349 protein-coding genes, 12 tRNA genes, 3 rRNA genes, 1 other RNA gene and 2 pseudogenes (1 of these 367 cut by a window edge) are annotated in these 335,323 nt (G+C 58.7%); 190 read left to right on the plus strand and 177 right to left on the minus strand.

The annotated features are described in order from the left end of the window. From lpdA to KR52_RS11500, 4 genes are all read right to left on the minus strand, one after another. On the minus strand, nt 1–1,244 hold the 5' portion of the coding sequence (gene lpdA, locus KR52_RS11485) for a dihydrolipoyl dehydrogenase (protein ID WP_038556039.1). 199 nt of this gene lie to the left of the window's left edge; the window shows 1,244 of its 1,443 coding nt (coding positions 1–1,244); its start codon is at nt 1,242–1,244; the stop codon falls past the left edge of the window. Further along, nucleotides 1,241–2,050 (minus strand): RNA methyltransferase, encoded by an 810-nt coding sequence (locus tag KR52_RS11490; protein ID WP_253912399.1) that lies wholly within the window; start codon nt 2,048–2,050, stop codon nt 1,241–1,243. The genes lpdA and KR52_RS11490 overlap by 4 nt, the downstream gene beginning before the upstream one ends. A gap of 50 nt (nt 2,051–2,100) precedes the next feature. Beyond that, nucleotides 2,101–2,349, minus strand: coding sequence for a hypothetical protein (locus KR52_RS11495; RefSeq protein ID WP_038556043.1), 249 nt, complete (start codon nt 2,347–2,349; stop codon nt 2,101–2,103). A gap of 31 nt (nt 2,350–2,380) precedes the next feature. Next, nucleotides 2,381–2,464: transfer RNA gene (locus KR52_RS11500), tRNA-Leu, on the minus strand. Nucleotides 2,465–2,612: 148 nt separating this feature from the next. Between KR52_RS11500 and murA the strand changes: the two genes are divergently transcribed. From murA to KR52_RS11525, 5 genes are all read left to right on the plus strand, one after another. Further along, nucleotides 2,613–3,914: a UDP-N-acetylglucosamine 1-carboxyvinyltransferase gene (gene murA, locus KR52_RS11505; protein WP_038556046.1), complete on the plus strand. Its 1,302-nt coding sequence runs from the start codon at nt 2,613–2,615 to the stop codon at nt 3,912–3,914. A gap of 33 nt (nt 3,915–3,947) precedes the next feature. Further along, nucleotides 3,948–4,030 (plus strand) — tRNA-Leu (locus KR52_RS11510). Nucleotides 4,031–4,043: 13 nt separating this feature from the next. Further along, complete coding sequence (locus KR52_RS11515; protein WP_038556049.1) at nt 4,044–5,225, plus strand: aspartate aminotransferase family protein; 1,182 nt, start codon at nt 4,044–4,046, stop codon at nt 5,223–5,225. Then, entirely contained in the window at nt 5,226–6,440 is a 1,215-nt protein-coding gene (locus KR52_RS11520) for a folylpolyglutamate synthase/dihydrofolate synthase family protein (RefSeq protein WP_038556053.1), read from the plus strand. Nucleotides 6,441–6,508: 68 nt separating this feature from the next. Beyond that, a complete protein-coding gene (locus KR52_RS11525) occupies nt 6,509–6,982 on the plus strand; it encodes a pentapeptide repeat-containing protein (RefSeq protein WP_253912485.1) in 474 nt (157 codons plus the stop codon). A 3-nt stretch (nt 6,983–6,985) separates the two neighbouring features. Here the strand turns inward: KR52_RS11525 and KR52_RS11530 are convergent, their stop codons facing one another. Genes KR52_RS11530 through KR52_RS11540 form a run of 3 tightly spaced genes read right to left on the minus strand, consistent with a single transcriptional unit; the run spans nt 6,986 to nt 10,059 of the window. After that, on the minus strand, nt 6,986–8,335 hold the full coding sequence (locus KR52_RS11530) for an FAD-binding oxidoreductase (protein ID WP_038556058.1): 1,350 nt from the start codon (nt 8,333–8,335) through the stop codon (nt 6,986–6,988). Nucleotides 8,336–8,353: 18 nt separating this feature from the next. Further along, nucleotides 8,354–9,631: an amidohydrolase family protein gene (locus KR52_RS11535; RefSeq protein WP_084222003.1), complete on the minus strand. Its 1,278-nt coding sequence runs from the start codon at nt 9,629–9,631 to the stop codon at nt 8,354–8,356. Beyond that, nucleotides 9,628–10,059 (minus strand): DUF4359 domain-containing protein, encoded by a 432-nt coding sequence (locus KR52_RS11540; protein ID WP_371257682.1) that lies wholly within the window; start codon nt 10,057–10,059, stop codon nt 9,628–9,630. Before KR52_RS11540 ends, KR52_RS11535 begins: the two co-directional genes overlap by 4 nt. A 42-nt stretch (nt 10,060–10,101) precedes the next feature. Here KR52_RS11540 and KR52_RS11545 point away from each other — a divergent pair. Beyond that, nucleotides 10,102–10,174: transfer RNA gene (locus KR52_RS11545), tRNA-His, on the plus strand. Nucleotide 10,175: 1 nt separating this feature from the next. Here KR52_RS11545 and KR52_RS11550 read toward each other — a convergent pair. Together KR52_RS11550 and KR52_RS11555 are read right to left on the minus strand one after the other, a co-directional pair. Then, nucleotides 10,176–11,258, minus strand: a complete 1,083-nt coding sequence (locus KR52_RS11550; protein ID WP_038556063.1) for a DUF1611 domain-containing protein — start codon at nt 11,256–11,258, stop codon at nt 10,176–10,178. Continuing rightward, nucleotides 11,258–12,346, minus strand: coding sequence for a dipeptide epimerase (locus KR52_RS11555; RefSeq protein ID WP_038557311.1), 1,089 nt, complete (start codon nt 12,344–12,346; stop codon nt 11,258–11,260). The genes KR52_RS11550 and KR52_RS11555 overlap by 1 nt, the downstream gene beginning before the upstream one ends. A gap of 74 nt (nt 12,347–12,420) precedes the next feature. On the opposite strand from KR52_RS11555, the gene miaB reads away from it, so the two are divergent. The 5 genes from miaB (at nt 12,421) to ftsZ (ending at nt 17,413) form a co-directional block, all read left to right on the plus strand. Next, nucleotides 12,421–13,815 carry a tRNA (N6-isopentenyl adenosine(37)-C2)-methylthiotransferase MiaB gene (gene miaB / locus KR52_RS11560; protein ID WP_038556066.1) on the plus strand — a complete coding sequence of 465 codons (1,395 nt, stop codon included), beginning with the start codon at nt 12,421–12,423 and terminating at the stop codon, nt 13,813–13,815. Between the two features lie 51 nt (nt 13,816–13,866). After that, entirely contained in the window at nt 13,867–14,919 is a 1,053-nt protein-coding gene (locus KR52_RS11565; RefSeq protein WP_038556069.1) for a D-alanine--D-alanine ligase family protein, read from the plus strand. A 23-nt stretch (nt 14,920–14,942) separates the two neighbouring features. Next, entirely contained in the window at nt 14,943–15,353 is a 411-nt protein-coding gene (locus KR52_RS11570; RefSeq protein WP_038556072.1) for a hypothetical protein, read from the plus strand. Then, complete coding sequence (locus KR52_RS11575) at nt 15,341–16,186, plus strand: cell division protein FtsQ/DivIB (protein ID WP_253912400.1); 846 nt, start codon at nt 15,341–15,343, stop codon at nt 16,184–16,186. The genes KR52_RS11570 and KR52_RS11575 overlap by 13 nt, the downstream gene beginning before the upstream one ends. Nucleotides 16,187–16,303: 117 nt before the next feature. Continuing rightward, entirely contained in the window at nt 16,304–17,413 is a 1,110-nt protein-coding gene (ftsZ, locus tag KR52_RS11580) for a cell division protein FtsZ (RefSeq protein ID WP_038556077.1), read from the plus strand. 4 nt (nt 17,414–17,417) lie between these two features. On the opposite strand, the gene ffs is transcribed toward ftsZ, so the two are convergent. After that, nucleotides 17,418–17,514: signal recognition particle sRNA small type (ffs, locus tag KR52_RS13845), an RNA gene on the minus strand. Between the two features lie 43 nt (nt 17,515–17,557). Between ffs and panB the strand changes: the two genes are divergently transcribed. Further along, nucleotides 17,558–18,373, plus strand: coding sequence for a 3-methyl-2-oxobutanoate hydroxymethyltransferase (panB, locus tag KR52_RS11585; protein ID WP_038556078.1), 816 nt, complete (start codon nt 17,558–17,560; stop codon nt 18,371–18,373). Here the strand turns inward: panB and hemW are convergent. Beyond that, a complete protein-coding gene (gene hemW / locus KR52_RS11590; RefSeq protein WP_038556080.1) occupies nt 18,285–19,490 on the minus strand; it encodes a radical SAM family heme chaperone HemW in 1,206 nt (401 codons plus the stop codon). The two genes, panB and hemW, sit on opposite strands and share 89 nt — an antisense overlap. Before the next feature lie 39 nt (nt 19,491–19,529). On the opposite strand from hemW, the gene KR52_RS11595 reads away from it, so the two are divergent. From KR52_RS11595 to cbiB, 6 genes and pseudogenes are all read left to right on the plus strand, one after another. After that, the gene (locus KR52_RS11595; RefSeq protein WP_038556082.1) at nt 19,530–20,687 is read left to right on the plus strand and encodes a PIN/TRAM domain-containing protein; all 1,158 of its coding nucleotides are present in this window, start codon (nt 19,530–19,532) and stop codon (nt 20,685–20,687) included. A gap of 24 nt (nt 20,688–20,711) precedes the next feature. Further along, entirely contained in the window at nt 20,712–21,380 is a 669-nt protein-coding gene (locus tag KR52_RS11600; RefSeq protein ID WP_173402227.1) for an ATP-dependent Clp protease proteolytic subunit, read from the plus strand. Between the two features lie 52 nt (nt 21,381–21,432). Continuing rightward, a complete protein-coding gene (locus KR52_RS11605) occupies nt 21,433–22,035 on the plus strand; it encodes an ATP-dependent Clp protease proteolytic subunit (protein WP_011363833.1) in 603 nt (200 codons plus the stop codon). 62 nt (nt 22,036–22,097) lie between these two features. Beyond that, nucleotides 22,098–23,093: a ketol-acid reductoisomerase gene (gene ilvC / locus KR52_RS11610; RefSeq protein ID WP_038556088.1), complete on the plus strand. Its 996-nt coding sequence runs from the start codon at nt 22,098–22,100 to the stop codon at nt 23,091–23,093. Nucleotides 23,094–23,106: 13 nt separating this feature from the next. After that, nucleotides 23,107–24,117: a hypothetical protein gene (locus KR52_RS11615; protein WP_038556091.1), complete on the plus strand. Its 1,011-nt coding sequence runs from the start codon at nt 23,107–23,109 to the stop codon at nt 24,115–24,117. Further along, nucleotides 24,114–25,132 (plus strand): annotated as a pseudogene (gene cbiB, locus KR52_RS11620) (adenosylcobinamide-phosphate synthase CbiB). Before KR52_RS11615 ends, cbiB begins: the two are co-directional and overlap by 4 nt. 7 nt (nt 25,133–25,139) lie before the next feature. Here cbiB and KR52_RS11625 read toward each other — a convergent pair. Together KR52_RS11625 and KR52_RS11630 are read right to left on the minus strand one after the other, a co-directional pair. Then, the gene (locus KR52_RS11625; RefSeq protein WP_038556094.1) at nt 25,140–25,898 is read right to left on the minus strand and encodes a sugar transferase; all 759 of its coding nucleotides are present in this window, start codon (nt 25,896–25,898) and stop codon (nt 25,140–25,142) included. A gap of 31 nt (nt 25,899–25,929) precedes the next feature. Continuing rightward, nucleotides 25,930–27,162, minus strand: coding sequence for a glycosyltransferase (locus KR52_RS11630; protein ID WP_371257683.1), 1,233 nt, complete (start codon nt 27,160–27,162; stop codon nt 25,930–25,932). Nucleotides 27,163–27,224: 62 nt separating this feature from the next. Between KR52_RS11630 and KR52_RS11635 the strand changes: the two genes are divergently transcribed. Next, nucleotides 27,225–27,494, plus strand: a complete 270-nt coding sequence (locus tag KR52_RS11635) for a hypothetical protein (RefSeq protein ID WP_038557315.1) — start codon at nt 27,225–27,227, stop codon at nt 27,492–27,494. A 252-nt stretch (nt 27,495–27,746) separates the two neighbouring features. Here KR52_RS11635 and KR52_RS14510 read toward each other — a convergent pair whose 3' ends face one another. Then, a complete protein-coding gene (locus KR52_RS14510) occupies nt 27,747–27,920 on the minus strand; it encodes a hypothetical protein (protein WP_156957729.1) in 174 nt (57 codons plus the stop codon). Between the two features lie 690 nt (nt 27,921–28,610). Further along, nucleotides 28,611–28,901 (minus strand): hypothetical protein, encoded by a 291-nt coding sequence (locus KR52_RS14520; protein ID WP_156957731.1) that lies wholly within the window; start codon nt 28,899–28,901, stop codon nt 28,611–28,613. 324 nt (nt 28,902–29,225) lie between these two features. On the opposite strand from KR52_RS14520, the gene KR52_RS11645 reads away from it, so the two are divergent. The 7 genes from KR52_RS11645 (at nt 29,226) to KR52_RS11670 (ending at nt 49,356) form a co-directional block, all read left to right on the plus strand. Beyond that, nucleotides 29,226–35,957 (plus strand): hypothetical protein, encoded by a 6,732-nt coding sequence (locus KR52_RS11645; protein WP_038556100.1) that lies wholly within the window; start codon nt 29,226–29,228, stop codon nt 35,955–35,957. Between the two features lie 707 nt (nt 35,958–36,664). Continuing rightward, a complete protein-coding gene (locus KR52_RS11650) occupies nt 36,665–36,910 on the plus strand; it encodes a hypothetical protein (protein ID WP_156957732.1) in 246 nt (81 codons plus the stop codon). 246 nt (nt 36,911–37,156) lie between these two features. After that, complete coding sequence (locus tag KR52_RS13350) at nt 37,157–39,301, plus strand: calcium-binding protein (protein WP_051834363.1); 2,145 nt, start codon at nt 37,157–37,159, stop codon at nt 39,299–39,301. Nucleotides 39,302–40,132: 831 nt separating this feature from the next. Next, nucleotides 40,133–40,921, plus strand: a complete 789-nt coding sequence (locus tag KR52_RS13355) for a peptidylprolyl isomerase (protein ID WP_216725521.1) — start codon at nt 40,133–40,135, stop codon at nt 40,919–40,921. Then, complete coding sequence (locus KR52_RS13850; RefSeq protein WP_071840248.1) at nt 40,918–44,145, plus strand: ABC transporter transmembrane domain-containing protein; 3,228 nt, start codon at nt 40,918–40,920, stop codon at nt 44,143–44,145. The genes KR52_RS13355 and KR52_RS13850 overlap by 4 nt, the downstream gene beginning before the upstream one ends. A gap of 43 nt (nt 44,146–44,188) precedes the next feature. Beyond that, a complete protein-coding gene (locus KR52_RS11665; RefSeq protein WP_084222004.1) occupies nt 44,189–45,607 on the plus strand; it encodes an HlyD family efflux transporter periplasmic adaptor subunit in 1,419 nt (472 codons plus the stop codon). Between the two features lie 23 nt (nt 45,608–45,630). Continuing rightward, entirely contained in the window at nt 45,631–49,356 is a 3,726-nt protein-coding gene (locus KR52_RS11670; protein ID WP_156957734.1) for a hypothetical protein, read from the plus strand. Nucleotides 49,357–49,983: 627 nt separating this feature from the next. Here the strand turns inward: KR52_RS11670 and KR52_RS11675 are convergent. From KR52_RS11675 to KR52_RS11690, 4 genes are all read right to left on the minus strand, one after another. Next, nucleotides 49,984–50,070 (minus strand) — tRNA-Ser (locus KR52_RS11675). 52 nt (nt 50,071–50,122) lie between these two features. After that, the gene (locus tag KR52_RS11680) at nt 50,123–51,016 is read right to left on the minus strand and encodes a hypothetical protein (RefSeq protein WP_253912486.1); all 894 of its coding nucleotides are present in this window, start codon (nt 51,014–51,016) and stop codon (nt 50,123–50,125) included. A gap of 72 nt (nt 51,017–51,088) precedes the next feature. After that, nucleotides 51,089–51,979 carry a glycine--tRNA ligase subunit alpha gene (gene glyQ / locus KR52_RS11685; protein ID WP_038556110.1) on the minus strand — a complete coding sequence of 297 codons (891 nt, stop codon included), beginning with the start codon at nt 51,977–51,979 and terminating at the stop codon, nt 51,089–51,091. 510 nt (nt 51,980–52,489) lie between these two features. Beyond that, complete coding sequence (locus KR52_RS11690) at nt 52,490–53,692, minus strand: AAA family ATPase (protein ID WP_038556112.1); 1,203 nt, start codon at nt 53,690–53,692, stop codon at nt 52,490–52,492. A gap of 186 nt (nt 53,693–53,878) precedes the next feature. Here KR52_RS11690 and KR52_RS14530 point away from each other — a divergent pair, with 186 nt between their 5' ends. Next, the gene (locus tag KR52_RS14530; protein WP_071840280.1) at nt 53,879–54,526 is read left to right on the plus strand and encodes a hypothetical protein; all 648 of its coding nucleotides are present in this window, start codon (nt 53,879–53,881) and stop codon (nt 54,524–54,526) included. On the opposite strand, the gene KR52_RS14535 is transcribed toward KR52_RS14530, so the two are convergent. Beyond that, complete coding sequence (locus tag KR52_RS14535; RefSeq protein ID WP_156957736.1) at nt 54,527–55,381, minus strand: hypothetical protein; 855 nt, start codon at nt 55,379–55,381, stop codon at nt 54,527–54,529. A gap of 262 nt (nt 55,382–55,643) precedes the next feature. On the opposite strand from KR52_RS14535, the gene KR52_RS14540 reads away from it, so the two are divergent. Continuing rightward, the gene (locus KR52_RS14540; RefSeq protein WP_071840250.1) at nt 55,644–56,366 is read left to right on the plus strand and encodes a sulfotransferase family 2 domain-containing protein; all 723 of its coding nucleotides are present in this window, start codon (nt 55,644–55,646) and stop codon (nt 56,364–56,366) included. A 276-nt stretch (nt 56,367–56,642) separates the two neighbouring features. On the opposite strand, the gene KR52_RS11705 is transcribed toward KR52_RS14540, so the two are convergent. The 4 genes from KR52_RS11705 to hisF all read right to left on the minus strand — a co-directional run bounded on the left by KR52_RS11705 (nt 56,643) and on the right by hisF (nt 60,158). Then, on the minus strand, nt 56,643–58,016 hold the full coding sequence (locus KR52_RS11705; RefSeq protein ID WP_156957737.1) for a tyrosine-type recombinase/integrase: 1,374 nt from the start codon (nt 58,014–58,016) through the stop codon (nt 56,643–56,645). Between the two features lie 243 nt (nt 58,017–58,259). Continuing rightward, the gene (locus KR52_RS11710; protein WP_038556122.1) at nt 58,260–58,610 is read right to left on the minus strand and encodes a hypothetical protein; all 351 of its coding nucleotides are present in this window, start codon (nt 58,608–58,610) and stop codon (nt 58,260–58,262) included. A gap of 79 nt (nt 58,611–58,689) precedes the next feature. Continuing rightward, a complete protein-coding gene (gene ubiE, locus KR52_RS11715; RefSeq protein WP_038556125.1) occupies nt 58,690–59,391 on the minus strand; it encodes a bifunctional demethylmenaquinone methyltransferase/2-methoxy-6-polyprenyl-1,4-benzoquinol methylase UbiE in 702 nt (233 codons plus the stop codon). Next, nucleotides 59,388–60,158: an imidazole glycerol phosphate synthase subunit HisF gene (gene hisF / locus KR52_RS11720; protein WP_038556128.1), complete on the minus strand. Its 771-nt coding sequence runs from the start codon at nt 60,156–60,158 to the stop codon at nt 59,388–59,390. The genes ubiE and hisF overlap by 4 nt, the downstream gene beginning before the upstream one ends. Nucleotides 60,159–60,214: 56 nt before the next feature. On the opposite strand from hisF, the gene KR52_RS11725 reads away from it, so the two are divergent. Genes KR52_RS11725 through KR52_RS11735 form a run of 3 tightly spaced genes read left to right on the plus strand, consistent with a single transcriptional unit; the run spans nt 60,215 to nt 63,458 of the window. Next, nucleotides 60,215–60,430 carry a DUF2862 domain-containing protein gene (locus KR52_RS11725; protein WP_038556131.1) on the plus strand — a complete coding sequence of 72 codons (216 nt, stop codon included), beginning with the start codon at nt 60,215–60,217 and terminating at the stop codon, nt 60,428–60,430. Between the two features lie 11 nt (nt 60,431–60,441). Continuing rightward, nucleotides 60,442–61,395, plus strand: coding sequence for a chlorophyll synthase ChlG (gene chlG / locus KR52_RS11730; protein ID WP_038556134.1), 954 nt, complete (start codon nt 60,442–60,444; stop codon nt 61,393–61,395). Beyond that, nucleotides 61,392–63,458, plus strand: coding sequence for a transglycosylase domain-containing protein (locus KR52_RS11735; RefSeq protein WP_038556137.1), 2,067 nt, complete (start codon nt 61,392–61,394; stop codon nt 63,456–63,458). The genes chlG and KR52_RS11735 overlap by 4 nt, the downstream gene beginning before the upstream one ends. A 9-nt stretch (nt 63,459–63,467) precedes the next feature. Here the strand turns inward: KR52_RS11735 and KR52_RS11740 are convergent, their stop codons facing one another. Together KR52_RS11740 and KR52_RS11745 are read right to left on the minus strand one after the other, a co-directional pair. After that, nucleotides 63,468–64,805 (minus strand): 16S rRNA (cytosine(967)-C(5))-methyltransferase, encoded by a 1,338-nt coding sequence (locus tag KR52_RS11740; RefSeq protein ID WP_173402229.1) that lies wholly within the window; start codon nt 64,803–64,805, stop codon nt 63,468–63,470. Nucleotides 64,806–64,808: 3 nt separating this feature from the next. Next, nucleotides 64,809–65,105: an MGMT family protein gene (locus tag KR52_RS11745; RefSeq protein WP_371257684.1), complete on the minus strand. Its 297-nt coding sequence runs from the start codon at nt 65,103–65,105 to the stop codon at nt 64,809–64,811. A gap of 166 nt (nt 65,106–65,271) precedes the next feature. On the opposite strand from KR52_RS11745, the gene trmH reads away from it, so the two are divergent. Together trmH and KR52_RS14850 are read left to right on the plus strand one after the other, a co-directional pair. Further along, nucleotides 65,272–65,961 carry a tRNA (guanosine(18)-2'-O)-methyltransferase TrmH gene (gene trmH, locus KR52_RS11750; protein WP_038556142.1) on the plus strand — a complete coding sequence of 230 codons (690 nt, stop codon included), beginning with the start codon at nt 65,272–65,274 and terminating at the stop codon, nt 65,959–65,961. Nucleotides 65,962–66,024: 63 nt separating this feature from the next. Then, nucleotides 66,025–66,198 carry a hypothetical protein gene (locus tag KR52_RS14850; protein ID WP_173402230.1) on the plus strand — a complete coding sequence of 58 codons (174 nt, stop codon included), beginning with the start codon at nt 66,025–66,027 and terminating at the stop codon, nt 66,196–66,198. Between the two features lie 2 nt (nt 66,199–66,200). Here KR52_RS14850 and KR52_RS11755 read toward each other — a convergent pair whose 3' ends face one another. Together KR52_RS11755 and KR52_RS11760 are read right to left on the minus strand one after the other, a co-directional pair. Beyond that, the gene (locus tag KR52_RS11755) at nt 66,201–66,416 is read right to left on the minus strand and encodes a hypothetical protein (RefSeq protein WP_038556145.1); all 216 of its coding nucleotides are present in this window, start codon (nt 66,414–66,416) and stop codon (nt 66,201–66,203) included. A gap of 19 nt (nt 66,417–66,435) precedes the next feature. Further along, on the minus strand, nt 66,436–67,257 hold the full coding sequence (locus KR52_RS11760) for an ABC transporter permease (RefSeq protein ID WP_038557322.1): 822 nt from the start codon (nt 67,255–67,257) through the stop codon (nt 66,436–66,438). A 190-nt stretch (nt 67,258–67,447) separates the two neighbouring features. Between KR52_RS11760 and KR52_RS11765 the strand changes: the two genes are divergently transcribed. Together KR52_RS11765 and KR52_RS11770 are read left to right on the plus strand one after the other, a co-directional pair. Then, nucleotides 67,448–68,737, plus strand: a complete 1,290-nt coding sequence (locus KR52_RS11765) for a HAMP domain-containing sensor histidine kinase (protein WP_216725522.1) — start codon at nt 67,448–67,450, stop codon at nt 68,735–68,737. Continuing rightward, nucleotides 68,734–69,078: a hypothetical protein gene (locus KR52_RS11770; protein WP_038556151.1), complete on the plus strand. Its 345-nt coding sequence runs from the start codon at nt 68,734–68,736 to the stop codon at nt 69,076–69,078. Before KR52_RS11765 ends, KR52_RS11770 begins: the two co-directional genes overlap by 4 nt. Before the next feature lie 344 nt (nt 69,079–69,422). On the opposite strand, the gene KR52_RS13365 is transcribed toward KR52_RS11770, so the two are convergent. The 4 genes from KR52_RS13365 to KR52_RS11790 form a co-directional block, all read right to left on the minus strand. Beyond that, nucleotides 69,423–69,644 (minus strand): PilW family protein, encoded by a 222-nt coding sequence (locus KR52_RS13365; RefSeq protein WP_051834366.1) that lies wholly within the window; start codon nt 69,642–69,644, stop codon nt 69,423–69,425. Nucleotides 69,645–69,784: 140 nt separating this feature from the next. Then, nucleotides 69,785–70,159: a Tfp pilus assembly protein FimT/FimU gene (locus KR52_RS11780; protein WP_051834367.1), complete on the minus strand. Its 375-nt coding sequence runs from the start codon at nt 70,157–70,159 to the stop codon at nt 69,785–69,787. After that, nucleotides 70,149–70,556, minus strand: coding sequence for a hypothetical protein (locus tag KR52_RS11785; RefSeq protein ID WP_038556155.1), 408 nt, complete (start codon nt 70,554–70,556; stop codon nt 70,149–70,151). Before KR52_RS11785 ends, KR52_RS11780 begins: the two co-directional genes overlap by 11 nt. Beyond that, nucleotides 70,553–70,963 carry a hypothetical protein gene (locus tag KR52_RS11790; protein ID WP_051834368.1) on the minus strand — a complete coding sequence of 137 codons (411 nt, stop codon included), beginning with the start codon at nt 70,961–70,963 and terminating at the stop codon, nt 70,553–70,555. The genes KR52_RS11785 and KR52_RS11790 overlap by 4 nt, the downstream gene beginning before the upstream one ends. Nucleotides 70,964–71,063: 100 nt before the next feature. Here KR52_RS11790 and KR52_RS11795 point away from each other — a divergent pair, with 100 nt between their 5' ends. Beyond that, entirely contained in the window at nt 71,064–71,753 is a 690-nt protein-coding gene (locus tag KR52_RS11795) for a response regulator transcription factor (RefSeq protein ID WP_253912402.1), read from the plus strand. Here the strand turns inward: KR52_RS11795 and KR52_RS11800 are convergent. Next, nucleotides 71,722–73,005 carry a HAMP domain-containing sensor histidine kinase gene (locus KR52_RS11800; protein WP_156957740.1) on the minus strand — a complete coding sequence of 428 codons (1,284 nt, stop codon included), beginning with the start codon at nt 73,003–73,005 and terminating at the stop codon, nt 71,722–71,724. The two genes, KR52_RS11795 and KR52_RS11800, sit on opposite strands and share 32 nt — an antisense overlap. A gap of 155 nt (nt 73,006–73,160) precedes the next feature. Here KR52_RS11800 and KR52_RS13370 point away from each other — a divergent pair, with 155 nt between their 5' ends. From KR52_RS13370 to KR52_RS11835, 11 genes are all read left to right on the plus strand, one after another. After that, nucleotides 73,161–73,571 carry a type II secretion system protein gene (locus KR52_RS13370; protein WP_051834370.1) on the plus strand — a complete coding sequence of 137 codons (411 nt, stop codon included), beginning with the start codon at nt 73,161–73,163 and terminating at the stop codon, nt 73,569–73,571. A gap of 262 nt (nt 73,572–73,833) precedes the next feature. Then, nucleotides 73,834–75,234 (plus strand): hypothetical protein, encoded by a 1,401-nt coding sequence (locus tag KR52_RS14545; protein WP_156957741.1) that lies wholly within the window; start codon nt 73,834–73,836, stop codon nt 75,232–75,234. A gap of 165 nt (nt 75,235–75,399) precedes the next feature. Beyond that, nucleotides 75,400–75,861, plus strand: coding sequence for a hypothetical protein (locus tag KR52_RS14550; RefSeq protein ID WP_216725523.1), 462 nt, complete (start codon nt 75,400–75,402; stop codon nt 75,859–75,861). Nucleotides 75,862–75,887: 26 nt separating this feature from the next. Then, the gene (locus KR52_RS14555; protein WP_156957743.1) at nt 75,888–76,364 is read left to right on the plus strand and encodes a GspH/FimT family protein; all 477 of its coding nucleotides are present in this window, start codon (nt 75,888–75,890) and stop codon (nt 76,362–76,364) included. Next, the gene (locus KR52_RS14685; protein ID WP_162175633.1) at nt 76,340–77,716 is read left to right on the plus strand and encodes a calcium-binding protein; all 1,377 of its coding nucleotides are present in this window, start codon (nt 76,340–76,342) and stop codon (nt 77,714–77,716) included. Before KR52_RS14555 ends, KR52_RS14685 begins: the two co-directional genes overlap by 25 nt. A 684-nt stretch (nt 77,717–78,400) precedes the next feature. Beyond that, a complete protein-coding gene (locus KR52_RS14560) occupies nt 78,401–78,928 on the plus strand; it encodes a hypothetical protein (RefSeq protein WP_156957744.1) in 528 nt (175 codons plus the stop codon). Between the two features lie 528 nt (nt 78,929–79,456). After that, complete coding sequence (locus tag KR52_RS13870; protein WP_253912403.1) at nt 79,457–80,023, plus strand: type IV pilin protein; 567 nt, start codon at nt 79,457–79,459, stop codon at nt 80,021–80,023. Between the two features lie 6 nt (nt 80,024–80,029). After that, entirely contained in the window at nt 80,030–81,730 is a 1,701-nt protein-coding gene (locus KR52_RS11820; RefSeq protein ID WP_253912404.1) for a hypothetical protein, read from the plus strand. A 91-nt stretch (nt 81,731–81,821) separates the two neighbouring features. Continuing rightward, nucleotides 81,822–82,319, plus strand: a complete 498-nt coding sequence (locus KR52_RS11825) for a prepilin-type N-terminal cleavage/methylation domain-containing protein (protein ID WP_253912405.1) — start codon at nt 81,822–81,824, stop codon at nt 82,317–82,319. Continuing rightward, entirely contained in the window at nt 82,316–82,963 is a 648-nt protein-coding gene (locus KR52_RS11830) for a Tfp pilus assembly protein FimT/FimU (protein ID WP_038556166.1), read from the plus strand. The genes KR52_RS11825 and KR52_RS11830 overlap by 4 nt, the downstream gene beginning before the upstream one ends. 204 nt (nt 82,964–83,167) lie before the next feature. Next, a complete protein-coding gene (locus KR52_RS11835) occupies nt 83,168–84,655 on the plus strand; it encodes a vWA domain-containing protein (RefSeq protein WP_253912406.1) in 1,488 nt (495 codons plus the stop codon). 27 nt (nt 84,656–84,682) lie between these two features. On the opposite strand, the gene lepA is transcribed toward KR52_RS11835, so the two are convergent. Next, nucleotides 84,683–86,503, minus strand: coding sequence for a translation elongation factor 4 (lepA, locus tag KR52_RS11840; protein ID WP_038556172.1), 1,821 nt, complete (start codon nt 86,501–86,503; stop codon nt 84,683–84,685). A gap of 65 nt (nt 86,504–86,568) precedes the next feature. Between lepA and KR52_RS11845 the strand changes: the two genes are divergently transcribed. Then, nucleotides 86,569–86,895 (plus strand): multidrug efflux SMR transporter, encoded by a 327-nt coding sequence (locus KR52_RS11845; protein WP_038556174.1) that lies wholly within the window; start codon nt 86,569–86,571, stop codon nt 86,893–86,895. A 3-nt stretch (nt 86,896–86,898) separates the two neighbouring features. Here KR52_RS11845 and KR52_RS11850 read toward each other — a convergent pair whose 3' ends face one another. Next, nucleotides 86,899–88,407: a malate:quinone oxidoreductase gene (locus tag KR52_RS11850; RefSeq protein WP_038556176.1), complete on the minus strand. Its 1,509-nt coding sequence runs from the start codon at nt 88,405–88,407 to the stop codon at nt 86,899–86,901. A gap of 80 nt (nt 88,408–88,487) precedes the next feature. Here KR52_RS11850 and KR52_RS11855 point away from each other — a divergent pair, with 80 nt between their 5' ends. Both KR52_RS11855 and KR52_RS15370 read left to right on the plus strand, forming a co-directional pair. Beyond that, entirely contained in the window at nt 88,488–88,733 is a 246-nt protein-coding gene (locus KR52_RS11855; RefSeq protein ID WP_011128549.1) for a NifU family protein, read from the plus strand. A 53-nt stretch (nt 88,734–88,786) separates the two neighbouring features. Beyond that, the gene (locus KR52_RS15370) at nt 88,787–89,020 is read left to right on the plus strand and encodes a gamma-glutamylcyclotransferase (RefSeq protein ID WP_371257714.1); all 234 of its coding nucleotides are present in this window, start codon (nt 88,787–88,789) and stop codon (nt 89,018–89,020) included. Here KR52_RS15370 and KR52_RS11860 read toward each other — a convergent pair. Beyond that, a complete protein-coding gene (locus tag KR52_RS11860; RefSeq protein WP_038556181.1) occupies nt 89,017–89,703 on the minus strand; it encodes a DUF4079 domain-containing protein in 687 nt (228 codons plus the stop codon). The two genes, KR52_RS15370 and KR52_RS11860, sit on opposite strands and share 4 nt — an antisense overlap. 186 nt (nt 89,704–89,889) lie before the next feature. Here KR52_RS11860 and KR52_RS11865 point away from each other — a divergent pair, with 186 nt between their 5' ends. The 3 genes from KR52_RS11865 to KR52_RS11875 all read left to right on the plus strand — a co-directional run bounded on the left by KR52_RS11865 (nt 89,890) and on the right by KR52_RS11875 (nt 92,692). Then, nucleotides 89,890–90,612 carry a GAF domain-containing protein gene (locus KR52_RS11865; protein WP_038556183.1) on the plus strand — a complete coding sequence of 241 codons (723 nt, stop codon included), beginning with the start codon at nt 89,890–89,892 and terminating at the stop codon, nt 90,610–90,612. 583 nt (nt 90,613–91,195) lie between these two features. Further along, nucleotides 91,196–91,453 carry a hypothetical protein gene (locus KR52_RS11870; RefSeq protein WP_038556186.1) on the plus strand — a complete coding sequence of 86 codons (258 nt, stop codon included), beginning with the start codon at nt 91,196–91,198 and terminating at the stop codon, nt 91,451–91,453. Nucleotides 91,454–91,525: 72 nt separating this feature from the next. After that, nucleotides 91,526–92,692 carry an aminotransferase class V-fold PLP-dependent enzyme gene (locus KR52_RS11875; RefSeq protein ID WP_038557328.1) on the plus strand — a complete coding sequence of 389 codons (1,167 nt, stop codon included), beginning with the start codon at nt 91,526–91,528 and terminating at the stop codon, nt 92,690–92,692. A 34-nt stretch (nt 92,693–92,726) separates the two neighbouring features. On the opposite strand, the gene KR52_RS11880 is transcribed toward KR52_RS11875, so the two are convergent. The 3 genes from KR52_RS11880 to yidD are packed head-to-tail and all read right to left on the minus strand — an operon-like array spanning nt 92,727 to nt 94,786. Continuing rightward, a complete protein-coding gene (locus tag KR52_RS11880) occupies nt 92,727–94,232 on the minus strand; it encodes a UDP-N-acetylmuramoyl-L-alanyl-D-glutamate--2,6-diaminopimelate ligase (protein ID WP_038556188.1) in 1,506 nt (501 codons plus the stop codon). Between the two features lie 36 nt (nt 94,233–94,268). Then, complete coding sequence (locus KR52_RS11885; RefSeq protein ID WP_038556191.1) at nt 94,269–94,541, minus strand: glutaredoxin family protein; 273 nt, start codon at nt 94,539–94,541, stop codon at nt 94,269–94,271. Next, entirely contained in the window at nt 94,541–94,786 is a 246-nt protein-coding gene (gene yidD / locus KR52_RS11890; protein ID WP_038557329.1) for a membrane protein insertion efficiency factor YidD, read from the minus strand. The genes KR52_RS11885 and yidD overlap by 1 nt, the downstream gene beginning before the upstream one ends. A 56-nt stretch (nt 94,787–94,842) precedes the next feature. On the opposite strand from yidD, the gene KR52_RS11895 reads away from it, so the two are divergent. Next, entirely contained in the window at nt 94,843–96,000 is a 1,158-nt protein-coding gene (locus KR52_RS11895) for a hypothetical protein (RefSeq protein WP_162175634.1), read from the plus strand. Nucleotides 96,001–96,040: 40 nt separating this feature from the next. On the opposite strand, the gene KR52_RS11900 is transcribed toward KR52_RS11895, so the two are convergent. Then, nucleotides 96,041–96,901, minus strand: coding sequence for a DUF3365 domain-containing protein (locus tag KR52_RS11900; RefSeq protein WP_162175635.1), 861 nt, complete (start codon nt 96,899–96,901; stop codon nt 96,041–96,043). A 96-nt stretch (nt 96,902–96,997) separates the two neighbouring features. On the opposite strand from KR52_RS11900, the gene rpsD reads away from it, so the two are divergent. Further along, the gene (rpsD, locus tag KR52_RS11905; protein ID WP_038556196.1) at nt 96,998–97,606 is read left to right on the plus strand and encodes a 30S ribosomal protein S4; all 609 of its coding nucleotides are present in this window, start codon (nt 96,998–97,000) and stop codon (nt 97,604–97,606) included. Nucleotides 97,607–97,736: 130 nt separating this feature from the next. Then, nucleotides 97,737–98,288 carry a DUF4079 family protein gene (locus KR52_RS11910; protein WP_253912488.1) on the plus strand — a complete coding sequence of 184 codons (552 nt, stop codon included), beginning with the start codon at nt 97,737–97,739 and terminating at the stop codon, nt 98,286–98,288. Here KR52_RS11910 and KR52_RS11915 read toward each other — a convergent pair. After that, nucleotides 98,285–98,887 (minus strand): nucleoside triphosphate pyrophosphatase, encoded by a 603-nt coding sequence (locus KR52_RS11915; RefSeq protein WP_038556198.1) that lies wholly within the window; start codon nt 98,885–98,887, stop codon nt 98,285–98,287. The genes KR52_RS11910 and KR52_RS11915 overlap by 4 nt on opposite strands. A gap of 112 nt (nt 98,888–98,999) precedes the next feature. Between KR52_RS11915 and KR52_RS11920 the strand changes: the two genes are divergently transcribed. Genes KR52_RS11920 through KR52_RS11935 form a run of 4 tightly spaced genes read left to right on the plus strand, consistent with a single transcriptional unit; the run spans nt 99,000 to nt 102,272 of the window. Further along, nucleotides 99,000–99,323, plus strand: coding sequence for an Npun_F0494 family protein (locus tag KR52_RS11920; RefSeq protein ID WP_038556201.1), 324 nt, complete (start codon nt 99,000–99,002; stop codon nt 99,321–99,323). Between the two features lie 23 nt (nt 99,324–99,346). Beyond that, on the plus strand, nt 99,347–100,816 hold the full coding sequence (locus KR52_RS11925) for a cobyric acid synthase (protein ID WP_038557335.1): 1,470 nt from the start codon (nt 99,347–99,349) through the stop codon (nt 100,814–100,816). Further along, the gene (locus tag KR52_RS11930; protein ID WP_038556202.1) at nt 100,813–101,052 is read left to right on the plus strand and encodes a 2Fe-2S iron-sulfur cluster binding domain-containing protein; all 240 of its coding nucleotides are present in this window, start codon (nt 100,813–100,815) and stop codon (nt 101,050–101,052) included. Before KR52_RS11925 ends, KR52_RS11930 begins: the two co-directional genes overlap by 4 nt. Continuing rightward, complete coding sequence (locus tag KR52_RS11935) at nt 101,049–102,272, plus strand: chloride channel protein (protein ID WP_038557336.1); 1,224 nt, start codon at nt 101,049–101,051, stop codon at nt 102,270–102,272. The genes KR52_RS11930 and KR52_RS11935 overlap by 4 nt, the downstream gene beginning before the upstream one ends. Here the strand turns inward: KR52_RS11935 and cbbX are convergent. The 13 genes from cbbX to KR52_RS12000 all read right to left on the minus strand — a co-directional run bounded on the left by cbbX (nt 102,226) and on the right by KR52_RS12000 (nt 115,563). Next, nucleotides 102,226–103,131 (minus strand): CbbX protein, encoded by a 906-nt coding sequence (gene cbbX, locus KR52_RS11940; RefSeq protein ID WP_038556204.1) that lies wholly within the window; start codon nt 103,129–103,131, stop codon nt 102,226–102,228. The genes KR52_RS11935 and cbbX overlap by 47 nt on opposite strands. Further along, nucleotides 103,115–103,366: a 4a-hydroxytetrahydrobiopterin dehydratase gene (locus KR52_RS11945; RefSeq protein ID WP_038556205.1), complete on the minus strand. Its 252-nt coding sequence runs from the start codon at nt 103,364–103,366 to the stop codon at nt 103,115–103,117. Before KR52_RS11945 ends, cbbX begins: the two co-directional genes overlap by 17 nt. A 34-nt stretch (nt 103,367–103,400) precedes the next feature. Continuing rightward, nucleotides 103,401–104,540, minus strand: a complete 1,140-nt coding sequence (locus tag KR52_RS11950; RefSeq protein ID WP_038556207.1) for a CO2 hydration protein — start codon at nt 104,538–104,540, stop codon at nt 103,401–103,403. Then, nucleotides 104,537–106,027 (minus strand): NADH-quinone oxidoreductase subunit M, encoded by a 1,491-nt coding sequence (locus KR52_RS11955; RefSeq protein ID WP_038556209.1) that lies wholly within the window; start codon nt 106,025–106,027, stop codon nt 104,537–104,539. Before KR52_RS11955 ends, KR52_RS11950 begins: the two co-directional genes overlap by 4 nt. 10 nt (nt 106,028–106,037) lie before the next feature. Further along, the gene (locus KR52_RS11960) at nt 106,038–107,882 is read right to left on the minus strand and encodes an NAD(P)H-quinone oxidoreductase subunit F (protein WP_038556212.1); all 1,845 of its coding nucleotides are present in this window, start codon (nt 107,880–107,882) and stop codon (nt 106,038–106,040) included. A 111-nt stretch (nt 107,883–107,993) separates the two neighbouring features. Next, complete coding sequence (locus tag KR52_RS15315; RefSeq protein WP_038556214.1) at nt 107,994–108,530, minus strand: BMC domain-containing protein; 537 nt, start codon at nt 108,528–108,530, stop codon at nt 107,994–107,996. Between the two features lie 53 nt (nt 108,531–108,583). Beyond that, a complete protein-coding gene (locus KR52_RS11970; protein WP_011363752.1) occupies nt 108,584–108,835 on the minus strand; it encodes a carboxysome peptide B in 252 nt (83 codons plus the stop codon). Further along, nucleotides 108,835–109,146 carry a carboxysome peptide A gene (locus KR52_RS11975; protein ID WP_038556216.1) on the minus strand — a complete coding sequence of 104 codons (312 nt, stop codon included), beginning with the start codon at nt 109,144–109,146 and terminating at the stop codon, nt 108,835–108,837. Before KR52_RS11975 ends, KR52_RS11970 begins: the two co-directional genes overlap by 1 nt. A 2-nt stretch (nt 109,147–109,148) precedes the next feature. Continuing rightward, a complete protein-coding gene (locus tag KR52_RS11980) occupies nt 109,149–110,894 on the minus strand; it encodes a carboxysome shell carbonic anhydrase (protein WP_038556217.1) in 1,746 nt (581 codons plus the stop codon). A 7-nt stretch (nt 110,895–110,901) separates the two neighbouring features. Then, nucleotides 110,902–113,262, minus strand: coding sequence for a CsoS2 family carboxysome shell protein (locus KR52_RS11985; RefSeq protein ID WP_038556219.1), 2,361 nt, complete (start codon nt 113,260–113,262; stop codon nt 110,902–110,904). A 101-nt stretch (nt 113,263–113,363) separates the two neighbouring features. After that, on the minus strand, nt 113,364–113,705 hold the full coding sequence (locus tag KR52_RS11990; RefSeq protein ID WP_006043651.1) for a ribulose bisphosphate carboxylase small subunit: 342 nt from the start codon (nt 113,703–113,705) through the stop codon (nt 113,364–113,366). 59 nt (nt 113,706–113,764) lie between these two features. Then, nucleotides 113,765–115,180 (minus strand): form I ribulose bisphosphate carboxylase large subunit, encoded by a 1,416-nt coding sequence (locus tag KR52_RS11995; protein WP_011363747.1) that lies wholly within the window; start codon nt 115,178–115,180, stop codon nt 113,765–113,767. A gap of 71 nt (nt 115,181–115,251) precedes the next feature. After that, a complete protein-coding gene (locus KR52_RS12000) occupies nt 115,252–115,563 on the minus strand; it encodes a BMC domain-containing protein (RefSeq protein WP_006169870.1) in 312 nt (103 codons plus the stop codon). Nucleotides 115,564–115,917: 354 nt separating this feature from the next. On the opposite strand from KR52_RS12000, the gene KR52_RS12005 reads away from it, so the two are divergent. Further along, nucleotides 115,918–116,499, plus strand: a complete 582-nt coding sequence (locus KR52_RS12005) for a non-canonical purine NTP pyrophosphatase (RefSeq protein WP_038556221.1) — start codon at nt 115,918–115,920, stop codon at nt 116,497–116,499. A 9-nt stretch (nt 116,500–116,508) separates the two neighbouring features. Here the strand turns inward: KR52_RS12005 and KR52_RS12010 are convergent, their stop codons facing one another. After that, nucleotides 116,509–117,294, minus strand: a complete 786-nt coding sequence (locus KR52_RS12010) for a BMC domain-containing protein (protein ID WP_038556223.1) — start codon at nt 117,292–117,294, stop codon at nt 116,509–116,511. 119 nt (nt 117,295–117,413) lie between these two features. Between KR52_RS12010 and KR52_RS12015 the strand changes: the two genes are divergently transcribed. The 4 genes from KR52_RS12015 to bchL all read left to right on the plus strand — a co-directional run bounded on the left by KR52_RS12015 (nt 117,414) and on the right by bchL (nt 121,801). Beyond that, nucleotides 117,414–117,791 carry a hypothetical protein gene (locus tag KR52_RS12015; RefSeq protein ID WP_038556224.1) on the plus strand — a complete coding sequence of 126 codons (378 nt, stop codon included), beginning with the start codon at nt 117,414–117,416 and terminating at the stop codon, nt 117,789–117,791. Between the two features lie 112 nt (nt 117,792–117,903). Next, entirely contained in the window at nt 117,904–119,181 is a 1,278-nt protein-coding gene (locus tag KR52_RS12020; protein ID WP_038556226.1) for a ferredoxin:protochlorophyllide reductase (ATP-dependent) subunit N, read from the plus strand. Between the two features lie 4 nt (nt 119,182–119,185). Then, the gene (locus KR52_RS12025) at nt 119,186–120,760 is read left to right on the plus strand and encodes a ferredoxin:protochlorophyllide reductase (ATP-dependent) subunit B (protein ID WP_038556228.1); all 1,575 of its coding nucleotides are present in this window, start codon (nt 119,186–119,188) and stop codon (nt 120,758–120,760) included. Between the two features lie 150 nt (nt 120,761–120,910). Continuing rightward, on the plus strand, nt 120,911–121,801 hold the full coding sequence (bchL, locus tag KR52_RS12030) for a ferredoxin:protochlorophyllide reductase (ATP-dependent) iron-sulfur ATP-binding protein (protein ID WP_038556229.1): 891 nt from the start codon (nt 120,911–120,913) through the stop codon (nt 121,799–121,801). 19 nt (nt 121,802–121,820) lie between these two features. Here the strand turns inward: bchL and KR52_RS12035 are convergent, their stop codons facing one another. From KR52_RS12035 to psaM, 3 genes are all read right to left on the minus strand, one after another. Further along, on the minus strand, nt 121,821–122,774 hold the full coding sequence (locus KR52_RS12035) for a protochlorophyllide reductase (RefSeq protein ID WP_038556231.1): 954 nt from the start codon (nt 122,772–122,774) through the stop codon (nt 121,821–121,823). A gap of 69 nt (nt 122,775–122,843) precedes the next feature. Further along, entirely contained in the window at nt 122,844–123,146 is a 303-nt protein-coding gene (locus KR52_RS12040) for a hypothetical protein (RefSeq protein ID WP_038556232.1), read from the minus strand. Between the two features lie 140 nt (nt 123,147–123,286). Continuing rightward, nucleotides 123,287–123,391, minus strand: a complete 105-nt coding sequence (psaM, locus tag KR52_RS12045) for a photosystem I reaction center subunit XII (protein WP_025362433.1) — start codon at nt 123,389–123,391, stop codon at nt 123,287–123,289. 83 nt (nt 123,392–123,474) lie between these two features. Here psaM and KR52_RS12050 point away from each other — a divergent pair, with 83 nt between their 5' ends. Beyond that, entirely contained in the window at nt 123,475–123,960 is a 486-nt protein-coding gene (locus KR52_RS12050; RefSeq protein WP_038556234.1) for a CRR6 family NdhI maturation factor, read from the plus strand. Nucleotides 123,961–123,963: 3 nt separating this feature from the next. Here the strand turns inward: KR52_RS12050 and KR52_RS12055 are convergent, their stop codons facing one another. Further along, nucleotides 123,964–124,731, minus strand: coding sequence for a sulfite exporter TauE/SafE family protein (locus tag KR52_RS12055; RefSeq protein WP_038556235.1), 768 nt, complete (start codon nt 124,729–124,731; stop codon nt 123,964–123,966). 27 nt (nt 124,732–124,758) lie between these two features. Here KR52_RS12055 and KR52_RS12060 point away from each other — a divergent pair, with 27 nt between their 5' ends. Beyond that, nucleotides 124,759–125,475, plus strand: coding sequence for a lipoate--protein ligase family protein (locus tag KR52_RS12060; protein ID WP_038557338.1), 717 nt, complete (start codon nt 124,759–124,761; stop codon nt 125,473–125,475). On the opposite strand, the gene KR52_RS12065 is transcribed toward KR52_RS12060, so the two are convergent. Continuing rightward, nucleotides 125,433–126,743, minus strand: a complete 1,311-nt coding sequence (locus tag KR52_RS12065; RefSeq protein ID WP_253912407.1) for a site-2 protease family protein — start codon at nt 126,741–126,743, stop codon at nt 125,433–125,435. The genes KR52_RS12060 and KR52_RS12065 overlap by 43 nt on opposite strands. 2 nt (nt 126,744–126,745) lie before the next feature. Between KR52_RS12065 and KR52_RS12070 the strand changes: the two genes are divergently transcribed. Next, on the plus strand, nt 126,746–127,420 hold the full coding sequence (locus KR52_RS12070; protein ID WP_038556237.1) for a phosphoribosylanthranilate isomerase: 675 nt from the start codon (nt 126,746–126,748) through the stop codon (nt 127,418–127,420). A 22-nt stretch (nt 127,421–127,442) separates the two neighbouring features. On the opposite strand, the gene folE is transcribed toward KR52_RS12070, so the two are convergent. The 6 genes from folE to KR52_RS12100 all read right to left on the minus strand — a co-directional run bounded on the left by folE (nt 127,443) and on the right by KR52_RS12100 (nt 132,718). Beyond that, a complete protein-coding gene (gene folE / locus KR52_RS12075; RefSeq protein ID WP_038556238.1) occupies nt 127,443–128,186 on the minus strand; it encodes a GTP cyclohydrolase I in 744 nt (247 codons plus the stop codon). A gap of 9 nt (nt 128,187–128,195) precedes the next feature. Next, the gene (locus tag KR52_RS12080) at nt 128,196–128,903 is read right to left on the minus strand and encodes an SDR family oxidoreductase (protein WP_038556240.1); all 708 of its coding nucleotides are present in this window, start codon (nt 128,901–128,903) and stop codon (nt 128,196–128,198) included. A gap of 24 nt (nt 128,904–128,927) precedes the next feature. Next, complete coding sequence (locus KR52_RS12085; RefSeq protein ID WP_038556242.1) at nt 128,928–129,917, minus strand: acetyl-CoA carboxylase carboxyltransferase subunit alpha; 990 nt, start codon at nt 129,915–129,917, stop codon at nt 128,928–128,930. A gap of 19 nt (nt 129,918–129,936) precedes the next feature. Beyond that, nucleotides 129,937–130,977, minus strand: a complete 1,041-nt coding sequence (locus KR52_RS12090) for a long-chain acyl-[acyl-carrier-protein] reductase (protein WP_038556243.1) — start codon at nt 130,975–130,977, stop codon at nt 129,937–129,939. 114 nt (nt 130,978–131,091) lie between these two features. After that, the gene (locus KR52_RS12095) at nt 131,092–131,811 is read right to left on the minus strand and encodes an aldehyde oxygenase (deformylating) (RefSeq protein WP_038556244.1); all 720 of its coding nucleotides are present in this window, start codon (nt 131,809–131,811) and stop codon (nt 131,092–131,094) included. A 76-nt stretch (nt 131,812–131,887) separates the two neighbouring features. After that, nucleotides 131,888–132,718, minus strand: coding sequence for a creatininase family protein (locus KR52_RS12100; RefSeq protein ID WP_038556246.1), 831 nt, complete (start codon nt 132,716–132,718; stop codon nt 131,888–131,890). 74 nt (nt 132,719–132,792) lie between these two features. On the opposite strand from KR52_RS12100, the gene KR52_RS12105 reads away from it, so the two are divergent. Genes KR52_RS12105 through pgeF form a run of 3 tightly spaced genes read left to right on the plus strand, consistent with a single transcriptional unit; the run spans nt 132,793 to nt 135,727 of the window. Then, entirely contained in the window at nt 132,793–134,040 is a 1,248-nt protein-coding gene (locus KR52_RS12105; protein ID WP_038556247.1) for a S1 RNA-binding domain-containing protein, read from the plus strand. Further along, a complete protein-coding gene (locus KR52_RS12110) occupies nt 134,037–134,921 on the plus strand; it encodes a Tab2 family RNA-binding protein (RefSeq protein ID WP_038556249.1) in 885 nt (294 codons plus the stop codon). The genes KR52_RS12105 and KR52_RS12110 overlap by 4 nt, the downstream gene beginning before the upstream one ends. Before the next feature lie 11 nt (nt 134,922–134,932). After that, nucleotides 134,933–135,727 carry a peptidoglycan editing factor PgeF gene (gene pgeF / locus KR52_RS12115; protein WP_038556251.1) on the plus strand — a complete coding sequence of 265 codons (795 nt, stop codon included), beginning with the start codon at nt 134,933–134,935 and terminating at the stop codon, nt 135,725–135,727. A gap of 2 nt (nt 135,728–135,729) precedes the next feature. Here pgeF and KR52_RS12120 read toward each other — a convergent pair whose 3' ends face one another. Genes KR52_RS12120 through hemH form a run of 6 tightly spaced genes read right to left on the minus strand, consistent with a single transcriptional unit; the run spans nt 135,730 to nt 142,225 of the window. Further along, nucleotides 135,730–137,397, minus strand: coding sequence for an NAD(P)/FAD-dependent oxidoreductase (locus tag KR52_RS12120; RefSeq protein WP_038556252.1), 1,668 nt, complete (start codon nt 137,395–137,397; stop codon nt 135,730–135,732). A gap of 22 nt (nt 137,398–137,419) precedes the next feature. After that, complete coding sequence (locus KR52_RS12125) at nt 137,420–138,610, minus strand: hypothetical protein (protein ID WP_071840253.1); 1,191 nt, start codon at nt 138,608–138,610, stop codon at nt 137,420–137,422. Between the two features lie 33 nt (nt 138,611–138,643). Beyond that, nucleotides 138,644–138,868, minus strand: a complete 225-nt coding sequence (locus KR52_RS12130) for a GIVxVP protein (protein WP_038556256.1) — start codon at nt 138,866–138,868, stop codon at nt 138,644–138,646. Continuing rightward, on the minus strand, nt 138,861–139,208 hold the full coding sequence (locus tag KR52_RS12135) for a hypothetical protein (RefSeq protein ID WP_038556257.1): 348 nt from the start codon (nt 139,206–139,208) through the stop codon (nt 138,861–138,863). The genes KR52_RS12130 and KR52_RS12135 overlap by 8 nt, the downstream gene beginning before the upstream one ends. Continuing rightward, a complete protein-coding gene (ilvB, locus tag KR52_RS12140) occupies nt 139,205–140,992 on the minus strand; it encodes a biosynthetic-type acetolactate synthase large subunit (RefSeq protein ID WP_038556259.1) in 1,788 nt (595 codons plus the stop codon). The genes KR52_RS12135 and ilvB overlap by 4 nt, the downstream gene beginning before the upstream one ends. A 57-nt stretch (nt 140,993–141,049) precedes the next feature. Then, the gene (gene hemH, locus KR52_RS12145; protein WP_038556260.1) at nt 141,050–142,225 is read right to left on the minus strand and encodes a ferrochelatase; all 1,176 of its coding nucleotides are present in this window, start codon (nt 142,223–142,225) and stop codon (nt 141,050–141,052) included. Between the two features lie 72 nt (nt 142,226–142,297). Here hemH and KR52_RS12150 point away from each other — a divergent pair, with 72 nt between their 5' ends. The 3 genes from KR52_RS12150 to cobO are packed head-to-tail and all read left to right on the plus strand — an operon-like array spanning nt 142,298 to nt 144,804. Next, nucleotides 142,298–143,452, plus strand: coding sequence for a site-specific integrase (locus tag KR52_RS12150; RefSeq protein ID WP_038556262.1), 1,155 nt, complete (start codon nt 142,298–142,300; stop codon nt 143,450–143,452). 31 nt (nt 143,453–143,483) lie between these two features. After that, entirely contained in the window at nt 143,484–144,116 is a 633-nt protein-coding gene (locus tag KR52_RS12155) for a class I SAM-dependent methyltransferase (protein WP_038556264.1), read from the plus strand. A gap of 22 nt (nt 144,117–144,138) precedes the next feature. Next, nucleotides 144,139–144,804, plus strand: a complete 666-nt coding sequence (gene cobO / locus KR52_RS12160; protein ID WP_038556267.1) for a cob(I)yrinic acid a,c-diamide adenosyltransferase — start codon at nt 144,139–144,141, stop codon at nt 144,802–144,804. 18 nt (nt 144,805–144,822) lie between these two features. Here cobO and KR52_RS12165 read toward each other — a convergent pair whose 3' ends face one another. Continuing rightward, nucleotides 144,823–145,017, minus strand: a complete 195-nt coding sequence (locus KR52_RS12165; RefSeq protein ID WP_038556269.1) for a hypothetical protein — start codon at nt 145,015–145,017, stop codon at nt 144,823–144,825. An 83-nt stretch (nt 145,018–145,100) separates the two neighbouring features. Between KR52_RS12165 and pyrH the strand changes: the two genes are divergently transcribed. From pyrH to KR52_RS12180, 3 genes are all read left to right on the plus strand, one after another. Continuing rightward, nucleotides 145,101–145,814: a UMP kinase gene (gene pyrH, locus KR52_RS12170; RefSeq protein WP_038556271.1), complete on the plus strand. Its 714-nt coding sequence runs from the start codon at nt 145,101–145,103 to the stop codon at nt 145,812–145,814. Between the two features lie 39 nt (nt 145,815–145,853). After that, nucleotides 145,854–146,402 carry a ribosome recycling factor gene (frr, locus tag KR52_RS12175; RefSeq protein ID WP_038556273.1) on the plus strand — a complete coding sequence of 183 codons (549 nt, stop codon included), beginning with the start codon at nt 145,854–145,856 and terminating at the stop codon, nt 146,400–146,402. A gap of 181 nt (nt 146,403–146,583) precedes the next feature. Then, nucleotides 146,584–147,927 carry a carotenoid oxygenase family protein gene (locus KR52_RS12180; protein WP_038556275.1) on the plus strand — a complete coding sequence of 448 codons (1,344 nt, stop codon included), beginning with the start codon at nt 146,584–146,586 and terminating at the stop codon, nt 147,925–147,927. Between the two features lie 122 nt (nt 147,928–148,049). Here KR52_RS12180 and KR52_RS12185 read toward each other — a convergent pair whose 3' ends face one another. Further along, complete coding sequence (locus KR52_RS12185; protein WP_038556277.1) at nt 148,050–148,229, minus strand: hypothetical protein; 180 nt, start codon at nt 148,227–148,229, stop codon at nt 148,050–148,052. 196 nt (nt 148,230–148,425) lie between these two features. On the opposite strand from KR52_RS12185, the gene KR52_RS12190 reads away from it, so the two are divergent. Continuing rightward, entirely contained in the window at nt 148,426–149,559 is a 1,134-nt protein-coding gene (locus KR52_RS12190; RefSeq protein ID WP_038557341.1) for a geranylgeranyl reductase family protein, read from the plus strand. Here KR52_RS12190 and KR52_RS12195 read toward each other — a convergent pair. The 8 genes and pseudogenes from KR52_RS12195 to KR52_RS12225 form a co-directional block, all read right to left on the minus strand. Then, entirely contained in the window at nt 149,556–151,037 is a 1,482-nt protein-coding gene (locus KR52_RS12195) for a deoxyribodipyrimidine photo-lyase (RefSeq protein ID WP_038556279.1), read from the minus strand. The two genes, KR52_RS12190 and KR52_RS12195, sit on opposite strands and share 4 nt — an antisense overlap. Nucleotides 151,038–151,219: 182 nt before the next feature. Beyond that, nucleotides 151,220–151,809 (minus strand): annotated as a pseudogene (locus KR52_RS15200) (MFS transporter); the annotation flags it as partial. Nucleotides 151,810–151,827: 18 nt separating this feature from the next. Then, nucleotides 151,828–152,445, minus strand: a complete 618-nt coding sequence (locus KR52_RS15205; RefSeq protein ID WP_253912409.1) for a PucC family protein — start codon at nt 152,443–152,445, stop codon at nt 151,828–151,830. Nucleotides 152,446–152,530: 85 nt separating this feature from the next. After that, nucleotides 152,531–152,914 (minus strand): Crp/Fnr family transcriptional regulator, encoded by a 384-nt coding sequence (locus tag KR52_RS12205; protein WP_038556281.1) that lies wholly within the window; start codon nt 152,912–152,914, stop codon nt 152,531–152,533. 14 nt (nt 152,915–152,928) lie between these two features. Next, a complete protein-coding gene (locus KR52_RS12210; protein ID WP_038556283.1) occupies nt 152,929–154,101 on the minus strand; it encodes a transaldolase in 1,173 nt (390 codons plus the stop codon). A 48-nt stretch (nt 154,102–154,149) separates the two neighbouring features. Then, a complete protein-coding gene (locus tag KR52_RS12215; RefSeq protein ID WP_038556285.1) occupies nt 154,150–155,955 on the minus strand; it encodes a penicillin-binding protein 2 in 1,806 nt (601 codons plus the stop codon). Beyond that, on the minus strand, nt 155,955–156,443 hold the full coding sequence (locus tag KR52_RS12220) for a hypothetical protein (RefSeq protein ID WP_156957745.1): 489 nt from the start codon (nt 156,441–156,443) through the stop codon (nt 155,955–155,957). Before KR52_RS12220 ends, KR52_RS12215 begins: the two co-directional genes overlap by 1 nt. 3 nt (nt 156,444–156,446) lie before the next feature. Beyond that, on the minus strand, nt 156,447–157,709 hold the full coding sequence (locus KR52_RS12225; protein WP_038556287.1) for a CPBP family intramembrane glutamic endopeptidase: 1,263 nt from the start codon (nt 157,707–157,709) through the stop codon (nt 156,447–156,449). A gap of 76 nt (nt 157,710–157,785) precedes the next feature. On the opposite strand from KR52_RS12225, the gene KR52_RS12230 reads away from it, so the two are divergent. Together KR52_RS12230 and KR52_RS12235 are read left to right on the plus strand one after the other, a co-directional pair. Then, a complete protein-coding gene (locus KR52_RS12230) occupies nt 157,786–159,114 on the plus strand; it encodes a histidine phosphatase family protein (protein WP_038556289.1) in 1,329 nt (442 codons plus the stop codon). Between the two features lie 4 nt (nt 159,115–159,118). After that, on the plus strand, nt 159,119–160,384 hold the full coding sequence (locus KR52_RS12235) for a dihydroorotase (RefSeq protein ID WP_038557344.1): 1,266 nt from the start codon (nt 159,119–159,121) through the stop codon (nt 160,382–160,384). Here the strand turns inward: KR52_RS12235 and lepB are convergent. Beyond that, nucleotides 160,374–161,039: a signal peptidase I gene (gene lepB, locus KR52_RS12240; protein ID WP_038556291.1), complete on the minus strand. Its 666-nt coding sequence runs from the start codon at nt 161,037–161,039 to the stop codon at nt 160,374–160,376. The genes KR52_RS12235 and lepB overlap by 11 nt on opposite strands. Before the next feature lie 78 nt (nt 161,040–161,117). Between lepB and KR52_RS12245 the strand changes: the two genes are divergently transcribed. Continuing rightward, nucleotides 161,118–162,623 (plus strand): hypothetical protein, encoded by a 1,506-nt coding sequence (locus KR52_RS12245; protein WP_038556293.1) that lies wholly within the window; start codon nt 161,118–161,120, stop codon nt 162,621–162,623. On the opposite strand, the gene KR52_RS12250 is transcribed toward KR52_RS12245, so the two are convergent. The 4 genes from KR52_RS12250 to KR52_RS12265 all read right to left on the minus strand — a co-directional run bounded on the left by KR52_RS12250 (nt 162,586) and on the right by KR52_RS12265 (nt 164,648). Next, entirely contained in the window at nt 162,586–162,948 is a 363-nt protein-coding gene (locus tag KR52_RS12250) for an arsenate reductase family protein (protein WP_038556295.1), read from the minus strand. The genes KR52_RS12245 and KR52_RS12250 overlap by 38 nt on opposite strands. Nucleotides 162,949–162,951: 3 nt before the next feature. Continuing rightward, complete coding sequence (locus KR52_RS12255) at nt 162,952–163,311, minus strand: 2Fe-2S iron-sulfur cluster-binding protein (protein ID WP_038557345.1); 360 nt, start codon at nt 163,309–163,311, stop codon at nt 162,952–162,954. Between the two features lie 69 nt (nt 163,312–163,380). Beyond that, on the minus strand, nt 163,381–163,890 hold the full coding sequence (locus KR52_RS12260) for an inorganic diphosphatase (protein WP_038556297.1): 510 nt from the start codon (nt 163,888–163,890) through the stop codon (nt 163,381–163,383). A gap of 290 nt (nt 163,891–164,180) precedes the next feature. Next, nucleotides 164,181–164,648, minus strand: a complete 468-nt coding sequence (locus KR52_RS12265) for a hypothetical protein (protein WP_038556299.1) — start codon at nt 164,646–164,648, stop codon at nt 164,181–164,183. Nucleotides 164,649–164,797: 149 nt separating this feature from the next. On the opposite strand from KR52_RS12265, the gene KR52_RS12270 reads away from it, so the two are divergent. The 4 genes from KR52_RS12270 to KR52_RS12285 all read left to right on the plus strand — a co-directional run bounded on the left by KR52_RS12270 (nt 164,798) and on the right by KR52_RS12285 (nt 169,486). After that, entirely contained in the window at nt 164,798–166,579 is a 1,782-nt protein-coding gene (locus KR52_RS12270) for a proline--tRNA ligase (RefSeq protein ID WP_038556301.1), read from the plus strand. A gap of 24 nt (nt 166,580–166,603) precedes the next feature. Continuing rightward, nucleotides 166,604–167,029 (plus strand): photosystem II protein Psb27, encoded by a 426-nt coding sequence (gene psb27, locus KR52_RS12275; protein ID WP_038556304.1) that lies wholly within the window; start codon nt 166,604–166,606, stop codon nt 167,027–167,029. Nucleotides 167,030–167,112: 83 nt separating this feature from the next. Continuing rightward, entirely contained in the window at nt 167,113–168,432 is a 1,320-nt protein-coding gene (locus KR52_RS12280; protein WP_173402231.1) for an adenylosuccinate synthase, read from the plus strand. Nucleotides 168,433–168,472: 40 nt separating this feature from the next. Next, on the plus strand, nt 168,473–169,486 hold the full coding sequence (locus tag KR52_RS12285) for an adenosine kinase (protein ID WP_038556306.1): 1,014 nt from the start codon (nt 168,473–168,475) through the stop codon (nt 169,484–169,486). Between the two features lie 58 nt (nt 169,487–169,544). Here the strand turns inward: KR52_RS12285 and cutA are convergent, their stop codons facing one another. Continuing rightward, entirely contained in the window at nt 169,545–169,805 is a 261-nt protein-coding gene (gene cutA / locus KR52_RS12290) for a divalent cation tolerance protein CutA (protein ID WP_038557349.1), read from the minus strand. Next, the gene (locus KR52_RS12295; protein ID WP_038557351.1) at nt 169,798–170,589 is read right to left on the minus strand and encodes a precorrin-6A/cobalt-precorrin-6A reductase; all 792 of its coding nucleotides are present in this window, start codon (nt 170,587–170,589) and stop codon (nt 169,798–169,800) included. The genes cutA and KR52_RS12295 overlap by 8 nt, the downstream gene beginning before the upstream one ends. Nucleotides 170,590–170,618: 29 nt before the next feature. Between KR52_RS12295 and KR52_RS12300 the strand changes: the two genes are divergently transcribed. Next, complete coding sequence (locus tag KR52_RS12300; RefSeq protein ID WP_038556308.1) at nt 170,619–171,080, plus strand: single-stranded DNA-binding protein; 462 nt, start codon at nt 170,619–170,621, stop codon at nt 171,078–171,080. A gap of 29 nt (nt 171,081–171,109) precedes the next feature. On the opposite strand, the gene KR52_RS12305 is transcribed toward KR52_RS12300, so the two are convergent. After that, on the minus strand, nt 171,110–171,298 hold the full coding sequence (locus tag KR52_RS12305; protein WP_173402175.1) for a hypothetical protein: 189 nt from the start codon (nt 171,296–171,298) through the stop codon (nt 171,110–171,112). A gap of 68 nt (nt 171,299–171,366) precedes the next feature. On the opposite strand from KR52_RS12305, the gene KR52_RS12310 reads away from it, so the two are divergent. The 3 genes from KR52_RS12310 to KR52_RS12320 are packed head-to-tail and all read left to right on the plus strand — an operon-like array spanning nt 171,367 to nt 173,856. Then, nucleotides 171,367–171,909 (plus strand): DUF2854 domain-containing protein, encoded by a 543-nt coding sequence (locus KR52_RS12310; RefSeq protein ID WP_038556311.1) that lies wholly within the window; start codon nt 171,367–171,369, stop codon nt 171,907–171,909. A 3-nt stretch (nt 171,910–171,912) separates the two neighbouring features. After that, complete coding sequence (argB, locus tag KR52_RS12315; protein ID WP_038556313.1) at nt 171,913–172,794, plus strand: acetylglutamate kinase; 882 nt, start codon at nt 171,913–171,915, stop codon at nt 172,792–172,794. Between the two features lie 3 nt (nt 172,795–172,797). Then, nucleotides 172,798–173,856 carry a DUF3153 domain-containing protein gene (locus tag KR52_RS12320; protein ID WP_038556315.1) on the plus strand — a complete coding sequence of 353 codons (1,059 nt, stop codon included), beginning with the start codon at nt 172,798–172,800 and terminating at the stop codon, nt 173,854–173,856. Here the strand turns inward: KR52_RS12320 and priA are convergent, their stop codons facing one another. Then, nucleotides 173,857–176,103, minus strand: a complete 2,247-nt coding sequence (priA, locus tag KR52_RS12325; RefSeq protein WP_156957746.1) for a primosomal protein N' — start codon at nt 176,101–176,103, stop codon at nt 173,857–173,859. Nucleotides 176,104–176,406: 303 nt separating this feature from the next. Here priA and rpoD point away from each other — a divergent pair, with 303 nt between their 5' ends. Further along, nucleotides 176,407–177,786: an RNA polymerase sigma factor RpoD gene (gene rpoD / locus KR52_RS12330; RefSeq protein ID WP_038556319.1), complete on the plus strand. Its 1,380-nt coding sequence runs from the start codon at nt 176,407–176,409 to the stop codon at nt 177,784–177,786. 197 nt (nt 177,787–177,983) lie between these two features. Here rpoD and KR52_RS12335 read toward each other — a convergent pair whose 3' ends face one another. Then, nucleotides 177,984–178,451: a hypothetical protein gene (locus tag KR52_RS12335; RefSeq protein ID WP_038556321.1), complete on the minus strand. Its 468-nt coding sequence runs from the start codon at nt 178,449–178,451 to the stop codon at nt 177,984–177,986. A gap of 137 nt (nt 178,452–178,588) precedes the next feature. Between KR52_RS12335 and hemC the strand changes: the two genes are divergently transcribed. Together hemC and KR52_RS13980 are read left to right on the plus strand one after the other, a co-directional pair. Continuing rightward, nucleotides 178,589–179,542, plus strand: coding sequence for a hydroxymethylbilane synthase (hemC, locus tag KR52_RS12340; RefSeq protein WP_038556323.1), 954 nt, complete (start codon nt 178,589–178,591; stop codon nt 179,540–179,542). Further along, a complete protein-coding gene (locus KR52_RS13980) occupies nt 179,539–180,498 on the plus strand; it encodes a hypothetical protein (RefSeq protein ID WP_216725524.1) in 960 nt (319 codons plus the stop codon). Before hemC ends, KR52_RS13980 begins: the two co-directional genes overlap by 4 nt. Before the next feature lie 34 nt (nt 180,499–180,532). On the opposite strand, the gene KR52_RS12350 is transcribed toward KR52_RS13980, so the two are convergent. Then, complete coding sequence (locus KR52_RS12350) at nt 180,533–181,024, minus strand: L,D-transpeptidase (protein ID WP_371257685.1); 492 nt, start codon at nt 181,022–181,024, stop codon at nt 180,533–180,535. A gap of 165 nt (nt 181,025–181,189) precedes the next feature. Between KR52_RS12350 and KR52_RS12355 the strand changes: the two genes are divergently transcribed. Beyond that, nucleotides 181,190–182,065: a hypothetical protein gene (locus tag KR52_RS12355; RefSeq protein WP_253912410.1), complete on the plus strand. Its 876-nt coding sequence runs from the start codon at nt 181,190–181,192 to the stop codon at nt 182,063–182,065. Between the two features lie 55 nt (nt 182,066–182,120). Here the strand turns inward: KR52_RS12355 and KR52_RS12360 are convergent, their stop codons facing one another. Both KR52_RS12360 and KR52_RS12365 read right to left on the minus strand, forming a co-directional pair. Next, nucleotides 182,121–182,708, minus strand: a complete 588-nt coding sequence (locus KR52_RS12360) for an inorganic diphosphatase (protein WP_038556328.1) — start codon at nt 182,706–182,708, stop codon at nt 182,121–182,123. A 62-nt stretch (nt 182,709–182,770) separates the two neighbouring features. Continuing rightward, on the minus strand, nt 182,771–184,279 hold the full coding sequence (locus tag KR52_RS12365; RefSeq protein WP_038556330.1) for a carboxypeptidase M32: 1,509 nt from the start codon (nt 184,277–184,279) through the stop codon (nt 182,771–182,773). 62 nt (nt 184,280–184,341) lie between these two features. Here KR52_RS12365 and KR52_RS15300 point away from each other — a divergent pair, with 62 nt between their 5' ends. Beyond that, nucleotides 184,342–184,470: a hypothetical protein gene (locus KR52_RS15300; protein ID WP_256382180.1), complete on the plus strand. Its 129-nt coding sequence runs from the start codon at nt 184,342–184,344 to the stop codon at nt 184,468–184,470. Between the two features lie 7 nt (nt 184,471–184,477). On the opposite strand, the gene KR52_RS12370 is transcribed toward KR52_RS15300, so the two are convergent. Beyond that, nucleotides 184,478–184,885, minus strand: a complete 408-nt coding sequence (locus KR52_RS12370) for a thiol-disulfide oxidoreductase DCC family protein (protein WP_038556332.1) — start codon at nt 184,883–184,885, stop codon at nt 184,478–184,480. A gap of 52 nt (nt 184,886–184,937) precedes the next feature. On the opposite strand from KR52_RS12370, the gene KR52_RS12375 reads away from it, so the two are divergent. After that, nucleotides 184,938–185,555, plus strand: coding sequence for a secondary thiamine-phosphate synthase enzyme YjbQ (locus KR52_RS12375; RefSeq protein ID WP_038556334.1), 618 nt, complete (start codon nt 184,938–184,940; stop codon nt 185,553–185,555). Between the two features lie 466 nt (nt 185,556–186,021). On the opposite strand, the gene KR52_RS12380 is transcribed toward KR52_RS12375, so the two are convergent. Then, the gene (locus tag KR52_RS12380) at nt 186,022–186,234 is read right to left on the minus strand and encodes a hypothetical protein (protein ID WP_038556336.1); all 213 of its coding nucleotides are present in this window, start codon (nt 186,232–186,234) and stop codon (nt 186,022–186,024) included. Between the two features lie 70 nt (nt 186,235–186,304). Next, a complete protein-coding gene (locus tag KR52_RS12385; RefSeq protein WP_216725525.1) occupies nt 186,305–186,946 on the minus strand; it encodes a hypothetical protein in 642 nt (213 codons plus the stop codon). Between KR52_RS12385 and KR52_RS14690 the strand changes: the two genes are divergently transcribed. The 4 genes from KR52_RS14690 (at nt 186,937) to KR52_RS12400 (ending at nt 189,053) form a co-directional block, all read left to right on the plus strand. Then, nucleotides 186,937–187,284 (plus strand): hypothetical protein, encoded by a 348-nt coding sequence (locus KR52_RS14690; RefSeq protein WP_216725526.1) that lies wholly within the window; start codon nt 186,937–186,939, stop codon nt 187,282–187,284. The two genes, KR52_RS12385 and KR52_RS14690, sit on opposite strands and share 10 nt — an antisense overlap. Nucleotides 187,285–187,439: 155 nt before the next feature. After that, nucleotides 187,440–187,730: a 4a-hydroxytetrahydrobiopterin dehydratase gene (locus KR52_RS12390; protein WP_038556340.1), complete on the plus strand. Its 291-nt coding sequence runs from the start codon at nt 187,440–187,442 to the stop codon at nt 187,728–187,730. Between the two features lie 19 nt (nt 187,731–187,749). Further along, nucleotides 187,750–188,853, plus strand: coding sequence for a GTP-binding protein (locus KR52_RS12395; protein WP_038556342.1), 1,104 nt, complete (start codon nt 187,750–187,752; stop codon nt 188,851–188,853). A gap of 17 nt (nt 188,854–188,870) precedes the next feature. Beyond that, the gene (locus KR52_RS12400) at nt 188,871–189,053 is read left to right on the plus strand and encodes a hypothetical protein (RefSeq protein WP_038556344.1); all 183 of its coding nucleotides are present in this window, start codon (nt 188,871–188,873) and stop codon (nt 189,051–189,053) included. Between the two features lie 48 nt (nt 189,054–189,101). Here KR52_RS12400 and KR52_RS12405 read toward each other — a convergent pair whose 3' ends face one another. Next, on the minus strand, nt 189,102–190,172 hold the full coding sequence (locus KR52_RS12405; RefSeq protein ID WP_038556346.1) for an ABC transporter ATP-binding protein: 1,071 nt from the start codon (nt 190,170–190,172) through the stop codon (nt 189,102–189,104). A 64-nt stretch (nt 190,173–190,236) separates the two neighbouring features. Between KR52_RS12405 and KR52_RS12410 the strand changes: the two genes are divergently transcribed. Then, entirely contained in the window at nt 190,237–191,931 is a 1,695-nt protein-coding gene (locus KR52_RS12410; RefSeq protein ID WP_253912411.1) for an iron ABC transporter permease, read from the plus strand. Here KR52_RS12410 and KR52_RS12415 read toward each other — a convergent pair. From KR52_RS12415 to KR52_RS12435, 5 genes are read right to left on the minus strand one after another with little or no spacing between them, the layout of a single operon-like run. Beyond that, complete coding sequence (locus KR52_RS12415) at nt 191,908–192,900, minus strand: metallophosphoesterase (RefSeq protein WP_371257686.1); 993 nt, start codon at nt 192,898–192,900, stop codon at nt 191,908–191,910. The genes KR52_RS12410 and KR52_RS12415 overlap by 24 nt on opposite strands. A 13-nt stretch (nt 192,901–192,913) precedes the next feature. Then, entirely contained in the window at nt 192,914–193,828 is a 915-nt protein-coding gene (locus KR52_RS12420) for a lysylphosphatidylglycerol synthase domain-containing protein (RefSeq protein WP_038557355.1), read from the minus strand. After that, on the minus strand, nt 193,828–195,036 hold the full coding sequence (gene larC, locus KR52_RS12425) for a nickel pincer cofactor biosynthesis protein LarC (protein ID WP_038556350.1): 1,209 nt from the start codon (nt 195,034–195,036) through the stop codon (nt 193,828–193,830). The genes KR52_RS12420 and larC overlap by 1 nt, the downstream gene beginning before the upstream one ends. Continuing rightward, on the minus strand, nt 195,033–195,680 hold the full coding sequence (locus tag KR52_RS12430; protein WP_038556352.1) for a hypothetical protein: 648 nt from the start codon (nt 195,678–195,680) through the stop codon (nt 195,033–195,035). Before KR52_RS12430 ends, larC begins: the two co-directional genes overlap by 4 nt. Then, nucleotides 195,680–196,300 carry a hypothetical protein gene (locus KR52_RS12435; protein WP_038556354.1) on the minus strand — a complete coding sequence of 207 codons (621 nt, stop codon included), beginning with the start codon at nt 196,298–196,300 and terminating at the stop codon, nt 195,680–195,682. The genes KR52_RS12430 and KR52_RS12435 overlap by 1 nt, the downstream gene beginning before the upstream one ends. Before the next feature lie 96 nt (nt 196,301–196,396). Between KR52_RS12435 and KR52_RS12440 the strand changes: the two genes are divergently transcribed. Continuing rightward, a complete protein-coding gene (locus tag KR52_RS12440; protein ID WP_038556356.1) occupies nt 196,397–197,215 on the plus strand; it encodes a lipopolysaccharide assembly protein LapB in 819 nt (272 codons plus the stop codon). On the opposite strand, the gene KR52_RS13885 is transcribed toward KR52_RS12440, so the two are convergent. Next, complete coding sequence (locus KR52_RS13885) at nt 197,181–197,465, minus strand: hypothetical protein (protein ID WP_071840255.1); 285 nt, start codon at nt 197,463–197,465, stop codon at nt 197,181–197,183. The genes KR52_RS12440 and KR52_RS13885 overlap by 35 nt on opposite strands. Before the next feature lie 22 nt (nt 197,466–197,487). On the opposite strand from KR52_RS13885, the gene xth reads away from it, so the two are divergent. Next, complete coding sequence (gene xth / locus KR52_RS12445) at nt 197,488–198,354, plus strand: exodeoxyribonuclease III (RefSeq protein ID WP_038556358.1); 867 nt, start codon at nt 197,488–197,490, stop codon at nt 198,352–198,354. A 6-nt stretch (nt 198,355–198,360) separates the two neighbouring features. On the opposite strand, the gene KR52_RS12450 is transcribed toward xth, so the two are convergent. Further along, nucleotides 198,361–199,812: an FAD-linked oxidase C-terminal domain-containing protein gene (locus tag KR52_RS12450; protein ID WP_038556360.1), complete on the minus strand. Its 1,452-nt coding sequence runs from the start codon at nt 199,810–199,812 to the stop codon at nt 198,361–198,363. Nucleotides 199,813–199,947: 135 nt separating this feature from the next. Between KR52_RS12450 and hemL the strand changes: the two genes are divergently transcribed. From hemL to KR52_RS12465, 3 genes are read left to right on the plus strand one after another with little or no spacing between them, the layout of a single operon-like run. Further along, nucleotides 199,948–201,249, plus strand: coding sequence for a glutamate-1-semialdehyde 2,1-aminomutase (gene hemL / locus KR52_RS12455; RefSeq protein WP_051834441.1), 1,302 nt, complete (start codon nt 199,948–199,950; stop codon nt 201,247–201,249). Nucleotides 201,250–201,256: 7 nt separating this feature from the next. Then, complete coding sequence (locus KR52_RS12460; protein ID WP_038556362.1) at nt 201,257–201,724, plus strand: hypothetical protein; 468 nt, start codon at nt 201,257–201,259, stop codon at nt 201,722–201,724. Next, entirely contained in the window at nt 201,711–202,172 is a 462-nt protein-coding gene (locus KR52_RS12465) for a cytidine deaminase (protein WP_084222015.1), read from the plus strand. The genes KR52_RS12460 and KR52_RS12465 overlap by 14 nt, the downstream gene beginning before the upstream one ends. A 157-nt stretch (nt 202,173–202,329) precedes the next feature. Here KR52_RS12465 and KR52_RS12470 read toward each other — a convergent pair whose 3' ends face one another. Further along, on the minus strand, nt 202,330–202,803 hold the full coding sequence (locus KR52_RS12470) for a nucleoside 2-deoxyribosyltransferase (protein WP_038556364.1): 474 nt from the start codon (nt 202,801–202,803) through the stop codon (nt 202,330–202,332). Further along, entirely contained in the window at nt 202,800–203,195 is a 396-nt protein-coding gene (locus KR52_RS12475) for a phosphoribosyltransferase (protein WP_038556366.1), read from the minus strand. Before KR52_RS12475 ends, KR52_RS12470 begins: the two co-directional genes overlap by 4 nt. A gap of 35 nt (nt 203,196–203,230) precedes the next feature. Between KR52_RS12475 and KR52_RS12480 the strand changes: the two genes are divergently transcribed. Then, a complete protein-coding gene (locus KR52_RS12480; RefSeq protein WP_038556368.1) occupies nt 203,231–203,485 on the plus strand; it encodes a hypothetical protein in 255 nt (84 codons plus the stop codon). 23 nt (nt 203,486–203,508) lie between these two features. Here the strand turns inward: KR52_RS12480 and KR52_RS12485 are convergent, their stop codons facing one another. Both KR52_RS12485 and KR52_RS12490 read right to left on the minus strand, forming a co-directional pair. Then, the gene (locus KR52_RS12485) at nt 203,509–204,498 is read right to left on the minus strand and encodes a glycosyltransferase family 2 protein (RefSeq protein ID WP_038557360.1); all 990 of its coding nucleotides are present in this window, start codon (nt 204,496–204,498) and stop codon (nt 203,509–203,511) included. A 206-nt stretch (nt 204,499–204,704) separates the two neighbouring features. Then, the gene (locus KR52_RS12490; protein WP_038556370.1) at nt 204,705–205,202 is read right to left on the minus strand and encodes a YajQ family cyclic di-GMP-binding protein; all 498 of its coding nucleotides are present in this window, start codon (nt 205,200–205,202) and stop codon (nt 204,705–204,707) included. A gap of 99 nt (nt 205,203–205,301) precedes the next feature. On the opposite strand from KR52_RS12490, the gene KR52_RS12495 reads away from it, so the two are divergent. After that, nucleotides 205,302–205,718: an MAPEG family protein gene (locus KR52_RS12495; RefSeq protein ID WP_038556372.1), complete on the plus strand. Its 417-nt coding sequence runs from the start codon at nt 205,302–205,304 to the stop codon at nt 205,716–205,718. On the opposite strand, the gene KR52_RS12500 is transcribed toward KR52_RS12495, so the two are convergent. From KR52_RS12500 to ebsA, 3 genes are read right to left on the minus strand one after another with little or no spacing between them, the layout of a single operon-like run. Continuing rightward, nucleotides 205,719–206,255 carry a DNA recombination-mediator protein A gene (locus KR52_RS12500; protein ID WP_038556374.1) on the minus strand — a complete coding sequence of 179 codons (537 nt, stop codon included), beginning with the start codon at nt 206,253–206,255 and terminating at the stop codon, nt 205,719–205,721. Between the two features lie 16 nt (nt 206,256–206,271). Then, entirely contained in the window at nt 206,272–207,369 is a 1,098-nt protein-coding gene (locus KR52_RS12505) for a phosphotransacetylase family protein (protein ID WP_038556376.1), read from the minus strand. Nucleotides 207,370–207,395: 26 nt separating this feature from the next. Then, nucleotides 207,396–207,764, minus strand: a complete 369-nt coding sequence (ebsA, locus tag KR52_RS12510; RefSeq protein WP_038556378.1) for a type IV pilus biogenesis protein EbsA — start codon at nt 207,762–207,764, stop codon at nt 207,396–207,398. A gap of 36 nt (nt 207,765–207,800) precedes the next feature. Here ebsA and KR52_RS12515 point away from each other — a divergent pair, with 36 nt between their 5' ends. Continuing rightward, on the plus strand, nt 207,801–208,538 hold the full coding sequence (locus KR52_RS12515; protein WP_038556380.1) for an SDR family oxidoreductase: 738 nt from the start codon (nt 207,801–207,803) through the stop codon (nt 208,536–208,538). On the opposite strand, the gene map is transcribed toward KR52_RS12515, so the two are convergent. Beyond that, complete coding sequence (gene map, locus KR52_RS12520) at nt 208,519–209,364, minus strand: type I methionyl aminopeptidase (RefSeq protein ID WP_038556382.1); 846 nt, start codon at nt 209,362–209,364, stop codon at nt 208,519–208,521. The genes KR52_RS12515 and map overlap by 20 nt on opposite strands. A gap of 53 nt (nt 209,365–209,417) precedes the next feature. Between map and KR52_RS12525 the strand changes: the two genes are divergently transcribed. The 6 genes from KR52_RS12525 (at nt 209,418) to gltX (ending at nt 212,296) form a co-directional block, all read left to right on the plus strand. Then, a complete protein-coding gene (locus KR52_RS12525; protein WP_038557361.1) occupies nt 209,418–209,705 on the plus strand; it encodes a hypothetical protein in 288 nt (95 codons plus the stop codon). Nucleotides 209,706–209,730: 25 nt separating this feature from the next. Further along, entirely contained in the window at nt 209,731–210,195 is a 465-nt protein-coding gene (rplS, locus tag KR52_RS12530; RefSeq protein WP_038557363.1) for a 50S ribosomal protein L19, read from the plus strand. 60 nt (nt 210,196–210,255) lie between these two features. Next, a tRNA-Trp gene (locus KR52_RS12535) sits at nt 210,256–210,328 on the plus strand. Between the two features lie 37 nt (nt 210,329–210,365). Beyond that, a complete protein-coding gene (locus KR52_RS12540; protein WP_006043540.1) occupies nt 210,366–210,554 on the plus strand; it encodes a hyperconserved protein Hcp in 189 nt (62 codons plus the stop codon). Between the two features lie 213 nt (nt 210,555–210,767). Beyond that, nucleotides 210,768–210,841: transfer RNA gene (locus tag KR52_RS12545), tRNA-Asp, on the plus strand. 21 nt (nt 210,842–210,862) lie between these two features. Further along, a complete protein-coding gene (gene gltX, locus KR52_RS12550; protein ID WP_038556384.1) occupies nt 210,863–212,296 on the plus strand; it encodes a glutamate--tRNA ligase in 1,434 nt (477 codons plus the stop codon). Here gltX and KR52_RS12555 read toward each other — a convergent pair. From KR52_RS12555 to wecB, 4 genes are read right to left on the minus strand one after another with little or no spacing between them, the layout of a single operon-like run. Further along, entirely contained in the window at nt 212,243–213,505 is a 1,263-nt protein-coding gene (locus KR52_RS12555; protein WP_038556386.1) for a sodium:proton antiporter, read from the minus strand. The genes gltX and KR52_RS12555 overlap by 54 nt on opposite strands. Further along, nucleotides 213,495–213,740 carry a hypothetical protein gene (locus KR52_RS12560; RefSeq protein WP_038556388.1) on the minus strand — a complete coding sequence of 82 codons (246 nt, stop codon included), beginning with the start codon at nt 213,738–213,740 and terminating at the stop codon, nt 213,495–213,497. The genes KR52_RS12555 and KR52_RS12560 overlap by 11 nt, the downstream gene beginning before the upstream one ends. Then, the gene (locus KR52_RS12565; RefSeq protein WP_084222016.1) at nt 213,740–214,342 is read right to left on the minus strand and encodes a DUF1643 domain-containing protein; all 603 of its coding nucleotides are present in this window, start codon (nt 214,340–214,342) and stop codon (nt 213,740–213,742) included. The genes KR52_RS12560 and KR52_RS12565 overlap by 1 nt, the downstream gene beginning before the upstream one ends. After that, a complete protein-coding gene (wecB, locus tag KR52_RS12570; protein WP_038557364.1) occupies nt 214,311–215,423 on the minus strand; it encodes a non-hydrolyzing UDP-N-acetylglucosamine 2-epimerase in 1,113 nt (370 codons plus the stop codon). The genes KR52_RS12565 and wecB overlap by 32 nt, the downstream gene beginning before the upstream one ends. Nucleotides 215,424–215,536: 113 nt before the next feature. Here wecB and KR52_RS12575 point away from each other — a divergent pair, with 113 nt between their 5' ends. Further along, complete coding sequence (locus KR52_RS12575) at nt 215,537–216,733, plus strand: type IV pilus twitching motility protein PilT (RefSeq protein ID WP_038556392.1); 1,197 nt, start codon at nt 215,537–215,539, stop codon at nt 216,731–216,733. Here the strand turns inward: KR52_RS12575 and KR52_RS15210 are convergent, their stop codons facing one another. Then, complete coding sequence (locus KR52_RS15210) at nt 216,734–216,910, minus strand: chlorophyll a/b-binding protein (RefSeq protein ID WP_038556394.1); 177 nt, start codon at nt 216,908–216,910, stop codon at nt 216,734–216,736. Nucleotides 216,911–216,952: 42 nt separating this feature from the next. Beyond that, nucleotides 216,953–218,026, minus strand: a complete 1,074-nt coding sequence (gene tsaD / locus KR52_RS12585) for a tRNA (adenosine(37)-N6)-threonylcarbamoyltransferase complex transferase subunit TsaD (RefSeq protein WP_038556396.1) — start codon at nt 218,024–218,026, stop codon at nt 216,953–216,955. Between the two features lie 77 nt (nt 218,027–218,103). Here tsaD and KR52_RS12590 point away from each other — a divergent pair, with 77 nt between their 5' ends. Beyond that, complete coding sequence (locus KR52_RS12590; RefSeq protein WP_038556398.1) at nt 218,104–218,580, plus strand: photosystem I reaction center subunit III; 477 nt, start codon at nt 218,104–218,106, stop codon at nt 218,578–218,580. Nucleotides 218,581–218,612: 32 nt separating this feature from the next. Further along, nucleotides 218,613–218,729 (plus strand): photosystem I reaction center subunit IX, encoded by a 117-nt coding sequence (gene psaJ, locus KR52_RS12595; RefSeq protein WP_006850741.1) that lies wholly within the window; start codon nt 218,613–218,615, stop codon nt 218,727–218,729. Between the two features lie 99 nt (nt 218,730–218,828). Here psaJ and gmk read toward each other — a convergent pair whose 3' ends face one another. Further along, nucleotides 218,829–219,386: a guanylate kinase gene (gmk, locus tag KR52_RS12600; protein WP_038556400.1), complete on the minus strand. Its 558-nt coding sequence runs from the start codon at nt 219,384–219,386 to the stop codon at nt 218,829–218,831. A 38-nt stretch (nt 219,387–219,424) separates the two neighbouring features. Between gmk and KR52_RS12605 the strand changes: the two genes are divergently transcribed. Next, on the plus strand, nt 219,425–221,152 hold the full coding sequence (locus tag KR52_RS12605; protein WP_253912413.1) for an NFACT family protein: 1,728 nt from the start codon (nt 219,425–219,427) through the stop codon (nt 221,150–221,152). A 125-nt stretch (nt 221,153–221,277) separates the two neighbouring features. Beyond that, on the plus strand, nt 221,278–221,982 hold the full coding sequence (tatC, locus tag KR52_RS12610) for a twin-arginine translocase subunit TatC (RefSeq protein ID WP_173402245.1): 705 nt from the start codon (nt 221,278–221,280) through the stop codon (nt 221,980–221,982). Here tatC and KR52_RS12615 read toward each other — a convergent pair. Continuing rightward, on the minus strand, nt 221,963–222,379 hold the full coding sequence (locus tag KR52_RS12615; protein WP_038556402.1) for a DUF3067 family protein: 417 nt from the start codon (nt 222,377–222,379) through the stop codon (nt 221,963–221,965). The two genes, tatC and KR52_RS12615, sit on opposite strands and share 20 nt — an antisense overlap. Nucleotides 222,380–222,426: 47 nt before the next feature. On the opposite strand from KR52_RS12615, the gene petC reads away from it, so the two are divergent. The 6 genes from petC (at nt 222,427) to KR52_RS12645 (ending at nt 226,553) form a co-directional block, all read left to right on the plus strand. After that, the gene (petC, locus tag KR52_RS12620; protein ID WP_006850760.1) at nt 222,427–222,963 is read left to right on the plus strand and encodes a cytochrome b6-f complex iron-sulfur subunit; all 537 of its coding nucleotides are present in this window, start codon (nt 222,427–222,429) and stop codon (nt 222,961–222,963) included. 38 nt (nt 222,964–223,001) lie between these two features. Further along, entirely contained in the window at nt 223,002–223,937 is a 936-nt protein-coding gene (gene petA / locus KR52_RS12625; protein ID WP_038556405.1) for a cytochrome f, read from the plus strand. 5 nt (nt 223,938–223,942) lie between these two features. Next, nucleotides 223,943–224,821, plus strand: coding sequence for a prolipoprotein diacylglyceryl transferase (gene lgt, locus KR52_RS12630; RefSeq protein ID WP_038556407.1), 879 nt, complete (start codon nt 223,943–223,945; stop codon nt 224,819–224,821). Beyond that, complete coding sequence (gene cobM, locus KR52_RS12635) at nt 224,818–225,579, plus strand: precorrin-4 C(11)-methyltransferase (RefSeq protein ID WP_038556409.1); 762 nt, start codon at nt 224,818–224,820, stop codon at nt 225,577–225,579. Before lgt ends, cobM begins: the two co-directional genes overlap by 4 nt. A gap of 25 nt (nt 225,580–225,604) precedes the next feature. Continuing rightward, a tRNA-Val gene (locus tag KR52_RS12640) sits at nt 225,605–225,676 on the plus strand. A 166-nt stretch (nt 225,677–225,842) separates the two neighbouring features. Continuing rightward, nucleotides 225,843–226,553, plus strand: coding sequence for a RodZ family helix-turn-helix domain-containing protein (locus tag KR52_RS12645; RefSeq protein WP_253912414.1), 711 nt, complete (start codon nt 225,843–225,845; stop codon nt 226,551–226,553). On the opposite strand, the gene KR52_RS12650 is transcribed toward KR52_RS12645, so the two are convergent. After that, nucleotides 226,537–228,225, minus strand: coding sequence for a Ppx/GppA phosphatase family protein (locus tag KR52_RS12650; RefSeq protein ID WP_371257687.1), 1,689 nt, complete (start codon nt 228,223–228,225; stop codon nt 226,537–226,539). The genes KR52_RS12645 and KR52_RS12650 overlap by 17 nt on opposite strands. Before the next feature lie 36 nt (nt 228,226–228,261). On the opposite strand from KR52_RS12650, the gene KR52_RS12655 reads away from it, so the two are divergent. Next, entirely contained in the window at nt 228,262–229,155 is an 894-nt protein-coding gene (locus KR52_RS12655; protein ID WP_038557370.1) for a 4-hydroxybenzoate polyprenyltransferase, read from the plus strand. After that, entirely contained in the window at nt 229,155–230,039 is an 885-nt protein-coding gene (locus KR52_RS12660; protein ID WP_038556413.1) for an LD-carboxypeptidase, read from the plus strand. Before KR52_RS12655 ends, KR52_RS12660 begins: the two co-directional genes overlap by 1 nt. Here the strand turns inward: KR52_RS12660 and ispD are convergent. Continuing rightward, entirely contained in the window at nt 230,023–230,703 is a 681-nt protein-coding gene (ispD, locus tag KR52_RS12665; protein ID WP_038557371.1) for a 2-C-methyl-D-erythritol 4-phosphate cytidylyltransferase, read from the minus strand. The two genes, KR52_RS12660 and ispD, sit on opposite strands and share 17 nt — an antisense overlap. A gap of 72 nt (nt 230,704–230,775) precedes the next feature. Here ispD and KR52_RS12670 point away from each other — a divergent pair, with 72 nt between their 5' ends. Genes KR52_RS12670 through fabG form a run of 3 tightly spaced genes read left to right on the plus strand, consistent with a single transcriptional unit; the run spans nt 230,776 to nt 233,476 of the window. Then, entirely contained in the window at nt 230,776–231,609 is an 834-nt protein-coding gene (locus tag KR52_RS12670; protein WP_038556416.1) for a glycosyltransferase family 9 protein, read from the plus strand. Between the two features lie 11 nt (nt 231,610–231,620). Beyond that, nucleotides 231,621–232,676 carry a TrkA family potassium uptake protein gene (locus KR52_RS12675; protein ID WP_038556418.1) on the plus strand — a complete coding sequence of 352 codons (1,056 nt, stop codon included), beginning with the start codon at nt 231,621–231,623 and terminating at the stop codon, nt 232,674–232,676. Nucleotides 232,677–232,723: 47 nt separating this feature from the next. Beyond that, on the plus strand, nt 232,724–233,476 hold the full coding sequence (gene fabG / locus KR52_RS12680; RefSeq protein ID WP_038557373.1) for a 3-oxoacyl-[acyl-carrier-protein] reductase: 753 nt from the start codon (nt 232,724–232,726) through the stop codon (nt 233,474–233,476). A 9-nt stretch (nt 233,477–233,485) separates the two neighbouring features. Here fabG and KR52_RS14860 read toward each other — a convergent pair whose 3' ends face one another. Continuing rightward, the gene (locus tag KR52_RS14860; RefSeq protein ID WP_156957748.1) at nt 233,486–233,662 is read right to left on the minus strand and encodes a hypothetical protein; all 177 of its coding nucleotides are present in this window, start codon (nt 233,660–233,662) and stop codon (nt 233,486–233,488) included. Between the two features lie 131 nt (nt 233,663–233,793). Here KR52_RS14860 and groL point away from each other — a divergent pair, with 131 nt between their 5' ends. Continuing rightward, nucleotides 233,794–235,464, plus strand: a complete 1,671-nt coding sequence (gene groL, locus KR52_RS12685; protein WP_038556420.1) for a chaperonin GroEL — start codon at nt 233,794–233,796, stop codon at nt 235,462–235,464. Here groL and KR52_RS12690 read toward each other — a convergent pair whose 3' ends face one another. From KR52_RS12690 to KR52_RS12715, 6 genes are read right to left on the minus strand one after another with little or no spacing between them, the layout of a single operon-like run. Beyond that, nucleotides 235,465–236,154 (minus strand): N-acetylmannosamine-6-phosphate 2-epimerase, encoded by a 690-nt coding sequence (locus tag KR52_RS12690; protein ID WP_038556422.1) that lies wholly within the window; start codon nt 236,152–236,154, stop codon nt 235,465–235,467. Between the two features lie 5 nt (nt 236,155–236,159). After that, complete coding sequence (locus KR52_RS12695; RefSeq protein WP_038556424.1) at nt 236,160–236,708, minus strand: hypothetical protein; 549 nt, start codon at nt 236,706–236,708, stop codon at nt 236,160–236,162. A 4-nt stretch (nt 236,709–236,712) separates the two neighbouring features. Beyond that, complete coding sequence (locus tag KR52_RS12700) at nt 236,713–237,567, minus strand: ABC transporter permease (protein ID WP_038556427.1); 855 nt, start codon at nt 237,565–237,567, stop codon at nt 236,713–236,715. 9 nt (nt 237,568–237,576) lie between these two features. Continuing rightward, nucleotides 237,577–238,590: an ATP-binding cassette domain-containing protein gene (locus KR52_RS12705; RefSeq protein ID WP_038556428.1), complete on the minus strand. Its 1,014-nt coding sequence runs from the start codon at nt 238,588–238,590 to the stop codon at nt 237,577–237,579. 50 nt (nt 238,591–238,640) lie between these two features. Continuing rightward, on the minus strand, nt 238,641–239,624 hold the full coding sequence (locus tag KR52_RS12710) for a heme o synthase (RefSeq protein WP_038556430.1): 984 nt from the start codon (nt 239,622–239,624) through the stop codon (nt 238,641–238,643). After that, nucleotides 239,617–240,543 (minus strand): heme A synthase, encoded by a 927-nt coding sequence (locus tag KR52_RS12715; RefSeq protein WP_038556432.1) that lies wholly within the window; start codon nt 240,541–240,543, stop codon nt 239,617–239,619. Before KR52_RS12715 ends, KR52_RS12710 begins: the two co-directional genes overlap by 8 nt. 202 nt (nt 240,544–240,745) lie before the next feature. On the opposite strand from KR52_RS12715, the gene KR52_RS12720 reads away from it, so the two are divergent. Genes KR52_RS12720 through KR52_RS12735 form a run of 4 tightly spaced genes read left to right on the plus strand, consistent with a single transcriptional unit; the run spans nt 240,746 to nt 244,270 of the window. After that, nucleotides 240,746–241,576, plus strand: a complete 831-nt coding sequence (locus KR52_RS12720; RefSeq protein ID WP_038556434.1) for a cytochrome c oxidase subunit II — start codon at nt 240,746–240,748, stop codon at nt 241,574–241,576. Between the two features lies 1 nt (nt 241,577). Then, on the plus strand, nt 241,578–243,245 hold the full coding sequence (ctaD, locus tag KR52_RS12725) for a cytochrome c oxidase subunit I (RefSeq protein WP_038556436.1): 1,668 nt from the start codon (nt 241,578–241,580) through the stop codon (nt 243,243–243,245). Further along, entirely contained in the window at nt 243,242–243,841 is a 600-nt protein-coding gene (locus KR52_RS12730) for a cytochrome c oxidase subunit 3 (RefSeq protein WP_038556438.1), read from the plus strand. The genes ctaD and KR52_RS12730 overlap by 4 nt, the downstream gene beginning before the upstream one ends. A 54-nt stretch (nt 243,842–243,895) precedes the next feature. Then, nucleotides 243,896–244,270 (plus strand): AbrB-like transcriptional regulator, encoded by a 375-nt coding sequence (locus tag KR52_RS12735; protein WP_038557374.1) that lies wholly within the window; start codon nt 243,896–243,898, stop codon nt 244,268–244,270. On the opposite strand, the gene KR52_RS12740 is transcribed toward KR52_RS12735, so the two are convergent. Continuing rightward, nucleotides 244,255–244,908, minus strand: coding sequence for a riboflavin synthase (locus KR52_RS12740; protein WP_038556439.1), 654 nt, complete (start codon nt 244,906–244,908; stop codon nt 244,255–244,257). The two genes, KR52_RS12735 and KR52_RS12740, sit on opposite strands and share 16 nt — an antisense overlap. A gap of 49 nt (nt 244,909–244,957) precedes the next feature. Between KR52_RS12740 and KR52_RS12745 the strand changes: the two genes are divergently transcribed. Both KR52_RS12745 and KR52_RS12750 read left to right on the plus strand, forming a co-directional pair. Beyond that, on the plus strand, nt 244,958–245,506 hold the full coding sequence (locus tag KR52_RS12745) for a bifunctional nuclease family protein (RefSeq protein ID WP_038556441.1): 549 nt from the start codon (nt 244,958–244,960) through the stop codon (nt 245,504–245,506). Beyond that, nucleotides 245,503–246,624, plus strand: coding sequence for an aldo/keto reductase (locus tag KR52_RS12750; protein WP_038556443.1), 1,122 nt, complete (start codon nt 245,503–245,505; stop codon nt 246,622–246,624). Before KR52_RS12745 ends, KR52_RS12750 begins: the two co-directional genes overlap by 4 nt. On the opposite strand, the gene KR52_RS12755 is transcribed toward KR52_RS12750, so the two are convergent. Genes KR52_RS12755 through topA form a run of 5 tightly spaced genes read right to left on the minus strand, consistent with a single transcriptional unit; the run spans nt 246,598 to nt 252,540 of the window. After that, nucleotides 246,598–247,590: a substrate-binding domain-containing protein gene (locus KR52_RS12755; protein WP_253912415.1), complete on the minus strand. Its 993-nt coding sequence runs from the start codon at nt 247,588–247,590 to the stop codon at nt 246,598–246,600. The genes KR52_RS12750 and KR52_RS12755 overlap by 27 nt on opposite strands. 31 nt (nt 247,591–247,621) lie before the next feature. Beyond that, nucleotides 247,622–248,806: a nicotinate-nucleotide--dimethylbenzimidazole phosphoribosyltransferase gene (locus KR52_RS12760; RefSeq protein WP_038556447.1), complete on the minus strand. Its 1,185-nt coding sequence runs from the start codon at nt 248,804–248,806 to the stop codon at nt 247,622–247,624. Beyond that, nucleotides 248,778–249,431, minus strand: coding sequence for a DUF2232 domain-containing protein (locus tag KR52_RS12765; RefSeq protein WP_038556449.1), 654 nt, complete (start codon nt 249,429–249,431; stop codon nt 248,778–248,780). The genes KR52_RS12760 and KR52_RS12765 overlap by 29 nt, the downstream gene beginning before the upstream one ends. Beyond that, a complete protein-coding gene (locus KR52_RS12770) occupies nt 249,428–249,841 on the minus strand; it encodes a hypothetical protein (protein WP_038556451.1) in 414 nt (137 codons plus the stop codon). The genes KR52_RS12765 and KR52_RS12770 overlap by 4 nt, the downstream gene beginning before the upstream one ends. Continuing rightward, on the minus strand, nt 249,841–252,540 hold the full coding sequence (gene topA, locus KR52_RS12775; protein ID WP_038556453.1) for a type I DNA topoisomerase: 2,700 nt from the start codon (nt 252,538–252,540) through the stop codon (nt 249,841–249,843). The genes KR52_RS12770 and topA overlap by 1 nt, the downstream gene beginning before the upstream one ends. A gap of 111 nt (nt 252,541–252,651) precedes the next feature. Between topA and KR52_RS12780 the strand changes: the two genes are divergently transcribed. Genes KR52_RS12780 through KR52_RS13890 form a run of 3 tightly spaced genes read left to right on the plus strand, consistent with a single transcriptional unit; the run spans nt 252,652 to nt 255,322 of the window. Beyond that, the gene (locus KR52_RS12780) at nt 252,652–254,223 is read left to right on the plus strand and encodes an NAD(P)H-quinone oxidoreductase subunit N (RefSeq protein WP_038556455.1); all 1,572 of its coding nucleotides are present in this window, start codon (nt 252,652–252,654) and stop codon (nt 254,221–254,223) included. After that, nucleotides 254,216–254,911 (plus strand): ABC transporter ATP-binding protein, encoded by a 696-nt coding sequence (locus KR52_RS12785; protein ID WP_038556457.1) that lies wholly within the window; start codon nt 254,216–254,218, stop codon nt 254,909–254,911. Before KR52_RS12780 ends, KR52_RS12785 begins: the two co-directional genes overlap by 8 nt. A gap of 21 nt (nt 254,912–254,932) precedes the next feature. Beyond that, nucleotides 254,933–255,322: a response regulator transcription factor gene (locus tag KR52_RS13890; RefSeq protein ID WP_071840257.1), complete on the plus strand. Its 390-nt coding sequence runs from the start codon at nt 254,933–254,935 to the stop codon at nt 255,320–255,322. On the opposite strand, the gene KR52_RS12795 is transcribed toward KR52_RS13890, so the two are convergent. Further along, nucleotides 255,261–256,385: a PAS domain-containing sensor histidine kinase gene (locus KR52_RS12795; RefSeq protein ID WP_038556462.1), complete on the minus strand. Its 1,125-nt coding sequence runs from the start codon at nt 256,383–256,385 to the stop codon at nt 255,261–255,263. The two genes, KR52_RS13890 and KR52_RS12795, sit on opposite strands and share 62 nt — an antisense overlap. Before the next feature lie 84 nt (nt 256,386–256,469). Then, on the minus strand, nt 256,470–256,853 hold the full coding sequence (locus tag KR52_RS12800; RefSeq protein WP_038556464.1) for a PAS domain-containing protein: 384 nt from the start codon (nt 256,851–256,853) through the stop codon (nt 256,470–256,472). Between the two features lie 86 nt (nt 256,854–256,939). Here KR52_RS12800 and KR52_RS12805 point away from each other — a divergent pair, with 86 nt between their 5' ends. Continuing rightward, nucleotides 256,940–257,668: a response regulator transcription factor gene (locus KR52_RS12805; protein ID WP_038556466.1), complete on the plus strand. Its 729-nt coding sequence runs from the start codon at nt 256,940–256,942 to the stop codon at nt 257,666–257,668. Between the two features lie 10 nt (nt 257,669–257,678). On the opposite strand, the gene KR52_RS12810 is transcribed toward KR52_RS12805, so the two are convergent. From KR52_RS12810 to KR52_RS12830, 5 genes are all read right to left on the minus strand, one after another. Continuing rightward, the gene (locus KR52_RS12810; RefSeq protein ID WP_038557376.1) at nt 257,679–258,530 is read right to left on the minus strand and encodes a M23 family metallopeptidase; all 852 of its coding nucleotides are present in this window, start codon (nt 258,528–258,530) and stop codon (nt 257,679–257,681) included. 72 nt (nt 258,531–258,602) lie between these two features. Further along, nucleotides 258,603–259,385 carry a biotin--[acetyl-CoA-carboxylase] ligase gene (locus tag KR52_RS12815; protein ID WP_371257688.1) on the minus strand — a complete coding sequence of 261 codons (783 nt, stop codon included), beginning with the start codon at nt 259,383–259,385 and terminating at the stop codon, nt 258,603–258,605. Continuing rightward, complete coding sequence (locus KR52_RS12820) at nt 259,378–260,568, minus strand: aminotransferase class I/II-fold pyridoxal phosphate-dependent enzyme (RefSeq protein WP_038556470.1); 1,191 nt, start codon at nt 260,566–260,568, stop codon at nt 259,378–259,380. The genes KR52_RS12815 and KR52_RS12820 overlap by 8 nt, the downstream gene beginning before the upstream one ends. Beyond that, entirely contained in the window at nt 260,555–260,881 is a 327-nt protein-coding gene (trxA, locus tag KR52_RS12825; RefSeq protein ID WP_038557378.1) for a thioredoxin, read from the minus strand. Before trxA ends, KR52_RS12820 begins: the two co-directional genes overlap by 14 nt. A 56-nt stretch (nt 260,882–260,937) precedes the next feature. Then, nucleotides 260,938–261,708 carry a PspA/IM30 family protein gene (locus tag KR52_RS12830; RefSeq protein ID WP_038556472.1) on the minus strand — a complete coding sequence of 257 codons (771 nt, stop codon included), beginning with the start codon at nt 261,706–261,708 and terminating at the stop codon, nt 260,938–260,940. A gap of 64 nt (nt 261,709–261,772) precedes the next feature. On the opposite strand from KR52_RS12830, the gene KR52_RS12835 reads away from it, so the two are divergent. Beyond that, on the plus strand, nt 261,773–262,294 hold the full coding sequence (locus tag KR52_RS12835; protein ID WP_038556474.1) for a DUF721 domain-containing protein: 522 nt from the start codon (nt 261,773–261,775) through the stop codon (nt 262,292–262,294). Nucleotides 262,295–262,305: 11 nt separating this feature from the next. Here the strand turns inward: KR52_RS12835 and KR52_RS12840 are convergent, their stop codons facing one another. The 3 genes from KR52_RS12840 to KR52_RS12850 are packed head-to-tail and all read right to left on the minus strand — an operon-like array spanning nt 262,306 to nt 266,157. Beyond that, on the minus strand, nt 262,306–264,135 hold the full coding sequence (locus KR52_RS12840; protein WP_051834374.1) for a glycosyltransferase family 39 protein: 1,830 nt from the start codon (nt 264,133–264,135) through the stop codon (nt 262,306–262,308). After that, nucleotides 264,110–265,219: a glycosyltransferase gene (locus KR52_RS12845; protein WP_038556478.1), complete on the minus strand. Its 1,110-nt coding sequence runs from the start codon at nt 265,217–265,219 to the stop codon at nt 264,110–264,112. Before KR52_RS12845 ends, KR52_RS12840 begins: the two co-directional genes overlap by 26 nt. Continuing rightward, nucleotides 265,216–266,157, minus strand: coding sequence for a DMT family transporter (locus tag KR52_RS12850; RefSeq protein ID WP_038556480.1), 942 nt, complete (start codon nt 266,155–266,157; stop codon nt 265,216–265,218). Before KR52_RS12850 ends, KR52_RS12845 begins: the two co-directional genes overlap by 4 nt. A 53-nt stretch (nt 266,158–266,210) precedes the next feature. Between KR52_RS12850 and sppA the strand changes: the two genes are divergently transcribed. From sppA to KR52_RS12910, 14 genes are all read left to right on the plus strand, one after another. Beyond that, nucleotides 266,211–267,023 carry a signal peptide peptidase SppA gene (gene sppA / locus KR52_RS12855; RefSeq protein ID WP_038557380.1) on the plus strand — a complete coding sequence of 271 codons (813 nt, stop codon included), beginning with the start codon at nt 266,211–266,213 and terminating at the stop codon, nt 267,021–267,023. Then, on the plus strand, nt 267,020–267,403 hold the full coding sequence (aroH, locus tag KR52_RS12860; RefSeq protein ID WP_038556482.1) for a chorismate mutase: 384 nt from the start codon (nt 267,020–267,022) through the stop codon (nt 267,401–267,403). The genes sppA and aroH overlap by 4 nt, the downstream gene beginning before the upstream one ends. 75 nt (nt 267,404–267,478) lie before the next feature. Further along, on the plus strand, nt 267,479–268,054 hold the full coding sequence (locus KR52_RS12865; protein WP_038556484.1) for a DUF2808 domain-containing protein: 576 nt from the start codon (nt 267,479–267,481) through the stop codon (nt 268,052–268,054). Between the two features lie 46 nt (nt 268,055–268,100). Continuing rightward, a complete protein-coding gene (gene rpmH, locus KR52_RS13895) occupies nt 268,101–268,238 on the plus strand; it encodes a 50S ribosomal protein L34 (RefSeq protein ID WP_011363584.1) in 138 nt (45 codons plus the stop codon). 61 nt (nt 268,239–268,299) lie between these two features. Beyond that, a complete protein-coding gene (locus KR52_RS12870) occupies nt 268,300–268,686 on the plus strand; it encodes a ribonuclease P protein component (RefSeq protein WP_038556485.1) in 387 nt (128 codons plus the stop codon). After that, nucleotides 268,683–269,090: a PH domain-containing protein gene (locus KR52_RS12875; RefSeq protein ID WP_038556487.1), complete on the plus strand. Its 408-nt coding sequence runs from the start codon at nt 268,683–268,685 to the stop codon at nt 269,088–269,090. Before KR52_RS12870 ends, KR52_RS12875 begins: the two co-directional genes overlap by 4 nt. 56 nt (nt 269,091–269,146) lie before the next feature. Beyond that, complete coding sequence (gene yidC, locus KR52_RS12880) at nt 269,147–270,277, plus strand: membrane protein insertase YidC (protein ID WP_038556489.1); 1,131 nt, start codon at nt 269,147–269,149, stop codon at nt 270,275–270,277. Next, nucleotides 270,274–270,810, plus strand: a complete 537-nt coding sequence (locus KR52_RS12885) for a DUF177 domain-containing protein (RefSeq protein ID WP_038556491.1) — start codon at nt 270,274–270,276, stop codon at nt 270,808–270,810. The genes yidC and KR52_RS12885 overlap by 4 nt, the downstream gene beginning before the upstream one ends. After that, a complete protein-coding gene (locus KR52_RS12890; protein WP_038556493.1) occupies nt 270,807–272,297 on the plus strand; it encodes an AAA family ATPase in 1,491 nt (496 codons plus the stop codon). Before KR52_RS12885 ends, KR52_RS12890 begins: the two co-directional genes overlap by 4 nt. A gap of 78 nt (nt 272,298–272,375) precedes the next feature. Next, entirely contained in the window at nt 272,376–272,537 is a 162-nt protein-coding gene (locus tag KR52_RS14865) for a hypothetical protein (protein ID WP_006852120.1), read from the plus strand. A 42-nt stretch (nt 272,538–272,579) separates the two neighbouring features. Beyond that, on the plus strand, nt 272,580–273,857 hold the full coding sequence (serS, locus tag KR52_RS12895; protein WP_038556496.1) for a serine--tRNA ligase: 1,278 nt from the start codon (nt 272,580–272,582) through the stop codon (nt 273,855–273,857). A gap of 24 nt (nt 273,858–273,881) precedes the next feature. After that, complete coding sequence (gene rseP / locus KR52_RS12900) at nt 273,882–274,964, plus strand: RIP metalloprotease RseP (RefSeq protein ID WP_038556498.1); 1,083 nt, start codon at nt 273,882–273,884, stop codon at nt 274,962–274,964. A 58-nt stretch (nt 274,965–275,022) separates the two neighbouring features. Next, nucleotides 275,023–275,325: a 30S ribosomal protein S14 gene (gene rpsN / locus KR52_RS12905; protein WP_038556500.1), complete on the plus strand. Its 303-nt coding sequence runs from the start codon at nt 275,023–275,025 to the stop codon at nt 275,323–275,325. A gap of 106 nt (nt 275,326–275,431) precedes the next feature. Continuing rightward, complete coding sequence (locus tag KR52_RS12910; protein ID WP_038556502.1) at nt 275,432–277,597, plus strand: polyribonucleotide nucleotidyltransferase; 2,166 nt, start codon at nt 275,432–275,434, stop codon at nt 277,595–277,597. A 7-nt stretch (nt 277,598–277,604) separates the two neighbouring features. On the opposite strand, the gene KR52_RS12915 is transcribed toward KR52_RS12910, so the two are convergent. Beyond that, nucleotides 277,605–278,522 (minus strand): 3'(2'),5'-bisphosphate nucleotidase CysQ, encoded by a 918-nt coding sequence (locus tag KR52_RS12915; protein WP_038556505.1) that lies wholly within the window; start codon nt 278,520–278,522, stop codon nt 277,605–277,607. A 26-nt stretch (nt 278,523–278,548) separates the two neighbouring features. On the opposite strand from KR52_RS12915, the gene rsmI reads away from it, so the two are divergent. Both rsmI and KR52_RS12925 read left to right on the plus strand, forming a co-directional pair. Further along, nucleotides 278,549–279,406, plus strand: coding sequence for a 16S rRNA (cytidine(1402)-2'-O)-methyltransferase (rsmI, locus tag KR52_RS12920; protein WP_038556506.1), 858 nt, complete (start codon nt 278,549–278,551; stop codon nt 279,404–279,406). A gap of 18 nt (nt 279,407–279,424) precedes the next feature. After that, complete coding sequence (locus KR52_RS12925) at nt 279,425–279,661, plus strand: hypothetical protein (protein WP_038556508.1); 237 nt, start codon at nt 279,425–279,427, stop codon at nt 279,659–279,661. Between the two features lie 19 nt (nt 279,662–279,680). Here the strand turns inward: KR52_RS12925 and KR52_RS12930 are convergent, their stop codons facing one another. Further along, the gene (locus tag KR52_RS12930; protein ID WP_038556510.1) at nt 279,681–280,394 is read right to left on the minus strand and encodes a helix-turn-helix domain-containing protein; all 714 of its coding nucleotides are present in this window, start codon (nt 280,392–280,394) and stop codon (nt 279,681–279,683) included. 88 nt (nt 280,395–280,482) lie between these two features. Here KR52_RS12930 and KR52_RS12935 point away from each other — a divergent pair. Beyond that, a tRNA-Arg gene (locus tag KR52_RS12935) sits at nt 280,483–280,556 on the plus strand. 549 nt (nt 280,557–281,105) lie between these two features. On the opposite strand, the gene KR52_RS15305 is transcribed toward KR52_RS12935, so the two are convergent. Further along, nucleotides 281,106–281,237 carry a hypothetical protein gene (locus KR52_RS15305; RefSeq protein WP_256382186.1) on the minus strand — a complete coding sequence of 44 codons (132 nt, stop codon included), beginning with the start codon at nt 281,235–281,237 and terminating at the stop codon, nt 281,106–281,108. Between the two features lie 113 nt (nt 281,238–281,350). Between KR52_RS15305 and KR52_RS12945 the strand changes: the two genes are divergently transcribed. After that, on the plus strand, nt 281,351–281,584 hold the full coding sequence (locus KR52_RS12945; RefSeq protein WP_038556520.1) for a hypothetical protein: 234 nt from the start codon (nt 281,351–281,353) through the stop codon (nt 281,582–281,584). 567 nt (nt 281,585–282,151) lie between these two features. On the opposite strand, the gene KR52_RS13900 is transcribed toward KR52_RS12945, so the two are convergent. Next, nucleotides 282,152–282,694 carry a tyrosine-type recombinase/integrase gene (locus KR52_RS13900; protein ID WP_071840258.1) on the minus strand — a complete coding sequence of 181 codons (543 nt, stop codon included), beginning with the start codon at nt 282,692–282,694 and terminating at the stop codon, nt 282,152–282,154. A gap of 539 nt (nt 282,695–283,233) precedes the next feature. Here KR52_RS13900 and KR52_RS12955 point away from each other — a divergent pair. The 3 genes from KR52_RS12955 (at nt 283,234) to KR52_RS15020 (ending at nt 285,721) form a co-directional block, all read left to right on the plus strand. Further along, complete coding sequence (locus KR52_RS12955; RefSeq protein ID WP_253912417.1) at nt 283,234–283,710, plus strand: hypothetical protein; 477 nt, start codon at nt 283,234–283,236, stop codon at nt 283,708–283,710. Between the two features lie 928 nt (nt 283,711–284,638). Further along, entirely contained in the window at nt 284,639–284,812 is a 174-nt protein-coding gene (locus tag KR52_RS14570; RefSeq protein ID WP_156957749.1) for a hypothetical protein, read from the plus strand. Nucleotides 284,813–285,352: 540 nt separating this feature from the next. Then, nucleotides 285,353–285,721, plus strand: a complete 369-nt coding sequence (locus KR52_RS15020; protein ID WP_038556524.1) for a hypothetical protein — start codon at nt 285,353–285,355, stop codon at nt 285,719–285,721. Nucleotides 285,722–286,416: 695 nt separating this feature from the next. Here KR52_RS15020 and KR52_RS13375 read toward each other — a convergent pair. Next, a complete protein-coding gene (locus tag KR52_RS13375; RefSeq protein ID WP_051834375.1) occupies nt 286,417–286,731 on the minus strand; it encodes a hypothetical protein in 315 nt (104 codons plus the stop codon). 795 nt (nt 286,732–287,526) lie between these two features. Continuing rightward, entirely contained in the window at nt 287,527–287,910 is a 384-nt protein-coding gene (mscL, locus tag KR52_RS12975) for a large conductance mechanosensitive channel protein MscL (RefSeq protein ID WP_038556526.1), read from the minus strand. 2,157 nt (nt 287,911–290,067) lie between these two features. Here mscL and KR52_RS14575 point away from each other — a divergent pair. From KR52_RS14575 to KR52_RS14580, 3 genes are all read left to right on the plus strand, one after another. Beyond that, nucleotides 290,068–290,238 carry a hypothetical protein gene (locus KR52_RS14575; RefSeq protein ID WP_156957750.1) on the plus strand — a complete coding sequence of 57 codons (171 nt, stop codon included), beginning with the start codon at nt 290,068–290,070 and terminating at the stop codon, nt 290,236–290,238. 83 nt (nt 290,239–290,321) lie between these two features. Continuing rightward, nucleotides 290,322–290,507, plus strand: coding sequence for a hypothetical protein (locus tag KR52_RS12990; protein ID WP_038557385.1), 186 nt, complete (start codon nt 290,322–290,324; stop codon nt 290,505–290,507). A 170-nt stretch (nt 290,508–290,677) separates the two neighbouring features. After that, nucleotides 290,678–290,842 carry a hypothetical protein gene (locus KR52_RS14580; protein ID WP_156957751.1) on the plus strand — a complete coding sequence of 55 codons (165 nt, stop codon included), beginning with the start codon at nt 290,678–290,680 and terminating at the stop codon, nt 290,840–290,842. Nucleotides 290,843–291,307: 465 nt separating this feature from the next. Here the strand turns inward: KR52_RS14580 and KR52_RS12995 are convergent, their stop codons facing one another. After that, entirely contained in the window at nt 291,308–291,625 is a 318-nt protein-coding gene (locus KR52_RS12995) for a DUF3288 family protein (protein WP_038556530.1), read from the minus strand. Between the two features lie 9 nt (nt 291,626–291,634). On the opposite strand from KR52_RS12995, the gene KR52_RS14870 reads away from it, so the two are divergent. Beyond that, a complete protein-coding gene (locus tag KR52_RS14870) occupies nt 291,635–291,922 on the plus strand; it encodes a hypothetical protein (protein WP_038556532.1) in 288 nt (95 codons plus the stop codon). 77 nt (nt 291,923–291,999) lie between these two features. On the opposite strand, the gene KR52_RS13915 is transcribed toward KR52_RS14870, so the two are convergent. Both KR52_RS13915 and KR52_RS13010 read right to left on the minus strand, forming a co-directional pair. Further along, nucleotides 292,000–292,269: a hypothetical protein gene (locus KR52_RS13915; RefSeq protein ID WP_253912418.1), complete on the minus strand. Its 270-nt coding sequence runs from the start codon at nt 292,267–292,269 to the stop codon at nt 292,000–292,002. 96 nt (nt 292,270–292,365) lie between these two features. Then, nucleotides 292,366–292,572 (minus strand): hypothetical protein, encoded by a 207-nt coding sequence (locus tag KR52_RS13010; RefSeq protein WP_038556536.1) that lies wholly within the window; start codon nt 292,570–292,572, stop codon nt 292,366–292,368. A 549-nt stretch (nt 292,573–293,121) separates the two neighbouring features. Between KR52_RS13010 and KR52_RS13015 the strand changes: the two genes are divergently transcribed. Further along, nucleotides 293,122–293,418 carry a hypothetical protein gene (locus tag KR52_RS13015; RefSeq protein WP_038556538.1) on the plus strand — a complete coding sequence of 99 codons (297 nt, stop codon included), beginning with the start codon at nt 293,122–293,124 and terminating at the stop codon, nt 293,416–293,418. 6 nt (nt 293,419–293,424) lie between these two features. Here the strand turns inward: KR52_RS13015 and KR52_RS13020 are convergent, their stop codons facing one another. Further along, the gene (locus KR52_RS13020; protein ID WP_038556540.1) at nt 293,425–293,718 is read right to left on the minus strand and encodes a hypothetical protein; all 294 of its coding nucleotides are present in this window, start codon (nt 293,716–293,718) and stop codon (nt 293,425–293,427) included. Between the two features lie 560 nt (nt 293,719–294,278). Here KR52_RS13020 and KR52_RS13025 point away from each other — a divergent pair. From KR52_RS13025 to KR52_RS13035, 3 genes are all read left to right on the plus strand, one after another. Beyond that, nucleotides 294,279–294,554: a hypothetical protein gene (locus tag KR52_RS13025; protein WP_038556542.1), complete on the plus strand. Its 276-nt coding sequence runs from the start codon at nt 294,279–294,281 to the stop codon at nt 294,552–294,554. 301 nt (nt 294,555–294,855) lie between these two features. Continuing rightward, nucleotides 294,856–295,650 carry a prohibitin family protein gene (locus tag KR52_RS13030; protein WP_038556544.1) on the plus strand — a complete coding sequence of 265 codons (795 nt, stop codon included), beginning with the start codon at nt 294,856–294,858 and terminating at the stop codon, nt 295,648–295,650. Beyond that, complete coding sequence (locus tag KR52_RS13035) at nt 295,631–296,884, plus strand: DUF389 domain-containing protein (protein WP_051834376.1); 1,254 nt, start codon at nt 295,631–295,633, stop codon at nt 296,882–296,884. The genes KR52_RS13030 and KR52_RS13035 overlap by 20 nt, the downstream gene beginning before the upstream one ends. A 285-nt stretch (nt 296,885–297,169) precedes the next feature. On the opposite strand, the gene KR52_RS15025 is transcribed toward KR52_RS13035, so the two are convergent. Both KR52_RS15025 and psbA read right to left on the minus strand, forming a co-directional pair. Then, nucleotides 297,170–297,325 (minus strand): hypothetical protein, encoded by a 156-nt coding sequence (locus KR52_RS15025; RefSeq protein WP_216725527.1) that lies wholly within the window; start codon nt 297,323–297,325, stop codon nt 297,170–297,172. Between the two features lie 135 nt (nt 297,326–297,460). Further along, nucleotides 297,461–298,540 (minus strand): photosystem II q(b) protein, encoded by a 1,080-nt coding sequence (gene psbA / locus KR52_RS13045; RefSeq protein WP_038556548.1) that lies wholly within the window; start codon nt 298,538–298,540, stop codon nt 297,461–297,463. 186 nt (nt 298,541–298,726) lie between these two features. Between psbA and KR52_RS15030 the strand changes: the two genes are divergently transcribed. Next, on the plus strand, nt 298,727–298,873 hold the full coding sequence (locus tag KR52_RS15030) for a hypothetical protein (protein WP_216725528.1): 147 nt from the start codon (nt 298,727–298,729) through the stop codon (nt 298,871–298,873). Between the two features lie 27 nt (nt 298,874–298,900). After that, the gene (locus KR52_RS13050) at nt 298,901–299,233 is read left to right on the plus strand and encodes a hypothetical protein (RefSeq protein ID WP_051834377.1); all 333 of its coding nucleotides are present in this window, start codon (nt 298,901–298,903) and stop codon (nt 299,231–299,233) included. Here KR52_RS13050 and KR52_RS13055 read toward each other — a convergent pair. Then, complete coding sequence (locus tag KR52_RS13055) at nt 299,230–300,144, minus strand: aspartoacylase (RefSeq protein ID WP_038557391.1); 915 nt, start codon at nt 300,142–300,144, stop codon at nt 299,230–299,232. The two genes, KR52_RS13050 and KR52_RS13055, sit on opposite strands and share 4 nt — an antisense overlap. Before the next feature lie 70 nt (nt 300,145–300,214). Here KR52_RS13055 and KR52_RS13060 point away from each other — a divergent pair, with 70 nt between their 5' ends. The 4 genes from KR52_RS13060 (at nt 300,215) to KR52_RS13075 (ending at nt 304,079) form a co-directional block, all read left to right on the plus strand. Next, nucleotides 300,215–301,189, plus strand: a complete 975-nt coding sequence (locus tag KR52_RS13060) for a glutathione S-transferase C-terminal domain-containing protein (RefSeq protein ID WP_038557393.1) — start codon at nt 300,215–300,217, stop codon at nt 301,187–301,189. Next, on the plus strand, nt 301,186–301,824 hold the full coding sequence (locus KR52_RS13065; RefSeq protein ID WP_038556550.1) for a DUF2301 domain-containing membrane protein: 639 nt from the start codon (nt 301,186–301,188) through the stop codon (nt 301,822–301,824). The genes KR52_RS13060 and KR52_RS13065 overlap by 4 nt, the downstream gene beginning before the upstream one ends. After that, nucleotides 301,821–303,722 carry an ABC-F family ATP-binding cassette domain-containing protein gene (locus KR52_RS13070; RefSeq protein WP_038556552.1) on the plus strand — a complete coding sequence of 634 codons (1,902 nt, stop codon included), beginning with the start codon at nt 301,821–301,823 and terminating at the stop codon, nt 303,720–303,722. The genes KR52_RS13065 and KR52_RS13070 overlap by 4 nt, the downstream gene beginning before the upstream one ends. Nucleotides 303,723–303,860: 138 nt before the next feature. Then, on the plus strand, nt 303,861–304,079 hold the full coding sequence (locus KR52_RS13075) for a CP12 domain-containing protein (protein ID WP_038556555.1): 219 nt from the start codon (nt 303,861–303,863) through the stop codon (nt 304,077–304,079). Nucleotides 304,080–304,109: 30 nt separating this feature from the next. On the opposite strand, the gene KR52_RS13080 is transcribed toward KR52_RS13075, so the two are convergent. Beyond that, nucleotides 304,110–304,292 carry a hypothetical protein gene (locus tag KR52_RS13080; RefSeq protein ID WP_038556557.1) on the minus strand — a complete coding sequence of 61 codons (183 nt, stop codon included), beginning with the start codon at nt 304,290–304,292 and terminating at the stop codon, nt 304,110–304,112. Between the two features lie 92 nt (nt 304,293–304,384). Beyond that, on the minus strand, nt 304,385–305,374 hold the full coding sequence (obgE, locus tag KR52_RS13085) for a GTPase ObgE (protein WP_038556559.1): 990 nt from the start codon (nt 305,372–305,374) through the stop codon (nt 304,385–304,387). Nucleotides 305,375–305,432: 58 nt separating this feature from the next. Here obgE and KR52_RS13090 point away from each other — a divergent pair, with 58 nt between their 5' ends. Next, entirely contained in the window at nt 305,433–306,611 is a 1,179-nt protein-coding gene (locus KR52_RS13090) for an ABC transporter ATP-binding protein (RefSeq protein WP_038556561.1), read from the plus strand. A 22-nt stretch (nt 306,612–306,633) separates the two neighbouring features. On the opposite strand, the gene KR52_RS13095 is transcribed toward KR52_RS13090, so the two are convergent. The 4 genes from KR52_RS13095 to KR52_RS13110 are packed head-to-tail and all read right to left on the minus strand — an operon-like array spanning nt 306,634 to nt 311,462. Further along, nucleotides 306,634–309,072, minus strand: coding sequence for an endonuclease MutS2 (locus KR52_RS13095; protein WP_051834378.1), 2,439 nt, complete (start codon nt 309,070–309,072; stop codon nt 306,634–306,636). Then, nucleotides 309,035–309,433: a VOC family protein gene (locus KR52_RS13100; protein ID WP_038556565.1), complete on the minus strand. Its 399-nt coding sequence runs from the start codon at nt 309,431–309,433 to the stop codon at nt 309,035–309,037. Before KR52_RS13100 ends, KR52_RS13095 begins: the two co-directional genes overlap by 38 nt. Before the next feature lie 4 nt (nt 309,434–309,437). Next, on the minus strand, nt 309,438–310,439 hold the full coding sequence (gene hemB, locus KR52_RS13105) for a porphobilinogen synthase (protein WP_038557395.1): 1,002 nt from the start codon (nt 310,437–310,439) through the stop codon (nt 309,438–309,440). A 39-nt stretch (nt 310,440–310,478) separates the two neighbouring features. After that, nucleotides 310,479–311,462: a DnaJ C-terminal domain-containing protein gene (locus KR52_RS13110; RefSeq protein WP_038556567.1), complete on the minus strand. Its 984-nt coding sequence runs from the start codon at nt 311,460–311,462 to the stop codon at nt 310,479–310,481. Nucleotides 311,463–311,587: 125 nt separating this feature from the next. Between KR52_RS13110 and KR52_RS13115 the strand changes: the two genes are divergently transcribed. Next, nucleotides 311,588–311,989, plus strand: coding sequence for a vitamin K epoxide reductase (locus KR52_RS13115; protein ID WP_156957752.1), 402 nt, complete (start codon nt 311,588–311,590; stop codon nt 311,987–311,989). 1 nt (nt 311,990) lies between these two features. Next, nucleotides 311,991–313,667, plus strand: coding sequence for a SulP family inorganic anion transporter (locus KR52_RS13120; protein ID WP_038556572.1), 1,677 nt, complete (start codon nt 311,991–311,993; stop codon nt 313,665–313,667). Here KR52_RS13120 and KR52_RS13125 read toward each other — a convergent pair. Together KR52_RS13125 and aroQ are read right to left on the minus strand one after the other, a co-directional pair. Then, a complete protein-coding gene (locus KR52_RS13125; protein ID WP_253912419.1) occupies nt 313,655–314,374 on the minus strand; it encodes a tRNA-(ms[2]io[6]A)-hydroxylase in 720 nt (239 codons plus the stop codon). The genes KR52_RS13120 and KR52_RS13125 overlap by 13 nt on opposite strands. Further along, nucleotides 314,371–314,811 (minus strand): type II 3-dehydroquinate dehydratase, encoded by a 441-nt coding sequence (aroQ, locus tag KR52_RS13130; RefSeq protein WP_038556573.1) that lies wholly within the window; start codon nt 314,809–314,811, stop codon nt 314,371–314,373. Before aroQ ends, KR52_RS13125 begins: the two co-directional genes overlap by 4 nt. Before the next feature lie 84 nt (nt 314,812–314,895). Here aroQ and KR52_RS13135 point away from each other — a divergent pair. Both KR52_RS13135 and KR52_RS13140 read left to right on the plus strand, forming a co-directional pair. Then, a tRNA-Tyr gene (locus tag KR52_RS13135) sits at nt 314,896–314,977 on the plus strand. A gap of 10 nt (nt 314,978–314,987) precedes the next feature. Continuing rightward, nucleotides 314,988–315,059 (plus strand) — tRNA-Thr (locus tag KR52_RS13140). A 31-nt stretch (nt 315,060–315,090) separates the two neighbouring features. On the opposite strand, the gene KR52_RS13145 is transcribed toward KR52_RS13140, so the two are convergent. After that, entirely contained in the window at nt 315,091–316,518 is a 1,428-nt protein-coding gene (locus KR52_RS13145; RefSeq protein ID WP_038556575.1) for a glycoside hydrolase family 13 protein, read from the minus strand. 51 nt (nt 316,519–316,569) lie between these two features. Between KR52_RS13145 and glpK the strand changes: the two genes are divergently transcribed. Beyond that, nucleotides 316,570–318,075, plus strand: a complete 1,506-nt coding sequence (gene glpK / locus KR52_RS13150) for a glycerol kinase GlpK (protein WP_038556577.1) — start codon at nt 316,570–316,572, stop codon at nt 318,073–318,075. Then, on the plus strand, nt 318,068–319,645 hold the full coding sequence (locus KR52_RS13155) for a glycerol-3-phosphate dehydrogenase/oxidase (protein WP_038556579.1): 1,578 nt from the start codon (nt 318,068–318,070) through the stop codon (nt 319,643–319,645). The genes glpK and KR52_RS13155 overlap by 8 nt, the downstream gene beginning before the upstream one ends. Here the strand turns inward: KR52_RS13155 and KR52_RS13160 are convergent. Next, nucleotides 319,588–321,249 carry an alpha-amylase family protein gene (locus tag KR52_RS13160; RefSeq protein ID WP_038556581.1) on the minus strand — a complete coding sequence of 554 codons (1,662 nt, stop codon included), beginning with the start codon at nt 321,247–321,249 and terminating at the stop codon, nt 319,588–319,590. The two genes, KR52_RS13155 and KR52_RS13160, sit on opposite strands and share 58 nt — an antisense overlap. A gap of 54 nt (nt 321,250–321,303) precedes the next feature. Here KR52_RS13160 and KR52_RS13165 point away from each other — a divergent pair, with 54 nt between their 5' ends. Both KR52_RS13165 and KR52_RS13170 read left to right on the plus strand, forming a co-directional pair. After that, entirely contained in the window at nt 321,304–322,683 is a 1,380-nt protein-coding gene (locus KR52_RS13165; RefSeq protein WP_038556583.1) for an aldehyde dehydrogenase family protein, read from the plus strand. Nucleotides 322,684–322,782: 99 nt separating this feature from the next. Beyond that, nucleotides 322,783–323,793, plus strand: coding sequence for a LysM peptidoglycan-binding domain-containing protein (locus tag KR52_RS13170; protein ID WP_038556585.1), 1,011 nt, complete (start codon nt 322,783–322,785; stop codon nt 323,791–323,793). 6 nt (nt 323,794–323,799) lie between these two features. Here KR52_RS13170 and KR52_RS13175 read toward each other — a convergent pair whose 3' ends face one another. Both KR52_RS13175 and KR52_RS13180 read right to left on the minus strand, forming a co-directional pair. Further along, the gene (locus KR52_RS13175; protein WP_051834379.1) at nt 323,800–325,260 is read right to left on the minus strand and encodes an ATP-dependent DNA helicase RecQ; all 1,461 of its coding nucleotides are present in this window, start codon (nt 325,258–325,260) and stop codon (nt 323,800–323,802) included. Between the two features lie 69 nt (nt 325,261–325,329). Beyond that, nucleotides 325,330–326,433: a hypothetical protein gene (locus KR52_RS13180; protein ID WP_038556590.1), complete on the minus strand. Its 1,104-nt coding sequence runs from the start codon at nt 326,431–326,433 to the stop codon at nt 325,330–325,332. A 41-nt stretch (nt 326,434–326,474) separates the two neighbouring features. Between KR52_RS13180 and KR52_RS13185 the strand changes: the two genes are divergently transcribed. The 4 genes from KR52_RS13185 to mtnC all read left to right on the plus strand — a co-directional run bounded on the left by KR52_RS13185 (nt 326,475) and on the right by mtnC (nt 329,239). Beyond that, nucleotides 326,475–326,684: a photosystem I reaction center subunit IV gene (locus KR52_RS13185; RefSeq protein ID WP_006851563.1), complete on the plus strand. Its 210-nt coding sequence runs from the start codon at nt 326,475–326,477 to the stop codon at nt 326,682–326,684. Nucleotides 326,685–326,689: 5 nt separating this feature from the next. Beyond that, on the plus strand, nt 326,690–327,526 hold the full coding sequence (locus KR52_RS13190) for a DNA-formamidopyrimidine glycosylase (RefSeq protein ID WP_038556592.1): 837 nt from the start codon (nt 326,690–326,692) through the stop codon (nt 327,524–327,526). Nucleotides 327,527–327,821: 295 nt separating this feature from the next. Continuing rightward, nucleotides 327,822–328,490 (plus strand): methylthioribulose 1-phosphate dehydratase, encoded by a 669-nt coding sequence (gene mtnB, locus KR52_RS13195; RefSeq protein ID WP_084222046.1) that lies wholly within the window; start codon nt 327,822–327,824, stop codon nt 328,488–328,490. After that, nucleotides 328,487–329,239, plus strand: a complete 753-nt coding sequence (gene mtnC, locus KR52_RS13200) for an acireductone synthase (protein ID WP_038556596.1) — start codon at nt 328,487–328,489, stop codon at nt 329,237–329,239. Before mtnB ends, mtnC begins: the two co-directional genes overlap by 4 nt. Nucleotides 329,240–329,340: 101 nt before the next feature. On the opposite strand, the gene rrf is transcribed toward mtnC, so the two are convergent. From rrf to KR52_RS13225, 5 genes are all read right to left on the minus strand, one after another. After that, nucleotides 329,341–329,457 (minus strand): 5S ribosomal RNA (gene rrf, locus KR52_RS13205). A 110-nt stretch (nt 329,458–329,567) separates the two neighbouring features. Further along, nucleotides 329,568–332,435, minus strand: a 23S ribosomal RNA gene (locus tag KR52_RS13210). 452 nt (nt 332,436–332,887) lie between these two features. Continuing rightward, nucleotides 332,888–332,960: transfer RNA gene (locus tag KR52_RS13215), tRNA-Ala, on the minus strand. 9 nt (nt 332,961–332,969) lie between these two features. Further along, nucleotides 332,970–333,043, minus strand: a tRNA-Ile gene (locus KR52_RS13220). A 186-nt stretch (nt 333,044–333,229) separates the two neighbouring features. Beyond that, a 16S ribosomal RNA gene (locus KR52_RS13225) occupies nt 333,230–334,715 on the minus strand. Together the 16S, 23S and 5S rRNA genes with 2 tRNA genes alongside form the textbook arrangement of a ribosomal RNA operon. Nucleotides 334,716–335,323: the final 608 nt, after the last annotated feature.

Below are 335,323 nucleotides of genomic sequence, written 5' to 3' on the forward strand. Positions count from 1 at the left end.
AGCAGCTTCATCAGGCCATCGCTGTCCAGCTCAGCCAGAGCTTTGGAATTGGCCTTGAAATAACTGCGCACGGAACCGAGCTGGAAGCCATCCTTCTCCGCCAGAGCCTTGGCATCCGCCTCGCTCAGGCCAACGGAGCTGATCTCGGGATGGGTGAAGGTGGCTGCCGGAATGCTGCGGTAGTCGATCTCGCGCGCATGGCCAAGAATGTTGTCCACAGCAACGGTGCCTTGGGCAGCAGCGGTGTGGGCCAGCATTAGCTTGCCGGTCACATCGCCCACGGCCCAGAGATGGGGAACCGGCTGGCCATCGACCATGACGCGCATGGCGTCGTCGATCGGGACAAAGCCCCGGTTGGTCTCCACCTTCAGCGACTCCAGGTTGAGGCCCTTGCTGCTGGGAACACGCCCTGTCGCCACCAGAACGGCATCCACCTCAAGGGTCTCCACCAGCTCACGGCTGTTGAAATCGGCCAATTCGATCTGCACCGGACAGCCGGGGGTGACCTTGCGGGCGAGCAGACCGGAGCGAGCATCGATATCGCGACCGTCAATGAGATGCCGGCCAGCGATCTTGGCGATGTCGGGGTCAAAGGTGGGCATCACCTTGTCCATCGCCTCGATCATCGTCACTTCGCAACCGAGGGCGGTGTACACATCAGCGAATTCAAGGCCGATGTAACCGCTGCCGATGATGGCGATCCAGCGCGGCAGCCATTCCAGATTGATGGCCTCATCACTGGTGAACACCGTGCGGCCATCGGTTTCGATCCCAGGCGGCACAAAGGGATCAGACCCCGTGGCGATGATCACGTCCTTGGCGGTCAGCACCCGGTCGACGCCGCTTTGCTCCCGCAGCCCCACCCTCTGGCTGCCCTCCAGACGGCCATGGCCTCGGAGGATGGTCACCCCAGCCCTCTCAAGGGTCTTGGTGAGGTTGGTGCGGATGGTTTGGACCAACTGATTGGCGTGGTCAGCGATCTTCTGTCGCTCGAAACGCACCGGAGCTGCGTGAATTCCAAAGCTCGACAAATGCTTGTCGTCCGCCAGCTCACGCACTTTTCCACTGGCAGCCAGCAGCGCCTTGGAAGGAACGCAGCCTCTGTTGACACAGGTGCCACCCATGTCACGGGATTCAACGATCGCCGTTTTCAGTCCGTGCTCGGCGGCATGTTTGGCAGCGTCAAAGCCGCCGTAGCCGGCACCGATAACGATGACGTCAAAGTCGAAGCTGGCGTCGCTCACCCAAACTGCTGCGATGTGGCGGTCATTGTCGCTCGTCGTCGCTCCAGGAGGAGGGGAACGGCAGCAGAGGCCACATTCAGGGATTCCACCCGTGCGCTGTGGGGCAACGTGACGGCATGGGTGCAACAGGCCTGCAGCTCGGGGTGCAGGCCTGTACCTTCGGTGCCGAGCACCAGCGCTGTCGGCAGCGTCCAGTCGAGATCCCAATAGGGAGATGGACGATCGCCCCTACTGGAATCCGGCACCAGGGTGGCCACAACCTGCACTCCCAACGCTCCCAGATGTTTCAGTTGCTGCTGAAGCATCGGAATCGCCATTGCTTCACTGGGACCAAAGCGTTGGTGCGGCAGTTGAAGCAGAGCGCCGGCAGAGGCCCGCAACACTTTTGTCCCAAGCGGATCAACACCACCTCCCATCAGGACCGCATTCACATCAGCAGCCAGCGCCGTCCGCAACAGGGTGCCCAGGTTGCCGGGATCCTGAATGCGGTCAAGAACCAGCACAAACTCCAGATCCGAGGGGACGCTGGGCAGGTCATCCAAGCGGCTCAGGCAGGCAACACCATCGGGTGTGACCGTCGTGAGTGCTGCTCGCAACACCTCATCGGTGACCAGGCGCCATCGCGCCCCGGAGCATTGCTCGGCAAGCGCTGGATGACGCTGCAACCAGCCCTCGGTGGCGATGATTTCCTCAGGCGCCGATCCCCCCTTCAGAAGCTCCTGCAGGAGGTGGGTGCCTTCCAAGAGCAACAACCCTTCTGCCTCACGTCCTGCACGGGTGGCCAGGCTTTTGAGACGCCTGACCAAGGGGTTGCGTCGGCTGGTGACCAGAGGTGAAGAACAATTCAGAAAACGACTCAGAACTCTGCGTGTTTGCGTACGTTCAAACCCTTGTGAACGCTCAAATTTTCACCCTCGAGCTCAAGGCCGGTGATGGCTGCAATTTCACCCTTGATTCCCTCGGCAGCCAGATTCTCAATCAACTTTTTAATGACCTGATCCTCGACGGTTGCGTGATCGATCGAATCAGGAGTCAGAAATTCGATGAATTTGCCAACCTTGGAAGCAACCACTTCCGACGCATTGGAAATTTTCAGGATGATCATGGCTGCCGGTGATACCTACCGACAAAGTTAGTGCGGATGGGGAGACTTGAACTCCCACGATGTTGCCACCACTAGTACCTGAAACTAGCGCGTCTACCAATTCCGCCACATCCGCTGGCGCGTCGCTTTGCGACACGAAAACCATAGGCCATCGCCGCACCACCCCATCAACCCAGAAGAGAGCTGACCAGTTTGAACGCCGGCCGTCTAGACGGTCTCAAAAACAATTGGCAAAATCGCCCCGAAAGGGGATTAACTCACTGATGGTGGCCGTTGCACAAACGTCTCAGGAGAGTCTCAAGCAACGTCTGAATGTCAGTGGTGGCCGCGACTTGAGCGGGACCCTCAAGGTCAGCGGTGCAAAGAATTCTGCGCTGGTGTTGATGACGGCAAGCCTCCTCAGCGCGGAGACCGTCGAACTCAGCAATGTCCCCGCACTGACGGACATCGATGGCATGACCGCCATTCTTGAATCCCTGGGGGTGCATGTGGATCGAATCTCCGACCGCATTCGTCTCACCGCAAGCACGCTCAGCGGCTCGACACCGCCCTACGAACTGGTTAACAGCCTGCGCGCCAGCTTCTTCAGCATCGGGCCCCTGCTGGGACGACTCGGCCACGCACGGGTACCCCTGCCAGGCGGCTGCCGCATTGGGGCACGTCCGGTTGTTGAGCACATCCGCGGCCTCAAAGCCCTTGGTGCCGTCGTGAACGTCGAGCATGGAATTGTCACAGCCTCTGTTCCTGGGAGCAGAAAACGCCTGACAGGCGCTCAGATCGTTCTCGATTGCCCCAGCGTCGGCGCTACGGAAACACTTCTGATGGCTGCTGTGCTGGCGGACGGCGTCTCCACGATTGAGAACGCTGCACATGAGCCTGAGGTGCAGGACCTTGCCAACCTGCTGAACACAATGGGAGCTCGGGTGAGGGGAGCAGGTGGCCCGTTGATCACCATTGAAGGGGTGGAACAGCTACATGGATGCAGCAACTATCCGGTGATTCCCGATCGGATCGAAGCGGGGACCTTCCTGATGGCTGCAGCGATCACACGCTCAACCATGGTTGTTGAACCCGTGATTCCAGAGCATCTCAGCGCTGTGATTCAGAAGCTTCGGGACTGCGGCTGCTCCATCGACATCAACGGCCGAGCCATCACGATCACACCGGGCGTGGTCACGGCCGTGGACATCACCACCCAACCTTTCCCGGGATTCCCCACCGATCTGCAGGCGCCGTTCATGGCTCTGATGTGCACGGCGAAAGGGACCAGTGTGATCAGCGAGAAGATCTATGAAAACCGGCTGCAACACGTGGCCGAACTGCAGCGCATGGGGGCGTCCATTCGTCTCGAAGGCAGCACCGCCATTGTTGAAGGTGTGGCTCAGCTCAGCGCTGCGCCCGTCACCGGCACCGACCTTCGTGCCGCCGCAGCCATGGTGTTGGCTGGTCTTTCAGCCAAGGGAACCACTCAAGTCTCTGGGCTGAAGCACCTCGACCGCGGCTACGACGACCTCGAGCACAAGCTCAACGCTGTGGGCGCTGAGGTGAAGCGCAACATCTCCTGAAACGGGGCCCTTCAATCAATACAATCCCTGTGCGGGAGCCTGGCGGAATTGGTAGACGCAGCTGACTCAAAATCAGCCGGCCACTGGTCTTGGGGGTTCAAGTCCCCCGGCTCCCATCCCTCCGCCGTCATGAACACCTACGGTCGTTTTCCTTTGGCTTTGGCCAAGGGGAAGGGCTGCTGGGTCAAGGACACCCAAGGGCGGCGCTACCTGGATGCTGTTGCTGGCATTGCCACCTGCACCCTGGGCCATAGCGACAGAGCCATGCAGCGGGCTCTGCGCAAGCAGCTGGGACGGCTCCAGCACGTTTCCAACCTCTATCGGATTCCGGAACAGGAAGAGCTGGCCAGCTGGCTGGTGCGCAACAGCTGTGCCGACAGCGTCTTCTTCTGCAATTCCGGCGCTGAAGCTAATGAAGCCGCGATCAAGCTGGCGCGCAAACACGGCCATCAACGGCGCGGCATCGAACAGCCCGTGATCCTCACGGCAGCAGCCAGCTTCCATGGCCGCACGCTCGCGGCGGTCACCGCCACCGGTCAACCCAAGTTCCACAAGGGTTTTGAGCCCATGGTGACTGGGTTTGATTATTTCCCTTACAACGATCTGAAGGCCCTCGAAGCCCTGATCAACCGCTACGAACAGGCCGGTCCCTCGATCGCGGCCGTTCTGGTGGAGCCCCTACAAGGTGAGGGTGGCGTCAACCCTGGAAACCGCGCCTTCTTCTCACGCCTGCGCGAGATCTGCACGGAGCGAAGCATTCTGCTGATCCTTGATGAGGTGCAGGTGGGCATGGGGCGGAGTGGCCGCCTCTGGGGCTATGAGCAACTGGGCATCACCCCTGACGCCTTCACCCTGGCCAAGGGCCTTGGCGGTGGCCATGCCATTGGTGCCCTGCTGGTGAATGCGTCAGCTGATGTGTTTGAACCCGGCGACCATGCCAGCACCTTCGGCGGCAATCCTTTCGCCTGCCGGGCGGGGTTGACGGTGGCCACCGAAATCGAACGACGAGATCTGCTGACCAATGTCACAGCCCGAGGCGAACAACTGCGCGACGGGCTCCAGGAGCTTGTGAACTGCTTCCCCGAGCACCTGCAAGGCGTGCGGGGCTGGGGCCTGCTGCAAGGCATCGTGATCCGGGAGGACAGCAGTTGGACGGCTCCCGCACTGGCGAAAGCCGCCATCGACCACGGTCTGCTGCTGGTGGCGGCAGGCCCCTCAGTGCTGCGCATGGTGCCCCCTCTGACGATCAACAAGCGCGAGGTGCGCGAACTGCTGCGCCGTCTGGCGGCAACCCTCTCCAGCCTCAGCTGAGTGGACGATCTTTCTGATCTGATCCCACGCTTTGATCTGCGTGGCATGGATCTGCAGTTGGATCGCATGGATGCGGCCCTCCACGATCTAGGCCATCCCTGTCGGTCGGTTCCCGCCATTCAGGTGCTGGGCACCAACGGGAAGGGATCCATCGTCAGCTTTCTGGAATCAGCCCTCTGTGCCGCCGGACTCCGCTGCGGTGTCACCACCTCGCCTCACCTGGTGAGCTGGTGCGAACGCATCCGGATCCAGGGACAACCGATTGCTCTGGACGCACTGCGGTCCCAGTTGCAGGCCCTCCAACCTCTGAACGAGCGGCATCGGCTGACCCCCTTTGAACTGCTTGTGACCGCAGCCTTCTTGGCGTTTCAGCGGCACGCCTGTGAGCTGCTGGTGCTGGAAGTGGGGCTGGGGGGACGGCTTGACGCCACCACGGCCCACCCATACCGCCCTGTGGTGGCCGTCGCCAGCATTGGCCTGGACCACTGCGAGCACCTGGGCAGCAGCCTTAGCGCCATCGCAACCGAAAAAGCAGCAGCGATCCCGCCCCAGGCCACCGTGATCAGTTGCGTCCAAGACCCTGAGGTCGAGATCGTCCTGGAGGACACCTGCAGGACCCAGCAGGCCAAACTCCAATGGGTGAAGCCCCTGGATCCAACCTGGCAGCTGGGCTTGCCCGGCGAGATTCAGCGGAGCAACGCCGCTGTGGCCCTCAGTGCCTTGCAAGCTCTCTCGGGCTTGGGCTGGTCTCTGCCTGAGACCGTGATCCAGGAAGGCTTCGCCACAGCCCGCTGGCCCGGTCGCCTGCAGACCGTGCAATGGGGGGAGCACCGACTTCTCCTGGATGGAGCCCACAATCCACCGGCCGCGGTCCAACTGGCCGAAGAGCGCAAGAGATGGACCAACGCCTCCAGCGGTGTGGTGTGGATCCTGGCGATTCAGGCCCACAAGGACGCTGTCGCCATGCTCGAGGCCCTGCTACAGCCCCAGGACCGGGCCTGGATCATTCCGGTACCCAGCCACAGGAGCTGGAGCCGGTCGGCCCTCCTCCAGGAACTACCCCAGCTCGAGCTCCAGCTGCATGAGGCCGACAGGCTTGAAGCCGTGCTGACCCAATTCAGCAGCGATGGATGGCCAACACCGGTGCCGATTGTTGCCGGATCGATTTATCTGATCGGTGACCTGTTCGCTCGCGGCATTGTGACGGCAGAGTGATCTCAACTTGAGCGCGGACTGTGCTGCGAATCACCTGGCTGCTGAGCCTTCTCCTGCCCCTTGTGCTCATGGCCGCTCCAGCACAAGCCCTGGACACCTCGGCTGGGGTGGGACTGCAGGAGCGGGCCCTGTTCCAGGAGAAGGTGGACTACACCCTCACCAACCAGAGCAACGGTGATTTCGAGGGGCAGAACCTGGCCAACACCTCCTTCGCCGGAGCGGTGGGCCGCGGAGCCAATTTCCGAGGGGCCAACCTGCATGGAGCGATCCTCACCCAGGGGGCCTTCGCTGAAGCGGATTTCCAGGGCGCTGATCTCTCCGATGCCCTGATGGATCGCGCCGACTTCGTCGCCACGGATCTACGCAACGCCGTCCTCACCGGAATCATTGCGTCGGGCAGCAGCTTCACCAATGCCCAGATCGAGGGGGCCGATTTCACCGATGCCCTGCTCGATCGTGATGATCAACGCCGGCTGTGCCGCGAGGCGGATGGCATCAATCCCAGCACCGGAGTCACCACCTTCGACAGCCTGGGCTGCTGATCCTCAGAGGCGCTCATCCCAACCCCGGAGCTTGCCGGGATTGAGCAAACCGGCTGGATCAAAGTGGTGCTTGGCCGCCACCTGATCAGCATCGACAACGCCAAGGCCGCCGTCCTCCACGGTGATCACGTGAGGGTTGAACAGCACGGCACCCGCCGCTTTGCAGTCATGCATCAACCGACAGAGCTGCTCCTCCCCCTGCCAGCGCACCAGCGGAAGGGCCGCCAGACGGGCACAGCCCTGCTGGCGCACCAGCTCAAGATGCCAGATCAGGGCATCCCCCCAGCGCTGCTTCAACGCGGCCATTGCCGGCAACTCCGGCTGCGGCAACAGCATCTGGAGGTAGGTCCATCCCGGCTCTGAAGCCCGCACATGCAGGGTGGTGTGATTCCAGCTCAGCTCACGCAATCCATGGGCGCATGAAAGATCCTCTGGCCCAAGATCCCGCAGGGTGCCGCCGGCTGACTGGGCCATGCGTTGCAGGCTGGTGAGTCCATCCGGGGCAACGAGCAACAACAGCCGGTGCGCCGAAACGACAGGACCAGCCCAAGTGGGCAGGCGTGCCAGCAGGGGCTGTTCCAGCAGGGTGGCCAGATGGAGATCCACAGCTGATGCCGCGATCCTCTGCATCAGCTCGATCGCCTGTTCCCAGCGGTCGCAGTCCACACTCACCTGGTGCCAGTGGACCGCTGGAGCGGTGGCCAGGCTGAGGGCCGTGATGATGCCGTTGGTGCCGTAGGCATGGTTCAAGGCCTCAGCCTCGATCTCGTCGATCTGACGGCACTGGGCATTGGGACGGAGCGGCACGACCTCCATCCCGAGCAGATGGCCTGGATCGCGCAGAAATCCCCAGCGCGAGGAGCCGATCCCCCCAGAGCCCCCCGCAATGAAGCCACCAATTGTGGCGCTGCGCCAGGTGCTGGGCATCAAGCGCAGCTGGCGCCCATGCCGGCGCAGCTCCTGATCCAGATCGCGCATCACACAACCCGGTTCCACGGTCACCACGCCGGTCGCCGCATCAAACGATCGGATCTGCCTCAGGGCCGCAGTGAGCATCACCACGCCACCGTGCAGAGGCACACACTGTCCGTAGTTCCCCGTGCCGGTGCCCCTCAGGGTTAAGGGAACCTGATGGTCAGCACAGGCTGAGGCAAGCCGTTCAACCGCCTTCACGGTTTTGGGGCGAACCACCAACTCAGCACGACAGGACTGCAACTGTGGCGTCAGGACCGGGGAGTACTCAAAGGCATCCCGGGAATGGCGCTGCAGCTCAGCCGGTTCGGTGAACAGCTCCAGATCAGGAACAGCACTGAGGGCTTGCCGGAGGGCGATCAAGGCTTCAGCGCGACCCATGGCGTGGCGGAACACTGGTCAGGGTCTAGCGCCCGACGACGACACCCAGTGGCCCTTCACGAGAACCTGGCGCTGCGGAGGGCAGCGAATCAGATCCGACCATCCCTGACCCTCCACGCTGATCAGATCGGCTGGAGCACCATCCCGCAGCACCCCATCCCACTCCAGCTGAAGCACAGCGGACGGTGCCGTGGTGAAGGGGGCGAGGCCCAGCCGCTGCCAGGGCAACAGCTGGGTCAACGGCATCGATGCGGCCAGCAGGGCCAAGGGGTCGAAGTCGCCTCCGGGAAACCAGGGGTCGGCGACGTTGTCACCCGCCACCGCCACCGGAACGCCGCAGCGTTGTAACTGACGGATCGGGGCCTGCGGACGCTGAAGCGGTGTGGTGCCCTGCGATCGCGCCAGCAACCAGGCATTGGTGAGGGGCAGGGCGATGACGTGAAGCTGGGCAGCCGCCATGCGCTCTGCCAAACGCTCCAAGCGGGAGGCCGGCAGCAAGGCAAGGCTGCTGGCATGGCTGCAGGTGATGGGAACCGACACCGGCACACGCCGCAGAGCCCTGAGCAGCTGAACCATGCCCTCGGCCGGACCATGCTCGGCCTCATCAATGTGGAGGTCGACGCCGCAGTTGTGGCGGTCTGCCAGACGCAGCAGCACCTCCAGCTGATCGCTCACCAGAGCCGATCCCCAGGGTGGCGTCAGAACGCCACCGAGGCAGCCCCCACTGGCGGCGACGCGACGGGCCAAGGCCTCCGCTTCAGCTGAACCCCAGAAGGCCAGAGGAACCAGCGCCACCAACTGCAGATCAATGCGACTGCGCCAACGCTGCTGAAGGGTGAGCAGTGCCTCCCAGCTGGCCTCGGCACCGGAGCCACCACTGTCGACATGGCTGCGCATGGCCCTCAACCCATGGTGGAACGCCCTCTCCATGGCGCGCTCCCCCCGTTGGAGAACGGAGGCCGAAGTTCGGGTGTTGTGCTCCTGCAGGTTGGCGTCCAGGGCACCCTCGTAGCTGCCGTTGAGGTTGGGGTACTCCTGCCAGGTGTAGGCCTTATCCAGATGGACATGGCCATCCACCAAGCGCGGCAGCACCATCCGGGACGGTGGCGGTTGGTGCGCAGGCAGCGGTTGGGGCTCGCGCAGGCACCCTTGATGCCAGGCGAGTCGCACGGGAGTCAACCCCTGCTTCTCGATGGTGGTTAGGGGCGTTTCAGGGTCGAAATCCAGCAACCCCAGGGGAACCCACGCGTCAAGGACTCCACTCCCCGAGGCCTCATGAGACAGGGCATCCGTCACTCCCGTGCACCGCTGCTCGCGTCGGTTCTGAGGATCAAAAAACGACCGGCCACGCCGAGGGTGAGCACATCGAAGCCGGGTAGGCGCAACCCCGGCAGCAACTCCTGCCCCCCCATGCGCGTGGAATACAAACTGGCCACCACAAGATTGCGACGGTTGGTGAATTGACCGGCCAGCGCCGCCAGGGCCTCCCGCTGAGACGCAATCAGCTCTGGGCAATTGCGGATCCAAAGACGCAGGACCATCGGCAGCGTCGGATCGTCACAGAGTTCCTTGGTGCCCAACGTGACCAGCTGGGCGCCGGCGTGGGCCTCGTAGTCCTCCAGGCTCGGATTGGAGACCACCAGCGACAGCACGCCGGCCGCAGCCACAACTCCCGCCAGCAGCGCCAGAGCAGGCACACGTTGCTGAGGGGGTGAAGGGGACACCAGGCAGGCTGCAGCTCGTGTTGGTAGATTCTCACGGACGCGGCGGGCGTCGCCAAGTGGTTAAGGCAGCGGCTTGTGGCGCCGCTATTCGGGGGTTCGAATCCCCTCGCTCGCCCTCAATCTTTCAGCAATGCTTTGAGCAAGGGATCTGCTCCCCACCTGATGGGGTCTGTGCAGGGCAGCTGCAGCATTTGATGAACGCCCTCCACCTCTCGCCTGGCCTGATCCTCATCAAGCCGCGCGGTGTTGAGGGCGACCGCCGCCACCTTGACTGGCGGGTGTGCACCGTCAGGCTGAGCCCAGCTGGCCAGAGTTTCCATGGTGGCCACCAACTCCGCCAGTGGAGGGAGCGGAATCTGAGGCAGTCGATCGATGGTCGTCTGGCCAGCCCGATGCACCAGCAGGAGAGCGGTGGGCTGAACCCCCCGAAGCAGGGGGAGCGTGGCTGTTGAGGCGGGGTGACACAACGACCCCTGCCCTTCAACGAGCACGAGGCCCTGCTCCGGCAAAGCGGCAGCGGCCCGAAGCACCGCCGCCTCCACCGCACCGGCGGCGTAATCCACACGAACAGCATCAAGGGCAACCCCCTCACCGCTGATCAGAATTCCCGCCTGCCCCGTTCCCACAAAGCGCGCGGGAATCCCGGTTCGCTGGGCTGCCTCCAACAGCGCCAGGCACGCACTCATCTTGCCCACGGCCATATCGGTTCCAACGGCCAGAAGGCGTCGACAGGGGAGTGCTGCGGCCCGTGCCTGGCCAACCTTGAGCGTCTCCGGCTCCCGCCGCAAATCCCAGATCCAGTGGTCGGGCCAGCAGGCTGCCGCCAGTTCCGGATCCTCAGCCAGACGGGTGTGGAGTCCGCTGGCGAGGTGCAGGCCTGCCCGCAACGCCGCCAGGGCGTCATGACGAACAGGGTCCGGGAGCTGCCCCCCCGAGGGAGCCAGGCCAACCACTGCGGCCTCCGGCTTGTAGGGCAGCGCAGCGGCCAAATCCGCCACAACCGGCACGACACGATCGATGCCGGTGATCTGCGGCAAGGACTGGCCGGCATGGTCGGGATCAATCACGGCGACGATCGGTCCGGCGCGATGGCGCAGCATGGCCAGACCGGTCTTGCCGGTGAGGCTGGCCATGCCGCCGTGTTGGAGCAGCACCAACCGCATCTCCCGAAATCCCGGCGGTGCCTGAATCCCGCTCATCACGTTGCCGTGCCTCCTGCCTGGCGGATCCCCAATCCAGCCGCCGCCGAAGGCCGCAGACGATCGTCCTTCAACCCAAGGCCAACAAAGGGGTCGTCCATCAAATTGAGATGGCTGTCGAGATCAGGCCAACGGATCAGAGGCAGCAACTGAGCCGCTGCACCATTCAGCAGGGAACTGTCGGAATAACACCCCACCATCAGATCCAGCCCCTTCCGCTGCGCCAATCGAGCCATCAACAGGGCCTGACTGAGTCCCCCGGTCTTGAGAAGCTTGAGGTTCACGCCATCCACCACCGGAGCCAGGCGCAGCAGATCCTCCAGATCCCAGCAACTTTCGTCCGCCACCAGGGGCATCGGACAGTGCGGGTGGAGCGCCGCGAACCCCGCCGTGTCCTGCGTCGGATCCAGATCAGGAGCCAGAGGTTGCTCCAGCAGAACCACCTGGTGTGATGCCAGGGGCTCCAGCATCCGCCTGGCCTGATCCAGGGTCCAACCACCGTTGGCATCCACCTGCAGTTCGATGGCCACACCCTGCGTCTGGGATCGTTCTGTGATCGCCTGAGCCACCGCGTTCAGCAGGCTTCGGTCGTGGTCCAAACCGTCGGGGCTGCCCAACTTCAGCTTCACACGCGTGGCCGGCAGCTGCCTCCACCAGCGGTCCAGGCGATTCAGCGCCGCAGGCACAGAAGCCAGTCCCAGGGTGACGCTGGTGGCGAGGCCATCGGCGGCATCCAACCCCCAGAGCCGCCACAGCGGCTGAGCGAGCCGTTGCCCGTACCAATCCCACAACGCGAGGTCGACGGCACAACGGGCTGGCGGACTCAAAGGCTCCAGCAAGGGCTCGAACCGTTGCGGACGGTCGGGATCGAGAACCTCCAGATGCGGCAACAGCGCCAGCAGCTCCTGTTCCACCGCCTCAAGGGCAAAAGCACGGTGGCCGGTCTCAAATCCACCGGTCTCGCCGCGGCCGGTCAATCCATCCCGTTCCAACCTGAGCTCCAAGCGCACCACGGCAGCCGTGGTGCCCCGGCTGATCGTGAGGGGCACGGCCTTGGTGAGCGAAAACCGCCTGAGGGCCCAGCCCATCGCCATCCGGCTGTCAATCTCCAAACTGACACAACACCGCTGTGACTCACACTGAGAAGGCTTGAGCCAGAGATTTGGTCGCCTCCGCCCCCCTCGCCACTAACGCCACTGCCAATCCCCAGCGTGGCAGCTACTGGATCACAACCTTCGGCTGCCAGATGAACAAGGCGGATTCCGAACGGATGGCGGGAATCCTGGAAGCCATGGGCTATCGGGAGGCGTCAGCCGAACTGGATGCCGACCTGGTGCTCTACAACACCTGCACCATCCGGGACAACGCCGAACAGAAGGTTTACAGCTACCTAGGCAGACAGGCCCAACGGAAACGCAGCAACCCCAATCTCACTCTGGTGGTGGCGGGCTGTGTTGCCCAGCAGGAGGGCGAATCGCTGCTCCGGCGGGTGCCGGAGCTTGATCTGGTGATGGGACCGCAGCACGCCAATCGGCTTGAGACGTTGTTGCTTCAGGTGGACAGCGGCCAGCAGGTGGTCGCCACCGAAGAGCACCACATCCTTGAAGACATCACCACGGCCCGCCGGGACAGCAGCATCTGCGGCTGGGTGAACGTGATCTACGGCTGCAACGAACGTTGCACCTACTGCGTGGTGCCCTCCGTGCGCGGCAAAGAACAATCACGGCTGCCCCAGACGATCAAGCTGGAGATGGAGGGTCTTGCCGCCCAGGGCTACAAAGAAATCACCCTGCTTGGCCAGAACATTGATGCCTACGGCCGGGATCTACCGGGCATCACACCGGAGGGTCGCCGCCAACACACCCTCACGGATTTGCTCCATCACGTTCACGACGTGGAGGGCATTGAACGGATCCGTTTTGCCACCAGCCATCCGCGCTACTTCACCGAGCGGCTGATCGATGCCTGTGCCGACCTGCCCAAGCTCTGTGAACACTTCCACATTCCGTTCCAAAGCGGGGACAACGACGTGTTGCAGGCCATGGCCCGGGGCTACACCGTGGAGCGTTACCGGCGGATCATCGACCGCATCCGTGAGCGCATGCCCGATGCCTCCCTCAGCGCTGATGTGATCGTCGCGTTCCCCGGCGAAACCGATGCGCAGTACCGCCGCACCCTTGATCTGATCGAAGAAATCGGCTTCGACCAGGTGAACACGGCGGCTTATTCCCCGCGGCCCAACACCCCTGCCGCCAACTGGGACCAGCAGCTGCCGGAAACAGTGAAGGTGGAACGCCTGCGCGAGATCAATGCCCTGGTGGAGCGCTGCGCCCGCCAGGCCAATGCCCGCTACGAGGGCCGCGTCGAAGAAGTGCTGGCGGAGGGCATCAATCCCAAGGACCCATCCCAACTGATGGGGCGCACCCGAACCAATCGCCTGACCTTCTTCAGCGCCACCGGACCGGATGGTCACGCCTACAGCGCAGGTGATCTCGTGCAGGTGCGCATCGATGCGGTGCGCTCCTTTTCACTCAGCGGCAGCCCCCTGCCCCACTGAGCACAACGCTGATACCTTTGGCGCTCCCACTGCTCAGGGGTCGCAGCCGCCATGCCGTCCAGCCCTATCACGGTCGGCCTCGTCTTTGGAGGCCGCTCTGGAGAGCACGAGGTATCGATCCGATCCGCGGCCACCGTGGTTCGCGGCCTGCGCAGCGGAAACAACACGGAGCGCTACACCGTCCAGCCGATCTACATCGACCGAGATGGCCGCTGGTGGGGTAAGGATCTGGCCGAGGAGACCCTGGCCACCGAAACGGCACCGAACCTCAGCCCGCCGCTGCCTCCCTCGGGTTTCCAAGGCTTCCCGGAGGGCAGCGAAGCAGTCGACATCTGGTACCCGGTGCTGCATGGTCCCAATGGGGAAGATGGAACCATTCAGGGGTTGTTCCAGCTGACCGGCAAACCGTTTGTGGGAGCCGGGGTTCTTGGCTCAGCGGTGAGCATGGACAAGCAGGCGATGAAGTCCGCCTTCGCGAGCGCCGGGCTGTCCCAGGTGCCCTATGTGGCCCTTCATGCCTCCGAACTCGAGGATGCCAACAGCCGATCCACCCTCCTCGATCGGATTGAAAGCGAACTGACTTACCCCTGTTTCGTGAAGCCCGCGAATCTCGGCTCCTCGGTGGGGATCAGCAAGGTGCGGTCTCGCACGGAACTGGAAGCCGGTCTCAACCAGGCAGCAGCACTCGACCCGAGACTGGTGGTGGAGCAGGGCGTCAACGCCAGGGAAGTGGAATGCGCGGTGCTGGGGGGGCGCCGCCTCGAAGCATCCGTAGTCGGCGAAGTGCGTTTCGATGCGGACTGGTACGACTACGAGACGAAGTACACCGCTGGGCGGAGCTCCACGCTGATTCCCGCCCCCCTGCCGGATCCAGTGACTGAGCGCATCCGTACCCAGGCGTTACAAGCCTGTGCAGCCGTTGGCGTCGACGGCATGGGTCGGGTGGACTTCTTCTACGACGACGCCAATGATCAGCTGTGGATCAACGAAATCAACACCCTGCCTGGTTTCACGGCGCAGAGCATGTTCCCGATGCTCTGGGCGGCCAGTGGCGTAACACTCGAGCAGTTGGTGCACCAACTGCTCCAATCAGCAGGAGAATGAACACAGCGTCCTTCGCCTAACCCATGAGCCACGGACTGCTTTGGCTACCCCTGCTGCTGGCCTTCGTGCTGCTGGCCTCGCTTGGATGGCTGGAACGGCGGCGCCAGAACCTGTTTCGTACCTGGGCGGAAGGCTCGGAACTCGCCAAGCTGGATGGCTGCGGTGGTGCCCGTCTGAAAGACGGTGAACTGCACTGGAGCAGCTTCGAAGCGGGCAGTTTTCAGGATCAGGGCTCGTTTGACGTCTGCAAACTCGAGCTTGTGGAACTGATGTCACTGGCCTCCGGTGATGCGCCCCTTACCGAGGAGTCCCAGGGCCGTTGTCGGCTGCGCCTGATCGGCAAAGATCTGCAGATGGATGTGCCCTTCTCCGACGCCGAACGCGCGCGCAGCTGGGGTGAACAGTTGATGGCGCGGGCCCGGTGCGACCTTTGAACAGGGCCACCGCCAAGACGACGCCAACGCAGCGGCCCATCTCCGCTCAGGTTGCCCGCCGCCGAGCGTTACGCCAGCAGCGTCGCCAAGCCTTGTTGCTTCAGCTCTGGCGCCTCGTGGCCATGCTGCTGCTCAGTGGGGGATGCGCATGGATCCTGCTGCGCCATGGCTGGACCATGCATAGCCCTGAGGCAGTGGTCCTGAAAGGTGAGGTTGCCCTCGAGAAGAACCAAGTTGTCGAGGCGGCCAAACTGCGCTTTCCCCAACCCCTGCTCGAGGTCAGCCCCAGAGCGCTGGAAGCACAGCTGATCAGCACCCTGCCCGTGCGAAGCGCTCAGGTGGAGCGCCAGATGCTGCCCGCTCGCCTAATCATCAACCTGAAGCCGGAGATTCCCATCGCTCGCGCCGAGCGTCAGGGTCCCGCTGGACGGGAACGGGGGCTGCTGAATGCCGAAGGGCAGTGGCTCCCCCTGACCGACGTCTCCCCAGAACCGCTGACGAACATCCTGGTGCGCGGTTGGAACGACCAGCAACGCAGTGAAGTTGCTGCGCTGCTGGAACAACGGGATCGGTTGGAGGGTCTGCTCAAAGCCGTCGTGCTTCACCCTGACGGCGACATCAGCCTGATCACCAATGCCTTGGGCCGGATCGATCTCGGAGGCGAACCCTCACTTTTGAATGCCCAGATCGAGACCATCCTTCACCTGAACAACACGCTGCCGGAACAGCTCCGCCAGACCCGGCAAAGCAGTCTGGATCTCAGCAATCCCGACCGCCCGGAGCTGCAACGTCCAAAATCGGCGGCACCCAAGAACGCCAAGACGCAACCCTGAGAGCACAGCCTGAAAAATCTGGAGACCACAACCTCATCGCCTGGTTTGTGATCTGTTGAAGCCGGGACCAGTCTTCAGGGACATAATGCAACCCAACCAAATGGTTCAGCCTCGACGATGGAGATGGTGAGCGGTTCAGCATCCTTTTCAGCAGCTGGAATCCAGCCCAGCCAGTCCGCCCGCATCGAGGTCATTGGTGTTGGCGGCGGCGGCAGCAATGCCGTCAACCGGATGATCCTCAGCGATCTTGAAGGGGTGGGTTATCGCGTTCTCAACACCGATGCCCAGGCCCTGATTCAGTCACAGGCCCAGCAACGGCTGCAGCTGGGGCAGACCCTCACCCGGGGGCTCGGTGCTGGCGGCAATCCCACCATCGGCCAGAAGGCAGCTGAGGAATCCCGCACGGACCTCCACGATGCGCTGCAGGGGTCGGATCTGGTGTTCATTGCCGCGGGCATGGGCGGGGGCACCGGAACCGGGGCAGCACCGGTGGTTGCCGAGGTGGCCCGGGAAGTCGGAGCTCTCACCGTTGGCATCGTCACCAAGCCCTTCAGCTTCGAGGGCCGGCGTCGCATGCGTCAGGCCGATGAAGGCATTGCTCGATTGGTAGAGCATGTGGACACCCTGATCGTGATCCCCAACGACCGGCTGAGGGAGGCCATCGCCGGAGCACCGCTTCAGGAGGCCTTCCGCAGTGCGGATGACGTCCTGCGCATGGGCGTGAAGGGCATCAGTGACATCATCACGTGCCCCGGACTGGTGAACGTTGACTTCGCCGATGTCCGTTCCGTGATGACCGAAGCAGGCACAGCACTGCTGGGAATCGGCATTGGTTCCGGCCGCTCGCGCGCCGTGGAAGCAGCTCAGGCGGCGATTGCCAGCCCACTGCTGGAAACCGAACGCATCGATGGAGCCCAGGGCTGTGTGATCAACATCAGCGGCGGCAAGGACATGACTCTGGAGGACATGACCACGGCCTCCGAGGTGATCTACGACGTCGTCGACCCGGAAGCGAACATCATTGTCGGAGCTGTGGTGGATGAAGCTCTCGAAGGCGAGATTCACGTCACCGTGATCGCCACAGGATTCGACAACAAGCAGTCCTACCGGAGCGAACGCGGCCGCTCCATGCCTGCCATGACGCCCCCTGCCGTTCCCGAGGAGAACGGGGCCAGAATCCCTGACTTCCTGCGCCGCCGTCAGCAGCAGGACGACAGCTCTGTCTGAAGGTGGTGACCCGGAATCCACGCCTGCCCTGAGCATCCCGTGTGGCTGCTCCCTTCCGGTCCTGACCAGATTTGGGCGTCGAAGCCGCATGGGTCCGAGTCGGCTGAATGCTAGCAATGAGCCCCCGAGGGGTTCTCAAGCTGCATGCGTCCTTCTGATCTGACCAGCCTCAAGCAGAAGGGCCAACCCATTGCTGTGCTCACCGCCTGGGACAGCCTCTCAGCAGCTCTCGCGGAAGCCGCCGGTGCCGACGTGCTGCTGGTCGGCGATTCCCTGGCCATGGTGGCGCTGGGTCACGCCACCACACTCCCGGTGACCCTGGATCAGATGCTCCATCACACCCAGGCGGTGGCGCGGGGATTGACCTCCATGCCTGCCGATCAACCGCTTCTGGTCTGTGACCTTCCCTTCCTCAGCTATCAGTGCGGAGAAGACCGTGCCGTGGCGGCCGCGGGGCGGTTGCTGAAGGAGTCGAGTGCTGCCGGGGTGAAGCTGGAGGGAGCAGAACCCGAGGTCATCGCTGTGATCGACCGTCTGGTGCGAATGGGCATTCCTGTGATGGGGCATCTGGGCCTCACCCCTCAGGCCGTGCATCGCCTGGGCTACCGCCGCCAGGCCACGGATGCCATCAGCCAGGAGCGCCTGATCGATCAAGCGCGCAGCCTTGAGCGGAACGGATGCTTCTCCCTTGTGCTGGAACATGTCCCGGCAAAGCTGGCGAGTCGGGTGCAGCAGGCTCTCACCATCCCGGTGATCGGGATTGGAGCGGGTGATGGCTGCGATGGCCAGGTGCGCGTCACAGCCGACCTGCTGGGGCTCACCCCCAAACAACCTCCCTTCAGCCAGGCCCTCGTGGATGGGCGCCAGCTGTTCATCGAAGCGTTGAAAGGGTGGGTGAGCCAGACCCGGAACCACACTCCTCCCACCACAGGATCACCTCGATCAACACCTGATTGCTAAGGGCCATGCCCTCGGGGTCGCTGAGGCACCAGCGCCCGGCCCGCTGCTGCAGCCATCCGCGCTCGATGAACGGTTGCCACCGGCGCACCAGGGCATCGGCATCAGGCCCTTGAAGGGTCACACCTTCCCGGCGCCGCAGACCCACCAACAATTGATCGTCCAGGGGGAGACCAGCCTCAGCGACCGTTTCAAGCGGAGGGTGGTCGAGCCAGGCGGCATAGGCAGCCCGGGTGCGGGGTCGCGCCAAACGCACCCCCCAGGGTGCTGATGTCGCTCCCATACCAAACCCCCACCAACCAGCACCGCTCCAATACACCCGGTTGTGACGGGAGGCATGGCCCGGACGGGCATGGTTGGAGATCTCATAACGGCTGAGGCCGGCAGCGGCAAGCCGTTGCGTGGTCCGCTCCATCAAGGCAACGGCAAGGTCGTCCTCCGGCAGCTTCAACAGGCCCAGCGAGCGTTGGCGATCAAACACCGTGCCCGGCTCCACCGAGAGGTCGTAAATCGAGAGATGGGGGGCCTGACTGGCAATGGCCTGATCCAACTGCTCCTCCCAGCCGGCCAGGGTCTGGCCGGGGAGGTTCTGCATGAGATCGAGACTCCAGGACCGGAGCGCGCCATCGCGCCAGGCCTGAACCAGCCACGCGATCGCCGCATGGAGGTCGCTCTGGCGGTGCCGACGCCCCAGCTGCTCGAGCACCGCATCATCAAAGCTCTGGCCCCCCAGGCTGATGCGGTTCACGCCATGGGCCAGAACGGAGGCCAACTGCGCGGAATCAAAGCTGGCCGGATCCATCTCCAGGGTGATTTCCGCACCCTGTTGGAGCCCGAACTTGTTGGCCAAGGCACCGAGCAAGGCTCCGATCTGATCGGGGCATAACAGCGATGGGGTTCCCCCGCCGATGTACACCGTTGACAGGGGCGGACCGCTTGGGGCAGAAGCGATCTCCCGATGCAGCAAGCTCAGGTACTCATGGATCGAGCGACTGCCAGGCCCATGGTCGGCACGGGCCTGGTCCCCCAGGGGCACAACGGCGAAGTCGCAGTAGTAACAGCGCCGGTGGCAAAAGGGAATGTGCAGATAGGCGCTGCGGGGCGGGATGGGATAAGGCATGCTTCTGGCATCTGGATCGAGCTGCCACGACCTGAACCCATGGTGGATCCGCTCATCCTGCTTCTGTTTGTTGTCTCGGGCGCAGCCGCAGGCTGGATGGGGATTCACCTGCTGCCGGATGGGCTGGTGAGTTCAACCACCAATGCCGAACAGCTGCGTCTTCAGCTCAGCGGAGCTGGCGGCGGCATTGGCTTGATTGCAGGCCTGGTGTTCAACAAGCTGCGGATGCGCCTGATGCAACAGGTGCGCACCATGCCCACCGATTTGCTGGTGAGCCGGGCTGTGGGCCTGATCCTGGGGCTGCTGGTGGCCAACCTGCTGCTGCTGCCCGTTCTCCTGCTTCCGTTTTCCGGGGGAATTGTTCTGCTCAAACCACTGCTGGCGGTGGTGAGCAACGTCTTTTTTGGAGTTCTTGGAAGCAACCTGGCGGAAGTGCATGGGCGCACGCTGCTGCGCCTGTTCAATCCCGCCAGCACGGAAGCCCTGCTCGTGGCCGATGGGGTGCTGACCCCCGCCACCGCCAAGATCCTGGATACAAGCGTGATCATCGATGGCCGGATCCGCGGGATGCTCGCCTGCGGGTTGCTGGAAGGCCAGGTGATCGTCGCTGAGACCGTGATCGCGGAAATGCAGCAACTCTCGGATTCAACCAACATCGAGAAGCGGGCCAAAGGCCGACGTGGCCTGAAGCTGCTGAAGGATCTCAGGGAAACCTACGGACGGCGGTTGGTGATCAACAGCACCCGTTATGACGGCAAGGGAACGGATGATCGGCTGCTGCAGCTGGCTTCCGACACGGGCGGAACGCTGGTCACGGCGGACTTCAACCTGGCGCAGGTGGCCCAGGTAAAGGAGCTGAAGGTGATGAATCTGAGTGAGCTGGTGATCGCCTTGCGGCCTGAGGTGCAACCCGGCGATGAACTCAAACTCAAGATCGTGCGGGAGGGCAAGGAGGAGAGCCAGGGGGTCGGCTACCTCGACGACGGAACGATGGTGGTGGTCAACGAGGCGAAATCACTAATCGGCCAACGCAAACCTGTGGTCGTGACCGGTGCTCTGCAAACCCCAACCGGCCGGATGGTGTTTGCCCGGTTGGACGGGAATGATGCAACAACCGACACCAAGACTTCGACCAAATCAAAAAGTCAGGGAAAACCGCCCAAAACCAGCAGCCGCAAGCCCGCTCAGCCCGGCTAGGCTCGCTCCACCGCGATGGTGGAGATGACGACTTCGGCCCCGTACTACGGCGACAGCGCTGTGATGCGTACACCACCTCCTGACCTTCCTTCACTCCTGCTGAAGGAGCGAATCGTCTATCTGGGCTTGCCTTTGTTCTCTGACGACGACGCCAAGCGTCAGATGGGCATCGACGTGACTGAGCTGATCATTGCTCAGCTGCTTTATCTGGAATTCGACAACCCAGAGAAACCGATTTACTTCTACATCAACTCCACTGGAACAAGCTGGTACTCAGGTGAAGCGATCGGCTTCGAGACCGAAGCCTTCGCCATCTGCGACACCCTTCGCTACGTGAAGCCTCCGGTGCACACCATCTGCATCGGTCAGGCAATGGGTACAGCCGCGGTGATCCTCTCGGCAGGTACGAAAGGTCAACGGGCCGCTCTCCCGAACTCTTCCATCGTCCTGCACCAGCCGCGCAGCGGTGCCCGCGGCCAGGCGACGGACATCCAAATCCGAGCCAAAGAAGTGCTGCACAACAAGCAGGCGATGCTTGAAATCCTCTCCGCCAACACAGGTCGTTCTGTGGAAGAGCTGAGCAAGGACTCCGACCGGATGAGCTACCTGACACCGCAACAAGCCGTTGAGTACGGACTCATCGACCGCGTGCTCAGCAGCCGCAAGGATCTGCCTGGCAATCCCCCCGTCTGACCGACGGCATCAGCCCCAACCCTCCTGCACCTCCTTTCCAAAGTCCTGAACCATGCCGATCGGTACCCCCAGCGTTCCCTACCGCCTGCCCGGCAGCCAGATGGAGCGCTGGGTCGACATCTACACCCGTCTCGGAGTGGAGCGCATCCTCTTCCTTGGCTCTGAAGTGAATGACGGCATCGCCAACAGCCTGGTGGCCCAGATGCTCTATCTCGACTCGGAAGACAGCAGCAAGCCGATCTACCTGTACATCAACTCCCCAGGTGGCTCCGTCACGGCCGGCCTGGCGATCTACGACACCATCCAGTACGTCAAGAGCGAGGTGGTGACCATCTGCGTTGGCCTTGCGGCATCCATGGGTGCTTTTCTTCTTGCCGCTGGCACCAAGGGCAAGCGGGTTGCCCTGCCCCACAGCCGGATCATGATCCACCAGCCCCTTGGTGGCACCAGTCGTCGCCAGGCCAGTGACATCGAAATCGAGGCACGGGAGATCCTGCGGATGAAGGAGATGCTCAACCGCTCCCTATCCGACATGAGTGGCCAGAGCTTCGAGAAGATCGAGAAGGACACCGACCGGGACTACTTCCTCAGTGCCGAAGAAGCCAAGGAATACGGTCTGATCGATCGCGTCATCTCCCATCCGAACGAGGCCTGAACCGAACGGGTCAGGCCGCTGCGTAAGCTCGTCGACTGCAGTGTTCCGCAAGCCCGCCCCGGATGGCCCAGCTCTTCTACGACTCCGACGCCGATCTCGGTCTGCTGAACGGCAAGACCGTGGCCATCATTGGTTATGGCTCCCAGGGTCATGCCCACGCTCTCAACCTGAAAGATTCAGGCGTGAACGTGGTGGTGGGCCTCTATGACGGCAGCCGCTCCGCCGAAAAAGCCAAGGCAGACGGTCTTGAAGTGCTGAGCGTGGCCGATGCCTCAGCCAAGGCCGACTGGATCATGGTCTTGCTGCCCGACGAATTCCAGAAGGACGTCTACGAGAAGGAAATCGCACCCCACCTCAGTGCCGGCAAGGTGCTGAGCTTCGCCCACGGCTTCAACATCCGCTTCGAGCTGATCAAGCCTCCCGCTGATGTGGATGTGGTGATGATCGCCCCCAAAGGCCCTGGCCACACCGTGCGCTGGGAATATCAGAACGGTCAGGGGGTTCCTGCCCTGTTCGCGATTGAACAGGACGCTTCCGGCAACGCCCGTGGCCTGGCGATGGCCTACGCGAAGGGGATCGGCGGCACCCGTGCCGGCATCCTGGAAACCAACTTCAAAGAGGAAACCGAAACCGATCTCTTCGGTGAGCAGGCTGTGCTGTGCGGCGGCCTGTCCGAACTGGTCAAAGCTGGATTCGAAACCCTTGTGGAAGCGGGTTACCAGCCGGAGCTGGCCTACTTCGAGTGCCTCCACGAAGTGAAGCTGATCGTGGATCTGATGGTGAAGGGGGGTCTGACCTCCATGCGCGATTCGATTTCCAACACCGCGGAATACGGCGACTACGTCAGCGGCCCCCGTCTGATCACCGCCGACACCAAGGCCGAGATGAAGCGCGTTCTGGCCGACATCCAGGACGGCACCTTCGCCCGGAACTTCGTGGCCGAATGCGAAGCCGGCAAGCCGGAGATGAAGAAGGTGCGCGACCGTGATTCCCAGCATCCGATCGAGAAGGTGGGCAAGGGGCTGCGCTCGATGTTCAGCTGGTTGAAGGACGCCTGATCCACACGAACCCTTGAACAACAGGTGGGGGCCACTTCGCTGGGGCAGTGCTCAGGCTGGAATCAGCCTGAGCCTGGCCTCCAGCGGTTGGTTGCTCAGCGGTCTGACCCCATCTCCGCTGATTAACAGCCTGCTTCCCGCGTTGACAACACTCCCCGCTCTGCTGCCACTGAAACGCAGAGCGGGGGGGTTTTGTTGGATTTTAGGCAGTGCAGTCGTGCTGCTGGTCCTCTGCAGTCCGATGGCCAGTGCAGTTCAGCCCTCCCTGCTGGTCATCGTGGTGCTCCTGGCCGGGCTGACCATTGCCCTGGGGCAGGACATCAGCCAGCACCCCCTGCAGCTGAACCTGCTACAGGCACCGGATCTGAACTTCCCACAGCTGCGCTTGGCCAGTGAGATAGGGGCGTTGCTGGGGTTCCTGCTCACGGGTCTGATCCGACCTGGATTCCATCAATTCCTGCCGGCGTCGTTGCTGCTTCTGCCGCTGCTGCCCCTTGCCTGTCGCCCCCCATCGGCGGCGGTTCAAGGCATCAGCCTTCCCAGGTTCAACCGGGAGGCAGCCTTGCAAGGGCTTCTTTTTGGTGGTTTTTTCGGCCTGCTGCCGCTCTGGGTTCGCACCATTGCCGACGGCAATTGTCTCAATTTCGGCATGGTGCTGACCGCCTACGGGCTTGGTCGCACGCTCTCCAGCCATGCCACCGATCCATGGAGTTTCCGGGGCCATTACGCCCTCATCGCAGCCTTGCTGGGGGTGGGACAGATCTCCCCGGGCTGGATGACCACCCTCCTTTTTCTGCCGATGGGGTCGCTGGCCGCGGCAACCGACCGTCAACTGGTCGCGACCCTGACACCGGATGATCCGGCTCATGGCTGGCAGATCCTGCAGCGTTCGGGAAGCCTTGGTGGTCTCGTCGGTGTGCTTGTGATGGGCGGGCTCGCACAGGGGGTCGGCCTGCAGCTGGTGCTGGGGCTTCAGCTTGTCCTTTTCATCTCCGCGCCCCTGCTGATGCGAAGCGTCCGATGAATCCTGGGGAGTTCGGGATGGCTCTCGTGATCGGTGCAGCGGTGCTGGATCAGATCATTGGCGACCCGCCCTGGATGCTCCATCCCGTGGTGGTGATGGGGTGGTGGATCCGGCAGATGCGCAACAGGATCGAGCCATGGGCAGGGAACCATCCTCTGCAACTGCGCTTCGGGGGAGGGCTGATCACAGTGATCCTGGTGCTCGGCAGCACTCTGGCGGGCTGGTCGCTGGAGCGGCTGCTCTGGCAACCGTCGCCATGGCAGTGGCTGGGTGTCCCTGTTGTGACCGTGGGCCTCGCCAGCGCCCTGGCGGCCCGCAGTTTGACGGACAGCGTCCTGGCGGTGCTCCACGTCATGCCCTCATCAGCCGATGGCGACCTCGAGGCGGCCCGCCGGAACCTGAGCTGGATCGTCGGGCGAGACGTGCAGAACCTGAATCAAGCAGAGCTGCTCAGAGCCGCAGCCGAAACTGCCTCTGAAAACGCTGTAGATGGGGTGTTCGCCCCCTGTTCTGGATGGGTGTCGGTGCCTTGGTCTGGATGGTCATGCCCGCGGGGCCTGGACCGCTGGCCCTGGCTTGGGCCTTCAAGGCCACCAGCACGCTTGATTCGATGCTCGGCTACCGCAGCGGTCGGCTGCGCTGGCTGGGAACGGCGGGGGCACGCCTCGATGATCTGCTCACCTGGCTGCCCTGCCGGCTGGTCATGCTGACGCTGCCTCTGGTCTGCCCGCCATGGACGCGTTGGGGGCAACGGGTGCAGGCCGCAGAACGGGATGGAGCAGCAGACCCATCGCCCAATGCAGGGCGATCAGAGGCGATCTACGCCCACTGCATCGGGATCCAACTCGGCGGTGAGAACCATTACGGCGAGCGCCTGGTGCAAAAACCGGTGCTGGGCCGTGGCCAACCAACCGCCAGCATTCCCCTCGTCAAACGTGTGCTGAAGGCATCAGGCCGCCTGCAACTGCTTTGGCTGGGTGCTCTGGCAACCATTCAACTGGTGGTCAACCAGTGAGCACCGATCAGTAAGCACCCCGATCCATCGGCAGAAGCAACACACCAAAGGTGCGCAGGATGATGGCGAAATCGAGGCCAAACGAGCGACCACGGGCATAGGCCAGGTCGAGCTTGACGCGTTTCTTGTAGCTCAGATTGTTCCTACCGCTCACTTGCCAGAGTCCGGTCAAACCCGGTCGTACGGAGGCCACTTCATCCATGTAGGGGCCATAGCGAACCAACTCTTTTTCCACAATCGGGCGTGGACCCACCACACTCATCTCCCCGCGCAGCACATTCAAAAACTGCGGCAGCTCATCAAGACTTGAACGGCGCAGGAATCGACCAAGCGGAGTGATCCTGGGATCACGCTTGAGCTTGAAATCACGCTCGAATTCAGCCTTCAGTGATGGATCATCCTTCAGAACGCGGGCCAGTACAGCATCGGCATCCGCTCGCATGGTGCGGAACTTGATGCAACCAAAACGTTGGTACCCCCGGCCCACCCGCCGCTGGGTGTAAAAAACCGGCCCCGGTGAACTGAGTTTGACCAACCCAGCCAGGAGCAGCAGCATGGGGGAACCGATGGCGAGCACCATCAGCGAGAAGACGATGTCTCCAGATCGCTTGGACACCCGTCCCCAACGGTTCTGACCGCGAATCAGCGTGCCGATCGGCAAGGCCGAAGGGGGGGCTGAAATCAAGGCAAGGTGAGGTTTGTACTTGCCACGGCGTGCACCACGCCCGGGGGCCTGAAGCAGAGTTGGCCGAAAGGCCGAGGTCAAAGGCTCAACCTGGGACTCAGCTCACTCAACGTCACAGGGAGAGACCTGGCATCCCAGCAGGGTCAGTCGCTGCAACGGCACAGCTCCGTCGATGGGCCCTCCAGGCCAGCCGCAAAGCCGATTCAAAGCGTGCTGCAAAGGCCTCAGGCCGGAAGCGTTCGGCCCACTGACGGATGGCCTCAGCATCGAGAGAGCGCCAGAGCCGTCCGTGCTCAAACCACTCCACAGCTTGAACAAGCGACTCAACGGTCTGCTCCGGGAACAGCACCCCGGTGGGCTGCTGCAACCCGGCCGCTGCACAGCGGACCGTGTCCAACAAGCCGCCACGCCCCAGCCCGATCACCGGAGCGCCTGCAGCCATGGCTTCCACAGGTGCAATGCCGAAATCCTCCAGACCGGCATAAACAAATGCACGGCAACGGGCCATGAGCTCCTCCACCTGGGACCCGGACTGCCGGCCCAGCAAGGTGACGTTTGGGCCCGCCATTGACTCAAGCCGAGCCCGTTCAGGTCCATCCCCGACCACATAAAGAGGAAGCCCCAAACGGTTGAAAGCGTCCACCACCAGATCCACACGCTTGTAGGGAACCAAACGGCACAGGCAGAGGTAAACGTCGTCGCGATCGGCATTCCAGCGAAAACGATTCACCTCCACAGGGGGGTGGATCACGCTGGCGTCACGCCCCCAGTACTGACGAATTCGCCGGGCCGTGAAACGGGAGTTGGCGAGCAGGTGATCCACACGCTGGGCACTGAGTTGATCCCACTGCCGCAAGCCATGCAACTGCCAGCGAATCAATGGACCCAGTCCACGCCGCGCCAGGGCCGAACGCTCCAGGTAGGCGTGCATCTGGTCCCAGGCGTAACGCACCGGCGTATGCACGTAGCTCAGATGCAGCTGATCAGGCCCAGTCAGAACCCCCTTGGCCACGAGATGGCTGCTGCTGATCACCAGTTCAGCTCCGCCCAGATCGATCTGTTCGATGGCATACGGCAACAGCGGCAGATACTGCTGCACATGACTGCGACCCCAGGGGAAACTTTGGATCGGGCTGGTGAGGACAGACCGGCCGTGCAACCAACTGTCTTGCCGGCACGATTCCGCGTCGACCAAGGCGGCCAGCTGAGGCTCGCAGCCAAGGCGCTGCAGCAGGGAATCAACAGCTTCAACAACGCGTTCAGCCCCCCCAACCGAGCGGGGCGAGAACCACTCGTGAACCAAAGCAATGCGCTGAGGGAGGGGTTCCAAAGCCGAAGGAATCAAGCCTGAGAGATCCAAACGCAACGAAGTCTCTCAGCTCATTGCAGGACCGTGAACTGATCATGATGCTGGTCCATATGTCCAACACGAACCTCACCATCAACATCCTCCTTGAGGAAGCGTTGAGCGAACCGGACATCGGCATCACCAGCCGATTCCGTTGGCATGCCACAGCCGTTGGAATTGCTGCACTGTGGATCGACAGTGCTCCGCCTCCAACACCGCCCTTTGAAGATGCGCTCAAAGAGGGGCTGAATGTGGGCCTGGATCTGAGCAGGGAAGAACGGGAATTCCACCAAACCGAGCAGGGACTGGTTCTTCTGTTCCACTCTTGAAACGATCAAGCGTGTTGAAGACCGATGTTTGACGCTTCAAGGCACAATCAAATCAGGGCAAAACAGCTTCCAATGTGAAGGGATATGGATATCAATCGATCAAGGAAAACAACAAACACCATTGCTCGATCTCGATCAAGCGGGATCAAGGGTCCAGACGGGAAAAGATTATTTTGTGCGCGAAAACCTGTAACAACGCCATTCAAGCCCGATCAAAGACCCTCCAACACTGGCTTCAGCGAGACAAACAAGTCACGAGAATGGGTGATCTTCAGAATCTGTCAGATAACCATCAATGAGGTCGCTGACAACATCTGTGATCGTACGGTCGTTGATCAATGCCTTTCGCTTGAGCTGCCGATGCACTTTGGTCGGCAGTAAAACGGATAATTTACGAACGTCTGGAGAACTAGGCGTGGCAGACATGGTGTGAGCAAAAAGTAAAACGATTAGATGCTTCGCCGCGGTCGAGCAGCTTGGAGCTGAGCTTCTCGCTGCCGCAAAAATTGGCGAAGAATACGGACAACCATGGAATTCATCGTCTCTTCATCCTCCATGGCAATGAGTTTCAACTGACGGTGAAGGTCAGCCGAAACCTGAAGGGAAAGCCGGCGCAATGCCCTTGAACGAGACGACGGAACAGCTGGATCAGAGCAAGAGCTTTCATCCACGAGGTCATCAACCTCGGGGACGGCATAAAGGTCCAGGTAGTCAACGGGTTCTGACTGAGGAGTACTGGAGGACATGCTCAGATGCAGCTATTAAAACGGTAAAAGCCTCAAAGCCTCATTACCGCACGCTTAATCTTTTATACATATTTGGCGCATTTAAGTGATAAAAATACCTAGTCCGACCACCCAATCGGCGGCATAAACGTAGCAAAGAATTAAGTGCGATAAAAAGAAAATTCGCATCACCGGGTCAAAGAGGGCAAACATGAAGCTATCCTTAAGAAAAGCGGGCGACAAAGCAAGGGGGCGGTATAAGAAAAAACTTATGTAAAAAAACCAAAAATCCATCAACGATGGCAATGGCAACTACAAGCCTCGAACGAAGCAAAAGAGCTAAAAAATCAAAAATATCAACAACCTCGCAAAAATCATGAAAGCTAATTAATTAAAGGGTTCCCTGCTGGTCAAGATGCTGTTCCAGCAAACGAAGCACCAAACGCTTAAGCGTCACATCTTCTTTCAGTGCTTGCATCTTGGCCCTTCGATGCATGTCCTTACTTAATACAATCGAGAGCTTTTTACTGGCAGAGGAAGATCCAGACGAAAAACTCTCGGGTGAAGTCAATGGTTTACCGGATCCAGCAGAACCTGATTCAGCTGGAGTCAGATGAAATGTTGAATCGGCAAGAGCCGAGTAACGGTCAGGGGTTTGGCCGTCAAGATCAATTGAAATCACATCAACACTCCTATCTTGTAAAAGTTTTCATACCGTCAAGTTGATGGCATGAACAACCAAAGCGTATACGACACCTTCAGCAAAAAACGCTAATTGGCAGGTAAGCGCTCTGGCGCCTAAGGAAGCAATCACATCCATGGGGATGCACATCGGAGGCTTCACAAAAGACCTGCAAGCAGCAGAGGCGAGTCCACAGCATTCATATGACAGCAAGCATTTGCAGAAAACACAGTGACCAATGAACAGGTCTTCCGCTGTCCGGCCACGCCGAAAAGGCAGTCAATGACCTGATCCTTCACTCACACACAGCAAAGGATCACTGTTATGCCATCAACTGCAAGCGCCACAAACAATGAAGCCAACGCGGTAGACGCCTCGAATCAAACGATTGCAGGCAACTACACGCTTGACGCGGGCACGCCTCTAACGGGCACCAACACGGTGGACGCGGATGCCGACAACACCAACGGGCCCGCCGATGCCACAGCAGAAAGTGGAGAGTCTGCTGCTGTAATCGACTCGCAAATCGATGGTGAAGGGAACGCCACGGTGAATGCCCGTGAGCATTTGAGCGTCACCGCCGATGCGCAAACCATCACAGGTTCGGCCACTGCCGAAGCAAGTAACGACACCGAAGAGGAACGTACCGGTGGCCTGATCAACAGCGATCAAGCCATTGGTGGCGACTATGGCCAGACAGTTGATGTCGACAACAGCACCATTGCTGTGGCCGGCACCGAGACAGGCGATGCTGATGCCGATGCCGTCGAAAACAGCACATTCGGCATCCTCAACAGCAACATTGATGTTGAGGCTGACTACAACAGCACGGTTGATAACGACAACACCATCAGCGCCAGTGCCTCAACAACCACTGGAAGCGCTACCGCTGACAGCGAAAGCACTGAGCGCACCGGTATTCGTTTTGGTGGGGAGGACGTTCCGGACGTTCTTGATGTTGAAGGCAATGCTGATCTCGCCGTCACCGTAGGTACGGCAGAAGACCCCAACACGATGAGCTCATCCGCCACGGTGGTGGGTGATGGTAACGCCACCGCATTTGTAGGCGCTACAAGCAACTACGGCATTACCGGTCCCGAAACTGAAGCTCCACCAACACCGGTTACTGTCGATGGCGAAACAGAGGCTCAAAACAGTAGCCCTCAAGGGACATCTGCTGCGATTCGAGTTACTCCAAGTGTATTTGGCAGCGAACTAACGATCAGCGGACTTGAAGGTGGTAGTGCTGGAGCAGGTAACACCCTAAACGGTCAAACTGTCGAAATTAAATTCTATGCAGGACAACAATTTGCTAGTTCTGCTAGCCCTGCGACTGGAGCGGTCGAAAGCGGAGCCGATCCTCTCCAAACTGCCATATCTGTAACGGCCGATAGCAATGGCGACCTGATCGTCCCCATGGCAGATCTGCCAGACACTGAAGTTGGGACTATCGTAATTTATCAAAGTGATAATGAAACTGCATTTGAACCGGATTCAATATCAGTATTCGACAGCAACGGCGGAAATATTGCTCAAGGCGCCACAATCAAGGTTAGTGGAAGTGCAGATGTAACGGCTGAAGTTGACAACGTCTACAACTCAGCAGCATCAACCACAACTGGTGATGCGAGTGCCACAACCAATACTTCTGATAGGTCTGGCATTGAGGGTGCCATCGGTTCGGGCGAAACCATTGGTATCGATGCAGCTCTGATTGAAGTTGGTGGCGACGCCGCCGTCATTCAAGGCACTGTTGATAACGAAAGCGGAACAACAGCCGATGCCAAAACAGGTGATGCAACAGCCGTTGATTCCAGTGGCCTACAAGCGGGTATCCGTGCCGACATGCTTGATGTGGCGGGCACCTCGATCATCACCGGCTCCGTCAACAATGACCAAGCAGCCATTGCAACGTCGGTCACTGAAGATGATGATGGCGCGACAGCCAAGGTAAGGTCTGGTGATGAGGGAGGAGATCGTCCTCTCAATGCAGACACCACAGGTGTTGATGCTGCAACGATGAATCTGGGTGGCGATGCCACCGTCACAGGTTCAGCGGATGTCAGCCAGCTGGCTGGAGCCGATCTCACCACGGGTGATGCACTTGCCGAAGGTGTGCTGGGCGGTGATGTCACTGGTGTCGACAACTCGACAAGCACCACAGCAAATGCGGATCTCACGGTGGCAGCCAATGCTTCCGTGGGGATCGAATCGATCGCCAGCAATACCGATGGTGGAAACGCCACCGCGGATTCAACGATCACCAATGATGCCGACGTTGTTGGTCTCAATCAAAATGAGCTGACCGTCGGCGGAGACTATGAACTGTTCTCCAATGCATCGGCAACATTGGATGCAGAGGCCAACAGCAACGGTGGTGATGCAAGTGCCGATGCTGTTGCAGAAGATGGTAGTGATATCTACGGCGCTGATTTTAATGGCCCAGTCAGCATTAAAGGGGATGCATTCGTTGTTGGCGGTGCGGGAGCCGATGTTGATGCCAATGCAAGCACAGATGCCGGCAATGCCGATGCGAGTGCCGTCATCGATGATGCAACCGGCATTAAAGTCGATGAGGTCGCTGACGGGTTCAAAGTTAAAGGCGATGCGGCACTATTTGGTAATGTTGGACTCAATCTGGAAGCCAACAGCGAGAGCACGTCTGGCAGCGCCGATAGCGATGCACAAACCACCAGCGACGCGCGCGGCATCGAAGTTCGGAACCAAGGTGGAACCCTTGACATTGAAGGTGATGCCTGGATCGAAGGCGGTGTTGCTGGCGTCGTCAGTGCATCAGCGGACAGCCAAGGTGATGAAGCAAGTGATACTTCGAATGCTCTAGCTGACCTTGAAGGCGCGCAGGGTGTCTTTGTTAATGATGAAAACATCGATGTCGGCGGAGACCTCGGGCTCCTTGCTGGTGTGGAAGCCGACATTTCAGCCGATGCCACCATTGTTACCGGTGATGCTGACGCCAAAGCCGAAGCCGGCGATAACCTCGCCGGCCTGGAAATGGCTGATGGTGGCGACATCTTTGTCTCTGGCAACGCAGAGATCGTGACCGGTGTTGATGCCATGGCCATGGCATCAGCAACGAGCACCACAGGGGATGCAAAGGCCGAAGCAGATTTCAGTAAAGCTGAAGCTGCATCCGTCGATCGTGTCGACGTTAAGGGAGACGCCTCCATCCTGGGCGGTACCGAGCTTGAAGGCGAAGCAGTTGCCACGACCACCACGGGTGCAGCTGATGCCGATGTACAAGTCGATCAGGTCGAAGGTGTCGATATCAATGCAACCTTTAATGCTGGTGGTGATGGATCAGTCGCCGGCGAAGTTGATGCAATGCTGTCGGCATCTGCCGTCAACACCAATGGTGATGCCGATGCCAAGGTTGAGGGAGACAAGAACGTTAAAGGCATTGAAGCCAGGGCAGTTGACATTAAAGGTGATTTCAGCGCTTTCGGTGCCGTCGATTTAGACGCAACCGCCAGCTCGGCCACGGTGAATCAAGACGGCGAGGATTCGGGTGCTTCCACCGCATCAGTGGTCTTCGAAGACGAAATCACAGGCGTTGAAGGAGGCCGCGATCGGGACAACGACCTGGATGTGGCCGGTTCTGCAGATATCGAAGGAACAACCGATGCAGGCTTCACGGCCCTGGCCAGCAGTGTCAACACCGATGCAACTGCAAGTGCAGACGCTCAAGATGAAGTCAACGGTTTCGATCTCAATGGTCGGCTCGATGTCGAAGGCGATGCAAGCGTCGTCGGCAAGGCAAACGTCGATTCCGATGTTGTCGCCGACACGTCAACGGGAATTGCCAGTGCTACAGCATCCGTTGAGGAGATGCAAGGCATTGAGTACTTCGATGTTGATGGTGCCGGCGACGTCGGCATGGACGGCAGCTCGACCCTGGATCAAAGCGCTTCCGCTGCAACCACCACTGGTTCAGCCACGGCCAATGTGAACCAAACCGGACAGGTTTCTGGTATCGAAGGCGAAGGCCAGGATTATGAAGAAACTCATACACGTCAAGTATGGGTACCAGGCCACCGGTGGAAATGGTGGATCGGCGAGTGGGTGACGGAAGAATATACCGTTGACAAGCACGAGCTCTCTGACCTGGATGCCAAGGGAGATCTAGAGGTCAATGGCTCTGTGGACAACACCGCAGATGCCAGCGCCGAAGCCACAACTGGTGATGCCACAGCCACTGCAGATCTGGTTGACAACATCGGTGTAGATCTCAACGGGTCAGCATTGTTCAAACACGCTTCAATCACCAGCGGTGGTGATATGGACGTTGACGGTGCTGCCAACCTCACGGCCAATGCGTCTGCAGAAAGTGTTGATGAAGATGCCCGTGCAACCGTCGATGCAGACGATGTGATCGGCATTGAAGCATCGGTCGATCTTGAGGCCAATGGTGATGCTTCCCTGAACGGTTCAGCCACAGCAACCACCAATGTCACCGCATCCAGCACAGGTGATGAAACTGGGCCCACTGACGTGGCTCAGGCCAGCAGCACAGTTGAGAATGTCGTCGGTATTGATGCAGAAGGTGGGCCAATACTGCATGGTATTGATGTCGAAGTTGGTGGCGATTTAGAAGCCAACGGCTCTGCCAATGCATCACAGACAGCCAGCGCAGACATCAGCACCGGCGATGCAACTGCCGAGATCAGCGGCCACTCCGTCGTCGGTGCTCATTACGACGACAACACCCCAGTCTTGTGGTGGCACAACGCAGACGGGATCGATGTGGCTGGCGATGCCAAGGTCACCGGTGATGCTGTGGTCAACAATGACGCCACTGCATCGAGCACCACTGGCGATGCCACAGCCAATGAATCTATTGATCAAACCACGGGTCTGATTGATGACCTCAATGTTGGTGGTGATGCCGAGGTTGCAGGCACAGCCAGCGTTGTTGGATCCGCATCGGCAACCACCGTCACCGGTACCGCCGATGCAGACAGCGGTACTTACGACAGTGACGTCACGGGTTACGACGTTCAGGGCCGCGTTGATGTTGGTGGTGATGCAGCGCTCACCGGTGGCGCCTCCAGCAGCAACACCTCGTTTGCTGCAGCCACCACCGGCGGTGCTGATGCAACGTCGGTGCAAGGTGAAGTCAACGGCATCCTGATCGACAGGGAATCCCACGCCCAAGCACATCCCGACATTGATGTCGCCGGTGATGCCGAGGTCAACGCCACCGCTGCCACCAACTCCTCAGCTACGGCTGCTACAACGACAGGCGATGCAACAGCTCAGGCCGACAATCTTGCCACCGTCGGTTTTGAAATTGGTGACAGTGCTGATGAACCCGCTCTCTCCGTCGCCGGCGACAGCGTCCTGCGCGTTCAGGCCACCAATGTCGGCACCGCCGATGCATCAGCCACCACGGACGATGCAACAGCTGAGGTCAATGATGAGGGCTCGAATGATGTCACCGGCATCAACAGTGACGACAACACACTGGATCTTGGCGGAGATGCTGATGTCAATGCACTGGCTCGGAGCACCCAAACGGCCAACGCATCAACCACCACTGGTGATGCAAGAGCAAAAACCGCTTTCCGTGACGACGTTGTTGGTAGCGATGACACCAGCTACGACATTGAAGGCAATGCAACGCAGTTCGACAGCCGCGGTGAACTGACGGCCAGCTCAGGCGCCAACGCCGTCACCGGTGATGCTGTTGCCAAAGCGGGTATTCGATCAGAAGCCATTGGTTTCGAGAATGGATCTGTTGATATTGCAGGCAATGCCACCGGTGAGTTTGGCCTGACCGACGACGGCATTCTCAGCTACGGCAACTCCGTCCTCACCACGGAAGCTGAAACGGGAACCGGCGATGCAAGCGCTGAATCCACAAGGGTCAGGGTCAAAGGCGCTGAGGGCATGGACCTCGACGTCGCTGGCAATGTGGACGGCGATTGGGGCGCCCGTGCCCTCGCGGTTGGTGAATTCAGCGCCAGCGCCCAAAGCGTCAACGGCGAGACGACGGAAGCTGTTCTTGAAGCTGAGGCCAGAGGCTTTGATGCTGACGGCGAAAACACCTCGGGTGACATCGACATCCTGGGCAACGGCAACGTCACCCAGATCGCCCAGATGGTCGCCAATGCTGAGGCGATGACCGTTGGCGACAGCACGACTGACGAGGTCATAGCCAGCGTCAATCTTGATGCCATTGGCGGTGACTTCTCCGAGACCGATGGAGATATCACCATCAATGGTGACGGCAATGCGATCGCCGATGGCGTCAACCAAGGTTCTGCCTCCGCCTATGGCGTTCACTCAGACGCTTTTGCCAGCAGCAACGTCAACTCGGAGGGCTTCAAGCTCGGCGACAACAACATCGAAATTGGTGGTGCGGGTGATGTGAGCGGCCGTGGTTTCATCGGCGACTGGGATCAATACGGTGACGCCTACCTCATTGATAACGCATTCAGCGTCAGCGCTGAAACCACCACGGGCGATGCAATTGCTGACGGTGGAGATGGCGCGGCCATGTTCACCGCCATCGGTATTGGTGGAGAAGAGTGGGGAGGAGCGATGGTCACCGCCGGACCCTCCGGTGGAGACATCACGGGTACCGCCAATGCTGCCGCTGATCTCTCAGCCACCACAACCACGGGCGACGCGATCTCTGAGAGCATGGCTGAGCTCTTTGGTATCCAGAGTGTGGACCTGCAGGGCGGCCGTGATGGTGAAAGCACCATCGATGGACAGGCTCAAGGCATCTTCAACACCAGTTCCAGCAGTGTGAATGGTGATGCCGAGGCCACATCAGATGTCACTGGCATCGGCATGGATGGTGGTTCTGGTAGCAGTGCCATGATCAACGGCAACATCAATGCCGTGGCGGACATCAGCAACACTGTGGTGGCCTCCACCGTCACCGGCAGTGCCACCGCCACCGCCACCGGCAATGCCGTTGGCATCCAGGACTACACCATCACCATGGAAGGTGATGGGGTCATCACGGCGAATGCCAGCACCAACATCGTTGCTGTTGCATCCACCGTGACGTCTCCAGATCTCACTTAAACCGCAGGCTGGAAACGATTAAACGCAACACCGACCAAACGGTCTGGTCGACTCGGTCCCCCGCTCAGGCGGGGGATTTTTTTTGCATTGCTGATGAGCACAAGAGAAAGAGATCGGGGTCGTTCGTAGGAGTTAAAACGAACGACATAGACATCGCCAACACAACAGATCAGCAACGCGCCAGCACACCAGGAACAGATGAAGGCATTGATAGGCCACAACGCTAGATGCGTTCACAGGCGAGTAAGCCGGTTTGAAGCACAAACGACAAAGCCCTTTGAATCCAACCAAAGAACAAGGACCACGATCACTGCCGAAACCAGGCAATGCATACCCACAGCGAGACTGGGAATGGGTTTGCCCCGGCCACCAAACCAAAGGGCAACAACACAACAAAAACCTGGTGCACGCTCGAGACAGAGGCTAAAAAGCCTCCAAACACTCGATCAATGCAAAAGCAATCAGGCGAACAACACCATCGCAGCACAGGGCAACCAGGCCAGACAACAAGACAACACGAACCCAGACGGCTGGCCGACAAAAAACGGCCAGCCGTCGGAGGCGCTTTAAGTGCAAATACTTAAAAATGCAGGGATTGGATCGACTTTTCTCATGAATCTCTCAGGAGGCTGTAAGCTGGACTTAAATCAAGGTCTCTTCCGGCTGACGAGACTACGTATGTAGCCAATCCAATGGCAGGAGGAAAGTTGATTACACACCAAGCCGCAGAGCCTACGAACCTTCACTCGCTGAGCCGCCTCAGCCAGAACGATCTGGAGCGCAGTGCCAACGAGCTGGGACTTCACCAGCTCAAGGGCCTGTTGCTGCGCAAAGACTTACCGGCCGACAGCGTGGCCAACCCAGGTTCGCCAGCGTTTGACTATGGCCTTACCAACTCCGATCTTGTCCTGCACTCCTTGAGGGCTGCTCAAGTCAACCTCATTGCCTCATAGCCGTAAATGAGGCCAGACGGTGAAAATCCTTGATCATGGTCGTGAACATCTGACGCGGGCCTCTTCTGTTTAGATCTTGCCCTGCACTCCCTAAGTGATTGACTGGGAAAACCTCATTGCCTCCTTGGCGGAAATGAAGTCAGCCGGTGAAGCTCTTTATCGCTGAGGTACACCGGTGGATCTACATCATTCATAGGACAAACAAGATTGGGTGGATGAACAATAGGAAAGTCATCCGTGAATCCCATGGCTACCGATCTTCATCGCGAGACCCTCAAGCAGGCTCTTGCGAGGGCTCATGCCATAGCGACTGCAGTTGGCTTGCAAGTTGATAATAATGAAAGCCTAGATACAGGTGGTGAGATCTTTTTATCGATTAATCCAGAATCACAGGCGAACGCGAAAAGTTCAGATCAAGATAACGGTTCGGCTGCAAAGTCTGAGTCGTATGGTTTAGGCCTAGGCACAAGTCAGTTTTATGCGAATGAATTTAATCCCAATGGCAATGGGAGCAATCCTTATTATCAAGCGAATGGATTCAATAGCCCAAACCTCAGCAAGTTAATTGGTGCAAGTGGGAGAATTGATGGCATTTCGGAGGCAGTTGCAGGCACAACGTCGTCCAAAAGTGCAGTTACAGATGCCGTAGCTATTAACATCGCACTGGCAGGACTCGAACTCGAGGCACCTGACGCTTCCGTGCTTCAAATTGGAACAGCTCAGGATCCATTTGCAGCAAAAGCACTCGCCTCAAGCACAAGTCATGCGGAAGATGACTGCGGCTGCTCCAATGAGCCACTGAGTGAATTGAATGCAACAGCGATCGTCAGAGGCATCGAGAATCCTCTAGACGGCAGCAAAGCAATCACGGGCCAGCCTGTAGCCAACGTCGAAGCCACGGCATATATCGCACCTCTTACAACCAATTCTGCAGTTCGCGGGCGGGCCGTAGCAGACGCAGTGGCCTTGCAAGGCGCGAATATTAAAACAACTCCAACTGGAAACGGAGACGGAAATGCAACAATCGTAGGCAACGCAAAAGCAACAACTGGACTCAAAGGGCTTATCCCCACAAGCTTGAGCGAACCTGAGAACGGAGAGCTTGCCGTTGAATTTCGTGCTCAGGCCATCGGTATTGATGCAGGGACAGAATCAAATCGTGGTCGCATCGAAGGAAATAGCGCTACCAACAACTACATCCAAGGTACAGGCTTTGTCGAGCTTGATGTACCCAATGAAGAATATCTGGTCAACAGCGAACTGGTCAATGAGGAATGCTGTGGAACTGAACTGACTGCCATTGGCATGCAGAATGCTGATATCACCACTGGATTGGGTGATGATGCTGTCATGGGTATGGCGGGGATCAAGACTGGCGTTGCAGTGTTAAGCGAAGAGAGCAGTCAATTAGACCTTGCCGCTATACGCAACACAGACATCAGCACTGGACTGGGCAACGATGTTGTGATCGGCCAAGTGACTCATCTCCCCACTCCTGATGAGTTCGATACAACAACCAGTGATCTTGCATTCAACGGATTTCAGGGTGGAACACCGGGTGCTGAAACCAGTGAAGAACTAAACAGTGAGAACAAAGCGAATACAGTCCGAACGGGTATTGGTGACGATGCCATCAGTGGATCCGCTCGAGACTACACATTTGAAGGAGGTCTTGGAAATGACAATATCAATCTAGATAATGCATGGAATACAAGTTTGATGGGTGGAATTGGTGATGACATCATGACAGTCGGGGAAACATCACAAGACCTTCACCTCTTTGGTGGTGCAGGAAGAGATGTACTGAAGGGTGGAAATGGTGATGGAGGCAAATTTGATGGCGCAGACCGCATCGAAGGTGGCGATGGGATCGATGTCAGTGAAGGTCAAGGGGGCCATGACACGTTCGTCTATTCCAGCGGAACCAGTGCATGGAACGGTACAGAGAATGCCGAAGTCAATGACTTGCTTCTAGACGAAGACAGCTGGACAAGCCTGACAACAGAAGAAAAAGTGAACGTGTTGGGGAAGACAGAGAGAATCAAGGATTTTGTCAGTGGGAAAGGATTAGATGGAGACATACTCGAATTGAGCGAATCATTAGGATCCATAACAGAAAGTGAATGGGAAACAGAAGGCGTTCTGATGACGGCAGAGCAAGCCACCAACGAGTTGCATGCCAACAGAGTTGGTGTTGTTGTGGACAGCCTGGAAAACATTCAAAATATGGGCCTGAGTGGCCGTTCTTACGCCATCAGCATTGGCGAAGGTGGGAAGGAGGGCATGCTTTTGTACGATGCTGATGGTGATTTCAGCCAAGGTGCACGGGTTGTAACGCACCTGACGGGTGATCTCAGCAACATGAACAAACACAACATCGCCTTTGCATAAACAGCGACGAGCCTCAACAAGGCTCAAAAGGTAAGGAGGGTATGCTTTTGTACGATGCTGATGGTGATTTCAGCCAAGGTGCACAGGTTGTAACGCACCTGACGGATGATCTCAGCAACATGAACAAAGCCAACATCGCCTTTGCATAAACAGAGAAGAGCCTCAACAAGGCTCAAAAAGTACAGACATCTGTTCCTTACCGCGTAATCCAACGACAGTGGTTCAAAACAAAGCAAATAGCTAACACATAAAAAGCATAAAACCACACCAACACGAATTAGCAAAGCACATCATAAGAGTAAAAGATTCTGCATCTATGCAGGCCAACAAAAAGTGTGAAAAACACAAAGCCAATCAAGCACAAGAGCTCGAGCAACAACAACGCATCAAAAACGGAAAAGACCGCACTGACAGAAAAAGGCTATAGAGTCACTATCAGTCCATGATAGTGACACGCAGGGACTAAACAGCAACGACCTCTATTGAGCAGTAAAAGCCATTCAACAAGACAATTGTGTAAAGCAAGTCACCCCATCGAAGGAAAAAATGGGAAGTCTCAGGCGTGGCGTGCGACATCAGAATGAGCATTTGCACCATTGCATTGCCAGGCAGCCACAGAAAAGCTAGGCGGGACCTCGATGAGCTCATACAAACACAAAGCGAAGTACTCATTCCGATAGCTCGCAAATTCAAAAACCGCCGAATTCAAACAAAAATTAATGCTTGCGTGATTGTCTCCATAACCCTGGATGCGCATCCCAAGCAAAAGGATGCAAGCGCCAGGATTATCGGACAAATTAAGAAGGTATCCGCTGATGAAACATGGTGTCGATGATCAGCACTGCACAACTTCAAAAATCTCTGGACGAGCGGCTGCACGATTTGCAGAAGCTCCAGCCTTACGAGCTCCTGCATCAACACCAATTGCTGGAGCCATTAGTACAACAGCTTGCTGAGGGGCAATTGGCAGCCGATGCCAGCTTTACTTCAGACGAAGAAAAACAGTTATTTCAACAAGCCTGGCAAGGTATTAAATCGGAGACACCGAAAAATACCACTACAGAATGGCCTGATGACATGAGCGAAGATGATAAAAAACTCGCGGAAAAGCAATTAGAAAAATTACGACTACAAAAACGTATGCATGAACTATATGACTCAGAAGTTGAAACCTACTTTTTAACTCGACGCTCAGATCTGGAGCGAGTGACCTATCGCGCCATACGAGTCAGTCAATTGGGTTTGGCAGAAGAGCTTTATTTGAAGCTTCTCGAAAAGGAAGAGAGCTTTGAAAAATTGGCCAGCATCCATTCAGTTGGAGAAGAAAGGTTAACGGCTGGTCTGATGGGACCAATGGTGATCACAGATCCTCATCCAAAGATTGCAAAAGTCCTTCGTCGCCTCTCACCAGGAGAAATTTCAACACCAATAGCAATCGAGAAATGGTATCTGGTTTTGAGAATGGAGCATCGAGAACCTGCTTGCCTGTCACGAAGCATGAGACTTCAACTTCAACGCGAACTGTTAGATCGTGACATGAGACCAATCATTGATGAGATTATCCATGATCTCCAGAGAGCATCCCAAGAGCAAGCTCCTACCCTGGAGGTCAAGTCATGAGTAACAGCAACAGCACGCCACCAGAAGAGAGCATCTCAGCAGAAAAAGTTCTTCCGGTCTTAAGCTCCATGCCATTTTTGGATGGAGTCGATGATTCACTCTTAAAAAATCTAGCTCAAAATGCTCAGGTATTGAGTTTTACTGAGGGTCAACCATTAAGTCGCAGACATGCCAGGCAAAGACAATTACTGCTCATACTCAAAGGAGAAGTTCGTCTTGTTGTATTTAGTAAGCATTTAGCTCATAAAGTAGGAACATTAGAACGCTTAGGACCAGGGCAAATGCTCGGTTGGTCGGAGCTTCTTGGATTAAAACAGGAAGAAAGTGCTTTGGCCAGCAAAGACACTTCAGTTTTAGCGATACCACTCGACGATGTTCGTGATCTTATAACTCGTTCGGACTTGGTTAAAAAAAGAATCTATAGTAGCTTACCAAGCTCTTCACTATTTTATGTCCTAGAAGGGTGGATCGACACGTGTCCACTGGAATTAGGAAATTATATTCCTGAAATATGCCGAAACTTAAAATCCACCGCACGATTACATAAGATTGCTTGTTTAGAATTTGCAAACAAGCGGGTGCTACCCAGTGATCGAAGATGGTTTGTAATTAATGGCGATACAGATATAAAAGTTGGATCAGAATTCATTGGTGGACAATGGCCTGAAAATGAAGCTCTTCCTGAATCAAACGAATCAGTCGTTCGCCTGATCAGCATTCCCAAAGAAACATTTGAAAAATCAATACAAGCCATTCTGTCAAAATTGGAAGCCAGTCTTCATAAAAGTGAAGCACCTGATTCCCGGAAGACACTTACATCGGATAGCTTTAGCAGTTGGGAGAAAAAAAGTAAGTTGCTTCTTGAGTGTCCAAGCCAGGAACCTCAACCACCTGAAGAGCCAGAACCTCCTGAAAGCCATCTGGATAAACTGAAGGCCGGTGACTTTCCGTGGTTTGAGGGTCAAGGAGTCAGCGCCTCTGCATGTGCGGGCTTTAAAATGCTTAGCGGTTATTTTAATCTTCCATATAGGAAAGAACTATTTAAACGTATTTTTGATGCTCAAGAAAAACAACACGCCTGCACATCCTTGGCTTTATGTGGCGCTGTTGCAGAGTCCATCGGCCTGCACTCTCAACTGCTACAAATAAATACTGATAATCTTCTACAAATTGAAGCTCCACTGATGGTTGGATGGGGTGATGGGATAGCCCTTATATATCGCATCAACAAAAAAGGTATTGTTCTTGGAATACCTGCAGGTGGAGGCAATCAACAACTCACACTTGATGAATTTATTGAGCAATGGGGAAATGAAGGAGAAATCTTAACTTTACGTCGAAACCAATTCACTCCGACACAACGCTTCGGATATCGATGGTTTTTGCCAGCACTAAAGCAACACAAAAGTGTACTCGTTGAAGTGCTGATAGCAAGCTTTTTTGTGCAGCTATTTGGCTTGATGAATCCACTTTTGATTCAGCAAGTGATCGACAAAGCGATTATCAAGTCAAGCCCAGATGCACTAGGAGTACTTGGCTTACTCCTTGTTGTATTTGCAATATTCGAAGGATTACTGCTGTCGTTAAGGACATTTCTTTTCGTTGATACTAGTAATCGTATTGACTTATCACTAGGTAGTAACATCATTGATCATCTACTTCGACTGCCCCTCTCATTTTTTGATAGGAGATCAGTTGGAGAAGTGAGCAGCCGAATTGGCGAATTAGAAAAAATTCGTAGCTTCCTCACTGGCACAGCACTTACAGCAATTCTTGACGCAGCTTTTTCAGTGATTTATATAGCAGTGATGTTTGTTTATAGCTGGCAATTGACATTGGTAACACTTTCAGTGATCCCAATGCTGTTGATAATCACGTTGGTAGTTTCCCCTTTGATACGTTCACAAATTCAAAAAAGGGCTGTTGCAAATGCGCGGACTCAAAGTCATCTTGTAGAAGTTTTGAGCTCGATGCACACCGTTAAGGCACAAAATATTGAACTAAGGAGTCGCTGGAAATGGCAAGACCTTTACACTGACTATGTCGCCGAGGGTTTTGACAACACCTTAACAAGCACGGTAGCGAGCAGTGCAAGCGGATTTCTGAACAAACTTTCAGGTCTATTGGTGATATGGGCTGGTGCTTTCTTAGTCCTGAATGGATCACTTACCTTGGGTGGACTTATCGCATTTAGGATTATTGCTGGATATGTGACAGGCCCTTTACTTCGAATGGGATCGATTTGGCAAAATATTCAAGAAACCAGTCTTTCATTAGAACGTTTATCAGATGTGATTGACCATCCAGCTGAGACGCTTGATGACAACTCGAAGAAAATATCTATGCCTCAAATTCATGGAGCAATTAGCTTCCGAAATATCAACTTCAGGTACAAGCATTCATCTCCGCTGCTGCTTGAAGATTTTAATCTTGAAATTCCTCAAGGTACATTCGTAGGAATTGTAGGAACATCTGGATCAGGTAAATCAACATTGACGAAACTTTTAGCACGTCTCTACGAGCCTGAGGCCGGCAGTGTACTTGTTGACGGCATCGATATTGGAAAGGTGGAGCTCTATTCACTGAGAAGACAAATTGGTATCGTCCCTCAAGAAACTGTGCTATTTGACGGAAGTATTGAAGAAAATATTGCTCTGACTCGACCAGAAGCTTCTACTGAAGAAATCATGGAAGCTGCTCGCATCGCTGGTGCGCATGAGTTCATCATGGAGCTGCCCGGAGGTTATGCACACCAAGTTGGGGAACGAGGATCTGGACTTTCGGGTGGACAACGACAAAGGATCGCTGTGGCACGAACAGTTCTCCAAATGCCAAATCTACTCATCATGGATGAGGCCACATCTGCTCTTGACTACCAGACGGAAAGAATTGTAAGTGACAATCTCATGCACGCACTTCAAGGAAGAACAGTCCTCTTCATTACTCACCGACTTAGTTCAATTACTGCAGCTGATTTAATTGTGTGTATGGGAAATGGAAGTGTTTTAGAGATGGGTACACACGAAGAGTTGATGGAAAAACGTGGTGCATATTATGTCCTTTATCGACAACAAGGACGCTCCTCTAGTAGTTCTTCAACCTTTTACAAGCCCAAAGGAACGGCTTTGCTTGGTTATCCCAAGCATTCTACCCCAGCTCAAGCACAACAAAATTCTGTAAACGAGACGGCCAAGCCTCCAGAAGTTGATGTCGATCCTCGTTAGATGTTGATCCTCATTCGAACTTAATCACAAACTTAAAATCACCATGTCTATCTTTTCATCCAAACACGATTTCATCAACAAAGTCCAAACCATCATGAAGAACAAAGGACAACAAAAAGTTCCACCAAAACCACATACACCACGACCACCAACCAATACAACAAACGGATCTAATAATTCTAACTTAAAACTTCATCGTCGCCGTGTGACGTTATCACGTTCAGCACGACGCTGGAGTAGAGGCATTATGTGGTCACTTGTCGGCCTCACGGGATTTAGTGTTCTTTATGGAATGGTCGCGAGAATTGAAACTTCAATTGATGCCAACGGAAAACTTGAACCTAAACTTGGCGTTGCAAAAGTGTCAGCACCATTTGCTGCAATAGTTGGCAAAGTCTTAGTGAAAGATGGAGAGAACGTCAAATCCAACCAGCCACTCATCGAACTAAGAGATGAATCCGCTGAAAAAACGATGAGAAGCCTGGAAAACAATAGGAAACAAATCCAGCGTGACATGCTAGTAACAAGCGAGCGATTGGGTTTGCCTCAAGAAATAAATGGAGACATGAACATGAGTCCAGAAATTCAAAAAGAAATCGAAGTTGCGAAGCAAGAAGTTGAACTACGCTATCAAATACTCGATCATGAATATAAAAAAGCTCAGGCCAGTGAAATGGCTGAGCGAGAGATTCTAGACACATTAAAAGAACGGATTGATATAAGTAATAAAACCCTCGATAAGTATGAAACACTGTATCAGCAAGGCGCTATTTCAGAACTTCAAGTCGACCAAGAAAAACAACGTCTTCTCGACAGTAAAATTCAATTAAGAAAACAAATAATGCTTGTCGAGCAAACTCCGGAACACACTGCAGCCACTGATTTACGTAAGCAACATGTTGCGATTCAAGAAAAGAGAGATTTATACCATAAGTGGGGCGATCTAAAACACGAAATAGCTGATATCGATCGGCAATTAGCTAGTCAAGAGCAAAGGGAATCTCTTCTGGTTATCCGTGCTCCCAGAGATGGCAAGATTTTTGACTTAAATGTTGGGGAGGGAGAACTGGCCAGCCCTCAAAGTCCATTGCTGGAAGTCGTTCCTAAACAAGGTCTGCGAGCACGTGTGATGATACCAAATAAGGATGTTGGTTTTGTTTATGAAGACATGCCAGTTGAAGTACGAATTTCATCATATCCGTTTACCGAGTATGGCTCTGTAAAAGGGACCTTAGTTCAAATTGGGGCAGACTCCAAGTCAACCAATCCAAGTATTCCTGCAGAACATTTTCCTGCAATAGTGCAACTCAACGACTCAAGTCTATCCAAAGATGGAGAAACTCTTCCTCTCAAGGCTGGAATGTCAGTCACTACTCTCATCAAAACAGGATCCAGACCAGCAATTTCACTGCTTAGCGATAAAATTGTAGGTCTGTTTGATAGCGTCAGGCATATCAGATAAGAATTTTATACCAAGCAACTGTCATGACTGCAACAACAAAAGCAAGCGTTGAACATCTAGTTCTCGACGATGCCAATGATGGCAAGAGGATTGGAGCTGAGGGCACCATGGGGATGAGTGCTGTCGTGATTATGCTTGTTTATTTACTCTATGAGGCAGTATTTACTCACCCTGCATCAGCAGAAATGGACACTCCAGGGGAATCAATCAACACTGGAGTTCCAAACCTAACGCCTAAACTACACCAATGGAAACGTCAGGTAGATATTGATCCGCTCGAAGCGAACACAGGTGATATGAATCTATCAGAAGTAGGATCACTTGACGCTCTTAATACGGCCAGCGATAATAGATCTCAACCGTCAGGCTATTCTCCTGACAATGATGACAAAGCCGAAAGAGATACTGCCAAAAACAATCTCTCAAACCCGCCAAGTGCATTCACAAATTCATCACAACCAGGCCTACCTGCTTTAACAGCGCAAGAGCAGATCTTGGTGGAAACCGAGGATTCATTGACTGACTTTTATTTAATTGATGAGCTACCTATTAGTGATCCAAAAGCTTTTTACACGAATGCACCTATAAACAATGGTCCTATTGATATTGTTGCGCCGGTTGATCCAGTTGATCCAGTTGATCCCGTTGATCCAGTTGATCCAGTTGATCTAGCAAGTCCGATAACCTATACAATCATCGCTTATGCCAAAACAAATCCTGAAGTAACTGCAACATCAAGAGGTGATTCTTCAGTAGCTAACTATGACGGGCATCAATCAGCAATACAAAAGACTATACTTGTTACTAAGGGTACAGCTGACCAAATTCAAGCCTTTAGCGAACGACTTCTCAGCAGTAGCTCAAAGTCAATCCATCAAGAGTCTGCAGTCAATCTCGAATTAGAAAACTATGGCATCGAGAAATCCGAGATTGATCCCTCAGGAATTGGTTCAATTGTTTATGCAAGCGTTGATGACATTATTCAAATTTCCCAAGATGCTGGAACAACTCTTTTAACATCAATCGAACATCAACAAGCAGGTGTAAAGGAATCCGACATAGATTTAACTGACTTCTCCGACTATATGGAGATAAAATCAGCCACAGACGTTCAATTCATAGGTCAATCAGATCTAGATCTTTGGAATCAGAATATTAATCTGACCAATGTAGGGTTGGATGGAAGCAAACACAGAGTCAACAATGGAAATATTGACCTCTTCACTGAAGCTGAATCTATAAACACCTCAACACCCACGGTTGATTCCTCCGAATCAGACAGCTCAACCGACACCACAACCACCGACAGCACCACCGACGCCACGGCTGAGGGCTCTCCTCAACTCGATTCTTCTCCCCTCAACAACACTGCCCCAGGCAGCGAGCAACTCGCCGCTGGCAACACAACGCCCACGGTTGATTCCTCCGAATCAGACAGCTCAACCGACACCACCACCACCGACAGCACCACCGACGCCACGGCTGAGGGCTCTCCTCAACTCGATTCTTCTCCCCTCAACAACACTGCCCCAGGCAGCGAGCAACTCGCCGCTGGCAACACAACACCCACGGTTGATTCCTCCGAATCAGACAGCTCAACCGACACCACCACCACCGACAGCACCACCGACGCCACGGCTGAGGGCTCTCCTCAACTCGATTCTTCTCCCCTCAACAACACTGCCCCAGGCAGCGAGCAACTCGCCGCTGGCAACACAACGCCCACGGTTGATTCCTCCGAATCAGACAGCTCAACCGACACCACAACCACCGACAGCACCACCGACGCCACGGCTGAGGGCTCTCCTCAACTCGATTCTTCTCCCCTCAACAACACTGCCCCAGGCAGCGAGCAACTCGCCGCTGGCAACACAACACCCACGGTTGATTCCTCCGAATCAGACAGCTCAACCGACACCACCACCACCGACAGCACCACCGACGCCACGGCTGAGGGCTCTCCTCAACTCGATTCTTCTCCCCTCAACAACACTGCCCCAGGCAGCGAGCAACTCGCCGCTGGCAACACAACGCCCACGGTTGATTCCTCCGAATCAGACAGCTCAACCGACACCACAACCACCGACAGCACCACCGACGCCACGGCTGAGGGCTCTCCTCAACTCGATTCTTCTCCCCTCAACAACACTGCCCCAGGCAGCGAGCAACTCGCCGCTGGCAACACAACGCCCACGGTTGATTCCTCCGAATCAGACAGCTCAACCGACACCACAACCACCGACAGCACCACCGACGCCACGGCTGAGGGCTCTCCTCAACTCGATTCTTCTCCCCTCAACAACACTGCCCCAGGCAGCGAGCAACTCGCCGCTGGCAACACAACGCCCACGGTTGATTCCTCCGAATCAGACAGCTCAACCGACACCACAACCACCGACAGCACCACCGACGCCACGGCTGAGGGCTCTCCTCAACTCGATTCTTCTCCCCTCAACAACACTGCCCCAGGCAGCGAGCAGGTTCACCACATAGCGTCATTAAACAAGACCTCATCATCTTTTAACCGCCCAGACAATCATTCAACCACGCCCGAATTAATTGAGCAGACAATAAACAAAAAGATTGATCCAGATCATTCCTTAAACCTAGGAGAAGGCCAGAATACATTAATTGTTGAAACGAAAATAGGTTACAACAGCGAATGGAAAGCGATTGAAAAGGAAGACGACTGTACCCCCATCTCTACACAGACAGAAGAAACAGGCTCACACATGAATCTTGAGGCAATTGCCGTTCAAGACTATGCAATTACAAGCGGCGACGGGTCTGACTTCTTAAGCCTGCAAGCAAAAATAGATCCCAAATTTATAAGTAATTGGAATGAAGAAATGGAGAAGCTTGGGCTCAACGAAACAGGGCTGACACATAACTCACTGTCGATGAAACGAACGACTCTCAACACAGGTGGTGGAAACGACATTGTGTCGCTCAATGGAGACATAGAACAATCATTAGTCAATCTTGGCAAAGGGAATGATCTGTTCTTGATGAAAGGAGGGATTAAATCCGCCATGATCACCATGGGTGATGGCGATGACATTGCACTGGTTGTTGAACCCCCAAAACTCACTGGCTTACTGCTTGGAGGCAAGGGCCTCGACACTCTTAGCTTCAAAGGAACACACCACTCACTGAACATCAATCTTGATAGCCAATACGCCTCTCTAACCAGCAAAAACAGGGGAGGCTGGGGCCTTAAAACATCTTCGATCGAAGCGGCTACAGGCGGAGTCAAAGATGACGTATTAGTGGCAGGAGAAGATACCACTTGGCTTGATGGTGACGAGGGCCACGATACCTATATCCTTCACCAGACATATCCCAAGTCTTCAGACCCACCAAACGAAAGCGGCCTCACAATCAACCTATCCCCAAAAGAATTACTTAACAACCAAGAAAGCCTTGTTCGCTGGGACCCATCATCTAACACTTATCACGCTCAACATGCTTTTCTTGTTACTGACACATCAAACCTTCCGACCGACTACCTCGAAGGAACTGAGCTACTGCCGATCATCGATCTTGCGGATTCAATTCAAACCCTTGGCATAGATGGAAACATTTCAAACATATTCAATTCGCCAAACATAAGCCCTTGGGCAATCACAATGAGCCCCGAAGGCAATACACTGATTAACCATAATTCAGAATACGGCTATGCGCAAATTGCAGAACTAGCGTCCAATCCCCAACCAGAGCAAGCTACAGCATCACAAGCTGCCGGATAAAAAAAGCAGCAATATCATCACAGAACTCACGCCAAGCCATACCCAAACCAATAAACATTATCCCACGCAGAACACTAGCGCTGCACAGACAAAGATTTCAAAATCAAAAGGAATTACTTCAGAACAATCACCCAATCTCTACACATCATAATTGAACAAAACATGGCACGACGACTCAAACAAAAGCAAGATTCCAACAAGGATAGTCATAATCTTTTCGGGTACAAAATAGAACAAAGTTCGCTACGAAGGATCTCAGCAGACTGGGCACAAACTCAATTGACGCCCAGTAAATACAAACCAGCGTGAGAAGGGAAACGGTGATTTCCAAATACAATCCCTCCTCTCGCGATTTTAATGCACAGCAACAGTCTCAAAAAACAACGGTTTCAACCTGATTGGATCCTCGCAAAAAGAAAGCACGAAAGGAGTATTGGCCGATTTCATGCTCTGACGCACCTGAGCGAGCGAACAAGTACGGTCTTTTTCCGAAATCGTCTTCAAATCCCCCACCACAAAAATCGGACATAGACGCTCTCACGTGAACGACTACGTGCCTTTGAATCGCCCAGATCCATTGCAGAGCAGTTGATCACGTGCGATGACCCTTCACGGACGTATTCAGAACGGAGAGGGTGGGATTCGAACCCACGAGGGTGTGACCCCTACACGATTTCGAGTCGTGCGCAATCAACCGGACTCTGCCACCTCTCCCTGCGTCAACCGACGCAGCTCAACTCTAAAGGCCAATGAACCGCGAGCCCGACTAATGCTTCAAAAGCCAACGGCGCTGCACTGCAGAAGGCTTGAAGCCAAGCCATGTGCCTTTGAAAGGCCGCTGGAAACCTGATCTCTGCTGCTCCTGCAACGACCACAACGCCTGAGGCCTGGGGATCAACTGCCAACGTTGCCGTCCCGCTTGCAAAACCAGTGTTCCAGCACGCTGCTGAACGCGGTGCACTGACAAGCCATCACTCCGCAGCATCTGTCCTGCTGCGAGAGGAGGGCGCCCCTGCTGAGCAGCCTGCACATGGCCTGCAAGCGGCTTCCAGCAAGGAAGTACATCGGGGGCCACAGGATCCAACAACATCACCCAGTCCAAACGGGGATGGCCATGAACAGCGGCCAGTCGTTGCGCCATCCGGCAAGCCTGCCCATCGCCATGGGTGCTCACCAAAGCTGCACGTCCCCTATGGCGAGCCAACAACCAATGGCGCCCGAAACGCTCCACGGCCACCAGGCCATCGGCAAGTTGCAGCCGCTGAGCCACATGGCGCCGCAGGTCTGGCAACGGCGTCCAGGGACGCTCCAGGACCTCAATACTGTCGACCCTGAGTTGACTCCAACTGGCCTGTCGGGCCAAACGTTCCGCCGATCCAGGCAACAACGGATGAAGTCCAGGCCGTGGACGCCTCAAAGCCCCTACAGCACGGACACCCCATCCCTGCAGCAGCGGTGCAGAGCAGTCAGCCAGCTGCAGCTCTGTGCGTCCCTTGGCCCTGTGGGCCTCGATCCTATCCACCTCCAAAAGGCCGGAACAGCCCGAAGGGAAATGGCGTACATCGGCGAGCAAGCGACCGCTGATCGCCACTACCGCCGGCGGCGTCTGGATCAGACGAGATGGATCGGCTCGGCTCGGCGTCGGTGCCCCCCACAACACCCCCCGAAGCACAAGGAGCCCCAGAAGACAGAGGGCAACGGCATCAGCAGAACGATGTAGACGCAGAAACCATTAGGCCGCTGTCTCGAGAGTTCCCCCCTCCAGCAGCGGGAAGCCAAGGGCCTCCCGTTCCGCCAGCCAAGCCTCGGCGACCTTGCGGGCCAGGTTGCGGATCCGGCCGATGGTGGCGGTGCGCTCCGTCACGGAAATCACGCCACGGGCCTCCAGCAGGTTGAAGGTGTGGCTGCATTTCAGAACAAAATCCAAGGCCGGCGCCGGCAGTTGCTTCTCGATCAGATCAGCAGCTTCCGCCTCGTAGATGGCGAACAACTGCTTGAGCCGCTCAGGGTTGGAGGCCTCGAAGTTGAAGTGGCACTGCCCCTTTTCAAACGGCAGCCAAATCTCGCCGTAACTGCGCTCGCTGTTCCAGCTGAGGTCCCAGATGCTTTCCACGTCCTGGAGGTACATCGCCAGCCGTTCAAGGCCGTAGGTGATCTCAATCGAAACGGGCTTGCAATCGATGCCGCCGCATTGCTGGAAATAGGTGAACTGGGTCACCTCCATGCCATCGAGCCACACTTCCCAGCCCACACCCCAGGCGCCGAGGGTGGGGGACTCCCAGTTGTCTTCGACGAAACGGATGTCGTGGTCAGCGGCCTTGATGCCCAGCGCCTCCAGTGACGCCAGATAGGTCTCCTGGATGCCGTCCGGGGATGGCTTGATCAGCACCTGGTACTGGAAGTAGTGCTGAGCACGATTGGGATTATCGCCATAACGGCCATCGGTGGGGCGACGGCAGGGTTCGGGATAGGCCACGGCCCAAGGCTCAGGGCCAATGGCGCGCAGCACCGTGTGGGGGCTCATGGTGCCGGCACCCTTCTCGGTGTCGTAGGGCTGGAGCAACAAACACCCCCGATCAGCCCAGAACCGGTTGAGCGTGCTGATGATGTCCTGGAAGTACAAAACGCAGTCCTAGCCTTGAGTTTGGGTGTCCATGGAGTTGGACATCGGTTGGACAGGAAACACAAAAGTGTTGCGCTGTCTCGCTCACCAACGTCGCTGTCTAGGCGAGTTGGACATGAGTTGGACAAATTCTCGCAAGTGACGCTTTGTCCAACCGCTGAGCGCGCTCTGAGCACAGAGCAACGCACTCACTAAACAGATGGCAACGCAATGAACTCACAGAAGGTTCACCGCGATACAAAACCGCACGCCAGCGACTTGCTTTTCCCATCGCTCCAACTGCCGCAACCGAAAAGAAAAGCAGCAGGAGGAACAACAAAAAATTCAGAAAAGCTGCAAATATCCAAATCGTATACACCCGCATGGGGGTAATAACATGCATGATTATGCATTTGACTCACATCAGAAATTTCTCTCATTTTTAGGCGTTCATTATTACCTTTGGAATCCTTTCAGGGTGCATCAAATGATCCTTTGCGAGCCTTCCTTCTAAAAATCTCTCAGTCAATCTTAGCCACCTTGAATAGATCGAATTTCTGTATGATCCTCGAGATATTCGGCAAGTTGCAGGAAGTCTGTTCTTGGAACACTCCTGCCCGCTACATTCCTAAATGCCAGCTGTGGCTTAGAGCCATCTACGATGTGATAGCCCCAATAGAGCAGAGAATCACTTCTGCGAATTTTTGCATAATCGGGATCGATTAACTGGCATTTTTTGTCCACTACCCTATATTCCTCAATATGATTATTTAAAGCCTTTAGCAGAATAGAATTGCGTTTCTGCATTGCTTTCGAAGAGTTAAAGCAATTAATTAGGGCAAACATTTCTGCATGCTTGTTTTGGGAACGTATATGCTTAAAAGTCCTAGTAATTACGTCTCCATTTTTTGCGATTCCAAGAGGGTTCAGAGTTGTGGGAATTACACAATAATCAAACTTTTCAACTAAGATACGCGGATTTTCTGAAAGCACAGGAGAGCAATCACAAATAACTACTTTGACATCTGGATAACTCCTTTCATCCCACTCATCAGCATTTAGCACAGTTATAGTCGCACCGAGTTCACCCTTTTTATGAGATGGTACGTAAAGAGAAGCATCATCATCTGAATCTTGATCCTCAAGAAATAGCTTCCTAAGGTTTTTGTCAGGATCTAAGTCAACCAAAATAACGTCATAGCCTTGCAAAGCAAATGCACCTGCAAGATGTGCTGCGACAGTTGTCTTGCCAACACCACCTTTGCAAGTAAAGACGCCGAAATAACGTAGTTTTGACTTTTCTTTTTCTTCCTCACTTGGAGCAATACGTGATTCCTGAAAATCAGACTCAACAATGCCACCTGGCGTGTAAGCCCATTTGATACCCGAGTATTCGGATCTTCCTAACCTTAAATTTGAAGGATTTTCAGTGCTTACGGCTGTAAGCGCAGGCTTGCTAAAGCCGCTAGCTGAGATGAACCATCCTGCAGTGAATTCAGAACCAATAGGAAGCTCAAGGAACTCCTGGAATTTATTTAATTGAGATACATTTGATTTCGCCTTATGGTTCTTTACCTGAACGGCAATCTTTTCTCCACCCTTTACGATTGCAATGTCATACCCTCTTTGATTTTTGTCGGGCATTATAACTTCATAGCCAAGGCGTTTTAACTGCATTGCAACATGCTTTTCAAAATCAAGCGGATCTTCAATTCTGAATTGATTATCTGACATGAATTACCGAAAAACCCTTTCATTCTTGACTCATTGTACTCTTTGAGCGCTGCTTGAATGTATCTTTATGTTCAATCTATAAAGAAAGATTGAGTGATTTATAAGCTTCCTGCAGTGCTTCACGACATCCTTCCACTCTGTGAAATAGAATATCTATGTGCTTACAGCGCTAAGCGCCTTCAGAACATGAAAAGACTTCTCACTATCTCTATCGCCTCTGCTTCTATCGCTGTTGGAGCAATTCCAGCGTTAGCAGAGGTTGATCCGAAGATTCATAAGCTCTGTATTGAAGCAAAGGATTATGCGGGATGTGTTAGATCAATGAAGGGAGATACTATGCCTACATCTAGGGTTATTAATTCACAAGGCGCGGATATCGCTGAAGGCAATTCATGCCCAGCCGGATATGCTCATAGAGGTGGTGGTACCTGCCAATCCGTAGAATGTCAGTATGTTGTAGGAGGAAATGATCCTTTATTGGCGGGTAAAAACCATAAATGCGGCAATGCGCCATTTTGGTCTGGTTATATTGGGAGGCTTCCGCTGAGGTGGGGCTCTGCGACAGCAAGAACTTTTAATGATGAAAATTGTCCACCGGGAGTTCCAAAAGTTGGTTGGACTTCGACGTGCAATTACGCACCTTCCGACTGGGAAAGCCCCTCTGCTAAAGCTGCACGAGAAAAGAGAGAAGGTCCAAAGTGCAACTTCAAATTGCAAAAGTATGGCTGCAGCTATGACACATATCTAGAGGCAAATCCCGGCATGAAGAAGTGGGCTGAACTCAATCCAGATATGGCAGCAAAAGAACGCATCAAACTTCAGTCAATCGACTAGTTAATAGAGGTGAGGAAAGTTAATCCTGTGCTGCGCTAACCCATACGCAACGACTGCATCCATCTCCTCTTGAGTTGGATTGTTGCCGAGTGCAGCACGACGGATTAGATACTCACGATTGCGTTCGTCGTCTTGAGGAGCTGGTGAATGTGGTTGAAGCATTGGCGCTTCTTCCACAATTTCTCGTAACGGCGCTGAATCCTCAATTGCCTGTTCGGCATCATCAATAGCGTTTAAAGACGGCACAGGAGCTTCTACAAGTGCTTGAGACGGTTCTTCTGCTGCTGCGTCCCTGGAGCTGCGGACTTGCTCACCTTGCTGCTGAAGGCGACGTATCTCAGCGGCACTTGGAATGTCTCTACCCAATGCCTTCTCCATAAGCGGGAAGATGATGTTGTCGCTGATGACGTCTAAGAGCGGTTCAACCAATAGTTGAGAGGCGACACCAGCTACAGCAGTAACTAGATTCGTTCTAGGTAGGAAACGAACACTTCCACCTTTGAAGACGAGTTGTGATTGTGGAATGGAAGGAGCAGAAAAACTTCCTGATGGTTTGAGTTGTGGAACTGCATTGCTTCCCAACACGTGACGTTGAGCATTACGGATAACTGCTTGTTGTCGCGACATCGCATCAGACAACTGACGTTTGCTTGTCGTTGCTGTTGGTTTATCGACGTATCGTGTGTTTGGATTGTTCTGCTCACTGATGCGTCTTGCGTCTTCTCTACCTAAGTCATTAAAGGAAGAAGTTTTCTCTACCTTCTGCAATGGTGCTTGCAGTGGTTCGTTCTGATATTTAGTGCCAGCAGTTGGCGTACGCATTGCACGTCGTCTGCGGTATTTATTAGTAGGCATAAGTAAGTGGTAATTTATAGAAATGTGCTCTTATATGCACCAACAGAACGAGCAATCCTGAAGGCAAAAGACTGACAATGGAATCAAACCAGAAAATCAATTTGTTCTTTAAGCATGAAATCAAGAAGAATGCCTTAGATGAATCAGACAACCTGGAAGCATAAAGGTTTCTTATCGAAGCATTGAGGATGGGCGCATTAACCCCAATCAATTCGCGAGTCCACAATTCGATTTGTGTTATTATGAAAAAAAATTGAGCACTATGTCAATTAAAACTAATAAAAAAATTTGTTTTCACCATATACCTAAATGCGCTGGTTCGGCATTTAAAAAAGACGTACTCGGCGTTCATTACCAACTCGTAGAAGACTACAGAGACCGTAAAGATCGTGGACCTCTTGATGCCAACGGTTTTGGTCAAAAGTATGACTTGTCCAAATTAAAAAACAATCAAATACTTTGCGGACATTTTGAAGGAAAATTAATCAACGATAACAATTGTTCGATTTTTAAGCGATACCCCTTACTGGCAGACCAATCTCAAGCATTAGTTTTCACTATGCTGAGACACCCGCTTGAAATGTGCATTTCAATGTTTTTCTTTTCGCGCAGGAGAAGAAACATTGATCTTGAAAAGCAAAAACCAGAAAAGGTCTACGACGACCTTGAAAAGTTTATCATGAACAAAAAAAATTACACTAAATTCATTTTTGATATAGAAACAGAATCTCAAATCCCGGAAAAACTAACACAATACGCTTTTATTGGGGTTACAGAAAAATTTGAAGAATCATGCCAGTTATTGGCAGGGATGATTAATATCTCCACCTCATTTAATCAATCTTTTTTCAACAAAACTAAACGCACGTCTGCCGTAAGAGATATTATAAACAAAAATTATGGCAATTTAATGTCGGCGCACCAGGAATTCAATGATGATTATTCAATATATAATTACGCATTAAATAAATTAAAGAACTGTTGAAAGTATAATCAGTTTTAAATAAATTTGCGCTTATTAAACAATTGTCAGCGAACTGTTCACACATCTAGTAGGAACTATTCATGCTTGTGAATTGTCCTCGATCAGGCACGAGTACCCTTGTAAATCTCATTACGTTATGGCAGAAGAAGTACTCTTATCTTGGCGCTTGTTCACATTTGCTAAGTATAATGTCTACTGGAACTTATCCTTAAAAATTAAAATGGCGAACGTATTGAATGAAATACAATCTTCAATAAATACAATTCAATCAAAATCTTATAAAAGTTTTCTGATTCCATATTGATTTTGACCATTTTTTCCATACATCCTTTTGGTAACTTCAGGAATACGATTTCTCATCTTCATCCTGTCATAGTGACGAGTCATCACCTCGTATGAATGACCAGTGAGTTTGCATACATCATCCCGACTAACACCCTCCTCCAGGATATTAGTCACAAAGGAACTTCTGGTTGAATAAAGTGTGAAATAGTCTGAAAACTCATCTTTTAGTTCTTCACGAATACGTTCCCACGCACCCGCATACATCCTGTATGAGTAGGGTCGGTTCGTTTTTGGATTAACGAAGACAAGGTCACTTCCATCAGGTGCTGGAAGTCCGTTTTCCTCCCTCCACTCCAGGACAAACTGTTTCCACCTTTCAAGGAACTTGGCAGTCCGACAAGGAACCTCCCTAGGGACCTTTGTTTTTGTTTTCCGAATATCCAAAATCGCAATGGGTTCATCTTCTACTTCCTTCTTCAATCTCTCTGACCACCTGGTCTGAGGAACGATGTCCACATCATTCCAGGTAAGTCCTCTATCAATGACCTCTTGCCTCTTGTCATACCTGCCACAGAGTTCTGTAGGACGCACTCCTGAGTTATATGCAACCAGAAGATAGTGACGAAAACACATCCTCCAATAATGAACAGAAGGTCTGTTCACACCCTTTGCATCTTTCTTAGACCACTGCTCCATCCATCTCCATACTTTTTCCCATTCTTTGACAGGTATTGGTGGGTTTGCAGACAGGTCGTCAAGTTCCAGGACCTTAGTCTTGATGCGGGGTTTCCGGGTTACATACCCTTTAGGAATCAAATAGTTATTATACCATTCATTGATTAATCCAATCTCACTATTAACGGTTCCGTCTGTTGGTGGTTTTCTTTGACCTGCATTTGGACCACTATAGAACTTCCAACCCTCAGTCATTCTCCAAAACCGATACTCATCAAAAGTGTCTGGTTGAAGGTCAGTAATTTTTTTAACACCTTTGGTTGCAAAGTAGTTTTTCAAACCATTTTGAAAAAGAGAACGTTTACTTCTCCAGGTCACTTCTTTAATCTCACCAGTGACAACACGTTGAAAACTTTTTTCAATCCAATCACCCATCAACCACTGAACAGTCTTCGCAGTAATACTTCCCCCGTCCTGTTCAATATTTCTGAGTTTGAGATACTCCTCTAGACCTCTCTCCTCAGCAAGAGACTTGTCTTCAGTCTTGAGTGAACGTTTTATGTAAGTTCTTTTTTGTGAACCTGTGGACGGAACGTAATACCTGAAATACCAACTATTGGGTCGGTGAGCAAATCTCACCAACTCAAACTTCCCGTTCATCATCGGGACCTTCTCAACGACAGCACCCATCAGGTCCCCTCTCTGCAAGAGACGGACCAGGTCCCTGTTGTGTCAACGCAGTGGAAGTGGAGTCCCAAGTCCTCGGTCCCTTGACCTACGAGAACATCAACCTATCGTTGACACACTGTTGACACAACCCTTCTGACAGGGGCAAAAGCACTGCAAATACAGGACCTGAGTCACTACTCAACTTCTGTCCTGGAAATGCACTGGGCCGGAGCGTCCTGAGCTTCGATTCTGCCCAGTAACCGGTCACCCCTCCAAGGCCAAGCACCGGCGCAGATGGGCAATGGCGTGATGCCGATGCGGATTGTCACCACTCGGACCAATCATTCCGAGCCAGAAACTGCCATCGCCTTGAAAGACCAAGACGGGCTTCGCTCCTCCCTTGCCATGGGAATCCAGCAGGGACATGCAGAGTTTTTCAGCCACCTCCTGGCCCTTGGGACGCTGACGCAGACGACGCAACAGCGGATCCACCTGCGAGAAGGAGACAAAACAGGCGCGATCGGAGTCGGTGATCAGGATCAGACCATCAAGCCACTGGACTTCATGAAGCAACTCTTCGATCCGGGGCAGAAGCTTCGGCAGCGGAAACGCCAAACCCGATCCTCCCCTTAACGATCTCTTCAACTTTTCTACGCCAGTATCGGCACGTGTCGCAAGTGAAACAGGCAAAGATTCATGCCCTGAGGGTCAGAACCCCCATCTGCCCTGCCACGACAGGGCGATGGAACGCTTGAGCAAATCCCGCCTCCCGTGCCAGGCGTTCTTGCTCGAATCCAGCAGGGAAGCGCTTGAGGCTTTTTTCAAGGTAGGCGTACTCCTCTCGCAAACCCACTGAGGCAGCGGCAGGCACCACCAGCCGTCGCAGGTAGAAGCGCTGAAAGGCAGCAGCAGGAGCGCTCTGCGGCAGACGGTTGAAATCCAGCACCCCTGCCCGCCCGCCTGGCCTCAACAACCGGCGCAATTCCTTCAGACCCTGAAGAGGGTCCGCCAGATTGCGCAGCCCGTAGGCCATCACCGCTCCATCGGCACAGGCATTGGGCAATCCGGTCATCAGGGCATCTCCTTGCTGGAACGTCACCGGCAACCAGGGCTGCTGCCGTTGGCGCTGGCGGGCCCGCTCCAGAGGAGCAGCAGCGGCATCCAGACCGGTGACTGCACCACCAGGACGAACACAGCGCCCCAGCTCCAAGGCCAGATCCCCTGTTCCGCAACACAGATCCAGCCACTGTTCACCGGCCAACGGCTGTAGGGCACGCACCAGCTGACGCTTCCAGTGGCGATGCAACCCAAAACTGAGCACGTCGTTGAGGCGGTCATAACGGGGAGCGACAGCGTCGAACAGCTGTTCCACCGCCTCTGGATCACCAGGCTTCATGGACGCATCGTCAGACCACGGGACAGCAGATCCTGCTTGATCTCTTCCACGGTGAGAACCCCGTCATGCAAAAGGGAGGCCAGCAAAGCAGCGGAGGCATGGCCACCCCGGGGGCCCTCTTCCAGAGCTGCGGCGATGTGATCCATGCATCCGGCCCCCCCAGAGGCGATCACGGGGATGGGAACAGTATCGGCAACTGCCCGGGTCAGGGCGAGGTCGTATCCAGCCTGGGTGCCATCGCCGTCCATCGACGTGAGCAGGATTTCGCCGGCCCCGAGGTTCGCCACCCGCTTGGCCCATTCGACAACATCCAGGCCGGTGTTCTCTCGCCCCCCCTTCACATACACATCCCAGCTGCCTGCATCGCGGCGACGGGCATCAATCGCCACGACGATGCACTGACATCCGAATTGTTGCGCCCCCTCCCGGACAAGTTCCGGCCGGCGCACAGCCGAAGAATTAAGGCTCACCTTGTCGGCGCCGGCCCGCAACAACTCGGTGATCCCCTCAACGGTGCTGATACCACCACCCACGGTGAAGGGAATCGTGACCGATTCAGCGGTGCGACGCACCATCTCGATCAGGGTGCCGCGCCCCTCATGGCTGGCCGCAATGTCGAGGAAAACCAGTTCATCCGCCCCGGCACTGCTGTAACGACAGGCGAGTTCCACCGGATCTCCGGCATCGCGCAGGCCAACGAAATTGACACCTTTCACTACCCGACCACGGGCAACATCCAGGCAGGGGATCAGACGCAGAGCAACCATCGAATCGGCGCAAAAGCGACTGTTAAGGTTGCGCCACTCTCCAAGCCTCGCAGGCCATGTCCCAGGCTGATGCCATTTCGATCGGCTCCAAGGTCCGTGTGACCCGCGTGCGTGATCGCATCCCCCAGGCGATGGTGGACCTTTTGAAGAAGGACGCCAACGGCACGGTGAAGGATTTCCGCACCGTCGACGGCAAGGGAATCGGCGTGGTTGTTGAGCTCAGCGATGGCTCCACAAGCTGGTTCTTCGAAGACGAAATCGCTGCCTCCTGAGGACTGTCTCCGTGAGCGACGCGCGTCAGCTGCTTGGGATGAAAGGTGCCTCAGGCACCACCAACACCTGGAAGTTGCGGCTGCAGTTGATGAAGCCGGTCACCTGGATCCCCTTGATCTGGGGGGTGGTCTGCGGTGCTGCGGCCAGTGGCTGTTACCAGTGGCGCCTGGACCATCTGCTCGCCGCCTTCGCCTGCATGTTGATGAGCGGCCCGTTGCTGGCGGGCTTCACCCAAACCATCAACGACTATTACGACCGCGAGATCGATGCGATTAACGAGCCCTATCGGCCAATCCCCTCAGGGGCGATCACACTGGGCCAGGTGAAGCTGCAGATCTGGGTGTTGCTGCTGGCGGGTTTGAGCGTCTCCTATGGACTGGACCGCTGGGCGGGCCACACCACCCCTGTGGTTTTTCTGCTCGCCTTGGGGGGCTCCTTTGTGAGCTACATCTACTCAGCGCCTCCACTGAAGCTCAAGCAAAACGGTTGGTTGGGCAACTATGCCCTCGGTGCCAGCTACATCGCCCTTCCCTGGTGGGCAGGTCAGGCATTGTTCGGTCACCTCACCTGGGGCACCGCGCTCCTCACCCTCGCCTACAGCCTGGCCGGACTCGGCATTGCTGTTGTCAATGACTTCAAGAGCGTTGAAGGTGATCGTGAGCTCGGGCTTCAATCCTTGCCTGTGGTCTTCGGGATCCAACGGGCCAGCTGGATCAGCGCGGGAATGATTGATGTCTTTCAGCTGGCGATGGTTGCCGTCTTGATCGGGATCGGCCAGCATTTCGCAGCGGTTCTGCTGGTTCTCTTGATCGTTCCCCAGATCACCTTCCAGGACATCTGGTTGCTGAGAGACCCTGTGGCTTTCGACGTCAAATATCAGGCCAGCGCTCAGCCATTCCTCGTTCTTGGCATGCTGGTCACCGCCTTGGCCATTGGCCACAGCTCCCTGATTCAGGTGATGTGAACCGTTCACGCGTGAGCTGGGCTCTGATCGCTGGCACGGCCGCCGCAGTGGGCGTGGGAGCAGCTCTTGGCATGCGTGCTCTCACGGAGCTGGTGGATTCCACACTGCCTGATGCACGAGGAATTGCCAGCTTCAACCGCCCTGGAACGATCACGCTGCTCTCCACCAAGGGGAAGGTGATTCAGAAGCTGGGGCCAGCGACCCGGGAGAAAGTCAAGCCCGGTGCAATGCCGCCAACGGTTGCCGAGGCCTTCATCGCTGCCGAAGATCGGCGCTTCTATCAGCACGACGGCGTGGACGGCTGGGGCATTGCCCGGGCCATCGTGACCAATGTCCGCCAGGGTGCTGTACGAGAAGGAGCCAGCACGATCACTCAGCAGCTGGCTCGAACGGTGTTCCTGAGCCAGGACCGCACCATCACACGCAAACTCAAGGAAGCGGCTCTGGCGATGAAGCTGGAACGTCAGCTGAGCAAGCAGCAGATCCTCGAGCAATACCTCAACTATGTCTACCTGGGGTCAGGGGCCTATGGCGTGGCCGATGCAGCCTGGATTTATTTCTCGAAAACCCCGGATCAGCTCACGGTTCCTGAAGCGGCGATGATTGCTGGGCTGCCTCCGGCTCCATCGATTTACTCACCCCTGGTGAACCCTGATCTGGCTCGGGAACAACGTTCGATCGTTCTCGACCGCATGGCCCAAGCGGGGTTCATCTCGGCGAGTGAGGCGGAGAGGGGCCGCAACAGTCCCCTTGGACTCAGACCTTCCACACCCAAGTATTTCAACAGTGCAGCGCCCTACTTCACCACATGGATCGCCCAGGAGCTGCCCAAGCTTCTAACGCCCGAACAACTTGAGGTCGGTGGTATCAAAATTCGCACCAGCCTGAATCTCGACTGGCAAAAAAAAGCTCAGAACGTAGTTCGAACTAATGCACCGTTCGACACCGAAGGGGCGATGGTCTCGATCGATCCCGGAAACGGACTCGTGAGGGTGATGGTTGGAGGCAAGGATTTCTCGAGAAGTCAGTTCAACCGCACCATCCTGGCGCTGCGCTCTCCGGGCTCCACCTTCAAGCTGTTTCCCTATGCCGCGGCCATTGATCGGGGCATGAAACCCGAAACAAAGGTCTTCGATGCTAAGCGGTGCTGGAAAGGTTACTGCCCCAAAAACTTCGGTAATAAGTACTACGGGAACATCTCCCTCGCCGATGCCCTTAAAAACTCACTGAACACGGTGGCTGTTCAACTGCAAGACATTGTTGGGTTTGATGCTGTGATTGAAGTGGCCAACAACTTCAACATCGGCACTGAGCGACCTCTCGGCAAGTACTACCCGATGGCGATTGGGGCCTACGAGCAAACCATCCTCGACATGACAGCGGCCTATGCAGGCATGGCCAATCGCGGCGTGTTCTTCAAGCCGAGCCCCTTCGAAGAAATCCGTGGCCCCAACAATGAGGTGATCTGGAGTCGGCGCTTGGATGGAGACCGTGGTCGGCGGGCTGTTGATAGTGATGTTGCAGACAGCATGAACTGGATGCTGCAGCGGGTCGTCACCGGGGGCACAGGCGTCGCCGCCAGGCTGGATGATCGGCAGGTGGCCGGAAAGACCGGAACCTCAGAAAACACGCGAGATCTCTGGTTCATTGGCTCAATTCCCCAGCTCACCACTGGCGTCTGGTTTGGATACGACGACGACCGACCCACCAAAAGCAACAGCGGCGAGGCCGCGTGGGCATGGAAGCAATTCATGCTCCAGATCAAAAATGACATCCCCGTCCGTGCCTTCCCGGGCAAACCGAAGCTGAGACGAAAAATGCGTCTGGCTGTCGATCCGAAAACGATCAGCAAGCCCCCGAAGCGGAAACCAAAGCCTCAACCCAAACAGCAACCGAAGGCCATCACCGAGCCCCAAGAGACGCAACCCACTGTTGAGACGGGACTTGAAGTTGAACTGCCCACGCCGGTGGCACCTCCTCTCCGGCGCACGCCCTATCTGTGGAGAGAACGCTCGCAAGACGACAACGTTGATGCCCAAGGACGCCGCTGGACACGGGATTGATCCAAGGTCCTAGCCCCTCCGAAACACAGCGGAATAGAACCCATCCCCCCCGCCGGCCTGATCGGGCCAGCGCTGGCTCTCCTCCTGCAGGTGCAGCATGGGATGACGCTTCAGCACAGATTGCACCTGGGCCTGATTTTCATCGGGATGAATGGTGCAAGTGGCGTACACCAACGATCCGGCGGGTGCCAAAAGCGGCACAAGCCCATCGAGCAGGGCTTGTTGTTGAGGCAAAAGCCCACGGATGGATTGAGGCGTCACCCGCCAACGGGCATCGGGGTGACGGGAAAGGGTTCCAAGGCCCGAGCAAGGGGCATCGATCAGAATCCGCTGGAAGGATTCACGCCATTGGGGACGCAGCTCCAACAGGTTGGCGGCATCCGCAGCAAGGGCGTTGATCGACGCAAGACCCAGCCGGGCTGCATTCGCCGCGACGCGTTTGAGCCGTCCGGGTGAACGGTCCACGGCCCAGATCTCGGCCTGATCCCCCACCAGTTCTGCCAAATGGGTGGCCTTGCCCCCCGGCGCAGCGCAGGCATCCAGGATCCGATCACCGGGCTGGGGATCGAGCAGAGGCGCAATCCACTGGGCTGAACAATCCTGCACACACCACTGCCCCTCGGTATACCCGGGCCACTGGCGCAGATCACCGCTGTGACCCGCAATGCGCAGACCATCGGGACAACCAACAAGGGGCGAACTGCTGATGCCTGCCACGGCCAGAAGCCGTTGCACCTCCTCCCGGCTGGAGCACAACCGATTCACCCGCAAATCCAGATCAGGCACACGGTTACAGGCGCTCGCCACCGCCGCTGCCCCCTCCACCCCACGCCACTTGATCAACAACTGGGTGAACCAATCCGGCAGCGAATGGGCTTGGGCCAGCTGAGCCGCCGCATCATGCGGCAGCTGCAGGGTTTCGCCGGCCTCCCGTGCCCGCAGAGCCGCCCGCAGAACTCCATTCACCACGGGGGCCAACCGTGCCAACCCCTTGCTGGCTTTCGCCAGCTCCACTGCGGTGTTCACAGCTGCTGAATCTGGGATCCGCTCCATCAGCAGCAATTGATAGAGACCCACATGCAACAACCAGCGCAGCTTGGGCGGCTGCTTCAACGCAGGTACCCTGCCCAACCGATCCAGCCAGGCATCGAGAGTGCGCCGTTGACGGATGGCGCCATAGGCCAGCTCAGTCACCAGCCCTCGATCCGAGGGCTTGAGGTCCTGCGCCCGCAGCACCCGCTCCAGCGCCACATCGGCGTAGGCCCCAGCCGCAACCGCCTGCAACACATCCCAGGCGAGACGGCGAGGAAGCAATCCAATCGGAGCCGAACCAGACAAGTGCACCACGGATCAATCTCCAGCATGGACGTCGGGGTGCCAAAGGAACTGACGCAGCGGCAAGCGTCCCTCCCCATCCACCGGAACACCCTCGGCCATCAGCAGCTCGCGCTGGATCCAGTCGCTTCCCTCACGGCTGAGGCTCATCGAAATCCGCCCCCGAGCATTCACCACGCGGTGCCAGGGAACGGTGGACGGAAGCTTGAGTCGACGCAGCGCCCAGCCCACCTGACGCGCGCAACCGAAGGCACCGATCAACTCGGCGATCTGGCCGTAGGTGGCCAGGCGACCATGGGGGATGCGCGACACCTCGCTCCAGACACGCTGATCAAACGTGCCGCCGGAGACGTACGGTTCAACGGAGGGATCCTTGGGCGGGATCTGGATGGCGACAGAAGCGTCAACTTCTTGATTGTCTTGCCAGGCACCAATGCATGGAGGGGCCTCACTTGTTGTTTAATCCGGTTCATGGCCCATGCCCCTGCTGCCGCGACGGTTTGAGCGGCTGAAATCCGTGTTGAACCGCCGCATGTCGGATCTCACGGTGCTGCTCGAACACGTGGAGAAGCCCCACAACCTTTCGGCCATCCTGCGCAGCTGTGATGCCGTCGGAGCGCTGGAGGCCCACGCGGTGAGTTTCGACGGGCGTCCGCGAACCTTCAACAGCACCGCCCAGGGCAGCCAGAAATGGGTGCCTCTGCACGACCATCCCGATACCGAAACGGCCATCCAATGCCTCAGAAAGAAAGGATTCCGGCTCTATGGAACCCATCTCGGCGTGGAGGCCAGGGATTACCGGGAGTACGACTTCACCGGACCAACCGCCTTCGTGCTCGGGGCGGAGAAATGGGGACTGAGCGATCAGGCCCGGGACCTGATGGATGAAGCACTGTTCATCCCCATGCGTGGCATGGTCCAATCCCTGAACGTGTCGGTCGCCACGGCGACCCTGCTGTTTGAAGCGCTGCGCCAACGCCAAGTGGCCGGTTTGGCACCAACCCAGGGAGAAGGCCTGAAGCCGGAGCAGTATCAGCAGTTGCTCTTTGAATGGTCTTACCCCGAGGTTGCTCGCTGGTGCCGGGACCAGCACAGGCCTTACCCCGGCTTGAGCGAGGAGGGAGAGCTAATGGAGGAGCTGCCGCGGAATGTGAAGCTGCGCTGCTGATCGGACCAAAGACTTGTATCTGCGCGAACCCTGGGCCATAAAGGAAGCAGCGGATTGTCAGCAATGGACAACAAACAGCTGCACCAGTACGCGGTCACGTACCACTGCGGAAACGAGTGGGGCGAAGAAATGCTCCAGTCCGACGATCTGAGCCATGCCGTGGAAGCGGCCCACGCCATTTTCCCCAGTTCCTGCCGGATTTCGATTCGAGAGGTCAAGGCCTCAAAACAAGCCTGAGATCAGCGGGGTCGCCGGGGCACGCCAGGAAGTTGAACCGCAGCGATCAAAACTGCCATCTCCAACACAAGATTGCGGCTCACCAGCACCACCACCAACACCAAGGTAGCGGCAAGGATCCGCTGGAGAAAAGCGATCACATCATCCGGGCTGTTGAAGCTCTTCGTCCAGAGCAGGACAGCCATGCCCATCAAAATCAGGCTGATCCACCAGGCCATCACACCCGCGCCGATGGAGTCAGTCTGACGCTGGACGGGCTTCGCCGCCGCTCACCCAGGCCTCGATGCCTTCTCCAAGGAAAGACAGGCCCAGCACCAGAACAAACATCGCCAGTCCAGGGAAGAGTGCCGTCCACCACACACCGGTGGGCACCGCAGCCAGCGCGAGATTGAGGTCTCCTCCCCATTCGGGCACGGTCTCAGGCAGACCCAGGCCAAGAAAACCCAGCCCCCCCAGCACCAGCACCGCATCGGCGGCATTGAGGGTGAGCAGCACCGGCACGGAGGTGATCACGTTGCGGAACAGGTAGCGGCGCAGGATCCAAAGGGGCCCGGCACCGAGGCTCTGGGCGGCTTCCACGAAGAGTTCGCTCTTCACCTGGGCGGTTTGGTTGCGAACCACACGGAAATACTGCGGGACGTAAACCACACACAATGCGGCAGCGGCATTGGGGATGCCCTTGCCGAGCAGAAACGCCAACACCACTGACAGCAAAAGCACAGGCAAGGTGTAGAGCGTGTCCATCAGCAAAACCATCAAGCGGTCGAGAGCACCGCCGAAATATCCGCTCACCATGCCCAGGGGCACTCCCACCAACAGGGCCAGACCAACCGCCAGGGCCACCACCTGAAGCGCAACACCACTGCCGGCCATGGTGCGGACACACACATCCCGACCCAAGCGATCGGTACCGCACCAATGGGTCCAGCTGGGGGAGGAATAGATCGGGTTCTCAAGGCCAGCATTGGCGTCTGGAAGGATGCCTGCAGTCACCAACCAGGGCGTGATCAACGCCACCAGCAGATAGATCCCCACTATCACGAGCCCCCAAGAGGCCATGCGGGTGGAGAGGCTTCGGGGCATCAGCAACGACCTCAGCGAGAGATCTGGGCATTCTCAGCCCAAGTGGTGAGAATGGAGCATGGGTTCTCCTTACCGCTGGCGACATCATTTGCTGGGCAGCCTGCAGGGGCAGCTTCAACTGGCGACCTATTTGGTGGTGTTTTTCGGCTTCACGGGAGCCTCTTCTGTGGGCCTGTATCTGGGTCAGCGCAACATGTTTGCCAATCAACGCCTATTGGCCCGGGCGAGCATCGAAGACTGTGAACACGCCATCCAAGAGCTGGCTGATGATCCTGTTGGCCTTGAGAAAGAACTCCTCTTCCACTCAGGTACGCAAACGCAGGTCTGGATTGAACAACCCGATGGCGATCTCTTTTTTTCAAAGGTTCATGGATCAGGCCTGAAAAGTTCGATGGAACTGGCCATGGCCATGAACCCACAACGCCATGTCGGACGACAGGCCTCGATCGAAGTCAATGATGAGCTATACATCACAGAGCTGATCAAAGAACTACCGGGCGGTTCGCGGCTCTGGATGATGATTGAAGTGGGGGACAATTTGAAAGCTCTGAGCAATTACTTAGCACTGATGATTCTCATCTGGGGGGGTTGCCTGTCCTTGACGTTGCTGACTGTCAGCTGGGTGGTGCGAAGACTTGTTCACTCCCTCGATCAACTGAACCTTGCAACAGCACAACTCACTGCTGACAACCTCTCAAACACAACGCTGCCAGTGGACCCTGCCCCCACGGAAGTTGGTGAACTGAGAGACAACTTCAATGCACTGCTGGAGCGCTTGGCTCAATCCTGGAGCCAACAAAAACAATTCGTCAGCGCCGTAAGCCATGAATTACGAACCCCGCTCACAATCGTGCAAGGCTACCTACAACGAACAATTAAACGCAGCAAAAATCTGACTGCAGATGAAATCAAAGGTTTACAGACGGCCAGCGATGAAACCATCCGGATGAGACACATTCTTGACGATCTGTTGGATCTTTCCAGAAGTGATTCAGGGAAACTCTCCATTGAAAACGAGCAGGTCTGCCTGGTGGAGAAGCTTGAGCAAGTGGAATCACTTGCACGCAACACCATTCCCCGCACATTTCAGCTGGAGCTCCCTCACAACAAAGAACTGATCGCGCAAGCCGACCCGGAGAGGCTTCAACAGGTGCTGCTCGACCTCATCGAGAATGCTCATAAGTACTCACCGGAAGACAGACCGATCAAGTTGGTGCTGCGGGAGGACGCTGAAGGGCCAGCCATCGATGTCATTGATCAAGGCATCGGAATTCCTGCCGAGGAACTCGAACTGGTGTTTCAACGCTTCCAACGCGCGAGCAATGCCCCCCACAAAACAGGAACAGGACTCGGACTGTCTCTGGTTCGGGTGTTTGTGGAGGGAATGGGCGGCACAATTGAAGTCAAGAGCTGCCTCGGAGTAGGCAGTTGCTTCACGGTGCATCTGAACCCATGATTACGTTTCTGGTGTTTTGCTCACTGTTGATCCCAGTGAACCTATGGGCGGCCATCACGCCCCACATGCACAGTGATCTTTCGATGCGGATCTTGCATGGCCTGTGCACCCTTGTCTTGATCCCCTTGCTGTGGACGCTGTGGGATCAAAGGAGATGGCTGAAACCTGTTCCCTCACTGATGCTGGCCCTCTTTGCGGTGGTGATGGTTGTGGTGAACAGCTGGATCACGGCCATGGGCATGGGTGTGGAATTTGGTTGGCTCGATCATCTTTTTCTGGCCCTTTCAGAAATCGCTCTCGCTGTTTTCTTTCTGACAGCTCCGCAGGAGACAACCGCTTAATGCCACGTTCAGCCCACAGCCGAGGTGCTGACGGTGGGTCCATCGAGTCTGGTGCTCTGTACCAGCGTCAACTGCAGGAGGGGCAGTTCCGATGGTTGGGTGAGCTGAAAATAGCCCACGTCATCCAAAACGACACGATTCTGATACTGGCTGCCAACCCGAATTCGTCCGTTTAAATCAAAGGCTGGACCACAGCGCATTAAGACTGTGCCTCGCCAGATCGGCGATGGTGCAGGGCCCAGGCTGTAGAGCAGAGGCGCAGATCCATTTTTTGGTTGGATCAGTAGTTTCGGTTGGCGACCAGCAAGCGAACAGGGCCATTGGGCAGAAGGATCAGGGTCGATTTACCAGGACGAGGCGTGCTCCAGATCGCCTTTCACCAGATCGAGCGAACGCCGCTGCCACTGCTTCAATGTCGTCCGTTTCGCCAGAGTGATGCCGTGACGGGTTTCTGAATACAACAACATAAGGGCCACTCCACAGATCAGACACCCCAACACAACCGCAAGCATCAACTCCACAAGGGTGAAACCGTGATCGCAGTGAGACCTACGCCTACACATCATTGGGGTGGCACAGCGCACTGTTCAAAACACCACCTGGATCTCCCCGATAAACACCAGTCCTGCTGATCCCAAGTGGTAGACCAATCACGAGACACAACGCCTGGGGATCGCTGGGGTGAGACAACATCACCAAACCACCATCAAGCACCAAACCTGCTGCTGAAACGAACGGCATCCGGCAGGTTGGATCGCAACTGCAGCTCTTCAACGCCAAGCTCGTGCAGGGTTGTTGTCGCCAGCCGGCACGGCGGAAGCTGCCCCTGCAGCGGAGCCTGCCAACCCGACAGACCGAGCCGTAAGGCACAGGGCTGACGATCACGTCGAGCGGCAATCCGACCCCGGTCCAACCCCACCTGCACGCGACGCAGGCTGGTTTCCAGCATCAAACGCTGCTTCAGCGCCATGGTGCTGGGCATCGACAAGCTCGCCAGGCCCCCCAGCAAAGCAACAGCCACGAGACACTCCAGCAGGGTGAATCCACCACCCCGATCGACATCAACGAAATCAGCTGGCATCGGCACCCTCGCGAGCACAGTGGCCCAATCCAGCTGGAGTGAACAACTGGCTTCGCATCAACAGCTGGGAAGCCGAATGATCCGCAGCCCTCACAGCGAACCAGAGGCCATCCAAAGCAGGTTCAAATGTCCAAGACAGCGAAAGTTGAGGGTCGGCGGGCAAATCGGTGACAACATTGACAACCGCTTCACGGTTCCAACGACAGAGGGGATCCACAAGCGACGACGTCGCGAGACGGCGACAGGTGATCAACAGCCGTTGCTCTACCAAGAGATGCTTGTGCTCGAAATCATCCGCAGTGGCGACAGCGTGGCTGACGCGCGACCAGCCCTGAAGGGACACCTGACTGGACACGCCAAGAATCACAGCGGAAACAACAACCTCCGAAAGCGTCATGGCATCCAACCCAGTTCCAGACGACTTTGACGTCCATCACTCCACAACAGCTGCAAGGTCCCCCCATGGCCTCCATGAGGTTGCCAATGCAACAGTTGCCATTGGCGGTCCTGAACAAGACCAGATTGAAGCGCTGAGCGAGATGCAGCAGGACACACAACTGAAGCCTTCCACTCCGACGAGGGATACAACAACAGGCAGGCGTTAGGACCAACCGCCTGCTGCTGAAACAGCATCACGACCGAGCGCTCTGCATCGCGCAGCTGCGCAGTCATCAGCGCTTGACGACTGCGCTGTTGTCCCTGAGAGGCGAGCATCTGCAACGACAGGCTGCTGAGCAGCAGCACTGCAGAGGTGGCGAGCACAAGCGGCAAGGCAAAACCACGCTGCTGTGGATCAGGTCGCATACCAGTTCAACGAACACGTCATGAAGCATTCCCCGCCTGGAAACCGCACTAAAATGACTCTGACGCAAATCATCCTGTGGGAAGAGAAGGCAGACGTCTATTGATCGTTGATGACGATCCTGAGCTTTTGCGTATCCTCGTGGAAACGATGGAAAACGAAGGCTATAGCTGCGTCGGTTGCGACAACGGACAAGATGCCCTGATGCATGTCCGGAAACAAACGTTTGATTTACTTGTACTCGACTGGACAATGCCGGATTTCACAGGCCTGGAAATCTGTAGACGTCTCAGAAAGACAAGCGACATCACGCCAATTTTGATGCTCACCGCAAGGGACGGCATTGATGAAAGAGTGGAAGCACTCGACAGTGGCGTCGACGACTATCTGACCAAACCATTCAACATCAAGGAACTGAAAGCGAGGGTAAGATCTGCACTGAGAAGAGTGGACTATGATCAGGAAACACAAGAGGAAACAAGCAGGCTCCAGCTGGGAAACCTTGAGATCAACCTGCTTGAACGAAGTGTAAAACGATTAGAAAAAAGCATCAAACTATCAAACAGGGAATTCGATCTTTTACATTTCCTTGTAAAAAATAAGGATCAAGTCCAAAGTAGAGAATCAATCCTCAGAAACGTCTGGGGAGACCCATTCGACGGGGACCCCAACACGCTCGATGTCTACATGGGGTATCTCAGAAAAAAGCTAGACATCCATGGCGAACCACAACTCCTTCTCACGGTTCGCGGAGTGGGCTTTATGGCGACTCAAGGGGCATCGAAGTCCTAAATTTCAGCTGAACATCACCGCCTCCGGCTTGAACATTGTCTATCACCAACATCCCGTTCATCAACATCATTAAGTCGTTAACAATTGCCAGACCCATCCCACTGCCTCGCGTTCCAATCGACGTCGTACCACGGACGAAACGCTGCAACACATTGTCACGCTCCTTCTCAGGGATACCCTTGCCTTGATCAATCACATGGAAGACGACATACTCGTGATGAATTGACAGGGCCATATCAACGAACCCACTCGAATATCGCAACGCGTTCTCCACCAGTGCGGCCAAACACTGGTGCAATCGTTGCTCATCTGCATGGATCATCGGAACAACAGTTTGCGTTGGAGCAGCCAGGCGAATCCGATGGGGCGAAAGACCTTGCAATCGCTCAAATGCATGAATCTGAAACAGTTCAGGATCGATCAGCTCTATAGACAATGCGAGCCGCCCTGCATCAACACGAGCAAAATCAAGCATCACATTGAGAAGGTCTGCCAAACGATGTGATTCCGCAAGGATTAAATCGATTGATGATTGCGTGCTGCATGGAGCCTCCTCCAAAAGTCTCTCGGCACTGCTTGTAAGAACGGTGATGGGAGTGCGGAGCTCATGGGCAACTCCGTCCACGAACTGACGCTCCCGCTGCCAAGACGAAGACAAGCGGGATTGAAGATCATTGAATGCATGAACAATGTGTTGAAATTCAGATGGATGAAGCTTAAGATCAATCAAACGAGAGCCAAGAGAATCAGCTTCAACACAGTCCATTTCACGCGATAAGTCATTCAACGGGATGACCAAGCCACGCCAAATCACAAGGCGCAACAAGAGCGCAGCGACCAAAACAGAAGCTGACGCCGTAAAAATCATCATGTTGAGAACAGCTTGATGAGACTTGTTGAAATCCGAAGCGTTTTCAGTAACCCTTAAAAAAGAATTTGAACCATCAGATGGGAGGGGCGAAACACTGGTAATCCAAACAGCGCCTTTTGGGCCGGTGTACATCGAAGGCGCCGAAGTTTCAGCATCTCTTAACAATTCCGCCCGGAAGCCCAAGGGGGAGACAATTGGCAGGGTTAACGATTGACGAATCAAACCACGCCTCACGCTGGAGACAAGATGCTGGTGGTGTTGGAGGCTTTCAGCCTCAAGAGCCGTTTTGCTCACCGCAAAAAGGATGGCGTAGCCGCCAAAAAAGACCAACAGACAGGTGGACTGAATCCAGATTTTCAGAGAAGGCAGACGAAGGGCCAACGCAGATCGTCCCCTAAACGAGCTCTTAGGGTTTATAGGGCAATCTCAAGAAACTTTCATTCCAGTTTTATGGTCAAGCCAACAAGCAGACGATAGGTTTACATGGCATCAATAGATGTACTCTGCAAAGCATCTGTTTCAACCCCATTTGAATCATGACTCAGGTCAGGACCAACCTGCAAAAAAGCCTCCTTCAAAGGCTCACCAAACTCAAAGCCAGAAATAGTAAAAGTCTGATTCAGAAGGGATTTACGCTCATCGAACTTCTGATAGTTGTGATCATTCTGGGTGTCTTAGCAGCAGTTGTCTTCCCGAGCCTCTTAGATGCTGCAGACCAAGCCAAAATCAATGCTGCAGAAGCTGCTGTTAAGGGTGCAGGAACCGGCTGTGCTGCCTCACTGATTACCGGCGACACCTTCACGACACCAACGAACGTCACTGGTACCTGCAGTAGTACAGCGACTTTCACATCAGATACGGCAGCTTTCGATGTTGACACAGCCGCTGTTGCAACAGTGAGCGGAACTTCGGTGACGATAACTACGAATGCTGCCATCAGTAACTAAAGGTTTTATAAAAACCTGCTCGGAACCTAAGCCCTGCCATTCGAGCGGGGCCTTCTACTGCCGGGAAAATTTGAATTAATGCAAATTTTGATACACAAATCACCAAACGCTGATAATGCCGCTGATTTGAGCAATTAATTAAGACTAAATGTAGAAACACATTCAGAAAGGATATTAACCGAGCGCGAGGCAAGAGGACTAGCTAAATTGGGACATGTTTTAAAGAGTACGACCCAAGAGCCAATGGATTTCAACTGAATTCATGCCATTTCTTCCTCCCCGCTACGAAGAAGGTGCCATAAGCACAGGATTGGCTCTAACGACAGCTACCGTTACTGGGGTGGCATTGCTGGCAACATTAACAGGTGCTCAGTATGGAAATAGAACAATAGTGAGGCAAAATTTATCGAACGGAGCACGTGCAGCCGCAGAGGCAGGCGCATCATCAATTCTTGCGGAGATGAATTCCATGTATCCCTACCTCCTTGTCGTTGAGGATGGTGACTGGGGGAATCCCCCCATCAATTCGAGCTTATGTGATGGCAACTCCACAACTGGAATACCAACAAAGAACGGCAATGTGAGCAGCTCAGGAAGCTTTGAACTTATCGATTATAATTTCATTGGAAATCCAATTTTTGGGGGAACCGCTATAATTCGGGTAAAGGGTTCAGCAACGAATAATAATAGTTTCATTACAGCAACTACAATTGTGGAACAGAAGGTACAAATTGTTCCTAAAAATTGTAAGTCTTCATTGAATAGCCCAAATGTTGATGGCTTCCCGGGCTTATGGGCACAATACATGACAATGGGCAACAATGATGTATACGGGTCAAGCGGAAATATACTTTGCTCACAATGTACAAATAATATACCCAGTGATTGCTCAGTTGATAATGATACATCAATCAGAGATTATTCGGAAAACGACAAACGATGTGTAATAGGTGGAAGCAACAATATGGTCGTCGGCGGAGAGATTTACCTTGGTTCTGCAGATTTCCCACTGGTGCCCAGAGTTCCAGATAATCTTAAAGGGGTGAATGCTGCCAACATTAACAGTAATACGACAATAGTATCAGGCAGCACAAAGAGCAGCGAGCTCCTCAACGGCTCTTGCGTTGTAACAAATGGAACGACCCAATGCAAAGTCAATGAGGTAAATCTCACCGGCAACAGACAATTAATAATCGACACCTCGAATGGAGGTCCTGTGCAAATTTTTGTGGTTGGCGACGGAGTAAGTCTTAAAGGTAGAAGCAAGATTGAGCACATACCGCTTACAGAGAGCGCTGCAAAAGTTGGATTATTTGGCAATCCGATAGATACCAACGACAACAATGATCAGACAGTAGCGTTGAAAGGGAAAACCAAAATAAACAATATCTGGACTTATTTCCCAGATGGAAAAATAGGAATTAGTGGTGGAGGAAATGTTTCTTACAGCTGCGCAAGCGGTGATTGTTCAGGTGGAAATTTCCATGGTGCAGTATGGGCTAAAGAATGGGGATTGTCAGACAGTAATGTTGCAAGGATTACTATCCCAATTAACATGGGCGAAGAACTTGAAGAATATTATCCTGAATTTAGAGTAGGCAATAAGACCTTTGTGGCGGCAGGAACGACAGGATTTAGAACTTTAAATATGAATAGCTTTTAACATTCTGCATCTTACGAAGCAACAGAAACCACCCCAACCATGTTCCTGAGACCAAACCAAAACAAAATTTTTATAAGAAAACATCTCTCTGTAGAAAAATTGGCAACTCTCTCCAATCGATTGTCAACGTTTAGGAGTGACAGCGGACTTTTTACTGTTGACACTATGGTCGGAGCTGTTCTAGTTGGTATTAGTGGAGCATTAACGTTGAGCTTAATCAACAATGCAAATGATGGAATGTTCAATATGAATCTTCATTCCAAGGCCGGGCTTGCAAAAGCTGCAAGGATGGAAGAGATACGTGAAGAAGCATTTAAACTCCACTGCACTAGTGGCTGCTCAGACGGAAGCATAGATACAAATCTAGATTATGATAAATCCGAGATAGAAGACCATTGCAGCAATCAGACCCTCGGCTTAGCATTACTGGAGAGATTGCAAAATAAAAATCCAGACCTAGCATCAGATTTTGATTTACAAAATTATGATCCTACGTCCCCCTCATTACCAATATTTTCAAATATCACAGCAAATGGCAATTCATTAATTGTGACCCTAAGCAGCGACGCAGCAAAAACGCCAATGACAAGTACTATCGTGCCTAATGCACTGGGGTGGTGCAAATGAGAGAAGTTTCTTGCGATCAGATAGGGTTGACCCTAATTGAAGCTCTCATAGGAATTACAATAATTGGAGGAATGGTTACATTAGTAATGCCTAGCTTTCTTTTCTACGTTGTTAACAATGAACTGAACAGTTCCACTAAATTAACTGTTGGCTGGCTAGAAGAACTTAGGAAAGAGGCACAGCAGAAAAGTGTAATTTGTAGAGCCTCATGGAATTTTACGGAAGCAACCATTCAAGGCTCATGCGGAGATGATGATCAGACTAAATTACTAGACATTAATTTCACAACTTCTAGAGAAATAGCCATTAACAATCACAGTGGTCCCACGACATGGATCTTTACACCACAAGGAACTAGCACAACCTCAGGACAGGTTGTATTTACATCAAATGACTCGCCTGAAGAAACAGGCCGTTGCATTAAGCTCACAGCTCCGCTTGCCGTTATAGGAGCTGGCAAACGATCTTCCTCAGGAATATGCGATTTTACAAAAATCTTCTAAGCAGAAAACTAACTGAATTAGGTTTCTCACTTGTTGATGTGCTTGTTTCAAGCACGATTGGTGCAATAGTTTTAGCAGCTGTACTTTCACTGTTGCTGAGTAATTCGGAAACAAGTGAAAATTTAGCAAATTCCCAAAGGTCAAGGAGGCGTTGGAATCGGGCTGCTCATTTTATAAATTCGGAAATCGCGCAAAGCAGGTTTGTCACGACGGATTCATCAGATATAAACCTAAATCAATGTAGTACACCAATTATTCCTGGTAATTTCAAATTCGCGCTTGTTACTACATCAAGCAATGATCCCTCTATATATTACACCCAAGACAATGAATCAGGATCAAAAGATTGGGTTGGCGAGAGCAGCTTGTGGAGATGTGGGCCTAGTATTGACGAAAACGGTTATTACAAACAAGGTGAACCTTTAAGTCAAGAATTATTGACTGACGGTATGAAGGAGAGCCAATCCTGTTCCTTAACAATTAACAGCCCTGTCAACGCGAAAGCAAATTCAATTGAGTACAATTTGTGTCTCATGGGAGCTGGAGATAACGAGTATTCTCAAACAATTACAGCTTACTCTCGTATAAACACAGTCAATACTGCTCCAACTACTAACAGTGTATGTTTTCCAAACCAGCAAGTCGAGGGTTTGATTTCTGTTGAGGGTTCTGAAGATTCAGAAACGCTGAGCGCTGCAGGATCTAGCGCGAGCCTCATATGTGGATTTGGTGGTGGAGACACAATCATAGGTTCGGACTTCAACGACATCATCGAGGCAGGGAATAACCAGGACGATGATGATTCCGATGCTGATGCAGACTCTGATTCCGATTCCGATTCCGACTCTGATTCCGATTCCGATTCCGATTCCGATTCCGACTCTGATTCCGATTCCGATTCCGATTCCGATTCCGATTCCGATTCCGATTCCGATTCCGATTCTGATTCAAACTCTGATTCAAACTCTGATTCAAACTCCGATTCCGATTCCGGAGCTCAGCTCAATGGTGGTGGAGGGAATGACTACCTGCTAGGAGGAAATAACGATGACGAAATAAATGGAGATGCTGATGATGATATTTTAATTAGCAATGGAGGTAACGACGAAATGAATGGTGGGCCTGGGAATGACCAGTATGTAGTTGACACAGGCACTATCAATATTACTGACGAGAGTGGACTAGACATAGTGTATATAAAGCTCAATAAAGAAGATGTCAGCAACTTGCAAAGTTGTACAAAGACTAGTTGCACTCTGACCTATAATTTAAATGGTTCCGCGAGCTCTTTTTCTGGAGCAGGAATTGATTCAATTATATTTTTGGATAGTCGCTACGATTTAGATGATTGACCTACGCTAATTCTATACGCATCAACAAATTGTACTATTTGCAATGAATCAACCCAACACTAGCAAAGCGAATTTAAAAAATTTTGGTCTTAATTTTTTCAAGACACTTTTCCAATAAAAACGTTCAATATCTTGAAAACCAGCAAGTCGACAAAGATAGCAAAATGAAGACAGAAAATTGAGCAAATTAAATTTATAAGGACAAATATTTCTTGAGGCTTCCTAAATCAGGTTTCAATATATCGAGCAATTGAAAAAAGAGAATTTTTTTAGCGTGAAAGAGTAAAGTCTATTAACAAAAAGCAAAGACTAACTAAATTTGAATTATGTTAGTTCTGCATAAAAACTCAGAGAAGGTTGACTACTAAGAAGGCAATAATTATACATGATAAAAGATCTCCAGGCCACTAAGGTCAATGAATAGAGGCAAGCAAGCAGAAAATTTCAACATAATTAATAACAACCAAAGTCAATATCTGCGACCTCGACTATAAGGGGAATTAAAATTACAATGCAATTACTTTGAATTCTAAATACCCCCCCCTCAGAGAAGAAAAGGTTCACAAAAATATTGAATAATCATCTTATTATCATATACTGCATTAGCGACTCTCACTAAATACTAATAAAGGTCGATTCGCGCACCAATAGGCTAGCAGTATCTAAGATAAAAAGTTAATGGAGATGTCCAGAACTAAAAGCAACAGCATAAATGGCTTTACGAGCATAGACTTACTGTTGGGTTCCTCTTTATTATCAACTGCATTTGCATTAATATCACAATTCTCGAACCCCACAATAAATACAGCCGTAAACGCAACTCAAAATTCAAAAATTAATCAAGCAATCGCTTCAAGAATAGAAAAAATACGTGAAGTTTCATTCTTTCATCTTTGTGAAAAAAACAAGTATATAGACAAAAGAGATGAATGCCGTTCAGATCATATCTACCAACAAAAATATGACTTGACATCCCTAAAAAAATACTGCAAAACCAATACTCTTGGAAGTTCTCTTTTGCACGAACTTGAAAGCCACCCAAGCAAGCTGACAGAAAACTTCAACATAACTGATTACGATAGAACAGCTCAATCGGCTCTTATCTCTACAGATATCGTGGCTTCAGGAAATCAAATAAAATTGTCATTTAATAGTGGCTCGGATGTAAATGTTTCAACAATTATTATACCTCACTCTTATATTTGGTGCTAAAAACCATAAAATAGATTTTAAGAATCGTCATTTTGGAGAAGAGACTGGCCTATTTAATAAAGCGATTCGACTATGCTGAAACCAGAATTACTTTATTGTTTGAACATCTCAGCTTTTCAAAAATATAGATGACGACTAATCAAGAGATTTATTTATTATTTTTGCTCAACTACCTTACAAATTCCTCTCTTTAAGCTAGGCCGGATTAAGTGAGGCATCTCCAGGGAATGTTATAAGATTCAAGCTCTATCAAAAGCTGTTTAATTCCTTCACTCTTAACACTGCCTCGTCAAATCTAGTTGATCGGACTATTCTTTAACAATGATCTATCAACAATAACCGATAAAATAAATCAAAGCAATTCCAAGGCAAGCTGGTTTCATTAAGAAAAAGCACTCATTTTAATGCATTAATTGCCATACAAGAGCTCATTCTACCTTGAATCTGGGCCTGTGGTAATCCCTTATTTCTCTATCCAATAGATTTAATATCACGAACATAGAGATTATTAATTTAAAAAATAAAAAAGTGCGGGAAGCATTGAAAAAATTCACAGACAAGACTAATCAGATCCTCATAGTAAGCCGCATGGGAAGGTCTATTATTTCAATGTCAAAGAGGTTGTGGAAGCGCATGTACTCGCAAGACGAGCAAGGATTTACTCTCATAGAAGCATTATTATCAGTTGTGATATTAGGCACACTCACTGCCATCGCCATCCCAAATTTCCAGAGCAGTATTAATCGAACACAACAAAATGAAGCAGCTTCAACAATTTCACAAATTCAGACAACCATTGCAGCTTATGCCGACGAATTCGGGGTTCTACCCAACAGCTGGGCTGATCTCAATGACACGAGTGCCGTCATGACAGACAATGGTCCAGCCACAAATAACAATTTTCAAGCAATTACTCTGGCTGGCGGTTATTACGATGTTTCTGTTAGCAATGCTTCTAACCTTTACACCATCACTGCAACACGTGATGATAAACCAACACTCAATATCATTGCTTGTATTAACTTAACAAATGGCGCCAGTGCCATCAACAAGGGCAGCTCCACCTCTGCTGCCTCATCACCCAACTGCGGATAAATGAAATTGAGAAGTTCTGCTTGCACAAAGAATTTATCTCGCAAAAGTCCTAAACAGGATGAAGGACTTTCATTGTTGGTGTCTTTAATGATGGGAATGGTATTAGTCGCTGGAGCTACTGGACTGCTGCATCGTCAACTGATGGCGCGAAAGCTTGGAGCTGCTGAAAGTTACCAGCAAATGGCCGAAACGGCTGCACTGAATGGATTCAATAGAATCCTCAGCGAACTCAACAACGATGACAATACCAATTACAAAGGATACCTCTTCACTCTCGATCACCACGGCGGAGATATTGACAGTTCAGGAAGCGAAAAATGGGGATGGAATGCGTCAAACCAGGTAAATTTTCCTTTAAGAGAAATTTGCACGAGTCGCAGCCCATTGCCTGAAGCCGTTCCGGCAAGCTCAAGCAACGGAGAACCTCCCTACATCGCTCTGACGCAGAGTGCATCAAGCCAAAGGGATGACGGGAAAGCCAACATTCAACTGCAATACCGCTTACGCGGGTACACCACAACTGCAACTGCCAACAACAACGGAGCAGGAGAAGGTCGCTTTCAGGTTGAGGGACTTGTGGTACGCAATGGGGATGAAGCGAACAAGGGCTACCTCGCCAGAACCCTCCTGCTTCGTTCGCTCTATGTGAGCTCAATCGTTGCCGGAGAAGGAGATTGGGCCGTCCTGGCAGGGCAGACACTCTCCCTGGGAGACACCGAAATTCTCACAAGTAACGGATCTGCAGGGGACGGCAAGGTTTTACTGAACGTCAACTCTACAGATCGCTATCTCAACGCAAACGGATGCCTTGCCACCAATCTGCTCGAAGATGTGGGTGGTAGCGCCACAAACACAAACCTCGATAGCAGAATCGTACCTATCCTTGATAAGGGATTGCCGACAACCACATTGTGGAACCTCGGCCTGACCCAGGACAAAGCAAGTGGCTCCGACAAAGTCCGAATTTGGAGCTTTGATGACACAGATGCTTTAACGAACTGCTCGTCCATCGTCTGCAGTCGGGAGGTGGATTCAGCCGACGCCGATCAACGGGATGACCTGGTCAACAATGCCGATTCTGTGATCCGACTAAGTGAGGCAGAACTCTGCCAGGGAACAGGAGCCGACTGCCACGTTTTTGTGGAACATATCAATCTCACCAAAACACGATTGTTGATCGAAACCAGTGCAAATCGCCCTGTCGTTCTGCATTTGGAATACCCCGGTACCTCCACCGTGGACCCCTCTGAACCCGGGATCACGGGGAGCATAAACCTTGAGAGCGGTGCACAGCTCTGTGGGGTAAACGCCGGCGAAGACACTTGCAATGGACAAGCGCAGCAGCTGATTATCGTGTCGGGGGCACCCAAACCAAGCAGTGTGCGCAGCTGCGCAGTTTCACCGGACGATGATCAGTATGTGCTTGCCTTTGACGGCAACAGCCTTCCTGCTGCCAGCGTGCATCTGCTTCCCGGCATTGTGAAAACAGGGAACAGCAACACCAGCCTGACTGGACTGATCTGGGCCGACGGCATCTGCACCGATGCTGGCCCGTTTGATCTGATCACAAGCAGTAGCGGCAGCAGCACTGTTGTTCGTGAACTGAACGAGCAGTGGAAATGGGATGACCAGAACTTTCCAGGCTATGGACAAATGGTGACGCGTGGCATCCGCGGCACAGGCCTTGATACTTTCAGGCGCTGGTAATTCAACCCTCAGGCGGTATTAATGTGCAAGCAATAGCAATCAACTATAAAAGGAGATAGTAAAAGCCGCGTTAATCGAGTGATGCCATAGCGTGCGAAACTCTTCTTGCTATCGACTTCTGAAGCGATCAATCAAACCAATCAATGGTTTTACTTTGATCGAAGTGATTATTGCTGGATTGCTTCTTGCTACGGCGATGGCGGCGGTGAGTCGGATGTCTGTAGCAGCCTTAAGCAGTAGTGCAAAATTGTCTGATCGTGCTCGGATTGAAGCAGCCATTAATGACAATATCCAGGCGATGCAAAAAGAAGATTCCTACTACACAGATCAATGGATTATCGACGACGGAGGACAAGCTGCTCTGGATAATGCATGCAGCAATCCCCCTGCAGCACTCAGCAGTCACCTCCAAAAGGTTGTGCCGGAACTGCGCATCACAACGATTCAACGCAGCTTTGATAGCATCTCAATCCCTGGAATTCTCCGCATTGTCTATCGCTTTGAAGGTCCCGAACAACAGGTCAAAACAGAACAACGAATCATTGAAATGACCCCAAACTTTGCAGCAACCTGTTACAGGACGCGATGAAACCAAAATCAGCAGGATTTTCATTTGTTGAACTCCTTGTGGCGATGGTGATCATGACCATCGCACTATCCGCATCGATTCCGTCCTACCAGCGCAACATGCGCCAGGGTGAAGTCGATCGCTACACCCAGCAGTTGGAATCTGGATTTTTTGGTCTACGCGCCAAACTTGGCCAGCAGAAGACCAGTTGCACCTTGAACTTTGGGCAAAATGGCCTGAACAACTTCGTCGCCCCCGCCAATTTGGTGGAAATGAAGGATCATCCGGAACGGATGGAATGTTGCAACAGCGATATTGAGGCCGCTGGCCGTTCCAGCGGCTGTGCTTACGGCCCTGAGATTGGAGCTTTACTGGCAGTAGGAACCAGCGGGGCGGACAAGGACAACATCATCCGCAACCGATCACTGCGCTTGCTCGATCGCGAGGGAACAACAGAGTCAAAGGCTGTGGAAATGAGCGTGAATCTGGCGAATTACGAACTCACGCCTCCTGGAACCAGCACCATGTCAGACAACCTTGTTTTTTTAATTCGATCCACCAACACAGAGGAGCAACGCTTGCGTACGCGCTGCGTTCAGATTTCAGGAACCGGCACCGTGACCAGAGGCAGTTGGGATGCATCAACCTCAAGCTGTATGGAGTAAAACACTCTCACACACTCCTCAGAACATCATCACGCCGAACCCAGATCATCAGCACAACAATCGAAGACAATAAAAATATGAAGCAATGAAGGCGTCATGCAGCCAAAACCGGTTATTAGCAGAATTCAACCGAAGTCGAAGCGCAACGGTTATGCAAGCATGAGTGAAATGGTCGTTGCAGCGACAGTCGGAACCGTATTAACAATGGCCTCCGGAGTGGCCTTGCATTCCACGGGCACATTGATCAATCAAACCGAAGACAAAGCAACGCTGCGTCAGAATTCCACCAACGGGATGCGTCTGATGCGCTCAGAAATTGAGAGAAGCATGCACCTTGTGCTCAACAAATCAGAGGCATTCAGCGACGATCAAGCGCATATCAACCTGAGTGACAGCCGTTACACGACCTTGGTGAGCGAGTGCAAGGCTCTTGCCGGCAATCGTCCCTTCAAGCCCGTCTTCGGCGTGAAGATGATTGAATTGAATGAACCTGTTCTCTACGGCATGAGCCTCGGATCAGGGGGATTCACGATCGAGCGTTGCGGGGCACCCCTGGACCCAGATGGAAAATACAATGAGACAGCCAGCGTTTTTCTTTCCCGCGTTCTCGAAGACGTTGGTGCGATTCCCTGCCGTAAGGAAAGCGAACTCCAAGAAGGTGAAAGTCTGGCCACTGTGTGTGAAGAAGATGGCCCCACCAAGGCTGACATTCTGAACAGCACAGATTTCACCTTTACCGCCGGCAAAACCCCAAGCCGTTCGGAACGCCAACCCGCGCTACGCGTAGAAACCGACACCAATTACAAGTTGGTGAAGTTCATTGACCCGACCGAAGCAGAAGACACCATTAGCGAAAGCTTTATCAACAAGCTTGGGGTGGGTGATCGACAGGTGACCTATCAACCCCTGTATTTCACTGCCTTCGCACGCGCCGATAAGCGCGTGGAGAACTTTGGAGACGAGGGCCAGGGGGGACCGCTGACCGGCGCCTTCTTCCAGAACATCACAAGCAGCAATGTGCGCTTTGTGATCGACGGATCAGGATCCATGAGTGCCTGCGTGATGTGGGGTGATGGCTATGGCTCTTGGCGCACCTTCTATGACCCCAACCGAGGACGCTACCGGGACACACGACGGATTTGCGCCCTGACGCGCATGGAAGCCTTGATCAGTGAGATGACAATGATTCTTGAGCAGCTGCCAAACAACACCAAGATCGGACTCACCTCATTCAGTTCCAGTGGCTACAGGAACAACAAGGAGTGGAGTGAATCGACGAATGGACTGGTTCGCTTGGGGGACTCAGGCAAACGCGACTCAGCCATTCAGTTTGTCAACACCTTGGACAATGAACGGGTGACCCGATGGGGGGGAACTGATCCCTGGAATGCCATTCAAAAAGCCTTCGACGACACCGAAACAGACACGCTTTACCTGATGTCCGATGGTCAGCCCAACCGGGATCGCAATGGCGGGAGTTGGTCGAGCATGGATTATCAACCCACTGCAAACCACTATGCGGAAGGAAACATCAACCGCAAACACAACGGTGAAGACCGTGCGCTGATTGTGAATTCAACCTCCCTGGGCCTGGAGTCACCCTGGCTGGAACAACTTTCTGTGCTCACCCAAGGTTATTACAACCAAGTCGACAAGGATTCATTAACAGAGAGCCAAGAAAACATCAGTTGATCCGTCCAATGGAGATGAGAAGGAAGCTCAGCTTCCCCCTCCGTCGTTGAGCTTGAGCACAGCCATGAAGGCCTCTTGCGGCACATCCACCTTGCCCATGGCCTTCATCCGCTTTTTGCCTTTGGCCTGCTTCTTCAACAGTTTCTTCTTTCGGGAGATATCACCGCCATAGCACTTGGCGAGCACGTCCTTACGGATGGCACTGATGCTGGTGGAGGCAATGATCCGGCTTCCGATTGAGGCCTGAATCGGGATCTTGAACTGCTGGCGGGGAATTAGTTCCTTGAGTTTCTCCACCAGCGCCTTGCCCACGTTGTAGGCCTTGTCCTGATGGACGATTGTGGTGAGAGCGTCGGCGCGCTCACCGTTGATCAGCACATCCAGGCGCACCAATTGGTTCTTGCGGTAGCCGATCAGGCTGTATTCCATCGAGGCATAGCCCTGGGTGCGGGTCTTCATCTGATCGAAGAAGTCGGTCACCACCTCGGCGAGAGGTAATTCATAGATCAACGTCACCCGATCGGTGGTGATGTATTTCATGTCGATGTAGTCACCGCGCCGTTCCTGGCACAAGCCCATCAGAGCACCGTTGTAATCATTCGGCGTATAGATCTCCATGCGCACATAGGGCTCTTCGATCGACTCACGCTTCTGCGGATCCGGAAGCGTGGCGGGGTTGTCCACCATCACCTCTGAGCCATCGATCATGTTCACCTTGTAGATCACCGATGGGGCGGTGACGATCAGATCAAGGTCGTACTCGCGCTCCAGGCGCTCCTGCACGATCTCCATGTGCAGCAAGCCGAGGAAGCCGCAGCGGAAGCCGAAGCCCATGGCACTGCTGGTTTCCGGCTCGTACTTCAGCGCCGCATCGGAGAGCTGCAGCTTGTCGAGAGCATCCCTCAGATCCGGATACTGATCAGCCTCGGTGGGGAACAGGCCGCAGAACACCATCGGCTTGGCCTCGGTGTAACCCGGCAACGGCTCATCCGCCGGTGCGTTCACCAGGGTGATCGTGTCGCCGACACGGGCATCGGCCACGGCCTTGATCGACGCCGCCAAGTAGCCCACTTCACCGGCGTGGAGCTCATTCACTTTCCTCTGATCCGGCGCCATGATCCCGATCTCATCGAGCTCATAGGTCTTCTTGCTGGCCATCAACAGCACCTTGTCTTTGCAGTTGATGCGGCCGCTCATCACCCGGAAGTAGACGATCACACCCCGGTAGGGGTCGTAATAGGAATCGAAGATCAACGCCTTGGTGGGCTCCTCCACCGCATCCTTCGGTGGAGGCACCCGATCCACAACGGCCTGCAGAATCTCGGGCACACCCATGCCGGTCTTGGCCGAGCAGGGAATGGCGTTGTCGCAATCGAGGCCGATGATCGCCTCCACTTCCTCCTTGATCCGATCCGGATCTGCACCGGGAAGATCGATCTTGTTCAGCACCGGGATGATCTCGAGATCGTTGTCCAGCGCCAGATACACATTGGCCAGGGTTTGGGCTTCCACACCCTGGCTGGCATCCACCACCAGCAACGCCCCTTCACAGGCCTGCAGGCTGCGGCTCACTTCATAGGAGAAGTCAACGTGGCCAGGGGTGTCGATCAGGTTGAGGACGTATTCCTGTCCATCAGCCGCCGTGTAATTCATCCGGGCGGCCTGGAGCTTGATCGTGATCCCCCGCTCTCGCTCGAGATCCATGTTGTCCAGGAACTGGTCCTGCATGTCCCGGTTGGCCACGGTGCCCGTGTCCTGCAGCAAGCGGTCGGCCAGGGTCGATTTGCCGTGGTCGATGTGGGCAATGATGCAGAAATTGCGGATCCGTGAGACGGGAGCGTCGGTCATGCAGCGGCGGAATCCCGTCTCGGGTCCAGAAAGCGTCGTTGCCACGATCCTAAGGAGCGGCACCAATGGTCATGAGCAATTCCTGGACCCTGCTGCTGCTGGCGATCAGCGCGGAGGTGATCGGCACCTCCTTCCTGCGCTTGTCAGAGGGCATGACCCGACCGCTGCCCACGCTGCTGGTGTTCAGCGCTTACGCCCTGGCGATGGCCTTGCTCTCCAAGGTGGTGTTGAGCATTCCCCTGGGAATCACCTATGCCCTGTGGAGCGGCATCGGCACCGTGGTGATCGTGCTGGTGGGGCGTTTCGCCTACAGCCAGATGTTGCAGCCCGCCCAGTTGGTCGGCATCGGCCTGATCACCGCCGGGGTGGTGTTGGTGAATCTGGGGGAATGACGCTCAGGCGGTGAGCCCCAGCAGGGCATCGCTGCGTTCCCGCATCCGGTTCAACACCTCCGGGTCCTGCTGCGGGTCGTCATGGATGCTGGGCAACAGCGCTTGCAGCCGTTGCTGCCAGGCGTCGCTGTCGAGCCGTTGCTTGAAACAGCGCTGCAGCACCTCCAACATGATCGTCACCGCTGTGCTCGCTCCCGGGGAGGCCCCCAGCAGCGCCGCCAGGGAGCCATCACCGGAGGCCACAACCTCAGTGCCCAGCTGCAGCCGTCCGCCCTGCTTGCTGCGTTTGATGATCTGCACCCGCTGGCCGGCCACCGACAGGGTCCAGTCTTCAGCGCGAGCGGTGGGCATGAACTGCTGCAGCGCCTCATGCCGCTCGGCAGGGCTTTGGCGCAGCTGATTGATCAGGTACTGCACCAGTTCGAGATTGGTGGCGCCCACCTGCAGCATCGGCACCAGATTGGTGGCACGAACGGAAGAGGGGAGATCCAGCAGGGAGCCCTGCTTCAAGAATTTGCTACTGAAGCCCGCAAACGGGCCGAACAGCAGCGAGCGCTTGCCATCGATCCAGCGGGTGTCGAGGTGGGGGACCGACATCGGTGGGGCCCCCACGGCTGCCTTGCCGTAGACCTTGGCCCGCTGACGATCGGCCAGCTGGGCATCACCGCAAACGAGCCAGAGGCCACTCACCGGGAAGCCCGCGAAATCAGCCGCCTCTGGAATCCCGGAGCGTTGCAGCAGCGGCAGGGCACCACCCCCAGCACCAAGGAAAATAAAGGGGGCCCGCACTTCTTTTTTGCCGGAGGGCCCCTTGAGCACCACACGCCAGTCGGCCTCGGTCATGTCGCTGCGGCGCAGCCGTTTGAGGTCCTGCACCTGAGAGCCATAGACAACAGTGAGCGTTCCGCTCTGCTGCAACGGCATCAGGTAGGCCCGGGTGAGGGTGCCGAAGTCCACATCGGTGCCTCGATCAATCCGGGTGGCCGCCACCGGCTGCTTGAGATCACGGCCCGCCATCACCAGGGGCATCCATTCGGTGAGCTCGCTCTGGTCTTCGCTCCAACGCATCCGCGCAAAGGCCGACAGGTCCTTCAGTTGGCTGTAACGCTGACGCAGAAAGGCGATGTTCTCCGGCGTCCACACGGCACTGATGTGGGCCGCCTGGTGGAGGAAGCTGCTGGTGTCGAGGTCACCCCGTTCCTGGAGCGAGCTCCAGAACTCTAGGCTTCGTTCAAACGAGGCATTGATGGCCACAGCTTTGGCCGTCGCGACGGTGCCATCCGCCTGCATCGGGGTGTAGTTCAGCTCACAGTTGGCTGCATGGCCGGTGCCGGCATTGTTCACAGCCGCGCTGCTCTCCAGGGCAGGCGCTTCGAGGCGCTCCACCAACAGCAATCGCAGCTGCGGATCGAGTTCATGCAGCAGCGCCGCCAGGGTGGCGCTCATGATTCCGGCACCCACCAGCACGGCGTCGTAACGGGCCTCTGGGTTGAACGAACCGTCGTGCTGCACCGGAGCTGGAGGGTTAACCGCTCTCGTCACCCTATGGGGCCACTCCGTAACCTTGAGACCTCGATGTCTGGTTCATTCCGATGAGCACTGAAACCATGGCCCTCACGCTGGAGAACGTGGAGAAGGTGCTGGATGAACTGCGTCCCTTCCTGATGGCCGACGGAGGCAACGTTGAGGTAGTGGAGCTGGACGGCCCGATCGTGAAAGTGCGCCTGCAGGGAGCCTGCGGCAGCTGCCCCAGCAGCACGATGACCTTGAAGATGGGCATCGAACGCAAGATGCGCGAATCGATCCCCGAAGTGAGCGAAGTGGTGCAGGTGCTCTGAAGCGCCTCTTCGTCTACGGATCACTGAAAAGCAATGGCAGCGCCCATCACCTGCTGAAGGGCGCCAAACGTGAGGGCGATGGGGTCGTTGATGGGTTCATCGCGATCGAACACCGGGGCTACCCGATGCTGCGACGGGGCGTTGGTGCCGTCTCAGGTGAGGTGTATCAAGTGCCCGACTCTTGCTGGCCCGATTTGGATGTTTGGGAGGAGGTGCCTGATCTGTACCAACGCTCAAGTGTGCCCCTGAGGGATGGCCGCAGGGTATGGCTCTATGAAGCGGCTTAGGGACAGCGCTTCAGAACAAAGTCGCAGGCATACACCGCTGGTTTTTGCCAGCTCAATGGAATTTCAAGCAGATCCCGCGTGCCGGTGATGCCCTGCATCACAAACAGCAGCGCCGCCAGCACCGACGCCGTGACGTGCAAACGACGCAGGCGAAGGTCCCGCAGGATCTCCGGCCGAGCCGCCAGGGAAAACAGCATCAGACCTGTGACGGCAACACCTGCCCAGTAGTGGGACTGCCAAAACGCCGGCGACAAGGGGTTATCCGACAGCCGCCAAACCTCCGGCTGAGCTCCGAGGGTGAGCACACCGACCCAGGTGATCAAGCTGAAGCTGAGGCGCAGGGGGGCCGCCTTGCTTCGCCAAAGTGCAATCAGGCTCGCCACAGTGCCCAGAAGCACGATAAACAGCTGGGTGGCACGCGCCGTACCGCCGGCGAAATCAGCCAGGGGCTCCTTGCTGACGATGACCACCGTCAAGGCGATCAGCACCAGGAGCACCACGCCAGCAGCCAACCAACGACCCAGATCGCTGTGGTCGCGGCCCACGACGGGTGGGTGCTTCACCTTCGCAACACGACGTTGACGCGTCTGCCAAGCCAGACGCACCACCATCCCGATGAGGGGATAAATCACAACAACCGCCAGGGCAGGATGAAGAATCCAGAACCAATCGGTAGTGGTCATCGGCCAGCATCCATGCCTTATCAAGATCAAGCATGGCCAAAGGTCTTGATGCCACTACAAGCTGCGGTGCAAATTTAATTAATCGAACAAATCAAAATTCAAAAAGCGCAACTTTTCGCACCGCACATTTACAGAAAATAAAAAATGCATGTCTTAGACCAAAGGCATGCCTAGTGATCTGAGCCCATGCAGGCAGCCCCCAAGCCGATTAACGAAGCAGCCAGGCTGAGATCACTCAGTGAGTATCGAATCCTGGGAACCAAGCCTGAGAAGGCGTTTGACAACATCACCCGGATGGCCTCAGAGATCTGTCAGTCACCGATTGCACTGATCTCTCTGGTGGATGAAAAACGTCAGTGGTTCAAATCAAAGGTGGGGCTTGAAGCCAGTGAAACCGACCGGGATGTCTCCTTCTGCGCCCATACGATTCTCGATTCCAAGCCTCTTGTTGTGGAGGACGCACTCTTCCACGAAAAGTTCAGAGACAACCCCCTCGTTCAGGAAGAACCCCACATCCGTCTTTACGCGGGCTTCCCCCTCAAAACCGACATCAACCATCGCATCGGAACACTTTGCGTGATTGATCGCATTCCCAAATCACTAACCAATTCGCAATACAAGGTGATGGAGGGCCTGGCCGAGCAGGCCACCACACTTTTAGAGCTCAGACGCCGCTCACTGGCTCTGATGGATGAGTTCTGCCAGATGCACAACCATCAAGGCTTGATCACCACGTGCAGCTACTGCAAATCCATTCGTGACCGGGAAGGTTTCTGGCAGCCGATTGAACAGTTCCTGATGCAGCACAGCACGCTGAACTTCAGCCATGGCATCTGCCCCGACTGCATGAATGAACACTTTCCCGAGATCCAAAGAAGTGAAGCTGAACCTTCGAACAATCGCGGCTGAATTCATGGACGCACAGCAATCAAGACAAGCACCAGTGATCGACACCTCAAATCACACAACAGCCAGGTCAAAGGCCCTTTCGTCATGCCCATGGCAGATGTCCTCTGTCACACGCCCGAATTCAAGCCTTCACGGCTTCACCTCAACGGAAAACACCAAAGTGATCTCCATGTCCCAAGACAGTTGATCGCCAAAGGAAGAAGGTGTCCCTCAAGCGCAGACGAAACGTTCCAAACGAACCCGGTGGTCTTAGCAACTGAGTTGAAATACGGATCCATCGCATTCAGTAGCAAACAAAACCCTCTCCAGCTCGAGCTGCACGACAAGCTTGAATGATCTTGGAAGGTTGTTGTGAACGCTGGTCCTGCTTGCCCAATCCGATTCACCACCCCGGACAACCACAACGAATCACTCGCCGATCAATGCCTGACGGCAGCAGAGATTGAATGGCGACGCTGGTCGGGATGGCAGATGGAACGAACTGCAGAAAAACGATTCAGAAAAAAATGGGCGTAGGCGTTTCCGCACTGGCCAGGGATTTGAGATCGGACCCTCAACGACCTCAGTGTTGCCGTTGGGCGCTATGGCATGGTTCTTGTGCTTGTCCATCGATGTGCTCTCCCGTTCTCCATTTCTGAATCGCCGTCGTCCTCAGGCCAGTCAGGTCGGTGACGTGGCCCTGTGCCGAGCTACGGCTCATCCTGGCCAGCAGAGCGTTCTCATCGGGCACAGCGTCAGCTCAGGCGCCTTCGAAGGGATAGCCGTCACGGGGGAAGGCCACGCCGGCATCCAACGTTTCGATCCAGCTCTCAAGCGATCACGCTGCAGGCTCACCATCTAGTGCCTGGCGATGGCCTGATGATCCTGCCAACCTTGTGATTCCCATCCTTTGGCTCACGCCAGTGCCGTGACCATGCGCGACCTCTGCCCTGCCCTGCAGAACAAGACGTACTTCAACTACGGCGGCCAGGGGCCTCTGCCAAGCCCGTCCCTGGAGGCCATCACGGCGAGCTGGAAGCACATTCAGGACTTGGGGCCGTTCACAGCGGATGTTTGGCCCTACATCGCCACCGAGGTCAACAGCACCCGACGCCTTCTGGCCCAGTGCTGCGGTGTTCCGCCCCATCGTCTTGCCCTCACGGAAAACGTCACCAGCGGCTGCGTCTTACCCCTTTGGGGACTGCCCTTTGCCGAAGGCGACCGGCTGCTGATCGGCGACTGCGAACACCCCGGAGTCGTGAGCGCCTGCGTTGAACTGGCACGCCGCCGGAACCTCGCCATCGATGTGCTGCCGGTGAAGCATCTGCGTGGTGATCAAGCCCATTGCGATGCCGCCGTGATCGAGACGATCGAAGAAACCCTCAGCCCACGGACCCGCCTGGTGGTGCTGAGCCATCTGCTCTGGAATACAGGTCAGGTGATGCCCATTGCCGCCGTCGCCCATCAGCTCAAGCAGCACCCCCACCATCCCTTCCTGTTGGTGGATGCCGCCCAAAGCTTCGGACAGATCCTCGTCGACAAAGCGGCCGCAGCAGCGGACATCTACGCCTTCACCGGGCACAAGTGGGCCTGCGGGCCCGAAGGACTGGGGGGCGTGGCCCTGTCCGAACGTGTGGTATCCGAAGCCGCTCCGACCGTGATCGGCTGGCGCAGCCTGCGCGATGAAAGCAAGGCCGATCTGAACGGCAGCGATCTGTTTCACCACGACAGCCGCCGCTTTGAAGTGGCCACCAGCTGCGTGCCCCTGATGGCTGGCCTGCGCAGCTCCCTGCAACTGCTGGAACAAGAAGGATCACCCCAAGAACGCTGGGACCGGATTCGAAAGCTCAGCAGCAAGCTCTGGCAGGCACTTCACGGGCTGGAGCGCGTCACACCCCTGCTGGACGTTGCGCCCGCCAGCGGACTGGTGAGCTTTCAGATCAACGGCGATTTTCCCCCCGCAGAGCATGTGAAGCAGTTGGGTGCCAAGGGGCTGTGGATTCGCGATCTGGCGGATCCCAGCTGCCTGAGGGCCTGCACCCACATCAGCACCACGGCAGACGACATCGACGCCCTGATGGCCGCGATCAGCACCCTTTGATCGGCTCAGATCGTCCGCATCAGGGCAACTTGCCTCAAAACAACCTCTGCCGCAGGGCGCATTCCGCTTGCTCGCGATCGTCGAAGTGCACCTTTTCGGTACCGAGGATCTGGTAATCCTCGTGCCCCTTGCCGGCCACCAGCACCAGATCATTCGCCTCAGCTCCTGCAATGGCTGAGGCAATCGCCTTGGCCCGATCACCCTCCACCAGAAAATCGCTGTCGGCCAGGATCCCAGCTACCACGTCATCGAGGATCTGCTGTGGGTCCTCGGTGCGGGGGTTGTCGGAGGTCACCACGACGCGGTCAGCCAGGCGAGACGCAATCGCCGCCATCTGCGGACGCTTGCCCCGATCCCGGTCACCGCCGCACCCGAAAACACAGATCAACCGCCCCGTGCAGAACGGGCGCGCCGCTGAAAGAGCGTTGTCCAAGCCATCGGGAGTGTGAGCGTAATCCACCAGCACCGGCGGCAGATCCGCTTCATCCACCCCGTGCAGAATCACCCGCTCCATCCGGCCGGGCACGCCACCGAAATGGCTGATGGCCTCCAGCAACACCGGCAAGGGCAACTGCTGCTGAAGCAACACCCCCACCGCCTGCAGCACATTCATCAGGTTGAAGCGACCCAACAAGGGCGAACGGAAACGGCCCTCACCCAGGGGGCTGATCAAACGCCCCTCCACCCCTGCGGCCGTCATCTGCAGGTCGCTCATGTGCAGTTCGGCCGATGGATCCTCCAGCGAACTGCGCCAACAGGCGGCGCCCAGACGCTCAGCCAACCGCGCCCCCCAGGGGTCATCGCTGTTGATCACGGATCTCACGCCGTCGGCAAGCAGCAGAGGATCCGCAAACAGTGCTGCCTTGGCCTCGAAGTACTCCTCCATCGAGGCGTGGTAGTCGAGGTGGTCCTGGGTGAGGTTGGTGAACACAGCACCAGCGAAGCGGCAGCCCGCCACCCGCTGCTGCGCCAAAGCATGGGAGCTCACTTCCATGGCTGCCAGGCCACAGCCGGCAGAGGCAGCCTCGGCGAGTTGCCCCTGCAAAAGGTCGGCAAAGGCCGTGGTGTGGGTGGCCGTGATGCTGTGGCCTGGCCAGCGGTTGACCAAGGTGCCGAACAGGCCAACGGTCTGATCTGCTGAGGCGGCCAGATGCTCGATCAAATGGGTGGTGGTGGTTTTGCCATTGGTGCCCGTCACACCGATCAGGGCCATGCGCCTGCATGGGTGATCCCAGAAGGCCGCTGAGATCTCACCAATCCGACGCGCCACCGGCTCTTGGATCACCACAACGGGTTCATCCACACCGGGCGGGTGAACTGAAGCAGCTCCAGGCCCAATGACAGCAGCGGCGGCACCGGCCTCCAGGGCCTTTGCCCAGAAGGTTCCGCCATCCACCCGTTCCCCTGGAAGACCGAGGAAGAGGGTTCCGGGGCCGACGCGACGGGAATCGGTGGTGATTGCCTCCACCCCAGGGTTCGCCAACCCTTGCGGCACCGCGATGCCTGCATCGCTCAACAGGGCATGCAACGCCTGCGTCATCCCAGCTCCCCGATCCTTGGTGGAGTTTTAAGCCGTTCAGAGGGCCGTGGACAGACAGCGTTGCAACCAATTCAACAGTCCCTCACCCGTGAGCCGCGGCGAAACGCGGGGCAGCTCAGAACCATCGAGCGCGAGCACAGGCACCTCGAGGTCGTAGCGCGCCTTAAGCCCCTGGGGGATGCCGGTCGCATCGATATCAATCACCTTCAGCTTGATCGAGAGCCGGGCGAGATCGATAGCCCGCAAGCGGGATTCCATGCCCTCACAGAGGCAGCAGCCGGTGCGGCTGTACAGGGTGAGCTCCTTCATCAATCGGGCACCGGATCACAGCCGCAGGGGGTGAAGGGATGGCAGCGCAGCAGCCGCTTCATGGTGAGCCAGCCCCCCTTCCAAGGACCATGCTTCTCAATGGCCTCCAGGCCATAGGCACTGCAGGTGGGAGTGAAGCGGCAGCGGGGCCCGATCATCGGGGAGATGAACCGCCGGTAAAAGCCGATCAGGGCGAGAAGCAGCGATTCAACAGTCTGCGAAACCAGAAGTCCTATCGCAGCCATGCTGGTCAACCAGGAAACTCAACTCGAATAATTTAGTGACATCGCGGAACGCCATTTTGGCTCGGAAACGTTGCATTCGGCTCCTGCTCGTTCTCCTGTCGATCGGGGTCGCCGTATGGCTCAATCTGCCCCTGGCTCAAGCCAATGAACGGCTGCCAGGCCAGGCCAACCGCATTGGCGACTTATGGAAGCTCAACGCAGCACGCCATCCATGCGCCACTGCGGAAACCCTTCCCGCCAATGCTTACATCCCGCCGCAACAGAGGGAGGCGCCGACGCCAATCCCGGTAGGAATCAGTATTCACATCAATGAGATTCCTGAAATTTCAGACACCTACAATCGATTTCAGCTGGATGGATTGCTCACCTCGACGTGGTGCGACAGCCGATCCATCAGCGATATCCCGGTGGGCGAGGACGCACTGGTGTTGTTCAACAACGCCGCCGAAGATTGGTTGAGCGAACATTGGTCCCCCCAACTTGAGTTCACCAACCGAGTGAGCGAAGCTTTTTATCAGACACAGACAATCACCATAAGAAAGAATGGGTCCATTGAGCGAATGACACGCTTTGAAGAACAACTTGGATCCGAGTTCAAACTTGAGAAGTTCCCCTTCGACCAACAATTACTTAGAATATATGTTCAATCATTCACCTGGGACCAAAGCGTCGTTCGACTCGTGAATCTTGGAGACGTCGTGAGCCTGAGCCGAAATTCAAGGCTCCCTGAGTGGGAAATCAAAAATCTTCGATACGTCATACGAAATCACGACGACCCTGAGAAAGGCAGCAAGGAATACTCAAGGCTATCCTCAAACATCACAATCAAACGACGCTCGGGATACTACATCTACAAAATCTTTATGCCATTGGGCATCCTCACATTCACGAGCATCTTTTTCCTGGCGATACCAATCAACGCCTTCGCAGACAGAATGGCGTTCATATCCGGGCTTTTGTTCACAACCCTGGCTTATCAGATCATCATCGCAAGCGCTGTCCCCAGAGTTCCATACCTCACCCTTGGCGACACTTACACAATTTTCCTGTTCACATTCATGATCGCCGAGGTTTTTATCGCCTATCACATCTCACAAAATTTACAAAAGCAAGGCAACGAAGGCGTTCCGACCATCGAAAGAGCGATGGAAATTTTTCTACCGCTGATCTTCATCTTATTTCAGACCCTGTTCATCTGGCTTGCAATCAACTGACTGGAACATGAATCAAATCCCTGCGAAATACCACCAAGAACTAATGGCGCAAATCCTTGAAACGCCGCGCCAACAAACCAAATTCATCGGGACGCTTCTCGAGATTCTCATCCTCATAGCCTTTATCAACGGACTGTAAAAGCTTGAACAACGGTCTAAAAACCACGCTGGAAAAAATACGATTCACAGCCAGAACCACTGCCGCCGAGAGGCCTCCAACCGCTGCAACCAAAAGCAGCGCAAACCGGCCAGGAGCGGGGAGACCAGCATCTTCAGGCAAAGTGACAATCTGAGCGCCAACCACATCGCCCACCTGCCAACCAAAACCGCCAGTTTCTCCATAGACCCGGATCTGGCTGCGCGGAGCACGGTCGGGAGTGGAGTGGCAGGTAAGACAACTCTCCTTGGTCAAGCGAATCGGTTTCGCAACGAAATACTGGTGATGATCACTCTTGGAGTCCAAAGAACCACTTAATTCTTTGAGGGACGGATTGGCCATGAAACGACGAATCAACTGAGCCTCCTGTTCATCCGCCAAATCAGCGGGGCTTGTGGGGTTCAGAGAGGCCTCGCGGTATTGAAAATCCTCGTAAGCATGATTAAGCCTCAAATATTCAAAAACTTTCGTCGCTGAGTAGCTTGGTACTGCTGATGGCAGGAACGCCTCATCCGAGACTGCATTAATCGGGGCGATGATCGGATTGATCTTGCGTGACGTGTACTCGCGTACAGACAGCATTACGTCCATGAATTGGATGGCTTGCGACCTGACGTATTGACGGGCGACGACTGAATAGCCTGAGAGCACCAAAATCACGGCCAAGATCAACGCAACGAGCTGGACGCCGACAAACCGCAAGAGAAAGTCTGTCGCGACGGATCGGGCGGGCGAGCTGGCCAAAACGGGACCAGGTGCAGTTCTGGTGAGGATAACGAGGCTTTAGGGTGGTCAGTTCGTGCATTCGCGCGAAACACCTAACGACAATCCTTCCCACCTATGTCCCGTTACCGCGGCCCTCGCCTGAGGATCACGCGGCGCTTGGGAGACCTCCCCGGTCTCACCCGGAAGGCCGCCAAACGGTCCTATCCCCCCGGTCAGCACGGCCAAGCCCGTCGCAAGCGCTCTGAATACGCGATCCGTCTCGAAGAGAAGCAGAAGCTTCGCTTCAACTACGGCGTTTCCGAGCGTCAGCTCGTGCGCTACGTGAAGAAAGCGCGCGCCCAGGAAGGTTCCACCGGAACCAACCTGCTCAAGCTGCTCGAGAACCGTCTCGACAATGTGTGTTTCCGCCTCGGCTTCGGACCCACCGTGCCCGGCGCCCGTCAGCTGGTGAACCACGGTCACGTCACCGTGAACGGTCGTGTCACCGACATCGCTAGCTACCAGTGCAAGCCTGGCGACGTCATCGCCATCCGCGAGCGCAAGTGCAGCAAGAAGCTGGCTGAAGCCAACCTCGAGTTCCCCGGTCTGGCCAACGTGCCGACCCACCTCGAGCTGGACAAGTCCAAGCTGAGCGCCAAGGTCACCGGCCGCTGCGAACGCGAGTGGGTTGCCCTGGAAATCAACGAACTGCTGGTGGTGGAGTACTACTCCAGAAAGGTCTGATCCCGATCCGCAGCTCACAAACCCACAATGCGCAACCCTGGGTCCAGGGTTGCGTTTTTTTTTGGCTGATCCCCAGGCACTGCAGGCGCTCACCCGCCACGACTGGCTCGGACTGATCCACCCCGTGCTGATGATCCTGTTCGTCTACCCGGTGGTGGGCGCCACGATCCGCCTGGGAATCCTGGCGCGGGAAAAGCGATTGGAGATCAACCCGATCGCCGATACCGTGCCGGTGGAGCACGCGCAGCATGGAGCCTGGGTGACGGCCGGAGTGCTGCTGGCGGTGCTGATCAGCCTCAGCCACAGCCTCTGGAGCGTCCATCCCCTGAGTCTGCTGCTCAGCGGAAGCGCCGTGCTGTTCAGCTTTGGACGCCTGCTCACCAGCCGGATGGTCTGGCGACGCCTGCTCTGGGCTGTCGCCAGTGCGAGCGGCCTGCTTCTGCTTGGCCTGCAGCCCGCTGTGGAGCGGTTCAGCGATGTTCCGTGGAACCCCCTGTTCTGGCAGTCCCATTTCTGGATGGGCCTGTTGCTCACCTCCCTGTTGCTGAGCTCCACAGCGCTGCAGCCCATGATTGGTCATTCCCTGAGGGCACGACGCCTTCACATCAGCAGCAATCTGCTGGTGGCCTTGCTGCTGGCCATGCAGGCGATTTCTGGAACAAGAAATCTGCTGCTGAATTAAGTCAAACCGGCCTCGTCTCCTTCAGAAAGCTCCGCAGCGGTAAGCGCTTGACGCAACCAGGGAAGACTGAGGCCGATCACGTTGGAATAACAACCATCCAATCCATCGATGCAGAGACCGCCGCGCCCCTCCAGGGCAAACCCACCGGCACATTGCAGCGGTTCTCCACTGGCCACATAGGCCTCGATCTCGGCCTGATGGAGCGGCGCAAAGCGCACAACCGTCTCCACACAAGCCAACAGATCACTCTGGCCTCGCCGAATCAGGCAATGACCCGTCAGCAGAGATCCACGGCCACCAGCCATCCGCTGCCAACGCTGAATCGCTTCTTCAGGGCCCGAAGGCTTGCCGAACACCTGCCCCTCAAAACTGAGCACGGAATCACACCCCAGCACGGCCGTGATCTCGGCATCGCGTGCAGGGTCAAGCTCCAGGGCAACAGCCGTGGCCTTGGCCTGAGCGAGCAAAGTCACCAGCTCTGCTGGATCGGGGTGGTGGATCTGTGCCTCATCCACACCACTGACGCGCACCCGATGAGGTACTCCCGCCTGCTCCAGCAAGCGGCGACGCGCCGGCGAGGCAGAGGCAAGCAACAGCACGGGAACACAGCACAGAACAACACTCCGTAGGCTGCCAGGGACGGGAGGCTTCGCCATCGCTCACCCCACCGACCTGCTGGATCGACGCAGCCGAGACCGGGCTTGCCGAGCCATGGGATGCCTACCCTTCTCAGAGGCGCTCTACCGGGATCTGCAGCAGCACGGACTGGATGCCGAAGACCTCTGGAGCGAGCCCGACCGCTACGCACGCAGAACACGCTGGTTCCGCAACAGCGAAGCTCTCGAGGACGATCTCCGTTGGTTGATCAACGTGGGCGTGCTGCGCCGTGAGGTGGACGGGCAGGGACTGACCAGCCGGTTCAGGCTCACGCCCCTGGGTCGTCAGCTTCTCGATGACGATCCTGCACTGCTGCAGCGTTCGATCCCGCTGCTGAGTCGGCTGCGCCACAGCCTTCGTCGGCACTGGCCGTTGTGAGCCAGACCACGCCGCGCCCCCTGATGGTGCTGGGCACCTCCAGCGGTGCCGGCAAATCGCTGATGACGGCGGCACTGTGCCGGGTGCTCCAACGCCGGGGAGAACAGGCTCTGCCCTTCAAGGGCCAGAACATGAGCAACAACGCCTGGGTGGATGCCGATGGCGGTGAAATGGCCTACTCCCAGGCCATGCAGGCCTGGGCAGCGGGTCTTGAGCCCTGCTGCGCGATGAATCCCGTGCTACTGAAACCCCGGGGAGACAGCACAAGTGAGGTGATTCATGGGGGCCAGAGCGTGGGAATCGCCCGCGCCGAGCACTACTACCGCGACTGGTTCCGCCCGGGATGGCAGGCGATCCGAACCGGACTGATGGAGCTTCAGCAGCAATGGCCTCAAGGCCGGCTGGTGCTGGAGGGAGCGGGCAGCCCTGTGGAAGTGAATCTGCAACACCGCGACCTCACCAACCTGCGCCTGGCCCAGTACCTGCGGGCCAACTGCCTGCTGGTGGCCGACATTGAGCGCGGCGGCGTCTTCGCCCAGATCGTTGGCACGCTCTCTCTCCTGCGACCAGTGGAACGCCCGCTGATCAAAGGCATCCTGATCAACCGCTTCCGCGGCCGCCGGGAGCTGTTCGATGCGGGGCGAGGCTGGTTGGAGGCCAACACCGGGGTACCGGTGCTGGGGGTGATGCCCTGGCTGAACGAGCTGTTTCCTCCTGAAGATTCCCTCGACCTGCTGGAGCGCAAACCCACCCGGGGAGCCGCCGATCTGGAGATCGGGGTGCTGCGGTTGCCGTCCCTGAGCAACTTTTCCGATCTCGATCCGCTCGAGGCCGAATCCAGCCTGAGGTTGCGCTGGATTCACCCGGGGGAACCCCTCGGGGAGCCGAACGCCGTGATCCTCCCAGGGAGCAAGCAGACGCTGCGCGATCTGGAAGCGTTGAACGCCAGTGGACTGGCCGAGCAACTCAGGACCTACGCCCAAGCTGGCGGATCCGTCCTGGGCATCTGCGGCGGGATGCAGATGCTGGGTCAAACCTTGAGCGATCCGGAGGGACTGGAGGGCACGGATCAGAGGGGGCCCCAGAACGGCTTGGGACTTCTGCCCCTGAAGACCACCTTCAGCGGCACAAAACGGCTGAGCCAGCGCAGCATCCATGGCCTTTGGCCCGTGGAAACGCCGCTGAGCGGATTTGAACTGCACTACGGAACCACCACGCCGGATCCCGGTCTTCAACCGCTGAGCAGCGACCCTGGTTTGGGGTGGTGGTCTCCGGGCCCGAAGGGTTCAAGCGTGGTGGGCACCTACCTGCACGGGCTGCTCGACAACGGCCCTTGGAGACGGGCTTGGCTCAACAGACTTCGCAGCCAGCGCGGACTGCAGCCGTTGGTCAACGATCCCAACAACCACAGCGCCCATCGAGATCTGCTGCTCGATCGCCTGGCCGATGCCTTCGAGCAACATGTGAACCTTGACCCATTGCTCCAGCCATGACGTCGATTCCCGTGCACTGGCCCGATGGCCGCACTACCCATGAACCGATCGGTCAGGACTGGTTGGTGGCCGCCCGTGGAGCGGGCGTCAGCATTCCCACCGGTTGCCTGGGGGGCAGCTGCGGGGCCTGCGAGATCGACGTGAACGGCACGGTGGTGCGTGCCTGCATCAGCACCATTCCCGCTTCAAAATCAGCGAAACTCTCCGTTGACTTCGCCACCGACCCGCATTGGTGACTCCCTTGCGCCTCAGCCTGATGGCCCTGTTCACCGGAGCCTTGAGCGGCGCCGGTGTCGCTGTTGTGTTCGGCTGGATCGGCCGCTTGAGCCAACTGCTCTGGGGTGATCCAGTTCTTGAAGGGTTGGACCGCGGCCTCCCCTTGGGCTGGTCGCTGCTGGTGTGCGGCAGCTGCGGGTTGATCCTGTCGCTGCTGCATCGCCCCGGCCCCGCCACGTTGCTGCCGGAGTTGCGCGACACCCTGAGAGATCTGCGTGAGCCGACCCAAGCTCCGAAACGCGATGAAGTTCGTGGACTCCTTGGAGCGTCGCTGGCCCTGATCGGTGGAGGTTGCATCGGGCCGGAGGCCCTGATGAGCCGCATGGCCGCACTGATCAGCCAGCGGATCTGGCGTGGACGGGACCAGAGGCTGCAGGAGGCAACGGTGGCCGGAAGCTTCGGCTTGTTCGGAGCCCCACTGCTGGGGGGGGCTGTCATCGGCGATGCACCCCAACAGACGCGCAGGCAAACGTTTCTCGACCGCTGGCTGCCCGGCAGCCTCGGAGGCCTGGCCGGTTTTGCCGCCTTCCATGGCATCGGTGCTGCCAGCGGCGGATCACTGGAACGGCTTCCCTACATCTGGCCCAGCACCCTGGGGGAAGACCTCGGAACCCTGAGTGCAGGCGTGTTGGGGGGAGTGATTGGCTGCGGTCTGGGCTGGCTGCTGCTGCGCTGGCAAGGATGGCTGGAGCATCGCCAACTGCTGGCCCACTGGCCTTGGTGGCCGCTGCTGACCGGCCTGCTGCTGGGAGTCTGCATGCACTGGCTGCCCTTGGTTCCTTTCGCCGGTGAAGACCAGATGCGGCCTTTGTTGGAAGGGCAGAACGCAAGTGCGGCCTGGTTCCTGCTCCTCTCCGCGCTGGTGAAACTGCTGATGCTGGGCCTCTGCCTGGAAACCGGCTGGCGCGGGGGGGTGTTCTTTCCCCTCTTCCTGGTCGCCTGCGCAATCGGAACGGGACTGCATCTCATGCTTCCGGAGCTGGGCAGCCTTGGCAGCTGGTGCGGTGCCCTTACCGGTGCGTTGTATCGCTACGTGCTTCCCACACCCTTGGCGGTTCTGGTACTCGGACTTGCCCTCCTCCAGGGTCATGGCGCTGCAGGATTGTTAGTGGGACTAGCGATGGCGCACCTGATCAAGTCCCATGCTGAGCTGGGTGGTGGCCCTCCACTTCGCCCTTGAACACTCGGCTGGCCCGGATGTCTGCTGCCTCAATCGTGGTGAGATCCAGCTTGGTCAGCGGCTCCCCCATCCGCGAAAACAAGCGGTTGGCTTGGCGCAGACGGGCCCGGTCCAAGGCATTACGAACCGAACGCGCGTTGGCGAAGAAAGGAAGCTGACGCCGGCGGGAGACGTAGTCGGAGAACGCCGTCTGGGCCTCGGCACTGAACTGGTAGTGCTGGGCCTCGAGGAGCAGGCCTGCAATCGCCATCAGCTCGTCGTCGCTGTAGTCGGGGAAATCGAGATGGTGAGCCACCCTTGAGGACAGGCCTGGATTGGAGCTGTAGAAGGTCTCCATCCGATTTCTGTAGCCCGCAAAGATCACCACAACGTCGCTGCGTCGGCTCTCCATCTCCTGCAGGAGAATCTCAATCGCTTCGGCGCCGTAATCGCGTTCGTTGTCTGGCTTGTAGAGGTAATAGGCCTCATCAATGAACAGCACGCCCCCCTGGGCGCGCTTGAGCATCTCCTTGGTTTTGGGGGCGGTGTGGCCCACGTACTGACCCACGAGGTCGTCGCGGGTGGCCGTCACCACATGGCCTTTGCGGAGGTAACCCAGGCGATGCAAGATTTGCGACATCCGCTGCGCCACAGTGGTCTTGCCGGTGCCGGGATGGCCGGTGAACGACATGTGCAAACTGGGCGCGGTGCTGGGCAACTCCAGTTGCTGCCGCGCCTGATCCACCAGCAGCAGGGCAGCAATCTCTCGGATCCGCGTCTTCACCGGCGCCAGGCCAATCAGTTCACGGTCCAGTTGGTCCAACACCTCAGCCACACCGGAATCGGTGTAAGCCGTAGCCAGATCAACCGAGGAGGGCATCAATTTGGGCTGCAAAGGCGCGATCGGATTCACTCAGCTGGGCCTCAGGGCGGTCATCCTCCGGCCGGATCGTGATGTTCACGTAGGTGCGCCCGAAGCTGATGTCGGGAAAGCGCTGGGTCGCCTCGCTGTGCTCGCCGAGCTTGTCGAGAAAATCCCTGGTGGCGTCGTAGCGATCAAACTCGAAACGACACTCGAGGCATACGGGTCGTTTCCGCTCCTGCCACTGATTCATCAGAGCCCCCGTTCAGCCTGAACCTGCTGAAAACCTAGAGGAGCGCCACCCGCTGGCAGCCCATCAACCGCCCGGCCCAAGCGTCGGCGTAGGCCCGATTGGCGGCCTGCTCCTCAGGATCATGGGTGTCAAGCGGATGGGGCATCGTGCCGGCAATGGCAGCATTGGTGACGCAGAACATCGACTTCTGGAAGCTGACGCAGATCTGCACGTGAACATCCGTCTGGCCACGACCGTTGTCGTCGTACCAGAGGCTCAGTTCCTCGGGCAGGTGGCGGTACATGTCCTGCATGCAGAGGCTGGGGGGAATCCCAGCACCCATGCTGGGAATCGGATCGGCGTAAAGGGCGCCGTATTTGAAATCACTTATGTCCGGTGAGATCTGCCGGGCCTGGGCGTTGTACGACACCGTTCCCAGGAAGGGCATGCCGCGGAAGAAAACAGCTTCCACATAGGGCACCGCCACATCCACCAGGAACGTGAGACCCGCCTCAGGGGGGAGCACCCAGATCTCTTGACCACAGATCGACACCTTGTACTCAATCGGGCTTCCGGCCGCCGCCACCAAGCCGTCACGGATGTGATGCACCACATCGTTGACGCAGGTGACTTCCTTGATCGCGTAGCGACGGGCCAGGTCGACAAAGATGTCGCTCATCACCCGCCAAAACAGACCAAGGCAATAGATGGTGGTGAGCGAACGGATGGCCTCGGGGGCGAAATCAGGATAGAGGCGGTTGTTCAGGGCCAGAAGAGGGTCGCGCGCCGACTTGCACTTGATGATCCGCTGGCAGGCCTCTGCGAATTCAGGCGTGTCGAGGTAAGCATCCAGGCCGCCGGTGCCATGCCAGAACATCGCCTTCTGGCAGTACTCGGCGTACTCGAAGTTGATGCGATCCCCAATCAGATGGGTCCAGAGGCGCTTGACGCTGAACCCCTCGTGAAAAAAGCGGAACACCGGGAAGGGATTCAGCATCTGCTGCTCGCCCTGGTCCACGAGATTCTTGCTGTAGGCATCAAGAACCAGGCCGTAGCTCTCGAGCACATTCACCACCTGCAGCAGATGGTCGGGGGTGTCCTTGAGCAGCGGCGTGTCGCTGAGCAAACGACGGATCAACTCCTCCTGATCAGGAAGCACCGGGGGTTGAACGGGGGATGCGGTTGTAGGGGTCATGACAGATCTCCAGTGATCAGGCTGAGGCCCGTTGTGGCCGCCTCACTGAGGTTCGAGAGCAGCTCTGGAGCAAGGCCAAGCACAAGCACACCGAGGCTGAGGGCGATGGCCGGGGCCTGCTCCCGCAGCGCAACGCTATTGAGGATACGGGGATTCACCACCTCGCCGGGAGCGATCGCCAGACGACCGAAGAAGGCTCGATTCACCAACAGCAGGAAATAGACCGCCGTCAGACCCGATCCCACCATGGATAGCAGCGTGGCCAGGGGGAAGGGCTGAAGGCTGCCGCGGAAAATCAGGAATTCGGAAATGAAGCCTGCCATGCCGGGAATTCCGGCACTGGCCATCACCCCGATGATCATCAGAGATCCGGAGAGCGGCAGGCCGCGCTGGGGATTGAGCAGGCCACGCAACACATTGAGGTCGCGGGTGCCGGTCTGGGCGTAAACGACACCCACCACCAGGAACAGCACCCCGGAGATCAGGCCATGACTCACCATCTGGAACAGGGCTCCCATCAACCCCAGCGGCGTGGCAGCGGCGGCGGCCAGCAGCACGTAGCCCATGTGGCCCACCGAGCTGTAGGCCACCATGCGCTTCATGTCGGTCTGGGCGATCGCGGCCAGCGATCCGTAGAGCACTGAGATAGCAGCCCAGCCGGCTAGCCAGGGAGCAGCCACCTGCCAGGCGTCGGGGAACAAGCCAAGACAGAAGCGGAGCAGGCCGTAGGTGCCCAGCTTGAGCAGCACACCTGCCAGAAGAACCGACACCGGTGTGGAGGCCTCGGTGTGGGCATCAGGCAGCCAGGTGTGGAAGGGGAAGAGGGGGATCTTGATGCCGAAGCCGATCAACAGAGCACCCATGAGCAGCAGCTGGGCGGTCATGCCGAGTTCACCGGCCAGGATCGGCCGCAGGCTGAAATCCATGGTTCCGGTGACCAGGGCAAGGCCAAGGAAGGCACCCAGGATCAGCACGCCTGAGACGGCGGTGACGATCAGAAACTTGGTGGCGGCATAGGCCCGTTTGGCACCGCCCCACACAGCGATCAGCATCCAGAGGGGGATGAGTTCCAGTTCATAGAACAGGAAGAAGAGCAGCAGGTTCTGGGCCAGGAAGGCACCATTCACCGCTCCGGAAATCACCAGCAACAGGGCGAAGTAGACCCGGGGTCGGTTCTCGATCGTGCGCGAGGCGATGGCTGCCACCAGGCAGAGCACCCCGTTCATGAGCACCAGAGGCAACGACAGGCCATCCAGCGCCAAGGCGTAATCCAGGCCGATGGCATGCACCCAGCGGGCCTGTTCCACCAACTGCAAACCAGCATCGGCGGCATCGAAGGGCAGCAGCAGGGCGAAGCTCGCCAGACACTGCACCACCAGCAGCACGATGGACACATCGCGCAGGCGTGCACTCGACGGGGATCCCGGCCAGAGGATCAGCGCCAGAGCCCCAAGGAAGGGAATCAGTAGCAGGAGGGAAAGAAGCATCTCGGGGCGATCAGGTGAGGAACCAGCTCACCGCGGTGAGGAAAAGAACGATGGCCAGAAGCACCGTCAGCACATACGACTGGCTCTGGCCGCTGACGCTGAGCTTGAGGCTGTCGGCACTGGCCAGGGAGAAGCGAGCCACCCCATTGAGAAGACCATCCACCACATTGCGGTCGAACCAGGAGGCCAGGCGAGAGAAGCCAGCCACAACGTTGACGATGGTGAGGCGATAGAAGCTCTCGGTGTAGAAGTCGTAGGCCAGGAGGTCCTGCCACCAGCGCAGCACAGGATTCAGCGAGCGGGACCAGGCCTTGCTCAAGGGAAGAACGGCGCCGGCGAGGAGGCCCAGCAGGCCGCTGCCCACCACAAGAGCGGCTGCCCAGAGGGGGAAGGCCAGCAAACCATCGAGGGATTCAAGCCGCACCAGCAGCAGCGGCGTGATCAGCACAATCACGGTGAGAGCCACCATCGGGAACGCCATTTGCCAGTTCACCTCCGCCGCCCGGCGGGACTTGATCAGGGAATCCCCCATGAACACATGGCGGAATACCCGCACCTGACCCATGGCGGTGAGGGCATTGGTGAGCAGGAACACCGCCATGAACGGCACGGAGCGCACACTAAGCAGCTCAATCGACTGGGCCAACGCCAGGAAGCCACCCAGGGGCAGGAAGCCCACCAGACCGGCACCACCCACAAGAAACGCCGTGGTGGTGGCCGGCATGCGGCTGCCCAATCCCCCCAGCTCGGTGATGTCCTGACAGTTGGTGGAGGCAATCACGCCGCCAATGCTCATCGACAGCAGCGCCTTGGACACGGCATGGGTGAACAGCAGCAACAAGGCCAGAACGGGGATCTGCAGCGCAATGGCGATGAAGACCAGCCCCATGTGGGCGGTCGTGGAATACGACAGGGTGCGTTTGATGTCCACCTGAGCCAGGGCCACCAACGAGCCACCGATCGCACTGATGCTGCCGATCACGAGCATCACGCCAATGGCGATGGGCGAGAGCTGAAGGATGGGCATCACCTTCAGCAGAACAATGGCGCCGCAGGTCACCACCACCGAGTTGCGCAGAATCGAAGCCGGGTTCGGGCCCTCCATGGCTTCATCCAGCCAGAGGTGCATGGGGAACTGGGCGCATTTGCCGGTTGGGCCGGCGACCAGGCCCAAACCCAACAGCGTTGCAGCCAGCGGAGAGAGGGTGTCTTGAGCTGCCCAGGCATAGAGGTCGTTGAAGCCCATCACGCCGGAGTAGCTGCAGAGCGCCACCACACCCATCAGCAGCAGCACATCACCAACGCGCTTGGTGAGGAAGGCATCCCGAGCTGCGGTGACCACCAGGGGTTGGGCATACCAGAAACCCACTAACAAATAGGTGGAGAGCGTCAGCATTTCCAGCAGGAAATAGCTCTGGAACAGGGAGTCGCTGAGCACGACGCCACTCATCGCCCCCTCGAAGAAGCCGAGCAGTGCAAAGAAGCGGGCCAAGGCCCATTCCTTGTCCATGTAGCCCAGTGAATACACCTGCGACAGCAGGCTGAGGCCCGTGATCAGTTCCAGGGCCACCAGGTTGGTGAGTGACAGGCTGAAGCTGATGTTCAGCTCCAGATCAGCCACGCTGAGCCAGGGAAAGGCCAGATCCACCGGCCCTGACTGGTAAACCTCCTGCAGGATCAGGCTGCCGTGGGCGAAGGCCAGCAGGGTGAGAAGGATGTTGAGGTAGGCGGCCGGACGATGGGCATCGCGGCGGAACCAGCCACAGGCCCAAGGAAGGGAGACAAGCATCCCGATGAACCCATAGAGCGGGATCAACCAGGCGGTCTGGATGGGAAGCGAAAGCTCCGGGGTCAAAACGGCGAGCGGGATGGTGATCGAGCTGGTCGCTGGTTGGCCGGCGAATCTAGAAGCCGGTCACTAGCAAAAGGGCTCTTTGTGAACGGCTGTGAGGAGGCTTTTATGCAGTCAGCTGCGGCGGGCTGCACCACTGCCGGCCAACACCGGCTCCACCTCTTTATGGGGACGGGCGATGATGTGGGCGGCAACAAGGCCGTCACCCACACGCTCACAGGCATCGGCACCGGCACGAACCGCAGCGTTCACAGCTCCGGTTTCGCCACGCACCATCACCGTGACGTAGCCACCACCCACATACTCACGGCAGATCAGGCTCACCTCAGCAGCCTTGGTCATGGCATCGGCTGCCTCAATGGCAGGAACCATGCCGCGGGTTTCGATCATGCCCAGCGCCACGCCGGCAACGATGGGAGAAGGGGTGGCAGCGGGTTTGGCCACGGCTGAACCACCACCGGAACCTGTGCTGGAGGCGCTGCTGCGACGCGTTGTGGTGGAGGCACGTCGGGTTGTTGCTGCTGGAGCTGCCTTAGCGGGGGTCGAGGACGAAGCAGACGTGCTGGCCACGGGTTTCACATCCACCGTCTTGTTCGCCGCAGCGGTGCTGCGGGTGGTGCGACGACGGGGGGTGGGGGAAGGAGTGGCCATGGATTGGAAGGTGTGGAAACGGAACGGAAACGGCGGAGGGAAATGGGTGGTCCCTATCCGTCCGGATTCCAGAAATCGATGATTCCACCGATGGTGAGATCGGTGAGAACGGTGTTGTCAGGGCAGGCATGCCGTGCCGCCGAACCGCTGGCGGTGAACACCCAGTTGCCCTCTCGGGCACCCACGGGGTCAACCGCCACCAGCTTCTTGCCCTTGTTGTTCTTGAGAATGCGCAGGTGCATGTGATCCAGACCGGCAACCCGGTAGGAGCAAACCAGCGTTCCCATCACCTGCATGATTTCCATTAGCTGGGGTTGCCTCCCGCGGGTTTGCTGGGGCTTGGGGATGGGGAGGGAGCGGAGGTCTTCGGAGGGTCGGGTTCCCAGTGGTCAATGATCCCCACGATCGTGAGGTCACTGGGATACGACTTGCTGCCGGCGGCTTCACGGGCGGCCGAGCTGCTGACGCAGATCACCCAGTCGCCAGGCTTCGCACCCACCGCATCGACGGCCACCTTCTTGGTGCTGCCATCCAGCACGACCTGAAGGTGCTTGTGCTCAAAATCGGGGATCCGGTTGGTGGAAACGAGCGGCTTGACGACCTTGACGATGAGCATGATCAGTGAGCCTCCGGAAGTTGCGGGTCAAGCGTGGAACCGACGACCTCGGCCGGAGCCGTCTGGTTGCGGTCGCGAATGGTGAGACAAGTGTGGAGCAGGCCCTCATCAACAAGGGCTGCGTAGCGATCGGCGATGGCACGGTTCACCCGTTGGCAATCAGCGATGGCCCGTTCCCGAGCACCGGGCACACGGCCGGAATAATCGAAACGCACAACAACCGGGATCGGCAGATCCCGGGACACATTCAGACCCTTGAAGATCTTCACGCCCACATCGAGATCAGGTGCGCCCTCTTCAACGGTGTCGAGGTGGGCGAAATACGTGAGGTTGCGCAGATGCACCTCCTTGAAACCGATGCCAACGCCAATGAAACGCTCTGCGTGCCCGGCATCCGGATAAGTACCCCCGTGCAGATCCTGCACGTAATCGATCTGGGAGAAGTTATTGGCGAGCAAGCGCGTGAGGAAGGACACCATCCCGGCATCCATGGGACCAGGAGCAGAGCTCTCAAGAGCTTCAGCAATCTGTGCCATCGCTTGATCAGCACTCATCGATGCCGTGGCGGCATGCAGTTCCCTGGCGCAAAGCCAACGATCGAGCACCATCTCACTGTCGCGGCTTGGGGGGTGAACCCGGATCGCATCGGTGTCGGTGTCGAGACCGATCAGCAGAAGATCAACGGAGGCACCGCAGCAGAAGCTGTTTTCCACGGCCTCACGGAAGTCGAGCAGACGTTGATGACCCGCGGCAGCCGCCAGTTCGTCATTGCTGCCATGGGCAGCGCAGCCCTGATGGGAGGGATCGAGGGAACTGAAGTGGTAGGTCACCACCTTCAAGTACCGGGTCGGTTCCGTGGATGGATTGGGTGAACCTTCGCGGTAGCGACGATGCTCGGTTTTGACCCAGCGGTTCACCGTGTTCTCAACGTCGAACATGGCGCCGGCGTGGGAGCGGCGACGCACAGCGCTGAAGGGAATGCGCAAGCCGTAGGCCACGGTGTGGGCCAACCGACCATCGGCGCATGGCGTCAGATCGAGCAGATGGATGCCGCAGTCGAGCAAGAACTGTTCGAACTCCCGGGAGGCAGCACTGCCCGTGCCGGCATCGAGGGGGTCGTCCTGGAAGAAACGGTCACTGAACAAGCGGTGGCTTTCGAACACACACCAGGCGAACAGGGCGCGCATGTCGAGGGGTCGAACCCAGGCCCGCTGCAGGATGTGATCCGGCAGATCAAAGCCGAGCTCGGCCCGGCACAACCGCTGGGCCTGGGGAATGAAATCGGTTTCGTGCTGGAGCGCTGAAACCTGCTGAAGCAGGGGAACAATCCGATCAAAGCGGCCTTTGATCTCCTGCTCGTAGGCCTGAAGACGGGCATTCGCCGCTGCATCCGTCAACGGATGGCGTCGGTGGGTGATCGGCAGAGAGCTGCGGCTCAGGTTGAAAGGAACCGCCCGGGTGGCTGCCTTTTCACGACGGACCCAGCCCGGCTGAGACGGAGAGGGACGCTGGACGTCCTTGCTGGAGCGAAGCCGGCCGCCGGCCACCTGGCCGCCAGCCAGTTGAGCAGCTTTGCCCGCAGTGGTGAGGGCACGACGGCGATCCAGAGCGGCCTTACGGGTGGAGGGCTCCACTTCAGGGGTGGTCTGAACGGAATCAGAGGTTGCTGACAGCTGTTGAAGCTGACGACGCGTGGGTGCCGAGGGGGCCTGAGGTCGCCCGCCACGGAGAGGCTTGGAGCGAACCATCAATGAATCAGCCCCGTGCGCCGCCGGAGACGGTGATCAGGGAACCCTTTTCGGTGTTGCCGCTGGAGCCGGTCACGCGGCTCACAGGCCATTCGGCCTCCTCGTTGCGCTTGCGCTCGAAGGGAGACATGGCACTCATCGGGCCGGGACGGCTGGGGTTACGACGACGGGCCGAAGCACCCTCAGTACCGGTCACATGCTCACCACGATCCCAGTCGTCACCAGTGATCTTGGTGGAGGAACCCTCGCCGGTGACCCGAGATGCAGGCTTCTCAGAAGGCTCACTGACCACAGCCACGGTGGGCTGGAACTGGCGCTGCTGACGGTTCTGGAACTCGCGGTTGTCGAAGCGGAATTGCTCGGTACCGGTCACCTTGCCGCCAGCCATATCAAAAGGGCCGGTGATGCGATTCCCCTGCTCATAAGACGTCCCGGTCACACCGGCGTTGACTTCACGCTGCTGCTGGGCAGCACGGGCGGGAGACACCACGCTGAAGCGGGTCCAGGCGGCACCATCGGGAGCTTGGCCGTGGGTGTCGGTGCCGGCGGGGGCATCAGCGCCGCAGGCAGCGGCCAGCTGATCAGCACCCACGTAAGGCGTGCCGGTGACTGCTTCGCAGGCACCACGCTTGTCGCCGGTCATCACACCACCCACTCCGGGTTGGATGCCCGTCATGGCAGCGGAAGGGGTGCCCACACGCACAGGTGTGCGCTCACGGATGGCCTGAACCGCAGGAGTTCCACAGTGCTGCCCGGCCTGCTCAAGACCTGCATAGGGGGTGCCTGTGACGGCCTGGCAGCTGCCGGGCTCATCGCCAGTCACGTTCTCCGAGCGGCCCGTGCGGGTGCCGCTCACCACCTGATTGCGGTTGGTGATGCTGAAGCCAACCTTGGCCGCTTCCGGCTCAGGCTTGCCGCCGCAGAAGGCATTCACCTGCTCGGCGCTGATGTATTGATCACCGGTCACGCGGTGGCAGGATCCGAACTCATCACCGGTGACGCTGGCGGAGCGACCCACCATGGTGCCGGTCACGCCCGTGCCCGAGAGGGTTCCGGAAAGGCCCACCTTGGCAGCGGGACGACCGTCGGGCAGGGGATCGGAACCGAGGTACTGATCGCCGGTGAGGCTGCGGTTGGCACCGGCTTCATCACCGGTGACGCTGGCGGAACGACCCACCATCACGCCGCTTACAGGACGGCCCTGTTCGGTGAGGCTGTGGCCCACCTTGCGCGGGGAGGTCACGCCACCGCCGCAGTAGGCGGCAGCCTGGTTTGCGGAGATGTACTCGGTGCCGGTCACGCTCTTGCAGGTGCCAGGCTCATCGCCAGTGACCTTTTCGGAACGGCCGACTTCATTACCGGTGACACGGTTGCCGTGGCTCGTGGCGGTGACGCGCACCTTGGCCGGAGTGGTGGCAGCTGGAGCGGTCTGACAGAAGGTCTGGAAGACTTCGGCGCCCAAGTACTCGGTACCGGTGATCGAACGGCAGGTACTGGCTTCGTTACCGGTGGTTTTCACCGAGCGGTTGGCCTGGGTGCCGGTCACGGTCTGGCCGCCGGTGGTGGTGCTTTCACCCACCTTCCAGTGGGCATCAGCAGCAGCGGCTTGCTTGGCGCCGTGACGGTTGGGACCGGTGGGGCGGGTCACACCAGCGCTCTGTTTGTTGCGGGCGCCGGCCTTGGTGCGCAGCTCGCGCACCTGTTGGGCCAACTCACGGCTGGTGAGGTCAGGGTTGGCCTGACGGGCAACAGCAGCTGCACTGGTGGGTTGCTTGCCAGCGGTTTTGCCGTGCTTGGCCATGGCTTCACGACGGGCCAGGACCAGCGCACGGCTGGGGTTCTCAATCGCACGACGTTTGGGAGTGGCCGAACGGCGCTCCGTGCGGGCAGACAACTTGGGAGACGGTGCAGTCAGGGAAGCCTTTTCAGTGGCACGCTTGCCACCGCAGCCACAGCTCTTTGTGGTTTCAGCGGGTGAAGCTGCAGGAGCAGCGGCCTTGGTCTGGCGGGCCACATCAGCGCGGTTGCGATCGCGGCTGGTGTCGGCGGTCTTTCCGCGGCGGGACAGGGCATCGCGACGGGCGAGCACCAATTCGCGGCTGGGATCGCGTTGCGGCTTGACCTGAGAGCTGCGCTTTGCGGGAGCAGCTGTAAAGGATGTGGTCCGCTGCGGAGCTACGGCAGCGGAGGTGGCAGGTGCCGGGGCAGGCTCAGCAGCTACGGCCGCGTTGGTGCGGGTGGGACGAGCATCCGCAACGGTGCGAACACGGTTGGCGCCATCACCAGCCGCTACCGAGGACTTCTTACCGGAAGTGGTCAGCGCCTTGCGGCGTTCAAGTGCGAGTTCGCGACTGGAGAGTCTTGCCATGTCCGCCCGAGGATGTCGTCGTGAAGTGGAAGGGCACTTGCCCCTCCGGAAAAAGCTGGAGCCCTGATCAGGTCAGGGCTCGGAACCATGGGTTCGAAGGATCAGCGTCCTTCGAAGACCACGAAGCAAGCACCCTGGCTCTGGGTGTAGGCGTCGTAACCGACGATGCGCACGTGGTGGTCGGGGTATGCGCGATGGCAAGCCTCGAGCTCACTGACAACGACGTTCAGATCCTTCTCACCGAAGAAGGGGAGCTTCCAATACGACCAATAGGTGGCCATGGAGTTGCTGGGATGGACGTGCTCGACGAGCGGGCTCCAACCCTGGGCAATGATGTAGGCGATCTGGTCGTAGATCTCGTCCTGGGTCATCGGCGGGAGGAAGCCGAAGGTCTCCAGGGTGGCGACTGTTTGATAGTCACCCACGGTGCTCTGGAAAGGCATGGGGATCCTGGGTGTAAGAAAAAGGGGTGGCCGGTTGCATCAACCGGCCGTTGAGACGATCAGTTCTGGACGTCGAGCTTGTCGACGGTGTCGAACTCGAACTTGATCTCCTTCCAGGTCTCGAGGGCGATGGCCAGCTCGGGGCTGTGCTTCGCGGCTTCCGTGAGGATGTCGCGGCTCTCTTTCTCGAGATGACGGCCGGCGTTGCGTGCCTTGACGCAGGCCTCGAGGGCCACACGGTTGGCAGCAGCACCTGCAGCGGAGCCCCAGGGGTGACCGTGGGTACCACCACCGAACTGAAGAACGGAGTCGTCGCCGAAGATGGTGACCAGGGCGGGCATGTGCCACACGTGGATACCGCCGGAAGCGACGGCGAACACGCCAGGCATGGAACCCCAGTCCTGATCGAAGAAGTTGCCGCGGCTGCGGTCTTCGGGAACGAAGGATTCGCGCAGCTGGTCGATGTAGCCGAGGGTGGTCTGACGATCACCTTCCAGCTTGCCGACCACGGTGCCGGTGTGGAGCTGGTCACCACCGGACAGACGCAGACACTTGGCGAGAACGCGGAAGTGGATGCCGTGCTTGGGGTGACGGTCGATCACCGCGTGCATGGCGCGGTGGATGTGCAGCAACATGCCGTTCTTGCGGCACCACTTCGACAAACCGGTGTTGGCCGTGAAGCCACCGGTGATGAAGTCGTGCATGATGATCGGCATGCCGAGTTCCTTGGCGAACTCAGCGCGCTCGTACATCTCCTCGGGAGTGTTGGCGGTCACATTGAGGTAGTGACCCTTGCGCTCGCCGGTCTCCTGCTCGGACAGCTTGATGGCTTCCGCAACGAATTCGAAGCGGTTCTGCCAACGCTGGAAGGGCTGGGAGTTGATGTTCTCGTCGTCCTTGGTGAAGTCCAGACCGCCACGCAGGCACTCATAGACAACACGGCCGTAGTTCTTACCACTCAGGCCGAGCTTCGGCTTGATGGTGCAACCCAGCAGAGGACGGCCGTACTTGTTCATCCGGTCGCGCTCAACCTGGATGCCGTTCGGCGGGCCGTAGCAGCTCTTGATGAACGCCATCGGGAAGCGGATGTCTTCCAGACGGAGATGGCGCAGAGCCTTGAAACCGAACACGTTGCCGACCAAGGAGGTCAGAACGTTGGTGATGGAACCCTCTTCGAACAGGTCGAGTGGGTAGGCGATGAACGCATAGAACGACTCCTTGTCACCAGGGACGTCTTCGATGCGGTAGCAGCGGCCCTTGTAGAAGTCGAGATCGGTGAGGAGCTCGGACCACACGGTGGACCAGGTGCCGGTGGAGGATTCAGCAGCCACAGCAGCGGCAACTTCTTCCTTGGGCACACCTTCTTGGCCGGTGCACTTGAAGCAGGCCAGCAGGTCGGTGTCGAGGGGGACGTAATCAGGAGTCCAGTAGGTATCCCTGTACTCCTTGACCCCAGCGTCGTACTTCTTGCTCATGGGAAAACTCCGTTAGGTCGGTGAAGAGGTTGAGACGTTCGCGTGCCTCATCAGAGGCTCAGCGGAAGATCTCAGTCCTTCTGACCAAGGAAGTTGCCGTTGCCCAGAGCAGGCTCCACTTCGCGGTGGGGGCGGGCAATGATGTGAGCAGCAACCAGGCCGTCACCGACGCGCTCGCAAGCGTCAGCGCCTGCGCGCACAGCAGCATTGACAGCACCAGTTTCGCCGCGAACCAGAACGGTGACGTAGCCGCCGCCGACGAACTCACGACCGATCAGGCGCACTTCGGCAGCCTTGGTCATGGCATCAGCTGCCTCGATGGCGGGGACCAGACCGCGGGTCTCGATCATGCCGAGGGCGATGCCCATGGTTTCGTTAGCCATTGCCTACCGGAAGAAGGGGTGGAATGTTCGCTCGGGACATTGCTTTGTCGGAACCCTTCCCGTCAAGAGATTTGGACGACTTTCTCGATCACTGTCCATAGTGAACTAAATAAGCCGGGCTTATCACCCTGGATCTCACTGTTCCGGTCTGCTGTGGTGGTTCGTGTGATCACATCCCCACATGGCGTTGCCGACCAGGGGAAAGCTCCATAGGTTCACACTGCGTCACCCCCCCAAAGCCTTGCTGCGGGGTGGAATGTTCAACCCAAACGGGTGTCGCTGGGTCGAATCCAGAGATTGTTAGCTCCTATTCCCATCAAGCCCGCACAATGGAGTCCGTTTTATTGGTCCTCCTTGGCGCTTCAGCTCACCATTGCCACGGGCAACCCGATCAAGGTTGCTGAAATCGAGGCCATGCTGGGACCGCTTCCTCTGGTTGTGCAGCGTCAACCCGGTGATCTGGATGTTGAAGAAACGGGAAGTTCCTACCGTGAAAACGCTGAGCTGAAAGCCAGCGCTGCAGCCCAACGCACCGGCAGTTGGGCCTTGGCTGACGATTCAGGGCTTGAGGTGGATGCTCTTCAAGGGGCACCGGGTCTGTATTCCGCCCGCTACGCCGAGGGAAACGACGCCAAGGTGCAGCGGATCCTCAGCGAGCTGGTGGGATCGCCTTATCGGAGTGCCTGTTTTCGCAGCACGATGGTGTTGTGTGATCCCTCCGGCAGCTGTCGTGCCTCGGCGGAGGGCATTTGCTGGGGCGAACTCCTGAGTGCCCCGGCCTACGCCGGCGGCGGATTCGAATCCCTGCTTTGGGTGCGGGAAGCCCGTTGCACCTACGGCGAACTGAATGCGGCTCAACTCAGCCGCCTGGGCAGCCGCGGAAAGGCGGCACGAGCTTTGGCACCACAGTTGCGTGAGCTGCTCAACCTGAGCTGATCTGAGCGCTCAGCGCAGCCTTGCGTTGTTGTTGATGTGGTCGATGGCGCGCATCGCCGCCGCGGCCGCTTCCTCCACATCACCTTCCCGTCCCGCCAGGGTGAGACGTCCGAAAGCACCCACCGCCTTCACGTCCACCAACGTGATGTTGGAGGCTTTTTCTGCTTCGTTGGCAGCGATCAACACGTATCCGGCCGGCTCCGTCTCCAGGATGAACATGCTCATCCCGGCTTCGATCATCGAGCCGCGTCGGTTCTGCCGGTTGATCAGCACGGCATGGTCGGGCGTGATCGCCCGGATCACTTCCGTCCAGCTCACATCGGCTGGAGAACGCTGATCAATGGTGCTCCCGATCGCTTCCAGCACCACATCTCCGGAATGGAGCACCGTGCTCTGATCACGGTGGTAAAGGGCCATCGAACCGAACGCCCGCTCCACCACCATCTGGCCGAGACGAACGTTGCTGGCCTTAAGTGCGATGTCCGTCACCCGGTGCACCGCCATGCCCGGTGACACCTCCATCCAGAGGCAGGCATCTCCGGGGATCGGCAGAAATCCCTGACTCACCGAACCCATGTAAGCCGCAAGTTGCGGCTGCAGCGAGTCGATGAAGACGTGGGTGCGCAGTTCGATCGATTGAACGTGGCTGTTCTGCCGCAACAGCCGGGGCGACTCCGAATCTGTGGTCACAACACAGCTCGCCCCCCCCTGCTGGGGGGTCACCTCAGTGCCGGTGACGAGAGCACTACCGCCGCGTCGCCGCTCCCGAGCATCGAAGCTGGCAAAACGGGTCATGGCGGGGAGTGTACCGGACGAGTTCAGATGAGATTGGCCAATAAAGAGTTAGAGCCTGCGGTCTTGCGCCTTGAAAAACAGCCGATACCGTCCGAAGACCCCCCTCTAGAGATCTTGCAATGACTGAGCAGTCTTCTTTGAAGCCAGTGGATCTCAACGCTGATCAAGCCCTTGGGATGGTGAGCTTCGGCCTGATGCAACGGCTTGCGCAGGATGGCCAGGTGGATCTGCCCTGGCTTGAGGCATCAGGAAATGCAGACAGTGAGCGTCTGCGCCAGCTGCGTCAACGGCTGGAACTGACGTCGTTGGCCATCGAAACCGGTGCTCCCCTCACCACCGCGGAGGTGAGCATGCTGTTGGGGGCCCGCCCTGGAACGGAACGGGTGGAGCGCGGTGGCCTCGTCGCCCGCCGGGTCAGCCGCAACGTTTGGCGCTTGAGCAAAGCGGAGGAGAGCGATCGCTCTGATCGCTACGACGGATTCCGCCGCCGCCTTTGAGCGCAAGCCGGGCCTGCCTCACCGGAGCGATCCCAAAGAGTTTGAGCGACCTTTCAACTCCTCAGCGGATTTATTCGCAGCTTGGAGAGGTTGATCATCAAGGGAGCGGCCGATGGCCGGGCCAACGCTGCTGAAGGAGTCGGGGCCGCGCGAAGTGTTCTGCGGCCTCACCTCGATTGTGTGGCTGCATCGGCGCATGCCCGATGCCTTTTTTCTTGTGGTGGGATCACGCACCTGCGCCCATCTGATCCAGAGCGCCGCAGGGGTGATGATTTTTGCCGAACCCCGTTTCGGCACAGCCATTCTCAGCGAGCGGGATCTGGCTGGCCTTGCGGATGCCCACGACGAACTCGACCGGGTCTGCAAGGAGCTGCTGCAACGCCGCCCCGAAATCCGCACGCTGTTTCTGGTGGGGTCCTGCCCCAGCGAAGTGATCAAGCTGGATTTGGCCCGGGCCGCCGAACGGCTCAACGAGGAACTCACCGGCCGGGTGCGGGTGGTGAACTACTCCGGCAGCGGCATTGAAACCACGTTCACCCAGGGAGAAGACGGGGCACTAGCGGCCCTCGTGCCTTTGCTTCCCGCCAGCGATGAACGGCAGTTGCTGCTGGTGGGAACCCTCGCTGATGCCGTAGAAGACCGGCAGATGCACCTGTTCCAACGGATGGGCATCGAGACGATTCGCAGCCTGCCGCCCCGGCAATCGACCGACCTGCCCGCCGTGGGAGCAGGAACCACGGTGCTGCTGACCCAACCCTTTCTCACGGAAACCGCGCGCCTGCTCAGCGACCGCGGCGCCACGGTGCTCACGGCCCCCTTCCCGCTGGGGGCCGAGGGGAGTCGCCGCTGGATGGAAGCCGCTGCTGCTGCCTTCCATCTGCCTGATGAACGGGTTGCTGCTGTGCTCGATCCGTTGATGGAGCGCGCCCAGAGCGCCCTGGCCCGCCATCGCGCCGTGCTGGAGGGCAAGCGGATCTTCCTGCTTCCCGAATCCCAGCTGGAACTGCCCCTGGCCCGGTTTCTGCAACGGGAATGCGGCATGGAACTGGTGGAGGTAGGCACGCCTTATCTGAACCGTGAACAGATGGCTGCCGAGCTGGCCTTGCTCCCCGACGACACCCCGGTGATGGAGGGCCAGCACGTGGAGCAGCAACTGGACAGGGTTCGCGCCAGTCAGCCCGACCTGGTGGTGTGCGGAATGGGCCTGGCCAATCCGCTGGAGGCCGAAGGCATCGCCACCAAATGGTCGATCGAACTGGTGTTCAGCCCGATCCACGGCATCGACCAGGCCGGCGACCTGGCGGAACTGTTTTCGCGGCCGTTGCGTCGCCGGCAACTGATTCGACCTGGCCTCCATCCCAGCAGCCCCGACCCAACCGTGCACGCCTGATCCCATGCAACTCACGCTCTGGACCTACGAAGGGCCACCCCATGTGGGGGCCATGCGCATTGCCGCTTCCATGCGCGGCGTTCATTACGTGCTCCATGCCCCCCAGGGGGACACCTATGCCGATCTGCTGTTCACGATGATTGAACGGCGCGGACAGCGTCCACCGGTCACTTACACCACCTTTCAGGCCCGGGATCTCGGCGGGGACACCGCCGAACTGGTGAAACGGCATGTGCGTGAAGCGGTGGATCGCTTCCAGCCCGATGCCCTGCTGGTGGGGGAAAGCTGCACCGCGGAGTTGATTCAGGATCAGCCCGGTGCCCTGGCCCAGGGCATGGGGCTCACCATGCCGGTGGTGAATCTGGAGCTGCCGGCCTACAGCAAAAAGGAGAACTGGGGGGCCGCGGAAACCTTCTACCAACTGGTGCGCAACCTGCTGAAGGAGCAGGCACCAGCCAACAGCCCGCACGACCCCAAGGCATGGCAACACCAGGGCCGCCGGCCCCGGATGAATCTGTTGGGCCCATCCCTGCTGGGCTTCCGCTGCCGGGACGATGTGTTGGAGGTGCAGAAACTGCTCACCCTGCACGGCATCGATGTGGGCGTGGTGGCACCGCTGGGGGCAGGCGTGGAGGATCTGCAGCGGATCCCCGATGCCGATCTCAACGTCTGCCTCTATCCGGAGGTGGCGGAATCCAGCTGCAGCTGGCTGGAGCGCAATTTCGGCATGCCCTTCAGCCGAACGGTGCCGATTGGCGTGGGCGCCACCCATGACTTCCTCGTCGAAGTGCACGAGATGCTGGGGATGGAGCCCCCCGCTCACGACGAGGGCTACCGGCGCTCACGCCTGCCCTGGTATTCGGAATCCGTCGACTCCACGTACCTCACGGGCAAGCGGGTATTCATCTTTGGCGACGGCAGTCACGCCCTCGCCGCGGCCCGGATCTGCAGCGAGGAACTGGGTTTCATGGTGGTGGGGCTGGGCACCTACAGCCGGGAGATGGCCCGGCCCGTTCGGGCCGCCGCCAAAGCCATGGGCCTGGAGGCCCTGATCAGTGACGACTACCTGGCGGTGGAAGCGGCCATGGCCGAAGCGGCACCGGAGCTGGTGCTGGGAACCCAGATGGAGCGCCACAGCGCCAAGCGGCTGGGGATTCCCTGCGCGGTGATCAGCACACCCATGCACGTGCAGGATGTGCCCGCCCGGATGAGTCCCCAGATGGGCTGGGAAGGGGCGAACGTGATCTTTGACGACTGGGTGCACCCGCTGATGATGGGGTTGGAGGAACACCTGATCGGCATGTTCCGCCACGACTTCGAATTCGTGGATGGCCACCAGAGCCACCTGGGCCATGCCGGTGGTGCCGGCGCCGCCGACAGTTCCGGCTTGAGTGATATCCCAGGGGAGGGAGATGGTGCTCTGCATTGGACAGCCGATGGGGAAGCCGAGCTGAAGAAGATTCCCTTCTTTGTGCGAGGCAAGGTGCGACGCAACACCGAGACCTACGCCCGCGATATGGGCTGCCGGGAGATCAGCAGCGAAACGCTGTATGACGCCAAAGCCCACTTCAAGGCATGAGCATTTGGACTCATTTATTTTTATTTAATTGAAAGAAATTCTGCTCTTACAGCTCAGTCACAAACCAGATCTTTCATTTCTTGGTGAAATCCAACCAGGGCACATCTGCTGCTGTTGAATGAAACTGACTTCTCTCGCAAAGGTCGCTGCATGACCACAACTCTGACGCGACCGGCGGACGGCGAAGGCAGCGTGCAGGTCCACCAGGACCCTGCCCTGAACATCCAGGAGGAGACCCTGGTGATCGCCGTTTATGGCAAAGGCGGGATCGGCAAATCGACCACCTCCTCGAACTTGTCTGCCGCCTTCTCGAAGCTGGGCAAGCGGGTGCTTCAGATCGGCTGCGACCCTAAGCACGACAGCACCTTCACCCTCACCCACAAGATGGTGCCAACGGTGATAGACATCCTCGAGGAGGTGGACTTCCACAGCGAAGAGCTGCGGCCTGAGGATTTCGTCTTCACCGGCTTCAACGGTGTGCAGTGCGTGGAGAGCGGCGGCCCACCGGCAGGCACTGGCTGCGGCGGTTATGTGACCGGGCAGACCGTGAAGCTGCTCAAGGAGCACCACCTTCTGGAAGACACCGATGTGGTGATCTTCGATGTGCTCGGTGATGTGGTGTGTGGTGGTTTCGCCGCCCCGCTGCAGCACGCCAACTACTGCCTGATTGTGACGGCCAACGATTTCGATTCGATCTTCGCGATGAATCGCATCGTTCAGGCGATCCAAGCCAAAGCCAAGAACTACAAGGTGCGGCTTGGCGGCGTTGTTGCGAATCGATCGGCGGACACCGATCAGATCGACAAGTTCAACGAACGCACCGGCCTCCGCACCATGGCCCATTTCAGAGATGTGGATGCGATCCGACGTTCACGGTTGAAGAAATGCACCATCTTTGAAATGGAGGACGCCGACGAGGCCGTGCAAGCAGTACGCAACGAATACCTGAGGCTGGCTCAGAACATGCTCGACAAGGTGGAGCCCCTCGAGGCCACCTCCCTCAAAGACCGGGAAATCTTCGACCTCCTGGGATTCGACTGACCGCCGGTCTTCAGCGGCGTTAGCCCAGGCCCACCAGAGTCATGGACAACTCCCACACCCGTCGGGCTGTTTCTGGGTCCGTGGCCTTGTCGGACAGTTCCTGGCTGAACTGCTGACCATCCCTCTTCTGGCGGTTGCCCCAGCTCCAGTGCACCCCAGATTCGGCGAAGTCGGGATTGGCCACCACATCAGCCACCCGTTCTCCCGCCAAAGCCTGGGAGACATAGCCGCCAGTGATGTTTTTCTGAAACCAGGGAAATATCGTCTGGAAGGCCTTGGGGGTGTTGCGGAACAACGGAGTGTCCGCCACACAGCCCGGATAGAGCGAGGTGAAGGTGATCCCCGTGTCTCCATGCAGTCGGCGATGCAGCTCCTGGGTGGTGATCATGTTGCAGAGCTTGCTGTCTTTGTAGGCCTTGCCGGGCTTGAACGGCTTGCCACTGGCCATGGCGACGGGGTCTTTGAACCCGGCCTCAAAACCTGAGAGGTCCCCCAGGTCTGCCGGCGCAGGAATCGGAATCTTGCCCCCCAGTTCCTTGGAGTTGGCCGTCACCGTGCCAAGGATCACAACCCGCTTGGAGGGGTGAGTGGAGGCCTTGAGCCGATCCAAGAGCAGCTGCACCAGCAGGAAATGGCCGAAGTGGTTGGTGGCCATCGAGATCTCGTAGCCCTGGGGCGAACGTTCCGGCTGCTTCAGCTTCGGTTTGTACACGGCTGCATTGCAGACCACGGCATCCAATCGCTCGGGCAAGGCATCCACCGCCCGGCGCACACTGTCGAGATCACCCAGATCCATCAAGACATGCTTGAGCCGGTCTTTCGGGAGATCCAGCTCATCCGCCGCCGCCGCGGCGCGCTGCGGGCTGCGGTTCGCCGTGATAACCGTCCAGCCGCGCTTCACCAGGGCGCAGGTGGCATTCAGACCCACGCCAGAGGTGGTGCCGGTGATCAGAACGGTGCCGGGCGTGGACATCAAGACAGGGACAGGAAGGCTGCCAGTCTGCCGTTCAGTACTCGATTCCAACACGGCTGGTCACGAATCTCAGCGCCAGATCACGCGCAGGCGATTGGGGGCGATCCACTGATCCTGCTCGCTGATCAGACGCTTCTCTCCACCGATGCTGAACAGACGATCGAACCGTTGTTGCAGCGTTTCCAATTTGGCCGACTCAATGGAGACAACGGCCGATATTTCGTTGTGGCGATCCATCCGTTCCTGATAGGCCACCGACAAGCGGATCAAGCTCACGCATCCCAAAACTACAAGACCTGCTTTGGCAGCCAAAGCTAGAAGGCTGCACTGCAGTTCCTGTTGGTCGGTCTGCCGCTGAATTGCAGCAGCCATGCTAGCTGCATCAGTTCGGGGAGCTGATCTTTGAACCTGGCTAGCGGTCACCGCATCAGCACGAACATCCGCTTTTAACGTAATTCGCTCGCGCTGCCAAGATCAGCTCAACGTCCGTTGACCTGAAGCTCGGGTTGACCTCAGGCCTCATAAAGGCTGATGGAGAGACGCAGGGCCAGAACGGCGGCATGGGCAGCCACAACGAGGGCAATGAACACCTCAGGTGCAGACAGAACGGTTTCCATGGGAGCCACGCATTAAACGGTCCCATTCTTCTCCGAGGGAGGGGCTACAGGCCATCATTCGCAAAGGCCTGTCACACCAGCCCATGGATCCGGTTCTGATCGATGCCCCTGCCATCCGCGCCTTGGATCTGCGGCCTCTGAAGATCTGGAGCGATCAGCCACTAAACGCACTGCTCAGCCAGGGGCCGGGGCTCGAGCTGCGTTTCGATTGGCCCCGGGCCCAGGACGACCCTCGGGAACTGCCGGAATGCCCGGAGCCTCGCCTCTGGGCCCTGCGGGCCGATGCACGGTTCCCCTGGCTGCCCCTGCTGCTTGAACGCGACCATGGCAGCCTGATTCGCCATGTCGCCCTGGTGGTGCCCCATAGTTTCAGCCGCAGCGAAGGCCTGCGTTTTGACCCAGAGGCCTTGGAGCTCTGGGTGACGCATCGGCTGATGCTGCTCGACGATCTCTGCCAGCAACAGTTGGGACGGCCCATGCGAGGCAACCTGTCGCAGATGGCCGCAGCCCTCGGTTATGAGCTCGATGCAGGGTTCTGGTCGTTGCTGAACCAAGCTGCTAGCCGCTAGCAGCTAGGCCAGCCAGAGCTGGAGGGCCCGCCTGGAGCTGTCGATCGCCAGGATGATCGCGAGCCCCCGCAGACAACGCACCAGAAGAGCCGCATCAAACTGATCGAGACGGCTGGCCGTCCACTGGGCGGCGATGGCTGCCACCCCTCCCAGCAGCAGGCCCATCAGAGGAACCCCTCGTCCTTCATGCAGGAACTGCAGGGATGCTGCGCTGGCTGAGCAGAGCACCGCCACCGTGCTGAGCCGCACGGCCTGATGAATCGGCACAGACATCGGACCGCTCATCAGGGGCACCATCACCAGACCACCACCCAGACCAAGCATGCCAGCGGTCCAACCGGCGATGCAGCCCACACCAGCCAACTGCGGTGCGGTGCTGTCATCGACCTCCTCGCTGGCCTCCAGCTCAGGCCGTTCGCGAACGCAAAACGCCAGCACGAGATACATCAGCGTCTGCATGGCCAGCAGAATCCAGCCCGCCGCCAAACCGGCCAAGCCACCGAACAGCAGTGCCGAGCCGAAGGCGGCCAAGCCGATGGCGAGTCCCGGCCGGGTCGGCAACCGCCCTTGGCGCAGGTGGGTGATGGTGCCCGCCAACGCTGTGGGCACAATGGCGAAACTGCTTGTGGCCAGTGCCTGATGGGGCGGGAGATCAAGCCAGAGCAGGAGCGGGGCAAAGATCAGGCCTCCGCCAATTCCCAACAGTCCAGCCAAGCCCCCCGCCAGCAGGCCCAAGGCGATCAGGATCGGCACATCCCACCATGGCACCACGGCGTGCGATCGATGCTTCCCTCCAGCATGCCCGCAACCGGGCGTCTGCTTCCCACGCAGCCAGGGGATGGACACACCCAGATGACGTTGGATGCCTGGCTTCTGAAGCGAAGCCAAGGTCCGGCTCTGCGTTTTTACCGCTGGGATGGGCCCTGGCTGTCGCTGGGACGCCATCAACACCACTGGCCAGAGCACTGGAATGATCTGGCCCGCCGCGGCCGCATCAACCTGGTGCGACGTCCCAGCGGAGGCCGGGCCGTGCTCCATGCCGGGGGTCTCACCTACGCCTTGATTTGGCCGGATGCACCCCGGCGACGCCAAGAGGCCTACCGCGAGGCCTGTCAGTGGTTGATCGATGGCTTCCAGGATCTAGGGCTAGCGCTGCACTTCGGTTCCGACCCGGCTGGTACCGAGGCCAACAACTGTTTCGCCACGGCAACGGTGGCCGACCTGGTGGATCCGTGTGGCGTCAAACGGGTCGGCAGCGCCCAGCGCTGGCAGAACGGCCGCCTGCTTCAGCACGGCGAAATCCTGCTGGATCCCCCTGCTGAGCTCTGGGAAGAGGTGTTTGAAGAAGCGGCACCGGCGGCTGCTCCGGCTCGGATCAACCGGCTGGAGCTGGATCAGCACTTGCGTCAGAGCCTGGTTGAGACCTGGAGCCACTGCCGTTGGCAGATGCAGCCCCTGATGCCCGAAGAAATTCAGGAGTTGGAGGACGAGTTGGCATCCGGCTCTGCGCTCTGAGACTGCATCGTCTGCACCATCTGCGGAAGCATGGCTAGGCCCAGGGGATAGCCGTTGCGCTTGCGCGCCTCATCAAGGATGGCCGGGGGCAGGGTCACCCCGAGACGTTTCAGCACAGCATCACCCACATTCATGCGGTCAAGGGTTCCGGAGGGAAGCCCTGCAGCACTCATCACCAAAAGGCGTCCCTGGGAGGACTCCTCCAGGGCGGGCACCGCGTCCACCAAGCCTGCGGAACCAACGATGGACGGCAGGTCCGAGAGGGGCCGCAGATGATCCTCGAGGCGCTGTTGATCCCACTGCTGCACGGGCAACAGTTTCAAGGGCTGATCGTCGATCCACCCCACCCAACGGCCGCTCTTACAGACCAGCACCCAATCGGCAGGTCCCTCCGCCTCGCTGGCCGTCAGCCGCAGCTGACTGAGGCGCCGCAAGGTCTGATCCGCCTCCAGCACGCGAAAACGTTTGCCCGCCGCAGCCTCCACCTTCAGCTCGCGCAACACGGTCTGCAACTGAAGCATCTGGGTCTGGCTGCGGTTGGCACCCAACCCGAACCAGCCAATCAACATCAGCAGGATCCCGTTGAGCCCCCAGCCCTGCCAGAGCAGGACACCGCCCAACAGGATCATCAGCATCGACAAAGCCCGTCCGGACGCCGATGCCACCTGAACGCCCTTCTGCTGACTGCCGCTCAGCTGCCAGACCAAAGCCTTGAGGATCAGCCCGCCATCAAGGGGCAGCCCGGGCAAGAGATTGAACAAGCCGAGCATCAAGTTGAGCAAACCCACCTGACTCAACAACTGTCTGGCCAGGGGTTGGCTTTCAGACAGCGCTGCAGCCCCCGCCAACATCCCGAAGGCCAGCACCAAACTCACGATCGGACCAGCAGCCGCAATGCGCAGATTGCCCATGGCGGTGGGGCATTCCTTCTCGACCCGCGCGATGCCGCCCAGATGAAACAAGGTGATGCTCAACACCTTCACCCCTTCCCGCAGGGCCATCAGGGCATGGCCCAATTCATGCAGCAGCACGGAGCTGAACAGAAGCAAGGTGGTCAGCAAGCCCAGCCCCCAACTCACCGTTACCGAGGCCGTGGTCGCGTAGCGGGATTGAAACAACGTGGTGAAGATCGCCACGGCAAACAACCAGCTGGGCTGAAGCCGCAAGGGAATTCCGCCAATCTTGAGCACCTGCCAGCCCTCTCCCACCGCCAATCCCGTCGTGTGCCGCTGCTGCGGACTGTCATCCACGATCCTAGGGAGAGCCATCGATGCAGCCCTTGCGTGATCCCCGCCCCACTCCAGACCTCAAGATCTGTGGGATCACCGACCCCGAGCAGGCCTTGGCGATTGCACGGATGGGCGTCCGGGCGATTGGCGTGATCGGCGTTCCCGCCACCCCACGCTTTGTTGAACCAGCCCAGCGCAGGACCTTGTTCCAGCTGCTGGAACAACAGCATCCCGAGCTGCATCGCGTTTGGGTGGTGGCGAGACCCGAAGCTGCCGCCCTCGAAGAAGCGCTCAACGGTGCGGGGAAGCCCTCCGTGGTGCAGCTGCACGGCAACGAGTCCGTCGAATGCTGCCAACGCTTGAAACAGCGTTACCCCCGGCAGCAGTGGTGGAAAGCGTTGCGGGTGCGTGAACCCGACGATCTCAAGCAGCTCGAGCAGTACGCGCCCCATGTGGATGCCCTGCTGCTCGATGCCTGGAGCGCCGATCAACTGGGAGGGACCGGGCACCGGATCCCTCTTGATTGGCTGGCTGAAACCGAGCTATCGGTGCCGTGGTGGCTGGCGGGGGGAGTGAGCGCGGAGTGGGTTCCAGAACTGCTCAGTCGCGTCACGCCTCAGGGGCTCGATGCTTCCAGTCGGCTGGAGGAACGGCCGGGATGGAAAAACCTCGACAAGGTTCAAGCCCTTGTCGAGGCCGTGAAGTCGAGACCGTAAAACTACGTTGAATCGCTGCTGATCAGGTGCTGAGCAGCGCTTCCTGCTGACGCACCAGCTCAAAGAACTCCTGCTTGAGGCTGGGGTCATGGCGGAAATCGCCGCGCACCACGGAGTTCACCATGCTGGTTTGGGGCTCCTTCACCCCACGCCACTTCATGCAGTAATGCTGTGCCTTGATGATGATGCCGAGACCCTGGGGCTCACAGAGCTTCTCGATTTCATCGGCAAGGATCATCACAGCCTCTTCCTGGATGTGAGGACGGGAGAAGACCCAGTCAGCCACGCGGGTGAACTTGGAGAGGCCGATCACCCGGGCACCCGGCTTGATCCCGATCCAGCAGTTGCCCATGATCGGCACCAGGTGGTGTGAACAGGCCGAGCGAACCGTGATTGGGCCAACGGTGTAGATCTCATCCAGCTGTTTCACATTGGGGAAGCTGGCCACCTTGGGCTGATGGTGGTAGCGCCCCTTGAACACCTCCTGGAGGTACATCTTGGCGACGCGCTCGGCCGTCTCATGGGTGTTGTGGTCGTTATCGATATCGATCACCAGGCTGCGCAGCAGGTCGCGAACCTTGTCTGCAACTTCAACCTGAAGCTGATCCAGTTCACCGGGCTGAAGATGATCAGCGATGTTGTCGTTCGCCAGGAAGGAGGCGCCCGCCTCCCTCAATCGCTCACGGATGCGCGCTGAAACCTGGGGATTCAAGCTGCCGTTGCCGTTGGCGACGCCGTTGGAAACGAAAGGGACTGTGGAGGTCATGGTGTTCGTTCAGAAGGCGCCGGCGGCCGGCATAAGGGTGAGGTCTTCGATCAACTGGTTGCTGGGTTGCATCGCCAGATTCGCCAGTGTTTCTGCCGCCTGATCGACAGAGAGCATGGCACGACGATCGAAATCGCTTTGTACGGTTTCCGCGTCCCACAGTGGTGTGTTCACGGCCCCAAGAGTGAGGGTGCAGGCACGAATGCCGTTGCTCCGTTCCTCTTCTGCCAGGCAGCGGGTGAAGCTGGCCAAGGCAGCTTTGCTGACGCAATACGCACCCCATTGAGGAAAAGCATTGCGGGCGGCATGGCTGCTGATGTTGATCACCAACCCGCCGTTCTCGCGCATGGCGGGAACAACAGCGGCACAAACCTGCATCACGCTGGTGACATTCAGCTGTAGCAGCCATTGCCAACGCTCGATCGGCATGGCCAAGAGATCGCCGGTGTAGGCAGCGCCCGCGTTGTTGATCAACACCGAAGGGATCTCACCCCGCTGCAACAACCCAGCCATCGCCGCAGCGATGCCATCAGGCTGGGTCAGATCAATGGCAGCAGACGCCACAGAAACGTCTTTGGCGCTGAGCTCAGCAGCCAGTTGATCCAACTGATCAGCACTGCGCGCAGCGAGCAGTAGGTCCCAGCCCTGCTGAGCCAGAAGCTCAGCTGTGCGTCGACCAATGCCTCGGCTCGCACCTGTAATTAGAGCCGTTGGCAAAAACCGTTAGCAAACCACGACACTTTAAGCGGCTTTATCGACATCCTGTGACGTTTTTTCGAGGAAACGCCCCATGGCCCTGAATTTGGAGTACCTCGCATCGCGAAGTTGCTGTTCCGAAAGGCTCAACAGTTGGTCGAGGTGACGCTCGATCGCCGCCCGCAGGTTTTCTCCGGCCTCCAGCGGTGCCCAATTGTTACCACCAGAGGGCTCCTCGAGCACCTCATCCACCACCCCAAGCTCCAGCAGGTCACGACCCGTAATCCGCAAGGCTGCCGCCGCATCAGGCGCCTTGGCCGCATCGCGCCAAAGGATCGAGGCACAGGCCTCAGGACTGGCCACCGTGTAGACGCTGTGCTCAAACATCAGCAACCGGTCGGCCACACCGATGCCCAAGGCACCACCTGAACCGCCTTCACCGATCACGGTGGCAATCACAGGAACCCGCAAGCGGAACATCTCCCGCAGGTTGACAGCGATCGCCTCACCCTGACCCTGCTCCTCGGCCTCAAGGCCGGCATAGGCGCCAGGGGTATCGATGAAGGTGAGAATCGGCAGTCGGAAACGATCGGCGTGGTCCATCAACCGCATCGCTTTGCGGTAGCCACCGGGAGCAGCCATCCCGAAATTGCGGGCGACGTTCTCCTTGGTGTCGCGCCCTTTCTGATGACCAATCAACATCACCGGGCGATTCCCCACCCTTCCGACACCACCAATCAAAGCCTGATCGTCATTGCCGCGACGGTCTCCATGCAGTTCAACCCAGTCGTCACAGAACATCTGGATGAAATCCAACGTGCTGGGGCGCTGCGGGTGCCGGGCAACCTGAATCTTCTGAGCGGGCGACAGCCCCTGAAAGATCTCCTGACGCCGACGGGCAGCGAGGCTTTCCAGTTGCTGGAGCTGCTGCGAGACGTCGACTTCCGAATCCCGGGCCAGCTGGCGGATCTGCTCAATCTGCTGCTCCAGCTCAACCAGCGGTTTTTCGAACTCAAGCAGGGGTCGACGGGGCATGGATCTGGCTCTTCGGGGTTCAGGCGGCAGTGGCCTGCAGGTTGGGATGGAGGTTCAGGGTGCTGAACCCATGGCGGACCGATGCCGCACCGATGAAATCCATCTTCTCAAGGGTGATGTTGTTGCGCCCCCAGCTGAAGTTGGTATGGCAGCGCTCAAACTCGAGCAGCATCGCTTCAGCAAAGCAGGCAAACATCTGGCGCTGCGGCCGCTCCATCTCGGCGATGGCCATCATTGACCAGCCGATGTCGCGGCAGAACTCAACGATTCCACCTTTAAGAACGTGGATTCCACCACCGGCGACCTTGGAATCGAGATTCTTGGGATAGCCCCCATCAATCATCAAGCAGGGCTTTTTCAGGCTGTCATGGTCGATCTCAAGGGTGCGAGGCATGCTCGCCACCCACACGACCACATCTGCTTCAGGCAGAGCCTCATCGAGAGTCAGGATCCGTCCTTCGCCCAATTCTTGCCGAAGAGCCAGCAACGGTTGCTGCTGGCGCGCAACAAGCAGAAGCTCGCCGACTCCGGTGCGCGCCTGCAGCCAACGACAGACGGCGGAGCCGATGTCACCGGTTGCACCAACGACTGCAACCTTGGCTTTGCTCAGATCAATTCCAAGGGTTGGGGCGTTGTTCTCCACCTGACGACAGATCACCCAAGCCGTGTGGGTGTTGCCGGTGGTGAAGCGCTGCCAATCCAAAGTTGTGCTGCGCACCGTTTGGTGTTGCAACAGGTTGAAATTCTCAAAAATGATTGAGGTGAAACCGCCAAGGGCAGTGATGTTGATGCCTTTTTTCTGAGCGAGTTCCATCGCGTTGAGAACCTTGCGCCGGGCCGTTTTGAAGCGGCTGAGCATCTCCGGAACAAAGCAGGAGTCGATGTAAGACCCTTCGATGGTGGTGCCCACCGGACTGGTGACCTCGACGTGCTCCACCAGCTGTGGAGGTGCACTGCACCAGACATCGAGATCGCCGTCAGCAATGTGATCAAACCCGAGTTCCATTGCCTTGCGGCGAGCAGCCTCAAAACTCGTTGAATGTCCGATCAGACCAAACATGTCTTACCGCTGACGTCTCAAAGAACACCTGGAATGACCATGGTCCCATGTCAACCGGTATCGACGGCAACGTGCCTGTCGATAAACCGGCGTTGGATCAAACCCTGAAACGGGTCAAACAGCAAGCGCTGCTGCGGCCATGCGGGCGATATCTCGTGAGGTGAAGCCGATTTCACCCAAAGCTTCCTGGTAAGCGATCAGGAAGTCTTCGATCAGGTCTTCCTTTTCCATGTGCAGGACAGCAGCATCGGCAGCCACGTCTTCCAACATCGAGCGAATCAGAGGAAGGTTGGCTTTGTTGGCCTCGAACAGCTCGTCCTTGCTGGCCTCGAAATTGGCCTTCAGCCATTCCTGGCCGTAGTTCAAGTGGGTGTACTCATCCTTGACGACACCTTCGGTGATCTTGCGAGCGAAAGGATCAGCGACAGGGATATAGATGTGATAGGCCGAAATGGCGAAAGCTTCGATCAACAGGGCCTGAATTAGCAGGCAGGTGACCACTTTCCCCTCCTTGAGGGCGACCTGAAAATTGCCATGAAGGGGTTCGAAGAACTTCTTGGCGAAGGGAAGATCAGCTTCAACCCCAAGGTTGCGACCGCAGGAGGTGAAACCCTTCATGTGCTTCATCTCCATCCGGGCCAGGCGCTTGAGTTCTTCGGCCTGTTCAGGAATCAGCGTGCCAAGAGAGATGTAATTGTCGTGGGCTTCCTGCTCGCCTTCAATCACGATGGCGTTGATCCGGCTGTAGGCGTCTTTGTAGGCCTCGGTTGTGAAATCGGGCAGTGCGTCCTGGCCCTCCAGCACGGGTGATTCAGGTGCATTGAGGGTCGTCATAGGACGCTGTCCACCACATTCAGTGGGACCGACAATAACCAGTGCCCCAAGAGTTGGTGACACATGCGTCCAAGGTTCAGGACTTGGAGGGGATGGAGAGACGACTTTGGGTGGGGGGCCAGTCACTGGCCAGGAGGGTTTGCAACAGCTCCTGCCAGTGACGGATGAGCCGCTCTTCCAAGCGACGGCCCAAATCGACCGAGGCCTGACGCGTATCCCCGATCACCCCCGTTGCACTGAGGTCATCGGTGAGCCAAGCGCAGGGGGCCGCTCCTTCAAGGCTCCAACCATCCGGCGGGTCTTGAACGGAGCCCGGTAGTGGATGTCCATCCACGGGTCGATCCGAACCGACCAGCTCTGGTGCCAACTTCAACATCAAGCTGGTTTCGGCCTGGCCAGCATGAAGACCATGGAGCAACTCCTGCTCGGGCAGCAGCTCAGCCAACCCGTCCACGCCACTCCAGAGGAAGCAGGGCAGAACGGCCAGTGACGGGCAGCGGCCGCGCAGCTGTCGGGCAGCCACCTGCAGCAAACCGATCTGGCCACCATGGGCATTGAAAAGAACAAGACGTTGCACCCCCATCGCCGCCAGCTGAGTGCCCACCTGGGCGACCAGATCCAGAAGCAGAGGCGCCGAAAGGCTGAGGGTCCCTGGGAAATTCTGGTGCTCAGGCGAAAAGCCAATGGCCTGACAAGGCAGGCGCCAAAGGGGCAAGGCTGGATCTAGCCCCGCAAGAACGGAATCGAGGATGCCTTCAGCGAACACAGCATCCGTTGACAACGGCAGTTGGGGGCCGTGTTGCTCACAGGCTCCAAACGGCCAGATCACCGTGGCACCAGGTTGGCTGGCAGCACGGCTGACCTCAGGCCACGTCAGCTGATCAAATCGCTTGGAACGCTGCTCCATGGAGTTACACAGTGAAGGGGGTGCTGATCCCAGCTCAGCCTGTCAAAATGGTCGATCGACGACTCCGATGGTCCATGCCCGCAGCCGGCAGTCCGCAGCCCAACCGCCCCAAGGCACCCAAGCCGGCAGCGACGAAACCGCTGCAGGTGATGCAGATCAACCGTCGCGAAGAGCAGGAGAAGCTGGAGCGGGAGGCTGCAGAAGCCCGCGCAGCAGCCGAAGCAGCGGCGGAAAAGGCGCGCATTCTCGAGGAACGCGCTGGCCTTGCCACCCCTCCGCGACCGGTCCAGCAGGAACCAGCCTCGTCTCCAGGAACGGATGACGACGCACGTTTCGACATGGGTGGCATGGAAGGCATGACCATGGCCGACCTGATGGGTGCGCCGGATCAGCAACCCAGGAAGGAGCAGCGCAACCAACCGCGCAGCGTTGATGATTTCGATTTCGATGAGGAAGCCTTTCTTGCCGCCCTGGACGAGAACGCTCCGGTTGGCACCACCGGTGAGGTGATCAAGGGCACGGTGATCGGCATCGAAAGCGATGGCGTCTATGTGGATATCGGAGGCAAAGCCCCCGGTTACATGCCCAAGAGCGAAGCAGGCCTGGGCGTTGTGACCAACTTCCGGGAGCGCTTCCCGAAGGGCCTGGAGGTTGAAGTTCTGGTGACCCGTGAGCAGAACGCTGATGGGATGGTCACGATCAGCTGTCGTGCCCTGGAGCTGCGCAAGAGCTGGGACCGGGTGAAGGAGCTGGAGAAACAGGGAAAAGTGGTTCAAGTCATCGTCAATGGCTTCAACCGCGGCGGTGTCACCTGCGATCTCGAAGGGCTTCGCGGCTTCATCCCCCGCTCTCAGCTTCAGAACGCAGAAAATCACCAGGAGCTGGTGGGCAAGACCCTGGGGGTGGCCTTCATCGAGGTGAATTCGGAAACCCGCAAGCTGGTGCTGTCTGAAAAACGAGCCGCCGTCGCCGAACGCTTCCAGGATCTGGAAGTGGGCCAATTGGTGGAAGGCCAGGTTGCTTCGGTGAAGCCCTATGGCCTGTTCATCGACCTCGGTGGCATCAGCGGACTGCTTCACCAATCAGCCATCACCAATGGCAGCCTGCGCTCGATCCGTGAGGTGTTCGATCAGGGCGACCGCGTGTCGGCCCTGATCACGGAACTGGACCCGGGCCGTGGACGCATCGGCCTCAACACAGCCCTTCTCGAAGGCCCACCCGGAGAGCTGCTAATTGAACGCGACAAAGTGATGGCGGAGGCCGCCGATCGCGCCAGCCGCGCCCAGAACACGCTGAAACAGCAGGAGCAATCTGCCGGATGAGCACAGCTGCCCTGACAGCCGCAGAAGACTGGGAACTCGACTTCTACTCCCGACCAATTCTTGAGGCCGATGGCCGCAAGCGTTGGGAACTGCTTATCACCTCGACCCCCGCCGCCACCGGCGATGCGGAACCATTTCGCTTCGCCAAGGTGTGCCCCTCGGGTGACGTGAACTCGCTTTGGTTAAGCCAAGCCCTGGCTGAAGCCAAGGAGGCATCCGCCAGCGGGGGCTGGGGATCTCCCATGCGTTTGCGCTGCTGGCGCAGTTCGATGCGCACCATGGTGCAGCGCGCCGCAGCCGAACAAGACCTCGAGGTGATTCCCAGTCGCCGCACCTTCGCCCTGCTCGACTGGCTTCAGCAGCGCGAACGGGAGGTGTACCCCGAGGAGGAGGGCTTCATGGCAGGCCCATTGGCGCCGCCCCCAGCCCCTGTTCCAACCCCTCCGGTGCCCCTGCCGGAAGAAGTTCAGGGTGACGCTTGGAGCTGGGCCAACCTGCCGGCGAGCCTGCTGCTGGAGGCATCGGAATGGCCGATGAGTTTCAGCGGACTGCTGCCGGTGCCCGATGGCATCGACCCCGCGGCCTCTGTGCCGGGTCTGCGCCTGTTCAGCCAGAGTCGCTCTCTGGCCATGGCGGGCTGGTTGGGGGGGCTTGAGCCCGTGCGGATGATCGTTGAAGACCGCCAGCTGGTGCTGGAGGCTGGTCAGGACGACCGCTGGCTGGTGAGCGACCTTGAGCCGGCCATCGCCGCTGACATCGCCGAAGCCCTGGCGACCTCTCAGCAACAGGTGCGCGGCCTCCAATTCATCGCGATCCAATCCAGTCCGGAGGAGCAGACCTTCGGCGGCTTCTGGATGCTGCGGGACATCCCAATGGCCTGATTGAAAGGCTGATGAAAGACGGGCCGTTTGATCGACCAGACAGCCGCTTCAACACGTTGAAGGGCTGGACCTGGATCGGTTGTTACGGGGGCTATTACCTCCAGAGCGATCTTCTCCACGAGCAAGGTTTCGAGCACGGCTTCTTCACCCGGCTCTGGCACGGCCGTGGGCCGGATGAACTGGCGGGGTACGTCAGCGCCGGCATGAGCATCCACCGGCTCCAGCAGATCCACAGCGGAATCGTCCTGAACGCTAGCGACGCCCGTCAGGATCCCTGGCCTGAGGCCGATGGCCTGGTGAGTGATCGCGGGGGCCAGAGCCTCTGGGTGTGCGGCGCCGACTGCACGCCGGTACTGATCGCGGATCCCGGCACCGGCCATGCCGCGGCCTGTCATGCCGGTTGGCGTGGGGTGGCGGCTGAAATCCTGATCACAGCTCTGGATCAGCTGGTGAATCGGGGGGCTCAGCTGGAGGATCTGGTCATCGCCCTGGGCCCGGCCGTCAGCGGGCCGCGTTACCAGGTGGGCGATGAGGTGGTTAAGGCCATCGCAGCCGCAATCCCCGGCGATGTTGACCTGTCGGAACGCGGAGCCGTCTCGCCGGATGAGCAACCGGGACGGCACCGCCTGGACATCCGTGCTGCTGCCAGCTTGCAACTCCAGCAGGCGGGAATCTCCGGCAAAATGATCGCCCACTGTCCGCTCTGCACCGTCAGTGAACCCGAGCTGTTTCACTCCTGGCGACGGGATCAGGTGAAAGCGGTGCAGTGGAGCGGAATCGTGGCGCAAGCCCCCAACCGCAGATGAGGTCAATCGGGCTTGGACTTGCTTCCGAGGATCTGGATGGCCAAGGCTTCAGCGGCGCGGATGCCGTCGATCCCCGCTGAAAGGATGCCGCCGGCGTAGCCCGCTCCTTCACCCGCCGGCACCAGCCCCTTCACATTGAGCGATTCCAACGCTTCATCCCTGGGGATGCGCACGGGCGATGAGGTACGGGTTTCAACGCCGGTGAGCACCGCATCAGCGTGGTCATAGCCCTTCAGCTTGCGGGCAAAAGCTGGAAGCGCCTCGCGCAAGGCCTCAACGATGGAGGTTGGAAGCAACGCAGCCAGATCAGCGGGATGCACGCCTGGTTGATAGGACGCTGCGATGGTGCCGAGACGGGTGGATGGCCGGCAGGCCAGGAAATCCTCCAGCCGCTGCGCCGGTGCGGCATAGCTGCTACCCCCCATGAGGAAGGCGCGCTCCTCCAGATCCCGTTGCAGGCCAATCCCCGCCAGTGAATCTCCGGGAAAACGTTCGAACGGGACCAGATCGTCGGCATCCACGGCCACAACCAAACCGCTGTTGGCGTTGCGCTCGTTGCGGGAATGCTGGCTCATGCCATTCGTCACAACCCGGCCCTCTTCGGAGGTGGCACCCACCACAAATCCACCGGGGCACATGCAAAAGCTGTAGACGCAGCGGCCGTTCTCGGCGTGGTGAACCAGCTTGTATTCGGCTGGCCCGAGACGCGGATGGCCTGCCGCCTCCCCCCAGCGAGCGTGATCGATCAGATGCTGCGGATGCTCAATCCGCACGCCCACGGAAAACGGTTTGCGCTGCAGCTGCACCCCGATCTCCTCCAGCATTTCAAAGCAGTCGCGCGCCGAATGTCCAGGAGCCAGCACCAAATGGCGGCAGGACATCTCCGTGCCATCCGCCAACACCAAACCATCGAGCTGATGCGGCTTCTCACCGCGGCTGGCACTGAGCTGAAGGCGTGTCACACGACTGTTGAACCGCACCTCGCCTCCCAGAGCTTCAATCCGGGCCCGAAGGCCGCGAACAACCGTGGCCAGCTTGAACGTGCCGATATGGGGGCGGTGCAGGGTGAGGATCTCCTCGCTGGCGCCACAGGCCACCAACTCCTCCAGCACCTTGCGGCCGTAGTGCTCAGGATCGCTCACCTGGCTGTAAAGCTTGCCGTCCGAAAAAGTGCCGGCGCCCCCTTCACCGAATTGGGCATTGGATTCCGGGTTGAAAGGGCTGGTGCCCCGCCAGAAGCCGAAGGTCTGCAGGGTGCGCTGCTTGACCGATTCGCCCCGTTCCAGCAACAGCGGCCGGAAGCCCATCTGCGCCAACAGCAGGGCTGCGAAATAGCCGCAGGGGCCAGCACCCACGACAACAGGCCGCTCAACCGGGTCCAGGGGAAAGCCATCCGGTGCCTGGCCCACAGACCGGTAGCGGGTGTCCGGAGCGGAACGCACCCGGCCTTTGTTGCCGATCCGCCGCAGCAGAGCGGCTTCACCCTTCACCTGCACATCCACGCTGTAGATCAACTGAATCCGATCACGGCGCCGCGCATCAACACTGCGCTTCACCAGGGTCTGCCCCAACAGACGGTCGGGAGGGATCCGCAAACGCTTGAGCACCGCCTCCTGCAGCGCCTCCTTCCCGTGATCCAGGGGCAGTTTCAGTTCACTCAGGCGCAGCATCGAGAGGTCATGTCCCCAAACCTCATTCGATCAGACCGGCGATAGCCTGACCGGAGGGTGGCTGGCCGGCACGGAAACGGGAGTCACTAGCCGCGGCTTGCAAACGCAGGCGCTCCCCGCGTCGCCGCTGAACGAAAGCCTCGCAGATCGTGACGACCTTCTCCTGCTCGGGATCCAACCAACCCATGGCATTAATCTCCCCGTCATCGGCCAGCGGCAACGGGGCTGCGTCCGCCAGAGCCAGCAGCCGGGCCGTGTCGAAGCCAGCACCAGCGAGCAATGATGGAACCGTGCCGGTGTGGTCCCTGAAGTCCTCCTGGAAGTCCGACCAGGCGCTACCACGTGCGGAGTGCTGGAGGCCAAGCTGTTTCCAAGGGACGGTGGGAGCATCCTGCAGGCCTTCCGCCTCCGTAAGCCAGATCCAGTTCGGCGTTTGTGGCGCACCACCGCCGAAGCCACCCTGCTGCTGCTCCGCTCGCAACTGTTGGGAGAGAGGCCCATCCGGTGCATCCGCCACGACGACAGTGGGCACCGAAGACCAGACCATGTCGTCCTTGAAGCGTTGGAGACGCCGGGTGTTGCTGGGATCCACGCGCTGGACCGGCTTCGCCTCATAGCTCTCCACAATGCCGCCAGCGGCTTGGAACAACTCGACAAAGGCGTTGGATCTGGTGGACTCCAGGGCACCAGGATCCTCCACCACCATGGCCCGACCCCAACCTGCATCCATGGCCGCCGCCACCATCGCCTTCAGATCGTCCTGTTGGGAAGGAACAATCGGCCAGAGCCGTTCACGGCCTTCAAGACCGCGCAGGGTGTCCAGGGACTGGCCCCGTTGATACGGCAGCAGCACGGTGAGATCCCGCTCCAGCGCCAAGGCGGCAAAGGCCCGCAGGTCTGCCGACGGGGGGGCTACCAGCACCTTGAGTTCGACGGAGGGCATCAACTGCCAAGAAGGAGCATCGCTGGCATTCATGCCGTGCCACGTCACCGGCGGGAAGGGCTCTCCACAGGCCTCCACGGACGCCTGGCCAAGACGAAAGCCCTGCAGAAAGTCCTGACGCACTTCAGCATCACGCTGCCCCATGGGCAGAAGCACCGCGAGGCGAGGGCGGTGAAGACCACTGGCAACCATCGATTGGCAGCCGATCAGCGTCGCTGCAACAACACACCACGACAGCCAAGGCCAGCGGCGCCACTCAGGCTTCGACATGGGATCGGAGGGAAGCAACCCGATCCCAGCAAGCTAGGGAGAGCTGTCGGACTCGTCTGGTTTTGTCACAGAGGGGTCAGACCCACCTCCCAACTGAGACAGCCAGCCCGCCAACAGCAAGCCTGAACCGATACCGATGGCCAACGTGCGATTTTCAGCAGCGGCTCCCTGCCCCCAAGCCGCTGTGGCTAGAAAGGCCCCTCCCAGCAACAGGCACGGCACCAAGACAATGCCCCGGGCGACACGGTTATCAGCCATCAGCCCCACAGCTGTTACTGGCCAAACCAGCGGCAATCAAGCCCGTGCTGAGGTCGCGCTCAGCCCCGATCGGTGTGACCCGAGCCATCAGCTGCCCCTCACTGGAGCCCACTGGCCGCAGATTGACCTTGCGGCGACGCGGCAGTTCCTGGCGCAGCCATGCGGTGGCCTCGGCTTCCTGGCTCGCAGCAACGGAGGCACAGGCCAGAGCCACGGTGTAAGTGCGGTTGTGATCACCGACCTGCAGCAAAGAGCTGCTGCGAACCTGAAGCACCTCAGCGGCCTGCACGGGCACGGCCCAAAGCAACACCAGCAAGCCAGTTAAGACAAGACGAATCAAGAGGTTGGGGCGTTAAGAACCGGCATGGGAGCCGGAAGGCCCACCATTTCAGCATTGCTTTTGCCGGGAGGGACCATCGGATAGCAGTTCTCTCCACGGCGAACGTGGATGTCAATCAGCATCGGACCTGGAGCGTTCAGCGCCGCCTCAAGATCACGACGCAACGACTCTCGCTCGCGAATGTGAACACCGTTCACACCAAAAGCACTGGCGAGAGCCACGAAATCCGGCATTCCATTGAGCATGTCGGAGGCGGAGTAGCGCTCCTCGTAGAAACTCTCCTGCCACTGGCGCACCATGCCCTGCCAGTGGTTATTGACGATCACCACCTTCACCGGGAGTCCATAGGCCGCAAGGGTTCCCAGCTCTTGAATGTTCATCAGGATGCTGGCGTCACCGGCAATGCACACCACCTGACGGTCGGGACAGGCCACCTGGGCACCCATCGCTGCCGGCATGCCGAATCCCATGGTGCCAAGCCCGGCACTGCTGATCCATCCACGGGGACCATTGCGCAGGTACTGCGCGGCCCACATCTGATGCTGCCCAACATCGGTGGTCACGATGGCGTTCGGCGCCAGGTCGCGAACGGCCAGCAACACCTCCTGGGGATACAAGGCGCCTTCGGAGGGGGGGACGGCGAGGGGATAGGTCTGTTTCCACTCGGCGATACGCGCCAGCCAGGGGGCCGTGCGGGGTTGCACCTCCTCGTGCAGGCTCAGCTCCACCAAGCGCGCAACGCTCAGGCCCAGATCACCGAGCACTGCCACATCAGGACGACGGGTCTTGCCGATCTCAGCCGGATCAATCTCAAAGTGAATCACCCGGGCGCTGGGAGCAAAGGTGTCGAGCTTGCCGGTGACCCGATCGTCAAAACGGGCGCCAACGGCAATCAACAAATCGCACTCAGTGACAGCGAAATTGGCATAGGCCGTTCCGTGCATGCCGAGCATGCCCACCGAGAGGGGGTCGTTTTCATCGAAGGCACCCTTCCCCATCAACGTCGTGGTGACGGGGATCTGGAAGCGCTCAGCGATCACCCGCAGGCTGTCGTGGGCGCCGGCAGAGATCGCACCGCCGCCCACGTACAGAAGGGGACGCTCCGACTCGGTCATCAGTTCAAGCGCCGAAAGAATCGGCTCATCCCGGGGGGGCTGCGGCTTGCGGAAGCCTTTGGGCACGATGGCCCCGGGCTCCACCGGCACGTAGTCGAACATCTCCTGACCCACATCTTTGGGGATGTCGATCAACACAGGCCCCGGACGACCACTGGCTGCAATCAAAAAGGCCTGAGCAACAATGGAGGCAAGATCCGCCGGATCACGAACCACCCAGGAATGCTTCACGATCGGCAGAGTAATGCCGAAGATGTCGGTTTCCTGGAAGGCATCAGTACCAATCGCCTGACGGGGCACCTGACCGGTGATCACCACCATGGGCACCGAATCCATCTGGGCTGTGGCGATGCCGGTGACAAGGTTGGTGGCGCCCGGCCCTGATGTGCCAAAACAAACGCCTACTTTTCCGGTGGCGCGGGCATAGGCATCGGCCGCGTGGGTGCCGGCCTGCTCGTGCCGCACCAAAATGTGCTTGACCCACCCCTCGCTTTCAGCGATATGGAGCGCGTCGTAAATGGGAAGGATCGCGCCGCCGGGGTAGCCGAAGATCGTGTCAACGCCATGACGCCGCAGCGCATCCATCAGGGCGGTGGCCCCGGACATTTTCTGCCCACCGTTTCCGGCCTGCTGCCCAGTGACAACCGAGGAGGCGGAGGTGAGAGTCACAGAGGCGACCTGGTCATTGACCCTCCAGATTAAGGTCCTGAAGCACCCCTGGCTTGATCAGAGCAAGCCGAGGGCGTGCAGCGGCCCCTGACCACTGATCAGTTCGAGCAGGAATGCCGAAAAACCGACCATGGCCAGACGCCCGTTCCAGACCTCAGAACTGTTGTTCCAGCCCCATTCCCACTTCTCCTGGGGATAGAGCTTCACCTTGGTGGGAAGCTCCGCAGCCGCATCGAGACTCACCTCAGGGCCCTGCAGGCTGGTGGTGACCAGATCCGCCAGTCCGTCAATGAAAGGGGCATAGGTATCAAGAGCCCGGACCCGGCGGAAGTTCACCACCCCTGCTTCGGTGGCCAGCTCCCGGTATTCGATGTCGATTTCCTCCAGCGTCTCGATGTGTTCGCTGACAAAGCTGATGGGCACCACCACAAGGTCGTTGGTCTTGGCTTGGCCCAACTCTTCAAGCGCCTCCTCGGTGTAGGGCTTGAGCCACTCCACGGGGCCCACCCGGCTCTGATAAGCGAGGGTGAAAGGGTTGTCGTGGCCCATCTGAACAGCCAGTTCCTTCATGATCAGGCGAGTGCAGGCTTCGATCTCCTTCTGATATGGATCACCCGCCTCTTCGACGTAGCTCTTGGGCACGCCATGGGCACTGAAGAAGACATGGGCCTTGGTGGGGTCGTCGCTGTTGCGGACCTCTTCGGCAATGAGCTCGGCCATGGCCTTCACATAGCCGGGATGGTCGAACCAACTGCGAATGCAGCGGATCGGCAGCTTTTCAAAGGAGGGATCCGCCTGACGCAGGCGCTGCAGCTCGCGGAAGCTCGATCCGCTGGTGCTGATCGAGAAATGGGGATAGAGGGGGAGCACCACCACCTCATCCATGCCATCGGCCTTGATGTCCGCCACGGCGGATTCGGTGAAGGGATGCCAGTAGCGCATGGCCACATAACTGGTGGCGTCAATGCCGCGCTGGCGCAGCAGGCTCTGCAGTTCCCGGGCCTGCTGCTCGGTGATCCGCCGCAACGGTGATCCACCGCCGATAGAGCGGTAGGCCTCCTGCGACTTGCCACTGCGGAGGGTGCTGATCAACCAAGCCAGCGGTTTCTGTAAGGCCGGACTGGGCAGCCGGATGATCTCCGGATCAGCGAACAGGTTGTAAAGAAACGGTCCAACGTCCTGGATGCGCTCCGGGCCACCCAGGTTCAGCAGGACGACACCGACGCGAGACATACCGATCAGAACGGTTTTCGGGGGTTGAGCCTAGCCGCCACGGACGCGATCCTTGGTTCCAACAACACATTTATGGAGCTCAAAAGTGCACTGGAGACCGCCAATGCGCAGCTGGCGGCACAGGGGTCACGCCTGCGCATCGAACAGCGGGGGCGGCGGCTGAACCTGCGCGGGCCGCTGCCCCTGCGCAGCGATGCCACTCGCAACGGCTTGCAACGGATCAGCCTGGGGTTGATGGCCGATCCCCCAGGGGTCAGTCAAGCGCTGAGCACCGCGGCCCTGGTGCAGCTGCAGTTGGACCAACGCAGTTTTGATTGGACGCTCTGGTCGGCCCCCAGCTCACCCACCAAAGCCAAGGGGCGCTCCATCGACATCCAAGCCGCCCTCGACACTTTTGAAGTGGCGTTTTTTTCCGACCCACGTCGACGCCGTTCCCCAGCGAGCAGTCGCACCACCTGGACCAGCGCATATCTGCCTTACCTGCGGCGCCTGGCCCATCTACACGGTGATCAGCCCCTGGAGCCGGCACTTCTGATGCAGACGCTGACCAGTTACGACGACGGCAGCCGCAGTCGCCAGCAATGCGCCACGGCCCTGGCGGCCCTGGCCCGGCACCTGGAGCTGCCGTTACCGGAGGACTGGCGCCAGGAGGCCGGTGGCTATGGCCTGCACCGGGCCCGCTTCCGCCAGCTGCCCACCGACCCGCAGATTCTGGAGGCCGCAGGCCGCATTCCCAACCCGCAATGGCGCCTGGCCTATGCCCTGATGGCCACCTATGGCCTGCGCAACCATGAGGTGTTCTTCTGCGATTGCTCCTCCCTTGCTCCTGGTGGCGATCGGGTGTTGCGGGTGCTGCCCACGACCAAAACCGGTGAGCACCAGAGCTGGCCATTCCACCCCGACTGGGTCGAGCGCTTTGGGCTGCAGGAGCTTGCGGAAAACCCGGCCGCCCTGCCGGCCATCAAGACCGATCTGCGCCGCACCACCCTGCAGCAGGTGGGGCGCCGGGTGAGTGAGCAGTTCCGGCGCTACGAGCTGCCAATCACCCCCTACGACCTGCGCCACGCCTGGGCCGTGCGCACCATCCACGTCGGCCTGCCCGACACCGTCGCCGCCAGAATGATGGGGCACTCGGTGACGATCCACACCCGGACCTATCACCACTGGATCACCCGACGTGACCAGCAGCAGGCGGTGGATGCAGCCCTGGCCCGTCGACCGGCCTGACCGGAACCTGACTGTTGTTTGACCATCAACGATGACGTCTTTTCTGAGGCCACTGGCCTACCGCTACCGCTGGATTTACGACACGGTCACAGCGGTGTCATCGCTGAGTGTGGGTGGGGTAGAGCGCCTGCGGGGCCTGGGGCTCGAGGCGTTGCAGCCCCATCTCAAGCCAGGCGTGGCGGTGCTTGATCTCTGCTGCGGCAGTGGCGAAGCAGCGGCCCCTTGGCTGGCGGCGGGCTATGCGGTGACGGGGCTCGATATTTCCGCCCGCGCCCTGGATCTCGCCGCCCAACGCCACCCCAGCCTGGAGCGGGTGGAGGGGCTGGCCGAAGAGCCCCCACTGGCCGATGCCAGCTTCAGCGCCATTCAGCTGAGCGTGGCCCTGCACGAATTCCCCCGCAGCGATCGTGAACGGGTGCTGCGCAGTGCCCTGAGGTTGCTGGAACCGGGCGGCTGGTTAGTGCTTGTGGATCTGCATCCAGCCGGACCCTGGCTGAAGCTTCCCCAACAGTTGTTTTGTGCCCTGTTTGAAACCGACACCGCCACCGCCATGCTGGAGGACAACCTCCCCGCCGAGCTGGAGCAACTCGGGTTCAGCAGCGTGAGCCAGGAGCTGCTGGCGGGACAGGCCCTGCAACGCATCACCGCCACTCGGCCTCGATAGAACCAACAACGCCCCTCCTTTAATGAGCACGAACGACCTCGATCAATCCGCCGCGGAGCTGGGCATGGGGGGCAAGCTCGCCCCCGAAACCGACGACGCCGGATACCGCAAACGGATGGAGCGGCGCCAGCAGGTGCAAAAGCAACGTGTGGAGGAACGCAACAAGGAGAAGGGGCTGGTGCTGGTGTTCACCGGCCAGGGCAAAGGCAAAACCACCGCCGGGCTTGGGCTGGTGCTGCGCACCCTCGGCCATGGGGAGCGGGTGGCCATTGTTCAATTCATCAAGGGGGGCTGGGAACCCGGCGAAGCACGGTCCCTGCAGGCCTTCGGTGAGCAGGTGAGCTGGCATGCCCTGGGGGAAGGCTTCACCTGGGAGACCCAGAACCGAGAGCGGGATCAACACCTGGTGGAGACGGCCTGGCAGACGGCCCTGGGCTACCTGCGCGATGCCAGCGTGAAATTGGTGCTGCTCGACGAGCTCAATGTGGCCTTGAAACTGGGCTATATCGAGCCCGGCACGGTGATCGCCGGATTGAACGAGCGACCGGAGCTCACCCACGTTGCGGTGACCGGCCGGGGCGCACCAGCCGAGCTGGTGGAGCGGGCCGATCTGGTGACAGAGATGACCCTGGTGCATCACCCCTTCCGCGAACAGGGGGTGAAGGCCCAGGCGGGCATCGAGTTTTAAAGGTTGAACACCCCAGCCTTAGGCCGCTTCAGCCGCCTCGAGATCGTCCTGCAAATGACGGGTGGCCGCGGTGAGCACCGAGAGCCCACTCACCAGCAGTGCGCGATGCACCTGAGGCTCACGCCAACAGTCCGGATCCTGGCTGGCCCGTTCCAAGGCTGAAAGCGTGAGACGGGCCATCACACCGCTATGGGTGGCATCGGTCTCGGGCATCAAACAGCCGCAGTTTTCCCATCTAAGCGGCGATTCAAGGCTTGTGCCAATGCTTGCTACTGTCGAAAGGATCTGGACGGTAGATGACCTACACACGCGTCCTGCTGAAACTCAGCGGCGAAGCTCTGATGGGATCTCAGGGCTATGGCATCGACCCCGCCATTGTTCAATCGATTGCCTCCGATGTAGCCAAGGTGGTGGCCAATGGCACCCAGCTGGCGATCGTCGTGGGCGGCGGCAACATCTTTCGCGGCCTCAAGGGTTCTGCGGCGGGTATGGAACGGGCGACAGCTGACTACGTCGGCATGTTGGCCACGGTGATGAACGCCATCACCCTCCAAGACGGGCTCGAGAGAGCTGGCGTTCCCACACGGGTGCAGACCGCCATCGCCATGCAGGAGGTGGCGGAGCCTTACATCCGCCGTAAAGCCATTCGGCATCTGGAAAAGAACCGGGTGGTGGTGTTCGGCGCCGGTTGCGGAAACCCTTTCTTCACCACCGACACCACTGCGGCCCTTCGGGCCGCTGAAATCAATGCCGATGTGGTGTTCAAGGCCACCAAGGTGGATGGGGTTTACGACAAGGACCCGGCCAAGCACATCGATGCGGTGAAGCATGCACAGCTCAGCTACCAGGATGTGCTCAGCGGCGAGTTGGGGGTGATGGACAGCACCGCCATCGCCCTTTGCAAAGACAACAACATCCCGATTGTTGTTTTCAACCTGTTTGAACCTGGCAACATCGGCAGAGCCGTGGCCGGGGAACCGATCGGGTCCCGCATCGGCGACCCCGCCTAACAACGCCACCCAGTACGCACGCCTCCTTCCTCAGCAACCATGTCTACCCAGGACCTCGAAGCCAGCATGCGCAAGTCGGTGGAGGCCACCCAGCGCAACTTCAACACCATCCGCACCGGCCGTGCCAATGCCTCCCTGCTGGACCGCATCAGCGTTGAGTACTACGGCGCCGAAACCCCACTGAAGTCCCTGGCGACCCTATCGACCCCGGATTCCCAGACGATCCAGATCCAGCCGTTCGACATCAGCGCCCTGGCCTCGATCGAAAAAGCGATTGCCATGAGTGAGCTGGGCTTCACCCCCAACAACGACGGCAAGATCATCCGCATCAACGTGCCCCCCCTCACCGAGGAGCGCCGCAAGGAGTTCTGCAAGCTGGCGTCGAAGTACGCCGAAGAAGGAAAGGTGGCCCTGCGCAACCTGCGCCGTGACGCGATCGACAAGATCAAAAAGCAGGAAAAAGAGGGCGACTTCTCGGAAGATCAGAGCCGTGATGAGCAAGAAAGCGTGCAAAAAACCCTCGATAAATTCATCGCTGAACTCGAGAAGCACCTGGCCACCAAGGAAGCCGACATCCTCAAAGTCTGACGATCTTCATTGGATTGAGTCGTCAATGGGTGCTTGAGTTGAGCCATCTGGCTGAAGCATCTGCTGGAGGAAGGGCCCAACTCCTTCGACCAGCCATCAGCTGGTTGCAATGGCTTGACCACCTCGGAGTGAGAGGGTTTCGCTTTCTGGCAAGAATCCGAATACCGAGAGCAGGATCCCCATGGTCGAATCCGCAGTTGACCTCAGCCAAGGAGTTTTCCGCCCCGTAAGCGAGGAGATCAGCACCGGACCACTGGACTGTTCAGGTTCGATACCCACTGATCTCAACGGTCGGTGGCTGCGCAACGGACCGAACCCTCACAACGGCAGCTTCATTGGGAATGACACCTTTTCTTGGTTTCTCGGTGACGGGATGGTGCACGGCATCCATCTAGAGAACGGCCAAGCTCTCAGCTATACCAACCGCTGGGTGAAGACGGCCACGTTGGCCAGAGCGCAGGGGCAAGACGTTGAAACGGATACGCCAGCCAACACCAACATCATCCGACTCGGCGACCAGCTCCTGGCGCTCTGTGAGGGCGGGGTCCCTCATCAGATGACGAACGACTTGACCACCGTCGGCCCTCAGGACTTCGGGGGCGCACTGCCCGGCGGCCACATGACGGCTCACCCCAAGTTCGATGCTGCGACAGGGGAAACGATTGCGTTCGACTACGACTGGAAGCAACCATTCGGGCGCTATTTCATCTTCAATTCGGCGGGGACGATCACGCACAGCTCGGAGATCCCCTTGGACGGACCGAGCATGATGCACGACTTTGCAGTCACAGCCAGCCGCTCGATCTTCCTGGATCTACCGGTCGTTTTTGATCTGAAAATGGCGATGCACGGACGAGCGATGCCCTACCGGTGGACTCCGGATTACAAGGCACGACTTGGTGTATTACCGCGCTATGAGGACGGTGCTGCGATCCGATGGTTTGAGATCGAACCCTGCTTCATCTTCCACACCATGAACGCCTATGACGACGGTGACTCGGTTGTCTTGGACGCGGTCCGATACGAGCGCCTGCTCAGATTTGATTTCGATTCTGACGCGTTCATACCCGACGATTCCCCGGGCATCCTTACCCGCTTCGAGCTCAATCTTGCAACTGGTCAGGTAAGGGAGAGTGTGCTCTGCGACGCCAATGTGGAGTTTCCACGTGTGGGTGAAGCGCTGGTTGGTCAGCCGTATCGGGCCGGATACGCAGTGGAGTTCGCACCCAACCTCATGGACACCTTGGGGCTGATCCGTTTCGATACCGATTCGGGCAACGTGACCCGTTGGCAGCATCAGCCTGGAGATGCTGTCGGAGAACCACTGTTCGTTCCACGGCAAGGGGCTGAGCCTCTTACGGCCACGGACGGCTATCTGCTGTACCCGCTGTATCGGGGCAACGAAGACCGTTCCGCCCTGCAGATTCGCGATGCAGGCAATCTGGCTGGCGGCGTGTTGGCGTCGATTGAGCTACCGACGAGGATCCCGGCAGGCTTCCATGGCAACTGGATTTCTGCCAGCTGAACAACTTCAGCCAATCGGGGATGGAGCGAATCGCGGAGTTTCAGGAACGCCAGGAGGCCGAACAGCCCGGACCAAGAGCCTGTCTTCAAACCCAGCTTTGGCTCCATCGCCTCGCAATCTGATCAGAACAACCAGGTGCCCAACAGCAGGCCAATGACCAGACCTTTCAGCCAAACCAACGCAGCCATCTGATATTCAGACAGACCAAGCTTGCCCTTGATCCAGAAGAAGACCTTCTTATCAGCGAAGACAAGAGCCCGGATTGGTTTCCAGGGTGCCAACCCGTGCCGGAACCAGTTCATCAGCCATCAACGGCAGCTAAGGGGTGTTTAGCGGGAGCCCACCTAATCGGCTCGTCGACAAAGCCTCCTTTGGCAGTGTTCACACCCGTTCAGGAGCGAGGATGCTCGCCATTCATTGGGCATTCAGGCTGGTGCTTCGACGAAAGAACCAAGTCCGGACCAGAGTTAACCCCACCCTCAACGTGTGAGCCAAGACTTGAATTGGACCCACGACGTTCTGATCCTCGGGTCTGGAGCCGCCGGTGGTGCCGCGGCAGTGCATCTCGCGGCAGCGGGCCATGACGTGCTGATGCTTGAGCGCGACGCCGAGCCGCGGATCAAGCCCTGCGGTGGTGGCATGGCGGCCTCGGTGCAGCAGTGGTTTCCCTTTTCCTTGGAGCCCGCTGTGGAGCAGGTGATCCGTCAGGTGGATTTCAGCTGGTGCCTGGAGGATCCGGTGGTCGCCGAGCTGCCCGGCGATGCACCGTTCTGGATCGTGCGCCGCGAAACGCTCGATCAACTGCTCGCTGATCAGGCGATTGGAGCGGGAGCCAAACGCCTTGCCGGCGTTGAAATCAATGGCATCCGCCGCAAAGGAAACCTCTGGCAAGTCACGGCAACCGATGGACGCCAATGGCAGGGGCGAGCCGTGGTGATCGCCGATGGTTCGGGCTCGCCATGGCCCCAACGGCTCGGCCTGGGAGCCAAACAACCTCTGATGGCCACCACCATGTCGGTGCGGCTGGAGGGCCAAGGTCAGCTCAGCGATGGCACCACCCGCTTTGAATTCGGCCTGGTGAAACAGGGCTTTGCCTGGGCCTTTCCCCTCGCAGGTGGTGTGAACATCGGTGTGGGCAGCTTCATCGGCAAGCAGGACGCCGACCCGGAGAAAGTGCTGGCTCAGCTGTTGCCGGATCTGGGCTTCGCCGCCGATGCAGGACTCCGTCAGCGCGGTCAACTGCGGGTGTGGAACGGTCATCACCGTCTTGATGGTGACGGCGTTGTGGTGGTGGGCGATGCGGCATCGCTGTGCGATCCCTTTCTGGCGGAAGGGCTACGCCCCGCCCTGATGAGTGGCTGCGAGGCGTCTCGGCATCTGAACCTATGGCTCAAGGGCGACAGCAAGGATCTGCGGGGCTACAGCCGCAGCATGCGGGAACGCTGGGGGGATTCGATGGCCTGGGGGCGACGAATTGCCCAGGTGTTCTATCGCTTTCCCGCTGTGGGGTATCAGCTGGGGATCAAGAGGCCCACCGCACCACGGCGGATTGCTCAGATTCTCTCCGGGGAGATGGGCTATGGCGACATCGCCCAACGGGTGATCAAACGGCTTCTGCTGCAGCGCAACTAAAGACCGAGGCTGAGCTGCTGGCTGCCGTTGTCGGGTTGCTGAGGTTGGCGCCGGCGACGGCGAGCCGTTGTTGGCTTCAACCCCGCCTTGCGGGAGCCATGCTTGCGCTGAATCGCATCGGCATGGCGATCAAAACCGGCAGAGCGACGGATCTCCCAGATGCGGTCTTTGGCTTGCTGCATCGATCCAGTCACATCAACGATTGGTGCTGGCATCCCACCACCCAACATCCAGGGCTCATGGATATGAATCGTGGGCACCTCCTTGAGTTCCGGGCACCACTGACGGATGAACAGCCCCTGGGGGTCATGGTCCATTCCTTGCTTGATCGGGTTGTAGATCCGAATCGTGTTAATCGAGGTGCTGCCCGACTGCATCTGGCACTGGCTCCAATGGATGCCGGGCTCATAGTCGACAAACTGGCGCGCTAGGTGCAGGCCACTATCCCTCCAGGGAAGCCAGAGGTTGTAGCTGGCGAAGGACATCAACATCGCCCGCATGCGGAAGTTGATCCAGCCATGGGCCCGCAAGGCGCGCATGCAGGCGTCCACAAAGGGCACACCCGTACGACCTTCGCTCCAAGCCACCAAACGCACGGCGTCCGCTGCGCGAATGCCCCGCATGAACGGATGGAAATCGCTGAATTCAATCGCCGGTTGATCCTCCAGCTTTTGGATGAAGTGGCAGTGCCAGTGCAGCCGTGATTCAAAGCTGCTGACGCCGCGGCCGCTGCATGTACGGCTGGTCTGCAGCACCTCCCGCATCGAGAGGCAGCCCCAGGTGAGGTAGGCCGACAGGCGCGAACAACCCGTGAAGGCCTTGTTAGGGCTCGACATCGCCCGTTGATAGCGCGGGACGCGGTGCTGCAAAAAATCGCGCAACTCCCCCAGACCGATCGAACGCCCACCGTGCTGCCGCTGCGGGCAGGCATCCGAAGGCAGGTCTGAACAGGGGCGCTCGGGGATTACCTCGGGATCAATGCCCTCCAGCGGTGGCAACGCCGCCGGCGCTGGCGTGATTAGCTCCGTCATCTGAACCTCCCAGCGCTTGGCCCAGCCGTTGCGGCTGCGCATCCGGCGCGTCACACCGAACTGCGGGATTTCACTCCAGGCGATGCCGTGCTGACGGGCCCATGCCCCCACGCGTTTGTCGCGTTGGTACGTCCAGCCGTTGCCGGTTTCCTCATGGCTCCAGAGCCCATCGATGCCGAACTGGCGCCGGGCCCGCTCGAGCACCTCCACCACATCGCCACGTCGCACCACCAGCGGTTGGCCCAGATCCGCCAGGGCCTGGCGCAACTCCAGCAGCGACTCCCTGCAGAAGAGCCACTGCCGCTCGGAGGCATCGGGCTGCTGCCACCACTCCGGCTCCACCACATACAAGGGCAGCACCGGCCCCCGCTCCGCAGCAGCCGTCAAGGGCCGGTGATCAACGATGCGCAGATCACGCTTGAACCAGACGATCTGCAGCGGGGGCATTCACTGCAATTCAACGAACCCGGTTCTAGTGGATCGGTTCTTCCATTGAAGGATCAATCCACCGCCATCTCGATCACATCGCTGAAGCGGCTTTTCACCGTTTCACGAAAACCCACCACATCCAGACTCCGGGTCATCAACGCGGCGCCAAGGAAACAGACCATCTGCAGGGCAAACACCCTGCCATAGGCAGCAAATAGATCCCCGCCATTCCAGGCTTTGAACAAGGTGATGAGCCCGCCTCCACTGATGGTGGCCAGGCCACAGGAATAGGCATAGCCCGCACCCCAGATGCCCAGGAGAAACCCCGTCGGCCGGGCTGCACAAAGCTGAACATCAAGTTGAGGCAGGCGTTCATGCACACCCCCAGCGACAAGCCAAACAGGCCAACGGAAGCACGCAACAGAGATATCGACTGCTCCGCCCCGGCCCACAGCATCAGCAGCAAAGCCAACGCAGCCAGCACCGCACCCACCCTGGCGGTGCGGATGTTGCCGATGCGCTCAATCAACCAGAAGCCACTCAGACCCAAACCAGCAAAGAAACCCAGGGCGACCAACACATTCAGTGATGTAGTGGCACAGACGCTCATACCAAACACGGCGGCGCCATAGGGCTCCAGCACCGCATCGTTAAGGAACATGCTGAAGGTGAACAGGCAGAGCACCCCGAGGGAACGACCGGCCTGGGGGATGGTGCGCAGTTTCAAGAGCAATTGGGGCAAGGCCAAACGCTGGGGCACATCGGGGGGTTCCGACCCCACCGGCGTCATCAAGCCTGTGATGCGGCGTTACACGCCTAAGACCGATGCCACCCCCAGGCCCAGCAACACCAACGGCGTCACCACCGACAACCGTTGCAGTCCGGCCAGAACAGCGCTGCGGCTGGCATCGGCCGCACAGGCACTGCCGAACACTTGATTCACCAGAACACTGCCCAGCAACACCCCCAGCAGACGCATCCCCCACACCACCGACAGCACGAGCGGCCGTTCGGCTTCCGTGGTGCGATCGGCGATCAAGGCCGAAAAGGCTGTTCCACCAGCGGCAATCGCCGTGCCGATCGCCACGAACACGAGGATCAGCAGGCCAATCAGCAGCCCGTTGAGCTCACCGCCGGAGGCCTCCATGCTGGTGGCCAAGCGCAGCACCAACTGGCAGGCCACCCCGAACAACAGGGCGATCGCCAAGGAGCTGGTCACGATGAAGGGGGTGCGCCGCAGCCGGCTGGGGGGGATGCGATCGGAGCGATAGCCGAACCAGGCGCGGGTGAACCCCATCAACTGCTGACCACCCACGGCCAAGGCCGCCAGCACCGCCGGCAGCTGGATGTCTTGAATCAACAGGCGGTTCAGCAGTCCCAGGATCAGGACGCCAAGGATTCCAAGACTCAGCTGGAACAGCCCCAACGCAATCCCAACCCAAGACCATCCACCAGCTCTACCCCGAGAACTGAGAGTGATTATCAGTACTGATTAAAAAACGAAAAGGCCCTCATCCCTCAGCCAACTTGATGTCCCGCAGACGCGCATCAATCGATGCCAGCAGCTGAACTGCAAACATCGGTGTTTCCTGAACCGCAAACAGAAACTTGTCGCGGTTCATGGCAATCAAGCGGCACTCGCTTGTGGCCGTGGCTGTGCTCAGACGCTGATGGTCTTCCATGACCAGAGCCCCCGCACCAAACACATGGCCGACGTCAATGTCCTCGTGTCCGTCATGGCCGGCTGAATCAATCCAGGTCAGACGCACGGATCCTTCCAGCAAGCCATACATGCATGTTCCGATTTCCCCCGTTCGGAACAGGACCTCGCCCCGCTTGAGTCGGATCACCTCGGCCTTGCTGGCCAAAGCACGCATGGTGTTAAGCGCATGCATGGGACGAGGGCGAATCAGACAGAAGTCAGCGCCAGGGCAGCTCCGAAGCCTTTGCGGACATCCTCCTGGGAGATCAAACCATCGTGATCCTGATCGAGCGCATCGAAAATGGCATCGCTGCCAAGCCATTCATCACGGGTGATCGAACCATCACCATTCATGTCGTTGAGCATGAAGATCTCGGAAACGGCATGACGAAAAGCGGAGCCACCTTCCAGCTCGGCAAGACGATGGGCCAGTTGGTGTTCGAGGGTCTCAATCGCCTTACTGAAACCTTTAATCCCCTCCGTGAGTTTATCGGAGGCCATCCGATCGTCCTGCATCAACGCATCGAACCTGGCGCGATCGACATGGATCTTGGCCTCACCTTCACTGGGATCGGCCGCATTCAATTTCTGAGTCAGCAACGCATCACTCTCCCGGAGCTGATCCAACAACTTGGGTGAAATCGTGAGCAGATCACAACCGGCCAGCTCGGTGATCTCATCAATGTTGCGGAAGCTCGCCCCCATCACCTCCGTGCCGTAACCATGGGTCTTGTAGTAATTGAAGATCTTGGTCACGGAAATCACCCCGGGATCTTCCGGGCCGGAGTAGGAATCGCGACCGGTCTCCGCCTTGTACCAATCCAGAATGCGCCCCACGAAGGGGGAGATCAGAGTGACGCCGGCTTCGGCACAGGCAACGGCCTGACCGAAACCAAACAGAAGCGTGAGGTTGCAATGAATCCCCTCTTTCTCCAGCACCTCGGCGGCTTTGATGCCTTCCCATGTGGAGGCGATTTTGATCAGAACGCGATCGTTGCTGATGCCGGCATCGTTGTACAAACGAATCAGCTTGCGCCCTTTTTCAATCGTGGCGTCGGTATCAAAACTCAGACGAGCATCCACCTCGGTTGACACACGACGGGGAACAATCTTGAGAATCTCTTTACCAAAGATCACACTGATCTCATCGAGAGCTTCCCTCACCACGTCTTCCACCGGTGCGTCGCTGCCCATCAACTTGCGCGATGACCGCAAAGCCTCATCAATCAGACTCTGATAGGCCGGAATCTGTGCAGCAGCCAGGATCAACGACGGGTTGGTGGTGGCATCCCGAGGGGTGAACTTGCGGATGGCCTCCAGATCACCCGTGTCGGCAACGACCACGGTCATTTGTGAAAGCTGATCGAGCAGGCTGGCCATGATGTACGACGGCTCAATACCCGTAACGTAGCGGCCCTTTATGGCGCGTCAGCTATGCAAAAGCTTGTTCAATTCAGCAGGTTTTGAGGGAGCGATGCGCTCAACAACCAGCAAGGCGTCAATGATCTGTTTGGCGACGGGAACAGCCACGGTGGATCCATAGGCGTTTCCACCTTGGGGTTCATCCACCACCACAAACACCACGTAACGAGGATCCTCAATCGGCAAGGTCGCCACGAAACTGCAGATTTTCGCGCCAGGAAGATAAATCCCATTGCGGGCTTTCTGCGCCGTACCGGTTTTGCCACCGATCCGATACCCCGGTGTTTTCACACCCTTGCCACTGCCTTGGTCCACCACGGATTCCATCCACTCGAGCACCGTGCGGGTGACCTCCGGTTTCAGCAACTGCTGACCACCTGATGCGGCCGGGGGAGCCAAAGCATCACCCGAACGAAAACCACGGGTGATGTGAGGACTGATCAACTTGCCGCCATTGGCCAGCATCGCGTGGAGCTGCACCAACTTGAGCGGTGTGAGTGAAAACCCCTGACCAAAGGCCGTGGTCGCAGGCTCAATCGGCTGGCTGGTGAACTGCTGCTTGCTTTTGAGTTGTCCAGCCACCGCCCCGGGAAGGTCGGTGTCGGGACGTTGATTGATGCCGAGACGCTTCATCCAGTTCCAATAGGCGGCGTCGTCCAGACGTCGCATGGCCTGGACCATGCCGACGTTGCTCGACACCTGCAGCACGGTGGCGAAATCGACCAGGCCATTGGCTCGCTTGTCATGGTTGTTGATCGGCCAACCACCAATGGTGAGTTGTCCCACGTCGTGCACCCGATCCGTTGCCTGAATGGCGCCGTCCTGGAGGGCTAGAGCCAGATTGATCGGCTTGAAGGTCGATCCCGGTTCATAGAGATCCTGAACGGACCATTCCCGAAATCGCCCGGTGGGGAAATCCCAATAGCGATTCGGGTCATAGGTCGGAGTCGATGCGAGCACCAGCAGCTCACCGTTGATGGCATCCATCACGATCGCGGCCCCTTTCTGCGCATTCCATTTGGCCACCTGCTCAGCCAGAGCGGTCACCGCCACCTGCTGGAGCCTGGAATCCAGCGTCAGTTGAAGTCGTAGATCGTCGCCATAGAAAGCACCCGGCGTGAGATTGGCCGGCAACGGAGTGCCATCTGCCCCTCGGCGCAGGTACCGGGTCTGCTCATGGCGAGCCAGATCAGCATCACGGCTCTGCTCAAGGCCCGCTTGAGGTTGCCGCTCTGCATTCAGGAACCCCACCACATTGGCGAACAACGATGCCTGGGGATATACCCGCTGGGGGTAAGGCTCGAGATCCAGGCCACTGATTCCGAGAGCACTGATGCGATCAGCCGTCTCAGGGTCAAGGTCTTCAGCCAGCTTGATCCCCGACACCCGGGTTCCCATCGCTTCGAGAAGATCGGACGCAGAGCGGGCCAGTGGATCCGCCAACACTGCCGCAACATCCTCAACAGGTCGGACAAGGTTGGGGGCATCTCCCGGCAAGTTGAAATAGCGGGGATGAGCCCAAAGCCGAAAACGCTTTTCATCCATGGCGACCAAGCGGCCGGTGCGATCGACGATCGGGCGCCTCTGCCCCAAGGGTTGGGTGCGCTGTGTCTGCAGCTGACGTGCACGTTGTTCCAAAGAGGGGGCTTGCACAAGCTGCAGCCAGGCCATACGAGCGACCAAACCCGAAAGACCTGCAGCCAGGATCAAGAAAATGATCCACAGTCGTTTGGGCGGAACCTGTCTCAGAGGAACGATCCGTGCGCTGGACCTCCGCGAACGCACGGGTCGAGACCCAGACAGCTGCTTCATCAGTATCCCGCCCTGATGGGCTGACTCTTCAGCAGCTGAAGCGAGGCCATCGGAGAGGGAGCCACTGGTTCGGGCGAACCCAGAGCGGGGCGATCGAGATGGACCAGGTTGGCCACCTGTGTAGGCACAAGGCTTTTCGGCTGTTGGGACCGTTGCAACAGGTGCTGTTCCATGACGGCCGTTGATTCCGTTAAGCGATGGGCCTGAAGACGCGTGGATTCCAGAAGGCGGAAGGCCAGCGTCCAGCGATGCTGCCAGTGCAGCGTGAGACCCGCCAGAACGGCAACCGCCAAGATCAGCCCCAGAAGCGTGCCGTCCATCAGGCGATGGAGTCCACCAAGAAGAGGAGATCGTCGTGCAATTCGTCCTGAGGACAGTGACCCTTGAATCAGCTCAAGAGCTGTGGTCGATGCACGCTGTTCCGGAGCGGCAACCACCGGGATCACAGGCGAATAGGCCAGTGAACCACCTTGAGAAAGGAGGGGCAAGGCTCAAAGCAACAGCAGATTGACGAACGTCACCGCATTCCACAGCCCGTGCATGATCACAGAGGGCCACAACCGGCCACTGCGGAGGCGCACAAGGCCCAGTCCCACACCCAACACGGTCAGGGGAGCCAGCTCACCAACACTGATGTGGGCCATGGCAAACAACAGACCACTAACCAGGACACCCACCAGGGGGCCGAGCCTTGTGGCCAGCACCGGCAGCAGGGCACCTCGAAAGATCGTCTCCTCAAACAGCGGCGCCAACACCACAGCAGTGAGGGCGAGCAATCCCAAAGCAATCGGATCATGGCTGCCGAGCACCAACTCCAGCAGTGGATTGCTGCCCCCGGGATCTCCCACCAGGCGCACGAGCAACCATCCCGTGAGCATCACCAGCGGCGTCACCATCAACCAACCCGCCACTGCATCCAGCAGGGCTGTGAGCACGGGCCGCACCCGCCACTGCATCCACCCCCCCTGTGGCGCCCTCTGCTTCGGCAGGGCCCGTACCTGTCGCCAGAGGATGAGCAGACTGGGCAGGGCCATGACGGCGTAGTTGATCACCACCCCGACCGCCTCACGGCGAGGACTCCCCAGCCCAGCCGTGAGGGCACCGACCAAAGGGAGCGCCACCAGCGGAACGCCGACAGCACTGATCACAACGAAGCCCCCCGCCACGAGCAGGGCCATATCGATCAACGTCAGATCCGGACCCTGAACCTCTGGCCAGGCCAGCAGCCGGCCCCTCAGCAACCGCCAGGTCTGCCCGAGCAAGAGCAGAACACCCAGAAGGGCTGTCACCAGAGGCAGCACTGTGCTGAAGGCGAGACGGAACGCCGCTCGACCCGCTTCCACGCCATCAATGCAAAGCGATGGATCCGAGACACTGACCTCGCACTGCAGCTGCTGGAGCAAGGGATCGCCGACGTCACCGCCGAGGTCTGCCAACGCGGAACCCTGGCCCTGCAACAACACCAGGATCTGCTTCTGTCGCTCACTGCGATCCTCCAATGCGATCCCCTCAAGAGCCTTGAGCAGTGCATCCCGTGGCGACTCCCCCAGGAGCGCATCCCGCAACGGTGGCGGCACCTTGGGTTCAGCCAGAAGCGTCAACTCCTGCTGCTGGAGGCTCAGGGCTGGCGCCACCGAAGGTCGCGACAGGCTGTCCACCAGACCCGAAAGCCAGATCAATCCAGCCAAAGCCAGGGACAAGACCGCCAGAAGTTCCTTCCAGCGCGGGACAACCGGTCGTGGAGAACTGGGCACCAGCGGGCGTCAACTGTTGATGATTGTCCCCCCGAAAGGCCGCTTCCATACGATGGCCGCGCCCTGACGCTGCACCGTGTCCCTTCGTCTTCTCCTGGTTCGCCACGGTCTCAGCAGTTTCAACAAGGAGCGGCGCATCCAGGGACGCGACGACCTCTCGAACCTCAGCAACGAGGGGCATGAGCAGGCCAAGGCCCTGGGCCGCTCTCTCCAGGACGTGAGCTTCCAGGCCGTCTACAGCTCCCCCCTGCAGCGGGCAGCCGCCACAACGGCAAGCCTGCTGGAGGCCCACGCCGGTCAGATGCCGGCTGCAGTGTTCGATGACGGACTGCTGGAGGTGGATCTGGAGCCCTGGTCGGGCCGGACCATCAACGACCTCATGGACGGGTCGGCGGAGAGCTACCGCATCTGGAAGCACCGCCCCATGGAGCTGGAGCTCCAACGGCGGGATGGCTCGACCTACAAGCCGCTGCCTGAACTGATGGAACAGGCGCGTGGCTTCATCACCAACCTGCTGCAGCGCCACCCCGTCGATGGCAACGACACGGTGCTGGTGGTGGCCCACAACGCCATCCTGCGCTGCCTGATGCTGGTGTTACTGGGGGAACCCGATAACGGCTTCCGGCGACTCCGCATCGACAACACCTCGATCTCGATCTTCAATCTCAGGCCTGGGGTTGATCGTCCCCAGGTGCAGATCGAATGCCTCAACAGCACCACACACCTTCAACCCCTACCGAAGAAAGGCAAAAACGGCAGGCTCGTTCTTGTGCGCCACGGTGAAACCGACTGGAACAAAGCCGGCCGCTTCCAGGGGCAGATCGATATCCCTCTCAACGACAACGGTCGTGGTCAAGCTGCAGCCGCCCGCGATTTCCTCAAAGACATCCCCATCGATCGGGCCTGGAGCAGCACCCTGTCTCGCCCGACCGAAACGGCCCAAATCATTCTCGAGGCACACCCTGACGTTCCTTTGACCCAGATCGATGGACTGGTGGAGATCGGTCACGGGCTTTGGGAAGGCAAGCTTGAATCCGAGATCAGAGACGGTTGGTCGGAGCTGCTGGAGACATGGAAACGAGCTCCAGAAACCGTTCAGATGCCTGAAGGCGAGACCATCCAGGACGTGTGGGCCCGTTCCGTCAGGAGCTGGGGAGAGATCGCAGATCAGCTGAAGGCCGATGAAACGGTGCTTGTTGTCGCCCACGACGCTGTTAACAAAACAATCCTCTGCGACCTGCTGGGGCTGACCCCGGCGGACATCTGGGCGGTCAAACAAGGCAACGGTGGTGTCACGGTGGTCGACATCGCCGACGATCCGGGCCAGCCTGCAGTAGTGACCTGCCTCAACCTCACCTCCCACTTCGGAAGCGTGATTGACCGGACGGCTGCAGGCGCTCTCTGACGTCATGAACGACACCTCGCTCCTGGATCCGGTGCGCATCCTGCGTGGCCCCGGACTCCCGGTGCAGCTCGGTGCAGTTCTGATCGAAGAGGGGGTATTGATCGGCTTCGACGACGATGCCCGACAGCAGGCCCTTCTCCTGGGCATTCAAGCCACCCCTGCGCCGAATCAACTGGTCGCCCCCTGCCTGGTCGATCCCCATTCCATCCTGGAGACCCCCTTCAGCGGGGATCAGGAAACAGCCGTGAGCCTGCGGCACTGTGCTGCCGCAGCGGGCTATGGCCAGATTGCCCTGCTCCCCCGCAGCAGCAGCTGGCGCGATCGGCCCGAACGGCTTCAGGGATTCAACGCCGATCAGGATCCGACGGCAACGGTTCGCTTGCACCTCTGGGGAAGCTTCAGTCGCAGCGGCAAGGCAGGCGAGCTCGCCCCCCATGGGGATCTTCTTGAACATGGCGCTATCGGACTTGCCGATGACAACGCCATGGTTCCAGCCGCTTTGCTGCAGCAGGGACTGCTGCTCGGCGAGATGGGGGGATGTCCGGTGCTGGTGGCCCCCCGGGATCCCGCGCTGCAGGGGGAGGGGCTGGTGCGGGAAGGGGTGGAGACGCTGCGGGCCGGGTGGCCAGCGGATCCGATCACCAGCGAGACCGTTCCCCTCAGCCAGTTGCTGCTTCTGCATCAATGCCATCCGGATCGACAACTGCGGTTGATGAACCTGTCCACGGCAGCGGCGGTTGACCAACTTTCAGGCTGCGAACCCCCTCCCCTGAGCAGCGTGAGCTGGTGGCATCTCCTGACTGACCGAAGCATGCTGACCGGCAGCGACCACGGCTGGCGCGTCTGCCCGTCCCTCGGAGGACCGAAGGATCGCGATCGGTTGATCCAAGCCGTTCAGGAGCGAACCGTGACTGCCGTGGCTGTTCACGCTGTACCTCTGGATGCGGAAGACATGCTGCTGCCAGGTGACCAGCGCCCCGCAGGTCTGAGCGGCCACCATTTGGTGCTTCCTGCGCTGTGGAATGCCCTGGTGCGGCCCGGACGCTGGACCGTGGAAGATCTTTGGCAGGCCCTCAGCTTTGGGCCGTCGGCCCTGATCGATCAGCCCCCTGAACAGCTCAAGCGAGGCAGCCGGCGATGGCTGCTTTTCGATCCCGATCAATGCTGGACCATTCGGCACAACACATCTGGAGCTCCACGCTCAGCCAACGTTCCCTGGCTGGGACGGGAATTAAAAGGCCGTGTGACGGCCTGCGGACTCAGTTGCTGAGCTGTCCTATCCGCCCGGGGGGCCAGAAGCGGAACACTGCACGTCCAATGATCTGATCATCGGGCAGAAACGGGCCACCGGGCCAACGACGGGCGTCCTGACTGTTGCGCCGGTTGTCACCCAAGACGACAACCTTGCCTTCGGGAACGACGGCATAAAGGCCTTTACAGCCATTCATCCCATCGCGATCCGAACAGAAGTTGGTGACGTAAGGCTCTTTGAAAGCCTTGCCGTTGATGGTGACGGCCCCGCGGCTATTGACTTCCACAACATCACCTGGAACGCCGACCACCCGTTTGATCCAGGCCTCACATTCGGGATAGCGCTGCACCAAAACACGATCGACAAGCCAGCTGATGCCAGGGAAGGTGACGAAACCGCACTTCAGAGGATTCGGTTGTCCCGATTCCAATTTCCAGACGGGATCGAAAGCACTGGGGGAATTGAACACAACAATCTCGCCCCGTTGGGGAGGCCGTGAGCGGTACGACAGTTTCTCCACGATCAACTTGTCGCCGACCTGCAACCCTGGAAGCATCGATCCCGAAGGGATGTAACGAGCTTCAAAGGCAAACTGCCTGAGCAGAAGGTACAGCGAGATCGTGAACAGAAAGGGGGCCCAAAACTCCCAAATGGCGCTCACTCTGCCCTTCATTTCGGAAGGCCCTTTCTCCGCGTTCAATGTGGGCAGGCTCAATCTTTCGTCCCACGATAGGGGGAGCCTGCAGGCCCCATGATCCGTCCACGCTGGCAAGCACTCAAGCCCCGACGCGGCCTGCTGAACTGGCGCCGGTGGGACCAGGCCATCGCTGTGATCGCCGCAGTCAATCTCACCTGGGTCGCCATCGACCTCACCTACATCCCCCTGCGCAACTTCTGGCTGCAACGCAATCTCTATCCGGTGCCGTCGCTGCCATGGGTGGTTCCCCTGCCCTGGCTGCCAGACATCACCCCACTGCTGGATCCCCTCAAGGGCATCGAACCCCATCGCGACGCCGAGGCTTACCTCAAAGCCTACGGAGCCCTGGATCGCGCCCTGCAGCAGAACGGCTTGAGCACAGCTGAAAGCACCGATCTCTTGGAGCGGCAGGCGGCGCTCACCACGGCGCTGATGGACAGCAATCCGTTTATCAGTTCGGGCCAAGCCGGCGCGCTTGAAAAATTCAAGAACCGACTCCGCGCCCGCACCGGCCTGGAATCAGCGCGTGAGTCAGCCAACCTTCTCCTGAGCCCCGACCATCTCGAACAGTCCCCCTGGAGCCAGGAGCGTCAATTCTGGAGCCAGCAGATCCTGCCGCTGGTGGAAAGCAACTACTGGCGAAGTATCGATGAAAACGGACGCCCAAGCGATCTGAGCTGGCGCATCGACACGCCGTTTCAACTCCTCTTCCTGTTCGACATTCTTCTGCGTGCATGGCGCCTGAAACAGCGCTACGGGGCGATCGGCTGGCGCGACGCCCTGCTGCGCCGCTGGATCGACCTGCCACTGCTGCTGCCTTTTGCACGCTGGCTCAGGGTTGTCCCGGTGACAGAGCGGCTTTGCGGAGCCGGCCTCCTGCAACTTGAGCCACTCCGTGCCGTCATCAGCCGAGGCGTGGTGGCCTTGCTGGCGGTGGAGCTGTTTGAAGTGATCGCCATCCGCGTTGTTGACGCCCTCCAGCAACTGATCCGATCTCCACAGCTGCCGGAGAGGATTCGTGGACTCTGCAGTTACCAAAGCAGTGATCTCAACGAGGAACGGGAGGTGATCGAGCTGCTGCGGTTATGGCTCCCCCTGCTGCTGACCCGCATTGGCCCGGCCATGCGACCGCAACTGCAAGCCGTGATCAGCCATCTGGTGCAGCAGAGCTTGGACAGGAACGTGGTGCCGGACGCCCTGCGGAGGCTTCCTGGACTGCAGAATGCCGAATCAGAATTCAGCCGCCAGCTGGCCGAAAGCATGGTGGCCTCCGTGCTCGACCTGTCCAAGGGAGCCGGAAACCGCATCGGTCAGAGGGACCCGGTTCTGGAATCGCTTAGCTCCGAAGCCTTGGATCGGCTCTGGGAGGAACTGGCCCACACGCTGGAACAGGAGCCTGTCCTGAGCCGCAGCCAGGATTTGCTGGTTGCCCTCCTGGAAGAGATCAAACGCGCAAGCTTCCGTCAGATCCGCGACCAAGGCGATGTGGATGCCCTGATCAGCGAATTGGATGGCTTGAACTTCAGCCCTGGAGTGCCGACTCCCAAAGATCAGGCTTGAAACCGGTCAGGTACGTGGAGGAGTTCACCTCCACGAACGGTCGTTTGATCAATTTCCCATCAGCAGCCAAAGCATCCAGAGCCTCGTCATCCGACAGAGCCTTCACTGCTGCCGCACCCATGGCGCGATAGCTCTGGCCACTGGTGTTGAACAAAAGCTTCCTGTCACCAAGGGATCGATGAGCAGCCACCAGCATGTCCTTGGAGGGTGGGGTCAAGGTGATGTCATGCACCTCGTGAGAGATGCCACGCTCAGTGAGCCAGCCCAGTGCTTTGCGACAAGTGCTGCAACGGCTGTAGCTGTACACCTGGAGAGGCTCAGCCAAGGTTCAGCGGCCGAACAGGGATTTGATCGCTCCAACGAGGCTGTTGGAGCCACGGCCCACACCTTCCGCAGGACGGGTACGAACAGTCACATCGCCGTTCACAGTGGTGCGGCAGCTCAAGCGGAAGTTGGCAGGTCGGTCAGCCAGGTAAACCTCCTCGACATCACTGCGAGGAGAAAGATTGCCCTGCCCCTCAAGCACCTCCATCACGCAGGTGCCGCACTGGCCGACGCCACTGCAGTTGTTGAGGTTGTTGAGACTCTTGTAAGGGTTGATGCCTGCATCGAGTGCAGCCTTACGCAGATTCGCGCCCTCGATGCAGCCAACCTGCTGGCCTTCCTGCTCGAATCGGATGGTGGGCACGGTTTCTGCAGATCTCAGTGCGCACCAACTTACAAGCATCCGGCCTGATCACGGCCTCCTCCCCTGAGATCAAGTGGCTGCGTTGATGCAGGAATCAAGCAAGGGCTGAACGGCATCGAGATCGCGCCATCCATCAATCGTCACAATGCCCCCTTGGAGCGTGCGATAGGTCCGGAAGAACTCAGCCACCTCTTCCAGCTGGGACGCTGCAATCTGGCGAATGCTGCGAATTTCGTCCTGACGGGGATCCGCATCAGGGACACACAAAATTTTCGCGTCGTAGGCCCCCCGGTCATGCAGATCCAAAACTCCGATGGGGCGGGCCTTGATCAGGCATCCAGCGAAGGTCGGCTCGGCCATGATCACCATGGCATCGAGGGGAGAACCATCCTCAGCCTGGGTGTTGGGGATGAATCCATAGTCGAAGGGATATCGCACCGAAGCGTGCATCACCCGGTCGAGAACCATGATGCCAGCCTCCGCCAGGTACTCGTATTTATTCCTGCTGCCCGCCGGAATCTCCACGATGAGATTGACCAAACCTGGCGAAGGAGACGGGGGCAGCTGATGGAGATCCATTCCGATCCGAGGCGGTGGGGATCAGTCGCGAAGCAGAGAAGGTTCGATCCGTGATCACAACAACAAGGGGGGCACTGAAGCTGACAACAGCAATCAGCAGTCCCGTAATGGCCGTGAACGACGCGCGGCGACTAAAAGATTCATCCGCCTCAGACGACGCTAGGTCGTCCTCTTTCGACGGGGGAAAAGCATCTGAGGCCATAGAACGGGAGCCTGGTTGGACCCCCTCCTCTCATCAATGATGTTGATCCATTCATTCTGTCACTGACGAAAGCAGCTTGCAGCGAGCGTTAAGCAGCTGGTCGGTCCTGCTGGTCGAGGCGTGCACTGTTCAAATCGGATGGAACTTGCCCACGGCCCTCGAGATGGGTGCGGATCAGTCGGAGCTCTTCGAGGATCGATCCCAGGATTTGCTGCGTCGCCGTTGAAGGAGAATTCAACACCTCAACGGTGACCTCCTTGATTCGCAAAACATCCTTGGCAAAGCGTGCCACCTCGTTGGGATGGAACATCAGAGGATCTTTCTGATCGCTGCGATATTCAGGGTTCAGCTTGCGGGGATTGAAGGGTGGATTGAGATTGCGAGGGTCTGTGTTGGTGTACCGGTAAACAGATGCACGAGAACGATTGAGAGATTTCTGAACATCGTCAATTCCCACTAATGCTTCAGCTTGCTGATTAGCTTGGATTGAATCCATGGAAATTTCTGCCGGTTGCTGAACACTTGACGCCACAGATTCAACGGGGCGAGGAAACATGAGACGTGCCTAGGACAGTCTGGATTGAGCTGGACGGTAGCAGCCGAGACTCAGGGCGGACAGGGGAATTCCGGCAAAACAGACACTTCCGCGATCGGCATGCTCACCCTGAGCGGTGATAACTTCCAAATTCCAATTTCTTGCAAGCAATGCGCGTCTCCCGCCTGCTGCTGGTGACGCTTCGGGATGTTCCCGCCGAAGCGGAGATCACTTCGCATCAGTTGCTGTTACGAGCTGGATACATCCGCCGCGTTGGATCAGGGATCTACGCCTATCTGCCGCTTATGTGGAAAGTGCTGCAGAAAATCACTGCCGTTGTGCGAGAGGAGATGAACCGAAGTGGCGCCCAGGAAACCCTGCTTCCACAGCTGCACCCTGCAGAGCTTTGGCAGAGAAGTGGTCGCTGGCAGGGCTACACCGCTGGCGAAGGCATCATGTTCCACCTCGAAGACCGACAAGGCCGCGAACTGGGGCTTGGCCCAACCCATGAAGAGGTGATCACCAACCTGGCGGGCGAGCTTTTGCGGTCATACCGGCAGCTCCCGGTGAACCTCTATCAGATCCAGACCAAATTCCGCGATGAGATCCGTCCCCGCTTTGGCCTGATGCGGGGTCGCGAATTCATCATGAAGGATGCGTACTCCTTCCATGCCAGCGAAGCGGATCTACGCGAGACCTATGGCCTGATGGATCAGGCCTATCGCCGCATCTTTGAACGATGTGGCCTCGAGGCTGTCCCCGTCGATGCTGACAGCGGAGCCATCGGCGGAGCTGCCTCCCAGGAATTCATGGTGACGGCGGATGCCGGTGAAGACCTGATCCTGATCAGCGATGACGGTCAGTACGCCGCCAACCAAGAGAAAGCTGTTTCGATCCCGGCAGCGGCGTCTCCTCTCCCCGATGGCCCGGAGGAATTGATTCCAACCCCTGGTTTGGGCAGCATCGAGAGCCTCTGCGACGCCAAAGGCTGGGATCCGAGCCAAGTGGTGAAGGTGCTGCTCTTCGTGGCGACCTTGGACGACGACACCCTGCAGCCCCTGTTGGTGAGCCTCCGTGGTGACCAGGAGCTCAACCCCACCAAGGTCCTGAACGCCGTCAGCCGCATCCTGAACAAGGGTGTTCTCGATTGCCGCCCGCTCACTCCAGACGACAGCAACCGTCAGCAGATTGATCCGATCCCCTTCGGTTCCATCGGACCCGACCTCTCCGATGATGTCCTGCAGGGAGCCAAGACCTGGGAACCGACATTCCTACGCCTGGCGGACGCAACCGCCAGCGAACTCAGCACCTTCATCTGTGGTGCCAACAGCCCCGATCTGCACCGTATCAACACCAGCTGGGCCGCCGTCGAGCAGACACCGACCAGCCTGGATCTACGCAATGCACTGGCGGGCGACGTCTGCCAACACAACCCGGAATCACGGCTGACGGAAAAAAGGGGCATCGAAGTCGGCCACATTTTCCAGTTGGGTCGGAAATATTCCGAAGCCATGGAAAGTCGCTTCACCAACGAGAACGGCAAAACCGAACCGTTCTGGATGGGGTGTTACGGAATCGGTGTCTCCAGGCTGGCGCAGGCTGCCGTTGAACAACATCACGATGACAGTGGCATCTGCTGGCCGACCGCCATCGCCCCCTTCGAGGCCATCGTGGTCGTCGCCAACATCCAGGATGAAACCCAGTCGCAGCTTGGAGAAGCGCTTTACACGACGCTGCAAAACGCCGGCGTCGATGTGCTAATCGACGACCGCAAGGAACGCGCCGGCGTCAAATTCAAGGATGCTGATCTGATCGGAATCCCCTGGCGCATCGTGGTGGGACGCGACGCCTCCACCGGCACCGTTGAGCTGGTGCGCCGCAGCAACCCCGACGTGCAGAAGCTCCCCCACGCAGAAGCCGTGTCCAGCCTGATCCAGGCTCTGCGCGCTTAAAGTCTTCTGAATCTGAAGGGTTTCATGCTCTCCGCACTGACGCGCCTGCTTCGCCCCCTGAGCCGGGCTGCCGTTGCGCTTGGCCTTGGCTTATGCCTTCTTCTCACAGCCTGCAGTGGGGATGCTGAAGCCCGTCTGAGCGGCAACTACGTGGACGACACGGTGGCTGTGTCCCGCATGTTGAGGTCCGTAATTGACCTGCCCCAGGACGATCCCACCCACGCCGAGGCCGAAGCCGACGCACGGGCCTTGATCAATGACTACATGTCCCGCTATAGGCCCCAGCCACGCGTGAACGGACTGAGCTCGTTCACGACCATGCAAACCGCGCTGAATTCCCTGGCTGGTCACTACGCCTCCTATGCCAATCGGCCTCTGCCGGAAGCACTGCATGACCGGCTCGCCAAGGAACTCACCAAAGCTGAAAAGTCGGTTGTCCGGGGAAGCTGAGGCCCTGAACGCTCAAGTTTTGACGAGGCCGCCCGAGATCTGAGATACTCGCGGATTGTGCAGATCTGCGGCTTCGGGCCGCCGTGTTCTTGGCCAACGTTGTCGTCATCGGAGCGCAGTGGGGTGACGAGGGAAAAGGAAAGATCACCGATCTCCTCAGCCGCTCCGCCGATGTGGTGGTGCGCTACCAGGGTGGGGTGAATGCAGGCCACACGATCGTGGTTGACGACCGTGTTCTGAAACTGCACTTGATTCCCTCTGGAATCCTCTATCCCGACACGATCTGCCTGATCGGGTCCGGCACGGTGGTGGATCCCAAGGTGATGCTCGGTGAGCTGGACATGCTCATCGCCAACGACATCGAGATCTCGGGCCTTCGTTTGGCATCCACGGCCCACGTGACAATGCCGTACCACCGCCTGCTCGATCAGGCCATGGAGAAGCAGAGGGGCGCGCGCCGGATCGGAACGACAGGGCGCGGGATCGGTCCCACCTATGCCGACAAATCCCAGCGCAGTGGAATCCGTGTGATCGACCTGCTGGACGAACAGCGGCTGAGGGACCGCCTCGAGGGCCCACTTCAGGAGAAGAACGAACTTCTCCAAACCATTTATGGCGTTGCGCCCCTGAACGACGAAGACGTCATCCAGGAATATCTGGAATACGGCAAGCGCCTCGCCCCCCACGTGGTGGAATGCACCCAGACGATTCACCAGGCGGCAAGGGATCGCAAAAACATCCTGTTCGAAGGGGCTCAAGGCACGCTGTTGGACCTGGACCACGGCACCTACCCCTATGTCACATCCTCCAATCCCGTTTCCGGCGGGGCCTGCATCGGCGCAGGCGTGGGCCCAACCTTGATTGACCGCGTCATCGGCGTCGCCAAGGCCTACACCACCCGTGTGGGTGAGGGCCCCTTCCCCACCGAACTGAGCGGCAGCCTGAACCAGCAGCTCACGGAACGGGGTGGTGAATTCGGTACCACCACTGGCCGCCAACGGCGCTGTGGCTGGTTTGACGGCGTGATCGGTCGCTACGCCGTTCAGGTCAACGGCCTGGACTGTCTGGCCGTGACCAAGCTGGATGTGCTGGACGAACTGGACGAAATTCAGGTCTGCGTGGCCTATGAACTCAACGGCGAGCGAATCGAGCACTTCCCGAGCAGTGCCGATGACTTCGCCCAGTGCAAACCCATCTTCGAAACCCTGCCGGGCTGGCAGTGCTCCACCGAGGAATGCCGCAGCCTTGAGGATCTCCCCAAGCCGGCCATGGATTACCTGCGCTTCCTCGCCGATCTGATGGAAGTGCCGATCGCCATTGTCTCCCTGGGGGCCAGCCGTGATCAGACCATCGTTGTCGAAGATCCGATCCATGGACCCAAGCGGGCCCTTTTGAGCGCCTGAGCCTCTGAGGTCCATACTTCGGAGCGACTTCAAAGCCCCGATGTCATCAGAGATCCGTTTCCCCAGCGCCTGCAGTCTCGATGTCGTTGGCATCGGCAATGCCATCGTCGATGTTCTGGTGCAAACGGACGACAGCTTCATAGCTGAACACGGCCTCCAGAAAGGAGGCATGGCGCTGATCGATGAGCAACAAGCTGAGATGCTCTACAGGGCGAGTGGCCCGGGCCTCGAAACCTCAGGTGGATCAGTCGCCAACACCATGGTTGGTATCGCTCAACTGGGTGGTCGCGCTGGTTTCATCGGCCGCGTCCGGAACGACCAGCTCGGCAGCATTTTCAGCCACGACATCCGGGCCGTTGGGGCACGCTTTGAGACCCCAGCAGCCACCAGCGGAGCCACAACAGCACGCTGCCTGATTTACGTCACGCCCGACGCCGAGCGCACCATGTGCACCTTCCTGGGGGCCTCCACCCAACTGGACCCCGAGGATCTCGACCTCTCCATGGTCCAGCAGGCCAAGGTGCTTTACCTGGAGGGCTACCTATGGGACAGTCCAGCCGCCAAGCGGGCCTTCATCGCCGCCGCCGAAGCCTGCCGTGAAGCGGGCGGGCAGGTCGCCCTGTCCCTCTCCGATGGCTTCTGTGTGGATCGGCACAGGGAGAGCTTCCTTGAGCTTGTGAATGGCCACGTCGATGTGTTGTTCGCCAATGACGTTGAAATTCAGTCGCTCTACGAGACCGACGTTTTCGACCAGGCCCTTGAGCGGGTGCGCGGCTGCTGCTCAGTGATTGCAATCACCCGTGGTGCCCAGGGATCCGTCGTGCTGAGTGGAGACCAGCGCTGGGATGTCGGCATCTTCGGCCTGGGGGACCTGGTGGACACCACCGGAGCAGGCGATCTCTATGCCGGGGGATTTCTGCATGGCTTCACCCAAGGCGAGTCACTCGAACGCTGCGGTGAGCTCGGAGCCCTCTGCGCCGGCCAGATCGTGACCCAACTGGGGGCCCGCTCCCAGGTCTCCCTCAAGCAGCTGGCGGAAACGCATCTGAACTGAGCTCAGCGATTGCCCAGGCCCCATAGGCCGGTGATGCAGTCACCGGCCAGCACAACCACTAAGGGGTGTCGTAGCTGTGCAGCTCTGAGAGAGCCGAGCGCAGGGCATCCACATGCATGGCGGAGATCTTCATCAGCAGTTGGACCTCATGGGAGGCCTGCAGCGCCCCCTCCCAGCGATAGAACGACTGAACCGGGTGGATGGAGACACAGGCCACGAGATGGCGCTCCAGCAAGGCCTCAGCGCGCCCAAAAGCTCGCTGAGGCCTTGCTTCCGTGGTGAGGGTGAGGGCCAGCACCACCCCACTCGCTTCAATCACGCTCAAGCCGATCGATCAGGCTGATGAAATCCTCGACACAATCCATTCCATCGGGGGGAGATGGACGCCGCAACAGCAGCAAGCTCAGCCCCAGTTCTGTGGTGAGTTGATGCCAGAGCTGTTCCGTCACACCACCGGACTGGCGGCAGAGCACCACCTCAATGTCCCAGCGACGGCAGAGGGACCGCTCGATCGCCCCCGGCGCCTCCCCTTGCAGGGGTCGCACCACGGCCAGGTGATCCGGGGGCAGACCTGCCCGCAAGGCTGCGCGCAATCCATCGGGGGAGGGAAGCGCACGGGCATAGGGGATGGCTCCGGCACGGCGCACAGCAGCAGTCCAGGCCGGAAGATGACGACCTCCAATGGCCAGCAGCAGGCGTTGGCCGTGGAGCGGTTGGGCCGCCAATGCATCGGCATCAGCAAGGAGAAAGGCCGCTCCCAGCGGTTCAAGACGACGCTCATAACGCAGCAGCGGTTGGCCGAGATCCGCACAGGCCGTAACCAGGTCATGGCTGATTCGAGCCGCAAAAGGATGCGTGGCATCCACCACACAACGGAAAGGGCCGGCCTGATGCAGAGCTGCCTTGATTCCGCCAATGCCCTGCAGGGCACCAATCGAGAGCCGCTCCACAGGCAATCCCGCGTAGGCCTTCGCCGCAGTTGCCGTCACCACACTCACGCTCACACGCCAATTGCGGCGGGAGAGCTCCTGCACCAAACGCGGCCCTTCACCGGTTCCAGCCAGCAGCAGGACACGACGCTGGTCATTCGCGGGGCCTTGCATCAGGATGTGCGCCGACACCAGCTCAAGCCATGAACCATTGCGTGCTCGAAGTGGAGGTGATCGACGCACCGACGGTTCGATACACCCAGGACAACCAGACTCCCATTGCGGAGATGGCCGTGCGCTTTGATCCCCTTCGTGAGGGTGATCCGCCAGGTGAATTGAAAGTGGTGGGCTGGGGCAACTTGGCCCAGGAGCTGCAGAACCGTGTGCAGACCGGGCAGCGGCTGCTGATCGAAGGCCGGCTGCGGATGAACACCATGCCCCGGGGCGACGGCATGAAGGAAAAACGTGCTGAATTCACCCTGGCTCGGCTTCATCCGATCGGCGCGGCAGCCACGACGGGTGCAGCCCCTTCCGGCAACCCTTCAGCCCCGGCCCCCAGCCGCCAGGCCCCCGCGGCTGCGCCGACCAAGGCGGCGATAGAGCCTGAACCGGCCAGCTGGAATGCTGCGCCCCTCGTGCCCGACACCGACGACATCCCCTTCTGAATCAGAGGACACTCGCGTTGCGTCGCCGCTTAACGACCCGCTTCGTCCTGCAGCTCTGAGGCTCGGGTGATCAGTTGCCCGAGCTCCCGTTCAAGGGCGGCAAGATCCAGCCGCAGCTCGGGCCAGCGGCCACCATCAATCTGCTGCAGCAACCAGCTGCGATCACGGTCGAGCTGCTGGAGCAGATCATCCATGCCGGTCGACGATGGATCAGGCACTAGCTCAAGACAGTTGATCTCCATCCTGATGGCCTAGAGGTCAAAATGACGATCAAGCCAAGGCCTTCATGAAGGATTTCTTCTCCCCCGGCAGCCTCGTCACCATCGCCGGAGGCGTGCTGACCGTGGTCGGTGCCACCGCTTACGCCACCGGGAGCGCCAACCTCAGCCTGCCCACGATCTTCTACGGAATCCCGATCTTGTTGGGGGGGCTGGCCCTGAAATCGTCGGAGCTGCCACCCGCCATCCGGGTGACACCGATCAAGACCTTTCAAAAGGAACGCGAAGCTGCAGCCCCAGAACTGGGCAAATTGCTCGGCGATGTGACGCGCTGGCGCTACGGCCAGAAGGCCCACCTGGAGTCGTCGCTGGAAGCGCTCAAACTCTGGGATGAAGACACCCCACCGCAGTTGGAAGAGATCGAAGAGCTTCATTCCGAGAGCGGCTATGGCCTGCGGATGCGTTTCCTGCTGGGAGCCGTTCCCCTCGAACGCTGGCAAGAGCGGCAGGAGCGGCTGGGGCGTTTCTTCGCCAAGGGGATGCGAGCGGAACTCAAGCAACTGGATGAACAACGGCTGGACGTTGTTCTGCTTCCAGCGGGTGAGGCCTAAGCCATGGCCCAATCCGCCCAGAACAACGATGAGGCCCTCAGGGTGTCGGTGCTCAGCGAAGCGCTCCCCTACATCCAGCGCTTCGCCGGTCGGCGCATCGTGATCAAGTACGGCGGGGCCGCCATGGCCCATGCCGAGCTGCGTTCAGCCGTGTTTCGTGACCTGGCCCTGCTGGCCTGTGTTGGCGTCCAACCCGTCGTTGTTCATGGCGGCGGGCCCGAAATCAACCAGTGGCTGCAGCGTCTGGAAATCCCCGCCGAATTCCGCGACGGACTGCGGGTCACCGACGCCGACACCATGGACGTGGTCGAGATGGTGCTGGTGGGTCGCGTCAACAAGCAGATCGTGAATGGGCTCAATCAGCTCGGCACCCGTGCGGTTGGTTTGAGCGGAAGTGACGGCAGTCTTGTGGAGGCACGCCCCTGGGGGGACGGCAGCCATGGGCTGGTGGGAGATGTTGCCCGCGTCAATCCCGATGTGCTCGAACCGCTGCTGGAGAAGGGTTATGTGCCCGTCATCTCCAGCGTTGCCGCAACCCCCGATGACGGTCGAGCCCACAACATCAATGCCGACACGGTGGCGGGAGAACTGGCGGCGGCCCTGGAGGCTGAAAAACTGATCCTGCTGACCGACACCCCCGGCATCCTCGAAGATCGGGATGACCCCGACTCGCTGATCCGCAAACTGCGCCTCGCAGAGGCGCGACAACTGATTGAGGACGGCGTGGTCGCAGGGGGCATGACGCCCAAAACGGAATGTTGCATCCGCGCCCTGGCTCAGGGCGTGTCAGCCGCCCACATCATCGATGGCCGGGTTCCCCATGCCCTTTTGCTCGAAGTCTTCACCGACGCCGGCATCGGCACCATGGTGGTGGGACGCGGCTAGAGGGTGAGCGATCAGGACGCAGCACTGGACCTCTCTGAAGCGGAGGCAGCCCTGGAGCGCGGGGACTACGGCCAGGGCCTGGAGCTGCTTCTCCCCCTGGCGGAACAACACCCGCTCAATAGCCCGGAGGGGCCGGGCCTTCGGCTCCTGATGATCACCGCCTGGATGGGCCAGGGGCAGGACGACAAAGCCATCGCCACCTGCAGGCTGCTGAGTCGCTGCCGCGATCCCAAGTTGCGCCAGCAAGCCAAACAACTGCTCGGGATTCTTGAAGCCCCAAGCCTGGATCGTCCGGAACGCTGGTCGATGCGGATGCCGCAACTGGAGCTGAATGGCTCCGGCAGCGGGCAGACCTCCACCATGCGGCGGCGACGGTCGCGGCGCCCCGAGCCCCCGCCACCACCACCCACGGGGCCGACGCGTTCACCGGCAGCGGGGTTCGCCATGCTGGTGATGGCGGTTCTGCTGGGGATCACGCTGTTGCTGAGCGGTTGCGTCCGCATCGACGCTGATCTCGACCTTCGCGGCCCGGATCGACTGGCCCTCACCTGGGACGTGCGGAGCATCCAGGAACGCCCGCTGCCCTGGCAGGAGCAATTCGAGCGAGACCTACAACGGGAGGTTCCCGGGCTGAAGATTGAACAACAAGGTCCTGGACGCCAACAGATCAGCAGCCGTGGTGCCTCATCCCACGAGCTGGCGCAACAAATGGCGGCCGTGGTTGCCGTGGCTGGTCGTGCGGCTGGGGTCTCGATCCCCGCACCAATGCTCAAGCTCGAAGAACGCAACTGGCTGCTGGGGGTGCAGCAGCACGTGCAGCTGATGGTGGACCTCAGCGATCTGCCCGAGATCCCTGGGCTCGAAGTTCATCTGAGCCTCAACCATGGGCAGGTGGAGCGCACGGCTCTTTCCGGCACCACCACCGAAGTCAGCTGGCAGGGCTGGCGCTGGAATCCACTCGGCCTGGGGGGTCTGGTGATCCTGATGCTGCTGATAAGCAGCATGGTGCTGCAGGTGGTGCGTCGGAAGCTGGGCTTTGGCTTCCCGGAACTGCCCTCCTGATCAAAGCTGCTGCGGGTCGGGATCCACAGTGAGCGCCACACCCTTGGGCAAGCCATCCCAGAGGGCCTGCCCTGGAGGCAGCGGAAGCGGGGAGCCCGCCGGACCGTGCAGCAACAGCTGCCATCGGCTGCGGCCGGCAACCCGGGCCACAGGCGCTGGGGCCGGACCCAACAACCACCAGTTCTGGTGCTGACAAATCGGCCGGATCCGCTCCGCCAGCACCGCTGCCGCCGTTGCTGTTTTACTGGGTGATTCTCCAGACAGTCGCAGCAGACAGGCGCGACTGAAGGGCACCAGACCAGCTTCCTTGCGAAGGGCCACCTCCTGGGAGAGGAACGCTTCATAACGACCATCCACGAGGTGTTGAATCACCGGATGCTCTGGGGTGTAGGTCTGCACCAACACCTGCCCCGGTCGCTCACCTCGCCCGGCACGGCCCGCCAACTGCATCAGCAACTGCAGGGCCTGCTCTCCTGCGCGGAGGTCGGGGCGGTGCAGAAGCCCATCCGCCGCAAGCACCGCCGCCAGGGTGACCCGCGGCAGATCCATGCCCTTGGCCAGCATCTGCGTGCCGATCAAAACATCGGCTTCTCCAGCAGCAAAACGGTCCAACAGGCGTCGATGGCCATCACGCCCCCCGGTGGAATCGCGATCGAAGCGAAGCAAGCGAAGACCTTCGAGCTCCTGGGAGAGCAGTTCCAACACCTTCTGCGTCCCGGCGCCAAAGGGCTTGAAAGCCGTGGAACCGCAGTGGCTGCAGCGGTTCTCCATAGTCTCACGGTGGTCACACCAATGGCATCGCAGCCACTGACGTCCGCCCTGGCCACGGTGAACGGTGAGCGCCACATCACAGTGGGGGCACATGACCACCTCGCCGCAACTGCGGCAGCTCAAAAAGGGGCTGTACCCCCGACGAGGCACCAAAACAACCGCCTGTTCGCCCTGCTCCGGCAGCGCCGCAAGACGATCCATCAAGGCGCGACTGACCAGACGTTTGTGTCCTTCGGCCAGCTCATGGCGCATGTCGATGACATGCACTGGAGGTAGAGCCTGCCGGGAAATCCGCTCGGTCAAGCGCACCAAGGTCAACGGACCATCAGGCCCCGATTGAATCCAACTCTCGAGCGACGGTGTGGCACTGCCCAGCACAAGCCGTGCCTGTTGCATCACAACCCGGTCCAAAGCCAGGTCCCGGGCGTGGTAACAGGGCATCGGGGCGTCTTGCTTGTAGGAGCTGTCGTGCTCCTCATCCAGAACGACCAGCCCCAGCGGCTTCAACGGCACGAACACCGCAGAGCGGGTTCCCACCACCACCAACGGCTGTTTCGAGGCAAGACAGCGGCGCCAGGTTCGAACCCGTTCGGCGTCACCACAACCACTGTGGTACTCCACCACGCGCGAGCCGAAACGTCTGCGGCAGCGGTCAACGAGTTGGGGGATCAAACCGATCTCAGGGGTCAGCAGCAGGACATGCCGGCCCCGGTCCAGCTCCTGAGCAGCCAGTTGGAGGTACACCTCGGTTTTGCCGGAGCCGGTGATACCCCAGAGCAACAGCCCCTGTCCCACGGAAAGCTGTTCATAGGCCTCAACAATGGCCTGCTGCTCAGCAGTCAAGGCCCGTGGCCGCTCCAAAGCACCCTCATCAACTCCAGGGTTGTCCGCAGCCCCTCGCCGTTCTCGCGTCAGATACCCCCGTTGAACGAGAGCGGTCAGCAACGGGGCGCCAAACCCAGTGGCGACCAGATCACGCTGCCAGCCACCACCTCCCTCCGCCTTTAACCACATCAGCAGCTCCTGCTGACGTGGCGTTGGTGGCTCGACGTCCTCAGGGGCCTCACACAGCTGAACCCAGTACATCTGGCGCCCCCCCGCCAGTGAACGCTGACCAGCCTGACCGAGCCAGCCCGCCGGCAAAGCTGCTTTCAACATGCGAAAGGCACTGAGGTAGCAGCGGTTCGCCGCCCCTTCCAACCATCCATACCAATCAGGATCCACTGCGGCCCGCTGCAAGAGGGCTTCCACCGGTTGAAGGCCAGTGGGATCATCCACGCCCCACTCCCGCTCGGAGACCACAAGCCCATGCATGGCACGACCCCGAAGGCGCACCCGCACCAGGTCTCCGGGCCTCAATCCCATGGCTGGATCAGCGGCATAGCTGAAGGCCCGCCCCTCCCGTCCTGCCTCCAGCCACACATCAACAGAGCGCCGTAAATGCGACTGGACCTTGCAAACTTCGGAAGACTTCATTAATCTGGGGAGGTTGGGCATTTCTTGCCAACACTGCGCTCGATCCAGAGGGAAGACACAGAGTCTGAAGCCAGGGCTTGTCCTTGCCACTTTGACCGGTCTGAGACCACCCCGGACAGCACAGACAACCGGTCCAAGCGTTGCCTCGTTTCGCGGACACCACCATCACTCCACAATCTCCATCCAGCGCCCACAGCGTCTGTTTTTTTGTGTGCACAGGAGACACAAGGCTCTTCTGAGCGAGTTGATGGTGTGCTTCTGATGCTTTGACGTCCACCTCTCTATCCGACTTTCACTCTCACCATGACCCCTGCCGCAACCAAAGCTGCCAAGCCAGACATCGTTCTTCTGGCCAATGCTGATGGCACGGTGAAGGAAGTCTCAACCAAGAACAACACGGAAGCCAAGAAGGCTCCTGCGCGTCGACGGACCAGCAAAGCGAGCGCCAAAGACCTGAGTGCCGCAGCCGATGAACTGCTGGCAGCGGCAGACCAGGCGAAGAAGCCGACGACCGCCAAGAAAAAACCCACAACCAAAACCTCCAAGACCAAAGCCGCCACAACTAAGAAGCCAGCCACCACCAAAAAGGCCACCGCAAAGAAGAGCACCACCAAGCCATCAACGGCGAAGGCAGCCGCAGCCAAGCCAACGGCCGAAGAGAAAGCCAAAACAGCTGCCGCCGAGAAAGAGGCCAAGGCCAAAGCCCTGGCCAGCATCAAGATCGGCCCCAAAGGGGTTTACACCGAAGACTCCATCAGGGTTTATCTGCAGGAAATAGGGCGGATTCGCCTGCTGCGTCCCGACGAAGAGATCGAACTGGCCCGCAAAATTGCCGATCTGCTCTATCTCGAGGAACTGGCTTCCCAATTTGAAAGTGACAACGGTCGAGAGCCCGACAACAAAGAGTGGGCTGCGCTTGTGGAAATGCCACTCATCCGCTTCCGGCGTCGCTTGATGCTCGGCCGACGGGCCAAGGAAAAAATGGTGCAATCCAACCTGCGCCTGGTGGTCTCGATTGCCAAGAAGTACATGAATCGAGGTCTGAGTTTTCAAGACCTGATTCAGGAAGGAAGCCTTGGCCTGATTCGGGCAGCCGAAAAGTTCGACCACGAAAAGGGCTACAAGTTCTCCACCTACGCCACCTGGTGGATTCGTCAGGCCATCACACGCGCCATTGCCGACCAGAGCCGCACCATCCGCCTACCGGTGCACCTCTACGAAACGATCTCCAGGATCAAGAAAACCACCAAGGTTCTCTCCCAGGAATTCGGCCGGAAGCCAACCGAAGAGGAAATCGCGGAATCGATGGAAATGACCATCGAAAAGCTGCGCTTCATCGCCAAGAGCGCCCAGCTGCCGATCTCCCTGGAGACTCCCATTGGCAAGGAAGAGGATTCACGCCTGGGCGATTTCATCGAAGCCGACATCGAGAATCCTGAGCAGGACGTTGCCAAAAATCTGCTTCGTGAAGACCTGGAAGGCGTGCTGGCCACCCTCAGCCCCCGCGAGCGCGATGTGCTGCGACTGCGCTACGGCCTGGACGACGGGCGGATGAAAACCCTCGAGGAAATTGGCCAGATTTTTGATGTGACCCGTGAACGGATCCGTCAGATCGAAGCCAAGGCCCTGCGTAAATTGCGCCACCCGAACCGCAATGGGGTTCTCAAGGAGTACATCAAATAAGTTGTCCGACCAGGGATAGGTCCGCACCATCCTCAGGCGTAATCCATAGGTACAACCGCCCTGGCTCAGATCCACGATGGGCTCCTATAACGAGCGTGAGGGAATTGAGACGCCCTCCTCACACGGAAGAGATCAAACCCCAGTCTCAGGCTGGGGTTTTTCCCTCGGGATAAATAAAAAAATCACATCCGACGGCTTCACTGATCGCTTTCGAAGCTCTCCGTGAATTCCTGAAAGGCACGCTTCAGGCGCTCCACCGGAGTTTCTTCCAGGGGACACTCCTGGCGTGTTTCCAGCGCATAGGCCTGGAGCAATCGAGCATCTGGTTCAAGCACGGAGGCCACCGCACCCTTGAACAGCACCAGATTGTGCTGCGACGTCAGCCCCAGCAGGTAAGGCTGAAGTTCCCAGCTGGACTGCCCATCCTGCGAGGGCTCTGGCGCAGATCGCACCAGACGCGGCCGCAACAGTTGATAGGCATGATCGCCATCGCGATCTGTGGTGTGGCGCAGCCGCGCCATCAGGACATCGCCACTGCACAACAGGATCAAACGAATGCAACCTTCAGCCACCAAGGGGAGCATGGCCTCCTGCTCCTGGGGGGCCGGGGCAACCGAGCCAATTGCTCCGGCCTGACGAACGCCATTGACGACGGGTCCGGGCATGGCTGTCCTGCGTTGCCTGCGAATGTTAAGCGTTCTTCATAAAGAGATCTTCCCTTTCGAAGCTTCACAACCTCTTGAAGGCGAACCGAACGATCCAGGTCCAAAAGCGTAGGCTGGGCGGCTGATTCGCCCTTTCCATGGCCCTCACCGAACTGCGCATCGCCTCACGACGCAGCCAGCTGGCCATGGTGCAAACCAACTGGGTCAAGGCAGAACTCGAGAAGGCCCATCCCGGCCTGAAGATCACCGTGGAAGCCATGGCCACCCAGGGCGACAAAATCCTGGACGTTGCCTTGGCCAAGATCGGCGACAAAGGCCTGTTCACCAAGGAACTGGAAGCCCAGATGCTGGTGGATCGTGCGGACATCGCCGTCCACTCCCTCAAAGACCTGCCCACCAACCTTCCTGAGGGGCTGATGCTCGGTTGCATCACCGAACGGGAAGACCCGGCCGATGCGCTTGTGGTGAACGCTAAGAACCAGGCCCACAAGCTCGACACCCTTCCCGAAGGTTCGGTGGTGGGAACAAGTTCCCTGCGCCGCCTGGCTCAGCTGCGTCACCACTACCCCCACCTGATCTTCAAGGACGTTCGGGGGAACGTGATCACCCGGCTGGAGAAATTGGACAGCGGCGATTACGACTGCCTGATCCTGGCCGCGGCAGGCCTGGGCAGGCTGGGCTTCGGCGATCGAATCCACCAGCTGATCCCTGGCGACATCTCTCTGCACGCCGTTGGTCAGGGAGCCCTGGGGATTGAATGCGTGGAGGGCAAGCCTGAAGTGCTTGAAGCCATCAAAGTGCTGGAGCACACCCCCACCTCCCAGCGCTGCCTGGCCGAACGCGCTTTCCTGCGGGAACTGGAGGGTGGCTGCCAGGTCCCCATCGGCGTGAACACCCGTTTCGAAGGCGATCAACTGATCCTCACCGGGATGGTGGCCAGCCTTGATGGCAAACGCTTGATCCGCGACCAAGCCAGTGGTGCCGCGAACAAACCCGAAGCCATTGGTATAGCCCTTGCGAACACCCTTAAAAGCCAAGGTGCGGGTGAAATTCTCCAAGAGATCTTCGAAAGTGTTCGTCCGGAGGCTTGAACCTGTACGTCGTGGATGGTTCAGCTCCGCCGGCGTTACTGGAGGGTGAACCTTTATCCCGACGTCTTGCCTCGATTACCTTTTTCTTTCCAGCTCTAATTCAAAGCCGGGCTTGTTTTTTAAAGGCAGCCTGGACACTGCAACGGAGAGGAGTTATTCGGCTTTGCAACGTTGCCAGCCCAAGCGACATCGACGCCATCAACAAGCGGACAGATCAGCTGCTTGAAAGTATCCATCGTTTGAGGACCACAGGCATCGTAGAAGAGCAAATCACCAATGCATATCTCAACCTCCCGGGGAAACTTACAATCAGAGGATATAAACAACTTGTCCACGCTGATCGCAGCGTAATCAATCTGCGCTTTTCAAGACCCGATGGACGCAGTGGGAGCGACGCCGGGATGATCGATATATTTCACCCTCAAAAGCTCTCGCCGGACTTTCGACACTTTTCTAGCCGCCTTCTCCAAGAAAAAGTGATAAGAGCGCTCATCCAAACTTCAAGCCTTTGCAAAGTTCAGACCAAATGCAGAAATCTTTATATCAACGATGGAGTGCAAGATACACGTGGCTTCCACTGCGACGGACGTTCAACCAAGTTCAAGTCGTTTTTATTCTTATCGGACGTCAAACATCTTGAAGACGGTCCTTACTGTTATGTCAGCGGATCTCATCATAATGACGCGTTATGGCAGAAGAACCGTGTGTTCAACGAAGCCAACGGCATTGACGCCAGTGAATTCACTCAACTCCGAGGCATTCAAGCCATTCCGCTGTTCGCCAATGCCGGAGACATGGTGATCTCCTCTCAAGCGGGTGCCCACCGAGGGCATCCTCAGATGGCTGAAGGATCACGCCGCGTGCTGGTGGCCATGTACTCCCCAAAAAGCGCAATCAAACTCTCCCGCCGTGAGCGCATGAATCAATCGCTGCGACGCTGGATCACCACCTGGTGATCCAGTGACCCCTAACCATGCTCCCAGCCGTCGGCTAACTGCGAATCTCCAGGCGTGTTCCCACATCAACGGCATCAAACAGTTGGCGGATGTGGCTGTTGAGCATGCGCACGCAGCCAAGACTGACGGCCGCACGGATCTGAACCCAGTGAGGCCAGGCCGTTCCATGGATTCCAAACTCGCCACGGCCATTGCGATGAAAGGCCATATAGCGATCGCCAATGGGGCTGCTGGGCCCGCGCAGCTCCCGCCGCTGACCCGACTTGTGGGTCACATAGATCGGATTGACCTTCTTGCTGAGGATGGCGAATTCCCCCTCAGGGGTGGGGGTCTTGGGATCTCCGATCGCCACCGGCCAGACTCCAAGCCTCTGCTCGCCCCGAACAAGGGCGATCTGTCGCTTGCCGAGGTCGAGCACGATGCGTGACTCGCGAGCAGGTCGCCGCAACGCCAGCTCAGCAGGTTCAGCAGCAAGGCATGGAGAAACGGACCCCGCCAACAGGCCAGCCATCAGAACCGGCGCCAACAACAACCTCATGAGACGCACAAGACCCGTTGGTCTCAACGTATTCATTGCGAGAGGAAAAAACAGCTGCAGCGCCTCTGAAGTCGAACTCTTCAGGATCTCTTTGATCTCAAGCAAGAGACCAGCGATCCAGCGGTACCCTTCTCCAAATCTCTCCTCTCCCTGTTGACCTCCACGGCGATCGCAACAGCGCGACCAACCCTGCTCGACGGCAAGGCCCTCAGCCGGGAGGTTGAATCCATCAGCTATCGCTTCAGCGACCTACTCAGCAACCGCAGAACCTTCCTGGCTGCAGCCTGGACGCTGCGCCGGCAGGGGATCATCTGCCTGCGCAAAGCGGCACCTGCTGGCTTGATCGCATCAATCAACAACGATGTAGGCCAACTGCTCGAAGAAATCGAATCAGGCGACCACGCTCGCCTTGCATCCCTGGCCTATCTCAATCTTCCCGATAAGCGGGTTCTGAAGGGCTACAACCAGTTCCGCGATGCGGATCGCTCCGTTATCAACTACCGGGTCAAGCGACCTGATGGACGCAGCGGCAGCGATGCGGGAATGATCGACATTTTTCATCCCGAGCGCCTCTCCGAAAGCCTCAACACCAGCATCCGCGCCTGTCTGCAGGAATCGATAATTCGGCGATTGCTTCTGGTGAGCAGCTTCAACCGAATGCGGGTGAAATGCCGAAATCTCTATTTGAACCGAGGTGTGCAGGACACGCGCAGCTACCACTGCGATGGACGCTCCCTGAAGTTCAAATCCTTCCTTTACCTCAGTGATGTGCAATCGCTAGCGGATGGCCCCTATTGCTTTGTGCCCAGGTCCCAACGCCGCCGACGGCTCTGGTGGCGCAACGCCCGCTACAACAAGCAGCACGGTCTGGGGCCGTTTGAATTCAGTCAGCTGCAAGGGGCTGACGCCATCGCCCTGTTTGCCAAGGCAGGAGACATGGTGATCTCGTCGCAGCGCGGTGCCCACTGCGGTCACCCCCAACACCCCCAGGCACGCCGCGCCGTCCTGGTGAACATGTTCCAGCGCTGATCCATAAAAAAGGCGGGGGTGTCCCCGCCTGATCAGAGGTTGAAAACCGGGATATTCAGTCCACCAGCTTGGGATCGATCTCAGCCATGTATCGGGCCTCGCAGCTCTTGATGATCTCAATCGCTTTGTCGGTGCCGAAAAATCCGTTGACCGAGCAGGTGCCAGGCTTCTTCAGATCCTTGTAGTGCTCCCAGTAATAGGTGGTCTCTTTCTTCCAGTGCTCACCGAGATCTTCCCAGCTCTTGATGTGATCCATGCGCTTGTCATCGGCGAGCACAGCGATCACTTTGTCGTCGACTTCACCCCCGTCGTCGAAGGTCATGATTCCGATGATGCGGGCTTCCACAATCGAGCCGGGAATCAGGGGTTCGGTGACACCAACGATTTCAATATCGAGGGGATCGCCATCCTCATCCCAGGTGCGGGGAATGCATCCGTAGGCGAAGGGGTAAGCCAAGGATGAGTAACCAACGCGGTCCAGCTTGAGATGGCCGGTTTCGGTGATCAGCTCGTACTTGTTGATCGTGTTGGAGTTGAGCTCCACGATCGTGTTGAGACGAAGTTCGGGTTCATCAGCGAAGGCCGGCAGCACGTGCAGCAGGTTGGGCATGCTGCGGCTGGGTGCCTGATCGAGGTTGGCCATAAACGGCGATGGACAGCGCGGCGCATCCTACGGGCCCCCTCAACCCGTTAAGCCGCAAGCAGCTAGGACGCCTGCTGGAGCCGATCAAGCTTGTTCTCCAGATAGTCGAGGAAAGCATCGGTGCTCAGGGGCCGTCCGCTGACCCTGTCCACCAGTTGATCGGCATTCACACTGCGTCCGAGCGGGTGAACATGCTCACGCAGCCAAGCCAGCAAGGGCGTGACATCGCCACGCTCCACATGCGCTTCTGGAGATCCGATGGCCTCCGCCATCGCTTCACTCAATTGGGCACTGATCAGGTGCCCCAAAAGGTACGAAGGGAAATAACCGAATAACCCCTCCGACCAATGGACATCCTGGAGACAACCCTCCGCATCGTTCATGGGACGGACTCCCAGAAACTCCTCATAACGCCGGTTCCATTCATCGGGGAGATCCTTCACCGCCAAGCCCTGCTCAAGCAGTGCAATCTCGAGATCCGTGCGGATCAGGATATGCAAGCCATAACTGAGTTCATCGGCCTCAACCCGGTTCAAACCAGGCGCCATCGGATTCATCGCCTGCCACATGTCCTGGGCGCCGCTGAAGGGAGCACCGGCCTGCGCAAAACGTTTCCACCACTGCTCCGCAAAAGGACGGCTCCGGGCCACACGGTTCTCCCAGAACAACGACTGACTTTCATGCACCGCCATCGAGGTGGCCTGTCCCAAGGGCCAGGCAAACCATTGGTGGCTCTGGTCCGGTAACCCCTGTTCGTAGAGGGAATGTCCCCATTCATGGGCCGTGGCAAGGAAACACGACAACGGCTGCCCTGGCACCACGCGCGTGGTGATGCGGTAATCCGCCGGTCCAAGCGTGATCGAGAAGGGGTGGGGCGAGCGGGCCATACAGGTGATGGCGGGATTGCGGCCCCAGGCACCGAGCAGCTGATCACAGAGATTTTGCTGACTAGGCTCCTTGAGATCCCAATCCGCTGATCGGGGGCGAGGCCGGGTGGAGGCCTGAGCAACCAAGTGCGGTAACCGTTGCCGTAGTGGCGCAAACAAGGCCTTGAGACGCTCCAGACGCAGATCCGGTTCGAAGGGTTGCGCCAGGGTCTCCCAGCAGGAGCGCGGCTCATCCAGCTGTTTGGCCTGCTCCTGACGCAGGTCAATCAGGGTCTGGAGCGCCGGTGCAAAGAGGCTGAAATCAGAGGCCGATCGAGCCTGCTGCCAACGGTTGTAGCCATCGGCCTTGGCCTTGGCCAGGGCGGCGACGAGTGCTGGATCGAGGGACTGCTGCCGCTGCAGGTCCTGCTCCAGCAGATCCAGATTGCGACCCTGCTCAGGGCATTGCTCAGCGGAGTTCCAGTGCTGACGCGCTGCAGCCAGCAGATCCGCATAGGCCGCAGAGCTCTGACGGGCATGAAGCTGGGTCGCCAGCAACGTGAGCTGCTCCCCCCTCCAGGACGCCCCGGCAGAGGGCATGCGGGTGTTCTGGTCCCAGTACAGGGTGCTCTGAATCGAGCCGAGAAGCTGCGTCTCTCTCAGATGGGCTCCCAGCTGCCCCCAAGCCGTTGCGGCAGAAGCCATCTCGCTCCCTTTTCCGTCACCCTAACGACACATCGAGTGGCATCGAAGCAACGATGCAGGCCATGGTGAAGCAGTTCAGTCGTCCTGGACCAATGCGCCTATTGATGCTGCAAGTGACCCTGGGGATCGCCCTGCCCATGGCGCTCTGGCCGCTCAAGCTGATCTACCGACAACCCGAGGCCGTTCGTTAGGGATCGGTCAGTTGATCTCACAGCGGCCTTGACACAGGGTGTCCAGGTCGGCACGCCCGGTGATCTGAAGCCGCCGATCTGCCCAGATTCCGTAGACCCAATCGACCACGCCACCGATCAGGGGCCAGCGCGTCGGGGCGTACAACCAACCAAAGCCGATAAGTCGGTACGCCTCACGGAAGACAGCCACATCACGCAGCACCTCCCCGGAACCAGCAATGGCATGAATGCGGCCCATGGCAACCCGGTAGCTGATGCCGGCATGGGCTTCAGGGTCGTAATCAGCGGCGTCGATATCGACAAACGCCAGCCGAGCCTGACGATCACGCCGCTGCAGAAAACGAACTTCGCGCACACACAACGGACAACCCCCATCGAAAAGAAGGGTCAATTCGGGGGCAGAGGGGCTGGCCATGGGGTCAGACGGAGCTGCAGCACGCAAAGTAAGAAGAGAACGCTGGAGAGCGGTGGGAGTGCAGCAGATCCTGCATCAGATCTCAGTTGAAACCCCGGGGCGGGGCTTCACCCGTCTGGACGGTCGCTTGAACACCTGGATCCGCAGCACGGGCTTTGAACAGGGCGTGCTGCACCTCACCTGTCTGCACACCAGTGCAAGCCTCACGATCAACGAGAACGCTGATCCACGGGTGCTGCACGACCTCGATGCATGGATGGCCGATGCCGTTCCGGAACATCGCCGTTATTCGCATGACGATGAAGGAGCCGATGACATGCCGGCCCACATCCGAACCGCACTGACCAGCCAGACCATGAGCCTGAGCGTCAGCAGGGGCCAACTGCTGCTGGGCACCTGGCAAGCCGTTTATCTCTGGGAGCACCGCAGCGCTGCTCACACCAGAACGATCGCCTGCCACCTCTTCGGTGAAGCATCGACCCGCCCCACTCCTGAGAGCAACACCCAGAACAGCTCAGCCACGCCGCAAACCCTGTTGAGCCTGCGCAATGGTGAACGGATCAATCAAGCCATTCAGGCGCGACACGATCCCAATGCCTGGGAAACCGACGACGGCATCGATACAGACACCGATCTGATGATTGACCGTTTACACGACTTGAGCGACTGACAGCTTCGATGCATGGAGCGGGTCACCCGCCGGTCACCTCAAACCAACCGCATTCGACGTTCTGACAGCGCTGTTCACCTGCGGGGAATCACGCTGATCTGGCTCCACCCGCGAACGCAGGCAACCAGCCATTGCAGAATTCATATAAGAATGATTATCATTCTTAAGCGAGCACTATCAGCCAATCTTGTTCGCGTTAGTCAGCCCCAGCAGGACGCTGCTGAGGCTGCTTTCTTTTCCCCCACCTCGAGAAACAGCACTGACAATTGCCCAATGACGTGAATCAAGTCTTCGGACAGGACTGCAATCCTTTCGCAGGTCATCCACAATGAACTTAAATTCTCAAAGATGAATGAGATAAATAAATAATCATGAATCAATCAAATGCCTCTATTGGCGAGACCTCACAGAGGTACGCACAAGAGATCCAAGCGACAGCAACCCGCTATAGGGCCGACCAGTTCAGTCATTCACCATCACAAGCAAGGCAGTAATCCTGAGCAATAGCTATCCCAAAACCAATAGAAATTAAAAACTTCGCTGCGGTACTTTGTCGAAAATAAATCAATTTCAACCGTCGCAGCAACAAAGCCGCTTCTGTTTGCTGCCGCGCAAGCAGCTCTCTTTTCTCTACACGTCGTACCACTAAAAGCTCAGGCTCTGGCTGCAACTTCAACATATGAAAGGCAATCTCGACTTTGATCGCAACGAAGTTTCATAACTGCTGCAACAGGACCTGGCAACAATACCTATACAAAAGTCCCCGACTCCAAAACATCCCCAATCAATTCAATAGTCCCGGAGTAAAACAAGGACTTTTCAGAACTAAATTCACGACCAAAAAGAGCATTAGACATTGTTACTACTACGGAAAGCTCCAGCACTTTGGCAAGATAACTCAAACCTCCTTCATCAATAGCAGCAAAAAATCCACTCAACTCCCTAAGCTCCGCCCGATTATTTTCAATAAATTGATCAGCCTCATTTTTCACGATAGAAGAGTATTTTTTCAATGCAGTACCAACAAACAAGACAATAGTGGCTTCTGAGCCCCTCGCAAAGTTCTGAGCATCACGCTTACTTTCGTCGTCAAGAGGCTTAAACGTCTCCTGGATAGATATCTGCACTGCTGGAGATTGCATCACCCACATCATTTGACTTTTCAAATCTGCTTCTTCAAAGGTTCCGATTCTGAATTGGCTTTGAGCCCACAAACTTGCCACAACCAAAGCGACGGAACTTGCTGTTCGAGCACCCATGATTCCGTACTGCCGCAAATGATCCGTCGCTTGCAGAAGGAGTTGCGACTTTCTCAGAGATTCATCACCCTCGGTAACCGTACATTGTTCCAATTTCTGGTCGCTGACCCATTCAGCAATGGATGCAGCCATCATCACAACCGCTTTTTCAAAATTCTCGCGGGATGGCTCTGAATCCTTTCCTGGAGCGTCAAGCATTTAGCATTCTGCGTCAACTTAAATTAGCGCTCGCATCAAGACTCGTGAGTTACAACCCACACAGCAAGACCATGCTAAGCAAGAGGTCTTGGGGCGAGGGAGTCTTTGCCCAGGTCAAAAGCGTGACCCGGCAACAGAACAACAAAATCAAATTTTTACAGCAAAATACTACTTCACAGAGCAATCACAAACCGCAGCAAATTGAAGAGTCGAATCTTGATTCCAACCCTGACGGCAGCGCTCGCATCGACCACAAGCATTCAAATCGATGACATCAATCACAGACCACCACACCACCTGATAAGCATGCTCACTGAACCTGCCTCTTACAGAAGCTACAACCATGGAAAAGTTGGCTCTGAGAGGATTCAAAAACGCCTTGAGCGTGCCTTCCCTCGCCAGAATGGTCAGGTGAATCAGCGAGCTGATGCCAGTTGAACGTCTCGACGCTGCCCAGAAGTCGGCACTCACCACAGCCCTGCCTAATTGGGTTGTGAACGGAGACAGGCTGCACCTCGATCTGCAGTTCAACAGCTTCGTGGAGGCCTTTGGATTCATGGCACAGGTGGCCTTGCTGGCCGAATCCAAAAATCACCATCCGAACTGGAGCAACGTCTACAACCGCGTTTCGATCGACCTGACCACCCATGATCTCGGCGGCCTCAGCAGCCTTGATGTTGAGCTGGCTGCCGCAATCAACGCGCTGCTGCCAGCATGAGTTCAGAGGGTTCTTGCCCATGACCACTGCACCAGCCACCTCCAACGTCCCCGTCACCATTCTCAGTGGCTTCCTCGGAGCGGGAAAGACCACGTTGCTCAACCACATCCTCACCAACCAGCATGGGGTGAAGACCGCGGTACTGGTCAACGAGTTCGGTGAAATCGGCATCGACAACGATCTGATCGTCACCACCGACGAAGACATGGTGGAGCTGAGCAACGGTTGCATCTGCTGCTCGATCAACGACGAGCTGATGGAGGCGGTGGAACGGGTGATTGAACGCCCCGAGCCGCTCGATTACATCGTCGTCGAAACCACCGGTCTGGCCGATCCCCTGCCGGTGGCCATGACCTTCCTTGGCAGTGAACTGCGGGATCAAACCCGCCTTGACTCAATCATCACGTTGATCGATGCAGAAAACTTCGACGACGTCGTGCTGGATACGGAAGTCGGACGAGCCCAGGTGATCTACGGCGACATCCTGCTGCTGAACAAGTGCGACCTCGTCTCCGAGGAGCGGCTTGCAGCTGTTGAGCAGAAACTCAGAGACGTCAAGAACGACGCCCGCATTCTGCGATCGGTGAAAGGAGACGTGCCCCTGGCCCTGCTGCTCAGCGTCGGACTGTTCGAATCCGACAAGGTGAGTGCCCCCTCCGACGATCCGAGCCTGGAACACAGTGACTGCGACCACGACCATGGCCACTGCAGCCATGACCACGAACACGGCCATGAAAACGGGCACGATCACGGTCATGACCACAGCCATCACCACGGACACCATCACCACAACCACAGCCATGGTGATCAGGAGGACATCGAGGGATTCACCTCCGTGTCCTTCCAAAGTGATGGCCCCTTCTCCTTGCGCAAGTTCCAGAATTTCTTGGACAACCAGATGCCTCAGGAGGTCTTCCGTGCCAAAGGAGTCTTGTGGTTCAACGAAAGCGAACGCCGCCACGTGTTTCATCTGGCGGGCAAGCGCTTCTCCATCGACGACACCGACTGGACCGGTGATCGCAAAAACCAACTGGTGCTGATCGGCCGAGACATCGACCACAGCACCTTGAGGGAGCAACTCCAGGCCTGTGTGGCACCGGATGCAGGGAAAGGTTTCACCTGATTCAGCAGAACCCAGGAATGCTGCTTATTGTGCGCGTCACGGGAGAAACCTCAATGGTCGAACCACTGCTGCTCGGAACGGTCTTTGTTCTCGCCAGCCTGCTGTTGTGGCTTCTGGCTGATTCCGATGACGACAACGGCGGCGGTGGCTTACGCCAGCCGGTGCTTGTACCCATCCCGGTGCGTCATCACCAACGCTGAAGACATCAATTCCTTTCACCTCAATCCTCCGCTGAAGCGGGGGATTTTTTATGCCAACGCCTGATGAAGAGGAAGCAACGTCACTCTGGCCCCATCCCTGAAGCTGAGGCGACAACGGGTGTGGGGAGGATGCACCTGATTGATCGGACAGTGGGCACGCACCAGCACATCCGCAACACGGAATCGGTACTCCCATGTATCCCCCAGAAATTCCCGGCCCAGGACGCTGGCCTCTCCTTCGGCATCGGCGACGACATTGATGTCGTGGGGGTCCACCAGCACACAGCAGTCACCGGAGGTTCTGCTGTCAGCCTGGACCCATGGGGCGGAAGCATCCAGTTCTCCCAGCAGACAGGACAACTGGCCATGGTCATGGGCCTGAACCGGAATCAAATTGCGCTGGAGCACAAAGGATCCAACAAAAGGCGTCGCCGGTGATCTCACGATCTCGGGGGGCGAGGCACATTGATGCAGCACGCCATCACGCATGACGGCAACGCGATCGCAAATCGCCAGAGCTTCTCCGGGGTCATGGGTGACGATCACGCCGCTCGCACCGCAGGCATCGAGCACGGAGGTGAGCTCACTGCGCAGGCGAAGCCTCACCTCCACATCAAGACTTGAAAAAGGCTCATCAAGCAGAACAACCCTTGGCGCTGGGGCCAGAGCACGTGCCAACGCCAGCCGTTGCCGCTGGCCACCTGAGAGCTGGTGGGGGTAGCGCTGCTCAAGCCCCTTCAGCCCCAGCAACTGAAATAACCAGGCCACGCGTTCACAGTTGGGATTCCGCCGGGGCAAACCGAAGCTGGCGTTCTGCCAAGCGTTCAGGTGAGGGAACAGGGCGTAGTCCTGGAACACCATGCCCACGCCCCTGCGTTCCGGTTCCATCCAGACCCCATCCCCAGCCACCATTCGCTGATCCAGCTGCACCGTGCCGCGGCGTGGGCGTTCGAAGCCGGCAATCAAGCGAAGCAGGGTGGTCTTGCCACAGCCGGAGGGGCCAAGCAGGCCCAACAGCTCCCCAGGCGCCACCTCGAGATCCACCCCCTTCAGGGTCCAGCCATCAGACGCATCGCCGTAGCTGTGCCAAACCCCGTTTAAAGCAACTGTTGGCTCCATTGGGAGCAGCTTTTCCACAGATCAGATGAAGCTTGGGAAGCGACCGAGCTTATGAGTGTGACAAATGATCGAAGCCGGTGTGCGGTTTGCACGCCCTGAATCAGATCCCCATCGTTTTTCGCCAGACTCATTCCATGGCAATGTCGCAACGCCATGTCGCGGCAACGGTGTCCGGCCCATCGCTGAAGTGAAGTTGCTGCCCAACCGGATTGTTGTTCCAAGCCCAACCCGGCTGGCCCTGATCCTGATTGCCTCCATCACGGGCCTGCTTGCCATCTGGCCGGTGCTGACGCTGGTGAAGGAGGCCCTGACGTCCTTGAACAGCGGCTTCAGCGATCTTGGCCCCGATGGCATACGACAGATCGTTGGCACCATCCAGCTGCTGCTCGGCACAGCAACGCTGGGCACCGTGCTCGGGACAGCCAATGGTTGGTTGCTGTGCAACTGCCGTTTTCCCGGTCGGTCATGGCTGCGCATTGCCCAGCTGATTCCCCTGGCAACACCGGCCTATCTCCTCTCGGCGATCCTCGTCGATCTGGGCAGTCGCAACAGCTGGACCATTCACGGCATGGGGTGGGGCATCGCTGTGATGGCCCTGACGACCTACCCCTATGTGTTCCTGCTGAGCACGGAAAGTTTCTCCGTCAGCGGTCAGAGTCAGCTGGAGGCATGTCGCGGCCTGGGGGTCGGTCCCTGGTCAGCCTTCCGGCGTGTGGCCTTACCCATTGCACTTCCCGCGATCGGAGCTGGCGTGGCTCTCATGGGAATGGAAGTGGTCAATGAGCTGGGTGCCGTTCAGCTTCTTGGCATACCGAGTCTCTCCGCAGGCATCCTGGAAACCTGGCAGTCCAACGGAGATCCTGCAGGGGCCATCAGCTTGGCGTTGATCACGCTGGTGATCGTGTTGACGTTGGTGATGTGTGAACGCAGCCTGCGCAGGCGCAGTCGACGCTGGAGCGATGGCGTGGCCGGCGGGGACGCAACCGCTTGGCACCTGCATGGATTCCGTGCTGGGGCAGCGCAACTGCTCGCCGTCATCCCTCCGGTCGTGAGCCTGGGGACCCCACTGGTGTGGGCCGCCAGCAACTTGGATCAGCTCCGAACTAGCTGGAACGACGATCTGATCAGCCTGAGCGGCCGCAGTCTTTTGCTGGCCCTTGTTGCTGCCGTTTTGGCGGTAACGGCAGCGCTGGTGCTGGCCATCGCCAAACGCTGGTCCAGCGCCCCATGGCTGAAAAGCCTCACCTTCCTGGCCGGAACGGGCTACGCCATCCCTGGCACCGTCCTGGCTCTGGCCTTGTTGCTCACCGGCGCCCCATGGCAAATCGCCCCCTTGCTCCTGCTGCTGTGGGGCTACAGCGATCGATTCCTGGCGGTGGCGAAAGGGGGTCTGGACGCAGCCCTGGAGCGAATCAGCCCGAGCCTCGATGAGGCCGCTACGGGGATGGGGTCACCTTGGCAGCGCGTGCTTCAACGCGTGCATCTGCCCCTCTTGCGCGGACCGATCACCGTCGGGCTGCTGCTGGTGTTTGTGGACACGGTGAAAGAGCTTCCCCTCACCTTCGCTCTGCGGCCTTTCGACTTCGACACGCTCTCGGTTCGGGTGTTCCAGTACGCCGGCGATGAACGGTTGGCCGAAGCGATGTTGCCGGCCCTGATGATCCTCGTCCTCGGGCTGATCGCCGCTATGGCCTTGGTGCCGACGCTGGATCACGCCTCGACACGCGAGGGCCCGTCATCCCCGCAGCAACCGCTCTGAGGCATTGCGCTGAAGCAACCCGGCACGGGTGTTGAGACGGAGAGGGAGTGTTGACCAGGAGAGCGGCCGTCCTGAAGACACGGCGTAGGTGGTCTCCCGGAGGGTGCCCCTGCCCCCATCGATCTCCAACAAGGTGAAGGTCTGCTGGGCTGGCGCTCCACCATCCAGCAGGCGCCGGGGGCCACTGCCCAAGGCGCCGAGCTGGATCAGATCGAGCTGGCCGCGACGGCTGGAGAACCAGGCGTGGTGATGACCACTGATGTAGGCCTGCACGCCGGCGGCGTCCATCAAAGCCTGAAGCGCACGTCCCCGCTCCAACACCTCGCCGGGGCGATCCTTGCCCAGACCAATCCCAGCCAGGGGGAGATGACCCACCACAAACCGAGCACGAGCCCTTTGTGCCTGGGTGCTGGCCAACTGCTGTTGTGCCCAGACCAGCTGATCCTCAGGAACACGGGCTGAGCTGGCATCCCAGACCAGCCAGAAGATCCCGTTCTGCAGCACCGAGTAGCGAAACGGGAACTGTGAGGCATCCACAAACGCCAATCCCATCCGTGAACGGATCGGGGTCCAGAACCGACGCACAGCGGCACGATCCGCGGGGAACCCCGGTGAACCGTCATGGTTCCCAATCGCTGGCAGCAATGGAACGTTCGCCGCCTGAAGCCGCTGCAGAACGGACGATTCAAAGCCGCGCCACATGGCATCCAGCTGCTGGCCGCTGAGGCCTCGCATCTGACCCGCGACCATGTCGCCAGCACACACCACCAGATCCGGCTGCAGGCCAATGAGCTGATCCAGCCCCTGATCAACGGCAGGGATGTAGCGGGTGGAGCCATAGCTGCTGTTGAGATCGCTGATCAGGCCAACCCGTTGAACAACTCCCCTGGCGGCGCTCAAGGGCAGGGCCGCTGCAGTGAAGCCGGTGCCAAGCACCACCTGCAGCATCCGGCGACGACTCAGCAACACAACAGAACAGGGGTCAGCATTGGCATTTCAAACGTTGGCCCAGCATCCGATCAGCCACCAGTGCCCCGCTGGCAACAACATCGGCCAGAGTGGAGAGGAGTCGGTAGCTGAGAACCACCGCGAGCAGCTGCGCCTCTGGCACGGCAGCACCCAAACGCAGCAGCAGGATGGCCTCAAACACCCCGAGTCCCCCGGGCGCACCAGGCACCACCAGCCCAACGGCGTAGGCCAGTCCAAAGGCCGCAAGCCAGGTGAATGGTGCCGGACTTTGAATACCGAAGGCCTGCACGCTGCACCAGAACCCGGCAAAGCGGCAGAGCACAAACAGCAGCTGAAGGCTGAGGGGCCGCCAGGGATAGCCGCCTCGGCCGCTTCCCTCATGTTCCATGGGCCCACTGCACACTGACTGCAATTGCGCCGCCTTGGAACGCTCCAGTCGACGCAGAAGGGGCTCGCGCCAGCGGGGAATCATCAACAGCGCGGGGAATGGTGCCAGCAGAGCAAGGCCCTGCTGCCATCCACCAGCAACCACAACGAGAACGGAAGCCGCCACGATCAGGAGTGGATCGAGGATCACCCCGGCCAGGGCAGGGCCGCCGCCAATCACTGGACGCAGCACCCGGACCCGCTCCACCAGATGCCAGATCCCACCCGGCAGGTACTTGAGCAGGTTGCTGCGCACAAACAGCGGCACCACGGCGAGGCCCTGGGGAGGGTGTTTCAACCAAACGAGCAGATCCCTCCAGGCCACGCCATTGATCAGGATGCTGAGCCAGGTGAGGCCCAGCCCCAGCACCAGCCACCACCAACCGTTGGCCACCAAGCTCAGCTGGCGAAGTTGACCCGCATGCTGGGCCAGGGCCACAGCGATGAAGATCAGGCTGGCCAGCGTGATCCAGAGCTTGGGTTGACGGAGAACCTTGCCCATCAGGCCCAATCTTCCGTGCTGACGAACGGTGCAACGGCCACAGCAGCCCGCAACTCATCGAGGGCACACCCGGCGCTGGCCTGAAGGGCTTCAAGGGCATCCGCCTCAGCTTTGACCGTGCAACGGCCATCGGGGCGACGCACCTGTTTGGCGGCGACGGGGCCCCAAGGGGTTTCGAGCACACCCTGCCGCCTCGGTAACACCCAGCGTCCCTGGCGCCGCTCCCGCAGGCCGATGCTGCTGCCAGCACTGAGCCAGAGGCTGCGGATCCGATCGGCATCCCCATCCCGCACCAGCGCCGTCACCAACTGGCCACTGCGTCCCTTTTTCATCAGCAACGGCTGCGCCGCCACATCGATCGCTCCTGCATCACGCAAGCGATTGGTCAAGACCGCAACCTCCTCAGGAGTGGCGTCATCAATCCAGGCTTCCTGCACGATCAACGACTCCCAACGGGGACCTTCCTCCGCATTCGCCGCTGGAGTGTGCAGCACAAGACGCACCAGGTTGGGGCGATCAAGTTGGCGATGGCCGAGGCCAACACCAACCTTTTCAGCCACCAACCGTTCAGGAGCAACAAACTGATCCGCCAGCACCGACACCAACGCAAGCCCCGTGGGCGTCACCAACTCTCCCTTGGGCAGATCTCCGCCCTGCAGCAGAGGAATGCGGTGACATCGCGCCAGTTCCAGCACGGCAGGAACGGGCACGGGCAACAGGCCGTGGGCGGTCTCCACAGTTCCGCTCCCCGCAGGCAACGGGGAACAGACGATCCTGGCTGGATTGAGATCATCCATCGCCGCACAGACGCCCACCACATCCACAAGGGCATCGATGGCCCCGACCTCATGGAAGTGAACGGCCTCCACTGGAGTTCCATGCACTGTGGCTTCGGCTTCCGCCAGACGGGTGAACACGGCGAGCACCCGTTGCTTCAGCGATGGTGCTAGGGCAGCTGCATTGATCTGATCACGGATCCCCGACCAGTGGCGGTGGGGCGGCTGATCCTCAAGGCCCCGCACATCAACGCGGACCCCCCGGAGACCGCCGCTGCGCGCCTCCTGCTGGCTGATGCGATAGCGCCCTGCCAAACCAAGGGCCGCCAGAGGCGACTCCACCACGGCCGGGTCCACGCCCAGATCCAACAGGGCCGCCAGGAGCATGTCCCCTGCCAACCCCGTTGGTGCATCAATCCAAAGAGCAGTCATCGGCCCAGACGCGGGGCCGCCTCCAACAGAACACCGGCCTGCTGGTCAAGCGCCTCACGCTGCTGACGCAACTGCTGTTCAATCTCCCGGCGGGCGCGACGCTGCTCCCGTTGAGCCGTGGCCACGTCATGGCCCGACAGTCCCCACAGCCGTCCCAGCAAGGCACGGTCATCGGCCCCACCACGGGCCTTGCCGAAGACCACGGTTTCAGCGGCGATGCCCGCTTGAAGCACCCGGCTCCAACGGCGTAGATCCTCAAGGGGCATGCGAACGCTGTCCGGCACAGCGAACTGCGTGGCACCGCTGCTGCGTAGGCCTGCACGCACACAGGCCAGGGTGCCGACAAGCACCTGCTGAACAGGAAGTTGCTCCTCTTCCGCGATCAGAACATGACCCGCCTCATGCACCGCAATCCGACGCAAACGCTCCTGCCCACCGGGCAAAGCTTCGGCAAGGATGTGCCCGCCCATGCCTTCCCAGGTGGCGGCATCAACACTGAGGGTGACCAGGGCACCCCCGACTGCCACCACGATCCAGGCGGCGGACAGACCCAGGGCAGGACCAAAGGCGCCGAGGGCAGTGATGCCGGCAACCGCGACGCCAGCCCGTAGTGCCCCCGTGGAGCCCTGCCCCCCCTCGGCCATCAGCTGCGAGCGCGGGAGGTGGCACGGCCGCGGCCTCCCTTGGACTTGCCACCGCGCGTCGGCATGGGAGCCATCACTTCGTGCTGTTCGAGGTGCAGTTCCTGGCCCTGGCGGCGCAGGTCGAGGCTGACGAAGTGACGCAGGTGTTCCAGGGGAAGCTCGCCCTTGATCTGGAGCTTGAAAGGAAGCGGACGGTGGCCGTCGGCACGGGCCTGCTGCCGCACCTTCACCACCATTTCACCGGTTTCAGGCTTGGTGAAGATCAACTCGCCTCGAACAGAGAAGTAATCGTCTCCCTCTGGCAAGGTGTCGGAGGCATCGGCCTGATCCGGAGCCAGGGTGCTGGGTTCCCAGACCCCTGCGATCTGAAGGTGCAGATGATCGCTTTCACGACTTCTGGGATACACGACCCAGAGGTGGGGTTGATCCAGGGGCAGGTGCCGTCTGATCAGCGTGAGCACACGACCCAGCACAACGGTTTCCAGGGGGACCCCCTGGTCATCAGTCAACGTGCCGCGAGTGAGTTGCTCGGGATCGGTTGGAGCGTATGTGCCCCGCACAAGACCAATGGCCCGGTACTGCAACGGCTCGGTGACCGGGGGAATCGGATGGGCGCGCATTGATGGATGCAGATCCGGGCGGAGTAAAAGCCCTTGTGAAGACTGTAGCCAGCCCACCGCAATCCCCTCAGACTGAAAGTGCTGATTCGAGATCGGATGCAGAGCCCGCATCGGATTCTGTTGCTGCTGGCCTCGATGGTTGGGGCTGCACTGGTCGGTTGGATTGGCGCTGCCTCCATGGCCCCGGAAACCCGTGCGGGAGCAAGCAGTCAGATTGAAGATCAGCAGGTCGAAACGCTGATGGAGCAACTCGAGGGGAATGAGGTCCGCAACAATGCAAAACGGCTTCTGCTCTTGGAACGTCTCATTGCTCTGGAACGCCTGAAAGAGGCCGAAGCGATCCTGGAACCGTGGCTCTCAGCACAATCCACACCGCGCGAACTGACACTGTTCAAAGCAGAGCTGCAACGCCGCAATGGTCAGCCTGACGCGGCCCGGCGCAGCCTCAAACAACTGATGCGCCTGCATCCAGATGACCCACAGATTTTGCAGCTGCTGGTGTTTCTGGATCAACAGCAAGGCCGTCAAGCCCAGGCGATGGCCGAGCTCAACACCCGTTTCCAAGGCTTGAAGCCGGGCCAGCGTCTGCAGATCGGCCTGCTTCTGGCCGATCTGCACCGTCAAAGGGGAGCCCATTCAGCAGCAGCCCATCTGTACCGCCAACTGGCTGACGAAGCACCAACCGACGCAAGGCCCTTGCTGGCTTTAGCCCTGCTGCTGCAGGAGCAAGGCCGTAACGACGATCTTCAGGCTTCCTTGAAGCAAGCGCGGCAACGGCGTGATGCCTCTGGGCGAATCAATCCTTTGATTGATGTGATGGCCGGCCAACTTGGATTGGACTCCGCACGCCAACCCCCATCCCCATCTGACCAACCCCCAGCTAGGGAGATTCAGGCGGGTTCTGATAGGCCTTGAGCGCCGCATCTATGGCATCGGAGGGCGGAGTGGCGTCATCCATGGCCGTCGACCTTCTGATCCTGTTCAACAGATCCATGGGATTGGACGCATCAAGGATCGAGCCGCTGTCGTTGGTGTTTCCGTAGAAATCTCGTTCTTCGCGGTTCTGATAAGGGGCTTCCACCTGGGCCCATGCGCCACGCGAGCCAGCTGTCGCTATCAACCCAAATAGGACCAGCTGCGCGACAGCCACAAGACGGCGGGACATCGGCTCAGCTCATATTGAACTGATGCTAAGGGTCTCTGAGCCCACCGGATCAACCGTGCAGATCACCACCTGGAACGTGAACTCGGTTCGCACGCGATTGAATCAGGTGCTCAGCTGGCTGGAGAAGGAGCGACCGGATCTGCTCTGTTTGCAGGAAACCAAGGTGGATGACCCCCTGTTCCCTGTACAGGAGTTCAAATCCGCTGGCTGGCATGTGCACATCCATGGCCAAAAGGCCTACAACGGCGTCGCCCTGATCAGCCGAGAACCCCTGGACGATGTGCGCTGTGGATTCCTGGGAGAGCTTCCGGATGATGCTGAAGCGGCAGATCTCGGCGCACAGAAGCGCGTCATCAGCGCACAGCTGGATGGCGTCCGCGTGGTGAACCTTTACGTGCCGAATGGATCGAGCCTTAAGTCAGAGAAATACCCCTACAAACTGGCCTGGCTTGGCTGCCTGAAGCGCTATCTCGAGGCCCAGGAGGACCGTGGCGAACCGCTGTGCATGGTTGGCGACTTCAACATCGGCCTGGAATCGCGGGATCTTCCCGACCCCAATCGCCAGACCGGGGGAATCATGGCCAGCGATGCTGAGCGCAAAGCACTGCGTGCTGCCCTGGGTGAGCGACTTCAAGACGTGTTCCGGGTGTTCGAACCGGATTCAGGCCACTGGAGCTGGTGGGACTACCGCAGCGGCGCCTGGGATCGGGACCGCGGCTGGCGCATCGATCACATTTATCTCTGCGATGAGCTGTTGGGGCTTGCCCGGAGCTGCGTCATCCACAAAGGCATGCGCGGCAACCAGCAACCCAGTGATCACGCACCCGTCAGCGTTGACCTTGACTGGCCGCCATCCGATGACGACGACAGCGATGACCCGCTGTTCTGAGCCAGCTCAGTAAAGCTCCACTACGGCAGGCAACGTGACTCTGCGTTTGGCCGCTTCCCCACAGGTGCGCGGCGTGGGCAGCACCTTGCCGGGATTGGCACGGTTATGCGGATCGAAAGCGGAACGCAACAGCCCCATTGTTTTCAGGTCGTCAGGGTTGAACATCCAGTCGAGATAGCAACGCTTATCAGCCCCGACGCCATGCTCGCCACTGATGCTGCCGCCTGCATCCAGACACACCCGGAGGATGGCGGCACCGAGCTCCTTCACGCTTCGCTCCACATCGGGCTGGTCCAGCGAATAGAGGATCAGAGGATGAAGATTGCCATCGCCGGCATGGAACACGTTGGCCACCGGCAGGCCATGCTCCCGGCTGAGCCGCTCAATCGCCGCAAGCACCGAAGGAAGACTGCTGCGAGGCACCACACCGTCTTGAACGTAATAGGTGGGCGTAATTTTTCCCACCGCTGAAAACGCTGATTTACGCCCTTTCCAGAGCACAGCGCACTCCGTGGGGGCCTGGGCCCGCCGCAGGGCACGGGCCCCTGCGGCACGACAAAGAGCGTCGGCCTGCTCTGCGGACGCCTGAACCTCTGCGACTTGCCCGTCAAGCTCGATTAACAGAACCGCTGCCGCATCACGAGGGTATTCGTCGTAGCCGAAGAAGTCATTGACCGCGTTGATGGTGACGTTGTCCATGATTTCCATCCCCGCCGGCAACAGACCGGAGGCGGTCACGGATCGAACGGCTTCCCCTGCCGCTTCCATCGTGGCGAAATCAGCCAACAGCACATTCACACACTCCGGTGCCCGGAGCAGCCGCAGAGTGATGGCCGTCGCAATGCCCAGCGTGCCCTCGCTGCCGATGAATGCACCGCGTAAATCAAGTTCGCAGGATTCCGACAATCCATTGCCCAATTGGGTTGTGGTTCCATCAGGAAGCACAACCTCAAGCCCCAGCACGTGATTGCTGGTGACGCCGTACTTCAGACAGTGAACCCCGCCTGAATTCTCAGCCACATTGCCGCCAATGCTGCAGACCACTTGACTGGAGGGATCCGGAGCGTAATAAAAGCCTTCTCCGGCTACGGCCCGCGTCACCCAGCTGTTGATGACCCCAGGCTGAACCGTGACCCGATGGTTCGCCAGATCCAGGTCGAGCACCCGACGCATGCGGCTGGTCACCACCAGAAGCGCCTGCTGCTCCACCAGTGCTCCCCCCGAGAGGCCTGTGCCGCTGCCCCGAGCCACGAAAGGGACACCGTGTTGATGGCAGCAACGGAGCACCGCAGCAACCTGTTCTGTTGTTTCTGGCAGTACCGCCAGGGGCGGGCAGTGGCGCTCGAGGGTCAATCCGTCACAGTCGTAACTCAACAGTTCCTGACGTTTGGCCACAACGGCTCGAGGGGGCAGGCAGCGGCGCAGATCCCGCTCCAGAACTGAGAAGTCGTGGACCACAGCGAACTCGTGCTGGTCAAAGACTACGCATCAAAAAGCGCGCGAAGTGGGGAATTAAGAAACACAGCAAACGGAACCGGACGTTCCTGAGTCAGGATGTTGCCGGTTTGCATCAGCCCTTTGGCGTCGGTTCCAGTGACAGCTCCCGCGTTGAACACCAGCCACTCCCAGGCCATTTTCGGCGCAGCACAGGCTCTGATGCCTGGTGGGGTCAGCTCCCCAGTGCGGGCGTTCAAGTCGGTTGGCGGCCAGCCGATCGTGTTCGATCGGGTCAAGGGTCCCTACGCCTGGGACGTGGATGGGAATAAATACATCGACTACATCGGCAGTTGGGGGCCTGCCATTTGCGGACATGCCCACCCCGAGGTGATCGCAGCGCTGCAGGAGGCCATTGAAAAGGGAACAAGCTTCGGCGCTCCTTGTGCTCTGGAGAACACCCTGGCCGAGATGGTGATCGACGCTGTGCCAAGCGTTGAAATGGTGCGTTTCGTTAACAGCGGCACCGAGGCCTGCATGGCTGTCCTGCGCCTGATCCGTGCCTACACAGGCCGAGACAAGGTGATCAAGTTCGAGGGCTGCTATCACGGCCATGCCGACATGTTCCTGGTGAAGGCGGGCTCCGGCGTGGCCACCCTTGGGTTGCCCGATTCCCCAGGTGTCCCGCGCAGCACCACCGCCAACACCCTGACGGCTCCCTACAACGATCTGGAGGCCGTCAAGGCGCTGTTCGCTGAGAACCCGGACGCCATCGCTGGTGTGATTCTCGAGCCGATTGTTGGAAACGCCGGCTTCATCCAGCCAGAACCTGGCTTCCTCGAGGGCCTGCGGGAACTCACCAAGGAGAACGGAGCTCTGTTGGTGTTCGATGAAGTGATGACCGGATTCCGGATCAGTTACGGCGGTGCTCAAGCCCATTTCGGTGTCACTCCAGACCTCACAACCATGGGCAAAGTCATTGGTGGCGGTCTACCCGTGGGCGCCTACGGCGGCCGCGCCGAGATCATGGGAATGGTGGCTCCGGCGGGCCCGATGTATCAAGCCGGAACGCTCAGCGGCAATCCCCTGGCAATGACGGCCGGCATCAAGACCCTGGAACTGCTCAAGCAGCCTGGCACCTACGACAAACTCACCGCCACCACCCAGAAGCTCGTGGCGGGCATCAAGGATGCCGCCCAGGACGCGGGCTTGCCGATTACCACCGGCAGCGTGAGCGCCATGTTCGGCTTCTTCCTCTGCGAAGGCCCGGTCCGCAACTTTGAAGAAGCCAAGGCCACAGACGCAGAACGTTTCGGCAGGCTGCACCGGGCCATGCTCGAGCGGGGCGTCTACCTCGCGCCTTCCGCCTTCGAAGCCGGTTTCACGTCCCTGGCTCACTCCGACGCCGACATCGAAGCCACGATTAACGCCTTCCGCGAAAGCTTCGCGGCTGTGGCCTGATCATTCCGTGCTGGCCTCAGCACCCCCTCCACCTCCACTGGTTTGCACCATTCAGACCGTGGAGGCGCGGTGGTCCGGCCAAGCCATTCAGGGCATTCGTCAACTTGAACAACAGCAATTCCTGGTCAGGAGGGGGCATAACCCTGGCGTTCAACCGGAGACGGTGATCGAAAGCAGGCTCACACCCCTGGTGGAGCGCTTCAGCAGTTCCGGTGTTGAGAGCAGTGATCCGTCACGAACGACTTATCACTGGTCTTACGAAGCCCCCTTGGGCCCTCTTCAATTCCTTGGGCCCGGTGGTGTCTCCAGCACACCAACAAGAGACAGTCGTGTTGCGGTCAGTGGCGATCTGATGATCAGTGCGCAAAACAACTTTGAACTCAGCCAGCAATCCCGTCTGACCCAATCCGCTGGAACTCAAACCGTGAGCAGCCTGATAGAAACAGCCCGTGGTCTCTGTTATGAGCAACGCTGATTCCCTGCTGATCCCAGCTCGACAAGCAGCGAAGCACGCCCACTGCCCTTATTCGAACTTTCGCGTGGGGGCGACGGTTCGCTGTGATGACGGCACCGTCATTAACGGCTGCAATGTGGAAAACGCCAGTTATGGACTGAGCATCTGCGCAGAACGCGTCGCGCTCTTCACAGCAATCAGTCTCGGCAAACGACCGCTCGAACTGGCCGTGAGCTGCATCGATGCCCAAAGCGATTCAGCCCCAGGCGGGTCCCGGATGCCATGCGGCGCCTGCCGACAGGTAATGCAAGAACTGCTGCCGAGCGATGCCCATGTGTGCATCGATGGTGTGGGGACCATCCCACTCGAACACCTTTTCCCAGCACCATTTCAACTGGGCGATTCAAGCATCAACCAACAATTACAGCGAGACAATCGATATGATCCAAAGGATCCTCAAGCTCTTTAGGCAAGGAGCTGACTCAGGCATGATTTAAGATCAAAGAATGATAAATCCGAGTCTTAAAAACACAATAAATACGCGCAGAAGCCGTCATCAGCGGTTGTTTATAAACAACCTATTAGCACAGACTGCCAGAGCCAATCGTTGAAGCCTCAGATCAAAATTACGATTGAACCCAGCGGGCCAATGCTTTCTGAGGATGACTGATTTCCGACAAATGGCTATACACATACTGCTCCCATTCCACTTCCGGCAGGCCTGCAAACAACATCAGATTGAGCGGGTAGTGCTCAGAATCAGTGCACTTGCGGAAATCATCGCGAAACAAAAATATTGGCTTCCCTAGAGCAATCGCAGCACCAAGCTCCACCATCACCCCTTCATCAGGTGGTGTTCCGTTGACAATGGCGAACAGGGCATCGGCATTACGAACATCCTGCAGATCCCGCTGGGCAACGCGATAAGCCCAACCCGGCTCCGCCAGATTCACCTGACCGTTACGCGCAAAGGGCTCCCACACCTCCAATCCAAGGGCTTCCAAGGCCCCGATGAACTCCGGCAACAACAACCGCTTCCACTGGGCTGAAAAGCCGTAAGCAGATGCCAGATAAATCGTGCGTGCCGTGTTTTCGTTCATCCCAGGCCACGGGAGGTGCGATAAGCCTGCTCATCGGCACGGGCCTGGTCAAGGTTCTCCCACGGGAACACCAGCCATTGCGATGACTCGACAACCACAGCTGCCGTCCACCAGTCAGGACACCCCTTGCTCACCCACACGGCAAAAGTGGCGTCCGGCACCTGAGCCTTTAGTGCCTGCAACGTGCGTCCGGTTTCATAGACATCGTCCACAATCAAGGCTGATTGCTCTGGTGATGACAGCAAGGGCCGAGCGATGGCATGGCTCAGCGCAACTGCAAGGCACAGACCGCCCCGGGGGACCCCGTAGACCCCGGTTACAGCGGAATCCGCAAACCGTGAGGCCAATAACTGCACAGCCTGATCGAATTGGGGCCAGCTGAGTACCTGCATAGCCGGAGAATGGCACATCGACGCAGTGATGCCCTTTGAACCGAGACATCCCACCCCAGGAACAGAACCGTAAATGGTTTCGCAGCCATCTGCTCTCCCGCGAACTGGAATTGCAGGAGCTGTATGACCTGCCGCAGGAAGAGCTGGATCTACTGATGGCCGAGACCGCTGAGATCCGCTCAGATCCAGAAAATCGTTCCCGCAGTCACGGGCGCTGGTGCACCGCGGGTTATGTGCTGGAACTCGCTCGAATCATCGACGCTCGACGCTCCCGGGAACACAACAATTAGGCGTGGCCTCTCAGCCATGCAACTCAAGTCCAATGCATCATCAAGGAGTCACGAGCGTTTTCAAAACGTCCCAACCATGAGCGACGAAACTGAAAATCTTGACGGAGCAGTTTCAGCACACGTTTCTGATAACTGACCTTGCAGGGATCTGAAGCAAGCAGTTGCTGCGTGGACTTAATCTCTCGATGAATCGTGCTACGCCGGTAAACCTTTTGTATCTTCACAACACTATCGCGCAATACTTGTTTGGCTGCTTCAGGGTCACCTTCAACGTCGTTCCGAAGATGATCCAACATGGTTCGATCCAAAGACATGCGGTAAGGATCAAGCTGCACAGGCATTGCATTGAGAGCATTCAACAGAAACGCCACGCGGGCATGACGGCTTGGGAAATCCATCGCTCCCGCATCTGCATTCAGCTTCACGGGCTTGCGACCTGAGCTTTGCGCCAAAGTTCGCTTTACCACACCGCCCTCTTTCAACAAGAGGTCATCGAGACCGCGAAGGTAGTAGTGCTGAACAGGGAATTGCTGTCCCTGAGCAACCCCCAGACAGCGCCCTGAACCGATGGTATTGGACGCGTGAAGACGAAGCCGCTTGAGCGCGGTTGTTTTGACAATCGATTTCACCTGAGGGAAAACAAAAAATCGCTTTTGAGGGGCTTCGAAAAAGTCGTCGTTCATCGATGCCGTCAACCTCCAGGGCATCAGGAGAGATTCGATGTTCTCCTCGTCCAGGAAAGAGAACAAATCTGGATGCAAATATTCATCAGCATCGATAACAGCAACATAATCTTCACGAATTGATTCCTGAACAGAACCAATCCTCTGGCCATCAGACTCGTGGAAGACAATTCCATTTCTCGAAAAAATTTCGCGACACAATGGAGCAGCTCCAGGAGCAAGCACCGGATAAAAAGCCTCTACTCCAATGCGGCGATGATGGTCAATAAATGACTGCAAATAGGGAGCCTCGCCATCAAAGACCCGAACCGCGACAGCGAAGCTGCTCACCAAAAAACAAAATCTTCAAATAAATTACCACAAACCTCACATAACTCATATTTCTTTCAGAGTTCTACAGCAACGAATCGGATCACCGAGAAGCAAACGCTCTGGACAGAAATCCACCCCGATCAGAGGTGGCCGAGCTTCTGTGTCAACCCACAGCTTGACGCAGGCCTGGCATCCTCTGAATTGCAGACATGACCTGCTGTTAATCAGCGATAGTTCTCAAACTGCAAAGGAACATCAAGCTCATCTTCCTTGCCCTTAACAAGCTGAATCGCAGCCTGCAGGTCGTCCTTGCTCTTGCCCGTAATCCGCACACTTTCACCCTGGATGGCCACAGTCACTTTCTTCAGCTCATCGCGAACCATCTTGCTGAGTTTCTTGGCAATGTCCTGGTTGAGCCCCTTGCGCAGCTTCACCACTTGCTTCACCCGATTGCCTCCCGCTGTTTCAGGCGTTTGAAAGTCAAAAATCTTGAGTGAAAGGTTGCGCTTGGTGGCCTTGGTGCGCAACACATCCTCCACAGCCTGCAGCGTCATATCACTTGCCGTGGTGATCACCAGCTCCGTCTCCTCCAGATCGATCTCAGTGTTGGAATCCTTGAGGTCATAACGATTCCCCACATCGCGACGCACCTGGTCAAGGGTGTTCACCAGTTCCTGACGATCAAAGTCAGACACCACATCGAAGGAATACGTACTGGCCATGTCACGAAGGTGTCGATCACCCAGTTTAGAAAGCCAACGCCCCCCACACATTTGAAGAGACGCCAGGCCCGTTAGGGTCCCACAAACCGTTCGGATGCCATGACACCCGCATTTGCCTGGGCGCTCTGTCTGATGGGAGCTGTCGTGATGGTGAGCATCGTGCTCACCGGCGCAGGAAGAGCAAAAGCAGATTTCACGATGGCTGATCTGCAAGCACCACGGGCGATGTTCGAACGGCTGCCCGCCTTTGGTCAGCGTGCCGTCTGGGCACAGGAGAACAGCTGGGAAGCTCTGACTCTGGGCGCTCCTGCGATGCTGTTGTGCCTGATCAGCGGTGTCAACAGCCCAGCGGCAAGTGTTGCAGCCTGGGTCTGGCCGGCCATCCGTTTCCTGTACCTTTTTGCCTACGTCGGCAACATTCCGCCCCTCAGAGGACTGTGCTGGGCAACGGGAGTCACGGCCGTCGGCGTTTGCTACGTCGAGGGACTAAGGGCCGTGATCCGTGCAGCTGCTTGATCAATCGAAATACAGAAGACTCACAACCTTTCCCATATCTTCTGCAGTGCGAGCACTGGCCAACAGCGTTTCACTGTCGTGAAAGGCGAGGCAGATCAACTGATCACATCGGTTGATGATTTCCTGGTTGCACAAACTGCTGGCCATCGGCAAGGGCAGATCATCCTGCTCAGGCTTGTCCACAAGGTGCAATACACGATCCAGGAGATCTCTGATTTCAGGGACCTGACGGTCAAGGCTTTGAGGCAACAGCACGGTGAGCTTGGAGGGATCCACCTCCAGACATCCTCGAATCACTGCAGCATTTACCCCCTGGGAGCCAGATGTGACCAGGGAATGTCCTTCCTGAACGAGAGAGCGAGCCACGAGCTCGATCAAATGAACTGCCACAACAGGAACATGGCGGCTGCCCAGGATGGCGATCCTTCGCTGGCTTTTGTCTTGCAAAAGTGCAAGTTCCTGAGCAAGCGTGTCGACCCGATCCAGAGCCGGCAGATCCAGTGACTGACCCAAGGAAAACCCGCCGCCTGATTTCATCGGAAGTTAGCAACCATCAAGCGTGCTGAACGGTCAGGTTCAATGCATTGAAGAGCTGATCAAGCTTGCAGTGCTCCTCAACAAGACGGAAGGCGTAGGTGGCCTTCACGGCTTCATGCAGCCTTACGTGACCGAAGGCCTGCTCAATCACTCCAACTGTAGCGAGAGTGTCGTGCTCCACCTTGAGCAGAGGCACATCCAGTTCTTCAGCACGATTGATTAACTGAGGCAAAGGTTCCCCTGCTCCGGTGAGGATCAAACACTGGGTTGAAGCCTCAAGAGCAGCAAGTTGAATATCGGTGCGATCCGCCCCCGTGACGACAGCCATGTTGCGTCGTTTTCGGAAGAACTCCATGGCCGAATTCACATTCATCGCACCGATGCTCAGGGTTTCCACCAGCAGTTCTTGCCGTTCCTGACAGCAAATCACGCGTGCGTTCAGACGCCTCACCAGCTCGCCGACAGTGACGCTGCGAAGCAATGGGGAACGGGGCATAACTCCGAACACCTGCAAGCCGAGGCCATGCAGAGCAGGCACCACTTGACGCTCCAAACTCTCGACCTCCTCTGGGGTGACTGCGTTTAAGACAACACCGACCAGGCGATCTCCCAGGGTCTGCTTGGCCGCCAGAAGTGCATCAACACTGCGACTGTCCTGCCACAGGTGCACCAGCACAACCTGGGCATCAAGGCCTGTCGCCAGCTGCGGAAGGCTGAGGCCATAGAGGAGTCCCTCCTGCAGGCTTCCCGCACATTCCAAAAGCGTGAGACCTTCCCCCGTCTGAATGCGCTGGCGCAGCTCCTCGAAGCCTCGTCCGGCTTCCAGCTCACCCTGGCCGAGGCGTTGAGCAGCTGTTGTGGGGGACAGCAGATGCATCGATGGAATCAGACGCTCAGGTGGCAGATTCAGCGTTTCACCAACAAAGCGAACGTCGTCGTCAATCAGAGGTTGCGGTAACGGGCCCTGATTTGGATCCCAATCCAGGCTTGTGGCCAAAGGTTTGCCGAAGCGAATTTGCTGTCCGGCACGGGAAAGCTGTTGGGCGATCCCAAGAACGAGAGCCGACTTTCCACTGAACGGCTCACACGATCCGATCAACAGTGTCGTTCCCATGGAGGTATTGCCTGTCGTTGGTGAATCTAGGCCTGCTCAGGAGAATCCCGGCGCTCAACCAACAACCACTGCCAGAACCCATTGGGCAGATCCGGTTCTGGGTGCTGCTGATGGGAACGATCCATCAGCCAATCCACCAGTTGATGGGTAATCACAGAGAAATCAATGTCTCCTTCGGGATGACCGGGAAAACGGAGCACGCACTCAAGCCTCTCAAGGGGTGCAGCGACACCGTTCCAGCGAAGTTCATAGGTATAGCCGTCGCTCCCAGCGACTGGACGACGCCCCTTCAGCCCACCTTGGCCCAGGATCTGCAGAGCTGCGGCGAGATCTGTTTCACGTCCGACACCGCCGCAATAAGGAGCGAACAGAACCTGTTGAGCGACGTCTGACACAGCTGAGGCTTTGCTCTTGATCCAATCCCCTCAAGGATGCCCCAAGCTGGACCCATGGCCCAGTCCCCCTATAACGGCCGATGCATCGGCATCACTGGCTCACGCGGAGCCCTCGGAGCGGCCCTGACCCGCCGCTTCCGAGCCGCAGGGGCCCGCGTGATTGGTTTCACCCACAGTTCCACGCCGCCAGAGCAAGCCGATGGCCCTCACCATTGGGTGAATTGGAGCTGCGGCAACGAAGCCAGCCTGGATCCCCATCTGGAGGAAATCGATGTTCTGATCCTCAACCACGCCATCAATCCACAGGGCAACCAAAGCCTCGAGGTCATCAACCAAGCTCTGGAAATCAACGCGCTCAGCAGTTGGCGGCTGATGCAGCGCTTTGAGGCCATCAGCAGAGCCTCCCCAAAGATCCACCCAAGGGAAGTGTGGGTCAACACATCAGAAGCTGAAATTCAGCCTGCCGTCAGCCCGGTGTACGAACTCACCAAGCGGATGCTTGGACAGCTTGTCAGCATCCGCGGTGCAGTTCTCGATGAAACAGGCCGGGAGGCTCTGACCCTACGCAAACTGGTGCTTGGCCCCTTTCGCTCGTCGCTCAATCCGATCGGGGTGATGGACGCCGATTTCGTCGCCACCCAGGTGCTGCGTCAGGCGAGCTGGGGATTCCGCCTGGTGATCGTCACACCAAACCCCCTGACTTATGTTCTGATGCCCCTGACCGAACTGGGACGGCGGGCTTACAGCCGAATCCTCAGTCGCCCCGGTCCGTAAGGATCTCGCATCCATCACTGGTCACCAGAACGGTGTGCTCCCACTGCGCCGAGAGGGAGCCATCACGGGTGACCACAGTCCACTGATCCCGGAGTGTGCGGCAGGCCTTACTACCCGCATTGAGGATGGGCTCAATAGCCAGGGTCATGCCAGGACGCAAGGTGACGTTGGGAAGCTCGTCGGTGCGGAAATTGAACACGGAAGGTTCTTCGTGCAGGTTTCGACCCACGCCGTGGCCGGTGTAGTCCTCAACAACACTGAAACCGTTGGATTTGACATGGTCTTCCACGGCGCCGGCAATATCCAGAAGCGTGTTTCCTGCTTTGACCTGGCTGAGACCTGCCATCAAGGCTTCCTTGGCGACACGGCTCAGCGTCTGTGCTTCCTCGGGCGCGTCACCCACGCAGATCGTGATGCAGCTGTCGCCGTGATAGCCCTCGAAGTAGGCGCCTGTATCCACCTTCAGCAGATCGCCCTGCCGAATCACCCGCTTCGGGCTGGGAATGCCATGGACCACTTCATTGTTGATGCTGGCGCAGATGCTCGCCGGAAAACCGTGATACCCCTTGAAACTTGGGGTCGCCCCCATCTCTCGAATGCGTTTTTCCGCATAGGCATCAATATCTCCCGTCGTCTGACCGGGCGCCACCATGCCCATCACCTCGCGCAGCACGGTGGCGACGATGTGGCTGGCCTGGCGCATGATCTTCACTTCACGGGCTGATTTGATCTCAACGCCGCGACGCTTCTGAATCCTTGGGCCTGTTGCTGTCACCTGCCCCTGGGCCGCCTGGGTGGATGCCAGAAGATCAGCAAAGAGATTCATGGCTCAGCCCAATATCCGTCACGCTATCAACAGCAACCGAATTGATGCCGGTCATGCCGCTGCTTGTGCGCTTGCGCGAACTGCACCGAAGCGTTGCACCTCTCGTTATGGCGCCATTGCTGGTGACGGTGTTCTCCGGTGTCAGTTATCGCTTGGCTCGAGACTGGTTCGGAGCGAGCCGCCAGCAGGTGCACTGGCTGATGGTGGTGCACGAAGGTGAGTGGCTTGGATCCGCCCTTGAGCCGCTGGTCGTGCTGCTCAACGCCGTCGGCCTGCTGTGGATGCTGATCACAGGCGCGATGCTCCTGATCGAGCGATGGCGTCGAAAGGTACACTCATAGTTTGGCGATTCAACGCGGAGCTGGGATGGCAGCCGATTCGAAGGACACAGCGGTGACCGACGAGAACACCGAAACGGCTGTGGATGCAGCACCTGAGGCCCCAGCGGCAAAATCCAGCACACCTGGAAAGAAGCTGAGCGCCGAAGCCCTGATAAGCGCGTTTGAAACGGCTCAGCAGAAGGATGACCTTCCTGAGATCTACGTTGGTGACACCGTGCGTGTAGGCGTGCGCATCAGCGAGGGCAACAAAGAACGTGTGCAGCCCTACGAAGGCGTGGTCATCTCCAAACGCCATGGAGGTCTGAACCAAACCATTACGGTGCGGCGCATTTTCCAAGGTATTGGCGTGGAGCGGGTGTTCATGCTTCACAGCCCGCAGGTGGCTTCCATCAAGGTGGAGCGGCGCGGTAAAGTAAGAAGGGCGAAGCTTTTCTATCTGCGGGAACGGGTGGGCAAGGCCACCCGCGTGAAGCAGCGCTTCGATCGCTGAGGTTTCGACCTCGTTCAATCAGTTGCCAACAACAACGTTGGCTAAGGGGTTCATCGCCTTGCGCCGTTAGTTCAGTTGGTAGAACGCAGGTCTCCAAAACCTGATGTCGGGGGTTCGAGTCCTCCACGGCGCGTCCGATGTTCCCCTCGTGCAGTTTCCCGGTTCTGAGCATGGAGTTGGATCTTCAACCTGGTGATGTTGTGAAGGTGTTGGAATCAGCCGCTCTAGGCTGGGTCCGTGCCCGAGTGATACGCGTCAAATCCGGCGGCCGTGTGGTCGTTCAAAGTGATCAAGGACGTGAGTTCACCGCCCGCGGCAATCAAGTTCGCCTCATCGAACCTGCAGGATTCCGTCCCTGAATCGTCGTTCCATCGGTCATGAACCGATCAGATCCATGGTCCCGACGACCTTTGTCGTCGGGATTTTTTATGGCTTGCGTTGATGACAATGCGATGTTGATCCGCCATGCAGTTGTTGACGGAGGGCGGGGCGACAGTTGATACTGGTTTGGTCGCGCAAGCGACTCAGATCGGATTCCTCCGAGCGCGTCTCGAGAGTTCTGGATCGGATCTGGGACCGTAGTTCAACCGGTTAGAGCACCGCCCTGTCACGGCGGAAGTTGCGGGTTCGAATCCCGTCGGTCCCGTTTTCACCACCAAAAGCATCGATGGTGCGCGTTCGATTGGCCCCCAGCCCAACGGGCACGCTTCATATCGGCACGGCACGCACCGCAGTTTTCAACTGGCTTTACGCCAAGCATGAACAGGGAACATTCGTGCTTCGTATTGAAGACACCGACAAGGAGCGATCCAAACCCGAGTACACCGAGAACATCCTGGAGGGATTGAAGTGGCTCGGGCTCAACTGGGATGAAGAGCCCGTCGTTCAAAGCGAACGGGTTACACAGCATCGCGAAGCGATTCAGACCCTTCTCGACCGTGGATTGGCCTACCGCTGCTACGCCAGCGAATCGGAACTTACGGCTATGCGCGAAGCGCAGAAAGCTGCCAATCAAGCTCCGCGCTACGACAACCGCCACAGACACCTGACACAGGATCAGGAGCAGGCCTTCCAGGCTGAAGGCCGTGAAGCGGTGATCCGCTTTCGCATTGATGACGCAGCGGAGATCCGCTGGAACGATCTGGTGCGTGGAGCCATGAGCTGGCGTGGCGTCGATCTTGGCGGTGACATGGTCATCGCCCGTCGCGCTCCTGCCGATGAGATCGGGAACCCCCTCTACAACCTTGTGGTGGTCGTGGATGACGCCGCAATGGAGATCACCCATGTGATCCGCGGCGAAGACCACATCGCCAACACGGCCAAGCAACTGCTTCTCTACGAAGCGCTAGGCCTGCCCTTGCCCACCTTTGCTCACGCTCCCCTCATTCTCAACGCCGAGGGACGCAAACTGTCCAAACGAGATGGTGTGACTTCGATCAACGACTTCCGCGCCATGGGCTATACCCCTGATGCCATTGCCAACTACATGACGTTGTTGGGGTGGTCTGTACCGGAGGGTATGGAAGAGCGGTTCAGCCTCAGCGAGGCTGCTGCCGTCTTTGGTTTCGACCGTGTCAACAAAGCGGGGGCGCGTTTTGACTGGGACAAACTCAACTGGCTCAATGCCCAGGTTCTGCATGACTGGCCGGCAGCGCAGCTCTTGGATGAACTAACGCCCCTCTGGGCTGAACGCGGATGGACACCACCCAGCGACACCAGCTGGTGCCTCGACCTCTGTGCCTTGCTGGGGCCCTCCCTCACCTTGCTCAAAGATGGCGTCGACCAAGCGGAACCGTTCTTTGACTGCCCTGATCTCCAGAAGGATGCGCTTGAGCAACTCGCGATCGAAGGAGCCAAAGCAGCCATTGCCGACCTGCTTCAGCGGCTCGAAAACAATTCTTGGGATGGAAGCGACAGTGATCAGGCCAAGGCCTGGTTGGGGGAAGCCGCCAAGGCTGCTGGCGTGAAAAAAGGTGTGGTGATGAAGTCCCTACGCGCTGCGCTTCTGGGACGTCTTCAGGGACCTGATCTGATCACCACGTGGTCCCTACTGGCGCGAATCGGTGAGGATGTCCCGCGTCTGCGCCGTTGCCTCAGCTGAGACCGGCTCATCCTCATCAGCTTTCACCAGACCGAGAGCCCGAGCCAACGGCTGAGCTGTAAGTCCCTGCAGGCCAACTGTCATCAGGATCGTCAGAAACACCAACCCCTGAAGGCGTCCAGCCCCGAGGATCCCGGCCTGCTCCAGACGAATGGCGAAGAGTGAAGCCACCGCTGCGGTGACGATGCCTCGCGGAGCAAGCCAACCCAGAAAAAGCCGTTGCTCAAGCTTGAAGGGCAAACCGATGGTGGCCACACCCACACCGATGGGACGGACCACGAGCATCAACGACAATACGCAAAGGATCCCACCCCAACCGAGCGGGCTGAGTTCAGCCCAGGACACGTCAGCCGCGAGCAGGGGGAACAGCATCGTGATCGCCAACTGCGCCAGTTCCTGGATGAGGCCATCCAGTTCAGCGGTGTGGGGGCCTGGACGGCGACCAACGACGATGCCTGCGGCCACCGAAGCTGGCAGGGCTGATTCAGGCAAAAGCCACTCACTGACTCCATACATCAGAAAGAGCGCACCCAGGCTGAGCTGCAGCGGCAGCCCCTGCAATTGATCTGGATTGAGCCTTCTGAGCACTTCAGACAGCAGCCAGCCGACGCTCGCACCGATCAACACACCGCCACCCAAGCGATACAGCAAGCCCAGCATCACCTCACGCCAGCCATGCAGATTGCCCAGGGCAAGCTCCAACAGCAGTAGGGCTAAAACGGCGCCGATAGGCTCGAGCACCAATCCTTCTGCTTCCAGAACTTCCCCCAGCGGAGGCGTGAGCCGGATCTGACGCACCAAGGGGGTGACCACCGTTGGCCCCGTGGCCAGAACGATGGCACTGAACACAGCGGCGAGCGACCAGCTGAGGCCGGCCAGCCAATGGGCCGCCATCAGTCCGCCTCCCAGGGAGATCAACAATCTCAGGGCTGCAATGCGCTGCACCGTGGCCTTGATCGTGTCGCCAGGCAGACGCAGATTGAGTCCACCATCGAACAGCACCAGGCTGACAAGCAGGCCCACTACGGTGCCAAGCCCGGAGCCAAGATCAAGGGGTTCAACCCAACCCAAACCAGAGCGACCAATCAACAGCCCCGACACGAGGAGCAGTACCACCCCAGGAAATTCTGACTTTGCCGCCAAGAGCCGGGCCGCAGCACCAGAAAAGACCGTGACGCCCCAGAGGAGGCCCAGACGCTCAGGCGTCATCGACGGAGGAGAACTGGGGTTCCACGCGCACGCCGATCACCGATTGGGGCCGAACGACCAAATATTCACCCTCCAGATCACCGATCGGAACGTTGACGAAACCGCCCTGATTCTCGGCATTGACCAAACCTTGATACCACTCCTGAAAGGTCTCGAGTTTCGGGAAAAACACCCGTTCGGTCTGCCCTCCCACAAGGTGAAGATGGACGGCATAGCGGCGAGGCGTACGGGACATCAATTCGGAAGGACATCCTTCAAGGTCCTCACAGGATGACGGATCGGTTCAGGGTCTGCCCAGAGAAAAGGGTGAAGACAGGCCTGGCGCGGCGCGTAAAGCGGATGGCGAGGTTGTCCCGAGGCCGTCCGTCCCAGCATCAGAGGGTGGGGCGAATCGGGAACGGACCTTCGACGTTCAGGCAGCAACCGCAGAATCGCTTCAAGAACCACCTGATCCCGGTCCCACCGCGCCCCGTTCACCCCCCAACCGCACCAGAGATCGAGCCCGGACGTCCGGGACCACTGGTGCAGCCACCGGTTCAAGATGACGTTGTTCAGCACACCGATGGGATCCTTCACCCGCAGCAGTGCAGCCGGAGAGGGCGACATTCGAGCAAACAGATTGAGAACCACCAGCTCCTGGTATCCCCACTGACGCGTGAAACCAATCAAACGCCGCAGGGTCGGATCATCACGCTGCCCATCCGCCCGGGAGGGGTTCAGGCCGATGTAGATCAGGCAGCCACCGTCAGTGGCCAGGCGACGCCGCAGAAACCAGCGATAGCAGCCATCGCTGCTGAACGACGCCTCAGACGCCGAGACGGCGGCGGCAGCATTCAAGGATGCGTTCGCTGGCGTGACCATCGCCGAAGGGGTTGACGGCGCGGGACATCTCTTCATAGGCCTTGGCATCCCCTAACAGCCGAGAGGTCTCTTCCAGAATCACACCGGGATCCGTGCCCACCAGCCGAGCCGTTCCCGCATCCACGGCCTCTGATCGCTCCGTGGTGCGCCGCAGAACCAGCACAGGTTTACCGAGCGCGGGGGCCTCTTCTTGGAGTCCGCCGGAATCGGTAAGCAGCAGACTGCAACCTTTCATCGCTGCGACAAGCCGGTCGTAATCCAGCGGTTCGGTCAGAACTACACGGGGGTGGTTTCCAAGAAGAGCCTGCAGCGGTTCACGCACCGTTGGGTTGCGATGCATCGGGAGCAGGAGGGCTGTATCCGGGAAGCGCTCAAGCACCTTCAGCATGCCCGCAGCGATGTCGTTCAGACGCTCGCCCCAGTTCTCGCGCCGATGCACGGTTGCCAGGATCACCCTCTGACGGGTCCAGTCAAGACCATCGAACTGGATATCCGGCGCGGATTCCGCCATCAGCAACAACGCATCAATCACGGTGTTGCCGGTCACAGAAATCTCCCCGACCACACCCGATGCCTTCAGGTTGACTTCCGCCTGAGCCGTCGGCGCGAAGTGAAGCGTCGCGATCTGGGAGAGAAGGCGACGGTAGGCTTCTTCCGGGAAGGGATCCAGAAGGTCGTCGGTGCGCAGCCCAGCCTCCACATGCCCCACCGGGATCTGCTCATAGAACGCGGCCAGCCCGGCGGCGAAGGCCGTGGTTGTATCGCCTTGCACCAGGACCAGCTGCGGTGGGTAGGCCTGAAAATCCTGCCGTAGTCCCTGCAGCGCGGCACAGGTGACATGGGTCAAGGTCTGGCGCGGTGCCATCAGGTTGAGATCCTGATCGGCCTGGATATGGAACAGCTCCATCACCTGAGCCACCATTTCACGGTGCTGACCGGTCAAAACGACACGGGTCTGCAGCGCAGCACAGGCCTGGAACATCCGGATCACCGGAGCCAGCTTGATCGCCTCCGGCCGCGTTCCCAGAACGATTGTGACTCGGGGCTGTTCAGCCATTCGATCCATACGGATCGAGGGAGTTTATAGGCGTCCGATGGGAGAGAACAACGAGAAAACCTTGCCAGCCTCTGGTTTGGGACGATCCTTGAGGGAGATTCCAATCCATATCCGTGGCTCAGCCGGTGTTCCCCCCCAGCTTCCCGCCTCGCCCGTCGTCATTGCAGACACCTGCGACATCGATCCGTGAGGCTGAACGGTCGGAGGAGAACCACAACAGGCGCACCACGGCGAATGCAGCCACCGATGGTTCTCCCAGCCTTGAGGACATCGTACGAATCGCCCATGAGGCCGGCCATTCCGATGTCCATCTAGGGGTTGGAGAAGTCCCCCGATACCGAGCCTGTGGTGACATGCAGGTCACGGAATGGCCCGAGACCCGGGCCGATGTCTTTCAGGGATGGCTCCAGGAAATCCTCACACCTCAGCAGATTGATGCCTTCGTACGCGACAAGGAATTCGACGGATCCCATGCTTTCCCCTTTGTACGGGTGCGCATCAACTTGATGGATTCCCTTCGCGGGCCCGCGATGGTGCTGCGCTTGATCCCGCAGACGATCCTCACCATGGAGCAGCTGGATCTCCCCAGCGTGCTGCAGACCCTCGCGGCGCGTCCGAAGGGGCTGATCCTGGTGACCGGACCGACAGGATCTGGCAAAAGCACAACCCTGGCGGCGATGATCGACTGGATCAACCGCAACGAAGCACGTCACATCCTCACGATTGAGGATCCGGTGGAATTCGTTCACGAAAGTCGAAAGTCCCTGATTCGTCATCGCGAAGTGGGGTTTCACACCTTGAAATTCCACAACGCCCTGAGGGCCTCACTGCGGGAAGACCCGGATGTGATTCTCGTTGGCGAGATCCGCGATCAGGAAACGCTCTCAACCGCACTCGAAGCCGCCCAGACCGGCCACCTGGTGTTCGGAACCCTTCACACCAATTCAGCGGTGAAAACCGTTGAACGGGTGCTCGGCATGTATGCACCTGAAGAGCAAAACAGCGTGCGCCGGTCATTGTCTGAATCCTTGCTGGGAGTGATCGCCCAGGGATTGGTTAAAACAACGGACGGAAAACGAGCGGCTTATCACGACATTCTGATCAATACCGATGCCTGCAAGGATTACATCCAACGGGGAGAACTGGATGAGGTGGAGGAAATCATGGAGCGCAGCGGATTCGATGGGATGGTCACCACCAATCAATCCCTTCTGGCCTTGGTGGAGGCGGATCGCATTGAAGGCGAACAGGCGGTGGCCGTCAGCCTCAAACCGAATGAAATGGCTCAGGCCCTGCGGGGCCGAAGCTGATTAACCTCGGCTGAACACACGCACCAGGAGAACGACAGCTATCCCTGCTGAGAGGCCGATCATGGCCAGACGGCCATTCCAAATCTCTGCCTGAGGGGTAAAGCCGCGCTTCCAGGAATTCAGCTCCTCAGCTTCGACGGGCTCCGGAGCAACTGATCTGGTTTCCGGTTGGTCCACAACGCAGAGTCCGAACTTTGTGCAAGAGCCTAAAAGGCTTCTTCAAAACGGTGCGTTCGTTGTGTAAAGAGCATCGGCCTGGTCCAAGGGCCAGCGGGCTGCGACGCCGGTTTCAAGAGAAGTCGAAGCCGTGTTCTGGCCCAGACGCAACAAGGCCGCTGCACCGATCATCGCAGCGTTGTCGGTACAGAAGGCCATGGGAGCAATGGACACCGCAATGTCCCGCTCCTGCGCCCGTTCGACCATGCATCGGCGAAGACGCCGGTTCGCAGCGACACCACCCACCATCACCAACTGATGAACCCCATGGTCTTCAGCACAGCGGAGGCTTCGCTGCACCAGAACATCAGCCACCACCTGTTCAAAACTGGCGGCCAAATCGGCCAGAGGCAGCTGATCCTTGGCCTCCCCCAGTGTTTCGACGGTCCGGAGCATGGCCGTCTTCAACCCACTGAACGAAAAGTCATAGGGGTGAAACCCACCGCCCGGCAATGAAATCCGACCCTTGGGCAAGCGAAAGCGCGTTGCATCACCCGTTTCGGCGACAGCCTGAATGGCAGGACCTCCGGGATATCCCAGACCGAGCAGGCGCGCCACCTTGTCGAAGGCTTCGCCAGCGGCATCGTCATGGCTTCGGCCAAGACGCTTCATCCCGCCGTCGTCAGCGACCAGGATCAGCTCCGTATGCCCCCCACTCACCAGTAACACCAGATACGGGGGATGGGGGGGAGCATCCCCAAGCATCACCGAGGCCAGATGGCCTTCCAGATGATGGATGCCGAGGAAGGGGCGCTGATGCAACGCGGCAAGGGTGCGGCCGGTCACCGAGGCCACCATCAAAGCCCCGGCCAACCCTGGGGCGATCGTGGCCGCAATGGCATCGAGCTGGTCCAAGGCCAGACCCGCCTCATCTGCAACGGCTTCCACCAGCCCAGGCAGGGCCTCCACATGGCGACGCGAGGCGATTTCAGGCACCACACCGCCCCAGCGGGCGTGCTCCTCAACCTGGGATGCAATCCGCGACGCCAAAACGTCGATCCGCCCATCAGGGTGACGGCGCAGGACAGCAGCCGCGGACTCGTCACAACTTGTTTCGAGGGCAAGCACTGCATGCATCAGAGCAATGCGCCTCCCCTACTCTCCGACTTGTGACATCTTGCCCTTTCGGGGCACCTTTCAGAGGAATCGTTCCGATGCGTCGTCTCTTCGCCGTCGTGCTCTCAGCACTCCTGGTGTTCGGCTTCGCCCCCGTCGCCAAGGCGGATGTGGCTGGCCTCACACCCTGTTCAGAAAGTGCTCGCTTCCAGCAGCGTGCCGCCGCTGCCACAACGCCTCAGGCCAAAGCCCGCTTCGAGATGTACAGCCAGGCTTCCTGTGGTGAGGATGGCCTTCCCCACCTGATCGTCGATGGCCGCTGGAGCCATGCCGGTGATTTTGTGTATCCCGGGATCATGTTCCTGTACATCACCGGCTGCATCGGCTGGGCCGGTCGTGAGTACTTAAAAGCAACTCGCGGCAAGAATGCTGCCCAATACGAAATCTTCATCGATCGCAGCATCGCCATCAAGAGCCTTCTGGCTGCTGCCACCTGGCCTCTGGCTGCTTTCGGTGAATTCACAAGTGGCAAGCTTCTCGAAGACGACAGCAAGGTGACCGTTTCACCTCGCTGATTCAAACGACTTCATCCATTGCTCCCTCAACAATGAACAAGTTTCTGACCGCAGCTCCAGTGGTTGCAGCCATCTGGTTCACCGCCACCGCAGGAATCCTGATCGAGTGGAACCGCTTCTTCCCCGATCTCCTCTTCCACCCGATGTGAATCTGGGATGATCTTCAAAGCCAAGGGAACCTTCGGGTTCCCTTTTTTTATGCCTTCACGACCTTGCGTAGATCAGGGTTGCGACGATCAGCTTCCGCGTCATCCCAGCCCCATCAGCGTCTCCACCTGGTTCAACGCTGATTCGAGATCGTCATTGATCACGACAGCGTCGAACTCCTGTTGGGCCTCGAGTTCCTCGCGAGCGCGAGTCAAACGGCGCTGAATGGCGTCCTCCGAATCGGTTCCGCGCCCCCGGATCCTGCGCTCCAATTCTTCAAAGCTGGGTGGCGCCAGAAAAATGTGAAAACCGTCTGAAAAACTGCGACGTACCTGACGGGCCCCTTCCAACTCAATCTCCAGCAGCACGGGGCGCCCTGCCGCCATCTGTTCTTCAACAGGACCTCGGGGGGTGCCGTAGCAATTCCCCGCGAATTCCGCCCACTCCAGAAATCCTCCCTGCTCCACCAAGGCCTCAAACCCTGCACGGCTATGGAAGAAGTAGTTGATGCCGTCCTGCTCCCCCTGGCGCGGCGAACGGGTGGTGGCCGAAACGGACAGCCAGATCTGGGGATGCCGTTCCAGCAGCTGGGTCACCAGCGTTCCCTTGCCGACTCCACTGGGGCCGGTGATCAAGGTCAGCTTTCCACTGGTGGACATCGCTGCGTCTGCGTGGGTCAGCAGAGTAGGAAGCCCCAATGCCATGCCCGGTGCTCCAGGTGATCGCCTCCACCAGCCTGCAGCCAATGGATCTCACCACGCTTCGCGCGGTGCTCTGGGATCTGCGCCCAAAGCTGTTGCCCAGCCGCTTCGAGAAGGCCCAACAACCGGACCCGGCAACGATTCAACTGGGATGCCGCAGCCTCAAGGGGATGGTGTGGCTGGAACTGAGCTGGCAAGCAGAAGCACCTCGGCTGGTGGAGGTTCACCCTCCCCCACGCAGCGGCAGCGGCAGCACCTTCGCCCAACAGTTGCAACACAGCCTCCGGCAGCTGGCTCTTGTGGAGCTCCACCAGAGCGGCTTTGAACGGGTGGTGGAATTCCGGTTTGCCCAACGCCCTGGGGAACCGATCCAGCGGGTACTCGTCCTGGAACTGATGGGACGGCACAGCAACCTGCTGCTGCTCGATGAGCAGCGCCGCATCATTGCCCTGGGGCGACAGGTCCGGGACCATCAGTCCCGCGTGCGCCCTCTCTCCACCGGTGATTCCTACAGCCAGCCCCCGATGTTGCAGGGGTTGGCACCGGATCGAACGGAAAGCTTTGAACGCTGGAAGGAGCGGCTCTCTCTCGTCCCGGTCCCCCTGCGCAAGGCCTTGCAACAGACCTATCAGGGAATCAGCCCAGCCCTGGCTCTGCAACTCGCCGGTGACCACATGAACACCCCGGTTAACAGCCTGGATGACAGCCACTGGAGCCACCTCTTTGAACGCTGGTTTCTCTGGTTGGACCAGCTCGAGCGTGAGCAGTTCGCCCTCGTGGTGGAGAACGACGGTCGTTACAGGGTCTGGGGATCTCCCCGTGGTGAAGTGCAGCCCCACCCCGCTCTGGCGCTCACGCTGGGATCCCTGCACCAGCAATGCCAAGAGCAAAGGGCCCTGGCACGGGCCAGCCATGAGCTGCGTCAACGCCTGGAGCGTTGGCGCAGCAAAGAACAGGCCGCCAAGGAGGACCAACACCAGCGCCTGAGCGCCACCGACGGGCACGGGGCCCTTCAACGCCAGGCGGACGCTCTCCTCTGCCTTAGCAACCCAAGCCGCGACCAGGTCGATGAAGCCCAATCGCTCTATCGCCGGGCCAAAAAACTGCGGAGATCGCGCCCGATCCTCGAGCAGCGGCTGAAGCACCATCAGCGACGTCTTGAGCTGATCAGCGAGAGCGAAACCTTCATCGAGGATCAACTGAGTGCAACCTGGCAGGACGGACCGGCACGCCTCTCCGCCCTGAATGATCTGCGGGAGGAACTCGATGAGCTGTTGCAGCCGAAGGAACGCCGTCGCTCCACGCGACAGCAGCGTCAGCGGGACCAGCCCAATCCGCTGGAACTGAACACTCCAGGAGGACTCAAGGTGCAAGTGGGGCGCAACCACCGCCAAAACGACTGGATCTCGCTGCGCCAGGCCCGCAGTGGTGACCTCTGGTTTCACGCCCAGGAATGCCCAGGCAGTCATGTGGTGCTGAAGAGTTCCAACGGGCTGGCCCAGGAATCCGACCTGGCGATGGCAACGGATCTGGCGGCCTATTTCAGCCGCGCCCGGGGCAACGCGCGGGTGGCGGTGGTGATGGTGCCCACCGATCAGCTGCAGCGCATTCCCGGTGCGGGCCCGGGCACCGTGCGCCATGGCCAAGCGGAAATCCGCTGGGGGGATCCCCAGGGCGCGGAAGAGCGGCTGCTTACCCCTAGCCTGAGCCCACATTCGGGCTGACCTGTTGCGCCGCCCGATCCTCGTCCGTGTCTGAGCGCCCCGAAGGTCCCCCAGCTCTGCAACCACCACCTCCCATTCGCATTGGGAGGGCACCTGGCGATGCCGATCTGCCCAATGAGGTGGAGATGCCTCTGGTGGATCACCTCGAGGAACTCCGTCAACGGGTTCTGCTCAGCTTGCTGGCCGTCGTCGTTGCAGCGCTGGCCTGCCTGCTAGGGGTCAAACCGCTGGTGCGCCTGCTGGAAGCGCCAGCCAGCGGCATTCATTTTCTTCAACTTGCACCGGGCGAGTTTTTATTCGTCTCGCTGAAGGTGGCCGGCTACGCCGGCCTCACCCTGGCCCTGCCCTATGTGCTCTTTCAGATCCTGGCCTTCGTTCTGCCGGGCCTGACGATCCGCGAACGACGCCTGATTGCCCCTGCCGTCGCCGGCTCGGCCGTGTTGTTCATGGCGGGCCTGGCCTTTGCCTGGTGGGCCCTGGTACCGGCTGCCCTGCGTTTTCTGGTGAGCTACGGCGCCGATGTAGTTGAACCGCTGTGGTCGATCGAGCGCTATCTGGATTTTGTTCTGCTACTGATGCTGGCCACCGGGCTGGCCTTTCAGCTCCCTGTGCTGCAGCTGCTCCTCGGTGCTTTGGGACTGGTGCGCTGGAGGCCGATGCTTGGAGCCTGGCGCTGGGTTGTGCTGGGTTCAGCCCTGGCTGGAGCCGTGCTGACGCCGTCCACCGATCCGATCACGATGCTGCTGCTGGCTGGAGCCATCACGGCACTGTTTTTGATTGGCGTCGGCCTGGTGGCTCTGACCGAATCCCTCAGACCAGAAACTCCTTGATCAACGTTTCCGCCTCCGGCCCCGTCGCCTCCAGCGGAAGACTCAACGCCTTGCCCAGACGCGGTTTGTCACGGGTGGAACAGAGCCATTGGCGGACATCACCCGCCAAACCAAGACGATTCACAACATCCAGCACTTCACCAAGATGCTGCCGATAGGTCTCAAGGTCCATCGGGAACGACTGTTGCTCGAGATAGGCCCACATCACCTGGAGGTACAAACGCCGGCGTCGAACCACCAGCTGAAGGTCGTAAGTCGCCCGCCAGCGCTGGCGTAGACAGGCCATCACCTCGTCGACGCTGAGCGGCGGATCGGGTGGGGCGCTGGCGATATCAAGCACAGAAGCAGAAGCGGCAGGGACAGGAAGACACCAGTCGTTGCAAAGATTGACAGGCACTTAAGCACCCATAATGGTCGCCAATCCGAGCTGGATGAACGTCCGCCATGACCCAACTCTCCTCGAGCGATGTGCCCGGAATGGGTCGTCGGCAGTTCATGAACCTGCTGACCTTCGGCTCCGTGACAGGGGTTGCCCTGGGAGCCCTCTACCCGGTTGCGAACTACTTCATCCCCCCCAAGGCCGCCGGCAGCGGTGGTGGCACTAGTGCCAAGGATGAGCTGGGCAACCCGATCACGGCCAGTGGCTGGCTCTCCAGCCACCCCGAGGGCGATCGCAGCCTGGTGCAGGGCCTCAAGGGTGATCCCACCTATCTGATCGTTGAAGGCGAGGACGCCATCGGCAGCTACGGCATCAACGCCATTTGCACTCACCTCGGTTGCGTCGTTCCCTGGAACAGCGGTGCCAACAAGTTCATGTGCCCTTGCCATGGCAGTCAGTACGACGCCACCGGCAAGGTGGTTCGTGGCCCTGCCCCTCTCTCCCTGGCCCTGGCCAACGTCAGCGTGGAGAACGACAACGTGTTCGTGAGCCAGTGGACCGAGACCGACTTCCGAACTGGTGATAAGCCCTGGTGGGCCTGATTCTTCCCTCCCCTACGCCTGCATCCCCTCACCGTCCCATGCGTCGTCACCTCTCGCTTTTCCTTGGATCGCTGGTCATCGGACTGGCTCTGCTGATTGCCCCGGCCGCCAGCTGGGCCTACCCCTTCTGGGCTCAACAGAACTACGACAGCCCCCGGGAAGCCACCGGCAAGATTGTTTGTGCCAACTGCCACCTGGCCAAAAAGCTGACCCAGGCTGAAGTTCCCCAATCGGTCCTTCCTGACAGCGTCTTCACCGCCAGCGTCAAGGTTCCCTATGAGAACGGTCTCCAAGAGATCGGTGCCGACGGCAGCGACGTGGGCCTGCAAGTGGGCGCTGTTGTGATGCTTCCCGATGGCTTCACCCTTGCTCCTCAGGACCGCTGGACCGATGAGATCAAGGAGGAGACGGAAGGCGTCTACTTCACCCAGTACAGCGACGACCAGCCGAACATCCTTCTGGTAGGACCGATTCCTGGTGATGAGCACCAAGAGATTGTCTTCCCTGTTCTGTCACCAGATCCCGCCACCGACAGCAACATCCACTTCGGCAAATACCAGATCCACGTGGGTGGCAACCGCGGCCGTGGCCAGGTGTATCCCACCGGTGAGAAGAGCAACAACACCGTCTACACAGCTCCGGCCAGCGGCACCATTGCCTCCATCGAGCCCAGTGACAACGGGGCCAGCGTGGTCAGTATCGAGGCTGCTGACGGCAGTAACGTGAGCGAGACCATTCCGGTTGGTCCTGAAGTTCTGGTCAGCGTCGGCGACAGCATCGAAGCCGGTGCTGCCCTAACCAACGACCCCAACGTGGGCGGCTTCGGGCAGGTCGATGCGGAAATCGTTCTGCAGAACCCCGTTCGGATCTATGGCTTGCTCGCCTTCTTCGCGGCTGTGGCTCTGGCACAGATCATGTTGGTGCTGAAGAAGAAGCAGATTGAGAAAGTTCAGGCTGCTGAAGGCAACTTCTGATTTCTATGGCTGTTGAAGCCCTGTTTCCCCTGGCGACCTTCCAGTCGCCAGGGGAATTTTTGCCCCAAACGGAAAACTGGTTCCTTCCCCTGCGTTGGTACGGCTTGCTGATCGCAACGGCCGTGCTGATCGGGCTGAACCTTTCGAGTCGTCTGGCCAAGCTCCGACACCTTGAAAACGGTCTGATCAGCGATCTGCTGCCCGTGCTCGTGCTGTTTTCCGTGATCGGAGCACGCCTCTACTACGTCGCGTTCGAGTGGCATAACTACGTCAGCAACCCGCTCAAAGCCCTTGCCATCTGGGAGGGTGGAATCGCCATCCATGGCGCCTTGCTGGCAGGCACTTTGACGTTAATCCTGTTCTGCCGCTTGCGCCGGCAACCCTTCTGGGATGTGCTGGACGTTCTGGTGCCTTCCGTGGCTTTGGGGCAGGCCATCGGTCGCTGGGGCAATTTCTTCAACTCGGAAGCGTTTGGTGTTCCAACGGATCTGCCCTGGAAGCTGTTCATCCCGGCCCAGAGCCGCCCGGTGATTTACAGCACGTCGGAATTTTTCCACCCGACATTCCTCTATGAATCCTTGTGGAACCTTCTGCTCTTCGGACTGCTGCTGCTGCTCTTCCGCCGCGGACTGAAGACCCCGGGGATGCTCCCTGCAGGTGCCATGAGCTGCGTGTATTTGGTGGGCTACAGCCTTGGCCGCGTCTGGATCGAGGGGCTGCGGATCGATCCTCTCTGCATCGGGTCGCTTCCCCCGGCATGCGACGGCGGCATCCGCATCGCGCAATTGATGAGTGGCATTTTGCTCGCCCTCGGCATGATCGGGCTTTGGTGGCTATATCGGAGAAAGAGACCCCTGCCTGATCCATCAGGCCAACGCAGTTGAGTCACGTTGTCAGTTTTGTTGGAGCAGGCCCTGGTGCTCCAGATCTGCTGACCCTTCGAGCAGCTGATCGTCTCCACAAGGCCGACGTGTTGATCTGGACCGATTCGTTGGTCTGCCCAGCCATCGCCGAGCTGGCTCCAGCCGATTGCGAAAGCATCCGCACCAGCACGACCACGCTCGAAGACCTGATCCCGCTTTTGATCGATCGGCACCGCCAGGGCAAACGGGTAGTGCGACTCCACGACGGAGACACGGCGCTCTACAGCGCCATCAACGAGCAGATCTGCGCGTTAAGTGACGCCGAAATCCCTGTGGAAGTGATCCCCGGGATCAGCGCATACCAAGCGGCAGCTGCCGGACTCGCCAGCGAACTCACCCTTCCAGGCGTGGTGCAGACCATTGTTCTCAGTCGCGCTGGAGGTCGCACCGGCATGCCTGAACGGGAACAGCTGGGTCGGCTGGCCGCCCTGAGAGCCAGCCTTTGCATCTATTTGAGTGCACGACACGTTGAAGAGGTGCAAACCACCCTTCTGGAGCACTACCCCGCCGAGACCCCTGTGGCCATCGGACATCGGGTGAGCTGGCCCGATCAGATGCTCACCGTGGTCCCTCTCGAGGAGATGGCTGTGGTCAGTCGGGAACGCAATCTGATTCGAACGACGCTCTACGTGGTGAGTCCGGCCCTCGCGGGTGGTCCTCAGCGCTCACGCCTCTACTCGCCTGACCATGACCATCTATTCCGCCAGAAAGCCAAGTAGGCGGTGGTTTAGGATGGATTTGTGCGGGCGATTAGCACAGTGGTAGCGCACTTCCTTCACACGGAAGGGGTCACTGGTTCGAATCCAGTATCGCCCATGTTTTGTGTTGGCGTTTGATCAGTCAACGTTCATATAACCAGGACCGAGCTCTGAAATGGACCTAATTTATTCAATGAGCTAGGTCGACATACCCATCCATGGACGAACAAGGTGTCGTTGACAACCATGGAACAGCCACAGGCCTCGTTGAAGCGGGAAGACGGTTGGCCGACGCACGGGCTGCAGCAGGGCTGAGTCAGCAGCAACTTGCCGATCAGATGCACATCGGTGTGGAGCAACTCTCCGCACTGGAACACGGCCATCAAGACGAACTGCCTGAACCCGTCTTCATCAAGGCCATGGTGCGTCGACTCAGCTCCCATCTGGGTTTGGATGCTGACGCCATGGTGAAGACCCTCGGGCCCCACACCGCAGGTGGACCAAGACGATCATCTATCGGGCCAACAAGACGGGGCATCGCCTCTCAAAAACAGACGACACGTCCTCCGCTCACCCTTCTGGCCCTCGCAGGGCTTGCTGCGCTGGGGCTGGTTGTGTGGAGAAACCCCTCGGAGTTGACGCGCTTGGCTCAAGAGTTGAGTCCTGCCAATCCAACCCTTGAGCCAAGCGAAGCAAATGTCGAGGAGGCCGAGGTTGCAGATGAGCTCGATGCCCTCATCGTTACAGCGCCACCGATTGCAGACCTGGGTCTCACGATCAGCAGCAGCGAACCCAGCTGGATCGCCCTACGGCGTAAGGGAGTTGTGGAATTCGAAGGGCTCTTGGACGGAGAACGCAGAATTGAAAATCCCGATCTGGTGGAGATCTACGCCGGCCGGCCTGATCTGGTCCAGCTGAGTGCCCCCGACGCCGAGACTCGAACCCTTGGCGCTGTGGACGACATCCGTTGGATCCCCCTCAAACCTGAACGCTGACACGCAGCTTCACCCCGACCGCTTCCTTCACCACCTCAGCGCAGCTCTCCAAACTCCACTGCTCAAGGCTGACGTTCTGGTTGACCCGCTCGGGAACGATTCCCAGATCAAGCACACCCTTCACCGCATGAACACGGAGTGAAGAGATCACGGGTTCAGGCCGGCGATCAAGGGCTGCGGCCAAGCGCAGCAGAAGAGCCATCTGATGAACGCAACGACGGTTATCTCGGGTGGCCACAAGCTGCCAGGATTCATGGCGTTTCTTGGGCAAGCTGCGGCGGTGATAGCGGGCAATCGCCGCCACCATCAGATGTTCCGCTTCTGAATAGCCCAACAGCTCACCATGACGAATCAAATACCAGGTGTGCTTGTGGTACGCGCTGATGTTGATGTGCTGGCCACAGGAGTGCAGCATCGCAGCAGCCCAGAGCAGTTCGCGACCTTCGCCACTGTCGTCATGCATCACCCCCCGCGTGGCGTCGTAGAGGCTTAAGGCATGGCTGGCAACCCGTTCAGCCCTGCTCTGATTCACAGAAAACCGCTGAAGCTGATGAATCACGGTGCGTTGCCGAATGCTGCTCTGAAAGCTGAAACGGTCTTCAAGAAGACCTTGACGAAGCATCCAATCGACGATCAGACCTTCGCGGAGGGCCCGCTCACTGAGCACCAAATCCTCAACACCCAACATCTTCATGGTGGTTTGCAGGATCAATGCACCCGGGACAATGATTTCGGCCCGACGATCATTGATGGATGCCAACTCCCTCCGCTCCTCAGGGGTCATCCTGATCAGTTGATCGACCACCCGATCCAGGCGCTCCCGGGTGACGCGGTACCCGTGCAATTTGCGCGGTGGACGCTCCTCTTCACTCGAGGCAAGGGAGCCAATCGCCATCGCCGTGCCGCTGGTGGCCACCAACACAGGGGTTTCACCGGGTTTGATCCTGCGACGCACTTTGTCGACCGCAGGTTCAAGCGATCCCTGAATGAAGGCCTGGAGAAACGATCTCCGTTTGGGAGGCATCGGATCGTCCTGAACGAAGTCCCGCTGGAGTCGCACAGCCCCCACACGGGTGCTGGTGAGGGCACGAGCATCGCGACTATCAGCAAGGATCAGTTCGGTGGAGCCACCACCAATGTCCAGCAGAAGATGCGGACGATCACCAAATGGCATTCCAGAGAGGACACCCAGATAGATCAGGCGAGCCTCCTCGGGGCCGCTGACCAGATCCACTTCCATCTCGAGCTCGTCAAGAATGGTCTGAAGGAAATCGCGACCGTTGGGCGCTTCACGAACGGCACTCGTCGCCGCCGTGACGATCTGTTCGACCTGATGACTGGCGGCGAGGTCTCTGAACTGACGGAGCGCTTCAAGCCCCCTCTGCATCGCTTCCGCCGTGAGTTCACCGGTCTCAGGATCACGCTCCCCCAGACGGGTGGTGGCCTTTTCGGCCTGGATGATTTGAAACGTGCGCAGTTTCGGATCAACGGCTGCCACCAGAAGATGGAAGGAGTTGGTCCCGAGATCGATGGCCGCGATCCGACGCAGGTCACTGTTCGAGCCCTGAAACAAGCCGTTGGTCTGTTCCGTTGGCTGGGCTGGGGCCTCGGCATCCAGCATCAACGTCAGAGCAGCAACGAAATCCACTCTGCCACCGACGGCCGGGACCATAAGGCCATGACTAGGGTTCTTTAAATCCCGTTGATTGTGATCAGCAGTTCTGCACGTCTTCAGCCCTGGATCGAACTGCTGCGCTGGAACAAACCCACCGGCCGGCTGATCCTGCTGATCCCAGCCGGCTGGGCCCTCTGGCTGAGTCCTGCCGCTCCCCCCGGAGTTGTGCTGATCCTGCAGATTCTTTTTGGGGGCCTAGCGGTGAGCGGTGCGGGCTGTATCGCCAATGACCTATGGGACCAGGGGTTCGATGGCCAGGTGGAACGCACAAAACGTCGGCCCCTGGCCAGAGGTGCGCTGAAGCGAGGCCCAGCCTTCGCTTTGCTGCTGACCTTGCTGGGCATCAGCCTGGCCGTCGTGCTGAGTCTGCCGGCCGCCAGCCTCAGACTCTGTCTCGCCTTGGCCTGCACGGCCGTGCTGCCGATCCTTGTCTATCCATCAGCAAAGCGGTGGTTCGCCTTCCCCCAGGCGATCTTGGCGCTGTGCTGGGGCTTCGCGGTGCTGATCCCCTGGGCCGCTGCAACGGCCTCCTTGAGCTGGAGTCCTGCCCTGGTGTGCAGTTGGCTGGCAACCGTGGTCTGGACTTTTGGCTTCGACACGGTCTACGCCATGGCCGACCGACGTGACGATGCCAGTCTCGGCCTGCACAGCAGCGCCCTGAGCCTCGGATCCTTCGTGGTACCTGTTGTGCGGGGCTGCTACCTCGTGACAGCCATCACCCTTGCCTTGGCGGCCTGGTCGGTTCAGATTCCAGCACCGTTCTGGCCTCTCTGGTTGCTTGCCGCCGTCTTCATGCAGCTCAGCTGCAACCCCTTGAACAAACAGGATGCTTCCATGGGCACCTACGGGAAGCACTTTGCCCAGCAGGTTCAGGCGGGGACGCTGCTCTGGCTCGGTTTGCTTCTGGCCAGGGGATGGGGAGCCTGATGCGCATCATCCCGGCTCCACCGCTCCGAACTGGAGACCGTGTGGCCTGTGTTGCCGCCAGTTCAGCCCTGCAGGACGACATCAAGCTGCAACAGGGCATTGCTGTTCTGCAGAGCTGGGGCCTCGATGTTCAACCCCAGGCCTTGGCCAGCCGTCGTTGGGGCTACTTGGCAGGGGGCGATGACGCGCGCCATGCCGATCTGCATCCGGCCGAACCCGCAGCGCTGTTCGCCTGTGCCCGCGGTGGATGGGGTGCTGCCCGGCTGCTGGAGCAGCCCATCCGCTGGCAGAGCGGCTGGCTGCTGGGCTTTTCCGACGTCACAGCTCTGCTCTGGGCCCGCCAGGCAGCAGGGTTTGCAGGTGGCATCCATGGCCCCTTGCTCACAACGCTTGCGGAGGAGCCGGATTGGAGCCGTGACCGTTTGCGCAACCTGCTCTTTGGCAACGCCGTCCCCGAGCTGCAAGGTCGTGCTGGCGGTGGAGGGATGGGGAGCGGTCCGCTGCTCGTGGCCAATCTGACCGTGGCCACCCACCTGCTGGGGAGCCGTTTCGTGCCCCCCCTCAAAGGAGCCGTTCTGGTGCTGGAAGACGTGGGCGAAGCCCCTTACCGCATTGATCGGATGCTGACCCAGTGGAGGCTGAATGGCACCTTGCAGGGGTTAGCGGGTCTGGCATTTGGCCATTTCGAGGGGTGCGAAGACGAAACCAGAGACGCCTCCGAAAGCTTCAACCTTGAGCAGGTTCTTGAAGAGCGCACGGCCGATCTCGGCATTCCCAGGGTGATGGAGCTGCCCCTTGGTCACCGATCCGGCAACGCAGCCCTGCCCATGGGGGCGATGGCGCGCCTCGACGGGCAAAGCGGCCGACTCAGCCTGTTGACCTGAGCGCGAGCACCGCTTCCGCCACGGTGAGGTCAAATGGAGTGGTGACCTTGATGTTGGCAGGGCCAGCATCCAAGACCTGCACAGGCCAACCCAGACGCTCGTACAACGACGCGTCATCGGTGACCATCCAGCCCTTGGCAACCGCCTCAGCGTGGCCACGACGCAGCTGATCGACGGAAAAGCCCTGTGGAGTCTGCGCCGCCCACAACTCCGATCGTTCAGGCGTATCACGAATCACACCATCGGATCCCACACGTTTGATCGTGTCGCTCACCGGTGTTGCAGCAATCAGTGCTGTGCCTGCCTCCACCGCTTCAGAACAACGGTCAAACAACTCCGGTTCAGCCAGGCAGCGCGCACCGTCATGAATCAAGACGTGACGAGCCTGCTCCGGCAACCCCGCCAGACCACAAAGCACCGACTCCTGCCGCGTGCTGCCGCCCTGAATCCACTGCACCGGCTTGCTGGGCGCATCCAGCACCGCAAGGATGGCCTCTCGATCAACCTCCTGGCCGACGATCCCGATCCATTCAATCCGCTCGGAACGCAGGGCCGCCTCCAGGGTCCAGGCGATGACGGGGCGTCCGGCCAACGACAGCAGCAGCTTGTTGCGATCCGCACCCATGCGCCGACCGCTTCCCGCCGCAGCAATCAACAGATGCACAAGCGACTCCTGCCCCGGACAGGCGTAAACGACCTCCATACAATCAGCTCGCACCATGGAAGGCGGCGCTGCATGCGAGTTCTTGCCCTGAGCCCGGGTTCGCTCGAAGACCAGCTGGACCGCCTACCGGCTCTGGCCGACATCTGCCAGAAACTCAACGCCAGCCTGCAGGTGGCCTGTGACCCCCGGCAGGCAGCTCCATGGAAGCTTCTCCCGTGCCTGGAAAAGCTGTTGCCGTTCAGCTTCGAGGCCAACCCCACCCTTGCGGACTGGGCCAACCTGCTCGGTTGTGTGCGCGAACCCGACTTTCAGATCTGCATCAACTTCGCTGAAGGGCAGCAGGTGAACCTGATGCTGTCGATGAGCCATATCCCCAAACGGTTGGCGGTTGAGGGATTTGCCTGCACCGACCAGGTCAGCGTCGGTGCCGGCTGGAGGGCCCAGCGTCTCAACCCCTTCCTTCAAGCCCTGGGGCTGGATCTCGAGGCCGATCAGTTCCGCCTGCCCCTGGCGGCGGAGGTGATTGATGAAGCCCGTGAAGCACAGCCGAGCGGTGATGGTCCCCTGCTGCTGATGTCTCCATCCAGTCAGGAGGATGACTGGCCTGCAGCGGAGTGGCACAAGCTGCCTGACACAATCAAAAACCGTCTGCCAATGCTGCGCAGCATGGTGCTGCCAGCAGAGCTCAGCCTGGCCAAGCGGGCTGCGTTGGTGGCCAATGCCGATGTCGTGCTCAGCAGCTGCCCGGTGTCCCAACGCCTGGCGGCCTATTGCGGCACCCCCCTGGTTGCCCTCGGAGCCGAGGCCGCAGACCTTCCCGAACGCCAGGAGATCCGTTGCCTCGGCCGCCCGCAGGAGCTCGCCACGCTGCAGAGCAGTGATGTTTTGACGGCCCTCGGTTTCTGAGGAGACGGCCCATGAGGCGTCGCCGAGCCAGGGGACAGCTGAAGCTGATCACAGCGCCATGGCGGGGGCCCATCAGTGCCCTCAGTGCCGTGATCTTTGCGGGTGCCGTCGGTTATCGGATCACGGAGGGATGGGACTGGGGAGATTGCCTCTGGATGGTGCTGATCACCATCAGCACCATTGGCTATGGCGAGGTGGAAGTCCTCTCACCCCAAGGGCGCCTGGTCACCGTGCTGATCGTGGTGGGTGGCCTGGTGGTTGTTCAACTGGCCATCCAACGCGTTCTCGGACTGAAGGACTCGGGATATTTCCTCAGACTTCGTGAATTCCGCTTTCACCGCATGTTGGAAAGCCTGCACGACCACGTCATTCTTTGCGGTTACGGCCGGATCGGGCAGGAAATTGCAGCCCAATTGCAGAGGGACGGTGTGTCTCTCGTGGTGATCGAGACGGATCCCAACCGAAGGGCTGCCGCTGAAATGAAGGGAATACGTGTTCTTCAGGCTGATGCAACTCTCGACGAAACGTTGCTAGATGCGGGACTCGAACGCTGCTGCAGCCTCGTGGCAGCTCTTCCGAGCGATGCGTCCAATCTGTACGTGATCCTCAGCGCCAAGGATCTACGACCGGATTGCCGCTTGATTGCCAGGGCCAACAGTGATGAAGCGGCTTCGAAGCTGCGCTTGGCCGGAGCGACGGTGGTGGTCAGTCCCTATGTGGCGGGGGGCCGCGTCATGGCAGCTTCGGCGCTGCGCCCCCTGGCGCTCAACTTCATGGAGCTGCTGGCAGGCTCCGATTATGAAATCGAGGAGTTTCAGCTGAGTCACGACCCCCTGCACCTGATGGAGATCCGTGGACGCAGCCTGGCGGAACTGCAGCTGGGCCGCCGCAGTGGAGCCATGGTCCTGGCAATCCGGGAGAAGGGAAAGCTGATCGCGAATCCAGGCGGCGACACCCCGATGGCACCGGGGCAGCTCCTGATCGTGCTGGGGAGCAAGACCCAACTCGCCACCTTTCAGGCCTTGCTTGGGGAGGCCGTTGACACGATTGAAACCATGCCGGGTTGAGGTCAATGACGACGGCTCCGTACGATCCTGCGATCAACGGTGCCCTCATGTCTCCCAGCGCTTCTCTTGCCGGACAGACCGCCCTGGTGACGGGAGGAGGTCGCGGCATCGGCCGGGCCATCGCCCTGGCCCTGGGCGAGGCGGGCGCAGAAGTGGTCGTGAATTACTCCAATTCCGCCGCTGCAGCCGATGAAGTGGTCGCTGCCATCACCACGGCAGGAGGCAAGGCCTACGCCCTGCAAGCCAATGTGTCGGTCGAAGCAGACGTGGAGGGCTTGATCCAACAGGTGCTGGAGCGCAGCGGCCGTCTTGATGTGTTGGTGAACAACGCTGGCATCACACGCGACGGCCTGCTGATGCGGATGAAAACCGACGATTGGCAATCGGTAATCAACCTCAACCTCAGTGGAGTTTTCCTCTGCACGCGAGCGGTGACACGCACGATGCTGAAGCAGAAAAGTGGCCGGATCATCAACATCACCTCGGTTGTGGGGCTGATGGGCAATGCTGGACAGGCCAACTACGCCGCCGCAAAAGCTGGCGTCATTGGTCTCACCCGCAGCACTGCCAGGGAACTCGCCAGCCGTGGCATCACCGTGAACGCGGTGGCTCCAGGTTTCATCGCCACCGACATGACGAAGGACCTTGATGCGGAGGCCATTCTCAAGAACATCCCCCTGGGGAGCTTTGGCACCCAGGAACAAGTGGCCGGTGCCGTGCGCTTCCTTGCCGCCGACCCAGCTGCGGCGTACATCACAGGTCAGGTGCTGCAGGTGGATGGCGGCATGGTGATGGCCTGACCCCGAGCATCAGGACTCAAGGGGTTGGGCCAACTCATCCCGCAAACGGCGGATGCGCTGAAGCAGCCGCAGGCGACGGCTGCGGGCGGTGGCGGTCAGAAAGATGCGCAGGGGCACGTAAACCAGAGCCATCGAACCGGCGAGCCCCGCCATCAGAACAAAGAACAGTGCTCCGGATTCACCCATGACCGGACCCTAATCAGTTCATTTGGGGGAGGCATCCAGGCAGCCTCCAACCATTCGGCTTTCCCCACCACATTGCCTCTCCACGAGCAACACATCGCTGTGGGACAGTGACCAACGGCGTGCCCGCGACTATGGCCAAACTCCTTTCTTTCTCTGACGAATCCCGCAGCGCCCTCGAGCGGGGTGTAGATGCACTCGCCGATGCGGTGCGCGTCACGATCGGCCCACGCGGTCGCAACGTAGTACTCGAAAAGAAATTCGGCGCACCCGACATCGTCAATGACGGCGACTCAATCGCCCGTGAAATCGAACTGGACGACCCGTTCGAAAACCTTGGCGCCAAGCTGATGCAGCAGGTGTCCTCGAAGACCAAGGACAAGGCCGGAGACGGCACCACGACGGCAACCGTTCTGGCTCAGGCCATGGTGCGGGAAGGTCTGCGCAACACCGCTGCTGGAGCGAGTCCTGTGGAACTCCGCCGAGGCATGGAGAAGGCCGCTGCACAGATCGTGGCGGGACTGAGCGAGCGGAGCCAGGCCGTTGCCGGCGATGCCATTCGTCAGGTGGCCACCGTGAGCTCCGGGGGTGATGAAGAAGTCGGTCGGATGATTGCGGAGGCGATGGACAAGGTGAGCACCGATGGGGTCATCACGGTTGAGGAATCGAAGTCTCTGGCAACGGAACTGGAAATCACCGAAGGCATGGCCTTCGACCGGGGCTACAGCTCCCCTTACTTCGTCACCGATGCCGACCGCCAGGTCTGTGAATTCGACAATCCTCTGATCCTGCTGACGGACCGCAAGATCAGCACGATCACGGATCTGGTCCCCGTGCTGGAAACCGTTCAGAAGAGTGGTTCTCCCCTGCTCATCCTTTCTGAGGAAGTGGAAGGTGAGGCCCTGGCCACCCTGGTGATGAACAAGAGCCGTGGGGTTCTGCAGGTGGCCGCTGTTCGCGCACCCTCCTTTGGCGAACGTCGCAAGGCAGCCCTGGCCGACATAGCCATCCTCACGGGCGGAACGCTGATCAGCGAAGACAAGGCAATGAGCCTCGACAAAGTGACCCTCGAGGATCTCGGCAAAGCGCGCCGCGTCACCATCAGCAAGGAAAACACCACGATCGTCGCCACCGACGACCATCGCCAGGCGGTGAGCGAGCGCGTCGGCGCGATCCGACGTGAACTGGAGGCCACCGAGTCCGACTACGACCGCGAAAAGCTCCAGGAGCGGATCGCCAAGCTGGCCGGCGGTGTGGCCGTGATCAAGGTCGGTGCACCGACGGAAACGGAACTCAAGAACCGCAAACTGCGGATCGAGGATGCCCTGAATGCCACCCGTGCCGCCGTCGAGGAGGGCATCGTTGCGGGAGGCGGCAGCACCTTGCTGCAACTCGCCGACAGCCTGGACGCCCTGGCTTCATCCCTGAACGGCGACCAGCGCACCGGCGTGGAGATCGTGCAACGGGCACTGACGGCGCCGATTCATCAGATCGCCACCAATGCCGGTCAGAACGGTGACGTTGTGATCGCGGGCATGCGCAGCAGCGGCCAGGGATTCAATGCCCTCAGTGGTGCCTACGAAGACCTGATGGCTGCTGGCATCGTTGATGCCGCCAAGGTGGTGCGGTTGGCCGTGCAGGATTCGATTTCGATCGCTTCTCTCCTGATCACGACCGAAGTTGTGATTGCCGACAAGCCGGAACCCCCCGCACCGGCTCCTGCCGGAGACGGAGACCCCATGGGTGGAATGGGTGGTATGGGCATGCCTGGAATGGGTGGCATGGGCATGCCCGGGATGATGTGATCAGCTGATCATTCCCTGGCGATAGGCGATCACCTGGAGGTCCACTCCGGTGATCGCCGTCCCCACCACAACGGTGTCGGCTCCAGCCTGCAACGCCAACCGCGCATCCGCTGGAGAAGCAACTCCCCCCTCACAGATCAGACGTACCGAGCCGGGAAGTTCAGCGCGGAGTTGGGGGAGCAGATCAAACGCAGGGGGGCGCTGCTGCGCCGTGTCTTCCGTGTAGCCGTAAAGCGTGGTCCCAACCCAGTCACAGCCCAGCTCGGCTGCCCGCAAACCATTCTCGAGCGAATCCACATCAGCCATCAGCGGGGCCTTCAGCTCATCACGACTGCGCTGAATCAACGCAGCCAGGTCCTGCCCCGCAGGCCGCGGACGGGCCGTGGCATCGATGGCGATCACATCGGCTCCCGCAGACCAGACGGCCTGAATTTCTTTCCAACCGGGGGTGATGTACACCGAGCTGTCTGGGAACGTGCATTTCCAGAGGCCAATGATCAAGGCATCTGGACAGCGTCGACGCACAGCACCGATGTGTTCAGGGCTTTCCAAGCGCACACCCACAGCCCCATTGCGCAGGGAGGCATCCGCCATGGCAGCGATCACATCGGGATCGCGCATCGGCGAACCCTGGGGGGCCTGCACCGAAACGATCAGCCCCTGATCCAGGAATTCAGGGTTGGTAATCATGGTGTTCAGGACGCCTTGGGGAAAGCGTCATCCTCCCGGCGGGGGAGCCAACGCCGGAGCGAACGGGGCGTGCTGATCGGTGGGGCCGGCACAGGGGCAGCCGGGAAGCCGCGTTGAAGCGGCGTTTCTTCTGCCGCACTCTCGTCCTGTTCAACGATCGTTTCTTCTTCAGCGACCACCCCGTTCTCCATTACCTCGCTCTCAATGAACAGGTCGTCTTCAGCCTCAATCTGCTCCTCTTCTTCAACGACCATCTCGTCCTCAGCAACCACCTCGTCCTGAACAACCACCTCGTTCTTAACCAAAACGTCGTCTACAAGAGCAATCTCCTCCTCCATGACAGGCATCGGAGGGGAACTGAACTCCCGCTTCAAAGCTGAAAGCTTCGGCAAGCTCAGATCAAGCTCCGCTGCGCCATCAAAGCCGTAACGGTGAACCCACTGACTGATCAGCCCCGCCAGCAAGGCCTCATCACCTGAGGTTCTGGCCTCCTGGATCTGAAGGGCCAGTGCGTTCTGTCGAGGTGACGGCTGCTGGAACGGAGAAGAAAGCACGGATTCAGGAAAGTTTGCGGTTGAGCAGAGGGCGAATCGCAAGAAACAGCCCGATGGTGAGGAGCAGCAGGATCAGCAGGCACGTGGTGCCGGTGACATCCCCATAGGGGGCCTCCAGGAGAATGGCTGAAAGGTCCAGGGGACCTTGGTAAGCCGCTCGAATAGGTTCTATCGCGAAGGTAAGAGGATTCAAGGCCGCAAGCCAGCCCAGCCAGGTCGGCATGAACGACAACGGGGCCAAGGCCGTGCTGGCAAACAGCAACGGCAAGTTGGCCACAAAAATCACAGCGATCAACTCGATGTGTCCCGGCAGAGCGAAGGCCAGTCCGAGGCTGAGGGCCGTCACAGCAAAAACCAGGAGCAGCAGCGTCACGAGCACCAGGGCCAGGCCGCTGATGCCAGGCCATCCGTAGCCGAGCACGGCTGCCGTGCCCATGATCGCCAGACTCTGCAACAGACTCAGCGCCGTGATGTAGATAACCGACGCCAGCACGATGGAACTGCGGCTTCGCAGCGGTGCCACCAGCAGCCGATTGAGGAAACCGAATTCGCGATCAAACATCACCGGCAGGCCGGCATTCAAAGCACCGCTGAAGGCCGTGAAGACAATCACTCCGGCGCCAAGAAAACGGCCGTAGCTCATGCCTCCTGGCAACAGACCCTCAGGGGCATTGGCGAAAAGTGCACCAAAGAGAATCAACCAGATCAGGGGCTGCAGAACCCCGGCGATCAAAGTTGAAGGACGACGCATCAACTGAAGAAACAAGCGCCGGGTAAGGGCCAATGTTTCCTGGCTGAGCTCGGCGAGGGCTCCGGATTGCCGCTGCTGGAGAGCAACAGATGCTGTAGGGGAAGTCATGGTTGGCACTCAACGCATGGATTGACGCTTTTCCTGTTTGACGTCGCGCTGGCCTGCGATGGCCAGTTCAGCGTCCATCAGGGTGCGTCCTGTGGCCTGAAGGTAGACATCATCCAGGCTGGGACGGCTCTGTGCCAGGGCAAACACAGGCCAACCTGCAGCCTCGAGGGTCTGACGCAGCTGATCGATCACGCCCCCACCCTCAATCACCAGGTTCAGGGAAAATCCCTGAGAGCGGTTCACCACCACCTGACGCACCCCATTCAGGGGTTCAAGAAGGGCACGCACCTGGGTTGCCTCATCGGCATTGCTGAACTCTCGGACCCGCAGGGTGACGCGATCACCCCCAAGCCTTTGTTTGAGCTGGTCAGGGCTGCCTTCGGCAATCACACGACCGGCATCGATGATGGCCATCTGATCCGCCAGAGCCTCCACTTCTTCGAGGTAGTGACTGCTCAACAGAACTGTGGTGCCCTCCTCAACCAACTGTCGCAGCAGGTGCCAGATGGCACTGCGGCTTTCAATATCCAATCCAACGGTGGGTTCATCGAGCACGAGCAAGCGTGGACGGTGCAGCAGACCGGCCGCTAGATCCAGACGACGACGCATGCCGCCGGAATAGGTGCCGCAGCGGCGATCAATCCATTCGCCCATCCCAAGTCGATCGATCAGGTCGGCAATGCGGCTGTCCCGCTCATTTCTCGGCAGGTGGTAGAGATCGCCCTGCAATTGCAGCAGTTCCCGGCCACTCAGGATCTTGTCAATGGCCACCTCCTGGGCCACATAGCCCATGAGTTGACGCACGTCTCGTGGCTGCGCCAGACCATCCACACCACCAACCAGCACCGACCCGCTGTCAGGGGCAAGCAAGGTGGAAAGAATGCGCATGGCTGTTGTTTTGCCGGCACCATTCGGGCCAAGCAGCCCGTAAAGGCATCCTTCTGGAACGGTGAGATCAAGCTCACGCAAAGCTTTAACCGTGCCGTAGGCCTTAGAGATGTTCCGCAGTTCAATCAACGCCATCAGGCACCGTCAGGGACTTGCTCGGCCAATTAAGGGAATCTAGAGAGTGCTCATTGCGCCGCCATCGGCAGGGAGAGAAGTTGCATCACCTGGTGAGCAAAGCCTGAGGCCAGATCCGTCCGGCTGAGGATGAGCAGCAGGCACAGACCAAACAGATACAGGATCGACCAACGGAACAGAGCCTTGGCATTCACAAGGCTGTCGGGATCCAGGGACAGCCGACCGACAAGCTGCAGCAGGCGACCGTTGTAGGGCAGCAGCATCAGTCCATAGAAAACTCCACCAGAAGGCAAGGCGAACACACCCAAACCGCTTAGCAGGACGGTGATCCAGCCGTAGGTCTTGATCGCCCGTGCCGTCACCACAGGCCCCTTTACCACGGGCAGCATCGGGATCCCAACAGCGCGATAGTCCTCACGCAACAACAGGGCCAAAGCCCAGAAATGGGCTGGCGTCCAAACCATCACCAAAGAGAACAGCCACCAGCCCCCGAGGCCAACATGGCCCGTGGCGGCGGCCGCCCCAACGAGGGGCGGAATGGCCCCGGCAACCCCACCGATGACGATGTTCTGGGACGTACGCGGCTTGAGCAGGGCTGTGTAGAGCAGCACGTAACTGCAGAGGCCGAGCAGGGACAATCCGGCAGCGAGACAGTTCACGCCGCTCACCAGAAGCATCGCCGCGGCCAGGGTGCAGGCGATGGCGCCGATGAACGCACTGGTGGGCGACAGCCGACCGGAGGGGAGGGCCCGACCGCTGGTGCGGGCCATCCGGCCATCGAGATCCTGCTCCCACAGGCAGTTCAGAACACCTGCAGCAGCCGAAGCAAGGGCCCCACCCCCCAGGGTGCAGACAAGCCTCGGCGATGAGAGGGGCCAGCCTTCACTCAGGGCCATTCCCCCAAGGGTGGTGGCCAGCAGCAGAGGGATCAGGCGGGGTTTGGCGACTTCCAGCCAGGCCGGAAGTTTCACCCGCTTGCGGGAAGGAACCACCTCCTCACGGGTCGGACGGACGGTTGCAGTGAGTTCAGCCATGACAGGCCTCCAACGAGGTGTCGTCGAGGACGACGGAACAGGACGGCGAGGGGAGGTCCGGCGAGCGGACCAGAAGTGCAGACAGCAGAGCGATCAGCAGGGCAGCCACGAGCTGATGCGCCACGGTCACCGCGGGTTGCGACAAACCAAGACGAAGCGTGAGAACGCCAAGGGCCACCTGCACCAGCACCAAGAGCACGGCCCCAGCCAGCCAGGGCCACTGCTGGCGAGCCCAACCACCCGCCAGAAGTGCTGCCCCGGCGAAAGCCAACACAACAACGACCACAGGCATCGCCGTGACGCGATGGGAGAGCACAAGCTGGCAGGCCTCTCCCCCAGCAAGACAACGCTGGCCTGCCCATGCCGTGGCCATGCGCCCACCGAGCAGGCACTGCACAAAGACCGACAACAGGCCAAGCAGTGCAGCGCTACGCCACCAGAGCGGAGCCACCACTGAAGCTGGATGAAGCAAGCGTTGGGTCAGCCCACTCAGGAGCGCCACAAGGGTGAGAGCCAGGGCCAAATGAGCTGTCACCACACCCGAAGGGAGTAGCTGGGTCACCGTCAAAGCGCCCAGACCTCCCTGCATGGCCACAAGGACCATCAGAGCGATGGCCAGCCAGGGCAGCCATCGCGGCAGCTGGCGCCGCTGGAGTGTCGTCGTCACAGCCATCACCACAAGGGCGATACCGATAACGAAAGCGTCGAGACGGTGAAACCACTCGAGAAACACCTGAACATTCATCTGGCGGCCCGGAAGAAACGAGCCGAAGCACAAGGGCCAGTCGGGACAAGCCAAGCCGGCCTCCATGACCCGGGTCGCTCCTCCAATCACCACCAGAGCGATCACGGCAACCACAAGGTGCGCAGATAACAACCCGAGACGTCGACGCAATGTCGACATTGAGGAAAGCGTCATCGAACAAGCTCCATCCGATGCAACCCAGAAGGGATTGCTCGGACCGTAGCGATGCAGAACATGACGTCAGCATGTGTGGACGACTGCAACACAAAAGAGGCGAAAATCGTCCTCTTTCCCTGACAGAAATAAGGCCTTAACAATCACTTCATGGAGAACCGCAGTCAGGCCCATACGATGTTGAAAACCTGGGATTGATCTGGTGCAGATCCCATCCGCCATTCTCACGCTGGTGATCGGGATGGTTCTTGCTCTGGGCGGCCTTTGGATCGGCCAGAACATCAACCTCCTACCCATCGATGCGAGCGCCAACGCGCCAATTTACGACGAGCTTTTTAAGGTTCTATTCACAATCGGCAGCATTCTGTTTGTTGGAATTGTTGGACTTCTCGTCTTCAGCTTGATTCGCTTTCGGCGACGCAGCGGTCAGCTCGGCGACGGCCTGGCCATTGAGGGAAATCTTCCACTGGAGATTTTTTGGACAGCAGTTCCCGCCATCGTGGTGCTGTTCGTTGGTCTCTACAGCTACGACATTTATGACCGCATGGGTGGCATGGTGCCTCTGGCCCATGACCACATGGGCGAAGCCCACGAAGAACAGATCTGGGGAGGCATCAGCTCAGGATCGATTGAAGCGCAGGCAGCAACAAATGCTCTACCCATTGAAGTAACAGCAATGCAATTTGCCTTCCTCTTTCATTACCCAGATGGAGATATCACATCAGGTGAACTACATGTTCCAGCCGACCGGCCGATCACCCTGCGCATGGAGGCCAAAGATGTGATTCACGCCTTCTGGGTTCCTGAATTCCGTCTGAAACAGGATGTGATTCCTGGTCAACCGACCCAGCTGAGCTTCACCCCAACTCGCACCGGCCGCTATCCGATCGTCTGCGCCGAACTCTGCGGTCCTTACCACGGCGGCATGCGTTCCACCGTCGTCGTGGAACGCCCCGATGACTGGGAGAACTGGTACAGGGATAACGCCAAATCAGCTCCTGAAGACGAAATGCTCCCCATCGCGAACGCCTGACATGACCATCAGCTTGCCCCCGGAAACATCCAGCCCTCCACGGCTGCAGCCCAGCGGCTGGTTGCGGTATTTCAGCTTCAGCGTTGATCACAAGGTGATCGGGCTGCAGTACCTCGTCTGTGGCTTTCTCTTCTATCTCGTTGGTGGAGCACTGGCCGGTGCCATCCGAACGGAACTCACCAGTCCCGTGTCCGACTTCATGGCACGGGATGTTTACAACCAGGTGCTGACCCTCCACGGCACAGTGATGATCTTTCTCTGGATCGTCCCGGTTGTGAATGGTGCCTTTGGGAACTATCTGATTCCCTTCTATGTGGGCGCCAGAGACATGGCATTCCCTCGACTCAATGCCGTTGCGTTCTGGTTGATTCCTCCAGCTGGATTAATGCTGATCACCAGCTATTTCCTCACGGGTGCTGCGCAATCAGGCTGGACCGCCTACCCACCCCTCAGCATCACCACACCAGCCACTGGTCAAATCATCTGGATTCTGAGCGTACTTCTTCTGGGTGGGAGTTCAATCTTCGGAGGCATCAATTTCATCGCCACCATTCTCAAGCTGCGACGCCCCGGCCTGAAGTTGATGCAGCTGCCCATGTATTGCTGGGCCATGCTGGGCACCAGCATTCTTGTGGTTCTCTCAACACCCGTTCTGGCCGGAACATTGGTGTTGCTGAGTTTCGACATCGTTGCTCATACGGGCTTCTTCAATCCCAACCTCGGGGGCAATGTGGTGGTCTACCAGCATCTGTTCTGGTTCTATTCCCACCCGGCCGTTTACATCATGGTGTTGCCGGCCTTTGGCTTGGTGAGCGAAATCCTGCCGGTCCACGCCCGCAAGCCGCTGTTCGGCTACGTAACGATGGTGTATTCGATCATGGCCATCGTTGTGTTGGGCCTGATTGTGTGGGCGCACCACATGTTCACCAGCGGGACACCTCCCTGGATGCGCCTGTTCTTCACCATTGCGACCGCATTCATCGCCGTTCCCACCGGCATCAAATTCTTCAACTGGTTGGCAACACTCTGGGGCGGACGCATCAGCCTCAACAGCGCCATGCTGTTTTCCTGCGGCTTCATTGTGAACTTCGTGCTCGGAGGCATCACAGGGGTCGCCTTGGCGCAGGTGCCGTTCGACATCCATGTGCACGACACCTACTTCGTCGTCGCCCACTTCCACTACATCGTCTTCGGTGGATCTGTGTTCGTGATCTTCGCCTCGATCTACCACTGGTATCCCAAGTTCACCGGCCGGATGCTCAACGAAGATCTCGGCCGCCTGCACTGTGCCCTCACGTTCATCGGCTTCAACCTGTGCTTCGGCCCCCAGCACTGGCTGGGCCTCAATGGGATGCCGCGACGCGTTGCTGAATACGACCCCCAATTCACGCTGATCAATCAGATCAGCTCCGTCGGAGCCCTGCTGATGGCCATCAGCACTCTGCCCTTCCTATGGAATGTGATCCACAGCGCCATCAGCGGCCCAGTCGCAGGCGACAACCCCTGGAGAGCACTGACGCCCGAATGGCTGACCAGTTCTCCGCCACCGGTCGAAAACTGGATTGGTGAGGCCCCTCTGGTGGAGGAGCCCTATGGCTACGGCGTCCCACCGGACGAGTTGGACCTGACCGCAGCCAGCGGTCGTGATCTCTGGAGCAGCGGCAAATGACCACAACAGTTCCCACGAAGGATCAGGACCACAGCCATGGGGACCATGCCGAGCATCCCGATCACCGCATGTTCGGTCTGGCCACATTTCTTGTGGCGGACGCCATGACCTTCGCCGGCTTCTTTGCCGCATACCTCACCTTCAAAGCGGTGAACCCCCTGCCTGATGGAGCCATCTACGAACTGGAGCTGCCCCTCCCCATCCTGAACACCATTCTGCTTCTGGTGAGCAGTGCCACCTTCCACAGTGCCGGCCAGGCGATCCGACAGGACGACCACGGTCGCTGTCGACGCTGGCTGTTGATCACAGCGTTCCTCGGCCTGGCCTTTCTGGTGAGTCAGATGGTGGAGTATTTCACGCTTCCCTTCGGCCTCACCGACAACCTCTACGCCAGCACCTTCTTCGCCGCCACGGGATTTCACGGCCTCCACGTCACCCTCGGCGCCCTGATGATCTTGATCGTCTGGTGGCAGACGAGGCAGCCGCAGGGTCGTGTAACTGCAACCGACCACTTCCCTCTGGAAGCAGCTGAGTTGTATTGGCACTTCGTGGATGGGATCTGGGTGATTCTGTTTGTGATCCTTTATCTGCTCTGATCCCTTGCCTTGATTGGCGAGCGTGGTCAGAATTCAGTTGAATTAAATCTTGAAATGCTGGTCGGCAAGGAACTGCTGGACAAGGCCAGGTCGCTCAGCAACCGACCGGAAGATGACATCGCCCGTGGCTGTGGCTACGTCGGTCCGAGCGGTCGTTTGCTGAAAAAGAGTTTTTATCGGGCCCTTGTGGAGGCCAAAGCAGCCGATCAAGGGTGGCAACTGCCAACAAAAAGCAGCAGCAGCTCCTCCGGCGGCAGCCGGGGTCGCCAGGCCGAATTCCGAACCCGTGTGCATGGCAACGGCAACCTGCTAATCGGCCACGCCTACACCCGTCGGCTCGGCCTTGAACCTGGCCAGGAGTTCAAGATCGAGCTCCAGCGGGACTCCGGGATGATCGTTCTTCAGCAGATGGATCAAGACCAGCCATGAGCAGCCAGCCAGATTGCTGAGAGATCCTCATCCTTGTTTCGGGCATCAGCAGCCGTAGCGTCCAGCAAACGCTCGGCGTAACGGGCCAGTTGATCGGCCTCCAGGTTCACGGTGTCCCCGACAGCCAGATGCCTCAGGGTCGTCGCCTCCCAGGTGTGGGGGATGACCGCGAGCCTGAACGTCGTTCCATCGGCTGAGCACTCGGCCACCGTGAGGCTGATCCCATCCACCGCGATACTGGCCTTCTCACAGACATAACGACCGAATCGGGCTTCCGACCAGCGGATCGACAGCGACCAGGAGTGGGGGAGGGTTTCCAGGTGAGTGATTTCACCGGTGGCATCCACATGACCGCTCACCAGATGACCACCCAGACGGTCGCTCAGCCGAAGCGCTGGCTCGAGGTTCACCGCTCCACCACGGTCCGCTTTGCGTCCCAACGTGGTGCGGCGCAGGGTTTCCTCGCTCACATCGGCGCGGAAGCCATCCGCCATCAGCTCTGCCGCCGTGAGGCAAACGCCATCCACGGCCACGCTGTCGCCCAGGGCCAGGGGAGCAAAGGGAGCACAGCCCCAAACAACCACCGCGCCGGCGCGTCGCTCGATTCTTCCCACTGACTGCACCAGCCCCGTGAACATCGTTCGCAGCGACTCTCTGCCCATAATCGGATAGAGCTGCGCCGCCGACATGGTCAAAATGAGCGTCGCCGGAATCGCCCTCGATGCCGCCAGCCGCACACCCATGGTTCTGCTGCGGGATCCAAGTGGCCGACGTCAGGTCCCGATCTGGATCGATCAGGCGCAAGCCCACAACATCATGGCCGGACTGCAGGGGGGGGCACCACCACGCCCCCTCAGCCATGACCTGATGGCAGCACTGTTGGTGGCTGGGGGGCTCGAACTGGAGCGTGTGATCGTCCACGCCATTGAAGACAGCACCTTTCATGCGGTCTTGAAACTGCGACCCGATCAGGACGAAGCCAAGTTGGCTGAAAACGAAGTGCTGGAACTGATCGAAGTGGATGCCCGACCCAGCGACGCCATTGCGCTGGCGATTCGCACAGGCAGCGGCATCTGGATGCTGGAAGAGGTGGTGGCGGAAGCCTCGATTCCGGTGGATGCGGAGGCGGACGCGGAAGATCAAAGTGCCTTCAGCCGTTTCGTCGACGACCTCAGCCCTGCGGCCTTGGTGCGCCATCTGCGCAACCAAGACAGCGAGGCGCCATCAGAGGAGTGAACACCCGCGCCTTCGGCAGCGGCCGCCCCGTCAGCCTGTTCACCCTCGGCACGATGCGCGCCCTGAACTCAGCGGCCCAGATGGCCGAGGTGCTTGACGCGGCAGCGGAAGCTGGGATCAATCACCTGGAAACCGCCCCGGCCTACGGACCTGCGGAACGTTTTCTAGGAGAGGCCCTTCGCCAGAACTGCCGGACCAGACCTGACCACTGGGTGATCACCAGCAAACTGCTGCCTGGGCTGAGCTTCGAGAAAGGACAACGCCGCCTTGATCAGATTCTGGAGCGGCTGGGCTGTCCACAGCTCGACAACCTCGCCATCCATGGCATCAACCGGGAGGAGCATCTGGACTGGGCCCTGATGGGCGATGGGTCCAAGCTTCTGGACTGGGCCGTCAGCAGTGGCCGCATCAGCCAGGTGGGCTTCAGCAGCCATGGCAGCAACCCGCTGATCGATCGGGCGCTGCGCAGCCAGCGCTTCAGGTTCTGCAGCCTGCACCTGCATTGGCTGGATCCCCAGCGCCTGCCCCTAGCCCGTTGGGCACTGGAGCACGGCCTCGGTGTGATGGCAATCTCCCCTGCCGACAAAGGCGGTCGCCTGCAGGCCCCCAGCCCAACACTGGTGGAGGACTGCAGCCCTTTTACCCCCCTCGAGCTGGCCTACCGGTTCCTGCTGGCTCAGGGCATCAGCACCCTGACCGTTGGCGCCGCGGCTGCGGACGACCTGCAGCTCGCTGCGACGTTGGCGCAGGAGGATGGGCCCCTCAGCCAGGCCGAGCAACAGGCTCTGATCACGGCAGAAAGGCGGCAGCAGGAACGTCTCGGCCCGGAGCATTGCAAGCAGTGTCAGGCCTGCGTTCCCTGTCCGAACGAGGTGCCGATCCCCGAACTCCTGCGGCTGCGCAATCTGACCCTGGGCCATGGGCTCTCCGAATTTACGCAGGAGCGCTACAACCTGATTGGCCGTGCCGGCCATTGGTGGGAAGAGCACGACGCCTCCGCCTGTGAACGCTGTGGGGAGTGCCTTCCCCGTTGCCCGCATCACTTGCCCATTCCTGATCTGCTGGGGGACACCCACCAACGCTTGAAGGCCTCACCCCGGCGGCGGCTCTGGAGCTGAATCACGCCAGCGATCTTTCAAGGCGCTCTGGTCGTAGGGCAACAGCGGTGGCAGGGACCAGCAGCGCGACCAGGTGTCTGCAGACGGAAACAACAGAGGACGCACGCGGGCCGAAAGGGCGTTCTGGTCCGCCGTCAACTGCGACGACGAGATGGGAGCCCGCCAACCCAACTGCGCCAGGCGGCGACGCAGGGGATCACGCCATCCCTGCTCGACCCAGCTGTGGGGCACCGGCTCACGGCTGGCCTTCGGTCGGAGCAGAACGTTCCAGTGCAAGGGGGCACCGGAATCAGGCAGCACCGCCCGAAGTCGGGGATCCCGCCCCAGCAGAGCGATGCAGCGGCTCAGCGGAAGAACCACAACCTTGGCCTCACCCTTGAGGAGCCAGTTGGTGGCTTGACGGTCGTCATAGGTGAGGGCCTGGCGACGCAGCGCATGCAAAGCTTGGGCTCCACCCAGATGATCCGCCAGACTCATGACCAGACGGGGGCTGGCGGGCAGCACCACACGCCCTGCCATGGAGGAATCCAGCAACAAGGGCCACCCCTGCTGGGTCTTGGCGGGGTCATCCCGCAGCAGCATCACCCAGGGGCTGACGGCCAGCGGCAACACCCGATCCTGCAGGGCACCGAGGTTGGCCAGCAGAACCTTGGCCTGACCATCCAACTGGCTAAGGAGCAGTTCAGAGGCAATGGGCTGCAGAGCGCCTGCTGAATGCGCTTCAAGCCACCCATCCCCCATCACCAACACATCGGCACGCGCCTGATCCTCCGGCGTCCAGTCCTGCTGAGCTGGAGCCAGCTTCAGGCGCCAGGGCTTGGGCAAGGCATCAGCCCACGGTTTCGGCAAAACCCCAGCCGGGGCCAACAGGGTTGGTGCGGCTGTCGTCGAACGACAGCCGGCCAGCAGCACGGTTCCCGTCGCCCCGATCATCTGGAGCACATGGCGCCGGCTTATTGGACCCACCCGCTCACTCCAGACATTCATGGAATTGACGTTACGGGGGGCTGAGCAGCTGCTCCAAGGCACGCTCACACTCCAGCACCAGGTCGGCACATGAGCATCCCCGCAGCTGGGCGAGCAGCAACAGAGCGCCGGCACCCACCCCCTCTTTCACATAGCCCCGTTCGTAGTCCCTTAACGGTTGATGAGCACTGCCGCGAAAGCGCACGCCACAGGCCAGGACGGAAAGCTCGGCAGCGATGTGGTGAGCGGTGGCATCCACAAGCCCACCAAAGGAGGACTGACTCGCGGCCGCCGCACCCTCCTCAGCAAGCCAGCTGGTGGTGCCGATCAGCACCTGGGCCGCTAGGCGATCCCGCTGTCTGGCGGAAAGGGCCTGCATTGCCAAGGCCAGAACAGCCAGCATCTGGCACCCGCCACCCAGCAACAGCGGTTGTCGCGACGACACAGCCCCCACCAACACCCCTGCAGTGAAGGCCTGAAAGGGGTCACCAACGGCAGCCAGGATCTGCTCAGCCGCCGGATGCTCCCCGAGGGACGCCCGCTGCAGCCCTTGGGTAACCAGCTCTTGCTTGAGCTGGTGGGGAGGGTGACGGGCACTGCCGCTGATCAGATGGGCCACCTCCATGCCGAAAGCCGTCAGGACGGCTTGAGCGGTTGTGGTTCCACCTGGAACACATTCCGCCAGCACCAAGGGGCGTTGCAACCGCTGCCCCAGCAGCTCTCCCTGCCTCAACAAATACTGCACCCGCGGCAATGGCATCGCCGCACCACTGGACAGACAAGCCGAGGGGCCTTGATCCAGGGGCTCAATGTCCAGGTGGGGAAAATCGGGTTTCTGGGCCAAACCAAGGGCCACCACCTGCGGCATCAACTTCAAGCGTCGCGCCGCGACATGGCTAAGCAGGGCGGGGGAAACGCCAGCGGGCAGCGGCGGCAGGGGCCAACGGCGCTGCGCAGCCGGTCCATGGATCAGAAGCTCTGCATCAGCCAGGGCCGTATAACGCCGCGAGGCGGCGGTGGAGCCAGCGGCGGAAATTCCTTCATGCTCCGCCGTCCGCGTGGCCGCCAACACCAGCAACAGATCCACCGGTTGATCGATGGAGGACCAGGGACGCAGTACCGCTGCGTCCAGAACGCTTGCATCGGGACGTCCCAGCTGCTGACAACCCTCAGGCAACACCAAGGCTTCAGAGGGGGTCGAGGGCAACGAGTCCATGCAGCAGCCGCGGGGGCTCAGGAATCGGTGATCGAAGACGAGGGAAAATCCAGTACGCCAAGGCATGGAGGGAGAGGACGTAGATGACCTCCTGAACGACGACCAGCAGCAGCGCCATCAACTGAACCTGGGTGAGATCCGGTGTGATCGGCAGATGCAGTACCGCGATCAAGCGGTCGAGCAGAGCGGAACCGGCCCGGGTGATCACGACCCAGAGGTTTTCTCCCACCAGCAACGAGAGCACGAGAACTCGAACCAAAAACCCTGCTGTTCCAAGCAGGACCCCCCCCGACCAGCTCAGCCACCAGCTGAACCCTCGGCACCAGCTCCAGCCCAGCCACAGCGACAAGAGACCGTAGGGAAAGAGCAGCAGCGGCCCACGCAACGGACCCATCAGCGCCGTAAGCAGAAGCACGGAGAGCAACAGCCCCTCGACACCGGCACGGCTGCCACGCCGCAACTGCAGCAAGATCAGGGGAAGCGGAAGGGCCAGACGAAAGAGAGCACCACCCACCGGGAGGTAGTAGAGAGCCAACCAGATCAGACCCGTTGCTGCCGCGAGATACGCCCCTTCAACAAGCCTGAGAGCCTGCTGGCGACTCAACCGGGGGGTCACGTCAGTCATGGTTCGACCCGCTCAATCCGTTCCACCGCGAAACCAACATCAGCCTCACGCAAGGCGCGGGTGACGGCTTCAGCAGGAGCGGCAGGGTCGGCTCCGGCCAAACGGATGGTGATGCGATAAGGCTCCTGGGGCTGAGCTTGGGACGGCACTGGCCTCGTCGCTTGCTCCGGCACAGGCTCAAGGGCCTCCTCTGCCTCAGGCTTGGGAGCAGGCTTGGGTACCGGTTCTAAGGGACGCTCAGCCGTGGGGCTGGCGACTGGTGGGCTTGTCTTCACAGCCGGTATGGGCTCAGCTGCCTGGGCCGGCTTAGCTTCAGGCACCGCGAAGGATCGTTCCAACTGCTCGGCGACCGGTGTGCCGGCACAGGCCTGCAGGAGCCCCAAAGGCAGCAGCCAAAGCAGACGGGCCATCAATTACCAGCCGGCTTGATCACCCGCACCGCACTGGCCCTGAGCCGACCGGTCTTGGTGGTGGCGGGGGTTTTCTTGGCGGCTGGTTTTTTGGCCGCTGGCTTCTTGGCCGCCGGTTTTTTCGCGGCGGTTTTGCGACCGCCCTTCTTCGATGCTGCCTTGGCGGCAAGCAGTTCAACTGCCTCCTCAAGGGTCACCTCGTCAGCGCCTTTGCCTTCCGGCAGCGAGGCATTCACCTTGCCCTGTTTGACGTACAGGCCGTAGGGACCGTCATAGACCTGAATGGTTTCATCACTGCCCTCTGGCTTACCGAGGTCCTTGAGGGCGGTGCGTCCACCTCGGCCGCGTTTGGGCATGGCCAGCAGCTCGAGGGCACGGCTCAACCCCACCGCCAGGACATCGTCATCCCCCTTGAGGGACCGGTAATCCTTCTCGCCCTTGCCTTTGTCCCAGACGACATAAGGACCAAAGCGGCCGAGACCCGCCTGAATGCGCCCACCATCGGGATGTTCTCCGAGAAGACGCGGCAAGCGGAGCAGTCCGAGCGCATCCTCCAGGGTGAGATCCTCCGGCTTCTGCCCCTTGGGCAGAGACGCGCGTTTGGGCTTGGGATTCTCATCACTCACCTGGCCCCGCTGCACGTAGGGGCCGTACTGACCGAAGAGCAGGTATACCAAATCACCCGTTTCGGGATCCTCACCGATGGCTTCGGGGCCATCGGCCTTCTGTTTGAGGATCAGTTCGGCCTGCTCTTCATCCAGATCAGCCGGAGTGATCTCCCGGGGCAAGGTGGCCTTGATCAGCTCTTCCTCACCGTCGTCGCTGACGCGTTTGGCCTCCAGATAGGCGCCAAAACGGCCGATGCGAACCACGGAGGACAAGCCCTCCAGATCGATAGTGCGGGATGCTCCGGGGTCAATGTCGCCTTCCCGCTGCTGCACCTGGGTTTCCAGGCCCTCTTCACCCTTGTAGAAGCCCTCCAGGTAAGGCAACCACTGCACCTTGCCGTGGGAAATTTCATCGAGGGTGTTCTCCATCCGGGCGGTGAAGCTGGTGTCCACCAGTTCGGGGAAGTGCTCCTCGAGCAGCGCCGTCACGGCAAAGGCGGTGAAGCTTGGGGTCAGGGCATTGCCCAGCAGCGTGGCGTAGCCTCGATCCACGATCGTTCCAATGATCGAGGCGTAGGTGGAGGGACGACCAATTCCCTCCTTTTCGAGCATCTTCACCAGTGATGCCTCGCTGAAACGTGCCGGCGGCTGGGTCTGATGGCCGAGGGGCTCGACAGTCTTCGGCTCGGGCGCATCGCCAACGCTCAACGCCGGCAACAACACTTCCTGACCCTCGAGGGCTGCATCGGGATCATCACTCCCCTCCACGTAGGCGCGGAAGAAACCGGGGAAGTCGATGCGCTTGCCACTGGCCCGGAAACTGGCCTCGCCTGAGCTGAGATCCACCGAGAGCATCGTGAGCCTGGCTTCCGCCATCTGGCTGGCCACGGTGCGCTTCCAGATCAGCTCATACACCGCCAGATCTCGCCCATCAAGACCGGTCTCACCGGGGGTTCGGAAGCTTTCACCCGACGGACGAATCGCTTCATGGGCCTCCTGGGCATTGCGGGCTTTGGTGCTGAACTGCCGCAGCCCTTTGCTCAGGTACTCCTTGCCGTAGAGGCTCTCCACGCAGCTGCGCGATGCATTGATCGCCTGATCCGACAAGTGAACCGAGTCGGTCCGCATGTAGGTGATGAAACCGCGTTCGTAAAGCCCCTGGGCACAGCGCATGGTTTCCCGTGCTGAAAGCCGCAGCTTGCGATTCGCCTCCTGTTGAAGGGTGCTGGTGGTGAAGGGGGGCACCGGCTTGCGCACAGTGGGCTTCTCCTCCACCGCATCCACAGTCCAGGCATTGGATCGCACCGCTTCAGCCAACGCGTTGGCCTCGCTCTCGCTGAGCAGTCGCACGGCACTGCCCTTCTTCAGCCCACCGGTGCTCTCGTCGAAATCGTTTCCATTGGCGATGCGCTGGCCACCCACATGGGTGAGCTTGGCCTCAAAGGCACTGCCCGACTGCTCGAGCTGAGCCTTAAGGTCCCAGTAACTGCCACTGCGGAAGGCGCGGCGGGCCCGTTCCCGTTGGACCAGGAGACGAACCGCAACGGACTGCACCCGCCCGGCGGAGAGTCCCCAAGCCACCTTTTTCCAGAGGAGGGGCGAGAGGGTGTACCCCACAAGGCGGTCCAAAATCCGCCGGGTTTCCTGGGCATGGACGAGCTCCATGTCCAGGTCTCGGGTCTGATCAAGGGCCTTGCCGATGGCCTCCTTGGTGATCTCGTGAAACACCATGCGCTTCACCGGCACCTTCGGCGCCAACAGCTGGAGCAGGTGCCAACTGATGCTTTCGCCTTCCCGGTCTTCGTCCGTAGCAAGCAGCAACTGATCCGCACCCTTGAGGGCGTCCTTGAGTTCGCGAACCGTCTTCTTCTTGTCCTTCGGGACCACGTACAGCGGCTCGAAATCCGCGTCGGTGTTCACACCGAGGTTGGCCCATTTCTGCCCCTTGGCCGATGCCGGAATCTCGCTGGCGTTGTTGGGGAGGTCGCGAACGTGCCCCATGGAGGCTTCAACTTTGAAACCCTTGGGGAGGAAGCCACGAATGGTCTTGGCCTTCGTGGGGCTCTCAACGATGACGAGGGTGTGCGCCACTAGCGGCAGATGAACCGTTCCCCCTCTTTATCGCACTGAGCAGCGCTCTGCATGAGCGTCGGCGCGTCAGGCGCCGCTACAGTCGCCGCAGCGCAACGGTTCCAGGCTGCCATGCCCGACATGGGTGCTTTTCTTCTCGCCACCCAGGCCATGGCTGCCCCTGGTGAGCTGCTGAATCTCTCTCTCAACGCCTCCGCCGTCCTGCCCGAAGCTGCAGTGCTGCTGGCGATGATCGCCACCCTCCTGGTGGACCTGGCCGGCGAAAAGGTCGCCACACGCTGGGTGCCGCCGATTTGCTACGTCGGCCTGGGGACCTCTCTGGTGCTGCTGGCCCTGCAGTGGAACGCCCCCCTGGAACCCTCGTTTCTCGGAGCCTTCCTCGCCGACAACCTGGCGGTGGCCTTCCGGGCTGTGATCGCCCTGTCCACGCTTTTGTCGCTGCTGATCAGCTGGCGTTACGCCGAGAAGAGCGGCACACCTGTTGGCGAGTATGCCGCCATCCTTCTCGCCGCCACCCTCGGCGCCATGCTCCTTTGCGGGGCAACGGACCTGGTGAGTGTGTTCATCTCGCTGGAAACGCTCTCTGTCGCAAGTTATTTGCTGTCGGGCTACATGAAGCGGGACGCCCGCAGTTCCGAAGCAGCTCTCAAATATCTGCTTGTGGGTTCGGCAGCCGCTGCTGTTTTCCTCTACGGCTCCTCCCTGCTGTATGGCCTGAGCGGCAGCACCAGCCTCGACACCATCGGCCTGGCTCTACAGACCAGCACCACACCCCTGGCCGCTTTGGCCCTGGTGTTCGTCTTGGCCACAGTTGCCTTCAAGATCGCAGCCGTTCCCTTCCACCAGTGGACGCCTGACGTCTACGAAGGCTCACCAACGCCTGTGGTGGCGTTCCTTTCCGTGGGTTCCAAAGCAGCCGGATTCGCCCTGGCCCTTCGCATCCTGGTGGGTTGCTTTGGTGCCTTCGACGATCAATGGAAATTGCTCTTCACCGTTCTGGCGGTGTTGAGCATGACCCTGGGCAACGTTGTTGCCCTCGCCCAGACCTCGATGAAGCGAATGCTGGCCTACAGCTCGATCGGCCAGGCCGGCTTTGTGATGATCGGCATGGTCTGCGGCACCGAAGACGGTTTCGCGGCCATGGTTCTGTACATGGCGGCCTACCTGTTCATGAACCTGGGGGCCTTCGCATGCATCATCCTCTTCTCGATCCGCACGGGAAGCGATCGAATTTCTGATTACGCGGGCCTTTACCAGAAGGATCCCCTTATCACCCTCGGCCTGAGTCTTTGCCTGCTTTCTCTGGGCGGCATTCCGCCAATGCTGGGTTTCTTTGGAAAGATCTATCTTTTCTTTGCCGGTTGGGCCAATCACCAGTACTTGCTTGTGGTGGTTGGCCTGGTCACCTCAGTGGTGTCGATCTACTACTACATCTCTGTCATCAAGATGATGGTGGTCAAGGAGCCCCAGGAAGCCTCAGATGTCGTCAAGGCCTACCCGGATGTCAGTTGGTCGTTGATGGGCATGCAACCCCTGCGTGTGGCTCTGATCGGTTGTGTGGCGATCACCGCCGTTGGAGGCATTCTCTCCAACCCTTTGTTCCAGTGGGCCAACACAGCCGTTGCAGGAACACCACTGCTGCAACAGGCCATCGCACTGACGAGCATGAAAGGCCTTGGTTGAGACATCCCACGCAGCTGTTGCCGAACTGCGTGGGATCAGCAAGGTCTATGGTTCAGGAGATCTTGAAGTCAAGGCCCTTGATCAGTTGAACCTCACCGTCCGGGAGGGTGATTACCTGGCAGTCATGGGTGCCAGCGGCTCCGGCAAGAGCACAGCGATGAACATCCTTGGTTGCCTGGACCGGCCCACAAGTGGGACCTACCGGCTGAACGACATGGCCGTTGAACAGTTAGATGACGATGCATTAGCCGACGTTCGAAACGGCTCACTCGGATTTGTCTTTCAGCAGTTCCATCTGCTCGGCCACGCCAGCGCCATGGAGAACGTGATGCTCCCCATGATCTATGCGGGCGTGCCCAAGAGCGAACGGATCGAGCGAGCCCAAGCTGCACTGAGCAGGGTTGGCCTGGCAAAGCGTCTGGAGAGCAAACCCAACCAGCTTTCAGGCGGACAGCAACAGCGGGTGGCCATTGCCAGAGCCATCATCAATCGCCCCAGTCTGTTGTTGGCAGACGAACCCACAGGCGCTCTGGATTCGAGCACCACCGCCGAAGTGCTTGAACTGTTTGACGAACTGCACCAGCAGGGAATCACCCTCGTCATGGTGACCCATGAAGACGATGTAGCGGCCCGTGCACAGCGGATTGTGCGGTTCGAGGACGGACGAGTGCTCACGCCAAGGCCATAATGAAACCATCGGGTCGATGTGATGGAACAGACGGGGCAGACGCTTCAGATCGCAGTCGTGGAAGACGATCCACGCATTCAACAATTGATCACTGCCGAAATTACAGATGAGGGGCATAACTGCGTGAGCTTCGGATCTGCCGAAGATTTTCTGGATGCAGCAGAGTCAAACCAGTTTGATCTCGTGCTGCTGGATGTGATGTTGCCGGGCATGGACGGCTTGGCTTGTCTCAAAAAACTGCAACTGAAACCTGAGCCCACCTCCCGTTTGAGAGTTGTGATCGTGACAGCTCTCAATGATGCCGAGAAGCGACAAGAAGCGTTGTCCAATGGTGCTGAGGCCTACATACTCAAGCCCGATCTGTTCGAACAACTGCCGCATCTGCTCCAGTGGACGCCTCCAATGGACTGATTCTTATCTTTAACCGAACAATGGTTGTCGTTCCTTCCGAGAAGCGATCTTGATGCAAACTCAGTTGTCCTCCACACCCCTTCACAAGCTCCTGAGCCAGGGAGAGACCTAACCCAGATCCTTCGGACCTGTGGCCATCCCGGTGAAGCTTGCCGCTAAAAAAGGGTGACAACCACAACTCCAGATCCTCCGGGTCTACTGGGGGTTCAAAGCTCTGACTGGCCAAGTCCAGAACGAAGTAATCGAGACCATCATTTCCAACGAGGCTGAGCTGGATCGGCATGGTTCGATCGCCGTGATAGCAAGCGTTGTCGAGCAACTGATCCAGGGTGAGCACCAAGGCCCTTGGATCGACTTGCACCACCACATCGTCTCCGCGTTCCAGGAACTTCACCTCAAGAGTTGGAACCATCTCTCTCGAGCTGTGATACCAACGCCGGAGCAAAGGCCCCAAGCAGTGATCGCCACAGGCGAGAACATCTTGCTCGACCTCCAGGCGCGTGATGAGAGAGAGGTTGCTCAACAACTTTTGAATCCGCGACATCTCCTCTCGGGCCATCGTGAGCCTTGAGCTGACTGCTTTCGAGAGGCTCTTCACCCGTGCCATCCGCTGAAGATTCCCTGAGACGATCGCCAAAGGAGTGCGCAGCTCATGGGTTAGATCGGTCATGAAACGCTGCTGCTGAACCAAAGCCCGTTCTTCAGGGCTGAGATCACGCAATGTCACCAACACAAAAGGTGAACGAATCAACTCAACTGGCCGCCAACGCAACAGGTGCACCAGTGATGCTTCCCGATCCGAAACCAGCACCTCACAGCGACATTCTCCAGCCGTCCGAGGCAGTGGCGTTTGATCATCCAACAGCTGGAGAGCCGCTTTCGCGGAAGCACCCAATGGGATCAGCTTGAGAACATCCGCCAGATTTTGATTCAAAACCTGTATCGGAACTCCACTGACGAACAGCTCTGCAGAAGCTTGATTGGCCCAATGGATTTTCCTGTGCTCATCAATGATGACCATCGCTTCACTGGCCGCATCGAAAGCGACCTGAAGCATGCCCATGGACTGCCGCAACTGTGCGATCAGTTGGCTATCCGCCGAGGGGGATGAATTTGAGGCTGGAATGTTCACCGCAAGGCCCCCTGCTCAGCTTGACGCAAGCAGGGGTCTGAGGGTTGCAGCAAACGACCAGTTGCCATCATCGTGCTTCTCAGCAACGATGAAATGTTCACTTTCAATAGCAGTCCCGTTGGAGCAAAAAGTTGCGAGTTTCAACGGGTGATTTAGAACTTTAGAAATCTCCGTCAGTTGAAATCGAGCAAACCCTGCATGGTGGGAGTCGCGAAAACTTGGAGGCAGAATCAATCCAAGTGACTGACCAATCAGCGCCTCCTCTGTCCAGCCATAAACCTCTTGAAACCGGCCGTTGATTTCTTTGACAATTCCCGATGCATCGGCGCGAACAAACGGGAGGTTCTCCTGCTCGCGCAGAGCATTGATGCGATCCTCTGTCCAGCCGGAGTCAACCATTACAGTGATACCAAAGATTGCAATGCAAGAGTCATAGTGGTGTTATGGCGTTGACGCCTTAGAATGTAACTAGGTTATCAAGTCGGATGTCTCTGGAACCCCAGCCCCGTCTGCGTGTCCTTGTGGTTGATGACGAAGCCAAACTAACTGAGCTACTGAAATTAGAACTTGAAGTTGAGGGGTATGACGTTGACATTTCCAGTGACGGAGCTAGCGGCCTGATCCGCAGCCGATCAGAGCCCGCCCCAGACTTGATCGTGCTCGATTGGAACTTGCCGGATTTCAACGGCCTCGACATCTGTCAGCGAATCCGAGCCGGGGGGAGCACCACACCCATCTTGATGCTGACGGGGAATGATGAGATCACAGATCGAGTCAAAGCCCTTGATGCTGGTGTTGATGATTATCTGCTCAAGCCCTTTTCAATCGACGAATTGATGGCACGACTTCGTGCCATGCATCGCCGCTCCGAAACATCCTCAGGCTTCAGTGAACAATCAGACGTCAAGGACCTTCTCGAGGTCTCGGATCTGAAAATGAACACCGTGACCCGGGATGTGAGTCGTGGGGATCGGGCCATCCGGCTCTCGGTCAAGGAATACAACCTGCTCAATTTCCTGATGCGCAGTGCTGGAAGAGTCTTGGAACGTCAGGAAATTATGAAGGGAGTCTGGGGAGAAGATTTTTATGGTGACGACAACCTCCTCGACGTGTACATTCGTTACCTGCGACAGAAAGTGGATACAAAAGATGCACCGCCACTCATCCATACTGTCCGCGGTGTTGGATTCATATTGAGGGAAGAATCAAACTGACGGATCTGCACTAATCAAGCTGTTTCCGCTCCAGACTCTGCAACACCTGGCCAAGGAGCACTGAGACAGGATCAGTTTCTATGTCCAAGACAGAAGATGGATCCAGATCGTCGGGATCAATGGCTTGCCATCTATCTTGAGATGGTGTACGTAATTCAAAATGAAGGTGGGGCCCCGTGCTGAGACCTGTGCTGCCGACGCGTCCAATCACTTCTCCCTGGCGCACATGCTGGCCCTGGCGCACATAGATCTCTGAAAGATGGCCATAGAGAGTGCGCCGAACTGGATCAGCATGCTCCAATTCGACGGCTACGCCATAGCCGCCCGCGAGGCCACTCGTTAAGACCTGTCCCGAGAGAGCAGCCACCACTGGAGTCCCCTCAGGAGCTGCAAAATCCCGTCCTGCATGCATCAGCCAGCTCCCCAGGATTGGATGCAGACGCCAACCAAACCCACTACTCGTGACGGCCTCACCAGCAACAGGGAAGAGCAGGCGACGGTCGCCGTTTCCTGGGCTTGGCAGAGGACGCGGCGTTACGGCAAAAACGGATTCCAATTGGAAGGTGCCACCATCACGAGCGAGAAGCGCTGACACGGGAACACGCAACGGTTGGCGGGAGGGGATCATGCGGACACGGGCCGGAGCGGGTACCCCAGGCGAACGCCTCGCCACACCGGAGGTGCAATCCCGACGGGACAGAGCACCACTGCGACAGGCCTCCTCAAAACGGCGCCGGCCCATGGGAACCGCCGAACCACCGCCCTGGAGAAGCCTGCGCTCCTGAGGTGTGATCACCCGTTGGCGTTCCAGAGCATCGAGAGACTGATCAAAACTTCTCGCTTCCACTGGTGGCGCCAGCATCCAAATCAACGCGAACCAGCTGAGCACCGGATGAAAAGCCACCTAACAAAATCCTATGGAGGATGTCGCTACTCAAGGCCAACGTCGCCAACGTTCAGTCATTGAACCCTGACGCAAGCGAAGCGCACCATCGTCCTCGAGACCGGAAATTTGCCAGATCTGACCATTCTCCGGATGAACGAGCTGATTGGACCAAAGCCGATCCCGAACACCATCAAGACACCAGCTCCCATCACCTCCAACGCGGTAACAGTGATCCAAGGCAAGCAGGACCTCCGCCGTCCAATGGATCGGATCGGCAGCCTGCTGCCCTTCAAGCCTGCGCAGGGCAATGCCCTCGGCAGGGACAGGATTCCGCACATTCAGGCCCAGGCCGACGCGCAGCAAACGCAGCTGGGAGCCCCGCTGCACCACCCCAGGCAGAAGGCCAGCCAATTTACGGCCGTTCACGAGCAGGTCATTGGGCCATTTGATCTGAACCGCAAGGCCCCGCTGCTCAAGCCGTTGCACCACCGAAAGGGCCAGCGCCAAGCCGAGCAAGCCGGCCTGAGCGGACCGATGGCTCCGCCAGGGCAATGCAGCACTGATCCAGACACCACCCGGCGGAGACACCCAGGCGCGCCCCCATTGGCCGACTCCCCGGCGCTGGTGGGTGGCAATCAAGGCACGAGGCCCCGTCAACGAGGGCTGATCGCGCAACCAGGTCCCCAGCAGCTCCTCCGTGCTGCTGCACACAGGCATGCAACGGATGGTCCAGGGGCGTGACGAGGCACCAGCGAGGCGGCGATACGTCGCCATCAACCGACCACCACCATGGTGAGGGCGTCGAAATCGCAGCATCCGTGGATCAGTCATCCATCGCATCCGCGAGACGCGATGCAGCGTTCACCAATTCATGCACCGGCCGCATCAGCGCCATGCGTAACCACTGACGACCGCCGCCACCGAAACCAGAGCCAGGGGTCAAGGCGACACCACTGCGCTGAAGCAGTTCCCTGGCGGCATCTTCATCACTCCAACCCCGACGATGGGCCGCATCAGGCAAGGGGAACCAGAGGTACATCGCCATCTCTGGACAGGGGACCGACCAACCGCGAGCCCTGAGGGTCTCGACCACACGATCCCGTCGTTCGCGATAGGTCGGATGCAGTTGCCGCGGCCAATCGGGAAAGCGTTGCAAGGCCTGAATCGCCCCCTGCTGCAGGGCCAGGCTCTGATTGAAATCGATGACGGCCTTGGCGCGACGCAGTGCGGCAATCAGTGGTGCAGCACCAACCGCGAAACCGAGTCTGAATCCCCCAAGGCACCAGCCCTTCGAAAGAGAGAAGAATTCAATGCCGCACTCCCTCCAGTTCGGAGCCTGCAAAAGCGAGGGAGGCTCTCCATCCAGGGCGAGATCCACATAGGGATTGTCGTGAGCGATCACCACGTCGTGCCGAGCCGCCATCGCCATGATGCGATTGAGATCCTCCTGATCCCCCACCCGAGCTGAAGGGTTGTGGGGATACCCCAGAACGAATAGCTTCAATTGCTCCCAAAGCTGGGGGCTGATGGTCGTCAGATCCGGCCGCCAGTCGTTTTCAGGGGAGAGGGCCAGGGCCTTGGTCCGGGCTCCCGCCAGGTGCAATCCACCGGTATGGGACGGATAACAAGGGTCCAGATGCAAGGCAGCGTCACCGGGATCCAGCACCGTCAGCGGCAGATGGGCGGTTCCTTCCTGGGATCCGACCAACAACTGGACCTCATCATCAGGATCCACCGCAACGTCGAAGCGATGGCGACACCAGTCCGCGACGGCGGCATGGAAAGGCCTCAGTCCAGCTTGCAGGCAATAGGAAGAGCTGCTGGACTCCATGAGCGCTGAGGCCATGGTGTCCAACAACGCCTTGGGCGGCCGAAGATCAGACGATCCGATGGAGAGATCCACCAGATCCGGACGTGCCGAAGAGGACGCCTCGAGCCGATAAGCGTGCTTGGCAGCATCAACCCGGGCAAAAACAGCATTGCCCAGAGAGGCGAGCCGCTTAGAGGTTGGCATCCAAGAACGACTGCAGCTGCGCCTTGGCGATGGCACCTTCATGCCGCGCCACCACATCACCATTGCGGAAGAGGATCAGCGTTGGAATGCCCTGCACCTGATAAGCGTCACGGGTCTGGGGATTGGCATCCACCTCGATTTTCCCAACGCTGAGGCGATCGCCGTAATCGCTCGCCACCCAATCCATTAACGGGGCGATCAGTCTGCAGGGGCCACACCACGCAGCCCAGAAATCGACAAGGACCGTGCCGGAAGCCTTGAGGACTTCATGTTCAAAACCAGCGTCGGTGAAATCGGCAACAGCTCCAGCCAAGGCACTCAAATGACTGACCCGATCCTATGGAAAGCCGGGTGACGTTCTCGGGTCGATCAGAGCTTGTCGATGGATCGCTTCAAATCTTCCAGATCAGCATCCACCTCTTCCACCTGCACCGGCTTCACAGCCTCAGCTGCATCGGATGGAGGCAGAGCAACCGCTTCAGGACCGCCCTTCAACTGAGCCCGCAAAGCTTCGAGATCGTCATCGACACCACCGCTTTCAAGCGCTGCGAACTGGCTCTCCAGGTCGGATCCGGCCAGCTCAGCCGCCGCCTGGCCGGTGGCTTCCAGGGCCTCCACCTTGTCCTCCATCCGCTCAAAAGCCGCCATGGCCGAATCGGTGCCGATGTTGCCGACAGCGCTCTGCAGCTGTTGCTGAGCCTTGGCGGCCTGGGCCCGGGCCTTGAGCATGTCCTTTTTGGTCTTGGCCTCAGCGATTTTTCCTTCGAGGGCAACCAGACTTTTCTTGAGCGATTCGACCTGCCCTGACTGGGCCAGCACCTGAGCCGTCAATGAAGATGCCGTCTCCTGAAATGTTTTTCGACGGGTCAGGGCTTCCCGCGCTAGGGATTCCTCTCCTTTTTTCAGGGCCAGTTCGGCCCGCTCGTACCAGGTTTTCGATTGGGCCGCTGCCTGGTCAGCCTGATTCGAGAGGCGCTTCTGGCTTGCGATCGCAAGAGCCACGGCCTGACGCAACTTGACCAGATCCGCCTGCATGTCCGCAACGGACTGATCGAGGATTTTGGCGGGATCCTCCATGCTGCTGACGGCAGCATTGGCGTTGGCGCGCACCAGCCTGCTCAGCCGATCAAAGAAACCCATGGCTTGGCCTCAGACGCGTTGAGATTAGCGAGGTTTCTGCAAAGGTTCTGCCTAGGATCGTTCCATGGCGATAGCTCCAGAGTCCCAAAGGCGTCGTCTTCCCGGCCTGGAGCTGCTCCAATCCGCTTCGCCACCACCGGCGGAACCTTTGAGCAACTGCCTGAGCGCATTGCAGCGTGAGTGGCGCAGGAATGATCACCTGGCAGCGTTGTGGCAGGACTGGCCCAGGGTTGCAGGAGCACAACTGGCACCGCACTGCCGCCCCTTATCGCTGCAACGAGGTGTGCTGACCGTTGGTGCGAGCCACCCTCAATGGCGTCAGGCTCTCCTCTACAACCGACCGCAACTGATCAGCGCCTTGCATCAGGCTGGTCACGCGGTGCGTGATTTGCGGATCCAGCAACACCACTCCCTTCAATCCCCTGCGCTGGAGAACGAAGCCAGCATTTGGTCCAGGCATCCCAGCCGCACCGATGTGCACGGGATGGGAACCTGCCCTGACTGCGGCAGGCCGGCACCCAACGGGGAAATCAAACTCTGGGGGCACTGCGGTTTTTGCCACCGCCAGTCTTTGTCTGCGCCCTGACAGTGGAGAGGTCAGAACCTCTCCGGACGCGGCTCACGCCAATCGGCCCTGACGCCGTGGTCCTGCAGGGTGCGTGCCCGCTGCTCAAGGCGCCCGCGATCCAGACGCCACACCTCGTAGATCCCGATCTGACCCAGCAGCTCAGGCTGCAGGTCGCTCCAATGATCCCGTTCTGCCGTATCGCGATCGATCAGCACGAGCACGGTGCTGGAGGCATCCGGACGGCCGAGAGGGTATCCCCGCCAACCCTGGCGCTGTTCATGGGACAGGCGATCTGCAATGTTGACCAATGCCCCATCGGATTGGCCTTCGTAGAGGATCACCTGCCCCGTGTAGAAGTGCAGCGAGGGCTTCATGGCACCAACCATGACCATGGGCTCACCACTGCGCTTTTGAGTGAGCATGAGAGCTGCTGCATCCCGAACCGGGCGCTGACGTAGAAGGTCTGCAAGTTCAGCGATGGGGATCAGAACAGTGAGGTGAAATCCCAACAAACAAGCCTGCATGGCCAGCAAGGCCTTGGCTGCGGAACGTCGCTGCAGCAGCAGCAATGTTCCCAGCGCTGCTGCTGCTGTGAACCACAAGGCAGCTCGTCCCAACAGACCACTGGCCATCAGATCCACCGACAACGTCGGCATCTCCGGATCGTCAATCAAGGGAACCCAGAGCGATCCCAGCCACAACCCAGCAGCCAGGCAAGCCATCAGAGCCAGGCAGGCTCCCCAGGCAAGCCTTTGCCAGCGCGATGAACCCACCGTGGCCTGGGCCACCAACAGGGCAGCCGCAGGAGTGGCGGGCAACCAATAACTGGGAAGTTTGGTGGCTGCAGTGGTGAACAGCAGCAACACCGCCAACAACCAGCAAGCCGCAAATTGATGCAACGAATGTTCAGGTTCGACCCGTGATCGAGGCACCCGAAGCAATCCCAGCAGCAGGTAAGGGGTGAAGGGCAGCGCAGCCACGAGCATCACCGGGCCGAAAAACCACCAGGGCTGCAGGTGATCGTTCACCACTGAGGTGAAGCGTTGAAAGTTGTGGTAGCCAAAAAAGCTGTCCCAGAAGGGCTGTCCTTCCACCAGCAACTCCAGGGCGTACCAGGGAAGGCTGATCAGAGCGGTGAGCAGCAACCCTGGCAGCGGACGCAGCCGCCGCCAGGGCTGAACGAGATCCCGTCGCAACGCTCCGAACATCAGCAGAGCGAGACCTGACAGCACCACAGCGACAGGACCCTTGGCCAGCACTGCGAATCCGAGAATCACCCAGGCTGGCCACCAGGCCACCTCTTGGGGGGCGGCAAAACGCCTCCACTGCAGCAACAGGCTGAGACCCAGGAGGCCAGACAGCAGGGCATCACTCACCGCGGTGCGGCTCCAGACGAGCACCAGGGGCGAGAAGGCCAACGCCAGCGGTGCAATCAGTGCCGTCAAACGCGGACGCGCATCGCCGGAGAACGGCCAGCGCAGCACGGTATCGGCGAGGCCAAGCATCAGCCCGACCGTGGCCAGGGCGGAAGGAAGCCGTGCCGCCCAACTGCCGAGAGGATCCCAAACCTCGCGTCCGGGCAAGGCATAGCCGAACCCCATCAGCCAATACACCAGGGGCGGTTTGTCGTAACGGGGCAAGCCGTTCACCCGAGGCGTCAGCCAGTCGCCGGTGTCAGCCATGGCTCGCCCGGCTGCGGCAAACAACGGCGGGGTTTCATCCACCACGCCAGTGGATCCCAGACGCCAAAACGTGATGACGAGTCCCAGGGTCAGCACAAGCGCCAGCACCTGGCGTCGCTGGCGTCCTGAAACATTGACCGACAAGGGACCCTCAGCTCCTGGGGTTGATGCTGACATCCGCCATCAGTCCTGTTCGAACCCACGATTCAACACGCTGACTGAAAACCTCACAGGAGGCATGCTCCTCAGCCCAGCTGCGGCAGAGGGAGCGCTCGATGCTGCTGACGCGCCGCAGAGCCTCCGTGAGGGCGAAGACATCGTCGGGCGGCACCAACCAGCCTGTGCGACCCGCACTGATCAGCTCCCCCGGTCCACCCCGGTCGTAGGCGACCACGGGCACACCACAGGCCAGGGCCTCCACCACCACATTGCCGTAAGCCTCGTTCCACTTCGGTGTGTTGATCAGGGCGCGGCAGCACCCCAGCTCCTGCTGGAGCTCCTTGGTCGATCGAAAACCACGCCAGTCGATCGTGCCGGCAGGAACAAGCGATTCCACCAGCCGGGCGTAGGCCTCGTCTTCACGGAACCCCCAAACCAGCAGTTGCTCTCCCAAAGCAGCTGCCGCAGCTGCCGCATCCTCCAGACCCTTTTCAGGAGCGATACGGCCCGCCCAACCCAGGGGCCCATTGGTTGGTCTCTGAAAGGTGTAATTGCTCAGGTCAAATCCGTTGCCCACAACATTGGCGGGGCCCGGCAAACGGAAATCAGCCGCCTGGCGGTGGGTGTGAAAAGCAAGGCGACGTGAATCCCAGGCGGCGACGGCTTCGATCACATCGCGCATCACCGAAGCCACATCGCCCATGCTCACGAGGTGAAAGAGCCTGGCGCTGACCCGTTGCGTCAGCCATAGCGGCAGCCAGTCGTAGCCACCATTGATGACAGCGTCGGCGGTTTGGCCTGCCTCGAGGGCGATCTCCCAAAGCCCCGGCAGAAGACCGTTGCGAGGAATCTCGACCGGAGCATGATCGGCAGCATGCTGCCAGCTCGGCTGATTCACACCCTCCACTTCCAGCAGCTCAACGCCGCTGCAGTCGGCGGGAAGCGTGGAGCCCTTGGCGGCCACAACCGTGAGCCTGTGGCCGCGCCGAACCAACCCCTGCACCAAGGATCGGAGGGTGAGCTCCACACCACCACCCTCGCCACTGCCGAGGGCACCGATGGGCGTGTTGACGATGACGAGATGAAGTGGTGAATCCGTCATGAAGAGGCTTCCGTGATCGGCAGTGGCTCCCAGAACCGGCGCCGTTGGCTGACGAAGATCACGGACACAAGCACCAGCACCACACCAATCCACTGGAGCAAATCCAGGCGCTCTCCCAGCAACCAACCGCCGGTGGCCAAAGCGAAGACCGGAGTCAGGAATCCCAGGCTGCTGAAACTGGTGAGATCGCGCTGATTGGCGAACCAGAAGAACAAGCCGTAGGCCAGAGCACTTCCAAGCAGGCTCACGTAGACCATCCGAGCCCAGTCCATTGCCGTCCAGGTCAGAGCAGCATCACCCCCCTGCTGGGCATGGACCAAAAGCAGGGGAAGTCCCCCCAGCACCATGTGCCAGGCCGTCACGGTGACCGGATCGCTGTGGCGTGATGCAAAGCGGATCAACACCGTCCCAGCCGCCATGGCAACGGCAGCGAGCAACATCAGACCCTCGCCGGGTTGAAACAACTGCTGCACCACCGGAGGATCAGCCAGGAACCACCAGTGCTCCAGCAGCTCTGCGGGGAGGCCGATGCAGACGATTCCCACCAAACCAATGGCCAGCCCCATCCAGCCGATGGGATTGATCGACTCCAGAAAAAAAACACGGGCCATCAGAGCAACCAGCAGCGGCTGGCAATCGATCAAAACAGAACCGAGACCGGCACCTGTGCCCTCCATCCCCCGCGCCAAAAGACCTTGAAACAAGGTGGCATCCACCAGAGTGAACAGAAGGAACCACACCAGATCCCGCGAATCGATCATCAGGCCTCGGCCGGTCCGCTGGCCCCAGAGCAGAAGAGCCAAACCGGCTGGGAGCAGCCGTAACCCAGCGATCAGCCAAGGGCCGGTGCTCTCGATCAAAGGCGCCATGGCGGTCATGGCGGTTCCCCAGAGCGCGAAGGGCAGCACCATCAGGAACCAGAGTCGCAAGGACGGCATGAAGGAGCGCTGGGGTGCTCTTTTTAAGATCTGGAACGGTTCTGATGCGCAACATGATCTGGCCCTGGCGCCGCAAATCCCGACGACGGATGGCGCGCATCGTTGTTGAAGGCCCCATTACGGGCGCCACCAGGCAGCGGGTGTTGAAAGCTCTGCGGGAGGTAAAGCAGAGGGAATTTCCAGCGTTACTGGTGCGCATCGACAGCCCCGGCGGCACGGTTGGAGACAGCCAGGAAATTCATGCAGCCCTGCTGCGGCTCAGGGAGCAGGGCTGTCGCGTGGTGGCCAGCTTCGGCAATATTTCTGCCTCCGGAGGCGTCTACATCGGCGTTGCGGCAGAAAAAATTGTTGCCAATCCAGGCACGATCACCGGTTCCATCGGGGTGATCCTGCGGGGCAACGACCTCTCCAAGGTGTTCGAACGAATAGGAATTCGCTTCGACACGGTGAAAAGTGGTCCGTTCAAGGACATTCTTTCCCCTGATCGCCCGCTCAGCGATGCAGAACGCTGTCTGCTTCAGGAGCTCATCGACAGCAGCTATGGCCAGTTCGTGGGCGTTGTTGCAAAGGGACGAAACCTTGAGCTGGAGACGGTTAAGCGCTTCGCCGATGGACGGGTGTTCAGCGGCGAACAGGCCCAGGCCCTGGGTTTGGTGGATGAACTCGGCGACGAAGACCATGCCCGCCGCCTCGCGGCCCAGCTGGCCGATCTCGATCAGGACGACATCCGTCCGGTCACCCTGGGCAAGCAACGGCGAAAGCTGAGCGGCCTGCTGCCGGGATCCCAGATCCTGCATCAACTGCAGCGGCGCCTGTCGATCGAGTTGATGGGCAGCGGTCAGGTGCTCTGGCTGTACCGCCCATGACCAGCTCACCCCTCGTCCTGAGAGGCCTGCGTGGAGCCACCACCTGCATGGACAACAGCATGGAGGCCATCGAGGAGGCGGTCAGTTCCCTGATGGACGCTCTGATGGATCGCAACCATCTGACCCCCGACCAACTGGTGTCAGTGACCTTCTCGGTCACGACCGATCTCGACGCCTGCTTTCCGGCCGCCATCGCACGGCGGCGACCCGGCTGGGACGCGGTTGCCCTTCTGGACTGCCAGCAAATGGCCGTCCAGGGAGATCTTCCCCGCTGCATCCGGGTTCTGGCCCACGCCTGGATTCCTGGGGATCAGACGCCCGTGCATCCCTACCAAGGGGAGGCGCAGCGACTGCGACCAGACCGATCTGGTCACAACTGACAGATCAGCCTCCGGCCCCTGAGATCACCGACCTGCGATTGGACTCAGGAGAATCTCCACATCAAGACGCTTCCTATGGCCCGTTCCACCACCAGACGCTTGCTTGCTGGAGCCGGCACAGCGGCGGCTCTGCTGATTGGCTCAACCCTCACCGGACTGCACGACCAGAGTGCCCGCGCACAAGGCACACCGGGGCTGGTGGAATTCCGCTGGGACACGGATCGCGATTACCGCAAGCTGTACTACTACCAGACCTCAAACCTCGAAAACGACCGATCGGAGTGGTTCCTGACCTTGCGCGAAAAAGACCGCAAGACAGCGATCCTGAAACTAACGGTCACCGTGCCGGACTACTTCGACTCCCAGCTCAAACCCCAGCGCATGCGCCTCTGCCGCACAACCGCCGGTGGAATGCTGAGCCGGAGCAAGTGCCTTGAAGAGATCCCTGCCGTCATCGAAGTCAACGAAGATCAGACAGAGATCGTGGTCTTCCCCGACACTCCGCTGCCCGCAGATGGCGATTACTCGCTCTCGATCAAGTTGTTCAATCCTCAGGGGAAGCGCATGTATCAGTTCAACGCCTTGGTGCAGGCCCCCGGAGATGTGCCGATGTCCGGCTACCGCGGCAGCTGGCTGATCGACGTGGACTGACTGATAAAATCCCAAATTCAGATCGGCCGGTAGCCAGGAGACGTTCATGACCAAGCGCACCCTCGGAGGAACAAACCGCAAGAGGAAGCGCGTCTCGGGTTTCCGTGTACGGATGCGTTCCCACACCGGCCGTCGCGTGATCCGCACACGACGCAAGCGCGGTCGCGCCCGCCTCGCAGCCTGATGGACGGGATGAATCCTCTGGATTCATCCCGTCCATCAGGCTCTTCAGACACGATCGGTTGATGGTCCTACCCGCCTCCATGCGATTGCGCGGGCATCGATGCTTCAGCCGTTTGCACCGATCCTCCAAGCGCCAGCACGGAACCTTGATGGTTCTGCGCATTGCAGCTGGTGACTCCAATTTGCTTCGCCGGGAGTTGCGGGGCATGGAGCAAACGACATGCCGCTGCGCTCTGGTGATCAGCAACAAGGTGAGCAAGCGTTCCGTCAAGCGGAACCGGCTCAGGCGGCTTCTGCATGACCACCTGCGTCGACGTTTTGAGCTGCGCAATGACCTGGCGGGTCGGTGGTTGTTGATTAGTCTTCGCCCGGAAGCCGCGGAAGCCGAATCAGCACAGTTGCTCGAAGAATGCGACAGTCTTCTGAGAAGCGCCGGACTGGATCCATGACCAGCATTCAGGAAGATGTCCACTACGACGGTGGACCAGCCCGTGGGGATCTGATTTTCAACATCCTGGTTGGCTTCACACTGATCGGCCTTCCCTTCACCATCGGGGCCGTTGTTCGGGCCCTTTGGCTGCGCTTCCGCATCACCAGTCGCCGCATCTCTGTGACAGGGGGCTGGATGGGCAAAGACAAAACCCAGGTGGTGTATTCGCAGATCAGCGAGGTACGCACCGTGCCCCGTGGCTTCGGTGCCTGGGGAGACATGGTGTTGGTGCTCAAGGATGGAGCCAGGCTCGAACTGCGCTCGATGCCTCGATTCCGGGAGGTGGAGGCCTACATCCTCGAACGCATCAGCAGCCGAGCGGCCAAAGCCCAGGAGAAAACCACTGAAGGTTTCGCCGCCTGAGTGCAGCTGTTCATGCACACTGGCCTCACAACGTCCCGCCCCCCCGTTTCTTCAACGTGATCGGATACATCTCCGACAACCTGCTGATTCCAATCCTGGACTTCTTCTATGGATTGGTTCCCAGCTATGGCCTGGCCATCGTCGCCCTCACCCTCGTCATCCGGATCGCGCTCTACCCCTTGAGCGCAGGTTCAATTCGCAGCGCACGGCGCATGCGCATTGCTCAACCGGTGATTCAGAAACGCCAGGCTGAGATCAAAAGCCGGTACGCCAACAATCCTCAGAAGCAGCAGGAGGAGCTGGGCAATGTGATGAAGGAATTCGGCAGTCCCTTGGCGGGGTGCCTGCCGCTGCTGGTGCAGATGCCGATCCTCTTTGCTTTGTTTGCGACCCTGCGGGGGTCACCGTTCGCTGACGTCCCTTACACCTTGAACATGAAGGTGTTGCCGGCGGACCAGATCGCCGCCGTTGAACCCAAGCCGTTCAACAGTGCCAGCCATTCCATCTTCATCGGTGAAACCGACCATGTGCCGGTGATCGCCAGCCTGCCGCGGGGCACCAAGATCGGCGTTGGCGACAGCGCCACAGTGAACCTTCACACGAAGGACGGCCGCGCTTTCAGCAACGTTCTCACGGATGTTGACAACCCTGGACGCTTTACCCCCACATGGGCGGTGACCAAAGGCGATGACATCGTCAGCGTCAGTGAGAACGGCACGATCACGGCCCTCGCCGCCGGTGATGCCACTGTTGAAGCCAAGATCCCTGGCCTGGCAGCCCGCAGTGGCTTCCTGTTCATCAAAGCCCTGGGCCAGGTTGGCTTCTACGCCGACGGTGCCATCAACTGGGACATCGCCATTCTCGTTGCCGGCTTCGGCATCACCTTGTTCATCTCCCAACTGCTGTCGGGCATGGGCATGCCTGCCAACCCTCAGCAGTCCACGGCCAACAAAATCACTCCGGTGATGATCACCGGGATGTTTCTGTTCTTCCCCCTACCGGCCGGCGTTCTGCTCTACATGCTGATCGCCAACATCTTCCAAGGTCTGCAGACCTTCATCCTCACCAAAGAGGCACTGCCCGACAACCTCCAGAAAATTCTGGACCAGCAAATGGCCCAGAAAACGGTGACGGTTTCCGCCAGCTCAGGAGGCTCACGCCTGCCCTTTGAACCCAAGAGCAAGTGATCGAGGCACTGGAGCCTGTTCCCCTCCAGGAGCTCCGTGCCCTCGGCACCGCGAAAGTCTGGGACGTTGAGGGTGAGCTCGATGAGCTCCCCTCGCTTACACCGGTGCGAGGCCATGTGTCTGCAGAGCACCGCGGCAACGTCCTGGCGGTTCAAGGGAAACTCAACACGATCGTGACGCTCTGCTGCGATCGCTGCCTGAACCAGTTCAATCAGAAGCTCAGCTGCACGCCTGCGGAACTGATCTGGCTGGGAGACAAGCAACCCACGGCCGACGAACTGGAGCTTTCCGGAGAGGTGGCCGAAATGGAAGGTCTGGTGGATGTTCTCGACCCACGCGGTCAGTTTGACCCCCAGCAATGGGCCTTCGAACAACTCAACCTGCTGTTGCCCGTCGTCAACCACTGCGGTGACCACTGTCCAGGCCCACCTGGCCTGAATCAGCACCCCGTGATCCCAGACGCCAAGACCGAGGAGGTGGATCCCCGCTGGCAGGCCTTACAACAGCTCCAGCAGCAGATGGACCAGCCATGAGCAGTGCCGCCTGGGGGAACCAGATCGACCTTCTGGTGCGTGCGCGCACTCCCCTGATCTGGGTGCGCAGCAATGAGGAAGCACGGGTGGAGAATCTCCTTGGGGAGGCCGCTCAACGGCTTGCACGCCAGCTGGTCTGCTGGAATTTCATTGACGGCATCAGCGGGCCCGTGAATGCCGACGGCCAGGGAAGCCGACAACCGATGGCCATGCTGCAGTGGCTCCAGCAACGGGATGAGGGCAGCCCCACCCTGCTACTCGCCAAGGATTTTCATCGTTTCTGCGATGACCCCGGTGTGGCCCGGATGCTGCGCAATCTCGAGGCATCCCTGCGCAGCACCCCGCACACGTTGGTGCTGTGCTGCGGGCAATGGACCCCCCCAGGGGATCTGGAGGAGAGTCTCACGTTGCTGGATCTCCCCCTCCCCGACAACGACGACCTACGCCGACTGATCAACAGCATCAGCACCAGCAGCGGCAGTCCCCTGCCAGCTCCAGTCCTGGATGAGCTGGCTCAAGCCTGCAGCGGGCTCAGCGAGATGCGGGTTCGCCAGGTGGCAGCCCGGGCCCTGGCCCGCCGCGGCCAGTTGGGATCAGAGGACCTGCAGGACGTTCTGGACGAGAAACGCCAGACGATTGCCCGCAGTGAGGTGCTGGAGTTCTGTCGCAGCGATGCGGGCACAGAAGCCATCGGAGGCCTCGACGGTCTCAAGACCTGGCTGAACCAACGGCACCGAGCCTTCTCGGAAGATGCGCGGCGTTTCGGACTCCCCCTGCCCCGTGGCGTCCTGCTTGTTGGTCCTCAAGGCACAGGAAAATCACTCACGGCCAAGGCCATCGCCTGCAGTTGGTCGATGCCCCTGTTGCGTCTGGATGTGGGGCGTCTGTTCGCGGGCCTGGTGGGGGCCAGCGAGGCACGCACGCGCGAGATGATTCAACGGGCTGAAGCCATGGCGCCCTGCGTGCTCTGGATCGATGAGATCGACAAGGGCTTCGGGGGGGATGGCCGCAGTGACGGCGGCACCAGCCAGCGGGTTCTGGCCAACGTGCTCACCTGGATGGCTGAGAAACAGTCACCGGTGTTCGTCGTGGCCACCGCGAACGGCGTTGAAAAGCTGCCACCGGAGCTGCTGCGCAAGGGGCGTTTCGATGAGATCTTCATGCTCGATCTGCCCAGCAGCGCTGAGCGCCACAGCATTCTTGAACTGCATCTGGAACGGCGACGCCCGGGGCTGAAGCTTCCCCTGGACACCGTGGTGAGCCGCAGTGAGGGCTTCTCCGGTGCCGAGCTGGAACAGACTGTGATCGAGGCGATGCACTTGGCCTTCGCCGACAACCGAGAGTTGACGGAGCCGGATCTGATTGGAGCGGCGTCCCAGCTCATCCCCCTCTCCCGTACCGCCAGCGAACAGCTCGAGCGGCTGAAGCAGTGGGCTGCAGGCGGACGCGCCCGCCCGGCCTCTGTTGCTGCAGGTAACGAAGCCTGACGCGGCGTAACGAACGCCAGCCTTGAATAAGGCGCTAAGCGGTGCGCTCCCTACGGTCCGAGCAACAGCAGGATCAACGTGGAGAGCCGCAACGACATCGCCACTCAGCTCTGCGTGGCCTGCCTTGGTGCTGGCGTGATCACGACCATGGCCGTGGCCCAGGGACAAAGCCCCCTCACCGCCCTTGGCATCACCCTGTTCTCGGGCATAGCCGCGGTGATGGTCGGCCAGGTGCTCTGAAACGGACTGCCATAGGCTGCCGGCGCTGACGCCCCTGAAACCGTGCTCGATCAGCGCCTTGTGCGTGACAACCCCGAAACGATCGCCCAGCAACTGGGGCGTCGAGGTAAGGCTGTTGATCTGACCCAACTGCAGCTCATTGCGCAGCAGCAGCGCAATCTGGAGCAACAACGCAGCAGCCTGCAGGCGGAGGGCAACCGGATCGGCAAGGAAGTCGGCCAACGCATCAAGTCGGGCGCTGATCCCAAAGGCGATGAGGTCGCCGAACTTCGCCAACAGGGCAATGCCATCAAGCAGAAGGTGGCGGTGCTGGAGGAGGAGGAAAAGCAGCTCTCGCGTGAGCTAAAGCAGCAGCTTCTGGGGTTCCCCAACCTGCCCGCTGAAAGCTGCCCTGATGGGAGCAGTGAAGACGACAACGTTGAACTGCGCCGCTGGGGAACCCCCAGGGTTGAAAACAACCTGGAGGAGCACTGGCAGATCGCTGAACGGCTGCAGCTGTTCGACACCGAACGCTCCGTCCGCATTGCGCAGAGCCGTTTCGTCACACTTATGGGGCAAGGGGCACGGCTGGAGCGTGGGCTGATCAATTTCATGCTCGACCTCCACACAAGCAAGGGTTATCGAGAGGTGCTGCCCCCGGTGCTGGTGAACACCGCCAGCCTCACCGGCTCAGGACAACTGCCCAAGTTCGCCGAGGAAAGCTTCCGTTGCGCGGAAGACGACCTCTGGCTGACACCGACCGCTGAGGTGCCCGTGACCTCCTTGCACCGGGACGAAATCATCCCGGCAGACCAACTGCCCCTGCGTTACGCCGCCTACAGCCCCTGCTTCCGTCGTGAGGCCGGCAGCTACGGCCGCGACACCCGTGGCTTGATTCGCCTGCACCAGTTCAACAAGGTGGAGCTGTACTGGTTTGTGCATCCCGATCACTCCGAAGAGGCGCACCAGCAGATCACAGCCGATGCAGAAGCGGTGCTTCAGGCACTGGAGCTGCCCTATCGGGTCTTGGACCTCTGCACCGCCGACCTCGGCTTTTCCGCCCGCAGGACCTACGACCTCGAGGTCTGGCTGCCGGGGGCTGGGGCTTACCGGGAAATCTCCAGTTGCAGCGTCTGCGGCGATTTCCAGGCGCGACGGTCCTCCATCCGCACCAAGGAAGGCAAGGCCACGACATTGGTGCACACCCTGAATGGCAGTGGCCTGGCCGTCGGCAGAACCATGGCGGCCCTGTTGGAAAACGGCCAGCAACCCGACGGCAGTGTCCTGCTGCCCAAAGCGCTGGTGCCCTACGTCGGCCGCAAGCGGCTCCAGCCAGAATGATCCGACTGGACTCCTGACGGACATATGAACGTGTTGGCCGCCCTTCTGGTGCTCGCCCTGCTGATCGTGGTGCATGAGGCAGGCCATTTTCTTGCTGCCACGCTCCAGGGCATCCGCGTCAGCGGTTTTTCCATTGGCTTTGGCCCGGCCCTGATCAAGAAGCAACGGCGTGGGGTGACCTACGCCCTGCGGCTGCTGCCCCTGGGTGGTTTCGTTGCCTTCCCCGACGACGACGAGGAGAGCACGATCCCTGCTGATGATCCGGATCTGCTGCGCAACCGCCCGATCCCCCAGCAGGCGTTGGTGGTGGCTGCAGGCGTGTTAGCCAACCTGGCCTTGGCCCTGGTGGTGCTGTTCGCTCAGGCAGCGTTTGTCGGCGTGCCCGCCGCGCCGGATCCTGGGGTTCTGGTGGTTCAGGTGCAACCGGGTGGTGCTGCCGCCCGCTCCGGGCTTCGTGCGGGCGACCAGATCCTCAGCCTGAATGACCAACCCCTTGCCGCAGGACAACGGGGCGTTGCCACGATGGTGCGGGATGTGAAAGCAGCACCCGAGCAACCCATCCGCGTGGAGCGAAAGCGGGGAGACGCGACGTCCACGGTTGAACTGATCCCCGACGATCAACAGGGCACAGGAAAAATTGGAGCCCAACTGCAGGCCAACATCAGTGGGGAGATGCGCCCCGTCCGCAATCCCGTTGAACTGGTTCTCACCACCGGCTCGCAATTCAGCCAAATGCTGGAGCAAACCGTGCGCGGCTACGCCGGTCTCCTGACGAACTTCCGAGCCACGGCAGGCCAGGTGAGTGGTCCCGTGAAGATCGTTGAGATGGGCGCACAGCTCAGCCAGCAGGGGGGATCCGGGTTGGTGCTCTTCTCAGCCTTGATCTCAATCAATCTGGCGGTGCTCAATTCACTGCCGCTTCCGCTGCTCGATGGCTGGCAAATGATGATGCTCGCGATTCAGTCCGTTCGGGGTCGTCCGGTGTCGGAGCGGATCCAGATGGCCTTCGTGCAATCCGGTTTTCTTCTTCTGGTGGGGCTCACGCTTGTGCTGATCGTGCGTGACACCACACAACTGCCGGTGGTGCAGCAATTGATGGGTCGCTGAGGGGGGCGAGGTCGCCCGTGTATCGTTAACGATTCGTTCACTCGCTGCCCTCAGCTGCATGGCCAAAAAGTCGATGATCGCTCGCGATGTGAAGCGAAAGAAAACGGTTGAGCGCTATGCAGCCAAGCGCGCAGCACTGATGGAAGCCTTCAACGCAGCAGAAGATCCGATGGATCGCCTGGAGATCCATCGCAAGATCCAGGCTCTGCCTCGCAACAGCGCACGCATCCGTGTGCGCAACCGCTGCTGGGCCACCGGCAAACCCAGAGGCGTGTATCGCGATTTCGGTCTCTGCCGTAACCAGCTTCGTGAGCGCGCCCACAAAGGAGAACTGCCAGGCGTGGTCAAGTCCAGCTGGTGATCAGTCTGTCGCCCTGGCGTCATGAGGGGAGGCTTGGCCTCCCCTTTCTTGTGAAGAGCAGCCATGAAATGTCAGACTTGGGATTGACAAAAGGACATAAGACGTCGTGCAAGGACAAACCCAGTCGATCTCCTTTGACGGACGCGAGATTCGACTGACCACCGGGCGCTTCGCCCCTCAGGCGGGAGGATCCGTCTTGGTGGAGTGTGGCGACACCGCCGTGCTTGTGACCGCAACCCGCTCGGGGGGGCGTGAAGGCATTGATTTTCTGCCGCTGATCTGCGACTACGAAGAGCGGCTTTATGCAGCTGGCCGCATTCCCGGCAGCTACATGCGTCGTGAGAGCCGCCCACCCGAACGCGCCACGCTCACGGCTCGACTGATTGATCGCCCCATGCGGCCGCTGTTCCCCAGCTGGCTGCGCGACGACCTGCAGGTGGTCGCCACCTGCCTATCCCTCGATGAGCGGGTCCCCGCCGATGTTCTGGCGGTGACGGGCGCATCGATTGCCACGCTGCTCGCGGGCATCCCCTTCAACGGCCCGATGGCAGCCGTGCGGGTGGGCCTGCTGGGGGATGACTTCGTCCTCAACCCGAGTTACCGGGAAATCGAACGGGGTGATCTCGACCTGGTGGTCGCCGGCACCCCAGATGGCGTGGTGATGGTCGAGGCCGGTGCCAACCAGCTGCCCGAGCAGGACGTGATCGAGGCGATCGATTTCGGCTACGAAGCGATCTGCGAACTGATCAAGGCTCAGGAACAGCTGCTCAAGGATCTGGGCATCACCCAGGTGAAGCCGGAGAAGCCTGAAGAAGACAGCACCGTTCCCGCCTATCTGGAGAAACAGTGCAGCAAAGCGATCAGCGCTGTGCTCAGCAAGTTTGATCAAAGCAAGGAGGAGCGGGACACAGCCCTGGAAACTGTGAAGGGCGAGGTGTCCGAGACCATCGCGGGTCTTAAAGAAGACCATGCCGTTCGCCAGGCTCTGGCCAGCAGCCCGAAACTGCTCGGCAACAGCTTCAAGGCTCTGACCAAGACATTGATGCGTCAGCAGATTCTCAAGGACGGCAAGCGTGTTGACGGACGCGGCCTCGACGAGGTGCGTCAGATCAGCGCCATGGCCGGCGTGCTGCCGCGCCGGGTGCATGGCTCCGGTCTGTTCCAGCGCGGACTGACCCAGGTGCTCTCCACTGCAACGCTGGGCACCCCCAGCGATGCTCAGGAGATGGATGATCTCCATCCCAACACCGAGAAGCTATACCTGCACCATTACAACTTCCCGCCCTATTCCGTCGGTGAAACGCGGCCGATGCGCTCCCCCGGTCGACGTGAGATCGGCCATGGCGCCCTGGCCGAGCGGGCCATTCTTCCAGTACTTCCCGAGAAGGACACCTTCCCTTACGTGGTGCGTGTGGTGAGCGAAGTGCTCAGCTCCAATGGCTCCACCTCAATGGGTTCCGTCTGCGGCAGCACCCTGTCGCTGATGGATGCCGGTGTGCCGTTGAAGGCCCCGGTGAGTGGCGCTGCCATGGGTCTGATCAAGGAAGGTGATGAGGTTCGGATCCTCACCGACATCCAGGGCATCGAGGACTTCCTCGGTGATATGGACTTCAAGGTGGCCGGTAGCGAAAAGGGCATCACCGCCCTGCAGATGGATATGAAGATCACCGGCCTCTCCGTGAAGACGGTGGCCGAAGCCGTGAATCAAGCGCGCCCGGCACGGCTCCACATCCTCGAGAAGATGCTCGAGGCGATCGACACCCCTCGGGACAACCTGTCTCCCCATGCCCCACGTCTGCTCAGCTTCCGGATTGATCCTGAGCTGATCGGCACCGTGATCGGCCCCGGTGGACGCACAATTAAAGGCATCACCGAGCGCACCAACACCAAGATCGACATCGAGGACGGTGGCATCGTGACCATCGCCTCCCACGATGGTGCTGCGGCTGAAGAAGCCCAGAAGATCATCGAAGGCCTAACCCGCAAGGTCAATGAAGGCGAGGTGTTCTCCGGGTCGATCACACGGATCATCCCGATCGGAGCCTTCGTGGAGATCCTCCCTGGCAAGGAGGGCATGATCCACATCTCGCAGCTCTCCGAAGCTCGTGTCGAAAAGGTCGAAGACGTGGTGAAGGTGGGCGACGAGGTGACTGTTCGGGTGCGCGAAATCGACAACCGCGGCCGCATCAACCTCACCCTACGAGGCGTGCCCCAGGCCGGCGACGCCGCCGAAGTGGAGCCTCAGCCCACCCCGGTGGCACCGCTCAACTGATCAGGTCTCAGACCTGAAAGCCGGGATCGATCTCGGCCATGGCCCGCGTCGCACGCTCTCCGAGCTCGGCGTGGGCTTTTCCATGGCTGGCGATCAGACAGCCGGCCTGACGCACATCGCCGGTGTTGTACGTGAGGTCGGCCTGATCGGCATGGGTGAAACGACCACCAGCCGCCAGCAGCACCGCCTCCGGAGCAGCCATGTCCCAATCCTTGGGAGCACTCTTGCCAGAGAGGGATACATAGAGGTCAGTTTCACCTCTCAGGATCGTGGCCACCTTGAAGCCAACGCTGCCCACGGCTTTGGAACCGCCGAGATTGAGGGCATCAATGAGCTTGACCAAACGGTCGTCGCGGTGGCTGCGGCTGGCCACCAGGATCAGATCTGAAACCACAGTTCTGTCGCTGAAGCGAACCGGCGACCGCTCACCCTGACGGTCTTCACACCAGGCACCCTCACCAACGATGCCGATCCACAGTTCATCGGCTTCCGGCAGAAGCACAACTCCGATCACTGGCCGCTTGTCGCGCACCAGGGCCAGATGAACGGCGTATTCGCCTGTGCCCTGCAGGAAATCCTTAGTGCCATCAAGGGGATCGAGAATCCACAGCCACTCCGCCGGCAGCGGTTGGCCTTCCGTGAGCTGCTCCTTGGCGGTCTCCTCGCTGAGCAGCGTCCAGTCGGCCTTGGGGAACGCGGCAGACAGTCCATCGAGCAACCACTTGTTCACGGCCAGATCAGCCGCAGAGACGGGGCCTTCCCCGCCTTCATCGACACTCAACGCCTTGGGGAAACCATGCGGAGGCTGCTCGCCGCGGGCATAGGCCCGCAGGATGTCGGCGGCACCCCAACTCAAGCGACGCAATTCCGTCAGCAGAGCCTCCTGGTTCACGCCAGCGGGGAGAACGGCAGAGCTGGGCATCATGATCAACAGAGGCGCTCGCCATTGTGATGCAGCGGGATGAACCAAGCGGCGGCAGCCTTTATCTGGTGGGCACTCCCATTGGTCATCTGGGGGACCTGTCACCACGAGCCCGCGACTTGCTCCGCAGCGTGGATGTGATCGCCTGTGAAGACACCCGTCACAGCGGACAGCTTCTCAGCAGTCTTGGAGCGAGCGGCCGCAAGCTGTCCTTTCATCAGCACAACACCCGCACCCGCTTGCCCCAACTGCTGGATCTGCTGACCGACGGACAAAGCCTGGCGGTGATCAGTGATGCCGGGCTTCCGGGCATCAGCGACCCCGGTGAAGAGCTGGTGGCCGCCGCGCACCAAGCAGGCCATCCCGTGATCTGCATTCCTGGCCCCTGCGCCGCCACCACTGCTCTGGTGAGCAGCGGCTTGCCAAGTGGACGTTTCTGCTTCGAAGGATTTCTGCCGGCCAAAGGCAAGGAGCGGCGGGCACGCCTGGAGGCCATCAGCCATGAACCCCGCACCATGGTGCTGTACGAAGCGCCGCACCGCCTGATCACGTTGCTCGAGGAACTCCAGCACCACTGCGGAGGAGAGCGTCCCCTGCAGGTGGCACGGGAACTGACCAAACGCCATGAAGAACAAGTGGGGCCGACAGTGGACCTTGCCCTGCTGCACTTTCAGCAGCACCCGCCCCAAGGGGAATGCACGGTTGTGCTGGGGGGAGCAGCGCCGGAAATCGCAGAAGAACCTGACGATGATGACTTGCTCAGTCAGCTGCAGGCGTTGCAGGAGGAGGGGGCAAGCGCCAGCGACGCTGCGAGGCAATTGGCCCAGACCACAGGGCTGTCCAGACGACGGCTGTATGCCCTCTTGCACCAGGGCACGTCAAACTAAGCGCGTGACGGTTGTGCTGTGTTGATTCGCCTTCGTCTTCTGCTGATCAGCTTCGGCGGTGGCCTGCTGCTGCTGCTGCTGCTCTGCCTTGGAGCGCAGAACCTTCAGGATCGCCACACGATCCAACTCGGGGGGCAGCGCTCGGTGCCTCTTCCCACGGGTTTTATCGTGGGCGTTGCTCTGGTGATCGGTGTGATCAGTGGCGGAACCGCGACGGCCGTCTTGCTTCCCGATCAGCGCGATCGCTTCGATTAAGAGCGATCAACTCCGGTGATCAGGCATCAAGCGCAATCAGCGTTCCGTCCAACACCAAGCGAGTGATGCCTCGAGCCAACAGGTAGCTGCTGGTGCGCTGAAACACAGCCGTATCGGGAACCTTGATCACCCGCTGGCTCCGCCCGCACTGGCGCTTTGCAGCGCGAGGGCTGGCAAACAGGCACAACCCGTGACGTTCCTGCTCGGCATCGTCGAGGAGTCCCAACTCGGGAAACTCCTTGAGTGGGCGCGCATCCAGCTCAACCACCTTGTCGACAAGCATGTAGGCGCTGTCGGGCAGCAGGTCGACACTGAACGGTTGCGCCTGATTCAGGGGACGATCACTGAGCTCACCAACGCCCAGCAAGGGGACAAGCTCCGTGAAGGTTTCTGTGCTGCCGTTGTCCTCGTCTTCAGCGAGCTCATCATCAGGGTCTTCGCCGAAGTCATCAGCGTCATCAAGGGCCAAGCTGCTGTCATCAGCCTTGATGGAGTCAGCTTCGGATTCAATCGGCTTGGTGGGTCCTACCTGATGAGCAGCAGCAGCCGATCCCCTGAGGCGACTGGCTTTCAAGGCCGCATAGGCCTCAGCGGGCATCATTGATTTCACCGTACGGCTGACGGTGTTGGCACTGCAGCCAAAGGAATCGGCCAGAGCAGCTGTTGACTCGCCGGCCTTGTAGCGACCCACCAGATCCTGTTTTTCGCTGTCGCTGAGACGACGCGGCGTCATGGATCCCGATCAAGAACAAATCACTTTAGGCGGCTCGAGGAAGCCAAAGCAGCCTTTCCTGGATCAGCCTGGCAAGATGGTCCAACTAGCTCCCTTAGCTCAGCTGGATAGAGCAACTGCCTTCTAAGCAGTCGGTCGATGGTTCGAATCCATCAGGGGGCGTCGCCAAAAAGCCCAGCAATAGCAGGGATTCTTACATCGAGACCAGCCTTGCTGGTTTCCGTTCATTTTGAGGATGTTTGGGCATCTTCCATGCTGTTTCCGTGCGATCTTCCGTGCAGCTCGATAGTTTCCGTGCACGGCAGTGACGCACATGCCAAAGGAGCGCGCTGACGCACAGCCTTGGGAGGCGGCACTGAAGCGTGCGATTAAGACGCAGCACAAATGGGGCTATTCGGTACGACCCATGCGCGGGAAGGTGCAAGTCGAGCGGTTTGGCACATGGCACTAGTGATTCTTTTAAAAGACTCACCCCCTAGAGAAACAGCAGACGCCGCCGCACTGATGGGCAAACCACCTGTGCCACCTGTGCCAGATGACTGGGAAGCCAAACGAGATTGGGCATGGAGGATGAAGGATGAATCCCTTGTGCTGAAAATTCGCGTTATCCAAGCCGCGTATCTCCGCAGGGAAAAATACTCATGTCACATGTGTCTGCATGGCGACACCCTGTTTAAGGCCCCCCTGGAGCGAGTTATGCAATCGGATCGCTCACGCTTGCGCGAACTGGAAATACGAGTCGCACACCCTCAGCACTGGAGCGCTGGCGAACACCGCATGAACATCGAGAACCTGCGCCAATTGCAGTTCCGCCTCAGCGACCAGCCCGAGAAACTTCGCCAACGGGCTAAGTAGAAAGACTCACGCAGTTGAATCTTGCCGGTCGGTGTCAGTTGGTTTTTGGCGGTAGTTCAAACAGGGCCTCATAGCTAGAACAAATAGGTCGCACAGCAGCTATGTCAGACCAAGCTTTAATTAGCTTCGCAAGCGCAGTTAAGGAAGATGCAGCATTGAGAGCCATCTGTGCAAGTGACAAATGTGCTGATGTTGACGACCAATGCGATGTAGCCAAGCAGCATGGCTTTGATGTACATCCACACGATTTTGACAATTACAAAGATGGCTTACTTGTAGAACAAGCGGACGAGGACTTCTTCCTCAAACCGAAATGGTGGGAAATAGTTTCGTGATTGCCTACAAGTTCAATTAAACAATTTCCCTCGATAGACCTAGAGAAGCAGGGTTCAAATAACCGTGGACAACTGATGCGAACTTGCGCGATTGCCGCGCAAAGCACAACAAGTGCATCTGGAGAAAACACGGCCACCGATTTGGATGGTGACTAACCAGTACGAGGGTGAGGAAACGCCAGCGCCACCTGATGACCTGGCAGTTTTCGAGCCATGGCTTGTATTCAGCTGCGAAGGCGAGCACCCAGAAGGTGACACCGGCCAAGCCATCGGCAAACTCTGCCCATTGCAGTGAATCAGTCTCTATCGCGACTCAGAGGCATCTCCCTTGTACTGCCAGCGTTCTAGTCGTCTTAATTCCATGATTTCCATTCGTCTTCTATTGGTTTCCATCTCAGCCTCACGTGCTAATTGTTCAAGTTGAGCATTTGTGCGCTTTTGGTAGTTTGAAGATACAAAAGGCATTGGGATTAAGCAGATAGATGCGCAGAAACTAAAAACCGATGTGTAAATGGCGCGTGAAAGCGTCATCCAACTACACCTATTCGTGTAGTTAGGTAAAGGAGCTCAAGCGAAGGCAGCAGCGGCAGCCTCACGCTGAGCAGGCGTCACTTCGAGATAACGCTGCAGGGCTGACATGGATTTGTGCCCAGACAGCGCCATAACCACCCGCAAGGGCACTCCAGCATTGTGTGCACTAGTTAGAGCCGAACGGCGAAAACTGTGGCTTAAGACGCCTTCTAAGCCCGATTCAGCGGCGGCCCTTTCAAGCGCATCCATAAAACTGCACGTACTCAGGCAAGAACCTGCAAATCTGCCTGGAACGAGATAGTCACCAGCCACAGGTTCACGTCCCTGCCGCACTACACAAGTAGATCTCCAAGAGCACAGGGCTTCCCACAGCTGCGGCGTAACCGGCACCGACCGACTGGCCAGCTTGCCTTTGGTGATTCCGCGCTGGAACGTAACGGCAGATTCCGAAACCATGTCCCAGGTGAGCAGCGTTGCCTCGCCAATGCGGCAGCCAGTGCGCCGACAAACCTCGGCAGTGATCTGGTGATGCTGCTCAGGCAGCTTTGAAATCAATAAATCGAGCTCGTCGGTGCCCATCACTCGACTCTGCCCGTGTCGATTGGACTTATAGCCAAGAATTCAGTGCTGGTAAGCCACCGCGTCTTATTAGTATTTTACGCGGTGTTCATTCCTTGGGATCACAAGGCATCACGCATCCTTGCTGACCATTTCTTATGCAATTCGCTTCTTAGATGACACTTACTGTTATCAGCTTTGCTGAACACTTAGGGAGTAAGGCTCGGATTTCTGATGTTACGGGTAAACCTCAGGGAACCTTCTCAAACAGCGCCAATTCCTGACAGACTTAATGTAGCACAGCCGACAGATAAAACACTGGGGAGTATTCAAGAAAGCGCATCTGGTCGAGATGATTACACCCTGGAACACAACAACGAATGAGTGGCTAGTCCTCTCACGTTGCAACCGGGTGGCAGAACAACTCTTCAGCAGAGATCGACAATCAGCCGATAAACTTGCAAGGCTTGCATGTCAACACTGGACAATAGAAGGCATCTCGTCAGAAGAACTTAGGGACCGCAGGACTCCTGGCATGAGTGACAGACGAAGGCTCGCAAATGGAAGCAGCTAAACGCCAAAGGTTTAACCGCTGGAGCGTGATGAGTAACCACGAGATCAACCGCTATGACGCAATCCCGCCGCACATCATCAAGGCGCTGACGCTTTGCGCCAACGGATCCACCTGGGCTGATGCGGCAGCTGCTGTTGGCATCAAAGGTCCTTGCCTACGTCGCTGGTATAAAGACCGCAGGCCTGAAGAGTTCATCGAAACGTTGGCACGTGAGGACCTAAACGTCGCCAACAATTTGCTGACTTCAGCTGCACCAAGGCTGGCTGATGAACTTATCCAGATTGCGCTGGATCAGAAGGTGAGACCTACGCAAGAACGCAAGCAATTAGTGAAAGCCTCAAGATTCTCCGGGAAAATGTTCTCGAGCAGGAGCAACGGAAACAACTACGGGAGATTCGCGAGACGTTGCAATCCATCGAAGACGGCAGCAAGCAGGCCATTGATGTTTAACTCTGCGATGTAATCATGTGAAAAGAAAAGCCCCAGATCATTGGGAGCCGAGGCTTGATCTTTTATCTAATAGAAGCTCCAACGATGGTGATACTTCGGTCGCATGTGGCTGTATGACGGCATCCTCGAATAAGTCGGCCTTCTTGTGTATGAGGACCGTCTGTAATGAAAAGGTCTATGACCCGTTAAGTAACTTCCAGTGATCTGTTTGGGAAGTATGAGACCGTCGCGTGGGTCATCTGTCTTCAAGATAATATCTTCGATGGTGAAGTCACTTGTGTCATCATGATGTCCATTGCTCTTGATATTGACATCCTGGCCCCTAGAAACAAAATCAGCCGGGGGAGGACTGTAGGCACCACGGAAACCACCTACTGAACCTCCTGATGTTCGATTGACAGGCTTCGCGGTTAAAACTTTCCTGACAGGATCAGCAACAGCTTGAATTGCACGATGTGGCTTTCTAATAGTGGCTTTTGTTCCTGCTACTGGATCACATAACCAACAAGCTTCTGCTGGTTGAGGCAACCCAGATATCGATATACCAGCAAGCACAAGACCAAGAAGAAGTTTCATTGTTGGGCCGCCAAATATGAGGACCTTTACAGAATTACCTAGATGTACTCGGTCTTGATTGATTCAGGTCATGCACTGCTGTGATCTTGGTCACGCTAATTCACTTCATCCATGATCAATGCATGTCTGTCGTTATTGCAGATGGCTATCTAGCCAGGAGTCTTCTGCTGTTTGATTCATGGTTGGCGCTCCAACTTCCGTGCACTGAACCCAGCGGTGGCGCAGCAAGCCGAAATGCTGCTGGGTGGTCCGTTGAGCTTGGCGCTGCAAGCCGCAATGGATGCAAGCGAAACCCTCTCGGTTGACTGGACCGCGAACTCTCGATTCGGCGCCCTGCGCTGCACGAGCAGCTGCGCCAGGAAGCAATGCAACGTGCCATCGACCAAATCGGCGAGAACCGCAAAGCAGAAGCCGAACGCAGGGCTGCCAACACCCCAACACCCGCACTGTTGGCTGAGCAGCTGCATCGGTCAAAGCAGCAGGCGATTTACGAGCTGAGGGGCAACACTCACCCGCTGGACCGACGCAATGATGTTTGAGAAAGCCGTCAACCGCCTTGCGGCTAGTTGGCACGTTCACCTGCCAAAAGCAGACGTACTCGCCTCAGCCCAGCGAAAGCGCTACCTGCGGCTGGAACGGGAGCGGTTGCTGACGTCCGCTGGCAAGCCAGTAGCAAGTGATGCGCTGACCCGTTGAGCCCAGACGTACGACTGCATTGCTCGCAGTTGATTTGCAACGCTGAGATCGGCGAGGTCACCTCTGGAAGAGCAGTGGCTTCGTTCGCAAAAAAAATGCTCCAATTACGGAGCGAGAACGTAATGCCGTGGAAATCCCACATCACCCGGCCTAATCACCACATTTGTGGCGTTGTGTCGATGATAGTCGAATGGTTTTGTATCCGCTAGGCACTAGATGGAGCAGTTTATGGGGGTTACTTTAGGAACCCCCATCACCCGGCCTGTCCCAGTGACAGGCTTTTTTGTTGGCGAAACACCACAGCTGGCGGTGGGGACCAAGTAACTCTTCAAGCCGCTTCAGGAGCCCAGCCAGCCTCAGTACGCCACGTTGGCGCCCAGAGCTTGCATCTCTTCTTGAGGTGGGTCGCCCTGCGCCACCTGGCATTGTCTGTGGTTGAAGCCCAACACAAGCGCTACCTGCGGCTGGAACGGGAGCGGTTGCTGACGTCGGTGGGGACTGCGACTGATGAGCGTTTAGTGGAACGCTCAGTAGGTGAGGCTTCCAGATGCCTAGAGCAGCTCAAAGTTGCAGCTCAAATCTTTGATACCCCTAAACAAAACCGGTCCTTCAAGCCTGTAGATCGACAGCACCTCACCTGCGATATCTGGTTCAGTGTGTGGAAAGGGGGGTGGCTGTTGAACATCAATGCGATAACGGTGTGCTGTGGTGATTCTCCAGACTTCAGGCTCATCCTCCAACCAGAGGACTGACGCGTGTTCTCAGGCAGATTCAAGATTGACCGTCGCTGAGATCACTGGTTCCTTCGTGTTGGCAAAGCAAGCCATTTGAAAGGACTTGCCAGACCTCAGGATGGGATCGCCGCTACAGCTGGCGAGCACGAGTAGGGGCAGAAGCAGGAACAGTCGTTTCATATTCCAAGTTTGGGTCTAGTCCAGGGACTGGCGGCTTCGTGCAACTACTGGAAACAACGAGCAGGGCTGAGATCAATCTTCCGTGCAAACACAAAAAATTGGCTGAAATCCCTTGCCGAGAAGCGGCAAGCAACTGCCTTGTAAGCAGTCGGTAATGGTTCGAATCCATCAGGGAGCGGCTCAAAAGGCCACGCAAGCCATGCGTCGTGCAAGTGTGCCGAATGCTGACTGCGGGTCGCACCAGAAGCTCAGCCGGCAAGATGGCCAACGCACCCCAAAATTTTGCAGACAGCGACGATTGCTGCATGATCAGTTGAAGACTCGATGTTTTGAGGCACTCGACCATGGGCAATCAGATGAGAAGCAAACCTCAAATACTCGATTCAATTCGGACCATTTGAATGAAGATGGAATACATCTTTTTTGTTATGCCTTCATGTCGACTTTGTAGCTCCTTGACGTTCGCCTGAACTCGTACTGGACGAAGAACCTGAAAAATTTTCTACCACAAAAGAGGAATCATGCCCAATCAATCAAAAGCGCTCATCACTCCTATCAACCTTTGCTTTTAGAGCTTCGATCTCCTTGCGTAGGTCATCTTCGGCTGAGCCCTCAGCATCGTAAGCACGGGCTCCTCGGAACATCAATCCACCACCCGAGGCAATCATCACAATGAAAGCAATGAGTTGCCAAAGAGTTGTAGAGCGGAACTCAATCTGAATACTGCTCAAAACTCCCGCCAATAATGCAGCAAGGGATGCCCAGATGAGCAGATTCGCCCAACGCCGATATGTTCCCGCAAAAAGCATGCAGACACCTATGCCCAGAGGCACCATGAGCAGGCCCATCCCTGATGTACCGAACAGGAATGAGAGCCCCCCCATCCCCCGCGATAGCCGGAGATCCACTCGCTTCTAACGAGAACTTGATTGGAAAGCAAAAATCCTCCTGCGCCAAACAAGCATGCACCCACCAAAAATTGACTGAAATCTCCAAATGCATTTGTGCGGGGCATGGGCATGGAGCTGCTATGGCAAGGATTGCCGTCAAGGCATCAACTGGCAACTGTGATGACACGATCTCTTAGCAGCAAGAGCCTGCCAAGGGCCAATGTCGAGCCCCGGGAACCCCATCAAATCGCTTCACATGCTTGGAGCACGGACAGCAAGACTCAGCGGGGGAAGCAAATGATGCGCCGTATGGACCAGCCCCATGCCAGTGCCAAGGCCTGAACTATCAGCCTTGATCGAAGCGCAAGAACACCAACAGCCAGATCACCGTCGGCACGATCTGAGCCATTTAAAAAACTGGGGAAGGGTCACGAATCAGCCCGTCAATCGGTCCGCTTTTCATGCATTTATCAGCGAACATCCTTAATAGAAAAGATTAATCACGTCAATAGAACAGGAAAGAAAACACAAAACCCAAAGGGGTCAAATGAGTTCATTGCCTGCAAATCAGGCGATCAAAATAGCAAAAGTCGCACTCAAAAACAGATTAACTGATCAGCGAAATAGGGAGTTTGGCAAAATCTCAGAGCAGATTCCAGGAATATCAGAGTTAACAGTATCAAGGACAAATGCCTTTCAGCACTCTTGCAAATGGCATATCTTGCCAGTCAATATCAATATTCAACGTCCCATTCAGAGCGACTTTCTTTCAATAACTTCTGTCAGATGAGCCATGGCAGCAGCAAGCTGCGCCTGCGGATCCGGCTGCGCTTCCTCAATCACCTGCTTTTTGCGTTTCGCAGCTTCAATAGATTGGACGATCACAAAACACACAAAGGCAATCGCAATAAAGTTAATAAGAGCAACCAGCACAAGGCCGGCGGGCAACTCTGCGATTGAACTCACATTAGCTTTTTCCAAGGCCGGCTCCAATGCATTTGTCATGACCAAGGTCACAACTGAATTCACAACCTCCTTAAATGCGCCAGCAATAATCACAGCAATTGCCAGATCAACAACATTGCCCTTACTGATGAAAGCTTTGAAAGCAGAAATAAACGAGAGCGGTCTTGACATTGCGATGGTTTATAAACTGATCACTTATAGCTGCAAGACCAGTTCTCAGCAACTTCTCACACTCCAGCCCTGAGTGGAAACGATGGAAACGATGGGAACGTCATCGATCGATGAAGGAGAGGTATTGCATCCGCAAACATGATGCAGTGGCCCTCTGCTATCGAGATTAAGCATTTATACTCTTTTGCCATCAAGCCCAAAGAAGCGCTCACCCACCCACCACACAATTCAATCAAGAACAGACACAGGACCACAAAAACGAGCAGAAAGCTCTCCAGCTCACCCATTTCTCAGCTATTTCTCACACAGCACTCATCCAGCATAAAAAGGATTGAAGAGAATTGAAGAAGAGACGAGTGAGACAGGTTCTTGACCTCTACAAAATTAGTTGCACAACGGGTCGCAACAGCCTACGCACAATACAAAGTTCACCCATGCATGGCGAACAAAGTCGCGCTCAATTCAAGCCTTGACATCTTGGCAAGTCTCTTTGATGAATGCGATGAAAACATTGAAACATCCAGCACTACGGAAGATTTCGGCCTTAATTTTTAATTTACATTTTAGCAGCACAGCTAGCAGCTGAGCTGCAGTATTAACTATTTAGCTTAAAATCGAAGGTTTAATCACATTACACTTGATTCTCTACACATTTGATGCAAACTGAGCTCTTTTTTGCAGCCAAATCGATAAGCTAATCTTTTTAAAATCTTGAATAATTACAATTTTTGGCTTGCACAACCAATATTCTAATTGAGCAGAAATTCCCCGAGAACCGACACACAAAATCGTATATGTGACAACAAGCATCTAAATCACCCACTCAAATACGCTTATGCTGGCCACAGTCAACTTAAAATATTGTCACACGTAATAACAAAATCTTGTTACTCTCATTGATCCAAAATTAAATTCCATGGCTAGCAGCCCTTCGCCAAGAAGAACTCCCAAGACGAGCTTTGGACGCCAGCAGGTCTAACTAAATTGACCCTCACAAGAAGATTCACTCCTGAAATTAAGATCAAAATCCTATCTTTTTACTATTCGAATCTAATAAATCTCTCAGGCAATGCACACGCATAACAAGTAATATTTAGAAGTGACAAAAGTCCTGCGTTGTGTCTAAGAAATCAATCAAATTAAAAATAAAAGAATTGGCAGCAGCTTACATCCGTTACAGGCATCACCCCTCCCTCGAAAACAACAAAACCCTTATAGCCAGACTAGAACACCTTGAGAAACTTTTTACAAGGCAAGAAAACAAGAATAAAAAATAAAATCCATCCACGTGAATGCAGTCAGACTTAAAAATATAACGACAACCTGGGCTAAAATAAACAATACGATTAACATCTAAGCTGAACCAAGATCAACCTCAATCACTTTTTGACCTAGAAGAAACAGGAAATACAATTGGCACAGCATTTGCGCTTTGTAGCTTGTTGGTCTTCACCCAAGCGAGCGGGAGCCAAAAAACTACTTCAATCCTACATTCTAATTACAAGCTACATGCAAAAAGGGAAGAAGGGTAGGTAATATCAAAATCCTTGCATCAAGTCCAAGCCAAATCTGGTCGAGAATCAATTCATCATGAACACAATCTCCTGTGAAGTCGTTGTCGGGCAACATGCATTAGAGATCTGCCAATACAGATCCGAAGCAGATTGAATGAAAACTTCTTCATCATTCACGATAAAGATTTGGTGGGGAGCACCAATAAGGCCGCAGTCTGAGGAAATCGCTCGATACAAGCACACAAAGTCCTGAATATGTCTCTTTTGCTACCCCGAATCGTCAACAAACGGAGCCATAACACAAAGATGGCGCAAACCAATCTTATGACTCAAGCAGAGCTGATTGTGCAGACCCCCCGAGGCTCATCCATTCAAAGAACCAAAGATGGCCAATTTCTAGTGTGCAATGCAGAGAACCAGTGCAATCTCACCCACAGCCTTTATCTTGCTGAGGAAGAACTCTCGGGAATGGAGCACGGTTTCACATTCCCCTACGCAACAAATTTCCGTAACAGCACATTGCCGGCAGACCTCATCGACTCCGAATAGAGACATCAACGTTCCATCACCGAGGAGTCACAAAGCTAGGACCCATAAGTCGTTTACCTCCAGGCAGCTTGCTTCAAGCGTCAGACACGGTTACATGGATTTCACGCAGCAACTTGGCGGAATGCCGGAGCTTCTCAAGCGTCAAATTGACCGCCTCGAAACCGCCATCGAGCTTTCGACAGACTGGCTTGAAATTCAATATCTGATGGTTGAGCTTGACCAGCTCAAAGCGCTCTATGAGGAGATGAAATCTGAGGCCGCTTAAGCCAGAGAAGGGCATGTCCACTCAGCCATGGCAGTCCCATGAGTCATCTTCAGCGAATTGGTTGCCTTGCTGAGGTAAGACACATGAACGACAAGCAGTGCACGGCACTTGTGCGCCTGCAGCGGGTTCTGGCCGTGGCCAAGGCAAACAAAAACCAGCTCTTCATCCAGAACATCGAGAGGGAGATCGCAGCTTTACAACGTGGCGATTGCTCTCCGCTCATCGAGAAGTACCTCTCGAAGGATGAAAAGGCTTGGATGCAGCTTTGAGGGACCCGACCAATCGCAAGGTTGTTCTCTGTAGTGTGTTGAACTCCAGACTGAGCGCCTGGGAGAGCTTGAGAGCCACAGCCCCTTTCCTAAAGTTTTGGTGACTTCCCCCCGACGGCCCGTTCCAAGGCAACGTCTCCTCCTGTGAGCGCTGACTGGAACGCCAACCAATGACTGACCGTACCCTCGAAATCACAACAGCATTGCGAGAGGCCCATCTACAGCAGCTTGAAGCCTCTCTCGCCTCCAAAGCGGCGAAGAAACCGGCAGGGACGAACGAAACGACCAGCTTTCTCGAAACGACTGCAGACAAGGCTCCAGCCATCGGGCACTGAAATACCACCGGGCGTTTCAAACTCATGATCAATCGTCTACAACATCAATCCGGGGTAGCTGAGTCGCTATGACGTTGTAGCTTTGAGGCCAAAGCGAAGTGAATCGAGATTGGGGGAGTCCAAGGCAGACGGAACTCCGAATCAACAGATCCAAAAGGCAGGCTGGAGTTCTGGACCCTGATTCAACAGTCCCTTGAAGGAGTTGGCTGGTTTCCTCGGCAGCATTCAGTCATCCGTCACCCTGTTCCCTAAGAGACAACCACCCAACATCACGAGCAAGACGGATCGACCCTCTCTCTTGTGAGGTGATGGTTGAACAATGCATGACGAGCAAGCGGGGTCGCATCAAACAACGCGCAACATCACTGTCACTGGTCTTCACGCTCACTTTTGAATCAAACAAGGAGAAATCTTTGAATGATGCATCCCTTGAACCATTGACTCACCTGCATCCACAACTCGGGATCAAGTTTCAGCATCCTCAACATCCGCCCCGGATCCAACACCCTCCACCACCGGATCCTGTCCCGGACGCCAGCCGCTGTTCCAGATCTCTCGAACCTTGATGTTCAGATCATCACGCGACAACCCCCACAGCGTAAGACACTTCTCTAGATCGTCCCGAATATCGTCAGCCCCAGGGAATTCCGCATATCGCGAAAATAATGCAGCGATGATGGTCATCTGCTGCGGCCCTGGCTCACCATCGTGACCCAATACAGCATCGATCTGGTCACGATCGATGGCGTAGAGGGGGTGAGTTTGCTGAGGATCGTCAGTCATCCTTCAATCATGCCCCAGAAGGCGATCAAACAAGCAGATCAGATTGGGGCTGTGATCAATGCGCCATCTCCAAGCCTGAAAACACTTTCAATCAAGTTCCCAGCACTCAGAACCGCGACTGGTCAGCAGGCAAACAACATGCTTCTCTTCGCTGATCAGGCGATAGGTATGCCCATCAGCATCACTACGGGCACGTGCATGCCAAAACGCATGGTCTCTGGACGCATGCTCAGCACGATCGGACCAACCATCGACTGTCAGCTCTTGAACCGAAAACATGGGCTTGGTTCGGACTGAACAAAGGCTCGAGGGGCACGCGGGGTCTGTGCAGGATTAACAGAAACATGTTGGGATCAGTTGATCGGATGTTGTAATCAGCGTAAAGCCGAGATTCTGTCGACGCTGGAACCAACTTCCTCAATGGAAAGATGCTCAGCCGCGGCATCATTCCGAAGACGATAGAGAAAGCCATTCACCCACGCCGTCTCTTTATTGTTCACCTCGTGACCACGGTCTACAAAATCCGGCTGCTGATGCAAAAGATAAAGAAGAATGGTCAGAACATCCTCCTGGGAAAGATTTTCAGGATCAATCGATGGCCATTGCTCTCTGACATCGAGATAAGACAGTGATCCTGGGGTCACGAGATCAAAGCGCACTGTCAGCTCGGCAGGGGATGTGGGCCATCCAAACAAAAAGCCCCGCCGAAGCGGGGCCTCATCACCTGAATGAAACAGGGATCACAGCCAATTGGCACGCATGGCCTCATAGGTCACCCCTCGGTATTTCAACTGAGTTGAGGCCACCTTCCCTTTCGCCAGTTTGGCGGGAGACAGATGCGCGGAGGTGTAGTCACTGGATTCAGATCCGCGAGCAGCGGCCTTTTTGGACGTGTTGCGGAGCTGCTGACGCAGCTCACGCTCTTTCAAGAGCTGAAGAGCATTCATGGTGTTCCTCGTAGAAAGCTCAGGCCCCGTTCCATGCCCTGAGTCGAACTGCGCTTCGCCATGCGGCGAAGTGAACGTCTGTAGCAACTGCTACCTCTTCAACATAAGCGAAGCAAGGCCTTGTGCGCTGTTCGTGCTGTTACAGCATGGGAGCAATCAAATCGAATTCCGGCAGAGCACCCACCCAACACGAGCGGTTGGTGACTGGAGTTCACTTCAAAGCGAAAGAAGCGCTGACTGTTCCCGAACCAGAGGGGGCGTTGCAGCCAAATTTCAGCATCAAGCTTGAGCAGAGCGATGGACAAGAGCCACGGTGTTGTGCAAGGGCAGAACACAACCGATGGCCGACGCGGTGAGAGCGCACCGCATAAGGCTGAGCCGAACAACGTCAGAGCGTCACGCCGAAGCTGCTCGTCAGGCTCTGTCGTTAGTCATGAAACATCCTGTCAGAGCTTAAAAACCAGGCCCGGCATCAATGCAACAAATCGTGCATTGGACCACTGACACCAAGCTCAGAACTCCCTATCACCTGAAAAAGGTGAATTGACCATGCTGACCACCTCAACACGATTGAAACTGCAAAACATCTGCAGCCGCCTCGCCCAAGGTGAATTCGTATCCCTTCAGGAACGTGTCTACTTGCAAAAATTTGCTGAACGCGATCGCAGCGTGAGCACGTGGGTGAGCAGAGCGCAGCGTTTTCAAAGGGAAGGCATGCAACAAGGACTCGACGGTTTGATGGCTGACCTTGACCTGGGGCAACGTCACCCAGATGACCCTGAGCATCCAGAAGATGATCTCGGCGACTGGTTCAGCAATGCCTCTCCTTGGCTGCGTCGCGACTGAGGAGGATCAGCTGGGATCCTCGAGGCAGCCGAAATGATCCACGGCAACCTCGTGAAGCGTCTTCAACGATTCAAGAACAGCCAAGCGTTGCTGAGCCTGAGCCAACATCGGCTTGCCGTGGGGAACGCATGACTCGATGAGTGATGCCGCTTCAGAAGCTTCAGCCTTCACCCAACCGGTGCAACGCTCCAGTCGGGTCGTGAGGTCACCCTCCCGCAAAGCGCCCGAATAGTTCGGCCCCGCAAAGACGTTCAGAAGTGTCGCCAGTGCGTCCCTGGCCTGCCCACGGTTCACCGTCATGGAGCTTGTGGAATACGGATCCAGGCTGACAGAACGGCTACAAAAAAGCCGCCTCAACGGGCGGCCGGGTGATGGGGATATCCACAGCTTACCTGAACGATCCAGTGATCGCAGGCCATCTGAAGAGAAAGGGGAGCACGAAGCAACCGCGACTATTCCACCAAGCTGTGGAGAAAGGTGCGCGGGTTGCCAGCCCCAGAACGCCGCCCGCTAGATGTGGCGGATGTGCTGCAGAAACTTGCCGAACGGCACTACGGTTGGTTTCTGGCCAAGAGATGAGGATCACGCGGCTTAACCTCCGGGCTTGGGTGTCTTTTGTGTATGGGTTGTAGAAGACAATCCAGCTGATGCTGAAAACTCTGAAGTCCACGTAACAGTTGAAGCAATGGAGCAAAGGGTTGTGTTTCAAACCATTCCACTCAACGAAGTGCCCTGGCTTGAAAATCGCGTTGTCATGGACACCTCCCCGAGACGTTCTCTCATAGCTCTTTCAAATAGACTGGGGAGCAATTAAGCCAGGTCCCGTAGGTTCCATTCTTCCAACACAACATCCATCCAACATGCGCACCCTCCTCGGATTGCTGATGCTTTCGATTGTTCCCAGTGTCTCGTCAGGCTCACATGCACAGGAACTGGGTCGTTGTGAACCCTCCGAGGCGGTGAAGATCATCGACGGTGCGCTGGTGGAGGGAAAATCGCTGGAGCAAGCCATGGAGTTGATGATTAAAGCAAAAGTATTTGATGGATCGAAAGCCTGCATCACATTCATTCGGGAAACCTCAATGACCCTGCGCGATCCCTACCCAAGAGCTTTCAAATCGCTGTGGATGAATTAGATGTGAATACCAATTAGTATTCGTATCGGAACAATTAACCTAAAACATTAAAAAGATCATTCGAATGTTTGCATTCGGCAAAGAAGGTCAGGTGCCAGAAAGCAATTCAAATGTTAAGTCCATGCCCCTCATCCGACATTGAGCCTTGGCCGGTTTGAATCATCACCACCAAAAGAGGCCAGCTGAACTAACTCACGTCTCTTCGTCAGTTCCAGTTGGTGTCGGTTTGGCTGAGAACCTGGCATAAAGGCAGCGGTGCACGAGCAAACCCGACATCATCAGATCAAGATCTTGGTCAAATATGCAGACCCCACGACGGATCAACGATCCCGCTAACAGTCTCGCTGTGCTGGCTGCCATTGCTCTTAGCACCTTGCTGCTGTTGGGGCAGGCCCTGTTCATAGTCCCAGCCGGCAAGGTGGCCGTGGTGACCACGTTGGGCAAGGTAAGCGGAGGGTCGCGACTGCCCGGCCTGAATCTCAAGGTGCCATTCATTCAATCGGTGTACCCATTTGATGTACGCACCCAGGTGAAACCGGAGGAATTTGCAACCCTCACCAAAGACCTTCAGGTCATTGAGGCCACCGCAACGGTGAAATACGCCGTCCGCCCCAACGAGGCCGGTCGGATCTACAGAACCATTGCTGGCAACGACCGTGAGATCTACCCCCGCATCATCCAACCCTCCTTGCTGAAAGCACTGAAGTCGGTGTTCTCCCAGTACGAACTTGTCACCATCGCCACGGAATGGAACGACATCTCGGCATTGGTGGAGAGAACGGTCGCTGAAGAACTCGACAAATTTGATTACGTGGAAGTGCGTGGGCTGGATCTCACAGGCCTGCAGATCGCCGAGGAATATCGCGCCGCCATTGAACAGAAGCAGATTGCTGAGCAGCAGCTACTTCGTGCACAGACGGAAGTCAAGATCGCTGAACAGGAGGCCCTTCGTTACGACACGCTCAACCGCAGCCTGGATGATCAGGTGCTCTACAAACTGTTCCTCGACAAATGGGATGGACAAACGGAAGTTGTTCCGGCACTTCCGGGCAGCAGTGGCAGCACGCCTCCAGTAATTGTGGGACGACGCAGCTGATGGGACGACAGCCGTGGTTGTTGACCAACAATCGCTTCTCGAAGACAAGGCTCGTCTGGATGAACTGCTCCGCAGTTACGACGGCGAAGCAAGACTGAACGAATCATTCATCGTTCTCACAATTGGCGCCAGCCTGATCGCCAGCTTGGGATTAGTGGCCAACAACACTGCCGTGGTGATTGGTGCCATGGTTGTTGCACCCTGGATTCTGCCGCTACGGGTGGCTGTTTTCGCTGTTCTTGTGGGGCGATCGAGGCTGCTCCTCCGTTCGCTGCGCACCCTGGCAGCGGGAGCAGGTATCACCTTGACTCTCTCACTGGCATTGGGCTGGATCGCTGGCAGTCAAGGAGTGCTCGAAGTGGAGGTCTTGCCGGAGATTGCAGCACGGCTGAAGCCGAATATCTTCGATTTAGGGATTGCCTTGGCAGCGGGTGCCGTCGCGACCTATGCCAAGGTCAATCCTGGTGCCGTGAGTTCCATGGCCGGCACAGCAATCGCTGTGGCCTTAGTACCTCCTGTGTGCGCGATGGGATTGATGCTCTCCGCCTCAAACATCGGCGATGCACAAGGGGCTGCGCTGCTTTACGCCACCAACCTCCTGGGAATTCTGATTGGAGGGATCACAGTTCTGGCGATTCGTGAGCCATACTTCCGCGACAAACTCAAACGACGTAGGCACTCCCGGCTGCCCGTGTTGTTGGCTCTGGGACTGGCTGTCCTTGTAAGCCGAAATCTGTATGAAAGGTATGAGCAATACAAGTTCAAAGTGAAACGGGAGGTCAGTCAAAAAAGAATTGAATCAAGCATCAGCACCTACTTGAAGAATCAGACGTTGACCTTTGGTGCTAACGAATCCTTAGAGCTTGAAAAAATCGTTTTCGACTGGCCCGATCTATGGGAACAAAATCGAGCCCCGACCTTCCAGGTGGTGGTGCGGTCTATCGACCCGACATTACCGAGTTACAAGCAAGTTCAACACATTCAAGACACGATCAACCAAAGACTTGCAGGGCAATACCCTGGCCTTGAACTACAGATGCAGGTGCAACGCATCAATGTAAGTGTGGTGAAGGGCGATAGGGTGAATGAAAGAGTTGATCTCCAAGAGATTCTCAACGAAGCCGATATAACTCCAGCACATGAGGAATTGAACGTGGACAAACTTGAGGGCAAGCTTGAAGGTGAACTTCAAGATTTGATCGAAACAAAGACTTGCTTGAAGCAGGATTGTTAGATCAGCTTTTTTGCGGGCAAGAGTGCAAGAAAATATATGCTGGCCATATGCCTATCAACCTAGTAACCAAGCTCATCAACGACAAAAAACAGATCCCCACATTGATCTAGAGGGCTTGAGAAAGCCAACCTGGGCAAAGACAACCAAAAATGGAATGAATGAGGCAAGGACGCCCCGTCAACCATCGCCACAGGTGGTGGGAATGATGATCTACGTGCCCGTGTCTTTTCAATCACTTCTTGACAAGGAAGTTTTGCACTACCCCGCGGTCATGTTGTATCGGTGCTAGCGGTCAAAGTGTTCCTCAGGCAGGCTGCTGAAGTGCAGACGAAAACATGGCATTACGCAGAGAACATCCGACCAAGGGGCATGGTCTGGACGGTTGAATCTCAGCAGCGATGGATCTCCCCAGACGTCTGCGTTGACTGCGGGCGGCGTCATGGGGTGATGACTGCTGCGGTCATCGTGGCGCTGCTGCTTGCTTTCACAACAAAAAGCCCCCTCCGAGGAGGGGGCTTTCCGATTCAGTTGATCTGAATCGTTTTGCTGTTCAGATGTGAACAGGTTGATTCCAGATCAACCGATGACAGGAGCCTGCAGAGCCACAGGAGTGGACTCAGCAGCAGCCAGGTCGAGGGGGAAGTTGTGAGCGTTGCGCTCGTGCATCACTTCCATGCCGAGGTTGGCGCGGTTCAGCACATCAGCCCAGGTGTTCAGGACACGGCCCTGACCATCAAGGATGGATTGGTTGAAGTTGAAACCGTTCAGGTTGAAAGCCATGGTGCTGACGCCCAGGGCAGTGAACCAGATGCCAACGACAGGCCAGGCAGCCAGGAAGAAGTGAAGGCTGCGGCTGTTGTTGAAGGAGGCGTATTGGAAGATCAGGCGACCGAAGTAACCGTGGGCAGCCACGATGTTGTAGGTCTCTTCCTCTTGGCCGAACTTGTAGCCGTAGTTCTGGGACTCGCTCTCGGTGGTTTCACGCACCAGGGAGGAGGTCACCAGGGAGCCGTGCATGGCGGAGAACAGGGATCCACCGAACACACCTGCGACACCCAGCATGTGGAAGGGGTGCATCAGGATGTTGTGCTCAGCCTGGAACACCAACATGAAGTTGAAGGTGCCAGAGATGCCCAGGGGCATGCCGTCAGAGAAGGAACCCTGACCGAAGGGGTAAACCAGGAACACTGCAGAAGCAGCAGCCACAGGTGCGCTGTAAGCAACGCAGATCCAGGGGCGCATGCCGAGGCGGTAGGAGAGTTCCCACTCGCGACCCATGTAGCAGAAGATGCCGATCAGGAAGTGGAAGACAACCAGCTGGTAAGGACCGCCGTTGTACAGCCACTCATCGAGAGAAGCAGCTTCCCAGATGGGATAGAAGTGCAGGCCGATGGCGTTGGAGGAAGGAACAACAGCACCGGAGATGATGTTGTTGCCGTAGATCAGAGAGCCAGCGACAGGCTCACGGATGCCGTCGATGTCAACCGGAGGAGCGGCAACGAAAGCAACGATGAAGCAGATCGTGGCAGCCAGCAGGGTGGGGATCATCAAGACACCGAACCAACCGACGTAGAGACGGTTGTTGGTGGAGGTGACCCACTCACAGAAGGCCTGCCAGCTGGAAGCGCCGGAGCGCTGCTGGAGGGTGGTGGTCATGAGAACGGAAAGAAATGTTCCCGAAGGAACGGTTTAAGGAAGGGCAGGAGAGCCCTGCCTCTAGGCAATGTAACGGAAGTTTGCGCTGTGTGTCCACAGATTGCGAAATCAACGCCAAAGCCCGTTGCGCCGGGAAAACCAGGCTTCCGAAAGACTTAAGATTCATGCGACTCATCAGGGCGATCTTTGGTTCTGATTCGCTGGATGCAATCTGGTCATCGCCTGGAGGAGACCGTTCCCCTGGCCAAGGCCCGTCACAGGCGCATGGAGCTCGAAGCTCAGGGTGCCACGGTGTATTGGAGCGAACGTCTGGCCTTGGGCCAGCCCTGCTGAGAGGCTGGGGCCAATTGGAACGGGCCCATGCAGCGTTTGATTCAACTGCTTTGCCTTGGGGTTGCCTCCCTTGGCCTGACCAGTTGTGGCCTGGTGACCTCCGGCGATGACCAACCAAAGCCCTACACAAGAGCATCGCTTGACCAGCTGGAACAACGGCTCAACCAACTGGAACAGGAGCTTCAACAGCTGAAGACTCCCGCCGGCAACGCCGACAGCAAAACACCGGCTGGTCCCCTTCGCTCCCTCACGCTGCGGATCGGCACCGAGGACGACCGCCTGCGGATGTACTGGGCCGACGGGCAGACGAGCGACCTGATCTGCTCACAGGAAGGGAAAGGAGTATGGGCCTGTGGTTAGGCCGCACGGATCAGCTGCTGCAAAGCCTGCAGCCAGGTGACCTCAACGGGCCAGACCTCCCGGCGCGTGAGCGAAAAGGCAATGCTTTTTTCGGCGTAGGCTGCTTCGTTCAAAAACACGGGGATCTCACCTGCAACCCACTCCTCACCACGATCACTTCCGTCTGCAGCGCGGAACATTGCCTGGGCTGGGTCGATGTCATGCCAGTCACGCCCCTGCAGTTCGGGATGAATCAGAGCCTGCGGCTCACCGTTGTCTGATTTCGGAAGATCGCGACTCCCCAGATGGCGATGCACCACAAGAGCATCCGGAAGCCGAGCTTCCCCCTGAAGTGCATGTTCCAAGGACCTCAAACACATTTGCAAGCCAAGTCGGGTCTGCTCAACGATCCGGGCATTAAGAACACCCTGAGGAACGGGGCCCACCTCGATCACCAGTCCGCAGGGCCAGGATTCCACGAGGAATCCGGTCTGTTCGGGGTCCGCTTCATGCAGATAGATCGGCAGACCGAGAGCCCCCTGCACCAAAGCGGCGAAGGCGAGATCAGCGGGCCGACGCCCATACACAACGAGTGAGTTGCCCATGGCCGCTGTGGTGCTGTGCAGATCAATGACCACCGCACAAGGATTCTCCCCGTCAGCTCCGTGCAACCGAAGAAGTTCGCGGGCACGTTGAAACTCCAATCCCGAGGTCTCACACTCCACAAGATCCGGCAGGAAGCAGCGGTTGAGGTCGCGGTCGATGTATCGGCGGCGACGGCGAAACGCCTCGGGGTTGCCGATCACCTTCTGCACCGGCAGCCCAGCCGCATCAATCAGCACAGGGTTGGCTCGCCATTGCTGGAGCAGCCATGGTGCATTGACCTCATTTCCATGGGTGCCGGCCACCACCAGAACGCCGGAGCTGGTCATGGACATCAGTGCACAGTGTGCTGAATGAAGCATGACTGCCGGCGAGGATGAATCCGTTCCAAACCGCGCCATGTCGATTCCACCTGTCGTGGTTACAGCCGCCCGCCTCGGCTGGCGATGGCAATGGCAGCGGCTCATGGGTGGACTGGGGCCAGCGGATGGCGCCGGCAATTACATCCGTCCGACCAGCGATCCGCTGACCCCGCCGGCCCTGAATCCCGAGGAGCTGCTGCAACGCAGCGCAGGACAACGGCCGATGCTGGTGATCGGGCGCAGTTGCCCCTGGGCGCATCGCACATGGTTGGTGCATCAGCTGCGCCATCTGCATGACAGCGTCACCCTCGTGATGGCACGGGCGGATCACAACGCCGGCCGCTGGGCCCTCACCCCAGCCTGGGAGGAATGCGAGACGCTGCTGGAGCTGTACAGACATTGCGGTGCTCCACCCTCCTACCGGGCCACCGTTCCTGTGCTGGTGGATCCCAAAACGCGCACCCTGCTGGGCAATGACAGTGCTCCACTGGTGGATCTGTTGAACCGCTGGCCCCAAAGAGGCTCAGCGCCTGAACTCGCACCGCCGGAGTCGACCGACAAGATCGAATCCTGGCAGCAGCTGCTGCAACCAGCAGTCAACGATGGTGTGTACCGCTGTGGTTTCGCCCGCAACCAAGCGGCCTACGACCGTGCTGAAGCAGCCCTCTTTGCCGCACTGGGTGCAGTGGAGCAAAGCCTGGAGAGCAACGGCCCCTGGTTGTGCGGCGCCTCACTGACTCTGGCGGACGTGCGGCTGTTCCCCACACTGATCCGCTGGGAGCTGGTCTATGCCCCCCTGTTCGGCTGCAGTCGACGGCCCCTCTGGCACTACCCGAACCTCTGGGACTGGCGTCAACGCTTGTATGCCTTGCCAGGCGTGGCGGACACCTGCGACGGAGACGCCTGGCGACACGACTATTTCGGTGCCTTGTTCCCCCTCAATCCTGGTGGCATCGTTCCAGCCGGTCCAAACCTGAGCACACTGGTGAACAGCAAGGCGGCGTCGGGATGACCAGCGCGGATCCAACCTTTGACGGTGTGTATGGCAGTTACACCATCACCGCTGGCGATCGCAGCGAGGTGCGCCGCTACCGCATCGCCCTGTTGGTGGCCGGGCTCGCGATGAGCCTTGGCCTGCTGCACTGGTGGCAGCTCGGCGGCAGCTGGGCCTGGATCTGGGTCGTGCCCATGGCCGCAGCCTTGGGTCTTGCCTTGCAGTGGATTCACATCTACCTGCGGCCGCTCCACCGCGCTCTGCAACTGTTCTGGCTGCTGGGCTGCCTGGGATGGGCGGTCTTGCTGCTGAGCGCCGGCCCTACCGAAGCGCTCCATGTCCTTCAGGAGCAGCCGCTGTGGATCCTGGCGGTGGGCCCGCTGTTTGCCGCCATGGCCGGCATCGGGTTCAAGGAGTTCTTCTGTTTCCAGCGGCCGGAAGCCATCGGCCTCACCCTGCTGCTGCCGCTGGGGCTGCTGGGACGGCTGCTGGGCCTAATCAACCTCACCGCTGCCATGACGCTGCTGGGCGCAGCGGCTCTGCTGCTGGTGCTGCTTGCCCTGCGCAAATTCGGCATGGAGGCGGCAGCAGATGTGGGCGATAAGAGTGTGTTTGCTTATCTGGACGGTCAATTGCCCGCAGGCACGCCGTGAGTCTGATCAGCCTGGTGGGTGCGGCCAAGGATTTCGGCATCCGCACCCTCTTCTCCGACCTTGACCTCCATATCGGGGACGGCGAACGGCTAGGGCTGATCGGGCCCAATGGTGCTGGTAAATCCACCCTGTTGAAGATTCTGGCCGGGAAGGAACCTCTCGGCGAGGGGGAACGCCGCTGCTCGCCACGGCTTCGGGTGGAGCTGGTGGGTCAGGAAAGCCGCATCACTCCCGGACTCACAGTGCTGGAGCAGGTGCTTGAAGGCTGTGGTGCCAAACGGGATCTACTGGTGCGCTTCAGCGCCCTCAGCGACGCCATTGCGGAAGATCCCAACAACGAAGCGCTGATGGCGGAGCTGGGTCAGCTCAGCCAACGCATGGATGAGGAGGAGGCCTGGAGCCTGGAGCAGCAATGCCGGGAAGTGCTGCAGAAACTCGGCATCAGCGATCTCCAGCGCCCGGTCGACGACCTATCCGGCGGTTACCGCAAACGGGTGGGCCTGGCGTCAGCCCTGGTGGCCTGCCCGGATGTGCTGTTGCTGGATGAGCCCACCAACCATCTCGATGCCGCGGCCGTGGAATGGCTGCAAAGCTGGCTGGACCGCTACCCCGGCGCCCTGGTGTTGGTCACCCACGACCGCTACGTGCTCGATCGGGTGACGCGACGGATGGTGGAGGTGGACCGAGGCCAGGCCCGCACCTATCAGGGCAACTACAGCACCTTTCTGCAGCACAAAGCGGAAGAAGAGGCCTCAGAAGCAGCCTCAGCGGCCAAGTTCAAAAGCGTGCTGCGCCGCGAATTGGCGTGGCTGCGCCAGGGCCCCAAGGCCCGCAGCACCAAACAGAAGGCACGGCTGCAACGCATCGAAGCGATGCGCGAGCAGAAACCCAATCAGGCCAAGGCGAAGCTGGAGATGACCGGCATCAGCCGGCGCATCGGCAAACAGGTGATTGAAGCGGAAGCGGTTGGCGTCACCACCGATGGCAGCCAGGGCGGTCGCCCACTCCTCGATGGCTTCAGCTACAGCTTCAGCCCGGAAGACCGCATCGGCATCATCGGCCCCAACGGCAGCGGCAAATCCACCCTGCTAGATCTCATCGCCGGACGGCGCCAGCCCACCCACGGCAGCCTGCTGCTTGGGGAGACCGTGCACATCGGCTACCTGGACCAGCACACCGAAGCCTTCAACGAAGGCAAGGGGCTCGATCGCAAAGTGATCGAGTTCGTGGAAGAAGCCGCAAGCCGGATTGATCTGGGGGGTGAACAGGTGACCGCATCCCAGCTTCTGGAACGCTTTTTGTTTCCACCGGCCCAGCAGCACAGCCCCTTGGCCAAGCTCTCGGGAGGCGAACGCCGACGCCTCACCCTCTGCCGGATGCTGATCCAGGCGCCCAACGTGTTGCTGTTGGACGAACCCACCAATGATCTGGATGTTCAGACCCTCAGCGTTCTCGAAGACTTCCTCGAAGACTTCCGGGGCTGCGTGATCGTTGTTTCCCACGACCGCTACTTCCTCGATCGCACCGTTGATCGTCTGTTCTGTTTCGACCAAGGACGGCTCAATCGCTTTGAAGGGAACTACAGCGGTTTTCTGGAACAGCAACGCCAGGAGGAACGCAGCCAGACCCAGGCGAGCAAACCCTCCACACCAAAACCAGAGCACAGCCGCGAGACCAAGCGCGACGGTCCGCGGCGTCGCACCTTCAAGGAAAACAAGGAGCTTGCGGCTCTTGATCAACAGCTGCCTGAACTGGAGTTGCAGAAGGAGGACCTGGAACAGCAGATGACCCAGGAGGGTGCTGACATGGCCAAGCTGAGCCTTGATCTGGCTGATCTGATCTCCCGCATCGAACAGGCCGAAGAACGCTGGCTGGAACTCAGTGAATTGGCGCCCTGATCAACGGTCAGGGCCGGTGGCTGTAGCCACAACTACCCCTGCTTCAGATCGACGTTGTCAGATGGTCATGGGGCGGGATTCCACCACTCCAAAACCGATGAATCGCCGTAATGTGCAGCGAGGCCACGGTCTGAATTCATGAAGTCCATCGACGAGCACATCCAGAAGGATCAATCGGAAATCGAAGCTGCAAAAGCAGCTGGAGACGAGGCCAAGGTTCGTCATCTCACCGATGAACTGAAGTCGCTGGAGGAATACAAGGAGCACCACCCCGGCGACAACCACGACCCCACCTCCCTTGAGCTGCATTGCGAGGCCAATCCCGATGCCGAGGAGTGCCGCGTCTACGACGACTGAGCCAACCAACGCGGATAACCCAACGAGGGCTCAGTAGTCCTCGTTGTAATCGGAGGGGCTGCCTGTCAGGCTGCAGACGACAGCCTCTTCTTTACGCATCGCCTTCACTTCAGCGATCGGGCGTCCCATGCGTTGAAGCACAGCAACATCCTCTTTCGTTTGGCACCGGGCAATCAGGTCGCCCTTGTTGTCCAGACAGGTGTAGAAAGTCATGTCAGGGGAGAGACATTCCCGTTATGGCTCTCCTGCAATCAGCTCACAAGCTTCGATGTTGCTGATCTCATGAAGATTTCTGGAGCATCGGCTTACACCCCGAGCTCGGCCCAGGTTTCGCTCAGCAATTGATCGAGGTTGGTTCCCATCGCGGCGGAAATGCACATCACAGGACGACCACTCGCCGCTTCGAGGTCTTGCCGCAACGTGGGGAGATCCACCTCTGACACCAATTCCTGCTTGTTGATCACCAACAGACGTGGTCGATCAACAAGACCATGGCCATAGGCCTCCAGCTCCTGCTGAACGATCTTCAGGTCAGCCACGGGATCCTCGGATCCGGCGTCCACAAGGTGGATCAGCAGACGTGTGCGTTCGATATGACGCAGAAAATCGTGGCCAAGGCCGGCCCCCTGGGCGGCCCCTTCAATCAAGCCTGGAATGTCTGCGAAAACGGTTCCATCTCCACTGGGACGGCGCACCACACCAAGATTGGGAACCAAGGTGGTGAAGGGGTAATCGGCAATTTTGGGTCGCGCTGCCGACAGCACGGCGATCAGGGTGCTCTTGCCGGCATTGGGAAGACCGATGATGCCCACTTCAGCCAGCAACTTGAGTTCCAGCTGCAGGGGCCATTCCTCACCCTCACGGCCCTCGGTGAATTTCTCCGGCGCGCGGTTGCGGTTGCTCAGGTAATGGGCGTTGCCAAGACCACCCCGCCCACCGAAGGCAACGGTGAGACGTTCACCCGGCGCGGTGAGGTCGCCAAGAAGGATGCCGGTGCTCAGATGACGTACCTCCGTACCGCAAGGCACCTTGATCACCAGATCTTTCCCTGATGCACCGGTGCATTTGTTCGGGCCACCGCGTCGCCCATCATCAGCAGCGAACAGGCGTTTGTATTTGAAATCGAGCAGGGTTTGCAGGTTGCTGTCGGCCTCGAGAACCACTGGAGCCCCACAACCGCCGTCACCTCCGGAGGGGCCTCCAGCGGGCACATACTTTTCACGGCGAAATGCAGCGATGCCATCACCGCCGCGCCCGCCTCGGACCGTGATCCGTGCCTGATCGATGAACTGCACGGTGCTGCCGGCTCAATCCAATCCATAACCCTAAGATTCAGCCGCTGCAGCTCTGTCGTTGGCCGGCGTCCGTTTCGAAGACCTCAGCAAGACCTACCCAGGACGCGGCGGCGGAGCTCCCGTCGAGGTGATTCGACAGTTGAATCTGACGATCAACGATGGCGAGTTCTTGGTGCTGGTCGGCCCCTCCGGTTGTGGCAAAAGCACCTTGCTGCGACTGCTCGCCGGTCTCGACCATCCCACCAGCGGCGAGATCAGGATCGGCACCAGGCCCATCAGCGATGTGCCGCCGGCCCGCCGCAACGTCGCCATGGTGTTCCAAAGCTATGCGCTCTATCCGCATCTCAGCGTGCGGGACAACCTCAGCTTCGGACTGCGCAGAAGCCAGGCAAGATCCACACTCCAACGGATTCAGGATCAAGGCTGCCGGACCACACGAGCTTTACCGGCGCCGCTTCGGGTGCGGTCCGTCAGAGAAGAACGCATCGAAGCCCGGGTGAACACTGTTGCCAGATCTCTGGAACTCACTGAATTGCTCGATCGAAGGCCAAAGGAACTGTCCGGCGGTCAAAAACAACGGGTCGCCCTCGGACGCGCCATGGCGCGCAATCCTGAGGTGTTCTTGATGGATGAACCGCTCAGCAATCTCGACGCCAAACTCAGAACGAGCACGCGCCAGAAAATCGTCGAGCTGCAGCGAGAACTGGGAACAACGACGGTTTATGTGACCCACGACCAAGTAGAAGCGATGACCATGGGCGACCGCATCGCGGTGTTAAACCAAGGGCGCTTGCAACAACTGGGAACACCAATGGAGTTGTACAGGTGGCCCTCCAACATCTTCGTGGCCCAGTTCATTGGCAGCCCCGCGATGAGCTTGTTGCCCGTCACGGTGGGACCCCATGCAACCCTCATTTTGGGGAGCAAGCGCATTCAGGTTGAAGGTGAAATGGTTGAGCCCTTACTTCAACGAGAAGGCCAACACCTCACCGCAGGATTGAGGCCTGAACACTGGCATCTGGCACCAGCAACGAACAGGAATGTCCAAGCCGAGGTGAGCCATTGCGAGCGTCTGGGCAATGAGCAGATCCTCACCTGTCGGCTCCTGGATGGTGATCAACTCATCCAAGTCAGAGGTTCAGCGGAGATCAACATCAACCCCGGCGATGCCATCCACCTCGACCCTGACCCCACAGGCTGGCGGTTGTTTGAGGCGGATGGAGAAGCGATCCGTTAACCACTGAAGCGGCTGAATCACCTCAGCGCACCCAGACAACGCTGCAGCCTGGTCCGCCGTCCCCCTGATCAGCATCGGTCACCCGTTCCACGTAGGGCACCGTGTCCAGCCAGGCGCGCAGGCCGCGCTTGAGCTTTCCCGTGCCAATGCCATGGATCACCCAAACCGGGCCATTGGCATTGCGCAGGCATTCCTCAACCGCCGCTTCAGCCTCATGCACCCGCATGCCCCGCACATCAAGGGTGTTGCGACTGGTGCGCACCTGTGCACCACCGCCACCGGCTGAACGGGCTTGCACCTTCACCACCGGCTTTGGAGGCGGCTCGGGCTTACGCCCATCCAGGCTTTCCACCGCCGTCAGTTCCACCGTGGTGCGCATCACCCCGCAACGGACCGTCAGCTGAAGGCCGTCATCGGTGATGGCCAACACATCTGCAGCCTTGCCGAGGGCCAGCAAGCGCACGCGATCGCCCACTGCCGGACGCCAGCCTGGCTTGGGTGCCCGCCGTTCAGGGGTGGGACGGTGATGGTCCTCCAGGCTGCGCAACCGTTGCCCAGCCCGCCGCGCGGTTTCCCCATCCGCGCGCTCATCCCGCAGACGGCGAATCAACGTGCGAACTTCCTTCTGGCCCTGACGGATCGACTGCTCCAAGCGTTGACGCCCCTGCTCCTGACGTTGCGCGGTCTGCTGCTTTTGCTTCTGCCAGCGCTGCAGCAACTCCTCGTGCAGCAGCTCCGTGCGTGCCAGGAGTGCTGCAGCGTCTTCTGCCGCGGCCTGCTGGCGCTGCCGTTGCTCCTCCAAGCCGCGGATCACACTGTTCACCTCACCGTCGCCCCCTGGAGCCAGAAGCTGCTGGGCCTGGTGAAGCACATCCGAATCGAGCCCCAGGCGCGTCGCGATCGCCAGCGCATTGCTGCGTCCCGGAATTCCCCACAGCAATTCGTAGGTGGGGGATAACGTCTCAGGATTGAAGGCAACAGAGGCATTCTCAAAACGAGCGTCGTCGTATTTGAGGGCCTTGAGTTCACCGAAGTGGGTGGTGGCAATTGTGAGCCGGGCTCGATCGGCAAGAGCCTTGAGCAGAGCCGTGGCCAGCGCCGTTCCCTCGCTGGGATCCGTTCCAGCACCCACCTCATCCAGCAGCACCAGGGCAGGGGCACTGCCGCGCTGCAGCGCCTCAAGAATGCGCCCGATGCGCTTCACATGGCCGCTGAAGGTGGACAGGCTCTGCTGAAGGGATTGCTCATCTCCGATGTCCGCGAGCACCTGGGCACACCAGGGCAAGGTGGGTTGGCCTGAACAGGGCAAGAGCATGCCGGCGCGCGCCATCAGTGCAGCGAGGCCGATGCTTTTCAGGGTGACCGTTTTGCCACCGGTGTTGGGCCCGGTGATCGCCACCACCCGCAGCTCCGGAGACACCTCCACCGAAATGGGAATGACGGGCGGACCATCCGCGCGCTTGTGCTGCCACACCAACAGCGGGTGCCGCAGGCCTGACAGACAAAACGGAGCCTCCGCTGCCGGCTCAAGCTTCGGCTCGACGCCGCCAAGCCAGCGACCGTAACGCCCGCGGGCCAGCGCAAGATCAAGCGCGCGCAGCACGACCACCACCTGGTTGATGGAAGACGCCTCTTCAGCCACCAGAGCACTCAGCTCCGCCAACACCTTGCGTTCCTCATCCCGGATGCGGGACTCCAGCTCCACCAGCTTGTTGCCCATGGTGAGCACCGAGCGGGGTTCCACGAAGAGGGTGCTGCCTGAGGCCGAACTGTCGTGGACCTGACCCGGCACCTGGCTCACCGCACCGGCCTTCACCGCCAGAACAGGACGGCCATGACGCTCGGCGATCACACTGTCCTGCAGGGAAGGTGCCAGGCGCCGCAGCAATTCCTGAAGTTTGTCGCGACGCTCCTGGCGCAGACCGTTCCATTGATGCCGCAGCGCCGACAACGCCGAGCTGGCGCGATCAGCGACGCGGCCGCCCTCTTCGAGGGCAAATTTGAGCCGCTGCTCCAACTCCGGCAGCGTCACCATCGTTTCAATCAACGCGGTACACACCGGGCGCAGCTCGGGGTCGTCGATCTGACGGCGCAGGCGACGGGCTGCTGCCAACGTTTCCGCCACGGCCAGCAGCTCTTCGCCGGAGGCCACCCCTCCCTTGCTGCAGCGCAGCACCACGGGCTCGAGGTTCTGCACGCCGCGGAAACTGAGCCCCCCCTCAGTGAGGTCATCGAGCACCGCCATTTCAACGGTCTCGGCAAGGCGTTGTTTGGACTCGTCCAGGCTGGCGGGCAGCGGTTGCACCCGGGCCGCATCACGACCCATGCCGGTGCTGGCAAAGCCGCTGAGATGGTCGCAGACCCGATGCCACTCCAGCAGTTCAAGGGTTTCCTGCTGAGCCCGATCCGCCCCTTGACTCAAGTCAGTTGCAGTTGGAGGGGATGCCACCGGGGGGTTCATAGAGCATTTCGAGCCAGTTGCCTTCCGGGTCTTTCAGGTAGAAAGACGCGGTGCCGTCGCGGTGGTCATGGACGGCACCAACGTGCACACCCTGCGCTTTGAGACGGTCGTGAATCACATCCACCTCCTCACGATCGCGGAAATGGAAAGCGAAATGTGGGCCAGCGGCCTTGTAATCCGGGCCTAACAAGGCGAGTCCATCACGACCTTCACCGGCTTCCAGATAGCACCAGTCGTTGGCACGCCAGACCAGACGCATGCCCAGATCTGTGTAGAAGGCAACAGCCCGATCGACGTTCTCAACACGGATCGCAACATGACCGAGACGATCCACTCCCTTGGGTTGATCGGCTGTTGCCATCGGATCAGGCCTCCTTCAACCAAGCCGCTGCATCGCAGGCGTGGTACGTGAGGATCAGATCGGCGCCGGCGCGCTTGAAGCTCAGCAACGTCTCCAGCACAACGGCCTTTTCATCAATCCAGCCCCGCTCCGCCGCGGCCTTCACCATCGAATACTCACCACTCACGTTGTAGGCAGCGATGGGGAGTTCCGACTCCTCGCGCAGACGGTGGATGATGTCGAGATAGGCCAGACCGGGCTTCACCATCATGATGTCGGCGCCCTCCTGCTCGTCGAGCTGGGCTTCGGTGATGGCTTCCCGAGCATTGGCGGGATCCATCTGATAAGTGTCTTTGTTTTTGGGGATCGGCTTGCTGCCGGCGGCACGCGGGGCGGAGTCGAGAGCCTCACGGAAGGGTCCGTAGTACGCGGAGGAGTACTTCGCCGTGTAGCTGATGATGCCCACATGTTCAAAGCCTTCATCGTCGAGGGCTTCCCGGATGGCACCGACCCGGCCGTCCATCATGTCGCTGGGGCCGATCAGATCAGCGCCTGCTTCAGCCTGCACAACGGCCTGCTTGCACAGCAGTTCAATCGTCTCGTCGTTGAGGACGACACCGTCCTGGCTGACAATCCCGTCATGACCATCGCAGGAGTAGGGATCCAGGGCGACGTCAGTCATGATCGCCATCTCGGGGATGGCTTCCTTGATCTGGCGGATCGCCCGCGGGATCAGTCCATTGGCGTTGAAACATTCGGCCCCGTCTTCGGTCTTCAGCCCCTCAGACACCTTGGGGAACAGAACGATGCAACGCACTCCCAGGTCGTAAGCACGCTGCACTTCGCCGGTGAGGGCCGCCAGGCTCCAACGGCTGGCACCAGGCATGGCAGCGATCGGCTCCACCTCAGCGCCTTCATGCACAAAGAGGGGGTAGATGAAGTCTGCAGCCGAGAGGCTGTGCTCACGCACCATGGCGCGTAGGGCGGGCGTACGCCGCAGACGACGGGGGCGGTAGGTGAGCTCCATCAGACCCAAACACAAGGTGTGATCGTAAGGGTCACCCGATCAGAGGGACGCCGAACGAAGCCACTCTTGACGTGGATGGTCCGTGCGCTTGGCACGCAACTGCTCGAGCAAGCGACGCTCCTCGTCACTCCACGAGGGCGGCATGGCCAACGTCAGTGTGAGCAAAAGATCACCGCGACCTGTCTTCGTCGGCCAGCCTTTGCCCTTCAGCCGCAGGCTGCGGCCAGGGGCGGTGCCGGCCGGGATGCTCACCTGCGCCTCACCATCGGGCGTCATCACCGAGACCATGCCGCCAAGGGCCAGTTCATCGAGGCTCACGGGCAGATCGGCCCGCAGCTGATCCGACTCCAGCCGCCAGATCGAGTGCTCCTGAACTTTGAGGTTGAGATAGAGATCGCCGCGCCGTCCGGTTCCCGGTTGCAGGTTGCCCTTGCCCTTCAACCGCAGCCGCGAGCCGTTCTTCACCCCAGCAGGAATGCGCACCTGAACGCGTTCGTTGTTCACAGAGAGGCTGCGTTCACCACCGCGAAAGGCCTCCGCAAAGCTCACATTCACCGAAGCCTCGGCATCGAGATTCACCGGAGCTCGTGAAGCCTGGGCACCACGGGGGAAACCACCTCCTGCGAATCCACCGCCAGGGAATCCACCTCCCGGGAAACCACCCCCCTGAAAGCCACCGCCTGGTCCACCGAAACGGCCTAACAGGTCGTTGATGAAATCATCGAAATTGCCGTACCGACCGAAGTCGACATCCATGCCGGGTGCTGCTCCTCCGCCCATGCCGCCGGCCTGATTCCAGTACTGGCCAAATTGCTCGTACCGACGCCGTTTCTCGGGATCGGAAAGCACTTCATAGGCCTCACTGATCTCCTTGAACCGCGCTTCAGCCTGAGCATCACCAGGGTTGACGTCAGGGTGATATTGGCGCGCAAGGCTGCGAAAAGCTTTTTTTATGGCATTGGCATCGGCGCTGCGATCCACACCGAGCACCTGGAAATAATCCTTGTATCCGCTGCCTGCCATACCTATCCAGTTCTGAACCCAGTTTCACCGCAACAGGGCTTGCGTTGTAGCTTCCGCATGGAGGGAAGCCCGAACGCCTTATTGCGACCTAGCTTCAGGCCAACCACTGCATCGGCATGAGAGGCATGGCTTCATCCCTGCTGGCGACCGTGCTGGTCACAGCTGGCGGAGCTGTAGGCGGAGAACCGGTATCGGCAGCGCCGTGGTCAAGCACGATCGGAGAGCCCCTGCGCGACTCCAGCCCCCAGGCCCTTGAACTGACGCAGCATCTGAACGCCATTGGAGCTCGGTTTTACGGCGCCTGGACCTGCCCGGCCTGTTTCCAACAGATGAACCTTTTCGGCAAACAGGCCGGAGCGGACTTGACCTACGTGGAGTGCCGCAAGCCACAGCAGCTGCCGGAGCAAGCCGAAGCCTGCAAAGCCGCCGAGATCCGGGCCTATCCCACCTGGGTTCTCCCCGATGGACGCCGAAAAGTTGGCGTGCAGTCCCTGGAATCCCTGAACCGCTGGAGTGGCCTGAACTGAGATGGCACTGATTCACGGTCTGCATCAGCGCAACATCCGAGGCGACCTGCTCGGAGGATTGACGGCAGCCGTGGTCGCGTTGCCCCTCGCCCTGGCCTTCGGCAATGCCGCCCTGGGGCCAGGCGGTGCCATTTACGGCCTCTATGGCGCCATCGTCACCGGATTCCTGGCAGCCCTGCTTGGGGGGACTCCCTCCCAGGTGAGCGGACCCACCGGACCGATGAGCGTCACCGTGGCGGGGATTGTGTCCAGCCTGGCCGCCATGGGCATCAGTCGTGACCTCACGGCCGGCGAGATGCTGCCGTTGGTGATGGCTGCAGTGGTGATCGGTGGGGTGTTTGAAGCCCTGCTCGGGGTGCTGCGGCTGGGGCGCTTCATCACCCTGGTGCCCTACTCGGTGGTCTCCGGCTTCATGTCGGGAATAGGTTTCATCATCCTGGTGCTCCAGCTTGGCCCCTTCATCGGGGTAAGCACCCGGGGTGGCGTCGTTGGATCCCTGCACTCGCTGATCAGCTCCCCCAGCTGGAATCCAGCCGCGCTCGCCGTTGGATTGATGACCCTTGCGGTGGTGTTCCTGACTCCCATGCGGATCCGTCAGTGGGTGCCAACGCCTCTGCTGGCCCTACTGCTTGTGACTCCTCTCTCGCTGGTGCTGTTCAATGACAACCGGCTGATGGAGCTGGGCCTTGAGCCCATCGCCCGGATCGGAGCGATCCCCGAAGGAGGATTGCAACTGGCGCTTCCCGACTTCAGCAGGCACGTGCCGGAGCTGGTGAAAGCCGGCCTGGTTCTCGCCTTGCTTGGGGCCATCGACTCGTTGCTCACCTCCCTGGTGGCCGACAACATCACCCAGACCAACCACGACTCCAACCGTGAACTGATCGGCCAGGGCATTGCCAACACAGCGGCCGGGTTTCTCTCGGGCCTTCCCGGTGCCGGAGCCACGATGCGGACGGTGATCAACATCAAATCCGGGGGGCAGACGCCCTGGTCGGGCATGACCCATTCCCTGGTGCTGCTGCTCGTGCTGCTGGGGGCAGGCCCCCTCGCGGCACAGATCCCCACGGCGCTGCTGGCGGGGATCCTGATCAAAGTCGGCCTCGACATCATCGACTGGGGTTTTCTGCTCCGCGCCCATCGCCTGTCGGTGAAAACGGCCGCCCTGATGTATGCCGTGTTGTTGATGACGGTGTTCTGGGACCTGATCTGGGGGGTCCTGGTGGGGATGTTCGTGGCCAACCTGTTGACCGTGGATTCGATCACGCGGTCCCAGCTGGAGGGAATGGAGGAGGACAACCCTGCCGATCCCACCGATGCACTGCACGCCAGCCTCTCCCCAGAAGAAGAGGCCCTGATCCTGCGCTGCGGCAAGGCCCTGATGCTGTTCCGCCTGCGTGGCCCTCTCAGCTTTGGGGCCGCCAAAGGCATCAGCGCACGGATGGGGTTGATCCAGAGTTACAGGGTGCTGATCCTTGACCTGACCGATGTTCCCCGCATCGGGATCACCGCAACCCTGGCGATAGAGCGCATGGTGGAAGAAGCACGAGCAGCGGGTCGCAGCCTGTTCATCGCCGGAGCCAACAAGACCCTCGAACAACGGCTGCGGCAATTCGGTGTGGAGGGTGTGCTCCGGCCCTCCAGGCTGGCAGCCTTGCAGGAGGCCGCTCAGCTGATCTGACTGCTGATTTGTGTGGCATCCACACCGCAGGAATGCATCCGCACGTCTTCAGGGCGTTCCAGCGTCCCCTCCAGAGCCTTGGCTTCGGCCCGCGCCAGCAGCTCGAGGCGTTCGACGATCAGCTCCCGCGGATAGCGCTGCTCACAGAGCACCCAATACAAACCGAAGTGGCGAGCTTCACTGGCCAAGAGGTCGCTGTAAAGCTCCCGCAACTGTGGATCCGGGCTGTGCTGCGCCAGCAGGGCCATGCGCTCATGGCTGCGGGCTTCGATCAGACCCGCCACCAGAAAGGAGTCAAGCATTCTCTGCGGCTCACCTTTGCGGATCTGCCGGGCGAGATCAGCGCCGTAGCCCGGGGAAGGCAGCGGCTCCAGGTAGCGCCCCCGGGCCTTGATCAGCGCCAGAACCTGCTCGAAGTGCTCCAGCTCTTCCCGCGCCAGAGGGCTGAGGGCTTCGCCGAGACCCGGTTCACAGAGGTAGCGGAACATCATCTGAACCGCAGCCCCGGCAGCCTTGCGTTCGCAGTGGGCGTGATCGATGAGCACCTCCATCGGGCGGGCATTGGCCTGCTCCACCCAGCTCCAACTGGTCGGTGCAGCCAACCAGCGGATCGACGCCACCGTTTTTGAGGGCACGGTGTTCAACGGATCGGTGTTCGACAGAACAGTGTTCGACGGAACAGTGTTCGACGGAACGGTGATGGTCATGGGTTCCGGCGCAGGTGGCTGAGCAATCCGTTCAAGGCAAGGCTGTAACTAGCGGCTCCGAAGCCACAGATCACACCGACAGCGCGCTCAGCCAGAAACGAGTGATGGCGGAATTCTTCACGGGCGTGAGTGTTGCTGAGATGCAATTCCACGTAGGGGATCGCAACGCCAGCAAGGGCATCGCGGATGGCGATGGACGTGTGGGTGTAGGCCCCAGCGTTGATCAGAATCCCATCGCACCGGCCCATCGCCTGGTGAATCCGGTCCACCAGGGCACCTTCGAAATTGCTCTGAAAGCAATCCAGTTGCACTGAGTCCTGCTCCGCCTCCCGGGTCAGCGCCGCTTCGATGTCCGCCAGAGAGGAATGGCCATAGATCCCAGGCTCACGCTGGCCCAACAGGTTCAGATTCGGACCGTTCAGCAGCAGAACGTGCATGGCTGGAGATCGGTTCAGCTCGGCAGATCGTATCGAGATCGTGGGGAAGGACACACCGACTGGTAAGTTCTTGCGGTGTGGTTCGGGTCGGTGCCCGAGTGGTTAATGGGGGCGGACTGTAAATCCGCTGGCTCTGCCTACGTTGGTTCAAATCCAACCCGGCCCATCCTCCACATGCCCTTGTAGCTCAGCGGTAGAGCACTCCCTTGGTAAGGGAGAGGTCTCGAGTTCAAGTCTCGACAAGGGCTTTCTGCTCCCCTCGGCACCAGGGGAGAGGGGTTACGCCCCCAGAATGACGGCCGATTGCGGTCCAACCCGGCTATCGACAGTTCCCAAAGTCCAAACAATCGGACTGCCGGTTTCAACCGTCAACGGCACAAAGATGGTGCGACTGCGGTTGATCACGACCCGCAGGCCATCCGCAACTCCCTCAAGCACGTCAGCCCCTTGGGCTGACCAGCACAGACCCTCCCTGCGCAAGACCCCATGGGCACAGCGGAGTTCTGCGAGGGATTGAATGAACGAGCGGAGATCAGCGGACCAGGGAACATCCCAGGGATAGGCCTCACGGCAGGCCGGTCCAGGACCGCTGGAGGGGCCCGGTTCAGGGCCACCCGCCAGAGCAGCTTCGGTCCCGTAATAAACGCATGGTGCCCCCGGGTTGAGGAAGAGCAGCAGCAGGGCCAACTTCAGGGCCGCCAGGTCGTTGTTGAGGCTGTGAAGGGCCCGTGGCACGTCATGGCTGTCCAGCAGGTTCATCTGGGCCCTGTTCACCACTTCCCGGTAGGAACGCGTCGTTGTCGTCCAGATGGCCAATAGAGCCTCACCATCCAGGGGGTCGAGGGGGTAGTCGGAATTGCGGTAGTCCCGCCGCAACGCTTCAGCGGCGGCCCAACAAATGCTGCTCCAACCCAGCCGGTAATTCATCACGCCATCGAAGTGGTCCCCCTGTAGCCACGTGGTCGCATCCCCCCACACCTCTCCAACAATCCAAGCCTCCGTGTTGGTGGATCGCACCATCTGCCGAAACTCCACCCAGAAGTCGGCCGGGACCTCGGCAGGAACGTCAAGACGCCAACCATCAATTCCCTGCTCGAGCCAGTGACGGCCCACCGCCAACAGGTGCTCCCGAACCCCTGGATTGGCGTGGTTGAACTTGGGCAGATCCGGCAAGGCCCACCAGCCGTCGTAACCGCAGTCCTCGCCTGGGGCGGGATAGGGCTGCAGGGGCCAACGGTGCACATGGAACCAATCCCGGTAGGGCGAATCCGCACCGTTCTCCACCACGTGATGAAAGGCCCAAAAGCCGCGGCCGCAGTGGTTGAACACCCCATCCAGAACCAACTTCATGCCGCGCCGATGCACGGCATCGATCAGGTCCCTGAGTGCTGCATTGCCCCCCAGCAGGGGGTCCACCTCGAAGTAGTCGTAGGCGTGATAGCGATGGTTGGCGGCTGAACTGAAGATCGGCGTGAGATAGAGGCAGGTGATGCCCATGGCTTGAAGCCCATCGAGAGCATCGATGACGCCGTAGAGATCCCCGCCCTGGAATCCCTCCTCGCGAGGGTCCGCTCCCCAGGGCTTCAGGGCGAGATGGCGCTGCGCATCGACCCTCCCACTGCGGCGAAAACGATCAGGAAAAATCTGGTAAAGCACCGCATCCGCCACCCAGGCGGGGGGATCGCTAAACGGCGTGGTCGCTGCCAAAGCCTTTGCAGTCAGCCATCTCCTGGCTAGCAGGAGAGAAAGACATTGGCCATGGCTGAGCAGCCTCTTCTTCTGGCCCTCGATCAGGGCACCAGCAGCTCCAGAGCCGCGCTGTTCAGCAGCTCAGGGGATCTGGTGGTCAGCGCCAGTGCACCGCTGCCGATTTCCTACCCCGCCGATGGTTGGGTGGAACAGGACCCGATGACGATCTGGACCAGCCAGCGGCAGGCCCTGGTGCAGCTCGATTCAAAGCTCAGCGACACACAGCGCAAGGCAGTGGTGAGCTGCGGCATCACCAACCAACGGGAAACCACCGTGCTCTGGCGCCGCAGCAATGGCCTCCCCTGTGGCCCGGCGCTCGTCTGGCAGGACGGTCGCACCGCCGACATCTGTGAGGCCTGGAAGCAGCAGGGACTGGGGCAGGAGTGGTGTCGGCGCACAGGCTTGCTGCTCGACCCCTACTTCAGTGCCAGCAAGATCCGCTGGATGCTTGATCACTACGCCGACGCCCAAGCCGCCGCAGCCAGCGATGACCTCTGTTTCGGAACAGTGGAGAGCTGGCTGCTCTGGCACCTGACCGGCGGGCAGCGCCACGGCAGTGACATGAGCAATGCCAGCCGAACGCTGCTGATGGACCTGGAGCAGCAGCGCTGGGTGGATGACTTCCGAGAGCCCACAGGGCTCCCCGCCAACGCTCTGCCCGAACTACTGCCTTGCCGCGGTGAGTTCGGGCGCATAGCTTCAGACCTTCCCTTTGCCGGCTTGCCGATCCAGGCGATGCTCGGCGACCAACAGGCCGCCACCCTGGGCCAGCTGTGCCTGCAGCCCGGAGAAGGCAAGTGCACCTACGGCACGGGCGCTTTTCTGGTGATCAACACCGGCGACGTCATCCGCCATTCGGATGCGGGGCTGCTCAGCACCCTGGGCTGGACCGATGCCGCCGGAACGCCCAGCTTCTGCCTTGAGGGAAGTCTGTTCAACGCCGGCACCGTGATTCAGTGGCTGCGGGATGGGCTGCAGATCATTGATCAGGCTCCCCAGGTGAACGAACTGGCGCGTTCGGTGCCGGATTCGGGAGGGGTGATGCTCGTGCCCGCATTCACCGGCTGGGGAACACCGCACTGGGATCCCCAGGCGCGCGGCGTTCTGGTGGGCCTCACCCGTGACAGCGGACGCGGTCATATCGCCCGCGCAGCGCTGGAGGGAATCGCCATGTCGGTGGCGACGTTGGTGGAGCTTGCCGAGCAGGCCCTCGGAACCAGCCTGGGTGAACTGGCGGTGGATGGCGGCGCTGCGGCCTCGGATCCTCTGCTGCAGGCACAGTCGGATTGCACCGGGCTGACGGTGCGGCGGCCCGCCAGCCTCGAGAGCACCGCCCGGGGGGTGGCGCTGTTCGCAGGCCTCCAGGCAGGAGTGATCAGCGACCTGGAGCAACTCGCGACCGCACGGAAGGACGGAGCGGAACTGTTCCACCCACAGATGGATGCATCCCAGCGCCACCGCTGGCGCACACGCTGGCAGGACGCCGTCTCCAGAAGCCTGGGGTGGCATGGCTGATCACCAGATGGACCTGCTGGTCATCGGCGCCGGTGCCAGCGGTGCCAGCGTGGCCTATGAGGCAACACGACGGGGACTGAGCGTGGCCCTGCTCGAGGCCGGAGACATCGGCGGTGGCACCAGTTGCCGCAGCACGAAGCTGCTCCATGGCGGGGTGCGCTACCTGGAGCTGGCCTTTAAAACTCTGGACCTTGCCCAGCTGAGGCTGGTGCGGGAAGCCCTGCTCGAAAGGAGCCACTGGTTGGCCCAGGCGCCGTTCCTAGCCCAACGACTCGAGCTGGCCCTGCCCACACAACAGCTCTGGGAACAGGCCTATTACCGACTGGGGCTGGGGATGTATGACGCCCTGGCCGGTCAGCGAAGCATCGGCCACAGCCGACTGCTGTCCAAGCGGCAGATGCGTCAGGCCCTGCCTCTTCTGAAGGTGTGTCAGGGCGGCGTGGCCTACAGCGACGGGCAATTTGACGATGCACGCCTCAACCTGCTGTTGGCCCTCACCGCCGAGCAACAGGGGGCAACCCTGCGCACCCGTTGCCGGGTGGTGGAGCTGGACACCGACGGCACGGGCCAACTCAAGGCCGCCATCAGTGAATCCGCCACGGGCCAACGGGAACGCTGGTGCGCCTCGGCGTTTGTGAATGCCACGGGCATCCGGGCGGATGAGATCCGCCAGATGGCGGAGGCTGATGCCCCTCCTCGGATGCTCACCAGCCGTGGGGCGCACATCGTGCTGGAGCAGAACCTCTGCCCGGAGGGCCTTGGGCTTCTGGTGCCGTCCACCGCGGATGGACGCGTGCTGTTCATGCTCCCCTTCCACGGCCGCACCCTGGTGGGGACCACGGATGAACCCTGCACCAAGGAGAACGCCACATCCCCCTCTCCCGAGGAGGAGGCCTACCTGCTCAACTACGTACGGGGCTGGTTTCCCCAGCTCAAGCACCCCAAGGTGAGCAGCCGATGGGCGGGGGGGCGCCCACTGCTGAAGCCCGCAGACCAGGACATGGACAGCAGCCGTGTGGTGCGGGAGCACGAGGTGGAAACCCTGGCCTGCGGTCTGGTGAGCGTGATGGGGGGCAAGTGGACCACCTGCCGGCCGATGGCCGCAGACACCCTGGACGCGGTGGAACGCCAGCTCGGCCGGGCGCTGCCTACCCCTGAACCGATGCCACTGCGCGGGGCAGCGGAGTCGTTGCAGGCAACCCTGGACGGCCTTCAACGCCAGAAACACCAACTCGAGGCCCTGCTCCCCGATACCGCTCTACGGACCGCGCAGGTCGCCCATCTCCAAAGCACCTATGGATTGGACGGCTTGGCCTTGATCGAACGTGCCGAGCCCAGCCGACGCGAGCCCATCAGCCCAGTGATTCCCCTCTGCGGCGCAGAGCTGGACCACGCCATTCAACGGGAACATGCGCGCAGCAGCAGCGATGTGCTGGCCCGCCGCTGCCGTCTGGCCATGGTGGACCTGGACGATGCCGAACGGCTCAGGCCCCAGGTGGAAGCCCTGCTGGATCAAGCCGGCGTAGCGGCAGGCTCCACTTCACCGATCAACCACCAGTTGAATCCGTAGGGCGGAAGATTCACGAACCACTCCGCTGCGGCGGGCGGGAACTCACAGCCCCACATCACCTCACGGGTGCGCTCACCGGCCCACTCCGACAGATCCAGACTGAGGGACGCCCCTGCCGCAGTGACATTGGCGGCCACCAGCACCGTCATCGCCTCGGTGCAGCGGAGGTACACCAACACTCCGGGGTGGGGACTGTGGAGCAGGCGGAAGCTTCCATGCCGCAAGGCTGGCAGCAGCCGGCGACAGGTGAGCATGCGCCGGTGCCAGTTCAGCAGCGACCCCGGCAGCTGCTTCTGCACCTCCACGTTCACCACGCGGTAGTCGTAGCCGGGAGCGGTGATCGGTGGCAGCACCAACAACGGGTCGGGAGCGGTCGAGAAGCCACCGTTGCGGGCCGGCGTCCAGGCCATCGGCGTGCGATTTGGATCACGGTCCCGCAGACCGGGCCAGTCGCCCATGCCCAGTTCATCGCCGTAGTACAGGCAGGGCATCCCCGGAAGGCTGTAAAGGAGACCGTGCAGCAACCGGTTGGAGCGTGGATCGCCATTCAGAAGCGGGGCCAGACGTCGGTTGATGCCCCAGTTCAACCAGTGCCCCTGCCCCTGGGGCAGGCCCACCCGGATGGTCTGAATCACCTCATCGCTGATGAGATGGCCATCCCCCAACCAGAGTTCATCGTGATTACGCAGGGGCAGGGCCCAGCGGGGACCATGGACCGCCTGCTCGGCCTGCATCAGGCACTCCCCGAGCTGTTGGGTGCGGCCACTGGCAATGGCCGCGAACAGATGGGCGGTGAGCACGAAGTTGAACGCTCCATGCAATTCGTCATCCGCCAGGTAAGGAGCGGCCTCCTCCACCGGCTGAATCGCCTCTCCCAGCAAGAGCACATCACGACCATGGGCGTCCACCCGCTCCCGCAATCGCTTGAGGAAGGCGTGGGTCTCCGGCAACCCCTCGCAGCGGGTGCCCTCTGACTCGAACAAGAACGGAACCGCATCCAGACGGAACCCGTCCACGCCGCGATCCAACCAGAAGTCGACCACCTCCAGCATCGTGTCCTGCACCCATGGGTTCTCGTAATTGAGATCAGGCTGATGACGCAGGAAACGGTGCAGGTAGTACTGCTCGGCAACCGGATCCCACTCCCAGTTCGAAGCCTCGAAATGTCGGAACAGAACGGGTGCCTCGGCGTAGCGCTTGGGGTCGTCGCTCCAGACGTAAACATCCCGTTCAGGACTGCCCTTGGGAGCCCAGCGGGCCCGCTGGAACCAGGGATGCAGGTCACTGGTGTGGTTCAGCACCAGGTCCAAAATCACCCGCATTCCCTGGCTGTGGGCAGCCGTGAGGAACCGATGAAAGGAAGCGAGATCCCCCAGATCCGGATGGATGCCAGTGAAATCAGTGATGTCGTAGCCCCCGTCCCGCAGGGGGGAGGGATACATCGGGGTCAACCAGAGGGTGTTGATCCCCAGCCAGCGCAGATAAGGCAACCGCGCTGCGAGCCCCTTGAAATCACCGGTGCCATCGCCGTTCCCATCGGAATAACTGCGAACGATCAACTGGTAGATGACCGTCCCTGACCACCACGGAAGCGCTGGGGTCATCCCCCGGTTGCAGATTCACCACTGCTAGACCCGACCGGCGCGATCGTCAGCCCCGTGGCCCTCACCCCTACGCAACTGAGCCGAATGCAGGAGCTCGTCGGAGCTGGGCTGACCCGTCCCCTGGCCTGGCGCCGAGAGCAATTGCAACGGTTCTCAGCCCTGGTGGAGGACCATGAATCGGAGGTGCTCGAGGCCCTCGCCAAAGACCTCGGGAAACCACCCACCGAAGCTTTTTTCGAGCTGGTCGCCCTGCGACAGGAGATCAAAATCACCAGCCGGCAACTGGAGCGGTGGATGCGTCCACGCCACGTTGCTGTGCCCCTTTCCATGCGCCCCGGCCAGGCAAAAGTTGTGCCGGAGCCACTGGGGTGTGTTCTGGTGATCGGTCCCTGGAACTATCCCTTCCAACTCACGCTGCGGCCTTTGATCAGTGCCCTGGCCGCTGGCAACACCGCCGTGCTCAAGCCTTCGGAACACGCCAGCGCCATCGCAGATCTGATCGCGCGACTGATCCCTGAGCACTTTGAGCCTGACGTGGTGCAGGTGGTCCAGGGGGATGGAGGCGTAGCAGCAGACCTGGTGGCCATGCCCTTCGACCACATCTTTTTCACCGGTGGCGGCAGCATCGGACGGAAGGTGCTGGAGGGGGCCGCTGCACACCTCACACCGGTGACCTTGGAATTGGGGGGCAAGAGCCCAGCCATCGTTCTTGAAGGGGCCGACCTCAAAGTGGGGGCGCGACGCTTGATCTGGGGCAAAGGGATCAATGCAGGGCAGACCTGCATCGCTCCAGACCATCTGCTGGTGCAACCCACGCTGCATGCACCGCTGCTGAAGGCGATGGAGGAGGCCCGAACCGAGATGTATGGCGCCGACCCCCTCAGCTCGAAGCAGTTAGGGCAGATCATCAATGAACTTCAGTTCAATCGGCTGGAGCAACTGCTGGAAACCGCCAGAGCGGATGGACGCATCCTGATCGGAGGCGAAATCAGCCGGGAACAGCGGCGCATCGCCCCCACCGTGATCCGCGTGGATGACCGCAATGATCCTCTGATGGCGGAGGAACTGTTCGGCCCGCTCCTGCCTGTGCTGGTGCTCGATAACCTCACCAGAACCCTTCAGGAGATCCGCCGAGGCCCCAAACCGTTGGCGCTGTATCTCTTCGGGGGGAATGAGGCCCAGCAACAGCAGGTGCTCGTCACCACGAGCTCAGGCGGGGTCTGCATCAACGATGTCCTGATGCAGGCCGGCGTGCCCCAGCTGCCCTTCGGCGGCGTCGGCGCCAGCGGGATGGGCAGCTACCACGGCAAAAGCGGCTTCGACACGTTCAGCCATTGCAAGGCGGTGCTCAAGCGCCCCTTCCGATTTGATTTCAAGCTGCGTTACCCGCCATACAAGGTGGATCTCAACCTGCTGAGGCGGCTGGCGGGGTAAGGCGCGCGCATCACCAGCACATCCCTTCTGCAGCAAGTGCTCTGGAGGGCTGGCGCTTTGCGTCAGGCACCGTATCTTGCGGGCATCTGCCGGAGACGAATGCGCCATAGCGCTCTTGCCGCACTGCTGCTGACGGCCTGGTTCCCCCTGTCAGCCACGGCTGCGTCTGTAACGGTGCGATCCGGCGAAACGCTTTCGGATATCGCCGACCGCTACGGGGTGAGTGTCGGCACCTTGATGCGGATGAATGGAATCCGCAACCCGAACCATGTCGAAGCAGGAAGCCACTTGCAAGTGCCAGGTCCCACCGTGACAGCTGGCTCAGGTCGGCATCGGGTCAAGAGCGGTGAGACGCTCAGCAGCATTGCCAGCAAGTACCGGGTCAGCGGTCGCGATCTGATGGCTCTCAACAACCTGCGCAATGCCAACCACGTGGAGGTCGGACAGACCCTCCGCCTCCCGAGTAACGCAGTCATGCCGCGTCCGGCCTTCAAGCCGGTAGCCGTAACCCCGATCCCGGGCGCTACGGAGCACACCGTCGCCAAAGGACAGACCCTCACGCAGATCGCCAAGGCCTACAAACTTCCGGTGGCCAGCCTGATCAGCATCAATGAGCTGAGCGACCCGAACAAGGTGGAGGTGGGCACGCGCCTCTATCTGACCGACCCCTCCTTCCAGGCACCCATCACCGCCCGAGCGCAGCCGGCACAAACGAAGCCGGTGGCTTCCGCCAGCACAGCTGTTGTCACGGCGAAGCCAACGGTTCAAGCCAAGGCCAAGGCAGTGCAAACGAAACCGGTTCAGGCCAAAAAACCGGTGGTCAAGGCCAAGCCGGTTGAGGCCGCCAAGCCCAAGCAGACCCTGGCCAAATCGGCTGACTGGCGCACCTATGGGCCGCTCCAGGTGGACTGGGGCAACTGGCAAGCCATGGGTGGCAGTCAAGTGGTGCCCACCCTCAATGCCCAGGGACAGGCTCTTTACCTGGCTGTGAACTGTTCCGCCAACAAGATCAATGCCACCGGTGCCGATGGGAGCTGGAAAACCTGGGAAGCCCCGAAGAACCGCTTCGAAAAAGACCTGGTGAAGGACCGTTGTCAGATCAAGGCCTGATCTGAATCAGGAGGCGTAATCGAGCGGCCAGGGGCAATCCAGGAATCTCCGGCCGCTTTCTCGGAGATAAAGCCGCTGAGCACCGTCGTTGCTTTCCTGGATCAACTCCTCCTGAACGAGACGACGCGCCAGCCAGGTCCAGCGGTCGTGGCGGCCGGGTTCATGCAGAGCCAGGTGCTCTCCGAGGCGGCGCATCTCCGTGCCGTCCTGCTCCGCGAGATGGGCCAAAAGCGTTTCCACCTGGGCTGACCAGTCGCGTCGTTTGGGGGACTCCACGCAGCGATCGCAGCGACCACAGGGACCCACCAACTCGCCAACCGCCAGCAGCAACGCCTGTTCACGGCACATCTCCCCCTCAGCGACGGCCTCCATGCGCCTCAGCTGCTGCTGGGCCAGGTCCAGGCGGCGACGGTCCTCCAGGGCGTCCCTGCCCCGAGCCGAGGCCTGCATGGCCCAGCCCAGGCTGGTGCGATCACCCGGCGAAAACAGCACCTGGCAATGGGCCGGCTTGCCGTCTCGACCGGCTCGGCCCGATTCCTGCAGATAGCCCTCAGGCGTGGCCGGCAGATCGAGATGAAGCACCAGGCCCACATCGCCACGGTCAACGCCCATGCCGAAGGCCACCGTCGCCACCAGGACAGGTCGCTCGTGCTCGAGGAACAGCTTCAGAGCCTGCTGGCGGGTCTCCGGATCCAGGCCGGCGTGGTAAGCCGTTGCGGCAACCCCTTGGTCACTGAGGCGCTCCGCCCACTGCTCCACGGAACGACGGGTGCGGGCATAGATCAGCGCAGCGCCACGGGACATCTCCAGTGCCTCCAACACCTGCGGCATGGGATCCCTGGGGCGCCGCTGCATCGTGTAACGAAGGTTGTCCCGGCGGGCCGAGCTCACCTGCACGAGCGGGCGACGCAGATCCAGCAGGCGAATGATGTCGGCCCGTACCCGTGGGGCGGCCGTCGCGCTGAGGGCCAGCATCGGCACTCCCGGGCAGAGGCTGCGGATCTGACCGAGGCGGCGGTAATCGGGTCGGAAGTCATGCCCCCAGGCACTGATGCAATGGGCTTCATCCACCGCCAGGGCCACCAGTCGCCCCTCCGTGGCATGACGTTCCAGCATCAGCCGGGTCTGCCCACCCTGGAGTCGTTCCGGCGCGATGTAAAGCAGTCGCAGCGTGGCGTTCCGCAGCTGCTCCAGGGCCTGTTGGCGTCGGGCTGGATCCAGACCTGCATGCAGGCAGGCCGCAGCGATTCCCCGTCGCTGCAGAGCCATCACCTGGTCCTCCATCAGCGCCACCAACGGTGAAATCACAACCACCAGGCCCTCGCACACCAGGGCCGGAAGCTGATAGCAGAGCGATTTGCCTCCACCGGTGGGCAGCACCGCCAGCGCGTCCCGGCCAGCCAGCACGGCATCCACCACGGGCCGTTGCCCGGGGCGGAAGCCATCCCAGCCGAAGTGGGTCTGCAGAGCACGCTCAAGCGAAGCCAGAACACACCAGATATGGAGGCCTCAGATTATCGAGCACAAGATCTGGCGTCAGGCCAGCGGGGGGGGATCCAATTGGTCGGGAGACTCCTCCACCAGCTGAAGCCGCACCCGTTTGCCGCCAGCCAACTCTCCCAACGAGACCCGCAAGGTAGCTCCGCTGAGGGTCTGCAGGGCGTTCAGCACATCGCGGAGGTAGGGCGTGCTGCTTCCACTTTCAACCCAAAGCCGCTCCTGAAGCCCTCCCAAGCGCCGCCAGGACGTGTGCAACTTCAGCACCGCCGACTCAAGGGCCTGGGCCTGGCCCACCGCGTCAGCCAGGAGGCCAAGGGCATCCAGGCGCTGGGCCTCCTGCATGGCGCGGTCGAGGTCCAGTTCACCCTGTTGGAAAGCGCGCACGGCAACACCCGACTCCGTTGCCTTGGTGATCCAGCGCGCTGTGCTGGTGACGTCCTTGATCCGATCGAGTTCGGGCTCATCGCGGAGCACTTTGCGCAGATCTTCCTGCTGCGGCTCAGGGAGCTTGGCCAACTCCCGCACGAGGGGAGCCACCGCCCGAGGTGGCAGCAGGTTCTCCTGGGTGCGCTGGCGAATTTCTTCCGGCAGCAACGGACTGGTGGCTGCCGTGAATTCATCGGTGAGGCGGCGCACCTGCTTGCGGGTGATTTCCTGCCCCTCGTTGGCAGCCTCGGAAATCATCAACTGCACTTCAGGAACCGCCTGGGCGGTTTCCATGAAAGCCCTTTTGGAAAACTGATTGACGCTGCTCTCCTCCAGGGTGCCGTCGCTGAGCATGTTGTCGGCGGATTCCGCCAGTTGGATCAAGCCGTAAGCGCGGGTCTTGCTGATTTCCCGCTCCCGCAGCCACTGCAGAAATCCGGCACCCCGCCCTTCACCACCTCGCTTTTCCTTGTCCCGCACAGCGCGGAGGATGCGACCACGCCAGATCTCCGTCTGCAGATCAAAGCGATCGCAAACGGCCCAGGCCTGTTCCAGACGAGCCAGAAATTCCATCGTGCTGATGTCGTCCTGCTCCGGGTCCGGCAAATCCAGCTGAAGCAGCGACGGATCTGGATCAAGGGCGATGGAACTGGTCAAAGGGACGCCGACAACGAAGGGACGACATTCTGTGACGCAGGGGTCATCACCATCCATTCCACGAGATACGCTCCGATTGCATCTCCTTATGCCCAGCGATGGCGATCACCCGCGGCGCCAAGGTGCGCATCAAGCGTCCTGAGTCCTACTGGTTCAACGAAGTCGGCACCGTTGCCTCCATCGACACCTCGGGAATCCGCTACCCCGTTGTTGTTCGTTTCGAGAAGGTCAACTACAGCGGCCTGCAGGGCGTTGACGGTGGCATCAACACCAACAATTTCGCTGAAGCGGAACTGGAGCCCGCCTGAGGCCTTTGCCTGAACTCCCTGAAGTCGAGACGGTCCGTCGAGGACTGGCGGACCGTCTTGTCGATTTCAAAATTGCGCAAGTTGAAGTCTGCAGATCAAGGGCCATTGCCAGCCCTGGAGGTTCCGAGGATTTTGTTGCGGGCCTCCGTGGAATGACGGTGGGTCACTGGCAGCGCAGAGGAAAATATCTGATGGCAACCCTGGAGCCGGGAGGCGGTGTCTGGGGTGTTCATCTGCGAATGACCGGCCAGTTCCAATGGCATGAGCAGCCCTCAGAACCGTGCAAACACACCCGTGTTCGCCTTTGGAACTCCAAGGAGCAAGAGTTGCGCTTTGTGGACGTGCGCAGCTTCGGAGAAATGTGGTGGGTGCCTCCGGGCCAGGCGATCGAAGAAGTAATCACAGGCTTGACGCGACTCGGCCCTGAACCCTTCAGTGCCGACTTCTCCGCCACTTATCTGAAGCAGAAGCTCAAAGACAGCAGCCGACCGATCAAAACAGCACTGTTGGACCAAGCTCTGGTGGCCGGGGCGGGAAACATCTACGCGGATGAATCCCTTTTCGCATCAGGCATCGCCCCCTTCACGCCCGCAGGCCAGCTGAATCTCACACAACTGGAGAAATTGCGCGATGCCTTGGTCAATGTTCTGACCATCAGCATCGGAGCTGGTGGCACCACCTTCAGTGATTTTCGCGATCTTGAGGGGGTGAATGGCAACTACGGCGGACAGGCCTGGGTTTACCGGCGTGGAGGAGAACCCTGCCGCAGCTGTGGAACGCCAATTCAACGGGAGAAGCTGTCCGGCCGAAGCACTCACTGGTGCCCGACCTGTCAAAGCTGATTGAGATGCTGCTGGAACAAGGAAAGCCTCCGACTCCGGCGGGCGAAGCCGCTGAACCTGGGGAGATCTCCCTAAGTGGCCATCGGGGTTGAACCGAACAATGGTGGCAACCATCGCAACGACATCAAAGAGGATGCCTTTGTATGGCCAGTGGAGGTCACACCCAAGGCGGTTCCATCCACTCCCGTAGCGATAGCGTCGAGATAGCAAGACCGCAGACCGATACGGCAGCAATGCCAATCGTCAGAGCACCTTGGAGTTGTGGCTGTTCCGGCGGTCGCTGCGGGAAGAGTCAATGCGGAGTGGTGGCTGTTTCCTGTATAGAAGTCGAAGGGACCTCCAAACTGTGAACGCCAGCCAAATCCAGCGCGACCGTTTGGCCGAGGTGATCAAAGGCATCCACCTTCGCCGCTGGTGCGATGGCACAGGGGGGAATTTCAGTGTTGTGCTGCAGGATCGACCGTTGCAGTTGCTGATGGCACCCAGTGGTGTGGACAAGGGTCAGGTTCTTGCTGATCAGCTGATTGTTGTGGATGGGCAAGGCAAGGTATTAACAGGCAAAGGGAAAGCCAGTGCCGAAACAGCGCTGCATCTCCGCATTGTTGAAGCGACCCAAGCGGGAGCTGTGCTGCACACCCATTCCGTTCCTGGAACGGTATTGTCCCGCCGTTACGAGACCACAGGAGTGATTGCATTGGAGGGCTGGGAAATGCTGAAAGGCCTGGACGGCATCAACACGCACATCAATAGCATCAACATTCCTGTGGTCAGCAACAGTCAGTCCATGGAGAAGCTGGGAGATGCCGTCGCATCCTCACTGGCAACGGCGCCACACGGGTTTCTCGTGGCAGGGCACGGGCTTTACGCGTGGGGGGCTGACCTGGATGCGAGCAAACGACACTTGGAAATCCTGGAATTTCTCTTGAAAGTCAAATTGACCCAAATGCAGATCGGAGATCAGTGACGAATCAACAACATCTTCTGCTCGACATTGAAGGAACTACATGCCCAGTGAGCTTTGTCAGCGACATTTTATTCCCCTTCGCCAAGCAAGAACTGAGCCACCACATCAAACGAAACTGGAACAAAAGCACTCGCAACAAGTCAATCCAAGAGGCCAAGAAAGAATGGCTAGATGACCAGTCTCCCGAAAGCAGCCAAATCAAACAGCAGGTTACGCAGGGAGAAACAGATGAAATAGACGGGTTGATTCAATACCTTAAGCACCTGATTAGCATCGACAAAAAATCGACAGCACTCAAAGACTTGCAAGGGGAAATCTGGGAACAGGGGTACAACAATGGAGAGCTGAAGTCTCAACTTTTTCCAGAAGCCGCCGAATGCCTTCGGCAATGGCACAAGCAAGACTTGACACTATCCGTGTATTCATCGGGCAGCATTCAAGCGCAAAAACTCCTGTACAAGCACAGCTCAAATGGTGACTTGAAAGATCTTTTTAGTCACTGGTTCGACACCCACACAGGCCCCAAAAAATCCACGGAGAGCTACACAACAATCGCCAAGCAGCTCCATAGCTCACCCAACAATATATGGTTTGTGAGTGACAACGGAGATGAATGCGATTCCGCCCGTTCGGCAGGAATGAACACCCTCTTCAGCCTTCGCGACGGCAACCCTGACCGTGACCCACGAGATCACATGGTGATTCAATCGCTCCGTGAGGTAAGGAATCACCTTACAGCAGAAAAATAACCAACAAAAAAGCCACCTCATGATGAGGTGGCTTCTTCGGGGGTGGTGACGGTAATTGCTTCAGCAATCAGCACATCATCAACCTATGGAGAGAATGTTTTACCTGGCATCGAGCTATTTTCTCAGGGGGCTACCCCCCAAATATCGTCGCCGCTGATGCGTTTCACAACCGAGTTCGGGATGGATCGGAGTGGGACCACACCGCCATGGACACCAGGATAGTTCAACATTCTCAAGGGATGAACCCTGAGAACTGCATAGGATCTACAGCTTACGCTGCACGTCTGAATCAAACAAAGTTTTGAGTCTTCAGGCAAGAACCAAATTGTTGGTCAAGCCCTCGGTCTATTAGTACTCCTCCGCTGCATCCATTACTGGACTTCCACGTAGAGCCTATCAACGGGTGTTCTTCCCGTGACCTTACTGGGTTACCCCATGGGAACACTCATCTTGAGGTGGGCTTCCCACTTAGATGCTTTCAGCGGTTATCCACTCCGCACATGGCTACCCAGCGTTTACCGTTGGCACGATAACTGGTACACCAGAGGTGCGTTCCTCCCGGTCCTCTCGTACTAGGGAGAAATCCTCTCAATGTTCCTACGCGTACACCGGATATGGACCGAACTGTCTCACGACGTTCTGAACCCAGCTCGCGTACCGCTTTAATGGGCGAACAGCCCAACCCTTGGGACCGACTTCAGCCCCAGGTTGCGATGAGCCGACATCGAGGTGCCAAACCTCCCCGTCGATGTGAACTCTTGGGGGAGATCAGCCTGTTATCCCTAGAGTAACTTTTATCCGTTGAGCGACGGCCCTTCCACTCAGAACCGTCGGATCACTAAAGCCGACTTTCGTCCCTGTTCGACTTGTAGGTCTCACAGTCAAGCTTCCTTCTGCTTTTGCACTCGTCAGCTGATTTCCAACCAGCCTGAGGAAACCTTTGCGCGCCTCCGTTACCTTTTAGGAGGCGACCGCCCCAGTCAAACTGCCCACCTGATACTGTCCGCTCCCCGGATAACGGGTGAACGTTAGAACCCTAGCTCTGAAAGAGTGGTATCTCACCAGTGACTAACTCATACCCACAAGCATGAGATCAACGTCTCCCACCTATCCTGCGCATTCAGAGCCCGGGCACAATACCAAGCTACAGTAAAGCTTCATAGGGTCTTTCTGTCCAGGTGTACGTAGTCCGCATCTTCACAGACAATTCTATTTCGCCGAGCCTCTCTCCGAGACAGCGCCCTGATCGTTACGCCTTTCGTGCGGGTCGGAACTTACCCGACAAGGAATTTCGCTACCTTAGGACCGTTATAGTTACGGCCGCCGTTCACCGGGGCTTCAGTCGCCAGCTTCGCTTACGCTGACCGGCTTCCTTAACCTTCCGGCACTGGGCAGGCGTCAGCCCCCATACATCGTCTTGCGACTTAGCGGAGACCTGTGTTTTTGGTAAACAGTCGCCAGGGCCTCTTCACTGCGACCACCTTGCGGTGGCACCCCTTCTCCCGAAGTTACGGGGCCATTTTGCCGAGTTCCTTAGAGAGAGTTACCTCGCGCACCTCGGTATTCTCTACCACCCCACCTGTGTCGGTTTCGGGTACTGGCAGTCATGCCTTAACGGGTATAGAGCTTTTCTTGGAAGCTTGACATCACCAACTTCGCTGCCGTAGCAGCCCGTACTCACGCCTCAGCTCGGAACGTTTTCACCGCTCCTCAACGCCTCGAACGCTTGAACCAGTAACCAACATCTGGCTTGGCTAGCCTTCTCCGTCCCTCTTCCCAAAACATGACCGGTACAGGAATGTTGACCTGTTATCCATCGACTACGCCTTTCGGCCTCGCCTTAGGTCCAGACTAACCCTCCGCGGACGAGCCTGCCGGAGGAACCCTTAGGGTTTCGGTGCATGGGATTCTCACCCATGTTTTCGCTACTCAAGCCGACATTCTCACTTCTATGCAGTCCACGCCCGCTCACGCTAACGCTTCGCCCCACATAGAACGCTCCCCTACCATAAAAATCCGCAGCTTCGGTACAACACTTAGCCCCGTTCATTTTCGGCGCAGGATCGCTCGACCAGTGAGCTATTACGCACTCCTTTGAGGATGGCTGCTTCTAGGCAAACCTCCTGGTTGTCTATGCAATCCCACCTCCTTTATCACTTAGTGTTGATTTGGGGACCTTAGCTGGCGGTCTGGGCTGTTTCCCTCTCGACCATGGAGCTTATCCCCCACAGTCTGACTGCCTCGCTACACACAGGGTATTCAGAGTTCATCTCGATTTGGTACCGCTCTCGCAGCCCGCACCGAAATGGTGGCTTTACCCCCCTGCTGGAGCACGAGACGCTACGCCTCAACGTATTTCGGGGAGAACCAGCTAGCTCCGGGTTCGATTGGCATTTCACCCCTAACCACAGCTCATCCGCTGACTTTTCAACGTCAGTCGGTTCGGACCTCCACTTGGTATCACCCAAGCTTCATCCTGGCCATGGTTAGATCACCCGGGTTCGGGTCTATAAACACTGACAAACGCCCTATTCAGACTCGCTTTCGCTATGGCTCCACCATTTCCGGTTTAACCCGCCAGTGCCTATAAGTCGCCGGCTCATTCTTCAACAGGCACACGGTCACCCTATAAGTAGGGCTCCCATTGCTTGTAGGCTCACGGTTTCATGTTCTATTTCACTCCCCTCCCGGGGTTCTTTTCACCTTTCCCTCGCGGTACTGTTTCGCTATCGGTCACACAGTAGTACTTAGCCTTACGAGGTGGTCCTCGCGGATTCACACGGAATTTCACGTGCTCCGTGCTACTCGGGATACAGCTAGCTCAGTTCAGTTTTCGGTTACGGGGCTTTCACCCTCTGTGGCGTGCCATTCAAGCACTTCTCCTAACTTCCCTGATACACGTTGCTGTCCCACAACCCCGATACTCGAAAGTATCGGTTTAGGCTCTTCCCCGTTCGCTCGCCGCTACTTAGGGAGTCGTTTTTACTTTCCTTTCCTCCAGCTACTAAGATGTTTCAGTTCGCTGGGTTGGCTCGTGCCAGCCTATGGATTCAGCTGGCCGTATTAAGGGTTGCCCCATTCGGAAATTCCCGGATCAAAGCGTGCTTCCAGCTCCCCGAGACTTATCGCAGGTAACCACGTCCTTCATCGCCTCTGTGTGCCAAGGTATCCGCCGTGAGCCCTTTGTAGCTTGACCAATTAACCTCCTGAACGCTTACCGCCGTTGAAAGCAGATTCTCAAGTTTTAATCATCAACTTTTGCTGACTCCTAAAACAAGATCAAACTCTGATTCGCTCGACACGAATCAAAGAACGCTCAAGAGTCTCGGCTCTTGCTCAAAAGAATTTTCATTGTCCTGGATCTAATCTCCCTTTCAGAAGATCAGATTCAAAACAATGCATCTGTAAGATGCTTTGTTTTTTTCCAGACTCACCTATGCAGTTGTCAAGGTTCTGCTAGAACTTCAAATCAAATCATCAATTGCTTGATCACTTGATCTGAGCCCAGCATCTTATCAACCAAATTCAAGGCTCTACACCTAAAACTTGGAATGACAGGAAGCTGGGGTCATCCAGCGGACACATCTAAATCACAACCCAATCGAGCTCAACTCCAAATATTTGGAGATGGGAATCAAGTTCGGTCAGTGGAGGTTAGGAGACTCGAACTCCTGACATCCTGCTTGCAAAGCAGGCGCTCTACCAACTGAGCTAAACCCCCAACACCGAATGGGCCATCCTGGACTTGAACCAGGGACCTCACCCTTATCAGGGGTGCGCTCTAACCACCTGAGCTAATGGCCCAGGAGTCTCATCCCTTTTGGGGTGTGACCTAGACAAAGTTTAGGAACTGAACATCTCCTTCAATCTTTTGATGATTGCTCATCAATCATTGCTCTTAATGCTGAGGTACCGATCGACCTAAGGTGACAGGATTTCGGCCTAAGAATAAAAGCACTCAGGCATCAAAATCATTGTGTTGTCTCCCTGTTAGGAGGTGATCCATCCGCACCTTCCGGTACGGATACCTTGTTACGACTTCACCCCAGTCATCAGCCCCACCTTCGACGTCCTCCTCCACAAGGGTTGGAGTAACGGCTTCGGGCGTGGCCAACTTCCATGGTGTGACGGGCGGTGTGTACAAGGCCCGGGAACGTATTCACCGCAGTATGCTGACCTGCGATTACTAGCGATTCCTCCTTCACGTAGGCGAGTTGCAGCCTACGATCTGAACTGAGCCACGGTTTATGGGATTTGCTTGTCCTCGCGAACTTGCTGCCCTTTGTCCGTAGCATTGTAGTACGTGTGTAGCCCAGGATGTAAGGGGCATGATGACTTGACGTCATCCACACCTTCCTCCGGTTTATCACCGGCGGTCTCTCTAGAGTGCCCAACTGAATGCTGGCAACTAAAGACGTGGGTTGCGCTCGTTGCGGGACTTAACCCAACATCTCACGACACGAGCTGACGACAGCCATGCACCACCTGTCACTGCGTTCCCGAAGGCACTCTCTCGTTTCCAAGAGATTCGCAGGATGTCAAACCCTGGTAAGGTTCTTCGCGTTGCATCGAATTAAACCACATACTCCACCGCTTGTGCGGGCCCCCGTCAATTCCTTTGAGTTTCACACTTGCGTGCGTACTCCCCAGGCGGAACACTTAACGCGTTGGCTACGACACCGAGGGGGTCGATTCCCCCGACACCTAGTGTTCATCGTTTACGGCCAGGACTACAGGGGTATCTAATCCCTTTCGCTCCCCTGGCTTTCGTCCATGAGCGTCAGTGATGGCCCAGCAGAGCGCCTTCGCCACTGGTGTTCTTCCCGATATCTACGCATTTCACCGCTACACCGGGAATTCCCTCTGCCCCTACCACACTCAAGCCCAACAGTTTCCACTGCCATGATGGAGTTAAGCTCCACGCTTTAACAGCAGACTTGAAGGGCCGCCTGCGGACGCTTTACGCCCAATAATTCCGGATAACGCTTGCCACTCCCGTATTACCGCGGCTGCTGGCACGGAATTAGCCGTGGCTTATTCATCAAGTACCGTCAGATCTTCTTCCTTGATAAAAGAGGTTTACAGCCCAGAGGCCTTCATCCCTCACGCGGCGTTGCTCCGTCAGGCTTTCGCCCATTGCGGAAAATTCCCCACTGCTGCCTCCCGTAGGAGTCTGGGCCGTGTCTCAGTCCCAGTGTGGCTGATCATCCTCTCAGACCAGCTACTGATCGATGCCTTGGTGAGCCATTACCTACACCAACTAGCTAATCAGACGCGAGCTCATCCTCAGGCGAAATTCATTTCACCTCGCGGCATATGGGGTATTAGCGGTCGTTTCCAACCGTTATCCCCCTCCTGAGGGCAGATTCTCACGCGTTACTCACCCGTCCGCCACTAACCCGAAGGTTCGTTCGACTTGCATGTGTTAAGCACGCCGCCAGCGTTCATCCTGAGCCAGGATCAAACTCTCCGTTGTAGATCATTCCCTCTTGAATGCTTTCACATTCTCAAAATGATTTGCATCACCCATCACTCAGTTCAAACTGGCAACAGTTGAGGCCTCCTCTTCGCTGACACAAAAAGGGTTCTTAAGAGTGCATCTCTAGATTTCTCTGTCAATGACTTTCCAGGATCTCAGATCCGGTTGTCGCTCCACAATTTGCACACCGGCAAAAAGAAGCTTCGTGAAAAACTTCCCCTTGCAGCAAACTGCTTCTCAGCAACAAAAAAATTGTTGACGGGACCTCACACCTTCATCGCTCTTTCATTCAGTCCCTCGCCTCACCTTGCAGCTCGGCTCAGAACCAAACGCGATGAAAGCGTCAGTTCCTAAACTTTTCAATTGTCCAGGTACGACCAAACCTGTCTTCACTCCCTCTCAGGAGTTCGGCTGGCTGGTCATCGCGGCCTCTCGCGACCGCTTGAAGAACTTACAACACCGTGGGATCGCTCCCTCTTGGTCTCGTAAGACGCCTCAGACACCTCAAGACTTTCGCCTCTAGCGCTTCGGCTTGCACAACAGCCTCGCGGCTCCTGCGCAAGACAAAACACTAACACCAATATCCACGCTTGCGCAATGGGCTC

It is taken from the genome of Synechococcus sp. KORDI-52 (genome assembly GCF_000737595.1).
Taxonomy (GTDB): Bacteria; Cyanobacteriota; Cyanobacteriia; order PCC-6307; family Cyanobiaceae; genus Parasynechococcus.

Bases quoted from the DNA above. Each gene is read 5' to 3' on its own strand.
- KR52_RS12245 (WP_038556293.1), top strand. From the start codon at position 161,118: ATGATCCGTCCACGCTGGCAAGCACTCAAGCCCCGACGCGGCCTGCTG.
- hisF (WP_038556128.1), bottom strand. From the start codon at position 60,158: ATGGTTGCTCTGCGTCTGATCCCCTGCCTGGATGTTGCCCGTGGTCGG.
- KR52_RS11875 (WP_038557328.1), top strand. From the start codon at position 91,526: ATGCGCGACCTCTGCCCTGCCCTGCAGAACAAGACGTACTTCAACTAC.
- KR52_RS12285 (WP_038556306.1), top strand. From the start codon at position 168,473: ATGTCATCAGAGATCCGTTTCCCCAGCGCCTGCAGTCTCGATGTCGTT.
- KR52_RS12015 (WP_038556224.1), top strand. From the start codon at position 117,414: ATGACTGAGCAGTCTTCTTTGAAGCCAGTGGATCTCAACGCTGATCAA.
- KR52_RS11930 (WP_038556202.1), top strand. From the start codon at position 100,813: ATGACGTCGATTCCCGTGCACTGGCCCGATGGCCGCACTACCCATGAA.
- KR52_RS12090 (WP_038556243.1), bottom strand. From the start codon at position 130,977: ATGTTTGGTCTGATCGGACATTCAACGAGTTTTGAGGCTGCTCGCCGC.
- KR52_RS12130 (WP_038556256.1), bottom strand. From the start codon at position 138,868: ATGGCTGATAACCGTGTCGCCCGGGGCATTGTCTTGGTGCCGTGCCTG.
- gmk (WP_038556400.1), bottom strand. From the start codon at position 219,386: ATGTCCACCAGTGGAAAGCTGACCTTGATCACCGGCCCCAGTGGAGTC.
- rpsD (WP_038556196.1), top strand. From the start codon at position 96,998: ATGTCCCGTTACCGCGGCCCTCGCCTGAGGATCACGCGGCGCTTGGGA.
- rseP (WP_038556498.1), top strand. From the start codon at position 273,882: ATGAACGTGTTGGCCGCCCTTCTGGTGCTCGCCCTGCTGATCGTGGTG.
- KR52_RS13110 (WP_038556567.1), bottom strand. From the start codon at position 311,462: ATGGCAGGCAGCGGATACAAGGATTATTTCCAGGTGCTCGGTGTGGAT.
- KR52_RS13115 (WP_156957752.1), top strand. From the start codon at position 311,588: ATGGCTTCATCCCTGCTGGCGACCGTGCTGGTCACAGCTGGCGGAGCT.
- KR52_RS11550 (WP_038556063.1), bottom strand. From the start codon at position 11,258: ATGAGCGGGATTCAGGCACCGCCGGGATTTCGGGAGATGCGGTTGGTG.
- KR52_RS11955 (WP_038556209.1), bottom strand. From the start codon at position 106,027: ATGCTTCTTTCCCTCCTGCTACTGATTCCCTTCCTTGGGGCTCTGGCG.
- KR52_RS11665 (WP_084222004.1), top strand. From the start codon at position 44,189: ATGTCTATCTTTTCATCCAAACACGATTTCATCAACAAAGTCCAAACC.
- KR52_RS13180 (WP_038556590.1), bottom strand. From the start codon at position 326,433: ATGGATGGTGATGACCCCTGCGTCACAGAATGTCGTCCCTTCGTTGTC.
- KR52_RS14510 (WP_156957729.1), bottom strand. From the start codon at position 27,920: ATGTCTGCCACGCCTAGTTCTCCAGACGTTCGTAAATTATCCGTTTTA.
- KR52_RS11670 (WP_156957734.1), top strand. From the start codon at position 45,631: ATGACTGCAACAACAAAAGCAAGCGTTGAACATCTAGTTCTCGACGAT.
- ilvC (WP_038556088.1), top strand. From the start codon at position 22,098: ATGGCCCAGCTCTTCTACGACTCCGACGCCGATCTCGGTCTGCTGAAC.
- KR52_RS12435 (WP_038556354.1), bottom strand. From the start codon at position 196,300: ATGCGCGCCCATCCGATTCCCCCGGTCACCGAGCCGTTGCAGTACCGG.
- glpK (WP_038556577.1), top strand. From the start codon at position 316,570: ATGGCTGAGCAGCCTCTTCTTCTGGCCCTCGATCAGGGCACCAGCAGC.
- cobO (WP_038556267.1), top strand. From the start codon at position 144,139: ATGAGCACGAACGACCTCGATCAATCCGCCGCGGAGCTGGGCATGGGG.
- KR52_RS14580 (WP_156957751.1), top strand. From the start codon at position 290,678: ATGACTGACCGTACCCTCGAAATCACAACAGCATTGCGAGAGGCCCAT.
- KR52_RS12390 (WP_038556340.1), top strand. From the start codon at position 187,440: ATGCCAGTTGAACGTCTCGACGCTGCCCAGAAGTCGGCACTCACCACA.
- KR52_RS12560 (WP_038556388.1), bottom strand. From the start codon at position 213,740: ATGTCCCGTACGCCTCGCCGCTATGCCGTCCATCTTCACCTTGTGGGA.
- KR52_RS12605 (WP_253912413.1), top strand. From the start codon at position 219,425: ATGCCATGCCCGGTGCTCCAGGTGATCGCCTCCACCAGCCTGCAGCCA.
- KR52_RS12830 (WP_038556472.1), bottom strand. From the start codon at position 261,708: ATGGGTTTCTTTGATCGGCTGAGCAGGCTGGTGCGCGCCAACGCCAAT.
- KR52_RS13120 (WP_038556572.1), top strand. From the start codon at position 311,991: ATGGCACTGATTCACGGTCTGCATCAGCGCAACATCCGAGGCGACCTG.
- KR52_RS12820 (WP_038556470.1), bottom strand. From the start codon at position 260,568: ATGCCAACCTCTAAGCGGCTCGCCTCTCTGGGCAATGCTGTTTTTGCC.
- KR52_RS11980 (WP_038556217.1), bottom strand. From the start codon at position 110,894: ATGGTTCGCTCCAAGCCTCTCCGTGGCGGGCGACCTCAGGCCCCCTCG.
- KR52_RS12335 (WP_038556321.1), bottom strand. From the start codon at position 178,451: ATGCCCGGACCCGTCGTCAATGGCGTTCGTCAGGCCGGAGCAATTGGC.
- KR52_RS14530 (WP_071840280.1), top strand. From the start codon at position 53,879: ATGAAAAGACTTCTCACTATCTCTATCGCCTCTGCTTCTATCGCTGTT.
- KR52_RS13155 (WP_038556579.1), top strand. From the start codon at position 318,068: ATGGCTGATCACCAGATGGACCTGCTGGTCATCGGCGCCGGTGCCAGC.
- mtnB (WP_084222046.1), top strand. From the start codon at position 327,822: ATGCGGAGTGGTGGCTGTTTCCTGTATAGAAGTCGAAGGGACCTCCAA.
- KR52_RS11880 (WP_038556188.1), bottom strand. From the start codon at position 94,232: ATGACGCAGGCGTTGCATGCCCTGTTGAGCGATGCAGGCATCGCGGTG.
- KR52_RS12105 (WP_038556247.1), top strand. From the start codon at position 132,793: ATGCCCGCAGCCGGCAGTCCGCAGCCCAACCGCCCCAAGGCACCCAAG.
- KR52_RS12675 (WP_038556418.1), top strand. From the start codon at position 231,621: ATGAGGCGTCGCCGAGCCAGGGGACAGCTGAAGCTGATCACAGCGCCA.
- KR52_RS12730 (WP_038556438.1), top strand. From the start codon at position 243,242: ATGACCACAACAGTTCCCACGAAGGATCAGGACCACAGCCATGGGGAC.
- KR52_RS11985 (WP_038556219.1), bottom strand. From the start codon at position 113,262: ATGGCAAGACTCTCCAGTCGCGAACTCGCACTTGAACGCCGCAAGGCG.
- KR52_RS11990 (WP_006043651.1), bottom strand. From the start codon at position 113,705: ATGCCTTTCCAGAGCACCGTGGGTGACTATCAAACAGTCGCCACCCTG.
- KR52_RS12205 (WP_038556281.1), bottom strand. From the start codon at position 152,914: ATGCATGCGCTTAACACCATGCGTGCTTTGGCCAGCAAGGCCGAGGTG.
- KR52_RS12020 (WP_038556226.1), top strand. From the start codon at position 117,904: ATGGCCGGGCCAACGCTGCTGAAGGAGTCGGGGCCGCGCGAAGTGTTC.
- larC (WP_038556350.1), bottom strand. From the start codon at position 195,036: ATGACTGCTCTTTGGATTGATGCACCAACGGGGTTGGCAGGGGACATG.
- KR52_RS12400 (WP_038556344.1), top strand. From the start codon at position 188,871: ATGCTGCTTATTGTGCGCGTCACGGGAGAAACCTCAATGGTCGAACCA.
- KR52_RS12420 (WP_038557355.1), bottom strand. From the start codon at position 193,828: ATGGGCAAGGTTCTCCGTCAACCCAAGCTCTGGATCACGCTGGCCAGC.
- fabG (WP_038557373.1), top strand. From the start codon at position 232,724: ATGTCTCCCAGCGCTTCTCTTGCCGGACAGACCGCCCTGGTGACGGGA.
- KR52_RS13050 (WP_051834377.1), top strand. From the start codon at position 298,901: ATGCAGCGTTTGATTCAACTGCTTTGCCTTGGGGTTGCCTCCCTTGGC.
- KR52_RS12295 (WP_038557351.1), bottom strand. From the start codon at position 170,589: ATGCAAGGCCCCGCGAATGACCAGCGTCGTGTCCTGCTGCTGGCTGGA.
- KR52_RS13355 (WP_216725521.1), top strand. From the start codon at position 40,133: ATGATCAGCACTGCACAACTTCAAAAATCTCTGGACGAGCGGCTGCAC.
- ubiE (WP_038556125.1), bottom strand. From the start codon at position 59,391: ATGAAGCCTGGTGATCCAGAGGCGGTGGAACAGCTGTTCGACGCTGTC.
- KR52_RS13170 (WP_038556585.1), top strand. From the start codon at position 322,783: ATGCGCCATAGCGCTCTTGCCGCACTGCTGCTGACGGCCTGGTTCCCC.
- KR52_RS11865 (WP_038556183.1), top strand. From the start codon at position 89,890: ATGCAGGCAGCCCCCAAGCCGATTAACGAAGCAGCCAGGCTGAGATCA.
- KR52_RS12770 (WP_038556451.1), bottom strand. From the start codon at position 249,841: ATGGCCCGTCTGCTTTGGCTGCTGCCTTTGGGGCTCCTGCAGGCCTGT.
- KR52_RS12155 (WP_038556264.1), top strand. From the start codon at position 143,484: ATGACGTCTTTTCTGAGGCCACTGGCCTACCGCTACCGCTGGATTTAC.
- KR52_RS11830 (WP_038556166.1), top strand. From the start codon at position 82,316: ATGAAACCAAAATCAGCAGGATTTTCATTTGTTGAACTCCTTGTGGCG.
- KR52_RS13015 (WP_038556538.1), top strand. From the start codon at position 293,122: ATGCTGACCACCTCAACACGATTGAAACTGCAAAACATCTGCAGCCGC.
- KR52_RS11725 (WP_038556131.1), top strand. From the start codon at position 60,215: ATGTCCCAGGCTGATGCCATTTCGATCGGCTCCAAGGTCCGTGTGACC.
- KR52_RS11780 (WP_051834367.1), bottom strand. From the start codon at position 70,159: ATGCCAGCTGATTTCGTTGATGTCGATCGGGGTGGTGGATTCACCCTG.
- KR52_RS12440 (WP_038556356.1), top strand. From the start codon at position 196,397: ATGCAGAGCCCGCATCGGATTCTGTTGCTGCTGGCCTCGATGGTTGGG.
- KR52_RS12300 (WP_038556308.1), top strand. From the start codon at position 170,619: ATGAACCATTGCGTGCTCGAAGTGGAGGTGATCGACGCACCGACGGTT.
- KR52_RS12430 (WP_038556352.1), bottom strand. From the start codon at position 195,680: ATGGCCGAGGGGGGGCAGGGCTCCACGGGGGCACTACGGGCTGGCGTC.
- KR52_RS11570 (WP_038556072.1), top strand. From the start codon at position 14,943: ATGAGCCACGGACTGCTTTGGCTACCCCTGCTGCTGGCCTTCGTGCTG.
- KR52_RS11690 (WP_038556112.1), bottom strand. From the start codon at position 53,692: ATGTCAGATAATCAATTCAGAATTGAAGATCCGCTTGATTTTGAAAAG.
- KR52_RS12370 (WP_038556332.1), bottom strand. From the start codon at position 184,885: ATGGCCAGCCCCTCTGCCCCCGAATTGACCCTTCTTTTCGATGGGGGT.
- KR52_RS11635 (WP_038557315.1), top strand. From the start codon at position 27,225: ATGCTGGTCCATATGTCCAACACGAACCTCACCATCAACATCCTCCTT.
- KR52_RS13030 (WP_038556544.1), top strand. From the start codon at position 294,856: ATGCAGACCCCACGACGGATCAACGATCCCGCTAACAGTCTCGCTGTG.
- KR52_RS12120 (WP_038556252.1), bottom strand. From the start codon at position 137,397: ATGCTGCGCCTGAGTGAACTGAAACTGCCCCTGGATCACGGGAAGGAG.
- KR52_RS12050 (WP_038556234.1), top strand. From the start codon at position 123,475: ATGGATCCGGTTCTGATCGATGCCCCTGCCATCCGCGCCTTGGATCTG.
- KR52_RS12040 (WP_038556232.1), bottom strand. From the start codon at position 123,146: ATGGCTGCTGCAATTCAGCGGCAGACCGACCAACAGGAACTGCAGTGC.
- hemW (WP_038556080.1), bottom strand. From the start codon at position 19,490: ATGCCTTATCCCATCCCGCCCCGCAGCGCCTATCTGCACATTCCCTTT.
- KR52_RS11950 (WP_038556207.1), bottom strand. From the start codon at position 104,540: ATGACCCCTACAACCGCATCCCCCGTTCAACCCCCGGTGCTTCCTGAT.
- KR52_RS12515 (WP_038556380.1), top strand. From the start codon at position 207,801: ATGCCCCAAGCTGGACCCATGGCCCAGTCCCCCTATAACGGCCGATGC.
- KR52_RS12310 (WP_038556311.1), top strand. From the start codon at position 171,367: ATGAAGGATTTCTTCTCCCCCGGCAGCCTCGTCACCATCGCCGGAGGC.
- KR52_RS12705 (WP_038556428.1), bottom strand. From the start codon at position 238,590: ATGGCGTTGATTGAACTGCGGAACATCTCTAAGGCCTACGGCACGGTT.
- KR52_RS12735 (WP_038557374.1), top strand. From the start codon at position 243,896: ATGCTGGTCGGCAAGGAACTGCTGGACAAGGCCAGGTCGCTCAGCAAC.
- trmH (WP_038556142.1), top strand. From the start codon at position 65,272: ATGCCCCTGCTGCCGCGACGGTTTGAGCGGCTGAAATCCGTGTTGAAC.
- KR52_RS14850 (WP_173402230.1), top strand. From the start codon at position 66,025: ATGGACAACAAACAGCTGCACCAGTACGCGGTCACGTACCACTGCGGA.
- panB (WP_038556078.1), top strand. From the start codon at position 17,558: ATGCGTCCTTCTGATCTGACCAGCCTCAAGCAGAAGGGCCAACCCATT.
- KR52_RS13125 (WP_253912419.1), bottom strand. From the start codon at position 314,374: ATGACCATCACCGTTCCGTCGAACACTGTTCCGTCGAACACTGTTCTG.
- KR52_RS12715 (WP_038556432.1), bottom strand. From the start codon at position 240,543: ATGACGCTTTCCTCAATGTCGACATTGCGTCGACGTCTCGGGTTGTTA.
- KR52_RS11515 (WP_038556049.1), top strand. From the start codon at position 4,044: ATGAACACCTACGGTCGTTTTCCTTTGGCTTTGGCCAAGGGGAAGGGC.
- KR52_RS12760 (WP_038556447.1), bottom strand. From the start codon at position 248,806: ATGGACTCGTTGCCCTCGACCCCCTCTGAAGCCTTGGTGTTGCCTGAG.
- KR52_RS12180 (WP_038556275.1), top strand. From the start codon at position 146,584: ATGGTCGAATCCGCAGTTGACCTCAGCCAAGGAGTTTTCCGCCCCGTA.
- lepA (WP_038556172.1), bottom strand. From the start codon at position 86,503: ATGACCGACGCTCCCGTCTCACGGATCCGCAATTTCTGCATCATTGCC.
- KR52_RS12395 (WP_038556342.1), top strand. From the start codon at position 187,750: ATGACCACTGCACCAGCCACCTCCAACGTCCCCGTCACCATTCTCAGT.
- KR52_RS12870 (WP_038556485.1), top strand. From the start codon at position 268,300: ATGGTCCTACCCGCCTCCATGCGATTGCGCGGGCATCGATGCTTCAGC.
- KR52_RS11925 (WP_038557335.1), top strand. From the start codon at position 99,347: ATGGTGCTGGGCACCTCCAGCGGTGCCGGCAAATCGCTGATGACGGCG.
- wecB (WP_038557364.1), bottom strand. From the start codon at position 215,423: ATGGCTGAACAGCCCCGAGTCACAATCGTTCTGGGAACGCGGCCGGAG.
- KR52_RS11835 (WP_253912406.1), top strand. From the start codon at position 83,168: ATGGCCTCCGGAGTGGCCTTGCATTCCACGGGCACATTGATCAATCAA.
- KR52_RS12405 (WP_038556346.1), bottom strand. From the start codon at position 190,172: ATGGAGCCAACAGTTGCTTTAAACGGGGTTTGGCACAGCTACGGCGAT.
- psaM (WP_025362433.1), bottom strand. From the start codon at position 123,391: ATGGAAACCGTTCTGTCTGCACCTGAGGTGTTCATTGCCCTCGTTGTG.
- KR52_RS15300 (WP_256382180.1), top strand. From the start codon at position 184,342: ATGGTGAAGCAGTTCAGTCGTCCTGGACCAATGCGCCTATTGATGCTG.
- KR52_RS12495 (WP_038556372.1), top strand. From the start codon at position 205,302: ATGACACCCGCATTTGCCTGGGCGCTCTGTCTGATGGGAGCTGTCGTG.
- tsaD (WP_038556396.1), bottom strand. From the start codon at position 218,026: ATGCATGCAGTGCTTGCCCTCGAAACAAGTTGTGACGAGTCCGCGGCT.
- argB (WP_038556313.1), top strand. From the start codon at position 171,913: ATGGCCCAATCCGCCCAGAACAACGATGAGGCCCTCAGGGTGTCGGTG.
- KR52_RS12235 (WP_038557344.1), top strand. From the start codon at position 159,119: ATGAACGACACCTCGCTCCTGGATCCGGTGCGCATCCTGCGTGGCCCC.
- KR52_RS12945 (WP_038556520.1), top strand. From the start codon at position 281,351: ATGTCAGACCAAGCTTTAATTAGCTTCGCAAGCGCAGTTAAGGAAGAT.
- sppA (WP_038557380.1), top strand. From the start codon at position 266,211: ATGATCTGGCCCTGGCGCCGCAAATCCCGACGACGGATGGCGCGCATC.
- psb27 (WP_038556304.1), top strand. From the start codon at position 166,604: ATGCTCTCCGCACTGACGCGCCTGCTTCGCCCCCTGAGCCGGGCTGCC.
- KR52_RS12215 (WP_038556285.1), bottom strand. From the start codon at position 155,955: ATGAAGCAGCTGTCTGGGTCTCGACCCGTGCGTTCGCGGAGGTCCAGC.
- KR52_RS14540 (WP_071840250.1), top strand. From the start codon at position 55,644: ATGTCAATTAAAACTAATAAAAAAATTTGTTTTCACCATATACCTAAA.
- KR52_RS12780 (WP_038556455.1), top strand. From the start codon at position 252,652: ATGCCCGACATGGGTGCTTTTCTTCTCGCCACCCAGGCCATGGCTGCC.
- KR52_RS13375 (WP_051834375.1), bottom strand. From the start codon at position 286,731: ATGGGCCTGCTCATGGTGCCTCTGGGCATAGGTGTCTGCATGCTTTTT.
- frr (WP_038556273.1), top strand. From the start codon at position 145,854: ATGTCTACCCAGGACCTCGAAGCCAGCATGCGCAAGTCGGTGGAGGCC.
- KR52_RS13350 (WP_051834363.1), top strand. From the start codon at position 37,157: ATGGCTACCGATCTTCATCGCGAGACCCTCAAGCAGGCTCTTGCGAGG.
- KR52_RS14575 (WP_156957750.1), top strand. From the start codon at position 290,068: ATGGATTTCACGCAGCAACTTGGCGGAATGCCGGAGCTTCTCAAGCGT.
- KR52_RS12410 (WP_253912411.1), top strand. From the start codon at position 190,237: ATGATCGAAGCCGGTGTGCGGTTTGCACGCCCTGAATCAGATCCCCAT.
- KR52_RS12380 (WP_038556336.1), bottom strand. From the start codon at position 186,234: ATGTTGAAGTTGCAGCCAGAGCCTGAGCTTTTAGTGGTACGACGTGTA.
- yidD (WP_038557329.1), bottom strand. From the start codon at position 94,786: ATGGCTGCGATAGGACTTCTGGTTTCGCAGACTGTTGAATCGCTGCTT.
- KR52_RS13010 (WP_038556536.1), bottom strand. From the start codon at position 292,572: ATGAATGCTCTTCAGCTCTTGAAAGAGCGTGAGCTGCGTCAGCAGCTC.
- ctaD (WP_038556436.1), top strand. From the start codon at position 241,578: ATGACCATCAGCTTGCCCCCGGAAACATCCAGCCCTCCACGGCTGCAG.
- KR52_RS13075 (WP_038556555.1), top strand. From the start codon at position 303,861: ATGAAGTCCATCGACGAGCACATCCAGAAGGATCAATCGGAAATCGAA.
- KR52_RS12850 (WP_038556480.1), bottom strand. From the start codon at position 266,157: ATGCCGTCCTTGCGACTCTGGTTCCTGATGGTGCTGCCCTTCGCGCTC.
- KR52_RS12500 (WP_038556374.1), bottom strand. From the start codon at position 206,255: ATGAAATCAGGCGGCGGGTTTTCCTTGGGTCAGTCACTGGATCTGCCG.
- KR52_RS11600 (WP_173402227.1), top strand. From the start codon at position 20,712: ATGACGACTTCGGCCCCGTACTACGGCGACAGCGCTGTGATGCGTACA.
- KR52_RS11565 (WP_038556069.1), top strand. From the start codon at position 13,867: ATGCCGTCCAGCCCTATCACGGTCGGCCTCGTCTTTGGAGGCCGCTCT.
- KR52_RS11760 (WP_038557322.1), bottom strand. From the start codon at position 67,257: ATGGCCTCTTGGGGGCTCGTGATAGTGGGGATCTATCTGCTGGTGGCG.
- KR52_RS12025 (WP_038556228.1), top strand. From the start codon at position 119,186: ATGCAACTCACGCTCTGGACCTACGAAGGGCCACCCCATGTGGGGGCC.
- KR52_RS12865 (WP_038556484.1), top strand. From the start codon at position 267,479: ATGGCCCGTTCCACCACCAGACGCTTGCTTGCTGGAGCCGGCACAGCG.
- KR52_RS12505 (WP_038556376.1), bottom strand. From the start codon at position 207,369: ATGGGAACGACACTGTTGATCGGATCGTGTGAGCCGTTCAGTGGAAAG.
- KR52_RS13185 (WP_006851563.1), top strand. From the start codon at position 326,475: ATGGCGATCACCCGCGGCGCCAAGGTGCGCATCAAGCGTCCTGAGTCC.
- KR52_RS11920 (WP_038556201.1), top strand. From the start codon at position 99,000: ATGGGATGCCTACCCTTCTCAGAGGCGCTCTACCGGGATCTGCAGCAG.
- KR52_RS13370 (WP_051834370.1), top strand. From the start codon at position 73,161: ATGACTCAGGTCAGGACCAACCTGCAAAAAAGCCTCCTTCAAAGGCTC.
- KR52_RS12260 (WP_038556297.1), bottom strand. From the start codon at position 163,890: ATGGATCTCCATCAGCTGCCCCCGTCTCCTTCGCCAGGTTTGGTCAAT.
- folE (WP_038556238.1), bottom strand. From the start codon at position 128,186: ATGACCTCCACAGTCCCTTTCGTTTCCAACGGCGTCGCCAACGGCAAC.
- pgeF (WP_038556251.1), top strand. From the start codon at position 134,933: ATGAAAGACGGGCCGTTTGATCGACCAGACAGCCGCTTCAACACGTTG.
- KR52_RS12875 (WP_038556487.1), top strand. From the start codon at position 268,683: ATGACCAGCATTCAGGAAGATGTCCACTACGACGGTGGACCAGCCCGT.
- mscL (WP_038556526.1), bottom strand. From the start codon at position 287,910: ATGTCAAGACCGCTCTCGTTTATTTCTGCTTTCAAAGCTTTCATCAGT.
- KR52_RS13055 (WP_038557391.1), bottom strand. From the start codon at position 300,144: ATGACCAGCTCCGGCGTTCTGGTGGTGGCCGGCACCCATGGAAATGAG.
- KR52_RS12765 (WP_038556449.1), bottom strand. From the start codon at position 249,431: ATGACTGACGTGACCCCCCGGTTGAGTCGCCAGCAGGCTCTCAGGCTT.
- KR52_RS12010 (WP_038556223.1), bottom strand. From the start codon at position 117,294: ATGACCCGTTTTGCCAGCTTCGATGCTCGGGAGCGGCGACGCGGCGGT.
- KR52_RS12990 (WP_038557385.1), top strand. From the start codon at position 290,322: ATGAACGACAAGCAGTGCACGGCACTTGTGCGCCTGCAGCGGGTTCTG.
- KR52_RS12555 (WP_038556386.1), bottom strand. From the start codon at position 213,505: ATGACGCCTGAGCGTCTGGGCCTCCTCTGGGGCGTCACGGTCTTTTCT.
- KR52_RS12740 (WP_038556439.1), bottom strand. From the start codon at position 244,908: ATGTTCACGGGGCTGGTGCAGTCAGTGGGAAGAATCGAGCGACGCGCC.
- KR52_RS12660 (WP_038556413.1), top strand. From the start codon at position 229,155: ATGCGCATCATCCCGGCTCCACCGCTCCGAACTGGAGACCGTGTGGCC.
- KR52_RS13095 (WP_051834378.1), bottom strand. From the start codon at position 309,072: ATGAACCCCCCGGTGGCATCCCCTCCAACTGCAACTGACTTGAGTCAA.
- tatC (WP_173402245.1), top strand. From the start codon at position 221,278: ATGCCTCTGGTGGATCACCTCGAGGAACTCCGTCAACGGGTTCTGCTC.
- xth (WP_038556358.1), top strand. From the start codon at position 197,488: ATGCTAAGGGTCTCTGAGCCCACCGGATCAACCGTGCAGATCACCACC.
- KR52_RS13160 (WP_038556581.1), bottom strand. From the start codon at position 321,249: ATGACCCCAGCGCTTCCGTGGTGGTCAGGGACGGTCATCTACCAGTTG.
- KR52_RS13890 (WP_071840257.1), top strand. From the start codon at position 254,933: ATGGAACAGACGGGGCAGACGCTTCAGATCGCAGTCGTGGAAGACGAT.
- KR52_RS14685 (WP_162175633.1), top strand. From the start codon at position 76,340: ATGCGATTTTACAAAAATCTTCTAAGCAGAAAACTAACTGAATTAGGT.
- KR52_RS14550 (WP_216725523.1), top strand. From the start codon at position 75,400: ATGGTCGGAGCTGTTCTAGTTGGTATTAGTGGAGCATTAACGTTGAGC.
- KR52_RS11530 (WP_038556058.1), bottom strand. From the start codon at position 8,335: ATGGGTCGCGCTGAAGCCTTGATCGCCCTCCGGCAAGCCCTCAGTGCT.
- KR52_RS11595 (WP_038556082.1), top strand. From the start codon at position 19,530: ATGGTGGATCCGCTCATCCTGCTTCTGTTTGTTGTCTCGGGCGCAGCC.
- KR52_RS12465 (WP_084222015.1), top strand. From the start codon at position 201,711: ATGAGCAACGCTGATTCCCTGCTGATCCCAGCTCGACAAGCAGCGAAG.
- KR52_RS12805 (WP_038556466.1), top strand. From the start codon at position 256,940: ATGTCTCTGGAACCCCAGCCCCGTCTGCGTGTCCTTGTGGTTGATGAC.
- KR52_RS12195 (WP_038556279.1), bottom strand. From the start codon at position 151,037: ATGCCCCCGCTGCAGATCGTCTGGTTCAAGCGTGATCTGCGCATCGTT.
- KR52_RS15025 (WP_216725527.1), bottom strand. From the start codon at position 297,325: ATGACGCCGCCCGCAGTCAACGCAGACGTCTGGGGAGATCCATCGCTG.
- KR52_RS11645 (WP_038556100.1), top strand. From the start codon at position 29,226: ATGCCATCAACTGCAAGCGCCACAAACAATGAAGCCAACGCGGTAGAC.
- KR52_RS11995 (WP_011363747.1), bottom strand. From the start codon at position 115,180: ATGAGCAAGAAGTACGACGCTGGGGTCAAGGAGTACAGGGATACCTAC.
- hemB (WP_038557395.1), bottom strand. From the start codon at position 310,439: ATGGAGCTCACCTACCGCCCCCGTCGTCTGCGGCGTACGCCCGCCCTA.
- KR52_RS13025 (WP_038556542.1), top strand. From the start codon at position 294,279: ATGCGCACCCTCCTCGGATTGCTGATGCTTTCGATTGTTCCCAGTGTC.
- KR52_RS12815 (WP_371257688.1), bottom strand. From the start codon at position 259,385: ATGACTGATCCACGGATGCTGCGATTTCGACGCCCTCACCATGGTGGT.
- KR52_RS13850 (WP_071840248.1), top strand. From the start codon at position 40,918: ATGAGTAACAGCAACAGCACGCCACCAGAAGAGAGCATCTCAGCAGAA.
- priA (WP_156957746.1), bottom strand. From the start codon at position 176,103: ATGAAGTCTTCCGAAGTTTGCAAGGTCCAGTCGCATTTACGGCGCTCT.
- KR52_RS15315 (WP_038556214.1), bottom strand. From the start codon at position 108,530: ATGGCCACTCCTTCCCCCACCCCCCGTCGTCGCACCACCCGCAGCACC.
- KR52_RS11705 (WP_156957737.1), bottom strand. From the start codon at position 58,016: ATGGGTGCTGTCGTTGAGAAGGTCCCGATGATGAACGGGAAGTTTGAG.
- map (WP_038556382.1), bottom strand. From the start codon at position 209,364: ATGAATCTCTTTGCTGATCTTCTGGCATCCACCCAGGCGGCCCAGGGG.
- KR52_RS12710 (WP_038556430.1), bottom strand. From the start codon at position 239,624: ATGGCTGAACTCACTGCAACCGTCCGTCCGACCCGTGAGGAGGTGGTT.
- rplS (WP_038557363.1), top strand. From the start codon at position 209,731: ATGGCAGCCGATTCGAAGGACACAGCGGTGACCGACGAGAACACCGAA.
- KR52_RS12835 (WP_038556474.1), top strand. From the start codon at position 261,773: ATGGCGATAGCTCCAGAGTCCCAAAGGCGTCGTCTTCCCGGCCTGGAG.
- rpmH (WP_011363584.1), top strand. From the start codon at position 268,101: ATGACCAAGCGCACCCTCGGAGGAACAAACCGCAAGAGGAAGCGCGTC.
- KR52_RS12095 (WP_038556244.1), bottom strand. From the start codon at position 131,811: ATGACGACCCTCAATGCACCTGAATCACCCGTGCTGGAGGGCCAGGAC.
- KR52_RS12475 (WP_038556366.1), bottom strand. From the start codon at position 203,195: ATGCAGGTACTCAGCTGGCCCCAATTCGATCAGGCTGTGCAGTTATTG.
- KR52_RS12795 (WP_038556462.1), bottom strand. From the start codon at position 256,385: ATGGGCATGCTTCAGGTCGCTTTCGATGCGGCCAGTGAAGCGATGGTC.
- KR52_RS11910 (WP_253912488.1), top strand. From the start codon at position 97,737: ATGATCCTGTTCGTCTACCCGGTGGTGGGCGCCACGATCCGCCTGGGA.
- KR52_RS11860 (WP_038556181.1), bottom strand. From the start codon at position 89,703: ATGACCACTACCGATTGGTTCTGGATTCTTCATCCTGCCCTGGCGGTT.
- KR52_RS12670 (WP_038556416.1), top strand. From the start codon at position 230,776: ATGCGAGTTCTTGCCCTGAGCCCGGGTTCGCTCGAAGACCAGCTGGAC.
- petA (WP_038556405.1), top strand. From the start codon at position 223,002: ATGCGTCGTCACCTCTCGCTTTTCCTTGGATCGCTGGTCATCGGACTG.
- KR52_RS11770 (WP_038556151.1), top strand. From the start codon at position 68,734: ATGATTACGTTTCTGGTGTTTTGCTCACTGTTGATCCCAGTGAACCTA.
- KR52_RS12185 (WP_038556277.1), bottom strand. From the start codon at position 148,229: ATGAACTGGTTCCGGCACGGGTTGGCACCCTGGAAACCAATCCGGGCT.
- KR52_RS12490 (WP_038556370.1), bottom strand. From the start codon at position 205,202: ATGGCCAGTACGTATTCCTTCGATGTGGTGTCTGACTTTGATCGTCAG.
- KR52_RS12915 (WP_038556505.1), bottom strand. From the start codon at position 278,522: ATGATGCCCAGCTCTGCCGTTCTCCCCGCTGGCGTGAACCAGGAGGCT.
- KR52_RS11970 (WP_011363752.1), bottom strand. From the start codon at position 108,835: ATGGAAATCATGCAGGTGATGGGAACGCTGGTTTGCTCCTACCGGGTT.
- KR52_RS12110 (WP_038556249.1), top strand. From the start codon at position 134,037: ATGAGCACAGCTGCCCTGACAGCCGCAGAAGACTGGGAACTCGACTTC.
- KR52_RS14560 (WP_156957744.1), top strand. From the start codon at position 78,401: ATGTCCAGAACTAAAAGCAACAGCATAAATGGCTTTACGAGCATAGAC.
- lgt (WP_038556407.1), top strand. From the start codon at position 223,943: ATGGCTGTTGAAGCCCTGTTTCCCCTGGCGACCTTCCAGTCGCCAGGG.
- KR52_RS12590 (WP_038556398.1), top strand. From the start codon at position 218,104: ATGCGTCGTCTCTTCGCCGTCGTGCTCTCAGCACTCCTGGTGTTCGGC.
- KR52_RS12745 (WP_038556441.1), top strand. From the start codon at position 244,958: ATGGTCAAAATGAGCGTCGCCGGAATCGCCCTCGATGCCGCCAGCCGC.
- psaJ (WP_006850741.1), top strand. From the start codon at position 218,613: ATGAACAAGTTTCTGACCGCAGCTCCAGTGGTTGCAGCCATCTGGTTC.
- KR52_RS14860 (WP_156957748.1), bottom strand. From the start codon at position 233,662: ATGGGTGAATCCGGAGCACTGTTCTTTGTTCTGATGGCGGGGCTCGCC.
- pyrH (WP_038556271.1), top strand. From the start codon at position 145,101: ATGACCTACACACGCGTCCTGCTGAAACTCAGCGGCGAAGCTCTGATG.
- KR52_RS13100 (WP_038556565.1), bottom strand. From the start codon at position 309,433: ATGGCAACAGCCGATCAACCCAAGGGAGTGGATCGTCTCGGTCATGTT.
- KR52_RS13900 (WP_071840258.1), bottom strand. From the start codon at position 282,694: ATGGGCACCGACGAGCTCGATTTATTGATTTCAAAGCTGCCTGAGCAG.
- murA (WP_038556046.1), top strand. From the start codon at position 2,613: ATGGTGGCCGTTGCACAAACGTCTCAGGAGAGTCTCAAGCAACGTCTG.
- KR52_RS11975 (WP_038556216.1), bottom strand. From the start codon at position 109,146: ATGCTCATCGTCAAGGTCGTCAAGCCGCTCGTTTCCACCAACCGGATC.
- KR52_RS13080 (WP_038556557.1), bottom strand. From the start codon at position 304,292: ATGACTTTCTACACCTGTCTGGACAACAAGGGCGACCTGATTGCCCGG.
- KR52_RS12890 (WP_038556493.1), top strand. From the start codon at position 270,807: ATGAGCAGTGCCGCCTGGGGGAACCAGATCGACCTTCTGGTGCGTGCG.
- KR52_RS12100 (WP_038556246.1), bottom strand. From the start codon at position 132,718: ATGGAGCAGCGTTCCAAGCGATTTGATCAGCTGACGTGGCCTGAGGTC.
- KR52_RS12800 (WP_038556464.1), bottom strand. From the start codon at position 256,853: ATGGTTGACTCCGGCTGGACAGAGGATCGCATCAATGCTCTGCGCGAG.
- KR52_RS13885 (WP_071840255.1), bottom strand. From the start codon at position 197,465: ATGTCCCGCCGTCTTGTGGCTGTCGCGCAGCTGGTCCTATTTGGGTTG.
- KR52_RS14870 (WP_038556532.1), top strand. From the start codon at position 291,635: ATGCCCCAGAAGGCGATCAAACAAGCAGATCAGATTGGGGCTGTGATC.
- KR52_RS13060 (WP_038557393.1), top strand. From the start codon at position 300,215: ATGTCGATTCCACCTGTCGTGGTTACAGCCGCCCGCCTCGGCTGGCGA.
- KR52_RS12035 (WP_038556231.1), bottom strand. From the start codon at position 122,774: ATGTCCACGCCCGGCACCGTTCTGATCACCGGCACCACCTCTGGCGTG.
- KR52_RS14690 (WP_216725526.1), top strand. From the start codon at position 186,937: ATGCAGCCATCATCACAACCGCTTTTTCAAAATTCTCGCGGGATGGCT.
- KR52_RS12060 (WP_038557338.1), top strand. From the start codon at position 124,759: ATGCCCGCAACCGGGCGTCTGCTTCCCACGCAGCCAGGGGATGGACAC.
- KR52_RS13020 (WP_038556540.1), bottom strand. From the start codon at position 293,718: ATGACGGTGAACCGTGGGCAGGCCAGGGACGCACTGGCGACACTTCTG.
- KR52_RS11525 (WP_253912485.1), top strand. From the start codon at position 6,509: ATGGCCGCTCCAGCACAAGCCCTGGACACCTCGGCTGGGGTGGGACTG.
- gltX (WP_038556384.1), top strand. From the start codon at position 210,863: ATGGTGCGCGTTCGATTGGCCCCCAGCCCAACGGGCACGCTTCATATC.
- KR52_RS12265 (WP_038556299.1), bottom strand. From the start codon at position 164,648: ATGTTTCCTCGCCCCGTTGAATCTGTGGCGTCAAGTGTTCAGCAACCG.
- KR52_RS11855 (WP_011128549.1), top strand. From the start codon at position 88,488: ATGAGCACTGAAACCATGGCCCTCACGCTGGAGAACGTGGAGAAGGTG.
- hemC (WP_038556323.1), top strand. From the start codon at position 178,589: ATGGCCCTCACCGAACTGCGCATCGCCTCACGACGCAGCCAGCTGGCC.
- KR52_RS12000 (WP_006169870.1), bottom strand. From the start codon at position 115,563: ATGGCTAACGAAACCATGGGCATCGCCCTCGGCATGATCGAGACCCGC.
- KR52_RS12810 (WP_038557376.1), bottom strand. From the start codon at position 258,530: ATGCTGGCGCCACCAGTGGAAGCGAGAAGTTTTGATCAGTCTCTCGAT.
- bchL (WP_038556229.1), top strand. From the start codon at position 120,911: ATGACCACAACTCTGACGCGACCGGCGGACGGCGAAGGCAGCGTGCAG.
- rsmI (WP_038556506.1), top strand. From the start codon at position 278,549: ATGCAGCGGGATGAACCAAGCGGCGGCAGCCTTTATCTGGTGGGCACT.
- KR52_RS12525 (WP_038557361.1), top strand. From the start codon at position 209,418: ATGCCGCTGCTTGTGCGCTTGCGCGAACTGCACCGAAGCGTTGCACCT.
- cbbX (WP_038556204.1), bottom strand. From the start codon at position 103,131: ATGCCCTCCTCGGTTGATCTGGCTACGGCTTACACCGATTCCGGTGTG.
- KR52_RS12955 (WP_253912417.1), top strand. From the start codon at position 283,234: ATGGAAGCAGCTAAACGCCAAAGGTTTAACCGCTGGAGCGTGATGAGT.
- KR52_RS12690 (WP_038556422.1), bottom strand. From the start codon at position 236,154: ATGATTACCAACCCTGAATTCCTGGATCAGGGGCTGATCGTTTCGGTG.
- KR52_RS12700 (WP_038556427.1), bottom strand. From the start codon at position 237,567: ATGACTTCCCCTACAGCATCTGTTGCTCTCCAGCAGCGGCAATCCGGA.
- KR52_RS11755 (WP_038556145.1), bottom strand. From the start codon at position 66,416: ATGGCCTGGTGGATCAGCCTGATTTTGATGGGCATGGCTGTCCTGCTC.
- lepB (WP_038556291.1), bottom strand. From the start codon at position 161,039: ATGAAGGGCAGAGTGAGCGCCATTTGGGAGTTTTGGGCCCCCTTTCTG.
- KR52_RS12365 (WP_038556330.1), bottom strand. From the start codon at position 184,279: ATGGCTTCTGCCGCAACGGCTTGGGGGCAGCTGGGAGCCCATCTGAGA.
- rpsN (WP_038556500.1), top strand. From the start codon at position 275,023: ATGGCCAAAAAGTCGATGATCGCTCGCGATGTGAAGCGAAAGAAAACG.
- KR52_RS11945 (WP_038556205.1), bottom strand. From the start codon at position 103,366: ATGAATCAGTGGCAGGAGCGGAAACGACCCGTATGCCTCGAGTGTCGT.
- KR52_RS12065 (WP_253912407.1), bottom strand. From the start codon at position 126,743: ATGGCTCTCCCTAGGATCGTGGATGACAGTCCGCAGCAGCGGCACACG.
- KR52_RS11785 (WP_038556155.1), bottom strand. From the start codon at position 70,556: ATGACGCTTTCGGAGGTTGTTGTTTCCGCTGTGATTCTTGGCGTGTCC.
- KR52_RS14545 (WP_156957741.1), top strand. From the start codon at position 73,834: ATGCCATTTCTTCCTCCCCGCTACGAAGAAGGTGCCATAAGCACAGGA.
- KR52_RS11885 (WP_038556191.1), bottom strand. From the start codon at position 94,541: ATGAAGGAGCTCACCCTGTACAGCCGCACCGGCTGCTGCCTCTGTGAG.
- KR52_RS12845 (WP_038556478.1), bottom strand. From the start codon at position 265,219: ATGACGGATTCACCACTTCATCTCGTCATCGTCAACACGCCCATCGGT.
- KR52_RS11870 (WP_038556186.1), top strand. From the start codon at position 91,196: ATGGCATGGTTCTTGTGCTTGTCCATCGATGTGCTCTCCCGTTCTCCA.
- KR52_RS12360 (WP_038556328.1), bottom strand. From the start codon at position 182,708: ATGGCCAACCTCGATCAGGCACCCAGCCGCAGCATGCCCAACCTGCTG.
- KR52_RS12150 (WP_038556262.1), top strand. From the start codon at position 142,298: ATGGAGCTCAAAAGTGCACTGGAGACCGCCAATGCGCAGCTGGCGGCA.
- KR52_RS11845 (WP_038556174.1), top strand. From the start codon at position 86,569: ATGGTCATGAGCAATTCCTGGACCCTGCTGCTGCTGGCGATCAGCGCG.
- KR52_RS12085 (WP_038556242.1), bottom strand. From the start codon at position 129,917: ATGCCCCGTCGACCCCTGCTTGAGTTCGAAAAACCGCTGGTTGAGCTG.
- KR52_RS12210 (WP_038556283.1), bottom strand. From the start codon at position 154,101: ATGGCCAGCCTGCTCGATCAGCTTTCACAAATGACCGTGGTCGTTGCC.
- groL (WP_038556420.1), top strand. From the start codon at position 233,794: ATGGCCAAACTCCTTTCTTTCTCTGACGAATCCCGCAGCGCCCTCGAG.
- rpoD (WP_038556319.1), top strand. From the start codon at position 176,407: ATGACCCCTGCCGCAACCAAAGCTGCCAAGCCAGACATCGTTCTTCTG.
- KR52_RS12995 (WP_038556530.1), bottom strand. From the start codon at position 291,625: ATGACTGACGATCCTCAGCAAACTCACCCCCTCTACGCCATCGATCGT.
- KR52_RS12070 (WP_038556237.1), top strand. From the start codon at position 126,746: ATGCAGCCCTTGCGTGATCCCCGCCCCACTCCAGACCTCAAGATCTGT.
- ftsZ (WP_038556077.1), top strand. From the start codon at position 16,304: ATGGAGATGGTGAGCGGTTCAGCATCCTTTTCAGCAGCTGGAATCCAG.
- aroH (WP_038556482.1), top strand. From the start codon at position 267,020: ATGACCAGCTCACCCCTCGTCCTGAGAGGCCTGCGTGGAGCCACCACC.
- psbA (WP_038556548.1), bottom strand. From the start codon at position 298,540: ATGACCACCACCCTCCAGCAGCGCTCCGGCGCTTCCAGCTGGCAGGCC.
- KR52_RS11495 (WP_038556043.1), bottom strand. From the start codon at position 2,349: ATGATCATCCTGAAAATTTCCAATGCGTCGGAAGTGGTTGCTTCCAAG.
- KR52_RS12470 (WP_038556364.1), bottom strand. From the start codon at position 202,803: ATGAACGAAAACACGGCACGCACGATTTATCTGGCATCTGCTTACGGC.
- KR52_RS14535 (WP_156957736.1), bottom strand. From the start codon at position 55,381: ATGCCTACTAATAAATACCGCAGACGACGTGCAATGCGTACGCCAACT.
- KR52_RS11790 (WP_051834368.1), bottom strand. From the start codon at position 70,963: ATGCGACCTGATCCACAGCAGCGTGGTTTTGCCTTGCCGCTTGTGCTC.
- KR52_RS12650 (WP_371257687.1), bottom strand. From the start codon at position 228,225: ATGGTCCCGGCCGTCGGTGGCAGAGTGGATTTCGTTGCTGCTCTGACG.
- KR52_RS12385 (WP_216725525.1), bottom strand. From the start codon at position 186,946: ATGGCTGCATCCATTGCTGAATGGGTCAGCGACCAGAAATTGGAACAA.
- KR52_RS12165 (WP_038556269.1), bottom strand. From the start codon at position 145,017: ATGCCCGAGACCGATGCCACCCATAGCGGTGTGATGGCCCGTCTCACG.
- KR52_RS11605 (WP_011363833.1), top strand. From the start codon at position 21,433: ATGCCGATCGGTACCCCCAGCGTTCCCTACCGCCTGCCCGGCAGCCAG.
- hemH (WP_038556260.1), bottom strand. From the start codon at position 142,225: ATGTCTCGCGTCGGTGTCGTCCTGCTGAACCTGGGTGGCCCGGAGCGC.
- KR52_RS11555 (WP_038557311.1), bottom strand. From the start codon at position 12,346: ATGGGCTGGGCCCTCAGGCGGTTTTCGCTCACCAAGGCCGTGCCCCTC.
- KR52_RS13065 (WP_038556550.1), top strand. From the start codon at position 301,186: ATGACCAGCGCGGATCCAACCTTTGACGGTGTGTATGGCAGTTACACC.
- petC (WP_006850760.1), top strand. From the start codon at position 222,427: ATGACCCAACTCTCCTCGAGCGATGTGCCCGGAATGGGTCGTCGGCAG.
- KR52_RS13365 (WP_051834366.1), bottom strand. From the start codon at position 69,644: ATGATGTGTAGGCGTAGGTCTCACTGCGATCACGGTTTCACCCTTGTG.
- KR52_RS12125 (WP_071840253.1), bottom strand. From the start codon at position 138,610: ATGTCGAAGCCTGAGTGGCGCCGCTGGCCTTGGCTGTCGTGGTGTGTT.
- KR52_RS12840 (WP_051834374.1), bottom strand. From the start codon at position 264,135: ATGTCAGCATCAACCCCAGGAGCTGAGGGTCCCTTGTCGGTCAATGTT.
- KR52_RS14570 (WP_156957749.1), top strand. From the start codon at position 284,639: ATGCAACGTGCCATCGACCAAATCGGCGAGAACCGCAAAGCAGAAGCC.
- aroQ (WP_038556573.1), bottom strand. From the start codon at position 314,811: ATGCACGTTCTGCTGCTGAACGGTCCGAATCTGAACCTGTTGGGCCAG.
- KR52_RS12270 (WP_038556301.1), top strand. From the start codon at position 164,798: ATGCGCGTCTCCCGCCTGCTGCTGGTGACGCTTCGGGATGTTCCCGCC.
- KR52_RS12540 (WP_006043540.1), top strand. From the start codon at position 210,366: ATGGAGTTGGATCTTCAACCTGGTGATGTTGTGAAGGTGTTGGAATCA.
- KR52_RS12930 (WP_038556510.1), bottom strand. From the start codon at position 280,394: ATGACGCCGCGTCGTCTCAGCGACAGCGAAAAACAGGATCTGGTGGGT.